This is a genomic window from Exiguobacterium sp. Helios (assembly GCF_014524545.1).
In the GTDB taxonomy this organism is placed as follows: Bacteria; Bacillota; Bacilli; order Exiguobacteriales; family Exiguobacteriaceae; genus Exiguobacterium_A.
This window is the reverse complement of record NZ_CP053557.1, coordinates 2346637-2808009: the sequence shown is the minus strand read 5'-3', so window position 1 is coordinate 2808009 and position 461373 is coordinate 2346637. Positions and strand designations below refer to the sequence as shown.

The window sequence follows — 461373 nt, the reverse complement described above, 5'->3', positions numbered from 1 at the left end:
CGCCAATCGGGGGTACGAACCGATTTTACCGGATGTCGTCCAAACGGAACACGGCATCAGCATTCATCAGACGAAAGACAGCGCGGAGTCACTGGTTCCGCATTTTTTGACCCGGTCTTACACACGTCAAAATGAAAAAGTCTCGAATCATGCGCTGATTGTGTCCGTTCAATACACGCATCCGCTCCACGAACGGTTTGATCCGGTCGTCCTGGTCGGAGACGTCATGTTCAAAAACCCGAAACAGACGGCAAAACTGTTGCTCGATAAACCATGGCTGTTGAAGTATGCCGCCTTCGAATCGACGGCAGCCGGATCATTTGAGCCGACCGGAAAACGTTTCCGGACCCAGCCGATTGAAGAAATCGAATGGCTTGATGTCTGGGGACATCCGTTTACGGAAATGCGGGATGTCGAGGACGTGAAAGTATTGGCGGAAGAAATGATTAAAGGGCACTTGGAGCCGGGGACACCTTGATGTACGGCACGTCATCACGCAAAAATTACGTGAAGCAAGTGATTCTTTTTTGAACGAGACGAGGGTGGCAGAATTGTAATCTGCCACCCTTGTCTTTGTAAAACTGACCGTTGAGTCAGCCCGTTATGTGTGTGTGATACGTAACTCTTGTTCATCGATTTTAGACCGCAACGACAATCCGTTCGATGGCTGCGACAAGATCCATCGGATTGGTTTTTGGAGCAAACCGTGTCACTTCCCCGTCGCGCGTCACTAAAAATTTTGTGAAGTTCCATTCGACATCCTGCTCGCCTGTCGTGTTTGGCGCAAGTGCCTTCAGTTCTGCGAACAATGGATGTGTTCCTTCTCCGTTGACTTCGATTTTTGAGAAGACAGGGAACGTCACGCCGTAGTTCATTTGGCAAAAGCTTTGAATTTCTTCGTCCGTTCCCGGATCCTGTCCGGCAAACTGATTACACGGAAAACCGAGGACGACGAGTCCTTGTTTCCGGTAATCCTGATGGAGTTGTTCAAGCCCTTCGAACTGTGGCGTCAAGCCGCATTTACTCGCTGTGTTGACAATCAGCCAAGCCTGTCCCGGATAATCTTTTAACGTTGCTTCCGTACCATCAATCCGCTGAAACGTCTGTTCCTGTAACATAAAATTCCCCCTTATGGTCTTACCATCAGTGTATCAAATGCGTCCGGCTTTCGCCTGAAAAACGGTCATCAGATGACAATTCCTTCACAATCCGGTGTCAGACGCCCGGAACAATTATAAAATTTGATAAAATACAAAAGACTTTGGAAAGAAAGGAGAGATGCCACATGAGAAAGATGTTGAAACAATCGCGTTTTGTCATGATCGCGACGCTTTGTCTCGTCTTGGTTGCAAGTGTTGTTACACTGCTGACCCTCGGATTCGAACGTGATATTGTGATTCTTGTTTCTGGAGTGGTCGCCCTGTGGGTGACGATGCTAGCTCCTTTGACGGTCCAGGCCAAACTGAATGAGCAATCATAACCGATGTTGATTCAAAAAACCGCAGTCCGAGTTCCTGCTGAAGGAGTGTTTCCATTCAGATGAAGGAACCGGTTCCTGCGGTTTTTTTCCTTCTATAACATAGGTCGTAAAAACACTATTTTTATAAAGTAAGTCATCAAAAAGTCTGACTATATTTTTTTTAGAAATTCTATTTACAAGCTTGAATAATCGGAGTAATATCCATCTCATCAACGAACACTAACATGTTAATGCTTCGATCTCAAAGTACGCCGAATTCATGATTGAAGCGGGGGACCCAACCGTCACGACACGTGACACGGGGTGAATCTTCTCAGGTAAGAGAAGTAGGGCGAAATCCTAGGTATGCCCGAATCCGACAGCTAACCTCGCAGGCGTTTTAGGAGGGAACGACTCTTATTCAGTGATGCCAATTTTTTTAGGCGATGCTGGGGCCGTTACTGCCTCACATCGTCTTTTTGCCGTGCTCAATTGTAAAAATATTGAATAATATGGAGGTAATTTCAACATGGAGGACCTTTGGAGTGTCTTGTTACTCGCATTGTTTTTCGGAAGTTCGTTTTTGATGATTGGTTTGATTGAACGGATTCAATGGCGGGCAGGTGACCGGAAATGACCTGGTTTTTGCTGGCTACCGGTTGTGTTGTCTTTTTGTATCTGAGTTATTGTTTGATTTATCCAGAAAAATTCTAATCGCATAGGAGAAACAAATCATGTGGACTCAATTTTTAATTCAATTTTGGATTTTACTGATCATCACCCTGGGAGCGGCCGTTTTGCTTGGACGGTACATCGGAACGGTCTTTGCACCTGTGGCCATTCGAAAAAACGACTGGATCGGTAAGGTGGAACGACGACTCTTGTTGTTGCTCGGCGTCGACGAACGAAAACAGGACCAGTCATGGGTCGGTTATGCGAAAAGTCTGCTGCTCGTCAATCTGTTGTTCTTCGTCGGAGGATACGTGTTACTCCGTTTTCAAGGCATCCTGCCTTTGAATCCGAACGGTGCCGCTAATCTTGACTGGTCGACTGCCCTGCATACGACCATCAGTTTCATGACGAATACGGATCAACAGCATTACTCCGGTGAAGCATTATCCTATCTGTCACAGACGTTTGTCCTCGGAACGATGCTGTTCGTCGCACCGACGATGGCCTTTACAGTCTGCATCGCCGTCATCCGCGGCCTGGCGAATCAGCCGCTCGGGAACTTTTATGCGGACTTCGTTCGTTTCATCATCCGTGTCCTACTTCCGGTGTCTTTCGTATTTGGCGTGTTGCTGATTTTACTCGGCGTCCCGCAGACGTTTGGCGGTGCCGTGACGGTGACGACACTCGAAGGCGCGAAGCAGTTGATTTACCGCGGACCGGTCGCTGCTTTTGAAGTCATTAAACAGCTGGGGAACAACGGTGGCGGATTCTTCGGGGCGAACGGCGCCCACCCGTTTGAAAACCCGAACCAGTACGTCAACTTTATCCAGATGTTTTTGATGCTGCTGATTCCGATGTCACTTCCAATCGCTTACGGAAAACTGATCGGCTCAGCAAAACAAGGCCGCCTTTTCCTCGGTGTCATGACCATCCTGTTTATGCTGATGACGTTCGGGATGGCGGGCAGTTTGTTTGCGAATCCGACCGCACACGGTCAGGAACTCCGGTTCGGTCAAGTCGGAACTGTCTTGTACAGTTCCATTACGACAGCGGCTGAAACAGGTGCTGTCAATGCGATGCACGATTCGCTTCATCCGCTTGCCGGATTAATCCAGCTCGGAAACATGATGCTGAATGTCGTCTACGGCGGAACGGGTGCCGGTTTCCTGAACGTACTGCTGTATGCGTTTGTCGCGGTCTTCCTGACCGGACTATTGATCGGGCGGACGCCGACCTTCCTCGGCAAAAAGCTCGAGACGTTTGAGGTCAAGCTGATGGCAATTACGTTACTCGTTCCGCCGTTTCTGATTCTGGTCGGAACCGCGATTTCGATGTACGTCGCACCGGGTGTCGGAGCGATTTCCAATCCCGGCTACCATGGTCTATCCCAAGTTCTATATGAGTTCACCTCGGCGACGGCCAACAACGGTTCCGGCTTTGAAGGACTTGGCGATGCGAACGTCTACTGGAATGTCTCAACGTCGTTTGCCTTATTCTTCGGTCGTTACATCCCGTTAATCCTGATGCTTGCGATTGCCGGATCGTTAAAAGCGAAACCGGCTGTTCCACAGGATGAATTTTCTTTTAAAACAGATACCCCACTTTTCGGTACAGTTTTCCTCGGTACGGTCGTACTCGTCGGTGCACTGACATTCCTGCCAGTGCTCGTGCTTGGACCTATCGCGGATTGGCTGACGATGTGAACAGGAGATAATGAAAGATGATGGAACCAATCAAAGATCAACCTACTGGGCAGAAACCGAACGTTCCGGAAAAAGAAGCAACAGCAACTGTCAATCCATCGATTGCGAAACAAGCGACACTGGATGCCTTGAAGAAACTAAACCCGGTTCATATGGTGAAACAACCGATCATGTTCGTCGTCTGGATCGGTTGCCTGCTTGCAATCGGCTATACGGTTTTCATCGATGAGATGCGCGGCTTTAACCTAGCCGTCAGTATCATCCTATTCCTGACTGTCTTGTTCGCGAATTTTGCCGAATCGATTGCCGAAGGACGCGGGAAAGCACAGGCGGATTCCTTGAAAGCCTCGAAAGCCGATGTCATGGCACGGAAACGGGTCGGTCAAATGATCGAGAACGTGTCCTCGGCGACACTGCGTAAAGGTGATATCGTTTTCGTCCGGACCGGTGAATATGTACCGGGGGACGGCGAAATCATCAAAGGGCTTGCTTCAATCGATGAGTCGGCAATCACAGGTGAGTCAGCACCTGTCATTAAAGAAGCAGGGGGCGATTTTTCGTCCGTCATCGGCGGAACGTTAGTCGTCAGTGATGAAATTGAAGTCCGGATCACGAGCAATCCCGGCGAGTCATTCCTCGATCAGATGATTGCGCTCGTTGAAGGGGCAAGCCGGCAAAAAACACCAAACGAGTTGGCGCTGTCGACTTTACTGACAAGCTTGACGCTGATCTTTTTACTCGTCGTCATGACACTGCCTGTCTTTACGAATTATTTAGGATTCAGCTTATCGGGTCCGATCCTGATTGCACTGCTCGTCTGTTTGATTCCGACGACGATCGGCGGATTGTTATCAGCAATCGGAATTGCCGGAATGGACCGGGTGACCCGGTTCAACGTCATCGCGATGAGCGGGAAGGCGGTCGAAGCGGCAGGCGACATCCAAACGATTATCCTCGATAAAACCGGAACGATTACATTCGGGAACCGGATGGCATCTGACATTTTACCGGTCGGTGACGCAACGACGGAAGCCACCTTTGCCGGCGCGACGCTCTCATCACTTGCCGACGAGACACCGGAAGGCCGCTCGGTTCTGGAACTTGCCGAACTGCGAAACATGACGATCGAACATGACCGTTTGCAAGGTGCGGAAATCATTCCGTTCCGCGCGGAAACACGGATGTCGGGACTTGATTTAGCAGACGGTCGCCGCGTTCGAAAAGGGGCCGGTCAAGCGATTCAACAGTGGGTCGTTGATCAAGGGGGAGACATCCCCGGCAATCTTCAGGAAACGGTCGAGCAGATTTCCCGTCTCGGCGGCACGCCGCTCGTCATTGCCATCGATTCGACGATCTTAGGTGTCATTTACTTGAAAGACACGGTCAAACCCGGCATGCGGGAACGATTTGACCGCCTGCGGGAGATGGGGATTAAAACCGTCATGTGTACCGGCGACAATCCATTGACGGCAGCGACGATTGCCCGGGAAGCCGGAGTCGATGACTTCGTCGCCGAATGTACACCGGAAGATAAGATCCGGGTCATCAAACGCGAGCAGGACGCAGGACACCTGGTCGCGATGACGGGGGACGGAACGAACGATGCGCCGGCGCTCGCTCAGGCCGATGTCGGTCTTGCGATGAACAGCGGGACACAGGCAGCAAAAGAAGCAGCCAACATGATTGATCTCGATTCCAATCCGACGAAAATTATCGAAGTCGTCGAAATCGGGAAACAGTTGCTGATGACACGCGGCGCGTTGACGACGTTTTCGATTGCCAATGATGTCGCGAAATACTTTGCGATTATTCCGGCAATCTTCATGGTCGCGATTCCCCAAATGGAACTGCTCAACATCATGCGACTCGATTCGCCGACGACCGCGATTCTCTCGGCCTTGATCTTTAACGCGATTATCATCCCAATGCTGATTCCGCTCGCGATGAAAGGTGTCTCGTATAAACCGATGACAGCGGATCAGCTACTTGGTCGGAATTTACTCATCTATGGTCTCGGCGGCGTCATCGTCCCGTTCATCGGCATTAAAATCATTGATGTCTTGCTCGCAAGCATCCTATAAGGAGAACAGAATCATGAAACAGGCCATTCGTGTGACGGTTTTCGTCACCGCGTTGTGCGGGATTGTCTTTCCCGCTTTGCTGACCTTATTCGGTCAGTTACTCGTCCCGGACAAAGCAGCCGGTTCTTTGCTGCAGGAAAACGGAAAATTCATCGGATCGGAATTGATCGCTCAACCGTTCACGTCGAAACAGTATTTTCACGGACGTCCGTCAGCGGTGGATCAATTAGCGGGAGCTTCTGCCGGGGATAACCTGGCCGCGTCAAACCCGGAGCTTGGCAAGCAGATGGCGGAATACGAAAAACAGAATCAGGTGGACGGCGCTTCGCTTCCGGACGATGCCCGCGTGACATCCGGTTCTGGCTTCGATCCGCACATCTCGCTCGATTATGCACGGGCCCAGGTGAAACGGATTGCAACGGAACGAAACCTCTCGCCTGATGCCGTTCGACGATTAGTTGATCAGGAAGCAGGGAACAATCAATATGTGAACGTTCTGATGTTGAATCTGAAGCTTGATCGGAGTCCATCATGACACGCGGAAAGCTGAAGCTGTACATCGGCTCGGCTCCAGGTGTCGGGAAGACGTATAAAATGCTCGCGGATGCACATGCGTTAGTCGGGGAAGGGAAGGACGTCGTCATCGGCTTGATTGAGACGCACGGCCGACGCGATACGGCAGAGATGATTGGACGGCTCGAGCAGGTGCCGTTACTCGACGTCCATTATAAAGAGAAAGTGTTTCTTGAGGTGAACGTCGAAGCGATCATTTCCCGCAAGCCGGATATTGTGTTGATTGACGAACTGGCACATACGAATGCGCCGGGTTCGGTTCGAAAAAAACGGTACCAGGATGTCTCTGTCCTGCTTGAAGCGGGAATCAATGTCTATTCGGCTGTCAACATCCAGCATTTCGAAAGCCTGCTGTTTAAGGTGAAAGAAATGACAGGGGTCGAAGTCCGGGAGCGGATTCCGGATCCCTTTCTCGGGGAGGCGGATGAGATTCTACTCGTGGACGTGACGCCGCAAACATTGCGCGAGCGGTTGGAACACGGGAAAATTTATAAAAAAGAGAAGATTGAACAAAGCTTGAATTCTTTTTTCTCCTTACAAAACTTAGCGAGCTTACGGGAGTTATCGCTCCGGCAAGTCGCAGATGAAGTCGACGATCAAGTGTATCAAGCCCGTCTGCTGATTGAAAAAGATCCGACATTATTACAGGAACGAATTTTGGTCTGTGTCCAGTTGAACGAAAATGCACGAAAGTTAATCTATCGTGGATTTCGGATGGCGAGCCGGATGAAAGCGGATCTCTATATCTTGACGATTCTACCCAAACCGGAAAACCAGTTGCCGGCATTTCAAAAAGAAGTACTGGCGATGTTACGGGAAAGTGGTGCCCTGTTTGACGCAGAAGTTTTAATTCGGATTCAAGGAGAACGTTCGATTGCGGAGACCATCACGGCGGCCGCAAAACATCACCGCATTACACAAATCGTGCTCGGTCAATCCGCACGGACCCGGTGGCAGGAAATCCGGCGCGGTTCGATCGTCAATCAAATCATGCGCCAAAACCGGGGCATTGATTTGCAAATCGTCGCTGATGATCAAGTCTGACAGGGTGTCTCTTCCGCGTAAATGCAGGGGACGTCTTCCGTCAGATGGTGGCGGTCAAAGCACACAAAAAAATCCAGACCACGAATCGATTGATTCAGTGTCTGGATTTTTTTGTATTTCTTAACGCGTAAAGACTGGAATATCAAAGACGGCCGTATAGCTGTCCATCTGTTCATACAGCTTGTAGATTTGGGTTGTTTGTTTGACCGCCCAGCCCATATCCGTCGCGTACTGGTGAACACCGGGACGCATCGGACTCCAACGCATTTTGTAGAGTGTGTTTTGATCGTAAGCATTGTGGATGTATGTCGTACTGATGAATTCAGCACCACCGACGATGGCGGCTTCCGGTGTGAACCATCCTTTGCTGTACGCATATGCAGCACCTGTATTGATGGCATCGTAGTCATACGCGCCGATTCCGTACATGTTGTAGACCGTGCGTCCGTTCCAAGTGACGCCTGTCGCAAGTTTCGACGTCCCGTTCCCTGTCTCAAGTAAAGCATGTGAGATGAGGTACGCTTCGTTAACCGAATACTTCGCACCGGCATCGATGAAAGCTTGGCCGCAGCTGCCTGTCGTACATTTACCGAAGATTCCTTTTGTCGCGAGGATATTGTTCAGCGTCGCGGCTGAAGCACCTGTTGATTTGGATAGATCAAGGAACTGGTAATAGGCAGAGGATTGACGGTCGACTTTTAACGGGTCGGCCGCATTCCGGACATCGGCTTCAAGAGCGTTCAACCAATAAATCGTTGAATAGCGTGTAGTCGATGTATAGACACGCGGATAGGTCGTATAGAATCCGCTGACGTTTTGGTAGACCTTAATCATCACGTTCGGTTTGAACTGACCATAGACGTGACTGGCAGTCGTCGCACCGGAGCGGATGTTCAGCGGTGTCGTTGCCGTGACAGTGGCAATCGTTCCGTTGACAGGATCAAGTGCACCGCCGAGGCGAACGTAATCCGAACTGACATACATCAGTTTCGAAGCATATAAATCAGTTTGCGGTGGCGGATTCAGTTTCATTTGGGCACTGATGAAGCTGTCAAACGTATACGGAGTGGCGACCGAATTATAGACGTTCAGCTTGGCTGATGTCATGACCATGGTTCCGTTGTACGCATAAAGCGTCTTCCCTTCATAAGAAACTTCGTACCAGCTGCCGATTTTACCGGTGACCGGTAAAATCGTGTTCACCGGAATGGAAGCGACGAGCTGATAGGCATCCCCGACGTAAGACCGGAGCGAAGTCGTACCGGTTGCCCGGACGAATGATTTTTCAATCGGCTCATAAGCGATCGGTGAAGTCGGTTGACCGAGTTTGATGTAACCTGTTTTTCCGTTGACAGTGACTTGATGCCACTGTCCGTTGACGGATGTCGTGACAAGGGTTTTCGTCGAGTAGACATTGCCTTTGTTTAAGTTGGCGATTGTTGTTGCCGTATCTTTTGCATCACTTTTGACAGCGACCGGAGCGTCGAGTAAGAAGCGGACTTCTGCAATCGTCGTTGTGTCCGAGAACTCCGTCAAAGTGGAAGTAGCTGCATAACCGCTTTTACCGGCATAGGTGATTTTCATCCAGTTGCCGATTTTTCCTGTCACCGTGACGACTGTTCCGTTCGGAATGGTCGTGACCGAAGCGTACGATGGTCCGGCATATGACCGGAGCGGTGTTGAAGCTGATGTTTTATATTTTGTAGCCGGTAATGCCTGATAGTCGATCGATGTTCCCTGGTTGACGCGAACGTAACCGGTTTTTCCGTCGATTGTCATCCGGTGCCACTGTTCCGACCGGCCGTTCGTGACGAGTTGTGTCGTGTAGTAGACGTCATTTACCGAGAGTGTCGTCAACGTATCGGCTGTCGAGTGGTGCGATTTCTTTACGTCGACTGACTTCGATAAGACGAATCGTGAAGCCGGCAGTGTTTTTTTTGTAATCAATTCAGTCATCGTATCCGCAACAACATAACCGGTTTTCCCGTTAGCCGATACTTTATACCAATCTTGAATTTTTCCGATGACCTGAACGTTCGTACCTGTCGCGATGGTTGCGACAGTCGCATATGAATTTCCTGCATATGTACGCAGTACAGTCGTTTCTGTCGCTTTCATTGCCATGTTCTCTGAACTGTAATCGACAGGTGTCCCTTGATCGACCGGGATGTATCCTGTCTGACCGTCTTTTATGACACGATGCCATTTAGACGAACCATTCGTGACGAGTTGATTCGTTTGATAGATATCCTTTGCCTTGAACATCGTGACGGTCGCAGCGTTGGCTTTCGGTACTGCTTTCATCGCGACATCCGTTTCAAGTTGGATATCGGTCGCCGGAATCGGTTGTGTCGTCACATAATCCGTAAAGGTCGTACCGGCTGCGTAACCTGATTTTCCGTCATAAGAGACTTTATACCAGTTGCCGATCTGTCCTTGGATTTTGACGACGGTCCCGTTTGGAATCGTTTTAATGACACCGTACGAAGGACCGGCATACGAGTGCAAGGCCGTTGCTGTCGTTGTCTTTAGAGAAAGATCATGGACCGTATAATACTTGATCGTTTTTCCCTGATTGACTTTGACATAACCGGTTTTGCCATCTTTTGAGACTTTATGCCATTGCTCGCCAAGCGGATTTGTCACAAGTTGCGTCGTGTAGTAGACGTTTCCTGTTTGCAGGCTGGCAAGTGTCGCAGCGGAAGAAACCGGTGTAGCTTTGATTTCAACCGAATTCGACAACAGGAAGCGTGACGAGGCTAACTTGACCTTCGCCGTGTATTCATTTAAAGCAGCAGTCAAGACATAACCTGTTTTGCCGTCATACGTGATGCGGTGATAGAGACCAGAACGAGCAGTCGATTTGACGATTGCTCCTTTTGGAATCGTGACAAGCGGTCGTTTTGTTCCGTCCGTCGTGTCGTACAGGACAAGAGCCGATTTCGTCTGGAATGCGGTTTCCGGAATCGTTGTTACCTCTTGTTTAGAAGAGCCGGTGAACGCACCTTTATGCATATAACCTGACTTACCTGCATAAGTGACGTTGTACCAGTCACCGATTCGTCCGGTCGTTTGCAGGGAAGTCCCTGTTGGAACGACAATCTGCCGCGGATAGGCTGTACCGGCATATTGACGGAGGATGTAACCGTCTGTCGTTTTTAAAGCAGTCTTCGACATTTTCGTGTAGGCAATCGGTGTCGCGTTTAAGGCACGGGCATAAACCGTCTTGCCGTCATATTTGACACGATAAAAGATTTCGCCAACCGAATTCGTGATTTTTTGTGAACTGTAGTACGCATCCTGTTCATTTAAAGTAGCGATGACAGGAGCTGTCGCCGACGCTGATGTATAAAGGGGCGTCTTTTTCGAAACGAGGAACCGTTGTCCTTTAATCGTTTCTTTCTGATCAAATGCTGTTAGATATTTTGACGCGACATATCCCGTTTTTCCGCCGTATGCTACTCTTCTGAAATAGCCAGAAGACGACTCATACGTGGATGAAACGATAGTTCCGGTCTTGATCGTCAACAAGCGTTTCCGTGAAGATGTCGTCTTGTCATACAGATAAGTATCGGCAGACAGACGGTAGGTCGTTGCTTTGGTCGTCGCAGCTTCGAGTGAAGGGCTGTAAGAAACAAATATGCCGAGGACCAGGATAAAGCTGACCAGCATCTTCAAGGGTTTCGTGAATAGTGTCGTGTTCAAAGATCGTATCCTCCTAGTTAGAATTCGTCCGAAGACGTTTCGGGCTCTAGGATGTCAATTCTAAGATGTGAAATTAATTTGCCTATACTTACTATCGACAATAAAACATTTATCTACAGTATATTTAGATTTTTTTTGAAAAAAGGGGTTTAGTTTTTTTAAAAACCCTTCTGTTTTAGGAAACAGAAGGGAATTAAGTCATATCATGATTTTTTGAAAAAGTTCCGACAGATTAGTCGTCGGTCGGTCGCATTGAAAATCATGACAAAGATAGGCTGTCGCCTGTCGAGTCGGAGCATCGTACGTGGCAAGGAATGGAGCGATTTCGAGCAAGTCCGTTTTTGAACCGACGAGCAGTGAAAGTTCAGGCAGGCGGCGCTGATGGAGCTGCGTCAGAAACGAGGCGACGTCCGTGTAAGATTCCGTCAACAAGATCAACTCCTTTGGTTCCATCAACGTCCGCGTGTAGACACTCAGAAGACGGGCGAAACCGGTCGGTTGAGATTTAATTTCGGAAGCAAGCGTCGAGAAGTTCCGCTGGGCCTGATCCCGGTAGTCGGTCCGGCCTGTCAGCTGGGATAAACGAAGCAGATTCGAGACAGCCGTGCTGTTACCGGCCGGTTTGACGCCGTCATAAACATCTTTCGGCCGCATGAGTAACGTCTCGTCCTCAAATGAAGTAAAGAAAAAGCTGCCGTCTTCGTCAGAGAAGTCCCCGATCATCCGCTCTGTCAGCCGGATTGCCTGTTTGAGATAGGGGATGTGCTGTGTCGTTTGATGCAGCTCGAGATAAGCTTCCGTCAAGAAACTGTAGTCATCGAGATAACCGTTTCCTTGAATATGACCTTGACGGTACCGGACGTGTAACCGGTCGTCGTCCATCAAATGGGTCTCAAGGAACGTCAAAGCCTGTCGGGCACGCTCTGTATACCGCTCATCGTTAAAAACACGTCCTGCTTTCGCATAGGCAGAAATCATCAAGGCGTTCCAAGACGTTAAGACCTTATCGTCACGGAACGGACGGGTCCTTTGACTACGGAAGAGCAACAAGGTCCGGCGCTCCTGCTCGAGTTGGATCAGGATATCTTGGACAGCGGTATTTCGATCAGCCGAGAGTTGCTGAATCGATTGACCGGTCCGCCGAAAAACAATCCGCCCTTCGAAGTTTCCTTGAGGCGTGGCTTGATAGAGAAGTGGGAAAACGGCGTCTTGTCCGAGTAAATCCGTCAGTTCATCGAATGTGAACGTATAAAAAAGACCTTCGCGACCTTCGCTGTCCGCATCTTCTGCCGAATAAAACGCACCGTCCGGAGAGGACAAATCGCGTTCGATGTACGCAAAAATTTCTTCCGCATATTGTTTAAACCGTTCTCTGCCCGATACTTGATACGTTTCGATACATAATGTCGCAAATAAGGCATTGTCATACAACATTTTTTCAAAATGCGGGATTTCCCAGCGTTCATCGACCGTATACCGGTAAAGACCGAATCCAACGTGATCGGTGATTCCGCCATCCCGCATCGCGGTTAAGGTCCGCATGACCATTTGCAAGGCGGTCTCATCTTCTGCGAACCGGTAATAATCGAGCAGGAAAGTCAGCAACGAAGGCGATGGGAACTTAGGAGCTGTGCCAAACCCGCCGTTCTCCACATCAAACTGACGCATTGCCTGATCAAATGTCTCGTGGACCAATGCCTCATCCAGTGGATCCTCTGAGTCGAAGGTCGTGACCGCCGTTAACGCCTGAATGATTTCCTGTCCGACCCGTTTGATTTTGCCCGGATCGGTCCGGTAGTGTTCACTGAGCTGCAAAAGAACCTGTCGGAAGCTCGGGCGGTTGAATTGCGGTGTCTTCGGAAAATAGGTACCGATGTAAAAAGGTGTCTGATCCGGGGACATGAAGACGCTGAGCGGCCAACCGCCCTGTCCGTTCATCAGTTGGGCCGCCGTCATATAAATCTGATCGATATCCGGTCGTTCTTCCCGGTCGACTTTGATCGAGATGAACCAGTCATTCAGCATCCGGGCCGTTTCTTCGTCTTCGAAGCTTTCGTGTGCCAAAACATGGCACCAATGACAGGTCGAATAGCCAATCGACAGGAAAATCGGTTTGTTCGCCGAACGGGCAGCGGCAAACGCTTCTTCCCCCCATGGATACCAATCAACCGGATTGGTGGCGTGTTGGAGTAAATAAGGACTTTTTTCATTGATCAGTCGATTCGTCGCCATCTCTAAAACCTCGTTTCTTCTATAGTAATAGTCAGTCGTCTTTTGATAACCTTAACGATACCGGTGTTCGGGAGATGAATCAACAAAAGGACCCGTATCCAAAATAGAAGTTTCTTAAAAAAGATTGACTTTATAAAATAAAACGTGGTATATTAAATTTTGTCATGAATCGGGGATGATCACTCATGTGAGAATCCATCACAAAAATACACAATTTAATAATCAGGTCAGGATTTTTAGACCTTACTGACAAATGAGTCAGACATAAGTCATCGCTTTTATTTTGTCCTTCTTCTGTTGAACGAGAAGAAGTTGACCCAGCAAGATAAACCTTCCATTCGATACTTTTCAGCTCATTTCCGAGCGAAATTCTAAAAATCCCAGTAAATACGCAACCCAACGCGTAACTTGATTCTTGCTAAAACGCTTGATTCAGCTGGCGCGGCCAAGGAGCCGTAACAACGAAAGAGAGGTAGGGCTTTCGTCGTTTCAGGTGTTTTGATCACCTGTATCCTCGATTCTCATGACACCTAAAAAACAGACACGCTGAAAAGGCGTTTTTTTTATGCCGTTTTTTCATAAATATGACTACGGAAGCTGAGCATTCCATCCTGAAAGACGAATAATTAATTTTTGTAAGCGTTAACAAGTTATTCTTTTACGAATATTAACATCTTTTTTTACATAAAACATACACTATTCATGAATTAATCTGATAATATAAAGAAGTGTCAGAAAATTCATAGGGGGTCAACATCATGAAGAACGTCAGTACGTTTGGGAAGTGGGCATTGGTCGGAGCATTAACAGCAGGAATTCTTCCACAAGCAGGCATTACGGTCGGGGCAGAAGGCGAAGGCGTCATCTTGTCCGAGTACATAGAGGGGTCAAGCAACAACAAAGCGATTGAAATTTATAATGGTTCGGGTCAAATCATCAATCTTTCAGATTACACGCTTGTTCAATATACGAATGGTGGACCGACGGAGTCAAAAATTACACTGTCGGGAACGCTTGAGCCGGGAAAAACATTTGTCATTGCCAATTCAAGTGCGAATGCAGACATTAAAGGAAAAGCTCAGCAAACAACAGGTTCACTAAACTTTAACGGAAATGATCCTGTTGCCTTGAAAAAAGGCGATGTCGTCCTCGATATTATCGGTCCGGTCGGCTCAAGTGCTGATTTCGCGAAAGATACGACACTCGTTCGGAACTCAAACGTAACAGCCGGTTCGAAAACATACGAACCATCACAATGGACAAGCTTCCCGGTCGACACGTTAACGAATCTCGGGACGCACGCTGCTGAAGCCGGAGACATTTTAGTCGCACCGACGGCGTCACCGGTCGGAGAAGTCGATCGCGGCGATCAAGTGACGTTAAACGGAGAAGGTACGATCCACTATACCGTCGACGGATCAACACCGACTGCTGAAAGTCCGGTCTACTCCGGTCCGATTACAATTAATGAAGAAATGACGATTCAGGCAGTGGCCGTCAAAGACGGAAAAACGTCTGCTGTTTCGACATTCAAATACTACATCGCACCTCCAATCACGAAAATCAGCAGCATTCAAGGAGTCGCGCATACATCACCATACGCGGATCAACTTGTCCGGACGACGGGTGTCGTCACATATATCGTCGATGCCAACAACTTCTACATGCAGGATCCAAATCCGGATAACAACAGTAAAACGTCTGAAGGAGTGCTGGTCTACGCGAAAAACCACGGTGCAGCAGTCGGACAGACTGTCTCAACTACAGGATACGTCAAAGAATGGTTGCTTGGCGGATACAGTGACAAGTTCGATACGGATCTCGCGGTGACGGAAATCAGTACCGTTAATCTTGTTAAAGGTGCATTGAACTCAGGATTGCCGGCAAGTATCGTTCTCGGGGAAAACGGTGTCTTGATTCCGACGAAAGTCATCGACAACGATTCATTTGCTGAGTTTGATCCGGCTGAAGATGCAATCGATTTATACGAAAGTGTCGAAGGAATGCGTGTCGCGCTTCCAAATGCCATCGTCACGGGACCGCAGGCCAACCGGACGATTCCGGTCCGTACGCAAACAGCGGATAAAGTCTACACGAAACGCGGCACACCGATTCTGACAGCGGATAATGCCAATCCGGAGCGTCTGTTCGTCGAGATGGGCAGCAGCTCGTACCGCGCGAAATCAGGGGACCGTTTCGAAGGAACAATCGAAGGAGTCATGAGCTATAATTACTCAGCGTATAAAGTGTTAGCGAAAGCAGCAGACTTACCGAAACTGATTACAAGTGAAGTCGATCGTCAACCGACGAACATTGAAACAGGCGATTCACGTTTGACGGTTGCTTCGTATAACGTGGAAAACTTTGCTTCAACGGCGGATGCCGGAAAAGTCGACCGTGTCTCGGAAGGAATCGCGACATTCCTGAAAACACCGGATATCGTCGGTTTGACAGAGATGCAGGATAACGATGGGGCGACAGACAGCGGCACAGTCGATGCATCGAAATCATTTGAGACATTGATTACAGCAATCGAAGCGAAAACAGGTGTCCGTTATGCGTATACGGATATCGCACCGGAAGATAAAAAAGACGGCGGACAACCGGGCGGAAATATCCGTGTCGGTTTCTTATACAACCCGGCTCGTGTTTCACTTGCACCAGGTGAAAAAGGAACAGCGACAGAAGCTGTTGCCGTTGAAAACGGTAAGCTGACGAACAACCCGGGTCGCATTCAACCGAACGATCCAAACTTTGACAGCTCACGGAAACCGCTCGTCGGCGAATTCATCTTTAAAGGCGAATCGTATCACGTCATCGTTAACCACTTTAACTCTAAAGGCGGCGATGGAGCGGACTTTGGTAAAAACCAGCCGGTCGTTCGTAAGAGTGAAGTACAGCGTCACGCAATCGCTGGCATCGTCCAAAACTTCGTCAATGAACTGGAAACAGAAGTTAAGGATTCAAACGTCGTCGTACTCGGTGACTTGAATGACTTCCAGTTCTCGAAAACACTTGATATCTTAAAAGGGGACAACCTTTGGAATACGGTCGATGATCTCCCGAAATCGGAGCGTTACTCTTATGTTTATAACGGAAACGCTCAGGTGCTCGACCATGTCTTGATTTCGAAAAACCTGAAGCCGTATACATCGTCTGATATCGTCAACATCAACTCGGATTATATGGAAGCGGACGGCAGCGCGAGTGACCACGATCCAGCCATCATCTCGATTCAAGGGATGGAAAGTGCCGTTGCGGTCAACGGAAAAGCAGAAATCGGAAAATGGCGTGCTGTCCAAAAAGGAAAGCATATCTTCATCGAGCGTCAACTTGCCGGGAAGTGGGACAAGGCAAGTGAAACACATGCCGATCAACAAGGTGAGCTACTCGAATTACGTGTTTCCCAAGGTCGTCCGTATATCCAGGTGAAGACGAAAAAAGGAAAAACGATTTGGCTTGAACTGTCGAATGGGTACAAATTAAAAGAAACAACGAAATACTAAGCAACTTTATTGAAAAAGCGGACTTAATTGTCCGCTTTTTTGTGTATTCGGATAAAGAGAGAGAAAAAGGACAGCAGACTAATCGTGAGGGTAAGCAGTAACGCGAGGTTTAACGGGATGACACGGAACATGTACGTAAAATGAATGATGATCAATAACAGGATAATGGCAAGACCGGGAAGAAATTGTTTGCGTAACAGATGACCGACACCCGGGACAAGGAGTTCGAAACCGAACCGTTGACTGATATGGACTTCTTCATGGGCATTAGCGAGACTGAATGAGACAGTCAACAAAACTAAAATGAGCCATCCGGAAAACAGATACTGCTGAATCGGTAAAAACGTAATCGATTCATAGATAAAATAAAGTAGAATCATGGCATACTCCTTTGGAAGTGAATATTATATGGAATTTCCTTATTTTTTCCTTACGAGTTCTAATGATAGCGAGGGTTTTCAGGAACGGCAACAACATTTAAAGGGAATAAAAATAAAAGAATGTTCACACATTTTAACAACAGGGAAAGAATAGTTTATTTTATGTATGATAATGGTGTGAGAATGCCATAAATAAAGACGTCAGACCTCTTTTGCACAAAAAATCTGAGATGTGTCAAAACTGTGAAGCGGAACAGGGAATCGTGTGATTTCACTTGAAACGATAGCTTAGACTGTTCGAACAGACAGGTTTCTTTTAAAATGAAGTCAATAGAAGAACCGAGGAGGCAAGCAGATGAAAAAGTGGTTAGTACTCGGAGTAGCAGCGGTCGCTTTCTTTAGTTATGAAAATACCCCGATGGAACAAGCAGAAGCAGATTATCCGAAAAGCGGCGGAACGCTGATTGATCGATATACAAGTGAATATCCGGGTTATGACTGGGAAGTCAGACGGACGGCGACGGAAGAGTTCGTGGCGTTGACGAAAGACGGCAAGGATTACGGAAAGTACCGTTCGAAAAACGGTGTGACGACGCAAGGGGCCGTCTTAAATAAAGACACGGAAACGACCCTTGCGAAAAAAGGCTGGAAAGCCGTCAAGTCGTACCGGAAAGGCAATACGAACTATTTGCTGAATCTCGATCATGCCGCCGTCTATGAAAAAAAGGATCGGTATGTGACCTACTTCTTTGACCAGCACGATGGCAACAAAGTCAAAGCGACACTCGCGATACCGAAAGAGGTCGAAGCGAAGAAGAGTGGATTTTACGGCAAGGCGTCCACTGCCTTGCGGACGACGGATGAGAAGCTGATGTTGCGTTTGATGAACTGGGACCGGGCCGATTATAACCTCGGAGCACTGACGCCGTACAGTACTTTAAAACCGATCACGCGCGCGCACAGTGAGAACATGGCGAAGAATAATTTCTTCTCTCATACCGATCCGGAAGGGCGTGATCCGTTTGACCGGATGAAAGAAAACGGAATCCGCTTCTCGGCAGCCGGAGAAAATCTGTCGATGGGCTATCCGAATGTCTTTGCAGCGCACTGGGGCTTGATGAACTCCAAAGGACACCGTGATAACATCATGAACAAGACCTTCGAACAGGCGGATACCGGTGTCGCGTTCCGTGACAATGCACCGTACTTTACGATTAATTTCCGGACGCCCTGAAGTAACATTTAAAACGAAAATATACGTATCACCCCGATTTCGCGAAAGAGAAATTGGGGTTCTTTTGTGTGAATCAATCTGTAGATGGATGACGCACCACCTAGAGTTAAATCCTATCTTGAAAAATGAGAGAAGGCTTTTGATTGACGAAGCCTTGTCTTCTCAGCTCGCTTTTCTCGGGCGGAACGCAAGCCGCGGTCATTGTTTGATGACCGGGTCTCGCCTGTTCCTGACGGAAGCGAAGCTTCCTTTTCCCGTAGAAGTCGAGCGGAAGACGTGACTTCTCCAAGAGTCATCATTCAATGGAAAACCCCTGAAACCGTTCCACCTCTTTTTTGTAAAGGGAGGCAGCTATTTCAGGGGTTTTATATCATTTTTAGATAAACTGATATACAAAAAGAGTTATGTTAGTTTGCCCAGTCCGGTTTACTGAATCCTTTGAATGATTTTTCGATAACGTTATTAAAGTCATCCGATTTGACGACAGCCGTCAAATCTTTCGCCAGTTGTTTATCGGCATTCGATGTTTTGATAGCGACCAGATTCCGGTACTGCTCGTCCATTTTTTCGAGTGCCAGTGCATCCAGTAAATCAAACTTCGCGGCTAACGCAAAGTTTCCCGGAACGGCAGAAATATCGACACTGTCAATGGCACGCGGCAGTTGGGCAGCTTCGAGCGGTTTGATGACCAGTTTCTTCGGATTTTTGACGATATCTTTTTCGGAGACTGTCAGTGGATCCACGTCGGCTTTCAGTTCAATCCAACCTTGGTCAGCGAGCAGGTTCAGTGCCCGGGCCTGGTTCGTTGGATCGTTTGGTGTCGCGACTTCAGCTCCCGTCTTGACGTCATCCAGCGATTTATAGGATTTGCTGTATAAACCCATCGGCGCCGTTGGGACAGTAATCAGTCCTTTAAGGTCGAGGTTCTTTTCCTTCGCAAATGTCTTCAGGTAGATCGAGTGTTGGAACAAGTTGGCGTCGATGTCGCCACTGCCAAGTGCGATGTTCGGTTGAATATAATCCCCGAACTCGACGATTTCGACGTCGTAGCCTTTCTTTTCAAGCCCGGGTTGGATCGCTTCTTTGACCATGTCGCTGTAAGGTCCGCTCGTTGCCCCGATCTTGATCGATTTGTTGTCTTCTTTGGCGCTGCTGTCGCCGCAACCGGCAAGAATACCGGCTCCGAGTAGTCCTGTTGCTAAAAAGGCATAACGTTTTTTCATATTCATTCTCTCCCTTACGATTCTCTATTTTTGGTTAACGCTTATCAGCACGACGGGCCAGAACATTGCCGAGCCCTTGAATACTTTGAACAATGATAACGAGGACGACGATCGTCACAATCATGACGACATTGTCGTACCGGTAATAGCCGAAGCGGATGGCCAGGTCACCGACGCCGCCACCACCGACGATACCGGCCATGGCGGAAAATCCGATCAGACTGATGGTCGTCAAAGTGACGGCTTGAATGATGCCGGGAAGGGCTTCCGGTAAGAGTGCACTGATGATGATCCGAAACGGTGTCGCACCACAGGCTTCTGCTGCTTCGATTAATCCCGGTGGAATCTCACGGAGCGATGTCTCGACCAGTCGGGCGAGAAACGGAATGGCGGCGACACTCAGGCTGACGGAAGCAGCAGTCGGTCCAATTGTATTATCGAGTAACAGTTGTGTCAGCGGAATCAACGCGACGAGCAGGATGATGAACGGTAACGAACGGACCATATTAACGAAAAAGTCCAAGATGCTGCGAACGACGACGTTTTGGAAAAATAGTCCCCGGTCCGTGATGAACAGTAAGATCCCGAGTGGAATCCCGATGATGAGGGCGAAGCCGAGTGAGATTCCGACCATCAAAGCCGTTTCCGCTAACGCTTTCGCAAGATCCGGTAACATGGTTTCAATCCGTTCAAGCCACATCCTGGATCACCTCAAGCGTGTGAAGTTGTTCTTCGAGCCACGTCAAGGAGCGGTTCACGTGAAGGGTCGGACCGGTCAAACTGACAATCAGCACTCCGAAAGCGACGTTCTGGATATAGTCGACCTTACCGTGGAGGATGCTGACGGAAATATCAAACTGTTTAATTGCTTCCGATAACGTACTTTCACCGGTCTTTTCACCTGTGAATTGCAGGCGGATAATTTTTCCCGGTGTCGTTCGCAAGATCCGTTCCGGTAACTCGATCTGGAGTGCCGTATCGACATAATGTTTCGTGACATCATGTGCCGGCTGACTGAACAGGTCGTATGTACGGGCGACTTCAACGACTTCACCTTGCGCCATGACGGCAACCCGGTGACAAATCTGTTTGACGACATCGATTTCATGGGTAATGAGAATGATCGTCAGGCCAAGCCGTTCATTCAAGTCTTTCAGCAGTTCGAGAATTTGCAGCGTCGTGACCGGATCAAGAGCGGACGTCGCTTCGTCACATAACAGGACACTCGGATTATTCGCAAGGGCGCGGGCAATCCCGACCCGTTGCTTTTGACCGCCGCTGAGCTGACTCGGGAAATTCGTCTCGAAGCCTTCGAGTCCGACCAGGGAGACGAGCTCTTTGATCCGTTGCGGGAAGTCAGTCCGTTTGACGCCGGCAGCCTTTAAGGCGAAGGCGATATTATCGGCGACGTTCCGGGATTGAATCAATTGGAAGTGTTGAAAGATCATCCCGATGTTCAAACGCAGTTCACGTAAGCTGCCTTTGGAGAGGCCGGACAGATTAGTGCCCGATACTTTAACCGTTCCTTGTGTCGGTGTCTCCAGTCCGTTGATCAGACGGAGCAGGGTGCTTTTTCCGGCACCGGATTCACCGATGATGCCAAAGATTTCACCTTGCTGAATCGTTAAATTGACGTCACGTAAGGCAAAAATGGGTGTCCGGTCACGAACGAACCGTTTAGTGATCCCTTTAAATTCAATCATCTGTCGTTTCCTCCCTATACAAAAAAATCGCCTTTTTCCAGTTAAGAGCAACCAGAAAAAAGCGACGAAGTGTAAGATTTCGTAACTTATCTCTCAGAATGAAACATTCTGTAGGATGTGGCACCGTTCCTTAAAGGTGGTTGCCGGACGTCGTTGGGCCTAATCCCTCGGTCGCTCTCGATAAGTAGATATGCTGTTGGGACTTACTGTAACGGAAATCATTCCCATTTGTCAAACGTTTTTTCAGAATTATTCCGCAACGGTCTGGCGAAACAGATTCAATTGACCAATCCGTTCAGCTGCTTCGACGAGTCGTTCGGCGTCAGCAATCAGGCTGATCCGGACGTAACCTTCCCCGTATTCGCCGAAGAAATGTCCCGGTGTAACGGCGACATGCGCTTCGTCGAGCAGGTGATCGGTAAAGCTTTGGGACGTGTAGCCGGACGGGACCGGCAACCAGACGAAGAACGAACCGCCCGGGATCGGTCCGTCCCAACTGATTTCCTGTAACTTGCCGAACAAGGCATCACGCCGCGCTTCATACAGAGCGCTCAGTTCGCGGACACACGTCTGATCGCTTGAAAGAGCGACGGTTGCTGCCTGTTGAATCGGTGTGAAAGCACTGACGTATAAGTGTTCCTGGTACGTCTCGATACTTGCGATGACGGACGGATTCCCGATGGCGAAGGCGATTCGGAAACCGGACATGTTAAAACGTTTCGATAATGAAAACAGTTCGATTCCGACGTCTTTTGCGCCTTCCGTCTGGAGGAAACTGCGGGTCGGACCGTCGAAGCTGATTCCGCCGTAGGCGAGGTCGTGGACGACGCAAATGTCGTTCGCATCAGCGAAGGAAACCGTTTGCTCGAAGGCTTCCGCTGTTGCCGTCGCCCCGGTCGGATTGCTCGGGTAGTTGAGGAACAACATCCGGGCCCGTTCGACATCTGTCGTATCAAGTAACGTGTAGTCAGGTAAAAAAGCATTTTCCGCAAGGAGCGGCAATGTGATCGGGTAAGCTCCGGCAAGGGCGGCGCCGGATAAGTAATCCGGGTATCCGGGATCAGGAACAATGACACCTTCACCGGGATTGACGATCGTTTGCGGTAAAGCGACGATACCGGCTTTGCTGCCGAGCAAAATGGCGACTTCAGAGGCCGGATCGATGTTTACGCCAAACTCTGACTGATAAAAATCCGCGACAGCCTGTTTGAGGAAATCGTGTCCGCGAAATGGCGGGTACTGGAGGTTTGAAGCGTCATTGATTGCTTCTTTCAAGGCATCCAGAATATGTACGGGTGTCGTCTGATCCGGTGTTCCCTGACCAAGCGTGATGACGTCATGACCAGCAGCCTTGACGGCACCGATCCGCTGGGCGAGCTCGGCGAAGACCGGAGCGGGTAACCGATCAATCGCAATCGATGGGGCGAAATGTTTCATCTGTCTTCCTCCTTGTTGGGTATTGTCGTCAAGGATAACGAATTTTCAGAAAAAAGAAAAGAGTTTTTTAATAATTGCTGATAATTGGGAAAAAGAACCGATGGCTTTCGTGTTTTTGATACACTGAACTAGAATACGATTGAATCACAAAGGAGATGATGGGATGAATCGGGCCTGGTGGAAAGAAGCCGTTGTCTATCAAGTGTATTGGCGCAGTTTTAAAGATTCGAACGGAGACGGGATGGGCGATTTACGCGGAGTAATTGAAAAACTCGATTACATCGCTTCCCTTGGTGTCGATGTCATCTGGTTAAATCCCTGTTATACATCACCGGATGTCGATAACGGATACGACATTTCGGATTATTACTCGATTATGCCGAAGGCGGGAACGATGTCGGATCTGGAAGAACTGATTGCGTCCGCCCATGAACGGGGACTGAAACTGATTCTTGATTTGGTCGTCAATCATACGAGTGATCAACACACGTGGTTTAAAGAATCCCGCAGCAGTCGGACAAACGAGAAAGCCGATTGGTACATTTGGCGGGACGGGGTCAAAGGAACACCGCCGAACAATTGGCGGTCGTATTTTGCGCCGAGCCCTTGGACGTGGGATGAGACACGCCAGCAGTATTACTTCCATTCCTTTGCATCGGAGCAACCGGACTTGAACTGGGAACATCCTGCTGTCCGGCAGGCCGTATATACGATGATGCGGTGGTGGGCCGATAAAGGAATCGACGGCTTCAGGATGGATGTCATCAACCTGATCAAGAAACGGGCGACGTATGATGATGTCGCAGATCCTCTGAATTTATCCTACTTAGGGAACCAGCCGGGCATTCATGAATTCTTGCAGGAGATGCACCAGGAAGTACTGGCGGGAACCGATCTCTTTACCGTCGGTGAGATTCCGTTCGTCGGCCCGGAAGACGGGTTACTGTATGTCGGTGAGGAACGGAATGAGTTGCGGACGCTGTTTCACTTCGAAGTCGCGGATGACATGGAGACGATGGATTTACCGCGCTTCAAACAAATCCAGAAGCGCTGGTACGAAGCGCTTTATCCGAGCGGAGTCGCGTCACAGTTTTTGAATAACCATGACCACACCCGTCAGGTGACCCGGTTCGGAAGCGAACGGTATCGTGTCGAAAGTGCCAAGCTACTGGGCTTGATGCTCCACACGTTACCGGGCATCCCGTACATTTATCAGGGTGAAGAAATCGGCATGACCGGCATTCGTTTTTCTGATCCCGAGTCTTATCAGGACGTCGCATTTCGGAATCAATACGCCGAACGGATTGCCGCCGGCGAATCACCCGGAACCGTCCTGTCCTCGATGCAGTTGCGGGCGCGAGATAATTCACGGACACCGATGCAGTGGAATACCGGCAAAGCAGCCGGATTCACCGCAGCGACGCCATGGATGACGGTCAATCCGAACTACCGTGACATCAACGTCGAAACAGCGGAACAGGATCCGCATTCCGTGCTGGTGTTTTACCGGCAACTGATTGATTTACGGAAGACTCATCCGGTCATGGTTTACGGAGGTTATCGTGATTTGGCGATTCAGGATCCGTACCTGTATGTCTATGAACGGGTCCTGGGCGGAGTGGTTTGGCGGATCGTCTTGAACGTCCATGATGAACCGGTGACGACGACGTTTGGTTTACCGGAAGAACAGTTGATTCTGACGAATTATGAGACCGCGGACATCAATCGATTGGCACCGTACGAAGCCCGATTGTACCAATATGAGATGCCTTAACTGGCGGCGACGGTCAACAGAAAAAATCCGGACATCTTCTACTCTTCATTTCTAAATGAGGAGCAGGAAATGTCCGGATTTTTTTGAACCAGCTGATTTTTTTACGTATAGCCGTTGCGCTTTTTCGAGGATAAGAGCTGTTCGAACCGGTCGACTGCCTGGCGCATATCGAAGCTTGGTGCGACGACGAGCGGTCCGTGACCGACTGCCAGGACGTCCGGTGTCAATTCCGTCAACTGATGTGCCGATTGGAGGGCGACTTCCTTATCCCAGGTCGCAAGTGACGGGAAGGGGAACTGCCAACGCGTGTCCCCCGAAACCGCCAGACCACCCTGAGTTTGGAAAGCGTCACCGGCAATCAACGTCCGACTGCCTTCATGCCACAGGGAGATGGAACCCGGTGTGTGTCCCGGAGAAGCAATGACACTTAAACTGCCGATCTGTTGACCGCTTTCGAGCAACCGGTCCGGACGGGTTTTGATGTTTTTTGGAATGCCGCCTTTCAGCGGTGTCGTCTCGCCTTCGCGCAACGACTCATCCCCGCTGAGGAGAGCCGCATCCCGGTAACTGATCGAGACTTCGGCAAGCGGGAAAGCACTTGCTAAAAAATCAAGGGATCCGACGTGATCGGCATGCGCATGAGTCAGGATGATGGACTGTAACGGTTTGTCAAACGACTTGATGACGGAATAAATCGCTTTGGCATTCAGTGAAATCCCCGTATCAATCAGGGTGAGGCTGTCCGCTTCTTCAAATAAGTAACAGTTGACCGGGAAGAAGGACGGCGTTGTTTGCAGTTGATGAAGTCGTTCGATCGTCGAAATATGCATCCGATTACACTCCCTCGTCATAATATACACTTCTGTTTTAGTATCGCCTGTTTTAGTACAGACGTCTACAAAAAAACTCCCTCTCGTGAGGGAGCAAATGTGTTAATACGTCACTTCGAAAACGGCTCCGGCATGTTCGGAATCGTCCCCGTCTGCTGCTGTCGTGACCAGTAGACGGTCTTCGTACAGAATCGGACAAGTCGGGTTCGAAACCGGGAAATCAATCTGGGCGAGTTTTTCACCGGTTTCAAGATTCCAGCGTGTTAAGCATGATCCGGCATAATGGGCGATGAAGACATGACCTTCCGTGTCTTTGGTCATACCATCCGGGAAACCGTCTTCGTCCTCTAAGTCGATGGCCACCCGACGGTTCGTCAAAGGTTGATCCGCAGCATAGTCGAAGGCATAGACTTTTTTCGTTGGCGTATCGATGTGATAAAGTGTCTTACCGTCCTCGGACCAGACAAGTCCGTTCGAGTTCGTCAAGTTCTCAAGGAGAACGTCGACGGAACCGTCATGACGCAGACGATAGAGGGAAGCGGTCTCGCCGTCCTCTTCATTGATGCTTCCGGCCACATACTGACCCGACGGATCAAGCTTCCCGTCGTTCATCCGGTCGGAGTCAGGGAGCGTCAACTGGTTTTCCAGTGAGAGATGTCCTTCTTTTAAATCAAACGTTCCAAAACCGTGTGCTGACGTGACGCGCAGAAAGTCCGGCGCATCCGTCAAAGCAATCGATGTGATGGGGCTTGGTAACTGATAAGGTTTTAAAGCCTCTGTTGTTAAATCATATGAAAAAAGAAGCTTGCCCGGAATATCGACGAAATAAAATCGTTTGGTTTTAGCGTCGTACACCGGTGATTCCCCGGTCTTACATGCAACATCAATAAAAAGTGAAACTGTCATCTGATTTCCCCCTACATTTCCTATGATCTCTATTAATTATCCGTGAATGAACTCGAGGTGCAATTGGAACTTCACATCACTGCCGACCAGAACACCTCCGGCTTCGAGCGCGACGTTCCAGGTGAGATTGTAGTCTTCCCGTTTGATTTTCCCATCAACTTCAAAACCGGAGCGCGTATTACCCCAAGGGTCAACACCGCTACCTTCATACTCGACCTTAAACGTTTCTGTCCGCGTGACATCCTTAATCGTCAAGTCACCGGTTACTTCATATTCGTCACCGGAGTGTTTTTTAAACGAAGTCACACGGTAAGTAATGTTCGGATACTGTTCGACATCAAAGAAATCAGCTGATTTCAAATGGGTATCGCGATCCGTACTGCGTGTGTCAATCGAAGCGACCGGAATCGTTACGACAGCAGAGGCGTTCTCCAAATCATGTGCTTCACCGCTGACCTCAAAGGTAAAGTCACGGAATTCTCCTTTAACTTTTGAAATCATCATGTGTTTGACTGAGAATGTAATGGAGCTGTGGTCCTGATCGAGTTGATACGTAGCCATGTTCGGTTCCTCCTCATGTTCAATTCACTTTTAGTCATGCTTTTTATTGTTCCTTTTTATCTCGATTCCAAAACATACGGTGAGAAACAAAAATAAGTCTTGCACCGCATCCAAGCAGAGCAAGACTATCAACGATTCCAAGGAATCGATTAGCGGCTTTTCACCAGTAAGTTAACGGCTTCTTTGACCAATTCTTCGGTCTGTCCTTCGCCGGATTGTTCGGCTTCTTTGACACACTCGATCAGATTGGAGCTGACGACGACACCAATCGTCCGGTCGATGGCGGAGCGGGCAGCCGACAGTTGGGTGATAACATCACGGCAATCCTGTCCTTCTTCCATCATCCGCAAGATACCGCGAAGTTGTCCTTCGATCCGGCTGACCCGGTTCTTCATTTTACGATCGTAATCCATTCATTTTCCTCCATTCTAAGATGCAATCCGCCTGTTCGATATCTTTATGCTATGCCCATCGTGGTATTGCTGTCAATCTAACCGCTTTTTAAGCTATATTTTTCAGTGGAATAGGGAATATGGATGTGGTGGACAAAAAAATGAAATAAAGTGAAAAAACTAAAACGATTTTGCGTCAGCTTGCGTATACTATATGATAAGGCTGACTGATCACCAAGGAGGAGAAGGATGCATACTCAATCCGATGAATCGCTTTATCATCAGATGCGCAGTGGAGATGAACAAGCTCTCGAAGTACTGTATGACAAGTATGAAAGGCTATTGTTCTCATTCGCTCATCGCTTTACGAACAATGATCGTTTATCAGAAGAAGTCATCCAGGAAGTCTGGATGAAGATTTGGAACGGACGGGTCGATTTTAATACCGATAAAGGAAAGTTCTCCTCTTGGATATTAACGATTACCCGCAATGCAGCGCTCGACTGTCTGAGACGCGAGAAACGCCAACCGACGATTGAAGTCGAGGAGCGGGACGGCGGATATGATGAACCGGTCGAACGGACGGTCATGCAGCGGGAAACGGCGACGGAAGTCCGCGATGCCGTCAATGAACTGAAACCTGATCAACAAGAGTTAATTGAACTCGTTTATTTTAAAGGACTGACACAACAACAAATTTCAGAGCAGCTAAATTTACCGCTTGGAACGGTGAAAACCAGAATAAGGAGTGCTATCCAGGCACTCCGGAAATTACTAGACGGGAGGGAACGTTGATGGAAGAACGTTGTCATGATTTAATCGATTACTTCAACGGAACATTATCAGCTGCCGATCGCGACGCGTTCGAGGCACACTTGGCGACTTGTGATGACTGCAAACAGGCGCTCCAAGAGATGCAAGACTTGATGCTGCCCATCGCGGAATCACTTCCGGAACGACCGATACCAACCGGCATGAAGTCAAGAATTCTCGGTGAAGTCCTTGGATCGACGAAACAAGGACAAAAACCGGTGCAAGCAGCAGTTGAAAAACCGGCTGTAGAGGAGACGCACTTGTCTGACCTCGACGCAGTACGATCGAAGAAAGAGAAAAAACGGTCTGTGCCGCTCGGATGGTTGATGAGTATCGCAGCCGCCTTGATCCTGTCACTTGGTGCCAACGCCTACTTCTTGTCGCAAGACGAGTCTTCTCCGGCGGAAGAGTTTGCGATGGACGAAGTCAAAGGAATGGGCAACTTTGAAAGTACGGCCTCAATTAAGGGGTCAAGCATGATTTTTACAAAAGATGATCAGGAATTCATGCTTGTCCAACTGAAAGATTTACCGCCGCTGAAGAAGGGTGAGTTGTATCAACTTTGGACGATTCAAGGTGATACGCCTCGTGCGAACGGGGTCATCGAACAGGACGGGGAAGCGGCAGCTGTCTTCCCGATCAAAGGAGACGGAACAATTGATGCGGTCGCCATCACAGTCGAACCTGAACCGGATTTAGAAAAACCGACCGGCGAAGTCGTGGCTTCCGTCGCGTTATAACAATCAGTGAATGAGAGATAACAGTAAGGGGATGCGATATCAACAGCATCCCTTTTTTTGTTCGTTTTTCGAGTATATCCGCCTCTTTTAGAAAAAAGCACACGCATTCTAATGAAATTTCTTCAGAAGACTGAAAAAATACCGGTAAGCAGACGATACTAATAGGAATGTCAGTCAAAAAAGAGAGGCACTTATCATGAATGAATGGATCACCTTAACGAAACATTACGAAGAGACACTGGTCATCCTATCGGTCATCGTGGCCATTGTCGGATCCTATGCCTCACTTGAATTAAATCGCCGGTTGGCAAAAGCCGTATCTTTAAAGAAAAGAGCATTGTTCGTCTCTTCCTTGACGATGGGATTATCCATTTGGGGTATGCACTTCGTTGGCATGGGGGCATTTGAGTTGGCGGTACCGGTCAAATACGACTGGGTGCTGATGTTCCTGTCAATCGTCCCCGCCGTGACGGCTGCCTGGATTGCCTTTTATCTCTTATATTATTCGGAGCTGACACGGAAAAAAGTCATCATTGCCGGAACGTTAATGGGGATGGGAATCGCCATGATGCATTATCTTGGTATGGTTGCGATGCAGTTCGATGGGGATGTCCGCTATGATGCGGCGTTATTCACGTTATCGATTGTGATTGCCATCACGGTCGCTTATGTCGCCCTCCTGTTGCTGTATATGACACGGCATGTCGATAAAAAACGAATTTTGATTCCCGTTGCCATCTTAATGGGGTTTGGTATTTCAACGATGCACTATGTCGGAATGCTCGGGACGACGTTTTGTGTTCCCGGTGCTTCGGGAGTGGACGTCTCAGCCAGCCCCGTCACATCAAATATCTTAAGCGACGTGGCAGTTCCGGTCTTTTTAATCGTTCTGTTGATCGTCGGACTCTATATTCACCTGGAACGGCGGGCCTTACAGATGATGGCGTATACGGATCATTTGACCGGATTGCACAATCGCCGTTGGCTGGATCATCATATGTCAAAAGTCGACGGACAATACAGCCGGACGAAAAAGCGGATGACGATGGCGTTGCTCGATCTGGACGGGTACAAATGGATCAATGATACGTTTGGTTTCGATCAGGGAGACATCGTCATTCGGCAATTCTCGGACCGGATCAAAGCGTTACTTCAAGAAGATGAAGCTTGTATCCGTTACAATGGAACCCAATTTTTCCTGATTCAAAACATCCATCCCGATCTGCTCGAAGAGGCCTTCACGGATGTCCTGGAAGCAATCCGGCAACCGATTTTTCTCGACGGGCAGGAGATTCATTTGACTGCGACCATCGGCATCATCGTTCCGAATATTACGGATACACTGGAAATGCGGATTGGTCAGATGGAAAGCGCCCTGCGTGCAGGGAAAAATGAAGGACGGGACCGTTTTGTCATCTACGATGAACTGCTCCATTCGGATCGCCGGGAACAACAAATCGTCGGTTCCCTCCGTCGGGCCATGACGGACTTTAAAGAGTTTAATCTCGTCTATCAACCGAAAATTGCGCTGGCAACAGGCAAGGTCGAGCAGGCAGAAGTCCTGATTCGCTGGAATCATCCGAAATTCGGTTTCATTTCACCGGCGGAATTCATTCCACTCGCTGAAAAGTACAGTCTGATCCATCGGCTGACCCAGTGGGTACTGCAGGAAACTGTCAAGCAAATGGAAGTCTGGCGGGAAGAGGATCACTTCATCCGTCAAGTCTCCGTCAACCTGTCAGCGATGCATTTCCGGTCGGAATCGCATAATCTGATGATCAAGGAAATCGTTCATCATTCGTTGAAGAACGGCGGAGAATTGCAACTTCAACTGGAAATTACGGAGACATCCGTCATGGAAAATCTCGAACGGGCCTTATTGATGCTCGGAGAATTAAAGCAATTGAGTTTGACGATTGCGCTCGATGACTTCGGGACAGGACTGTCCTCGCTGACGCATTTAAAGCATTTACCGATCGATATCTTGAAGATTGATAAATCATTCATTGATGAAGTACCGCATGATGAGCGGGGAACGGCGATTACCGAAATGATCATCCAGTTGGCGAAGAGTCTTGGGATTGAAGTGGTGGCGGAAGGCGTCGAGACGCTTGAGCAGCATGAATTCCTGAAACGACTCGGATGTGACTATGGGCAGGGTTATTATTACAGCCGTCCGGTCAAGGTCAAGGATCTCGACCAGCAGACGATTGAACGAACTGTCCTGGATGTGGGCTGACAGCACATCCGTTCAATCCAATCCGTGTCTTTTTACGTATACTGGATAAGCACACGAGGAATATGTGTGCGATCATGGGGGACGCAATGGCTTCGTGAACGAATTCCGGGCAGGAATTTGTTCGACTTGTGCAAGATGCAGACAGAATCGCCGTACATTTCGATGGTTGCTCAGCTCTCTACTCAATCCAGTACCTGTCTGTCCATCACATTACAAAGGCAGCTTTCCACGAGGGAAGCTGCCTTTTTTTTGTCGTCTTACCGGTTGGCTGTCAGCTGGCAGCCGGTCTGATCGGTAACGAGGACGTTCGTATTGAAGTATTGACCATCACTTTTTAAGATCAACGATTTTTTCTCGGAATTATAATCAAGCGTCATTTCCTGATCGAGGAAATGACTTGACCACCGTTTGACAAGGACAGGTCCGACATTCGAATCAATTGTCATATCTTCATCCGTTGCGGCGGAGACAAGACGAATACTGAAGATACCTGAGTTCCCGCAACCGCATCCTTCTGTATCGTAATAAAGATGCAATTGACCTTCCGTATCACCGCGTAATTGATCGATCCGATTAAGAGCGGCTTCTGTAAATGTAATCTTCATGACATTCACTCCTTTGATACCAGTATACGACGAATCAGATTGAAAATAACGTTACTTGCTCAGTTGAACCTGACGACGCATCCGGACGAGCAGGAAGACATATCCGGCAAGCAGAACGACGACACTTCCGAGAACGACCGTATCGACAAGTCCGTTATCCGACTGGAAGTTGATCGCGATATACGCCCAGACGAAGACGAGTGGATAAATCGGATCGCGATTGGCGAACATGAATAACAAGGCGAGAACGACACCGACACCAAGCATGATCATCGTCCAACCGGCATCTCCGATTCCGAGCCATGAGTTGATGTTTTCAGTGTCGATCGTCAAGAAGATATTCGCAATCGTCGCGACCGAGACCCAGCCAAGATAAAGTGAAAACGGTAATTTAAAACGTAACGCTTTTGTCTCGCGGTCGATTTTTGAGTAGATGACGATCAGTGAAATCAAAAGACCGGCAATGACGACGACAGACAACGGGAACAGTTTGTATGAGAACGTAACGATCCAACCGGCATTGAACAGACAGCTGATCAAGAACCACGGTCCGATTTTTTTGGCGATGTCATGTTCTTTGAACTTCGGAATCGTTTGCATGATGAGCCAAACGAGTAACACAAGATAGATGAGTCCCCAAATCGAGAAAGCATAACCTGCGGGTTTAAAATAAGTGCTGATCGTATCCGAAATCCGACCTGTTTTTCCGCCGTCGAGTGCATTGACGGCAATCGTAAAGACAAAACCAAGCCAATTGAGCCAAATCCATTTGTTTTTCAATCCAAAAACCTCCTTTAATCTCTAAAGGAGGTTTACCCGGATTGTCGACTCTTTAGACATCAGCGTCGGCTCGTCGGGTTTAGGAAGGACATGCCGATGGCCGGATTACCGGTATGCGATCCGAGAACAGGCGTTAAGTTATCGATGCGAACCGTGACATCAAACCGCTTTTCGAGATTCGTTTTCCATTCAAGTGCCAAATCATAGGCAGTCGCGTGGAATAACGAGACATCGGTGACCGTTCCACTCTCAAGCATTTCGACAAGGTGATCATAAATCTTGGCGTGGGCTTTCTTAAAGGTTCGAACCGTCTGATACGGAACGATTTTGCCCTCTTCAAAATGAAACAGCGGGCGTAACTGAAGTAAATTACCGACAAAAGCTTTTGTCGAGGAAATCCGTCCACCTGCCTGCAACTGATCAAGGTTCGCGACCGTGAACTCGATATGATGGTCGAAGCGGCGCTCGAGAATATACTGCTCGATCTCTTCGACTGACATCCCGTCTGCTGCCAGTTGCATCGCTTCCGCCAGCAATTGACCTGCCGGATAGATGCCGCAACGGGAATCGATCGCAATCAACCGGAATCCGGCAATTTCAGCACCTTGAACAGAAGCGTTATACGTCCCGCTCAATTCACTTGAAAGATGGATGGCAAAGCCGACATCATACTGCTCTTTTAACCGTTCATAGTGTTCTGTGAACGTACCGATCGACGGTTGGCTGGTCGTGACCTTGTGCTTCGCACCAATCCATTCATAGACGGTCTCGGCCTGGACATCGACGCCGTCCGTAAAACTTTCACCGTCTTTCATGACGAGAAGAGGGACGACGGTCAAGTCTTCGTGCCGAGAAATCGAATCGGGCAAAATCGTCGTGCTATCTGTAATCCATGCAATCTTCATGCGGTTACCTCCTTATTTTAGTACCTGGTATTAATTGTAGTTGTAAGCGTTATCGCTGTCAAATCAACCTTTAAAAATTTTAAAGATTTTAGTTGATTAACTGGCACAATACGCTATAATCGGTACGTGATTAGTAAACTTGAAGTCGTCTTATACTAAACTGTTATTTGGAAAGGAGGGCGTGGATTGCGGACGATCGGAAACAAAATCAAAAATCTGCGTCTTCAAAAAGGCTTGACGCAAGAGGAGCTTGGCGAACGGACGGATTTAAGTAAAGGATACATTTCGCAAATCGAACGTGAAATCAGTTCACCGTCGATTGAGACGCTGTTCAGTCTTCTGGAAGTACTCGGCATCTCGGCGAAGGATTTCTTTGATGAGGATACATTAAACCAAAAGGTCGTTTATTCGCAAAAAGATGTCACGCGTTATGAGGACCCGGAACAAGGGTACCATGTGACATGGTTGATTCCGGAATCGAACGAAAAGGAAATGGAGCCGGTCTTGTTACACCTGGCACCAGGCGGACATTTCAAAGCATACGAACCGTCCGGATCAGAAACGTTCGTGTATGTGCTCGAAGGATCGGTCACATTACAGCTTGGTCGGGAATCATTCGTCGCAACGCAAGGCGAGACACTTTATTATAAAGCTTCAGAAATTCATCAATTACGAAATGATTCAGAGGCGGAAACGAAAGTACTCGTGACGGCCACGGATTCGTACTTATAAGGAGGAGTAAGATTTGGCAGACAACAATACGATCATTCAATTTACAGACGTGACAAAGCGTTTTGACGATCAGACGGTTCTCGAACGCGTCAGTTTTGAAATCGAACGCGGGAAATTTTATACGTTGCTCGGACCATCCGGTTGCGGGAAGACGACAGTCTTACGGCTGATTGCCGGATTCACCGAGGCGACAGAAGGCGATATTCTGTTTAACGGAAAACGGATCAACGATGTCCCGGCTAACAAACGGCAAGTCAATACCGTTTTTCAAGATTATGCCTTGTTTCCGCACCTCAACGTTTTTGAAAACATCGCCTTCGGATTGCGAATCAAAAAGATGAAGGAAGCGGAAATCAAGACGCGTGTGCTTGATGCGTTGAAGTTCGTCAACTTATCAGGATACGAGAATCGGGAAATTACGGAGATGTCAGGCGGACAACGCCAACGGGTCGCGATTGCCCGTGCCATCGTTAACGAACCGGAAGTCATCCTGCTGGATGAACCGTTATCGGCACTTGATTTAAAGCTGCGGACAGAAATGCAGTATGAGCTCCGTGATTTACAACGGCGTCTCGGCATCACGTTCATCTTCGTCACTCATGATCAAGAGGAAGCGCTCGCGATGTCAGATGAAATCTTCGTCCTCAATCATGGTCTGATCCAACAATCCGGGACACCGACGGATATTTATGACGAACCGATCAACCGCTTCGTCGCTGATTTCATCGGTGAGTCAAATATCATTCCGGGACGAATGGTGATGGATTACCGCGTCTCATTCGCCGAACAGGAATTTGATTGTGTCGACCGTGGTCTCGAATTAAATGAACCGGTCGAAATCGTCATCCGTCCGGAAGACTTGGAAATCACGAGTGTCGCGCAAGGTAAGTTACGTGTGACGGTCGATTCGCAGTTGTTCCGCGGCGTCCATTATGAGATTGCCTGCATGGATGAAGTCGGAAACGAATGGCTTGTCCACAGTACGAAAAAAGCAACGGTCGGTGAACAGATCGGCTTGACGTTTGATCCGGAAGCGATTCATGTCATGCGTCTGAATGAGACGGAAGAGGAATTCGATAAACGACTTGAATCATATGACGGGGTGTTGTGATGCAGAAGACACGCAACTGGTATCTGATTCCGTATAGTTTTTGGATTGCGTTGTTCGTCATCGCACCGATTATCCTCGTCGTCTATTATTCGTTCCTCGACCTGGAAGGACATTTTTCACTCGTCAACTATCAGAAATTCTTTACATCAACCTATCTGACGATGACGCTCAGCTCATTTTGGTATGCCTTTTTGATCACACTGTTTTCACTTGCCATCGGTTATCCGACCGCCTACCTGTTGACGAAAACGAAGCATAAACAATTGTGGTTACTATTAATCATCCTGCCGACCTGGATCAACTTGTTATTAAAAGCGTATGCGTTCATCGGTTTATTCAGCACTTATGGATGGGCAAACCAGACGCTTGAAGCAATCGGCATCGGCCGGAAACAGATTTTGTTCACGGACTTCAGTTTCGTGTTCGTTTCCGTCTATATCTTTATTCCGTTCATGATCTTACCGATCTTTAATGCGATTGAAAAACTGAACCCGTCGCTTGTCTTTGCGGCCCGCGATCTCGGGGCTTCAAACTTCATGACGTTCCGCCGTGTCGTCTTTCCGTTGACGCTTGACGGCGTAAAATCGGGCTGTCAACTGGTCTTCATTCCAGCGCTGTCGTTATTCATGATCACGCGTCTGATTGCCGGTAACCGGGTCATCACACTCGGAACAGCGATTGAACAACAATTTCTGGTCACGCAGAACTGGGGCATGGGCGCGACGATTGCCGTCTTCCTGATTATTGCGATGGCAATCATTTTAGCGTTGACGAGTACGAAACGGAAGAAAGGGGCGACGACATGATGAAACGATTAAAATTAGCAAATCTGTACTTGATCGGGGTCTTCATCATCTTGTACGCACCGATTCTTTATCTGGCTTTCTACTCGTTCAACAGTGCCGATAACATGACGAATTTTGATTCCTTCACGTGGGATTGGTATAAGGAAGTCTTTCAGGATTCCCGTCTCTTGATCATCGTCTTAAATACGCTGGTCATCGCGCTCCTGTCCGCTGCAATCTCGACGATCATCGGTGTCCTCGGGGCCATCGGGATTCAAGCGGTCCGCAAAAAACGGGTCGAGACCTCTCTGTTGACGCTGAACAGCATCCTGATCGTCAGTCCCGACGTCATCATCGGTGCGTCGTTCCTGATCTTTTTCACGATGCTCGGCATTCAACTCGGCTTCACCTCGGTCCTGTTGTCACATATCGCGTTTTCCGTCCCGATTGTCGTCATTTTAGTCCTGCCGAAACTGCAGGAAATGAGTCCGACACTCGTCGATGCGGCACGTGACTTGGGAGCGAGCCGACTCGATGTTCTGACGAAAGTCATCTTGCCGTACATCACACCCGGCATCTTCGCCGGCTTCTTCACAGCATTGACGTATTCACTGGATGATTTTGCGGTGACGTTTTTCGTCACGGGGAATGGATTTACGACGTTGTCCGTTGAAATCTATTCGCTTGCCCGCCAAGGAATTTCGATGAAAATTAATGCCTTGTCGACCGTGATTTTCCTGTTTACGTTCTTACTCGTCATCGGCTACTACTTCCTGAACCAACGTTCTGCCATGAAGCTGTCCCGACCGGAGGTGAAATAAGCGATGAAAAAGCTCATTCAATTATTTGTCGCAATTTTTTTGATATCCGGTATCATCTTGTTTGCTTTGAACCGGTTGAATGCAACACAAGGGTATTCCGGAAAAAACGTTTTGAACATTTATAACTGGGGCGACTACATCGATCCGGAATTGATTGATCAGTTCGAAAAGGAATCCGGCATCAAAGTCGTCTATCAAACGTTTGATTCGAACGAAGCGATGTTGACGAAAATCGAACAGGGCGGAACGACGTATGATATCGCCGTCCCTTCCGATTATGCAATCGCGAAGATGATCGAAGAAGATTTAGTCGTCCCGATTGATCAGAAAAAAATTCCAAATCTGAAAAATATCGACCCGCGGTTCCTCGATTTATCGTTTGATCCGGGCAACAAGTACTCGATCCCTTATTTTTGGGGGACGGTCGGAATCGTCTACAATCAAAAGTTGATTGACGGAAAGAAACCGACCAGTTGGAAGGACTTGTGGGATCCGGCGCTGAAAAATCAAATTCTTCTCGCAGACGGTGCACGTGAAGTAATGGGGATGAGTCTGAACAGTCTCGGTTATTCCTTAAACGAGACCGATGAAACCAAACTGCAGAAAGCGAAAGCGAACCTGATGGATCTGACACCGAACGTCAAGGCGATTGTCGGTGATGAAATCAAGTTGTTGCTTGCAAACGAAGAAGCAGGGATTGGTGTCGTCTGGTCCGGTGATGCCAATGAAATCATGAGTGAAAATGAAAATTTGAACTACGTGATTCCAAAGGAAGGATCGAACGTCTGGTTCGATAACATCGTCATTCCGAAAACGGCTAAAAATGTAAAAGGTGCCCATGAATTCATCAATTTCATGTTGGATCCGAAAAATGCCGCCAAAAATGCGGACTATGTCGGATACTCGACACCAAACGAAGCGGCTTTGAAATTGCTCGATCGTGACGTGCGGGAAGACAAACGTTTTTATCCGGATAAACAGGTCACGGATACACTCGAAGTATATGAAAACTTAGGTAAGGAAATGCTCGCTCATTATAATGAACTATTTTTAGAGTTCAAAATGCATAAGAAATAACAAGAAAAGTTGTTGCCCGGACGGGTAACAACTTTTTTTTGAAATATTTTTTAAAGAAATGTATTTAAAGTGAATATTATTTCTAAAATGGGGGAATGAGATATTTATCAAAGCATTTCAAGGGGGAGCACATCATGAAACAATTTTTCGGACTTATTTTAACTGCTGCACTTACCATGAGCCTTGTCTCAGGTCCTTCATATAACGAATCTGCCGAGGCAGCGAAGCCGACGGATGTCGATTGGCTGAAACAAGTCAAAACGACCGCCGCAAAAGCCAAGTCACTTGATGGAAAAGTAACATTAGAAAAAACAACATTAGCCCAAGTACATAGCGCGTACAAAGGGGAAAAAAATTCAACGTGGTGTCAGAGCGGTAAAGGACTGGTCGCGCCAAACAAAGCTATTCATTATTGCTCGACATTCGGTGTTCCTGATCGCAAAGCCAAAGTCTCTGCCATCGTCTACAATCCGAAAATGATCGGCCGGACGATTACCGTCAAAGAAGTTAAAAAAGCATACTCGACTGCGCAACTCGATAAAAACTTTAACTTGATGACCGTTTCAACAAAAGAGGTCAACATTTATCTAAATTTAAATTCTGACCGTACACAAGTCATGTCAATTCTAGTAAAATATAACTAACGAACAAAGGATGACCTTTTAGGCCATCCTTTTTATTGAATTTTTTTATAGATTGGCACGAGTTGTTCGTAGGTATTTCGAATCAATTTTACTAAATCCTCGTGCGACATCGTACTGACTTCTTCCGCAGAGACATGACGGCCGACTAAGAATTCTGCTTTCTTGACATCGCGGAACCGAACGAGTCCTTGTTCTAGACTGTTCTCGTCAATCCGTTGTGCCTCTTTCTTCATATGATCGTAAGAAACAACAAAATCGGACGGCAGTGCATGCAACAGCTCCTGGTGATCCAGTAGTTTAGCAGCGTACTGTGATTTATTCGGAAGTTCGTAAATGTAAGCGAGCCAGATGAACAGATGATCATCAAATAAGCCGACTTGGAAATGCGGATGTTTTTTGTATCCGCGTTTGTTCGGGGAAAAAGCCATCCATGTGTCCTTCGGCGGATTTACTTTCCGGCGGGCATGCTGTGCAATATGCACATACATATCTTCTGCCAGATGGACCGTTAAATCCGGTGATACTTCTTGCCCGATTTGTTTGAAGACAGGTTGAATCCGTTCCCGGATCGCGTCCATCCGTTGTTCCAGTCCTTCAATCTCAAATGTATCAAATGCTTCTTTCGTAAAATGTGTAGTCACTGATTTATCACCTCTATTGCTAGTGTAACAAATCAAAGCATTAAAAATAGACCTCAATGCTCAAATGAGTGATAATCAGATTTTGTTTTCCATATATATACAAAATGTGTTAGGAAGGGGAAGTCAACATGCGTCGCTTTCAACAATATCTCCTTCGAAGCTGGATTGTATTTTTTCTTGTCGTCATTGGAATCGATTTACTGGCGAAATCAAGAGACTACAGCCTCAGCATCGACTTTTTTACGTTCACGCTTGTTGTTGCACTCTCCACGATCTTTGTCGTCGATCCGGTCCGCAGAAGACATATGAGCTTTACGTTCCATTTCGGATTCGTGTTATTTACGTTTTTGACGTATGGATTGTTGTCTGCCGTCTGTGTCGGACAATTGACGATGTTGATCTATCAATTGCGGACGTTCCACACAGCGATTGGCCGCCGGCGTATGCTACATAACTATCCGTTTAATGTCACGCTCGAGCTGTTATTGATTTTACCTGCGGGACTCGCTTACAACGCGTTAGGTGGAACGCACGGGAACGACTTCGCGTTAATCGGAAACATCGGACCGTTACTCGTCATGGTCTTGATTTTATGGCTCGTTTTACTGTTCCAGTATAAGTTATCGAATTTTTTACTCGGTGAAAACATTCCAAGCAGTGTCATGCTACCGTTGCTTCGGTTCGAGGCGGTCGTCATTGCTGCCGAATTGTTATTCGGGATTTTCAGTACATTGATGGTTCAAAACAACGGGAACAGCGGTCTTGTCATGACGGCCTTTGCGCTGTTCATCATCAAACGGTCGCTTGGCAGTTCCGTCCATGCCAGTGACCGGATCGAGCACTGGGAGCAAATTGAACGATTAAAAGAAGCGGCCTGGAAAGATGGCGATGCCCAGTTCATCATTGAACGGTATTTACGTCAGTTGAACCATTTTGTTCGTCCGGACATCGCCTGGATTAAATTTGATTTTGGTGAAGGGAATTCGATTTATTATTCGTTGAAAGATGGTCGGAAGTTAAAGGCGGACCATGTCCGTGGGATCATCATTGAAGAAATCATTGAAGAAAAAGACGAAGTTTTGCTGTACGGCATGCAACAGGAGTGGGACATCCGTTTATATGATTGTGTCCCGGAAGAAACCCAATCGATTCTGTTCATCCAACCGGAAGCGACGGAAAAAATCAATTGCTCCTTATTCTTGGCTTCTGAAGCAAGCGGAGAGTTCACAAAAGACTTTGGATATGAGCTGTACCGGGCTTTACGGGTCCTATCGTGGGCAGTCGAACGGGCACAGGAACGGGAACGTCTGTTGACGGACAGCCGGACAGATGCGATGACGAAATTGCCAAACTACCGGGCGTTACAGGAATGGGGCGACCGCCGGATTCGGCAACGTGATTTATATCCATTCTCTGCCTTGATGATCGATTTGGATCATTTTAAACAAATCAATGATACGTATGGACATGAGGTCGGGGATGTCGTCCTGTTTGAAGTCGCTAAACTGTTGATGCAGGCGACACGGATCACCGATCTCGTCGCCCGGTATGGTGGTGAGGAATTCGTCGTCTTGTTACCGAACACGGATCTGGAATCAGCCCAAATCGTAGCAGAGCGGATTCGCGAGACGTTACATGCGAATCCTATTCAAGTGGGAGCGGATTCATTAACGATTACGGCAAGTATCGGTGTCGATACGTTAAACGAGTTGGGCGATTTAGCAAGTCTGATCCGCAACGCCGACCGCGCGATGTATATCGGTGCGAAGTTCCAAGGACGTGACCGTGTCGCATCCTACCAAGAATGGAAAGAACGTGTTGTCTAACTTTCACTGCAAGAACCGTTGACGTTGTCAGCGGTTTTTTTTGACGCCTTAGCGACTGATAGAGCGTGTCGAGAGTATTTTGAATACAGTGGAGGAGGGCGCTGGCGAAAAGCTGTCTGAGGCGTCAAATCGTACGAAAAAAAAGCCTCGTTCTGCAAGAGAAGGAGGCTCGGCTATAACGTATAAGGGATGGAATATAAGAAAAAAGATGAAGGCTGGATTACTGGGCCTGTTGGTTGCTGATGCGGATTTCACTTTCGATGGCATGAATGGCAGCAGACCAGGAACCGTAACGGTGTAACAAGGCTTTCGTCGATGGTTTATTGTTTCGTTTCGCCCACTCGCGGTACGCTTCAAATGAAAGCGAGAAACCGACTTCCTCGATGGCTTGACGGAGTGAAGCGGCAAGTTCTGCTTTGGAATACGTGACACTGGCTTCTAATCCGGCAGCTGTACAGGCATCATGCCAAGATCCGAACATCTTTACGATATGATAATGACTCGGAGCATGATGAACCGATTTTCGCCAGATTTGATATTTTTTTAAGGTGATGGTTGATCCAACATCCTGGGCATACCGGTGAAACGACTTCAGGATTTCATCTTTGGTATATTTCGGAGCGCGCTCGAGTTCTTCCGGCTGCTGATCGATATGCCACTCGTAACCGGCTGCTGATAAAGCTTCCGGCCAGGAACCGAACTGACGAATGATGGTCTCCGGTTGCGGCCAGCCATGTTCGATGGCATAACGACGATAAATCGTCCGACGGGGACGATCCTGAATGAGTTCGCCTAAGGCTTGGATGGCTTGAATCATTTCAAGCTGTTCTTCCGTCCACGTTTGCTGACTCGTAAGTACACGTTGTTTCAAAGGTGAGTCCTCCTTCCTAATAAATCATAATTTTTGAGGCAAAAGTCCTCTGTATAGAATATATCGGCACATTTCCATTAATTATGAATAATTACCGTGAAATATTGTAAATAAAGTGAAAATCGTTCTTCTGCTAAGTATAAATGGAAGCAATTCAAATGAAAACAGAATGTTACCAATTTTTAATGAACAGGATAAAAACAGTACATTTGTCTCATATGGAAAAAAAGACCAGACCCGCATGGAGCGAGACTGGTCTTAAGTCATACTTATTTTCCTTCGATATACGTCCATTTGAACGAAGTATCCGCACCGACTTTGTGGTTAACGATTCCTTTAACGTAAGGCTTACGTAAGAGGGAAGCACCGCGTTGGTACATAACGGAGATAGCTTGATCGTCTTCAAGTAAGATTTTCTCAGCGTCTTTCAGTGACTGCCAACGTTTTGCAGCATCTGTTTCTTTCATCGCCGACTTGATGAGGGAGTCATACTTGTCGCTTGAGTAACCACCACGGTTGTACGGTCCGCCAGTCATCCACATGTCGAGGAATGTCATTGGATCCTGGTAGTCAGGGCCCCATCCTGCGAATGAAAGTTCGAACTGACCTTTAGACTCGAGATCCAATTTGTTTTTGAACGGTTGTTGTTTGATCGTCACTTCAAGACCTGGAAGGTTTTTCTCCCACTCGCCTTTGAGGTACTCGGAGATTTTCTTCGAGTTGTCGTCATCGTATGAAAGAAGCTCAAGCTTGACGGATTTTTTGCCGATATCTTTGAGGCCTTTTTCAAACGAAGATTTAGCTGACGAAGCATCAAACGATCCGAATCCTTCGTTGCCGTCACGGAAGTCTTTTCCGTCTGGACCTTTAGCAAATTCTTTTGGTACATAGTAGTAAGCAGGGATCGATCCATTGTTTAAGAGGACTTTCGCCATCTGCTCTTTGTCATACCCGGAATCGATTGCTTTACGGATGTCTTTGTTTTTAAGCAGTTCGTTCTTGAAGTTCATTTGGATGTAGTACATCGAAGCGTCAAGACGTGTATCGAAGTCTTCGCTGTCTTTGTACTGATCGACGAATTCACTTGTCAGACCGACTGTATCGATGTCACCTTTTTCATACAGGTTGACGGCAGTCGAGACTTCTTTAACGACCTTGTAGTTGACTTCTTCCAGTTTGACCGTATCGGCATCCCAGTACTGGTCGTTTTTCTTGTAGCTCCAGCCGACTTCTGTTTTCCAGTCCGTCAGTTGGAACGGTCCGTTGTAGAGAAAGTTCTCTGGATTTGTTGCGAAATCTTTTCCTTTTTCTTCAACGAATTCCTGTTTCAGCGGCATGAATGAACCGAAGCCAGTCAACGCTTTGAAGTACTCGGCCGGTTGTGTCAGTTTGACTTCGAGTGTCTTGTCGTCAACCGCTTTGACACCAACGTCAGCCGGTTTTCCTTTTCCTGTGTTGTAGGCTTCAGCACCATCGATGATATACATGATGTATGCATATTGCGATCCACTTTTCGGATCAAGGACACGTTTCCAAGCATATTCGAAGTCTTTTGCCGTGACGTCACTGCCGTCCGACCATTTCGAATCACGTAGTTTGAATGTGTATGTAAGACCATCTTCAGAGACGTCTACACTCTCAGCAACACCAGGTGTCGGCTCTTGTTTGTCATCAAGTCGGAAAAGACCTTCCTGTACGTTATTTAAGACCGTGAATGAAACCGAGTCCGTTGCGACCGTCGGGCTGAGTGCCGGGATGTCGGAACCGCTTGTCAGGTTGAGGACTTGTTTGTCCGACGCCTTTTTCGTGTCTGTCGATCCTGAAGTATCTTTTGAATCATCTGTCGATGAACAAGCAGCAAGGCTTGATCCGGCGATAGCTAGGGCGCCAACGAGTGCAAGTGTTTTTTTCGTCTTCATAATAATAAGTTCCCTCCCAAGAATGAATATATATGATTGAAAAATGAGTACCGATTAGAATAGCGATCCGGTGTCCTATTAAAAAAATAAGAGGGGTCATCGCCTTTTATTTTGTTGAAGGAAAGCACCGGATCAACTTGTTACCAATAATAAATACAATATTCAGAAAAATCAATAGCTTATTTTCAGATTATTTCAAATTTATTAAAATTTCGTGTAATATCAACGTTTTTTTTGTAAAAATAATTTTTGGGAAGGATAATATTGGGAGGTAAAAATGATTCCAAAATTAAAACACGCACATAAAATGGCGTGTTTTAATTCGATCAGTTCAGTTGTTCGAGGAAGGAAAGTGCTTCTGTGACGTGGTCTTTGACTTTAACGGAACGCCATTCCTGAATCAATTCGCCGGATTCATTGATTAAAAAAGTGGAACGTACGATTCCATAATATTCCTTTCCATAATTTTTCTTCAGTTGCCAAACCCCGTATTGCTCACAGACGGTATGGTCGACGTCAGACAATAATTCGAATGGAAGTTCGTATTTTGAGATAAAATTCTGGTGACGCTTCTGACTGTCAGCGGAAATACCGAGGATGACCGTGTTCTTCGCAGCGAAGGCTGCGGAAGCATCCCGGAAGTCGCAGGCTTCCGTCGTACAACCGGGGGTCGAGTCTTTTGGATAAAAGTAGACGATCACTTTTTTTCCGCGGTAATCACTTAATGTAATCGGCTCTCCCTGTGCATTCGGCAGTGTAAAATCAAGTGTGCTCATGAATGGTCCTCCTCAACCCAGTTCCATGTTCAACTGGTCAGCATATTTTTCGAGTTTCTTCTGCAGACTTTCCTTTAACGGATCTAGCGCAATCAGGTATTTTTCGTAATCGGTCCCGGCCTTGGCTGTCTTCAGCAGCAAGGTCTGTTCCTCGCGGTACCAGTCGGCATAATCTTCATAATACTTGACGAGCGTCTCCGGATTACCTTTGTTACCAAGGGCAGGACCGTAAATCATAAGGATGTTGCTGTTCATCTCGAGCGCCATGTAGTCCGTCTGGGCATTGACCCGCGTGAAAACTTCATCCTGCTCGTCTTCCTTCGTGTTGCCGACCGCTTCCGCCGCTTTCGCGTTGACGCCGTACTCGTCGGCATTAAAGGATTCGAACAGGGAGGCGAGGGTCGTAAAGACTTCAGGGTCAAATTTCGTCGGGACGATGACGATTTTCCATTCACCGTCCTGTTTCAATAACAGTTTTGAAGCACGGTTCGGTAAGGGAGACCCGTCCTCATCGTTAAATTCATGGATGATATAGGCGACATCACCTTCCTGAAAGCTTTTGACGACCTTACCCGGCCGGATGTTTAAATTGTTAGCACCGAGCATGGCAGGACGGAGTAATTTTCCATCACCGGTATATTCAATCCGGGCAAGTGCCTTGGCGTCAGCCGTACCCGATTGTCCAACGGTTTGTTGATACGTCTTGTAGACGTCAAGAACGTCTTGACCTGCCTGCTTCGTTTGTTTCGTTTCCGTTGACTTCGGGGATTCAGTATCAGTAGACGGTGCAGCATCATTTCCGCACCCTGCAAGGATGATACCCGTTGACACGAGTACCGTCAGTAATCGTTTCATATTTTCAGTTCCTCCTATATGAACAACATCAATCATCTATGTCTTCACCATACAGGAAATTCGCTTTTTTGAGTAGGAAATAGGTACACTATCACAAAGGAGAGTGGGTTCAACATGAAAATTCACGTAACAGATGAAGCATTACAGTATTTCAAAGAAGAAATGGAAGCAAAAGAAGGCGATACAATCCGCTTTTTCGCTAAATACGGTGGATCAACCGATTTGACGCAAGGGTTTTCGGTCGGCGTACACATGGAGACCGTCGACCGGGCAGCGGTTGAAGAAACCGTCGACGGGATTCATTTCGTCGTCTCGGATCAGGATGACTGGCTGTTCCAGGGGCAGGATGTCGAAGTATCTGTTCAAAATGAAGAGATCGTCTTCTCGCAGGCCAAGCAATGAATCGCAAATGAAGAGGGCCTCCACGGTCTTCTTCATTTTTTTGTCCAGAATAATTGTAAGCGGCGACATGCTTCTGTACAATGGAGAATGTAAGCGATTAAAAGCAAGTATAAAAGGGGGAATAGAGATGATTCCGTACAAACACGAACCATTCACGGACTTCTCACAGGAAGCAAACAAGAAAGCGTTCGAAGAGGCGCTTGAACTTGTATCGAAAGAGCTTGGGAAAGATTATCCGCTCGTCATCGGGGGAGAACGTGTGACGACAGAGGACAAAATCGTTTCTGTCAATCCGGCAAACAAAGAAGAAATCGTCGGACGCGTTTCGAAAGCGACACAAGCACACGCTGAAGATGCAATGCAAGCGGCAGTCAAAGCATTTGAGACGTGGAAATTCGTCAATCCGAGTGTTCGTGCGGACGTCTTATTCAAAGCGGCAAACATCATTCGCAAACGCAAACATGAATTCTCGGCTTATCTCGTTAAAGAAGCAGGTAAACCATGGAACGAAGCGGATGCGGATACAGCAGAAGCAATCGACTTCCTCGAATACTATGCGCGTCAGATGCTCGTACTAAAAGAAGGTAAAAAAGTCGAGAGCCGTCCGGGTGAATACAACCGGTACGACTACATTCCACTGGGTGTCGGTGTCATCATCTCACCATGGAACTTCCCGCTTGCCATCATGGCAGGAACAGCGGTTGCTGCGATCGTGGCAGGTAACCCGATCCTCTTGAAACCAGCATCGACGACACCGGTCGTCGCTGCCAAATTCGTTGAAGTCATGGAACAAGCTGGTCTTCCGGCCGGCGTCTTGAACTTCATTCCGGGACCAGGTGCAGAAGTCGGCGATTACCTCGTCGATCACCCGAAAACACGTTTCATCAGCTTCACGGGTTCACGTGATGTCGGCCTCCGTATTAACGAACGGGCTTCTAAATTGAACGACGGTCAAATCTGGCTCAAACGCGTTATCGCGGAAATGGGCGGAAAAGATACAATGGTTATCGATGAGTCAGCTGATCTTGACTACGCAGCAGACATGATCACAAAAGCGGCATTCGGTTTCTCAGGACAAAAATGTTCAGCTTGTTCACGTGTCGTCGCACTTGATTCGGTTTATGACGAATTGCTCGCAAAAGTCGTCGAAAACACAAACAAACTTAGTATCGGTAACCCGGTCGACGTGACGAACAACGTAGGACCTGTCATCGATGCAGCAGCTTTCAAAAAAATCACATCGTACTTCGATGTCGCAAAACAAGAAGGACGGATTGCAGCGGGTGGTACGGCGGATGATTCGACAGGATACTTCGTCTCGCCGACAATCGTCGCTGACGTTCAACCGACTGACCGCTTGATGCAGGAAGAAATCTTCGGACCGGTCGTTGCCTTCACAAAAGCAAAAGACTTCAAAGAAGCAATCGATATCGCCAACAACACGGAATATGGTTTGACAGGTGCTGTCATCACTCAGGATCGTACGAACCAGGAATACGCACGTGCGAACTTCCATGTCGGTAACTTGTACTTCAACCGTGGTTGCACAGGGGCAATCGTTGGATACCAACCGTTTGGCGGATTCAACATGTCAGGAACGGATTCAAAAGCAGGCGGACCGGATTACTTGACTTTACACCTTCAAGCAAAAACTACTTCTGAAATGTTCTAAAATGATGTTTAATAGATGAAACGGGTATGCGACCTGCATACCCGTTTTTCTTTAGAAAAGGGGGAGCACGAGATGAACGGAATGTGGTTCGCGATTTTGTTGTATCTGGGTTTGATGGTCATACTAGGCGTCGTCGCGTATTATCGGACAAAAAACATGAACGATTATATGCTTGGAGGACGAACGATCGGACCGGTCGTCACAGCGCTCTCAGCCGGAGCGAGTGATATGAGTGGATGGTTATTGATGGGATTACCAGGCGCTATGTTTGCAACTGGTCTGTCCAGTGGATGGATTGTCATCGGGTTACTACTCGGTGCGTATGCCAACTGGTTGCTAGTTGCACCACGTTTACGTGCTTATACGGCGCATGCCGGGGATGCGATTACGATTCCCGACTACTTTGAAAAGCGGTTCCACGATAAAAGTGGTGTCCTGCGTACAGTTTCAGCTGGAGTTATCTTAATATTCTTTATAATGTACGCTTCAAGTGGTTTTGTCGCCGGCGGTCGTTTGTTTGAATCGGTCTTCGGACTCGAGTATACAACCGGCTTATGGATTTTGGCAGGTGTCGTCATCGCGTATGTATTCCTCGGTGGTTTCCTCGCAGTCAGTTGGACGGACGTCGTCCAAGGAATGATCATGGTCATCGCCTTGCTGATCGTCCCAGCCGTTACGCTTGCGCTCAGCGGCGGGATTAATGAGACGCTTGAGACGATCCGTTCGACAGATGGTTCGAAACTTGAACTGTTCAAAGGAACGACTGTGATCGGTATCGTTTCCCTGCTTGCCTGGGGACTTGGTTACTTTGGTCAACCGCACATCATCGTCCGTTTTATGGCGATTCGAAACTTGCATGAAATGAAAGCGGCTCGTCGGGTCGGGATGATCTGGATGACGTTTTCGATTGTCGGGGCAATGGTAACCGGACTATTCGGATACGCTTATTTCACGCAACAAGGTGGAAAACTCGAAAATCCAGAGAACGTCTTCATTCAACTGTCACGTGATCTGTTCCCGGGGTTCATCACGGGATTATTACTGGCGGCATTGCTCGCTGCCATCATGTCAACGATTTCGACGCAGCTGCTTGTGTCATCGAGTGCCGCAACTAATGATTTCTATCAGCGTTTCCTGAAACGAAATGCGTCAGATAAAGAGTTGATGGTCATGGGACGGATCATGGTTCTCGTCGTCGCACTCCTTGCCATTGCCTTATCATTTGGTGCTCAAAAATCCATTCTGACACTTGTAGGATATGCGTGGGCCGGATTCGGCGCTGCATTTGGACCGGTCGTCTTGTTCAGTTTATTATGGCGCCGGATGAACAAACATGGTGCTCTTGCCTCGATGATTACAGGAACAGTCGTCGTCATCGTCTGGATTTTGGTGAAGGTGTATGTCAAAGATCTTCCGTTTTATATCTCGGAGATGTATGAAATGATTCCTGCATTCATCGCTTCCACCGTCGCACTTGTTGTCGGCAGTCTCTTGACGAAAGCACCGAGTCAAGCGATGTATGATGAATTCGATGAAGTACAAGCTCAACTCAAAGGAGCAGAACAACAACGGAAAGTCGTATGATGATAACGAAAAGAATGTCCGGTGCCTCGTGCGCCGGACATTCTTTTTATATAGAAGAAACTAACTAAGTGAACATATCTTTACGTAAAACATATATGTTGCCTATACGCAAAAAAAGCGTATACTAACAACTAAAGAGAGGTGAGGCAAAGTGATGAGTCAACCGATCGTTCCAGTGGAGCGTTTGAAAAAAAGACACTATATCGGACCGGCGTTCGTGGCTGCCGTCGCTTACCTCGATCCGGGGAATTTTGCGACAAACATGACGGCAGGAGCGCAGTACGGATTTTTACTCCTGTGGGTGATCATCGCAGCAAACTTGATGGCCGTCATGATTCAGACGCTGTCAGCGAAACTGGGGCTGGTCAGCAATACGAGTCTCGCGGAAGTGATTCGGGATGAATTATCGCCGGTCATGCGGATCATTTACTGGGCACAGGCCGAACTCGTTGCCATGGCGACGGACTTGGCCGAATTCGTCGGGGCGGCACTCGGTTTTAACCTGCTGTTCGGCATCGATTTGAAAATCGCCGCCTTGCTGACGGCGGTTGCTTCGTTCATCATCCTTGGATTCGAACGAAAAGGATTACGGCATTTTGAAGCCGTCATCGGAACCCTGGTCCTTGTCATCGCACTCGCATTTGCGATCCAAGTCATCGAAGTCAGACCGGTTCTCCAGGATGTTGCCGGTGGATTGATTCCCGGATTTTCGGGGACGTCGAGTATTGTTCTCGCAGCGGGGATGCTCGGGGCAACGGTCATGCCACACGCGATTTATCTCCATTCCGACTTAACGAAACGACGGATGGGGAACATCGCTGATAAAAAAGGATTATTACGGATTCAGAAAATGGACATTTGGGCGGCCATGTTGATTGCGGGAGCAGTCAATGCCGCGATGCTTGTCATTGCGGCGACCGTTTTCTTCGGGACGAGCCAACAGGCAGAGACGCTGGAAAGTATTTTTCACGGGCTCGGGACGTCACTCGGCGGTGCAGCACCTTATCTGTTTGGCGGAGCACTGTTGATTTCCGGACTCGCTTCATCGAGTGTCGGCACGATGTCCGGCGACGCCATCATGCGCGGTTTCCTGAAGATGGAGATTCCGCTTTTTCTCAGACGCAGTATCACGATGTTACCGGCTATCCTCTTGCTGTTATCCGGATTTGATCCGACACGCGCGTTGATTTGGAGCCAGGTCGCCTTATCGTTCGGGATTCCGTTTGCGTTGATTCCATTAATTCGTGCCACATCAAGTGAACGGATCATGGGCAAATATAAAAATCGGCCGCTGACGAAAGGTTCCGCTTGGACGATTGTCAGTATCGTTATCATCTTCAACGTCTATCTGTTAGCTGATCTTTTATTTTGAATAATCAGATTTTTTGTTTTGCTTACCGGCAGCTCGGGTAATTCATTACTAGAAGCTTTCTGCCCGGAAGCTTTGCTACCCCTATAAGGACGATGGTGCGGACCTCCCCCCGATGCACCATCGTCTTTTTTGTCTGGACAAAAAGTGCTATGATTAGAAATAGTGTAAAATATATTGAAAAAGTTCCGGAGGTGGAATCAGATGGCAAAGATTAATGAAGAACAAGTCCGCCATGTGGCGCATTTAGCACGTCTCGCCGTAACAGATGAAGAAGTCCAACAATTTACCGTTCAACTTGAGAAGATTCTCGGGTTTGCTGAACAATTAAATGAGCTCGATACGACAGGCGTCGAACCGACGACACACGTCCTCGATCTCAAAAACGTCTTGCGTAAAGATGAAGTACGTCCATCGCTTCCGCGCATGGAAGTAGAACGACTCTCACCTGATTGGGAAGACGGACAAGTCCGTGTCCCGGCAGTATTCGAATAAGGAGGAGACCACCGATATGTCACTTTTTGAACATGGTGTAAAGAATTTACACACACTCGTCAAAGACGGAGAAGTCAAAGTATCCGAGCTTGTCCAGGAATCGTTTGACCGGATTGACCGCGTGGACGGAAACATCGGCGCATTTTTATCGTTGAACGAAGATGCTTTCGAGCAGGCAAAACGGATGGACGAGATTGCAAAACATGAAGCAAACCCGTTATTCGGGTTACCGATTGGTGTCAAAGACAACATCGTCACGAAAGGGATGACGACGACATGTGGTTCGAAGTTCCTCGAAAACTTCGTTCCGGCGCATGATGCGACGGTCGTCGAGCGTCTGCATGAAGCAGGAGCCATCACAATCGGGAAATTGAACATGGATGAATTCGCGATGGGCTCATCAAACGAAAACTCGGCTTATAAACCGGTCCGCAACCCATGGAATACGAAACACGTGCCAGGCGGTTCGTCAGGCGGCTCAGCAGCAGCTGTCGCGGCAGGCGAAGTCTTATTCAGCCTCGGTTCTGATACGGGTGGTTCGATCCGTCAACCGGCTGCTTACTGTGGTGTCGTCGGTTTAAAACCAACATATGGTCTCGTCTCGCGTTACGGTCTCGTTGCCTTCGCCTCGTCACTTGACCAAATCGGTCCATTGACACGGACGGTCGAAGACAATGCGTACTTATTGAGTGCGATTGCCGGACATTGTGACATGGATTCGACGTCAGCGAACGTCAACCCGACGGATTACACACAAGCACTGACAGGGGATATCAAAGGACTGAAGATTGCCGTTCCGAAAGAATATTTCGGAGAAGGAATCAGTGAAGGCGTCAAGGAAAATATCCGTGCCGCCATCAAGAAACTCGAGTCGCTTGGTGCGACGGTTGATGAAGTGTCACTTCCGAACTCGAAATATGCGTTGGCGACGTATTACTTACTCGCTTCTTCAGAAGCTTCATCCAACCTGGCCCGTTTCGACGGTATCCGTTACGGTGTCCGTGCCGAAGCCGATGCACTTGAAGATGTCTTCAAGTATTCGCGCGCTCAAGGTTTCGGCGACGAAGTCAAACGTCGGATCATGCTCGGAACGTATGCCCTCAGCTCAGGCTACTACGATGCCTACTATAAAAAAGCACAACAAGCACGGACATTGATTAAACAAGACTTTGACCAGGTCCTTGCCAACTACGATGTCATCATCGGACCAACTGCACCGACACCTGCCTTTGAACTCGGGGCACAAAACGATGATCCGGTCACGATGTATGCCAACGATATCCTGACGATTCCAATCAACTTGGCAGGTGTGCCGGCGATTTCGGTTCCAGCCGGTCTCGTCGACGGATTACCGGTCGGTCTGCAAATCATCGGAAAACACTTTGACGAGGCGACGATTTATCGTGCTGCGCATGCATTCGAGCTTGCGACCGGTGGATTTGCGCTTCCGAAGCTATAAAGGAGAATGCCTTATGAACTTTGAAACGGTCATCGGTATTGAAGTCCATGCCGAATTAAATACAAATACAAAGATGTTTTGCGGCTGTGCCCGGGAATACGGAGCGGAAACGAACACGAAGACGTGCCCGATCTGTCTCGGACATCCCGGTGTCCTGCCGAAAATCAATGAAAAAGCAGTCGAACTCGCCGTTCGTGCAGCCATGGCCTTGAACTGTCACGTTGCCGATCAAACGAAATTCGACCGGAAAAACTATTTTTATCCGGATACGCCAAAAGCCTATCAAATTTCGCAGTTTGATCAGCCGATCGGTTTTGACGGCTACATCGATGCGGAAGTCGACGGCGAAACAAAACGTTTCCGGATTGAACGCGTCCACCTCGAAGAAGATGCCGGGAAGATGAACCACACCGGCGCCAACCATTCGGTCGTCGACTTCAACCGGACCGGCGCACCGTTGATTGAGATCGTCAGTGAAGCCGACATGCGCTCACCAAAAGAAGCGGTCGCTTACCTCGAGCGTCTGAAAGAAGTCCTGCAGTATGCAGGCGTCTCGGACGTTAAGATGGAAGAAGGGTCGTTACGTTGCGACTGTAACATCTCCGTCCGTCCCTACGGACAAGAGAAGTTCGGTACAAAAACCGAACTGAAGAACTTGAACTCGTTCGGAAATGTCTTAAAAGGTCTTGAGTTCGAAGAAGACCGTCACCGCAAGCTGTTGTTATCCGGCGGCGTCATGCGTCAGGAGACACTCCGCTTTGACGAAACGAAAAAACAAACGGTCCTGATGCGGGTCAAAGAAGGCGCATCCGATTACCGCTACTTCCCGGAACCGGATCTCGTTAAGCTGGTCCTCGATCATGACTGGAAAGAAGCAATCCGCGCCGGCATTCCGGAATTACCGGATGCCCGTCGTGTCCGCTACCAGGAAGCGCTTGGTCTGTCGGCCTATGACGCGAAACAATTGACGGTCACACGTGAGATGGCCGAGTACTTCGAAGCAACGATTGCAGCCGGTGCTGAACCGAAAGCCGCTGCCAACTGGACGGTCGGGGAAGTCCAAGGTCACTTGAACAAATCGACGGAAACGTTTGATACGATCAAGCTGACACCAGCCCGTCTCGCCGAAATGATCGAACTGATTGCCGGCGGAACGATTTCATCGAAAATCGCGAAACAAGTCTTCACGGCTGTCATCGAACAAGGCGTCGAGCCGCGTGCTTACGTCGAAGAACAAGGACTCGCACAAATTTCGGACGAAGGACTCCTTCGCGGACTTATCGTCGAGATGTTTGAAGCAAATCCGGCAGTTGTCGAAGAACTTGTCAACGGCCGTGACCGGAAAAAAGGTTTCGTCATCGGTCAAATCATGAAAAAAACAAAAGGAATGGCGAATCCGGCATTGCTCGATCAACTGTTCTACGAAGAACTCGAAAAATTAAAATAAGCTTTGTTGAAGCACCGGTCTCCTTCCTTAAATCAGGGGGAGGAAGCGGTGCTTCTTTTTTTGCCTTTGTAATGTGTCAGAACTTCATGTAAAATAAAACAGTTATGTATCAAATGGATCGGTTGAGTAAAAAAGGAGAAAATCTTATGAGACCTAGAGCGCGAGTGATTTATAACCCGACTTCCGGGAAAGAGATGGTAAAGCGTAATCTGCCGTATATCTTAGACCGGCTGGAAGCAGCGGGTTATGAGACTTCCGTCTATTCGACGAAAGCGGTCGGTGACGCGACATATGAAGCAGCACGGGCCTGCGAAGCCGAATTTGACCTTGTCGTTGCTGCAGGTGGAGATGGTACGTTAAACGAAGTAATCAGTGGAATGGCCTCGTATCCGGTTCGTCCAAAACTGGGTGTCTTACCGGTCGGAACGACCAATGATTTCGGTCGGGCAATGCGGATTCCCTTGACGATCGAGGGTGCGATGGATGTCATCTGTACAGGGTACACGATGCCCGTCGACATCGGGAAGATCGAAGGGGCGACAGGTACCCACTATTTCATCAACATCGCAGGTGGTGGCATCATGACGGAACTCTCGTACGAAGTTCCATCAAAACTCAAAACGGCCCTTGGACAATTGGCGTATTACGTCAAAGGGATGGAAAAACTCCCGCAAATCCGTCCGACCTATGTCGAGCTTGAACATGAACGCGGGATATTTAAAGGTGAAGTCATGTTGTTTTTGACTTCGAATACCAATTCCGTAGGCGGTTTTGAAAAACTTTCACCGAATGCATCCCTCAATGATGGACGCTTTGATTTATTCATTTTGAAAAAATGTAATCTCGTTGAGTTAATCCGTGTCATGCGGTTGGCGTTAAAGGGAGACCACTTCTCTGATCCATGTATTGAACATGTGACGACGTCGTTTGTCCGGATGCGAAATACATCCGAGATGAGCTTGAACATCGATGGCGAGTTTGGCGGGATTTGTGAAGGGGAGATGACGAATCTTCAATCACATTTCGACGTCATGACGCCGAAGTTCCGGATCGACGAGATGGAAACGATCAATTTACAGCTACAGGCACAAGAACAGGAAACGAATCTCGCGTAAGACGCGGGATTTTCTAGGAGGAAAATAACATGATCCCAGTACAAAAAAACGATGAGCACGTCGTCGATATCGTCGACTTGACGCACGACGGTTCAGGGGTTGCCCGGATTGACGGCTACACCGTCTTCATTCCCGGTGCCTTGCCGACGGAACAAGTCAAAATCAGAATTACGAAAACGACGAAATCGTACGGTTTCGGACGGATCATCCGTCAAAAAACGAAGAGTGTCGATCGTGTTGAGCCGCCTTGCCCGGTCTATAACCAGTGCGGCGGTTGCCAACTGCAGCATCTCTCGTATGACGCGGAACTGAAATTCAAACATAACCGTGTCCGTGATGCGTTCGCGCGTCTTGCCGGTCTTGAGATTCCGGTCCACGAAACGATGGGTATGGAAGATCCATGGGGTTACCGCAACAAGGCACAAGTGCCGGTCGCGTTCCAATCCAACAAGTTAATGGCCGGTTTTTATCAAAAACGCAGTCACCGGATCATCGACATGGATTACTGTCTGATCCAAAATAAAGAGAATGATGATGCAATTCAAGCCGTCCGGAAAGTACTGGCTGACCTGAAGGTTCCGGCTTACGACGAAAAGAAAAACAGCGGTGTCATCCGTCACATCATGGCACGCCACGGTTACCACACAAACGAATTGATGATCGTCCTCGTGACGAAGGTCAAACAATTGCGCGGTGCTGATAAAATCGTCGAAGGCATCTTAAAAGCTGTCCCGAACGTCACATCGATCCAGCAAAATATCAATCCGGATGAGACGAACGTCATCTTAGGAAAACGTAACATCGTCTTACACGGACCATCTGTCATCCGCGATCAAATTGCCGGATTGACGTATGAAATTTCACCGCATTCGTTCTTCCAGGTCAACCCGTTACAAACGGAAAAACTGTACGGAAAAGCGCTTGAATACGCTCAGTTAACTGGCGATGAAATCGTTGTCGATGCGTATTGCGGTATCGGTTCGATTTCATTGTCGCTTGCGCAACAGGCGAAACACGTCTACGGCATCGAGATGGTACCACAAGCGATTGACGATGCACGCCGGAATGCAAAAGCAAACGGCATCGATAACGTATCGTTCGAATACGGAACTGCAGAAACGGTCATGCCGGCACTCGTGAAAGGCGGCATCAAGCCTGACGTCATCGTCGTTGACCCGCCGCGTAAAGGCTGTGACGAAGAATTCCTCCGTGCTGCTGCTGAAGTCGCGCCAAAGCGGATTGTCTACGTCTCTTGTAACGCTTCAACACAAGCACGGGACGCCAAGCTTTTGGCTGAACTCGGCTACAAGCTGATGGAAGTGACACCTGTTGATATGTTCCCGCATACGACACACGTCGAGAGCGTTGCTTTGTTCGTACGTGAAGAAAACTAAAAATCTCTATACTAACAAAAAAACGAGAATCACTTACCGCAAGAACGGTGAAGTGATTCTCGTTTTTTTTATGCGTAATGTTTACTGGCTATTAGAAGCGAATAGCGCATCCACCGCGCGTTGACTGGCTTTCCCGTCGTCCAAACTGCAAAAGCGTTCCTGGAATGCCGTGTATTTATCTGCGTATTTTCTGGAGTGTGCCTCGATGTCTGCGATATAGTCGATTACCTGGTCACTTTCTTTTAACAAGGGACCGGGAACGACTGCTTCAAAATCAAAATAGAATCCTCGGAGAACAGAAGCATATTTCTCTAAATCATACGTAAAGAACAACATCGGACGGTTCAGGTGGGCATAGTCAAAGAAAACGGACGAATAATCGGTAATCAGCAGATCGCTGATCAGATACAGTTCTGCGATGTCGCCGTAAGAGGAAACGTCGTAGGCGAAGTCCGCCTGTGCGCTGAGATCGAGATGTTCCGCAATCAAGTAGTGCATTCGTAACAGAACGATATAGTCATCACCTAACCGGGCTTGCATCTGTTCCAGATCCAGCTTGAGATTGAAACGGTATTGTCCCTTCGTCACGAACTCGTCGTCACGCCAAGTCGGTGCATATAAGATGACTTTTTTGTCAGGCGGTAATTGTAATGACTGTTTGATCTGTTCGGCTTGTTGCTGACGATTCGGGGCATACAACAGATCATTTCGCGGATAACCGGTTTCGAGAAGTTGTCCCCGGAAATCAAACGCCCGTTTAAAAATCTCACTGGAATAGACATTGGGTGAAAGCAGGTAATTCCATTCCTGTGCCTGTGACGAAAAGTTTTTTTTATATTGTTCGGTATTCGTACCCGGCATATGAACTTCGTCCATATCGAGTCCCAACCGTTTTAAGGGTGTCCCGTGCCAGGTCTGTAAATACAGCGTCTCCCGCCGTTTCTTTAAGCTGAGCGGCTGACGCGTGTTGAAAATCCAGTACTTGGCCCGGGCCATCTGATAATAGTATTTCGGGCTATTCCGCAATACCCAGTTCGGACAAGCTGCCTTGACTGTAGCGGTCGGTTCTTTGGCAAAAATCCAGACGAGTTGCAGTTCCGGATGCTGTTTTTGAAGCGTCAGGTAGAGCGCCTTCGGATTGTCCGAATAACCGCGTCCTAAAAAACTTTCAAACAGGACAAGATTCTGTTGAACCGGAAGCTTTTGAAACAGTCGATAGAGAAGTAATCCTTTATGGATTTTCTTGCGACGGATTTTCGTAAATAGCTGTGTCATGTCATGCTCCTTTAAAAATGATGTTGTCTGTAATGAGTCGGCGTCTCGCCCGTCGTCTGTTTGAACGCTTGACTGAAATGACTTTGACTCGAAAAATGTAACTTGTTCGAGATGGTCAGTAAGGAATCATCCGTCGAACGCAATAACCTTTTCGCTTCACGGATCCGTTCACGAATGACATAGCGTGCGAGTGGAAGACCCGTTTCTTCCTTGAACAGGACGGATAAATAATTCGCCGAGACATGAATGGCCTGGCTGATTGACGAGACCGATAGAGGATCATACAGATGCTGCTGGATATAACGGATCGCGGCAAGTACGTGCGGCGAATGGCGTAACTCCTGGATCTGTTTGACGGCTTCTGCAAAACTGACCGTAATCCGGACATGACGGTTTCGCAGTTCGGAAATACTGGTTGCCGCCTCAATCGATTCAATCATCCGGTCACTGAGCATAAAGGCTTCATCCGGTTCCAACCCGCCATTGATGGCAGCCCGGGCGCTCAATAAAACGGTACCGAGCAGAAGATTTTTTTCTGCCCGTAATGGTTGATGACGTGCCAATGATCCGAACTCACCGTAAGCGGGGAGAGAGTAGGTCGTCGCTAAGCGTTCGCTTTGTCCGGAAGAAATCCATTCAATGATCTGTTGTTCCCGCTCCCATGCTTTGATGTAGGCGGTTGTGGCCGTATGGGGAGAAACGTCGGCAATCAACGGGATTTCCTGCTCCTCGCTTTCCGATACAGTCCGGATGTCCCGTTTGGCGAGTTGCTGGCCGGTCAATAAGCGGTGGACCAGATGAGCACAGTCAATCAGCCGGTTTTCCGTCGTTCGGGTCAAGGATTTATAAAATTGATGGAACGCTTCATCCTGGATATGCGCACGGAACAAGGCGGACTGCAGTAAGACAGGACCGATCCGGTACTGCCCTTGTTCATGGACAGGAATGAACAGATAGGCCGTCCCGTCTTTTAATGTATACAGGAGCGGTGTCTGATCCGGTGCAGGCCACTCCTGTTCGATCGATAAACGGCTTGGATGGGAGGGGGCAACAGGACTGATGTCCAGTTCTTCACCGGTCAGGGACTGGTACGAAACAAAAAAACCAGTCGTCCCGTAAAGACTTTCCGCGATCTGAATTAAATCTTCTGTTGATAAGGGTGACACTGGAAATCCTCCTTTCTTCTAAACGTGTTGTTTTCAGTTTACGTCGTGTCCAGGCGATTGTATAGCAAGAATCGCCTGGACACGGGGGACGCCGAAAAATCAAAAGACATCAACGGCCTGCGTGCTCAGGCTGTTGATGTCTGTTTGGTCTTAAGTGAAATCGATTAACGATGCGCGTCGTCGAAGGAGTCTGAGTCGACCGGATCAATTGATTCGATATCAGTTGATACGTCCTCGGTTTCAGGCAGCGCATCGAGTGAGGCCGTCGCTACTTGATCGTAAGATGTGTCATTAACAACCGGTTCAGATACTTCGGCAGGCGGCAAAAGGTCGTCCCCGCCAATCGGTTCATCCACTTGGAAATCGACGGTCAGGGCATGAAGTTCCGTTGCGATTTGCGCGAGATGGGCCGCTGCTGTCGTAACCGCTTCGATTGTCGCATTCGTTTCCTGGATGCTTGCGGCACTCGTCTCGATCCCGGCAGCATTTTCTTCCGTCAAGGCAAGAATCGTTCCCATCGCGTCAGAGACTTCTTCGGTGGCCGTCGTCAGCGCACTGATGTCACCCGTTAAGGATTCTGTCCGTTTCGAGACATGCTGGACGGATCCGGCGATCTGTTCGAAATCGACACCGGTCGTCTTGACCGATTCGAGCGATTGCTTTAAGTCATCCATGACGCCGTTCATCGCGCCCATCGCCGTCTGTGTTTCATGTTGGATGTTATCGAGCAGCTGTTTGATTTGTTTCGCGGACTGATCACTTTCCTCGGCAAGTTTCCGTACTTCGCTTGCGACGACGGCGAACCCGCGTCCCTGTTCTCCGACCCGCGCCGCTTCGATGGCCGCGTTTAAGGCCAACAGGTTGGTTTGACTCGAGATGGCCTGTAACGTTCCGAGGATTTTACCGATCTCTTCCGAACGATTGCTGAGGAAATCGGATGTATTCTGGATTTCCTGCTCCAGCGAGTCGGAATGCTGTAATAAATCGGTGATGGTTTGTTTCGTTAAGCTGCTGCCGCGTGCCGCTGCAGTTGCAACGGAAGCGACTTCATTCAGTGTTTGGGTAGCCGATGCCTGCATTGCGACAGACCGTTCCTTGACGCCATATACCGCCTGGGAAGATCGTTCCGCTTGCTTGGTTTGGGTCTCACCGGCGGAAGCGATTTCTTCCATCGTCTGTCCGATTTGAACCGATGCATTTTGAACGTGGGTCGCATTTGATGACAAATCTTGCGAAGCATCCCGGACGGTTCCGGCTGACTGAGTCATCGCGGTAATCGTTTGACGAAGCTTTTGGCGCATCGCGTCAAAGTTTTCGCCAAGATCAGACAGTTCATCGCGGATCCATCGTTTCGGACGGGTCGTTGATCGCAAATCGCCGCTCGCAATCGCTAACGCTTCATTACGCAGTCCGGCTAACGGGCGATTGATGGACCGGCCGATGAGCCAGGCGATCAATGTCGCTAAGGCAATCGCAATGACGAAATTGATTAACGATTGTTTCAGCATCGCATCCTTCGGCGCATACAACGAGGCGTAGTCGAGAACGACGGCTAATTTAAAGCCGGTCTTCGAGGACAACTGCCAGATGACGACCGATTTTTTTCCGCCGACATCCATGATCGTCGAACCGGATTCCTGGTTGATCATTTGTTTCGGTGCTTCAAAGTATGCTTTTCCACCTTCACGTAATTGATCGACTTTTTTGAAGAAATAATTTTTATTCGGGTGCGTGACGACTTTACCGTCTTTCGTATAACTGAAGACGAATCCTTGTTGACCGATTTCAATCCGTTTCATGTCTTCCGATAACCGGTCGACACTCTTGTAGACGGATAAGACTCCTTTGATGTTCGCCTGATCATCGAGCGCTGCTTTTGAAAAACCGATGACGGAAAGCTTGGTCGCCTGATCATAGTAGGGTTCGCTCATTGCGACCGTACTTGAATTTTCTAATGCCTGTTTGTACCAAACGTCCTGACGGGGATCATAACCCGACGTTGCTTCCTGTTTCGGCCAGTTTAAATAACCGCCTTTGACATCGGCATACTGAACAAAGGAATTTTCGATTTTAGATGAACCATATTTCTCAAGGACACTGTAGATATCTTTTGCTTTTTGAGAAGGCAGTTCCGCACCAATCTCCGGAGTATTGCGTATGTAATTCGGTAGTTGTCCGTTCGTCCGGTTGAACGGAAGACCGGCTAACAGGGTGGTATCTTTTTTAGTATCATCGATGATGCGGGAAAAGGATTGTTCGAGTTGTTTTAAGGCCGTTTGAGAAGTCGAATCGACCAGTCGCTCGACGGTCTGACTCGTCTGATCGTAGGAAAACCAGGTCGAGACCCCTAACGTGAGGGCAGGTAATAGAATCAACCCGATGAAAAGACGGCGTGTTATCGGAAGACGCATATGTAATTCTCCTATCTTTTGAAATAGTCTATAAAATCTGTCTATTCTGATTATCGGAAGGGTAGTACTAAATATGAAGGAATTGTGGGGAGATTTTCATGATTTGGGAACTGAACGTAACCGGAGTTCATGATAAAATAGAAGGGGTGTCACAGAGTGGCTAGGGAGGAACAGAAATGAATATTGCTTTTTTCTTATTACCAAAAGACGAAGTCAAATACTTAGATCCGGAATCAACGGTCAGACAAGCACTCGAAAAGATGAAACATCATCGATTCACGTCGGTCCCACTCGTTGATGACAAGGGAAAATATGCAGGAACCCTGACGGAAGGGGATGTCTTGTGGGCACTTGAAAAAAATCTTGAACATGCGGATTATGATCATGTCCTGCAAACCCGTTTAACGGATATTAAGCAACGTGTCCGGTACAAACCGGTTTCCATCACAGCGCAGATGGAAGAGATGATTGAAGTCATCACCGATCAAAATTTCGTACCGGTCATCGATGATGGAAAACACTTCATCGGGATCATTCGTCGACGCGATATCATTGACTACTTTGCTAAAAAAGTAGCGCGGGAAAACGTTCAATACTGAAATCCAGTAAAAAAAGCACTGATTTTCACGAAAAGTGGAGAGAAGTGCTTTTTATTGACCCGTTTTCACTTCAAGAACCGGTTGTGTTGGACGATATAGAAACATAATGACAAGTTAGGGAGGACGATGTGTTGCGACGTTTATCACCAGTCTCCATCGTAGAAGCATTCCGAAAACGCTCCTACTACAAAACGTTCTCATGGATGATTTCAGTTATTGGTCTGTTAGCGTTACTAATCGCGATGCAACAACTGGCTAAAAATCTTGAAGACGGGTATCAGTTCAAACGATCAAGTGATAGGATGGATATTTTTGAACAACTCAATCAGGTCGAACGGGATTTGACGAATGAGTATTACCTCACCTTAAGTGAAACAACGAGAGATGCCGTTCCGGCACGGACCGATACGTGGCAACAAACGAAAACTGAACTGACAGCATTGAGTCAACAGATTAAAAAAATACAGATGGAAGGACCTGCTCAAAAGGATCTCCTAGCTGAAATTAACCGTCTGCAGACCGGAGGATATCAGTCGGATCATCAATTCTTTCGGGTAGCGACTGCGTATAAAAGTGAAGTCTTGTTTAACCAACTGTACTTAAGCGGAGAGACCGGCGCCTATTATTCGTTCTTCTCAAATCTTTTTTTAATGCAGGAAGAGTTCGGAAGGGCGGGACAGTTCTTAGTCAGTGTCACTAAAGAGGACCAATTGAATTCGATTGATTTGTTGCGCCTTCGGCAGATACGCCAGGAGCTGAATTCGCGGAACAATGCATTAATCCAGTCCCTCTATGCGACGATGCGACCGGAATATGAAGATCGTCGCCGTGATATTTCCGTCATGAGCAACCAGATGTACGCTTACTTACGAATGATTGATGCGACAATCAATCAACCGGAACTCCGGCAATATGGAACGATTGATGACGTGGCAGGGCGGTATCAGGCAAGTATGTACCGTTCGTTCGATCAAGGGATTGCTAATGTTCAGACTGAAATGACTGAACACGGGACAACACTTATCCAAAATGCCTGGTTAATGTTCGTCGCGACGTGTTGTGTCATTCTATTGCTGCTTTTGTTGACGTTATCCTTATTACGGGCATTCCGAAAAGACTTACATATTCTGCAGGCAGAAGCAGACTTTTTTGCGGAAGGTCCGAAGCAGTCGCATCATCAGGTGCCGGAATCAAATGACTTCCATCCGGTCGTCGAAGCCTTCCGGACGATGACGACAATCATTTCCGGATTGTTGGATTATAACGATAAAAAAACAAGGGAAATCAAACAGAAGAAGGCGGAAATCGAGTCCTTATTTTCTCAAAATACGAATCCAATCGTCGCGCTGTCGTCTGATTTTCAATTGCTTAGCAGTAACGACCGTTTCAAGCATCTGGCCCAATCCTCTGAATTGATGACGATTGAAGAACTGATTCACCCGGCGGATTTAAATCGGTTTCGCCGGGCACTCAATCGGGCAATCGAGGGATACAGTCAGACAATCCGTTGCCAAATGATTTTCAAACAAGACATCCGGAACATGTTCGTCAATATCATTCATGTCCCGTCGAAAAATGACAATGGGACAGCACTTTATTTAACCTGTCATGACGAGACGGATCAATTCAAACGGGAAGAACGAATCACACAATTGGCATTGTATGATGTGCTGACCTCCTTGTTGAACCGGAACGGGTTTGAACAAAAAATGGCAGAAGCCATCGCTGCACCGCAACCGGGAGAATTGGTCACGATCGGTGTACGTCAGTTCAGACGGATCAACGATATTTACGGACACAGTGCCGGTGACCAAATCTTAAAGGAAATGGCGAATCGTTTACGGCATCATTTCATCGGGACAGGTTCGGCAGCCCGGATCGGCGGCGATGAGTTTGCCGTCCTGATTTTCCAACAGGACATTGTCGATTACCGCGATCTGAAAACGATTTTGGAACGTCCTTACCGAATCGATGGTGAAAAAATTGATGTCAACATCAGTATGAGTATGGTCCGTTATCCGGATGACGCAGTCGCGGTGACCTCGTTGTTGTCTTCAGTCGATATCGCGATGCAACATGCGAAACGGGAACAAACGGGTGGACCCATCTGGTTTGAGTCCTGGATGAGTGAAGAATACCGCGAATCGGTCGTCTTAGAAGCAGAGTTACGGGAAGCGATTGCCCGAAACGAACTGCAACTGTTTTATCAGCCTCAAATCAATCTGAAGACAAAAACGGTCGATGGATGCGAAGCCCTGCTCCGCTGGTTCCATCCAGAGCGTGGCATGATCAGTCCGGCCGTCTTTATTCCGATTGCCGAACGATCGATGTTGATCGAAGAAATCGGGATGTGGGTCGTCCAGGAATCCGTCAATCAGGTCAGACGATGGGAAGGGACACCGCTTGCGTCGCTTCGTGTGTCTGCCAATCTATCCGTCAAAGAGTTGGTCTCGGGACGAATCGTCGAGTTGTTAACGGATGTCAGGGACCGTTATCCCGGGATTGAACAACGGATGGAACTTGAAATTACAGAATCATTTGGTGTCTTTTCCGATACACGCGTATTCGATGCGTTGCAGACGTTGCATCAGCTCGGTTACCGACTGGCGATCGACGACTTTGGGACCGGCTATTCCTCGCTGTCGTATTTAAGCCGTCTTCCGATTCAGCGTCTGAAGATTGACCGGTCGTTTATCAGCGGGACCGATGCCTGTTCAAACGCACCGTTGATCGAGACGATCATCCGACTCGCCCACACGTTAAAATATGATGTCGTGGCGGAAGGAATCGAACAAGCCGAACAGGGAGAGAATTTACGAAAACTGGACTGTGAATATGGTCAAGGTTTCTATTACTCCCGTCCGGTTCCAGCCGATGAATTTGAAATCTGGTATGACCGGTATCAAGAGGATATTAAACTGTCGGGATGATGACCGGCTCGATGATACAAAATGACCGCTTCCCGTCTGATGGTGGGAAGCGGTCATTTTTCGTTTGAACGGAACTTTCTTTCGATTCTTCTCGTGAAACAACCAATCAAAAAACGAACCGAAGATTACCCTAATCAGGAATCCGGCGGTTCGTTTTTTGATGTTCTTTCTTGCGAATCAATCAAACACGGTCGAGTGCGAGATCATCCGTTTCTGATAAATAAGCTTTGATCGGTTCGACGGCTGCACCGACCGTACCAGGAGCGAATGGTGATTTCAGTCCGGCGCGTTCGACGAGTGTCAGGAAGCTTTCCGATCCACCGGCTTTACAGAGCTCGAGATACGATTTCCAAGCGGCTTCCCGGTCTTGTTCCATCCAGGCATAGAACTGGAAGGCACAGACTTGTGCGAGCGTATAATCGATATAATAGAACGGGCTGCCGAAGACGTGACCCTGCTGGTGCCACCAGGCACCTGAATCGAGATAATCATTTTCTTCATAGTTCCGGTGTGGCAGATATTTCTTCTCAATATCACGCCATGCCGTCCGGCGTTCTGCCGGTGTCAGTTCCGGTTGATTGTAGATGACATGCTGGAATTCATCGATTGCGACGCCGTATGGTAAGAATGTGACGCCACCGGCAAGGTGACTGAACTTATACTTCGCCGTCTGATCGCCGAAGAATTCTTCCATCCACGGGTAAGCGAAGTATTCCATCGACATGGAGTGAATTTCACACGCTTCGTACGTCGGGAATCCATATTCCGGCACCGTGAAATGACGGCTCTCATAGACTTGGAAGGCGTGTCCGACTTCGTGTGTCAGAACATCGATGTCGCCGGCCGTTCCGTTAAAGTTCGAGAAGATGAACGGCAGTTTTTCATCAGCGATATACGTACAATAACCGCCGCCGGCTTTCCCCGGTTTGGCCGTCAAGTCGAGTGCGCCGCGTTCGAGCATATACTCGAAGAACTCGTTTGTCTCCGGTGACATGTCGCGGTACATTTTCTTTCCGCCTTCGATGATGAACGCTTCTTCGCCTTGTGGTGTCGCATTTCCGGATTTGAAAGCAAATCCTTCATCGTAATAATAAAGAGAATCGACACCAATCCGGCGTTGCTGGCGTTCTTTGAGGGATGTTGCAATCGGGACAATCGTCTCGAGAATCTGTTCCCGGTAGTTTTCGACCATCGATTGATCGTAATCGACACGCAACATCCGGGCGTAACCGAGTTCAACGAATGACGGGAAACCAAGTGTCTTCGCGATATCGGTCCGGACATGAACAAGTTTGTCGTAAATCGTATCAATCGCGTCGCCGTGCTCTTTTAAGTAGCCGTAACGTGCTTCAGAAGCGGCTTTTCGGACAGTCCGGTCGGCCGACTGAAGATATGGACCAAACTGGGACAAGTTCAATGTCTTGCCGTCGAATTCAATTTGCGCCGCCGACATCAGCTTCGTATATTCACTTGCCAGACGATTTTCTTCCTGGAGTTTTGGAATGATGGCGTCAGAAAACGTTTTTAAGCTGGCTTCCGCCAGTAAGAAAAGTTGTTTCCCCCATGTGGATTCAAGTGAAGAGCGGAGGGGATGCGTCGTTAACGTTTGATAATAACTCGAGACATATCCTTGATAAACCGGACCTGCTTCGTCAAAGAAACCTTGCTCCGTTTCATAGAAACCATCGCGTGTATCGATCGTGTGACGAATCTCCACGAGTTGACTGGCTGTTTCAAATTGATTTCTAAGGGTATTAATCTCAGAGATGGCATTGTTTGCTGTGTCTACCTCAGTTGCTTCACGCAAACGAGCGATTGCAGCATGCATGGAAGTTTCAAGGACGTTCAGGTCAGGACGGACATATGTAAGTTCTGAAAATGTTAACATGTAAGCGCCTCCTTGTGATTTCTAACTATTATCACACAAAAATACTTGCAAAACCAGAGTTACAAACGTATGCTTTTTGTGAGAACGTGAGCGAGTTCGTATTTAACTGGCTCCTATAAAAAAATCGAATCTTCGTCAAGAAGAAAACGATCGAGAAAGTAGAGGGATAGTATCATGGGATTCTTTAAAAAATTGTTTGGTGGTAATGATGAAGGAAACACGAAAATTGCTTCTGCCCTTACAGGTAAAATCGTCAGCATCGAGAACGTACCCGATCAAGTTTTCTCGCAAAAAATGATGGGCGACGGTATCGCCATCGAACCAACGGAAGGTAAAGTCGTTTCACCGATCAACGCAACGGTCGAAACCATTTTCCCGACAAAACACGCGATTGGTCTTAAAGGCGAAGACGGTCTTGAGTTATTGATCCACGTTGGATTAGATACAGTTAACCTTAAAGGTGAAGGCTTCACAGCACACGTCCAATCTGGTGATAAAGTGAAAGCTGGTGACGTTCTTGTTGAATTCGACCTCGACTTCATCCGTGCGAACGCACCATCAACAATCACACCAATCATCGTGACGAACCACGATCAATTTACACTTTCTGCAGTACCGGCTGAAGGAACATCTGTTGTCGCAGGCGAAACAGAACTCTTCAAAGCAACACATAAATAATTACACACCGAATCAGTCCCCTTGTCCTAGATGAGGGGGCTTTTTTTGTCGTCTCATACCCGAGCTTACTGTTTTGTAAGATGAATGAAAGTCTAGCCGATTCTTTGAAAGGAATGGTGTTCCTTATACTAAAAGCAACATGAAGAATACGGGAGGAAACACATCATGAAAGCCATCTTACACGCAGAACAGATTACGAAAGTCTATCAGACGAAAAATGCCCGACACGAGGCTCTCCGGCCGACGACACTGACGATTCACGACGCAGAATTCGTCAGTATCATGGGTCCGTCTGGAGCCGGAAAATCAACATTGTTAAATCTATTGTCAACGATCGATCAACCGACGGACGGTACGATTCAGATTAACGGGGAAGATGTGACCGCAATGAAGGAAAAACAGCTGGCCCGTTTTCGGCGGGAACAGCTTGGTTTTATCTTTCAGGATTTTAACCTGCTCGATACGATGACCATCGAAGAAAACATTGCCTTACCGCTTGCGTTACAGCAGGTCCCGAAAGCCGATATTTTGGTTCGGGTCGCATCTGTCGCCCGAGAGCTTGGAATCGGGGAGTTACTCGCGAAACGGCCGTCCGAACTGTCTGGTGGTCAAAAACAACGAACGGCCGCCGCACGTGCAATCGTCCATCAGCCGTCACTGATTTTAGCGGATGAGCCGACCGGTGCACTCGATTCAAAATCAGCGACCGGTCTGCTTGAAGCAATGGCCGGTCTGAACGAACAGGGGGCGACGATTTTGATGGTGACGCATGATCCGGTAACCGCGTCGTATGCGGAACGGGTTCTGTTCGTCAAAGACGGCGAATTGTTCCGTGAAATTCATCAGTTCGGGACACGCAAAGAGTTTTTCGAGCAAATCATGGAAGTTCAACGTGAACTCGGAGGTGCGGTTCGTGAACTTGTTTAAGTTAGCTTTCCGGAATTTAAAGAACATCCGTCAGAATGTGATGTATCTCGGTGCTGTCACGTTTGCGATTTTAATTTACTATACGTTTTTAGCAATCCGCTCCAATGAAGCGATGTTACAAGCCAATGAATTGTACGGAAAACTCGGGACGGTCTTTACAGGTTCGAGTGTGATTCTGGCACTCTTTTCCGCCATCTTTATCTGGTATTCGAGTGATTTTTTCTTACGACGCCGGAAACAGGAAATCGGTCTGTATGCCTTACTTGGTCTCGAACGCCAACAGATTGCGAAGTTGCTGTTTCTTGAGACGATGGGGTATGGATTGATTGGGCTGTTGATTGGAGTTCTGCTTGGTACGGTCGCCTCGAAGTATTTTGTCCAACTGTTGGCGTACGTGATGGGAATGACGATTGAAACAGATTTTTCGATCAACGCCGGTGCAATCGGTCAGACGGTTGTTGTCTTCTTGACAATCTTCCTTGTGATTGCGCTCCGTTCAGCCCGGACGATTTACCGGTTTACCTTGATCGAATTGTTTAAGGCGAAACAGCAGGTTGAAACCATCCCGAAAGTGCATCCGGTTCTTGCCGTAGTGTCCGTCTTATTGATTGGTACCGGTTATTACTTGACGGGGAAACCGTTGCTCGCTCACTTTACAATCGTCGCACCGATTTTGATGGTCTGTATCATTGTCGGAACGTTCGGCACGATGAGCTACTTCACGATTTTTTTACTGCGTGTCGTCAGTAAACGCCTTCGGCATTACCGTGGCACGAACTTGATTTTACACGGGCAATTGATATCGCGGATTAAATCGAATGCTGTCATGTTGTCGACGATCACCGTCATCACTGCCGTCACGCTGACGACAGTCGGGACAGCGACATCGATCTACTATTACATCGATCGGACGGTCGAGGAACAAATGCCATACAGCTTGTCAGTTGCAAGCAAACAAGCAGAGGCAGAAAAATTAATCCGGTCATCGAATCAGACAATTGAGTCGCGGACGATGGTCAACGTCAAGAACGTCAATCATACGCTCGAGGAGCTGCCGAATCCGCTGTCGTTTACGACGTCGTACCAGACATACGCGTTTGACGGGGAACCCGGACAGTTCAGTTATATCAGTTATTCCGATTATCAGAAGCTCGCGAAGAGTAACGGAAAACGTGTGCTACCCGAACCGGCAACAGGCGAAGCGATTGTCCTTGAGACGTTCAAAGGCAATGATTTATTGGAGGAATCCGTTCGGTCCCCAATCGGAGTGACGTTTAAAGACACACATTCGTCCTTTCGGATTACCGGTGCGACGAATCTACCACTTACTCAACTGTATGCGAAAAAACGGTTGGCCTTTGCTGTTTCGGATGATGCCTTTGCGATAATGCCGGAAAAAGCTGCCATGCTGACGAACTATCAGTTCTCCGACGAACGGTCGGATGACGGGCTGATCAACCGACTGGAGCAGTTGTATGGTGAAAAAGCAGAGACAGAGATGGCAGCCTATTATCCGGTCTACGCCATGACGACGGCGACGACAGGATTGCTTGCCTTTGCCGCCGGATTCCTCGGACTCGTCTTTTTACTGGCGACTGGATCCATCATTTACTTTAAAATGCTTGCGGAAGCAGAAGAATCGAAACAACGGTTTGAAATCATTCAAAAGATTGGTGTCGATCAGCAAGAGCAGACCGGTATCATCCGACGCTCGGTCGGTTTCATGTTCGTCTTGCCGTATCTGCTTGGTCTGGTCCACAGTCTGTTTGCGATGCAAGTTCTGCAAAAATTGTTGAACTATGATTTGCGGTTACCGATGTCACTTGCAATCGGTTGTTATACCATCGTTTATCTGTTGTACTATCTCGTCACGGTGCGTGCTTATCGGCGGATCGTCATCTAATTCAAATGGGCGGGAAACGAATAATCGTTTCCAGTCCATTTTTTGTTCGGTATCATGGAGGAAGAAGGAGTTGAATCTGCAGATGGAAACCATTTTATTAGTAGAAGACGATCAACAGATTGCACTGTTATTAAAAGAACTGTTGGAACGGTACGATTTTCATGTCATTCACGAAGATGGATTAGGAGATGTCGTCGCTCGATTCGAAGAAACGCAACCGGACGTCATCCTGTTGGACGTCAACTTGCCAAAGTTTGACGGATTTTATTGGTGCCGTCAGCTCCGGATGAAGACGCGGGCACCCATCCTGTTCATCTCGGCCCGTGTCGGGGAGATGGATCAAGTCATGGCACTCGAATATGGAGCGGATGACTATATCGTCAAACCCTTCCAGGGAGCCGTCGTCATTGCGAAAATCAAAAGTCAGATTCGACGTGCGTACGGGACATTGTCCCAGGAGAGTGAGGAGCGGACGGTCAGTCGTGCCGGTCTGACATTGTATTTGGATCGTTATATCGTCGAACATGAGGAACGGTCTATTGAACTATCGAAAAAAGAAGGATTGATTTTAGAGATGTTATTGACGGTGAGTCCACGGATTGTCAGTCGGGGTGACTTGTTGGAACGGATTTGGGATGATGAAGCGTTCGTCGATGAAAACACGCTGAACGTCAACATCACCCGTGTACGGAAACGACTGGCGGAAATCGGAATCGGGGGCCTTGAAACGGTCCGGGGAGTCGGCTATAAACTGGTCCTCGACAAATGAGACTTTTTTTCAGACATACGATTCCGGGCATTCTTTTCTTCAGCGGACAGATGGTAGCCTTGTTCCTCATCTTATGGTTATATGACCTCTATCGCCCGGCTGCCTTTTTTTATATTGCTCTTTTAAATGCAATCGCCTTGCTGATTTATTTAAGTTACCGTTTCTTTAGTATGTTACCGTTGCTCAAACGATTGCAGACACCGATTCAATCGGTCGCAGAACCCATCCGGGCGGACAGCGACGAACCGCTTGCGGCAGCCGTCGAACACTTTTTAGAACGGCAACAGACCGTCTTTCGAAACAGTCTGTTTGCGGAGCGGCGGAAGGAAAAGGAACGGCACCGGTACGTCGATCAATGGATTCATCAAATGAAGACGCCGCTTTCGGTCATCGAATTGATTCTCGAGCATCCGGGGGAACAGTTCCAGGCGGACTTACGCCATGAAGTCGACCGGATGCGAATCGGACTGGATCAGATGCTGTATTCGTCGCGTCTCGAAGCGATTGAAACGGACTTGAAGGCGGAGCGTTTAAATCTTCGGACGCTGGTGACGAGTATCATCAATCAGGAAAAACGGCTGTTCGTCAAAAATAAAGTGTATCCGAAGCTGGAACTCTCACCGGATTTTTATATCTATACCGACTCGAAGTGGTTCCGCTTTTTAGTGTTGCAATTGATCACGAATGCCGTCAAATATACAGCCGGTCATGGTCACGAAGTCTGCATTCGGGCGGTCGAACAATCCGGGAAAATCGTGCTGACGATTGAAGATGACGGCGTCGGGATTCCGAAACGTGACGTCCCGCGTGTCTTCAATGCATTTTTCACGGGCGAAAATGGACGACGTTACGGAGAATCAACCGGGATGGGACTGTACTTCGTCAGTCAGATTTGTCTGAAGCTCGGGCATACGATTGAACTCGACAGCACGGAAGGTGTCGGAACGACCTGTCGTCTTACACTGGTAGGAGGGAAACAACATGATTGAAGTCAAACAGTTAGGAAAAGTCTATCCCGGAAAAGTGACGGAACAACCATTGACGGATATCAACTTTCGGGTGGAGGAAGGGGAGATGGTCGCCGTCATGGGACCGTCCGGCAGCGGAAAGTCGACCTTGATCAACCTGCTCGCGACACTCGATCAACCCAGTTGGGGATCGATTTTGATTGAAGATATCGATACGGCAACGTTCAAACGGAAAGAAACAACCCGCTTCCGGCGTGAGACGCTCGGAATCATCTTTCAGGAGTTCAACTTGCTGGATTCGTTGACGGTGGCTGAAAATATGCTCGTTCCTCTGATGCTCAGCGGAAAAAAGACGAAGGAAGCCCGGGAAGAAATGCAACATCTCGCAAAACGGTTGCAGATTGACGAATTGCTCGACAAACAGGTGGATGAAGTATCCGGCGGGCAACGGCAACGGACGGCGATCGGGCGTGCCCTGATTCACGCACCGCGGCTGATGCTCGCGGACGAACCGACGGGCGCTCTTGATTTTCAGGCGACGAAACACGTCATGGAATTGCTGGCAGAATTGAATGCGGCAGGCATGACGATGGTCATCGTCACCCATGATCCGACGGTCGCCTCGTATTGCAATCACGTCCTGTTCCTGAAAGATGGCAGCATTCAAACGGAATTGTTCCGGGATGAACCACGCCGGGTCTTCTTTCAGCGTGTCATTGAGTCGCTCTCGTTATTAGGAGGGGATGAACATCACTTATCTGCAATACGCCCTACGTAACATCAAGCGGTACCAGCGTCTCTACTATGGATACGCGTTGACGATCATCGTCGCGATGACGATTGCGACGAGTTACTGGAACCTCGTCGTCAGCGAATCGTTTCAGAACATCGCCAAAGTTTTAAGTCAACTCAATCAGGTCATCGAACTGACGATGCTGTTTGTATTCATTGCCGAAGTCATCATCCTGTTTTTTAGTATCTTGTTTATTTATTCGACAACGTATACGATGCTCGAGCACCGGAAAAACGATTTACGGGTGATGCGGACGCTCGGAAGCGGATTTTCGCATTTCCTGAAATATTTTATGATTGAAATCCTGATTGTCGGCGGGCTGGCGATCATCGGCGGTATCACGCTCGGTGTCGTCCTGACGAAACTGATGTTACTCTCGATTGAAAAAGTCATGTTCTTACCGCGACTGACGATCGAACTGTCCCTTACCTCGTTTTTAGTGTTGATTGCAGGTGCGCTCCTGACCCTCTTGATTGCGACCGTCCTCGCGATTTATAGATTCCGACCGGATCGTCCTGTCCGGTCCCGTTCGCGCTTCCGGATCCGGTTTGGTCTTACAATGCAGGGAGTGGCAGTGCTCATTCTGTTTTACGGATATTTCATGGCATTGACACAACAAGATACCTTTCTGTTCGTCTTTCCTTTCATCATCTTTGTCGGCTCGTTCTTTTTCTGCCGTCACGTCATCCCGATGGTGCTTAAACTGTATCGTCCGCGACGGTTGTCGTTACGGAAGTTAATCGTCTCGGAAATCGCGATTCAGTTAAAAACGAACAGTACGCTGGTCGCGCTCGGAACAATCTTGACCTCCTGTGCTTTGACGGCCGTCGGTCTCGTCTTTATCTTTCAACTGATCGGATTTGATCTGTCGTCGAACAATCAATTCGGACTGGTCTATTACGAAGAAGCTGCCGTCCCGTCCGAACGTCTGGAAAAACTGGAACGGACGATGACAAAAACGTTTCCGGACAAATACCGGCAGGATGTCCGGCTCAAAGGAGTCAAGACCCGGTACGTAATTCCGTTATCGGATTATAACGAACTGATGAAGCATCTGGGTCATGAGCAACGGACGCTGTTGACGGACAAACAAACTTTCATGATTCCGGCCCGTCCGGTTCAAGTCAAGGAAGTGACACCGACGATGCAAAAAGCAAAAGCCGGGATGAAGCAAGCCGGCTACCGGCTTGAGCCGATGGCGGAACATCGTCTGCTATTCGGGTACAATGACCGGATTGAAACATTATTCGTCGTCAGTGACCGTGCTTTTACCACGATGGATCGTCCGGTATTCCATATCCGTGTCTTTGATACACCATCGTATGCCGATTACGGGACGGACCGCTGGACGCGTTGGATGTCGATTGTCCGGGAAATTCAATCCAAAGCAGAGCTAGGTAAAAACACTCCGGTTCCGTACCAGCTGATCAATGAGACGGAAGATAAACTGGACGGGATTCGCATCATCCGGCTGGTCTCGTTTGTTGTCATTCTGTTGACGGTCTGGCTGTTTGTCATCAATGCGAGCTTCCTGCACGTCTGGATGCAGATGACGGCAGAACGTGAACAAAAGCGGTTAAAGACATTGTCTGCGCTCGGTTTCAGTAAACGGAGCATCCGTCGTTTCCTGTTCATCAAATACGGTACGGTCTTGATGGTTCCGTACTTCATTTCGATTTTTCATGCCTGGTTGCTCTTTCAGGTCATCTTATCGAATGGGGGACTGGAAATCGGTCCGTTTCTTCCCTTATCCTTCACCTGGATCGGAATCGTCACCGGCTGTTATTTCATCAGTATCTTGCCTTTATGGGTCCGCTATCCGCGGCATCTGATGAAAAAATCGTGCGAAAGTTCGATGTATCCGATACCCGATTCAAGGGTATGATAATAGCATAGCGAGGAGGGATAATATGCTGGACCATTCACCTTACCGGGGATACGGTGACCGCATCCGAATCTTACGGGAACGTGCCGGAATTTCAATCGACCAGTTGGCGGAAAATCTTGGGGTTGCCCCCTATTTCATTCGTCGTACGGAACTCAGCGAAGTGTATCCGACGAAAGCGTATATCGAATCTTTGGCGGAGGCCCTGCATATCGATTCCAGTTACTTGGCACGACACATCTGGACCGGGGAGTCCTTGAAGTTCGTCATGCAGGAAAGAACGCCGCTCGAAGAAATGCGATTGGCGTATGAACAGACGATGGGACAAGATGAAACAATGATTGAACAACAACTGGAAGAACGGATGCGCCTGTTCGATTTAATGTATGACGAAGACGTCAAACGGATTGAACAGACCATGAGTGCGACGGAACAGCGGATTTTTCACGAATTGGTGGAAGCAGTCATGGAGGCGGGGGAACTGCAACGGGAAGAGGCGAACGAGACGTTCGAATTGTTTGCGGACAAACTCCCGACGATGCTTCAACTCGATGAATACCTCAATCGTCTGACGGAAGAAACCGAGACGACAGTAACCGATTGTTATACGAAGTTCAGTCAATCAGTTGACCGGGCACGTTATCACCGTAAATAAACGATCCGAACGGAAGGATAAACAAACGAGGAAGGCGGATGTAATATCCGTCTTCCTCGTTTGTATGAACACTGACGTTCAAGTCAGTTCTGTTTTAAATGAATTAACGCTGTGGCGCAGGACGTGGTGCCCGGCGTCCTTTTTGTCGTGTCCGTCCAATCAAGAAACCGATGAAGGCATTTGCGATGACAAGCACCCAGCCGACATATCCGAAGTTTAAAGTCAGACTGCCAAGCATGGCCTGCCATTTTAAAATCATCATGAAGTCTCCCCGAATCAGGAAACGAGCGACACAAACGAGTAAGACTGTTGTTCCACCGATAAAGACGCCGATCCAGCTTCCATATAAACGGGAGGACTGGACGCGTACAGCGACGAAAGACCAATAAAATAAACTGACGATGAATGTCACTCCGCCATAAGCGAGGACCAGCTTCCATGTCTCACTTGCTTGTGGAAATTTCGTAAACATGACAAGGGACGAGACGATGGCGGCAGCTGTGAATAAAATCGCTGCCCAAAAACGAGACCGCATAACGTAATTCCTCCTCAAGGCTTTTTCTCACCTAACGATAGCGGAAACGGTTCGTCTTGTAAACTACTACTGGCGGCCACCTAAAATACGACGCAGTTGCTTCAACGGATTTGATCCGTAAAAGAGGACACCCCCGCGATAGAATCGTGTTCCGACGAACAGGGCGAGGGCGATGCTGATTCCCATCAGGAGGAGGGATAACGCGACTTGCCAGACCGGGACTTCCGTCAGCATGACACGTAAGAACATCAACATCGGGGTAAAGAACGGCACGAATGACAGGATGACGACTGCCTGGTTCGTCGGGGCGTTCAGGCTGAAAATCGACACCGTGAAAGCAGCGACGATCAACATGATGACCGGCAAGGTGACCTGTTGGGCATCTTCAACCCGACTGACGAGCGAACCGAGGGCGGCGAGCAGCGTCGCATACAGCAGATAACCGAGCAAGAAGAAGACGAACAGATACACAATCGTCTTGACGCTCAGTGAATCAAGCGACAGCTGATCAAACAGACTGCTGCTTTGGGCACTGTAATAGCCGACTCCGACGAGTAACGATAATTGAATCAGACTGACGGTGGCGATCGAGGTGATTTTCGCCAACATATGCTGAATCGGGCTGGCGGCAGAAATCAGCAATTCCATGACACGCGATGATTTTTCATTGGCAATTTCCGTCACGATCATGCCGCCGTAGATGGCAATCGTAAAGTACATCAGGAACAGCAATACATAGACGAGGGCGGAAGCAGCGAACAATTCGTCTTCGCTTTTGCCGCCGGTCGATGTCAATTCTTGTTTGACGTCGATGGGAGCGGCAAGCGAAGCAAGCAACGCCGGATCGACGTCGGCGTCAGTGATGACCGTCTGATCACGGACCTGTTTTAAAGCGGCAGACAGTTGCGTCTGCAACTCCTGTTCCGGACTGGCACTGATTAACGTCACCCGGTACGGATCGTCGGACAATAAGGCGACAGCATCATACGTTCCTTTGTCGACGACTTGTCGCGCCTGTTTCAGGGAATAGTCTTTTTCGGTAATATTCGTTTTGATACCGACGTCTTTTAAGACGGGAATGATCGGAGCTTCCAGGGAGCTGACGACTGCGATTTTCGGGTCATCGCCCGAAAACCAGTCGATGATCCGTTCGATGTTGCTGAATCCAACGAGGAACACAATCATCAGAACGGTCGAGATGAGAAAACTTTTCGCGCGTAATTTTTGAAACAGACTAAACCGATACAATGTCAGGAATTTACGGTTCATAACGTTTTCCAACCTCCTCGATGAAGATGTCCTGCAGGGATAGTTGATCCCAGACGAATCGTTCGACATGGAATCCTTCCGTAATCAAATGACGGAGCAGGGAATCGGCAGCTTCTTTCGATTCCACCTGTAAATTGTGACCGGTTCCGTCTGATTCGACCTGGAGAATTCCCGGCAATGTATCCCAAAGCAGGGCAGGGGCATCTGTCGTCAACAAGACCCGTGTCTTGCCGTATCCGGCCTTGATTTCCGGCAGGTAACCGGCGACGACCGGTTTCCCGTGATCGAGAATAGCGACATGTTCGCACAGTTCTTCAACATGATCCATCCGGTGGCTCGAGAAGACGATGGTCGTTCCTTCTGCCGTCAGTTTCCGGACCGCTTTTTTCAGTTGTTCGACGTTAACGGGATCGAGTCCGCTGAACGGTTCATCTAAAATCAGCAGGTCCGGTTTATGTAAGACGGCAGAAATCAATTGGATCTTTTGTTGATTACCTTTTGATAATTGTTCGACACGCATCTTTTCGTACTGCGGAATCTGGAAGTAATTGAGCCATTCGAGTAAAGACTGTTTAGCATCTTTTCGTTTCATGTCACGTAGTTCGGCTAAAAAAATCAATTGTTCGTCGACCCGGATTTTCGGATACAAGCCACGTTCCTCAGGAAGGTAACCGATTTTTGATAAAGGAATCGGCTGTCCTTTCCAGGTGATCGACCCTTCCGTCGGTTTCAATAAACCGAGTAACATCCGGAACGTCGTTGTTTTTCCGGCCCCGTTCGCTCCGAGTAATCCGAAAATCTGTCCTTCCGGCACTTCGAATGATAAATCGTCGACCGCTGTGAACGTCCCGAATCGTTTCGTGATGGCTTTGATTTCAAGCATGGAATCAGTCCTCCCTCATTCAGATAAAATGCATGGTCCAGTTGAAGTATCTCTTATTCTTACGGGGAAATGGAAGAAAGGTTCCAAAAAAGAGATGTTCAAGCATAATAATTTACTTTTAGTAAATAAGTTACTATTATTGTGTTAAAGGGAATGATGAGAAGGGAGCGTGAACGAATATGAAAACAAAAGGCATTCATCACATTTCAGCAATGGTCGGTAATCCACAGGAAAATCTTGATTTTTACGGTACGACGCTTGGTCTGCGTTTCGTCAAGAAAACGGTCAACTTTGACGATCCGGGAACCTATCATTTTTATTTTGGCAATGAATCGGGTGCACCCGGGACGATTATCACCTTTTTCCCGTTTGAAGGCATGCAGCAGGGGAAAGTCGGAGCGGGGCAGGTTGGAACGACGGCATATGCGATTCCGACTGGGAGCTATGACTTTTGGAAAAACCGTTTGACGGAAAAAGGAGTTGTCTTTGAAGAAGCCGAACGTTTCGGCGAAAAACAACTTGTCTTTCAGGATCCGCACGGATTACAGATTGAACTCGTCGAACGCAGCAAAGGCGCAAACAGCCGCTTTGAAATCGACGGCATCTCAACCGATGTCGCCATCAAAGGGTTTGCCGGTGCGACCTTGTTGTCGCATGATCCGGCAGATACAGGACGTCTCTTAACGGATGCATTCGGATTAACGGTTGCGAAACGTTCCGAGACGATGGATCGTTATGAAGCGGAAGGCGAATTCGGCAACACCGTCGATATCCTGCATACGAACGTACCGGTTGGGCGACCGGGTGCCGGGACCGTCCACCATATCGCGTGGCGGGCCGATGATCAGGCACAGCAAATGGACTGGATGAAACAAATCAATACGTTTGGCTTGATGACGACAGAAGTGAAAGACCGGAATTACTTTACATCGGTCTACTTCCACGACCGTGGACGGATTCTGCATGAAATCGCCACCGATAATCCGGGATTTGCGGTCGATGAAGCATTTGAAGTATTAGGAGAAGCGTTAAAATTACCGGAACAGTTCGAAGCACACCGGGCGACAATTGAAGGACATGTCGCACCCATCAGACTACCAAAGGGGAGACTCATATGATTCATTTATTTGAACCTGCTAAACGACCAGGCGCACCCATTTTTCTTTTATTGCACGGAACAGGCGGGACGGAACAGGATTTAGTCGGACTCGTCCGGCTCCTCGATCCGGAGGCCGGTTATCTGTCGGTCCGGGGTGAGGTGACGGAAAACGGAATGCCCCGATTCTTCAAACGATTGGCGGAAGGGGTTTTTGATGAAGAGGATCTCGCCCTCCGGACAGCCCGTTTGATGGAGTTCGTGAAAGACATGAGCCGCACGTCGGACTTTTCGCTTCAAGATGTCATCCCGGTCGGTTATTCGAATGGTGCCAACATCGCAGCGAATATGATGTTTGAAGAACGGTTATTTGAACAGGCGATTTTATTGCATCCGATGGTACCGCGTCGCGGTGTGACGTTACCGGATTCGTCGCGGGTTCGAATCTTTATCGGAGCCGGAACGAACGATCCAATCTGTCCGGCTTCGGAGACGGAAGATTTGAAAGCGATTTTTGAACAGGCAGGAGCTACGGTTGATGTGACCTGGTCAAACCACGGTCATCAGCTCGTCATGCCGACGATCGAAGCAGCAGCAGAATGGCTGACTCAAAAATAACGACAGCAAAAAAGCACGGGATGCAGGGAGCAGATGTCCTGACATTCCATGCTCTTTTTTTGTTCAAGCAGGATGGTCGCTCTTAGGACGGGAATAGACGATGAGGACACCACGTTCGACGAGCTCGTTCGCAAGCGTCTCGATGGCTTCTGATGATGTTTTCGTTTGGGTGATGTGTCGGTAGAGGTGACGGAGTTCACGGCGCATCGGTTTACGGATCAACCACATACTATCGATGATGAGGCACCAGGTCACGACGGTTTCATGACCGATGTAAAACTGGGTTTGACGATTGAGATACCGGATCCACCATTCATCCCGGGCCATTTTTAACAGGACGCCGGTGGTTAAGAGGACAGCCAACACAAGCGGGATGCTTTCGTAGATCGGGAGACCCCCCAGCTGATTGCGAAGTCCGGTTACGAAACTGATCATCGTCCATCCAATGATACCGATGACAAGCCAATAACTAAAGTTGACTATACTTCGTTGTTGTTGCTTCATCTGAAATCGGGGTTTCAGGATTGGGGTTGACATCAGAATCACCTCCTTTTTTAAATAATCGAATTTTCTGACAATTTATACTTGTCCTTCTACTATAGTTACTTTTTCCCGAAACGTCTAGTCGTTAGACATAGAAAATGTGTTTCTTTCTTGACGAATTTCGTGTACGCTAAAAAAAGAAAGTGAACGGTTACATACAAGGGGGAAAAATGATGGATCAAGTGGTATGGATTGCAGTCGGTATCGTCGCAATTGCTGTATTTTCAGCATCAAGCGTTGCCGCATACATGGGTGTCAAAAACCAGGAAGACTAATGACATGGTGCCTGTCACCGTGTAGATGAGTGCTGAAAAAAGGAGATTCCGTAAAAATCGGAATCTCCTTTTTTAATGACTGTTATTTGTTTTCCGTAATCTGAATTTTTTCAGCAAACGGTTTGAGTGCGTCGCTCCATCGAAGATAGCCGCCACCGACCAAATGAAGCCCGTCGTACGTCATCCGGTTTTGAAGGTAACCTTGCTGATTGGTCAACTCAGGTCGTAAATCAACAAAGGGAATACCAGCAGATTTCGCAAGCTGTTCAAGATTCCGGTTCAGGGCTTCGACGTCACGATTGACGCGGACCGAATCGGAATACTTGGGTGCGACGGGTAGTGTTGACTGAATGACGACATCAATGTTATTTTTTCGCAGCGTCGTCACGATCGTCGTCATGTTTTCCGTAATGGTCGGAATCGGAGTGAAGTGACGGATGTCATTGATGCCGCCCATCAGGAAGACACGTTTCGGTTTCAACTCGACAATCAGGTCAAGCCGGGTCAAAAATCCTTCCGTCGTATCGCCGGGAATCCCGAAGTTAACGATTGTCGGATCATTGAGCAAAATCCGCCAATCACCAAAATTCGTCATGGAGTCACCGAGCATGACAGAATTCGGTGATTTTGGGTATTGATAAGTATGAAAGAGACTATTCAACCGGACGTAGTTCGGATTTTTCGTATATTGGAATGTCGTGATGGGTTGTGTAGTGGTGGCAGGAAAGGCCTGCTCGAATAACTCGATCGGTTTGCGTCCGAGCAATAGGGCGAGGAGGACGACGTTTGCGACGACCGAGAGAATGACTAGTGCTTTTTTCATAAAACAATCGTTCCTTTCGAGGGAGTATAAGGGGTAGTGTAACATGAATCGAAATCCGTGGTTTGATAATATCAAAGGATTCCTTGTCATTTTCGTAGTAATTGGTCATATGCTGACGGATTTACGGTTTGATTACGATGGAAAGTTACTCGAAACGGTGTACTTGATCATTTATTCGTTTCACATGCCATTATTTATTATTTTAAGCGGCTACTTCTTCCGTGAAAACAAGTACTTGCGTGTCATCCAACTGTTTGCCGTCTATTGTGTCTGGCAAATCCTGATTGGTTCATGGGCGACGTTTGGAGAAGGATTGCCGTTGTTGTCCGGACAAAATCTCGGCACGCATCTGTTGCGTCCCTACTGGGCACTCTGGTATTTGTTCGTCATGGTCGTCTGGTATATCGTTACACCGTATGTCGTCCATCTGCGTGGGTATGTCTGGTTCGGACTCGCCTTTGCTTTATTGTACGGCTTTGAGCTCGAAAACACAGGTTTTTTGGCCTTACGGAAATTGATCATGTTCTATCCCTACTTCCTGCTCGGTAACTACTTGTCGGAACATGAGTTCATCCGGATTTTTGAAATGCCGAAAAGCTTCAAACGGAGAATGAATGTCCGGTTAATTGGCGGACTGGCGTTCGCGAGTGTCATCGGTTTTCTCCTATATGAAGCGTGGCGCGATACGCCGCAAGAAATCGTCGCTCTGGCGAATGCATTCAAGCACCGCTTCCCGTATGTCGAACAATATGACAGTGATGCCTGGATCGGTGTGTTGAAGCACAGTGTGATCTACTTCCTGTCGATTACAGCATCGCTTGGATTCATGATGCTCGTTCCGATGCGTCGTCTGCCGCTTGTTACACGGGCGGGTGAGCTCAGCTTATATGTCTACTTGCTTCATGTTTTCTTCGTCATGGCATGGCGTCAGTACGCGACGACAGCCTTCGTGCCGCAAACTTGGCTCGCCTTGCTGGTCGTCATCGGTGTCGCCCTGTTGATCGTCGGAGTAATCATTCATCCGTTCGTTGTCCGCCTGATGCGTCCACTGATTGAAATCGACATTCGTCCAATCGTCGAAGAACGACAAGACCTTTCAAAAAAAGGCTAAATGCTATACACTTTAAAGTAGAGCGATTAATAGATGAAGGGCGTGGAAAGTATGTCATATAACTTAAACAATGCGGATGGTGTCGTAAACGTTTCCCAACAAGTCATTGAAGTGATTGCCGGGGTAGCAGTTCAGGAAACAGAAGGAATTGCCTTTACACAGGACGATTCGAAGTTACAGGAAAAACAGATGGTCAAACTCGTGAAGGTCGAGGATGTGGACGGTGCGATTACGGTCAGTCTCTCGGTCCATATCAAATACGGGATGTCGATCATCAAGACAGCAGGAAAAGTACAGGAACGGATTGCACAAGACATGGAAAACATGTTAGCATTCCAACCGCAAGCGATTAATGTACGTGTAATCGGTTTATTAAAAGGATAATCAAAAATGGACTTTTCGTCATTGACGAGAAGTCCATTTTTTTGAGGGGATTATTCCGGCAGATACCGTAAATCCAGTGAAGCGGCCGGATGTGCTACGTAATCAAAGCTTAAACGGATTGCGTGTTCACTCTGCGAGGACACGGTCAGCGAAGTATGCCGGGTTGCAGCGACGGCCTGATCACCAAGCAGTAACTCAAACGACAGCGAATCCAGCTCGAGAGACTGTCCGCTCGGATTACGGACCAGCACGATGGCCTCGACCTTTTGTTCCTGTTTAAAAATCGAGACCGGCAACAGGGACCATCCATCTGTCGGCGGGGCAGGGTGAGAGAAAGCGATTTGGCGAATCAAACGCTGTTCCGGAGCAGAGAACGACTCATCGATTACGAGATCCGTCAGCTGTTCATTCGAGAAGACGAGTTCGAGCGGTGCATCAAGCGTCGATAAATCAACGAACTGTTCTTCATCGGAAAACTCGAGCCAAAGCGGTAAGGTCGCTGTCGGAAGAAGGACCGGTACTTCCTCAATCGTGAATATTTTCCGGGCGACGAGCTGGTCACCTGACAGGACGAGAACGACCAAATCATTCAGCTGGAAAGAACGCGGAAGCGTATTTTGGAACAACGCAATCACGTGTAACGGTTCGGTCTGTAACACTTGAAAGAGATGGATCGCCAACTGGTTGGGTCCGAGTTTCGGTAACTGATTGAGTGCATAGCGAAAGACATACTCGTCTTCTTTGACAATCGGCATATCCTCGGTAAAGTAAAGCGCGGGTTGAATGTCAGAATCAATCGACGGTTGCATGAAGCAGTCCTCCTTGCAAAGTAGTCTCGTCCAGACGACATAGTCCAGACACGACTTGTTTTTCAAAACTGAAGATGGCATAACGGAAATAATCCATGCCTTCCCGTTCGAAGATCCGAACCGGCTGTTCTTGACCGTAACTGCGTAAATGAATTCCTTCCTTGAGCGAGTTCATCGCCGTCAAGTGACTCGTCCACTGTTCATCCAGGGCAAGTAACATGAAACGTCGTGCCGTCTCTTCATCTTCGGCAATCTGCAAGGCTATTTTTTGATCGACTGAAGTAATCAGCGGTTCCATTTGTTGTTGGATGGTCTCGATCGAGTCACCCAGGACCAATTCAACCGGTTGATGCAGCAGCTGCTCCAGTTCCGCCGTCAATAATTCGATTGGCCATTCTTCCGGAACGAGATCATCCGTCAAATATTGCTCGAGATAGGAACGGATGGTCCGAGCCGCAAACGGCTGAACAAATTGTTCCAGCGTCGCCGAATCAACGATTTGGTTGCGAAGACGATAAATGGCAAGGCGCTGTTCACTGATGACTTCCTCGAGTTGGACAAGGTCGTCACGGACACTGCGGTTGACAGATTCACACGTTTCCTGAGCATAGGCCATCAGTTGCTGAGCTTCTTTTGCATGAACCGGACCGTTGACAGGACCAAGTTTCTTTGTGACACGCTCTAACCGTTCGCGCGCAAACCGGCGGGGCAGATCATCCTCAAGCGACAGGTAGAACCGGGTCAGGCCGGGATCGCCTTGGCGTCCTGCCCGACCACGCAACTGGTTATCGATCCGGACGGACTCGTGCCGTTCCGTGCCGATGACGAACAAACCGCCCTGCGCCTTCGCCTTCGCCGCATCATCAAGCAGGATATCCGTTCCGCGTCCTGCCATGTTTGTCGCAATCGTCACCCGACCGTGGCGGCCGGCGGACTCGATAATCCGAATTTCTTGATCGACGGTCTTGGCATTCAGTATTTCGTAAGGGATCTGACGTTGATCAAGGACATCGGCAACCTTTAAGGATTGTTCGATTGAAGTCGTTCCGATCAAGACGGGTTGTCCCGTCAAATGAGCCGTTTCGGTCGCTGCCGCAATCGCTGAATATTTCTCGGAACTCGTCAAGAACAGGACATCGGCTTCGTCAATCCGAATTTTAGGACGATTCGGTGGAATTGAGACAACATCCATCCGGTACGTCTTCAAAAATTCATCGCGAGACGTGGCAGCAGTACCTGTCATTCCGGACACATGATGATACATGCGGAAGTAATGCTGAATCGTAATTTGCGCCGTCGTCCGGTTTTCTTCGGTCACGCTGACGTGTTCCTTCGCCTCGAGCGCTTGATGGAGGCCATCCGATAAACTTCGTCCTTCCATCAACCGTCCGGTGAATAAGTCGACGAGCGCGATTTTATCATCCTTGACGATATAATCGACATCCCGTTTCAGAACGACGTGGGCCCGAAGTGCTTGGATGACATAGTGGAACAGGACGGCATGCTCGGCCGCGAACAGCTGATCGATACCGAAAATCCGTTCGATCGTCTCGATACTTTGATCGGTCAAGGCGACCGCTTTGATTTCTTCGTCGTATGAATAGTCAGCGTCTTCTTTAAAGTCTTTGACGACATGACGAACCAATTGCTGTAATCCTTCATGGACGGTATCGCGTTCCGCCATGATAAGCGGTGTTTTTGCTTCGTCAATCAAGACGCTGTCGACTTCGTCAATCAAGGCGAAGTGGAGGGGGCGTTGCAGACGATCCTCTTGTCGCATGACTAAATGGTCGCGCAGATAATCGAAACCAAATTCCGTTCCGACTCCGTATGTAATATCAGACGCATAGGCCTGTTGTTTTTCTTCGAATGACAGTTCTGCTGAATTGATGCCGACCGTTAAACCTAAAAACCGGTGAATCTGACCGATCTGTTCCGCATCACGCCGGGCGAGATATTCGTTGACCGTGATGACATGAACCCCTTGACCGTGTAAAGCCTGGGTGAAACTTGCAAGTGACGCGACCAGTGTCTTTCCTTCACCGGTCGCCATTTCGGCGATGTGTCCGGACAGAAGGGCCAATCCACCAAGTAACTGGACATCGTAGTGACGAAGACCGAGTGTCCGCTTGCTCGCTTCACGGACAAGCGCGAACGCTGTCCCGGTGAGGGCTTCGATTTTCTCACCAGCTTGAAGGCGGGTTTTTAAGGATTGTGTCAAAATCCTTAATTCTTCATCCGTTTTTTGTTCCATTTCTGCTTCCAGACTGTTAATTAATAAAACGGTTTTTTCATAACGGCGCATTCTGCGGCTCTGTTCATCTATTAATTGTTTAACACGCTGAAACATAGTTGGTCACTCCTTCGGTTCGACTGTCAAACTCGCTTTTATTATAACAGTTAAAAATTGTAAAACGAATAGTAAAGAGCGAAATAAGTAAAACATTCCCTTGAAATTGAAAACGGTTTCTTTGGGGAAAGACTAATGATTTGGATTTGTTTTTTTTGATAACGCTTGCAAACAATGTGGGGAACAGGTAAAATAATTCTTGAGGCAAGTGCAATCGTTTGCGCAAATCATTCGATTTCTTGTCTTTCATGTACGATGGATGAAAGGATGGATGTCGAATGGCACCAACGATTGAAGCGGTCATTTTTGACTTGGACGGCGTAATTACCGATACAGCCGAGTATCATTATCTGGCTTGGAAACAACTGGGTGAGGAGTTGGATATCCCGTTCGACCGGGAGTTCAATGAAACACTGAAAGGCGTCAGTCGGACTGATTCGCTGGAGCGGATTTTAACACTTGGCGGAAAGCAGGATGCTTTCACGGAACAAGAGAAAGTTGCGCTCGCAACGAAGAAGAACGACCATTACGTCACGTTGATCCAGCACATCTCAGAACAGGATCTTCTGCCGGGAATCATTGCGTTCCTTGACGAAATCCGTGCGACTGGGCTGAAGATCGGAATGGCGTCAGCTTCTAAAAATGCGTTGACTGTCGTTGAGGCACTTGGAGTTCGGCATTATTTTGACGACATCGTCGATGCGGCAACCGTCGCCCGGTCAAAACCACACCCTGAAGTGTTTTTACGGGCAGCAGAGGCGCTTGACGTCGCACCTGAACGTTGTATCGGTGTAGAAGATGCAGCAGCAGGAATCACGGCCATTCACGCAGCGGGTATGTATGCTGTCGGCGTCGGTCCGGAAACGACGTTACATGAGGCAGACTATCGTGTCGATTCGACGGATTTGCTTTCCCTTGAGCAGATCCTAGCTAGTCGCTAATGACCATCCGCCATTCCCTGATGGCAGATAGGTTTATCTGATTGATCTCTTTTCATGTGAGTACAAAAGGACCGCTTCCCTGAGCGGTCCTTTTGTCATATAAAAAAACGCTCGTTCCGACAAACGGAATGAGCGTTTTTGCAGTACTTAAAGTGTCGCGAGAATACCGTCGGCAATCGCCCGGGCATAACGCGCTTGATAAGCGGGATCCGCCAGTTTCGCACGGTCAGACGTATTGGATAGGAAACCGAGTTCCGCCAGGACGGCTGGTGCCTGCGTCCCCCGAATGACGGCATAGTTAGCGAAATGGACACCCCGGTCACGCATACCGGCATAACCTGTCATCCGTTGTTGGATCGCCTGGGCGAGTTGAACCGAAGTGGTTCCCTTATAGTAGTAACTTTCCGCACCGGACGCACTACCGGCATTTGAAGCATTGATATGGATACTGACGAACCGTGACGTTGACAAGGCATTCGCCATCGCACTCCGTTCGCCTAATGACGGATAATAATCGTTTGTGTAACGCGTCAGCGTCAAATCTACTTTTCCCTGTAGAAGACCGGCGACTTGACGCGCGACGGACAGGACGATGTCCCGTTCTGCGAGCCCTGCCCGGACAGCACCGGGATCATAAGCACCGTGTCCGGGATCGAGGACAATCAAGGGACGATTCGTTGGGCTTGGCTGGAAAATCGTCAAGTAAGTGGCTTCGACATATCCCCGTCGTCCGTCCGCTGTTTGGACAGCAACAAAACCACGTGTCTTATGAAGACTGTTTGTCACGACAACCGGCGTACCGCGGCCGAGACGAGTGAGTTGTCCGCTGAGGACGGAAGCGGATGACCGTAAGGCAACGGTGCTGCCGGCATCAATCAGGACATACATCTTGCTACCGCTGTAATCCGCATTTCCGGCAGACGGTGCAGTAGGGGAAGCTGTTCCCTTTTTCAAATACGTACCGATGACGTATCCGGTCTTGCCCCCGTAATTGATTTTATGCCAGTTCGAACTGACGGATAGGGACTGGACGACTTGATTGCTCGGAATCGTCATCAATAAGGCACCGGATGTCGTCGGGGCACTCCGGAAGTTCAGCCGTTCGGTCGTCGTATAAGCTGTCGATGATGCCGTCGCTTTCTTTAAATAGGCACCCGATACAAAACCGGTCTGTTTGTTATACGTCACTTTGTACCAATCGCCGTCCCGGAAGCTTGATGCGAGCGTCGTATTCGCGGGAATCGTCAACAGACGTGCCGAAGACGTCGAGGCTGCCTGTCGAAACGACAAAGCATCTGTCGTCTGGTAATTCGTTTTTGTAAAGTTCGTCCCGGTGACGACTTTCGTTAAGTATTGACCGAGTACATAACCCGTCTTGCCATTGTGTGTTACACGATACCATTCCCCGATCCGGTAGTTGGACGTCAGAGACGTTTTTTTCGGAATCGTTGTTAATTTTTTCGAAGAGATCGAGTCAGTCGAACGTAAATTCAATAAATCTGTTGTTTGATAGATTGTTTTCGTAAACGTTACGCCGGATGCAGCCGATACTAATGAGGACGGAAAAGCGATGGTAGTCAGAAGCAAAAGTACTAGTGCCATTGTTAAGATTTTAGTTAATTTGTCCATTAAATTTCCAGTCTCCTTTTAAGTAGAATGAATACGTATAAAACCTTATATAGTCAATTAAGTATTTTTAAAATAGTTTAATTTATAATTTATCTATTCCGTTCTAGCTCCTTTCTGTTAATATGAAGTGTAGTCAAGTGACAACCAATGAGAGAAAAATATTACAGAATAATTAAATATATAATAAAATTATATATTAAAGAGGCAAAATGTAGTTTGTTTTATTTCAAAAAACATACAATTGAAACATAATTGAAATATTTATGTTTAATTTAGGAAAGTAGGTTAACAAATGGGATCGAGTGAACATATCTACCGAGAACTGATGGAAATCGAAGAGGAATACCGTCGTTTGCAACGACGCGCTGAATATTTAATCGCAGAATTAAGCCGGGGAACAAGCGATTCAGCAAAAGAAATCGCGGTGACACAAGAACGTCCCCTTAAACAACGCCGAGTGAATCAACGTTACCCGCTGGAAGTGTATGTCCACCAAATCAGTGACTTGATGCGTGAGCGCGAGTCGATGTCGGCACGCGATATCCAAATGGAACTCGAACTCCGGTACCGTCACCAAATCAGCAACATCTATCAATTGATGGCCAAAGTGGAACAAGCGAATCCTGCGATTAAAAAAGTCGGACGCGGTATCTATACATATGATCCATCTGCAGAAGTCCCGATCTTCATGTGAGCCGCTCGTCGGCTCTTTTTTTTTATGATATAATTCGCGCAGGAGCGTGATGTTATTATGTTATGGACGGCGTCCATTGTCTGTTTTATCGCGGCCTTACTGATCACACCCGTTGTAAAACGCTTTGCGATTGCAGTCGGTGCCGTTGACAGTCCGGACGCGCGAAAGGTACACGTACGAATTATGCCGCGGTTAGGCGGACTTGCGATTTACATCGCATTCATGATCGGTTACTTTATTTTGCAACCTTCCAGTCCCTATGCGACACATATCCTGGTCGGAGGCTTTGTCGTGATTTTGACGGGAGCACTCGATGACCGTTTTCAATTAAATGCCCGGCTTAAATTAATGGGGCAGATCGTCGCGGCCGTGGTCGTCTTAAACGGCGGTATCCGGATTGAGTTCATCAATCTGCCGTTCGATCAACAATTATTTCTCGGCTGGTGGAGTGTCCCGCTGACGTTTCTATGGGTTATCGGTATCACGAATGCCGTCAACCTGATTGACGGGCTGGATGGCCTGGCGGCAGGGGTGTCGAGTATCGTTTTGCTGACGCTGATCAGTCTCGCCGTCATTCAGGGCAATGTCTACGTGACGATTGTCGCGATTCTCTTATTAATGAGTACATTTGGTTTTCTGTTCCACAACTTTTATCCGGCAAAGATTTTCATGGGGGACACCGGGGCGTTATTCCTCGGATATATGTTAGGTGTCTTGTCATTGCTCGGTTTCAAGAACGTCACCTTGTTTTCGCTCGCGGTTCCGGTCATCCTGCTCGGTATCCCGATTTCCGATACCTTGTTTGCGATCGTTCGACGGGTGTTACAGGGAAAACCACCGTTTGCGCCGGATAAAGCCCATCTTCATCACCGGTTACTCGACCTTGGGTTTACGATGCGGCAGGCGGTACTCGTCATTTACGGACTATGTGCCGTTTTCGGGATGACAGCGATCCTCTTTTCACAAACGACTTCGCTTGGAGCACTGGTATCCTTGCTGATGTTATTGCTGGTACTCGATATTTTAGTCGAATCGCTGGGCTTACTGGGTGAGCGTTATCGACCGTTACTGGATTTGCTGGAACGCATGACATCAAAATGACCAATCAGCCGCTCAAATCCGTTTGAGCGGCTGATTTGGCGATGGGAGAGTCGAGATGAATCCGATTGAACGAGCAGACCGAATTGTCTATCTGGATGTTTTGCGGGGATTTGCTTTATGCGGAATCCTCTTTGTCAATATGCCGAGTTTCCTTGGGGAACGTTTCACGAATGAGATGGGAACTGCCGATCAGGTGTTGCGCCTGCTTTTTGACCTGTTCATCCAAACGAAATTTTACACGTTGTTCAGTGTTTTATTTGGAGCCGGCTTTATCTTATTCATCAATCGCTTGCGGGTGAAGAAAAAATCACTGTGGATTTTCGTCCGCCGCTTGCTGGCTTTATTTCTATTCGGTCTTATCCATCTGTTGTTCTGGAGAGGGGATATTCTGCAGACGTATGCCCTTTGCGGCTTGATGTTGCTTGCCTTCGTCCACACACGATCATCAACGAAACTATGGATTGGTCTTGCCTTACAGCTGTATGTCTTCTTTCGTTATCTCTCGATTTATCAATATGCCCAGTCTGTCGGGGACCGGTCGATTCCGAACCCGGATATGGCCCTGCAATCCATCGTGGCGGCACGTGACATTATGGAATTCGTCACCTATCATGCGACCGTTCAATTACCGCACGGTTTAAACAATTCACTGGCGATTTGGCCGGAAATTCTTTCCCTGTTTTTAATCGGGGCTTACTTCATGGAACGGTTCACGGCCCGACCGCCGGCGACCCGAACAATCGGTCTCGTGTTCGGCGTCAGTCTGTTGCTGTCGTTACCGTTACTCTATCCGATCGTTCAGATTCATCAGGGGCGCATCCCGGATGGACTGGCCAACTACTTTTTTGTCTGGCTGTCGGGGCGCACACTCGCTGTCGCCTATGCAGCGGGGATTGCTTTACTCGTCCGGTCAGGACGTCCGTTAATGGGATTTCAAGTGTTGGGACGGATGGCCTTGACGAATTACCTCACGCAGACGTTTGTCTTTACACTGGTGCTGTTCGTAACCGGGCGATACGGGACGATTCCGCTCTGGCAGGGAATGTTACTGGTTATCGTCGTACTAGTCATGCAAATCCTGTTCTCGAGCTGGTACCTGAAACGGTATCGTCAAGGTCCTGTGGAGACTTTTTGGAGAACTGTCACATATGGCGGGGAAAAATCACGAAACGTCTGAATAGTCACAGAAAATTTACAAATTTTTCGTATAATTCAGCGTGGAGGTGGTTATATGAACAGATGGATCGAAATTTTTATCGTGTCCTTGAAGCTTGGATTAACATCATTTGGCGGACCGGTTGCCCATTTAGGCTACTTTTACGAGGAATACGTCAAGCGAAGGAAATGGGTGGATGAGAAAGCCTATGCCGATCTCGTCGCCCTTTGCCAATTCTTGCCAGGACCGGCTTCGAGTCAGGTCGGGATGGGAATTGGTCTTGTCCGGGGTGGAGTCGTCGGGGCGATCGTCTCATTCATCGGCTTTACGTTACCATCAAGTATTCTGTTAATCATTTTTGCGTTGCTCGCAACCGAATTTGATTTAACGGAAGCCGGTTTCATCCATGGTCTGAAACTGGTTGCGGTCGCCATCGTTGCGGATGCGGTTCTCGGTATGGGAACAAAACTTGCAGTTGGTCCGAAACGGTTATTTTTAATGTTGCTGGCGTTGGCCGGTGTCTTGGTGCTTGCCCATCCATTGGCACAAGTCGGTGTCTTGCTTGTTGCGGCACTGATTGGTCTATTTTGGTTTGAAGATGAACCTGCGGGTGGTGGGAAACTAGATATTCGTGTGCCACGTGTTCTCAGCATCGGTGCGTTGATTTTGTTCGTCGTCCTGCTCGTCGTGACACCTTTCCTAGCTGCTAACGCGACAGGAAATCTTCAACTGACGAGTATCATGTACATTGCAGGTGCACTCGTGTTTGGTGGTGGACATGTCGTCCTGCCATTCTTACAGCAGTCGCTTGTGCCGGACTTTTTGACGGGTGATAGTTTTCTTGCCGGGTATGCGGCAGCGCAAGCCGTCCCAGGACCGCTCTTTACCTTCGCGACGTACCTCGGGACGGTCGTGAACGGACTGATGGGCGGAATCCTTGCGACTCTCGCCATCTTCCTGCCTGGCTTTTTACTTGTCCTCGGTGTCCTGCCGTTTTGGGACCGGGTCCGTGGCAACAAACAGGTCGGCCGGATGTTGATTGGTGTCAATGCGGCGGTCGTCGGAATTCTGCTTGCTGCGTTATATGATCCGATCTTCACGTCGAGCGTCAAAACAGGAGTCGATTTTTTCGTTGCATTCGGTTTGTTTTGTCTGCTCCGATTTTATAAACAATCACCGCTCCGGATTGTTATTTTGGGTGCATTGATTGGATCCGTCATGGGCTGGTTCTGATTTTGAACAAGACAAAGGGTGGCAGAATTGTTCTGCCACCCTTTTCTTTGTAGAGACTGACGTTTAAGTTAACCTCTCTCTATAACCAATCACGTATCGGAAACGTCATCGCATTCAAGTGTCACGAGTACGATTGAATCTTGTTTGACTTGACGGATGGATTGAAATCCGAATTTTTGATACAACGCAATCGCCGGCTCATTTAAGGCAGCTGTAGAGACGAAGCGGAGCGGTTGTTTTTCGCAGGCATACCGGAGCAGTTGCGTGGCGATACCTTGACGAAAATAATCCGGGGAAACGAGCAACCGGGTGATGGTCTCACCTTCGACTGTTACCGCTCCGACGAGTCGCCCGTCAAGACGCATGATATAACCGATCGGGTGCTCCTCGTGCAACGCGGCTTCTGTCTGAAGAAGCGGTGGAAAGAGAGCGGCACCGATCAATTCTGCCTCGACCCGGTAAGCCTGTTGTTGAAGCCGGTAAAGTTCGGGATAATCAGTTGATTCCAGTCGTTGAATCATCGGTAACCTCCGGTGTTGAAGTCGATTCATCCGCTGTATCAGGCAAGTTCAACTGTTCCTTTAACATCGTTTTCGCATCGGCGAGAGAACCTGGGTCGAGCTTATAATAGTAGGCACCGTTGATCTTGGTATCCGTCCCTTTTAAATCAATCCGGTTGACGGTATTCAAGGATTTGACGAACGGCTGTAATTGGAACGCTTCCGTCAGGGACATGTTTGTCGTGAAATTATCCCCGGTCGCATCCATCAACTTGTTCAGCTTTGTGATGGATCCAAAGGATGTCGATTGATCGATGATCGCTTGGACAACCTGTTGTTGGCGTTTCGTCCGTCCGATATCTCCTTCTGGATCTTCGTAACGCATCCGGGCATAGGCAAGAGCTTCCTCACCGTTTAAGCGTTGAAGACCGGGCTCGAGTTTGACGCCGCCCTTTTTGTCGGAAGAGTTTAACGTATCGATTGGTAATTTGACATCGACTTCAATGCCGCCGACAGCATCGACAATCGCAACGACACCATTGAAATTGATTGAACCGTAATAATCAATCGGGATATCGAGCAACTTTTCGACGGTCTCAATCGTTGAATCAATGCCGCCGAACGCATAGGAATGATTGATTTTATCTTCGTACCCGACAGACGGGATCATGACGAGGGAATCACGAGGAATACTCAGCAAACTGACTTGTTTATCCGTTTTGTTGAACGTTGCGACAATCATCGTATCGGCACGTGAGGACGTATCACCCGGACGTTCATCCGTTCCGACGAGCAGGACGGAAAAATGATCTTTCGTTAAGTCGACGGCAGCTGCCCGCTTATCTGATTTATCTCCACGTGACAGTTCGACTTCTGATTGTTTGGCGGTTTGGAACGTTTTATTAGCGACATAGGCAAATGCAGCACCTCCAGCGATAAATACGACTAGAAAAACGGTGACGAACACTTTAAACCACGACCGCTTTGGTTTTGGTTTGGTAGAACGGGATCGTTTGGAATCATCCACGATTCATTACTCCTTACTTTACTGAATTATTAGAAAACTTTTAAATTCTTTACAACCAGTATAGCAGGTCAAGGTTGAATGTCACGTTCGACATAGCGCGAATGCGTTTTCTCGAGCAGGGCTTGCCCGTTCGTCAAATTCGTCATCCACTCAAGGAAGGCGGGGACGGCTGTTTCCTCGACCCAGACATCGATTTTGACATGATCAAGATAATGAATCTGATCAATGATGTGTTCGGTTGCCCGTAATTCATTTTCCAGCTTTCCGAGCCAGGTGTAGTCGACCGTGATTTCCACTAAATCGTGGGCAATCCGTTCAACGATACCGACAGCGTTCAAGCCTTCCGAGACACTCGAGCCGTAAGCCCGGATCAATCCGCCGCCGCCGAGCTTGATGCCGCCGAAGTATCGGGTCACGACGACGACCGTATTGCGGAGATTCCGTTTTTTTAAGACTTCCAGCATCGGGACGCCTGCCGTTCCACTCGGTTCGCCGTCATCGTTGGCTTTTTGAATCTCATTGCGTTCGCCGATGATGTAGGCGGAGCAATTATGATTGGCATCCGAATGTTTTTTTTTGAGGTCCGCAATGAAGCGCTGAGCCTCTTCTTCCGAGGTGGTACGCGCCAAATATGTAATAAATCGTGACTTTTGGATAATGATTTCATGGAAACCGTTTTCTTTTACTGTATAATAATTAAATAATGTCATAATCAAAAATGTCCTCCTCGTTAACTAGTTCTTTCTAGCATAACGACGATTTGAGAGAGAGACAACCGTGGGGACTGGCAAGGAACGGAGGGAGTAGTATGACGAATGAGATGGGGGAGCGACTGTCCTTGAATGATATCGTACAGAACATCATTGGTGTCGTAGAAGAAAGCCGGGAAGAAATCGTCCGGATTACCGAAAGTTCACGTGAGCAGTATGCTGAAATTCAGCAGGAGCTACGGGAGTTGAAGACACGTGTTCACGACTACATTAAAGAAGCTGAACGGCTGGAACGACACATTAAGGATTCGAAAGCGCGACTCGTCATCGTGAGCAAAAACTTCGACAACTACTCGGAACAAGATATTCGTTCTGCTTATGAGACGGCGAACTCGCTTCAGCTCGAGTCATTCATCAATCAACGCGATGAGATGAACTGCCGCAAACGGCGGGACGAGCTCGAACGACGTTTGATTCAACTGGACGAAACGATAGAACGTGCCGACATGCTGATCAGCCGTGTTTCGGTCGTGTTGAATTTCCTGACGGACGACATGCAGGTCATGAACGAAAAGTACGAAAAAGCGATGCAAAAACAAGAGATGGGTTTAAAAGTATTCCAGTCGGCAGAGAATGAGCGCCGCCGCCTGTCGCGGGATATGCATGACGGTCCTGCGCAGACGCTTGCCCACGTGTTGATCCGGGCTGATTTGATTGAAAAGATTCACCAGCATAATGGCGCGGAAGCGGCCTTTGAAGAAATACATCGTCTGCGGAAATTGATTCGTGATGGATTAGCTGACATTCGACGTATCATCTATGATTTACGGCCGATGACGCTGGATGATCTCGGATTCGTCCCGACACTTGAACGCTATTTACGACATATGCAGGAAATTTCCAACATCCCGATTCACTTTAATTATCTCGGAGGCGGCGAACGGATTGAGTCCACATATGAAGTCGCCGTCTTCCGAATTGTGCAGGAAGCGGTCCAAAATGCAGTTAAGCATTCCAAAGCAGGGGACATTCGTATTATCATAGAACAGTATCAACATTCCGTTCGAATTCATGTTAAAGATAACGGGATCGGATTTGATTTTGATTCCATCGTCGAATCGTGTGATGAGTCATTCGGACTGATCGGGATGCGGGAACGGATTGAATTGATAGACGGGGAATTTGAGATTGAGACGCAGCCAGGTAAAGGGACAGTCATCAAGGTAAGGATTCCAGTTGAGGAATCCGGAGTGAGAGGAGAAACACTGTGAATAACGAGCAAGTAAAAGTAGTCATCATCGACGATCATCAGTTATTCCGGGAAGGCGTCAAACGGATTCTTGATTTCGAAGAAGAGTTCGTCGTCGTCGCGGAGGGCGAGAGTGGAGCAGACGTGATTCCACTCGTTGAAGCACATCAGCCGGATATCGTCTTAATGGATATAAATATGCCGAAAGTCAACGGGGTCGAAGCAACGAAACGTTTGATAGAAGTCCATCCGGAAGTCCGGGTCATCATCCTGTCAATCCATGACGATGAAACGTATGTCATGCATGCGCTTGGAGCAGGGGCGGTCGGTTATCTCTTAAAAGAGATGGCTACGGATGAACTGGTCAATGCGATCCGGTCTGTGTACCGGGAAGGCGGATATGTCCACCCGAAAGTCACACCGAACCTGTTACAGGAATACCGTCGTCTGATGAAGATGAAGCAGACGATGTCTTCACAACCGATTGAAAAACGTGTCGCCGAAGCACCGTTACATGTGTTGACACGCCGGGAATGTGAAGTCCTGCAGCTGCTCGCGGACGGTTTCTCGAACCGGGCGATCAGCGATACGTTGTTCATCAGTGAGAAAACCGTTAAAAACCACGTATCCTCTATTTTACGTAAGATGAATGTACCCGATCGGACCGGTGCTGTCGTCGAAGCGATTCGCCGCGGCTGGGTCGTCGTCGTTTAAGGTCAGGACGGAAGCCGATTCGGCTCCGTCTTTCTTTTTTTTAGACTTCAACCTGTGATATGATAAAAACCGATTGTGACCTGTCAGAATACCTTATGTCACGACGGAACTCTTAAAAGCGAGGAAATTCACGAATGAGCCAGATTGTGATTTTAACGGATAGTACTGCCTATCTGCCAACTACCTATTGTGAAGAAAACAATGTCCATGTTGCACCGCTCAGTGTCATCTTTGACGGAGATGCGTATCGTGAAGGACTCGATATTTCCGTACCTGATTTTTATCAACGGATTCAGACGGGAAGTTTACCGACGACCTCACAGCCGAACATCGGTGATCTTGTTGATTCGTTTGAACAACTTCCGCAAGGGACGGATATCATCGGTATCACGTTATCAAGCGGAATCAGTGGGACGTACCAGGCCTTACATACGATTAACATGATGGTCGAACACGTTCAGGTCCATCCGATTGATTCGCGGATTTCCTGTATGCCGCAAGCCTTTTTAGTCAAAGAAGCCGTTCGGATGCGTGATGCCGGTGCGACGGCGCTTGACATCGTCGCCCGTCTTGAAGCATTAAAAGAAGTCATCCGTGCCTATTTCGTGGTCGATGACTTGGAACACCTCCAACGCGGCGGACGTCTCAGCATGACACAAGCTGTCGTCGGTTCTTTCCTTAAAATCAAACCGGTGCTTCATTTCGTTGACGGGAAAATCGTGCCGTTCGAAAAAATCCGGACGTTCAAACGGGCCGTCAAACGGATTGAGGAAATGATGGATGAGACGATTCAAGGAACCGGTGCCGGTCATGTCATCGGTGTCATCCATGCGGAAGACTCTTCAAAAGCGGAAGCGGAAATTGCCGTCCTGCAAGAACGGTTCCCGGACGCCCGGATTGAGATGAGTGTGTTTGGTCCTGTCATCGGGACCCACTTAGGACCCGGTGCGATCGGCATCACCTGGTATCAAGAAGCGTAACCCTGTATTATCCATAGGACATACAATGAACAACGGCGTATCTGCGAAAGCAGGTACGCTTTTTTCGTCCCGTTATGCTAAATGGATGCTTCCAGGCGGCGGCAGGAAGTCCGTTCGACTTGCCGAAAAGGAGAGTCAGTCAACGAAAGGAAATGACTTATGGATTTACGTGGACGATTGATTCCCGACTACCGGCTCGACATGTCGGTCGATGCTCCTCTTGAATACCGGCCGGCTGTCACGTGGCGTTGCGAGCGGTGCGGAAAATTACCGACCCGCGGACCGTGTACGTGCGGGAAACGCTGTTATTACTGCCGCCATTGTTTGATTTTCGGCAAACTGCGGACGTGTGACCGCCTTGTCACGGATCCGCGCCCGCTTGACCCCGTCCGTCCCGACTATCATACGGAACTGAATTTGACGAGTGATCAGCAACGGATTGCCGATGCGATTATCCGGACGATTGATCAACAAGAGAAGCTGCTTATCCATGCCGTCTGCGGCGCCGGAAAAACGCCGATGTTGTTTCCGGGCATCGAACGGGCACTTTGTACGAATCGCCGTGTCCTGATTACGACGCCGCGCGCGGACGTCGTCCGGGAATTGACAGGGCATCTGAGACGGGCGTTTCAACAGGCAACCATCGTTTCGTTGTTTGGAGGGTCCGCTGACCGGTTGGGACTCGGCGACATCACAATCAGTACGACCCATCAATTGATTCATTACCGCGCGTGTTTTGACGTCGTCTTCATTGATGAGGTCGATGCCTTTCCGTACCGGACCGATCGGACGTTACACCGCTATGTCCGTCAGGCGACGGCTCCCGGTTCTTCTTTGATTTTACTCAGTGCGACACCTTCGTTGCGCGATCAACGCCTGCCAACGGTTCGTTTGATGCGCCGCTATCATGGTTTTCCGTTGCCGATTCCCCGCCTGCAGATTCCCTATACGAAACAGGATATCGTAGACTGGCTTCGGACGCATGCGACTAAACCACGTCTGTTGTTCGTGCCGCAAGTCGCGGCGCTTGAGACATGGCAGACCTTTTTGCATCAGCAGGGGATCGAGTGCGAAACCGTCCATGCTGCCGATCCGGAGCGGGTCACAAAGGTCGCCCGTTTCCGTCAGACGACCGGTATTTTGTTGACAACGACGATCCTCGAACGGGGCGTGACGTTAGTCGACGTTCAAGTGGCAGTTCTCGATGCCGATCAATCTTTCAGCAGTGCGGCCTTGATTCAAATCAGCGGACGGGTCGGACGAAATGCTGATTTTCCGGAAGGGGACGTCGTATTGTTTGCGAATGACCGGTCCGATGCGATGTACCAAGCGATTCATCACATTAAACGAGCGAACCGGGAGGGATTTCGATGAACTGTTACCTGTGCAGGCAGGACTTTTTACCCGGCTGGACGTTATCAAATGTCTGGACTAGTCAAACCCTGTGTCCGACCTGTAAAATAGAATTTGTAAAAAGAGGGGAATGCGGAGGGTGTGAGGATTGCGGAAAACCGGGACTGCCGCTCTGTTCGGATTGTCAGAACTGGCGCAACCAGGGACGACGATTGGTCACGCACCCGCTATTTCTTTATCAGACACAAGCAAAGGCGTTCATGAAACGGTATAAGTTTCTCGGGGACACGGCTTTGCTCGACGTGTTTAAAACAGAGCTCAAAAAGGTAAAAGTCAAACAGGATTGGATTGTCCCGATTCCGCTCAGTCCGGAACGTTTGCGCGAACGCCGATTCAATCAGGCGGAACTGATCGCCCGGATGATGCGGGGACGGGTCCGGCTTGTGCTCGAACGGGCGGATGGAGCCGCATTCAGCCATCAGACGAGGCACGAACGACTGGAACGGGACAATCCGTATCACGTCATTCAGCCGGTGACCGGAAAAACGATTTTGCTGGTCGATGATGTCTATACGACCGGAATCACCTTGCACCAAGCGGCTTCGCGGCTTTATGGAGCCGGCGCCAAAGAAATTTCTGCGGTAACTTTATTTCGAAGTGTTTAAAAAATCTTCATTTCTGCCGATACTCAATATGAGGTGAAGGAAATGGATGTATTAAACTGCAAAACTTGTGGGAAGTTATTTGTTCGTCAATCTTCTGATCTGTGTGTCGATTGTATCAGAAAAGATCATACTGATTTTGAGAAGGTGCGTGAGTTCCTGCGAGAACGGCGAAAAGTCCGAACCTCACCTAAGGATGTTGAGATGGTTATCGGAGTAAAGAGAGAAACGGTCTTCCGTTACATCAAAGAAGGGCGATTGTTGATCTCTGAGATTTCTCAGATGGACATCATGTGTGAGAGTTGCGGGAAGCCCTCCCGTGATGGCACGATTTGTGCCGGATGTCGTGAAAAACTGCGACGTGACCTCGCCCAAGCGATGCTAGATTCTTCTACCCCTTCGAAACCGCGAACGTATCGAACTTGAATTAAGAATCTTGTAGTCTAGAAAGCAGGTGTTCACATGCGAATTGATTCTACGAAATGGGTTAACATGCCTAAAACGTACGAAAGAAATCAAAAAGTAGAAGGAACAGAACCAACACGCACGAATCGGCCGGATGAAGTGACGATTTCAAGCGAAGCGCGTCTGCGTTTCAATGAAACGACGCCTTCACGGACCGAAAAAATCGAATCCCTTCGACAAGCCATTCAGGATGGAACCTACAAACCGGATGCGAAGAAAATCGCGGAACGTTTCTTGAACTTGTAAGAAGACTAACTTAGACAATAGAGGCGACTCGGGGCACGGATGCGCGGGTCGCTTTTTATATGAACGAACATAGACGGAAGAGGAGGACATGACGGATGGAACTCATCGATCAGCTGACGGCGGAACATGCCGCACTACTTGAATTGGCAAAAGAAAAAAAGCAGGTCTTGATTCAAAATGATATGCAACGTCTTTCGCAACTCGTCAAGGAAGAGCCGATTCATTTAAAACGAATCGAACAGTTGGAACAACAACGCCTGACGCAGATGGGCACGATGACGATGACGGAGTGGCTTCAAGCCCACCCGGAGGATGTCAATTCCATGCGTCGGTTACTTCAAACGATTGGTCAGTTAAAAGTACTCAACGAATTAAATGCTGATTTACTGACCCAATCGTTACACTACTTAAACTGGCATCTGGAATTGTTGATACCAGAAGCAGATGATTTTACATATGGTCAGTCCGCGCTTGATCGCGCACATTTCAATCGAAATGCTTAAGGAGGCAAATACATGGGATCAACATTCATGGGGCTTGAAACCGGTCGTCGTGCACTGACGACGAATCAGTGGGCGCTCCAGTCGACCGGAAACAATATCGCCAATGCAGGAACGGCCGGCTTTTCGCGGCAACGTCTTGTCATGGCGACGACGGAACAACTGTCGATGGCAATCGGTACGGGTAAAATGGGACAAATCGGTACGGGTGTAAAAGGTGAACTCCTCGAACGTGTCCGCGATGTCATGCTCGATAAACAATATCGAGACGAGGCAACGAAGACATCTTACTATGGTACAAAAGAAGCAGCATTCGGTCGTATGGAAGATGTCATCAATGAACCGTCGGATACCGGCTTGTCCAAAGCATTTGACGGGTTTTGGGAATCCCTTCAGACCTTATCAACGAATCCCCAGGATTCAGGTGCCCGGAGTGTCGTCCGTCAAAAAGCGGAGACATTGACACAAACGTTTAATTACATGGCGAAGGCACTTAATCAAGTACAAGGTGACCTGAAAAGTGAAATTGAGGTCTCGACTAAAAAAGTAAATGATCTGTTCAAAAAGATTCATAATATCAATGCTGAAATTCATACAGTCGAACCGCTTGGTGTGTTACCAAATGCACTTTATGATGAACGAGACCGTTATTTCGATGAACTCGCAGAGTACGTCGATTTTGAAAAAGTATCAGTCGACGGTGATGCGATTCAGCAAGGAACACTTGGGAATACGGTTAAAACGGCAGAAGGCCGGATTGATGTTCGAATCAAATTACCGAATGGTGACAAGTTGCTTGCAGTGGATTCAGATTTACCAAAAGCAGGAACGTTGACCTTTACAACAGATGACAATGGTCTCTATACAGGATTCAAAACAGATTCACAAACGATCTCATTTGACGCAGCCGGCGGTTTTTCATCAGGTCGATTAATTGGTCTGATTGAGATGTACGGACACGTTGAGGATGGTCAAGCAACGGGTGAGTATGTCAATATGCAGGGACACCTGGATGAGATGGCAGCAACGTTTGCGACAGCATTCAACGAAGCGCATGCGACGAATGTAAAAAAAGACAAAACAGCGGGTACAAGTGAATTTTTTGTTTCTTCCAACGGAGGAGTAATCACAGCGAAGTCGATCACGCTTGGAGCAGACATTAAAAAGAGCCTGGATAACATTGCTACCTCGACAGACGGAAACATCGGTGATAGTGCCGGTGCCTTGAAACTGGCCAACATGAAGACGGCAAGCATTCGTTTTGAACGATCCGATACGACGACGACAATCGGTTCGTTTTACCAAAATGTCATTGGAGACATGGCAGTCGCAACGGATCAGGTCGCTCGGCTCGGTCAGAGTTCTGCCGTTTTGATGGAAAGTGCGGAACAGCGCCGTATGTCGGTTTCGGCTGTTTCAATCGATGAAGAGATGACGATGATGATTCAGTACCAACATGCATACAACGCGGCAGCGCGTAATATTACTACGGTTGATGAGATGCTTGATAAAATCATCAATGGTATGGGAATCGTAGGACGGTGATGACTAAATGCGCGTAACACAAACGATGCTGACGAAAACAAATATCGGACATCTCTCTGCCAGTTATCAAAAACTGAGTGCGATGCAGGAACAATTGATCAGTGGAAAAAAGATTCAGCGACCATCTGAAGATCCGGTCGTCGCAATGCAAGGAATTCGTTACCGGACAGAAGTGCGTGAAGTCGAACAGTTCAAAAAAAATGTCAATGAAGCGACAGGTTGGATGGACTTGACGGACTCGGCACTCAACGAAGTGACATCCGCCATGAGTCGGGTCCGCGAATTGACGACACAAGCTGCGACGGATACGTATGATGCTACGCAACGGAAAGCAATTCAGAGCGAAGTGGGTCAGTTGATTGAACATATCGGGACACTGGCGAACACGAAATATAATGAAAAAGCCATTTTTAATGGAACAAAGACGGATCAACCCTTCATTTCGATGGAAGGTCTGAAAGAATATTTAACGACACCAGGTAAGGCGGTTAATACCGTGTTTACAGACGGTGATCCAACTCTAAAAGAAGAAGAAGTCATCCGTTATGAAATCTCTTCCGGAATTGAAGTACAAGTCAACGTTTCACCGACAAATGTATTTAGTCCGGAGACGTTCACGACGCTCAAAAAATTATACGATGCTCTTGGTGGGGTTTCAGACGCAGGTGCCGTCGATAGTTCAAATAATGGAGCCGAATTATCAGGGATGTTAAAAGATCTTGATAGTATGCTCAATCAGACGGTCGAAACGCGTGCTGACCTTGGGGCGCGGGTCAACCGACTTGAACTGAACGCATCTCGTCTGGAAGATCAAGAAATTATCGCAAAATCGGTCATGTCGGATAACGAAGACATCGAAGCCGAAAAAGTCATCATGGAACTGAAGTCGTATGAAACGTTACATCGTGCGGCACTCAGCGCGGGGGCGCGGATCATTCAGCCAACCTTGCTTGATTTCTTACGTTAAGAAGGAGATGACGGACGGTGAATCTGCCACATCTTGAGATGCGTCAAACGTCAGCGAAGATTGGAATCAATACCACCCGTGCGACACTTGAGCAACATCAGGCGCCGGCGACATTATCGATTGAACAACCAAAAGGGAATCTGTCGATCGAAACCGTCGCAGCACGACTCGAAATTGATTCGACCCAAGCGATGATTGAAACGGGACGACTTCCGGCTTTTGAGTCAGTCCAGCGTTATGCAGAATATGGTCGTCAGATGGGGCAACAGGCAGTTGGCCGGGCAGCGTCTGAAGGCGATCAATTGATGCGAATCGAGCAAGGGGGAAATGCGGTATCCCGCGTCGCAAAATCGCGGGACACACCGCCTGCTGAAGTGACGACACTCGGCTTTTCGCCACGCAGTCTCGAACGCGTCAAAATCAATTATACACCGGCGGAAGTGCAACTCAATTACACGGCAGAACGACCGCGAATCGAGGTTCAGATCAATCGACCGGAGTTGAATGTGACGGAAGGTACGGTCGAAATTTATCTGCGGGAACAAAATCAACTGGATATGTGGCCGGTCGGCGGCATGTTCGATGGGGAAGGATAATCATATGCAAATCATTACTGATTTTTTTGGTCCGGTTCAAGTGGACGAAAGTGAAATCATTACTTTCGCTTCGGAAGTACCGGGTTTTCCGGAAGCACGACGCTTTATCCTCTTACCGTTCGGCGAAGGGATTCCTTTTTGGTCATTCCAATCGATTGACCAGCCGGAGTGTGCGTTTGTCGTGACGAATCCATTTTGGATTGATCCGGATTACGTGTTTGAATTACCGGAATCGGCGAAGGAGCAACTTGGGATTCAGGAAACGGCACAAGTCGCCGTCTATACGACGGTCACGTTACGTGAACCGTTCCAGGAATCGACGACGAACTTACGGGCACCATTCGTCATGGAGACGAAACGTCGTCAAGCGAAACAAATCATTCTCGATGAAACGTACGCGAATCGTCGGATGATCGGCAGTTTGACCGAAGTAGGTGGCCGCTGATGCTCGTCTTAAAACGAAAAACGGGAGAAGCGATTCAAATCGGGGATGATATTGAGTTGACGATTCTCGCGATCGAAGGGGATCAAGTCAAACTCGGTATCAATGCGCCCCGGCAAATCGATATCCACCGCAAAGAAATCTATCTGGCGATTCAGGATGAAAATGCGGAAGCTTCGCAAAGTACCGGTCTGATGAGCCAATTATTAAAACAACGAACAGATACATGACCAGGACGGGACGGACTTCAATGTCGGTCCTGTTTTTTCGTTCAACAAAAAAATGCTCAATTCTTTTGAATCGTGTATAGTAATGTAGAGAAAAGAAACCTTTTTGACTAAAGAGGGAGTGTAATGGATGAATGAGACGAAGCAGCTGAAGAAAGATGCGAATCGTGTATTAAAAGCGACGAGCCGGACCTTTTATATACCGATCAGCCGTCTGTCACAGGAACTACAGGAAGCCGTCGGAGCGGCTTACTTATGTATGCGGGCCATCGATGAAATCGAAGACCACGAAGAATTGCCGACCGGGGTCAAGACGACATTATTGCGCGAAACGGCGTTAATGATGCGGGGAACATTCGACGAGCAGACATACCGGACGATGATTGCCCCTTACGCGAATCAATTGCCGGAAGTGACACTGCGCCTGTCAGAGTGGATTGCGTATTGTCCGGCGGGTATTCGAACGAAAGTCCTGGAATCGACAGCCGAGATGGCAGAAGGCATGGCCACTTGGGCAGAACGGGACTGGACGGTCAAAACGGCAGCAGATCTTGACGAGTACACGTATTACGTTGCGGGACTGGTCGGTGTCATGTTATCCGACATCTGGTACTGGAAAGCCGGTATCGTGACGGACAAGCAGCAGGCGATCGGATTCGGACGGGGACTGCAGGCCGTCAACATCCTGCGCAATCAACAGGAGGACGCCGAACGCGGTGTCGGCTATTTCCCACCGGGTTGGACGACGGAGACGATGTTCGAGTATGCCCGGGAGAATCTGGCGGAAGCCGATGCATATCTCGCCTCGATTCCAAGAGAGACGACGATCTATGAGTTCTGCAAGATTCCGCTTGCACTCGCCCACGGAACACTGGATGCGCTCGCGCGGGGAAAAGAAAAACTCAGCCGGCCGGAAGTCCTGAAGATTGTCGGGAGTGCCGTTCTAAAACGATAATGGATAGACGAAAGGAGACATTGTTCCTCGGAACAATGTCTCCATTTTTTAGCGGATATCTTCGAGATACGATAAAATTTTTTCTTCATAGGCTTGCCGGTCATGTTTGTACGACTGGACGTGCCCGCCGTTTTCCGTCACATACAATTCAGACCGTGGAGCCGCTTTTTGCAGCCGCATACTTTCCGTGACCGGAATCGCATCATCGTCCTTCCCGTGAATCATCAAAATCGGATAATCAATCCGGCGGATGGCTTCGAGCGGTTGGACGCGTTCCGGGTTCAGTCCCGTTAAAGGCGGTGTCACCTGGAGGATGACCGGCGTGAACGGGAAGTTCGGCAGACCGCTCCAGACCGGCAGATTCGTAGCAAGATAGTTCTTGAGATCACTGAACGGACTGTCCGCGATGACACCCGCGACTTCGGCTTTCGGTGCCGTGACGAGAGACGTTGCGGCGCCCATCGAGATTCCGTAGAGGACGACGGGTTCTGATGCCCGGGACTTCGCATAGCGGACGGCGGTCAATAAATCATCCTGTTCCTTCGCTCCGACCGTGACGCGTTTGCCTTCCGATTGACCGGAGCCGCGGAAATCAAACGTCAGGACGTTATAACCGGCTTGATGGAACTTTTTGAACAGCGGCAACACTGGGACATCGTTTTGTTCCCGGTTTTTTCCGTACCCGTGGGCAAAGACGATCGTCAACTTGGCGTCTTCACTCGGAATCCACCAGCCGGACAGACGGGTCCGGTCTTTGTAAGAGCGGAACGAGATATTTTCGTACGCCAGATCCTCCGCCTTTTTCGGATTAGTCGTCAACGGTTCCCGGGGCGGCTCCGTTAAGGAAGAACCGACATAAGCAGAAATGCCGACGATGGCAATCAACACTAAGACGATGAGGACAATCAGTCCGGCAATCAATTTCTTGCGATGTTTTTTCAAAAACGACACGGCGATTCTTCCTCTCTGCAGTAGGATACGTTAATGAATATCTTTTTTCTTGAAACGACCGCCATGGACATCATGGATGTTGCCGATCGCGATAAAGGCTTCTTCGTCAAAATCGCGGACGATTTCCTTCAGCTTTGTTTCCTCCAACCGACTGATGACACAAAAAATGATTTTTTTGTCGTCGCCGGAAAAAGCACCTTCCCCGTTCAGGTACGTCATCGTCCGACCAAGCCGGTCCATGATGGCAAGACCGATTTCTTCATGGTTTTCAGAAATAATCCAGACACTCTTCGACTGATCGAGCCCGTCGATGACGACATCAATCGTCTTGAAGGCGATGAAGTAAGTAATCAAGGAATACATGGCCCGGTCCCAACCGAAGACGAAACCGGCAGCGCCTAAAATAAAGACGTTGAAGAACATGACGATTTCACCGACGGAAAATGGTGTCGAGCGACTGAACGAGACCGCTAAAATTTCGGTCCCGTCGAGTGAACCACTCGCCCGGATGACAATCCCGACACCGATTCCGAGAATCAACCCACCGAAGACGGTTGCGAGGAGATCGACCCGTGTCATCGGACCGATGTCTTCCAGTAACTTTGTCGCAATCGCCATGACGGAAATGGCGTAGAGCGTCGATAAGGCAAACGTCTTCCCGATTTGTTTATAACCGAAGAAGATGAACGGGATGTTGAGAAAGAATAACCACAACGCGAGTGTCGAATCGGTCAACTTCGATCCGATGATGGAAATGCCGACAATCCCACCATCGATGATACTGTTTGGGACAAGGAATCCTTTGAGTCCGATGGCGAAAATCACGGCACCGATCGTGAGCAACAACAAACGACGGACCAGTTGCCATTTCGTTGAACGGCGGTGTCGTTTGGCCTGTTCAGCAGCGGGCATCGAACCCCTCCTTTTGCATACACTTTTCATTACTATAACAAAAAAGCACTAAGGCACGCGAGAACGACCTTAGTGCTTATTTCACTCGTTGTAGCGTAATGTCTGGAAAAACCGTAAGACCAGTTCCGCTTCTTGCGTCGTCGTATAGCGTCCGACATATTGTCCGTCCTCAAAAGCAGTGACAGTCAGGGTGCAGGAGACCAGCTGAAGACCTTCCGACAACCGGACTTCAAACGTCGCGGTTTGCAGAGGTAAGGGAGTATCGGTCGTAAAGTAGAGATGACGTGTACTCGTCCGGTGGGCTTGAATCTCGGAAAAACTAAAGTCGAATGTCTGATTTTGATGTTGCAGCATCTTGATTTTGCCTTGGACCGTAAAGCTCGGTACGTTATCCGAGGCAAGCGAACAGGCTTCGATCGGATACAAGACTTCCCGGATCAGAAAACTTTCCATGACGGCCGCGGACACCGGTCGGCTGAATAAATACCCTTGGATGTTCGGACATTCAAGAGCCCGGAACATCTCCAACTGTTGAATCGTTTCAATGCCTTCCGCGATGACGGCAAGATTAAACTCCTTCGCCATGTAGAGAATACTTTTAACGATAGCTTGTGCTTTCTTATCCTCGGCGATATGTACCGCAAACTGGCGATCGATCTTGACGACATCAATCGGATAACGTTGCAGGTAGACCATTGATGAATATCCTTTTCCGAAATCATCGAGCGCAATCCGGACACCGAGCCGGCTGACATGTTCCAGCGTCCGGCTGATATTCGGATCATCCATGATCAATGCCGCTTCGGTGATTTCCAGTTCCAACAGCTCGGCCGGCAATTGATACGTAGCCAGTATCTGTTCAATCTGGTGTTCGAACCCGGGAATCAAAAACCGTTTCGGCGAGACGTTGACGGATACCGGGACAAGATCGGCACCGGCACTGGACCAGTCAAGCATCGCCTGGCACGCTGTCTCGACGACCCAGTCGCCGATTGCGATATGCAGGGCACTTTCCTCGGCGAGCGGGATGAAATCATTGGGCGGAATCCGTCCCCATTCCGGGTGTTGCCAGCGGATTAACGCTTCGAGACCGATGATTTTCCCCGTCCAGCTGTCGACTTTCGGTTGGTACTCAAGAAACAGTTGCTTCCGTTCAATCGCATAGTGTAAATCCTGTTCGAGCCGGTAACGGCGGTAATAATCGATATCGAGATTGGACGCATAATGATGGACGGTACTCTGATTTTCACGTCGTGACCGCCGGAGCGCCGTATACGAATGTTTCATCAATTCGACCGGATCGTTGCTGTCGTCCGGAAAACGGCTGATGCCGATCGAGACACGGGTGAACAAGGCATAAGGATCAATCAAAATCGGTTCGACGGATAAAGATAACAACGTTTCCGCATAGGACGTGATATCGTCCTTGAGGCTCGACGGAACGAGTATCGCATATTCATCGCCTCCGAGGTGCCCGAAAAAGACGCCCTCCGGTTTTGAGGTGTTGAGGAGTGCACTTGTCGCCTGAATCCACTGGTCACCGGAAGCATGACCAAACGCATTGTTGATATCCGAAATCCGGTTAAACGAAATCGACAGAATCGAAAATGCCGTGTTCGCCTGCATCCAGTCACGGATCGTCTCCGTCAACGACAGGCGGTTCGGCAGACCGGTGACCGAGTCATACATCGCCAGCTGTTGCAAGCGTTCCTCGTACTCTTTTTGGAGTGTAATGTCGTGCATGATGCTGTTCGTATAGGCAATCGAACCGTCCAGCTGGAAGATCGGGATTTGTTGGTCTTCAATCCATTTCATACGCCCATCCGGGAACGACAGACGGTACTGGATCGAACTTGCTTTACCAGACTGCAACTGTAAGATGAAGCGTTTCATTGCCGGTACGTCACGCGGGTCAAGTCGCTCGAACAGCCAGTCCTGACTGAGGATCAAATCGTGCGGCAACTCTTCGAAAATCTGGAAAAACCCTTTGGAATGAAACAACAGGCGTCCGGTTGATAAATCGATTTGCGAGATGGCGGCTTCGAGTGCTTCATAGATTTCACGCGTCTGTTCCCGTTCGAGTGCCAGTTCACGGCGCGCTTCACTGACTTCTGACAAATCATAGAGAATCAGAGAAATCAATCCGGTCGGACCGTCGCGTCGTAATGCCTTCAGACGTAACAGTTGGTATTCGTAGTCAGCATTCAGGACGGACACTTCCTGTTCGAACGTATCGATTTCTCCATCAAGCAGGCGAATCATCTGAAAACGGAGCGGATCAAAATCACGCGGATGGATCCGTTGATGTAACTGTTCATTCGAAAAGGGATTCACCGGACTGGACTCGATTCCCAAATATTTGATCAAAGAGGGTGAATACTCAATCGTCCGGTTCACTGGATCGTAATGAAAGACGACCAGTTCCGGAATCTGTTCCGTCAGTTCCAGTTGCGACCGGATGTGGACGACATCATCCTCCAACTGTTTTTCGCGTGTGATGTCACGTGCGATCCCGTACACCCCGACGACATGCCCATCCTGTTCAATCGGCATATTCGTGATTTTGAGCGTCAGCCGGTGTTGATCGGCATGCAGACCTTGTGCCGTATAGTGGACCGTCTCACCGGCCAGGGCCCGCTCGAAAAATGCCGTGACGGACGGATGCTGTTCCGGTGGATTGAAGACGGCGAAATGATTATATAAAGTTTCCTTCGAATAACCGAGCATCCGTGGAAGTTGTTCGTTGAAATAGATGATTTCACCAAGATGATTAAAGAAAAAGACAGCATCTGTACTTTGCTGGAAAAAAGGTTCCACACGTTCTGGTCGTGACAGTTCTAACCCGCCAATCAGCAGAGGGGATGTAGATGAACGACTCAGCCGTTGCATCGCGTCGAAAAAAGTCATAGACAAATCTCCTCACTCGAATTTTTTCTCTCACTCTTAGTATCGGAGTAAACGAAGATCAATTGCAATTAAAGTTCGAAGAATAGACTTTTTTTTCAAAAAAAGCGAATCATTTTTTGGAGAATGGGAGGAAGTGGAATGAAAAAGAAGAGGGTGGGACGGGAAATCTGCTTTCTTTTGCTCGCTTTTCTCGGGCGGAACGGAAGCAAAGCTTCCTTTTCCCGTAGAAGTCGAGCTTCGAAAGTAGACGTACCCGAATCATTCGATCGGGTAAAAAATATAAAAAATCATCAACGAAGGAAACGTAGAAAAAGACAAAAAGACAAAAAGACAAAAAGACAAAAAGACAAAAAGACAAAAAGACAAAAAGACAAAAAGACAAAAAGACAAAAAGACAAAAAGACAAAAAGACAAAAAGACAAACCCCGCCGATGCCTGTTGAATGGCATATGCTGGAGTTTGTCCGTGCTTTACATATTAGATGGCAAGATCAACAGAAGTCTCGCTGGCATTGGGATCAGCCTGATCCGGTCGGTCGGCATCGTTCATGCCATGATGGCGTCCCGGTCCATGTCCGCGCGGTCCTTGCTGTAAGTCGTCATAGCTTGAGACTTCATCGGCCCGTTCCTGCATCCGTTCCTTGATCGCCGTCGCTTGTTTTTTCGTGATGGCACCGCTTTTGACTTTCGCATCGATTGCTTTCGTTTGTTCGGCAAGGACAGCCTTCTCAAAAGCAGTGAAGGAGATGTTGTTCGCTTCCGCAAATTCCGGTAACGGTTGGTTCGCTACCTTGAACTTCGTCGCATCGAGATTCAGCCGTTTCAAGATAGCGGACGTTGTATCACCGAAGACGTCATGACCGGGTCCACCGTGTTCGCCTGGTCCATGTTGACCGCGGTCCGGTAAGTCATCGTAACTGTTGGCATCCGAGAACTCTTCTGTCAGGCGGGCTTTGATCTCGGTTGCCTGTTTTTTCGTCATCTTCCCGTCTTTGACGAATTGATCGAGCTGTGTCGTCTGCGCTGCAAGCAATGCTTTTTTGTAATCCGCGAACTTGATTGACTGGGCTTTCGCATAAGCAGCGAGCGATTGGTTGGCTGCATCGAATTTATCTTGGCTCAGACCGAGTGCCTTCAAGACGTCGGCAATCAACGATTCGTTGAAGAAGCCGCCTTTGTCACCGCGATGTCCTTTTGGCATCTGTTCTTTTAAATCGGCATAACTCGAAACCCCGCTAAAGCGTTCCGTATGATGTTTTAACATATCCGCTGCCTGCGACTTCGTTAAGTCACCTGATTTGACGAGTGAAGCGAGCTGTTCTCTTGCGGCGGCGAGTTCCGCCTTTTTATAGTCACTGAACGAAATTCCTTTTTGTTTCGCAAGATCTGCGATTGATAAGCCTTTTTCTCGGGCGGCATCGACTTGTTTTTGGGTCAGATTGAGTTTTTTGAGCAGTAACGTAAAGTCGAGTCGTTTCATCCCTTCGAAATGCGGACGTTCTGATTTCGTTTCTGTCGAGCTGTCATTGGTTGCAGCATAAGCAGAAGCCCCTCCTACTGTTAAGGCGCTGATTGTCAGTGCGGTGATCCATTGTTTTTTGAAATGCATGGGTGATCACTCCTTTCACCTTTTATGTTAGCGGGATACGTCTGCGAAGTTGTGAGGAAGTTGCAAGGAAATCGCAAAGAAACGTCAACCGTTCAAAAAAGACGGTACACTACAAGTGGAGGGATGAAGATGAACATTTTAGTGATAGAAGATGAACTGAAGCTGGCACAGGTGACGGAACGTTTTTTGCGTCATCACGGCTATACGGTCACGCTCGCGGCGTCGCTTGCGGAGGCTAAAACAAAACTTGCGAGTACGTCGTTTGACGCTGCCCTCGTTGATGTCCGCCTGCCGGACGGGGACGGCTGGTCGCTTGTCCCGGGCATCAAAGCGACGGTTCCGGCTCCGGTCGTCTTCATGCTGACGTCACGCGGGGAAGCGGACGACCGGGTGTTCGGACTGGAGCTTGGAGCAGATGATTATCTCGTCAAGCCGATTGTCCTCAAGGAATTGATCATCCGGCTCGAGCGGGCGTTGAAGCAACGGTTGCCGGTCGGTCGGCAGTTAGGTGACGTGACGATTGATGAGAAGGCGCGCCGTGTCCAAAGTGGAACGGACACCGTCAGTCTCACGAAAATGGAATTCGAACTGTTGGTCTATTTCTTTGAGCACATGGGTGAAGCACTGACGCGCGATCAAATTCTCGATGAAGTCTGGGGCTATACGTTCGGAGGCGATACGCGGACGGTCGATACACATGTCAAACAGTTGCGGGATAAGATGCCGACGATTAAACAGCAGTTGAAGACGGTCCACCGGGTCGGCTACCGGTTGGAGGCAATCGAATGAGTAAGTTGATGCGAAAGTTTTTGCTGGCGGTCATTGCGCCGTTATTGATTATGGGCGTACTCAGTTTCAGTCTGACGGCGTTCCTCGTCAACCGGTTTGCGGAAGATGAACGTTACAGTCAGTTGATGCGGGAAGCAAATATCATCGAGGAAGCACTGGCAGAAAATCGTCCGGTACCGCGTGAAATTCAAGGGTTTATCATCCGTGACGAAGTGACGGAACGAATCGGAGGACGGGGACGGCAAGTCGTCGAACTGCCGATTCTTGACGATCTCAAACAAAAAGACATTATCGAAGTCCAGGGGAACCGGCTGTTGACGTATCAGTTGATGAGCGGCGATACCGTCATCACGACAATCCGCGAAGCACCGCTCGCAAGCAGTGCCCTCGACGGCGTCTATCTGGCGATCGGTGTGGCGTTACTGGCCGCCTTACTGCTCGCAACCGGACTGGCCTATTATATGGGACGGCAATTCATCCGACCGATCATGGAACTGCGGACCGTTGCGAAACAGATTGGCGACGGACGAAAAGACGTCCTGTTACCGGACCGACCGAATGATGAAGTCGGTGATCTGATTCACGCCGTCGATGAGATGCAGGAACAACTGATCCAGAAAGAAGCGTTGCAAAAAGCGTTTATTGCCGGAATCACCCACGATTTGCGGACACCACTCGCCATCATCCGCAACGAGACGGAAGCTCTGGCGGCCGGAGTGATTCCAGTCGACGAACTGCCGGACGTCACAACCAGTATCATCGAAGAAACGGATCGGCTCGGGCTGTTGATTGATGAGACGCTGGTCTATTCGAAACTGGCCGGCGGGATGATGCCGCTTGACCGGACGGAGGTGGCAGTGAATCAATTAGTCGAAGAAACAGCGGAACGGTTACGGTCGACTTTCCTTAAAGACGGATTGCGTTTGACGGTCGAGACAGCACCGGTCCTGCTCTCGCTTAATCGGCGGATGTTCGAGCGGGTTCTCGTCAATTTCCTGATGAACGCCCACGTCGCTGCCCCGAGCGGAAGTGAAGTGTTAGTCCGGCTGACAGCAACCGAGTTGACGGTGGAGGATGCCGGAAGCGGTGTCGCAGAACGCGACCGTTCGACAATTTGGGATTTGTATGTCAAACAGACCGGCGGCTCCGGGCATGGTCTCGGTCTTGCCATCAGCCGATTGATTCTCGACAGTCACGGCTTAGCGTACGGTGTCCGGGACAGCATGCTTGGTGGTGCCTGCTTTTATATCCGGTTCAAATAAGCAAAAGAAAAAAAGTTCCCGTCATTCACCTGAGTGAAGAGCGGGACCTGTTGGTTATTCAGAATCGTTGGCTTGAACGAGACTCGGTTTGACGAGCGTATAGAACTCATCGCTCATCCCGACGCGGCTGCCCATCTGACAAGCGAGTTCGAGTGTCTCCTGATAGAATTTCGCCACCAGACTATGATTTTTGATGTGCATATCCTTCATCGCTTTTTCAACGCCGAGGACGACTTTTGCGATTTGATCATCGGCATCATTGCGAACTGGGACAACGTTTTCCGGAAGATCGACTTCCTTGTCGTGTCCGTTAAAGCGGAACGACGCCCCGAAACCAAGATGCTCGAGGAAGAAGTGCGGTAACAATTTACCGGCGAAGAACTGGTGCCACTCTGATTCTTTCATCGTATCCATGTCGCGTTTGAACGATGTCGTTGCAAGTGCATAGCGGTCATGTGTATCTTTCATGAACTTCTCGAGGATTGGTACCTGCATCGCAAACGAATTTTTCAGCAGATTATCGAGCTGTTCTTGCGTTAATAGTTCTTGTTCAGCCATCAGTTTAACCCCATTTCGTTTCGTTAGTTCTATCGTAAGAAATTTAGACAATTCCGTCAAATCTTTTTCAAGAATAGAGTTTACCTATTTCACAAAAGGGAATTCCTTTACTATCGAAGAGTTAAGGGGGAGTTAGCATGAAACGAGTAGCAATGACAGGGGTATTAATCGGAGCATGTCTAATTCCGGTGACAGCTTTCGGCGCAAGTAATGTGACGTACAAAACAGGTACGATTCAAAACAAGGACTTCGGCTATTCCGTCAAGGCGACGACAGCCTTGCAGACAGCGATCAAGCAGGATAAGGTCGATGTCGTTAAAAACAAAACCGTCAACACGAAATACGGTACCGTGACACGCAGCGGGACGTTTTCGCTCTACTATAAAGTAAAGGGAAAAGATCAAATGCTCGTCAACTTGAACTTTGAACCGAAAAAATTAACGAAAAAACAATTTGAGAAACAAGTCGGGTTCGGAACCTATCTCGGCACAAAAGGCAATAAAACATACTATTATGTGCAACCGACGGAAGCCGTCAAAGGCGCAGCCGGGAAACAAAAGATTGCCGACTTAATCACACACGATGTGCCGGCGATGATGAAGACATTCAAATTAAAATGAGGAAACTGCAAGGAGCACCAGCTTTTGCTAGTGCTTCTTTTGATGGTCCGATATAGTAAAGGTTGAGGTGAAGTGAAATGGAATGGACAGTAACAGAAGTTAAACAAACAACAGAAGTCTTACAACTTGAGAAATGTGTCAACGATCACGACGGCATTGAATTGAAAGTCGCCGCAGATTGGGTCGGACAAAATGATTTCGCGATTTATGACGATACGAAATTAATCGGTTATCTGCAAGCGTTCGCTTACTTACCGACAGAGTGGGAAATCAATGTCTTCGTCGATCCGGATTACCGGAAACAGGGTGTCTTCACGCAACTCGTCGAAGCGGCGAAAGAGGCAGCCCGTCCGCAAGGGGTCGAAGCGTTTACGTTCGTCATTGATGATGAAAGTAAATCGGGCCAGGCCGTCCTTGGTCAGCTCGGTGCCGAGTACCGGATGACGGAATACAACATGGTCCTGAAAAAAGCGCAATTGTTCCTAAAAGCGGATCCAGATTTTGAACTGCGGGAAGCGACAGCGGACGATCGTCCGTTCATCGTCGAGACACTTGGTTCGTCATTCGGCAATACAGCGGATGAAGCCGAATCGATTTATCAAGCAATTGAGTCGGATGATCGTGTCACCTATATCGGTGTCGCAAACGGCAAACCGGTTGGTGTCATTCGGGCTTACTTAGCGTCTGAGACGCAAGCGAGCATTCACGCGTTTGCCGTTCGTCCGGAAGCACAGGGCAACGGATACGGCAAGAAGATGCTGAAGCTGATGGTGCAAGCGATGTTCCGCACCGGTCGAACGCAGCTTGAACTCGATGTTGAGACAGATAATGCCCGGGCACTTGATCTCTATAAAGAGGCTGGGTTCGTTGTCGGACGTGGTTACCAGTTCCACGTACTTGGCTTATAATTGTTTTACAGAAAGTCCACGCGAGTGGGCTTTTTTTTTGTAGAATTCAAAGACCACAGGTCTGTCCGCTATTTAAAGAAATACGATATCGTTTCCTGTCGTCCGTTGGTGCGCTTTCCTCGGGCGGAACGCAAGCCGCAATCGTCCTCTTCGGACGACCGGGTCTTGCCTGTCCCTGACGGAAGGGACAAGCCCTTCCTTTTCCCGCAGGAGTCGCACCCGGACGACGGAAACTTTTTTGTTAGGAAACTTGTGACAAATGGTGAAGTAAATAACAGGGGGAAACAAGTTCACATTCTAAAAGAAATCTGAAACCTTCTCGCGGTTTTGTCGTATACTACACATATGGAAAAAAAGAGGAGGCGACGTTATGGAATGTCGTAAAGATTCATTACGGACGTTGAAGTGGGTATCAGGTGGTTTAGAGGCAATGCTCGGGATTCCGGTGCTTGGTGGATTATTTATTGTCTTTGGAACAGGTTACAATGCGCTTTGGGTTATGTTAGCGTTCCATATCGTGGTCGTCGTGTTGACGGCGCGTGCCGGTCGGGTGTCAAAAGGGAATATCGTCGGGATTGTCGCATCGACAATCGGATTCATTCCTGTCGTCGGGATGCTGTTGCACATGGCGGCAGCAATTACGATTTTACTGGATGCGGCATTTGGGAACCGGATTATCACGCGGGCACATGTTGAACGCGTCGAACCGATCCGTCCCCGTCCGGTCCGGAAAGAACAGGAGCGCAAAGAGGATCATCCGTTCTAAGCTTTTTTCGTTGACAGTTGAAAACAAGCCGTGTAAAGTAAACAACAAGTTAAGCCATATCAAACAAATCAACGACGCGGAGTAAGTACCGTCAACACTGCCGACAAAGCGAGTCAGGAAAGGTGAGAGCCTGACGCGGTAAGCTGATCAGGGAATGGACCGCTGAGAGCCTGTTGAACGATTCAGTAGACAGGACGGTTGCCCCCGTTACCGGGCTAGCTGGTTGTTGGACTAGCGACAAGAGGAGATTTTTAATCTCAACTAGAGGTGGCACCGCGCGGATACAGGCGTCCTCTATGCATCAGCTTTTGCTGTGGCATAGAGGGCGTCTTTTGTTTTACGTCAAGGAACGCCGAATTATCCAACGCACATTATCTTTAGGAGGAATTTTTGATGAAAAAGACATTGATCGCGGCGGCAAGCACGGCGTTCCTACTCGCAGGATGCTCGACGACGGAAACAGAAAAAGCAGCACCAAATGAAAACGAAAAGAAAGTCCTGCACACGATGGAAAGTTATGATCTCCTGTCGGTTGATCCGGCAGATGCCATTACGTCAAATATCTTTAACCAGATTTACGAAGGACTCTACCGCTTTGATGCAAATAACGAACTCGTTCCGGCAGCAGCGAAGTCACACACTGTATCGGAAGACGGAAAAGTCTACACGTTTAAACTTGACCCAAGCGCGAAATGGTCAGACGGCAAGCCGGTCACGGCGGAAAACTTCCGCTATGCTTATGAGCGGGTCATCGAGACAAATTCACCGTTTGCTTATCTGCTCGAGCCGGTTAAAGAAACAAAGGTCATCGACGACGAAACGTTACAGATTGAACTCAAACGCCCGACGCCATACTTCCTCAGCATGACGACGTTCGGTACGTACATGCCGGTCCGGGAAGACATCGTCAAAGCAAAAGGTGAAAAATTCGGAACGGATCCAAAAACGAACGTCTACAACGGACCGTTCACGTTCAAGAAATATCAGGCGGAGCAAGGCTACACGCTCGCGAAAAACGCAGACTACGCGGACCGCAAAAACGTCAAGATTGACGAAGTGGATGTCAAAATCATCAAAGATCCGATGCTTGCGATCAATCTGTTTGAAACAGGAGAACTCGATGTTGCACCACTCAACTCAGAAAATGTCGTCACGTACAAAAATAAAAAAGAGTACAACACGTTCAGCGACTCACGGATGTTCTTCATCCGGATGAATCAAAAAACAGAAGCATTACAAAATCGGAAGACACGTCAGGCGATTGATGCGGCGTACGATAAAAAAGCACTGACAGAAACGTTACTCGGAAACGGCTCACTGCCGGCCGATTACATCGTCCCGCAGGAACTCGATCCAAAATACGACAAGACCCGTCAAATTGAATCATCATTTGACGCAGCACAAGCGAAACAAGTACTCTCGGATCAAAACCTCGAGTTGACGATGATTATTGAAGACGACGATGTCTCAAAGAAAATCGGCGAATACATCCAAGGTTCACTGAAACAACAAAATGTCGATGTTAAGCTGTTGTCACTGCCGAAAAAAGAACGGTTGGCGCGTGAAGGACGAGGGGATTATGACTTGTCACTCGCAAGCTGGGCTCCGGATTATCAAGATGCGACAACATACTTGAACCTCTTCATGACAGGAAATCCGTTCAACATGATGGACTACTCGAACAAACAGTATGACAAACTCTTGAAACAGGCAGAAAACGAACTCGATCAGGACAAACGTTTGGAACTCTTAAGCGAAGCCGAAACGATGTTACTCGACGATCAAGCGATTTCACCGGTCTACCAACGGAAAAATGCTTTCCTTCAAAACACGGAAGTGAAAAACCTGGCCCGTCACAATGTCGGAACAGATATTTCCTATAAATACGTTGAGATTGACCGCAAATAAAGTAACACCAACAGATATCTAGTCAACTTCCTTCTTCTATAGAAGGTATTGACTGGATGTTTGTTTGTTATGTCTAATATCGATGTGACGAAAGTATGAAGGTGTGAACTGCAAAATCAGGTCAATTCTATTAAAGCGTTCTCAGAAGTGACCGATAAAGAAGGTGATGAGATTTGAAACAGGAAAGGGAGTTTCGAAGATGAGTATGCTACGGAAAAATTTAAAGATGCGATTGTTTGTCTGGGTCTTGGCGATTTCAGTCATTACCGGTGGGATTTCAGCACAGTTGACGTTGTTCTTAAACAGAGGACTTGATGTCGCGGACGGACCGTCAATTTGGTTAGGTGCCGGGATTGGGTTAGTTTTATCCATTATTGGTTCAGCATTGATCCAATTGATTCTCCGTCAACCAATCAAAGCGATTGAAAAGGCGACGGAAACAGCGCGTGAAGTCGCAAACGGTAATTTCAACGTCGATTTCGAAGAAGCAAAACGCGGCGACGAAGTTGATCAGTTGATGCATGAACTCGAAGTCATGGTCTTACATATCCGCAAACAAGCGACACAGATGGGCAATTCAAGTGATAAATTGACGGCGTCAGCGCAGGAAATCGCGGCTGCTGTCCAAGAAGGTAATGCATCAGGCGAAAGCATCCGCTCGGCGATGGCAGAGCTCTCAACGAAGATGAATGAAAACGTCGATCAAGCTTATCTGTCGATGGATGCGCTCGGCGCCGTCAAACGGACGATGGACGAAGTCGCCAAAGAAATGAACGAAGCATTGAAATCAGCAACGGTCATGCAGACGGAAGCTGAGAACGGGAAGACGCTGGCGACAGACTCGGTCGAAGCGATGCATATGATTTCAAGTAAGATGGAACAATCAGCGACATTGAACAGTCGACTGACCGGTATGACAGGTGAAATCTCACGGATTACCGATGTCATCAGTGACATCTCGGCCCAAACGAACTTACTCAGTCTTAATGCCTCGATTGAAGCGGCTCGTGCCGGCGATGCGGGACGTGGATTTGCAGTCGTCGCAGCGGAAGTCAAAAAACTCGCCGAACAGACTGCAACATCAGCGAAAGAAATCACCGATTTGATTTCCGGTGTCAAACGTCTCGTCAATGATACAGCGAACGCGATGACGGACGTCCAAAAAGAAGTTGCAACCGGTGTCGGTCTCGTCGAACAAGCCGGTTCGTCGTTTGAAGAGATTCATCAGTCGACAGAAAGTGTTTATTCGCGTGTTCAGTCGGTCGATCAACTCGTCATCAAGTCAGATAAAGAAATCGATCAGGTTGGTTTGACGACGGCGAATATCCTCGCGATGGTCGAAGAAGCATCGAAACATGCGGAACAGGTCTTGCAGGCATCAAGCCATCAAGCGGCTTCACTTGGTGAGGTCAACGGCGCGATGGAAGAGTTGGTTGCAGTCGCAGAACAACTACAGGAAGAGACAGGCGCGACGCGTCTGTAAATCAGAAATCGTAGACGGAAGTAGCGTCTGCGATTTTTGTTTAAACTTTTTTATTTTTTTTGAGAGAAACTGTTAAACATTTCGGTACGGCGACGATATATAGAGTGGAAGCAGTCATCGACTACAACCACCGCGCTACTCTTGGGCCGGCCAGGGGGCGCATCTCGGAGAAGAAGGATCTTCAAAGAGACAAAAAATTTATTCCTATGGAGGGAAACTTACAATGATTATCAATCACAACATTACAGCACTTAACACACACAACAAACTTTCTGCAGCTTCTTCAGCTCAAGGGAAATCAATGGAGAAACTGGCTTCAGGTCTTCGCATCAACAAAGCAGGCGACGACGCAGCTGGTCTTGCAATCTCTGAAAAAATGCGTGGACAAGTTCGTGGACTTGATCAAGCTTCACGTAACGCACAAGACGGTATCTCATTGATTCAAACAGCTGAAGGTGCATTGAACGAAACGCATGACATTCTTCAACGGATGCGTGAATTAGCGACTCAATCTGCCAACGATACTAACACACTTACTGATCGTGAAGAATTACAAAAAGAATTTACTCAGTTAGCAAAAGAAACTACACGTATTGCTAAAACTACTGAGTTTAACACTCAAAAATTACTTGATGGTTCAGATACTGACGGTAAAGTGTTCCAAATTGGTGCAAATGAATCACAAAACCTCACATTAGTCATCGGTAACATGGATGCAACTGCACTTGCAGTTGGTACGGGAACAGATGAAGCTTCAACAGTTGGTATTGACATTACTACTCAGACTGGTGCTAACACAGCTATCACTACAGTAAACGATGCGATTGAAACAGTTTCAGCAGAGCGTTCTAAACTTGGTGCTACTCAAAATCGTTTAGAGCACACAATCAATAACCTTAAAACATCTTCTGAAAACCTAACAGCGGCTGAATCACGTGTTCGTGACGTTGACATGGCGAAAGAAATGATGAACCAAACAAAGAACTCGATTCTTGCGCAAGCTGCACAAGCAATGTTGGCTCAATCGAATCAAACACCTCAAGGCGTGCTTCAACTCCTTCGGTAATTTGATTCCACCGGGCGTCTGATTGGGTAACTGATCAGAGCATGACTGGGTGAATTGCTGGAACTCCTTTAGAGCCTTGATGTACGACAACGTGGCTGGAAACGGCGAGCGTGACCGTTCTGAAAAACGTCAAGGATTGGACAATCAGCAGCCAAGCACCTGTAGGGAAACCTTGGTGAAGGTTCAACGACTAGGATAGACGACCTAATGGACACTTCCGATGGTTATGAAATCCGTACTCCGTAAACGGCGGGGGAAGCGCCCAGCTCCTAGTAAAACTAGGATGAAGATATAGTCTTATCATTAGCGAAAGTTAATGCGCGTAGCAAGCGAACCAACAGCCGCAAGGCGTTCTCCAATTACTCCGTTAATCGTAATTGGTCATATCATTTACTTAAAGGTCATGGACTTGTTCCATGGCCTTTTTTTAGTTGTCCAAATTTATAGGTGACGGACCAATATGTCCGGTTGGATTTTTCAGAGATTGCTTGTGTCGTCCATCCGCTTGTCTTGAGTTCCAGAATGGTAGTGCATTCTTCTGATGTATACGGTCTAGAAGGGTTTGAGGCGAGTACTTGATACTGTGGATGTTCATATTTAAGTTGGTTGAGACGAGCCTGTCAGTCTAACTTAATGAGCAAACTTTGATAAGTCCACTGCATACGGTGAAACTTGCTCCAAAAATGTAAATGTATTTTTGACACGAGTAGTCTTCACGATAAAATCGTTGCGATTCACCAAAGTGTTCTCGTTCACTATTTTGTTTTTCCTACGAGATTTTAGATAACATTTTGTGATTTCACCCTCGACTAAAATACTTGCTAGTGAGATAGCTTGTTGAGCATTTGATAATCTATCAATCAGCATAGCAAAGCTTCTTTCATAAAAGAACGTATGTTCCTTTATTCCTGATTTTATGAAGTTTAAAATAAAACTAATAAAAAGAATGGTCTAAACCGATATACTACATAGAGAAGAAAAAGGAGTGTTTGTCCATGAATTCCATCAATACGGAAATTCGGCTTCACCTGCCTGAAAATGTCTTACCATACGAAGCGACTCGGAATGTCTTTATCGAAGCGAATCAGTTGGAGTTGGCGCAGGATGGGATCGTCGTTTTGCCGACACCTCAGCATATCACAAAGCTTGAAACCGCAATCGAAAAGGCTAACGTTCAGCTCGAAGCGCAACGTACAGGTTTAAAGTTCGTTAAACATGAAAAACTTAATGAATTTTATATTCAAGTCGTAGATACCAATAACAACGTCGTTCAAGAAATACCGAGTAAAAAGGAACTTGATTTTTTTGCTGCCTTTATGGAATTTAATCAACTGATTGATAAACGAATTTAATAGGAAAGGGCTGATTACATGGCAGGAATACGTCTTAGTGGTCTGGCAAGTGGGATTGATACAGAAACGATGATTAAACAACTGATGCAGGCAGAACGTGCACCCGTTGATCGTCTCTCTCAAAAAAAACAAACGTTGACATGGCAACGTGATGCTTACCGCGAAATGAACCGTGGTTTACTCGATTTACGAACAGCTGCAAGTGACATGTTGTTATCAAAAAACTATACTACTAAAACTGCAATAAGCTCTGACACTTCGAAAGTGTCTGTGTCGGCAAGTCCAGCATCAACAGCTGGTAGTATAACGATTGATGAAATTGGTCAGCTGGCATCAGCAGCATCTGTAACAATGACGACAACAGCAGGTAAGTCATCTGATATAACGCTTTCTGACAGTGGCATGTTTACGGTGACTGATGGAAAAGTCAATATTCAAATCAATAGCTTTGCTGCTGACGGAACAGCAATTAGTGAAATGATTTCACTCGATGCAACACAAAAACTGTCCGATTTAACTTCAGCGATCAATGGTAAAACAAGTCTAGGCATGAGTGCGGTCTATAACGATCTTACAGGTAAACTGGTTTTAACGAAAACAAGTACCGGAAAACTGAATACAAATGGTGCAGATATAACAATTCGTGATGTAAATGCCAATGCTGAGATTGTTAATTCACAGTCAGCGACGATGGGGCAAGACGGCAAAAACGCCAAGTATACAATTGGTGGGCAAGAGCTCGAACAACGGACAAACACCTTCACCCAAAACGGTCTAACGATCACTTTAAACGGAACGTCTACAACAGCCACAACGATTAATACAAAACTCGACACTCAAGCAAACTTTGATTCCATCAAGAAATTTGTTGATAAGTATAACGATTTGATCGATAAAATGAATAAAAAAGTCCGGGAAGAAAAATATCGTGACTTCCAACCATTGACAAATGCCCAGCGAAAAGAACTGAGTGAAGACGAAGTGAAAAAATGGGAAGAAAAAGCGATGAGCGGTGTATTGAAAAATGACAGTTTTCTTCGTGATGGGATGACGTCGTTCCGGAGTGCAATCTCTGCAAAGATTGATACAGGATATTCGTATACGTCAGGAACTGATACAATTCAATTGAACTATATGTCGCAAATCGGTATCACATCAACCAATGATTTCCGCGACGGTGGGAAACTGAAAATCGATGAAACAAAATTGAAGAAGATGCTAGAAGAACAGCCAGAAGGCGTCTATAAACTATTTACAGCTGATGCTCCGGAACCTGTTAAGAATCCTGATGGCTCAGTTACACCAAATCTAGGTGGACTCGACGGATTTGTTCGTCAAATTCAAGGTTTCGCAACGACGATGCGCGATAAAATTTCGAAAGTAGCTGGACTTGATGGTGCTGTCTCGACGACGTATCGACTTGGTAAATCCCTCGCTGACCTCGATAAGACCATGTTGACATGGGAAGATAAATTAAAAACAAAAGAAGACAGTTATTATCGTCGCTTTGCGGCGATGGAACAGGCAATGAATCAAGCGAACAGCCAGTCGGCGACGCTCGCTTCATACTTAGGACAATAAGGAGGACTTCAGATGGCAAACCCATACGCGACGTACCAAACGAACTCAGTGACCACCGCTTTACCCCAAGATTTGACGTTGATGCTGTATGAAGGACTGATTAAGTTCTCGATGCTTGCGAAACGGGCTATCGAACAAGGTTTGATTGAACAAAAAAATACTAATGTTCAAAAAGCACAATCTATCATTCTCGAGTTACAATTGACGCTCAACAAGTCGATTGCCTTGTCAAAAGACCTGAATAATCTATACGACTATATGCAAGGTCGTCTGATTGATGCCAATGTCAAAAGTGATGTCGTTGCGATTGATGAAGTGATCGGTTTTGCGGAAGAGTTTCGCGAGACATGGAAAGAAGCGATGAAGCTCGCGCGTCAACGATGAGTCCGCTTGATCCGCTCCGTCTGAAGACGAAACATCTGATGGAACTGCTTGAGCAGACACCGGACGAAGACGTTTATGACGAATGGTTACTGAAAATCCAGAACTTGTTGAACGAACGGGAAGCGTTCATCGCCGCTCATTCGAACTTACTGGCCGGCGCCAATCAAGCCGTCATTCAAGAGCTGGTTGCAGAAAGTCAAAAAATCGACTTGAAATTATCGTCAGAAACCGCTAAATTAGGGGTACAAATCAATCAATTGCGTCAGACGAAAACAAGTCGAAAATCGTATATCGATCCGTACGAAGAAGTCGAAGGTAGTTTTTCACCGTATTTTGATTCTCGTCAGTAACTTTCTAGACGTAGGGAGGGATCTCGCGTGCCAAAACGTGAAGACAAGAAACGAAAGGTCGTCAAACCATTTTACCGTTCCGATGGATCGTACGATCAGTTCATCGAACCGGATGTCGAGTCGGAATCCTGGGAAGAAGCCGAACGTCCGATTTCTGATTTACCGGATGCGTATGAAGAAGAAAAATATCGACGCGAGTCGTTGTAACGAAAGAGGACCTTCCACCGTGGGAGGTCCTCTTTCATGTAAAACGGTATGCATTTTTTTCATGTTGTTTGACGCTGTACATCGCTTCGTCCGCTTGAATCAGTAACAAACTTATCGTTACGCCGTCTTCCGGGTAATGGGCAATCCCGATCGACGGCGTGACCGATATTGCTGTCCCGTGGAACAAAAACGGCTGATTGAGCTGATTGATCAAGTCTTCAGTATAGTGAACTGTCTCAGATTTCGAACGGGGTAAGAAAACGATGAACTCGTCTCCGCCGAGCCGGGCAGCAACTTCATCTTCCCCGAGATGAAGCCTGAGCCGGTTCGCCGTCTCCTGCAGGACATAATCGCCGGCGTCATGTCCGTACCTGTCATTGACTTGTTTGAACCCGTCGAGGTCAATGAACAGCAACGAACCGGATTCAATCTGCACCAATCGGTCCTGCAGAAAGTCTTCGAAATACCGGCGGTTCGGTAACCGGGTCAAGGCGTCGTGATAGCCAAGTTCTTCGAGCCACTGTTGCTGTTCGAGCGTTTCAGTGATATCCGACAGCAGGACGTAGACATATTCGTGATCCGGAACGGGAATCAGCGTCGTATCGTATGTTCTGGTTCCTTCATGCAACAATAGCTTCCGGCTTGTCTCCAGGCGCCCGACTTCTCGACGGAGTTGTGACGACAGGTATTCCGGGAGTTGCTGACCGAAATGCTGCAAGGCCGGCGGATTCATCGTTTGGAGGGTCCCCATCCGGTTGACTTGAAGAATCGGTTCCGGATGATCGAGAAACAATCGCCGGTACTCTTCTTTCCGCAGTTCGAGGAGGGATGTCTGTTCCTTGACCTGCTGCGCGAGATCAAGCTGGATGACTTCGTGTTCTTCTAATAAACGCCGGTTTAGCCGTTCTGAAAAGTACTGACGAATTAAAAACAACGAAAACAATAAGGCGATTGACAAGACGTAAACAAGAAGCGGAACTTGGAAAAAGGAAATCCAGACGAGCAACAGCACCAGGCTAATGTACGGTAAATACGGACGCGACAACGTATATTTTCGTGTCGTCGATGCCGGGACGCGGCGGAAGTAACGGATGAGTTCAAACAAGCTGAGTGGATAAAGCGGTAAGAAAAAAACGGCAAGATCAAACTGGCCACGAATCAAAAACGTGTAGTAACCGAAGTTCGCCACACAAAACAGGGCAATGGCCTGGATGAGCGTCCGGTGACGTACTGTATCGCTTAGCCCCGTCGTGTAGAGGATCAGAGAAAACAAAATCAGTGCCATGAAACAGAGCGAATAGATGGTCATCGCAATCAGTTCGACGGTATTTCGGGAAAAATCAGGCACATTCTGTAAAATCATCACGTAACCGAAGACGAACGACATGCCGAATAAAATAAAGCCATCAAGATAAAGCAACCGATTTTGACGGAACGAGGACCAATCGATTAGTTGGGCCAAGGTCATCGCGGTCAAGAATAAGAAAAGTGTCAGTGTCACATTTGCCAAGGCGTCAGACCAAACAGGGTGGAACCGGTCGGGTAACGATGCTAAAACAGAGTTGATGACAATTCCGAGCCAAAATAACACAATCGCCTGACCGATTCTACGGTACGGATGATTCGGTCGTCTTAAAAAATGAACAAACGCTGACCAGGAACAGAAACTTAAGCCGATTAAGGTAATGCTGCCGGCGATGGCAGGGGTCCACGTCTGGTCAAACGTCAATGCTAGAATCAGATAGGTCACAAGTAAATAAAGACTGGTTGCGTAAGGTCTCGTCATGTGTTCGCCTCCTTCCTCGATGTCTTATATGTATGGATTTCGTCAACCAAAAAGAAAACCCCTGTTTCGTCCAACACATCGCAGACAAACAGGGGAGAAAATTAAATGGGATGTTGTTCGCGGTACAGTTCCCAGTGCTCGCGGGCTTCTTTTTTAATTCGATCGGAAACCGTTTTACTTTGGAAAATGAGACCGTACCATTGTTTGGCGTTATCTGTATCGCCTAACGTCGCATACAAATCACTGATCCGTAAAAGTAAGACATCGTGAGGAATACCCGTTCGGACCGCATCCGAATACTCAAAATAGATGGTTTCGTATTTTTGGACAGATCGCATCGTCCAAGAAAGTTCCTGTTCCAAATCTTCCAGCAACCGATACATCCATGAAATTCGAATACCAAGCATCGCTTGGATGCTGTCTTTTTGTAACGTGACTTGTGCCATATACAAACATAGTTTGTATAGATACAGTACCTGTTTCACAGAACGTTCTGTTGCAGAGAAAGGTAAGACCGGAAGCGTTGATAAGATGTCCGTTTTTAGTAGCGTTCGGACATCAGGCCGTAGTTTTTCAAACGCTTCATGGAAAATGAAACGACAGTGGCTACATTGGATGGGTTCGTAAAAATAGACGTTAGGTCCCTGATAATGAATGAAGCCATCCATATCGGTGTGTTTGACACGAATATGGCGGCTCAAGACACGTTTCGTCTCCGTTTCTTTGAGACAGTAGGGGCAACGGCATTTTTTAAGATAAAGATCAGGCATGATACGTGCTCCTCAAGATAAATTTAGACAAAAACGTTGACGAGCATTCCTTTGATTTCACCGATCTGGTCGAGAATCTCGAGTCGGCGGGATTCGCCGGAAATGACGTTGTCGGTCAGTTGCAGCAACTTCGCATCGACCTGTTCGACGACCTTGTAGATTTTCGTTCGGCCACGGCGGTTGAAGCCACGCTTTTCTTCGAGTTGTTGCGACTGATCGAGGGCATCTTTTAGGAAGTCCTTGATCTTTTCTTTATATTCTTCGAGGTTCTCGATTGTCTGGCTTTCCGCCAGCAACTGACCGTGCTCTTCGACGAGCATCAGTTTTTGTTGGAGACGTTCGTAGCCTTTATGTTCACGCTTATCCTGCATCAAGGCAGAAAACGTCGTCGACGCTTCAACCTCACGTGGTCCGGTCTTCGGTGTCTGCAGGCGGCTTGTTTCTTGGATGCGCCGGATGTCCATGGGTGATTCCTCCTTTGATTAGTTGAGTAGTTGTAAGACGCCTTGCGGTAAGGCGTTTGCCTGGGCGATCATCGCCATGCCTGATTGATTGAGGATATTGTACTTCGCGTACTCCATCATCTCACGCGCCATATCGGTATCACGAATGCGTGACTCGGACGCCGTCAGGTTTTCTTTACTGACACTGAGGACGGACGATGTTGCTTCGAACCGGTTTTGGATCGCTCCGAGTTTTGCCCGTTGCTGGGAAATCGTATCGATGGCCTGTGTATAACGGCTGATAGCTTCATCGGCGTCGCTGTTCGTCATGACGCTGAGCGCGTATTCCGGTGTTGTGTTGACGCTTGGATAATCGAGTGTCCGGGCGTCGGCGTTGGGTTTGACGGTCGTACTGATTCCGATGTTGAGTGCGCGCATATCATCAATCGTTAAAGAAATGCCTTCGTTCGCGCCTGCATTCGTCTGAATGAAGACCGCATTGTCTTCTGTACTGAAGCCACCTGTCAATAGTTTTTTACCGTTGAACTGGGTTGTCTCGGCAATCCGTGAGACTTCATTCGTCAACTGATTGACTTCTTCCTGGATCGCCGTCCGGTCTTCGGTTGCAAGTGTTCCGTTCCCTGCTTGAACGGCCAGTTCCCGCATCCGTTGCAACAGGTTGTGTGTTTCACTGAGTCCGCCTTCGACCGTTTGAACCATTGAAATTCCGTCGAGGACGTTCTGTTCCGCTTTATCAAGTGCTTTGAGACGGTTCCGCATCTTTTCAGAAATCGCGAGACCAGCCGCATCGTCAGCGCCGCGGTTAATTTTTTGACCACTCGACAGTTTATCCATCGTTGTCTTGACGTTCATCTGATTGGCACTTAAGTTTCGGTAGGCTTTCAAAGCCTGTACGTTGTTTGAAATCCGCATTAATAGTCCATCCCTTCGTAACGCTCATGGTGTGCCGCCCGGACGAGGGGACGGTCTTTCTTCAGACTGGCCGCTTGCCAGGTGATCAGCAGTTCTTCCGTCAGTTGCAACAATTCGTTTAAACGCGTTGGCTCGATGTAAGCCTGTAACGTCTGTTCTGCTAAGTAATAATAAAGTTGATCGAGCTGGGCGGTGATGATGCCGCCTTCGTCGTTCAGTCCGGCCTGCAGTTTTTCAAGCAATTGGTAGGCTTTTTGCAGACGGACGTTGACGGCATCGAACCGTCGCTCGTCGCGACCGGTAATTGCCTGTTCATATTGAAAGACGAGACCTTTTAACATCGTCTCCGTCAATTGTTGGGGAGTCATTTGATACAGTTCCTGTTCGGTCATGAGTTCCGTCCTTTCGCGTGATCAAGTTCTTCAATCAATAATAACAATTCGGCCATTACATCATACAGTTGCGGCGGGATCGCCGTTCCAAGATCAAGGTCTAGCAGATGACCGAGCAGCGACGTATCCTGTTCAATCGCGACGCCGCTGGCACGCGCCTCTTGCAAAATGCGGTCCGCTGCGGCACCGGTTGCCCGGGCGACGACGATCGGCGCATTACCGGACGCTTCATCGTACCGGAGGACGGCCGCTGATTTACGGTGTTTTAAATCAATTTTCTGGTACATAGGGCCTCCTTAAATCCGGTAATCGTAACCGGTTGGTGTCTCGTCCGGTTTGACGGTTTCCGGTGTTGTCTGATCTTTCGTGAAAGCATCGAAGCGGATACGAACGTCCTGATAACCGGTTGCTTGTAACGCTTCCGTCGTCCGTTCGAGGAACGGTGTTGCTAGACGCTCGAGGAGCGGGAAATCATTTTCGATCGTAATCTGCATCTTCCGGCTGACGGTCTCGACACGGACGCCGATGTCACCGAGACGTGGTGTCTCGAGCTGGACATACAACGTGTTGTTTTCCCAGTCGATCACTTCATCCGGTCGTTTGTTTTGTAAGTGGACGTGGAGTCCGGCGGTGCCTTCGACGAGCTGGACGGGCAGGGCGAGCAACAGTTGCTGCAACTGCTGGTTGCTGTCCGGTTTATTGACCTGCTGCTGTGTGTTCAGGAACGTTTGCAGTTTCGCCGCTTCCGGATTCGCTGCCGGTGTCGCGAGTTTCAATTCTGCCGTCTGCAACTGGAGCGTTTTCTGGACTGTCTCCTGTAAAACCCGTGGACTGTTTTGTCCCGGTTCGTAGGGAAACGGTCGTTGCGCGGTCGAAGCCGGCTGGCTTTGTTGCGGTACCGGCGTTTGTTGCGTGTTTGCAACAGCCGGCCGTAAGCTTGGATTCAGTTCCGGTAAGTAAGCTGTCCGGACATTCGCCGGGGAGTAGCGGAACGCTTCCAGTGTTTGGCGGACATCCTGGACGACGGCTTTGGCTTCCGCGCCGCGTCCGAGCAGGGCGAGTTCCGTTCCCCGTTCGAGTTTTGATAACAGTTGGATCAATTGTTTTTCATCACGCATGCTCGTATGTAACATTGCGTCCGTCTGCTGGAACGTTTGCCGCAGGCGATTTGCCGTACTTTCGATGACTTGGGCCATCTGGAGCGGACGCTCCTCGACAAGCGGTTCAATTTGCCGCAGTTGCGAGACGATCGTCCGTTGCTCACGCCGGAAGTCATTTGTCACTTCGGCGAGTCGGGGTGTCACTTCGGCAATGACCGTCAGATTCGACCGGACGGGTGCGGCGGGCGGACTAATTTTTTCTGCCGGCGCTACTTGCGCCTGGGCGATGACGGCCGTCAGTTGTTCGAGCTTGCTTGCTACCGGCCGTTCCGTTAGTGTGGGGCGTTCACTCGGAAAATAGGACCGCAGCTGCTCCCGGACCTCTGTCAACTCACCACGGTCGATCCGGGCGAGGATTTCCGGTTGAGCGTCGTGCGGGACATGCGTTGCGATCTGCCGGAGGGCAACCGGTGTTGCTTGATCGATATCGTGATGCGTCGGAAGCGTCGTACGGGCGACGTCGAGCGCGATGACGTTGCTGAGTGTCGGTTTCTCGATGACGGCCTGTCGTTCCGGTAAAACGTCGACCAATGCATCGGTTGAGCCGAGCAACTGGGCAATCAAGACATCGGCATCGGGCGGCAACGCACTGTCGGACGGGCGTGTCACGAGCTGGAGAACCAAGTCCTTGTAGGTCCCCTGCAGGGCAGCGACGAGGCGGGCAACCGTTTCCGGCGTCTGCGGCAGTTGACCGGTCGCAAGCAGTCGGGCAATGGCTTGTTTTAATTCCGGTGGGAGATCGTCGAGTAAGGTGGCATCGACACCAGACGAATCGGGTTTGGCAGGTCCGGTCACCGGGACATCGGCCTGCTCCGTCACCTGTTCGATCAGGTAACCTTCCGTCGTTTGGCCTTTGACCTGGAATTGGAACGTGCCTTCCGGGACATCTCCCGTGAAGGTCATCTCGACCTTTTCGCGACCGACTTGGACGAGGGCTGTATTCGGTCCTGTCTTTTCAAGGACGGTTCCGCTGTATGTTTTAGTCTCCGATAAGGTAGCCGCAGGGGCGGAACGGGTCGGACTTGTTGGATTCATCTGGATATTCATCGATGAACCTCCTTTCTTGAAAAATTCTTCATCTTATTATATATCGGCACAAACAAAAAAGGATTGAGCGAAATCATCGCCCAACCCATTTTTTTTAAGATTTAATTGCATTAAAGCGGTCCTCTAATGTCATCGCGTTTAATTGTTGGTAACGAGCCATCAGCTCGCCGGTTGCTTTCATTTGGTTGCGGACGATGTAAGGAGAGGCGTTTACGGGAAGGATCATGCCATTACGAGTTTTGAGTTTAGTCTGTCCGTCTTCCTCGATGACTTCGGACATGTGGCTCCAGGCGTACCACTCGCAATCATCACGTTTCGGTGATTTGGTAGGGAAAAAGACGAGACCGAGTGTCGGTTCGATGACGACAGGGACTTTTCCTTTCACGGAAGCGACACGTTTGGCTGTGACGATCCGTTCCTCAATGGAACTGTTGTACTGTCTGCAGGATAACTGCAGGAGTTGATACGGACGAAGCGGCGTCATGATTGTTGACCCGTCCTCTAAGACGATGATGGATTGTTTCATCATGTCATAGCACGGTAAAATCGCAACGGTCCGCTTCGTGATTCGATACTTTTCGTCATTATGGAATGGTCGCATTCGACTGCATCCTCCTTAGATAGGACAATGGATAAAATAGGTAATTACTAACGATATAATACAATACTACACCTGTAATGACAATGTAATTTTTTGAAAAAAAGAGTAATAAGTGCCTTTAATAGGTTTTATATGATATTGAATTCAAATTAATCAGAATTTTTAATTGTCAATAATTGTTTCTTTTGCTAGTATAGATGGTAGAGAGCTTGCTCTCGCTATCCAGTTTGCGAAGGGAATGTGAATTCGAATGGAACAAGGTAAAGTAAAATGGTTTAATGCTGAAAAAGGTTACGGCTTCATCGAGACATCGGATGCAAAAGACGTCTTCGTCCACTTCTCGGCAATTCAAGCAGAGGGCTACAAATCACTTGAAGAAGGCGAAGAAGTAGAATTCGAAATCGTCGATGGCGATCGTGGTCCGCAAGCAGCAAACGTCTCGAAACTGTAATCCCGTTAGCAGCCGCCACCGTTTTTAGGAATCTCCTAAAAGCGGTTTTTTTGTTTCATCTCAATTTGTTAAGGGTATATACGCTAATATCAACATGCAAAACTATTATAGTACGCTAAGGTTCAAGGTGGATGTTCAACAGAATGTCATCGTTTTCATTTCCTTGCATGGCTTATCGTGGTATAATAATTACGAACCAAAAGAATTTTGAATCTTCAGAAGGAAACGTCTGAAACGATGACGAATTCATAGGTTCAACCGGTTACTTAAGGAGGAGTTTACATGATCTACAACATTCGCGGTGAAAACTTGGACGTCACAGATGCTCTCAAGGATTACGTCGAGAAAAAGCTTGAAAAGTTAACTCGTTACTTCACAACTCCTACGGAAGCGCAGACGGCTTATGTTAATCTCAAAGTTAACAATGAGAAACAAAAAGTCGAAGTGACGATTCCAATGCCAAACCTCTTGTTACGGGCAGAGGATGTCAATGGCGACATGTACGCAGCCATCGACCTTGTCGTCGATAAGCTCGAACGTCAGATCCGGAAACATAAAACGAAGATCAACCGGAGAGGCCGTGCCAAAGAAGGCGGTATTGGGGAGTACTTCAAAACGCTCGAAGGACCGGAGGCAGAAGCACCTGTCTACGAAGAGGATGAAGCGGAACTCGAACTTGTTCGGACAAAACGTTTCACACTCAAACCGATGGATACGGAAGAAGCAATTCTTCAAATGGATATGCTCGGTCACACGTTCTTCGTCTTCTCGGACGCTGAAACGGGTAACACGAACGTTGTCTACCGTCGAAAAGATGGCCGTTACGGCTTGATTGAACCAGAATAATGAATCTACAGAGGACTTACTCCATGGAGTAAGTCCTCTTTTGGTATGATAAAAAACTATTCATGAATAGAAGTTGTCTCAGACTAAAGTTGGATTTCCCGTGACGCGGATGGTCCGCGTGTTGAAATTTGACGGCGTATTCGGTACACTGAATAAAGGAAAAATCTCGGAATTCTGTTCGTTTAAAGAATCGTTCGAAGTAAGGGGACTGTAAGGCATGGCTAATTTTCTAAAAGAGTTATTCGCACCGACGAAACGTGTTCTGAAAAAAGCAGAAAAAGCGGCGGATGCCGTGGAATCATTTGAGGCACAAGTCGCTGCCTTATCGGATCAAGAATTAGAAGGAAAAGCGGTCGAATTCCGGACTCGTCTTGAGAACGGGGAAGACCTCGATGATATTTTACCGGAAGCTTTTGCGGTCTGTCGCGAAGTTTCAACGCGTGTCCTCGGGATGCGTCATTACCGTGTCCAGCTGATCGGCGGATACGTCCTGCACAACGGCGATATCGCTGAAATGAAGACCGGGGAAGGGAAAACGCTTGTTGCGACACTTCCTGTCTATTTGAATGCCCTCGCCGGAAACGGCGTCCACGTCATCACCGTCAATGAATATTTGGCGAAACGTGACCGGGACATCATGGAACCACTTTACGCAGCACTCGGTTTATCAGTCGGTCTGAACTTGTCGAGCATGTCGCGCCAGGAAAAACAAGCGGCTTACAACTGTGACATCACATACGGAACGAACAATGAGTTCGGATTCGATTACCTGCGTGACAACATGGTCCTCTATAAAGAAGACCGCGTGCAGCGTCCGCTGTCCTTCGCTGTCGTCGATGAAGTCGACTCGATTCTTGTCGATGAAGCGCGGACACCGCTGATCATTTCCGGTTCTGCCGAAAAATCGACAGCGCTCTATTCGCAGGCGGATACGTTCGCGAAGATGATGAAAGCAGACGAAGACTATACCGTCGACATCAAAACGAAAAGTGTTTTACTGACGGAACAGGGAATCGACCGTGCTGAAAAATATTTCGGCATCGATAACCTGTTTGCGCTCGACCACATCGCGTTGAACCATCACTTGAGTCTTGCGCTACGTGCGAACTCCGTCATGCACCGGGACGTTGATTACATGGTTCGTGAAGACGAAGTCATGATCATTGACCAGTTCACGGGACGTGTCATGGAAGGCCGCCGTTATTCGGAAGGTCTGCACCAGGCGATTGAAGCGAAGGAAGGCGTCGAGATTCAACGTGAATCGATGACACTTGCGACGATCACGTACCAAAACTTCTTCCGGATGTACACGAAGCTTGCCGGAATGACCGGGACAGCAAAAACCGAGGAAGAAGAGTTCCGTAACATCTATAACATGCATGTCGTTCCGGTTCCGACGAACAAACCAATCGTCCGGGACGATCAGCCGGACTTGATCTTCAAGACGATGAACGGGAAATTTGCGGCAGTCGCGGACGAAATCGAACGTGCCCACCGCGAAGGACAACCGGTCCTTGTCGGTACGGTAGCGGTCGAGACGTCTGAACTCCTCAGCAGCATCCTCAAGAAACGCGGCATCCGCCACGAAGTCTTGAATGCGAAAAACCATGCACGGGAAGCGGAAATCGTTGAAAATGCGGGACAACCGAACTCGGTAACGATCGCAACGAACATGGCCGGTCGTGGTACCGACATCAAGCTTGGACAAGGGGTCATCGAAAAAGGCGGTCTTTATATCCTCGGGACAGAACGTCACGAATCACGCCGGATTGATAACCAGCTTCGTGGTCGTGCCGGACGTCAAGGAGATCCGGGGGCATCACAGTTCTATCTGTCACTCGAAGATGAATTGATGCGCCGTTTCGGATCAGATTCCCTGCAATCGATGATGGACCGTCTCGGAATGGACGATTCCCAACCCATCGAAAGCCGGATGGTCTCACGGGCCGTTGAATCGGCACAAAAACGGGTCGAAGGAAATAACTTTGATGCCCGGAAACAAGTTCTCGGATATGATAACGTCATGGCGGACCAACGGAAAGTCATGTACGCGGACCGGGCAGCCATTCTTGATGCCCAGTCGGTTTCAAACATCGTCCGTCCGATGATCGAACAGACGATTGAAGCGGGTGTCCATCAGTACACGCCAATCGAGTTCGTGCCGGAAGAGTGGAGCATCGGTGCGTTAGCAGAGTGGGCGAACCAGACACTTGCGCTCGAAGAAAAAGTGTCGGAACAGGATCTGTTCGGCAAGGAACGCGAAGAAATCATCGAACTGTTAAAAGAACGGACTTTCGCCCATTACGAGCACAAACGCTCGGAAGTACCGGCAGAAGCGTTTGACGAGTTTGAGAAAGTCATCGTTCTCCGCGCTGTCGATCAGCACTGGATGAACCATATCGATCAGATGGATCAATTGCGTGAAGGGATTCATTTACGTGCCTACGGTCAAAACGATCCACTTCGTGAGTATCAATCGGAAGGTTCGATGATGTTTGATACGATGAACGCAGCGATTGCGGAAGAAGTGACACAGTTCGTTCTCCGGGCGGATCTTGATCCGAACTTGAAACGCGAAAAAGTCGTCAAAGACGAAGTCGCCGTTTCCGGTAAAGAGGACAAGGTCGTCAAAAAAGCACCGGTCCGTAAAAATCCAAATGAACAAATCGGACGTAACGACCCATGTTGGTGCGGATCCGGTAAAAAATATAAGAACTGTCACGGCCGTCAGGCATAAGTGACGAAGCGGCTGAGAGAGGCGGGAGATTCCTGCCTCTTTTGACGGAAAGAGAAGGTGGAACACAATGGAATTAGCAGAAATACGCAATACCGCCGAGTGGATGGAAAAGAAACTCGATGAATACAAGGCATCACTCGATCTCGAGAACAAAATCTCACGCATCGAGGAGCTTGAAAATGAGATGACATACCCGGACTTTTGGAACAATCAGGAGTCGGCGCAAAAAGTCATCGACGAATCAAACGGTCTGAAGGCAATGGTCGATAAATACCAGCACCTCGCAGACGGTCACGAAAACATCGTCCTGACGTACGAATTGATTAAAGAAGAGCCGGACGTCGAATTGCAGGAAGAACTGGAGTCGGAACTCGGCGATATCAAACGGAAGTTTGACGAGTTCGAATTGCAAATCCTGTTGAACGGCGAATACGATGCCAACAACGCGATTCTCGAATTACACCCGGGAGCCGGCGGAACCGAGTCGCAGGACTGGGCATCGATGTTACTCCGGATGTACCAGCGTTTTTGCGACAAGCAGGGCTGGAAAGTCGAAACGATGGACTATCAGCCGGGTGACGAAGCCGGTGTCAAATCGGTCACGCTCCGTATTCAAGGGCACAATGCCTATGGGTATTTGAAAGCGGAAAAAGGGATTCACCGTCTTGTCCGGATTTCACCGTTTGATTCGTCAGGCCGTCGCCATACGTCGTTCGTGTCGTGTGACGTCATGCCGGAATTCAACGATGACATCGATATCGATATCCGCACGGAAGATTTACGTGTCGATACGTACCGGGCATCCGGTGCCGGTGGACAGCACATCAATACGACGGACTCTGCCGTTCGGATCACACATATCCCGACAGGCGTCGTCGTGTCATGTCAGCAGGAACGGTCGCAAATCAAGAACCGTGAAGCGGCAATGAAGATGTTGAAAGCAAAACTCTACCAACGTGAAATCGAAGAGAAGCAAAAGAAACTCGACGAAATCCGCGGTGAAAAATCAGACATCGCGTGGGGCAGCCAGATTCGTTCGTACGTCTTCCACCCATACAGCATGGTCAAGGATCACCGGACGAACTACGAAGTCGGGAATACGCAAGGGGCAATGGATGGAGACATCATGGGCTTCATCGATGCGTACCTGCGCTTAATGAATATGTAAGTTTATATCCCGTCGGCCTTTGTGTCGGCGGTTTTTTTCTACTAATCGATTCAGGAGGCGAAACAGATGCAGATTCGTACAGAAATATTCAAAGACGCGGCCGGAATCCGGCTTGTCCATCAAGCCGCGTTTGGTCAGCGGACGGAAGCCGATCTTGTCGAAGCGTTACGGGAAGACGAGGCGTCACTCCCGCACTACAGCCGCGTCGCCGTCACGGACAAGGGAGAGATTGTCGGACATGTCTTACTGAGCCGGATTTACATCGAAGACATCCCGTCGCTCGCACTTGCGCCGGTCGGTGTCAAACCACACTGGCAACGGAAAGGTATCGGGTCGGAACTGATCCGTCAAGTGATTGAAGATGCCCGGGAAGCCGGTGAATCGCATATCGTCGTCCTCGGTCATGACAGTTATTATCCACAGTTCGGGTTCGAGCGGGCCGTCGATTACGGTATCGAAGCGCCATTCCCGGTACCGACGGACGTCTTTCTCGTCATGCCGCTCGAGCGGCAGGCGTTAAAAGGGATTCGTGGTGTCGTCCGGTACTCGAAACCCTTTAGTGCGGTATAAGAGAACCACTGCGAGTTGCTCAGCCCTTCTAGTCGCTCCTCTGTTTTTCCGCTAAAATGAAAAACGGGTTGTAGAACTTATATAAGGGGAAATGTAACGTTATGACATCAACACGTCAGGAAGTCGTTCGCGACTATATTTATTTATTACTCGGTTCTGTGTTCGTCGCCAGTGCCTTCAGTTTATTTTTGGCACCGAACCAGTTGGCCTCCGGAGGCGTCAGCGGTCTGTCGATCGTTTTAAACGATCTGTTCGGGATTTCACCGGGCTTGTTTCAATTGATTGCCAACATTGTCCTGCTCGCAATCGGCTGGATGATTCTCGGGATGGGATTTGGCGTCAAATCACTGGTCGGCTCGATCTTTTTACCGGTCGTCATCCTGGTTTATGAACGGTTTGACGTACCGGCAGCGACGATGAATCCGATGCTTGCTGCCATCTTCGGCGGAGCCGGTGTCGGAATCGGTCTCGGTCTGATTTTTAAAGCCCGCGCCTCGACCGGCGGGATGGACTTGATTGCCCAGATTCTGCACCGCTTCACGAAAATTCCGCTCCATTTCTGCATCGCCATGCTCGACGGAACGATCGTCATCAGTGCTGCGATCATCTTCTCGCTTGAAATCGGCTTGTATGCCCTCGTCGCCTTGTTCATTACGATCAAGATGATTGATGTTGTGCAACTCGGTATCACGAATGACAAACTGGCGTATATCATCTCGGATCAACGGGAAGCGCTTGTCAAAGAGATTTTCCAAACGCTTGACCGGGGAGCGACGGAAATCGAAGCCGCCGGTGCCTTCACACGGACACGCAAACCGATGTTGATGGTCGTCGTCCGGCAGGGGGAAATCACGACGTTAAAGGAAATCGTCAAGCACATCGATCCGACAGCCTTTTTGGTCGTCAGTGAAGCCCATGAAGTGCTGGGACTTGGTTTTTCAGATGATAAACGGTACCGGAATGTGCCGTAATCGTTTATTATTCGTGAAGTTTTTGTGAAATCACGCTTAAAAAGTAGCGATAACGGTTATACTCTAATAACAAACGACGTTATTTGGTACTTACTAAGGGGGATATACGGATGAAACTGAAAAACCTTTTACTCGCAGCCGGACTCGGCGCGACGCTTGTACTCGGTGCATGTGGCAGTGACGATTCAAGTTCGTCGGATACATCAAAAGACGAATCGACGATGAGCGATGATTCGTCAAAAACAGAAACAGCGGTTGACGCTGAAAAAATCTTCGCCAACAACTGTGCCTCGTGTCACGGGAATAATCTCGAGGGAAATGTCGGACCGAACTTGACGAAAGTCGGAGCGAAATATTCTTCGGAAGAAATTCAGGAAATCATCAAAAACGGTAAAGGGCAAATGCCGGCCGGTATCCTGAAAGACGATAAAGAAATCGTCGCCGTTGCGGATTGGTTAGCTGACAAAAAATAATTATGTGATAGTATGGGGCTAGAGATGACGAACATGACAAATGTTCGCTGTCCGGCTCCCTTTTTTTATGTAAATCAGCCGGAAATGACATTTGATTGTAATGTGCTTAAAAATTGTTGCCTGTTATAATGGGGTTCGGTAGGCGTTAAGACCTATCTGATCACCATCAGTAATCAAGTAAGGATGTGAAGCAAGTGATCAAGATGCAACAAGTCAGCAAAATTTATCCGAACGGTGTCACGGCACTTCGTGAAGTCAATTTGACGATCAACCAAGGTGAATTCGTCTACATCGTTGGTCCATCCGGAGCCGGGAAATCGACATTCATGAAAATGATGTATCGCGAAGAACGTCCGACAAGCGGTTCGTTTTTATTTAAAGGAATTGAAGTAGGTAAGTTGAAAAACCGCCAAATCCCCGAACTTCGTCGCCAAATCGGCGTCATCTTCCAAGACTTTAAACTACTCCCGTCCTTGACGGTTTATGAAAACGTCGCGTTCGCCCTTGAAGTCGTCGGGGAAGACCGCTCGCAAATCCGTAAGAAAGTGCTTGAAGTACTCGATCTTGTGAAGCTGAAGCACAAGGAACGAAACTATCCAGATGAATTATCCGGTGGAGAACAACAACGGATCTCGATCGCGAGAGCCATTGTCAATCGTCCCTCACTTGTCATCGCCGATGAGCCGACAGGAAACCTCGACCCGGATACAGCATGGGAGATCATGGAAGTATTTGAAGAGATTTATCGCCGTGGGACAACGGTCGTAATGGCGACCCACAACCGAGATATCGTCAATAAGATGCGTCATCGCGTCCTCGCAATTGACGGTGGAAAAATCGTCCGAGACGAAGAGAAAGGAATGTACGGCTATGAAGTTTAATGGATTCCGTCATTTACGGGAAGGGGCAAAAGGTCTCGTCCGAAACGGCTGGATGACATTCGCTTCCGTCAGTGCCGTTACCGTGACCTTATTACTCGTCGGGATTTTTGCGATGGTCATGTTCAACGTCAACAAGATTTCCGATAACGTCGAAAAAGACGTCGAAATTCAAGTGTTCGTCGAACGAGAGTCCGATCAGGCAAAAATCGATGCAGTTGGAAAAAAACTAGAACAGATGCCGGGTGTTGAATCTGTTCGTTACAGCTCAAAAGAAGAAGAACTGGACCGCTTCAAGGAACAGCTTGGCGAAGGATCACAAGCCTACCAGTCGGTTGAGAAGGATAATCCGCTCCACGACCGGTATATCGTCAAGGCGACTTCACCAAATGAGACAGAAACTATTGCAAATACCGTCAAAAAAATGGAAAATATAGATAGTGTCGAATATGGCGAAGATTATGTTGAGAAGATGTTCAACTTCCTTGAAGGGGTTCGGATCGGCGGAATCATCCTGATTGTCGGTTTGACATTCATGGCGATGTTCCTCATTTCGAATACGATCAAGGTCACGATTTTCTCACGTCGCCGTGAGATTGAAATCATGCGACTCGTTGGTGCAAAAAACGGCTTCATTCGTGCACCGTTCTTCATTGAAGGACTGTTGATGGGTGTCCTCGGGGCCTTAATCCCGATTGCCGTCGTCTACTTCGGATACGAAGTGACGTACAATGCGTTGCAACCACAGCTCGTATCATTGAATGCCTCGATCTTCACCTTGATTCCACCGGGTGAACTGTCGATTCAGGTTTCCGTCATCCTGCTGGCGCTCGGTGCCTTCATCGGTGTATGGGGATCAACGACGTCACTTGGCCGTTTCTTGAAGATTTAAATTCTGAAAATCAAATAAAAGATAGAGGAGAGATGCTTCTCATGAAGGTCCGATTCTGTTCTACCGTCCTAAGCTTGGCATTAATTGGTTCAAGTGTATCCGTTCAGGCAACGTCCAAGGAAGATTTGTTGAAGGAACAACAGGAGGTCGAGTCCCGTCTGCAAGAGACGGAACAATCGCAGAATCAGACATCGGAGAAGTTAGTCTTGACGAAACAGGAGCGCAAGGAAGCGAAAGTGCGTCTTGATGAAGTCAACAGCCGTCTGGAAGATTTAGCGAGTAAGATTGCGGATCAACAGGCGGCTGTTTCTGTTGCCAAAGAGGAACTGGCGATCGTCACCCGTGCCGTCGGTCAAACGGAATCCAAACTCCGGACACAGGAAAAATTGATCGGGGACCGGTTGCGGTCCGTCCAACGGGATGGGGATGTCAAATACATCGAAGTATTGCTCGATGCCAAGGATTTCGGGGATTTGATTTCACGTTTCAGTACTGTCAGCGAAATCATCAAGCAGGACGACGGTGTCCTGCAGACATACCAGGCGAACGTCAAACAGTTAACCGAACAACGGTCCGAGCAGGAACTCGTACTCGGACAATTAAAAAAAGAGCAGCGGAAGCTGTTGATTTTGCAGACCCGGATCATCGCGGAATCAGAAGTCAAACGGACGTTGGTTGTCCGGTTGAACAGTCAGGTCGAACAGTTACAACAGGAACAGTTCACGAAAGCGGAAGAAGCTGCAATCCTTGAAGACCAGCAACGTCTGATCAGCCGTCAGTTGGAAGAATTGCGGGCGGCCGAACTACGGGCGCAACAAGAAGCAAAAGAACGTGCCGAAGCGACGCAAAGAGCGGCCGCTGCCCGGGAAGCAGAGGCAGCAGCAGAAGCTGAGCGGCAGGCAGAACAGGAAGCAAAAGCAGAAAAAGAACAGCAAGAACAAAATCAACCAACGTCCCGTCCGCCGACGGCTTCGGAACCGGTGACGGAAACACCTTCTGCCCAACCGGAGACATCGGAACCGGGCACGATCGTAAAGCCTTTCCTATTGCCTGTCACCGGCTACGTCTCGTCCCCGTTCGGTCCCCGCAACAATCCGTTGACCGGAAAATCGGAACGGCATACCGGACTGGATCTCGTTAATGCTAAAGGAACCCCGATTAAAGCAGCGGCAGGGGGGATTGTCCTCCGCGCCGGAAGTGCGACCGGCTATGGAAATGTCGTCATGATTACACACCTGATTGACGGAAAGGTCTGGACGACTGTTTACGGCCATCTCGATTCGGTTTCGGTCAAGGCGGGACAAACAGTCATGCCGGGGGATATCGTCGGCAAACTCGGTTCAACCGGCTGGTCGACAGGACCGCATCTCCACTTTGAGATCCATCGCGGCGAGTGGGCTGTCGGGCAACCAAATGCGGTTGATCCGGCACCGTACATCTTATAACTTCAACGAGCGACTGACGAAAAGATAGGGTAACCTATCTTTTTTTGCTATACTGAAAAAAATAGCAGGTTTACACCAGAAACGAGGAATTACGCGTGAAAAAATCGACAACGGCCGTCATAGCGGTCAGTACGTTTGGTTTGGGTCTTGGAGCAGGGGCTGTCGGGATGTTAGCGGCAGGTGGAACGGATTCAGTGGCGACGAGTTCTTCGTCTAACGCAACGGGAGATTGGAAAAAGATTGATCAGGTCAGATAGATGATTTCCCAAAATTATCTCGAGGACGTGACGGATCAGGAGTTGCTCGAAGGGGCACTGACGGGAATGACGGAAGTCCTCGAAGATCCCTATTCCGTCTATATGGACGAATCGGAAACGGCATCGTTCAACACGAATTTGTCGTCTTCATTCGAAGGCATCGGTGCGACGCTCGAACAAAAAGGCGAATCGATTGTCATCGTCTCACCGATCAAGGGATCGCCCGCTGAAAAAGCCGGTATCAAACCGGGGGATATTATTTTAGAAATCGACGGTAAATCAACAAAAGGACAGAAAACGGATCAAGCGGTCAAGAAAATCCGCGGCGAAAAAGGGACGAAAGTCGTCTTGACGATTCAACGCGGCGGACAGGATCCGATGAAGATTTCGATCGTCCGCGATACGATTCCGATTGAAACCGTCTATTCGAAGACGGAAAAAGTTAATGGCAAGACGATTGGTGTCCTGCAGGTGACACAATTCTCGGATCCGACGGCAAAAGAGTTCGAGGAACAACTCGCAGCGCTCGAGGAGAAAAACATTGATGGACTTGTCATCGATGTCAGGGGAAATCCGGGCGGCCTGCTGACGGCCGTCTCGCAAATGATTGCGCCGTTCATTCCGAAAGAGACACCGATTTTCCAGGTAGAGGACAACAAAGGGGAGCGGACGCAGGAATTCGGGAAAGCGGACGAGAAGAAACCTTATAAGCTTGTTGTCCTCGAAGACAGCGGATCGGCCTCAGCTTCGGAAATTCTGGCTGCCGGTCTCAAAGAAGGCGCCGGTGCGGAAGTGGTCGGAACGAAGTCATTCGGGAAAGGAATCGTCCAAAGTGCCTATGATTTAAAAGACGGCAGTGATTTGAAGCTGACGACGAACAAATGGCTGACTCCGGACGGAAACTGGATTCATAAAAAAGGGGTCAAGCCGACGGTCGAAGTCAAGCAGCCAGATTACTTTAATGTGACGAAGATTCTAACCGATGACAAGACACTTGCGACTGGGGATTACGGCAAAGCCGTCGAAAACGCGCACCTGGTCCTCGAAGCAATCGGCTTCGATCCAAAAGGGCAGGACGGTTACTATGGCGATACGATGAAGCAGGCCGTCGAGCGTCTTCAAAAAGAAGCGAAACTCGAAGTGACCGGTAAAATCGATCAAGTGACGGCGTCCGAAATGGAAACCCGTCTCCTGAAGAAACTGGAAGATGAAAAAAATGATGTTCAGCGCATCAAAGCGCTGGACGTCGCGGCACAATAACTCACAGAAAGAGGTCTGAATGAGCGTGGAATTACTCGATGGATTCGGTTGGACAGTGATTAGTCTCTTCGCTAGTCCAATCTTGTGGTTAGCAATTCTAGTCAGTTTTTTACTCAGTATGCGACGTATCAAACGCGAACGGAATCTGTTCCGGTCACGCACGCGTAGCAAGCGGACCGATGTCTTCGAAACGCTTATTCCAGGCTTCGTCGTTGGTCTTGTCTTATCCGTCATCAGTGTAAGTCTGACATTGACGGTCTCGTCAGAGTTTCTGATCGCCTTCATGGTGTTGACGTTTTTGATTTTGTTGACGGGTATCATCCGATTCAATTTACCGCTCGGACCGCTTGTCATCCTGGCAGGTCTCACCTGGTTCATGACGAGTGACCGGATTGACGGTCTCCGTGATGTCAGCGTCAGCGATTGGATGCTGCTTGCGGCCCTGTCGTTAGGCGCCGAATTGCTGTTGCTGATCTGGCGGGGGAAAAAGAATTTATCGCCTTCGCTCGTCTTATCGAAACGGGGACGTTACATCGGCGGGTTGTCGTCCAACAAACTGTGGCTGATTCCGCTCATCGTCTTCGTGCCGGGAAGCAGTTTCGAAGCATTGATCCCGCAATGGTCGTTTCCGGAGTTCGTTCCGATTGTCTTGTTCCTGCCGATCGGCTTCAGTTTCCTCTTTACCGGCCAGTTGCCGGACCAGCTGATCCGTCCCCTGATCCAAGGGCGGCTGATTACGTTCTTGTTGTCCGTCGTGCTCGCAGTAGGCGCATTCCTGACCGGACAGGACATCTGGTTGTACGGGTTGCCGGCCCTGCTCATTATTCACCTGATTCTGCATCAGCGGACGAAACGACTTAACCGGTCCCAGACCCCGTTGTTCCTGAACGGTAAACGTGGCGTCGTCATTCTCGGCACATTACCGGAGAAACCGGCTTCCGAGATGGGGCTTGTTCCGGGTGAAGCAATCTATAAAGTCAACGGGGAGTTCGTCGAGTCGGAGAAATCATTTTATGAAGCGATTCAAAAACATAAACCGTACCTGCGTCTCGAAGTCATGAACCATAACGGAGACGTCCGGTTCGCACAGCGGGCCTTTTATGAACAGGATCATCACGATCTCGGGATTTTGTTCGTCAGTGAGCCCGGTAATAAACGGACGAAAATCCGGACGCTTCAGTGATTCAAAATCAAAATCCAGCTCAAAAAACAGTTCAGCCTACGGGCTGGACTTTTTCTTTTGGCGAAAAACGGGTAACTTCTAAGAGGAGCACTTCAAAGTCGAATGTTTGTTCGTAAAGTGGTACAATAAAAATAGATTTTGTGAACTGGATGAGGGGGAAGAATACGATGGATTTTGAGTTAGTATCACCATTTGAACCAGGTGGCGATCAGCCGGAAGCGATTAAAAAATTGATTGCAGGCGTCAAGAAAGGTGAACGCCATCAGACGTTGCTCGGCGCGACAGGGACAGGGAAAACCTTTACCGTCTCGAACGTCATCAAAGAGATTAAGAAGCCGACGCTGGTCTTGGCACACAATAAGACGCTTGCCGGTCAGCTGTATTCGGAGTTCAAAGAGTTCTTCCCAAATAACGCGGTCGAATATTTCGTCAGCTTTTATGATTACTACCAACCGGAAGCCTATGTGCCGTCGACGGATACGTTCATCGAAAAAGATTCATCGATCAACGATGAGATTGACAAGCTGCGTCACTCGGCGACATCTTCCTTGTTCGAACGGGAAGACGTCCTGATTGTCGCGTCGGTGTCGTGTATCTATGGTCTCGGTAATCCGGAAGAGTACAACAACCACGTGCTGTCGTTGCGTGTCGGAAACGAGATGGGACGAAACGAGATGTTGCGTCGTCTGATCGACATTCAATATGAACGAAATGATATCGACTTCCAGCGCGGGCGGTTCCGTGTTCGGGGTGATGTTGTTGAAATCTTCCCGGCGTCCCGCGATGAACAGTGTGTCCGGATCGAATTTTTCGGAGATGAGATTGAACGGATTCGTGATATGGATCCATTGACAGGGGAAATCATTGCCGACCGGGAACACATTTCGATTTTCCCGGCATCCCACTTCGTGACGGGGGATACCCGTCTGCAAAAAGCGATTACGAACATTGAGGCTGAGCTCGAAACGCAACTCGCGAAGATGCGTGAAGACGGCATGTTGCTTGAAGCCCAGCGTCTCGAACAACGGACGAACTACGATCTCGAGATGATGCGTGAAATGGGCTACTGTTCCGGGATTGAAAACTATTCCCGTCACTTGAACTTAATGCCACCGGGCTCGACACCGTATACGCTGATCGACTATTTCCCGAAAGACTTCTTACTCGTTGCCGATGAGTCGCACGTTACATTGCCGCAAATCCGCGGTATGTATAACGGGGACCAGGCGCGGAAACAAGTCCTCGTCGATCACGGTTTCCGTCTGCCGTCGGCGAAGGATAACCGACCTCTCCGGTTCGAGGAGTTCGAAGAGAAGGTCAGCCAAGCGATCTATATCTCGGCGACACCGGGTCCTTACGAAATCGAACATACAAAAGAGATGGTCGAACAGATCATCCGGCCGACCGGACTGGTCGACCCGACGATCGAGATTCATCCGATCACGGGACAAATCGACTACTTGATGGATAACATCCGTGAGCGTGTCGCGAAAAATGAACGGGTTCTCGTGACGACGCTGACGAAAAAAATGTCGGAAGACTTGACGGACTACCTGAAAGAACATGGCGTCAAGGTCAACTATATGCACTCGGAAATCAAGACCCTCGAACGGATTGAAATCATCCGCGATCTGCGGCTCGGCAAATACGATGTCCTTGTCGGGATTAACCTGTTGCGGGAAGGACTTGATATTCCGGAAGTCTCGCTCGTAACGATTCTCGATGCCGATAAAGAAGGATTCCTGCGGTCGGAACGGTCGCTGATTCAGACGATCGGCCGGGCCGCAAGGAACTCGGAGGGACACGTCATTCTCTTTGCCGATAAGATGACCGACTCGATGCAGCGGGCCATTGATGAAACGGAACGGCGGCGCAACATTCAGCTCGCCTTTAATAAAGAACACGGTATTACGCCGAAAACGATTCAAAAAGATGTCCGGGGTGTCATCAGTACGACGATTGAGAATGATGATACCGTCGAAAAACTCGAGAAGTTCAACAAATTGAAAAAACCGGAACGCGAAACATTGCTCGAACAACTCGATCAAGAGATGCGTCAAGCGGCGAAAGATATGCAGTTTGAACGGGCAGCAGAATTGCGTGACCTTATCTTAGAATTGAAAGCAGGTGCCTAAGTTGGCAGAAAAAAAGAACAAGATCATCATCAAGGGCGCTCGCGTCAATAACTTACAAAACATCGATGTTGAAATCCCGCGCGATCAGCTCGTCGTTCTGACGGGCTTATCAGGATCGGGGAAATCATCGCTCGCGTTCGACACGATTTATGCGGAAGGACAACGGCGTTATGTCGAAAGTCTGTCCGCTTACGCCCGTCAGTTTTTAGGTCAGATGGACAAACCGGATGTCGATGCGATTGAAGGACTTAGCCCGGCCATTTCAATCGACCAAAAGACGACGAGTAAAAACCCGCGTTCGACGGTCGGGACGGTCACGGAAATCTATGACTATCTCCGCCTGCTCTATGCACGGATCGGGAAACCAATCTGTCCGAATCACGGCATTGAAATTTCGAGCCAGACGATCAGTCAGATGGTCGACCAAGTGATGGAACTGCCGGAACGCAGCCGTCTGCAAATTCTCGCGCCGATCATTTCCGGACGAAAAGGCGCTCATGTCAAAGTCTTCGAAGATTTGAAAAAAGAAGGTTTCGTCCGCGTCCGTGTCGATGGAGAAACGATTGATTTGACGGATGACATCGAACTCGAGAAAAATAAAAAACACTCGATTGAAGTCGTCGTCGACCGGGTCGTTGTCCGTCCGGACGTCGAAGCCCGCCTCGCCGATTCTCTTGAGACGGCACTCCGTCTTGCCGACGGCCGCGTCATCGTAGATACGATGGATGGGAACGAACTGTTGTTCAGCGAACACCATGCCTGCCCGATCTGCGGCTTCTCCATCGGTGAACTTGAACCACGGATGTTCTCGTTCAACTCACCGTTTGGTGCCTGTACGTCATGCGACGGTCTCGGAACGAAACTGGAAGTTGATGTCGATCTCGTCGTGCCGCATCCGGATAAATCGCTCAACGAAGGGGCAATCATTGCCTGGGAACCGACCAGTTCACAGTATTATCCGCAGCTGTTGGCAGCGGTCTGCAGTCACTTCAACATCGATATGGATACGCCGTTCGAACAGTTGTCGGAAGAACACCACGATATTGTATTAAATGGTAGCAGTAAGGAAGAGATTCAGTTCCGCTATGAAAATGACTTCGGGATGGTCCGGAATACATCGTTATTTTTTGAAGGCGTCTTGAATAACCTGCAACGCCGCTTCAAAGAGACGTCATCGGACTACATCCGTGAACAGATGGAAGGGTATATGGCGAAAAAAGCTTGTCCGACGTGTAAAGGACACCGCTTGAAACGCGAATCACTTGCGGTCAAAGTGTCAGGGATCCACATCGGTGACGTAACGAAGATGTCCGTCAAACAAGCAGTCGTCTGGTTTGAAGAGTTACCAAGTAAATTATCAGAAAAGGATCAGACAATTTCACGGATGATCGTCCGCGAAATTCATGAACGATCGTCGTTCCTCGAAAACGTTGGTTTGGATTATCTGACGATCTCGCGTGCTGCCGGAACATTATCCGGTGGGGAAGCGCAACGGATTCGTCTTGCGACGCAAATCGGATCGCGTTTGACAGGCGTTCTCTACGTCCTCGATGAACCGTCAATCGGACTCCACCAACGCGATAACGACCGCCTGATCAATACATTGAAGACGATGCGCGATCTCGGGAATACGTTGATCGTCGTCGAACACGATGAAGATACGATGATGGCGGCGGATTACCTGATTGATATCGGACCGGGAGCCGGCGATCACGGCGGATTCGTCACGGCAGCGGGGCGTCCAGAAGAATTGATGCAGGATCCGAACTCGTTGACGGGACAATACCTCTCCGGCAAGAAGTTCATTCCGGTGCCGTCTGAACGGAAACAACCGGACGGTCGGGCCTTACAGATTCATAAAGCATCGGAAAACAATTTGAAAAACGTCGATGTCGACATTCCACTTGGTTTGTTCGTTGCCGTGACCGGAGTATCCGGTTCCGGAAAATCGACATTAATCAATGAGATTCTCTACAAGACGATTGCCCATGAGATGAACCGGGCGAAAGAAAAACCGGGGGCGCACAAAGGCATTTCCGGACTCGATCAAATCGATAAAGTCATCGATATCGACCAATCTCCGATCGGTCGGACACCGCGTTCGAATCCGGCAACCTACACCGGTGTCTTTGACGATATCCGTGATGTCTTTGCGTCGACGAATGAAGCAAAACTCCGCGGTTACAAAAAAGGCCGTTTCAGTTTCAATATCAAAGGCGGACGTTGTGAAGCCTGCCGCGGCGACGGAATCATCAAGATCGAAATGCACTTCCTGCCGGATGTTTACGTGCCGTGTGAAATCTGTCACGGGAAACGCTACAACCGGGAAACGCTGGAAGTGAAATATAAAGGCAAGACGATTGCTGATGTCCTTGAGATGACAGTCGAAGATGCGTTGGAATTCTTTGAAAAGATTCCGAAAATCAGCCGCAAACTGCAGACGATTGCCGACGTTGGTCTGACGTATATGCGTCTCGGACAACCGGCGACGGAACTGTCCGGCGGAGAAGCACAACGGGTCAAGCTGGCATCGGAACTGCATAAACGGTCGACCGGGAAAACGATTTATATTCTCGATGAACCGACGACAGGGCTGCACGTCCACGATATCGCCCGGTTGCTGAAAGTCTTGCAACGACTCGTCGACAACGGAGACACGGTGCTCGTCATCGAACACAACCTGGATGTCATCAAAACAGCCGACTATTTGATCGATCTCGGACCAGAGGGCGGAGACGGTGGCGGGAAGATTGTCGCGACCGGAACACCTGAAGAAATCGCAGCAGTCAAGGAATCCTATACAGGTCATTACCTCGCTCCTGTTCTTGAACGAGACGCTGCCCGAATCGAATCGTGAAACTTTTTTGATTCAGGAATCGTAAAAAGGGAAGTAAGGAAAGTAGAACGAAGTAAATAAGCAAGTCACATCGATTAACGTGTACCAGATCAGAGGAGGGAAATATTGATGAAGCAAGATATGCGCCAACTGATACTTGAACAGGTGAAAGAAGGAAAGCTGACGATTGACGAAGCGCTCGACAAACTCGAACGGCTTGAAGCAATCGATCAGAACCCGTCGTCGGCAAGTCAGCATAAATATGTGGATGAACCGGAACAATACGACCGGGTCGATCATTATACGGTCGATTCTTTGACAACAAAGGTCATGTCAGCTTTTGACGGCCTCGTCAACCGGATCAAAGAGAGTGACTTGTCACTCAACCAAACATCCGGACCGAACGTCACGTACGTCAAACAATTCCCGTTCAGTGGTGAGACGATTCATTTGGATTTATTTAATGCCAATGCCATCGTTGAGCCCGGTGACCTGGAAGAGTGTGAGTTGACCGTTACCGGTCGCCCGCTCCGTCAAGTTAACGAAGAACAGGCACTGGAGCAACTGCAAGCAGCACTTCAGCACTCTGTCTCTGCGAATACGTTATCGATTCGTTTAAAAGATAAACGTGTTCGGGCGACGGTTCATTTGAAGATTCCGCGCCGTCACTATGAATCATTGATATTGCAGACGTTAAACGGGGAAGTGACGTTATCGTCACTCGATGCGACGTCGGTGCAACTGATGACAGCAAACGGACGGATTCATGTCCGCGACCTGTTCAGTGAAGAAGTGAAGACATCAACAGCCAACGGTTCGATTGAAATCGAAGAATCGGAAATCAAGTCGTTAAAAGCGAAGACAGCCAATGGTCAAGTCATCGCAACCGGTGTATTTGAACGGTCTGAGCTGAAGACGGCGAACGGAAACGTCCGGTGTGAACTGAAGACGGTTCAGGATGCGAAGATTCAGGCCTCATCGCTTGCGGGAAGTATCGCCTTGATGTTACCGCATGGTGCGGAAGTCTACGGTGAACTGGAAACGAACTTTGGCGGATTGAACTGTAACCTGGATGAGATGGAATTGATCCGTGATCAAAAAGAAGTCGTCAACCGGAAACTCCACTTCCTGTCAGGTCGTGGACGGACGCCAAAAATTGAAGTCGCTGCCGATACGAAGACGGGTACGATTTCAGTCACACACGGTGTTCATTTGAGCCCTCAAACCCTATAAAGTGATCCCTGCCCCTGAATCAATCGGGAGGCAGGGATTTTTTTGCCGAAAAAAGACGACCCGCTATCAGAGGATAGGGAGTCGCCGAGTCAAAAAGTGATACTCATTAATAATCGTAATCCTGATCCATCATCGGATCGTCAAAATTCATGTTTTCGAAATTGTTCATGTCATAACCAAACGAGAGCAATGCGATGACACCGATGATGCCGAGGACAATCGAAAGAACGATCAATCCGATTCCCATCCAACTCTTCCGGCGTGAGCGGTTCCAATAGAAAATGATAGCCAGAATGTACGAGATAAATGAACCGCTGATAAAGATTCCGATAATCGAGATGATGAAGAACAGTAATGCTGTTTGATCCTGATTGCGCGAGTAAGCTTTCCACATGTCGATCAGTGCGATGATAAGGTAAACAAAGCCGACGATGGCAAGAATACCGAATAAAATCATGATGATGATGAAACCTATGCCACTGCCTGAAGCGTCCATCATAATATCCCTCCTTTTTATGTTATCTGTAATCCATTCCCAAGATCGTCCACTTCTAATCGAATTCCTTGATTTCCGTAAAAATATGGTACAATACTTCAAGTGAAAGGGGCTGATTGAGCGTGCAACCAAAAGTGCGAACAGCTGAAATCGTAAAGCAATTCAATTTAAAAATCGTCACCGGAGAAGAGGGCTTACACCGTCCGATTCTGACGGCTGATCTTTGTCGACCGGGTCTTGTCCTCGCCGGGTATTATGCCTATTATCCAGCAGAACGTCTCCAGATTCTCGGAAAAACGGAATTGACGTTTTTCAACAACTTGACGTATGAAGAACAGCTCGAACGGGCGAATGTTCTCTGTACGGATGAAACACCGGGAATTTTGATTACACGTGGTTTTGATGTGCCGGAAGCGATCGTCAAAGCAGCGGACGAAACGAACGTCCCGCTTTTGACGACGAAGGGACATACGACATCGGTCGAATCGCAAATCACGAACTTCCTCGAAGCGGAACTGGCACCAACGACCGCGATGCACGGCGTGCTCGTCGACATATACGGCGTCGGTGTCTTCATCAAAGGGGCAAGCGGCGTCGGGAAATCCGAGACAGCCCTTGAACTCGTCAAACGGGGACACCGTTTGGTCGCCGATGATTCGGTCGAGATTCGTCAGACCGGCGACGGGATTCTCGTCGGGACAGCTCCGAAATTGATTCAGCATCTGCTTGAAATCCGCGGAATCGGCATCATCGATGTGATGACGTTATTCGGTGCCGGTGCCGTTCGTTCGCACAAGAAAATCAGCCTCGTCTGTAATTTAGAAATTTGGGATCAGACGAAAGTCTACGATCGGGTAGGACTGGACCAGGAAACACTGCAAATCATCGATACGGAAATCCCGTTCTTGACGATTCCGGTTCGTCCCGGACGAAACTTAGCCGTCATCATCGAGGTAGCCGCGATGAACTACCGTCTGAAAAATATGGGTATCAATACAGCAGAAGAGTTTGCAGGTCGTCTTGCGCAAGCGATTGAAGATGGGAATGGTGGTCTTTGATGGGAACATTAGCGAGTGTCCAACCGACGTTTGATCGGGTAGCCATCGAACTGGGCCCGATTCCGATTTACTGGTACGGGATCGTCATCGCGCTTGGCGCTGTCGTCGGTCTGATGATTGCGATTTTTGAATCAAAACGGATCGGCTTTAACGAAGAGTATGCCGTCGACGTTGTCATCTGGTCGATTCCGATCAGTATCATCTGTGCCCGTATTTATTATGTCGCGTTTGAATGGGATTATTACGGTCAGAATCTTGATCAAATCATCAACATCCGCCAGGGCGGGATTGCGATTCATGGTGCGATCATCGGTGCGATTTTGACCGTGCTGATTTATACGCGCAAGAAAAACATCTCGTTTTGGCAAATTGCCGATATTTTGGCGCCGTCGCTGTTATTCGGACAAGCGGTCGGACGCTGGGGGAACTTCTTTAACCAGGAAGCCCACGGCGGAGAAACGACATGGACATTCCTGCAGGATACGTTGCACTTACCGGACTGGATCGTCAATCAGATGTACATCGACGGTGTCTATTACATTCCGACGTTCTTATATGAAAGTATTTGGAACATCATCGGTGTCATCTTATTGATCGTTTGGCGGATGAAGTTCAACCCGCGCCGCGGTTATGTGTTCCTCGGTTACCTGATCTGGTATTCGATTGGCCGTTTTTACATCGAGGGTTTACGTACGGACAGTTTGATGATGGGAGGCGGACTCCGGACCGCGCAAATCGTCTCGATTTGTTTGATTGTCTTTGGTCTGATCATGCTATTCGTCCGTAAAAATGCCGTTCGTTATTTGGACGGAACAAAACGGGAGGCGAAATGAACCGATGATTCAAACGATTCTATTTGATCTCGACGGGACGTTGATTGATACGAACCCGCTCATTCTAAAAAGTTTTGCCCACACGCTCGATTATTACTATCCGGACCGGACGTTTACGGAAGCGGAACTGCTTCCGTTCATCGGACCGACGCTTGAAAAGTCGTTTTCGGAAATGAATGCGGACCAGTGGAAAGAGATGGTCGCTTTTTACCGGAGTTACAACATCGCGATGCATGATGCGCTTGTCCTCGAGTATCCGGGTGTCCTCGACGGATTACGAAAATTGAAGGAACAAGGTTATAAATTAGCGATCGTCACGTCGAAGAGTCGCCGCGTCGCGTTAAAAGGAATCGAACTGTTTGGATTGACGCATCTGTTTGATGCCATCATCGCAGCAGATGATGTGACGGAAGAGAAACCGGCTGTCGAACCGTTTGAAAAGGCGATGGCGTTACTCGGTTCGACCCGGGAAGAAACGATCATGGTCGGCGATAATGATACGGACATCCACGGCGGGAAAAATGCCGGTCTGAAAACCGTTGCTGTCGGCTGGGCCATTAAAGGACGTGCGTATCTCGAAGCATTGCAGCCGGATTTAATCATTGATTCGATGGAACAGTTAAGTGACTGGATCGAGGCCGAAAATGCCACGGCGGACTGACCGGTATCACGTCGGGGCAACGAACCCGCTTTGGCATATGTACCGGACGGTGTCGTTCTTCAAAGTGATGTGGTGTTTTACGATTATCACGATCGGCCGGTTCTCACCGTCGCTTCGTTTCAAGAACAGCCTCTACCGGACGTGTTTACGGATGAAAATCGGTGACCGGACGGCACTCGCTCTGATGGTCATGCCGGATACGATGTTCCCGGAACGGATTACGATCGGCTCCAATACGATCATCGGATTTAATACGACGATTCTTTGTCACGAATACTTGACGACCGAATACCGGATCGGGAACGTGACGATCGGGAACGATGTGTTGATTGGCGCGAATGTGACGATTCTGCCCGGAGTGACGATCGGGGACGGTGCGATGGTCGGAGCAGGTTCCGTCGTCCACCGGGATATTCTGCCCGGCGAACGGGTCTCGAGTCAGCCGCTCCGCCGGCACGAAATGTGACAAAAATGTGAGAAGGAGGAGAGGACGAGATGAATCAAATCCGCTTTACGTATAAAACAGGAAAGTATTTCGGAAGATTATTTGCCGAACGTCCGCAAGGGTTGGTCGTCGAGGTATTGGCCGTCGAGAAACATCCGATTCAAGGTGATCTGCACAATCCGAATCAGGTCGATGTCCCGCTCTTCCATGTCCGTACTGCCTTACACCCGCACGAAAAAGTGACGGTCGCCCCCGGTGTCGTCTATGCCTATGAAGGTGAGATTCCGAGCTATGCCGAAAGCTTACGCCAGGCATATGACAAGGAAGTCGAACGTTTGAATGGACAAAACCCGGAGACGGATGCTTTCGTACAAAAATGCTTGGAGAATTACAAGGAACTGGAATCGATTTATGCGAAACGCTGGGGATAAACCCCGGCGTTTTTTTCTGTTGCAACGGTTTCCGAGATAGGTTATTCTTGTCTCTGCAACTACGAAACCAGATTTAGATCTATGGGGGCTTGAATCATGATGGAATTAACTGAATACAAAGCAGACCCCTTTGCGATTACAACGCGCCAAGCGGAGCTTTTTTATTTCCGCGGACGGAAGGCGCACCGGGAAGGGCGACTGGAAGAGGCGGTCTATCACCTCGACGAAGCGACAACACTTCAGCCGAGTGACATCCGTTACCTTTTACGTTACGCCCGTGTTTTATTCGAGACAGGCGAAATCAATCATGCAAATGATGTCTTGAAACAAGTGCGGACGCTCGACCAGTCAAATACGGAATCCTTGTTTTATTTAGCGAATAACTACGCGCATGTCTCCTTATATGAAGAGGCGAAAAAGTACGCGCTTGAATATTTATCCAGTGCACCAAACGGGAAACACGCAGAGGCATCGGCCGCGCTCGTGGAATTAATCGATCTCGAACAAGAGATGGAAGATGACGATGAGGATGAATTGATTCGTTTACATGCTCAAGCACAACGTCAAATCGATAAAGGGATGCTCTTTGCGGCGCAGGACACATTGGAGTCGTTGATTGCCCAGTATCCGACATTTTGGCCGGCCTATAACAATCTTGCGATCGTCGAGTTTTACCTCGGTGAAAATGATCGTGCGTTTGCTTCACTCGAACAAGTCCTTGATGGAAATCCGGGAAACTTGCATGCTCTCTGTAACACGCTCGTGTTGTTGCATGAGATGGGACAAGATGAAGAAGCACACCGTTTGTCGAACAAACTCGAACACGTCCGCTCTGTGAATCTTGAGACGCGCTATAAGGTCGCTTCAACGCTTGCGATCATCGGTCGCCACGATTTGGCGTACGAAGAACTGAAGTTACTTGAACGTCGCGGCTACCGGGGAGACCCGTTGTTTGGCCACTGGTTGTCGATTTCAGCATTCAAGACGGGACACATCGAAGAAGCGGCTGCGTTCCTTCAATCAGAAGAAGCGCAAGGCATGCGGGAAGAACGGGAAGCTTACGACATCCGTCATAACCTCCAGTTCCGCTCCGCCTTGATCCAGGCCTTGAAGACGGAAGATGATGTCTCGCGGATTTTTACGGCCTTGTTACTCGGCAAGCTGAACGATGAAGAAGCGAAGCTCGCATTATCGATGATGCCGGAAGTGACGGATCATCCGGACGTTTTATTACTGACCGAACAAATCATTCATGAGATGAACGGGGAGCACGAAGTGATCAATGCTCGGATTCAACGTGCCTTGATGACAATCCGTTTGGCGGAACGTTTTGTTTCGGATGAAGAACGAATGAGCCTCGAAGGTGATTTTTACGAACGATTTGCCCGACTCGTCCTGAGCGGTGAGACGTTTGATTCGGTCGAACAGTCGGCTGCGGCCTTGATCTATCTGTTTCACGATGTCCGCGACGGCATGTTGATTGAAGACTGTGCGTCACTCGTTCATGTTTCATTTGATGATACCGCAGCGACGATCCGTTCCTATCAACGCGTTTTGAACCCGGCCCGTGCAAAGTGTTAGACGTTTGTACGATTCTCACCTATACTCAAATTACAACGAAAATACAGATGGGGTGGAATCATGACAGAAACTGAACAGAAAATTTATGACGTCATCATTATTGGTGCCGGTCCTGCCGGCATGACAGCGGCACTTTACGCATCACGTGCGAACCTTTCGACTTTGATGATTGAACGCGGTATTCCGGGCGGACAGATGGCCAACACGGAAGACATCGAAAACTATCCGGGCTATGACAGCATTCTTGGACCGGATCTTTCACAAAAAATGTTCGACCATTCCAAAGCATTTGGTGCAGAGTATGCGTACGGAGACGTTCGCAGCATCGAAGACGGTCCGGCATTCAAGACCGTTCACGCACACAACAAGGATTACCATGCTCGGGCGATCATTATCGCTTCAGGAGCCCAGTACAAGAAAATCGGTGTGCCGGGCGAGGAAGAACTCGGCGGACGCGGTGTCTCCTACTGTGCGGTCTGTGACGGTGCGTTCTTTAAAGAAAAAGAACTGTTCGTCATCGGTGGCGGTGACTCGGCTGTCGAAGAAGGTGTCTACTTGACACGCTTCGCGAAAAAAGTCACGATTGTTCACCGTCGTGAAGAGTTACGCGCTCAAAAAATTCTTCAAAAACGTGCATTCGACAATCCGAAAATCGATTTCATCTGGAACCATACGGTCAAACAGATCAACGAAGATAACGGAAAAGTCGGCGGCGTGGAATTGATCAATACAAAAACAGCGGAAACGACGACGTATCCGATTGATGGTGTCTTCATCTACATCGGGATGAACCCGATCACAGGATATGTGCAGGATCTCGGCATCTTAAACGATCAAGGATATGTCGTGACGAACGAAGGCATGGAAACGAACATCAAAGGTATTTTTGCAGCCGGCGATGTCCGTGAAAAAACACTTCGTCAAGTCGTCACAGCAACAAACGACGGTTCGATTGCGGCGCAAAACGCGCAACACTATATCGAAGCGTTGCTTGAAGAATTACAGGAATCATCACAAGTCTAATTCAAGATCCAGCTTGGTTGGGAAGCTCTTCCATCAAGCTGGCTCTTTTTTTATGTTATACTGAAACGAGAGTAAAAAATACACACGGAACTGTTGTCTGGAGGGCGAAGAGATGGAACAGAATCAACCGCAACTGGTCATCATTACAGGAATGAGTGGCGCCGGAAAAACGGTCGCAATGAACAGCTTTGAAGACTTAGGCTATTTTTGTGTCGACAATCTACCACCGACGTTATTGCCACAATTGATTGAAGTGATTGGGCAGGTGCGTCCGAAAATCGCCGTTGCCATCGATACACGGGCTCGTGATTTCATTGACAGCTTCTTTGTCGTTTATGAAGATTTGAAAAAAACGAATCTGCAAATCCGGATGTTGTATCTTGATGCCCGCAATGATGTACTCGTCCGCCGGTATAAAGAATCCCGCCGGTCGCATCCGTTGGCGCCGACCGCGTCTCCGTTGATCGGCATCGAACGGGAACGGACATTGCTCGAAGGATTCCGCGATAAAGCCCAGTTGCTGATGGATACGAGTGATATTAAACCGCTCGCCTTAAAGGAACGGATCTTAAAAGAGTTTACCGAAGGGGAACGGATTCCGTTCACCGTCAATGTCATGTCGTTTGGTTTCAAGCACGGTCTGCCGCTCGACGCAGATCTCGTGTTTGACTTACGTTTCCTGCCGAACCCGTTTTACATTCCGGAACTCCGACCGAAGACCGGTCTCGATCTTGAAGTCTCGTCTTATGTCATGCAGTGGCCGGAAGCGAAGCTGTTTTATAAAAAGCTCGTCGACATGCTCGAATTCCTGATTCCCCAGTATGAGCGGGAAGGAAAATCGCAGCTCGTCGTGGCGCTCGGTTGTACCGGTGGAAAACACCGGTCGATTACGTTTGCTGAAGCGATCAGTAAAGAGTTTAAGAACCAATACCATATCGTGACGAATCACCGGGATTATGTCCACGCGAAGGAGGAGAGATAATGAAATGGGAACGAAAAGTCGTCGCTATCGGCGGAGGAACGGGCCTATCGACTCTCTTGCGCGGATTAAAACATTACCCGCTTGATATCACGGCCATCGTCACCGTCGCGGATGACGGCGGAAGCTCGGGCCGTCTACGGACAGAGTTTAACATGTTACCGCCGGGCGATATCCGGAACGTCATCGTCTCGCTGTCGAAATCGGAAACGTTGATGGACCGGATCATGCAGTACCGTTTTGAGACGGGAGAAGGTCTGCACGGGCACTCACTCGGTAATTTGATGCTGACGGCAGCGACGCAGCTCTGTAACGGCTCCTTCGTCGAAGCGATCGGTGTCATGGGACAACTCTTGAATGCCGAAGGGAAAGTCTATCCGGCGACGGAACGGACGATTACGTTATGCGCCGAGTTTGAAGACGGAACGATCGTCAAAGGGGAATCCCTGATTCCGAAAGTCGGCAAAGTCATCGAGCGGATTTTCCTCGAGGAAGAGGATGTCCGTCCGGTTCCGGAAGCGATTCAGGCGATTCTTGATGCTGATGTCATCGTCCTCGGTCCCGGCAGTCTCTATACGAGTGTCATTCCGAACGTCCTGATTGAGGAAATCCGGGACGCCATCAGTCAATCGCTTGCGCCGGTCGTCTATATTTGTAACGTCATGACGCAACCGGGTGAGACGACAGCCTTTACGGCAAATGATCACTTGAATGTGTTGGAACGATTCCTCGGTAAAGGGGTGATTGATACAATCATCGTCAACAACGAATCGATTGATGTCAGTTATCTGCGGAAGTATCAAAAGGATCATGCCGACATCGTGACCTATGATGAATCAAGCTTTGAAGAAGCAGGAATTGAAGTACTCGCGGACGATATCGTGGATTATAACCATCACTTCATCCGTCATGACTCGGATGCTGTCGCAAGCCTCGTCATGCGGAAAGTTCTATCCATTCGACGCGTGCGTCAATTCGAAGGGAAGGAGGAACTGACGTGAGTTTTGCATCAGAAGTCAAAAAAGAGTTAACGCAAATCGCGATCACCGATCATGAAATGAAGGCGGAACTTGCTGCCTTGGCCCGGATGAATGGAGCAATCTCATTTGGACTGGGACGTGGACTGACACTGGATATCTCGACGGAAAACGCTTCGATTGCCCGCCGTATTTATTCCTTGCTCAAACGCGCCTATGCCGTCCATCTGGATTTACTCGTCCGGAAAAAAATGCGTCTGAAGAAAAATAATGTCTATATCGTCCGCGTCAAACAACAGGCGGATAAGATTTTACAAGACCTTGGTATTTTAGGGGAAGGGTTTACGATGATCCGTTCGATTAGTGATTCGATCGTCAACGACGAACGGCGTGCGCGGGCCTATCTGCGCGGTGCCTTTTTAGCCGGAGGCTCGTTGAACAATCCGGCGACGTCTTCGTACCATCTGGAAATCTTCAGTCTGTACGAAGAACATAATGCTGCTTTACGCAGCCTGACGAATCAGTTTGATTTGAATGCAAAAGCGATTGAACGGAAAAAAGGACATATTCTCTACATCAAGGAAAGTGAGAAGATTTCTGATTTTCTTAAGCTCGTCGGAGCAACGTATTCGATGTTACGGTTTGAGGATGTCCGGATTTTAAAAGATATGCGGAATTCGGTCAACCGGCTCGTCAACTGTGAGACGGCGAACCTCAACAAAACCGTCGGGGCGGCGTTACGCCAGGTCGAGAACATTAAGTTTCTCGAACGGACGGTCGGACTTGATGTCTTGCCGGACAAATTAAGAGAAATCGCCATCTTGCGGGTGACACATCAAGACGTGACCTTGCAGGAACTCGGTGAGATGGTCGAGAGTGGTTCCATCTCGAAATCCGGGATCAATCATCGATTGCGCAAGATTGATCAAATTGCGGATAAAATCCGAAACGGCGAGTCGATGACCGGGGCTCTTTAGGGAGTAACTTGCGAGATGAACAATAGTCTACTATAATATATAGTCGATGCAACTAAATGTTCGAATTAAGGAGTTTTTGAAATGGCTAATGAGAAAAAACGTATTTCGCTGACAGTTGATGCGAAGTTTGATGAAGTGCTTACGAAAAAAGCGAAAACGATCGGTGTACCAAAAAGTACGCTCGTCGCTTTTGCGACATCGTTGTTCCTGAAACAATTGCAGGCGGAAGAAGAACTTTCACCTCATGCGAACGGAATCTACACATTGATTCGCGAAAACCACGATATCGTATCTGATATCACAGATTTGATCGACTAAAAAATAGGACCTCTGTCCGCGTCTGTTCTGAGAAGAGTGACGCAAAGGACAGTGGTCTTTTTTTGTACACATGAAAAAACCGTCCTCGCAAGTTGCGAAGACGGTCTGATGAAAATTATGCACGTTCCATGACGCGGTCGATTAAACCGTAGTCAGCGGCTGCTTGAGCAGACATGAAGTTATCGCGCTCTGTATCACGCTCGATGACTTCAAGTGGTTGTCCTGTGTTTTCAGCCATGATTTTGTTTAAGTGTTCACGCATTTTGATGATGCGTTCCGCATGGATTTTGATGTCCGATGCTTGACCTTGTGTTCCACCGAGTGGTTGGTGGATCATGATTTCGGCGTTTGGAAGTGCAAAACGTTTTCCTTTAGCGCCGGCTTGAAGCAAGAATGCACCCATTGAAGCAGCCATTCCGATACAGATGGTTGAAACTTGCGGTTTGATGAAGTTCATCGTATCGTAAATCGCCATACCTGCTGTGATTGAGCCGCCCGGGCTGTTGATGTAAAGTGAGATTTCTTTATCTGGATCTTCTGCTGCTAGGAAAAGTAACTGGGCAACGACTGAGTTGGCGACGTTGTCGTCAATCGCGCTCCCGAGAAGGATGATGCGGTCTTTCAGCAAACGGGAATAGATATCGTAAGCACGTTCCCCGCGGTTGGTTTGTTCGATGACTGTTGGAATTAACATAGTCTTTGCCTCCTTATGGTTGGTATGTAGCTCATATTCGACTTGTCCTTATCATAATCCTTTGGTCAATATTGGTCAAAAGATACGCTGTTGGTTTTATATATTTTTCCTGAAACAGTTCCTGTTAAACATATCAGTATAGAAAAAAGGCAATACCGTAAACGGCATTGCCTGAAGATTCAAGTATGGTACACCCGGAGAGATTTGAACTCCCGACACCTGGTACCGGAAACCAGTGCTCTATCCCCTGAGCTACGGGTGCATGTAATTACTGAACAATTAATAGTATACCGACATTTTTTCAGAAAAGCAATACTAGATTTTCAAGTTTACTGATTTTTTGTCAAAACGTAAGAGACGATTGAATGAAGGTCCATCCTATATAATAGAAGCAGAATCTATTTTAATCGGGAAAGGGAGGGGAACGGATGGAACAGAGACAGGAACAAGCACAGTGTCTCGTGATGTCAGCCGCTCAGTTGTTTCAATTGGCGGTGCTGGAAGAGACGCGGGCAGAACTCGAGGAACGATTGTACCGAATCATCCGTCGTGCTACTCGGACTGAACATAATGGAAGAAAAATGATTCCGCCGGATTTAGAGCATGTCGCAGACCGGATTGACTCGTTTGAAGCGGAACTTCTTCAGCAAATACGTTTAGAATCGGTCAGACAGGAAATAGGATATATGGCGGAACAACTCATCATGTACTTAGACGCGGATGGATTACTCAGAACGACCGACGCACGATTAGCAGTTTTGCTTGACTGTGAGGAGTCGACAATCAAGCAGGCACGACAACTGCTTCAGCAATGTGAACCGACCGGAATTGCGGCACGCTCGGAAGCGGAGTGTCGCCTGTTGCATGCCATGGAGCTTGAGGAAGACCGTTTGATTGATCTGGTCGCTGATCTGTCAGACGGGCAATCTCTTACAAACGTCTTGGAAAAGATTAATGACAGGACAGAGCGGAAACAAATGAAGCTACGGATTGAACGGTTACCGAAAACCCCACTCTTACCGACATCGACCACGATGACGATCCCGGAAGCCGATGTCGAGTGGGTCGACGGTCAGGTGCAAGTCAACTGGTATGGCTTAACACTTGATACGTCGTGGACGGATCTTGAGGAAGCAACACCTTTTTTGAGCGCCTATGAACGACGACGCAAAACCTTGCATGCGATTCTGGACGTTATCATTGCGCGGCAAATCCGTTGGTTCAAAAGGGAACTTCATTTAGAACCGTTGACGAAAAAAGAAGTCGCCGAACAAACGGGATACCATCCTTCGACGATTGGTCGGGCGATTGCCAACAAAACGATCCGGACGGTTCAGGGAACCCTTGAGCTTGAGAATTTTTTTGTATCGAAGACGAAAAGCGGCACATCGAGCTTTTTAATCAAGGCCCGAATCGCACAATTGATTCAGGAAGCGACCTCGCCGTTGTCGGATCAACAGATCGTCAACCGTCTCGACCTGGAAGGCATCCGGGTCGCAAGACGGACAGTCGCGAAGTATCGGGCGGGTCTGCACTTGACCCGGTCCGACATGACGAAACGACGAGAGGCGAATGAATGATGCCATCAAAAGAACACACGACCTTAACACTGTATTCACGTCCCGGATGTACGCTATGTGAGGAAGCCGCCTTCTTACTTGATTTCGTACTCGATGAATTTCCGGATTGGACGTTCGAAGAAATGAACATTGAAGAAGATGCTGCGCTCAGTCTCCGTTTTTTATATGAAATTCCTGTCGTCATGCATCAGTCTGAAATTTGGAGTTATGGCAAATTTGAGACAGAGGCGATAAGAAACCGCTTACTTGAAAAAAGTTAAAGGGCGAGGCTTGAATCCTTGTACGAGGGCTGTTATGATGAGGATGTACCAAGTGGGACAAGATATGACACGCGGGACGTAAAGTGTCCAGCAACTTGAGAGGAGCGGGAATACATGATTCGGCAGTTAGTACAGATCCAAAAACGAATCGTGCCTGATCTGATCGAAGAAATGCAGACACGTTACGACATACTTCATTATGTCCGGCTCATGCAGCCGATTGGCCGGCGGACCCTGGCAACAAGCCTCGGCTTGACGGAACGGGTATTACGCCGGGAAGTGGACTTCCTGAAAGAGCAGGGATTGCTCGAAGTGGCGACACAAGGAATGTCTTTGACGGATGAAGGGCGGATCGTCTTACGAAGTATGCACAGCGTGATGGCAGAACTGGCCGGTATTTCTGACATGGCGAAAGCCTTACAGGAAAAACTGGGTGTCCGGGATGTCGTCATCGTACCAGGGGATTCGGATCAAACCTTCTGGGTGCAACGCGATATGGGACGTGCGACGGTCGCACGCTTGAAACGGGAACTTTCTTCAGAAGTACACAACACGATTGCAGTCACAGGAGGTACGACGATGGCTTCCGTCGCGGCGATGATGTCGCCCGATAAGGAAAACCGTCCGATGACGTTCGTGCCGGCACGTGGCGGCTTAGGCGAAACCCTTGAATTGCAAGCGAATACGGTCTGCTCACGGATGGCATCCCGTGCACAAAGTGATTATCACTTATTGCACATACCAGACATGGTCAGTAAGGAAACGTTTGTGAAGATGGTGGAAGAGCCAAGCATTAAAAATGTGTTACAAATGATTAAAGATGCCTCAATCGTGGTACATGGAATTGGTGAGGCAAAAACGATGGCAAAACGTCGTCGCGCTTCGACCGAGTTACTGGAACAGCTTGAACAGGAACATGCGGTAGCGGAAGCATTTGGTTATTACTTCGATCGGGACGGAAAAATCGTGCACCGGGTGAAGACAGTTGGTCTTCAACTCGACGACTTAAAACAAGTCGAACACGTCATCGTCGTCGCCGGAGGACATTCTAAAGCAGAAGCAATCAATGCGTATGTCAAACAGTCCCCGGACATCATCCTGATTACGGATGAAGGGGCAGCAACAACGATTTTGAAAGGGTAGCCCCCTTTTGAATAATAGATAACTCGCTTTACATTAAAAGGAGGAAAATTATCATGGCAGTAAAAGTTGGTATTAATGGATTTGGACGTATCGGACGTTTGGCACTTCGTCAAATTCTTCAGTTTGACGGAATCGAAGTAGTCGCAATCAATGACCTTACAGACACTAAAATGCTTGCACACCTCTTGAAATATGATACGACTCAAGGTCGTTTCGACGGAGAAGTTGAAGTACACGACGGTTACTTCCTCGTCAACGGTAAAGAAATCAAAACACTTGCTAACCGCAACCCAGAAGAACTCCCATGGGGCGAGCTCGGTGTTGACATCGTTCTCGAATGTACTGGTTTCTTCACAGACAAAGAAAAAGCTGAGCTTCACTTGAAAGCTGGAGCTAAGAAAGTCGTTATCTCAGCACCTGCTACTGGCGACATGAAAACAGTTGTCTTCAACACGAACCACGAAATTCTTGACGGAACTGAAACAGTTATCTCTGGTGCTTCATGTACTACGAACTGTCTCGCGCCTATGGCTAAAGTTCTTCAAGATCAGTACGGAATCGTTCAAGGTCTCATGACAACGATCCACGCTTACACTGGCGACCAAAACACACTCGACGCTCCACACCCTAAAGGTGACTTCCGTCGTGCACGTGCAGCGGCAGCTAACATCGTTCCTAACTCAACTGGTGCTGCTAAAGCAATCGGTCTTGTTCTTCCAGAACTTCAAGGTAAACTTGATGGCGCAGCACAACGTGTACCAGTTGCTACAGGTTCACTCACTGAGCTCACAACAGTTCTCGAGAAGAAAGTAACAGTTGAAGAAGTTAACGCGGCAATGAAAGCAGCAGCTAACGAATCTTACGGTTACACTGAAGACGAAATCGTTTCTTCTGACATCGTTGGTATCTCTTACGGATCACTCTTCGATGCAACACAAACGAAAGTCGTTACAGTCGGCGACAAACAACTCGTTAAAACAGTTGCTTGGTATGACAACGAAATGTCTTACACTAGCCAGCTCATTCGCACACTCAAACACTTCGCAGAAATCGCTAAGTAATTCGAGCAATTAAATAGCAATTGAATAAGAGCGGAAACGATACAGTCTCCGCTCTTATTGCGGAAAAAAGTCTGGAGGGGCGCATCAGCCCCTCACTATACGTATGAGACGGAGGACGAATGTATGAATAAGAAATCAATTCGCGATATCGATGTAAAAGGAAAACGCGTGTTTACACGTGTGGACTTCAACGTACCGCTAGAAGACGGCAAAATCACAGATGATACACGGATCCGTGCTGCCCTTCCGACAATCAAACACTTGGTTGACGGTGGAGCGAAAGTCATCCTCGCAAGCCATATGGGACGTCCAAAAGGCGAGAAAAACCCTGAGTTCTCACTTGCACCAGTCGTAGCACGCCTTAGCGAACTGCTTGGTAAGGACATCAAGCTCGTTGAAGAAGCATACGGTCCGGTCGCTGAAGAAGCGGTCAGCAAGCTTGAAGAAGGAGACGTCATCGTTCTTGAAAACGTTCGTTTCTACCCAGGCGAAACGAAAAACGATCCTGAACTCGCAGAAGGTTTTGCGAAACTTGCAGACGTTTTCGTCAACGACGCATTTGGTGCAGCGCACCGTGCGCACGCTTCTACAGAAGGAATCGCACACCATGTCGAGACAGCTGTAGCAGGATTGTTGATCGAAAAAGAACTTCAGGTTCTCGGTAAAGCCCTCTCAAACCCGGATCGTCCGTTTACAGCGATCATCGGTGGTTCGAAAGTCGCGGACAAAATCGGCGTCATCGATCACTTGCTTGATATCGTCGATACGTTGATCATCGGCGGAGGATTATCTTATACATTCCTTAAAGCTCAAGGTTATGAAGTCGGTACGTCACTTCTTGAAGTTGACAAAATCGAACAGGCGAAGGAATTCATGAAAAAAGCAGAAGATAAAGGCGTTAAATTCTTGATGCCGGTCGACTGTGTCATCACGAAGGAATTCGGCGAAGAAACATACGTCGGACCACGCGATATCGACAGTATCCCAGCGGATCATATGTCACTCGATATCGGTCCGAAAACAATCGAACTGTATGCAGAAGCAATCAAGGATTCGAAACTCGTTGTCTGGAACGGACCAATGGGTGTGTTCGAACTTGATAAATATGCAAACGGAACAAAAGGTGTCGCTCAAGCATTAGCGGACAGCGATGCATACTCGATCATCGGTGGTGGAGATTCTGCTGCAGCGGCTGAGAAATTCGGTCTTGCAGATAAAATGAGTCACATTTCTACTGGTGGCGGCGCAAGCCTCGAGTTCATGGAAGGTAAAGCTCTTCCAGGTGTCGAAGCGCTTAACGACAAGTAATCTAAAGTTCACAAGGGAGTGTTTTCAATGCGTAAACCAATTATCGCAGGTAACTGGAAAATGAATCTTACCCTCAAGGATGCTGTGGCATTCGCTGAGGAAGTCAAAGGAACTGTACCCGCTTCTTCGAAAGTCGACGCGGCTGTCTGTGCACCGTCTGTATTCCTTGCACACTTGACAGAAGCGACAGCTGGAACGGACCTGAAAATCGGCGCTCAAAACATGTATGACCAAGAGAGCGGCGCATTCACAGGTGAAATCAGCCCAGTGATGCTCAAAGAACTTGGCGTAACATACGTCGTCCTCGGTCACTCAGAACGTCGTGAGTATTTCGGAGAAACAGATGCGTTCATCAACAGCAAAACGAAAAAAGCATTTGAGCATGGTATCGTGCCAATCGTTTGTGTCGGTGAAACACTCGAAGAACGCGAAGGCGGGAAATTCGAATCAGTCATCCGTGAACAAACAACGAACAGCTTGAAAGGCTTAACAGTCGATCAGGTTAAAAACCTTGTTGTCGCATATGAGCCTGTCTGGGCAATCGGAACAGGAAAATCAGCAACAGAACAAGATGCACAAGATTCTTGTAAATTCGTTCGCGATGTCATCGCAGCTGAATTCGGTACGGAAGCTGCAGAAGCAGTCCGCATCCAGTACGGCGGCAGTGTCAAACCGGACAACATCAAAGAATATATGGCTCAGCCTGACATCGACGGTGCTTTAGTTGGTGGCGCAAGTCTTGAGACAGGATCGTTCCTCAAACTGTTGGAGGCGATTTAAATGAAAAAACGTCCAGTCGCACTGATCATCCTTGATGGTTTCGGTATGCGTGACGAGGAGTTCGGAAATGCTGTCACGGCAGCAAACAAACCGAACTTCGACCGGTACTGGGAACAGTACCCGCATACGTTGTTGAATGCGCAAGGAGAATACGTCGGTTTGCCTGAAGGTCAAATGGGGAACTCAGAAGTGGGTCATTTGAACATCGGTGCAGGTCGCGTCGTCTACCAATCGCTATCCCGAATCAACAATGCCATTAAGGATCGCTCGTTCTTCTCGCGTCAAGCGATGAACGATGCGGCAGGTCACGTGAAAAAATACGGTTCAGCCCTTCATATCTTCGGTCTGGTCTCTGACGGTGGAATCCACAGTCACATCAACCACTTGTATGCCGTGCTTGAATTCGCAAAACTTCACGAAATCGAAAAAGTCTATCTCCATGCCTTCACGGATGGCCGCGATTGTGATCCGCAATCAGGAGCCGGTTTCCTCCGTGATGCCCAAGCGAAGATGGACGAGTTAAACGTCGGTCAATTCGCAAGTGTCTCTGGTCGTTATTATGCGATGGACCGCGACAACCGCTGGGAACGCGTCAAGAAAGTCTATGACGTCATCACGTTCGCAGACGGTCCGACAACAAAAGACCCAATCGCGATGGTCGAAGCTTCGTACAAAACAGACGTTACAGATGAGTTCATTGAACCAACGGTAGTCGTGCAGGAAGACGGTACTCCAGTAGCACCGATCCACGATAACGATGCGATCATGTTCTTCAACTATCGTCCGGACCGTGCGATTCAGCTCGCCAAGACGTATAAAGAAAAAACAGGCTTCAATGGTTTTGAATTGCCGGACAATGCGCCGAAGAACCTGCTGCTCGTCTCGATGACGAAGTACTCGGATGCGATTGATACGGACATCGTCTTCCCACCGGAAGACATCAAAAATACGCTCGGTGAAACGTTATCGAAACAAGGCCTTAAACAATTGCGGATTGCGGAAACTGAAAAGTACCCGCACGTCACGTTCTTCTTTAACGGTCAACGTGAAGAGCCGTACGAAGGAGAAAATCGGATTCTGATCCCGTCTCCAAAAGTCGCGACATACGACTTGAAACCGGAAATGAGTGTCTATGAAGTCACAGAAGCGCTCGTTGACGCAATCAACTCGGACGAACATGACGCAATTATCCTCAACTTCGCCAATCCCGATATGGTCGGTCACTCGGGTATGCTCGAGCCGACGAAGAAGGCGATCGAAGCGGTAGATAAATGTCTTGGACAAGTCGTTGATTTGATTCTCAGCAAGGGTGGCGCAGCCATCATCACAGCCGACCACGGGAATGCGGACAAAGTCCTCAATGCCGATGGTAGCAAGATGACGGCTCACACGACAGAACCTGTTCCATGTATCGTCACGGTCGAGGACGTCGAACTCCTTGAGCCATTGACTGGCGTATTGGCAGACTTGGCACCAACTGTTCTCGATTTACTCGGAGCAGATCAACCGGCAGAAATGACGGGGAAATCGATTGTATTAAAGAAATAATCCCGTCAATCGATCGACTTGTCACTGTCTCACCACAAACTAATCTTTCTCAAACAAAAAGGAGCGAATTTAAATGTCAATGATTACAGAGATTTATGCACGCGAGATTCTTGACTCACGCGGTAACCCAACAGTAGAAGTAGAAGTATATACAGAAGACGGCGGCTTTGGTCGCGCACTCGTCCCATCAGGCGCATCAACTGGTGAGCACGAAGCAGTTGAGCTTCGCGATGGCGACAAATCACGTTACCTCGGTAAAGGTGTCTTAAAAGCAGTTGACAACGTCAACGAAAAAATCGCACCTGAAATCATCGGTTACGATGTTTTCGACCAAGCAGGAATCGACAAAAAGATGATCGACCTCGACGGTACGAAAAACAAAGGGAACTTCGGCGCTAACGCAATCCTTGGTGTTTCTATGGCTGCTGCACGTGCTGCTGCAGATGAGCTTGGTCTTCCACTTTACACGTACCTCGGTGGATTCAACGCGAAAACATTGCCAACTCCAATGATGAACATCATCAACGGTGGATCACACGCTGACAACAACGTTGATTTCCAAGAGTTCATGATCATGCCTGTTGGAGCTCCAACATTCAAAGAAGCTCTTCGTATGGGTGCTGAAATCTTCCACGCGTTGAAATCAGTTCTTAGCGGAATGGGTCTTAACACAGCAGTCGGTGACGAGGGTGGATTCGCTCCAAACTTGAAATCAAACGAAGAAGCAATCACAGTTATTCTTGAAGCAATCGAAAAAGCTGGCTACAAAGCAGGCGAAGATGTTTACCTCGCTATGGACGTCGCTTCTTCTGAGTTCTACGATAAAGCAGCTGGAAAATACAACCTCGCTGGCGAAGGCAAAGTCCTTACAACAGAAGAGCTTGTTGAATTCTATGCACAACTCGTTGACAAATACCCAATCATCTCAATCGAAGATGGCTGTGACGAAAACGACTGGGATGGCCACAAACTTCTTACAGATCGTATCGGACACAAAGTCCAACTCGTTGGTGATGACTTGTTCGTAACAAACACAGAGAAACTCGCTGAAGGTATCGAAAAAGGCATCGCGAACTCGATCCTCATCAAAGTTAACCAAATCGGTACGTTGACTGAAACATTCGACGCAATCGAAATGGCGAAAAAAGCTGGTTACACAGCAGTTGTTTCTCACCGTTCTGGTGAAACAGAAGATTCAACAATCGCTGACATCGCTGTTGCGACAAACGCTGGTCAAATCAAAACTGGTTCACTTTCACGTACAGACCGTATCGCGAAATACAACCAACTTCTCCGCATCGAAGACATGCTTTCAGACGTTGCTGTCTACGACGGAATCAAATCATTCTACAACCTCAAGAAGTAATTTTGGGTTGATGATGATCTGAAATGGGTCTGAAGTTTGTTGTACAGCATAGGTTTAGTGATTCTGAGTTATGTAATACAGAAAAATGAACTTAGTCGTACAACGATTACAGCTAAAACCTCCTATTTATGTGTGATGTATACACACTAATAGGAGGTTTTTTTTTATGTTGATGATTGATTTGTTAAAAGAATTTGAGTTTGATTTAAAAATTAGAAACTACTCAAAACAGACTATTTCAACCTATAACTACAACGTTATCCAGTTTGTAAATTATCTGAATGAACAACATCAAATAACGGATATTGAGGATATTTCTTCTCTGCACGTAAAAAAGTTTATCCAGTATCATTTACAGATAGGAAATAAAGCGTCTTATATCAACACAATCATCAAGTCGCTTCGTTCATTTTATGTATATCTAGTTCAAGAAGAATATATTTCATTTAATATCTTATCAAAAATAAAATTATTGAAGGAAGATAAAACAATCATCAAGACTTTTACAGATCAAGAAGTTTCAAAAATGATTGAGTCGTATGATTTTAAAAACTTTTTAAATGCTAGAAATAAAGTAATTGTTGCCATGTTTGCTGACACTGGTATTAGAATGAGCGAATTAATAAATTTACAGTCTGATTTCGTTCACGATACTACTATGAACATTTTTGGTAAAGGAGCTAAATGGAGATTTGTCCCTATTAGTTTAATTTTAAAAAAGTACATGATTCGTTATGAGCGGATTAAGCAATCATACTTTATTAATAAGAGACTAGAGCATGCTAATTACTTCCTCTCACGAAGCGGAAGACCTATAACAGGTGTACAGATAGAAAATATTGTTAGGAAGGCAGGGAGGGATGCTGACGTTAGACAAGAATAAGATGTTCACCGCATACGCTAAGACATTATGCTATCCAATCTAATTTGAGAAATGGACTTGATTTGTATAGCTGTTCTAAAATTGCGGGTCATGAAAATATACAAGTAACAAAAAGATATTTAGAAGGATTAGAGTCCGAAAACATAATAGAAATGGCTTCTAAATCAAGTCCGCTAATGAATATGAAATAATTTATTAAAAACAACAAAACGCCACTTTGAAATTAATTGAAAAGGGCGTTTTATTGTTTTTATTTAGTTATAAAATAATTAGAAAGAGCATTAATACGCGGTAAAAAATCATCTTCAAAAAATAAAGTGTGATAAAGTATGTCGTATTTAAAATCTCTTAATTGTGGACCCCGTACTCGCCCTTTACCACCTAATTCAGGATAAGCGGGACCATGCATTTTTTTTATAAAATATCGTTGTCTTGTCTTCTCAGCAGAATTATTAATATACTTTTTACGATTGAATAAATATGATTCATAATTTTTCTGCCAAAATTCTTGTTCATCCTTAATATCCAACATTGATACTTTATCAGGGTATTTTCTATAAAATACTGATAACAAATCTTTATTAGGAAAAGCACTTAGTTCATAAGTCATGAAAACATACTCTAGGTTGAGCACGGTACCATTTTCATCTTTTATCTTTTTTATATTATCTGCTAGAGACTTTTTATAAGCAATAACCTTCTTAGCTTTAGAATGAACAACTAAATTAAAGTTTGTAATATCAAATTCCTTCATTAATTTAGCTTTTAATTCTTCAACTTTATTGTATGTGTCTTTACTAATCAGAATAGATTTATTAGTAGTAGAAGTTTTTCCGTTAAAAATCTCTAAGATATCTAAAGCGTTTATTTTCTTTAATCTTTTTAAACTACTGTGAACTTGATCTCTTATCATTAATAGATATGAAGAAAAATCATCAATAACTTTTTCTTCACCTATCTGCAAAGTCGACGAGGAGATTAAATCTTTAATTAATAGATCATATCTATGTGTGTCAAATTTTGATCGAAAGAGGTTTAGTTCTTTTGAGTTGATTAATCCGAAATAATGAGACCAATCAGTTAAAGTTCGAGGACGCTCTAAGCAAATACCTTCTTTAACAATTTTTATAATTTGGACATCTATATTAGCTGTATAAGGTACAGTCCACTTACCGTTATTTCTTCTGTTATCTTGTTTAACCAATGGAATTTCTCTTTTATGATTACAGATAATTATTCTTTTACTTCCCCGTCCTTCAACTTTAACTTCTTCATAATGTGTTTCAATGACCTTTAGTATGCTTTCGAGAACATTTACATTAAGATTTCTGTCCCCTTTTTCTAATTTAAGTTCAAAGCTCTGTTTTTGTTTTGATGTTCCATATTTATTAACAGCCTGCGATATAGTATATTCTTTCTGCATTTATTTATGTCCTTTCAAATTAGTGTTAACTGTGCAAATTCACTTATAATATATATTTATTTTTTATATTAAAGATGATCTTGCACAAAAATAATGAAAATAAGTGTTGAATGCTCGCTTTTTGCTTCTTTTTGGCGAGCAACGCAGTGTTAATCTTTTTGCGAAGCGAAAAATTGACACGAAGCTTGGTCAAAAAGAAGAACTTGCGATAGCAAGTTGGTAGTTCGTTATTACAAAGTAAATAGGGGAGTACTATTGACCATTAAGTTAGACAGTTAGGTGTTTAGAGTCATAGGCAGTTCTAAGTCCAAATTCAGAGTCGTTTTATTTTCTCCCGTGAACAATAGACTAGAACCGGCTCAATTGAGCCGGTTCTTACGTGAGCACACCGTGAGCAGAAATTAAATAAAACTATTCTTTTATTACTACTATGAAATATTTATTTGTAGATAATAAATATAGTATCGGCTTACTTATTATTGATTACATTTATTTTATAGAAGACAAAATTTGTTTTGCTAGAGTCCGCAGTTTTGGATCGTTTCTAAATTCAGTAATAGTTTCCCCGTTATCAAACAATAAATGAACGTTTACGATAGTATCATTCTCGAAAAAGATATTAATTTGTCCAGGTTCATTATTATAGTCAAATGAGTAAGCGAGAGTAGAAAATTCAGAAACAGGTTTCAATAACTCAAATTTATCAAAATTATCTATAATACTTTCAGCACTAACTTTTTTCTTGGTAGTCATGTTTATTTCACCTCCCTTGTGTATGAGTATAAATCTAAAAGAGGTAAAAAGATACATTATATAACAATCTAATTGAAAATAAAAGAAGAAATAACTATTTATGTCATTTATTTTTATGCTTGTGTCAAATGACTACACCCTATTGATACAAAAAGACTATAACGTTATACTTAAGGTAATGGTGTTTCATATACATGTATCAAAAAAGGAGCGTGTTTTTTTGAAATACGGATATGCAAGAGTATCATCAGCTGGTCAGAATTTAGATGCACAAATAAATCAACTTGAAGATGTTGAGTGCGAGAAAATTTTTAGTGAAAAAGTAAGCGGTCGCCAAAAAGAAGGAAGGCAACAGCTTCGTATCTTGCTTCAAACAGTAAAACAAGGAGATTCAATTGTTGTAACGAAGCTAGATAGATTTGCTAGAAGTACTAAAGACGCTTTAAGTACAATTGAAGAATTAAATCAAAAAGGTGTAGCATTAATTGTTTTAAATATGGGCGGAGATCGAATAGACACTAGTAAAGCAATTGGGAAGTTAATGATTACAGTTTTATCAGGTATAGCTGAATTTGAAGCTGATATGATTCGCGAAAGACAATTAGAAGGTATTCAAGAAGCAAAGAAACGAGGAGTTTATAAAGGAAGACCTAAAAAATATACCGAAAAAAATAATGCTTTAAATCATGCCTTAAATTTATTTGAAAAAAGATCGGTCAATGGCATGACAGTGAAACAAATTGAGGAGATAACTAAAATTAGTAGATCAACTTTATACAGGGAAAGAAAAAAAAGAAAAGAAGAAATTGATAATAATTTTTCCTATTAAAATATGTTAATATAAATAAAAAAAAGGAAATCGGAGTTGTTAATATGGCTACTGTAGAAGAATTAGGGAAAAAGTATGCAGATCAATTAAAAAACTTACCTACTTACAATAAGGCACAAGAAATAGTTCAAGAAATAAACAGTTCTACTTTTGATAGTGGGGAATTAATTGACGTTGGTACAAAACTTAAGATTGTGAGTAATATTGAGAATTGTATAACTGGCTTTGAAGATGGACAATACTATTTTTTGAAAGAATCAGATAATAAAGAGTATATTAAGTTCGTTAACTATATGTATGAATTAATCAATCGGGGGAAGTAATTTGACTTATTCAGAAAAAGTGAATTTAACCATATCTATTATTGCTGTTATTATTTCAATAGTTACAACAGCAATAACAATGTATATCGCAAGAAAAAACAAAGCACTCTCTATTGAAGCAAATTTAAATTCTAAGCAAGCAAATGATATTTCAATGGGAGCACTAGAAAATGCAGTTAGTGATAGAATTAATAATTCCAAACAAAATTATCTTAACAGTGGTATTCAGCTTGCGAAATGTAAATCCGAACTTCCAGAAAATTTAAATAGTGCTCAAGAAGATTTGCTTAATGCTCACATACTACATTTAAGCACATGTCTTGAGAACAGTTGGAATGCATATGAGAACGCTTGTGGTCAGTATATAGATAAAAAGATCGATCAAAAAAGATTTAAAAAGAATTATAAACAAGAAATAAAACAATGGGTTGAAGATACTAAAGACGATACATATACAAATGTTTTAACTTCAAGATATAGAGCAGTGATTAGGGTATACCAAGAGTGGGAAGATATAGAAAATAATGATGACTAATTATTGAAATTAAATATTTGTTAAAATTAAGATAAATAAATTATAAAAATTGATTTAAAAATAAGAGTGCTTTGTGCCTAAGATACAGAGTGCTTTTATTTTTTGTACAATAATCATTATCGGCAAATTGAAGAAGAAAAATGGTTATTGTTTTATTAAATGGGAGGTTGAAATATGAGGACTGCATTAAAAACACCGAAAGTTTTTATATCATATAGTTGGACTACCACTCAACATGAGGAATGGGTTCATGATTTAGCGACTAGATTAACTGAAAATGGAGTCGAAGTAATATATGATAAATGGCATCTAAAAGAAGGTCATGATATCTATGCTTTCATGGAGAAAATGGTATCAGATTCTGAAAAAATTGATAAAGTTCTAATAATTTGTGACGAAGGTTACAAAAAGAAAGCGAATAATAGAGATGGTGGCGTAGGAACTGAATCTCAAATAATAACTCCGGAAGTTTTTAATGATATTAAACAAGAAAAATTTATTCCAATAATTTCAGAAAGAGATGAAACAGGTAAGGATTTTGTACCAAGTTATATTAAGTCAAGGATGTACATAGACTTGTCAGAAGAAGAACATTTTGAAAAAAACTATGAGCAATTAGTAAGGAATATTTTTCAAGTTCCTTTGTACCAAAAACCTCCAATAGGGACACCACCAAGTTATATTACTGAAGAAGAAAAACCATATTTTAGTACTAAAAATGTTATTAGGCAAATTAAAAAAGCAGAAATTTCTAATCCTAAAAGACTTAAAAGTTTGTGGTTTACATTTGCCGTAGAATTTTGGGCATCATTAAAACTCTTAAAAATAGACGTTGTAGAAGAAGGGAAGCATATTGATGAGGAAATATATGAAAAAATAAATCTTTTTGATCCTCTTAGAGATGATTATATTGAAGCTTTAGAAATAATGATTTCTTCTGAAACAATTGAAACAGACGATTTGATTGAGTTTTTTGAAAAAATGTATTCATTTATACAACCGGAAAACCTTGAATCATACAATTCGTCCCACTACCAACATTATAAATTTATGGTTAAGGAAACATTTCTTTATACAATCTCCATTTTACTTCAACAAAAAAAATTTTTGATGACACGCGAACTACTTGATTCAGAGTATCAAACTGCATCAGAGTATTATCATAAAGATCATATAAAGTTTATAAACTTTAATTTTCATTTAAGTTCTTTAGAAAAAAGGTCTGAAAGACTTCAATTAAATTTGGTAAGTCCTTCCTCTACTTTAATTAAAGAAAGAGCAAATGATAAGTATTTAAATGCATTATTAGAAGCAGATCTCATACTCTTCTATATATCATTACTACAAAAAGTAAAAGAACCTGATACAAAGTTATGGTTACCTAAAACTGCGATATATAAAAAAAGAAACAATCTAAAGATATTAACAAAATTAAAATCAACACGGCACTTTAAAAAAGCCAAGTACCTTTTTGATGTAGATTCATCTGATGAACTAAAACAAATGATTAATGCTACTAATCAAATATCTATTCCTATGTTTGATTTTCATTATGAAATTTCAAGATTAACGGCTATAATAAATCCAGAAGAAATCTGTTCAATGCCTTAAAGATTTATGCTTTCTATTATTCTCAATTGTTTGATAAACGGGGAAAATTGTTAGTAAATTATGTTATAGTAAATTTAGCTATACAGATATTCATAAATAGTTAGGTGAGGCATAATCATTAAGTAATTTTTTGATTAATTACTGGTTCACTTTCACGTACAGACCGTATCGCGAAATACAACCAACTTCTCCGCATCGAAGACATGCTTTCAGACGTTGCTGTCTACGACGGAATCAAATCATTCTACAACCTCAAGAAGTAATTCCAGGTTGATAATTTAACGTGTGTTGTACATTCACTGTACAGCCGAAACCTCCTATTCATGTGTGCGATCCGCACACGAATAGGAGGTTTTTTGTGTTCATGATTCATTGAGTAAAAGAAGTTGAATTCGATCTGACATCAGAAATGATTCAAAACAAATGGTTTTGCCATTGAGTACATACCAACGCCATTCAATTCCAAGGGGTAAAAAATCAAATTTATGAGACCTTTCTTTTACTACCTGGTCATTAAAATGTTATAGTTATAAATAAGTTTAAGCACAATCATTATAAGGCTTAAATACATTTGAACGGGTGAAGGTTCAAAAAACATCTAAAGGAGAAATGATCATGTTAAATTCAGATTTAGATATACGCTTAGAACCACGCATTAAAGAATTGTATCGCTTACATAAGGAGCGTTCAGCCAATATTGATTGGAGTTATCACGAATTCATTCCATGGGACAAGGCGATGTCGTTTAAACGCGTTCCTTGGGAGGAGAGTCAAGTCACGCTTCCGGAAGGTGTCATCGTTGCCGTGGAAACGGCATTACTGACAGAAGTGAACTTACCTTGGTATACGTCGCACTTGGATTACACGTTTAAAAACTCGATGGAAGTCATCAATGATTTCGTCCGTACGTGGACAGCGGAAGAAGACCAGCATTCGAGCTTACTGGAAACGTATTTACTCGTGACGCGAAACGTCAATCCGACACGGTTGCATCAGTTAAGAAGACGCGTCGTTGAAAGCGGCTGGTTCCCGGACTTCACGAATCCATTAGCGACTATGGCGTATACGTCGTTGCAAGAGCTTGCGACACTCGTTTTCTATAACAACGTAGCACGAGTGGCCGGTGCGCATGATAAAGACTTGGCGACACTGCTCCGCCGTTTGGCAAAAGACGAAGCTCTTCATTATGCGTTCTACCGTGACACGGTGAAAGCGCACCTTGAACTCGATCCGAACTTCATCGTGTTCTTTGAAGACGTCATCATCAATTTCTCAATGCCGGGTGCGATCATGCCGGACTTTACCGAGCGTATGAAGACGATTGCAATTGATACAAACTACGGACCACTCCAATACTTTGACCAAGTATTAGATGTCGTCGTGAAATACTGGGATATTGAGAACCTGCAACCTACAACCGAAGAAGCGAAACAGTCACAAGCGAACATCATGAAATATCACGGGCGTTTGAAACGGATCAAGGACCGTCAAGAAGCAAAAACGAAGATTGATGCATAAGGAAGGGAGCACTAAAAACATGACGTGCGAAATATGCGGAAAAGAGACGAAGAACCAAGTCAGTTATTTGGAACTGAACACATGGGAATTCAATTCTTTGAAGACAGAAGAAAAAGACTTTTACCCGATCTGCTACAGCTGCTTTGACAAGCATACGAACGAGTTCATTGATCAAGAAATGGATCTTGAATTGAGAAAAAAACGTTCGCAGATGGTGAATAAAGAAGTCGAAGCAGAAATCGAAGCGATTCTTGAAGTTGAAAATTAAGCATCGATGTATTATTTGAGTCGACAGCCTTCCGATTGCGGAGGGCTGTTTTTTTATATTGAGTATCAGGTGAAATTAGCTATTTTCTTTCTTTTCTGAGGTGAAATGGGATCGTATAGGTTTTTCAAGTATCACGCTTTTTTCACGCACTTTCCTCAGGCGAGACACAAACGGGTCTCGACAGCGCAAGCGGACTTGCGCTTTTTCCTGTAGGAGTCGCATGAAATGCTTGATACTCCTTACATAGAAAAGCAAAAAAAACGGGATTCGACGTCTTGTCGAATCCCGTGATCAGAAAATGAAAGCTGTATAAATCAGTCCTCGATAAACGTAACGAGGTAATGATGTGCCGAATAGAGCGGAGCACGCGTGACGAAAAACTCGGGTAAATCGGCATCGATATCGAGTTCACGTAATGTCTGTGGATCTAGACATTCCTGCACCAACCGTTTAATGTCACTGAGCAATTCGTCATGAAGATTTTCTTCCGCTGTAAAAGACCGTTTGGCCTCATCTTTTAATAATAATACGACGGGCGGAAGGCCTCGTAATAAGTCGACCTGTAGTGGTTCTTCGTTCCGTTGAAAAAAATCGTTTAAACAACTGACGACTTTCATCGAATGATCTTCTTTCATACGAACCCCCAACTTTCTAAAAGTACTGTTACTATCAAGCTATTCCCTAAAGTCAGATAGGATATGCAGATAAACTGGAATCAGGGCATTAAGGGAGCGGATAACCGGGTACAGAAAGAGGTAGGGGGGGATGGAGATGCTGTTTCGTTACTTGTTTTTGGGTCTGGACCCCACGATGGACGATATTCAGTTGCGCATCATCTATTTTACAGAACTGATCTTCTTTATCGGACTGTTTCAAATTACGAGCCGTTTCTCACGCCAAAGCATGATTCTCGGTACGCTCCTTGGAGTGACGGGTCTGATTGCTTTGTTGCCGGGAGCTATCTATATTCTTCGCTATAATCCGGAAGATGCCATCATTGATATTACATTTTTACTGATTTATTTGCTGGAGCCACTCGCGATTCTAGCATTTCTGATAGCATTGTTTCGCCGGTTTTATGAAAAGCGTCATCCGAATCATTCGAAAAAGTCCTGACAAACGTTCTGCTGCAACGTTTATCAGGACTTTTTTTGTTGCATTCCGAAAAAAATAAAATATATTTTCGTAAAAAGGATTGATGTGTAACCGGTTACACAATATGATACATATTGTAAGCGTTATCAAAAGAAAGAGGTGGCGAACATGTCGACCATCCGGGAAGTAGCGAAAGTGGCCAATGTATCCGTCGCGACGGTATCGCGTGTCATGAATGAAAAAGGATACGTCAGCGAAAAAGCAAGAACAGCCGTCCTGCAAGCGATTAAGCAGCTGGACTACCGACCAAACCGGGTCGCCCGGTCGTTGTTTCAAAAACGATCCGGATTGATCGGTTTGATCGTACCTGACATCACAAACCCGTTTTTTCCGCAACTGGCACGTGCTGTGGAAGATATGGCACATCAACACGGATTTCAGGTGATTTTGTGTAACACAGACGAACAGTTTCAGAAAGAACAAGAATATATTCAATCGCTCGAAGCGATGCATGTTGACGGATTGATCATCACAACTAACTATTCGAACAATCCGAACTACGAAAAACTTGAAGTACCGATCGTCGCCCTGGACCGTGTGTTACAGGGAGCGATTCCGACAGTGACCTCAAACGGGCATGACGGCGGGAAAAAAGCCGCCCAGTTTCTGCTTGATCACGGGGCAACCGAACTGGTCGTCATCAGCGGTCCTTCGAAATTACCAACGATCCGCAAGCGGCGTGACGGATTTGAAGAAATTGCCGGTAAACATCTGGTCGCAAGCATCGAGTCGCCGTTTCATTTCCAGGGGGCGCTCGGAGCAGCCAACTACTTATTTGACCATTACGACTGCAACGGAATTTTCGCAGCAAACGATGTCATCGCAGCGGCGACGATTCAGGTTGCAGCGGAGCGGGGAATCGCGATTCCGGAGCAGTTGCAAATCATCGGCTATGACGGAATTGAACTCGGTCAGATGATTTCGCCGCCACTGACGACCATTGCCCAACCGATTTATCAGATGGGCGAACTGGCAGCGAAGCTGTTGATTCAACGGATTGAAGGAAATGAGATTGCAGCCGTCCATCACGAATTGATGGTCGAAGTCATTGAACGGGAAACAACGAAGCGGAAGGATGAACAGTTATGAAACAAATCAGTGTAGTCGGAAGTATCTCGATGGACTTAGTCGTCGAAAGCGATCGTCGTCCCTCAGCAGGCGAAACGGTCATCGGATCCGCTTTCCATACGGTACCGGGAGGCAAGGGGGCGAACCAGGCAGTTGCGATTGCCCGCCTCGGCGGTCACGTCGAAATGGTCGGCTGTGTCGGCGACGATGCGAACGGCGTGGCGATTCGTCAGAACTTCGAGACAGAGCACGTCGGGACGACCCATCTGCAGACGATTGCGGATGAACGGACCGGAACGGCCCACATCACGCTCGCAGAAGGTGACAACTCGATTGTCGTCGTCCAGTCGGCGAACTTAGCGGTCGTCTATGACGAGAATCAACTCGACAGCCTGCTTGGTCAGGCAGACATGATTTTGTTACAGCTCGAAATTCCGCTCGCGACCGTCAAACAGGTGGCGCGTTACGGCAAGACACACGGCATTCCCGTCGTCTTGAATCCGGCGCCAGCCATCGTGCTTGATGACGAGTTACTTGCAGACGTGACGTATTTGACACCAAATGAACATGAATGCGGTTTGATCTTCGGACAACAGCAACCGCTCGAACATTGGTTGACGCAATACCCGAATAAATTGATCGTGACGGAAGGCAGCCGGGGTGCCCGCTTTTATGACGGGGAGGCGATCGTGACGGTCCCTGCGATCAAGACGGACGTCGTTGATACGACAGGTGCCGGTGATACGTTCAACGGTGCACTCGCGGTCAGCCTGACCGACGGTGCAACCTTAACGGAAGCGATTCGCTTTGCCAATAAAGCAGCCGGTATGTCCGTCCGCGCGCTTGGCGCACAAGGCGGGATGCCGACACGTGAACAGATGGAGGTTGAAGCATGAAACGACACGGTATTTTAAACAGTCAGATCAGTAAAGTCTTAGCCGATCTTGGTCATACCGATACAATCGTCATTGCCGACTGCGGTCTGCCGATTCCGGCCGGTGTAGCACGGATTGATTTGGCACTTGAACTCGGAACGCCATCGTTCGTCGATGTTGTTCGGATCGTTGCCGACGATATGGCCGTCGAACAGGTGACACTGGCGACAGAAATCAAAGAAGCTAATTCGGTTGCACTCGAGGCCGTAACGAAACTCGACGTACCGCAAGACTATGTATCGCACGAAGCATTCAAGGAATTGACGAAGCAGGCGAAAGTCATCATCCGGACGGGTGAAGCGACACCGTATGCGAACGTCATCTTACACGCCGGCGTCATTTTTTAAGGGGAGGAAGTACGATGCAAATTGAGATGACAGGTATCACAAAAGCGTTTGGTCCCGTTCCCGTCTTGAAGGGAGTCGACTTCACTCTCGCGACCGGTGAGATTCATGCCTTGATGGGAGAGAACGGTGCCGGAAAATCGACACTTATGAAAATTTTGACCGGTGTTCATAAAGCCGATCAAGGAACGATTCTCGTCGACGGCGTCGAACAGCAGTATAAAAATCCAAAACTGGCGGAAGAAGCGGGAATTGCCTTCATCCACCAGGAACTGAATATCTTACCGGACTTAACGGTCACTGAAAATCTGTTTCTCGGACGGGAACTGAAATCCCGATTTGGTGTCCTGAAACAGGCGGAAATGAAACGGCTCGCTGAACGCGAACTGGCAGAATTAAATGTCTTCATGGACGTGAATCAGCTCGCCCGGACGTTATCGGTCGGACAACAGCAGATGATTGAAATCGCCAAAGCCTTGATGACGGACGCGAAGGTCATCATCATGGATGAGCCGACGGCCGCTTTGACAGAGCGTGAAATCCGCGCCTTGTTCAGTGTCGCGACGGCATTGCGGGGTCAAGGAGTCTCGATCGTCTATATCTCACACCGGATGGAAGAAATCTTCGAACTGTGTGACCGGATCACGGTGTTACGGGACGGTGTCTCTGTCTCGACCCACCGGATTGCCGACACCTCATTTGAACAGATCGTCCGCGAAATGGTCGGACGCGAGATGGGCGAACGCTATCCGGAGCGGCAAGTGACACTCGGTCAGACGGTTCTCGAAGTCACAGGCGCAACCGGCAAACGGTTTGAAGACGTGTCATTTTCAGTCCGGGCCGGTGAAATCGTCGGTTTTTCCGGCTTGATGGGCGCAGGACGGACAGAAGTCATGCGCGGCTTGTTCGGGGTCGACCGGATGAAAGCAGGGACGATCAGCTTAAACGGCAACGTCGTCAAAATCAAATCACCGCACGATGCGATCAAACAGGGACTCGGCTTCTTGACGGAAGACCGAAAAGGCGAAGGATTGTTCCTCGATTTTTCACTCCGGGAAAACATCTCCTTGCCGACAATCCGGTCGTTATCGAAGTCCGGTGTCATCTCCGATCAATCGGAGCGGCAGTTCGCGGAAGGGTATCTGAAGTCGTTATCTGTCCGGCACAGCTCGATGGATCAACCGGCAAAATCCTTGTCCGGTGGAAACCAGCAAAAGGTCGTCCTCGCGAAATGGCTCGGAACAAAACCGGATGTCCTGATTCTCGACGAACCGACACGTGGTGTCGACGTCGGGGCGAAAAAAGAGATTTATATGATTATGAACGAACTGGCCGCATCGGGTGTCGCAATCATCATGATCAGTTCGGATCTGCCGGAAATCCTCGGTATGAGCGACCGCGTCTATGTAATGCGTGAAGGGCAAATGAGCGGCATGCTCAATCAAGAAGAGGCAACGCAAGAGAGTATCATGACGCTTGCGACAGGAGGACAATGACATGGAATTGATGCAAGGGAAACTGACAGAAAAGAAACCGAGACGACTCGGGATTGGTCAAAAGCTTGGTCCGCTCGCCGGACTGTTCGCTATCATTCTCGTCGTTTCGATCATGGAACCGGACTTTTTAACGCTTAATAACTTATTTAACATCTTACGCCAAGTTTCGATCAATGCCTTGATTGCTTTCGGGATGACGTTCGTCATCTTAACGGGCGGAATCGACTTATCGGTCGGTTCGATCCTCGCCTTGTCATCCGCGTTCGTCGCCGGTCTGATGACCGACGGAACGTCCGCGATTCTCGCCGTGCTTGCCGGTTTGATCGTCGGCGCGATCATGGGGGCTTTAAACGGAATGGTCATCTCACTCGGGAAAGTCGCACCATTCATCGCGACACTCGCGACGATGACGATCTTCCGTGGTCTGACACTCGTCTATACGGACGGGAAGCCGATTACGGGACTTAGCCAGGGTGGCTGGTTCGAATTATTCGGCCGCGGCTACATTTGGATCTTCCCGGTTCCGGTCGTCACGATGTTGATTGCCTTTGGCGTTCTGTACTTCATCCTGAAGAAAACGACGTTCGGGCGTTACACGTATGCGATCGGCGGTAACGAAGAAGCTGCAAAACTGATGGGGATTCAAGTCAACAAAGTAAAGATTTTGATCTACTCGCTGTCTGGTTTAATGGCAGCACTTGCTGGAATCATCTTGACGTCGCGTCTAAACTCGGCGCAACCGACAGCCGGAACATCGTACGAACTCGATGCGATCGCAGCGGTCGTCCTTGGTGGAACAAGCTTATCCGGCGGACGCGGTTGGATCGTCGGGACGTTGATCGGTGCCTTGATTATCGGGACACTCAACAACGGACTGAACCTGCTTGGTGTCTCGTCCTTCTTCCAGCTTGTCGTCAAAGGGCTCGTCATCCTGTTCGCGGTACTCGCGGACCGGAAACAAACTACGTGATTTACCATCCAAAAGGAGGATATTGATATGAAAAAACTACTCGCACTCGTCATGATGGCTTTAATGGTGTTCGCAGCGGCTTGTTCGACGGAACAACCGGGCAGTGACACGGAAAAAGAGAAGAAAACAAAAGATTTCAAGATTGGTCTGTCGATTTCGACGCTCAACAACCCGTTCTTTGTTTCACTTAAAGAAGGGGCAGAAAAAGAAGCAAAAGCACAAGGCGCAACATTACAAGTCGCGGATGCACAAGATGATGCGGCCAAACAAGCAAGCGACATCGAAGACATGATTCAAAAGAAAGTCGATCTTATCTTGATCAACCCAACCGATTCAGCAGCAGTCGGTGCAGCTGTTCAAACAGCAAACGATGCTGACATCCCAGTCATCACAGTTGACCGCAATGCAGAAGCCGGCGACGTCATCGCGCACATCGCGTCGGATAACGTCGCAGGTGGGAAACAAGCGGGTGAGTACATGATCGAACTCGTTGGTGACAAAGCGAAAGTCGTTGAACTCGAAGGAATCCCGGGCGCATCTGCAACACGCGACCGTGGCGAAGGCTTCCATGCGGCAGTCGACAGCAAGCTTGACGTCGTTGCGAAACAATCCGCAAACTTTGACCGGGCAAAAGGTCTGTCGGTCATGGAAAACATTCTGCAAAACAACAAAGACATCAAAGCGGTTTTCGCACACAACGATGAAATGGCCCTTGGTGCCGTCGAAGCGTTGAAAGCAGCGGGCATGGAAGATGTCAAAGTCATCGGGTTTGACGCAACAGACGATGCGGTCAAAGCAGTCGAAGATGGTAAAATGGCAGGAACCGTTGCTCAAAAACCGGCAGAAATCGGTAAAACGGGGATCGACACAGCGATCAAACACCTTAAAGGGGAAACAGTCGAGAAGAACATTCCAGTCGAACTCGATCTCATCAAACAATAATTTTCCTCACCAGCCGGGCTGATTTTGTCAGCCGGCTGGTGTTTTTTGGAGGTAAGATGAACTTCGCGAATCTATACCTTGTTCCCGTAGTTGTTTTTCTCTATAATGAAAGAAGCGTATATTACTGAAGGAGGATCATCGATGATCATTCATAACGTGGCTCTTGTCGGCCTCATCGTCGTTTCCGTTCTTCTCATCATCGTCGTTCTCTTGATGTCAGGCCGTACGGCTGGACTCGGAGCATTGACAGGTGGAGCAGAACAATTATTTGGTCGCCAAAAAGCCCGTGGCTTGGATGCGGTCCTAAATCGTGTAGCGTCTATTTTAGGGGCATTATTCTTTATCTTGGCGTTACTCGTCGCTTTTTATAAGTGAGTACTGAAACGACAGCCGTCCGATTGCGCTGTCGTTTTTTCGTATTTCTCGATTTCTAAATTTTCATTTTGGGGTATAGAGTTAGAGGGGGAATCATTTTATGAAAATCACATTACCAAAACCATTCTTTTTTGAAGGCGGCAACCGGGCCGTTCTGTTGTTGCACGGCTTCACTGGCTCAAGCGCCGATGTCCGGATGCTCGGACGTTACCTGCAAAAACATGGTTATACATCACTGGCACCACAATATAAAGGGCACGCTGCCCCACCCGAAGAGCTGACGAAGACTGGGCCAGCCGACTGGTGGCAGGATGTCCTCGACGGTTACGAAGAGTTAAAAGCGAAAGGATACGACGAGATTGCGGTCTGCGGACTGTCGCTCGGCGGTGTCATGTCGCTTCGACTTTCGATGCATCGTCCGGTCAAAGCGGTCATTCCGATGTGTGCACCGGCTTACATCAAAAGTGAAGACGTCATGTATGCAGGAGTCACGGAGTATGCCAGAGAATTTAAGAAGCGAGAAGGAAAATCGGTCGAGGAAATCGAACAGGAGATGGCTGTGTTCGAACCGATGCCGACCTTAAAGGATCTGCAAGCCTTGCTGAAAGAGACACGCGATTCACTCGAAGATGTCTATGCACCGACACTCGTCATCCAAGCCCGCAATGATCATATGATCAACACCGATTCAGCCAATATCATCCATGATGGTGTCAGTGCCTTACAAAAAGATCTGATCTGGTATGAGAACTCAGGTCATGTCATTACGCTCGACAAAGAAAAAGAAACGCTCCACCAAGACATCCATGAATTTTTGGACGGCTTGAACTGGAGCCATTAACTGGAGGTGTCACGTTGGAATTACGTGAACGCATATTAGAGGTCATCGCGGCGGACGAACGTCCGTTGTCGATTGATCAATTAACGAAAAAACTGGAATTAACGGATACGGCACAGTTCAAGGAACTGATCCGGACGTTAAATGAACTCGAAGAAGAAGCGCTTGTCGCGCGGACCCGTTCGAACAAATACGGAACCCTCGCTCAAATCGGACAAGTCGCCGGAAAAATCTCGGTCCATCAACGTGGATTCGGATTCGTTTCACCGGAAGACGGTTCTGCAGGCGATATCTTCCTGCCGGCACCGGAGCTCGGCAATGTCTATAACGGGGACCGTGTCCTCGTCAAAGTTTTTGCTGAATCAAACGGCGGGGACCGCCGTGAAGGAAAGTTACTCAAGATTCTTTCGCGCGGACCGGCTGATTTCGTCGGGACGTTTGTCAGTCCAAAAGGACGGATTGAGTCAATCGCCTACATCGAGCCGGATGATTCGAAGTTGACGTTCCTGCCGGTCGTCGCAAACGAAGATACGCTCGGTGCCGTCGACGGACATAAAGTCCTCGCGCGGATTACGAAGTATCCGGACGGCCGTTACGCCGGAACAGCAAAAGTCTTACAAATCATCGGGCATAAAAACGACCCGGGTGTCGATATCCTGTCGATCGTCCACAAGCACGGCATCAACGTCGACTTCTCGGACGCAGCGATTGCGGAAGCAAATGACATTCCGGATCAAATCGATGAGAAAGATCTCGTCGGTCGCGTCGACTTACGCAAGGAAGTCACGGTCACGATTGACGGCGCGGACGCAAAAGACCTCGATGACGCAGTCCACGTCAAGAAACTTGCAAACGGCAACTACGAGCTCGGTGTCCACATCGCCGACGTCTCACATTACGTCAAGGAAGATTCACCGCTCGACGAAGAAGCACGCGAACGCGGAACCAGTGTCTATCTCGTTGACCGGGTAATTCCGATGATTCCGCACCGTCTGTCGAACGGGATCTGTTCACTCAACCCGCACGTTGATCGGTTGACACTCAGCTGTATCATGGAGATCGATCAAAACGGGGTTGTCGTCAACCATGAGATTTTACAGAGTGTCATTAAGACCGTGGAGCGGATGACGTATACCGATGTCCGTAAAATCATCGAACGCGAAGACGAAGAAGTGGTCGCAAAATATCATGATCTCGTCGCGAACTTCGATCAGATGGCGGAACTGGCTGCAATTCTCCGTGAACGCCGCTCGCGTCGTGGTGCAATCAACTTCGACTTCCCTGAAGCGAAAGTCCTCGTCAACGAAGAAGGTAAGACAAGCGAAATCATCTTACGCGAACGGTCGGTTGCTGAAAAATTGATTGAAGAGTTCATGCTCGCCGCGAACGAAACAGTCGCGGAGCACGTCCAGCACCAAAAACTGCCGTTCATGTACCGGATCCACGATGAGCCGAAAGCAGAACGTCTCGATACGTTCTTCAAGTTCATCGCGAACTTCGGCATCAACGTTGAACGTAAAGGTGAGTCGGTCGCACCGAAGACGTTGCAATCGATCCTGAACGCCGTTGAAGGCGAACCGGAAGAAGCCGTCGTCAGTACGGTCATGTTACGGTCGCTCCAACAAGCTAAATATGACGTCGAACCGATTGGTCACTTTGGTCTGTCGACTGATTTCTACACACACTTCACGTCACCGATCCGCCGGTATCCGGACTTGATGGTCCACCGTCTCCTGCGCGAGTACATCATCTTTAATGATAAATCGCAAAACACACAGGACCGTTATGCTGCGATTTTGCCGGAAATCGCCGATCACGCTTCAAAACGCGAACGTCGTGCCGTTGACGCGGAACGCGAAACGAATGCACTCAAGAAAGCCGAGTATATGGAACAACACATTGGCGAGACGTTTGAAGGTGTCGTCAGTGGCGTAACGAACTTCGGGATGTTCGTCGAGTTACCGAACACGATTGAAGGACTCGTCCACATCCAGGCGATGACTGATGACTTCTACCGCTACGACGAAGCGAACTATCAATTGATGGGCGAACGGACGAAACAACAGTTCCGGATCGGCGACGTCGTCGAGATTAAAGTCACCGGTGTCAACATCGATGAGAAGACGATCGACTTTGCAGTCGTCGGAATGCCGGAACGCCAACCGAAAAAACGCTTTGAGTCGAAGACGATCCGTTCAAGCGGCGGCCGTCCGGGACAAAAACGCGACGACAAGAAAGACGACCGTCGCGGGAAGTCGAAGAGTCCGAGTAAGCCGAAGGACCAGTCGAAAGGCAAAGGCTTCGCGCTGAAGGACAAGAAGGATAAACCGCCGTTCCATAAAGCGGTCTCGAATAAAAAACGGAAGCGCAAATAAGCGCTTCTGTTTAGAAATGTGGTGGAAGAGAGATGCCAAAAGGTACAAGTTCAAAAGTATTAGCCAACAACAAACGGGCGTCGTTTGATTATGCGATTGAAGATACGATTGAAGCGGGTCTCGTCTTGACGGGAACCGAAATCAAATCGGTCCGTAAAGGAAAAATCAGTATCGGCGACGCGTTCGTCCGCTTTGACGGCGGGGAAGCGATTCTTTGGAACTCGAACATCGCCCACTTCGAACAAGGGAACCGGTACAACCACGAACAGCTCCGTCCGCGGAAACTGTTGCTGCACAAAAAACAGATTGCAAACTTAATGGGACTCGTCTCGCGAGACGGCTACACGATCGTGCCGCTAAAGGTCTACATCAAGAACGGCTACGCTAAATGTCTGATCGGACTTGGCCGCGGGAAGAAGAAATTCGACAAGCGTGACGATCTGAAGAAGAAGGATGCGAAGCGTGATATCGACCGTGCGTTACGCGACAAGCAAAAGTATTGAACCCGTAACACTTTTCTGCTATTATAATAGTATTCGGAAAGCCCCAATTTTATATCTTGGGGACGTTACGGATTCGACGGGGGTAGTTCGGTCTTCTGTGGCGTGTCGAGGGGTCGGCCTCGTTAAAACGCATCAGCCATAACTGGCAAAACTAACACACAACTCGCAGCAGCTTAATAGCTACTACGGATCCTAGCAGCCGTCGCCTGGTCGGCTGATTTCTAGGGTCTCACTTTAAACAGGCTACGCTTGGACCCTTCCGTCTGGAGGGAAAGAGAAGAGATGGAATCAGACTGGTCGGACGGACGCCTGTCAATTGGCAGCCTGACGACGAGATCCCAATAAATTGACTACACACGTAGAAGCTTAAGTATACGATGCCTTCGGACGTGGGTTCGACTCCCACCGTCTCCATACCCTGAAATCTTAAGGATTTCAAAGATTGTCAAAACCCTTGTAAATCAAGGGTTTTTTTTATAGATTTTTATTGAACCTTAAAAATAAAAAGTTGTATTAATACTAAAAAGATATACTTGGAATAATGAAGTTAAGCCCAATACATTAATTATGAGAAGGTGAAAACTATAGCACTTACCCACGAGTTTGGGATTATTGATAACCACAAAAATCTCTCAATTTATATTGATTATGAACCAAAGAAGTTTAATTGCATTAGTGTTGGTGACAATATTGTTAGCGACTTAATGGAGCAACTGTTAATTATGAAAACATATTTCCAGACATTTAATCGATCAGCTTGTGGTTTAGCGTACCATGGCACTACAATTATTCCACCTGAGTCACTTTCGTTATTTTATAATATCGTCATTTCTTCAAGTTATTTTAAAAAATCTAAGGAACTTCAAAAACTGATTTTGATTATTACAAAAGCGATAGAAGAAGAAAAGTACATGATTCATTTCGGAATTTAATTTTGAAAGGTCTGATTAAAGTCGAGACGAAATTGATTATTTTACGTGGGAATTCTGGAAGCGGGAAAACAACAATTGCAAAAATGCTTCAAAAAAATTTAGGGGAAGAAACGCTGCTTGTTTCACAAGATATTGTGCGTCGCGAGATGCTAATGGTACCGGACTCACTGGGGAATATGTCAATCGAGCTAATTAAAAGAATTACGGAATTTGGTAAAGGTACATGCAAAGTGGTTATTTTAGAGGGAATATTGAAAAAACAAGTTTATGAAGAACTACTACTTGATCTCGTTGACTACTTTGATTATCACGTCTTTGCCTATTACTTTGATTTACCTTTTACAGAAACGGTCGAGCGACATAAGTTACGTTCCTCTGCAAAAGAGTTTGGAGAAGAACGTTTAAATACCTGGTGGATTCCGAACGATCAGTTAGGGATAAACGGAGAAATAATGCTCACCACCGATATGAGTCAACAAGACATCGTGGACTTAATTCTTCATCAAATCAAAGAATCACCCTGTTCATAAAAAGGGGAATGTACCGAATTACACGTATACTACTTAAACGACATCTTTGTTGATAAGAAATGCAGTGCAGAGCAATTCAAGATGTCAAAAAGGGTTACGTGTTACGTTTTAATCAAGTACACTAAAAGAACTAATTTTTTTCATATTATGTTTTATGGAAATGGAGCTGACATCTATGATACGACGTGCCACGTTGATGGACGGAAAGGCCTTATCGGATTTGATGCGACGGATTGATCGGGAAACGAAATATATGTTGTATGAACCGGAAGAACGCAGCATGTCGACGGAGCAGGCGGAAGCGTTCATCGAACGGTTTGGTCAGGCCGCGAACTCAGATATCTTCGTTGTTGATGTCGATGAGCAACTTGTCGGCTATGTGTTGGTCGTCGGTGGCAAACCAAGTCGGATCCGTCACCGCGCGAATCTCGTCATCGGCTTGCTGGATGCTTATACGGGTCGCGGGCTTGGTGCCGGATTACTCGAAGCAGTCGATGCCTTTGCCGTTGAAGCGGGACTCGTCCGGCTGGAACTGACGGTTCGGAAAGATAACCTGCGGGCAATCGAGTTGTATCATAAGTTTGGTTTTAACATCGAAGGAACGCGGATTGCCTCGCTGTTCATTGACGGCGAATACGTCGACGAACTGGCGATGTCAAAGATTTTTACAGCAGAAGAAATCTAAAAAAGATGCTCGCTTGCCTCCTCTCAGATTGAGACGGGACAGACGAGCATCTTTTTTATTGTGATAATTTTTGTTGTTCGAACTCGACTTCGAGGACATTTTTCGCATAATCCTTACCCCAGTCATACATCGCATCTAAAATCGGCATCAGGCTGTAGCCATGTGGCGTCAATGAATATTCAACCTTCGGCGGAACGACCGGATAGACTTCCCGGTGAATGATATGGTGATCTTCCAGCTCCCGTAATTGATTGACGAGCATCCGTTGCGTAATGCCGGGCATCAGACTTTTCAGCTCTCCGAAGCGTTTGGTGCCTTCTTTACCGAGGTGCCAAAGAATCAGCATCTTCCATTTCCCCCCGATGATCGATAGGGTCAATTCCTTTTCACAGTTAAACTGCCGGTCTTCAAAATGTGGCATCAATCCACCTCCTTTTTTAGTATAGCCCTCTTGTCATCGACAGTATACTTTTCCGCACTATGTATGAAAAACCGCACTATGTAAATTAAAAGTGCGTACTTCCCAAGTTCGTCTATGAGGATTATATTTAGTCATGTTCCTTCATGAACGTCAGAAGGAAGTGCCAGGATCCATAAATAGAGAGAAGAATGGGAGAGATAGATCATGAAATTACAACTCGCAATCGATTTAGTCGATACAGCTGGTGCCATCGCTTTAGTCAAAGAAATTGGTGAAGAAAACTTGGATATCGTTGAGATCGGGACACCGGTCGTCATCAACGAAGGGCTTCGCGCTGTTAAAGAAATGAAAGTCGCATTCCCGAACTTAACGGTTCTCGCCGACTTAAAAATCATGGATGCTGCCGGTTATGAAGTCAGCCAAGCTGTCGCACACGGTGCCGACATCGTGACGATTCTTGGAGCAGCCGAAGATATGTCGATCCAAGGTGCCGTGGAAGAAGCGAAAAAATCAGGCAAGAAGATTTTGGTGGATATGATTGCTGTCAAAGATATCGCGACACGTGCGAAAGAACTTGATGAACTTGGTGTTGACTACATCTGTGTCCACACAGGTTACGATCTTCAAGCCGTCGGTCAAAACTCGTTCGAAGATCTCGCGACAATCAAGTCAGTTGTTAAAAATGCCAAAACAGCAGTTGCGGGTGGCATCAAGATGGAGACATTACCAGAAGTCATCGCAGCACGTCCAGACCTCATCATCGTCGGTGGCGGAATTACCGGACAAGACGACAAACAAGGAACAGCGTCAACGATGCGTCGGATGCTGCAAGAGGCGTAAATGACACATATTCAAACGATTTTACAAGAGCTGACGTCGACGGTCGAAGCGATTGATCAAGCCGAGACGACGAAACTCGCGGAAGCCGTTCTGAAGGCAGACCGGATCTTTCTCGCTGGAGCCGGTCGCTCCGGCTTGATGGGCAAAGCGTTTGTCATGCGTCTGATGCACATGAACTTCGATGCGTATGTCGTCGGTGAGACGGTCACAGCGAACTTGCGTGAAGGAGATTTGTTGATCATCGGATCAGGATCCGGTGAGACGAAAACACTCGTTCCAATCGTCGAGAAAGCGAAACAGATCGGTGGAACCGTCGCGGTCGTCACGATTGAGCCGACGTCGACACTGGCGAAGTTAGCAGACTTAACCGTCAAGCTGCCGGGAGTGCCGAAAGAGCGGACAGCCACGGCGGATGAAACGGTTCAGCCGATGGGATCATTGTTTGAACAAACGATGTTGCTGTTTTACGACGCATTGATTCTTCACATCATGGCGGCGAAACAACTTGATTCAAAAACGATGTACGGCAAACATGCTAATTTGGAATAGAAGAAATCATAAGACCGGTAGACGTGTGTGACACGTTTGCCGGTCTTTTTGGTATAATTTTCAAAAAGGTATTCCCATTTGTGTGAGTTTATTCGGATGACAGAAAGAATCGACTTGTGATAATGAGAGAAACGAAGGGGTAGAAAGGAGGACGGGGAATGCGTTTTGTAAAGCCGATGACAATCATCGTATTGATCAGCAGTTGTCTCCTGTCGGGATGCATGTCTGAGACGGAAGAACCTGTCGTGAAACCGCCTGCTGACGTTAAATCAGTAAAACCAGTTAAAGAAAAAAATGAGGTGGAGGAATTTTTAATCAAAGAGCCATCGAAAGATGCGGATACACCGGGAAAAGCGGCCGTCGAACAGATTCAACTGACATTTAAAAATGGACAAACGGCTGTCCCGACCGAAGACGATGTCTTGTCGGAAGCAATTCTCGGTCAAAAAGCGGTTGTCAGTCTGCATGCACCGAAAGCACAGAATAATTACATCATCTTATTTTACGAACGGTCTAATCGCTGGACATTAACCGGGATTCTTCCAGTGGCAGGTCCAAGTAAGTCCGAACGTTCGAAATCACGTGGCTTGAAGCTTCCGTTTCAAACGTTTAAGAAAAATGAAATGGTCTGGAATGACGAAAAAGACGCTTCGACCACGTGGACGTTTACCGGGAAACAGTCTATTATCACAGTCTCGAAGCTATCACAGCAGACGATCGACGATAAGCGGTCAGCAAGTGTGACATTATCAAATGGCATCACAGCATACACCCACGAGACGAGGCGGGAAGCCAGCTTGTCTTATCAGGATGGCGAACAGACGGTTCTCTTAGGTGGTAACGTCCCGCTTGCCAGTCTTAAAATACTTGCGGAATCATTGCCTTCCGTGAACTCAGGATTGTTTCCGTATGCTGAAACAGAATAAAAGATCGCCCGTTTCCCGCAACTCCTGACAGAGTTGATGAAAACGAGCGATTCTTTTTTTACATATTTAATGTCTTACCATTTTAAATCAAAATCAGCCCCGACATCTTTCGCCAAATGCGCATCCGATCCGTAAACGAGCGGAATCCCTAAAGACTGCGTGAGTTGTAGGAGTTCCGGGTAAGGATAGGAAAGACCGCATAACGGTTTCCGCAGTCCTGCCGTATTGAGATCAAGCGTAAAGTCCGCCTGGCGGATTTTCCGGACCGTCTCATCCAAGTTCGCCGGCGTCTGCTCAAGCGGATAGGCTTGGATGAACTTTGTCGGCAAGGTCAGGTGACCAAGGCGTTTTGGTTGATGCGTCCCGAGGTTCGTCATGACGAGCGCCTGGATGCCTTCGTAATAGCGTTCGTGAGCCGCCGTGACACTGCCTGTCGCCGTGACGATCTCGCCGAAACTTTCTTTGCTGAAGTCGACCATGTAATACCGGTCCTCGATCCAGAGGTAATGCAGCGACAGGATGCCGTCTGTCAGCTCGGGACCATAACGGGCGATGATATCACGCGTGCCGTCAACGTCATGCTCCCAATAATCAAACTCCATTCCGATCCGGATGTCGATATCGTTTTTGTATGTGTCGCGTAACGTCTTCAGTTCTTCAATGTAGCGTTCGGCTGTCGCAAACGACATCCCGGAATCGTTGTCGGGTGCCGGATCGACGAGTCCTTCCGGCAGCGGGGCGTGCTCGGTGAAGCTGATTCGTTCGAGACCTTGTAACAGGGCGCGTTCGATATACGCTTCGAGTGGATCCTTTGTTCCGTGCGGACAATACGGGCTGTGGACGTGACCGTCCCATTTGATCAATTGCATGACAAAACCTCCAATATGTTTTTTTCAGTACGAAAACAGGCAAAAGGATTGACAATCGAACCACAAAAAAGGTATCTTATCGTTAAATAATTTAGCGTGGTACAGTGATAACAAGATAAAGGAGTGGCGACATGCAATCATTTTCTACGATTCGACTCAAAGACGGGGCAACGGACTACGTCGGGCAATCAGCTGAACGCCTGCAACGTGTCATCCGCCAACTCGAGGATGGGCTCGAACAATCTAACTATACCCGATTAATCACCCCTTTAATTGAAGAAGTCGGTGGTCGGGAACAAATTCGGATGGATTTTACGACAAGTGTCGCGCGGGCGCTCAGTGAGCGTGGCCGCGAACAATATAAACGCGTCTTTTACAGTGGTTCGGTCTTCCAGCCGGAAGAAAAGTTCCAAGTCGGTTTTGAAGAGAGGGGCGTCATTGCCGAGGTTGAAGCGATCCAACTCGGTGTCCGGTTGATCGAAGAATTGACCGGTAAAGAAGTGACGTTGTCGATCGGCGACGCCGGACTGATTGAACACTTGATTGAAACCCGGGTCGGTGATCACCATCTGCGGGATCAAGTGACACAGATGCTGCGGTTACGGAACGTCATCGAACTGAAACGGATTGCCCGGGAACTCGATGATGCCTTGCTCGCCAAACTCCCGCTCTTATTTGGTCGGGAAGGGGCGGAACAGATTTTGCCGTATGTCGACGAAACCCGCTTAAATGCCGTCATCGATTTAGCAGACGCCGTCAATGCCGATCTCGACTTTGGGCAGATGGGGCTGCAGACGTACTATGATGGCGTGACGATTCACGGTTTCATCGAAGGTGTGACCGAGCCGGTATTGGTCGGAGGACGATACGACCGGCTGTACGAACAATTTGGTCAGGAACAACAAGCGTTCGGGATCGGATTTTCCGTCGAACGACTCGCGGAGGTGCTCTAAATGCGGATTGGGATTACGAAAGGCCGGCTGTCGAAAACAACAGAACGGTATTTAAAAGAAGCAGGCGTCGAAACGTGGGGGGCGATCGAACGTGAATTGATCGTCAAGCGCGGCGAACATGAATTCGTCTTCATGAAAGGGTCGGATTTGATTCCGTACGTCGCCCAAGGCGTCCTCGACGTCGCGATCACCGGCAGCGACATCCTGCTCGAATCGGATCAGGAATTGTCGGAACTGGCAGAATTGCCATTCGGGATTTGCCGGATGTCGGTCTGTGCAAAAGAACCGTTGCAGTTCGAAGGCGGACGCCGGGTCCGGATTGCGACCAAATATCCGGTCATCGCGAAACGTTACTTCAGTGAACTGGGTGTCGATGTCGATATCGTGCCGCTGAACGGTTCGGTTGAACTGGCACCATTGCTCGGTCTTGCCGATGCGATCGTCGATATCGTCGAAACGGGTGAAACACTCCGGGCGAACGGTCTTAATGAATATGAAAAAATCATCGATATCAACGCCCGATTCTTTACAAGCGAGTGGACGTTGAAACGCAAACGCGTCGAAGTGATTCAATTACTCGAACAGCTGACAGAAGGAGTGACTCGGTAATGGCAACGACAAAAAACTTCAGTGTCGACCGTGAGACGGAGCAAGCCGTCCGGTCGATTCTGGAACAAGTGGCAAACGACGGCGATGCAGCCGTCCGTCGCTATACAAGTGAATTTGACCGTGTTGATCTGACCGACTTCCGTTTGGATGAAACGAAAATTCAAGAAGCGTTTGATCAAGCCGATCCGAATCTGGTCGACTCGTTAAAACTGATGGCGACTCGACTCGTCGAGTGGCACGAACAAGAATTGCCGTCCGACATCGAGCTCGTCGAAGCGGACGTCACCCGTCGCCAACGGTTTGTTCCGGTTGACTCGGTCGGGATTTATGTCCCGGGCGGAGCAGCAAGTTATCCGTCAACCGTCCTGATGAATGCGATTCCGGCTAAAGTCGCCGGCGTCGAGCGGGTGGTCATGGTGACACCGGTCACCGGACTCAGCACAGAAGTGTTGGTCGCGGCGAAAATCGCCGGTGTGACAGAAATCTATACGATCGGTGGCGCCCAAGCCGTCGCTGCCTTGACGTTCGGTACGGAATCGATTCAAGCAGTTGATTTGATCGTCGGACCGGGTAACCGGTTTGTTGCGGAAGCGAAACGTCAAGTCTACGGCATCGTCGGTATCGACTCGGTCGCCGGACCGTCAGAAGTCGTCGTCATTGCCGATGAGACGGCGCATCCGGACCGGATTGCCGCCGATCTCCTCGCACAAGCCGAACACGACCGTGACGCCGTCGCGATTGCCTTCGTCCCGACGGAAGCGATGAAAGCGGACGTCGATGCGAACATCGAACGCCGCCTGCAACAGTTACCGCGCCAGGAGATTGCACGCCGGGCGATGGAAAACGGCGGCGTCTTCGTTGCCTCACTTGATGATGCGATTGAAGAAGCAAACCGTTTGGCCGCCGAACACTTGGAGCTCGCTGTCGCGAACCCGCAAGAGGTCGTCAAGTTGATCCGTCACGCCGGGATGATTTTCCTCGGACACGAAACACCGGAAACACTGGGCGATTATGTCGCCGGGACAAACCACGTCTTACCGACGTCCGGGACGGCACGTTTTGCGTCCGGCTTATCGGCACGAACGTTCTTACGTCACCAGACGATGCTCGAAGCGACGCGGGAAGGTGTTGCCCGACTAGCGAATGCCGCGAAAACGGTCGCCCGGGTCGAAGGACTCGAAGCACACGCACAAGCGATAGAAGTGAGGGAAAACTGATGCGATTACACCAAAACGAACGATTTACGGCACACAGCCCGATTGGCATTGAGACAATCAAACAACTCGTTGAGACGTTTCCGATCAATGAATATCCGGTCGAAGTCATCGACCAAGTCAAAGCATCGTACAGCGCCTATGCCGGTGTCCGTCCGACGCAACTCGTAGCCGGGAACGGCTCTGACGAACTGATTGGTTACCTCTGTGCCCGCTATGCCGGTCCAGAGTCACCAGTTATCGCCTCGCAACCGGACTTCGTCATGTATCAGTTTTATGCCGACCGCGCACGGGCTGACTTCAGTAAAGTCCCGTTGCTCGACGGGATGGCACTCGATGTCGATGGACTGCTCGCTGCACCAGGCAACATCATCTTCCTCAGTCACCCGCATAATCCGTCAGGGATCTTGCGGAAAGAGGCGGATGTCCGCCGATTGCTCGATAGCGGAAAATATGTCGTGATTGACGAAGCCTACATCGACTTTGCCTTTGAGCAATCGATGGTCGGTTTACTCGACGAGTATCCGAACGCGATCATTCTCCGGACGTTGTCGAAAGCGTTTGGTCTCGCCTCCCTGCGACTTGGCTTCCTGATTGCCAGTGAACAGGTCGTTGCGGAAGTCGAATCAATCAAGTCGCCATATAACGTCTCCGGACTCTCGGCTGCGGTCGGAATCGCCATCATGGCCGAGCCGGAGCTGGATCTCGTCTTGGAAGAGACGTTCGCGAGCCGGAACACGATTGCCCGTCTGGTCGAACCGCTTGGCAGAACATATCCGAGTGCTGCGAATTTTGTCTACGTTGAATACGAGGAAGCTGAACGCTTCACCGAACGTTGTGCCAACGCCGGACTGCGGATCCGTTTGTTTGACGGAGCCTTCCGTGTCAGTTGCGGTTCGACGGAAGCGATGGAAATCTTAGAGAAATGTGTAGAGGAGGAACTGCAATGCGTCGTGGGACAAGTGAACGAGTAAGTTCAGAATCAGAAATCAAGGTGGCGATCGACCTCAGTGGTGGACCCGTTGAAATCAAGACAGGCGTCGGTTTCTTTGACCACATGTTGACCTTGTTTGCCTTTCAGGCCCGGATTGGTCTGGTGATCGAAGCGAAGGGCGATCTCTGGATCGATGCCCACCATACGGTCGAAGATACGGCGATCGTCCTCGGAGCGGCCTTGACGGAAGCGTTAGGCGACAAAGCCGGCATCGAACGGTACGGCGAATCACGTGTCCCGATGGACGAAACGCTTGCCTCGGTCGTCCTCGACTTCAGCGGTCGTCCGTATACGGTCTTCCTCGCCGAATTCAAAAATCCGAAGCTCGGTGATTTTGATACGGAACTGGCGGAAGAGTTTTTCCAAGGTTTGTCCCGCAGTGCCCGGATGACGATTCATGCCCAAGTCCTCTACGGATCAAATACCCACCACATGATCGAAGGACTGTTTAAGGCACTCGGTCGGGCTGTCCGTCAGGCCGTTGCCGTGACCGGAGACGGTGTTCCGTCGACGAAAGGACTGATTGACCAATGATCGCGATTGTAGATTATGGTGTCGGCAATATCGCCAACATCGAACGGGCGTTAAAAGAGCTCGGAGAAGCCGTCATCGTCACAAGTGATCTGGAATTGCTCGGACAGGCGGAAGCGCTCGTCTTACCGGGTGTCGGGGCCTATGCGCCGGCAATGGCCCGGCTGCAGGAAACCGGTTTGATTGAATTTTTACAGGAACAAGCGACGAAAAAACCATTCCTCGGGATTTGTCTCGGGATGCAACTGTTGTTTGAATCAAGCGATGAAGACGGACAGACAGAAGGGCTCGGTATTTTACCAGGAACCGTTCAAAAATTACCGAACGACGTCCGCTTGCCGCATATGGGCTGGCACCAGTTGAAGAATCACGGTGAAGCGGTCTATTTCGTCCACTCGTACGGTGCGGTCTGTGATCCGGACTGGATCGTCGACTCGGTCGAATACGGACGACTCGTCCCGGCCATCGTCCAAAAGGACTTGGTGACAGGGATGCAGTTCCACCCGGAGAAGAGTGGCGAAGTCGGATTGAAATTACTTAAGGAATGGAGAGAGACGACATGCAACTCTACCCAGCAATCGATTTAATGAGCGGACAGGCCGTCCGGCTCAAACAAGGTGATTTTCAACAGCAGACCTTTTTCGGGGATGCGTTGACGATCGCGAGACGGTTTAAAGAAGACGGTGCGACAGCGATTCACTTGATTGATCTCGATGGCGCCAAAGCCGGTGAACCCCTTCACTTGAGCCTGATCGCCGACATCAAAAAAGAAACCGGCTTGTTTGTTGAAGCCGGCGGCGGCGTCCGCAACATCGAAACGGTCGAAGCCTACGTTGGTGCTGGAATCGACCGGATCTTGATCGGCACGGTTGCGCTCGAAGACGAAGCGTTGCTCGAACAGATGATTGAGCTTGCCGGTGATAAGCTGGCTGTGGCACTTGATGCCAAAGACGGGATCGTCCAGACACGCGGCTGGCTCGAAGCGAGTGACTGGACGCTCGAACGGGCGATCGAACACTTGATTCAAAAAGGCATCAAGACCTTTTTATACACAGACATCTCCCGCGACGGAATGATGCAGGGACCGGATGTCGACGGACTCGACCGCTTAAAACGGGACGGCGTTGAACTGATTGCGTCCGGTGGCGTGACGACGGTCGAAGATGTCGCCCGCTTAAAAGAGATCGGGATGGACGGTGCCGTCATCGGTCGTGCCTTGCTCGACGGTTCGTTGTCGTTGAAAGAGGTGCTTCGCGTATGTTGATGAAACGGATCATTCCTTGCCTCGATGTCAAGGAGGGGCGCGTCGTCAAAGGCGTGAAGTTTCAAAATCTGCGCGACCTCGGAGATCCCGTCGCCGTCGCGAAATACTATTACGAACAAGGTGCCGATGAGTTGGTCTTACTTGATATCTCGGCAACGCAAGAAGGACGCGACACGATGCTCGATATCGTCGAGCGGGTGGCGGAAGTCATCTACATGCCGTTTACGGTCGGCGGCGGCATCAAGACGTTGGAAGACGCGAAACGATTGATTCGCGCTGGTGCCGATAAGGTCTCCCTCAATTCATCGGCGTTACAGAACCCGCAACTGATTCAAGACATCAGCCGCTTGTTTGGTGTTCAGGCGACGGTTGTCGCGATTGACGCTAAACGGACAGGTGACTCATGGGGCGTCTTCTCGCACGGCGGTACACAAGCCGTCGGACGGGATGCAATAGAATGGGCGAAGGAAGCGGTATCGCTTGGTGCCGGTGAACTGCTTGTCACGTCGATGGATGCCGACGGAACAAAGGACGGCTACGATCTTGAGTTGATTCAACGTTTGCGTGAAGTCGTCAATGTGCCGTTGATTGCTTCCGGCGGTGTCGGGACACTCGAACACTTGGCGGAAGGACTCGAAGCGGGGGCCGATGCAGCACTGGCAGCCTCGATTTTCCATGAAGCGACCTATACGATGCCGGAAACAAAAGAGTACTTGAAGGCGAGAGGAGTCGACGTCCGATGATCGAATTGAATTTTTCAAAAGGACTCGTCGCGGCTGTCATCTTGGATGAAACGACAAACGATGTCCTGATGGTCGGTTTTATGGATCAGGCCGCTTACGACAAAACGCTTGCGACCGGACTCGTCACCTTTTTCTCGCGGACGAAAAACCGGCTTTGGACGAAGGGCGAGACGAGCGGGCATACGCTCGAACTACGCCGAATGTGGATCGACTGCGATCAGGACAGTCTGTTGATCACTGTCAAAGCCAACGGACCGACGTGCCATACCGGCAATCGGACATGTTTCTATACAGAAGTGGAGGTGCCACATGCTACATGAACTTGAACGCACGGTAAAAGAAAAAATCGCGTCACAGGATGAGGCGTCTTATACGAACTACCTGGTTAAAGCCGGGCGTGAAAAAATCGCCAAGAAGTTTGGCGAAGAGGCGTTTGAAGTCGTCCTCGCGGGCGACGACACGCTGGCGGAAGAGACAGCGGACTTGCTGTATCATCTGACGGTGTTGCTTGCTGATCGAGGTGTTTCGTTTACGGACGTCGAAGCCGTTTTGAACGAACGTCACGGGACGAAGTCGACGTTCAAGGATCGACCGGATATCGAACAGTGGTAATCCACGGCTCTGCATTCCTCGAACGGGATGCAGAGTTTTTTTGCTGAAAAAAGTGGGAAAACAACAAAGGAAGTGTCATCAAATCGTCAGAACATTTTGATAGGCATTTAGTAGAAAGCGGGCGTATAATCAAGAGCATAGTCTGTTTGTCCAGAAAGTAGGTGTCATTTTGATCACGAAAAAAGAAATCACGAAAACGATCAAAGAACAATCAAAAGAAACAATTGAAGAGTTGCTTGCGAAAGGCGACTCGCTTAAAGAAGAGGTGGCCAGTGCCATCACGCACGGACTCGGTGTCATCTTCAGCATCGTCGCTTTAGTATTGCTGGTCCTGCAAGCCTCGAAGTCGGGCAGTGCCTGGAACATCACCGCCGTCAGTATCTTTGGCGCGACGATGATTTTACTCTATCTGTTCTCGACATTGATGCACTCACTCATGCATACGCGTGCCAATAAAGTGTTGCAGATCCTTGATCACGCGGGAATCTACTTATTGATTGCCGGGAGCTATACACCGTTCGCCTTGATCACGTTGCGTGGACCACTCGGCTGGACGTTGCTCGGCATCGTCTGGGGTGTTGGTATTCTCGGGATCATCTGGAAACTGTATTCGACCGGAAAACACGTCTGGATTTCGAACGCCTCGTATTTGATTCTCGGTTGGTGCTGTCTGTTTGCGATCAAACCGATGTATGAAGCGCTTGGCTTACAAGGATTTTTACTTCTGCTCGGTGGCGGTCTCGCCTATTCCCTTGGTGTCATCTTTTACGTCTGGGCCCGTTTGCCTTATAATCATGCGATTTGGCATCTGTTTGTCCTCGCCGGCAGTATCTTGATTTTCTTATCGATTTTCTATTACGTCGCGCCGGCACCGGCACCGATGTCTTGAAAAACTTAAAGTTACGGGACTGGCTCCCGTTTACACTCTACATGCTTGTTGGACTTGGACTGCTCCTGTATTTCCGTTTTTCCGGAATGATGGAGCAGTTTGATATTCAAGCCTTGTCTGACTGGATTCGTCAGCAGGGCGCCTTCGGCATGTTGCTGTACATATTGGCTTATACGATCCGACCGCTCGTCTTTTTCCCGGCGAGTCTGTTGACGGTGTTTGGCGGTTATACCTACGGTCCGTGGATCGGGACGATTCTCGATGTCGTCGGTGCAGGGACCGGCAGTTTATTAAGTTTTTGGATTGCCCGTCTGCTCGGTCGACGCGGCATCGAAAAGATCATCGGAACCGGTAAATTGACGGTTCTCGATGAACGGATCGCAACGAATGGATTCGTCGTCGTCTTGATTGTCCGGTTGATTCCACTGTTTCCGTTTGACGCGATCAGTTATGCATCCGGTCTGTCGAAAATTAAATTCCGGCAGTTTGCGCTCGCCAGTTACCTCGGTATCATTCCAGGAGCTTTTGTCTACAACAATATCGGCGCCAGTCTACGGGACCCGTTTTCCTGGCAATTTTTCTTTGCGATTTTTTTGTACCTGCTCTTTTTCATCATCGGTTTTTTTGCACAACGAAAACTTCGAAAAAAACAAAACATCGAGCACATGTAAGCGCTTTATGTCATAATATGAATGCAGAGATGTGAACCGACATGGTAAAACAGCCTAGCATTTATTTAGGGGGAGTAATGAGTGATGGAACGAGTATTACGGGATGGTTTTATCTTCTTATCGCAAAATAAGACTTTGAATGGTCTGGCGAAACGGTATGGTCTGAAGTTCGGTGCAGGGCGCTTTGTGGCAGGTGATTCACTGGAAGCTTCAAAACGGGCGATTCAAGATTTGAATTCAAAGGGATTGTGCGTCACGATGGATCACCTCGGTGAGTTCATCTCGACAGTCGCTGAAGCGGAAATGATGACACAGGAATGTATTCGGGCAGTGGAAATGATTGCGGAAGATAAATTAGACTCGCAACTTTCACTGAAATTGACATCACTTGGTCTCGATATCTCGGATGAATTGATCCGCTCGAACATGGAACGGATTTTGACACGGGCGAAGGAAGTCGGCGTGTTCGTCACGATCGATATGGAAGACGAGCCGCGTTGTGAAAAAACGATTCAATTGTTCGAAGAATTACGTCAGTCGTTTGATAATATCGGAACGGTCATTCAGTCGTACTTGTACCGGTCGGAAGACGACATCAAACGTGTCGGCCGGTTCGAGACGAACTTACGGATCGTCAAAGGGGCTTACAAAGAGCCGGCAACGGTCGCTTTCCCGGAAAAAGAAGACGTCGATCATAACTACATCAAACTCGTAAAACTTCAACTGTCACTCGGTAACTATGCCGCGGTCGCAACGCATGACGACGCGATGATTGAACAGATCATCCGTTATGCAAAAGAAAACGGCATCGGCAACGACAAGTTCGAATTCCAGATGCTGTACGGCATCCGTGTCGAACGTCAGCTTGAACTCGTGAAGCTCGGCTATAAAGTCCGTGTTTACGTCCCGTACGGTCGTGACTGGTACGGCTACTTCATGCGCCGCTTAGCGGAACGTCCGGCAAACGTGGCGTTTGTCCTTAAAGGAATGGTTAAAGGATAATAACGAATAATAGAGAAATGAAAGATGGAGCTGTCATGGCTTCATTTTTTTTATGCTTTTTATAACAGCTTGAAAGATTTCGTTCTTCCCGTGCTTTCCTCGGGCGAGACGCAAGTCGCGGCTCTTTGACCCGTGGGATCAATGAGCCGGGTCTCGCCTGTCTCTGACAGCGCAAAAAAATTGCGCTTTTTCCCGTAGGAGTCACGGGGAAGCAAAATCTTTCTTCACTTACTACAGAGGAGGCAGCGGCATGTATGTAACGGAGCAGCAGTTGAAAGTGCAATTGCAACAAGAGAACACGGTGATTTCGGAGGAATTGCTGGAACAGATGTTGTACCATATCGGCAGTTTGGACCCGGTCCTTCGGGATGAACTGATCTTTTCACGACTTGCGGAATGGATCATGTCAGAAACGTTTACCGTAGCATCTGCCAAACAAATTGTGTCGTTTGTCCTCAGTCCGGAGGGATTGTTTTATCAATTGAAAACTTCGAACGAGACGGCCGTGTTCACCCGGTCCTTCTCAGCACTGCTCCTTGCGGTTGTGCTGGAAAAAGACGCTGCAGATCCGCAACTGGATGAGACAATCTACGACCAGCTTTCTGATCAGCTGTTGCTGTATCTGAACAACGAAACCGATTTCCGGGGACAGGTGCCATCTTACGGCTGGGCTCACAGCATTGCCCATATTGCGGATGCGTACCAGGTCTGGTTGGCTCATCCCCGCTGTCGAGTAGCGCAACAACAGCCGGCAATCGTCCGCTTTATCGAAATTTTGACAACGCCTGTATATCATTTCATAGATGAAGAGCACGAGCGTGTGATTTCCGCTTGGATGGTGGCACGGGAGCAGGGTATTGCAGACGAGACATTTTTTGCAGGATTGGAGTCGGCGGTTAAACCCTGGCTCGATGTACCGGTGACATGGAGTGAGGAACGATTTAATCTGCTCCGGAATACCAAACAGTTGTTACAAGCCTTTTACTTCCGCGTTAAATGGCAGGACAAGACGTCGACTCTTCCGGAACGGATCGAACACTTGCTGTTTCAAATCCATCAACGGTATCAGTAAACGAAAAACAGACGTGTCCACTCGACTTCTGCGGGAAAAGGAAGCTAGCTTCCGTCAGGGACAGGCAAGACCCGGTCATCGTTAGATGGGCGCGGCTTGCGTCCCGCCCGAGAAAAGCGGGTGGACATACGTCTGCTTTAGAACTTATGATTTTTTGGTTCTTCAGCACTCAATCCGTTTCCCGCGTCCGAAACGCAAATAAACAGGAAAACGCATGGGCCTGATCAAGCAACCGGTGACCAGTCATGACGGCACCTTCCTTTTGAATGACGGCTTCCTCAAGCAACGTCCAGCCGAGTTCGTCTGCCAGTTGGACCAGTTCCCACGGCATCATCGTATTGCCCATCGGTGCGTCTTCCCCGTGCAGGCGGCGGTACGATAACGCCCGTGGTGCTGCTGTTGGTCCGAGCAGACTGATGACGACGAGTGGGGAAACGCGACTGATTTCTTTAAGTACCGTGACGGGACGCGTTGACCATTCGAGCGAATTGACGGCAAGGACGACGTCAAACGTATCATCCGCAAACGGTAACGCTTCGCCGGTTCCGACGACGAAGTCGAGTGCCGGTGATTTGTCACGGGCGATCCGGATCATTTCTTCGGACAGATCAAGTCCTGATACCTGAAACGCGTCTGCGAGCAACCGGCAGGCCGCACCGTCACCGCATCCCAAGTCGAGTAAGTTGCCGGACGTAATGACGGACTTCAGAAACGGAATAATCGTTTTCCGGCTGCCCGACGTCCACATCATCTCCGAACGATCGGCCCAGTCGGTCGCTTTTTGATCCCATAATTGTTCTGTCGATTTCATGAGAACTCCCCCTTTTGATTTCAGTCTAACAGGAAAATTTGACCAATAGCTGATTTTTTATTGCTACTGAATGATAATTCATTTATGATGGAGATGTAGAAGGAAGCAGTGGAAAAACGGACGGCTTCTTTTTTTGTCAGAATAATGAATGGTTGTTCATTCAATTACGAATCAGGGGGTCTATCATGGCGAGTCAAATCGGTCAGCCGACCACAGTACACACGACGAAACATATTCAATTCGCCGTCATTATCGGTTCAGGGGTCATGGGTGCAGGGATTGCCGCACACCTCGCGAACGCGGGAATCCGGACATTGATGCTTGATATTGTACCAAAAGAATTAACGGCGCAGGAGACGAAACAAGGATTGACGCTTGATGATGCATCAGTTCGTTCACGGATTGCCCGCGACAACCGGCAAAAGTTGCTCAAACAAAATCCGGCACCACTGGCTTCCAAACAATTGATTGAGTTAATCGAAGTCGGAAATCTCGAAGACGATCTCGGACGTCTCAAAGAAGCCGACTGGGTGATTGAAGTCATCGTCGAACGGCTGGATGTCAAACAACAGTTATTCGCAACAATCGAACCGTTCTTACGCGAAGATGCGATCGTCAGTTCCAACACGTCAGGGATTTCAATCGAAGCGATGCGCGAAGGGCGCTCGGAATCGTTTAATGCCCGGTTCCTCGGGACGCACTTCTTTAACCCGCCGCGTTACTTGAAGCTGCTCGAACTGATTCCGACACGTGATACCAATCCGGAAGTCGTCCAGTTCATGAAACAGTTTGCCGAAGAACGTCTCGGTAAAGGCGTCGTCATCGCAAAAGACACACCAAACTTCATCGGCAACCGGATTGGCACATACGGGTTGCTCGTCACGATGGATGAAATGAAAAAAGGTGGCTATTCGATCGGGGAGGTCGATTCCGTCACTGGACCATTGCTCGGTCGTCCAAGCTCCGCGACATTCCGGACGCTTGATGTCGTCGGGATTGATACGTTCGTTCACGTTGCCAATAACGTGTATGACCTGTTACCGGACGGAGCGGAAAAAGACATGTTTGCCGTACCGGCAGAAATGAAACGATTGGTTGACGAAGGGTCACTCGGGGCGAAGTCGGGTCAAGGCTTCTACAAAAAAGCCGGCAAGCAGATCCTCGAACTCGATCTAACGACTTTTGAATACGTTGAAAAGAAAGCGCTTACCGAACCGTCGATCGGTCAGGCAAAAGCTCTTCTGGGCGCTAAAAATAAACTGAAAGCCGTTGTCTTTGCGAAGGACCGTGTCGGTGCGTTACTTTGGCCGATCCATGCGAAAACATTGCTGTACTCGGCGCAACTGACACACGAGATTGCGGATGAAATCAAAGCGATTGACGAAGCGATGAAATGGGGCTTCGGTTGGAAGATGGGACCGTTCGAGACGTGGGATGCCCTCGGCGTCGAGAAGACGGTCGCGAAGATGAAACAGGACGGATACGATGTCCCGACCTGGGTCGATGAGATGCTCGCAGCAGGCGTCACCAGCTTCTATAACGAAGACGGTCAGTTTTACGATGCGCAGTCACAAAAATATGTCGGCAGTGCGGTCAATCCGAAAGAAATCCGTTTACGCGACGTCCGCAAATCAAACGGCGTCCTGCTTGAAAACAACGGTGCCCGTCTGCTTGATCTGGGAGACGATGTCGCCGTCCTTGAATTCACGTCGAAGAGTAACGCGATCGGCGTCGATATCATGCAGATGATCGAACAGTCGATTGATCTCGTTGAAAAAAATCATCGGGGTCTTGTCATCGCCAACGACGGCAAAAACTTCTGTGTCGGGGCGAACCTGGCGATGATGTTGATGGAAGCAGAGGATGAAAATTGGTTCGAACTCGACTGGATCATCAACAAGTTCCAGCAATCGATTCAGAAAATCCGTTATGCATCGCGTCCGATCGTCGTCGCGCCGCAAGGGATGACGCTTGGAGGTGGAACGGAGATCTCGCTTCCGGCAGCCCGTTTGCAAGCCGGTCTTGAAACCTATATGGGACTCGTCGAAGTCGGTGTCGGTCTGATTCCGGGGGGCGGCGGAAACGTCAACACGTATCGCCGTCTGCTTGAGAATACACCGGACGGACTCGTCAACATCGAAAAAGCCGCACAGAAGACGTTTGAGAACGTCGCGATGGCAAAAGTTTCGAAATCGGCTTTTGAAGCACGGGAACTCGGTTATGTCCGGACCGTCGATCAGATTTCGATGAACCGTGACCACCTGACGTTTGATGCAAAACAACTGGTGCTTGAGCTCGACCGGACCGGTTATACGGCACCGGCCCATGCGAAGATTCCGGTCGTCGGCCGCGCCGGGAAAGCAACGCTTGAACTCGCGACCCGTGAAATGTTCTACGGCGGTTATATTTCGGAACACGATTTAAAAATTGCCAGCAAACTCGCACACGTCATTGCCGGTGGGAACGTCTCGTTTGGCACACACGTCGATGAACAGTACATGCTCGATATCGAACGGGAAGCCTTCTTGAGCTTGATCGGCGAACTGAAAACACAACAACGGATGCAACATATGCTTGTCAAAGGCAAGCCGCTTCGTAACTGATGACTGGGGGGATTCGAATGAAGGAAGCAGTAATCGTCGCCGGTGCACGAACACCGGTCGGCAAAGCAAAAAAAGGATCATTTAAATCAATGCGTTCTGATGAACTCGCAGGCATCGCCATCAAAGAAACGTTGAAACGTGCGAATTACACGGGAGCAATCGATGATGTCATTCTCGGATGTGCCTTGCCGGAAGCGGAGCAGGGAATGAACATCGCCCGTTACGCGTCCGTCCTCGGTGGACTGTCGCACGAAGTACCGGCCATCACGATCAACCGGTACTGCTCAAGTGGCTTACAGTCGATTGCCGATGCTTCGATGAAAATCATGACGGGTCAAGCAACGGCCGTCATCGCCGGCGGACTCGAATCGATGAGCCAGGTGCCGATGCCGGGGCACGTCGTCCGGCCGAATCCGTCAATCGTCGAAACGGAACCGGAATATTATATGAGCATGGGACATACGGCGGAACAAGTCGCCGCGACGTATCACGTCTCCCGCGAAGATCAAGATGCCTTTGCTCTGAAAAGCCATCAAAAAGCGGCCGCTGCGATTGCGTCCGGCAAATTCGTCGACGAAATCGTCCCGGTGACGGTCACGGAACAGTACGTCAACGATGAGTTGAAGATTGAAGAAAAGACCTGGGTCGTCGAGCATGACGAAGGTGTCCGCGCTGATTCATCACCGGAAGGACTGGCCAAGCTACGTCCGGCCTTCCGCCTCGGCGGCAGTGTCACAGCCGGGAACTCGTCGCAGACATCAGACGGTGCAGCCGCTGTCCTGATCATGGAACGCGAAGAAGCGGAACGCCAGGGACTGCCGATTCTCGGAAAGTTCAAATCGTTTGCGGTCGGCGGTGTCCGTCCGGAAGTCATGGGAATCGGACCGGTCGTCGCGATTCCAAAGGCACTGGAACTCGCCGGCATCACGCTCGAAGACGTCGGACTGATTGAATTAAATGAAGCGTTTGCTTCCCAGTCGCTTGGTGTCATCCGGGAACTCGGATTAAATGAAGACATCGTCAACGTCAACGGCGGCGCGATTGCGCTTGGTCATCCGCTCGGATGTACCGGAACGAAATTGACATTAACACTCTTGCATGAAATGAAGCGACGGAACGTCCAATATGGTGTCGTCTCGATGTGTATCGGCGGCGGAATGGGTGCAGCCGGCGTATTCGAACTAGTTGAAGGAGGAACAGGACAATGAGCCAAACGACAAACGAATTGATTAAAGGTGGAAGTTTTGTATTAGATGAGTTGGCACCGGAACGTCTCTTTACACCGGAGGATTTCTCGGAAGAACACAAAATGGTTGGTGACATGACGGCGAAATTCGTTGAAGACCGTGTCGTTCCAGTCCTCGACCGGATCGAAAAACATGAGTTCGAATTGTCGGTCGGTCTCCTGCGCGAAGCAGGCGAGCTCGGTTTGCTCGGTGCTGATGTCCCGGAAGCATACGGCGGCTATCAAATGGATAAAATTTCGTCTTCGATCATCACGGAGAAGTTTGCCCGCGGCCGTTCGTTTGCCCTCAGTTATGGTGCTCACGTCGGGATCGGTTCGTTGCCGATCGTCTTCTTCGGGAACGAAGAACAAAAGCATAAGTACCTGCCGAAACTGTCGTCTGGTGAATGGATTGCGTCTTACGCGTTGACAGAACCGGGCTCAGGGTCGGATGCCCTCGGTGCGAAGACAACGGCAGTCCTGAATGAAGCCGGCACGCACTACATCCTAAACGGAGAAAAACAATGGATCACGAATGCCGGTTTCGCCAGTCTGTTTGTCGTCTACGCGAAAATCGACGGTGACAAATTTACAGCATTCCTCGTCGAAGGCGAGTACCCGGGCGTCTCGACCGGACTCGAAGAACAGAAGATGGGAATCAAAGGCTCGTCAACCCGGACGTTGATCCTGCAAGATGCGGAAGTGCCGGTTGAAAACGTCCTCGGTGAAATCGGTCGCGGACACGTCATCGCCTTTAACATCTTGAACGTCGGACGGTATAAACTCGCAGTCGGTGCGGTCGGATCATCAAAACGGGCGATCGACCTTGCCGTCCAGTATTCCAATGAGCGGAAACAGTTCAAGACACCAATCAGCTCATTCCCGTTGATCCAGGAAAAACTAGCGACGATGTCAGCGCAGACGTATGCGATGGAGAGCTCGGTCTACCGGACCGGCGGATTATTCCAGGACAGTCTCGATCAGTTGTCGGAAGAAGAGAGCAAAGACGGCAAGAAAATCGCCGATGCGATTGCCGAGTATGCGATTGAATGCTCGATGAACAAAGTGTTTGCATCGGAAACGTTTGACTACGTCATCGACGAAGCGGTCCAGATTCACGGCGGATACGGCTTCATGGCCGAATATGAAGTCGAAAACATGTACCGTGATTCGCGGATCAACCGGATCTTCGAAGGCACAAACGAAATCAACCGTCTGCTCGTACCGGGCACGCTGTTGAAGAAAGCGATGAAAGGGGACTTACCGTTGCTCGCAGAAGCCCAGCGTCTGCAACAGGAAGTCATGAGCTTCATGCCGACGGAAGTCGGATCGGAACCACTCGACCGTGAACGTCATTTGCTTGCGATGATGAAAAAAATCTTCCTGCTGACTGCCGGAACAGCCGTTCAGAAGTATCAGGACAAGCTCCAAGGCGAACAGGAAATCCTTGCGAACACGGCAGACATCATGAGTGCGATCTATGCACTGGAGTCAGCCATCGTCCGGACGGAAAAAGCGATTGCCGCGAAAGGCGTCGAGAAAAACGAATTGAAAATCCGTTACACGGAAGTCTTCGCGCAACAAGCCTTTGAAGGCGTCGAGCGGGACGCGAAGGAAACGTTGTACGCGGCAGCGAGCGGCGACGAACTCCGGATGCTGCTGTCGGCACTGAAGAAGTTCAGCCGGTACCAACCGATCAACTCGATCGGAACAAAACGTTTGATTGCGAAACGTTTGATCGAAGCGAACAAATATACAGTCTAAGTCAGGTTTACCGATTCGCCTTTGCAGGGAAAATCTCTGTAAGGGCGAATTTTTTCATTGAAGGAGGAAGCAAACATGCGACAAGAATTGACGGAACTCCAGTTTGCCATCGACTACTATAAATCACTTGAACGGCTTTCTGATGAAGAATGGGAATTACCGCTTGCCGTCGATAAGTGGACCATTCAGGAATGTGTCAGTCATTTGTTTTTATGGGACCGGTACTATCTCGATCATGCCGTATCCAAGCTGCCGGATGAACGGTTGACGCTTGTTCAGACCGATTATGACGAGTTCAATCGCCTGGCGGTCGAATATGCCCATCATATCGATGCTCTCGCTTTAGTGAAAAAAGCGATCGGTGTACGCCGGGAACTGGTTACGCTCCTCGACCGGCTGACGGACGAACAGTATGAGCGGACGTATGAGGGGACATTTCAGCCAAAAGCGTTTGTCGACTCCTTCATTGCCCATGACCACCACCATCAGGATCAAATCGATGCAGCATTGGCACGCTTGAAACGGGGCTGACCAATCTGCTAATCTGAAGACAGAGGTGATGAAAAAATGGTAACGATGTACGGTTATCCAAAATGCAGTACGTGTGTCAAAGCAAAAAAAGCACTGGAAACGAACGGTGTCGAAGTTGACTACAAACATATCGTCAATGAGACACCGAGTGCCGAGACGATTCGGGAACTCCATCAAAAGAGCGGCGAACCGCTGAAGAAGTTTTTTAATACGAGCGGCCAGTCGTACCGGTCGCAAGGCATCAAGGACCGTTTGCCGGAACTTTCCGAACAGGAGCAATACGAATTGCTTGCAAGTGACGGGATGTTGCTGAAGCGTCCGATCGTCACAGACGGACAAGACGTGACAATCGGCTTCAAAGAAGAACTCTATCAAGGAAAATGGTATTAAGAAGGCTAGTTCATTTGGTATACTGAATGCGTTAGTCCACTATAGATCACAGGGGGAATCGCAAATGAGTCAAGTCAAAGACAATCTACGTTATTCGGAAGAGCATGAATGGGTCGAAGTAACAGGAAACAAGGCACGAATCGGGATTACGGATTTCGCGCAACACGAACTTGGCGATATCGTCTTCGTCGAATTACCAGAAGTCGGCGATACGATTTCTGCCAACGAGCCGTTTGGTTCAGTTGAATCGGTTAAAACGGTATCCGAATTGTACGCACCGATTTCAGGGAAAGTCGTTGCCATCAATGAGTCACTGTCTGATTCCCCGGAACTCGTCAACGAATCACCATTCGAAGGTGCTTGGATGGTCGATATCGAAATCGAAGATGATGCACAAGTAGAAGCGTTAATGGACGCAGCTGCTTACAAATCGATGATTAACGAGTAATACTTACGGAAAAGGCGGCAAGGAAACGATATCGTTTCCTCGTCGTCTTTTTTTCTGTATACTGGCACAAGATAAAACAAAACAGAGGGGGAATGGAACGGATGAAAGAAGTCACACAAGTCCCGGAAAACGGTTTTTTGTATGTCTATGCACCGATGTGTGGGACATGCGCCATCGCCAGTCGGATGCTTGAGATCGTCGAAGCGACAAAAGAGGAAGAATGGATCGTGCAGGCAAACGGAAACTTCATTCCGGACTTTTTAGAGCAAGCGCAGGTCATGAGTGTGCCGGCATTGTTAAAAATTGAAGAGAATCAAGTCGTATCAAGGCTTTACGCTTTTCAATCGGTTCAAAATGTCTTCGCATTCTGTGCCGAATAACAAGAGGAATCCGTCTGAGATTTCTCTTTACGCTAAATTGTCGGAATATTTACAATAATTCATTGACAATGCTAAATTATGAATGGTATATTCATATCAACTTCTAGAAATGCTTTTATAGGAAGTCTGGCAGAGATATGAGTTGGCTGTTGTTTTTCATTCCAGAACCGTTCAAAAAAATCCTGTGTTGTTTGCTTGTCTCCCCTTAAGTCGTCCCCCAAAGACGAAGCGGCGCAAGGAAACCATTCGGGATTCGAGCAGGAGATCTGTCATGAGAGTCCAGTTCAACTGATATGTCGAAAAGGCGCCGCCCTCTGATACGACGAACGAAGAAGTTCGTGTCAGAGCTGGGTTTTCCTTCGTGGCATTTCTAACCACATTATTCGTGTTGCCGGTTCTCCGGCAGCGCCTTTTTTTTGTTTTCAAAAGAATTTAAAGCAGTCGTCTTGCCATTCGTAAATGTCCCTGCTACAATGCGATTAAGGTAAATTACTTTAATTCATATCCGATTAGTCGGAATTAAAAGAGAGATACGGAGGACGAACAGGCATGACAGTACGTTTTATGGATGTTTTTACAGAGTGGGCGTCAACATACGACGACACGGTAACGGGGCATGATCCGGAGTACAAAGAAGTCTTTCGTCGTTATGAAGAAATATTAGATACGGTCGCAACGAAAGCTCTCTCACCGGTTGTTGAGTTTGGTGCAGGAACCGGTAACCTGACGCAACGGTTGCTGGAGCGACATGATCATGTCCTCGCCGTCGAACCGAGTCCGGAGATGCGGGATATTCTCATCAACAAGATTCCGGAACTTCCGGTGCAGGACGGACATTTCCTGTCGTTTACGGCAGATGATGCGAAAAGCTTTGTTTCGACGTATGCGTTTCATCATCTGACGGATGAGGAAAAGGGAGAAGCTGTTGATTTGATGGCGAAGATTTTGCCGCACGACGGAAAAATCGTTTATGCCGATACGATGTTTGTTTCAGAAGAAGCCCGCTTACAAACGATTGCTGAAGCGAAAGCACAGGGATTTAACGGACTGGCGGAAGATTTGGAACGTGAGTTTTATCCACTGATTCCGGTGATGGAACAGATTTTTGCGTCACGCGGGTTTGATGTTTCATTTACACAATACAATCACTTCGTCTGGCTCGTAGAAGCCGAGAAAATGGGGGAATAAATCATGACACTTAAAAAAATGAACGTAGAAAGCTTTAACCTGGATCATACGAAAGTCAAAGCACCATATATTCGCGTTGCCGGATACAAAGACGGTAAAGTCGATCAAGTCGTTAAATACGACATCCGCTTCACGCAACCAAACGTTGAGCAAATGCCGATGCGTGCAATGCACACACTGGAACATTTACTGGCAGAAAACATCCGTAACTATTCGGATGATGTCATCGATGTCTCGCCAATGGGTTGCCAGACTGGTTTCTACATGGCGATGATGAACTTCGATTCGGTCGAAAAAATGAGCGAGCTTGTTGAGAAAACATTAAAAGACGTCTTAGCAGCAGAAGAAATTCCAGCGCAAAATGAAGTCCAATGCGGATTCGCAAGCGCCCACGACCTTAAAGGAGCGAAGCACTATGCCGAGAAAATGCTTGCCGGTCGTGATGAATGGGACATCGTCTTCGGATGATCGCGAAATCAGTTCGCGACCTCGTCGGAAATACGCCGCTCTACGAGATTACTTCATTCGATTTGCCTGCTGGTACGCGGATTTTGGCGAAGCTCGAATGGATGAACCCTGGGGGCAGCGTCAAAGACCGCCTTGGCATTCAACTCGTTGATGCCGCGATCGAACAGGGATATGTGACACCAGGTGGAACGATTATCGAACCGACTGCCGGCAACACCGGCATCGGTTTGGCGCTCGCCGCCAAAAAGTATGATTTACATGTCATCTGTGTCGTTCCGGAAAAGTTCAGCCAGGAGAAACAGACGTTGATGCGGGCACTCGGCGCGACTGTCGTCAACACACCGACTGAGCTCGATATGCAGGGCGCGATTGATAAAGCAAAAGAACTCGGACAAACGATTCCGAACAGTTATGTTCCGCTTCAATTCGAAAACGAAGAAAATCCGGTCACGTATCAGCGGACACTTGGTCCTGAGCTGATGGCGGAACTGGATCAGATTGATTGGTTCGTTGCCGGATGCGGGTCAGGCGGAACGTTTGCCGGAACAGCGGCCTATTTAAAAGAACGTCTCGGGACGAAAGGTGCAATCGTCGAACCGGAAGGCTCGGTCCTCAACGGGGGACCAGCCGGACCGCATAAGACGGAAGGTATCGGGACGGCCAAATGGCCAAGCCTCGTCTCGCGTGACTTAGTAGATGAAATTCATACGATTTCAGATCATGATGCCTTCACGAAAGTCCATGAATTGGCGGCTCGTGAAGGATTGCTCGTCGGCAGTTCGGCCGGCGCGGCACTCGTGGCAGCACTTGATCTGGCACATCGTTTTCCAGGCAGTACCATCGTCACCGTCTTCGCGGACAGTGCCGAACGGTATTTAAGCCAACAAATCTTTGAAAAGGTGGACGAGACACATGCGTAAAAAGACAGCATTGATTCATGGAGGAACAGGCGTCGATCGAGCAACAGGTGCCGTTACACCCCCGATTTATCAAACAAGCACATACAAACAGGAAAAAATCGGTCAGTTAAAAGAAGGATATGAGTATTCCCGGACAGCGAACCCGACACGGACGAGCATCGAACGTCTGATTGCCGATCTTGAAGGCGGTGCACGCGGTTTTGCCTTCGGATCAGGGATGGCAGCGATTCACGCTGTCTTTAACCTGCTCGAATCAGGTGACCACATCGTCATGACCGATGACGTCTACGGCGGGACATTCCGTTTGATGCAGCGTGTCTTACCGAAGTTCAACATCCAAGTGACATTCGTCGATACGACGGATCTCGCGGCGACAGAAGCTGCGGTGCAAGACAACACGAAGATGCTGTATGTCGAAACACCGACGAACCCGTTGTTGAAAGTTACAGATATCGCAGCAGTTGCTGAGATCGCGAAACGCAACAACTTGAAACTTGTCGTCGACAACACGTTTGCGACACCATACCTGCAGCAACCACTCGCACTCGGTGCAGATATCGTTCTTCACAGCGCGACAAAATACATCGGCGGTCACTCGGACGTCGTCGCCGGACTTGTCGTTGTCAACAGCGACGAGCTCGGAGAAGATCTTCACTTCATCCAGAACTCGACCGGCGGTATTCTTGGACCGCAGGACAGCTTCCTGCTCGTCCGTGGATTACGGACGCTTGGTATCCGGATGGATGCAATCGAAGAAACATCACACGATCTTGTTCAGTTCTTAAAGGAACAGGACGTCGTTTCAAACATCTTCTATCCGGGACTGGCATCACATCCGGGTCACGCGACACAACAGAAACAGGCGACCGGTTTCGGCGGAATGATCAGTTTTGATGTCGGTTCAGCAGAAAATGCGGAGAAACTCGTCGAAGCGACACATTTCTTCACATTGGCTGAAAGTCTTGGAGCGGTCGAGAGTTTGATTTCCGTTCCGGCACGGATGACGCATGCGTCGATTCCGGCAGAGCGTCGCGCAGAACTCGGAATTACAGATGGTCTCGTTCGGATCTCGGTCGGTCTTGAGGACGCGGAAGACTTGAAAGAAGATTTGGCACGTGCTTTCAGTCTGCTTCAGCCGGTTTCAGAAAAAACTGTTTGACAAGCAAAATAACCCCTGCTAATATTCAGATTATATTAAAAATAACTAAATACCGATAACTCTTATCGAGAGTGGTGGAGGGACTGGCCCGATGAAACCCGGCAACCGCGGAATTTATTCCGAAGTGGTGCTAATTCCAGCAGACGATTGTCTGCAAGATGAGAGCAAATGGTTTTGTGTACTGAAAAAGTGCGCGCGTTTGCTCTAAAACGTGCGCACTTTTTTTATGTTTAGGAGGGACCGTATTGATTCGCTTACAGGATGTAGGAAAGATTTATCGCTCGAAGCGCGGATCGGTTGAAGCCGTCGTCAATGTCGACTTGTCAATCGAGCGCGGTGAAATTTTTGGAATAATCGGTTATTCAGGGGCAGGGAAATCAACACTGATTCGTTTGCTGAACATGCTGGAGGCACCGACGAGCGGATCGATTCAAATCGACGGTGTCGAAATGACGACGCTCAAACCGAAAGAATTACGCGGCGTCCGCAAAAATGTCTCAATGGTATTCCAGCACTTTAATCTGCTGTGGTCACGGACCGTTGAAGAAAACATCATGTTCCCGCTCGAACTCGGCGGTTATCCGAAAGCCCGTCGCAAAGAACGAGTTGCTGAACTGATTCAACTCGTCGGACTCGACGGACGCGAAGGTGCTTACCCGTCGCAACTGTCAGGTGGACAAAAACAACGGGTCGGGATTGCCCGGGCACTGGCATCCAACCCAGATGTCTTACTCTGTGACGAAGCGACCAGTGCGCTGGATCCGAAAACGACGGACTCGATCCTCGAGTTGCTTGTCGACATCAACAAAAAATTAAAACTGACAATCGTCTTGATTACACATGAGATGCACGTCATTCAGAAAATCTGTCACCGGGTTGCCGTCATGGAAGCCGGGAAAATCGTCGAACAGGGACCGGTCGCAGAAGTGTTCCGTCACCCGAAACAGGCGATGACAAAAGAGTTCGTCAAACAGTTGACGTCACCATCTGAAAACGAATTGACGTTTGCGAAATTACGCGAACGCTACCCGACCGGAAAAATCGTCCAGCTGACGTTCGTCGGTTCGACGGCGGAAAGTCCGATCCTGGCCGAAGTCATGAAAGACTCGAACTTATTATTCAATATCATCGGCGGAAACGTCGGACAGACGCAGGACGGGGCACTTGGAACGCTGTTCATTCAGCTGCTCGGGTCGGAACAGGAAGCACAAGCGGTCATCGCCAAACTTCAAGCGAGTGACGTTGAAGTGGAGGTGGATCACCGATGAGTACATTTTTTACAGATGTGGATTGGGATATGGTTTGGGAAGCAACCCGCAGTACCGTCTATATGACGGCTGTTGCAGGACTCGCGACGTTCGTCCTCGGACTGGCGATCGGTCTGTTGTTATATGCGACGAACGAAGAATTGTTGTTTAAAAACCGGACACTCTATTCCGTACTCAGCTTTTTAGTCAATATATTCCGCTCGATCCCGTTTATCATTCTATTGATTCTGTTGATCCCGATCACGAAAATCATCGTCGGGTCATTCTTAGGACCAACGGCTGCATTACCTGCGTTAATTCTCGGTGCAGCACCGTTTTACGGCCGGATGGTCGAACTGGCACTTCGTGAAGTCGATAAGGGTGTCATCGAGGCGGCTGAATCGATGGGCGCAACGAAGTTCCAAATTATCTATAAAGTCCTGATTCCGGAAGCTTTGCCGGCAATCATCTCAGGAATCACCGTTACGCTTGTCGCACTCGTCGGTTACACGGCAATGGCCGGGTTAGCCGGTGGTGGTGGACTGGGAGACATGGCCTTCATCGAAGGATTCCAGCGTTCACAAAATAACATCACCGTCATCGCGACACTGTTGATTCTTGTCATCGTCTTCATCATTCAAATTATCGGTGACCTGCTTGTCAAAGCCATCGATAAACGGTAATACCTATCTTATTTAACCTTGGGAGGAATCATTCATGAAACTTTGGAAAAAATTCGTCGGCACAGCAGCCGTATCGGTCTTAGCAGTCAGTCTTGCAGCATGCGGAGAAGAATCTTCTTCAGGCGGCGGCGATTCAAAAACACTCGTCATCGGAGCGTCAAACGTTCCTCATGCTCAAATCTTGGAGCATGTTCAAAAAGAATATGAAGCAAAAGGCTATAAACTCGAAATCAAGAAGTTTCAGGATTATGTTCTTCCGAACAAAGCATTGGCTGAAAAAGAAATCGATGCGAACTATTTCCAACACGTGCCGTACCTTGAGCAACAGGAAAAAGAAAACAAAGACTATAAATTCGCGAGTGCCGGCGGCGTTCACGTTGAACCGCTCGGTGTCTATTCTAAAAAATACAAGTCTTTGGATAAACTGCCAAAAGGTGCAACGATCTTAACAAGCTCAAACGTTGCAGAACGCGGACGTGTCTTGACGTTCCTTCAAAACGAAGGGCTGATCAAGTTGAAAGACGGTAAAACAACAGATGCACAATTGAAAGATATCGTAGAAAATCCAAAGAAAATTAAGTTTAAAACGAACATTGAAGCGTCACTCTTACCGCAAGCCTACAAAAATAACGAAGGTGACGCGGTCCTCATCAATACGAACTACGCGATCGACAACGGTCTGAACCCGTTGAAAGATACGATTGCACTGGAAGACGAGTCTTCACCGTACGTCAACATCATCGTGACGCGTGACGGCGATGAAAAAGACAAACGTGTCACGACATTGCTCGATATTCTCCACGAGAAAAAGAACCAGGACTGGATCACAAAAGAATACAAAGGTGCGGTCGTACCGGTCAGTAAATAATCTGCTCGATGAATGCATTCTTCCTATATAATGGAAGGATGCATTATTTTTTTGTGCGAAAGGGGGATTTTCATGCAACGTTTGAAACAGCTTCACCCATTGACGGTCGGCGTGTTGCTCGGGACATTTTTTGCCCGGCTCGGGACTTTCATCACCATGCCGTTTTTTGCGATTTACTTATCGGTCGTCCTGAAATTCAGTCCGGTCGACGTCGGCTGGATTCTCAGTATTTCAGCCATCGCGAGTCTCGTCATGAGTTTCGTCGGCGGGACATTATCCGACCGCTACGGCCGCCGGACGATGATGCTCAGCGGAACGTTCGGTTTTGTGCTTGTCTTCATCGGACTGGCTCAAGTCGAGACCTTTTGGGCGTTCTTCATCCTGAGTGCCTTAAACGGCATTTTCCGGTCCATCTTCGAACCGTCGGCCCGGGCATTGATCAGTGATACGACGGAGGAAGAAAACCGGTTGTTCGTCTTTAATATCCGTTATACGTGCATCAATATCGCAGCGGCGATCGGACCGGGGATTGCCTTGTTGCTCAGTGCGGGGAATACGTCGATTACCTTCTATATTACGGCGTTCGTTTACTTCGGCTACGGCGTCGCGATTTTCATCCTGTTCCGACGTCATCCGATTACGGAAAGCCACGGCGGGAAAAAGGTGTCGTTCGGAGCGACGGTCCGATTGTTAAAAACCGATGTCGCCTTTACGTTTGCGCTCGCCGGTATCATCTTTGGTGTCTTCGGATACAGTCAGTTCAACTCGACGTTGCCTCAGTTTTTGACGACGACGACCTTATTGTCCGGGGGAACGAGTCTGTTCGCCTTACTGATTACGATTAACGCGATCACCGTCCTCGTCGTCCAGTACCCGATCATGAAGTTCGGTGTCAAGACGTCACCGCTCGTCTCGATCACGGTCGGGATTGCGACCGTTGCCGTCGGATTATTCGTCATGGGAACGGCCGGCACGGTCTGGCTGATGATCGGTGCGATGTTCATCTTCACATGCGGGGAAGTGATGATGTTTACGATGACGGACATTTTGACGGACAGCTTTGCGACACCGGAATTACGGGGAAGTTATTTCGGGGCGATGGGCTTGACGTCGATTGGTCAATCGGTCGGACCGGTCATCGGCGGACAATTGTTACTTTATTTTGGACCGGAACGTCCGTTGCCGATTTTCGGTATTTTAGCCCTCTTGACAGTTCTCGGAATACCACTGCTCTTACTGTCACAGCGGGTTCATCGACAAACGAAACCGGAAGAAGAGAAGGAAGTCGTCTCACTTTAAAGTCATTCTCACTGAAAGGCTCGGTTTTGAGAAAAAACCATGAGCGATGACGCTTGAATAATGTGGTATGATTCATTAAGATTAGAATGATACTAAATTAGTAACTCTCGTGAACTGAATCGTCAGACACGAAATGAATAGATGGAGGGATTCTACATGAAGGCTTCACACTTAAAGATTGAAGATTTACACGTTGCAATCGACGGCAAAGAAATCTTGAAAGGCGTCAACTTAGAAATCAAAGGCGGCGAAATCCACGCGGTCATGGGACCAAACGGGACTGGTAAATCAACACTCGCATCTGCATTGATGGGTCACCCGACGTATGAAGTGACATCAGGATCAGTCACACTCGACGGCGAAGACGTCCTCGAAATGGAAGTCAACGAACGTGCGCAAGCAGGTATGTTCCTTGCAATGCAATACCCAAGCGAAATCAGTGGTGTGACGAACTCAGACTTCCTGCGTTCAGCAATCAACTCACGCCGCGAAGAAGGCGATGAAATCTCACTCATGAAATTCATCCGTCAACTCGACGCGCAAATGGGTCTTCTCGAAATGCCGGGCGAAATGGCACACCGTTACCTCAACGAAGGTTTCTCGGGCGGAGAGAAGAAACGGAATGAAATTCTCCAAATGACGATGCTGAAACCAGCGATCGCCATCCTTGACGAAATCGATTCAGGTCTTGATATCGATGCGCTTAAAGTTGTCGCAAAAGGTGTGAACGAAATGCGTTCACCTGAATTCGGCTGCTTGATCATCACGCACTATCAACGTCTCTTGAACTATATCGAGCCTGATTTCATCCATATCATGATGGGCGGAAAAATCGTCATGTCTGGTGGTAAAGAACTTGCTCACCGTCTCGAAGCAGAAGGTTATGACTGGGTTAAAAAAGAACTCGGCATCGAAGAAGTCGAAATCGAAACAAAAGCGTAAGACGAGGGAGGAAGCATGATGACTGTAGAACTGAATCTTGCCGTAAATCGCGAGGCAGTGGCAGAACGTGCGACTCGCTTAGGGGAACCGGCTTGGATGATTACCAAGCGTCAAGATGCACTTGATCTTGCCCCGACGCTCGCATTGCCAAAAGTAGAAAAAATCAAAATCGGTGGCTGGAACTTCACAGAAGGTACAGCGGATCTTGAGACAGTAACAGGTCTGACACCGGATATCGAAACATTGATCGGTGAAAACCGTGACCATATGCTGATCACGCGTAACGGACAACTCGTCCACGCGCAAAACAGCGAAGCGACGAACGGCGTCATCTTCACGACGCTTGAAGACGCAATGAAGCACCATCCGGAGCTCGTCGAGAAATACTTCATGACAGAAGGCGTCAACGTCAACGAAGATCGTCTCGCAGCACTCAACGCAGCACTCATGAACGGCGGTACATTCCTATACGTACCAAAAGGCTTGAAGTTGACTGTTCCAATGCAGGCGATTTATACGCTGGAACAAACAGGCGGTGCGTTGTACCACCATGCAATCATCATCGCAGATGCTGACAGTGAACTGACGTATATCGAAAACTTCGTCTCTTACGGCGAAGAAGCGCATAACGTCAATGTCGTTACGGAAGTTTTCGTTGAAGACAATGCGAAAGTTCTTTTCGGAGGCGTCGATACGCTTGCGAAAGGTGCTGTCACATACATGAACCGTCGCGGTGTCGTCAAACAAGGCGCGAAGCTCGAATGGGCACTCGGTCACATGAATGACGGACACACGATCACGGAAACGAAAACACACCTCGTTGGTAATGATTCGTTCTCGGACACGAAAGCCGTAACGGTTGGTCGTGGCGATCAAAAACAAAACTTCAACGTCCGGACAGACCATTTTGGTAAAGGTTCGGAAGGTTTCATCTTGATTCACGGTGTTCAAAAAGATTCGGCAACATCGATCTTCAACGGAACATCAATGATTCACCATGGCGCTTCGAAATCAAACGGTGTGCAGACGGAACGTGTGCTCATGTTGTCTGAAAAGGCACGTGGTGACGCAAACCCGATCCTCTTGATTGACGAAGATGATGTCATGGCAGGACACGCGGCATCTGTCGGCCGTGTCGACGAACTCCAACTCTACTACTTGATGAGCCGTGGTTTATCACGTAAAGAAGCAGAACGCCTCGTCGTTCACGGTTTCTTACAACCGGTTGTTTCTGAGCTCGCGATTGACTCTGTCAAAGAACGCCTCGTCCAAGTGATCGAAGGGAAAGTAAACTAATATGGGAATCGATGCATCCATCCGCAATCAGTTTCCGATTCTTGACCAACAGGTTAATGACCGGAAACTCGTCTATTTAGATAGTGCGGCTTCGTCACAAAAGCCGCTCGTCGTCATCGAGGCGATTGAGAACTACTACAAGACGGTTCATTCGAATGTGCACCGTGGCGTCCATACGCTCGGAACACGAGCGACGGATGCGTACGAAGGTGCGCGTGAGAACGTACGTCGTTTCATCAAGGCGCAACACCATGAAGAGATTATCTTTACCCGCGGGACGACGACAGCGATCAATATCGTCGCCTCAAGTTACGGAATGGAGCATGTCGAAGAAGGGGACGAGATTGTCGTCACGTACCTCGAACATCATGCGAATCTCATTCCGTGGCAACAGGTCGCAAAAAAGAAAAAAGCGAAACTGAAATATGTGGATTTGACGGCAGACGGTCGTGTAACGATTGAAGCGGTCAAAGAACAAATTTCGGATCGGACGAAGATTGTGGCAATGGCCCACGTTTCGAACGTCCTTGGAACCATCAATCCGATTAAAGAAGTCACGCAACTTGCCCATGCTGCCGGCGCCGTCATGGTCGTCGATGCAGCGCAAAGCGCGCCGCATCAACAGATTGATGTTACGGATCTCGATTGTGATTTCCTGGCGTTTTCGGCACATAAGATGTGCGGACCAACCGGGATCGGTGTCCTGTACGGCAAAAAAGCATTACTCAATGCGATGGAGCCGGTCGAATTCGGTGGTGAGATGATTGATTACGTCGGGCTGGAAGAGTCGACGTTCAAACCTTCTCCGTACCGGTTCGAAGCAGGGACACCAATCATTGCCGGCGCAGTCGGCTTATCGGCAGCGATTGATTTCTTGGAACAAGTCGGACTCAGTAACATCGAAGCCCACGAACGTGAGCTCGCTCAGTATGCGATGGCACAAATGCGTGACATCAAAGGGCTGACGATTTACGGTCCGGAAGAACGTGTTGGTCTCGTCACCTTTAATCTCGGTGATGTCCACGCACACGATGTCGCGACGGTCCTCGATATGCAAGGTATCGCCGTCCGTGCCGGTCATCATTGCGCACAACCACTGATGCGCTGGCTTGGAGCCAGTTCTACGGCACGAGCGAGCTTCTACCTGTATAATACAAAGGAAGAAGTAGATGCATTAGTGACAGGACTTCGCCAAACGAAGGAGTATTTCAGTCATGGATTTTAATAATCTCGATCACTTGTACCGTCAAGTGATCATGGACCACTATAAAACGCCCCGCAATCGTGGTGCGATTGACGGTGGTGTGACAATCGATATGAACAATCCGACATGTGGTGACACAATCCGTCTGCAACTCGCGATCGAAGACGAAATCGTCAAAGATGCGAAGTTCGACGGCGAAGGATGTTCGATCAGTATGGCGTCTGCGTCGATGATGACACAGGCTGTCAAAGGAAAAACAGTCGAAGAAGCATTACAACTCGCCCAAGTCTTTTCCGAGATGGTTCAAGGAAAAGACTACGACGATGAGAAATTTGATCTCGGAGATGCCGAAGCACTGTCTGGTGTGACGAAATTCCCGGCACGAATCAAGTGTGCGACACTTGCCTGGAAGGCGCTCGAACGCGGCGTCGAAGAAGGGAAGTAAACTTCGGTCAGTAAGTAAGAGGAGGAAACGAACATGGCTAAGAACATGCCTGAAATTGGCGATTATAAATATGGTTTCCACGATCGCGATATCTCGATCTTCCGTTCTGGACGCGGCTTGACGACAGAAGTCGTCGAGACGATTTCTAAAATGAAGGAAGAACCGCAATGGATGCTTGATTTCCGTCTGAAATCACTTAAGATTTTCAACGAACAAGCGATGCCAGCATGGGGCGGTGATTTATCAGATCTTCGTTTTGATGACATCACGTATTACGTTAAACCATCAGAACGTGCTGAAAAATCGTGGGATGAAGTACCGGAAGAAATCAAACGTACGTTTGATAAACTCGGAATTCCGGAAGCTGAGCAAAAATACCTCGCAGGTGTTTCCGCGCAGTACGAATCAGAAGTCGTTTATCACAACATGAAGAGTGAACTTGAAGATCAAGGGATCGTCTTCAAAGATACAGATACAGCGCTCAAAGAAAACGAAGATTTATTCCGTGAGTACTTCGGTAAATTGATTCCGCCGACGGATAACAAGTTCGCTGCCCTTAACACAGCGGTCTGGTCAGGTGGATCGTTCATCTATGTACCAAAAGGCATCAAGATGGATACGCCGCTTCAAGCCTACTTCCGGATCAACTCGGAAAACATGGGTCAATTCGAGCGGACGCTCATCATCGTTGACGAAGAAGCATCCGTGCATTACGTCGAAGGATGTACAGCACCGGTCTACACGACGAACTCGCTTCACTCAGCAGTCGTTGAGATCTTCATCAACAAAAACGCGTACTGCCGTTATACAACGATCCAAAACTGGGCGAACAACGTCTACAACCTCGTTACGAAACGGGCGATCTGTGAAGCCGGCGCGACGATGGAATGGGTCGATGGTAACATCGGTTCGAAATTGACGATGAAATACCCGGCCGTCATCCTTAAAGGTGAAGGTTCACGTGGTATGACATTATCAATCGCGATCGCGGGTAAAGGACAACACCAGGACGCAGGCGCGAAAATGATTCACCTCGCACCAAACACGTCGTCAACGATTGTCTCGAAATCGATTTCGAAACACGGTGGTAAAGTCACGTACCGTGGGATCGTCCACTTTGGCCGTAAAGCAACCGGCGCACGTTCGAACATCGAATGTGACACGTTAATCATGGACAACCAGTCGACATCAGATACGATTCCGTACAACGAAATTCTCAACGATAACATTTCGCTTGAACACGAAGCGAAGGTGTCGAAGGTCTCAGAAGAGCAATTGTTCTACTTGATGAGCCGCGGGATTTCACAAGAAGAAGCAACTGAAATGATCGTCATGGGCTTCATCGAGCCGTTCACAAAAGAATTGCCGATGGAATATGCGGTCGAAATGAACCGTCTCATCAAGTTCGAGATGGAAGGTTCAATCGGATAATTCGTTTTTTACTCTCTCATCTGCGGATGAGAGGGTTTTTTTAATAAACAGGTAAAAACGGGTAAAGGATTAAAAAAGGAGGGAGCCATCATGCGTGATCTCATCTATTCTTTTCAAGTCTCGCTCGACGGGTACATCGAGGATGCGTCAGGCAGCATCGCGTTTGCGTCACCGGACGCTGAACTGCATCAGTATTTCAATGACTACGAAACAGAATTTGATACCCATGTTTATGGACGTCGTCTGTATGAAATGATGCAGTACTGGGAGACCGCGAATCAAACGGACACAGATCCAATCATCGTAGCGTATGCGAAGACATGGCAAGCGCTCGAGAAGATTGTCTTCTCGGAAACGATGATAGCAGTCGAGGGAAACGCACGTCTTGCGACGAGACCACTTGCGGAGGAACTGGCAGCATTGAAGCAGGCACCCGGGAAACAGATTGCGATTGGCGGGGCGACGCTTGCGGCAGAAGCCGTCCGCTTGGACTTGATCGACCGCTACCATGTTGTGATCTATCCCGTCTTACTCGGAGGCGGCAAGCGGATGTTTCCGTTGTTTGAGCACTCCTTGTCCTTACAGCTCGTAGAGCAGCAGACATTTGCTTCCGGGTGTATCGCCTTGACGTATGAACGGATTCGAACCGACTCCTGATGATCAGCAATGAATCCATGAAACAGGCAGTCTTTTTCTCCTTATTTTTGAAGGAGTAGGAAGGATTTGCTTGTTTTTTATATGGAGAATACACGTCTTTTCAAAGACAAGTCTTGAAGAGGAAATTCCCGATTCTGCTATGCTATGATGAACAATAAGCAGAAAAAATGGAACGGAGGGAGCAGGATGATTTATGTCGGCGTGACCGGTTGGGGCGATCACGACAGCCTCTATCCGACACCACAGGACCGGAAGGAAAAGCTTGCCGCCTATGCGGGCCACTTTCCGGCAGTCGAGGTCGATTCGACGTATTATGCGATTCAACCGGAACGGAATTATCAAAAATGGGTCGCGGAAACACCCGACGACTTTCGATTCATCGTCAAGGTCCACCGGGCGATGAGCGGTCATGACCGGGAAAACAAGGATCCACTCGGTCCGATCTTTGAACAGTATCTCGCTTCGATTGAACCGATGCGGCAGAGTGGAAAGATTGCGGCGATTCTCGTCCAGCTTCCACCCTGGTTCGACGTCAGTAAAGTGCATCTTGAATATCTTCAGACGATCCGGAAATCGCTTGCCGGACTGCCCGTCGCGATTGAGTTTCGTAATCCGTCCTGGTATTCGGAAGCCTATCAGGAACGGACACTCCGGTTCTTAGCCGAGCATCAGTTCATTCATACGATTTGTGATGAGCCGCAGACGGAAGACGGATCGGTGCCGTTCGTTCCGGTCGTCACACAGGAGACGGCATTTGTCCGTCTGCACGGTCGGAATGTCGCCGGATGGCTCAAAAAGCCCGGACAAAGCAGCGAGGACTGGCGGAAGGTCCGGTGTCTATACCGCTATTCAGAAGAAGAATTACAAGAGTTGGCCCTACATATCCGTTCACTTGCCGAACAGGCAAAAGACGTGTATGTTTTCTTTAATAACAACTCAGCAGGAGATGCCGTACCCAATGCGAAACGTCTCATCGAGATTTTAGGTCTCGATTATGAATCTCTCGCGCCCCGGCAAATTTCACTGTTTTAATACCTGGAGGAGGCTTATGCGTGAAGTTACACGTCATTCATTATAACGATCTGCATTCACACTTTGATATGTGGCCTCGCTATATGTCGTTTATGAAAGAACACCGGACATATGACTCCCTCGTCTTTGACTTGGGGGACCATGCCGACCGGGTTGCACCAGCAACGGAAGCGACACAAGGAAAAATCAATACGCACCTGTTAAACGAACTTGACCCTACAGCAGTCACAATCGGAAACAATGAAGGCATCACATTTCCGCATGAATGGCTGGCGGAACTATACAGCGATGCGACGTTCCCGGTTCTAGTCTCGAACTTGTCGGCTCCGTTCGCCAAAGCCGGGATGATTCAGGAATTACCGACAGGAAAAGTCGGCATCTTTGGGCTGACGGCGCCGTATTATGAATTGTACGATTTACTCGGTTGGTCGATTGAAAATCCACTTGAAGCAGCTGCCCGCGAAATCGAAGCCTTGCGGGATCAGGTCGATGTACTGATCTGTCTCAGTCATCTCGGTTTTTATCAGGACGAAGAGCTGGCGGAACGGTTCCCGGAGCTTGATTTGATCATCGGAGCGCATACGCATCACGTCCTCGATGACGGGGTCGTCAAAAACGGTGTGTTGATTGCCCAGGCTGGAAAGTATGGTCAGTACGCAGGGGAAATCTACTTAAACACGGATACAGGCGAAAAAGAGGCGGTCCTGCATGCGCTTGAAGCGTATCCGGCAGACGAGGCGACAACGGTCTTACTCGATAAAGAACAGTATTTAGCAGAACGTCAGATGAAACAACCGATTGGCCGGACATCAGGTCTAGCGAATGACTGGTTTAATCCATCACCGTTTACACAGCTGCTTGCCGATACGATGCGGGACTGGTGTCAGGCGGATCTTGCCTGTGTGCCGGCCGGTATGCTTCTTGGTTCATTGTCCCCGGGACCGGTTTCGTCTTACGATTTACACCGGCTTTGTCCGCATCCGATCAATCCGTGTAAAGTGACGATGACGGGGGTTGAATTAAAACAATTCATCACCGAAGTCGATACGAACCGCTTTGAACAGTTAAAAGTCCGCGGACTCGGCTTCCGGGGAAAGCTGATGGGCAAGATGCATTATGCCGGAAACCGGCAACATCTGGACGATGCGAAACATTACACCGTGGTCCTTCCGGATATGTTTACATTTGGTCCTTTATTTCCAAAAATTAAAGAAATGCCGAAAGAATATTTCATGCCGGAATTGTTACGGGATCTGCTCTTTGATCGCCTATCGGAGAAGTCAGAATTTGGTGAATTACCCATCCGCAAACACTGAATATTTGTTATACTGTAACAGAAATCAGGTCAGTTTTTACGGATAAAGGGGGAAACCGATTCATGGGACGCAGAGAGATACAACGTAAACCAGAATGGCTGAAAATCAAGCTGAACACGAATGAGACTTACACAGAACTCAAAAGTATGATGCGTGAAAAAAAGCTTCACACGGTATGTGAGGAAGCGAAATGTCCGAACATTCACGAGTGTTGGGCTGTGCGCAGGACGGCGACATTCATGATTCTTGGAAGCATCTGTACACGTGCCTGCCGTTTTTGTGCCGTGACGACAGGACGTCCAAATGAACTTGACTTAGAAGAACCGAAACGCGTTGCGGAATCCGTTCGTCTGATGAATCTGAAGCATGCTGTCATCACAGCAGTTGCGCGTGATGACTTAAATGATTTCGGGGCAGGGGTATATGCAGAGACGGTACGGGAAGTCCGTCGCATGAACCCGGAAACATCAATTGAAGTCTTACCGTCCGACATGGGTGGGAACTTCGAAGCGTTGCAGACGCTGATCGAAGCCAAGCCGGACATCATGAACCATAACATTGAGACAGTTCGTCGTCTGACACCGACCGTCCGGGCGAAAGCAACATACGATCGGACACTTGAATTCCTGCGCCGTTCCAAAGAACTGGCTCCTGAAATTCCGACGAAATCGAGTCTGATGTTAGGTCTTGGGGAGACATGGGAAGAAATCTTACAGACGATGGATGACTTACGGGCGAATGATGTCGACATCATGACGATTGGTCAATATCTCCAACCGACGAAAAAGCACTTGGATGTCATCAAGTACTACACGCCGCAAGAGTTTGCCGAACTCAAGCAGATTGCGCTCGGAAAAGGGTTCTCGCATTGTGAAGCCGGTCCGCTTGTCCGTTCGTCTTATCACGCCGACGAACAGGTCAATGCTGCGAAAAAAAATAAAGTTGCTCTACCGATTGATTGATACTGACAGACCGTCCGCGCCATCTGCGAGGACGGTTTTCTGCTGTCTGACGATTCGTTTTCAATCATGATTATGGTAAGATAAAAGAAGCAGGGGGTGGAAAAATGATACAAGTCAATCGTGAAAGATATGAAATCGTCGAAGAAAAACGGGAAGGATTCCACGAAGAAGCCTTCATCGGCCGCTTTAGCGATGTGCTCGAAAAATATGACTACATCGTCGGAGACTGGGGACACGGACAATTGCGGCTCCGTGGTTTCTATGAAGATAACCATGAAAAAGCAACGTTCGATACAAAAATCTCCCATGTGGCGGATTATTTGTACGAATACTGCAATTTCGGCTGTGCCTATTTTATCGTCAAACGGATGGAATTCGTAGAAGGAGAAGAAGCACCACCTCGCTTCGACGGATCTTCAGCGAATACGTTAAAACTGAAACGGAAGTTTTCGGCGGCGAAAGAAGAGACGGAAGAAGAGCAGTAATCAAAATGACATCTGAAAAGACGTTTCTGAATGGGTGATTTCGGCTAATAGTATAGTATCACGCACCTATAGGGGGAACTATCCATGAGAATCGTCGGAATCTACCATTCAGTACCAGAAGTCGTCAGTGCTGTTCATGATTTACGTGTCGCAGGTGTTGTATCAACGGATTTAAAAGTCATTGCCCATGATCGATATGATTTGGAACAAATCGAGGAATTGGCAGATTTGAATAATCATCAAACATCAACACGTCTGTCGCAAGAAGAACACATGAATCTGTGGCAGGAGATCAAAGGGATCTTTAAAAAAGACAGTGCCGGTTCTTCACACAGTGATGTTCTCGAAGCAAGCGGCTTGACGAAAGATGATGTCAACCGTGCCAACAAAGCAGCGGAAGAGGGACAATTCGTCTTACTCGTCGGCGACGAAGCGGATCAACATTCTGAACGTAAAGCCCACGATGAATCAGATAATACCAACGTCTTTAGCGGTCCTAACACACTCAATGAGCGGAACGACCGGTTACTGTAACAGTAAAAAACAGCCAACTCCCTCGGGAATTGGCTGTTCTTTTGCTTACAGACCGATATAGTCGCGTAAGTATCCTTCAAGTTCATCCGCCGCTTCATCCTCTAAATCAAAGGCATGAGCGATATAGCCGGGTTCATCAAAGTCATCCGTACCGATGATGGCAAACCGGTTCGATAAGAGATTCAACACTAAAATCTTTCCGAAAAAATGTTCGGAATGGGTGATCGCTAAATCAAACCGGCTCGTCTCTCCGATCCAGCAAACGAATCGGGTTTTCGTCTGTTCGACGTCATCATATAAAAAATCACGTTCTTGCATCATCTGTCAGTTCCCTCATTTCCTTCATCTCTGCTTAGATTAAAGGGTTTGGGGAACCTTTTGCAAGTACGGTTTACGTGAAAGGCTGTGTTCTGCGATGACTTTCCGGATTGTCCGTGTTTTTGAGCGCATGACGAGTGATGTCGTCTCAACGATATCATCGGTCAAGAAACGGACTCCGTCGAGCATTTCGCCGGTTGTGACGCCGGTTGCAGCAAAGATGCAGTCGTCACTTTTAATCAGGTCATCGAGTGTCAACAATTGCAGCGGATCGGCAAGACCCATCCGGATGACACGTGCCGTTTCTTCCTCATTCATCGGGTGCAGACGGGCCTGCATGTCGCCCCCCATCGCCTTGACGGCCGCTGCCGTGATGACGCCTTCCGGTGCCCCACCGGTTCCGATGAAGATATCGATTCCTGTCGATGGCGAAAGCGGAGCGATTCCTGCTGACACATCGCCGTCTTCAAACAGACGGACACGGGCACCGACACGCATCGCGGCTTCCCGGAAGTGGTCATGGCGTGGACGGTCCTGCATGATGACGGTGACGTCTTCAATCCGTTTATGATTCAATTCCGCTGCTTTTTGAATGATGAATTCAAGCGGATCGTCAAGTGAGACATGGCCTTTTAAGTTCGGTCCGACGGTCAGTTTATCCATATACATATCCGGTGCGTGTAACAAGGCACCTTGATCGGCGACCGCGATGACGACCATCGCATTACCGAGACCTTTGGCAACGATGTTCGTCCCTTCGAGTGGATCGACTGCGATATCGACGATTGGTCCGTTTGACGTCCCGACTTTTTCGCCGATGAATAACATCGGTGCTTCGTCGAGTTCTCCTTCACCGATGACGACCGTTCCTGCCATGTTGACTGTGTTTAAGACTTCGCGCATGGCCGTTGTTGCCGCATCATCGGCTTCGTTCTTTTTCCCCCGGCCAATCCATTTGGCGGATGCCAGTGCAGCTGCTTCTGTTGCTCGGACGATTTCTAGTGCTAATTCGCGTTCCATCTATGAATAACCTCCAAGTCACTTAATGTGACATACTATTTTCGTAAAAATCTAAATTGAGGATAACACATTGGACAATGTGATGCAAACAGCCTTTCTGCTTTTCATGTTTCGCCGATAGAGCTAAAATGAAGGATGTGAGGGGGAATGTAAGGTGTATTTTGTAAATCGTGAAAAGATTGAACAAACCGTTGTTTGTTTTGAAACGGCATTGCGTCAAAGCAAAGAGTTAACGGGGGATGCTTTGACAGTTTCACTTGCGTGGGAACGGATCGGGTTTTTAGTGATTGAAAGTATCATCGATATCGGGAACAGTATGATTGATGGTTTCATCATGCGTGATCCGGGAAGTTATGAAGATATCGTCATGATTTTAGAAGATGAACGGGTCATCGATGCGTCACTTGCGACGAGCTTAAAACGGATCGTTGCATTGCGGACACGAATCGTCCGTGAATTTACGACATCGAGTACGGCAGAGATCCGGACTGTTCTTTTTGAGGAAGAAACGCAATTGCGTCGTTTTCCGGACGCCGTCCGACATTATTTAGAGACAGAACTCGGACCCGTCTCTGCATTTTTACCAAATGAGGAGTGAGCCAGGATGAAAGCACAAGGATATTTATTTGATTTAGACGGTACGATGTATAACGGGACAGAACCGGTCAAAGAAGCAGTCGATTTCGTGAACCGGTTGCAGGAAGAAGGCGTACCGTATCTGTTCGTCACGAACAATGCTTCGATGACGGCAGAAGCGGTCGCGGAAAAATTACGCGGCATGGGTGTCCACTCGAACGCGGAACACGTCTTAACAAGTGCGATGGCGACAGGTCGCTACATCGCAGAACTCGATCCGGGTGCGAAGGTCTATGCAATCGGAGAAGGCGGGCTGATTGATGCTCTTGAGCGTCAAGGCTTACAGGTCGTCGCAGACCAGCATGCCGACTATGTCGTCATCGGTCTTGACCGTCAGATTACGTATGAGAAGTTAGCGGTCGGAGCCCTCGCGATTCGGAGCGGAGCCCGTTTTATCTCGACGAACGGAGATATCGCGATTCCGACAGAACGCGGATTCTTACCGGGGAACGGCGCATTAACATCTGTTTTACGCGTGACGACAGAAAAAGAACCGTTTTATATCGGGAAACCGGAACCGGTCATGGTCAATATCGCAGCAGAAATGATTGGACTTGCGAAAGAAGACCTCATCATGGTCGGGGACAACTACCATACGGACATCTTGTTCGGCATCAATGGTGGCATCCGGACGATGCATGTCAATTCCGGCGTCCATACACCGGTCTTCATTCAAGGACAAGACGCGCAACCGACCTATATGGTCGATACGCTGGCGGAATGGATTCTCTAAACAAAAAAATCCCCATTGACGGATGTCAGTGGGGATTTTACTGATTAGAAAACTTGTTCGACTTCAACGACGCCGGCTACTTCTTCAAGCAGGGCACGTTCGATACCAGCCTTCAGTGTGATTGTTGAACTTGGACAGCTGCCGCAAGCACCCATCAAACGGAGTTTGACGATACCATCTTCTACATCTACGAGTTCAACGTCTCCTCCGTCACGAAGAAGGAACGGACGCAATTTTTCGAGTACTTCGTTTACTTGATCAAACATTTCCATGCGTAAACACATCCTTTCTTATAGAATCATTGTAACAGGGTTGAAAAATGTTCTCAATCTGGAAAACTTGTATACTGAAAAAGAAGTGTAGAAAGAAAAGGGGGATATGGGATGGAAATCAAGGTATACGGGGCTGCGAAGACTTGTCCGAGCTGTGTCGGAGCACCGAGTTCCGAAGAGACGTACAGCTGGCTGCAAGCCGTTCTCGGACGAAAATACGGGACGGCATTAACATTTGAATACGTCGATTTTGAAGATGAACCGTTTGAAGATGAGTGGGTGACAGCCTTAAAGGACGATGTCTATTTTTATCCGCTCGTCCTGCTCGATGGTGAAATGGTTGATGAAGGATACGTTCAACTGAAGAAAATCACCCAAGCGATTGATCAAAGAATCGAAAAAACGGCGCCGAAATGAACGGCGCCGTTTTTCTTATTTAATCTTTTTGTGTTTCCAAAGGACACCGGACTTCAGAAGACGCGGAACTTTTCCTGTCAAGGCTTGTTTCCCCATGACGATTCCGAAACCATCTGATTTTCCGAGTGACCCGAGCATCCCACGTAACTTGATCTCCGGCAGTTTCGGTAACTTCTTTCCAGCCCATTTCGCCTGCAGGACATCGACGACTTGATCGGCTTGATGTTCGGCGAGCTGACCGCTTGGTGCGTACGGCAGGCTGGCGCAATCCCCGATGACAAACACATTTTCATGTTCCGGCACATGGTGGTGTTCCGTCAGCTTGATCCGTCCGCCGCTGTCGGCTTCAAAACCGAGATCACGGACGACTTTGACCGGTTGTGTCCCGGCCGTCCAAATCGTCAAATTCGATGGATAGGCATCATCACCGTTTTGAACATCATCTGCCGTGACGAATGTGACGTTGGAGTTATTGATGACCTCGACATCATGCTCCTCGAACCACTCCTGGACGTAGGTCGAGACCTTATCCGAAAGGAACGACAAGACAGACGGTCCGCGGTCAAATAAGCGGATTTTTAAATCTTTCCGGCTTTCGTGCAGTTCACTGGCAAGTTCGACTCCGGATAGACCGGCTCCGACGATTGAGACAACCGCACCGGGAGAAAGTCCGCAAATCGCTTGTTGTGTTTTGCGCGACTCTTCAAGTGTCTGGATGCTGTACGTAAACTCTTGTGCGCCCGGTATGTTATGGTATTTATCTTCACACCCTAACGCGATGACTAAATCATCATAAAAAAGTTCCGTACCGTCTTGCAGATGGACGGAGTTCGTCTCGGGTGAAATCTTGATGACATGTCCATACTTATATGAGAGATGTTCTCCTTCCGGAAACGCAATCCGGACATCCCGGTCCGATAATGTTCCGGCAGCAAGTGCATAGTATTCTGTTTTTAACGCGTGATATGGTAAACGATCGACGAGCGTCACAGCCACGTCCTCATCCTTGAATCGTTCACAGATCCGCATACCGCCATATCCGCCACCTAAAACAACTAGTTGCTTCATAACTTAAAATCCCCCTTAGTTCCCCTAAATCAGTCTGACCTTGTATAATACGACATGAGGAAAGATAATTCCTGCCTGAAGGAGGAAAAAAAGTGAATCCGATTATTGAATTTTGTATCAGTAACTTAGCGACAGGGACCCAGGTCGTCATGCAACAACTCGAACGGGACCCGAATGTCGATGTTGTCGAATATGGTTGTCTTGGTTATTGCGGCATCTGCTCCCTCGATCATTTCTGTCTGGTTGACGGGGAAACCGTTGTCGGCGAGACGCCGGAAGAACTGCTTGAAAAGATTTATCAGAAAATCGAAGAGAATGAACTTTAAAAAAATCCCCGTGTCTCAGATGAGACCGGGGATTCGTGTCTGTCAGCGGGCGCAGCTTCGGACTTAGACAGTTTGTTGACGGCGCGTCATCCATGGCTTCAGTTTCAGGAACAGCGGAATGAAGAGTGCTGAGATGAACATCGCCTTGATGATGTTAAACGGCAGAATACCAGCCGTGATCGTCGTCCACTTGACGGCAGGGTCAAGCATGTAGTCCATACCGAAGAACCAAGCGTACGCTGGAAGAATCAAGATATAGTTGAGGATTGCAAGACCGAGTGCCATCGTGATTGTACCAGCGACAAGACCGGTTGCAAGACCTTTTGTAGATTTCTTTTTATGGTAGAACCAACTGACCGGAAGAATGAAAGCAACGCCAGCTGCGAAATTGGCAAGTTCACCGACCGGAACACCACTTCCGCGGAAGATGTAGTACAGGACGTTTTTGAGTGCTTCGACGATGACGCCGGCTACCGGTGAGAACATGATGGCAGCAATCAAAGCAGGAACGTCACTGAAGTCGATCTTCAAGTAGTTCGGTAAAAAAGGAAGCGGGAAATTCAGTAGCATAAGAACAAACGAAATTGAACCTAACATGGATAATGTGACCATTTTTTGTGTGCGTTTCATACGAGTATAATCTCCTTTTGCTCGTTCCTCTCGATGAAGTATTGGCATGTCTGCGTCCAAAATAAACCCCCATCGAAGTGTTCGATAGGGGAGAAGTCCGCAGTAAACTAAGCCTGACCGATTTTTGCAAAAACCGGTTCAAGAAAGAAACATGCCGCCATCTTCTCCCATCCAGACTATACTGTCGGCTCCTGAGTCACACAGAATCAGCAAATAGCGCCCTATTCGCTCGCGGGCTTCAGACGAATCGCCTGTTTACCGCCGGTCGGGAATTTCACCCTGCCCTGAAGATGGAACGATTTAATTTTTTTTGATACAACTCCTTTATACAACGAATTCAAGATTGTTTCAAGCAACTAGGTTTCGATTCCCCTTAAAATTGCGTATACTAATAAAAAAGGGAAGGTGATGACATGATTCATTTAACAGAAGCGGCCGCACTCCAAGTCAAAGAGATGATGTTGCAGGCGCCGGACGATGAACAAAATCTGCGCATGCTCGTTCAAGGTGGCGGATGCAGTGGTCTCTCCTACGGCATGGGCTTTGACAGTGAAAAAGAAACGGACTTAACTTTTGAGCAACACGGGGTTAAAGTCATCGTTGATCAAAAAGATTATCCGGTCGTCAAGGGACTGGAAGTAGACTATAAACAATCGATGCTCGGCGGCGGATTCACGATTACGAATCCGAATGCGATCGCGACATGCGGTTGCGGGACGTCGTTCCGGACGGCTACAAATGCCGGGACACCCGGTGGTTGCTAATCAAAAAACTTTTATCGCAGACGATGCCGTCTGCGTTTTTTTTGTTTTCAGCGCAAAGCGACAGGACTTTTTAAGGCACGTGGAGAAGAATTAACAAGAACGTTAGCACGCTATGACGAGGGAGGACTATCGATGCGAAAGGTACTGATTTTCGGTGGAACACGCTACTTTGGTCGACGGTTGGCATTACGGCTCACGGAATCGGGGGATGATGTGACGATTGTCACGCGTGGGGAACATACGCCGCCTGTCGCGAAGGGCTTGACATTTTTTAAAGGGGACCGGACATCAAGCAGTACAATGAAGGATCTTGGAAGTCAAAACTGGGATATCATCTATGACAATATCTGCTTTAATCCGTATCAGGCGAAGCTTGCTGTTGATGCATTCGAGGGGAAAGTCGGTCGTTACATTCTGACGTCGACGATGTCGGTCTATGAGCAGGGCGGGACAAATGTTTCCGAACGGTCCTATAATCCGTTTCCCGGGAAATACGACCTCGAAAAAGAACATGATTACGGCGAAGGAAAGCGTCAGGCGGAAAGTTATTTCTTCCAACGGGCGACTTTCCCCGTCATTGCCGTCCGTTTCCCGGTTGTCCTCGGACCGGATGATTACACGGAACGGCTGGTCTTTCATGTCAAACGCGCTTTGGCCGATCAGCCGATCGTTGCTGAAAACTTGTATGCGAAGGTGGGGTACATCTCAAGTTATGAAGCTGCAGCCTTCCTTGAATGGTGCGGCCGTTCGACAATGACCGGACCGATAAATGCCGCGAGTGACGGCGTGTTGTCGATTCAAGATTTGATGGATAAAATTGATCACGTGGCAGGAACGACATCGCGTTTTGAGACGGCAGGCGAAGAGCCGTCACCGCTTGCACCGGCACATGATTTCTATATGGATACGACAGCAGCCAAGCAGGCCGGTTATATCTTCCAACATGTCGACGACTGGCTCGATCGACTGATTGAAGAGGAGGTCCGTAACCACAAATGATTACGTTGATCAAACCAACGATACGCTTAGAACCGGAGTACCTCGAGTATTTGTTAGAATGGCAAGAATCCGGTGAATCCATCGTTCCGAGCGTCGTCAGTAAAACCTTCTTACCATTGGAAATTTTTTTAGAAGAACAGGAACAGGAGGAACGGATCGCGCCCGCTAATTGGGTGACCCATTCGACGTATTGGTTATATGACGGGGGAACGATCGTCGGGGCAGTAAATTTCCGACATGATTTAAACGATCAATTGCAACAAGTCGGCGGTCATATCGGATACGGGATTCGACCGAGTGAGCGGAACAAGGGATACGCGACAGAAGGATTACGCCAAGCACTGGGCGTGGCAAAGGAGCGGGGACTTAGCTCGGTCTTGATCACCTGCAGTTCAGAGAATGCCGCATCCGGCCGTGTAATCCTGGCAAACGGCGGTCAAGAGATTGAATCCTTTATCAAAGAAGACGGGACAACGGTCCGGCGTTTCGTCATTCCGTTATGAAATAAGGACCTGTGACGATCCGGCGTGCCGTTATGGAAGATGCTGGCGCGATTGCGCGGATTCAGATTAAATCTTGGCAGGAAACGTACCGGAAAATCATTCCGGATGCGTATTTTGATCAATTGTCACAGGAGAAGCGGGAACCGGGTTGGCGGAAAAGCCTTGCCGAAGGTCCGGTTTTCGTCGCGCTTGATCAGACAAACGAAATCGTCGGTTTTGCGAACGGTGGACCAAACAGGGAAAATGATGCGACGGAAGGAGAACTGTACGCGCTCTATCTTTTGAAAAGCCATCAGGGGCAAGGAACCGGTAAACGGTTGTTTGATCACGTGTTGGAAGATCTCGGACGGAAAGGCTTCCCGTCCTGTATTGTAAGTGTGCTGGCAGATAACCCGTCCCGTCACTTTTACGAACGTTTCGGCGGACGACTCGTTTCCGAACAATCAATCGCGCGGGGCGGGAAACAACTGGTCGAGTATACGTATCGGATTCTATTTGAATCATCATCCGACAGTTGAGTCAAAAAAAACAGCGTCCCTTCGATCCTGAAATCGAGGTGGCGCTGTTGTTGGTTATACCTTAATGATTTTTAACTTTTTCAAACAGACTTGTCGAGTGCTGCGGATGACGTGCCGATGGATCGACAAGCAACTTCGCTTGGTTGACGGCAATCGGCGCTTCACCGAAACCGGTCGCGATCAATTTGACACGACCGTCATAGGTCGCGATATCGCCGCAGGCGAAAACACCGGGAATCGCTGTTTCCATCTTCGAGTTGACACGGATCGAGTTCCGTTCGAATTCGACTTCCCACTCCTTGAGCGGACCGAGTGATGAGACGAAACCGAAGTTGCAGACGACATCATCGGCACCGACGACGATGACTTCATCCGTCTCGGCGTGTTTGAATGTCAACGTTTCGATGCTGTCTTCACCGGTAACCGATTCGAGTGTATACGGTGTCATGACATTGACGGACGAGTTATGCAACAATTCGACCGTATGTTCATGGGCACGGAACTTATCACGTCGGTGGACGAGGGTAACTGATTTTGCAATCGGCTCAAGCATCAGTGACCAGTCGACGGCAGAATCGCCGCCGCCGAGCAAGACGACTTGACGGTCCTTAAAGCGGTCCATCTCGTTGACGAAATAGTGTAAGTTGCTTTCTTCGAACCGTTCGGCATCGGCGACACCGAGCGGGCGGGCAGCAAACGAACCGTTTCCGGCTGTCAGAATGACGGTTCTCGTATAGTGTTCACCTTTGTTCGTGACGAGACGGATCAGTCCGTCATCAAGTCGTTCATAAGCAAGGACGGTTTCGCCGAGAACGTAAGTCGGATCGAATTCATTTGCTTGTTCAAGCAGGCGGTCGACTAAGTCCTGAGCTTTGACTTTCGGGAAGCCGGCAATATCGTATATATATTTTTCAGGATAGAGCGTCGCAAGTTGTCCGCCGAGTTGCGGCAGACTTTCGATGACTTTCGTCTTCATTTGACGCATGCCTGAGTAAAACGCGGTGAACAGTCCGACCGGACCGCCGCCGATAATCGTTACATCATATGGTTGGTGCATCTGAGTCCCTCCTAAAGTTGGATACCTCTATTATATAGGAAGAGGGGTTCCATGTTGCAAGTACGGGACATCTCACATTTTTTTGGGTTTGCATAATTTCCCTTTGCAATCTATGATAGAAAATGGTTCAATAAACGTATAGACGTGTGAACATTATTTGAACAAAGTTTTTGAGCATTTATCTGCAATTGAATGTGAAGAAAATCACAACAAAACTATTATGCGTAAGGGGTATTAGAACATGAACACACCAAATATTGTTATTCTCGGAGCCGGCTACGGTGGATTGATCACAGCAGTCAACCTTCAGAAAAAACTTGGCGTCGACCAAGCGAACATTACATTAATCAACAAACACGATTATCATTATCAAACAACGTGGTTACACGAACCAGCAGCAGGTACGATGTCTGCTGAACAAGCACGTATCTATATCAATGATGTCATCAATCCTTCACGCGTTAAGCTTGTTAAAGGAATCGTCGAAAAAGTCGATACAGCAAACAATACAGTGAAGCTTGTGGATGGCGGGACAGTCCCTTACGATTATGTCGTCGTGGCACTCGGTGGAGTTCCTGAAACATTCGGCATCAAAGGGTTGAAAGAGAATGCTCTAACAATCAGTTCATTGAACAGTGTCCGGAAAATCAAAGAACACATCGACTACTCATTCGCAGAGTACAAAACGACGGGTTCAACAAACCGTTCACTCTTGACGATCGTCGTCGGTGGTGCCGGGTTTACAGGAATCGAGTTCATGGGTGAGCTCGTCAACCGGATCCCTGAACTGTGCAAACAGTATGACATCCCACGCGAACTTGTTCGTGTCGTCAATATCGAAGCGGCTCCAACAGTCCTTCCTGGATTTGATGCCGATCTCGTTAACTACGCACACAAATGGCTTGAGCGCCAAGGCATCGAGTTTAAACTCGGTAACGGCATCAAGGAATGTGGACCGGGTAGCGTGACATTCGGACCACTTCAAGGTGATACGACAGAAACAATCGAAGCGAACACAATCATCTGGACAGGTGGCGTCAGCGGAAACCCTGTTGTTGCAGCATCTGGTTTCGAAGCGATGCGTAACCGTGTAGTCGTTGCAGAAGATCTCCGTGTTCCTGGACATGAAAATGTCTTCATGATTGGTGACTGTTCAGCTGTTATGGATCCGGCTTCAAACCGTCCGTACCCGCCGACAGCACAAATCGCGACACAACAGGCACACAAAGTGGCTGAAAACATTGCAGCACTCATCGGTGGACGTCAAACATCGACATTCACATATGAAAACAAAGGAACTGTCGCTTCACTTGGTCATAAAGATGGAATCGGAATGGTCTTCGGTAAGAAGATTTACGGCCGCAATGCATCATTCATGAAAAAAGTCATCGACAACAAACATTTCCTTGAGCTTAAAAAGATTGGTCTTGCCATCAAAAAAGGTAAATTCTAAGTTCACGTTTTAGGCAAATGTACACTCGTGCATTTGCCTTTTTTGTCGGTTATACTAAAAGAGATTTAAAGGGGGAACATTATGCATATCATTCAAGCCGTGATCGGGAGCGTTCTTTATCTCGTCATGTTCTTTAGTATCGGTTTTATCTTAAACATGTTATTACGCAGTACGTGGATCATGCTTGTCCTGTATCCGATCATCATCATCATGATGATTGATAACCAGTCGACACTGGATTATTTCACGAGTGCGCGTGAAGCGATTCCGAAACTTGGGGAACGTATCATGGGTCTGCAGACGGCAGACATCACGATGTTCGTAGCCGGTCTTGCCGGAATCATCATCGCCGGGATGTCGATTCGCTTCCTGCGTAAGAGCGGTTACCAAATGTTTTAAAGTCTACTTGAGTGAGTAGGCTTTTTTAGTATGTGAAAACACGTTATAATGAAAACAGTGTCTTTTAAAAAATGTGTAAGAGCAGATAGGGTTGAGAGCGAATGGATAAACAAATGTACCACGTTATCAAAGTCTTGAATAATAATGTCGTCATTTGTTCGACTGGTGCCAACCAGGAAGTCATTATCCTCGCAAAAGGGATTGGCTTCGGTCGGAAGCCAGGCGATCAACTAACGGATCTTGATAAATTAGAAAAAGTGTATACGTTAAAGGATAAAGACGAACAGGCGCAGTACAAAGCACTTGTCGGACATTTGGATGAAAACTTCATCGCCTTGATGAATGAAATCGTTTCAATGATTGAAACGCGATTCGGAAAACGGGTGGATGAACATATTCACATCGGTTTGACGGATCACTTGACGTTTACATTCAAGCGACTTGAACAAGGGATGGAAGTGACGAATCCGTTTCTTGCTGAAACCGAAGCCTTGTATCCGGAAGAGTATGCTTTAGCTGAAGAAATCGTTGAATTCATCAGCGCCGAGATGAATTTTTATTTACCGCCGGCTGAAACCGGATTTATTGCCCTTCATATTCATTCGGCGACGAACTTCAAAGATGTACTCGAAGTCAACCGGCACCATCAATTGGTTGGATTAATTGCGAGTCATATCGAACAACGGTTACAGATTAAAATCGACCGGAAATCACTGGATTACAAGCGTTTAATCCGGCACTTACGATCGGCGATTGAAAGGGTTTCCAATGGGGAGTACCTAGAGGCGCCAGAAAAAGTAGAAAAGCTATTGCGCGAAGAATATCCGCTGTGCTATGATACTGCTTGGGAGCTGATGTCCATCATGGAACGTCAGTTGAAGAAAGCGGTACCGCGCGGCGAAGCGACGTATCTTACGATGCATCTGCAACGCTTAGTGCAGTACGATTTAGGTAAATGACCGCACGGACTACGTGTTACTGATACGATCAGGCATGAGTGGGATGTCGGGCAAGATGATTTATTTCCGTTTCTATTTTTACGGGATAAGTGTATTTTGTCTACAATCCGCTTGTGCCTGATTTTTTTCTGTAAAAATCGGTCAGATGTCTGACTTTTTTCGACCTGTCATTGGTATTATTCCTTATTCTTAGCTCGTACATCAAAAGGAGGAAACACACATGTTCAAACAGATTTTTGCTGTTCTTCAACGTGTCGGTAAAGCGTTGATGCTTCCTGTTGCGATTTTGCCTGCTGCCGGGATCTTACTTGGATTCGGTAACGCGATGCAAAATCCGAACTTGACGTCAAAACTCGAGTTCTTAAAAAATGATGCAATCATCAAGGTTGCAAAATTGATGGAAGCAGCCGGGGATATCATCTTCGGTAACTTAGCACTCTTATTCGCGGTCGGTGTCGCGATCGGATTAGCAGGAGACGGCGCTGCCGGACTTGCTGCCATCGTCGGATTCCTGATCATGAACAAAACAATGAGCGTTTGGCTCGGCGTTACACCAGAAATGGTTGCTAACGGACAAGGATACGCAAACGTACTCGGTATCCCGACACTTCAAACAGGTGTTTTCGGTGGTATCATCATCGGTTTAATCGCAGCCTGGGCATACGGGAAGTATCATAATCTCGAATTGCCGCAATTCCTCGGATTCTTCGCAGGAAAACGTTTTGTTCCAATCGTTACAGCAGTTGTTTCATTATTTGCAGGTCTTGTACTTGTTTTCGTTTGGCCGTTCGCTCAAGACGGGTTGAACACATTCTCCCACTTCATGATGGAGAAAAACCCAACACTTGCAGCATTCGTCTTTGGTCTCATTGAACGTTCATTGATTCCATTTGGTCTTCACCACATCTTCTACGCACCATTCTGGTTCGAGTTCGGTTCATACACGAACAAAGCCGGTACAGTTGTTCACGGTGACCAAGCGATCTTCTTCGCTCAGTTAAAAGATAACGTTGCCTTGACAGCTGGTACATTCATGACTGGTAAATTCCCGTTCATGATGTTCGGTCTTCCGGCAGCAGCACTTGCTATGTACCATGAAGCACGCCCAGAGCGTCGCGCAATCGTTGGTGGTCTTCTTGGATCAGCAGCACTTACAGCATTCTTGACAGGTATCACAGAGCCAATCGAATTCGCATTCTTATTCGTTGCTCCAATCTTGTTCGCAGTTCACGCAGTCTTCGCAGGTCTTTCGTTCATGACAATGCAACTCTTGAACGTTAAAATCGGTATGACATTCTCAGGTGGATTGATTGACTTCCTTCTCTTCGGTGTCCTTCCAGGACGCACGCAGTGGTGGCTCGTCATCGTCGTCGGTCTTGTTCTTGCAGTTGTTTACTACGTCGGATTCCGTTTCGCAATCCGCAAGTTCAACTTGAAAACACCGGGTCGTGAAGACGAAGTTCAAGAGACATCAATGGCACAAGGTTCTGAACTCGCAGCAGGTATTCTTGATGCACTTGGTTCTGAATCAAACATTAAACACCTGGACGCATGTATCACACGTCTTCGTGTTGAAGTCCTTGATAAATCAAAAGTTGACAAAAATGAATTGAAAAAATTAGGTGCTGCAGGAGTTCTTGAAGTTGGTAACAACGTTCAAGCGATCTACGGACCGAAATCAGATAACATTAAATCTGAAATTCAAGCTGTCATCGCATCACGTAAACAAGAAAAATCAGTCTAATGAGTAAAAGAGCTTTCCCGATTTGGGAAGGCTCTTTTTTTGTGGAAAGAAACATGAAGGAAATAGTTTTGTGGAAGAAACATTAAGGGTATGAAGTAAGTAGTTTGGTCAAAAAAAGGAGGGAAATCACTGATGTGGAAAAACGTGTTCGGTGTATTGCAACGGATCGGTAAAGCGCTGATGTTACCGGTCGCAATCCTACCGGCAGCGGGGCTGCTCCTGGCGTTTGGTACGGCGTTTCAAAACCCGAACCTGACGCAGTATCTTCCGTTTCTCGAAAATGATGCACTAGTGGTCATTTGGCGGGTCATGCAAGATGCAGGGGACATCATCTTTGCCAATTTAGGATTACTGTTTGCCGTCGGGGTTGCGATTGGCCTTGCGAATGGTGAAGGGGTCGCCGGGTTAGCTGCGATTGTCGGATTTTTGATCATGAACAAAGTTATCAGCTCATTTTTACAGATTACACCTGAAAAGATTACAGAAGCACAAAAGTCGAGTGATTTATCGTATGCCACCGTGTTAGGGATACCGACCCTGCAAATGGGGGTATTCGGAGGGATCATCGCCGGATTGATTGCGGCGTACAGCTATAATAAATTCTTTAAGATTAAACTTCCGGATTTCCTTGGATTCTTTGCCGGTAAACGATTTGTACCAATTGCTACAGCGCTATTCAGTTTAGTCGCTGGTTTTGCACTGTCTTATATTTGGCCACCAATCGGGACAGGAATCAACACGTTCTCGAAAACCATCATCGAATCAAACGAAACGTTATCTGCCTTCATTTTTGGATTAGTCGAACGTTCCCTCATTCCGTTTGGTCTCCACCATATTTGGTATTCAAGTTTCTGGTTCCAGTTCGGTGAATACACCGATAAAGCCGGTAATCTCGTCAACGGGGATCAGCGGATCTTCTTCGCCCAGTTAAAAGATGGTGTTCCATTTACAGCCGGAACGTATATGACGGGAAAATATCCGTTCATGATGTTTGGACTTCCTGCTGCCTGTCTTGCGATGTATCATACGGTTGCGAAAGATCGCCGAAAAGCAGTTGAAGGGTTATATTTCTCGGCTGCCCTGACTTCTTTCCTGACAGGGATCACTGAACCTGTTGAGTTTTCGTTCGTATTCGTTGCACCGTTATTGTTTGCAGTCCATGCTGTTTTTGCCGGATTATCCTTTATGATCATGGACATCCTGAATGTCAAAATCGGGATGACCTTCTCCGGAGGATTGATTGACTATACGTTGTTCGGTATTTTACCAAACCGGACTTCCTGGTGGCTCGTCATTCCGGTAGGTCTCGTCTTCGCGGTCATTTATTACTTTGGTTTCCGTTTCGTCATCAAGAAATTTGATTTGAAGATTCCTGGACGCGAAGCGATTCAGGAAGGTGCAGCAACAGCCGGTGCGACAGCCGGTGAATTGCCGTATGAAATTCTTCAAGCGTTTGGTGGACCCGCGAATATCAAACACTTGGATGCTTGTATCACACGACTCCGGATTACCGTCAATGATAAATCTGGGGTCAACAAAGAGCGCTTGAAACAACTCGGTGCTGCCGGTGTCCTCGAAGTAGGGGATAACGTCCAGGCAATCTTTGGTCCGAAGTCGGATGGCATCAAGACCGAAATGGCAGAAATTATGAACGACCCGAACTATCAACCGCCGGCTAAGCCGGAAGCTGATCCGATTCCACAAGTGCCAACAGGAGCGGAAGCGCGGACGGATGACCGCTCTGACTTAGCCGGTAAAGATGGAGCATATGTACCGGTTGAAGGATATGTTTCGCCACTGAGCGGTGTGATTCGTTCACTTGATGACGTACCGGATCAGGTTTTCTCTGGACGGATGATGGGTGACGGTTATGCGATTGAGCCGACAGAAGGATATGTCGTTTCTCCTGTATCCGGTGAAATCACGACGTTCTTCCCGACGAAACACGCGATTGGCATCCTTGCTGATAATGGAGACGAAATTTTAATTCATATCGGAATCGATACCGTCTCGCTTGAAGGAAAAGGATTCGAAGCACTCGCGAAAGCCGGGGATCGGGTCGAACCGGGATCACCATTATTAAATGTTGATCTAGAACAAATCCGGCCACTTGTTCCATCGTTACTCACGCCAATCATCGTCACGAACAGCGGCGACCGGAAAGTCTCGGTCGATGTTGGAAAAACAGTCGAAGCCGGTGAAAAGATTTCGTATGACATTAAATAATGAGCGGTACGATGAACACGATTCCGTTTTTGGAATCGTGTTTTTTTATATGCAGCGAACATTTAACAGTGAGATTTTGCACATACGATGATACAATGAATAAGCTATTATGAAGATTAGCTATTTTTTTGAAAAGAAAGAGGTGAGTCGATGGCTACGACTTCGACAAAAACACGCTATGTCGTGTTAGGGTTATTGATCGGGATTTTGGTAGCGGCAATGGATAATACCATCGTTGCAACAGCAATGCCGACAATCGTCAGTGAATTAAACGGCTTTGATCAATATGCATGGGTCACATCGGCCTACATGATTGCGACTGTGGCCGGGATGCCGATTTTTGGTAAATTGAGTGACATGTATGGTCGGAAACGATTCTTCTTATTTGGAATGTTACTGTTTATCGCAGGAAGTATTCTTTGCGGAATGGCCGACTCGATCGTGGAACTATCCGTATATCGTGCCGTTCAAGGTCTTGGCGGCGGTGCTTTAATGCCAATCGCCTTTACGATTATTTTTGATATTTTTCCACCGGAAAAACGGGGGAAAGTCAGCGGATTGTTTGGGGCCGTCTTCGGAATTTCAAGTATCTTTGGTCCGTTACTTGGTGCCGTCTTAACGGATGCCATCAATTGGCGCTGGGTCTTCTATATCAATATTCCATTAGGGATTTTGGCGTTAACACTCGTTTCACTGTTTTACAAGGAGTCACCGGTTCACCGGACACAAAAAATCGATTATGCCGGAGCGGTGACGTTGGTTGCCGGACTTGTCCTATTCCTGCTGGCACTTGAAATGGGCGGAAAAGATTATGCGTGGAACTCACCGCAAATCCTCGGTTTGTTTGGAGCAGCACTTGTTGCCTTCATCGTCTTTGGCTTCATCGAACGCCGGGCAGCTGATCCGGTCATCACGTTCAGCTTATTTAGACGGCAATTGTTTGCGGCGACACAAGGCGTAGCCTTCTTCTATGGCTTTGTCTTTATCTCCGCCAGTGTCTTTATTCCGATTTTTGTCCAAGGTGTGTTTGGTGGTAGCGCGACCAATTCGGGTCTGATCTTGATGCCGATGTTGATTGCATCCGTCGTTTCGGCCCAACTCGGTGGACGTCTACCGAATAAATACGGATTCCGGAATGTCATGCTCGTTTCAGCTGTTTTCTTCTTATTAGGCGTTTATCTCTTGAGTACGATGTCGCTTGAAACATCAAGAACAGCCATCACGATCTATATGATCATTTTAGGGTTTGGTGTCGGATTCAGTTTCTCGTTACTCAACCTGGCGAGTATCAACGGAATTGAGATGCAACGGCGCGGTGCTGCCACATCGATGGGATCGACGTTCCGGACCATCGGAATGACGCTCGGGGTAACAGTTCTTGGTATTGTCCAGTCGCGGACATTCTCATCGACGATCAGTGAACAGTTGCCAAATGGCAATGCACCGGATGGCGGACAATTCCCGACGGCTTCGGCCCTTGCGAAGATGCCGCCGGAAGTAGCGAATGCCATCAAGTCATCACTTGCCGAATCGATTTCATCCGTCTACCTGTGGGCTTTGATTCCAGCAGTACTCGGTGTCATCTTTGTGTTCCTGATGGGGAATGAACGTCCGACGTTAAAAGAAGGACAAGGCGAACGACCAAAAGCAAAACAAGCATAATGTGTAGTTAAAGCGATTTAGATAAACATTAACAGACGAGAGGAAAGTGGATGTCAAAATCCGCTTTCCTTTTTTGTTGTTCGAAATCATTCAATGCACGAGACTCCTGCAGGAAAAAGCGCAAGTGCAAACTGCGCTGTCAGAGACAAACAAGACCCGCTTTTCTGCCCACACGGGGCAGGAAAACTGGCTTGTGTCTCGCCTGAGAAAAGCGAGTACAGAGAGGAATGATTTCGACGTAGGATAATCCGATTTCCCGCACAAAGTAAAGGAAAAGGGGATACTTTGTTAACGAGACAAAAAAACACGCCCCGAGACGGGACGTGTCTGAAAAACCTTATTTTTTGATATCGAATGTTGTGCTGAGGAAGTTAACGACATCTTCCGCTGTATCCATATCGAGTACTTGTTCAACGACTGCTTCACATTCTGCTTTGTTCAAGCGCGTCATTAAGCTGCGTGCACGAAGGACGGAAGAAGCTGACATTGAGAATTCGTCGAGTCCGAGTCCGAGAAGGATTGGAAGCGCGAGTTCTTCTCCAGCCATCTCACCACACATGCCGACCCATTTGCCTGCTTTGTGTGCTTCTGTGATGACGTTGTTTAAGAGGTTCAAGATGGCCGGGTTGAACGGTTGGTAGAGATATGAAACTTTCTCATTCATCCGGTCAGCTGCCATCGTGTATTGAATCAAGTCGTTTGTTCCGACTGAGAAGAAGTCGACTTCTTTCGCGAATTGTTTCGCCATGACAGCTGTTGATGGAATCTCGACCATCATACCAACTTCGATGTCTTCAGAAACCGTCACGCCTTCTGCTTGAAGGTTTGCTTTTTCTTCCAAGAGAAGCGCTTTTGCTGCACGGAATTCTTCGAGTGTCGCGATCATCGGGAACATGACAGCAAGTTTTCCGTACGCGCTTGCCCGGAGAAGGGCACGGAGCTGTGTCCGGAAGAGATCTGTTTGGTCCAGGCAAAGACGGATTGCACGGTAGCCGAGGAACGGGTTCATCTCATGCGGGAGGTCGAGGTAAGACAACTCTTTGTCGCCGCCGATATCGAGTGTCCGGATGACAACTTTTTTATCGCCCATCGATTCGAGAACCGTTTTGTAAGCCGTGAATTGCTCGTCTTCCGTCGGGAACGTTTCAGCGTCCATGTAAAGGAACTCTGTCCGGTATAATCCGACTGCTTCCGCACCATTCTCGAGAACGCCTTTTACATCGTTTGGTGTTCCGATGTTCGCTGCGAGCTCGACGTGATGACCGTCTGCTGTAACTGTTTTTTCGTTTTTTAGTTTTTTCCACTCTTCTTTTTGAGCGATATACGCTGAACGTTTTTCTTCATACTCTGCGATTTGTTCGCTTGAAGGGTTGACGATGACGTCACCCTCTGTACCGTCAAGAATCAAGAAATCACCGTGTTTGACTTCCGTCAAGACGACTTTTGTTCCGACGACAGCCGGAATTTCAAGAGAACGGGACATGATCGCCGAGTGCGAAGTCCGTCCACCGATGTTCGTAGCAAATCCTTTTGCATACTTCCGGTTGAGTTGTGCTGTATCTGAAGGTGTTAAATCTTCTGCAATGATGATGACTTCTTCATTGATTTGAGCCGGTGTAACGAATGTGATACCGAGCAAGTGGGCCATCGTCCGTTTTGTAACGTCACGGACATCGGCTGCACGCTCACGCATGTATTCGTTATCCATGGATTCAAAAATCATGACCATCATCTGTGACACTTCATCGAGTGCTTGGGCTGCATTGGTCTTCTCATCGTCAATTTTTGCGTTGACTTGGCTGACGATTTCCGGGTCTTCCAAGATCAAGAGGTGAGCTGAGAAGATTTCCGCTTTGTCTGCACCGAGTTCTTTTAATGTGTTTTCACGGATGATTTCAAGTTCACCCTTCGACTTAACGATGGCGGCTTGGAAACGTTCCTTTTCTGCTGCCGAGTCCTCGATTTTATTCGTTGGAATGTCAAAGACAGGTGTTTCCATTACGAATGCCTTTGCAATCGCAATCCCTGCAGAAGCGCCAATTCCTTTGATGTGCTGTGCCATGTGCATTACCCTCTTTTCAGTAAGTTTTTTCGCCGCAGCGACGTCATTTCTTTGCTATCTATAGATACCCATAAACGCATCTCTCTTAACGGGTCGCTTGCGGACTCTCCCTTTGAATGAAAACGTAGACATTTCTGTCGTTGCCAAATGACCGTTAAAATAGAAGTGCCTGTCCTTTTCACCTGTTTAATCCTATCATATTGTGAAACAGGCAACAATTGTTTGAAACGCTTCAAATCGACAAATTAAAGAACGTCTTCTTTGAGAACGGTTTCATTTGTCTCGGAGGCTATCAGTTGGAAAATTGGATTAAACACTTCATACTAATATGTATCACTAAAGGGGGATTTGAATATGCGATGGAATCAAGTAGATCCACAAGCTCATGTCGAAGTACTCGTTGTCGGTATTTCAGGAAACCAGCCGGTCGAGGAACGGATCCGGTCACTTTATCCGGATCGTTTGGATGAATGGGTACGCCGAGGGGATATCTCAACGAAACAAGGAGAACTCCGCTTGTTGCCGACACTGACTGGAACCGTGGAACGTGTGTTGTTCGTCGGTCTTGGGAAAGCCGAAGGACTTACGACAGACAGCCTTCGCCGATTATTCGGAAAAGCAGCTCAGTTCTTGAAAGCACGCCAGTTATCCAAAGTGACGATTGATGCGACGACTTTCCCGGGTCAACCGGTCGAACTGATTGCTGAGACGTTTGGCTTAGCTACATATGAAGTCAAACATTATAAAACAAACACGCGGGGCACATATGATCTGGATTTAACAATCTGGTCAGACGCGGGAGATCAGGATGTTGTACGTGGGGAAGCACTTGCGCAAGCGACGAATCTCGCGCGCCGTCTCGTCACGATGCCGGGTAACCTGTTGACTGCACCTGCTTTGGCGGATGAAGCCCGCTTTATTGCCGAGCGTCACGGGCATGATTTGAAGATTCTTGAAAAAACAGATATGGAAGCGCTCGGGATGGGTGCATTGCTTGCCGTCAATCAAGGGTCGACAATTCCACCGAAACTGATTGTCCTTGAATACAAAGGAGCAGGCGACGAGGCTCCGATTGCCGTCGTCGGAAAAGGTGTGACTTTCGATACAGGCGGTTACTCGATTAAACCAAAAGACGGAATCGTCGGGATGAAAGGGGATATGGGAGGAGCCGCAGCCGTCCTCGGATTGTTTGAAGCCCTCGGTCAGCTTAAACCGAATGTAAACGTCTTGGGAGTCATTCCGGCGACGGATAACATGATTTCCGGTGATGCTTTTAAACCGGATGATGTCATCACGTCAATGGCAGGAAAAACGATTGAAATCCTGAACACCGATGCGGAAGGACGCCTTGTCCTGGCAGATGCCGTCACCTACGCCAAAGAATACAAGCCGAAGATGATCATTGACCTTGCGACGCTGACAGGCGGAGTCTTAGTGGCACTTGGAACAGAAATCACAGGGGCATTGACGAATGATGCTGATCTGTACGAACGATTTGAAGCCGTGACACAAGAGACAAACGAAATGGTCTGGCAGATGCCGTACGTTGATCAGTTCATCAAGCAGGTCCGACGCTCGGACGTCGCAGACTTAAATAACTCACCGGGACGGATGGGACATATGATTTTCGGTGGTGCGTTTGTCGGTGAATTTGTCGGTGAGACCCCGTGGCTCCACCTTGATATCGCCGGAACATCCGAACAAAAAGCCGCGACGGAACTTGGTCCAAAAGGGGCGACCGGTGTCATGGTCCGCAGTCTGTATCATTTCGTCGAACGCGAAAAATGATGCGCGTCAACAGCGTCCTCATTTTAATGACAATCGTTAGTATCGTCTGGTACCTGGATGCACGGGAACAGATTTCTTTAGCGGCAGCGACTTTTTTTGGTGTCTTTACGATTTTATCGCTCCTTAAGAGTCTGCGGGAGAAGTCCAATGGACGTCACCGGAATTGATGCGGCGAAAGCCGGATGGGTGGCTGTATCGATTCAAGACGGTCAGTTTTCCTGGACGGTCGCTCCGTCACTCGACGAAATCGAATGCGGAACCCGGACCTATATCGATATGCCGATTGGACTGGAAGAAGACAAACGCCGGGCAGTCGATCAGTTGTTACGGGAAGAATTGAAGCCTGGCCGAACGAGCAGTGTCTTTAATGCCCCGTTGCGTGCAGCACTGGAGCAAGCCGGTTATCCGGAAGCAAACGAGTATTCGAAGCAGCAGGCAGGTTTCGGTCTCTCCAAACAAGCGTGGTATCTGTTACCGAAAATCCAACAGGTACGGAACTGTTATCGACCGGGCATGGTGGAATCCCATCCGGAAGTCTGTTTTGCCCGCCTGACCGGTCATCCGGCACGTCACAGTAAACGGACGGTCGAGGGAATGGCAGAGCGGGCAGAACTGTTGCGACGGTACGGTTGTCCGGCTTACTGGGAACTAAATGTGCGCGGTGTCGCGACAGACGACTGGATCGATGCCTGTCTCCTGGCAGTTGCTGCCACGTTACCGGCAGTCTATGTGCCGGACGATCGTCCGGTTGATTCGATGGGATTTCCGTTATATGCCGCATTACCGAAAAAAATCACCTTCACCGAAATGGTGTAGGTGATCCTTTGATAAAGTCCCAAAGATAATGAAAAATCCTCGCGTTGTGTAACGCTTTGATGATGACCGCAATCAAGGGACCTAAAATCAATCCGAAGACGCCGAACACCTGAATACCGACAAATAAGGCGATTAAGGCGGTGATCGGTTGAATACCGATGTTATCGCCGACGATTTTAGGTTCCATGATATTGCGTTGTAAGATGACGATTCCGTAAAGAATCGCAAGACCGATGGCAAGACCCGTATCTCCCGTAATGATGGAATAGGCAATCCAAGGCAAAAAGACGGAGCCGGTTCCAAGATAGGGTAAGATGTCAAAAAATGCCGCGATAAAGGCGATCGCAAACGGATGCTCGACTCCGATGATCAACAGTCCGATCAGGACGATGAAAAATGTAATCGTAATCAATGTCAGTTGCGCTTTGATATAACCGAACAAAGCGGACCGGAGACTCGTGACGACCGATTCGGCACGGGCGAACCATGGTAACATTTCGTATTGCTTCAATCTGATTTCGTACTTGTGCCAGTCTTTTGAGATGAAGAACCAGGCGAGCAAGACGATGACTAAAATCAACGCGATGGAGGGTAATGTCGCTAAAATCGTCTGCAACATCCCGGCGACACTTTTGGAGCCTTCACCGATCGCACTGGCAAGGGAACTGCCGAGGGACTGGATACTGTTTTGGACCGTATTTTGTTGTGACGGTTCAAGTGAGCGAAGGGCTTCCGACGCATCGTTCCAAATCGGTGCCAGCTTTTCGTTGTAGAGTTTTTGGAAATAAAGACTCAGCTCCTGGATTTGTGCCGGCAGCTGATTGGCGACAAACACAAGTCCACGAATCAACTGCATGATGATCAAGACGAGCGAGCCGATCAATAAACCGCTCATTAAAATGATGGACAGCAGAGCACCCCAACCGCGGTTGATCCGAAGTCGTTTTTGGAAAAAGTCGACGAGCGGCCGACTGAATAAAGCCAATAGAAAAGCAAAGACGAACGGGTACATGAAAGAAGACAAGCGAACGATCAGCCAACCGGTGAAAAAGATGGCAAGGATGACGCCAATGAAACGGGCTAATTGCCACAAACGTTCAGTCGACATAAGCAACACCTCTTACTATGTATGGAATGTCATCATCATATCATGTTTGTCAGACGAACGTATCGTTCAAAAGGGGAGGAATTCAGATGAAACGAAAAGAAATGGGATTACTCGTCTCGCTCGCCGTTGCGAGCGGACTGGCTGTTCGGGAATGGCGGAAGAACCAACAGTTTACGAAACGATTTAAGGAACAATCGGAAGACCGGCTTGTGAAGGGACTGGCGGAGGTGCAGGACGATGCAGGAGATGATTCTTCTTCAACAAAAGGTTAATGAAACGATTCGAGCGCTCGGAGGATATTTTCGCCCGTTATCTGGATTAGCCCGTTTGATTGAGGAGGTCGGTGAAGTCGGGGAGGCGCTCGAAACCGGAGACGAGTCGTCGTTTCAAGCGGAACTGGTCGATGTCCTGATGATTTCGACCTGTCTTGCGAATCAATACGTGACGGATTTGGCACAGCAACATCAACAGCTCGGGACGATCGAAGACGAGGTGCGAGGTTCGTTTTACCGCCTTGTTCATGAAACGGGGCAGGTCGCTCGTGTCATGAACGGATATGAAGGTGACAAGCCGCCGAAAAAGACGGAAGACGTCATTCCGATCGGGACATCGCTCGCCCGTCTCCAGCGTGAACTGTTCCGGTTGGCCCGTCCCCTCGGAATCAACCTCCTGAAAGAAATCGACCGGACAAACGAGAAGAATCTGAATCGTGACCGTAAACGGTTTGCTTTGACACGTGATCCGGTGACAGAAGCGACGATTGATCACTTCCGAAGCGCAACGGGCAATACGGAACGTCTCTGGGGTGCACCCGTCCATGAAAGCGGCCTCTCGCTCGAGGCGCATATTCGGGCGTCACTGCCGTCGTTACGCCGGTTCTTGCGTTGTGCCCGGATTGAAGGCATTGATGGATTCGTCATCGAGGCTCCGATCGAGCGGACTGACAGTTTACGAAGCGTCAAAGATCAGGCTGATGAAATCGGACGAATCATTAAGGAACAGACACCGCTGTCGTTTAAAGAAGCACCGTACCGGATTGATGTCTATGCCCCTCAACTCGGTCCGGTATCGCCGTATCATGCGGAAGACGACCACCGGATGTTTATCGTCCTACATGTCGATGAGTAACTAAAAAAGAAGCATCCTTTCCCAATTTGGAATGGATGCTTCTTTTGGTGTAGATCATCGTGAGGGATTCGATAGTTCGACCTGTTTCTGATTCAAGTGTTGCATGAAACGGTTGATCCGGTGAATCGCCTGTTGGAGCTGTTCGATCGAACTGGCATAACTGGCCCGGACATAACCTTCTCCACTTGCACCGAATACAGAACCGGGGACGACCGCGACGCGTTCCGCAAGCAACAGTTGCTCTGCGAATTCCTCACTCGTCAAACCGGTTCCGCCGATGTACGGGAAGGCATAGAACGCCCCACCCGGTGAATGCGTCGGCAGTCCGGCGTCATTTAACGCTTTGACGAAATAGTTCCGCCGTTGCCGGTAACTGCGGACCATATCCGGAACTGTCTTATGACGCGAACGTAAGGCTTCGATTCCGGCGAACTGAACGAGCGTCGGGGCACACATCATGCCATACTGATGAACTTTCAGCATCGCCTGGCTGATAGCGGGCGGGGCACAGGTAAAACCGAGCCGCCAACCGGTCATCGCAAAGGCTTTAGAAAACCCGTTGATGACAATCGTCCGTTCCCGCATATCGGGAAGGGTCGCAAAACAAGTCGGCTCGTCTTCATAAGAAAGTTCAGCGTAGATTTCATCGCTGATGACATAAAGATCATGTTTCTTGGCAAGCAACGCGAGATCGGCCAATTGATCGCGTGTCATGACGGAACCGGTCGGATTGGACGGGAAACAAAAGATGATCGCTTTTGTCCGGTCTGTGATGACCGCTTCAATCGTTTCCGGCTGAATCGTAAATCCGTCTTCTGCACGACAGGCTGCCGCGACAGGAATACCGCCTGCCAGTTCAATCAATGGAGCATACGAGACGAAGGCCGGTTCAACGACGATGACTTCGTCTCCCGGATTGATCAACGTCCGAAAGGCTAAATCGAGTCCTTCCGAAGCACCGGTCGTGACGATGATTTCGTCCGCGACCTGATAGTCAATCGAAAATTTTTCTTGCATGTACAAACGGATCTCCTGGCGTAATTCGACTAATCCGGCATTGGCACTGTATGCCGTATAACCTTGTTCGAGCGCAGCGAAACTGGCTTCCCGGACATTCCAGGGGGTGACAAAATCAGGTTCGCCGACACCAAGCGAGATGACATCTTCCATCGAACCGGCTAAATCAAAAAAACGCCGGATACCGGAAGGGGCCAATCGTTCGACACGTTCAGATAAATGTTTCATGGAGACACCTTCAATCGTTTGTCCCCGTCATCCTGGCTGAATAAAACGCCGTCATGTTTATACGTTTTGAGACGGAAATGGGTTGTCGTCGAAATGACAGAATCGAGTGTCGATAATTTTTCTGAGACGAACTGTGATACTTCCTGCAGGGATTTTCCGTCAAGGACGACTTGTAAATCGTATGCTCCTGACATCAAATAGAGTGACGTCACTTCCGGGAAGCGGTGGATGCGTTCTGCGACCTCATCAAAGCCGCGTCCCCGTTTCGGTGTCACTTTGACATCGATGAAAGCGGTCACGCCATGGTGAGCATGGATTTTTTGCCAGTCGATAACGGCTGTATAACCGAGCAGGACCCCGTCTTGTTTAAACGTCTCGAGTGAAGATGACACCTCTTCCTCTGTCAAATTAAGCATTTGAGCAGCTAAGACAGGATCGACCGGTCCATTCTGCGTCAATAATTCCAGTAGTTCTAGTTGTTTGTCTGTGTACACAATCATCACTCGCTTTCTGTCAGGTTGCCATGGAACGTCCGGCGTGTCTCGCGTAGCCGGGAGCGACGTTCCTCTTGTACGATGTGGAAATTTTTCATATCAGTTGTCGGGAGATGATGCTTTTCGACGAGTCGGTCAAAATAGACGCGACGCGACGCATCCTGCTTAGCCGATTGGTGGTTGCCCGCAGGATTAAACGCATACAGGACGGTTGCCCGGGCCGGGTGCAGAACGAGATGATCCTGTCCGACACGCAAAATCCAGTCCCAATCCCAATAGTTGAAGACGTCTTCATCAAATAAACCAAGTTTTTCATGAAGTGACTTGCGATAGAGGGAACCGGACGGGATATAGGTCGAATCCTCTTTCATCGCTTCCCGGTCATACGGATAAGCAAAAGGTTCCGTCGTTTTTACGACACGCCGGTCCTGTTGCCACTCGTAAGTGAACAGTTCGGCATCGACGTACGTCAAGTCCGCACCGGCCTCAAGATCGCCGACAACTTCCTCGATATGTGAAGGCAACAATAAATCGTCGTCGTCGTGGAGAAGGATATACTTTCCTGTTGCTAACGAGACACCGTGATTTCGTGCCCGGACATGGTGGTTTTCCGGCAAATCGATTGACGTGATTGTCAGTTTGTCCTGAAAGTCAGTCAGGACAGGAGTCAGCGGCTCGCCGTTATTGTTTAAGATGATGACTTCAAAATCCTGATAGATTTGTTTTGTCAGTGCGGTCAGTGCTTCGCGCAACTCACGCAATCTGTTATATGTGGGGATGATGACTGAGACCATCGGCATTTAAGTCGTCTCCTTAGAACAAAGACACCCTTGAAATTCAGGTGTCCTTGTGAGATATTTACATTTTTTCTTCGATTGTCGGAAGTAAGTCATTCCATTCAGCGTCAGCTTCTTTTGTGACGGTGACGAAATCACCGTATGCAAATAGATTATCGATGCCGTCAATCGTGATGAGTGATGCGAGCAAAGCATCTTCCGGTGTATCCCCTTTTTTGACGCTGGTGCTCTTGGCACCGAAACGGTCTCCGTCGAGGGTGATTTTTACTGAGTTCGGGTTAGGCGTGTAGTCAACTTGCATAATCAGTCTCCTTTCAAAGTTCACACGAAGCTTCACATAAAAGTAAGTTCGTTGCGAGTAAAATCAATTCCTGCTGATCCGGTCGTTCATCAAATGATTCTTCAAAAACGCTCCCGATTGCTTCCGCAAGCGGGCTTATTTGATCATGAACCGTCAGTAAGCTTAGTATAGCAGACATTTCCGTCGGATAATTTCCTTCTCCTAGGTGAAATGGATCATATTTTTTTAAAAGTTCTTTTGAACTCATAATCACTAAAACTCCTTATCTCAATATATCTCAAAAGGCGGTAGTCCGCCTTTTCAAATTTGTTTGACCTGAATTTCAATGCAAGGGCTTATTTTTCCGGCATTTAGTGATAACCTATATCTTGTAGATAAATAGGTTTAAAAATGCCTGAAACGTCTATATATAGAGTGAAGATTGAATAACACTTTCTATATGTAGGGCGTCTTTTTTTAGTTTAGCGCATTTTTTACGGCAACGGAACCTATTTTAAAGTTAGAGAATGGGAGTGGTTCATAGTGGCATCTCCACTGAATACAGCACGCATCTATCAAGGTGCAATGACAATAGAAGATGTATATACGGTCATCCGTCAGATTACAGCATCATACTCGGAGCTCGACGTCGAGCGTTACACAGAACGCGCGATTCGGGCACTCGAAGGGAAGACGTTACAGGCGGATCAAGTCTATGAACTCTTAACCATGCATGCACTTGACATGTTGAAGGCAGAAGAACCGAACTGGACGTTTGTTGCGACAGCAACGTACTTGAACCGGTTGTATCTTGAAGCGAGTGAAAACCGCGGCTATGCAGCGGACGAACGGTACGGCTCGCTATATCACTTGATTGAAAAATTAACGGAGATTGGTATTTTCACACCCCACCTTCTGGAGACGTATTCGAAAGAAGAAGTCGAGGAACTTGCGGCATCGATTGACCCGTCACGTGATCATCTGTTCACGTATATCGGACTCCGGACATTATCCGACCGTTACTTAGCGCGCGACCACGTCAAGAAATTATACGAATTGCCGCAGGAACGTTTTATGATCATCGCGATGACACTCATGCAGACAGAACCAAAAGACCGCCGGATCGAGCTCGTCAAAGAGTCTTACTGGGCACTTTCGAATCTCTACATGACTGTTGCGACACCGACTTTATCGAATGCCGGTAAATCATACGGACAACTGTCATCATGCTTCATCGATACAGTCGATGATTCGTTGCGGGGTATCTATGATTCGAATACCGATGTTGCGACACTGTCAAAAGGCGGCGGCGGAATCGGTGTCTACATGGGGAAAATCCGTTCACGCGGGTCAGACATTAAAGGATTTAAAGGAGTTTCAAGCGGTGTCATTCCGTGGATGAAACAGTTGAACAACACAGCGGTCAGCGTCGATCAGCTCGGTATGCGCCAAGGTTCAATCGCCGTTTATCTCGATATTTGGCATAAAGATATTCTTGAGTTCCTCGATGCGAAATTGAACAACGGGGACGAACGGTTGCGGACACATGACTTGTTCACAGGCGTCAGCTTACCGGACCATTTCATGCGGACGGTCGAAGCGCGCGGTGACTGGTACTTGTTCGACCCGCACGAAATTCGGACGGTGATGGGCTTCAGCCTGGAAGATTCGTTTGATGAAACGGAACAAGGCGGCAGCTTCACGGAGAAATACACAGCGTGTGTCAATGAACCGCGTCTGAGCCGGACGAAAGTACCGGCGATTGATCTCGTCAAACGCTATATGCGTTCGCAGCTCGAAACAGGCACACCGTACATGTTCTTCCGTGATGCAGTAAACCGTGCCAACCCGAACAAACATGCGGGAATGATTTATTCGTCTAACCTCTGTTCGGAAATCATGCAAAACATGAGCCCGACGACTGTCACAGAAGAGTACACGGAAGACGGCAAAATCATCATCACGAAAACACCGGGCGATTTCGTTGTTTGTAACTTATCTTCGATTGCGCTTGCGCGTGCTGTCCGTGAAAATGTATTGGAACGGTTGATTCCGATTCAAATGCGGATGCTTGATAACGTCATCGATTTAAATACGATTGACGTGCCGCAAGCACAGATTACGAATCAAAAATACCGCGCCGTCGGTCTCGGAACATTCGGCTGGCATCATCTGCTCGCTCTCGAAGGCATCCGCTGGGAGTCGGTCGAGGCTGTTCAGTATGCCGATCGTCTTTACGAAAAAATTGCGTACTTGACGATTGATGCGTCGATGCAACTGGCGAAAGAAAAAGGCGCTTACCGTCTCTTTGAAGGATCGGAATGGCAGACAGGGGAATACATCGCCCGCCGTCACTACAAAACAACGGCTGAACTGAACTGGGATCGTCTGCAAGCCGACATCACAGAACACGGTATGCGAAATGCCTATCTGATGGCAGTCGCCCCGAACTCGTCGACGGCAATCATCGCCGGAAGTACGGCTTCGATCGATCCGATTTACAAGAAGGTTTATGCGGAAGAGAAGAAAAACTACAAGATTCCAGTCACAGTGCCCGATTTGACACCGGAAACGAACTGGTTCTATAAATCAGCGTTTGAGATTGATCAGCTTTGGAGCATCCGTCAAAATGCCTCACGCCAACGTCATATTGACCAAGCAATCAGCTTTAATCTCTACGTCAAAAACAGTGTCAAAGCAAAAGAGTTACTCGAGATGCACATGGAGGCATGGCAGCTGGGGATGAAGACGATTTACTACACACGTTCGACGACCGTCGAAATCGATGAATGTGAGTCGTGTTCATCATAAGAGAAGGAGGACGATATCATGAAGGCAGCAATCGTATATGCGTCAATGAGCGGAAATACAGAGGAGGTTGCGGAACTGATTGCAAAAGCATGTTCCGAAATGCAGGTCGAACCGACGATGATCTTTGCCGATGATGTGACGACGTATCAGCTGGTCCCTTATGATATCGTCTATTTTGGTTCGTACACCTGGGGAGACGGACAATTGCCGGATGAGATGCGGGATTGTCTGAAGCTGGTCTTAAAGGAAAGTCCGCACGCGATTCCGCAGGCGGCTGTCTTTGGGACGGGTGATAAAATGTTTGTCAAATATTGCCGCGCCGTCGATGAGATGGCGTATCATCTCGCGAAGTTCGGGGTACCGCTCGCAGGTGAATTACTCAAAATCGAACAATCGCCGCGAAACCGGCCGCACACGGTCAAAGAGTGGACACGCCGAACACTACTGCAATTACAGCAAGAGGGAGCCGAACAACATGGAACAACTACAAAAAATCAAACTGCTTGATGCCCGTCATCCAAATCGTGCGACAGCGATCATCGGTGGCGAGACAAGCTCGATCGTCAACTGGAACGACATCGCATATCCGCAGTTTTATTCGATCTATAAACAACTGTTATCGAACTTCTGGATTCCGGACGAAATTTCGATGTCAAAAGACATGCAACAGTGGAATCAATTGAGCGAGCGGGAACAGGATGCGTTTAAGCGGATCATCGGTCTGTTATCGATTCTTGACTCTGTCCAGACCCGCTATATCCTGGAGTCGGCAATGTTTACGTCAGACGCCTCGATTCATGCGATCCTCGCGATTGTGGCCCAACAGGAAGTCGTGCATAACCAATCGTACAGCTACGTGCTGTCGAGTCTCGTACCGTTGTCAGAACAAAACCGGATCTTCGACATCGCCAAAGATGATGACATGGTCATGAAGCGGAATGCTTTTATTCTGGATCTGTATGAAGATTTCCAAAACGACCGGACACCGGAAAACTTTGCGAAATCACTCGTCGCCTCAATCGTTCTTGAAGGAATCAACTTCTACTCCGGATTTGCGTTCTTTTATAACCTGGCGCGCCATCAGAAAATGGTCGGAACGTCGACGATGATCAGTTATATCCAACGCGACGAGTTGCAACACTCGTACTTCATCAGTCAGCTGTTACGTGCCGTCTTGACAGAACATCCGCAAATCGATGCCGACGGTTCATTCACGAAGTTCGTCTATGCCACATTCGAGCGTGCTGTTGATCTCGAAATCGAGTGGAGTGAATACGTGTTACGTGACTTGGACGGACTTGATGTCAGCGAGATGCGTGACTATGTCAAATACCTCGCCAACAAACGTCTCCGTGTCATCGGGCTCGACGATCTGTATGAAGGACATGATGAAGACGTCATGCCATGGATCCGGGCGTATTCCGACGACTCGATGAATGCGACGAAATCCGATTTCTTCGAGCAAAAATCACGGTCATATGCGAAAGTGACGGATGCAAACGGATTTGACGATTTGTAAGCCATTCCCGAATCTTTATTTTTTGATTGCTTCACCGTGAAATTTCCTTTACGCTAGGACAGGTGAGGTCATGCTCGACTCCTGCGGAAATACAAGTCAATCCTGACCCTGGAAGATGCATTGCATCTGAAGCGGCATGATGGCTTGTCCGCGGAAAGCGGGCAGACCGGACCTGTCCTTTTTGCGTGAAAAAGTAAGTTGAAACAAAAAAAGGGCCGGACTCGAAAAGTCCGGCAGAATCAGGGGGAATACTTGAAGTCTTGCTACTAATTTGTTCCCTGGTAAAATAAAAAATAAACAATTTGAAAAATATTTTTTACCATCCGTAAAAAGTATGTTATTATAAGTTGATGAATTTAGTTAGGGAGTGTATAAACTATGGCAAACTTTGAAAAAGACCAAGTCGTTACTGGTAAAGTAACTGGTATTCAAAACTTCGGTGCTTTCGTAGCACTTGACGAGCAAACACAAGGTCTCGTCCACATCTCAGAAATCTCACACGATTACGTAAAAGACATCAACGATTACGTAAAAGTTGGCGATGAAGTAACTGTTAAAGTTCTCGACATCGACGAAGCTAACAAAAAAATGAAGCTTTCGATCAAAGCAACACAGGAAGCTCCAAAACGCGAAGCACGCGCTAAAGGCCCACGCAAAAACACTGGCCGTCGCGATGCAGGTCCTGCTTTCAAACAAGAAGAAGCTCCTGGCTTCAACGTGTTAAAAGGCAAATTGGAAGAATGGATTGAAAAATCAAACTTCCAAAAATAAGATTTTGAAAGGGAATCGACATCGGTCGGTTCTCTTTTTTTGCGTTATAAGCATTAAAATAGATGCAAAAGGGGAATGTGTGGATAATGTAAGGTGTTCATTACTTATCAAGGGGGCAACACACAATGGAAAACTTCGAATATCGTAATCCAACGAAACTTATTTTTGGTGACGGTCAAGTCAACAAAATCAAAGACGAATTGAAAGCTTTAGATGCTAAAAAAGTCATGCTCGTATTTGGCGGCGGCAGTATCAAACGTAATGGTGTCTATGATGACGTCACGCGCGAACTCAATGCGGCAGGAATCGAATACGTCGAATGCGACGGCGTCGAACCAAATCCACGCATCGAGACAGCAGAACGCGGTATTAAAATCGCACGTGAAGCTGGCGTTGACGCATTGCTCGCTCTTGGTGGCGGTTCTGTCATCGACTGCACGAAATTAATCGCTGCAGGTATCCCTTACGAGGGTGAAGCATGGGATCTCGTCATCGGTAAAGCGACACCTGAAACAGTGATCCCGTTTGGAACAGTCTTGACGCTCGCTGCGACAGGTTCAGAAATGAACTCAGGTTCTGTTATCACGAACTGGAAGACACAAGAGAAATACGGTTGGGGCAGCCCGTTGACGTTCCCGACATTCTCAATCCTTGATCCAAAGTACACTGTCAGCGTTCCGAAAGATCAAACGATTTACGGAATCGTCGACATGATGAGTCATTGCCTCGAGCAATATTTCCACACGGCGCATGCACCGGTTCAAGAGCGGATGACGGAAGGTGTCATGAAAGCAGTCGTTGAAGCTGCACCGAAACTTGTCAACGATCTTGAAAACGTTGAACTCCGCGGTACGATCCTGTTTGCCGGTACGATGGCACTCAACGGTGTTCTTCAAATGGGTGCACGCGGCGACTGGGCGTCACACAACATTGAGCACGCGGTCTCAGCGGTTCACGACATCCCGCATGCAGGCGGTCTGGCGATTCTCTTCCCGAACTGGATGCGTCATGTTCTTGATGAGTCAAACGCACACCGTTTCGTTACGCTCGGTGAAAACGTCTTTGATGTCGATACGACAGGTAAATCAGAAATGGAAGCAGCACACGCTACAATCGATGCAATCAGTGCATTCTGGACATCACTTGGTGCACCAAACCGCCTTGCGGATTATGACATCAAAGAAGAAACGGTCGATTCAATCGTGAAGTCAGCGATGACACGTGGAGACTTTGGTAACTTCAAATCACTTGGCAACGAAGATGTTCGTCAAATCGTAACAGCTGCTTTGTAAGCGTCATAACATTTGCTAATCTTTTCACAAAAGACTTGAACGACCTTCCTTCTTGCGTTTTAATGAAAAGGAAGGTCGCATTTGTTTGCGAATGAATAAGGAGGACGAGTGAATGACAACGGTACGTTTTGATTATTCGAAGGCCCTACAATTCGTAGGACAACATGAAGTGGACTATATGGCGGATACGGTAAAAACATTACACGGAGCAATCCACAACGGCACAGGTGCCGGCAGCGATTTCTTAGGATGGGTCGATTTACCGACAAACTATGACAAAGCGGAATTTGAAAAAATTCAGGCGGCGGCTGAAAAAATCAAGTCGGATTCAGATGTCTTGTTAGTCGTCGGGATCGGCGGATCGTATCTCGGAGCACGTGCTGCAATTGAGATGCTCGGTCATTCGTTCCACAACTTACTGTCAAAAGACGAGCGGAAAGCACCGCAAATCATTTATGCCGGACATAACATTTCTTCGACGTACTTACACGATTTGTTCCAAGTACTTGAAGGAAAAGATGTTTCGGTCAACATCATCTCAAAATCAGGGACAACGACGGAACCAGCGATTTCATTCCGTCTCCTGAAAACATTTATGGAAGACAAGTACGGTAAAGCCGGAGCGAAGGACCGGATTTATGCGACGACGGATAAAGCACGTGGTGCCCTGAAGACACTTGCTGACTCGGAAGGATACCAGACGTTTGTGATTCCGGATGACGTTGGCGGTCGTTTCTCTGTCTTGACACCGGTTGGTTTATTACCGATTGCAGCTGCCGGCATTTCGATTGAAGACTTGATGGCAGGTGCGCGTGATGCGCAAGTTCAGTTCTCAAATGAGAACTTGGCGGAAAACGAAGCGTACCAGTACGCGGTCGTTCGAAACGCATTATATGCGAAAGGAAAAACAATCGAGTTGCTCGTCAACTATGAACCTGCTTTACACTATGTGTCGGAGTGGTGGAAACAGTTGTACGGAGAGTCAGAAGGAAAAGACTTTAAAGGGATCTTCCCGGCAGCAGTCGACTTCTCAACGGATCTTCACTCGATGGGACAATACGTTCAAGAAGGACGTCGTGATTTGTTCGAAACGGTCATCAAAGTCGGACAAGCGCGTCATACCTTGACGATTGAAAAAGATGCACAGGATTTGGACGGCTTAAACTTCCTTGAAGGCAAGTCGATTCAATTCGTCAACGACAAGGCAGCAGAAGGAACGTTGCTTGCCCACACAGATGGACAAGTTCCGAACCTGACAGTTGAGTTGCCGGAGATGACACCGTATCATCTCGGATTCTTGTTCTACTTCTTTGAAAAGGCATGTGCAATGAGTGGATACCTGCTTGGTGTCAACCCATTCGATCAGCCGGGTGTGGAAGCGTACAAGAAAAACATGTTTGCCTTGCTTGGTAAACCTGGATTTGAAGCAGAAAAAGCAGAGCTTGAAGCTCGCTTGAAATAAGAAGCCGGACATCTCTCGATTCAGAGGGATGTCTTTTTTTGTCATTCTGGCAAATTCCTACGCACTTTCACTTTTAGAATGCTTTCGAAACAGGTAAAGTGAAGAGAGAAGAAGAAATGAGGTGCACGCACGTGATTACGTTTTTAGATTATTATCAAAATCGGGTTGAACTGAGTTTTGAGGACCATCCGTTTTCAGTCCATCCGCTTCATGTCTGGGTCATTGCCGTGTACGAAGGGAAATGGTTACTGACACATCATAAGCAACGGGGCTACGAATTTCCGGGTGGAAAGGTCGAACCGGGGGAAACGGCCGAGGAAGCAGCGCACCGGGAAGTCATGGAAGAGACAGGGGGACATATCGAACGTCTCCAGTACATCGGACAATACCGGGTTGAAGGTCGGGGGGATACGATCATCAAGAATATCTACTTCGCCGAAATCGCATCCTTGGTGCCGCATCTTGCTGTCGATGAGACGGACGGTGCCTATTTACTAGACGATATCCCGAAACGTTTAGATACGAACCGCCAATACAGCTTCATGATGAAGGACCGTGTCCTTCCGGAGACTCTTCGTGTACTCGCCGAACGCCGACTGGTTTGAGCTCCCCCGCCAGGGACCGTTTCGTACCTTTCGGGTCTTTTATGAAACATCCGACGGAGAACGGGTCGGGGCGTACATCATCTTACCGGTTCGGGCGAACGGACAAGGTCTCTTGTATTTACGTGGTGGGACACGTAATATCGGCATGGTTCGGCCGACCCGCTTAATGCAGTTCGCGCAAGCCGGTTATTTGGTCATGGCTCCTTTTTATCGCGGTAACTTAGGGGGGACCGGAAAAGAAGATTTTGGACAACGGGATATCCTTGACGCCATCAGTGCTTTTGATTGGCTCGATCAATATGTCGAGCGGACATCGGTATTTGGCTTTTCCCGCGGCGGTCAGATGGCGCTTTTACTGGCGCATCATCGTGAAGTCGCCCGGACAGTTTCCTGGGCCGGCGTGACGAATTTGATTTGGACGTATGAAGAACAACGGACGATGCAAAAAATGCTCAGACGATTTACCGGTGGCGTTCCAGAGCAACGGCTGGAGGCATATCGCGTCCGGTCACCACTCTATTTTCCGCCGCAAGGAGACGTCTTATTGATTCATGGATTGTACGATCAAAACGTTCGGTTGCGGCATGCGACGAACTATGCAGCCCGCTATCCGGAAAAGACCCGTTTATGGGTATATCAATATGCGCATCAATTTCCAATCCATCAAAAAATGCTTGTGACGAAACAAGTCATCGATTGGATGTTATCCAAGTAAAAGGATTCGTGAAAACATCTCAGTGCCTCGCATTGAGATGTTTTTTTCTCCAAATGATGGGAACATTGATATGTTTTAAAAAAGAGATTTTTTAAGGGAAAACGATATTTGATATACTAGAACATATAAAATAAGCCAGATTAACGGATTTAGAAGGGATATATGAGATGGAAATCTTACTTGCGCGACAACCGATTGTAGACCGGTTTGGTTCGATTGACGCTTTTGAACTGCTCTATCGTTCCGTTGAAACACCTGCAGTGTTTGATGGTGACTTGGCAACGATGGATGTATTGACGAATACACTGATTCATTTGGGAGTAGACCGTGTAGCAGAAGGGAAACGATTATTCATTAATTTCACAGGCGATCTGTTACAGTCTGAGCTGATCGATCACTTGGATCCGACCCGATTCGTGATTGAAGTGTTAGAGACGGTTCACATTGATGCTGCTATGCTCCTGACGTTGCAGAAGTGGAAAGAAGCAGGCTTCGTATTGGCACTGGATGATTTCGTAACCGATCTGTTGCGTCATCATGGGGCAGAGCTGTTTGATCTGATTGATTTGATTAAAATTGATATCGAAGCCATCAACCCACGCGAACAAAGTGCAATCTTACATATTTTAAAGCGGAATTATCCGCATATGCGCTTTTTGGCAGAACGGGTCGAAACACATGAAGATCATACGCGAAGCCTTGAGATGGGATATGACTGGTTTCAAGGATACTTTTATGCCAAACCGATGCTGATGAAAGGGAAGGCGGTTCCTCCGCAAGTACCTGTCCTGTTGAAGATGCTGAAGTGGTTGGATACAGACGATCATTATGAGGACGTCGTCGATGAAATCGAAGGAAATCCTTACATCAGTGTACAAGTACTGCAATTAATCAATTCTCCGGGAATCGGTCTTCGGAACACCGTCAGTTCCGTCCGACAAGCGATTTCCTTACTTGGATTTTCGCAATTAAAGAGCTGGATTTCGTTAATCGTTTTGCGTGAAATGAAACTCGCAAGTCCGTACAGGTGGTCGGATGAATTGTTACGTTCATCTTTGCATTGTGCAAAGCTGTGTGAACTGTTTGCGACGGAAACGAAGACCTTGAAAGCAGAGAGCGCTTATATGATTGGATTACTGTCTCATATTGATGCATTACTCTCAGTCGATATTGATGAAATCATTGATCAGCTTCCGATTGAACCGGCTTTGAAAAACGTCTTACAAGGTGATGATCATCCGTTTCGGGATTGCCTGCTCCTTGCGATCAGCGCAGACCGGGGAGAGTTCGAACGGTTCGAGATGCTGAGCAATCGATTCGGGATTGCGAAGCACCGCGCTTATGAATTATTAAAAGAAAGCCAAGTTTGGCTTTCTCAAAAAGAGCTTCATTTACAAGATAAGACAGATTCAATCGTCTAACATAAAAGGTTGAGCATCCGTTAAGGAGCTCAACCTTTTTGGTATCATCAATCATTTTTAAACGCGGGGACCGGCTGCTTTGATGGCATCCGTCGCACTTTCGAAACGTGCAAAGTTCTGCGTGAACTTTTGCGCGAGTGCAGTCGCTTGTTGTTCGTAAACAGATGAATCCGCCCATACCTTGACCGGATTGAGTAAATCAGTCGGAACACCGGGTACTTCAATCGGCATATGCAGACCGAAAATCGGATGTTCTTCTGTCGGGATGTCTGCGAGCAGGCCGTTGACGGCTGCATTGACCATCGTCCGTGTATACGAAAGTTTCATCCGGCTGCCGGTACCATAAGCCCCACCGGTCCAACCGGTGTTGACGAGATAAACGGTGACGCCGTGGCGATCAATCAGTTCCCCGAGCATCGTCGCATATTTTTCTGGAATCAACGGCAGGAACGGGGAACCGAAGCAGGTCGAAAACGTTGCTTCCGGTTCCGTGACACCACGCTCTGTGCCGGCAAGTTTAGATGTATAACCTGACAAGAAGTGATACATCGCTTGTTCTTTTGTCAGTTTACTGATCGGAGGCAGTACACCGTAAGCATCTGCTGTCAGGAAGACAATCGTTTTCGGATGACCGGCGCGTGACGGGATGGCGATATTCTCGATTGCTGTGATCGGGTAAGCCGCACGCGTATTTTCCGTCAGTGAGGTATCATCATAATCCGGAATCCGGGTGTCGTCGAGGACGACGTTTTCAAGAACGGTTCCGAAGCGGATGGCGTCAAAGATTTGTGGTTCTTTTTCGCGTGACAAGTTGACCGTTTTCGCATAGCAGCCACCTTCGATGTTGAAGACACCGTCATGGGACCAACCGTGTTCATCGTCGCCGATCAATTGACGGCTCTCATCTGCAGACAGTGTGGTCTTACCAGTCCCGGATAGTCCGAAGAATAACGCGACATCCCCTTCGTGTCCAACGTTAGCGGAACAGTGCATCGACAACACTTCTTGTTGTGGTAAGAGATAGTTCATGACCGAGAAAATTGATTTTTTAATTTCTCCGGCGTACTCTGTACCACCGATCAAGACAATACGGTGTTCGAAAGACATCGCGATGAATGTCTCCGAGTTTGTCCCGTCGACCGCCGGATCCGCTTTAAAATGTGGTGCGTAGACGACCGTAAATGGTTCAAAGGCCGCAACCGTAGGATATTCGCGTAAGAATAGCTGTTTCGCAAACAAATTATGCCAAGCATATTCGGTTACGACGCGCACTGGAAGGGTGAAATGCGTATCGGCACCAGCAGCAGCTTCTGTGTAGTAAAGTTGATCTGCTTCGTTCATATAACGAAGAACTTTTTGTAACAGTTGCTCGAATTTGTCCGATTCCATTGGTTGATTGACATGACCCCAATCGATATGCATCTCACACGATTGATCACGGACGATGAACTTGTCTTTCGGTGAACGACCTGTAAATTTCCCCGTTTCTACAGACAAAGCACCATTTTCTGCAAGAACTCCTTCTTTGTTGCGAATCGCATGTTCGACTAGTTCAGCAACGGACAGTTGTTTGAACACATGCTCCTTCTTGAGTAGCTCTTCGATATTCAGGACCGTCATCGGCATCCTGACCCCACCTTTCCCCTACGTTGGTTTTAGCTCTACTATTAGTGTGGCACATTTATTATATATGACATACTAATGATAGGGCAATCATTTTCCTGCGCTGATTTCTATTTATCTGGAAACGCTTTCAGCATTAACAGTTTAACATCTCTTCCGAAATTTTTCGACTAGAAATTAAAACGTTGCTTGACAGAGTGAGCACAAGTTTATATCATGTAATTCGTAACGGATACTCTTATTCTGAGCAGGTGGAGGGAACAAGGCCCGAAGAAACCCGGCAACCGTCTTATATTAATTTCATCATTAATGTAGGAAAAGGTGCTCTCCTGAAGCGAAGTAAACACTTCGAACGATAAGAGGGTAAAGGAAGAACGCACAACCTTTCCCTGACCATTTTTGGACATGGAAAGGTTTTTTTCATTTTACCGTCCCACTCAACTAGGGGAAATGAGTACACCGTCAAATTCTTTTTTGGGAGGGTCAAACATGACAAACCTTAATCGCCGACTATTTACGTCGGAATCAGTAACTGAAGGTCACCCGGATAAAATCTGTGACCAGATTTCGGATTCAATTTTGGATGCAATTCTTGCAGCCGATCCAAACGCACGTGTTGCGGCAGAAACTTCTGTCACGACAGGACTCGTATTAGTAGCTGGAGAAATCACGACATCAACTTACGTGGATATCCCGAAAGTCGTTCGTGAAACTATTCGTGAAATCGGCTATACACGCGCTAAATACGGTTTCGATGCAGACACTTGTGCTGTATTGACATCAATCGATGAGCAGTCAGCAGACATCGCTCTCGGTGTGGACCAAGCGCTTGAAGCACGCGAAGGAAACATGTCCGATGAAGAAATCGATGCGATCGGAGCAGGAGACCAAGGTCTGATGTTCGGTTATGCAACGAAAGAAACACCGGAACTCATGCCACTTCCAATCTCGCTTTCACACAAACTGGCTCGTCGTTTGGCAGAGGTCCGCAAAACGGGGCAACTCGATTACCTCCGTCCGGATGGTAAAACGCAAGTTACGGTTGAATACAACGAGAACAATGAACCTGTTCGCGTCGATACAATCGTCATCTCGACACAACATGCAGAAGAAGTGACGCTTGAGCAAATTCAAGCTGATCTGAAAGAACATGTCATCGCACCGGTCATCCCGGCAGAGTACATCGATGCAGACACAAAATTCTTCATCAACCCGACTGGTCGTTTCGTCATCGGCGGACCACAAGGAGATGCAGGGTTGACAGGTCGTAAAATCATCGTTGATACGTATGGCGGATATGCACGTCACGGCGGTGGAGCGTTCTCTGGTAAAGATCCAACGAAAGTCGACCGTTCAGCTGCTTACGCAGCACGTTATGTCGCGAAAAACCTGGTTGCATCTGGTCTTGCGGACAAAGCAGAAGTTCAACTTGCTTACGCAATCGGTGTGGCGCACCCGGTTTCAATCGCAGTCGATACGTTCGGTACAGGAAAACTTCCTGAAGCGCAACTAGTTGAATTAATCGCAGAAAACTTTGATCTCCGTCCTGCAGGGATCATCAAGATGCTTGATCTCCGCCGTCCGATTTATCGTCAGACAGCAGCTTATGGTCACTTCGGTCGTACAGACATCGAATTACCATGGGAGCAAACAGATAAAGCCGCTACTCTTGAAGAGCAGGCAAAACGTTTCGCATAATCCTGAGTTCAGAAACTCCCTTTTAAGGGTGTTTCTGAACTTTTTTTGTTTCTCCGGAACTTTGCAGGGAAACGACTGAAATTTCTAGAAAAGGGTAAAAGAACATGAGCCTGTAAAAGGAAAAGGGGGATTTCGGTATGGAGATACGCGAAGCAGTTCCGGCTGATGCAGCACGCATTCATGATATTGCGCTCACGTCCTGGATGGACACATATGAGGAAATCTATTCAGAGCGTTCGAAAGCCCATTTCGTACAAGAAGCGTACCCGCAGGAAGAAGTGGTCCGAGCAATCCGGACAGCGGAAGAAGCACGTGGAGAATACTTCAATGTCGGACTGATCGACGGGGAAATCGTCGGTTTTATCCACGCCATCGATGTGGATGGAACGTGGGAAATCGTCCGGCTGTATGTCTTGCCGAAATACCAGCAAAACGGAATCGGACGCCGGCTGATCCGCGAACTGGAATTGCAAGGGGCGTCTCCGATTGAAGTGTATGTTGAATCCCGAAACTATAAAGCCCGTCACTTTTTGACTTCATACGGATTTAAGGAAATCAGCGAGACGACAGAGGAAGTCTTCGGACAGGTGGAACCTGTGACGCGACTACAACGTATATATTAAAGAAACGGAATCCGACTTAAGGCGGTTTGGCTGAAGTCGGATTTGTTGCATACTAAACAGATATCGAATGAAGAGGTGAGTTTGTGGTAGAACAACCAACCGGAGTGATCGTTCTTGTATATCCACTCCAATTACGTGCCCGGCCAAGTGAAGCACTGATTCGTGTCTTAGAGCACGAATATGAGGTCCTCTTGGTCGACGCACCCCGTCGTGTATCGTTTGAAGAACATCAACAGTTATTAAAAGAAGCACTACGCGAAGCCGGTAAGCGGAAATTACCGATTCATATCATTGCCTGCAGTATGGGAGCGCTTGTCGTCAACCGACTGCTTCAAGAATATGAGTTGCCGATGGCGAGCCTGACGTTTATCTCGCCGTTATTTGATTGGCACAATTCCAAGCAATTGGGAGGCGTCAAACAAGTCTTCGCGAGTGCCTTCGACCGGTTCCGTCCGGATGCTCCGCTTGGGACATTACCGTTCGGACAAAATAATGAGGATGCTGCTCGTCTCGGTGAACTGACGTACGCTGAATATCGTGAGATTGAAGAAGAAATTGTCATCCATGATGAAGAACGTAAGAAACTGCCGCGGGTCCAACTCGCTTGTTTTTATGCGCCGGACGATCAGTTTGCTGACGTCAAGTTGACGCTTGAGGTATGCCGGAAAATGGGTGGGGACCAGATTTATCTGCAACGTCTGCACGGGTTCCCGCACTTCAGTTTCGAACGCTTGAACACACGGTTTGCTGAAAAGTTGTTGCTGTTCCTGAAATTAGTGGAAGATTAATATGTTTTAAAAAGAGGGGTGCCGTCGCATACGACGGCACTCCTCTGTTGTTTAATCGAGTATTTGTTTTTTTAATTTTTTTTCAATCGCAACGATGAACGGCGGATTATTTTGCTGATTCAAGAAACGGTACTGCAAGACGGCATAATCCTGTTGGGGGAGGGATGAAACATGCTCCAGCACTGCATCACGTTCGCGGCGTCCTTCCAAGTGACCGTGATAAATCACGAGGACAACCAGACCACCGGGGACGAGGACCGGAAGAAGGGCCCGGAGTGCCTCTAGCGTTTCTTCTCCTGTCGTCGTGACGGATTTATCGCTTCCCGGTAAGTAACCAAGATTAAATACTCCGGCACGAATCGGACGTTGTTCAGCAAATAACCGAGCGCCGACATGGATATGACTTTCGTGATACAAATCGACCCAATCGAAGACGTGAGCCGCCTGCAACCGACGGGTCGTTTCTTCGATTGCCTGCTCCTGGACATCAAAAGCGATGACCCGTCCGCCCGGTCCGACCTGTTCAGCAAGGAAATGCGTATCATGACCGTTCCCCGCAGTCATATCGACGACGCAATCCCCTTCATGGATGACTGATTCCAACAATTCTTTGGCATAAGGTAACACACGTGCAAGTGACATGGCAAAAACTCCTCTTTTTGATTGATATGCTCTATTTTTTTCTAAGTACCCGCAAAATCGACCCTTTAGTTAATTGTATCATTTTTCCGATTGTTCGTTTAAATCGAAGTTCCTTGACAGACGACAGAATAATTTCGTAAAGTGGCAAGGTTGGAAACTACATTGGAGGATACTTACCATGCCGAAATTACCTCGCGCGGTCTGGATTCTGGTATTGGCGATGGCAATCAATACGACAGGGTCCTCTTTTTTATGGCCGTTTAATACATTATACATTCATGACTATTTAGGGGAGTCGATGACGAAGGCCGGAATGGCCTTATTCGTCAACTCGGCTCTCGCCATCATCGGGAACTACATTGGTGGAAAAGCATTTGATCGGTTAGGTGGGAAACGCACACTTGTCATCAGTGTCATCGGACTCGTCCTTGCCTCAATCGGACTTTGGATGTTCCATCAGACTTTCACCGGTTATGTTCTGATGCTGGGATTAATCGGATTCGTCGGCGGAATGGTTTTTCCGACCATCTATGCTCTGACCGGTGTGATCTGGCCGGAAGGCGGGAGACGGGCGTTTAACGCAATCTATGTTGCTCAAAACGTCGGTGTGGCGCTCGGAACTGCTATCAGTGGGCAAATTGCGGCGATTGATATCCAATTCATCTTCATCGCAAATCTGATACTGTACTTGTTGTTTGCTGTGGTTCTGTTGGTAGGATTGAATTGGATTCAGGTCCATCCAATCAGACGTCAATCGATGTCGGCAAGCGAGGAAGTGCGGGAACCTCTCTCACGGAGTTCTGTCCGGACGATGTTGTATGTCTCGATTGGTTATGCACTGTTATGGTTTGTGTATGTTCAATGGCAGGGAACGTTTGCCGTGCATACAAAGTCACTTGGAGTAACAATTTCCGAGTATTCGATTTTATGGACGATCAACGGGGCGCTAATTGTGTTTGCACAACCGTTATTGACACCCGTCTTACGATGGTTTGGAGACGATTTGAAACGTCAGTTACTGACGGGGACAGGGATTTTTCTTTTGTCCTATGCCATCGTTCCCTTTGCGGGCGGATTCAAAATGTTTTTAGTGGCGATGACCATCTTGACGATTGGTGAGATGTTCATTTGGCCGGCAGTTCCTGCAATGGCAGCGCGCTTGGCTCCGATTGGTAAAGAAGGTGAGTTTCAGGGATACGTCAATATCGCCGCTTCGGCAGGCCGGATGATCAGTCCGACCGTCGGGGGACTGATTTATGATTTATCCGGTATGAATGCCGTGTTCCTGACGTTGATCGGATTGATTCTGGTGGCAGGATTCACATTCATTCGTGCTATACCAAGTAAGGCGATAAAATAAGTTCGAAAGACAGACGCGGTCGTTTGATGCCGCCATCTGTCTTTTTTTGAGGACGCATAATAAACATGTAAAATGGGTATTCAATTAAAAGGAAAATATTAATTGATTAACCAAATTAAAGAAAAAATATGTTTGACGTGTCGTGTGCCGGAGGTGTAAAAGATGAGGCAATGTATTTTCGTTGAAGATCAGCTGACTTGGACATCACTTGTCGAAAATAAATCACTTGATATTTTTTATAGCTATGAATACGTCCGTTTAAATGCACGGGCCGATGAAACGGCGGGACTGGTTTATTTTCAAGGTGCGTCAGGCGAACTGTTTTATCCTTTTTTGAAGAGGCGTATTTTCGACACCGAGTATTTTGATATGATTACACCTTATGGTTATGGAGGTCCGGAAGTTGTTGGTGAACTGACGTTGGAAGAACTGGCAGATGCCAAGCGTTCTTTTCGGCAATGGGCCATGCGTCACAAAATTGTCTCGGAGCTGATTCGGTTTAATCCATTGACGGAAAATCAAAAACGGATAGCGGATTGGACGAAAACGGAATTCATCCGCCACACGACGAGCATCGATCTTCGGCCAACCGTGGAAGAAATCATGCAAACGTTTCATAAGAAAAACCGGAGTATGATCCGGAAGTCATTGGCGTCAGAGCTGACAGTCCGTCGGGGATCAAAAGAAGATTTGCCAACTTTTATCCGTCTTTATTACCAAACGATGGACCGGAAAGATGCCTCTTCCCATTACTATTTTACACCTGAATACTTTGAACAACTGTTTCAGCCGACACAGCTGTGTGAACCGTTATTGTTGATTGCCGAGTGGAGAGGGGAAGCCGTCGGTGGTTATTTCGTATTGCTTGGACAAGAGTATGCACACGGACATTTGATTGGATGTCAACGGGATGAACATAAACTGTTTCCGAATCAGCGACTGGAATATGAGGCGATCTTACATTCCAAGACGGCAGGGATGGTCGAACAACATTTAGGCGGCGGATATAAGGAACGGGACAGTCTGTTTGAAAGCAAGTGCCGTTACACAGGATACCGGATGTTTGAATACCACCAAGGAAAAACGATTCTTCTGCCTCATGTCTATGAAAAATTGTGCCAACGCTATGGAAGTGATCAAGACGTAGACTATTTCCCGGAATACCGCTACCAAGAGACGGTTTTAGCGACATGAATCCACCTGATCGTCTGCGGATGATCAGGTTTTTTGGTAGGCTGATAGCAGGAGGGGAAAAAATGAAAAAAACAGGTCTGATTTTTGATATGGATGGTGTCATTCTCGACAGTGAAATTCAATATTTTAAAGTCCACCAACACATGTTTAAGACGTTATCTATCCCGCTCGATCATACGCAGTATGCGACATTCATGGGGAAAACAGGAGACGAGATGTGGGAAGAACTGATTACACAACATGAGTTACCTCACTCTACGGAAGCATTACTGGCACTCGAACATGAATTATTCCAGCAACACGCGAAGCCGGAAGCATGCGGCCTAAAAGACGGAGTCAAAGAATTGATGGAACTGGCCCGCATGGAAGGATACCGGATTGCGATTGCTTCTTCCAGTTCACTTGAAAAAATCACACGCGTCATCACGCATTATGGATTGACGGTCGATGCGTACACGAGCGGATTTGAAGTCCCGCGGTCGAAGCCGGATCCGGCGATTTTCCGCTTGGCGGCGCAACGGATTGATCAAGCACCGGAGGCTTGTATCGTGATTGAAGATGCAGCGAACGGGATGATCGGGGCGAAGGAAGCAGGAATGGAAGTCATCGCCTTGCTGGATGAACGGATGCCGGCACAAATCCTGCATCACGCGGACCACGTCGTCTCGTCGCATGCGGCAATCGGAGAAATTTTACGGAACCGTTGACGATAAGGGAAGATTCAGCTTACACTAACACATAGATAGTCCATTGCGACGAACTGAAGTAGTAAGGGAGTCATTCCGTTTAGAGAGCTGGTGATCGGTGCAAACCAGTCGGAATCGTCCGTGAACTCGTCAGGGAGCATGATTCGTGAAATCAAGTAGCGAACTCCGGTCCTTCACACCGTTATCCGTGAATCAAGTGGTCTGCTTCAGCAGACAACGTGGGTGGTACCGCGGGAGACAAACCGGTCTTTCGTCCCTATTCCTAGGGGCGGAGACCGGTTTTTTGTATATTCAGAGGAGGAATAGAGATGCCGTACAATCATCGTGAAATCGAACCGAAATGGCAAGCGCGCTGGGAACAGGACAATGCGTTCGTCACAACAGAAGATCCGGAAAAAGAAGGTTTTTATGCGTTAGACATGTTTCCTTATCCATCGGGAGCAGGACTCCATGTCGGACACCCAGAAGGATACACGGCAACGGATATCCTCGCACGGATGAAACGGATGCAGGGGTACAACGTCCTTCATCCGATGGGATGGGATGCGTTTGGACTTCCAGCGGAACAGTATGCCCTTGATACAGGGAATGATCCGCGGGAGTTTACAGCGCAAAACATCGAGACGTTCAAACGTCAGTTAAAAGATTTAGGATTCTCATATGATTGGGATCGTGAAATCAATACGACGGATCCAAATTATTACAAATGGACACAGTGGATCTTTACGAAATTGTATGAACAAGGACTTGCTTTCGTTGACGAAGTCGCGGTTAACTGGTGTCCGGCGCTTGGAACAGTCCTTGCGAACGAGGAAGTCATCGACGGACTGTCGGAGCGTGGCAATCATCCCGTCGTCCGTGTTCCGATGCGGCAGTGGGTCTTAAAAATCACAGAGTATGCGGACCGTTTACTGGAAGATTTAGATGAACTCGATTGGCCAGAATCGGTGAAAGAAATGCAACGGAACTGGATCGGAAAATCGGAAGGGGCGGAAATCGACTTTACGATTGACGGTCATAAAAAACAAGTGACGGTCTTTACGACACGTCCGGATACAATTTTCGGGGCAACTTACCTTGTTCTTGCACCGGAGCATCCGTTCGTCGCGGACATCACGACAGCCGATCATGAAGAAGCTGTTAAAACGTATATCGCATCTGTTCAGACGAAATCAGACTTGGAGCGGACAGATCTTGCGAAAGAAAAAACAGGCGTCTTCACGGGAGCTTTTGCCGTCAATCCGATTTCCGGAGAACGTCTGCCGATCTGGATCGCCGATTATGTCCTCGCGACATATGGGACAGGCGCCATCATGGCCGTACCGGCACATGACGAGCGAGATCATGAATTTGCGAAACAGTTTGACCTGCCAATCATCGAAGTCGTAACAGGCGGTAACGTCGACGAAGCAGCGTACACGGGTGAAGGAGAGCACGTCAATTCACAGATGCTCGACGGACTATCAAAACAAGAAGCGATTGAGACAATCATCGCTGAACTTGAGACGAATCAAGTCGGACGCAAAAAAATCACTTTCCGGTTGCGTGACTGGTTATTCAGCCGTCAACGGTACTGGGGTGAGCCGATTCCGGTCGTCCACATGGAAGACGGAACGATGAAGACGCTCGATAAATCAGAACTTCCGCTTGAATTGCCGATGATTCCGGAAATCAAGCCGTCGGGAACGGGTGAATCTCCACTCGCTCTTGCTGAAGACTGGCTCGATTACACGGATCCGGTCACAGGACTTAAAGGGCGTCGTGAGACGAATACGATGCCACAATGGGGCGGCAGCTGCTGGTATTACCTTCGCTTCATCGATCCGCACAATGAAGAAGCGATTGCCGATCCGGAAAAATTAAAATACTGGCTCCCGGTTGATATTTACATCGGAGGGGCTGAACATGCCGTACTTCATTTACTCTACGCCCGCTTCTGGCACAAAGTCTTGTATGATATCGGTGTCGTACCGACGAAAGAACCATTCCAAAAGTTATATAACCAAGGGATGATTCTCGGAGAAAACAACGAAAAAATGTCGAAATCACGCGGAAACGTCATCAATCCGGATGAAATCGTCAAATCGCACGGTGCGGATACGCTCCGTTTATATGAGATGTTCATGGGACCACTGGATGCTTCAGTTTCCTGGTCGGAGAACGGTCTAGATGGAGCACGTCGTTTCCTTGACCGCGTCTGGCGTCTGTTTGAACGGACAGCGGACATTCAAGATGTGACGACAGTCGATGCGGACTTTGAACGTGTCTACCACCAGACGGTTAAGAAAGTAACGGAAGATTTCACGAATATTCAGTTCAACACCGGCATTTCGCAGTTGATGGTCTTCGTCAACGAAGCAAACAAACAACCGGTCTTGCCACGCCATTTCCTTCGTGGGTTCATTCAATTATTGACTCCGGTTGCTCCGCACTTAGGGGAAGAGTTATGGGAACAACTTGGCTTTGACGACACCTTGACATATGCGGTATGGCCGACATTCGATGAAACGAAACTCGTCAGCGATACAATGGAATTCGTCATTCAAGTCAACGGCAAAGTCCGTTCGAAGCTCGTCATCAGCATCGACGCAACGAAAGAAGAAATTGAAGCTCTTGCGTTTGCAGATGAAAAAACACAAGAGTGGATTGGTGATAAAACGGTTCGAAAAGTCATCGTCGTCCCGAAAAAACTGATCAACATCGTAGCAAACTAAGCTGAAACCCCTCATCTGATTTAATCAGATCGAGGGGTTTTCGATTATCTCCGTCGCAAGTCCGCTTTTTTTTTAGGGCGCCTTCTGCTAAACTGAATCAGAAACCGAGACAGAAAGGCGATTTGTGTAAATGAAACGAACTTATATAGTCTATACAACGATTTTTGCCGTCGTCTCCGGTCTGATCCTTTGTGTGGCCCTCGTCTTTTCGAGACCTGAGACCGTAGCACAAATTCAAGAGACGTTTGCAAAAATTGAGACACAATCCAAACACCAAGCAGCTGTGAAACAAGTACCACCGAAAACGCCGTCCTCGATTCCAAATCCGGAAGAACCGTTGATCAAGAATGTCCAACAGATGTTGTATGATGATTCGATTGGTTCTTATCTTGTTGTAACGGAAGATTATCACTTTTTTGAAATCAGTGGGACAGGAGAACGTATCAATGCTTCATTCCAAATCGAGGATGAAGGCAAGTTGATGTTATCGGGACTTGACGGAATGACGCTCGTTGACGGCGAGACCGTCGCCTTATTGACATCCAATCAAATTCTCGTGACAGTCAAACGGGAAGAGGGCGTCTGGAAAGAAGACAAACGAGAGCGGGTAGCAGGTACGACAATCCGTGACAGCTTTCACGGACTCGGTTACGATGCCAAGAAAAAACAATTTTATACGATCAATCACATTCGCTCGTTAGCACGAAGTGAACTGACGTATTTTGCGATGAAACAAGATGAAATCAAGATTGATAAAGAGGCGACTGCGAAGGAAAAGCGTGCCTTGAAGAAAAAACAAAAACCACCGTATTTGACGATCGTGGCACGAAAACGGATCGACACGGCCAGTGGCATGCGCAGTGATGCGAAAAAAGCCTTCACGGAAAACTTCCATCCGATCGGTCTGGCCGAGCGGCAAGGGCGGATTTATACATTGGATTCGGAAGCGTTATTCCTGTATTCGATTGATACGAAAGATGTGACAATCACGGGGGAATCAGCGAGTCCGAAAGTGTACGGGGCAGAAGGAATATTTGTTCAGGACAATGAGTTGTTTGCACTCATCCAAACGGATAAATTCTCGAGCCGTTCGTTTACGCCAATCGACTAAAAGGCTAGCTCCGTGTAGGAACTAGCCTTTTTGTCATAATGCGGTCAAGGCAGCATTCGTTCCGGCACAATGTCCGGTCACGAAAGCGGCTGTGATGTTGTAACCGCCTGTATAGCCGTGAATGTCGAGGATTTCGCCGGCGAAAAAGAGACCGTCTGCTTTTTTCGACATCATCGTTTTCGGCTGGATTTCCTTAATCGAAACGCCACCTCCGGTGACGAATGCCTTATCAAAGTCGAGTGTTCCTACTGCTTGAAGCGGGAACCGTTTGAGCGTTGCTAACAATTGGGTGAAGTCCTGCTTCTTAATTTGCGTACACACTTCATCACCGAAACCGATTTTAGCAAATAACAGGTCGAGTAACCGTTCTGGAACAAATCCTTTTAACGCATTACGGACTGTCTTTTTCGGATTAGCGGCAAGGGCGGCTTGGAATCGTTCCGTCAACGCACCGATTGATTCATCCGGGAACAAATCGATCGAGAGATGGACGACTCGCTCACCTGATCGTTTTCTTTCTTTGATCGTGTACTGACTGCACCGTAACGCAATCGGACCACTCAGACCGAAATGCGTGAACAGGAGGTCACCGGTATGCGTTTTAATCGGTTTGTCTTTTTTGCCATGGACGGTCAGAGCAACGTCACGTAAGGAAAGACCTTGTAATGTCTTTTCCTGAATGAACGTGTCGTTCAGTAAAATCGGGACTTCCGTCGGAAAGAGTTCCGTGATCGTATGGCCGGCTTTACGTGCCCAAGGATAGCCGTCACCGGTTGAACCGGTGTGGGGAACCGATTGTCCGCCGACAGCGACGACACAACTTTTGGCTTCAAGGCGGGTTCCGTCAGCGAGCAAGACGGCTGCAAACGAACCATCCGGATGAAAGTCGAGGGTTGCGACTTCGGCATTGATTTGGATTTCGGCGCCGTGTTGACGAATTTGATCAATCAACACACGAACGACATCGGCCGCTTTATCGGAAACAGGGAACATCCGTCCGTTGTCCTCTTCTTTTAGGGCGACACCAAACCCTTCGAACAGTTCAATGATCGATTCGTTATTGAACTGCGAAAAGGCGCTATAGAGAAAACGGCCGTTTCCCGGAATCGATTGAACCAACTCTTCCAGTGGTTTGCGATTTGTGACGTTACACCGACCGCCCCCTGAAATCGCCAGTTTTCGTCCAAGTTTACTTCCTTTATCGAGCAAAAGCGTCTTCGCGCCTGCTTGTAACGAGGCGAGCGTTGCCATTAAACCGCTTGGGCCGCCTCCGATTACGATTACATCATACATGTGGTCACCTCATTTGTTGGATTCTGCTTGTTTCACTTTAGCAGAAGTTTGTACTGTAAACAAACCGTCTCTTTCTTTTATGGAAGCTGAGCGGTATAATGATTTGCAATTGTGCAAGAGAGAACTTGTATATTGAGACGTTTATTGAGTTAAGAAAAAATAGAAAGTGCGAGGAAGGTTATCCATGTCGACTGTGAGCAAAAAGCAAGAAACTTCATCCAGTAATACCGGATTCGTTCGTGGAACGATGTTGTTATCCGGTGCATCACTCATTTCCCGTGCCCTTGGTCTGATTTATCTGTTTCCGTTTCAGTTCATGGTCGGAGCGACGGGAATCATGTTCTACACGTATGCCTATAATTATTATGCCATCATGATTGGTCTGGCAACAGCCGGTATTCCGGTCGCCGTTTCGAAGTTCGTCGCAAAGTATAATGCGATGGGGGAATACGACACAAGCGAACGATTATACCGATCCGGATTAAAAATCATGTCCATCACCGGTGTAGTTTCCTTTCTGGCCTTATTTTTACTGGCTCCGTATTTGGCTCACCGGGCAATACCCGGAGGAGATGTCGATTCGGCTTCATATGTCGATGCTGTCACGATGACGATCCGTGGTGTCAGCTTTGCCTTGATTCTGATTCCGGCGATGAGTATGACACGGGGTTATTTTCAAGGGTATCAATCGATGGGACCGACAGCGATTTCGCAGATCCTGGAGCAAATCGTGCGAATCATCTTTTTACTGGCCGGCGTCAGCATCGCGATTTATCTGTTTGACACGGATGCAGCGTGGGCAGCAACGATTGCGACGTTCAGTGCCTTCATCGGGGCAATCGGCAGTGTTGTCGTACTCGTTTATTATTTCCGAAAACGTGCACCCGGTTTAAAAGCCTTACGCGATGGTCAGACGACGATATCGCCGGATCGTCCGTTAGCAGGACTGTACAAAGAATTGTTGACGTATGCGATCCCAATCGTCATGGTCGGGTTATCAACACCGCTTTATCAGGTCATTGATCAAAACACGATGAATGCGGCTTTACAAAGTATTGGTTACACGCTGGAAGCAGCGGGGAATGCAACGGCCTATCTGATTGCAGATAGTCATAAGATTGTCCTGATTCCGGTTTCGGTCGCGACGGGGTTATCCTTATCCGCGACACCATTGTTGACGGCCTCGTTTACACAAGGGGATATGCGGAAAGTCCGGAAACAAATCTCGCAAATTTATCAACTGGCCTTTTTCGTAACAATTCCAGCGGTCGTCGGTATGATTTTGCTGAGTGAAGAGACGTTCCATGTCTTATTCCCGAAAGATCAGGCTGCCTGGGTCTATTTATTGAGTTATGCACCAAGTGCGCTGTTCCTTGCGCTGTATTCCGTCACGGCCGCTGTATTGCAAGGCATCAACCGGCAGTATTTCACGATTGTTGCGACATTGGCAGGATTGCTGACGAAATATCTGTTGAATGCTCCCCTGATTCACTGGACAGGAGACGGAACGGGTGCCGGATATGCAACGATTCTCGGATACGTCGTCGCGACGGGATTGATGTTCTTCCGGATTACGCAAACGGTTCAGTTTCCGTTCAGTACGGTCTTACGCCGGACGTCACTGATCATGATCATCAGTGCCATCATGGGTGCGAGCGTCGCGCTGGTGAAATGGGGATTATCGGTCATGTTACCCGCTACGACGGTCGGTTCGCTCATCATTTTAATCGTCGGAGCAGGAATTGGAATCGTCGTCTTTGCAGGTCTTGCCATTTGGAGCGGATTAGCGGAAGCTGTATTAGGAAGAAAATTTTCAATGAAACGGGGACGAGGAAATGCGTCTAGATAAATTACTCTCAAACATGGGAGCCGGATCGCGGAAAGAAGTAAAACAATTACTCAAATCCGGTGCGATTCAAGTTGACGGAGAAATCGTGTATGATCCGAAGCAACATGTTGATACCGAACAGCAACACGTACTTTTATACGGGGAACCGGTCACGTATCAAAAGTTCATCTACTTGATGATGAACAAACCGCCGGGCGTAATCAGTGCGACTGAAGATAAGCGGGATCAAACCGTCATTGATTTACTGTTTGAAGATGTGACGTACTTTAAACCCTTTCCGGTCGGACGACTCGACAAGGATACGGAAGGATTGTTGCTGTTGACAAATGACGGATCCTTTAATCATGCGTTGATGTCACCGAAGAAACACGTTGAAAAAGTCTACTATGCGGAAGTCATCGGTACGCTGACGGAAGAGGACGTGGAAGAAGTTGCAGAAGGGGTCACGCTTGAAGACGGGTATAAAACAAAACCGGGAAAGCTGGTCATCCTGGAAGCGATGGATGAAACGTCTACACTCGAGCTGACGATTACCGAAGGGAAGTTCCATCAAGTCAAACGGATGATGTTGGCTCTCGGAAAAGAAGTGACGTATTTGAAACGCTTGTCGATTGGACAACTGCCGCTCGATTCGACACTCGAAGCAGGCGAATACCGGGAACTCACACGTGGTGAATTAGCCCTGTTCGACTGGAAACCGGAATAAGTAAAGACCCTCGAAACGAAAAAAGTTTCGAGGGTCTTTTTATTTATAAGCCGAGTTATGTCCCAGCCTCTTTGTCGATTACTGGTTACGAAGGGCTTCCGCAATCGGGAAGGGACCACTGAGTACTTCAAACTGACGTGTTTGAGTCGGATGATCAATCAATGTGACGAACAGAGCCGCAATATCATCTCGTGAGACTTCGCGTCCCTCATATGAATCAAAATGTTCTTGTGTCTCGATCGAGCCGCTCGGCTCATCGTAACTGAGTGGACCCGGCCGAACAATCGTATAATCGAGGCCACTGTCTTTTAAATGACGGTCCGCCGCACCCTTAGATTCCAGATAAACTTTCAAATCACCTTGCGGGTGATCAGCGCCAACTGAACTGAGCATCAAGAAACGCTCAATTCCGCTTGCTTTAGCCGCATCGATGACTTTGATTGCGCCATCCTGGTCAACGGCACGTGTCAATTCTTCGGAAGCGCCACCGGCACCAGCAGCGAAAATGACAACATCGGCATCTTTGACGACGTCCGTGACATCTTTCGTTAAATCACCAAGGCGGACTTCAGACGCTCCAAGTGCAATCAAGTCATTGATCTGGTTTTCTTCCCGGACTACAGCGATGGCTTGATGCTGACCTTGCTTGCCGATCAGCTCAATCATTTTCCGCCCGGTTGTTCCGTTTGCTCCAATAATTAAAATATTCATCTCATCATCTCCTTCTCAAACTAGATATACCCTGCCTGAAAAAAAAATAACAAAAAAAAGACGCGAAGGATTCGCGTCGTAACAGAAAATAGTCTGATGAAACATCTTAATCAGCCGGCTTGTCGTTGTTTTTTACTTGATGTCCAAGTACCGCGTCTTGGGCTTACAATGAGGTTGTTGTATTCAAGCACATTCAAGTCACGCTGGACGGTCCTTGAAGTAATGCCGAACTCTTCAACCAAGTCTGCTGTCGTAGTAGCTCCGTTCTCATTGATATAGAGATAAATCGATTTAATCCGGGTCAACATACGGTCTGTAGAATCTTTCATTGGTATAACCACTCCCCCAATGGATAGAATAGTGTTCTAAAGCTTCGGGTGACAAAAGACGATGATTAATTAAGTTGTTTCGCCTTTAGTATAACTCTTTTAGTATAGAATGCAAGTAATTTAACCGAACGTTTGCAAAAATAACACAAACTTTCAACACCCAATAGCGAATGAAAGGTGTTTTTTATCTTTCAATGTTCGTTAAAAACGTAATAACAAAAGATTTGGTATTTTGGATGTTCGTAATTGTCAAATTTTCGCTATACTTAAAGGTGAACGAATCAGCGGATAAGGGAGAGAAGTCATATGGTCAATTGGAAAGAAGAAGTCATGGCACGACGCGAAGATCTTTTAGTTGATTTAAAGGAATTGTTACGCATACCTAGTATTCTCGATGAAACAACGATTCAGGAAGGAGCTCCATTCGGAACCGAAGTCAAACGTGCGCTCGATTGGATGCTCGCGCTCGGGGACCGCGATAGATTCATCACGAAAAACGTTGATGGGTATGCCGGTCACCTTGAATATGGTCAAGGAGATGAATTGCTCGGTATTCTTTGCCACTTGGACGTCGTCCCAGCGGGCGGGGATAACTGGACGTACGGCCCATTTAATCCGACATTGGCTGACGGAAAATTGATTGCGCGGGGTGCGATTGATGACAAAGGACCGACGATGGCAGCATATTATGCCTTAAAAATCGTTAAAGAGTTGGGACTTCCGCTTTCAAAACGAATTCGTCTGATTGCCGGCGGGGACGAAGAAAGTGAATGGCGGTGTGTGAATCATTACTTCAAGCATGAAGAAATGCCGACGCTTGGATTTGCACCGGATGCTGATTTTCCAATCATCAATGCAGAAAAAGGATTGTACGACGGTCTGCTGACTCAAGGTAAACCGGTTAAAGCCGCAGATACAGGCTACCAACTGATTCGCTTTGAAGGCGGAGAACGTCCGAATATGGTACCGGGTCACGCGACAGCGACGGTACATGTCGCTGAGCGGGGAACGGTTGAAGAAGATTTCCACCAGTATTTAGAAAAGCAAGGTGTGACAGGGACAATCAAGGAGACGGCAGAAGGCCTCATCTTTGATGTGATTGGCGTCGCCGCCCATGCGATGGAACCGGACAACGGGAAAAATGCCGCCCTTCATCTGGCGCGTTTCTTGCATACGCTCCACTTGGATTACAGCGGCCGCCGTTATCTTGAAATGATCGTGCACATGTTCCGCGACTCACGCGGTGTTGCACTCGGAGTGGCGGCATCTGATGAAACAGGCGACCTGACGATCAACGGTGGAGTGTTCCGTTACGAAAACGGACAAGGGACAGCTTCAATCAATATCCGTTACCCTTACAGTGCCGATTTCACAGAACGGTTGCAATTGATTAAAGAAGCCGCGAGTGCATACGGATTCGAACTTCAAACACGGACGCATATGCCACCGCATCACGTCGATCCGAACCATGAACTGATCCGGACGCTCAGTGCGGTTTACGAACGGCAAACGAATCAAAAGGCCGACTTAATTGCGATCGGCGGCGGAACCTATGCCCGTTCATTGACAGCAGGTGTCGCATTTGGACCTGTTTTCCCTGGTGGACCGGAAGTTGCGCACCAGGTGGATGAGTATGTTGATTTTGAAGAACTCTTATTAGCCGTTGCCATCTATGCAGAGGCGATTTACGAATTGGCGAAATAAGCATCAGTGCATCTTAAAAAAAATAGTATAACGAAATGAATCCCCCAAATCCGTTGTGATAGGGGGATTGATTCTTGAAGGAGACTCAGTTGTGATCCATCGTCAAAAATATCATTTTCAAGCCCTTTATTTTTTCATCTTCTTTGGGCAAGGTGCACTTATTCCATACTTGGCACTCTATTTTTCCAATGATGCCTTTCAATTATCGGCATCCGAAATCGGAACGATTGTTGCAGTAGGTCCAGTGTTATCAATTGTTTTACAACCGGTTTGGGGCATGGCGGCAGACCGCTTCGGACGACCGAAACGTCTGTTGTTAGTGGCTTTACTCGCTGCAGGGCTCTTAACGCTCAGTTATTTATTGACGTCTGTCTACTTATTCCTGTTATTAATTTCTTCACTTTGGGCATTGTTCCAGTGTGCACATATTCCGCTTGTCGATACGTTGGCCATCGAATTTTCAAAAAGAAAATCAGTCGACTACGGAGCATTACGCTTATTTGGTTCCGCCGGTTTTGCACTGGCTGTCTTTATCCTTGGACAGGTAACGGAACAAGGATCACTCGGTGCGATTTTTTATGCTAGCGGAGCTGCGCTTGTTCTTGGATTTCTTGTGTTGATCGGAATTGAAGAAACGCCGGTTTCGACCGTCGAGCGTGAACATATTCCGCTGAAATCGTTATTTTCAAACAAACGTTTTTTACTGTTTTTAGCAGGTGGAAGTTTAGTATTCGGACCAATTTTTGCGAATAACTATTACTTTGGAAGTTATGTGACGATTCGTGGGGAATCAACAGCACTCGTCGGAACACTTTTTTTTGTCGCTGTCTTATGCGAAATACCGTTCATGCGGGTTGCGACGCGTGTCATGATGCGGTTTGGACCGATTCCTGTCCTGGTGTTCATCTCTGTTTTATCCGCGGTACGGACAGGGATACTGGCGCTTGAGCCGCCGATTTTTACACTCTGGATATTGGCAGCATTACAAGGATTCATCATCGGTCTGTTGATTCCGGTCGCACTTGAATATGTTCGCTCGCTCGTTCCACCTTCGACAGTGGCGACGGCAGTCAGTACATATATGGCGACGACGACCGGTCTTGCGACGGCATTGTTTAATTTAATGAGTGGGATTGTTTTTGATCAATGGACCATCTATGCCGTATTTTGGGTATATACAGGTAGTAGCTTGTTAGGTGCTTGTTTGTATCTGGTCAGCTCAAAAATCAAGGAGTGATCCGTATGCAAAAACACTACTTCATCGCTATCCCGGTTGCTGACGAGATGTTGACGCGATTCGCGGCTCCTCTAGCGCTTGGCCGTTATTACAAAACGGTGTACGAATCAGGCGAGTATCATCTGACGCTACGTTTTTTAGGAACGTTAACAGAGGACGAGTTGAGAAATTGGCGACGTCAACTGACGGAAATTGCTCAGCTCACTTTTGCTTTTACCTTGAAATTAGATCACCTTGAACGGTTTGGATCAGCCGAGAGGCCTCGTGTCTTTGCCGTCGGACCGGCATATGAGGAAAAACTGTTTCAGCTTGCCCGACGGATTGATCCGGATCCGGCTAAACCGTTTGTTCCGCATATTACTCTTGCGAAGAAGTGGAATCAAGAAGTGGCGCTCCATCCACCCGAACAAACACCTGGCGGCAGCTTGGATGTCAATGAAATCGTTCTGTATCAGATTTGCCCCGACGATCAGCCGCGGTATCAGGCAGACACACGATTTCCATTTGGGAAGAAATAACGAGGTGATATGATTGGCATTATTGATGAAACTTTATGATTTAGAAAGCCGATATGAACGAAATCCGTTGGAAGCTTCGAAGCGTTTCAAAGAACAACAGCTGGTGGATTATGCGAATGTCCTTAAAAAATGGGAGTCGGGTGAACTGTTTCCGGGTGAGACGATCATTCGGCCGAAAAAATGGTGGCAGCCTTTTAAAAAACCAGAGAGGTTTCAGGTGCCGGGAAAACAAATCTCAAAGCCGGCGTTTGATAAATGGTATAAAAAGCGAGTAGAAGTCCAAAAATTAATTTACGTGGCAGGCGGAGCGACGGAAGAAGACATCTGGCGCTTGCCTTTAAGACGCCATCTTGACTTTTATCAAATGTTGCATCTCTTGAACGATCAATTCGGCATGTTTTATCGTGCCGTCATTCAATACCAGCAAGGAGAGGTTGAACTCAGTCCGTTTGTCGTAGGACCTTCTGCCATCTATATACTGGACTGGTTAGACGGGGAAGAAAGTATCTATCATATCAAGCGAAATAAACTGTGGCGGGAACAACCCTTTAAAGCCCCGCCAAAGAATATCGTCAATCCATTAATCAGCTTAAAGCGGACGGAGGATATTCTGCGATTGATTCTAGGTTCCGAATTCATATTACCAATCGAACGTGTTGTCATTGCATCGCAAGGTTACTTCGATCAAATTCCGAAAGAGACAACGACGACATATGTCAGTAAGGTGGACTTCACGGATTGGCTACGGAAAATGAATTTGTCGGCTGTGCATACAAAAGCTTCTCAAATGCGGGTATGCGAACAGATCTTAAAAGAAACGGTTTCGGTGACCTTTCAAATGGCGCTGAACAGTCAAGAAAACGGGCGGATTCAAAAATAGGGAGGGAAGCGGCAAGATGTTTGATTGTCGCGTAAACAGATGGTAAATAATGAATCGGAAACGCAGCAAGTCGGATTGTGTTCAGTTGAGTTCGTGACATTTCAAACCATTCTAATGGAGACGACGACACCGGTTGAACAAGGTGAGTTTTTGCTCGTCTGTGATGGTCAGCCGATGAACTATTTCATTGAACGTCGAGAAGATACGGACGTAACAATCAAATTGACACTGCTGCTCGACCGGGCGGTTGAAGTAGAACGGTGTTATGAAATCATCTTACCCAATCAGGAACGAGTCCGTGTATTGCCGAACCGGATTGTCCAAACGGCGGGATTCGACCGCAAATACAGTTATGAAGGACCTTTAGGTGCCGTCTATGACACGGAAATGATTTCTTTATACGTCTGGTCACCGCTGGCCGAGAGGTTGGAGTGTATTCGCTACGATCAAGCCGGTGTCGAAATCGACAGCCGGGACTTCGAACGGCAAGAACGTGGGGCGTATCGTTTAGTAGTTCCCCGAACATGGGAAAACAGCCGTTACCGTTACCGGGTCACGACGTATCAGGGAACACATGAAGTCGTCGATCCTTATGCAAAGGCAGTCAGCGTAAATGGACAGTTTGCTGTTTTGCTTGATGTCGAGCAAGAAATTAACCGGCAGTTTCCGCATCGACAAAAACGACCGCTGTTGATCAAACCGACAGATGCCATCATTTATGAAGCGCATATCCGGGATTTTACGATTGATTCGTCTTCCGGCTCGCATCATCCCGGACAATACATAGGGATGACGGAAACAGGAACCGTTTCACCGGAAGGACGTTCGACAGGCATTGATTATTTACTTGAGTTGGGGGTGACCCATCTTCAATTGTTACCGGTTCACCTGTTTACGACGACAGAGGAAGTCAGTCGTCTTCCTTATAACTGGGGATATGATCCTGTTCAATGGTTTTCACTGACCGGATGTTATGCCAGTAACCCGACTGATCCGAAAGTCCGGATTCTTGAATATGTCGAGATGATCGAACAGTTGCACGCGGCAGGAATTCGGGTGACGTTTGATGTTGTCATGAATCATGTCTATATTCGGGAGCAATCCGCACTCGAACATCTGGTACCGGGTTACTATTTCCGTTACGAAGTGGACGGGACACTTGCCAACGGAACAGGTGTCGGGAATGATACGGCATCGGAACGGTTTATGATGAGACGGATGATTGTTGATTGCCTGACGTATTTTGCGGACATTTTTCAGGTGGATGCTTTTCGCTTTGACCTGATGGGGATTCATGATGTTGAGACGATGAACCATGTCCGGGCAGCATTGGATCATATCGATCCGACCATTCTTGTTTATGGAGAAGGCTGGGACTTGGCGACACCTTTACCGCAACGTCAAAAGGCCATCAGTTCAGTTGCTTCGCAAATGCCTCGGATTGGTCATTTTAACGATGTTTTCCGGGATGCGTTAAAAGGCTCGACGTTCAATGAAACGGATTGTGGTTTTGTATCGGGTAATGGTTGGTGGGAAGGGGAAGTGCGAAACGGGATGGCCGGGAGTATCACATTGGACGGTCAAACGACCGGGCGTTTTCCTGAGCCGACGTATTCGATCAATTATGTCGAAGCACATGACAACCATACCTTGTATGATAAGTTAGCGCTCGCCCGACCGGATTTGGATGAAGTGACACGGTTACAAATGAGTCGACTGGCTCAGACGATTATTTTCTTAGCGGCCGGTATTCCGTTTATTCACGCCGGACAGGAGTTCGGACGGACAAAACAAGGGGTCGAGAACAGTTACAATGCACCTGATACGATCAATCGGATGGATTGGACGTTACGCGATCGCCATGCGCATATGGTCGATTATTTAAAAAATATCTTACAAATCCGTCGAATGCACGGAGGATTCCGATTACACCGAGCCAACCAGGTGCAAGAACTGATGCATTTTTTGCCGATGCATCCGGGTGTCATCGCCTACGAAGTAGGGGCCGTTCATTCATATGATGCCTGGCAACGGACGCTTGTCGTTCATAATGTGACGTTTGAAAAAATTGAAATTGTGCTCGATCATCCGAGATGGAATGTACATGTCCACGGCAACGAAGCATCCGTTACGCCACTTGAAAAGGGTGTTTCGCAGATCACGGTCCTTCCGTTGTCAACAACGATCGCCACATGTTAAGATAATCATTGTGCCTTAAGGCAAATCTACTAAAAAGTTGAGCGGATTATAATGGAATTAGATATTTTAGATGCGCTTGGCGAAGGCTGGACCCTTACGCCAGCAGGCGGAATCACGGGAGAAGCATATATTGCCTCGACAGGGCAGTCAAAACTCTTTTTAAAACGAAACTCCTCGCCATTTTTGGCGATTTTATCAGCGGATGGAATCGTACCGAAGCTGCTTTGGACGAAGCGGATTTATAGCGGAGATGTCATCAGTGCCCAACAATTCATTGAGGGACAAGAACTGGAACCGGAAATGATGGAACGGCCGGAAGTCGCAAGGTTGCTCGGAAAAATTCATGACTCGAAGGAATTGCTGTTCATGTTACAACAACTGGATCAGCGTCCGATCGAACCGGATGAACTTTTACGGCAATGCCGGCTGTATTTTCAACCTGCTGAACTGGAACAACCGGAATTGATTGAACAGGCAATCGACTATCTGTCAGAACAATTACCTTTTGTTAGAACGGACGAGCAAGTCGTTTGTCACTCGGATTTGAATCATAATAACTGGTTGGTCGGAACAGATGGACATCTGTATCTTAATGATTGGGATGATGCCATCATTGCGGATCGTGCTTATGATCTTGGAATGATGTTATACAGTTATGTCGACGAAGAGTGTTGGCCGGAATGGTTTGCGAATTACGGACATCCGTTGACGGCAGATCTGAAGCAGCGGATGTATTGGTATGTCGTGGCTCAGGCGGTACTCTCAATTTATTGGTATGAAGATACCGTGCATCCGGATGCAGCAGAGAGTTATCTTTTCTTGGCCCAACTGCTTGAGATGGAGCAGGAAGATTAAATCAGCGCTGGGTACTTTCGATATAACGAGCTTTAAAGGCTAAAAAAATGTGCGGACACAGAATCATTCTGTGTCCGCACATTTTTTTAGCCTTCAGCAATTTGTATTTCTTTTTCGATATCGTGACTTTCGAGATCCGCTTGACGATAAGCTTCTGTCGTCGGCAAACGTAAATCCAGCCTTGGTTTTTCTTCAAACGTGACCGTCACGTCCTGTACCGTATAGTCGAAAACATGACCTCCACCGCTTCGTTCCTGGTCGATGAAATGAAGATGATAACCTGCGACTGCGATTCCATGACCGAACCGGGGTGTGAAGTAACCGGCCAGCGTCCCGTCAATTTGTTCGAATGTCCGGGCACTTTGTGTCGCGACGGCTTCAGTAATCGGACGGAAGGGTTTTTCCTGTCGGGCGACGGTCCGTGTCTTGACCTCGGAAAATCGTCCTTCAATCCGTACCGCGTAAAAGCTGTTGACTGTACTCAGCTGCTCACTTAACCAGTGTTCGAAATCAGCTTTCGTCATCGTTTGCTTCACGGACAACGACTGTTCCGGAACAAATCGTGTCAGAGAACAGAACGGCGTCGTCGTCTCCGGATCGAGTGGACGGGCACTGCCGTCCGACCGTAATTGATAAAAGAAACCATCAAAACCGATCATTTCCCCGTCGAGATGATCAAATGTTCCGATCCCGAAATCATGTCCGGGAAGAATCGACTCGTAGCGTGTCTCACTTTCGAACACGCCGTCGAGTAAAGCCATCATTGTCGAAATCTGAAGTAACGTATCCTCGTGTTGCATCGCTTCCATCTCCTTATCAGTTCAGTTGATCCAAGTGTACCTCTTTGCCGAGTGTAATGTTATCGCTGTAGTCAATCGGGACATCAACGATTACAGGACCGTCTGTTTGCCATGCTTCTTCCATGACCGAGATGAGCTCTGACGGATGATTGACACGAAGTCCTTTTGCACCAAAACTTTCAGCATATTTCACTAAATCGACTTCACCGAACGATGTACCGGATTTTCGGTTGTACTTCATTTCCTGCTGGAATGCTACCATATCAAAGCCGCTGTCACGCCAGACGAAATGGACGAGCGGGGCATTCAGACGGACTGCCGTCTCCAGTTCCATTGCAGAAAAGAGGAAGCCGCCATCTCCGGAAATCGAGACGGCTTTTTTACCGGGACGAACGAGTGTCGCCGCAATCGCCCATGGTAATGCAACACCAAGCGTCTGCATCCCGTTACTGAATAGAAGGTGACGTGGTTCATACGAACGGAAGTGACGCGCCATCCAAATATAATGTGAACCGACATCGACTGTGACCGTCACATCGTCAGCAATTTGTTCGCGTAACGTTTTCATAAAGTAAAGCGGATGAGTGAGTGGCGAGTCTTTGACGATTGGCGGGATGTCCCGTTCTTCCAACCGTTGTTGAAGACCACGTAAAAACTCAGTTGAACTTTCTGGAAGTGTCAATGCGTTTAACCGTTCTGATAAAGCATTGATGGTTGCTGCGACATCACCGACAAGCTCGCGGTCAGGACGATAGAAATGATCAATTTCAGCCCGCATTTGATCGAGGTGGATTAATGTCCGCTCCTGAGACGGTTGATTCCAGAATTTCGGATCGTACCCAATTGGATCGTATCCGATCGACAAGACAAGATCGGCTTCAGCAAGCAAAGCATCTCCCGGTTGGTTACGGAAAAGACCGACTCGGCCATAAAAATTGGATTCAAGCTCGCGCGACAGTGTGCCGGCCGCTTGGAATGTCTGAACGACTGGAATCGAAACGCGTGTTAACAAAGCACGGATTGCTTCGACGACACGGGGTTGACTTGAACGCATACCAAGTAATAAGACCGGTAATTTCGCTTGTTCGATTAAGGTAGCTGTCTCATCGATCCATTCTTCCGGTGCAATTCCGAGTTTAGGGGTTTGGACGGCTTTAAACGAAGTGACGTTTGCTTCATTTAATCCGACATCTTGCGGAATGCTGACGAACGCAGCACCTGATGTCGTTTCGGCCGTCCGGAAAGCATTGGATAACACTTCGGGAATGTTGTCAGCATCTTGAACTTCAGCACTGAAGTTCGTGATCGGTTTGAACAGTGCTTGGTTATCCATCGATTGATGTGTTCGTTTCAAACGATCAGCTCTTGTGACGGCGCCGGCAATCGCGACGACAGGATCGCCTTCAGAGTTTGCCGTGACAAGACCGGTCGCAAGATTCGAAGCACCTGGTCCTGACGTGACAAGAACCACACCGGGTTTATCCGTCAAGCGACCGATCGCCTGCGCCATGAAAGCAGCGTTCTGCTCATGACGTGCGACGATCAGTTCTGGTCCGCGGTCTTGCAAAACGTTAAAGACAGAATCAATTTTAGCTCCAGGAATTCCGAAAATGTAATCGACACCCTGTTCGATGAGAGTATCCACGACCAAATCGGCCCCTGTTTTCTTCTGTACTAATTCTTCTGATTCACTGTTTTGTTTTTCAATCATTACAATTCTCCTTTTCTACCAGTAGTTTTGGTTGTTCGATAGCTGTAATATAAAAACTGTTTCGTAAAAAGTATACATCTGTTTTAGTGAGAAACCAAGGTGAATCGTTCAGAAACTAAAAAAGACACCTTGTGATCTACACAAGATGTCTGACACGTCAGCATTATTCCGCATTAACTTTCCCAAATGTCGCCCAAACAAAAAGGGCTGCTACACCCATGACAAGGACGATCGGAGAACCCCAGGCAATTAAGAAGTCATCCATCATTAAAACCTCCTTCAAGAAACTTTGTACTGTAAGTGTAGTAGATTGCTCAGTTATTCTCAAGTGACGATCTGCTGAACTTTCTTTTTGGCGTCAATCAAGAACATCTTATATATTTACCCGAATCATGATAAACTTATCTGCGGATAATTTAAGAATCGAAAGGATGAACAATATGCGTTTACGCCACAAACCATGGGCGCTGGATTATATGAAAGAGCAATCCTCCATCTATATAGCAGACCCGTCGACTTTAAAAGGAAACTGGTCGAATGAATTTAAAAATGAAAATCCGATTTACATCGAAGTCGGGTCAGGCAAAGGGGCCTTCATCACAGGGATGGCAAAACAGCATCCGGAGGTCAACTTTATCGCGATCGAGTTGTTTGAAAGCGTTGCGGTCGCAATCGTTCAAAAGATGGTGGAAGAACCACTTGAAAACGTTCGTGTCTTGACGGTTGATGCAAAAGATTTGCGTGACTTCTTTGAAAAAGGAGAGGTTGCCCGTGTTTATTTGAACTTCTCCGATCCTTGGCCGAAATCACGCCATGCCAAACGCCGCTTGACGTACAAAACGTTTTTAGCGACGTATGAAGATATTTTACCGGAAAAAGGGCAGATTCATTTTAAGACGGATAACCGGAAATTATTTGAATCCAGTCTGATGACGATGTCTGCTTACGGCATGACATTCGATTGGATGTCGCTTGATTTACATGCCAATGAGCCGGAAAATAACGTCAGAACGGAATACGAAGAACGTTTTTCAGCACTGGGTCAACCGATTTATCGGATGGAAGCAACATATACGAAATAATTTAGACAAAAAGTTTTCTTATTTTCCTAGCATTTCTTTCACACTTTTTTCTTATTAATTGGTACAATGTTGTTGACTGAAGAACTGTATTTACAGGTAAAGGGGGAAATTGGGGATGTGGCAAAAAAGCTTAGCCTTCGTAACGGCACTCTTTCTCGCATTGAGTATCGGACAATCGGTATTCGCTGCGATTGATACGTCATCTATGCAAAAAGCACTTGACGAGGATTTGAAGAGTACACATTACGACTATAAAAAAGGTTCTGTAGAAATTGAAGATCCAAAAACATTCACTGGTGAAAAAGGTGAACAGATTATCGGCGGAATCGCGGTAATCGAGACTGTTCGTGATGGAATCTTCATCACGATCAAACGTGAAATCCATTTCTTTAACGCAGACAGCGGTAAATTACTTACAAGCGCAGATGCGGCTAAAGTAGACGGCGTCAAAGAATACATTGACAGCAACTCGGATAACCTGCACCAAAAAGTAGTCTACTGGTTGCCGATGTTACTCATGATCTTATTAATTGCTGTACCAGCTATCATGCTATACGTTGTTGTACCGCGTCTGTACTCTACTACGGAATACATGAACCCGATCTACGAGCGTAATGATAACCCGCGTTAATCTTTTTTAAACAAATGAAAATCCCTTGTCTGACCCGATTCGTCGGGACGGACAAGGGATTTTTTTTAGATAAATAAAACGAGTAAAAAAGCGATGATGGCTGGAAGTCCTTGTTTGAAAAGAATCGAGACATTTGCAGTAGCTGCACCGTAAAGGGCAGCAACGATGACGCATCCGAGGAAATACAACTGAACAGCCGGGGAATCAAGAATCAGTCCGAAGATCAGACCGGCGGCAAGAAAACCGTTGTAAAGACCTTGATTGGCGAATAATGTCCGGATTTGCGGATTTGAGACCGCTTCTTCGGTCAGTCCGAATGTACGTTTGGCAGACTTAGATGATAGAAGAAACATTTCAAGTACCATGATATAAAAATGTTCCACAGCGACTAGCAGTACAAAGAAGATAGCGAGTAAAGACATGTCGAGACTCCTTTCTTTTAAAAGACCATACTTCGTCGATCGAAGTATGGTCCGTCTATTATGCGTATTCGAGTAAAGCACCTGTTTCCGCATCAACTGTGAATTGATACGTTTTTTCATCGTCACCTTCAAGGACCGAGATGCCACCTTTGTAGCTTTGGTAGTCACGTGACTCGTATGCGTACGCCTCTGGTGTTGCAGAGATCCATGCACCTTGGACACGTCCTTTTGCTGAAAATGTGCGTTTCGTGATTTCGAGCGCTTCCTCGGCAGAGAGTTGTTTGTTGTCGACAGCCTTCTTGACTGCGAAAGCGGCAACGACCGCTGCTGCGAGACCGATAATCCAATAGCGTTTTTTCATTAAAATTCCCCTCCTTACAGGTTCTATTCCTACTGTACCAAATAATTCGTCCAGTGAGAAACAAAAGGTTAAGTGATTGAAGCAAAATTTTGTATAATGAATGAACAGGGGGCGATACATATGAATGAAAAAACAAGAGACTTGTTTCGAACGTTGACAGAATTAAATGGTGCACCTGGATTTGAACACGATGTCAGACGCTTTGTCAAAGAACGCATTACACCGGTGACGGATGAAATCGTCATGGACGGTCTCGGTTCGATTTTTGGCAAACGGACGGGACAGGAAAATGGTCCGAAGGTTATGGTTGCCGGTCATATGGACGAAGTGGCCTTCATGGTAACGCAGATTACGAAAAACGGCATGCTCCGGATTCAACCGCTCGGCGGTTGGTGGAGTCAGGTACTGCTCGCACAACGGTTCTCGATTTGTGGGGATAACGGCATCATTCCCGGTGTCATTGCCTCGATACCACCACATTTATTGACGGATGAAGTCCGGAATAAGCCGATGGCAATCAAAGATATGTTCATCGATGTCGGGGCAGACTCAAAAGAAGAAGCGGAATCTTTCGGCATCCGTCCGGGTATTCCGGCTGTTCCGTTCTTCCCGTTCACACCGATGGCCAATCCTAAAAAAATCATGGCGAAAGCATGGGATAACCGGTACGGCGTCGGTATGGCGATCGAGTTGTTGGAAGAGACGACAGCGTCGGATCATCCAAACATCTTATTCTCAGGAGCGACGGTTCAAGAAGAGGTCGGCTTACGCGGCGCACAAACAGCAACGAATCTGATCGATCCGGATGTTGCCTTTGTCGTCGACGCCTCACCGGCCAACGATGCTTCAGGTGATAAAACAGAATTTGGTCAGCTCGGTCAAGGACCGTTGTTACGGATTAAGGACAGCGTCATGATTTTATCGAAAGAAATGACAGATTATGTTCTCGATACGGCAGAATCGAACAAGATTCCGTATCAATACTATGTTGGTGCAGGCGGAACGGACGGGGGAGTCATTCATCGTTCAAACAACGGTATTCCGACGACGGTCGTCGGTCTTCCGGCACGTTATATTCATACGCATGCCTCGATCATGCACACGGATGACTACGATGCGGCAAAAGAATTGCTCAAGAAACTTGTCACGCAACTCGATGCGACGACGCTCGCAACATTACAAATCAAATGAAGATAATGGAGGATGCCTTTGTGCATCCTCTTTTTACATCCCGACTGTCTTGTCACATGAAAAACAAATGTATGACCTTTTTTGGGGGTTTGTTATAATGAATCTGATTTCAAACAGAAGGAAGTGGCATCTTGTTAAAAAGAAAAGGGATTTTACTTAGTCCGAAAGTATATTTTATTACAGTGCTCAGCTATATGGCATTAGGGTTATTCAGTTCTTTGATTATGGGATTAATTTTAAAGACGATAGGTGAAGGATTGATTGCAAGAGGTATTGAAGCGGGAATGCTCGTTACGGTCGGAGAACAGGCAATCGCGCTGACGGGTCCGGCAATCGGAGTGGCTGTCGCGTTTGCACTTGAAGCGCCACCACTCGTTTTGTTTTCTGCCGTTGCTGTCGGTGCATTTGGTTATGAAGCAGGAGGCCCTGCCGGAAGTTATGTCGCAGCGGTCATTGCTACTGAAATCGGAAAATTGATTTCAAAGACGACGCGTCTTGATATCATCTTGACGCCATTGATCACGTTGCTCGTCGGTTTTGTAAGTGGTAAGTACGTCGGAGCTTGGATTGGAACATTGATGATCGATTTAGGAGAAGTCATCCGGTGGGGAACAGAAAGAGAACCCTTGATCATGGGGATTTTTGTCGCGACCGTCATGGGTCTCGCCTTAACAGCTCCGATTTCAAGTGCTGCCCTCGGTATCATGTTAGGTCTTGACGGACTGGCGGCCGGTGCTGCAACGATTGGCTGTGCGGCACAGATGATCGGATTTGGTGTCATCAGTTACAGGGATAACGGGATTGGCGGATTAATTGCCCAAGGAATCGGCACGTCGATGTTACAAGTGGGTAATATCATTCGAAATCCATGGACGATTGTCCCGCCGACACTGGCAGGAGCACTGCTCGCACCGTTCGCGACCGTCTTGTTGACACTCGAAAGTAATCCTGAAGGATCGGGTATGGGGACAAGCGGACTTGTCGGTCCGCTGATGATGTTAAAAACGATGGGATTTGAAGCGGAGTATTATTTAGCTGTCTTTGTTTTATGTTTCCTGGCACCAGCGCTGCTGAGTTATTTGATTTATCGGGCCCTTCATCGCATGGGACGGATTAAAGACGGAGATTTGAAAATCGAGTACTAATGAGAATATGCTTGTTCATTGGCTTTTTGAAAGAGGCAAAGAAAGAGAAACAGGCGGTGGATGCGCATCCACCGCCTGTTTCTCTTTACATACGTATACTTACAGGGAAAAACCAAACGAGCTGGAGTAAAAACTTGTGAAAAAGACATACAAGTACAATAGATAGAGCGGAATCAAGTAACGCATCCGAACGATTGGTAATTTTCTGGCGAGCCGTTTCCCGATGGCTTCGAGTAACATGATGATGGCGAATCCGACCACAAGAAAAATAAGAATTTGAGGCAGGCTACGCTCGGAATCGATGAACGAATATCCATATCGGAGACAACTTGTCATGCCGACAAAACCTACAAATCGTTCGAAAGGATGTTTAACAGGTTGATCAGTCATAATAATTTCCTTTCAGGACATTTTCTAGTTGCAGTATAGCAAACAGAGCGCCAAAACGCACAGAAACATTCGAATATGCTATGATGAACCCAATGAAAAAGCAAGTATTGAGGGAGTGTAACAGATGGAAAAATTAGAATCAAAAGAACAATTTGACCAAGCAAAAAAAGAAAAATCGATTTTCCTTTTCTCGGCGGATTGGTGCCCGGATTGCCGGTTTTTAGATCCGTTCATGCCGGAGATGGAACAGACGTTTAATGAATTCAATTTTTATTACGTCGATCGCGATCAGCACATTGAAATTGCCCAGGAAATGGACATCTTCGGAATCCCGAGTTTCGTCGCGTATCGTGAAAATGAAGAGACAGGCCGTTATGTCGGGAAAGAACGAAAAACACCTGAACAGGTTACAGCCTTTTTAGAAACAGTCTGAGACAAAAGCGAGTGCTGACTCGCTTTTTTTAATAGGAAAGGATGAAATGGATTCATGGAACTACAACAAATTCGTCGCCTTGTTACTGAGGCATTTGATACAACCCACTATACAACGTATTTCGATCGTGAAAAATCGGTGCTTCGCATCGAACGAAAAAAAGATCGTACAGGAGTCGATCTGGGATTAAATCCACTTGTAGCGAAAGCGAAGCGTCGCGGTGTCATCGCAGTCGAAGAGACAATCGAATACATCAAAGCCGTTTTGGAACAGACGGAACCGGTTTCTTTAATTGGTCATGAGCAACAAGTCTTTCCGGTCATTCGGGCAAAATCTTTTGCGGATGAAACGAAAGATGGTAAGAAAATCATCAGCACCCCCCATACCGGTGAAACGAAAATCATGTACGCGCTTGATTTAGGTGCCACGTACCGGTTGATTGACGAAGAATTGTTACATCAGGCAGGGTGGACGACCGAACATTTGTCAGAAGCAGCCCGCTTTAATTTAAAAACACTGGAAGCCCCCTTTAAAATGGACGAAGTAGCCGGGAACATCTTTTACTTCCTCAGTACGGGTGATGGATATGAAGCAAGTCGTGTCTTAAATAAACAATTATTGAGCGATTACGCTGAAAAAATGACAGGTGAGTTTGCTGTCGGGATTCCGCATCAGGATGTGCTGATTTTTGCCGATATCCGAAATGATGCAGGATACGATGTTTTACAACAATTGATGTTCGATTTCTTCACGAACGGACGGGTTCCGGTAACGGCGCTTCCGTTCATGTATGAAGAAGGTAAACTGGAACCTGTCTTCGTTCTTGCAAAAAACAAGCATCCGAAAAGTTGAATAATCTGCTACAATAGGCATTGTGAGAAAGTTTGAAGGGAGTCATGGATTGCATGAATGTTTTTTATAATAAAGAAGGTGTCGGGGACGTCCTGATGGTCATCTTGGCAGATGCACCACGCGCTGAAATCACTGCCGAAAGAAAAGGCGATGTAGCAACGATTTTCCATGGCGAAGACGTCATTGGCTATAACATCTTCGAAGCATCAAAGCAGTTTGAATTGAACGCTGTAGGACCGGTCGAATTGACACCGGAACTTGTTGAAACGGTTCAACGCGTACTAGGAGAAAACGGAGTCGATTTCGAAGCACGTGAAATTGATTATTCACCTAAATTCGTAGTCGGATTCGTAGCATCTGCTGAAAAACATCCAGATGCGGACAAGTTGTCGGTCTGTCAAGTAGAGGTGGATGGTCAGACATTGCAAATCGTCTGTGGAGCACCAAATGTTGCTGCCGGACAAAAAGTAGTGGTCGCTAAACCTGGCGCAGTCATGCCGTCCGGATTGATCATTCGTCCGTCCGCGTTACGTGGAGTGGCTTCGAGCGGAATGCTTTGTTCTGCACGGGAACTCGCATTGCCGGATGCACCGCAGGAAAAAGGAATTCTTGTCCTTGAGGATACGGCGAAAACGGGAGAAGCATTTTTAATCGGTCGATAATTCGGCCGATTTTTTAACAAGATGGAGGGGTGAGGGAATGAGCAATCGTTATGAACAGTCGTTAAAGGAACAGGCAGCACGAATTCGACGTGAATTAGCAGGCGAAAAAGAAACAAAACCCGTTGAACGGCCTAAAAAAGAAGAGCGTGAAGATCGTTTCGTGTTGACGGATGTTCCATCGCCTATTTACGGATTCCAACGACCTAGAAAGCAACGGTCGATCCAAGAGGAAATCCATTCTGACGAATCTGAAGTCGATGTTTCAAGTGTACAGGAAGAGGAAAAATCAGAAGAGTCGCTTGAACATGAGACATCAGAATTGAACGAAGAGTCGCGGATCGAGACGATGGAACAGACGGATCTAACCGAAGCGGATGCTGGCTTAGTACCGACGACAGATGCAGACATCCTCGTTCCAGAACCGACAATCGAAGAAAATTCTCCGTCAGATGTTTCGGAAGAACAAGTCGAAGCAGAAGTGACGACGGAAAGTTCTCTTCCTGCAGCAGACGATATTGTTGAAGTAAACGATACCGTTCAAGCGTTAGAAAATCCTGCTACAGAAGAAATGAGTAAAGAAGAGACGATGGAAGAATTAACCGAAGAGACTCCTGTGGAAGAAAAGTCTGAAATGACTTTGAAAGAGCACGCTGTTCACGGAGAAGATGCGGAACCTGTCCAGTTATCAACAGGTACTTTACACGTTGATCACAAAACGGAGGAACCGGTCACACAAGTAGAAGAACTGCCCTCTGCTGAAAACGATTTAGTCGCTGAAATCAAAGTAGAAAATAGTGGGGCAGAAAAGGTACCTACAGACCAGTCGGTTCAAATTAAAAAACCGGTCGGACCACCGGTAAACGTCGTGATGACGACGAAAGACTTGATGGCCATGTATCGTGCACGTCGGGAACAAAATAATTTAAATGGTAAATAATAAGTCGGTTTGCTATAATGGTACAGGTTTTGTACCCAAGCCCGATGGTACGGACCGGAACGTGAATTGGAGGGCTCATATATGACAAATTATCATTTTGTAGGGATTAAAGGGACAGGGATGAGTGCACTCGCCCAAGTACTGCATGAAATGAATCATCAAGTACAAGGTTCTGATATTGACAAGCATATTTTTACAGAAGATGCCTTGCGGGCAAAAGGAATTCCGTTTTTCCCGTTCAGTGCGGACAACATTAAAGAAAATCAAGTCATCATCCAAGGAAATGCTTTTGGAGATGATCATCCAGAAATTGCTCGGGCAAAGGAACTGGATTTAACGATTTATCATTATTATGATTTCTTAGGCTATTTAGCAGATGAGTACCGGTCTGTCGCCATTACCGGTTCGCATGGTAAAACATCGACGACCGGGTTACTGTCACATGTCTTGAGTGGAATTACACCAACGGCATTTTTGATTGGTGATGGAACGGGTGCCGGTGTAGAAGATGCGAAAGCATTTGTTTTTGAAGCGTGTGAATACAAACGCCACTTCCTGTATTACAAACCGGACTATGCCATCATGACGAATATTGACTTTGATCATTCCGATTACTTTACAGGCATTGATGACGTCGTATCTGCATTCCAGGAGATGGCGATGCAGGTCAAACAAGCAATCGTAGCTTGTGGAGATGACGAACATCTTCAAAACCTTCAGGCGAATGTTCCGATTCTGTATTACGGTTTTGGCGAAAATAATGATTTCCGTGCAGAAAATGCAACGTCGACTCCAGATGGAACATCGTTTGACGTATATCTCCGGGATGACTTCTACGGGACATTCCTGATTCCTGGATTTGGTCGCCACCATGTCTTGAATGCACTGTCTGTCATCGCAATCTGCCAGTATGAAGGATTGAACAAAGAAGAGGTAGCGGCGCGTCTGTCTACATTCGGCGGAGTGAAACGCCGTTTTAGTGAATCTAACTTCGGTTCGCAGATTCTTGTTGACGATTATGCACACCATCCGAAAGAAATCAGTGCGACGATTGAGTCTGCACGCAAGAAATATCCGGATCGTGAAGTCGTAGCGATTTTTCAACCGCATACGTATACTCGCTTGAAGTCATTCATGGATGATTTTGCGACATCGTTACGCGAGGCAGATGCCACATATCTGTGTGAAATCTTTGGATCGGCACGTGAGCAGGAAGGCCAGGTCCGGGTAGAAGACTTACAAGAAAAAGTGCCGGGCTCGGATATTTTGACACGGGACAATGTATCACTCTTAAGTAAACACGAAAATGCCGTATTGCTCTTTATGGGAGCAGGAGACATTCAAACGTATCAACACCAGTACGAAAACACGAAATAACATCCTGAGTAAGAACGGGCACTGACATTCATTTGTCAGTGTCTTTTTTGTCGGTTTCATGAAACAAAAAAAACTGAAGTGATTTTGAGGTAGGTTGTTGTAAATTTTTGATTGCATCTTGAATTAATTTTTGGAATAGTGGGGGTATGTTATTTAGAAAGGAAAGACGTCATGGGACAAATCTTACTCATCTTACTGTTACAGCTGATTTACGTACCTGTTTTGACATTACGTACCATCATGCTCGTCAAAGGAAGAACAATCATTGCAGGTGTGTTAGGAACGGTTGAAACGTTGATTTATATCTTTGCGCTCGGTATCGTATTCCGTGACTTGACGACAGTCGGAATGATTGTCTATGCGCTTGGATTCGGTCTTGGTATTCTGATTGGAGGATTCGTCGAACGGAAGCTGGCGATTGGATACAATATGATTCAAGTTCACACACAAGAGTTTCCGGCAGAATTGATTCAAGTTATCCGGGATAACGGATTCGGAGTCACACATTATCAAGGTCAGGGTCGTGATGGAATTCGTTATCGACTGGATGTACTGGCAGCCCGGACAAGAATGAAAGTATTGCGTAACCTGGTCGAGGAGTATGAACCGAAAGCGTTTCTTGTCGCTTTTGATTCGGTGGATTTCAAAGGCGGTTATATGCTCAAAGGATTGAAACGGTCTCAGTAAGAAATTTTTTTACTGCATGCTCGAAGAATCTCTCATGAAATCATGTTTAAGTTTTGTTATTTAAGGATAAAGATGAAATAGAACAAAACATAGTTTTATGAGAGGAGAAATCGATAATGATTAGTAATCATGCTAAGACGGCTTTAAATCAACAGGTGGCAAACTATGGTGTCCTGTTTGTAAAACTCCATAACTACCACTGGTACATTAAAGGTCCTGATTTCTTGACGTTACATGTAAAGCTTGAAGAATTATACACATGGGTTTCGGAACAGTACGATGTCGTGGCAGAACGTCTGTTGATGAACAACGGAATGCCTTCTGCAACACTGAAGGAATATTTGGAGCAAACGACGCTTGAAGAAGCTAAACCAGGCTTATCAGCAGATGAGATGGTCGAGTCGGTCATCAGTGACTTCCAACAGATTCGTAAGGAAATGCTGGATGCAATCGTCCATCTTGAATCGCAGGATGTGACGGTTGAAGACGATTTATTGGCACAAGCAAAAGAAATTGAAAAACAAATTTGGATGTTGCGTGCAACATTAAAAAAATAAGTCAAAAAAAACGGATGGCTGCATCCTCTATGGAATGAGCCGTCCGTTTTTCCTTACTTTAAGTTTTCAGGATTCAAGACATCGAGTTCAGGTAAGACGAATCGACCGTCTTTACGAATTAAGACATCATCAAACCAAATTTCTCCGCCACCGTAATCAGGACGTTGGATGTTCACGAGATCCCAATGGATGGATGAGTCATTTCCGTTGTACGCCTCGGCATATGCTTGACCGGGTGTAAAGTGGAAACTACCATCAATCTTTTCATCAAACAAGATATCCTTCATCGGATGTTGGATGAACGGATTAACACCGATTGCGAATTCGCCGACAAAACGTGCTCCGGCATCTGTATCAAATACTTGATTGATCCGTTCCGTATCGTTTGCTGTTGCTTCTACGATTTTACCGTCTTTAAATGTCAGTTTGACGTTCTCGAAGGTAAAGCCCTGGTAAGGGGAAGGCGTATTGTATGAAATCGTTCCGTTGATCGAATCTTTGACAGGCGCCGTAAAGACTTCTCCGTCCGGAATATTGGCATTGCCGGCACACTTGATGGCTGGAATGTCCTTGATTGAGAAAGTCAGGTCTGTTCCGGGACCGACGAGACGAACGCGATCAGTTTTATTCATCAAATCGACGAGGGGCGTCATGGCTTCACCCATCTTCGCGTAGTTAAGCGTACAGACATCGAAGTAAAAATCTTCGAAAGCTTCTGTCGACTGGTTCGCCAGTTGTGCCATTGAAGTCGTCGGGAAGCGTAACACGACCCATTTCGTGCCTTTGACACGATCTTCGGTATGCATTTTACCGAGCGTTTTACCGTACAGCTTCATTTTGTCAGACGGGACATCGGAAAGTTCATTGATATTGTCTCCGGCACGCAGACCGATATAAGCATCCATCGCCTGCATTTGTTTTTGTTCGATGTCTGCCATTAACTGAAGTTGTTCTTCCGACGCATTGCGGTACAATTTCCGTAACACACGGTTATCCTTTAAGAGGACGAATGGAAGACCACCGGCTTCATAAGCGGCATCAACGAGTGCTTCGACAAGTTCACGTTCGATTCCGAAATTCTCGATCAAGACTTTTTCACCAGGAGCAAGTGCTACTGAATAATTGATAAGATTCGTTGCGAGTTGTGTTAGGCGCGGGTCACGCATGAAAAGTTCCTCCTCAAAATGATGTATGTAGGTTTCATTTATCATTGTAACGGAAATAAACCATTTGGAGTAGCAGGAACAACTGCCCCGACGTCGAACTACCAACTAGACACTAGCAAAAGAAATTGGAGGCACGAACCATGGAAATTACATTAGGCGGAATTGCCGGACTGGTTGCTGCGATTGCATTCGTAGTACTCGTCATCTTCCTCGCACGCGTATTGAGCGCAGCAGGTAAGACACTTAACAACGTAGCGGATACGACAGCAGGGCTCGAGCGTCAATTAGACGGCATCATGATGGAGACGACAGCGTTGTTACACAAAACGAATCGTCTTGTCGATACGATTGAAGAAAAAACAGAATTGCTTGCACCGGTTGCGAACTCAATCGAAGAACTCGGAACATCGCTCAATAAAGTAACTGATTCAGTTCGGACTGTGTCTGACACGGTCGCAGGTGCTGCGGATACAAACAAAGAACAAATCGCACAAGCCGTCCGTTGGGGATCAGTCGCGGTGGAACTCTTTAAGAAAAATAAGCCTGAACCAGGCCAAGACGTGACTTCTTCGACAACAGCTACAACAACAGTCGAAAAGAAACCGCGTCGTCGCTTCCGTAAAAAAGCAGAAACACCGGTTACACCGGAAATCGTTTCTGTTCCGGATGTCGAAAGTATTCCAGATGAGTTGAAGGGAGATCGTTCATAATGACAAAACAACATCCATACCAAACACAAGATACTTCTAAAGGTGGCGGATTCCTTGCCGGCATCATCGTCGGTGGCCTAATCGGCGCAGCAGCCGCTTTATTATCAAGTCCGAAATCAGGCCGTGAAATGCGCGGAATGCTCGATGAGCGGACAGCGCCAGCACGCCAACGTTTAAACGAACAGACACAAGTCGTTCGCGAAAAAGCAGAACCACTCGTCGGCGAATGGATTCAATTAGCAAAAGATAAAGCAGCACCTGTCATTGAAAAAGCGAAAAAGAATCCGACGGTCCAGGAAGCGGCACAATATGCCGGTTTTGAAAAAGACCAATCGAGCATCGATGCTGCACTTGCAGAAGCGGAACAATTGGTCCGTGATATCGAACGAGAAATCGGTGACGAAGTGGACGGGGCTCCGGTAGCAGAACAACTTGATACTGAAACGGTTGCTGAGCTATCTGAATTACGTGAAGATCTCGAAGGAGAAGAGAACGAAGAAGATACAGAAGATGAGGACAATGATCCCCAGGCAAAGTTAAGTCATGAAAAACAACCTAAAAAATAAGCAACGTTTTAGCGTACTCACTGACTTTAAATAGTGAGTACGCTTTATTTATGTACAATTTCACAAGAGTTCGCTATAATTAGTTGCTATTACGAGCTATATGCTGATTAGGGAGTGGTAGAAGAATGGATCAACATGCAGAATTGAAACGTTTACGGGATGAACTTGATTTAGTAAACGCTGAGTTACTGGCGTTAATCAATAAACGAGGGGAAATAGCGGTTGAAATCGGTGAAGTCAAACGTGCCCAGGGAATCGATCGGTATGATCCGGTCCGTGAACGTCAGATGCTTGAATCGATTGCAGCGAGCAATCATGGTCCATTTGAAACAGGACGCCTACAGCACGTATTTAAAGAAATTTTCAAAGCTTCACTTGAACTTCAAGGGGAGGATCGGACACGGAAGTTGTTGGTCTCCCGAAAACAAAAACCGACGAATACGATCATTCGCATCGGGGATGATGTGATTGGTGACGGTTCCCAACAATTGATTGCAGGACCGTGTGCGGTCGAAAGTGAAGAACAGGTCTTTGAGGTGGCAGAACAACTGGCAAAGCATGGTGTACGCTTCATGCGTGGCGGTGCTTACAAACCGCGGACATCACCATATGATTTCCAAGGTCTTGGATTAGACGGATTAAAGATGTTGAAAAAAGCAGCTGATGCGCACGGTCTTCATGTCATTACTGAAATCATGACACCAAGCGCAGTTGAATCAGCTCTGCCTTACGTGGACATCATTCAAGTCGGTGCCCGCAACATGCAAAACTTCGACTTGTTGAAAGAAGTAGGGCGAACGAACAAGCCGGTTCTGTTGAAACGGGGTTTGTCTGCTACACTTGAAGAGTTCATGTACGCTGCGGAATACATCATGGCAAGCGGGAATGAACAGGTCATCTTATGCGAACGCGGAATTCGGACGTATGAACGGGCGACCCGCAATACACTCGATATCTCTGCCGTTCCGATTCTCAAACAAGAAACACATCTTCCGGTCATGGTCGATGTAACCCATTCGACGGGCCGTAAAGATTTACTTCTTCCGACTGCAAAAGCAGCGTATGCGATCGGAGCAGATGCTGTTATGGTAGAAGTCCATCCGTTTCCGGCGCTTGCGTTATCGGATGCAAACCAACAATTAGATTTTAATGAGTTCGATTCGTTCATCGAGAATCTGACTTCTACTTTTCCGGCACTAAACGTTCAATGATTTTCTAAAAAGACTGTTCTTTAGCGAATGAAAACGTTTTACAATGAGGGAAGAATGGGAAAAGAAAGTTATCTTTTCCTGTCTTCCTTTCGTGTTGCCTAAAAATGAAAACAAGAATGAAAACAAAAAGGTTGTCTAAAATAAGGAGGAATTTGTTTTGAACAGTAATATAACGATTTATGATGTCGCACGGGAAGCCGCGGTCTCCATGGCGACCGTCTCGCGTGTAGTGAATGGAAATCCGAATGTCAAACCGTCGACGCGGAAAAAAGTACAGGATGCCATCGACCAACTCGGCTACCGTCCGAACGCCGTCGCACGAGGTCTTGCCAGTAAGAAAACGACGACTGTCGGCGTCATCGTACCGGATATTTCAAATATCTTTTTTGCAGATTTAGCACGGGGAATTGAAGACGTTGCAACGATGTATAAGTACAATATCATCCTATGTAACTCAGACCAAAATCCTGAAAAAGAAATTCATTTGTTGAATACGTTACTTGGTAAACAAGTCGATGGAATCATCTTCATGGGTGGGCGCCTTCATGAAGATCTTGTCCGTGAATTTAAAACATCACCTGTTCCAATCGTATTGGCGGCTACTTTAAACCAAGATTATGATCTTCCGGCCGTTAATATTGATTACGAAAGTGCTGCACATGATGCTGTAAAATCTCTGATTGACAATGGTCATAAGCGGATTGGATTCATTACTGGACCACTTGAACAACAGATTAATGGAGAAAAGAAATTTGCCGGCTACCGGAGCGCGTTGGAAGAAGCCAATTTACCGTTTGATGAGCAAAATGTTGTCCTTGGAAACTACACGTACGATTCAGGCATGAAGGCGATGAACCAATTACTTGAACTTGGCGATGCTTGTCCACGTGCGATTTTTGCAGGGACAGATGAAATGGCGCTTGGTGTCATTCATGCTCTTCAAGACGCTGGTCATCAAGTTCCGGCAGACTTCGAAGTCATTGGTCATGATAACACGCGTCTTGCAACGATGATTCGTCCAAAACTGACGACGGTCGTTCAACCGATGTATGATATCGGAGCCGTTTCAATGCGTTTGTTGACGAAAATCCTCAACAAAGAAGAAATCGAGACAAACGATGTGACCTTACCACACCGAATCGAACAACGGGATTCTACCCGTTCTTGATCAAAAAAAAGTCTGTTCTTTTTCCAACCGGAAAAGAAACAGACTTTTTTTCATCGTTTAACGACTATCGTTTGGTCTTGGTGATGGTGTAATTGATCGTTCTCGACATGAAGTCGGACGATGGTCTCTCCTGGATGTGTCAACGAGACTTCACCTACGTATTGATCCGATTTTTTAGTGAGCGGCAGATACGTATGTTTTTCGACACCGGGTTCGATGACTTCAATTTGAACATCTGCCTTGAGTGGTGTGCCGTTTAGAAAGACATGAAAGGAGACGGGGAATTTTGCCCCGGCCTTCACTGTTTTAGCACCCATATAATGAACGGATAATCCTTCAACGGTAGCGTGTTTGTGTGTATGTTCAGTCGTGTTCTTTTTCGCGCCTTCGTGCGAGTGGTCCATGACGACGAATGAGATTTTATCCATATGGTGAAGTCCGTTTTTATCATTGATATGATAAAGTCCTTCGTATTCGCCTTCAGCAAGCTTGGCTTCGGCTTGATAAGTACCTGTCTTTTTCAATGCCGCTTTAAACTTTTGATGAACCGCTTCTTTTTCATCCGCTTTCCAGACTTCGAAAGCTACGTTTTCCAGATTAACAGCCTTTTTATTTTCAAGTGCTGTCGCTTGGAAAACCACTTTTTGATTTTCCATCGTCTTCGCCGGTACATCAACCTTAACGTCGACTGTTTTTTTTCCGGATCCTTGCATTGTATCGTGATCCATTGCTTGTTTGTCATTCGCGCATCCGGCAAGCAAAAGTCCTGCCGCGAAAAACATCCCCATGAAGCCTATTGTTTTTTTCTTCAACACGGATTCCCCCAATTTTCGTTTACTAAATAAAGTAATGAAAGCTTATTCAGTATAACAAGAACTTGTGAAATGCCCACGAAGTAATTGTGAAAAGAACAAGACATTTTTAATCATTTGAATAAGGGGAGGAGAACGATAAGTGTTCTTTTTTAGAATCATCGACGAACGGCCACAGTAATCGTTTAACGGTCTCCCAGTTTTTTTCTTCGATTTCCGGACGACGAGGAATCATCGGATACAGCGGAACAGGATCGGCCCATGTCACCGGAACATTCGGACTCTCTTTCTGCCATCGCTTAATCCATTCTTCCGGAAGATTCCCATGGAAGGGAGATTGATTCGTTAAAGCAGCAAATACTTGACTCCAGGCGCGAGGGACGACGCGGTACCAGTCGTAACCGCCACCACCTAAAGCTACAATCCGGCCGCCTGTGTACCGGTCAGCAGCCTCAACAGCGATTTGAGGAATCTGTTCGTAGCTCTCCATCGTTAACGACAGATGGGTCAACGGGTCAAGGGCATGTGCGTCGGCGCCATTTTGAGTAATGATCAAATCCGGCTTAAAGAGTTCACATGCTTCAAACAGGACAGTCCGGTAGGCATGTAAAAAAGAAGCGTCTTCCGTAAAGGCGTCAAAGGGAACGTTCCAGCTCCAACCATAACCTTCTTCTGCTCCACGCTCCGTCACCATTCCGGTTCCGGGAAATAAGTAACGTCCGGTTTCGTGAAGTGACAACGTCATGACATCCGCCCGGTTGTAAAACGCCCATTGAACACCATCGCCGTGATGGGCATCGGTATCGACATATAAAATCCGGCAATCGTATTTTTGAATCATGGCTGCCATCGCGACGGCAGTGTCGTTGTAGATACAAAAACCGGAAGCCCGTCCGCGAAAGCCGTGATGCAGACCTCCTCCGATATGGAATGTCCGCCGGTATTGACCGGACAGGACAAGCTCGCATGCTTCAATCGTTCCGCCGACGAGCAAGGCTGCACTTTCATGCATCTGGTCAAAAAGAGGGGTGTCTTCGGTTCCTAATCCGTACATTTGCGCCTTCATCGGAGAAAGTTCGCCGTGTCCTGCGAGTTTCACCGCCTGTATGTAATCCGGATCGTGAATCAACGATAATTCCTCGTCTGTTGCCGGACGGGGGACGATGCAGTCGATATTCTCGAGGGCGCCGGTTGCTTCCAATAAGGACAGGGTTAATTCGAGTCGAATCGGATTAAACGGATGGGAGTCGGAGAAGCGGTAGGCAGCCTCTTCTTTGCTGTATACATAAGCAAACTCTTTCATCGGCTCATATCAGGACCAACCACATCAAATCCTTCCTTTCGTAATTTTTCGATGACGCGAATCGGGTTCATCGTTTGGACACGAAAAGCAACGATCCGAACGTATGGATCATCTGTCGGATAGACTAAGACGTTTAAAATATTGACGTTTGTTTTCGCCAGGAGTCCAGCGATTTTAGCGAGTGTTCCTGCCGTGTTTTCGACACGGACTTCGATTTGTGAACTCGGTTCTAGTGCACCGGTTAATTGGACGAAGGTCCGGAGCAAATCCGTTTCTGTTATTAAACCGACTAAGCGACGTCCCCGAACAATCGGAAGACAGGAGAGGCGATGTTCATAAAATAAGACAGCCGCATCTTCGATGAAATCAAGAGGGTGAGCCGTGATTGGTATTCGTTGCATGATGCTTGATACCGCATTTTGTTGATCCTTTAAAAAAGTTTCCGGGTGAAACACACTGCTGGCACTTTGTATCTCCTGCAGACCAATTAAGCCTAACAGTTCCTGTCGGGCATTTATCACAGGCAAATGCCGAATTTGGTGACGGCGCATCAACTCGGCGGCGTGAGCAATCGAGTTTGTAGGTTGAATCGTAATACAATGTGTCTTCATGATTTGTTCGATTAACATGCGAGCCCTCCTTAATCGTACATGAAGCGACGACGGAGCCGTAATGCATCAAAATGCGCGACGACTTCAGGTGCGACATGTTTACCGATTCGTGCCATCAAACAGTTGGCAGGGTGCGAGGCGATTTCTGGATCATCCGTCGGGAAAAAGACCAACCCACCGTGGTTCATCATTTTTTCCATGATTTTACGGTAATCCCAAACAGACAAACCACTTCCTTTTAAATCCCAGTGCCAATAATATTCTGTCGTTAAAATTAAATATTGTTCCATCGCTGGATCAAGCATCGAAACTTCTAAGAGTTTTTTTCCGATTTGTTGTCCCCGGAAGCGGGCCGCTACTTCGATGGCACCGAGTTCCAATATATACGGATTATTCCCCTCGCTCCATGTCTCATAAGGATCGGGATACAGAAACGTTACATAGCCAATGATGTCATTTCCTTGTCGGGCGATGATGATACGTCCTTCTTCCAAAGCGGCGATTTCAACGAGTGCTTCATGCTGTTCCGCAGGTTGTCGAAAAGCTGTTAGGCCTGGATCAAGTGTATAAGCAGCAAGTACCTGGCTTGTGACTGGTCCTTCGATTTCTACTGGACCAAGCGATGTTTCATGAGTACGATGATTGAATTGTTTTTCAAACATGTAAGCGTCACCACCTTCCTGTTCATTATAATCGAAAGCAGAGAAAGAAAGAGAGGGATTTTTTAACAAATTGACGGCAAATTGATTGAACTACAGGCTAACTAGCTTATAATGTAGGAGAGAACAGCGAAGGGGAGGAACGAGACATGAAAGTTTTGAAAGCGCTTCCGGGGAAGCATTGGTTATCCGAATATGATGGTTCAGATTCATACGATTGGCAAGAAGCGGAACAATATTTTTCGTGGTCGACGACGGGGAAAGTCAACATGGCCTACGAAGCAATCGATCGTCATGCAGAAGGTGAACGTGCCAATAAGACGGCGCTGATTTATTTTGACGGGACAACGGAACAAACGTTTACGTATGCTGATATGAAACGAATGACAAATAAAGCGGCCAACGTCTTAAAAGATGCGGGTATCGAAGCTGGAGATCGGATTTTCATTTTCATGCCACGTTCGCCGGAATTGTATTTTGCTTTACTCGGTGCGTTGAAAGTCGGTGCGATCGTCGGCCCGTTATTTGAAGCTTTCATGGAACAAGCAGTCCGGGATCGCTTGTTGGATTCGGAAGCAAAAATGTTGATTACGACAAAAGCATTATTACCACGCGTCCCTGTTGATGAACTGACATCACTCGAACAGATTCTCTTAGTTGATGAAGACGTAGAGGAAGATGATAAAATCAAGGATTTCCGACAAGCGTTCAATCAAGCATCGGAATCATTTGAACCGGTCTGGTTAGACCGGGAAGATGGTTTAATCCTTCATTATACATCGGGCTCGACCGGTAAACCGAAAGGCGTCTTACATGTTCAGAACGCAATGATTCAACATATGATGACAGGACGTTGGGTCCTCGACTTACAAGAAGAAGATGTTTATTGGTGTACAGCTGATCCAGGTTGGGTCACAGGAACAAGCTACGGTATCTTTGCACCTTTTTTGAACGGTGCGACGAATGTTGTCGTTGGCGGTCGATTTAATCCTGACTTCTGGTACAGTGTCATCGAGAAATATAAAGTGACTGTGTGGTACAGTGCACCAACAGCTTTCCGGATGTTGATGGGTGCTGGGGCGGAAATTGCAAATACACATGATCTGTCCAGTTTACGGCATGTCCTTTCGGTCGGAGAACCACTTAACCCGGAAGTCATCCGGTGGGGAAAAGAAGCTTTCGATCAACGCATTCACGATACATGGTGGATGACGGAGACGGGTGCTATGATGATCTGTAACTACAAATCAATGGATATCAAACCAGGATCGATGGGGAAACCGATTCCGGGAACGCAAGCAGCGATTGTAGATGATCAAGGAAACGAGTTGCCTCCTTTCCGGATGGGGAATTTAGCGTTAAAAACACCATGGCCTTCGATGATGCGTCAAATTTGGAACAATCCACAAAAATACGAGTCGTATTTCTTCAAAGGATGGTATGTATCAGGTGATTCGGCCTATATGGACGATGAAGGCTACTTCTGGTTCCAAGGTCGTGTCGATGATGTGATCATGACTGCCGGAGAACGTGTTGGACCATTCGAAGTAGAAAGTCGCTTGGTTGAGCATCCGGCTGTTGCAGAAGCGGGTGTCATCGGGAAACCGGATCCGGTTCGTGGTGAAATCATCAAAGCTTTCATTTCGCTAAGAGATGGATATGAGCCGACAGAAGAACTTAAACAAGAAATCCAAAAATTCGTTAAAGAGGGGCTGGCAGCCCACGCGGCTCCTCGCGAAATCGACTTCCGCGATAAACTGCCTAAAACACGCAGCGGTAAAATCATGCGCCGTGTCTTAAAGGCTTGGGAATTGAATCTTGAAACAGGAGATCTTTCGACGATGGAAGACTAAGTTTATCTTATAAAAACAGACCACTTATTTCCGGAGAAAGCGGAAGTAGGTGGTCTTGTTTTTTGTTTTGAACGGAAACTAAAAAAACACCGACTCTTTTAGAGTCGATGCTTTAGTGACGGAACTTAGATTACTCAGCGTTTTTCTGCTTTTCATCCGCTTTGCGTTTGGCATCCGCGTCGGCTTTCGCTTTTGCTTCATCTGCTTTGCGTTTGGCATCCGCGTCGGCTTTCGCTTTTGCTTCATCCGCTTTGCGTTTGGCATCCGCGTCGGCTTTCGCTTTTGCTTCATCTGCTTTGCGTTTGGCATCCGCGTCGGCTTTCGCTTTTGCTTCGTCTGCTTTGCGTTTGGCATCCGCGTCGGCTTTCGCTTTTGCTTCGTCTGCTTTGCGTTTGGCATCCGCATCGGCTTTCGCTTTTGCTTCGTCTGCTTTCTGTTTGGCATCCGCTTCCGCTTTGGCTTTTGCTTCATCCGCTTTCTGTTTGGCATCCGCTTCCGCTTTGGCTTTTGCTTCATCCGCTTTCTTTTTATCTTGTTCGGCTTGTTTTTTCTTTTCTGCTTCTGCTTCTGCTTTTTTCTTTGCTTCCGCTTCTTTTTTCTTTTGGTCTTCCTCTTTGAAACGACCGGTGTTTTTGAAGTCATCTGCACTGACAGAGGCCGGCTGATTGAATCGGGCACCTGACTTAAAGTAACTGCTGTTTGCGTTATACGTCAGATTCGCCATTTGAGCCCAAAGATTTTGTGTCCGTTGATAGTACGTGGTTGCACCCATCAATGAGTTGTTTTGGTCATGTCCGGTCCAGACGGCAAGGGTGACACCAGGTGTTGAACCGACCAGGTACGAGTCTTTGATTTCATTGGTCGTCCCGGTTTTACCTGCCCAATCACCAGGTATCTTGAGTAATGAATTGGCATATTGCGCCGTTCCTTTATCAAAGACACCCCGCATCATATCAAGCGTCAAATAAGCGGTACGATCTTGGTAGATACGCTTTTTCTTTGATTTTGCTTTATAGATGTTTTTACCGTCTTTCGTAATCTTCGAAATGACATACGGTTTGACGTATTCACCGTAGTTGGCAAGCGTTGCATAAGCTCCGGCAAGTTCAACTGGTGTAATTTCCATCGTTCCTAAAGCGGCAGATGGGGCATAGCGGATATTATCCGGAATTTCAATTCCCATATCGACTAATTTTTGAATCGAATTCGACATATTCATCTTCTCGTACGTTTTAACGGCAGGAACGTTTAGAGACAGTTCCAATGCTTCGCGTACGGTGACGTTTCCACGGTAACGTCCGCCTTCATTGTTGATTGGATTATCACCGGGTTGACGCGGAACGGTCTGGTAATAATACTCTTCGTCATTAATGGTCGATGCCGGTGTGATTAATCCATTTTCAATTCCGTTCGAATAAACAAGAATTGGTTTAGCAGTCGAACCGATTTGACGTTTCGCCTGGAAAGCACGGTTGAAGTCATCGGCTGTTCCATCCGTATAACGTCCACCAACAAATCCTAAAATCCGACCTGTTTCATTTTGAACCATGACAGCAGCGGTTTCTTCCGGATCTTTTTTCGTGACTGTCTTTTTCGTTTTTGGATTGACGACTTGTTTGTATTGCGGCGCACTCGGGAAGTTCGACGCATTTTTAGCCGGTGTTTGCATCGCTTCGTGAATCTTTTTATCCAGTGTCAAATGAATTTTATATCCACCTTGTCGCATCGCAATCAATGCCTGATCCCGATAATTGGCTTTGACTTCGGCAAGTTCAGAAGGTTTAACCTCATCTTCTTTGATCCCGTCCTGTTTCATGAAATAGCTTGTCATGATTTTAAGTGCTTCTTTTTCAGCTAAATCATAGACATACGGATACGTATCACGTGAACGTTTTGATGTTTTAGAAAAATCTTTTGTAATATCGTATTTTACAGCTTTCTCATATTGTGCTTTTGTAATGCTTTTCGCGACATACATTCGCTTTAAGACCGTTTTCATCCGGTTGGTACTCGGCGTCAAATCTTTTTTGACCACTCCACCTTGAAGGTAAGGTGTGTAGTAGTAAGGATTTTTTGGAATACCTGCGAGGAAAGCAGCTTGTGGTAACGTCAGTTTTTTGGCCGGTTTGTTAAACACACCACGTGACGCAGCTTCGATTCCGGCGATATTTCGTCCCAGTGAATTTCGACCAAACGAAACGACATTCAGATAAGCTTGCAGGATCTCATCTTTTGTCATCGCATTTTCGAGACGCAGAGCCAAAATGATTTCTTTGGCTTTCCGTTCAAACGAGACTTCATTCGTGAGGATTTGGTTTTTGATCAACTGTTGTGTCAACGTACTTCCGCCTGTCCGGGAAGACGAGTTCGTCACCTCTTGTAAGACGGCACGTAATGTAGCTTTTGGTACGACTCCATCATGCTCGTAAAAATCAACATCTTCTGTCGATAGGACAGCATCGAGCAGATAAGGAGAAATTTCCTTAATATTGACAGGTTGACGTTCTTCGTCCGTGGCAATGTTCGTCAGCTTTTCGCCACTTCCCCAATAAATCTCACTCGTAATGGCATAACTGTTTACTTGTTGTTTCATTTCTGTCAGTTTCGGTGCTTTTGTATCTTTGACAAGCGAAGCGAAATAACCGCCCGCTGCTCCGACAGAAAAACTTCCGACTAACAAGACCCCTATGATGAGGAATAAAATGATATTCCAAGATACGTCGTATGTGATATTCGACCAGTGCCGAACGGCTTTCGTCCGGGGATGATTCCAAAACTTGAACCAGTTCTCGCGCATAAATGATCTCCTTTACATCTTAAACTTGGGTGTAAATTAACATTAAATCACAGATAGACGTATTATACCATAACTGAAGTATTAGAAAATGGCTTGACAGTGGATTCTGCTTCAACGTATCATGGAAACATCTTAATCAAACGTATAGTAGAATCAGCTGTGATTGGAAAAAAGTAATGAACCGCTCCCTGTATCAGAGACCTAGTGGTGCTGCGAACTAGGACATAGCGCTTCATGAATTACGCTTCCAGGAGCTTCTTGAGAAATCAGGCGGTCTGCCCCGTTATCGGCAATCTAAGTGGCATGAGGTTCATGCAATTAGGGTGGTACCACGGAATATTCCGTCCCTTCGTTCAGACGAGGGGACGGTTTTTTTTAGACTATTTTAGGGGGAAGACAGATGACGTTACTGGAAGATTTAGAGTTTCGCGGATTGATCAGTCAAATGACGGACGAAGAAGGAATTAAAGAATTACTTGAAAGTCCGACGACACTATACACTGGATTTGATCCAACAGCAGATTCACTCCACATCGGACACTTATTGCCGATTCTTGTGTTAAAACGTTTCCAACAAGCGGGACACCATGCGATTGGATTAGTCGGAGGGGCAACGGGAATGATTGGTGATCCGAGTGGCCGCTCGACAGAACGTTCATTGAATACATCGGATATCGTCGAAGAATTCGCCAACCGGATTAAAGGACAATTGTCACGCTTTTTGCCGCTTGATGGCGAAAATCCCGTAACGATTGCAAACAATCTTGACTGGACAAAGGATTTGACAATAATTGATTTCTTGCGCGACATCGGGAAACATTTCCCGATCAGCTACATGTTGGCGAAAGACTCCGTTGACTCACGTCTGCAAAACGGAATCTCGTTCACGGAGTTCTCCTACATGTTGCTTCAATCGTTCGATTTCTTGAAGCTGTACGAAAATGAAGGATGTCGCCTGCAGGTCGGTGGAAGTGATCAGTGGGGAAACATCACGGCAGGAATGGAATTGATTCGCCGCGTCGGTCATGACCAAAAGGCTTTCGGAATCACAGTGCCGCTCGTTACGAAATCGGATGGTCAAAAATTCGGGAAAACGGCCGGTGGAGCAGTTTGGCTCGATGCTGATAAAACGACACCGTACGAGTTTTACCAGTTTTGGTTCAACGTCGATGACCTTGATGTCATCAAGTTCTTAAAATATTTTACGTTCCTGACACCTGACGAAATCAACGCCCTTCAACAGGAAGTCGAGACGGCACCTGAAAAACGAGTTGCACAACGCCGGTTGGCAGAAGAAATGACAGTTCTCGTTCATGGCGCAGAGGCACTCGAACAAGCGGAACGGATTACAAAAGCATTGTTCAGCGGTGAAATCAAATCGTTGAAAGCAGAAGATATTGCCGATGCCTTCAAAGGAATGCCACGTTTCGCACTGGGAGAGGCAACAAACCTGGTCGACATCCTTGTCGAAGCCCAAATCAGTCCGTCGAAGCGTCAAGCACGCGAAGATGTGACAAACGGTGCGATTTACATCAATGGGGACCGAGAACAGGAATTGACAAAAGAGATTACGAAACAAGATGCGATTGGTGATTTCACGATCATCCGTCGTGGGAAAAAGAAATACTTCGTGCTCGAGCACGCTTGAAGCGAATAAAAAACAACGCTGGCGATTTCGTCAGCGTTGTTTTTTTTGTTTAAGCGACACGGAACAGGCGAAGGGGAAGCAAACGGACGGCGATCGTTGTTGCGAGCAACGCTTTTAGGACATCACCGAGAATAAACGGAATGTTGATTGTCAGGGCATCGAGGAACGACAGATGCAAGACGGCCATCAAACCGAACGTGCCGAGCAGATAAACGAGTCCGAGTCCAAACACGAGCATCCCGATGAATAGCGGAATGAAACGGCGTGTCCTTTCAGCGACGAGACCGATGAAGAAACCGGCAATCGGGAACGCAATCAGATAACCGACGGTCGGACCGACGAATGGGGCAAGTCCTCCTTTTCCACCAAGTAAGGGAAGACCGGCAGCGGCAAGCAATAAGAAGATCAGGACAGCCAGTCCCCCGCGTTTGGCACCGAGAATGGCACTGACCGTCATGATGGCGAGCATTTGAAGCGTGATCGGTACCGGACCGACGAGTTGAAGTTGCGGCAGTAAACTGACCGCAGAAATGATGGCAGCACCTAAAGCGATAAATGTAAGATCTTTTGTTTTCATAAGATGACACGTCCTCTATGTTTTGTGTTAACCAATATAAAATAAAGGTTAACACAAAACATGAAAAAGGGAAACAAAAAAAGCACCCACCGGAGTGGATGCTTGAAACAACTGATTAACGTGAGTAGTACTCAACGACGAGTTGTTCTTGGATTTGATCGTTCAATTCAGAACGCTCTGGAAGACGGACGAACGTTCCTTCGAGCTTCTCAGCATCGAAAGTAACGAAGTCTTTAGTTGCTGGTGCAACTTCGAGTGCTTCTTTGATAACGACAAAGTTCTTTGATTTTTCGCGAACTGAGATCGTTTGACCTGGTTTCACGCGGAACGACGGGATGTCGACGCGAGCGCCATCAACTTGGATGTGACCGTGGTTGACGAGCTGACGAGCAGCACGGCGTGTACGAGCCATACCCATACGGTAAACAACGTTGTCAAGACGTGCTTCAAGTAAGAACATGAAGTTCTCACCGTGGATACCAGGCATTTTGCCAGCATCGTTGAAGATACGGTTGAATTGGCGTTCGTTTACTCCGTACATGTGACGAAGCGTTTGCTTCGCTTGAAGTTGGAGACCGTACTCAGACATTTTGCGACGGCTGTTACCGTGTTGTCCTGGAGCGTACGGACGTTTTGCGATTTCTTTTCCTGTTTCAGTAAGTGAGATACCGAGACGACGTGAAAGTTTCCAAGCTGGACCTGTATAGCGAGCCATAATAAGACTCCTCCTTAGTGTTCGTTATTATTTGCATAAAAATAATAACGCCATCAAACCCACGTTACGCCCATTTCATGATGTGGCACCCTCGCTTGATAGCAAAGTTACACGATGCCCCTCCGGCAAAGCCGAGTCATGAAATGTGATACGTAAGCGATTTGACCGCTATCGTTATCATTTCTGCACTTTTACAAGTATACGTCTGCTGATTCCTGCTGTCAATCAAATATGGCGAAGAAGAATTTCGCTGAATGCTTCAAGACCGGCTTGATCCGTTTCGTCGAAGCGGTTGAGTTCAGGACTGTCGATGTCGAGGACGCCGATCGTTTTTCCGTCTTTGATCAACGGCACGACGATTTCCGAATTAGTTGTTGCGTCACAGGCGATATGTCCCGGGAACGCATGGACATCCATGACGAGTTGTGTTGTTTGATCCTGAGCGGCTGTTCCGCAAACTCCCCGTCCGAGCGGAATCCGGACACACGCCGGCAGTCCCTGGAATGGACCAAGGACCAACTCGTTTTGTTCCGGGTCCATTAAATAGAACCCGACCCAGTTCGTCCGGTCGAGAAATTGACCGAGTAAGGCACTTGCATTTGAAAGGTTGGCAATCTGATTCGTTTCCCCAGTCAGTAACGCATCAAGCTGTTTATTCAGCATTTCGTATTGTTTTGTCCGGTCACCATCATAAGTCGTTGTCTCAAACATATAGAATTCCTCCTGAAAAATCATATTTTAATCATCTTATCGGGTTTTCACACGACTGACAAACAATTGATTTCAAGAAACCCGGCTAAAAATTCGGAAGAAATTAGTAAAAGCCCGAGTAAATCTATGCAAATCGGTTGCGCTATACTATTATAAGGATAAGATTAAAGCGAATTTCTCAAAATATAAAGTCGCTTGATAGGGTGGAGGTCGTAGCAAATGTGGGCATGGGTGATTGGTGTCATCGTCATCGTATTACTCGTCATGCTGTTTAGCATGATCAGTCGGAAAAAATATTATACGAAAATCGATGAACTTGATCTTCGGAAACAAGGAATCATCAGCGCGTCGATTCCGAAGGAGTTGCAAGAACTGAAGGAACTCCCGATGGCGGGTGAGACGGAGACGAAATTCACTTCCTGGCATCAGGCATGGGAGGAGTTAGTGACAGTCCACGTCGCACAAATCGATGAGACATTATATCGAGCGGAAGAAGGGCTGGATCGTTACCGGTTTGTTGCGGTTAAAAATGATCTGGAGGTAACAGAACAATTAATTGCCGAACTCGAGGGATTAATTGATGGGATGCTGGTAGACATGTCGACGTTCAAGACAAATCAATCGGTCTTGGCGGAGCTTAAGGCACAAAGCGAAACAAACTCCAGTCAAATTCGTAAATCGTTATTGTTGCAGGCGACGTCATTCGGACCTGCGTTACCTAAATTGGAAGAACAGGCGGAACAGATTGACCAGTTACGGATTGAGATGGTTGCCTTTGAAGAAGCGGGTGAAGTGACGAAAGCCTATGAGACAAGTTTGTTACTTGAAACAAAAGTAGAAGAAACACGTCAACTCGTCGAAGTGATTCCACAGCAGTGGAAGACACTCGCTCACGAATTGAGACAGCGCATTGATCAGCTAGGAGCCGGCTATAAAGAGATGACATTAGATGGGTATCCGCTTGAACCACTCGGTATGCAATCTGATATCAAACGATTTGAAGAACAACGTTTGAGTCTCGTCAAGAAGCTCGAATTCCTTGAAATTAACGGACTTGAAGAGCAGGTGCAACAACTTGCTTCAGATATCGACCAAATGTACGATACGTTCCGTCGTGAAGTCGATGCCCGGCACCATGTGAAAAAAGAAAATCAATCATTGAAGCAAAAAGCATTACGGATGCGTGAAAAGGTTCATCAATTGGCACAAGAATTCAGCATGTTGCGGGAAAACTATGAAATTTCGGCAGATTTAGGAGAACATTACGAATCGATTCAACGGGATGAAGAAATGTTATTTGGAGCAGCGAAAGATTTGGATGAATCGATTGCAAGCCGGATCATCCCCTTCAGTATGCTGGAAGATCAAATGCGGGATGCTGTCCGATTGGAAGAACAATTGATGCTTCAATACGAACGATTCGCGGTTGAATTGCAGGCGTTACGGAAAGAAGAAACAGAAGTCCGTCAACGTGTTGCCGAATGGCGACAATTGTTATCGACCATCCGCTTGCGCTTAAAACGACTCGGTCTTCCGAAAATCCCTGCAGACGTCGAAGAAGCTTTACAAGCATCAAGTCGTTCGCTGCAGACGCTTGAAACACGGCTGGAAGAGTTACCGTTTAATGTCCATTACATCGTTTCCCAAAGCGAAGATGTCAACGGAACGTTTAAAACATTGCAAGAACGGATAGATAAAGTAGTATTCGAAGTCACTTATGCAGAACGGCTCGTTCAATACGCCAATCGATTCCGCCGACAAGATAACGAGATACATATGTCGTTGACGATTGCTGAGACGAAGTTCCTTGCAGGAGACTATGAACGGACGATTGCGTTAGGAGAACAAGTACTGCAACAATTTGATCCTAATTCGATTGAACGTATTCGAAAAGCATGTGGTCAACCGGAAACGATGCATGCATAATCATCACTGACAATTCAGGGTGGCCGTCCAGGTCACCCTGTTTTTGTAAAAAAAGGGAGCGATTGAGATGGGGAAACTGTACGTAAACGGAATCATTCGAACGATGACGCACGAAACAGATATTCACTCGGCGATGTTCATTGAAGGAGAACGGATCATTGCCATGGGTGAAGAAAGCAAGTTACGACGGCGGTTTGGAAGACGGATTCTGTCGATCGTTGATTTGAACGGGAAAGCGGTTTATCCGGCTTTCACCGATGCACATATTCATTTGATCGGATACGGTGAAGCCATCGGACGTGTGGATGCGTCGCGTTATGCAACGTTAGCGGAATTGGGAAAAGCATTCGTCGAGGCAGAAGCCGTTAACGGATTACATGTGGCAGAAGGATACGATGAAACGAAGCTTGACCGGGCACCGACGAAAGCATGGTTAAATCAGCTCTTTCCGACAGAACCGGCCTTGTTGAAGCGGACGGATCGGCATACCGTACTCGTCAACGATGTTTTGTTCAAACAGTTGGGATATAAAGCGTCAACCGTCATTGAAGGTGGGAAAATCGGGTTACTCGAATCGGGAGAAGCGGACGGATTTCTTTATGATGCGGCGATCGAACCATTGTATGCCCTGCAATCGGGCTCAGTCGAGCGGAATAAATCCTCGTTGCGGTCAGCCATTAAAGATTTGTACCGTCATGGTATTGTTGCTGCGCATACGGAAGATTTGGCGTATCATGGCGATTTAGAAGAAGTCTTGCAAGCATACCGGGAAGTGACGGAAGAAACGGGATTCCATGCTCATCTGCTCGTTCATCATTTAGTCATTGATCAACTTATTCAACTGAATCCCGTCCTGCCGCCGACGTTGTCGACCGGTGCGATGAAACTGTTCGTCGACGGGGCGCTCGGAGGACGGACGGCACTGCTTGGCAGAGGATATTCGGATGATGCGACGACACGCGGCATCGAAGTCCATTCTCCGGAACAGTTGGAACAACTCGTCAAACGGGCCCGGAGTTACGGCTTTACGGTAGCGGCACACGTCATCGGGGACTTGGCGATCGAACGTTTCGTAGCCGTCCTTGAAAAATACCCGGCTCCAAAAGGGACACGGGACCGAATCATTCATGCAACGGTCGTACGTCCGGAGTTGTTGGCACGAATTCGAAAATTGCCGGTCTTGATCGATGTCCAACCGGTCTTCCTGCTCGATGATGCTGATTTTGCGCAAGACCGACTCGGGTTGAATCGCTTGGACTGGGCCTATCGGCTGAAATCTCTTGCGGATACGGGAGCGCTTCTGTGCGGTGGATCCGATGCGCCGATTTCAAGTCCGGATGTCCGGCGTGCCTTGTATGCTGCGACGACGGGGACAGCAGGTAACATCAATAAGACGGACGAAGTATTATCAATGTATGAAGCCCTGCTGTTGTTCACGAAAAATCCACATATCGCAACCGATACACATGGACGAAAAGGAATGTTGCTTCCGGGATACGATGCAGACTTCGTCATCTTTGAACAGGATTTCTACATGTTAAGCGGGGAAGCTGTCTTAACCAACCGGTTGCTGGAGACTGTTCAAGCAGGAAGAACTGTTTTTGAGGCGACGCCAGTCATGAATTAAAACAAAAAAACTGCCAATCGGCAGTTTTTTTGTTTTACAAGAAAGAACGTTGGATTTTATGCCAAAATGTATTATTCGTTAATTTAACGGTCTTAAGTTCTTTTTCCGATAATTGAATATCGACGGAATCTGTCCGTTTTAAACTGAGCGCTTCATTGTCCATTCCGATGATCGGATAGTCGTTGCCATCTTCGATGATTCGTAAAGACAACTTACGACCGCGATTCAAGAGGAATGCCGATCCGAGTGTCCGGTACCGGTTGTTGTTGACGGAAGCAATCTCACTGACTTGAAGACAATGGATTAATGGATCAACGATTGCCCCTGATAATGATTTGTTGTAAGCCGTTGAACCGGTTGGTGTCGAGATGACCATACCGTCCCCGCGGAATGTCTCAAACAGGAACCCGTCGATATAGACCTCAATTGCCAGCGACTTGATGATGCTCGACTTAACGGAACATTCATTTAGACACAACATACCCGGTCCACCGTTAATTGAAGCTTCGAGGAGCGGATAGCGACGGACTTCAATTTCACCTTCAGAAGCACGGCTTCCGGTTTCCTTGAATATGGCTTCAACCGAAGAGAGATCGTTGATATCGAAGTCACAATAAAATGAGTTCGGTCCTTCGGCAAACCCGACATAAATCGCATCTTCCCGGAATCCTGTAAAGCGTGCCGCTTGAAGGAAGGCACCGTCTCCGCCGATCGAGACAATGATGTTGGCTTGTTTGTGGTCCTGAACGACATTCAGTCCATACCGATTTCCTACTTCAATCAGTTTACGTACCTGCGTCTCGTGTCTTTGTTTGTTACGGTAATACAGGTAGACATTGTTTCGAGCCATGGTCAATTCCCCCTTGAAAGCGTTTCATGAACTCCTTTATTATACCCGTCTTTGACAAAAATCGGTACTGCCAGCTCGAAGTGCGGGCAGAAATCTTGTGTTACCGTGGTGGCATTTCTATAGTAGAATGGAAAACGACATATGAATCTATCGGGAAATGGGGAATTTACATGGCAACATTTAAAGGGAACGCAATCACATTAATCGGAACACCTGTTGAAATCGGACAAGAGGCACCGGATTTCGAAGTATTAGCAAACGATCTTTCACCGGTGACACGCGATACGTATGAAGGAGTTCGAATCATCAGTGTCGTACCATCAATCGATACAGGTGTCTGTGATGCCCAAACACGTAAATTCAACGAAGAAGCAGCGGCTATTGAAGGTGTAACAGTCTTGACGATTTCAAACGACTTACCGTTTGCACAACGTCGTTGGTGTGCGGCGAGTGGACTCGACAACGTCGTGACGCTATCAGATCACCGTGATCTTTCGTTCGGTACACAGTACGGAGTCGCAATCGAAGAACTTCGTTTACTGGCTCGTTCGGTCTTCGTCATCGACGCAGCAAATGAAGTCGTTTATGCGGAATATCTAGAAGAGTCAACGAATGAAGTTGATTTTGAATCAGCACTTGCGGCTGCCAAAGGAGCCAAAACAACGAAGTAAGAATGGTTTACAAACGGCGTAAAACCGCTACAATGAAAGTAATGAGAAAGAACGGCTCCCAAGAAGTGCGGGGGCCGTTTCGTTTTGAAAGGATGGAACACACATGGAATCACTAGAAAAATTATATAAAGAATTGACACAGCAAACGCGTAAATTAGAACGTGATTTAGACATGCCGTACCTTGAAGGTCTGACGGAAGTCATCGACCGTTTGAATGAACGGCATACGGAAAACGTAGAACCGGAAACCGTCCGAAAAGCCGTATCACTTGCCATTCTCGAAGGAATGAAACAGGCACAACCGAATCACTTGCCGACACCGGACAGCGTCGCATTGTTTGCGGGTTATTTAATCGGGAAACTAATCAAGAAGGAGGATGTCCGTCTGCTGGATCTTGGCAGCGGGACAGGCGGTATGTTGCATGCTGTCCTCAGTCAACTTCCGAAAGATACGGTTGCCGAAGCCGTTGAGGTGGATGAAACATTAATTCGACTTTCGGCATCTGTTTCTGAACTCATGGATTATCCGGTCAACTATACGCATCAGGATGCTTTGCGTCCGCTTTTGCTTGATCCGGTCGATTTAGCTATGGCAGATTTGCCGATCGGCTATTATCCGGATGAAGAAGTCTCGAAAACATACGTTTTAAAACGGGATGAAGGTATGAGTTACAGCCATTTCCTGTTGATCGAACAAGCAATGAATTATGTGAAACCGGGCGGGTTTGGAGTGTTTGTCATTCCGAACGGACTCTTTCAACATGATACAGAAGGTAAGCTGAAGCAATATTTCGAAACAAAAGCCCATGTCGTCGGAATCCTCCAGTTACCGTTGACGATGTTCAAGCAGGAACAAGCAGCTAAAAGTTATTTGATTGTCCGGAACCACTTGGCGGGTATGGCGATGCCAAAACAGGCATTGTTGGCCGAGTTGCCATCGTTTACCGACGCCCGTGCCTTCGGCGGGATGGTGAAACAGATTGATGAATGGATTAACACAGAATTAAAATGAAATGCGCAAAGTGATTGAAATCTGTCGTTAATTTGACTATTCTAGTGTAGAACAGAAAAAGAGCAAGACTCATACAGATGTGAATGTCGATCGATTTGAATGGAAAAGGGGAAATAAATCATGGCAAAGATTATGGCAGTAAACGCCGGTAGTTCGTCACTGAAGTTCCAATTACTTGAGATGCCGAATGAAACGATGATTGCAGTTGGTTTAGTAGAGCGCGTCGGAAAAGACGATGCCATCTTTACGATTAAATATGGCGAAGGACAGAAATACACGGATGTTCTTCCGCTTGCGACACATAAAGAAGCAGTTGAATTATCACTTGAGAAACTCATGGAATTCGGCATCATCTCATCGTATGATGAGATCAAAGGTGTCGGACACCGTGTGTTACACGGTAAAGAAAAATATGCGGACTCTGTTGTCATTACAGAAGAAGTCATGCAAGACATCGAATCTTACACGGAGCTCGGTCCGTTACACATTCCGCCAAACTTGATCGGAATTCGTGCGTTCCAAGCGATTTTACCGGAAGTACCGCAAGTCGCTGTTTTTGATACAGCTTTCCACCAAACAATGCCGGAAGAAAACTTCCTGTACAGTCTTCCGTACGAATACTACACAGAGTACGGCATCCGGAAGTACGGTTTCCACGGAACAAGCCATAAATATGTCACGGAACGTGCTTCTGAATTGTTGGGCCGTCCATTACAAGACTTGCGTCTGATTTCATGTCACCTCGGTAGCGGAGCATCGATCGCAGCTGTCGCAGGCGGAGAATCACTTGATACAACAATGGGCTTCACACCACTCGAAGGAATCACGATGGGAACGCGCTCTGGTTCGCTTGACCCAGCCTTGATCCCATTCTTGATGGAGAAAACCGGCAAGACAGCAGAAGACGTTCTAAATGTCATGAACAAAGAGTCAGGCATCTACGGTCTTTCTGGTCTTTCAAGTGACCTGCGTGATGTTGAATCTGCAGCGACAGAAGGAAATCACCGTTCGGAAATGGCGTTACGAATCTTCGCTAACCGGATTCATGGCTATATCGGTCAGTATGCAGCAGAGATGAATGGCGTCGATGCCATCATCTTTACAGCAGGTGTCGGTGAAAACTCGGATTCGATCCGTGAGCGTGTCTTACGTGGCCTTGAATTCATGGGCGTTTATTGGGATCCTTCACTCAACAACGGTGCACGCGGAGAAGAATTGTTCATCAACTATCCGCATTCACCGGTCAAAGTCATCATCATTCCGACGAATGAAGAATTGATGATTGCCCGTGACACGGTTCGTATCGGTGGATTGGTCGAGCAAAACGCATAATTAAATCTTTTTGAGCAAACGTCTGGATCACAACGAAAGTTGTATTCAGGCGTTTTTTTGTTTGAAGAAAATCATCTCAACGGAGTGAAAACAGGTGAGATGATTTCTCGTAATAAAAACGTTTGTTACAAGGTTTGTCATATAAAAAACGTGAAAACGAAAGTTAAACCGATTATTGTCGAAAAAACGGTTTGAAACCGATAAAAATGAGACTTTTGTAATATAAAAGTAACAATGACGTCATCTTTTTGTGGTCTATATGTAACGGCACAGCTTCATTTTGTCATGTATATTAATGTAAGTTACAAAACAGGGACAATTATGGAGGAGAGATTACATGATGATGAAACGAATAATCGCTAGTGTTTTAGCAGTCTTGTTAGCACTCAGTTCGTTTGCAGGTCTTCAAGCGGAAGCTGCAACTAAAAAAAATGTCAAGTCGTCGGTCGATAGTCTGATTGTTCGCCAGAAAGCTACCACAGCGTCCAAGAAACTCGGTCTTCTATATAAGAATCAAACGTTACCGTACAAAGCTAAAACAGGAAACTGGTATAAAGTAAGTTATAAAGGAAAAACGGCGTACCTCAGTGCCCGTTATTCGAAAGTCGTCACATCAAGCGGATCGAAAAAACAATCAACAGGTGGTTGGAAAACAATCACAAACGTAAGTGCAACAGCTTATACACCATACGATCCAGGTAGCGGTAATTTAACGGCAATCGGCTGGAACATCAAGAGCTCGAAAAAGAAAGTCGTAGCAGTTGATCCACGTGTGATTCCGCTTCGTTCAACAGTCAAAGTGTATTACAAAGGGAAATTAAAAGGGACATATACAGCAGCAGATACAGGTGGTGCCATCAAAGGCAAGAAGATGGACATTTTGTACTACTCACGTGCCGAAGCATTTAACTGGGGTCGTCGTAACGTCACTGTTAAATACAAATAAGTCATTTCAATCAATCGTACATTGGTGCGATTGATTTTTTTTGTCCAAAAAAGCACTTCCTCTTGAAAGAGAAAGTGCTCAAAATGAGTTCAATTAAAGACGAACAATCAAGACATCACACTTCGCGTAACGTGTGATACTTTCTGAAACGCTACCGATAAAGAAACGTTCAACAGCGTTTAAGCCGGTTGCTCCACAGATAATCAAATCGACATTATGGTTGGGTGCAAGTTTTTTGGCGATGGTTACTTTCGGGGAACCGTATTCAATAGCGACTTCAACATCTTTTACACCACGCTCCTGAGCTGTCTTGACGTAATCATCGAGCAGTTCTTTTGCATAGGATTCGGCACGTTCGGTAATCGTCCGATCGTAGGCCTCGACAGTTGCGAAAGTCCGTGTATCGATGACGTGAGCAATGACGAGTTTGGCATTGTTTCGAAGTGAGACGTCAATCGCCGTTTCAAAAGCACGTTCTGCCTCTTTTGATCCGTCGACTGCTACTAAAATGTTATGATATACGATTGCCATCTTGTATCCATCCCTTCGTCTTCCTCTGATTTTACACCCTTATTATACCATTCCCTCAAGTAGAAGGTGAGGAACATTTAAGGAGATTTTAAAATTGTTCTTCGCCAGCGGAACCCGTAAGATGGAAAGAGATGAAAGGAGGCGATGCCAAGATGAGGCACGCGTTAATTACAGCAGGAACAAAAGGACTCGGTGAAATGGTGACCCGTCGTTTACTCGAGGAGGGGTGGCACGTCACTGCGCTTCACCGCTCGGAGCCGACATTTGTTCACGAACGACTTCATTTGATTAAAGCGGACGTCACGCAGCAAAATCAATTGATGGATGCGGTTGAACAAACGATGACTGCCCACGGTCGGATTGACGCGTTAATTTTAAACGCGGGACCGTATATCTTCGAACGGAAATCGCTTGTCGACTATTCGGATGAAGAGTGGAATGAAGTAGTGACCGGTAACCTGACAGCCAGTTTTTGGTTATTGCGAAAAATCCTTCCGATTATGCGCGAACAACAATACGGACGTATCATTACATACGGTTTTCCGGAGAGTGCATCTGCACCCGGGTGGGTGGATCGAGCTGCATTCGCCGCTGCGAAAAGCGGTATGGTCAGTTTGACGAAAAGTGTAGCGCTTGAAGAGGCGGAATACGGAATTACGGTAAACATGGTCAATCCCGGTAATATTGTGGGCGACAATAAGTCAAAACGGATTGAAGAGGCGACGGCGGATGAACAGACGCCGGTCGGACGGACAGGTGTCGGAGAAGATATCGCGCGGACGATTTCATTTTTAGTAGCGGAAGAATCCAGTCTGATTACAGGGGCGATTCTTGATGTGACCGGTGGTGTCAATGTTGTGCATCAATCACGACCGTGATTTTTCGGAAGAAGGATTAACAGCTGGATTTGGCTGTGTATACAAATCAGGTGGGCGGAATTCGAATTCCGTCCACCTGATTTTTGTTTTTATTAGATTCTGATTTCGTTTACTGTACGGCTGTTACCGGTAAGGATTGGAGGTGCTTCGGATAGCGGGTCAGTGCTTCCGGTCCGCTCTCGGTTAAATGAATGTCATCTTCAATACGGACACCGCCGACGTTCGGGACATAGATCCCTGGCTCCAGTGTATATACGATTCCAGACTCCGCTGTCAGCAAGTTGTTCGATGCGAGTGACGGGAATTCATGGACATCGATGCCGAGACCGTGTCCAACACGATGGGTGAAATAGTCACCGTAACCGGCTTGTTCAATCACCTTCCGGGCAGCTTGATCTAATGTACCAAGAGTCACGCCGACCCGGCTGGCTTCCGTTGCTGCTTCAAGTGCTTGAAGAACTGTTTGATAAATAGTTTGTTGTTCTTCACTGGCTTCCCCGTAAACGAACGTCCGAGTAATGTCTGAGCAATATCCTTTCCAAACGACACCAAGGTCGAACAGAACGAAATCGCCTTCTTGAATGACTCGGTCACCGGGCACACCATGCGGATCGGCACTGTTTGCTCCGAATAAAACCAATGTATCGAACGACATCTCACGGACGCCCTTCTTTTTCATTTCGAACTCGATTGTTGAAATGACTTCCATTTCCGTGACGCCGGGACGAATCGCCTGTTTGCCGATTTCGATCGCTTCGTCAGCTAATGCTGCTGCTTCGCGGAGAATTGCAATTTCTTGAGCGTCTTTTTTTAGGCGTAGTGCTTGCAAGGGTTGACCGATATCAAGAATTGCCGCATTTTCCTGACGGGCTTCCAACTCTTTAAACCGGCTGAAAGTCATGTGTTCACCTTCAATTCCAATTCGGTTATTGGAAATCGAAAATGTCTTCAGGGTTTCGCTAATTTTGTCAAATGGATGCTCGTGGTCCGCATACGTAATGACTTCGCCGTCCCATGGACTTGCAGCGACGATGTTGGCTTCGAGGGCTGGGCAGAAGAGGGCACGTTTTCCGTTAGCATCTACGATGACAGCCATCACACGTTCATGAGGTTCCGCATAGACACCTGAAAAATAAAACACACTCGCTTTTGACGTAATCAATGCAACGTCGATTCCTGATTCCTGTAATACACGACTAATCTGATTTGTCCGTTCTAACATATCGTTTCCACCTCTCTGTTCGTTTCAGGATTCAGTATACCATCGTTAGAAATGGAAAACATTTCTCGCAAATCGGGACTAGTACACTTTTCATTCGTTGGAGTGGTACAGTATAATGACAGAAGAGTAGAATATAGGAAAAAGAAGGGATACAGCATGCCTACAAAACATGAACAGATCATCCGGCACATTGAGGATCTCGATGTGGGCGCCAAAATATCCGTCCGGCAAATCGCAAAGGACTTAACGGTATCCGAAGGTACGGCATATCGTGCCATCAAAGAAGCGGAAAATTTAGGGTTCGTCTCAACGATTGAACGTGTCGGGACGATTCGCATTAAAAAGAAACAAAAAGAAAATATTGAAAAACTGACGTTTGCGGAAGTCGTCAATATCGTCGATGGACAGGTTCTCGGAGGACGTGACGGACTTCATAAGACATTGACGAAGTTCGTCATCGGCGCGATGAAGTTAGAAGCGATGATGCGTTATATCGATGTCGACAGTCTCGTCATCATCGGAAATCGGGAAAAAGCACATGAGCTGGTCTTGGATGCAGGAGCAGCAGTTTTAATTACCGGTGGTTTTGACACGACGGAAGACGCAAAACGATTGGCAGACGAAATGGAGTTGCCGATCATTTCCACGTCTTACGATACGTTCACTGTCGCGACGATGATCAACCGGGCCATCTATGACCGACTGATCAAAAAAGAAATTTTACTGGTCTCCGATATCTTAATTCCTTTACACGATACGTTTTATTTGCAAACGAACGACCCGATTGCCAGATGGCATGAACTTAATGAGCAGACAAAACATAACCGTTATCCGGTCATTGATGAACAGATGAAGGTTGTCGGTGTCGTGACGGCGAAGGATATCATTGATCGTCCACATGACTGGCCGGTCGAAAAAGTCATGACCCGTCACCCGATCACGGTCGGAATCCGGACAAGCGTGACGAACTCCGCGCACCAGATGGTATGGGAAGGGATCGAGATGTTACCGGTCATCGATCAGTACGGACGTCTGCTTGGCATCATCAGCCGGCAAGATGTCTTGAAAGCCCTGCAACTGGCGAACCGTCAACCGCAAGTCGGCGAAACGTTTGATGACTTGATCACAGGACAGATCAAAGCGGCAGAAGATGCGAGAGGACCTTACCTTTCACTCGAAGTCTCACCGCAGATGACGAACTTCATGGGGACGGCTTCGAGTGGTGTCTTGACGACCTTGCTCGTCGAAGGAGCGACACGGATGTTGCGTCATATGAAAAAGGGTGACCTCGTCATCGAAAATGTCAGCATTTATTTCATCAAACCTGTTCAAATCGAGAGTACGATTACGATTCGAGCCAATGTGTTTGATGTCGGACGGAAGTTCGGAAAAGTGGATGTCGAGATGTATCAAGGTACACAAATCGTGGCGAAAGCACTCGTGACGTCACAACTAATCGATCGATGACAGGGACTGGACACAAAAAAAGACGGTAGCTACCGTCTTTTTTACGATTGTTCCGACTGTTCCATTTCACGGACGACATACGGATAGATTTTCTTATAGCGGATGAAACCTGCGATAAATGAAGCGACACCGATGACAATCAGAATCGAACAGACGACTTTTCCGATCGTCGTCGTCAATCCGTCACCAGACACAAATTGGTTAACGGCAAAAAGAATGACGAACAAGCTGAGCCAGATGCTCGCTTGCGTATTGAATAAAAATTTCCGGTTCGTGCTTTTCGTATGAAACGCACGTCGTTTTGCAAGTAAATATCCACCAAGAGACAAGACGATTAACAGAATGAGAACAAACTGCATATGGATGACCTCCTTTTCTTTCTATATCTGTTTGTATCATATCAATATTTAGAGGAGCTGTGCACTGTGAAAGAACAAATCAGACAATTGATTGAACAAGCATCGACAATCATCATTCATCGGCATGAACGTCCGGACCCTGATGCGCTAGGCAGTCAGTTTGGATTACAGCTGGTTTTACAAAAGCGATTTCCCGATAAAACAATAAAGGCAGTGGGCGAGATGGCGACCTCCCTTTCATTCATGGGAGAGCTCGATGCTGTAGAATCAGCAGAGTACGCGCATGCACTCGTCATCGTCCTGGATACCGCCAATCAAGGACGGATCGATGGAGCGGAAGCCTTAAACGGTCAACACACGATTAAAATCGACCACCATCCGGACGAAGATCCATACGCCGACGTTCAACTTGTGGATACAACCGTCAGTTCGACGTCAGAATTATTGGTTCACCTCTTAAATGAATGGGAGTACGAGATTCCGGCAATGGCGGCGATTCAATTTTATGCAGGAATTGTCGGTGATACAGGCCGCTTCCAATTCAGAGGCACGACAAGCCGGACATTTTCCGTCGCAGCGCAACTGCTGGATACAGGAATCGATACGGATTGGCTCTACCGCAACATGTATCAGACGGAACTGGTTGCTTTACAGTTACAAGGCTATGTCTTGCAACATATCCAGTTGACGAAAGCCGGCATCGGGTATGTCGTGTTGACACAGGATACATTGGCGACATTCGATGCGACCGTTGAACAAGCGTCCCTCCTCGTCAATAGCTTCGCAGGTCTGAAAGGCTTAAAAGCATGGGCATTATTCCTCGAAACTGATAAGGAAGTTCGTGTCCGCCTGCGTTCGAAAGGGCCGGTCATCAATGAGGTAGCCAAAGAATTTAATGGTGGCGGACATCCGATGGCATCAGGTGCGACGATCAAAGATTTGACGGAAGTGGATACGGTCGTCTCCCGTTTGAATGAAGTGGCAGAAGCCTTTACGTTCTAATAAAAAAAGGCTGCTCGCCATCATCCTGTTTCGGATACATGGCGAACAGCTTTTTTTAGCATCAATGAGTGGAAGCCTCTTCTTGAGGGATGAACCAAGTTCCCCGTTCTGTGTGATCTTCAATGACGTTTAATTCAAGTTCTTTAACGGACTTCCGGATTTTTTCAGCGATTTCTTCAGTCTCGGTAAATGCGGTTACCCCTAATTTCAGTTGTTCTACTTTTTCGCGGGCAATTTGGCTACGGTTTAAAATCATGGCAAACTCTCCTTCCGTGCAAGTCATGATGTTCTCTTTTTATTGTAGCGAAAAATGATGGGGATGGCGAGACTCAGAAACGCATAGATATGAAACTTCTGAAAACGTTTCATTTATGGAAGGAATAAAAGCAGATGAGAATGGAGGAAAAAGAATGATCCAACTAAATGTCCGTACAGCATACAGTCCTTTGCAAAGTACGATTCGGATGGATCGTTATCTGGATGAGGTCAAACGACGCGGCTTTTCAGCTGCAGCCATCTGTGAAACGTCCTTGACCGGCGTGCCGGCGTTCATGGCAGGTTGTGCGCAACGGGAACTGACTCCGATCATCGGACTAGAACAAGTCATAGAACCGGATGAACTCACGATTTTGTGGTATGCGAAGACGAGTCATGGACTAAAAGCACTCTACCGGCTTGCCAGTGAGATGCCTGTTGAAGACTATTCACAATTGATTGCTGTCCTGGAACCAAAACGCCAAGCACCGGAAGATGACTCGCGTTTACGGCGTCTCATCGCCCACTGGATGGGATCAGCGCACAAAGCGAAGATTTTTCTCGGCGTCAAGGCGGTCCGGTCGACCGTTGAGCGCGACAGCAGGGAACAGTACCGTCAAGCGGCAAATGCGCTCGGAATCGAAACGATTCCCATCGATCCTGTTCGTTATCTGTTTCGGGAAGAGGCGGAAGCGTTTCAAGCTTTGCGTGCGATTGACGAAGGGTCGACGTTCGCTGATCAAAAAGTCAGTCGAACGGCTCACTTTAAACTAATGGAGGAGTTGCACGAGCAGTATACTGATCGGGAACTGCGGTTGCTGAAACAATGGGGAGAGTCGCAGGAAACATTGACGTTGCCGTTTCAATCACGTCCTCTCCCGCAAGTATCGGATGATTCAAATCATGCATTGAACCGTTTGGCGCATGATGGCTTGCTCGCACATGGACATGTCGAGGAAGAAGCGACAAAACGGTTGCAGTATGAACTGGAAGTCATTGAAAAAACGGGATTTGCTGATTACTTTCTGATCGTCGAAGATTTAGTGCGCCATGCGAAGGTAAAAGGCATCCGTGTAGGACCGGGACGGGGCTCGGCCGCAGGGTCGCTCGTCAGTTATGCTCTCGGGATTACGACGGTAGACCCACTGAAATACGGGTTGTTATTTGAACGGTTCTTAAATCCGGAGCGGATCTCGATGCCCGATATCGATATTGATATCGAAGATGAGCGGCGGGAAGAAGTGCTTGAGTACCTGGTCGAACGGTACGGGAAGCAACATGTCGGTCAGATCGGAACGTTATCGACTCTTGGAGCGAAAGCAGCATTACGCGATGTTGCACGGGTGTTGGAGTTTTCTAAAGATGAAACAGATGCGGCAGCGAAACAGTTGGGAAAAGTGACGACATTACAAGGCCTTGAACAACAGGCTTCCATTTACCGCTGGTTCTCGGGCAGTGAAAAACGACGCCAATTACTGCAGCTTGCTCAAGCAATTGAAGGATTACCACGCCAACGTTCCATTCATGCTGCCGGTGTCATCATCGCATCAGATGAGTTGATCGAGACGACACCGGTTGATTTGAATGCCAGCGGACGGTTCGTTACACAATATCTAATGAAGGCCATCGAACAACAAGGATTGCTGAAGATTGACTTATTGGGGTTACGGAATTTAACACGACTGCGGCAGATGGAACAATTGATTCAACATACGTACCCCGATTTCTTGGTGGAACGGATACCGGACGAGGACAAAGCGACGTTACGATTGTTCGCCAAAGGGGAGACGGATCACATCTTCCAATTTGAGTCGGCCGGAATGAAACAGACGTTACGGGAGGTCAAGCCCAATCAGTTCGAGGATCTGGTCGCGACGATGTCACTGTTCCGTCCGGGACCGATGAAATTCATCGATATCTATGCGAAACGAAAAGCCGGTCAACCCTATCAAATGGTCCATCCGATTTTAGAAGAGATTTTAACCGCGACGTACGGCGTCATCGTCTACCAAGAACAAATTATGGAGATTACACGCCGGGTCGCCGGATTCACCTTGGCGCAAGCTGATTTATTACGGCGGGCAATCTCGAAAAAAAGCAGTCAGTCTGTAGAGGCGGAAAAACAACGATTTATTGAAGGGGCGCTGCAAAACGGTTTTGATTTAACGGTCGCCGAAACGTTGTACGATCAAATTGAACGGTTTGCCGGATACGGATTTAACCGTAGTCATGCCGTGGCGTATACGAAAATCAGTTATGCCCTCGGATACATGAAGGCCCATTATCCACAAATCTTTTCATTGGTATCGATCGATCAACCGGAACGTCTCGTGCGTGTCATGCGGGAAAAACGTCTTCCGGTACTGCCGCCTGATATTTGGATGTCGGATTACCGTTCGACATTAGAAGGTAAAGGAATCCGGCTCGGCGTTCAAACACTTCGGGGAATCACGGAAAAAGATTTTCAGACGTTACGGGAAGCGGCCAAAACCTCGCAAACGATTACACAATTATTGTCAGCAGTTGGTTGGGGGAAAAAAGAACGGGCTAAGATTGAACTTTTGTTATACAGCGGAGCGCTCGATCGGGCAACTCATGGAGACCGTGGGCTAGCGGAACAGGAAGTCCTTGACTACTTTACGATGGCTTCGAATACACTTCTTCCGGATGAACTCGCAAGTCTCGGGCGAAGAAAGACAACGGCACAAACGAACCGGACAGCAACGGATTGGGCACGCCTTGAGCGTGAATCACTCGGATTTTGGTTGACCTATTCCCCATTGATGACCGCGATGAAGCCGCCGGTTGAAACGACGCATTTTCAAACGGTTTCCCTTGAAGGCAATCAAACCAATTACCTGGTCTGTTATATTGAGCAAATCCGTGAATTTAAGACAAAACGCGCCCAAACGATGGCGGTCATGCATGCCGTTGATGGGTATTCGACGGAAGAAGTTGTCGTTTTTCCGCAACAGTATGCAGCGTTTAAACGTTCGTTGTATATCGGAAACGTCTTGTTGATTGAAGTGAAGGTGCAGGAACGCGAAGGGAACCGGCAATTCGTCCTGGAGCGGTTACGTCCTTTAGGGCAAGATGTGTTATTCGTCAAACTACCGTCCAAAAATGATCTCGCGGTTCTTGAGCGGATGCTCGAGACCGTCCCCGGGGATATTCCGGTCGTCGTTCGTTATGCCGATACGAATGAGACCAAATCACTGCCGGGAATGTATGCCATCCAACAGGAAGAAGAATTGATGGCGCAACTCCGGATTCGATTCGGGGAAACGAATATCATCTTGAAAAATGTCCCTCGTTCGAACTAGTAGTAGGTAATAAGATTTGTTATAATAAGGGGTGATTGGTCTGACCAATGACCGCCGGAATAAGGAAATGACGCATGCGTCAGGAAGGTGGTGCTGTACAAATGGAGAAAAAGCGGAATGCTTTTGAAATGAATATTTCAGCAATCAAAACGATGATCGAACAGGATGGTTTTGTGCCGGGAGATCGAATTCCATCAGAACGTGAATTGGCAGAACGACTGTCGATTAGTCGTCCGTCTGTCCGGGAAGCACTTCGGACGTTAGCTTATCTCGGAATCATCGAGACGAGGCACGGCGGAGGTAGTTTTCTTTTAAACCGTGATGACCATACCTATATTCAAATCATCGCACAATTTTTAGTGACCGGCGATTCAAAGTTTGAAGATCTGGCAGGAACACTTCGTTTGCTTGAACAAGCAGCATTTGTTCAACTCGCAGACGCGTCCATTCTAGAAGTGCACGTCGATTCCGATGCGGCTTTTCGGGAAACGCTGATCGCTACAATCGATAACGATTTGTTTGAGCGGATTTGGCGGCAAGTGAATGCCTTCTATCAAAGTTTTGGTCAAGGGGAGCTCTATACGCGAGCGGAACGGGAAGCTTTTCTAAAACGCTCGTAGGAACCACAAGGGGGAACTAACGTGCAAGCATTTTTTCGAAAACCTAAAAAATTTGTCACTTTGACATCAAAAGAACAACGGGTCGATGTACCGGTTGGTTTAATGACGAAATGTCCGAAGTGCAAACTGATTCAATATACGAAACAACTCGAAGCCAATTTAAAAGTCTGTGTCTGTGGCTACCATCATCCGTTAACTGCTACCGAACGATTTGAACAATTGTTTGATGCGGGAACGATTACGTATTTCGATTTACCGGCAGTGAAGGCAGATCCACTCGATTTTCAGGATTATCCGGAAAAGCTGAAAGGAGATCAAGTACGGACAGGACTTGAAGAAGCGATTGTCTGCGGTGTTGGTCAAGTGAATGGATATCCGCTTGTAGCCTGTGTCATGGATGCACGTTTTCGGATGGGCTCAATGGGAGCGGCAGTCGGAGCTGCGATTGCAGAAGCCATCCGTTATGCAACGAAAGAACGGTTGCCTGTAACGATCTTTTCGGCTTCCGGTGGAGCACGGATGCAAGAGGGAATGGTCAGCCTGATGCAGATGGCGAAATCGAGCTTATTCCTGAAACAACATTCGGATGCCGGATTATTGTACGTTTCATGTATGACACACCCGACGACAGGTGGCGTGTCAGCCAGTTTTGCCATGTTAGGTGATTTTAATATTGCAGAACCCGGTGCCTTGATCGGCTTTGCCGGTCGCCGGATCATTGAACAGACGATTCGTGAAAAATTACCGGAAGACTTCCAAACGTCAGAGTTTTTATTGCAGGCGGGACAACTCGACGATGTCGTATCGCGACACGACTTGAAAACCTACTACACACGTATTCTGATGATGCACTCGGAGGGAACCAATCATGCAACCATTTGATCAACCAGTAATCGCATTGCGCGAAAAAATATTAGAACTGCACGATATGGCAGAGACACAAGGGCTCGATTTTAAAGAAGAGCTGAATTTATTGGAAGAACGGCTACGTCGATTAGAACTCGATATTTACGGGAATATGAAAGCGTGGAACCGTGTCCAACTGGCACGGCATCCGGAGCGTCCGACGACACTTGATTATGTTCGTCTGATCTGTGACGATTTCATTGAATTACATGGTGACCGGCACGGTTACGATGATGCAGCAATCGTCGGAGGAATTGCGATGCTGAATGGTCAAGCCGTGACAATCATTGGTCATCAGCGAGGAAAAGATACGAAAGAAAATATCCGCCGGAATTTCGGTATGCCGCATCCTGAAGGCTATCGAAAAGCTTTACGATTGATGCAACAAGCGGTGAAGTTCAATCGTCCGATCATCACGTTCATTGATACGAAAGGCGCGTATCCCGGCCGGGCAGCGGAAGAACGGGGACAAAGCGAAGCAATCGCGAAGAATCTCTTTGAAATGGCCGGAATGCCGGTCCCGATTATTTCTATCGTCATCGGTGAAGGCGGATCAGGTGGAGCACTTGGAATCGGTGTCTGTGATCAGTTGTTGATGTTAGAGAACTCTACGTATTCCGTCATTTCACCTGAAGGTGCAGCTGCCCTTCTTTGGAAAGATGCGAGTCTTGCTGAAAAAGCGGCAGAGTCAATGCAAATTACGGCGCCGGACTTACTTCGACTTGGAATCGCGGATGGAATCATCCCGGAAGTCATCGGTGGAGCGCATTTAGATGTTTCATTACAGGCCGACAAAGTAAAATCTGTTCTAGAACAAAGACTTGCCCAACTGACCCGTTTGACACCAGAGCAGTTAATCGAGAAGCGCACAGAAAAATATCACCAAATTGGCACATAACCTGCATGTAATCGCTATCATGATTGGCATTCCTTATTTCGTGATAGGATGAACAAACTGCTGTAGAAAGTTTATGCAGTCTGCCCTGTTGTAAAACAACAAAACTACGTGCTATTTTAGACTAAGATTAATGGAGAGGTGATTAACGTGAGTTTGAAACGGATTGCTGTTTTAACAAGTGGAGGCGACGCACCTGGCATGAACGCTGCAGTGCGTGCTGTAACACGTAAGGCGATTTTTCATGGACTGGAAGTATTTGGCGTCTATAACGGATATCAAGGTCTGATTAACGGAGATCTCGTCCAATTGAACCTTGGTTCAGTCGGTGACATCATTCAACGAGGCGGAACATTCCTTCGTTCTGCACGTTGCCCAGAGTTCCGGACAGAAGAAGGACGTGCGAAAGCTGTCGTCAATCTGAAGAAATTCGAAATTGATGCACTCGTTGTCGTTGGTGGTGACGGGTCTTATCGTGGTGCCCAAAAATTGACGGGACTTGGTTTCCCGACAATCGGTCTCCCTGGAACGATCGATAACGATATTCCAGGTACGGATTACACGATTGGTTTCGATACAGCACTCAACACGGCACTGGAAGCGATCGATAAGATTCGTGATACAGCGTCGTCGCATGAGCGGACGTATGTCATCGAAGTCATGGGACGCGACGCAGGGGATATCGCTCTTTATGCTGGATTAGCCGGCGGAGCGGAATCAATCCTGGTCCCAGAGCGACCAGAAGATTTAAAAGAAGTCCTAAACCGGATTCAAAGCGGTGTCAATCGTGGTAAAAAACACTCGATCGTCATCGTGGCAGAAGGTGCCGGACGCGCGCAGGATGTGGGAGACGAGATCGCCAAAGAAACAGGACTTGATACACGTGTCACAGTATTAGGTCATGTTCAACGCGGTGGTGCGCCGACAGCTGCTGACCGTGTATTGGCAAGCCGGATGGGTGCTTATGCAATCGACATCTTGCTTGAAGGTAAGCAAGGACGTGTCGTTGGGGTACGCGGTGGCAAGATGATTGATCTTGATATCGATGAGGCATTGGACGAAAACAAACACGAACTGGATCTTGGAATCTTAGAGTTGTCAAAACAACTATCAATTTAAGATCGACCGATATCAGTCGGAGTAGAATAGGTTTTATTGGCATTGTGATTGAACAGCCAAACATTGTAGGAGGTTTATGGAATATGCGCAGAACTAAAATTGTATGTACGATTGGACCGGCGTCAGAAAAACGTCTTCCAGAAATGATTGAAGCGGGTATGAACGTCGCTCGTTTGAACTTCTCACACGGTGACTATGAAGAACATGGTGCCCGTATTACGGACATCCGCCGTGCAGCAGAAGAAGCAAATAAATTAGTTACGATTCTTTTAGATACAAAAGGTCCTGAAATCCGTACGCATACATTTGAAGAAGGCAAAGCTCTTCTCGTACGCGGCAAACAAGTCATCGTCGTCAGTGGTGACGCGAACGAAATCGTCGGAACAGCAGACAAGTTCTCTGTCACGTACGATGGTTTATATGATGATGTCGAGGTCGGTTCGATGATCATGTTAGATGACGGATTAATCGGACTTCGTGTCGCAGAAAAACTCGAAAACCGTGAACTCCTTTGTGACATCGAAAACGAAGGAATCATCAAAACGAAAAAAGGCGTTAACTTACCAAACGTAAAAGTTAACTTACCTGCTTTGACAGACAAAGATATCGCAGACATCGAGTTCGGAATCAAAAGCGACATCGATTTGATTGCTGCTTCATTCGTTCGTCGCGCATCTGATGTCGTTGCGATTCGTCAATTGCTCGAAAAACACAATGCAAGTCATATCAAAATCTTCCCGAAAATTGAAAACCAAGAAGGTGTCGACAACATCGAAGAAATCATCGCGATTTCAGACGGTTTGATGGTCGCACGTGGTGATCTTGGAATCGAGATTCCGACGGAAGAAGTTACACCAACACAAAAAGATCTCATCAAAATTTGTAATGACTACGGTAAACCGGTCATCACAGCAACGCAAATGCTTGACTCGATGCAACGTTTCCCACGTCCGACACGTGCCGAAGCATCAGACGTCGCAAACGCGATTCTTGATGGAACAGATGCGATCATGCTTTCAGGTGAAACAGCAGCCGGGGACTACCCAATTGAGTCTGTTCAAATGATGCATACGATTGCGAAGCGCACAGAAAAAATGCTTGACTACAAAATGCTCTTGAAAGATCGTCAAACACGCAGTGAGCACACTGTGACGGATGCAATCGCTCAAGCAGTTACGCATACAGCGATCAACCTGGACGCTAAAGCAATCTTGACACCGACTCAGTCTGGTTACACAGCTGCCCGGATTTCAAAATACCGTCCAGAGCCAAACATCGTTGCCGTTACACCGAGCGCGCGTGTTGCACGTCAACTCAATATCGTTTGGGGTGTTTACCCGATCGTTGTCGATCATTTGTCAGACAACACGGATGACATGTTGACACTTGCTGCTGATACAGCAAAAGAAGCAGGATTCGTTACAGACGGTGACCTCGTCGTCATCTCTGCAGGTATCCCGGCTCTTACGGCAGGTACGACAAACATGTTGAAAATCCATATCGTCGGTAAAGAGATCACAAACGGTCGCGGAATCGGTGAACGTGGTGTCGTTGGCGAAGTCGTCATCGCTCATACAGCTGAAGAAGCAAACGCAAAAGCAAAACCAGGTATGATTCTGATCACGAACTCAACGGATCGCGATATGATGCCTGCAATCGAGATGGCTGCAGCAATGGTCACAGTAGACGGCGGATTGACAAGCCATGCTGGAATCGTTGGTCCTTCACTCGGTAAACCGGTTATCGTCGGTGTTGAAAATGCCATGACAATCTTCACGGATGGTCAACGTATTTCAATCGATCCTTTAACAGGTAAATTGTACAACGCATAATCAATGAAACGGATGTGGCGAAAGCCATGTCCGTTTTTTCAAATCGGGGGTTTGAACATGGAAGCCTATCTTTTTTTGATTGGTCTCGTGTTGATTGGTGTCATCGCTCAAAATAAATCGTTGATCATTGCGGCCGCATTTTTACTCATCATCAAAGCAATCGGGCTCGACGGTCGCCTGTTCCCGTCGTTACAGGTGAAAGGCATCACATGGGGGGTCACGTTGATCACGGCGGCGATTTTAGTACCGATTGCAACGGGAGACATCGGATTTAGAGAATTACTGAACAGTATCCGGGGACATATCGGGATCATTTCATTTTTAGCAGGGATTTTTGTAGCAATCATTGCAGCCCACGGCGTTGGTCTGATGAAGGAAGATCCACTCGTCACGACAGCACTGCTTGCCGGAACGATTCTTGCAGTCGGACTGTTCCGCGGTGTACCGGTTGGTCCTTTGATCGGAGCAGGAATTGCAGCTCTTGTCATCGGGATGTGGGATATCATCGTTAAAACAATCAGTGGTTAAATTATGTAACAATAGTGAACTGAATTAATTTTTTGATAATAGTATGCAAGTTCGTTCACTTTTTGGTTAAATTTGTTTATACTAAGAACAGAAACAAGATGGTCTATTCAAGAGCAAACGGTTCAGAGTGGGGAACGACTCTTGCGTAGACGTCTTTTTTTCAATACGGAAATGAAAGCGTTTTAAATTTCTGGGGGAAAAAAAGGGGGATTTTTGTATGACACAAACAAAAGGTTTAGAAGGAATCGTCGCGACAGCATCGAAGATCAGTTCGATCATTGATGGTCAGTTGACGTATGGTGGGTATACAATTGATGATTTGGCGGAGCACGCCTCATTTGAAGAAGTGGTCTTTTTACTTTGGAATGACCGCTTACCAAAAGAAGACGAACTGAAGCAACTGTCAGAAGCTTTGATTGCTGAAGCAACGGTCGCACCAGCAGTTCTCGAGACATTAAAAGTGGCGCCGAAAACCGCCAACGCGATGTCAGCCATTCGCACGGCTTTATCACAACTCGCATTATATGATGAATCGGCTGAAGATATGTCGACAGAGGCGAATTACGCTAAAGCCATCAAACTCCAGGCGCAGATTGCGACACTCGTAACAGCGTATGCACGAATCAAAAAAGGTCAAGAGCCGGTTGCACCGAAAGCAGGTCTTTCTTATGCGGCAAACTTCCTCTACATGCTGACAGGCGAAGAACCGACAGAAGTAGCAGAAAAAGCCTTTAACCAAGCACTCGTCTTGCATGCCGATCACGAACTGAACGCTTCAACATTTACAGCACGTGTCTGTGTTGCAACCCTGTCAGATGTCTATTCAGGCGTCACAGCTGCCATGGGTGCTTTGAAAGGTCCGCTTCACGGTGGAGCGAACGAAGCGGTCATGAACATGTTGCTTGAAATTGATTCAGTTGAAAAGGTTGACGAGTATGTTCATAATAAACTTAAGAACAAGGAAAAAATCATGGGCTTCGGTCACCGTGTCTACAAAGACGGCGACCCGCGTGCGAAGCACCTCCAGGAGATGAGCCGTCAATTGACAGCTCAAATCGGAGAACCGAAATGGTACGAGATGTCAGTCAAGATTGACCAAATCGTCCAATCGGAAAAAGGATTGAAACCCAACGTCGATTTCTATTCCGCTTCCACATACCATGCACTTGGACTTGATACGGAATTGTTTACGCCAATCTTTGCCGTCAGTCGTATGTCAGGTTGGTTAGCGCACATTTTAGAGCAGTATAGTGACAACCGCCTCATTCGTCCACGCGCCGATTATATTGGTGAAACACACCGGACATACGTGTCCATGAACGAACGTTAAAAAAGACGGAGAGGAGAAATCCTCTCCTGCTTTTTGATGACATCAATCATATTCAAGGGGGATTTTACAAATGGCTACAATTCAAGGCGAAAACATCACGGTAACAAACGGCACACTTAACGTACCAAACGCTCCAATCATTCCGTTCATCATCGGTGATGGCACTGGACCTGATATCTGGAATGCTGCAGTTCGTGTCTTTGATGCTGCTGTCGAAAAAGCATACAACGGTGAAAAAAAGATTGAATGGAAAGAAGTGTACGCTGGAGAAAAAGCATTCAACAAAACAGGCAACTGGCTTCCAGAAGAAACACTTGACCTGATCCGCGAACACATCATCGCGATCAAAGGACCACTCACGACACCAGTCGGCGGCGGAATCCGTTCGTTAAACGTTGCGCTTCGTCAAGAACTTGATTTATATACATGTCTTCGCCCGGTCCGTTACTTCACAGGTGTTCCTTCACCGGTTAAACGCCCAGAAGATACAGACATGGTCATCTTCCGCGAAAACACAGAAGATATCTACGCTGGGATCGAATATGCGTCAGGCAGCGAAGAAGCACAAAAATTACTTAACTTCCTGCAAACAGAGATGGGTGTCAACAAAATCCGTTTCCCTGAAACGTCTGGTCTCGGGATCAAACCGATCTCAAAAGAAGGAACAGAACGTCTTGTCCGTGCAGCGATTGAATATGCACTCGAAAACAAACGTGCTTCATTGACGCTCGTTCACAAAGGGAACATCATGAAGTTCACAGAAGGTGCATTCAAAAACTGGGGTTATGAACTCGCAGAACGTGAATATGCAGAACACGTCTTCACATGGAACCAGTATGACCGCATCAAGGATGAAGAAGGCGCTGATGCAGCGAACAAAGCACAATCTGAAGCAGAAGCAGCGGGCAAGTTGATCGTCAAAGATTCGATTGCTGATATCTTCTTACAACAAATCTTGACGCGTCCAAAAGAATTCGATGTCGTTGCAACGATGAACTTGAATGGTGATTACATTTCTGATGCGCTTGCAGCACAAGTCGGCGGAATCGGGATTGCACCTGGTGCTAACATCAACTACATGACAGGTCACGCGATCTTCGAGGCGACTCACGGTACAGCACCGAAATATGCGGGACTTGATAAGGTAAATCCATCTTCTGTCATTCTTTCAGGAGAAATGATGTTCCGTCACCTTGGATGGAATGAAGTTGCAGACTTGATCATTCAATCAATGGAAAAATCAATTGAAAATAAAGTCGTCACATATGACTTCGCACGTCTCATGGATGGTGCGACAGAAGTGAAATGTTCTGAATTCGCAGATGAACTCATCAAGAATATGTAATCTTGAATAGGGGGACGGGGCAATGAATCGACGAAAAAAGATTTCGGTCATCGGGAGCGGATTCACAGGGGCAACAACAGCACTGTACCTCGCTCAAAAAGAGTTAGGGGATATCGTGCTCGTTGATATGCCGCAACAGGAAAACGCGACCAAAGGAAAAGCACTTGATATGCAGGAAACAGGACCGATTCAAGGTTTTGATGCCTGGATCAACGGGACATCTGATTATCAAGACATTCAAGGTTCTGACATCGTCGTCATTACGGCGGGGATTGCCAGAAAACCGGGGATGAGTCGTGAAGATCTTGTCAGCACGAATGCAAACGTCATGAAAGCCGTCACGAAAGAAATCGTGACCCATGCACCGGAATCGATCATCATCGTGTTGACGAACCCTGTCGATGCGATGACGTATACCGTCTTTCAAGCATCCGGTTTTCCGAAAGAACGCGTCATCGGTCAGTCCGGTGTGCTCGATACGGCGCGTTTCCGGACGTTCGTCGCAATGGAACTCAATGTCTCCGTTAAGGATATCTCCGGATTCGTGCTCGGTGGGCATGGCGACGATATGGTACCGTTGTTACGTTATTCCTACGCGGGCGGAATTCCGCTGGAGAAACTGCTGACACCGGAACGATTAGCTGCCATCGTCGAACGGACACGCAAAGGCGGCGGTGAAATCGTTCAGTTACTCGGGAACGGTTCGGCCTATTACGCACCGGCAGCTGCCATCGTCGAGATGGTGGAAGCAATTCTAAAAGATCAGCGTCGAATTTTGCCGGCGATTGCCTATCTCGAAGGAGAATACGGGTATGAGGACTTGTATCTCGGTGTTCCGATCATTCTTGGTGGGAACGGCGTGGAACGGGTACTGGAGTTGGACTTGACGTCAGAAGAAAAGCAAGGGCTGGATCAATCCGTTTCAACGGTCCGTTCTGTGTTGGAAATGCTCTGACTTCAATTTTAGTAAACAAGGCATCCAATCAAAAGATTGGGTGTCTTTTTGTATTGGATTAAAAAATCCTCTTTTTGTAAGAAACATGTAACATGAATGCCTGTTTTTTAGGGTAAACCTTTACAGTATACCTGTTTTTTAAAACTTTAAAGGGGGAAATTTCATGCGCGCCGTTACGTATCAAGGTACAAAAAATGTCGAAGTGAAAGATGTTCAGGATCCGTCGATTGAGAAAAACGATGATATCATCGTCAAAATTACGTCAACTGCCATCTGTGGGTCAGATTTGCACATCTATCAAGGAAATATGCCGGCAAAAAAAGATTATGTCATTGGACATGAGCCGATGGGAATCGTTGAAGAAGTTGGTCCGGATGTAACGAAGGTCAAGCGCGGAGACCGAGTTGTCCTGCCGTTCAACGTCGCGTGTGGACATTGTTTCTTTTGTGAACATGATATGGAGAGTCAATGCGACAATTCGAACGGGAATCCGCACGTCGATACAGGCGGATACTTCGGATTTACGGAAGAATTCGGAGGACATCCGGGCGGTCAGGCAGAGTACTTAAAAGTCCCGTTTGGAAACTTCATGCCACTCGTTGTTCCGGAGTCTTGTGAACTTGAAGATGAAGCCTTACTGTTCCTGTCCGATGTCATTCCGACAGCTTACTGGAGTGTTTTGAATGCCGGCGTTAAAAAAGGGGATACGGTCGTCATTCTCGGATCGGGGCCGGTCGGATTGATGACACAGAAATTTGCCTGGATGCAAGGAGCAAAACGGGTCATTGCCGTTGATCAGCAAGTATACCGGTTAAATCATGCCAAGATGACGAACCGCGTCGAAACGGTCAATTTGCAGGATCACAAAGAGACCGGTCAATATCTGAAGGAACTGACTCAGGGCGGCGCAGATGTCGTCATTGATTGTGTCGGACTGGACGGTAAGATGTCGGCTGTTGAAAAAGTGGAACAAAAAATCGGTTTGCAAGGTGGAACGTTGAGTGCCATCAATATCGCGAAAGATGCTGTTCGGAAATTTGGAACGGTCCAATTGACAGGTGTCTATGCCAAAAAATACAATCAATTCCCGCTCGGAGATTTCTTTACGCGGAACATCACGCTAAAGATGGGACAGGCTCCGGTCGTTCATCTGATGCCCGAATTGTTCCAAAAAATCATCAATCAGGAGTTTGATCCAACCGATATCATTACGCACAAAATTGATTTGGAACAGGCAGCCCATGCCTACCAAACGTTTAACGATCATGAGGACGGGTGCATTAAAGTCATCTTAAAACCATAACGCAACCAGCATAAAGACCGCTTCTGACATCCGAAGCGGTCTTTTGTGTGGAAAATTATATCTGATGTACCGTGTGGGCGTCATGATTAAAAGAACAAGACGGGCCAAAGGAAACCTACGGCAAGACCAAGCAGAAGACCCACGAAGACCTGAAACTCGGTGTGTCCGACCAGTTCATTGAGCAGAGGTGTCTTGTGCCGGATTCCTTTGAAATAATCATTTAACAGCTTAGCCTGTAACCCGACGGCTTGGCGAACGCCGGTCGCATCGTACATGATGATGACAGCGAAAATGGCGGCAAGTGCGAACAGGGAAGAACTAAAGCCTTCTTGAAAACCAATCACGACAGCCAGTGCGACGACAGTCGAACTATGTGAACTCGGCATGCCGCCTGAAGCAAACATGATTTCAAGGTCAAATTTTTTCGTTTTGATTAAACCGGTGACGAGTTTGGCGGCTTGTGCGATAAACCAGGCCGTAATTGCTGCAAACAACGGGTGATTCCATTCCATTTTCATTCCTCCACATAATCACGATATGTAACTGTTTCCCCAATTCCGTCATTTCAACACGGGAAACTACTGGAAGAAAGTGTCCGACCTTAAAGATTATGTAAAGAAAGACCAGAAAGATTTGTGGTTTAGTAGCGAAAGTCGTTAAGATGAAGACAGAAGAAGCGGATTCCACGGAATTCCTCATTCAAAGATGAAATGTGCTGAGGAGGCTAACTGTCTTGAAAGATAAAATAATCGTTGTTGATGATGAACTCTCGATTGCCACACTTTTAAAATTTAATTTAGAGCAAGCCGGTTTTGTTGTTGAAACGGCCCATGATGGAATGACAGGGTTGAAGTTAGCGGAGAAACAAGATGCAGCGTTAATTGTCCTGGATCTCATGTTACCGGAACTGGATGGACTGGAAGTCTGCAAGCGACTACGCCAACAAAAAATCAATACCCCGATTTTAATGCTGACGGCAAAAGATGATGAGTTTGACAAAGTGCTCGGACTGGAACTCGGAGCAGATGATTATTTGACGAAGCCGTTCAGTCCGCGTGAAGTCGTCGCCCGTGTTAAAGCCATCCTGCGCCGAATGAACCAGCAGAATGTCGCGGAAGAAGTGACGGATGGAACGATCCTGATTGGAGACGTCAAAATCGTACCGGATAACTACGAAGCATTCAAGGCGGAAGAGCGACTCGAATTGACACCAAAGGAATTTGAGCTGTTAGTATATCTCGCAAAAAACAAAGGACGTGTTTTGACGCGGGACCAATTGTTATCCGCCATCTGGAATTATGACTTCGTTGGGGATACGCGAATCGTTGATGTGCACATCAGTCATGTTCGAGAAAAAATTGAACCGAATACGAAAAAGCCGATCTACATTAAAACGATTCGCGGATTAGGTTACAAAATGGAGGAGCCGAAAGCGGAATGAGTAAATACCGCAAACGATTCATTCTGAAAATGTTGTCTTTCATCAGCCTGGTCTTAATCGCACTGGGCTTTTTGCTTGGACAATCATTTAAAGATTTTTATATCAATAATGAAAAAGAAAAATTAGTGGATGAAACTTCACTTGTGGAGTCCATTTTACGGGAGCGGACAGTGCCGGATATGGCAGCCTACGTCGATAAGATGTATGCTGAATCGAATTTCGACATGATTTTATTTAACGGTCGCGGGGAAATCATTGCCGGAACCCCGGTCGATGTCACGAAGCTAAACGTTAGGGCCATTAATTTTTCTGCCATCCCAAACGATGGCACATTCGAATCGAAAGTCTATGAAACGAGTCTTCAATATACGAAACCCGTCCTGACGGCTGACGGTGGGGAAGTCTACATCAGTTTCATCCGCTATACAAAAGATTTGAACATGATTTATTCGCGGATTTGGACCGTCATCATCTTATCTCTTCTGACTTCGCTTTGTATTATTTTCTTCGCTGTCTACAGTTCGACAAAACGTTTTTTACGACCGATTGCGGAAGCGACAGAAGTCTTATACGAGTTGTCACACGGGAACTATAAATCACGTGTCTACGAATTGACGGCACCGGATGAATCGAGAGATCTCGGGAAATCCATTAATCTGTTGGCCCGGAACCTAGAGAATGCGTCTTCCGGCGAAGCGATGCAACGGGCGCGACTTGAGTCACTGATTGAATACATGGGTGCCGGCTTGATGTTGATTGATGAAAAAGGCTATGTCTTGCTTGTCAATCGAACGTACCGGGAAATGTTCAATATCTATGGTCAATCAAATGGACAATTGTATTACCGGGTCTTACCAAATGAAAAGATGAGTCAAGTGATTGAAGATGTCTACTTGACGGAAAAACCAAACCGGAAACAATCAAGTGTCCGGTTTGGTTTAAACAGTCGGACCTTTATGGTCAGTGCAGCACCGATTTTCGGGAAAAATGGACGTGTCCAAGGGACGACGGTCGTTTTTAACGATATTACAGAAATCAAAAAGCTCGAACAGATGCGTAAAGACTTCGTTGCAAACGTCAGTCATGAGCTGAAGACACCGTTGACTTCCATCAAAGGATTTGCGGAGACACTGCTCGATGGAGCACAAGACGTACCGGAAATCAGGGAGCAGTTCCTGAACATCATCCACGATGAATCAGAGCGGATGCAGACGCTGGTCGAAGATTTACTTGAACTGTCGCGTCTCGAACAGGACAATTATCAGCTGGAGACGACGATTGTCGACGTTACGAGTTTACTCCGTGAAACTGAAACACTGTTACAACGAAAAGCAACGGAAAAGCAGATGACGATTCATCTCGAGACAGAAGAAGAAGTATTTATCCGGGCGGATTTAAATCGTTTAAAGCAAGTCGTCGTCAATCTTGTCGCGAATGCCTTGAACTATACGCCGAACGGCGGTAATGTCTGGGTCAGTCTAGAGGACGGGGAAGAAGCCGTCATGCTCCGAATCAAGGATGATGGAATCGGGATTCATCCAAAAGAGATGCAACGGATTTTTGAACGGTTTTACCGCGTGGATAAGGCGCGGAGTCGAAATTCGGGCGGGACCGGTCTTGGTCTGGCAATTGTGAAACATATCATTGATCTTCATCATGGGACAATCGAGGTTGAATCCGAGGAAAATGTCGGGACGACCTTTACGATACGTTTACCAAAAAAGGGATGAGGGTTCATATTTCCTTTACAGAATAATCGTATGCTTAAAGTACCTTCTTCATCATCTGTGCCTCGACTGGTTCAGCTCCCATGTCGGGACACGCAGTGGCGACTGGCTATTTAGCCGGTCGTCTTTTTTTGTCTGCTTTTTTAGCGAACAAATGTGTGTAGAGTGATACAATAAGAACAGAAAATCTTCCAAAGGGGCGTAGATGATGGAAAACAAACTTTTATTGATTGATGGAAATTCACTGACGTATCGAGCTTTTTTTGCGTTACCACCGATGACGGATGCGCAAGGACGCAATACGAATGCAGCTTACGGTTTTACGATGATGTTGTTGAAATTACTTGAAGAGGAACAACCGACACACATGCTCGTCGCATTTGATGCATCAAGCGAAACGTTCCGGCATGACGTGTACCAAGAATATAAAGGCAGTCGTGAAAAGACGCCTTCAGAGCTCCGGGAACAGTTTCCGATTGTCCGGGACATCTGTGAAGCGTTAGGCATTCAAATGATGGAACTTCACCGCTACGAAGCGGATGACTTGATTGGGACATTGGCACAAACGATGCCGGCTGATCGCATCCGAATCGTGACGGGAGATAAGGATTTACTTCAACTCGTGACGGATCAGGTCGAAGTGTTGATTACGAAGCGTGGTATCACAGACGTTCTGTGTATGACAGAAGAATTATTTGCTGAAACTTACGGCGGATTAAAGCCGATTCAGATGATTGATCTGAAAGGTTTGATGGGCGATAAATCCGATAATATTCCAGGAGTTCCGGGAATCGGTGAAAAAACAGCCGTCAAATTGATTTCTGCTTATGGATCAGTCGAAGGTCTGTACGAACATGTCGAAGACTTAAAAGGGAAACAAAAAGAAAAAGTCATCGCGAATGAAGAATTGGCACGGTTGTCAAAAGAACTCGCGACAATCAAGCTGGACGTTCCGCTTGATGTCACACTCGATGACTTACAGATCAGTGACGTCGATACACAAGTACCGTATTCATTGTTCCAATCACTTGGCTTTAAATCCTTAACGAACCGGTTTGCTCCCGTCGTTGAAGAAGCGGATAAAGAACAGTTAAACGTCCAAACGATTACTTCTTTCCCGACAGATGTTACAGATGCTGTGTTGGTCGTTGAACAACTGCGTGAAGATTACATGGAAGAAGAGATCATTGGATTTGGTATCGCGACACCGAATCAAATTTATGTCGCGTCCTTGGAACTTGTCCATGATCCGGCCTTCCGTGATTGGATTGAATCAGAACATCAAAAAATTTGCCTCGATGCGAAGCAGGTCGCGTTCGCTTTACGTAAACACGGGCTGAAATTAACGGCATTCGATGACTTGTTGCTCGCCGGTTATTTATTAAACTTGAGCGGAGGAACGACCCTGGCGTCGATTGCCGGACATTATATGCTGATGGCACCGAATGAAGAGTCTGTCTTAGGAAAAGGCGCAAAACGTCTTACTCCGGCAGACGAGGTGTTGCATCCTTACTTGGCGGAAAAAGCCCGCATGATTGAACTGTTATTCCCGAAAGTCAAAGAAGAACTGAAGGCAAACCAACAGTTTGAGTTATATGAGACACTGGAACGTCCATTATCCGGCGTATTGGCTGAAATGGAATGGACCGGAATTCGCGTCGACGTGGCAACACTTCAGGAGATGCAAACCGATTTGGGAGGACGTCTACACGATTTGGAACAATTGATTTACGGGGAAGTCGGGGAAGAGTTCAATATCAATTCGCCGAAACAGCTCGGCGTCATCCTGTTCGAAAAACTTGAATTACCTGCCTTCAAGAAAACGAAGACCGGTTATTCAACAGCGGCCGACGTACTAGAAAAACTTCGTCCGCTACATCCGGTCATCGACCACATCATGTTGTACCGCGAATTGCAAAAACTGCAATCGACGTATGTCGAAGGCTTACAGAAGGTCATCAAGGAAGACGGAAAAATTCATACCCGATTTGCTCAAACGATTGCTCAGACAGGACGTCTCAGCTCCGTTAATCCGAACTTACAAAACATTCCGGTCCGGATCGAAGAAGGACGAAAAATCCGAAAAGCGTTTGTGCCGAGTGAATCAGGCTGGTCCTTGTACGCCGCCGACTATTCCCAAATCGAATTGCGGGTCATGGCTCATATGTCGGAAGACAAAACACTTGTCCAAGCGTTCTTGGATGATGCCGATATTCACACGCAGACAGCGAGCAGTGTCTTTGGTGTCGCACCGAATGACGTCACAGGCAATATGCGTCGTCAGGCGAAAGCCGTCAACTTTGGAATCATTTACGGAATCAGTGATTACGGTTTGTCGCAGAACTTGAATATTTCACGTAAAGAGGCGCAAGACTTCATCGACCGTTATTTCGAATTGTTCCCGCAAATCAAGTTGTTCATGGATGCAGCGATTGAGAAAGCACGGATGAACGGTTTTGTCGAAACGCTGATGAATCGCCGCCGGAATATTCCTGACATCAATTCGAAAAACTTTAATTTGCGCGGTTTTGCGGAACGGACGGCGATTAACACGCCGATCCAAGGTTCAGCAGCCGATATCATCAAAAAAGCCATGCTCGATGTCCATGCCGCCCTGGAAGCATCTCCGTTGCAGGCTCGTCTGTTACTGCAAGTGCACGATGAATTGATTTTTGAAGCGCCGGATGAAGAGCTGGATGCGCTCAAGACGCTAGTCAAACAAGCGATGGAACAGACGGTTCACTTGTCTGTACCATTACGTGTTGATGGTGATGCCGGTCATTCATGGTACGAAACCAAATAAGAAGTGGTCAGAGGAGGAAGTAAGTTGCCTGAATTACCTGAAGTCGAGACCGTCAGACGAAGCTTGGAACGGACGGTCTCCGGAAAAACGATTTCTTCCGTCAAAGTATTTCATCCGAAGATGATTCGGGGAATGGAAGTCGCACCGTTCGTTGATGCATTGAAGCAAGAGCGAATCGAACGGGTCGAGCGTCGGGGGAAATTTTTACTGTTTACGTTTGAAAGATTTTATCTCGTCAGTCATTTGCGGATGGAAGGGAAGTATTTCCCTTATCCGCAGGCGATTGAGAAGGATAAGCATACACATGTCATCTTCCGCTTTACAGACGGTTCGGAACTGCATTACAACGATGTCCGGAAATTCGGCACGATGGAGCTGCGCGAGAAAGAGACCGCGATGTCGGTCCCGCCACTGGCCCAACTCGAACGGGAACCGTTTGATCCGACGTTTACGGCAGAAGTCCTGGCTGAAAACCTGATCCGGAAAAAGCGGAGCCCGATTAAAACCGCGCTACTCGATCAATCGATTTTTTTAGGACTGGGGAACATTTATGTCGATGAGACGTTGTTTGCTGCCCGGGTCCATCCGTTAACGAAATCAGGGGCTTTGACGTTAGATGACATCTCACGGATTCATGTTGCCGGTGTGGATGTGTTAGGGAAAGCCGTTGAAGGCGGCGGGAGCACGATTCGGAGTTATGTGTCTCCGACCGGAAAAGGTGAATTCCAATTACAGCTTGCTGTGTACGGACAAACCGGTTCACCTTGTCCGAGGTGCGGGACAGCAATCGAGAAAATCAAAGTAGGTGGACGAGGGACGCACTTCTGTCCGACATGCCAACAGGTGGCTTTATGAGAATCGGACTGACCGGAGGAATTGCAACCGGAAAAAGTACGGTCTCTGCCTATCTACAACAACAGGGTGTCGTCGTCATCGATGCGGATCTTGTCGCCCGTCAAGTCATCGAACCGGGCGGGTTGGCTTATGAGGAAGTCAAAGCCGCTTTTCCGACAGCCTTTTCAGAAGGGGAACTCGTTCGTTCAAAACTCGGGGATATCATTTTTCACGATAATGAAAAGCGGATCATCCTGAATGAACTGATGCATCCGAAAATTCGGCAACAGATGTTAGAAATGGCGTCTCAAAACGAACAGGCCGGACAATCCATCATCGTTTTTGATATTCCATTACTGCTAGAAGGAGACTGGAAACAACTTGTCGATCAAGTCGTAGTGGTCTATTGCCCTGCTAAATTACAAAAGCAACGTTTGATGGAGCGGAATCATCTAACAGCAGAAGAGGCGCAAGCCAGAATGGATGCGCAACTCGATATCGAGCAGAAAAAACGTTTGGCAGACTACGTTCTGACTAATGAAAGTACACGAGAAGCATTATACCGGCAAATCGATGACTGGCTAAAAACGATTCGTTCCGCATAAAGGAAAACCGTTTAGATCGGTTTTCTGCCTGGAAAAGTGTTTTCGTAATCAAAGTGGGAGAAAGTTACCAACTTCTCTCACTTTTTTTAGATTACGTAATGAAATCGCTTACATTTCATGATATAGTTCTATCTGTAAACGGAGCATCATCCGTCACATTGAAGGGGGATCCGAAAATGGGAGTCAAGGTGGCAGTTAACGGTTTTGGTCGAATTGGTCGAATGGTATTCCGGCGTCTAATCGCTGAGGGGAAAAGTGAGGTTGTCGCCATTAATGCAAGTTATCCGGTGGAAACATTGGCACATCTCATCAAATATGACACGGTTCACGGGAAATTTGCTTATCCAGTCGACATCATTGATGGGGCATTGATGGTGAATGGACGACAAATTCAAATCGTCAGCGAGCGCGACCCGGAACAGTTGCCGTGGGGGCAACTGGGCATCGATATCGTCGTTGAGGCAACCGGGAAGTTTAATTCAAAAACAGGTGCTGAAAAACATTTGACGGCCGGAGCTAAAAAAGTCGTCATCACGGCGCCAGCCAAAGGGGATTTACGTACGATCGTCATGGGGGTCAATGACGAGATGTATGATCACGAGACGGATGCGATCGTCTCGAACGCTTCGTGCACGACGAACTGTCTCGCACCTGTCGTTCAAGTCATCGACCGGGCGTTCGGGATTGAATCGGGTCTTGTGACGACGATTCATGCCTTTACGAATGATCAAAATAATATCGATAATCCGCATAAGGATTTACGACGGGCACGGGCTTGCGGATCATCGATCATTCCGACTTCGACCGGAGCAGCCAAAGCGATTTCACTCGTTTTACCGCACCTCGAAGGAAAACTCAACGGACTGGCACTCCGTGTTCCGACACCAAACGTCTCACTGGTCGATCTGGTGGTGGAAGTCAGCCGCGATACGACAGTCGCTGAAGTCAATGAGGCATTCGTGAAGGCAGCGGACGGAGCGCTCGACGGAATACTCGGTCTGACGATGGAACCACTCGTTTCGATCGACTTCAACGGAGAAGAGAAGTCAACAGTCGTCGACGGTCTGTCGACGATGGTCATGGGGGGACGACAGGTCAAAGTCCTCGCTTGGTATGACAATGAGTGGGGATACTCATGTCGTGTCGTCGATCTCGTTCATCTGGTTGGTGCACATATCGAGGCAAGCGGAAACGAACAAAAACAACTGGAGTTAAAATAAAATAATAATGAAGAATCGCTCTACAGCAACCTGTAGAGCGTTTTCTTCGAGAAAATATATTAAAATTCGAAATTTATCCTTGTGTATCTTTTTGATACTCGCTATAATTCAAATCGTGAACTTCAATCGGTCTGGCAATCGCAGCTTAAAGGGTTAGGACCTCTCTGGACTAACTTTCCCCCGTGGGTGCGAACGACTCAGGCGCAAAGTAAGTGATCAACTACTTTGAAGACCATTGAATGTAGGGGGGATCCACAAATGGATACTATGGGAAGACACATTATTGCAGAACTTTGGGATTGTAATCCTGAAAAATTGAACGACATGGAATTTGTAGAACGACTTTTTGTTGATGCAGCACTTCAAGCAGGTGCGGAAGTACGCGAAGTCGCATTCCATAAGTTTGCTCCACACGGCGTCAGCGGCGTCGTTATTATTTCTGAATCGCATTTAACGATTCACAGTTTCCCAGAGCATGGTTATGCATCTGTTGATGTATTTACATGTGGCGATCGAATCGATCCGGCCATCGCAGCGCATTATATCGCTGACGGACTCGATGCGAAAATCCGTGAAAATGTCGAAATTCCACGTGGTATGGGACCTGTTGAAGTTCCGGCTGCTAAGGTTCAGCACGTTAACTGACAAAAACACGAATCAACAAGCCCTCGTCTTATGGCGAGGGCTTTTTAATATGTCTGACGTCTGTTATTCTTAATAGTAGAAGAAAACAGAAAAAGGGTGATGAGGGAATGGGACTGAAAGAACGGTTACAAAAACAAATGGAAACGTCAGATACACATAAAAACGAAAAGTTACGGACCCATTACTATGCAGCGACCGTAGAGATGCTATTTACGGGGGTGGAAGCGACAGTAACAAAACAACAGGGAAAAGTTAAGCGGATCGATCAAGGGCGCGGAGAACTTGCGTTTAGTGCACCTGGCTTAGATGGTCTGGCGACTGTCATCATGGTGGGATCCGGCCGTACGGCTGTTGATTTGTTCCTGCACCGCGACGGTTTGCTTGGTCCCGATCTTGAAAAATGGATTGAATCCATTTATCAGGAGCTTGATTCGACGTATCGTTTAAAAATGATCGGTACGAAAGAAATTACGTGAATGGAGGTACGACATGCGTTGTCCAGCCTGCAACTATAACGGGACAAAAGTATTAGATTCGAGACCCGTGCAAGATTTTGGTTCGATTCGCAGACGGCGGGAATGTGAATCATGTGGCTATCGCTTTACGACATTTGAGATGGTAGAACAAACGCCTCTCATCATCGTCAAAAAAGATGGAACACGTGACGAATTCAATCGGGACAAAATCTTGCGTGGATTAGTCCGAGCATGTGAAAAACGCCCGATTTCCATTGAACAACTGGAAACAGTCGTCAGCCGGGTTGAAAAAACACTACGAGCAACGGCACAACATGAAATTCCGAGCGAACAGGTCGGACGACTCGTGCTGAATGAACTCGCTTCTGTCGATGAAGTAGCGTATGTCCGGTTTGCCAGTGTCTATAAGCAATTTAAAGACATCAATGTCTTTTTCCAGGAATTATCCGAATTGATGGAACGTCATCAAGACACTGAACGGGAAAATCAAACCTAATGAAGGAGAGGTCGTCTGACTGTTCAGAACGCCCTCTCTTTTTCTCACGAAAGAAGGGATGAAGCAAATGATGGAACGTGAATTGTCAGGGACCGATCTCTGCTTGATCATGAGTAATGGTGTCGTCGACCGGGAAGCATATCAGTCCCTCTACTATCTGTATCAACCAATTATCGGTGTGAAAGCGCTTGGTCTGTACCAAACGTTTTGGAGCGAGATGATTCCCGGTAAGACGAAATCGCAATACATCTCGCATGCAGAACTCGGCACGCTGCTCGGATTTTCAGTCGATGAATTCAAAGAAGAACTGTTTAAGCTCGAGGGGATTGGTTTGATCCGGACCTTTGAAGCGAAACAGGCCGCTTACCGTTATGTCTATCAAATCCGTGTCCCGTTAGCACCAAACACATTTTTAAACGATGGGGTGCTGTCGAGCTTACTGTTCTACCGCGTCGGCGAAATTCGTTTCCGTGCTTTACAAAATCGTTTCCGGACTGATCCGCTACCGAAAAACGTCGTCGACCGGACTGTCCGGTTTGATCAAGTATTTGACGTCAAGGCAGGACTCGCCTCTGCGCATCAGCCGAAATCCTATGCGAAACAGGAACGGGCAGCTTACGAATTTGATTATTCGTTTGACCTTGAAGAAATGAAACGCCAAACCGATCGCTTCTTGCCACGCAGTTTTTATACGAAATCGATTGACCATCTGTTGTTGAAACTGGCGTACGTCACACAATCGAACGAAGCCCTCATGGCAGAACTCCTGAACGCCCGTTTCCGTCATGAAGCGTACTTGCCGATGACGGACAGTGAGAAGCAAGAACGGTGTAAACAGATGATGCTGTCGGCGAAGCAGAAACTCAGCCGGGAAAAGAAAGCCAAGGTTGCCGTTCTCGAAGAAGTAGAGGTCGGGGAGCTGAGCGAAACGGAGACGATGGAAGGAACGCATCCGAAGCATTACGTTGCGAAACTAAGAAAAGTCAAAGCACTGTCGGAGCGTGATGAAGAGTTGATTCAGCAATTGATCATCGACTATGAGATGTCGTCCGGAATCGTCAACGCAGCCTATTATTATGCGTTAGTCATTAAAAAGGATAACCGTTTCAGTAAGAACTTCCTTCTCTCGATCGTGGATGACTGGAAACAAAAAGGATACGTCACGGCAGCCGAAGCATTGGCGAAAACGAAAGAACAGGACGAATTGATTTCGAAAAAGCAGGATCAGAAACAAGAGCGTTCACGGCAAACGGTCGGTGGACGAAGAGGTCGTTCCAATGCGACCGGGCCGAATCCGAAATGGTTGCAGGAAGAAAAAGAAAAACAACAGCAATATGAAGCGACGAAAAAAGCCAGTTTTGAAGCTGAGGTGCCAGATGATGAAGAAATGGAACGGATTCTGCGGGAACTCAAAGGCAAATAAAGGAGTAGTGAGATGGAACATATCCAATCATCGATTGAAAAGATTTTAAACCGGCCGGACGTGGCAGAATCGGTTCGAGCCATTCATCAGCGTGTCTTGTCACATCCGGGAGTTATCATGTTTTTACGGACGCACCCGGAAATTGATCAACGGACGATTGAACGGGGCATGCTGAAACTAAACGAGTATGCTGAACAGATGCACGGGAATCAAATCATTGAAAAGAAGGCCGTCATCGAAGGGTATCAACCTGTCCTGCATTTAGAAAAAGGTCAGATCATGGTTGCTTATGAAAAAACCCAGGCGTTACGCGACCGTGAAAACGAGCGGGCTCTCGAAAAGAAATTTAAAAGTCTGTTCTTACCGGATGAAGTCCGGGATGCGAACTTCAGTGACTTTGATTTGACGACGACGGACCGGAAGCTCGCTTTGCGTGCAGCTTCACAGTTTTTAAATACAGTCCGTTCAAAACAACAAGTCAAAGGATTGTACCTGCACGGCAGTTTTGGTGTCGGGAAAACGTATTTGCTTGCTGCAATCGGGAATGCATTAAAAAAGGAACGGGTTGCGACAATTTTGGTTCATGCACCCGGTTTCGTCTCGGAAGCGAAGCGGCGGATCCGGTCGGACAGTTTCGATACGTTTTTGGAAAGTTTTCAGACTGTACCGGTTTTGTTGATTGACGACATCGGAGCGGAGTCAATCAGTCCGTGGGTCCGCGATGAATTATTCGGAATCATCCTGCAATACCGCATGATGCACCGTCTGCCGACCCTGTTCAGTTCCAACCTGTCGTATGACGAACTGGAGTTGCATTTCGGGATTACGAATGACCAGGGAGATAAACTAAAAGCGATGCGTCTGATGGAACGGATCCGGACGACGACGAATCCGGTCGAGTTTTTAGGCGAAAACCGACGGCGCTATTAATTTCTCTTGTCAAAGAAGTTCGACTTTCGCTATACTAAGGACACGATCTGTATAGATGTCAGCTACGATTGAGGACATGAAAAATGAACAGGGACCAAACAAGCGAGAGAAGGATGGTGAAAGCTTCTCATGGAATCCGTCATTTCTTTACTCCCTCATAGCTCAAGCGGGGCTAATCCGCTTGCGTGTCACGCCCGTTATCGCGTGTTCGAGCCGGTGCATGGAAACATGTTCGGGAACGAGGGTGGTACCACGAGATTGAGACTCGTCCCTTTTTGAGGGATGGGTCTTTTTTATTTTAATTTATAGGGGGAAGCAGTCATGTCAAACATTGCTCTTACATTTCCAGATGGTGCAGTAAAGGAATTTACAGCCGGAACGACAGCTGAAGAAGTCGCCGCTTCAATCAGCCCGGGATTACGGAAAAAAGCGTTTGCCGCAAAATTAAACGGACAAGTCATCGATTACCGTCGTCCGATTGAGCAAGATGGTTCGATTGAACTCGTCATGCCGGATTCGGAAGAAGGACTGGATTTAATCCGTCACTCATCTGCTCACTTAATGGCACAAGCAATTAAACGCCTGTACCCGGACGAAACGATCCATCTCGGAATCGGACCGACGATCGAAAACGGGTTTTACTACGACATCGATATGGAGCGCCGCCTGACAGAGGAAGACCTGCCGGAAATCGAAAAGATGATGAATAAGATTGCCGGTGAAAACTTACCGATTGAGCGGGAAGTCGTTTCACGCGATGAAGCATTAGCTGTTTATCAGGAATTAAATGATCCGCTTAAAATCGAATTGATTGAATCGATTCCTGCCGATCAGGATTTAACGTTCTATCGTCAAGGCGAGTTCTTCGACTTATGCCGCGGACCACATGTGCCGGCGACGGCTAAGTTACAAGTCTTCAAATTGATGAGCATCGCCGGTGCTTACTGGCGTGGGGATTCGAAAAATAAGATGTTGCAACGGATTTACGGAACAGCATGGGCAAACAAAGACCAACTGAAACAACACCTTCATTTCTTGGCGGAAGCGAAAGAACGCGATCACCGAAAACTCGGCAAAGAACTCGACTTGTTCTTCACATCTCAAGATGTCGGACAAGGATTACCGATGTGGTTACCAAAAGGGGCGGCCATCCGCCGGACGGTCGAGCGTTATATCGTCGATAAAGAACTTGAACTCGGATACGAGCACGTCTATACGCCGGTTCTTGGTTCGGTTGAATTGTACAAAACATCAGGACACTGGGATCACTATCAAGATGATATGTTTCCGAAAATGGAGATGGATAATGAAGAGTTGGTTCTCCGTCCGATGAACTGTCCGCACCATATGATGATTTATAAAAATGAACCGCGGTCGTACCGTGACTTACCGCTCCGCGTTGCAGAACTCGGCGGTATGCACCGGTATGAGATGTCGGGTGCGTTAACAGGTCTTCAGCGTGTCCGTTACATGGTTCTCAATGATGGACATACGTTTGTTCGTCCGGACCAAATGAAGGAAGAGTTCAAAGCAATCGTCCACTTGATTCAGGAAGTATATGCCGACTTCGGCATCACAGACTACAAGTTCCGTCTGTCGTACCGTGATCCGGCCGATAAAGAAAAATACTTCGACAACGATGCGATTTGGGAAATGGCGCAGCGTGAGTTAAAAGAAACGATGGATGAGCTCGAACTGCCGTACTTCGAAGCAGAGGGCGAAGCCGCATTCTACGGACCGAAGCTTGACGTGCAGGTCCGCACAGCGCTCGGTAAAGATGAAACGCTGTCGACCGTCCAACTCGACTTCCTCTTGCCTGAACGCTTTGAGCTGACGTATAAAGGAAACGACGGACAAGATCATCGTCCTGTCGTCTTACACCGTGGTGTTGTCTCGACGATGGAACGATTCGTAGCGTACTTGATTGAAGAGTACAAAGGAGCGTTCCCGACGTGGCTCGCACCCGTTCAAGTCAAATTGATCCCGGTCTCAAGCGTACATGAAGACTACGCACGTGAAATCAAAACGATGCTCTTGAAAAAAGGGATTCGTGTCGAGACAGATTTCCGGGATGAAAAACTCGGTTACCGGATTCGGGAAGCGCAAGTCAACAAAGTACCGGTCATGCTCGTTCTGGGTGATAAAGAAATCGAAGCGCGTGAAGTCAATATCCGCCGTTACGGTTCAAAAGATTCAAGCAACGCATCACTGGAACAGTTCGTCAGTGATTTGGAACAAGAAATCGCAAACCGTTCAAAATAAGGATTTAGTAATAGCAATAAGAGGGTGGCTCACAGCTGCCCTCTTTTTTTGTCCTACAGATTCTATGTCTGAATACCGATAATAGGGACAGGGAAGGGAGATGAAAAAATGAAAAGAAGAATGATGCTCGGAGTATGTCTGGTCTTGGTATTTCTGCTTTTACCTGATACAGAACATGCGATCAGTATGAAAAGTTACCGGATTACGCCACAGACAGAGCCAATTGATCCTGCACTTCGCGCTTATTCGACATATAATAGCCAAACCAAAAATCATTATACTCTCCGGTCGTACCTTGAAAAAATCGAGGCAGAAGGCGGAGGGACGTTAGTCTTGTCAAAAGGCGTGTATCTTTCCCCGTTACGCGTCGGGATTCCTTCCAATACGACCATCATTTTAGAGGATGGTGTCATCATCAAGAAGACGAAGGAGACCGGGACGCCAAAGCTTCAAGCAACAACAAGTATCTTTGATTTAGTACCGCCCTCTGTTTTACGGTTAAATACAACGGTCGGAACATACAGTGGATCCAAAAATATCAAAATCATCGGACGGGGAAGTGCTCAAATCGATTTGAATTATTTTCCGCGCGGCTCGGCTTTTGCCATCGCACATAATGAAAATCTGTATCTCGGGGGAATCACGATCCGTCATCAACAAGGATCGCATGCGATTGAACTGGATGCGACAAAAACGGCACTCATTGAAAACATGCACTTTGTCGATGCGAAGATGATTGCCGGGACAGGTCCGAATGAATCCATTAATCTGGATACGCCGGATCCGGTCACGAAAGGATTTCAATGGAAATGGTCGGCGCAAGACCGGACACCGAATCATGACATCACGATTCGAAATAACGACTTCACCAATGTTAATGTCGCAATCGGCACACACCAATACTCTCAAGATCGTCCGCATACGGCGGTCCGTATTTTAAATAACGTGATTGACGGGACGAAAGATCATGCGATTTCAATGATGAACTGGAACCAACCGGTCATTCAATACAATACGATTCGAAACGTTCACCGTCCAGATGGGAAAGGCATCGCTATTTTGGGACGAGGAGTAGTCGGTGGCAGCATCAAACAGAATCGTCTGGAAAAGATCGACCGGGCCATTCAATTTCAGCCACACGTCAATTATGGATTCAAGCCGCTGTACAATCGGTTTACGGATAAAGAAAAACTGAGCTTTCGTCAGAACGAAGTAAATCAAGCAACAGTAAATCAAGTCGTTTTGTTTTCCAAGTTAGGTGTTTTTTCGGCGGAAACATCGGAACGCTTTAATTTTGTTCCATAAAAAAAGTCTATTCCTTTACGGAATAGACTTTTTTTATGGAAACATTATTTTTGCATTTGTTGTAAGAACGGTTGGATATCGACTTGTAACGCTTCTGACAATTTTTTACCAAGAGACTCATCCGCGCGGTAGAAGTTACAGATGGCAAGCAAGACGGTATTCTCATGGCGGACTTGTTTTAAGTCATCCACTAAATTGTTCAGGAGTGCCATTTGTTCTTCTTCTGTCATGCGACGGTATACTTCACCGGCTTGACCGAAGTTGTTAGTTTTTTCGATTTCGAGACGGCCATGGATGTCATCATACAACGGTTGGTTTTCTTCCGTGTATTCCGGTGTCTGTTTCGGCTCATCCTGATAACGGTTCGGTTCATAGTTGACCGGGCTTGATTGCTGTCCGACCGGCATTGCACCATCACGTTGGTAGTTGTTGACTTGAGCGAACGGACAGTTGATCGGCAACTGTTGGTAGTTTGTTCCGATCCGGTAACGTTGCGTATCTGAATAAGAGAAGAGACGTCCTTGAAGCAACTTATCTTCAGAAGGCAACATGCCTGGAATTAAGACACCCGGGTTAAAACCGACTGATTCAGTTTCAGCAAAGTAGTTATCGACGTTTTTGTTTAAGACCATTGTGCCGACATGTTGGAACGGGATGACATCTTCGAACCAGTCTTTTGTTGCATCGAGCGGATCAAAGTCAAAATTGTCGACATCTGACGGGTCAAGAACTTGGACGAACAGATCCCACTCCGGGAAGTCTCCGTCTTCGATTGCTTGGAACGTATCGTTTGAAGCATGGTTGAAATCTTTTCCTTGAATTTCTGTCGCTTCGTCCGCTGTCAGGTTATGGACACCGACTTTCGGCACCCAACGCAATTTGACATAAACCGTATTTCCGTGTGCATTCACCCATTTAAAAGCATGGACGGATGAACCGCGCATTTTACGGTAGCTTGCCGGAATACCTTCATCTGTAAACAGGTGCATCAACATGTTTGTCGATTCCGGACGCAATGTCATGAAGTCCCAGTAGCGGTCCGGATCTTGAATATTCGTACGTGGATCCGGTTTTAGCGAGTGGACCATATCCGGAAATTTCATCGCATCACGAATGAAGAAGACCGGTAAGTTATTACCGACGAAATCCCAGTTTCCTTCTTCTGTATAGAACTTAACCGAGAAGCCGCGTGGATCGCGTAATGTTTCAGGAGAATGTGTACCGTGAATAACGGTTGAGAAACGAGCGAATACAGGAACCTCTGTACCTTCGTTTTGAAGGAACGCAGCTTTTGTATATTTCTTCATCGAGTTTTTCACTGTGAAGACCCCGTGTGCACCAAAACCGCGGGCGTGAACGACACGTTCCGGAACACGTTCCCGGTCGAAGTGGGCCATTTTCTCAATCAATTGATAGTCTTCGAGTAATGTAGGACCTCTACGACCTGCCGTGCGCGAATTCTGATTGTCGCCAATCGGAACACCTTGATTAGTGGTTAATCGTTTTTCATTCATTAATAACTCCCCCTTATGTAAAAGATTACATTGATTATAAAACAATAATTATTCTAAATAAAGAATAATGCTCTGCAAATTCTGAAAACTTTTTCTGCCCTTTTTTATTTACCCAGGGTAACAACCTTAGAAACTTCTTGCTAAAACGAGACAGGATTGCTATTATAATCAAGTATCTGAGCAACGTTCTAACCGAACAGATATAGCGGCTTGACATCGAGGGAAAACAAGTGCTATGATAGCAAAGTGAAATGACAACAAAGCAGAAGCATCCCGCTTCTCACCACGTATAGCAATCTATGCTGGTCCATCATGATGATATGTGATAGTAGAGTGTTCTCTGACTATTGTATACTTTATGAGTGTGGGCGGGAAAAACTGCCGACGCTTTTTTTATAGCGTTTTATATCATTCATTTTTCGTGCTCTGCACGATGGAGGTGCTAACCATTAGCAAAGATCTGTTAATCAATGAAGGCATTCGCGCTCGAGAAGTTCGTCTTATCGGAGCGGATGGTGCTCAACTTGGAGTCCAGTCGCGTACAGAAGCGTTACGTTTAGCTGAGGAAGCTGACCTTGACCTCGTCATGGTCGCACCACAAGCTACGCCGCCAGTATGTAAAATCATGGACTACGGTAAATACCGTTTTGAGTTACAAAAAAAGGACAAAGAAACTCGGAAGAATCAGAAAGTGATTCAGATGAAAGAAGTCCGTCTCAGCCCGACAATCGAGGAGAATGACTTCCAAACGAAGTTCCGTAATGCGAAGAAATTCTTGGAGAATGGTAACAAAGTGAAAGCGAGCATTCGTTTCCGCGGACGTGCCATCACTCACTCAGAAATCGGTAGACGTGTCCTCGAACGTCTCGCTACAGAATTAAGCGAGTTCGGTGTCATTGAACAGAGACCGAAGATGGAAGGACGCAGCATGTTCCTAGTGCTTGCTCCAAAGAAAGAAGACTAATCGAATCGAAGTAGGAGGGAATCTCTCATGCCTAAAATGAAATCGCACCGCGGTGCTTCTAAGCGTTTCAAACGTACTGCTTCTGGTAAATTGAAACGTGGTCGTGCTTACACAAGCCACTTATTCGGTAACAAATCAACTAAAGCGAAACGTAAATTACGTAAAGCTAGCATGGTATCATCGGGTGACTTTAAACGTATCCGTCACATGATCGCTAAGTAATTTACCCAATCGTACACAGATTTAGGAGGGAATTTATATGCCACGCGTAAAAGGCGGATATACGACTCGTCAACGTCGTAAAAAACAACTCAAATTAGCTAAGGGCTATTACGGCTCGAAACATACACTCTTCAAGGTTGCAAAACAGCAGGTCATGAAATCTCTCATGTATGCTTACCGTGACCGTCGTCAAAAGAAACGTGACTTCCGTCGCCTCTGGATCACTCGGATCAATGCGGCTGCACGTATCAACGGTCTTTCTTACAGCCGCATGATGCATGGTCTTAAATTAGCAGGTATCGACGTTAACCGTAAGATGCTCGCTGACCTCGCAGTTACAGATGCAACTGCATTTGCTTCACTTGCTGACACAGCAAAAGCAAAATTGAACGCTTAAGTTCTACAATTCGTCGGGGAATTTAATTCTCCGGCGTTTTTTTTGGATTCATGGTAAAATAAAAAAGCGCATTTTATGGGCTGAGGCAATTTTTTTAGATTAAAAGGAGAATTAAGATGGACTGGTTGACACTTTTTGAAATGCAGGAACAATTGGATAAACGGATTCAGTCAGAACATAATTTGACGGGAAATCAATTTGATGAACGTTTGCTGGCGCTATTAGTGGAGCTTGGTGAGCTTGCGAACGAAACGCGTTGTTTTAAATTCTGGTCGACAAAAGGACCATCGGCTCAAGTCACGATTCTCGAAGAGTATGTGGATGGTGTCCATTTTCTACTTTCGTTAGGACTTTCTTTAGAGTATCGTAAAAACGAATTTGTCGAAGGTGATTACTACCTGACGGCGACAGATGCGTTTTTAGATGTCTATAATAAGACAAACGTGTTTGCGATTTCGCGGACAGAACAAAGTTACGATGTTCTGATTGGTGCTTATCTCGCATTAGGTGCTACACTTGGATTTACACAAGAAATGATTTTCAAAGCTTATGTCGCGAAAAACGAGGCGAATCACGTTCGCCAAGACAACGGTTACTGAGGAGGAAATCAGATGAATGAACAATTACATATGCTGAAACGTCTTACGGACGCAACGGGTGTTCCCGGAAATGAGAAAGAAGTACGTCAATTAATGCGCGAATATCTCGAACCGCATGCAGAAAACTTCCATCAAGATGGATTAGGCAGTTTGTTTGCCGAACGTCAAGGGGCGGGAGAAGATGCACCACGGATTTTGATTGCCGGGCATATGGACGAGGTCGGATTCATGGTCACGAAGATTGATGAGAAGGGATTCCTTCGCTTCCAACCACTCGGTGGATGGTGGGGACAGGTTCTTCTTGCGCAGCGTATGAATATTGTCACGTCATCTGGCGAAGTCATTCCAGGTGTGATTGGTGCGAAACCACCTCATGTTTTACCACCGGAAGCGCGCAATAAACCAGTCGATATCAAAGAGATGTTCATCGATATCGGCGCTACTTCGAAAGAAGAAGTCGAGGGGTGGGGGATCCGACCGGGAGATACGGTTGTTCCGCATTGCGAATTTACTGTGATGAAAAATGATAATTTCTTGATGGCAAAAGCGTGGGATAACCGTGTCGGGTGCGCCATTGCAATCGAAGCGATCAAACGCTTAAAAGAAGAGGGGCACCCGAATACGATTTTTGCCGGTGCTACCGTGCAGGAAGAAGTCGGCTTACGCGGTGCTCAAACGATTGCAAATCTGCTTCGCCCGACGATTGCGTTTGCAGTCGATACAGGAATTCCAGGAGACACACCAGGTATGACGGACCGTGAAGCTTTGTCGAAACTCGGAGAAGGCGTTCAAGTCATCCTGTTTGATGCCACAATGATTGCACACCGTGGATTGATTGATTTTGTCACAACTGTTGCTAAAGAAGAAAACATTAAATATCAATTGGATCTGACACCGGGTGGTGGAACAGATGCAGCGAAATTCCATCTGTCTCATACAGGTGTGCCTTCTCTTGCACTGACTGTTCCGATTCGCTACCTGCATACAAATGTTTCAATCATGCATAAAGCAGATTTCGAAGCAGCCGTGGACTTGATCGTCGCGGTAACAAAACGTTTAGATGCAGAGACGGTCCAAGCGATTTACGAGGGGTAAACTATGAAACACATTTCATCTGCAAAAAACGAAATCGTTAAACAATGGAAAAAATTACTGACTAAAAAAGGACGTCTGCAAACAAAACGTTTCCTGATTGAAGGGGAACATTTAGTCGAAGAAGCCGTTCGTGCCGGAATCATTAAAGAGTTAATCGTGCGCGAAGATGTTCAAGTACCGGGTTCGTGGAAAAAGAATGCCGCTGATTTGATCACGATTGATGAATCAGTCGCAAAAGTACTCTCTGAAACAGAAACGACACAAGGGATTTTTGCTGTCTGTGAGATGAAACAGCAAACTGAACGCTTGGAACGCGGACGTTACCTCTTACTCGACCGTCTTCAGGATCCAGGTAATGTCGGTACAATGATTCGGACGGCAGATGCTGCCGGATTCGACGGAGTGATCATCGGACATGGAACGGTTGATGTCTACAACAGTAAAGTCCTCCGGGCGACACAAGGATCCATCTTCCATTTACCGGTCATCATGATGTCACTTGAAGAAGCCGTTCAAGACTTACATGAACTGGGTGTCTTCATTTTAGGGACTGACTTACGTGGAGCTCAACCTTACACAGATGTTGAGAACCTGGGTGCCATCGGATTGATTATCGGAAACGAAGCGCAAGGTGTTGCTCCCGAGTTGCTTGATCAGTGTGATGGTCGGGCATACATCCCGATTCGCGGAAAAGCAGAGTCCTTAAATGCGGCAGTTGCCGCTGGTATTTTACTGTATCATTTTGCTCCGGCTGATTGAATCCAAGGAACGTTCATGCTAAAGTGAATTACAGCATCATATTTACCTAGACAACGATGGAACAGAGTAGGTTAGAAAACGATTCGATCAGGGAGAGGAAGCCTTAGACTGGGAGCTTCTTTACGAGTCTGCTAGCTGAATTCACTCCGGAGTCGCACGAGAGATCGTGACGGGAGGCGCCCGTTACCGCGCCACTTGAGGACTTGAGGAATTCAGGTCGAACAAGGGTGGTACCACGATTAAATTGAATCGTCCCTTCGGCATTTTGCCGGAGGGACGATTTTTTTATTTGGAAAAGGAGTGAGGAATATGCGTGAACAATTAGAAGCATTGCGTGATGAAGCGCTACAACTGGTCAAGCAGGCAAGTACACAAAAAGAATTAAACGACGTCCGGGTGAAATATCTTGGTAAAAAGGGACCAATTACAGAAGTTCTCCGGGGAATGGGAAAACTTTCAGCAGAAGAACGACCGGTCGTTGGAGAAATCGCGAATGCCGTCCGCGGTGTGATTCAAACAGAACTCGAACAACGCCTTGTCGATGTAAAACAACAGGAAATGGATGCGAAATTAGCGCTCGAAGCGATTGATGTAACACTTCCGGGTCGTCCGAAACAGGTCGGACAAGCGCATTTACTGCAACAAGTAACGGATGAAATCGAAGATATCTTTGTCGGACTTGGCTATACGATTGCTGAAGGTCCGGAAGTCGAACAGGACTTGTTCAACTTCGAAATGTTGAATTTGCCGAAAGATCATCCGGCCCGTGATATGCAGGATTCGTTTTACATCACGGATGAGATTTTAATGCGTACCCATACATCACCGGTACAAGCGCGGACGATGCTCGCTTCAAAAGGTGAACCCATCCGGATTCTTTGTCCCGGAAAAGTCTATCGCCGGGATGAAGATGATGCGACGCACTCGCACCAATTCATGCAAGTCGAAGGTCTGGTCGTCGGCGAAGAGATTTCAATGGCAGACTTAAAAGGAACACTTGAAGCATTCGTTAAACAAATGTTCGGTGAAGCACGTGAAATTCGTTTACGTCCAAGCTTCTTCCCGTTCACTGAACCATCGGTCGAAGTCGATGTGTCCTGTTTTAAATGTGGCGGTAAAGGCTGCAACATCTGTAAGCAGACAGGTTGGATTGAAATTTTAGGAGCAGGTATGGTTCATCCGCACGTGCTTGAAATGGCGGAATATGACAGTACGAAAATGTCTGGCTTCGCCTTCGGAATGGGGATTGAACGAATCGCCATGTTGAAATATGGTGTTGATGATATTCGCCACTTCTATACGAATGACGTTCGCTTCAGCGAACAGTTTTAAGGGGGAAAACAGATGTTAGTCTCAAAACAATGGTTACAGGAATTTGTTGATGTTCGTCAGAAGACAGGTCAGGAATTAGCTGACTTGATTACGAAAAGTGGGATTGAAGTCGAATCTGTCGAGGTGCGGGATGCTGACTTAAGTAATATCGTCGTCGGTCGTGTTCTGACGAAAGAAAAACACCCGGAAGCCGATAAATTAAACGTCACGACGGTCGATATCGGGCAAGAAAAGCCGGTTCAAATCGTTTGTGGTGCACCGAATGTCGATGCCGGACAAGATGTCATCGTCGCTCGTGTCGGAGCCCGTCTGCCTGGCATTAAAATCAAACGCGCTAAACTGCGTGGTGTTGTTTCAGAAGGCATGATCTGTTCGCTTGAAGAACTCGGATTTGAGAAAAAATACATCCGTGAAGATGAACAGGATGGCATTCATACGTTCCGTGAACCGGTCACACCGGGTCAGGACGTCCTTGAATTGCTTGGTCTGCATGATGAGGTATTGGAACTCGGATTGACGCCGAACCGTTCGGATTGTTTGAGTATGTACGGCGTGGCACACGAAGTTGCTGGAATCTTGAATTCAACACCTGTCTTCCCGGACGTCGAAGTACCTGAGGGAACGGCATCGACTCAAGTCACCGTTCAACTGGACTCGGAAGCCTGTACGTTTTATGCGGCCCGGGAAATTCGTGATATTACAATCGTTGAATCCCCATTATGGCTAAAAAATCGTCTGATCGCGAACGGAATCCGCCCCATTAACAATGTCGTCGACATCACGAACTTCGTCTTACTGGAGACGGGACAACCGTTGCATGCTTTTGATGCAAAAAAATTAGGACAACAAATCGTCGTGCGCCAAGCAAAAGCCGGTGAAACGTTCCAGACATTAGATGAAGTTGAACGGACACTTGATCCGTCAATGCTCGTCATTACAGACGGCGAACGTCCGGTGGCACTTGCCGGTGTCATGGGGGGAGCGAACACGGAAGTTGATACAACGACGACTTCGATTGTCCTCGAATCTGCTTACTTTGCACCGGCATCCGTTCGGAAAACAAGCCGCGTGTTAGGTCTTCGTTCGGATTCGAGCTCGCGTTTTGAGAAAGGTGTCGATCCGCGTCGTGTCGTGTTGGCACTTGATCGGGCCGCAATGCTGATTGCTGAACTTGCAGGAGGTACGGTATTATCCGGAACAGCCCAAGCCGGTACACTTCAACTGGAGGATCATCTGATTGAAGGTAGTGTCTCGTATATTAACCACCGTCTTGGTATGGAAATTGAAGGAACTGTCATGAAAGATTTGCTCGAACGTCTTGGTCTTGAAGTCGAGCTGTCAGCAGATGCATTGACAGTCAGTGTACCGACACGTCGTCAAGATTTAATGATTCCGGCTGATTTAGCGGAAGAGGTCGCCCGTCTTTACGGATATGATGCGTTGACGTCAAGCCTACCGCGGGAAGCGAGTCGCGGTTTCTTACCAAAACGTAACCAGCATCGCCGTAAGATTCGTCACCTTCTTCAAGGTGCAGGTCTCTCACAAGCGATTACGTACTCCTTGACGAGTGAGCAACGCGCAATGCAATTCAACGAACAGCAGGATTTACATCCTGTTAAACTAGCGATGCCGATCAGTGAAGCCCGTTCAACACTCCGGACCTCGTTGATTCCAGGATTGCTTGAAGTCGCACAACACAATGCGGCGCGGCAACATGCAGACCTTGCCTACTATGAACTCGGAAGTGTTTATCTGCAACGTGATGCTTCACTTGAGACCTTGCCTCTTGAACAAGAAATGGTAGCAGGAATCATGGTAGGGCTGGCAGAGCAACACCGTGTTCACGGGACGCATGTCAAAGCAGACTTCTTCGTCATGAAAGGAATCGTCGAGACGCTCGCCGAAGCACTTGATGTCTCCTTAACGTATGAAGCTGTAGCCATGCAATCGATGCACCCGGGCCGGACGGCACGGATTTTCCTTGACGGTGAAGCAATTGGCTTTGTCGGACAAGTTCATCCTGGATTATCTAAAGAAGAATACGGTCTGAAGGAAGTATATGTCTTCGAACTCGATGCGATGACATTGCACTCAAAAGAAGCTCGCGTCTACCAAGAGATTTCACGTTTCCCATCGATGACACGTGACGTCGCGGTTGTGCTGAAGCGTGAAGTATCTGCGAGTGAAGTCGAAGCCGTCATCATGCAAGCAGCAGGTCCTCTGTTGAAACAAGTGGAACTGTTTGATGTGTATACCGGTGATAATGTCGGAGCCGATCAAAAGTCGTTTGCATTCTCGTTACGGTATCAAAATAAAGAACGGACACTCGTCGATGAAGAAGTCGCGACAGCCCATCAACAAGTAATCGAAGCTCTTCAATCATCGTTTGAAGCCGAGTTACGTTCTTAATCGTGTCATACAGCGTTCAAGATGTACTCAAAAGTAAATGATTGCCCGAAAAAGGGAGCTGGATGAATGTACATCCAGCTCCCTTTTGATACATACAGAAAATCATGAAGCAAGTTCTTGCTCATGCGGTGGTTCATTTCGGCGGTTGAAAATAAAGTAGATGAAACCACTTGTGAGGACGATGGCACTGCAAAACAAAAACATATTCGAGTAGCCGATTTTGGCTGCAAGACCCGACAGTAGTAATGCGCCGAGACCAAACCCGCTGTCGTAAGCCAAGAAAAAGGTGGAAATGGCTTTCCCTTTTTGGTGTGGTGCGGCATAGGTCAGCATCACCGTCTGGAGTCCAGGGAAAATCGAAGCCGATCCGATTCCGATGATGAGTGCAGCCAAAAGTAACCCGGGTAACGAAGGGAAAACTCCTAAGAGAATAAAACCGAGACCATAGAGCAGGTAAGAAGGAAATAAAACGAAGCCTGGTCCTTTTTGGTCAAACCATCTGCCGGCAAGCGGACGGATTGCCACCATGCCAAGGGCGACGAGGGCATAAAAGTAAGAGGCGTAGGAAATATGGCCAATCGAATCCGTATACAGCGAAATAAAAGCCGCTGTACTGGAGATTGCGACACCGGCCAGAGCAGTTGCAAGTAATAATAACGGACGAGACAGGAAAAGTGATTGATGAAGCCGGAATACCCGCGTATTCGGTACATGTTGACTCGTCAACGGCAAACGGATCATCAGTACGAGTGAAACGAATGCAAGCAGTGCGACTGTGATGAAATAAAGGAAAAAGGCATCGTGTTGAATCAAACTGAGTCCAATGACCGGTCCGAGAACGGATGCGAGATTCATGGATAAAACAAAGTACCCCATGCCTTCACCTTGGCGGGTTTTCGGAATGAGTGTCGTTACGGCCAAGCTGATGGATGAAGATAACATTCCGAAACTAAAACCGTGAAAAATGCGGATGATGATGAGATACAAAAAAGAATTCAAAGGAAGAACCAACAGATAGAAGACACTCATTGTTGTAAACAATGCTGCTGAAATTAACAGCATCCGTTTGACATCATGGCGGTCAAGCCAATGACCAATCAATGGTCGGGAACAGACGGTTGCTAAAATGAAGCTGGTCACGACCCAGCCAAGTGCAGCTTGAGAAACATCAAATTGTTTAGCGGCAAGTAACGGAAGCGAAGCATTGAGTAGATAAAATGTAATGAACAACAACAGATTAATCAATAAAGTCAGCACGTAATGACGATGAAATAAACGGTTTTTCAAAGGGAATCCTCCTGTTCATCTGGACGGTGTGTTGCCAGTAATTGTGTCATGACTGCTGCAATGATGGTTTGGTCGTCGACTGAAACAGGTTGCAGAAATGCACGATGAGCCGACTGGACTGCTTGATCGATTTCACGATAAGACTGACGGGCGGAAGGGGTTAAAGTAATCAGGCGTTTACGCCCAGAACCCGTTCGCGTGATGTAGCCCAACTCTTCGAGACGCGCAACGGTCTTGGTGACAGCGGGTTTTTCAATGACTAAGTATTTAGATAAGGCAACTTGCGAAACGGGTTCGAGAATGGCGACCGCTTTGATTAAACCCCATTGTCCGGTGTGTAATGAAAAAGGCAGAAGCGCCGCATCGATATCACGTTTGGCGAGGCGTGCTACTTTGGATAATTGTCCTAACAAATCTTCTTGAAATGTGTTCATATAAAAAACTCCTTTAAGTTAACTAGTTAACTTAAAGGAGTATACCGGATCGATGACACGATGACAAGTGATTTTTCTGAAGGAAGCGGAAAGGATGGTCAACATGAAGGTAATTGATGCAGCTAGCAGTCGATTCGAGTAGTCGTCGTGCATCAATCGGATGATGGAGTCACCACATTAGTTAAGCACATAGCGGATTAGTTAAGCACATTAAATGAAGGGTTTGAAATTTCTAGAAGCCAAAATGATCGGCTATTAAAAATAAAACGTTACAGCTTGCCGGAAATAGGGTAATTTTACGAAAAGAGAGCTGTTGTTCGATACTGCGCTGAATTCGTCGAATGATACCTTTGATTCTGAATAACAATACATGTTAAAAAGGTCGGAGATGTACTCTTTCATTACTTAACTTAATTTTATCATCATCACCTGAAGTTTAACTGGAGATGAGATGACCTGTATTTTTTAGCGGCAAAACCGGTCTGAACAATGTCACCGTTCGCTTAAACTTAGGAGGAGAGAACCTACATCATGAATCGTCCATATAAACATCTGTCAGAATTAATTGCTCCATTCCAACTTACATGCGAAGAAAATCCCTCCATCACGAGTATCGCGACAGACTCGCGCGAAGTGACAAACGGGAGTCTGTTTATTTGTGTACGCGGTTATACCGTTGATGGTCATCAGTATGCCGAAGAGGCCGTTGCAAACGGAGCCGTTGCAATTTTAGCGGAAGAGCCATTACGTGGATTAGCCGTTCCGGTCGTCATGTTACAGGATACAAAACATGCTGCAGGACAAGTGGCGGATTTGTTTTACGGCCATCCGAGTCAAAGAATGCGGGTTTATGGAATAACAGGTACGAACGGAAAAACGACTACAACAAAATTGACCTATGATTTATTCCGTGCTGCCGGACATAAGGTAGGAATGATCAGTACGATTGGTGCGATGATTGACGGAGAGATGATTGATACACCGAATACGACACCGGAAGCCATCATTTTACATCGTCTGTTACATCAAATGGTCGAGCAGGGCGTCACGGATTGTATAATCGAAGTTTCTTCCCATGCTTTAATGGAAGGGCGCGTCGAAGGAGTACAGTTTTATGCAGCGGCGTTTACGAACCTGACCCATGATCATCTCGACTATCATGCCTCGATGGAAGAATATGCGGAGGCAAAAGCCTTGTTGTTTAAACAAGTCGCAACGAGCGGTGGTCAAGCGGTCATTCTTAATGAAGCTGATCCGGCGAGCCACGTCATGGCGAGAGCAGCGGAAGGGGTACCTGTCACTTGGTATGCGACAAATGCGTTGTCGGAAGCACCCATCACGGTGGAATGGAAAGAAGAAACAGTCAGTGTCCGGATTGACGGGACAGTGACTGAGGTTCCGGTCTTTCTTCTTGGAGACTTCAATGCGGCGAATCTTGCGGCGGCAATCGGACTGATGCAGGCAGGTGAAGTCAATATGTACCAATTGATTCGACACATACCGGAACTTCGTTTGCCAAAAGGACGCTTGGAACAGATTCCGTTCGAGGGGTGTGAAGTGTATATTGATTATGCACATACACCGGACGGACTGGAGAAATGTCTGAAAGCATTGTCTCTTCCGGGTGAACCCTTATATCTGGTATTGAGTGCAGCCGGTGAACGGGATCGTTCCAAACGGGCAGTGATGGGACGTATTGCCAGTCAGTATTGTGATGGAATCATCGTGACGGTTCATGACCCGAGGCACGAAAACCCGCAGCAGATCATTAAAGAGCTTCTGAGTGACATCGCTCCCCGGAAAATCATTACGTGTCATGAGTCACGAAAAGAAGCACTTCAGATTGCGGCAAAGATTGCATTGGCCGGAAAGCGGATGGTCATCGTCGGTAAAGGACATGAACGGTTTGAACAGATTGGGACGGAGCATGTTCCGTTCGATGAAATCAAGATTTTAACGGATGAACTGATTCGATTATCCGGTCAAGAGTCTGCCATGTGAAAAACCGACCATTTTTGATTATGGTCGGTTTCTTTTCTCAGCTAAAGCTTCTGCTTTTTTCGTATTGGCAAAATGATATTTTGTCCATTCTTGTAAGCGTTCAGGTCCGTATTTTAACAAGAGGGAAGCAGCGACCTGGTCGACTTTAGCACCGGCTCCTTTAGGAATTTCCATGCCGGTCTGTCGGCTCAATTTGTCCATCTCCTTTAAGAAGATGGCCCGTGCTAGGATAGAAGCTGCCGCGACAGCGACATGTAATCCTTCTGCTTTCGTTGAAAAATAGACATTGTCTTTGACTTGTTTTGTTTCTCCGGAAAGATGTTTATAATAGGTGGCCTTTTCGGCGAATTGATCAATTAAGATGGCTTGCGGCGGTTCTTCCAGTTGAGTGAGTAATCCATTAAGCGCCGCATTATGAAGCAGGGCGGTCATTTTGCCTTGTGTCATCGTCCGTTGCATTTGATTGTAATCCGGATTATGAAGGATACGATATTCATAAGAAATGACAGCATGCAGATCACGCGCAATCGTTCGGATTTCCGGATCAGAGACATTTTTAGAGTCACGGACCCCGAGCTCACGGACCAGTTTGATTTTCGTGCTGTCGACATAAGCAGCAACGACGACTAAGGGACCAAAAAAGTCACCTTTTCCGACTTCATCACTGCCGACAACCGACCAATTGGCAAATCCTTCAGGTAAAGAGCCGCTTGCCGTCGAAGCTGCTTTTTTTGCAACAGGCGAGCCATACCGGGCAGCAACTGTTTCTGCTTCTTGCCCTTGAAACATGACTTTACCTGAATTATAGACGGTCAAAATACATCCGGTTGTTCGGGCGGCGAAACGTGCATACGGAGGAGGAGAGACTTGATGACGTCCAAAATCCGAAATGACGGTTTCTTGTTTTTCTTTTGTTAACTTTAAAACGACTGTTCCCATGGCTTAATCACCCTTTCGGAAATAAGCATACCATCCTTAAGTCGGATGGTGGACTTCTTTTCCTATTTCAAAAATGATGGTACTATATGAATGAAGCAAAGTATGAGGAGGACAGGAAAATGGCTGATTCAGAAGGGTTGAACCGGACGACGATTCATATTGCAGGAAACGATTATACGATTGTCGGAACGGAGTCACCTGAACATGTACGCGAAGTGGGTCTCCTCGTGGATACAAAAATTCGTGAAATCAGAGACCAGGCACCACAACTCGACGTTCGACAAATTGCTGTCTTGGCAGCTCTCAATATCGGTAGTGATTATGTCAAAATCAAAAAGAATTTGGGTGAACTTTAAACATGATTTCTCTTGTTATCTTATTGTTTTTAGCTTTAGGTACGATGACGGGCGTCCGTCGGGGTGCAGTGTTACAGATAGGTCATTTATTAAGCTTGATTATCTCGTTTATCGTCGCTTTATCGTTTTACGATGAACTGGCCGAGAAGTTCAAGTTATGGATTCCCTATCCATCGACGCTGGATGATGCCGGAATTGATTTGACGATGTTTTCCATCCCGAGTTCAGTCGGTTTGGATGAAGTGTTTTACAAAGCCTTTTGGTTCATCGTCTTGTTTTTTGTGACGAAAATCGTGTTATCCATCATCATTGCGATGTTTGATTCACTGACGAATATTCCGGTTCTCAAGCAGGTAAAAGGTCTATTGGGTGGAGTATTCGGATTCATCGAGATGTATATTTTCATCTTCCTGATTTTATTCTTGGCCGCCTTCGCGCCGGTTCAGTCGATTCAGGATGCCATTGCAAATTCGAGTTTAGCCTCGTTCATGATTCAACATACACCAGTGCTTGCAGATTGGTTGATGCAAAAAGTCGGTTTGATAAAATAACGTGCTCCCGTTGAATGGGAGCTTTTTTTGAGGGGAGAATTGAACATGCGGACGATACAAGATGCGATTCGACATTTAGAAAGAATTTCAGTTTATCTCGAAGTAAAAGGGGAAAATCCGTTTAAAATCAATGCGTTTCGAAAGGCAGCGAGTCTGCTTGAAGCGGCAGAACTGGATTTCATGGCAATTGAAGACTTTACAGCGATGAAAGGAATCGGTAAAGGTACGGCCACAGTACTTGAAGAATTTCGTGAAACCGGAACGAGTACAGCTTTGACAGAACTGGAACAACAGGTGCCGGAAGGATTGATCGCCTTATTGAAGATTCCGGGACTTGGTGGGAAGAAATTAGCAAAATTGCATGAAGTCGGGGTCATTGATGCAGATTCCTTCGCTGAGAAACTGGCGGATGGTACAGTGGAAGCAATGCCAGGCTTCGGAAAAAAGACCGTCGAAAAATACAGTAAGGCACTGGAAACGTTCGAGACGCGACCAGAACGATTACCGTATGGTGTGATGCGCAAAAGTGTCAGTGAACTGGAGCGGACATTAGCCAGGATTGATCAGATCATTCGTTTTGAAGTCGGAGGAAGTTTTCGGCGTGCGGAAGAAACTTGTAAGGATCTCGATTTCATCATCTCGACAGATCAACCAAAAGAAGTGAAAGCACAATTGCTTGAAATTGAACAAATCGATGAAATCATTGCTGCCGGGGAAACGAAGGTCTCGATTGTCCTCAAACGGGACGATGCGTATATTGCAGTTGATTTCCGATTAGTGGATGATTTGGCATTTGCTTCGACGTTACATCACTTTACGGGCTCAAAAGATCATAATGTCCGGATGCGGCAACTGGCGAAAGAGCGCGGCGAAAGCATTTCGGAGTATGGTGTCGAAACCAAGGACGGTCTGTTCCAGCCAAAAACGGAACAGGAGCTGTTTGCCCGTTATGATTTGCCGTTCATCCCACCGGAGTTGCGAGCAGGTCGTCTGGAGTTCGAAGCAGATTTAGACAAGTTGATTCAAGAGGCGGATATCAAAGCGGATGTCCATATGCACACGACATGGTCGGACGGTACGTTGTCTGTCGATGAACTCGTCGATGCTTGTGCGGCGCGGGGATATTCCTGGATGGCGATTACCGATCACAGTAAATATATGAAATTCGTCAATGGATTGACGGAAGAACGATTGCGGAAGCAGCGTGTCGAAATTGAAGCAGCACGCAAAAAACATCCGGCAATGACGATTTTATGCGGGGTCGAGATGGATATTTTACCGGATGGTTCACTGGATTACGAGAATGAATTTTTACAAGAGATGGACTATGTCATCGCCTCGATTCATTCCAAGTTTGATCAGACGGAAGAGGAAATCATGCAACGGCTTGAAAATGCCTGTCGGAATCCCTATGTCTCCTTAATTGCCCATCCGACCGGACGGATCATCGGACGGCGGGACGGATATGCAGTCAACATCGATCGACTCGTCGAGTTGGCGGCTGAAACCGGGACGGCACTGGAGATGAATGCAAATCCCGGACGGTTTGATTTAACCGCCTCGTCCCTTGCAAAAGCGAAGGCGGCAGGGGTTAAAATCATGATCAATACCGATACCCATCGTCCGGAAATGTTAGAAGATATGAAACTTGGTGTCCTGCATGCACGTAAAGCATATTTGGAGCCATCCGATGTCATTAATACGTGGACTGCAAAAGAAGCACGTGCTTTTTTTGATCGAAAACGTTTAGGAGTGAAGTAAATGAATACCAATGCACTACGTGTATTAGAATACGATAAATTAAAAGAACTACTCGCAAAACAAACAGCCAGTTCACTGGGGGCTCAATTTGTGCGGAAGATGGAGCCGGCGGAAGATTTCGAGCAGGTGAAATCGTTGCTTGCTTTGACGACAGAAGCGACGACAGTCTACCGGCTGCGCGACCGTTACCCGTTTGGTGGACTGACGGATGTCCGCAGTGAGGTAAAACGGGCGGAAATCGGCTCTGTCCTCTCGACCAGTGAATTGTTGGCAGTTGCCGACGTCGTCTATTCCGGACGTCAAGTCAAAGCCTTCCAGGAACGGTTGCATGAAGATCACCCGGATCTCCGATTACCGGCGCTTGATAGCCGGATCGAGCAGATTACGAAACTGGTGGAAATCGAACAAGGAATTCGTCACGCCATCGATGATCAAGGAACCGTTCAAGACTCGGCAAGCGATAAACTTCGCTCTTTACGGAGTCAATTACGCTCCCTCGAAGGGCAGGTCCGCTCGAAAATCGACGGTGTATTACGCAGTAAGTCGAAGATGTTATCCGACGCCATCGTCACGATGCGGAATGATCGTTATTGTGTACCTGTCAAACAAGAGTACCGTCAAGCTTTTGGCGGAATTGTCCATGACCAATCGGCGTCCGGTGCGACTTTGTTCATTGAGCCGCAAGCAGTCGTTGCCGCCAACAATGAAATTCAGGAAGCCCGCCTTAAAGAACGAGCGGAAATCGAACGGATTTTAGCCCAACTTTCGGCGCTGGTCGGCTCGGTTGGTGATTCACTTCGAATCAACGTCGACGTCTTGGCAGAACTTGATTTCATCATGGCAAAAGCCTTATACGGTCACACGATTCGTGCCGTTGAACCAAAATTAAATGAAAATCGTCATATCGTCCTGAAAGAAGCACGGCACCCGTTCATTCCGGATGATGAAGTCGTACCGATCACGGTCTCGCTCGGCGGTGAGTTTACGTCACTTGTCATCACGGGACCGAATACTGGCGGGAAAACCGTCACGCTGAAAACAATCGGTTTACTGCAATTGATGGTCCAATCCGGGTTATACGTGCCGGCAGCGGATGAGACAGAGTTGAGTGTTTTTGACGCGATTTATGCGGATATCGGGGACGAGCAGTCCATCGAACAAAATCTCTCGACATTCAGTTCCCACATGACGAACATTGTTTCGATGATGGGGAAAATTGATTTCATGAGTCTTGTCCTGTTTGACGAGCTCGGAGCCGGAACCGATCCGACGGAAGGGGCGGCACTTGCGATTGCCATCTTGGATGAAGTGAAACGACGCGGGGCACGTGTCGCTGCGACGACTCACTATTCGGAGCTGAAAGCGTACGGTTACAACCGGGAAGGCGTTGTTAATGCCTCGATGGAGTTTGATGTCGAGTCGCTCAGTCCGACGTATCGCTTGCTGATTGGTGTACCGGGACGTTCGAATGCCTTTGAAATTTCGAAACGACTTGGGTTAGATGACCGTGTCATTGATGCGGCCCGCGATCAAGTCGGAACGGACGCCCAGTCTGTTGAAACGATGATCGGACGACTCGAGGAAGCAAAACAACGTGCTGAATCCTTAGAGCGGGAATTGTTGCAGGAGCAACAACGATTAGTGGAAGAACGGGAAGAATTCGAGCGGGAACAAGCAGAGATTCATCAAGAAAAAAATGAAATCCTGGCCAAAGCAGAAGAAAAGGCAACGCGTGCAGTCGAACGGGCACAAAAAGAAGCGGAAGCTGTCATCAAACGTCTGAAAGAATTACGTGACGCGGGAGCTGTCAAAGAGCACGAACTGATTGAAGCCCGTAAACAGCTCGAGCAAGCGAAACCTTCGTTACAAGATCAACGGATTGCCAAGGTCAAAGCAAAAACGAACCAGGCTCCGGTATTTGCAAAAGGTGAAGAAGTAAAAGTGACGACGTTCAACCAAAAAGGATATATCATCAATCAAAATTCGAATGGTGAATATACGGTTCAAGTCGGCATCATGAAAGTAAACGTCAAGCCGGGGGATCTCGCCAAAGTCGGGGAAGTGAAAACGGCTTCGAAAACTAAAAAACGCTCCGGTGGAACAAGCATTACGAAACAATCCGCTGCTTCAGCCGAACTGGACTTACGTGGTGTCCGCGTCGAGGAAGGGCTGGCCAAGCTCGACCGGTTCATGGATCAGGCATTGTTATCCAACTACGAACAGATTCGTGTCATCCATGGTCTCGGGACAGGAGCGATGCGTCAAGGAGTACAAGAATATCTACGTGGCAACCGTCATGTCAAAACGCATCGTTTAGGCGGTCAAGGTGAAGGTGGACATGGCGTGACGATCATCGAATTGAAATGAGGCGCGGTTAGGTGAATATTTTTGAAAACGTCTATGTCTATACGACAGCTTTATATTCGGTTGCGGGACTATTGATCATCATGGGTCTGGCACTTTTTGAGTTGACAACCCGGTACCGAAACTGGGAACATATCAAGAGTGGAAACATCGCTGTGGCGCTGGCGACCAGTGGTAAAATCATTGGTCTGGCAAATATCGTGCATTTTGCTGTTCAAAGTGAACAGCGTGTCGGAGCAATCTTTTTAGAGAGTGCCTTCGGATTTTTACTATTGATTTCGACCTATTGGATTTTTGAATTCTTAACTCCGAATCTTCCGGTCGACCGGGAGATCGAAAAAGGAAATATCGCTGTCGGCATCATCTCCTGTTCGTTATCGATCGGGATGTCTTATGTGATTGGTTCAGCGTTAGTGGGGTGAACAGGTGTTAGAACGATTAGCAAAAATCATGTTCGGTGTATCGATTGCCTTTTTGGTCGTCGGTCTGTTATGGATTTTTATGAATTAAAAGAACTGGCTCTGCCGAGTGATTATTCCGTACTGAGATCGATTCAGTACGGAATTTTTATTGGCAGGACACAAAAAAATGAAGGAGGAAACGACTATGAACGTCAAAAAAACTAATACGAATGAAATACGGCGGCGCGCCTTTGAAGCGATGCAACTGATTTCCTGGAAAGATATCTTTTGGGTCATCATCGGTTCAGCTATCCTGGCGTTCGGCATCAACTACTTCACGATTCCGAATGACTTGTCTGAAGGAGGATTGATCGGGATTACCGTCATCTTCTACTACCTGTATGGGTGGGATACCGGTTTAGTCTCGTTAATTGCGAATGCATTACTGTTTGTCGTCGGCTATCGCTTCTTAAGTCGGAAAACGATGATCTATTCTGTCATTTCCGTTGCAACGACCTCATTTGTCCTGTCGTCAACGGCGTCACTCGCGACGAGTTCCGACAGCCGGCTGATCGGGACAGTCTATGCCGGAATCTTGATCGGTCTCGGAATCGGTCTTGTCATCCGGGCAGGTGGAACGACCGGCGGTGGTGTCATCATCGCCCGGTTGATGAATAAATATCTGAATTTAGGAATTGCCGTATCCATGTTCATCATCGATGTGACGGTTGTCGGGGCGTCCGGATTTTTGTTCGGCGAAGAAACGATGCTGTATACGTTAATTGCCATCATCATCGGTTCGTATTTAATTGATTTGGTCAGTGAAGGATTGAACGTCCGGGAAGCCGTCACGATCATTAGTCACCGTCAGGAAGAAATCGCGACGATCTTGACTGAAACACTGGGACGCAGTGCGACCGTCATCCACAGTCACGGTCATTTTACGAAACAGAAAAACGACATGTTATACATGATTGTCGACAAACGTCAGCTGGCGCCATTGAAACAAATCGTCGAAGCGGCCGATCCGCGTGCCTTTGTCGTCATTCATAAAGTACGGGAAGTCATCGGGGAAGGATTTACGTATCCATCCCGTTAAATGTCTTAAAGCGTCAACCACTCGTGAAATCTCACGGGTGTTTTTTTGGTATGTTTTAAAATACCTGTTATTTGGAAAAAATGAAATTTATTTTAACAGAAGACTAGCCGCTATGGCTGAATTAAACGTATAATAAAAATGAATAGTAATTCAGTTACAGGGAGGGAATGGAATGGATTCAGCATGGTTAAAGGATTATCCGGCACAAGTACCTGCATCAATCGACTATCGTGAAGTACCGCTTTATCAGGCACTTGAAGAGGCGGCAGATGAGTTTCCGGAGCGGAGAGCCCTTAGTTTTCTCGGGAAACGTATGACGTTTCAGGAAGTACGGCAGGAAGCCCGGAGTTTTGCACAAGTGTTGCAAGATGCCGGGCTTGAGAAGGGGGATCGCGTCGGTTTGATGTTGCCGAACTGTCCGCAGTATATAATCAGTTACTATGCAGTGCTGTACGCCGGTGGAATCGTTGTTCAAGTCAATCCGTTATATACGGACCGTGAACTGGAACAAATTCTCGTCGACTCAGGCGCGAAGATGCTCGTCACACTCGATTTGCTGTATCCGAAAGCTTCACGTGTCAAAGCGAATACACGTTTAAAAACCGTTGTCACGACAAGCATTGCTGATTATCTGCCATTTCCTAAAAATAAACTGTATCCGATCAAGTCCCGGAAAGACAATAATATCATCATTGATACTACAGGATCGATTCCTTTTCTGTCCCATCGCGGGAGTGGGATGATTGAACCGGTGAGTGTCGACCCAAAAGAAGATATCGCAGTGTTACAATATACAGGCGGAACGACCGGTGCGCCTAAAGGAGTCATGTTGACGCACTTTAATCTAAGTGCCAATGTCGAACAGATCAGTCATTGGTTCTATAAATATTCACGGGGAGACGGGAAAAAGCTGTTGGCAGTCGTCCCTTATTTCCATGTCTACGGTATGACATGTAACTTGAACTTCGGTATGTTCAATGCATATGAACAGATCATTTTACCGAAATTTGACTTAGAACAAGTCTTGAAGACGATCGATAAAGAAAAACCAAGCCTGTTTCCAGGTGCACCGACGATGTATGTCGGATTGTTGAATCATCCAAAATTGAAAAAATATGATTTATCCTCAATCGAAGCGTGTATTTCAGGATCGGCACCGTTACCGGTTGAAGTACAAGAAAAATTTGAACAGGTAACGGGCGGGCGGATCGTCGAAGGATACGGGTTGTCGGAAACAAGTCCGGTGACGCATACGAACTGTATTTGGGATAAACGGGTTCCCGGAACAGTCGGAATTCCTGTTTCGGATACGATGGCGAAAATCGTTCAACCGGACGGAGAAACGCCGGCTGCACCAGGAGAAATCGGGGAGATTCTTGTCCGTGGTCCGCAAGTCATGAAAGGATACTGGAAACGTCCGGAAGATACGCAGGCTGTTCTGCGTGACGGATGGTTGCACACAGGTGATCTTGGATATATCGGAGAGGACCATTATTTCCGGATTGTTGATCGGAAAAAAGATTTGATTATCGCCTCGGGATTCAATATTTATCCCCGGGAAGTCGAAGAGATTTTGTACGAACATCCGGCGGTCAAAGAAGCAGTCGTCATCGGTGTGCCGGACGCCTACCGTGGAGAAACAGTCAAAGCCTTCATCGTTTTGAAAGATGACATGAAGACGACAGAAGAGGAACTGGATCACTTCTGCCGGAAAAGTTTGGCGTCATTCAAAGTGCCGAAGCAATATGAGTTCAGACAAGAGTTACCAAAAACGTTTGTCGGGAAAATCCTGCGCCGTGTCTTAGTCGAGGAAGAACGGGCCAAACAACTGGAAGAAAGCAGTTGACAGCTCGAAATGACATGATAGAATAAATATGAATGAACCATCATTCATTTTATGTGTTAGGAGATAGCCTTATGAAAAGAACGATGTCTAAGAGTGATCGCATCATTGATGCGGCAGTGAAGGTGATTGCGAAAAATGGCTACCACGGTGCCAAAGTAACAGCTATCGCGAAAGAAGCAGGCGTAGCGGATGGAACGATTTATCTTTACTTCAAGAACAAGGAGCACTTATTAATTTCTTTGTTCCAAGCCAAGATGGGTAGTTTCATCGAATATTCGGAGGCGCAAATCGCACATCATCAATCAGCGACACAACAACTGGCAGCGCTCATTGAAGCGCATCTTGAACAGTTGTCGGTTGATTATGATTTGGCCGTCGTCACGCAAATCGAGTTACGCCAATCGAATCAAGAGATGCGCCATAATATCGCAACGGTTTTAAAACCGTATCTCCATCTGATTGATCGTGTGATTCGAAACGGGATGGAATCGGGAGAGTTCTCAAACGAGCTGGATTATCGTTTGGCACGGCAAATGGTGTTCGGCACGATTGACGAGGTCGTGACGAGCTGGATGGCGAGCGGGTTTAAATACGAGTTGCTCGAAACGCGTCACGGTATTCATCGCATGTTAATTAAAGGGCTGAGTTAAGCCCTTTTCATGAAAAACTTTTTGTAAGCGGATACAAAAATGATGGTGGTCAATAGAAGTTGATACGAGGGGGAACGAAGAATGGAAATCTACGTCTTGTTAAAACGAACATTTGATACGGAAGAAGCAATTCAGCTCGAAAATGGTCAAATCGAAGAGGATGGTGCAGAATTCATCATCAATCCTTATGACGAATATGCAGTCGAAGAAGCGATCCGTGTACGGGATGCACAATCCGGAACGGTGACGGTTGTCACCGTCGGACCGGAAGATGCAGACAAAGAACTGCGGACGGCGCTTGCGATGGGAGCAGATCAGGCAGTCCGGATTTCGATTGAAGACGATATTGAAGAAGCGGATCACTATTCGATTTCAGAAGTTTTGGCCGGATATCTCAAGGAACAGAAGGTCGATCTGATCATCGCCGGGAATGTAGCGGTTGACGGAGGAAGCGGGCAAGTCGCTCCGCGCGTCGCAGAACTGCTTGACATCCCGTATGTCACGACGATTACGAAACTGGAGTTAAACGGAACGGATGCTGTCGTAACACGTGACTCGGAAGGGGATACGGAGGTCATTAAAACATCGTTACCATTGCTCGTCACGGCACAACAAGGATTAAACGAGCCCCGTTATCCAAGTCTTCCGGGCATCATGAAAGCGAAAAAGAAACCACTCGAAGAGCTCGAATTATCTGATCTTGAATTAGATGAGGATGAACTTGCACCCCGTCTTGAAACGGTCGAACGCTTTTTGCCGCCAAATAAAGCAGCCGGTAAAATTCTAGAAGGTGATTTGTCGACACAGGTCCAGGAACTCGCTTCATTATTACGCAACGAAGCAAAAGTTGTTTAAGGGGGAAGAAACGATATGTCAAAAGCACTTGTACTTGCGGAATCACGGGACGGGAATTTACGAAATGTATCATTTGAAGCAATTGCAGCAGCAAATCTAGTGGCAGATGAAGTCGTAGTTGCCTTAATCGGACAAAACGTGGCGGCAGATGCAGCACAACTTGCGACACGAGGCGCCCATCACGTCCTCGTCGTTGAAGACGAGCGATTGCAGCATTACACACCGGACGGATACGGACAAGTCTTCATGCAACTGCTGGATCGTGTTGCGCCAGACGTCATCGTATTTGGTCATACATCACTCGGTAAAGACCTATCACCGAAAATTGCAGCGAAACTGCAAGCGGGATTGATCAGTGATGTCACGTCAATCGAAGGAACGGGAGAAGATGCTTCTTTCATCCGACCGATCTATTCAGGAAAAGCTTTTGAAAAAGTAAAGGTATCAGAAGGAAAAACGCTCTTTACAGTCCGCCCGAACAACATCGAACCACTGGCTGAAGGCTCTTCCGAAGGGACTGTCGAATCGGTAACCGTTGAATTGAAGGATTTACGGACAATCGTTTCGGAAGTCGTTCGAAAAGCAACGGGCGGAGTCGATCTATCGGAAGCAAAAGTCATCGTTGCCGGTGGACGGGGGGTCAAAAGTTCGGATGGGTTTGCACCGCTTCAAGAACTGGCTGATTTACTCGGCGGCGCAGTCGGTGCATCACGTGGTGCGTGTGATGCAGACTATTGTGACTATGCCCTGCAAATCGGTCAGACGGGTAAAGTCGTCACACCCGACTTGTATATCGCTTGCGGGATTTCCGGTGCGATTCAACATTTAGCCGGCATGTCGAACGCGAAAGTCATCGTCGCCATCAACAAAGACCCGGAAGCGAATATCTTCTCGGTGGCAGATTACGGAATCGTCGGCGACCTATTTGATGTCGTCCCGTTGTTAACAGCAGAATTCAAAAAAATGCTTGTCCATTAAGACAGCGGAAAGGAAGCGAAGAGTAACTTCTTTGCTTCTTTTTTCTTGCTATGACTTGTCTGAGCAGTTTCGTTTGTTGTAAGGTAGGGCTGTGCTATACTCAAGTCAGTAAAAAGATGGGTTCGATAAATAAATCAAACCAATCTAAAAATAGGAGGTTTTTCTCAATGGCAATCGTACACGCAACTAGCCAATCGTTTAAAGAAGATACACAAGAAGGTCTCGTTCTCGTTGATTTCTGGGCAACATGGTGCGGACCTTGTCGCATGCTTGCTCCTGTTCTTGAAGAACTCGATGCAGACATGGAAAACGTGAAAATCGTTAAAGTTGATGTTGACGCTAACCCGGAAGTCGCTGGAGCTTTCCAAGTCCAAAGTATTCCGACACTCGTCTTGTTCAAAGACGGTCAACCGGTTAACAAAACAATGGGCTTCATGCCTAAAGATGCATTAAAAGAATTCGTCGAAACATCAAACTGATTCTAAGCACACTTTCAAAAGGCATTCCGTCAATCGACGGAATGCCTTTTTTGAGTGAAATCAATTTATCGGCGAACAAAGTTCAATCAAATGACCGTCCGGATCGAGCACGTAGGCAACAGTTTGCCCCCACGGTTTTTCAGTCGGAGGCAAGATGGTTTTGTGACCGGCCTTTTTAATCTGTTCATACAAATGAGCCACATCCTCCGTCACAAAACCAAGTTCCATCGATTGTTGAACGGTTTTGTCCGGAATTTCATAGGGAATGATGGAACGAACGTCTTCTTTTGTATTGAAGGCAAGAATCGTTGATCCGGTGTCAAATTCCGTATAACTTCCATGCTCAGCTTTAATCGGAAGCCCAAGCAGATCATGATAGAACAGGCGGGTCTTTACGGGATCAGTAATGTATAGAATCGTATATCCGTAACGAACCATGTTAACCCCTCGCTTTCATCAATCAGTCTTCAAGTAACGAAGCAATGTCAGATGCCGGTGTCGGATAAGAAAAACTTGTTTTTTGCAAGGCGGAGCTTGGAATCCGGTGTTGCATCGCGAACGAAAAATAATTGGCCAGTTCTGCAGCATGGACGCCGATGAAATGTGCCCCAAGAATCTGATCGTCTTCCCCGATCAATACTTTTGCCCGAGCGAACGGGTCTTTGATTCGGACATTTGTTTGCCAACTCGAGGTATCAATTAATTTTCCGCGGTATCTTGTATTGTTTTGTTTTAGACTGGCCTCCGTCTGCCCGACTTTTGCAAGGTTCGGCGTGGTAAAGACGATACTCGGCACAGGAAGTAACTCCAGTCGGCGTCTATTACCTTCAAGCATGTTACAGGCCGCAAGACGTCCTTCCGTCCCAGCGAAAGGAGTCAAGGCAGGGTTTCCGCTGACTGCGACATCACCCGCTGCATAAATGTTCGGAGCGGAAGACTGTAAATAGTCGTTCACATGGATTCCTTTTTCTTCGTAAACAACACCTGCTTTTTCCAATTGCAAATGTTCGATGCTTGCGATACGACCTGTTGCATTCAAGACAACGTCAGCTTCTAAGCGTGTTCCGTCGGAAAGCGTCAACGTCGTGTCCGAGTATGATACGGCTTCCGTTTCATGAAGAATCTGAATACCGAGCGCTTGTGTCGCTTCGAGCAAGACGGAAACCAATTCGTGTTCAAATTGTTTAAGTGCACTTGAACGAAGAAGAATCGTCACTTCGGCACCGGCGATTCGTGCCAGGTGAGCAAATTCAAACGAAATGTATCCTCCACCTATGCAAACCAGGCGACGGGGGACATCCCGTAATTCCAGAAATTCATTACTGTTGAGAAAACGTTCACTTCCGGGAACGGACAGCTCGCGTGGTCGAAGGCCGGTCGCAATCAAAAATTGTTCGGCCTCCAACTCGATATCATCAACCAGAAGCTTTTTATTGGATAGAAAACGCGGTTCACCGTGATAGTAGTCAATACCCAAGTCATCATACCGATTTCGGGTTTGTTCCGGGATGGCGCGTGTGTATTCATTTTTCCGTTCCATCAGTTGGCGCCAGTCAATGGATACAAGACCTTTTAGTCCATATCCCAGCAGACGTTCGACGGCATCCTTTGCTTCACTGCCGGTGAGTAGAATCTTTTTAGCATCACAACCGCGTTGGGCACACGTACCGCCCGGTGTGAAATTTTCGATGATGGCGACGTTAAGTCCTTTTTCAGCAAATTTATAAGCTGCTTGATTCCCGGCTGAGCCTGTACCTATTACAATGCAATCGTATGTACGCATTTTTTATCCCCCATGTGTCATAATCAATGTATGATATTTACCCTATAACGTAAAACTAGAAACGGTGGAAGGAGACATTTTTGTGAGTCATCAAGAACATATTAAGGCGAAATTATCCCTTTTACCTGACGAACCAGGCTGCTATCTGCATAAAAATCAATTCGATGAGGTCATTTATGTCGGAAAAGCCAAAAATTTAAAGAACCGTGTCCGGTCTTATTTCACCGGAGCGCATGATTTAAAGACAGAACGGCTTGTCGCAGACATTCGTGATTTTGAATACATCATCACTGGAAGCGAGCTCGAAGCCTTGCTTCTTGAGATGACGCTGATCAAGAAACACGATCCGAAATACAACATCATGCTGAAGGATGATAAATCCTATCCGTATCTTAAAATTACGAATGAGACGTATCCGCGTCTGATTACGACCCGTAAATTAAAAAAAGACGGCGGACATTACTTTGGTCCTTATCCGAACGCCTATGCTGCGAACGAAACGAAACGTCTGCTCGACCGATTGTATCCATTGCGAAAATGTCAGCCGATGCCGAAGAAATTGTGTTTGTATTATCATATTGGTCAATGTCTCGGTCCTTGCGAAATTCCGAACCTAGAAGGCGTTCAAAAAGACATCGTTTCGGAAATCCGCCGTTTCTTGTCGGGAGAAACAAAAGACCTGGTCCAGTCGTTGCAACAAAAGATGAGTGTTGCAGCGGAGGAGATGGAATTCGAGCGGGCAGGGGAGTTGCGTGACCAAATTCGGGCGATTGAATCCATCATGAATAAGCAAAATATGATTACAGCAGATTTGACTGCCCGGGATGTCTTCGGGATTTATGTCGATAAAGGATGGATGTGTGTCCAGGTCTTCTTCCTGCGTGGCGGAAAAATGATCGAGCGCGATGTATCACTGTTTCCGATTTACGGAACACCGGCAGAAGAGCTCGAGAGTTTTATCGTTCAGTTCTACGAAAAAAATATCAAGCCCAGCGAAATTTATGTGCCCCCCCTCGTCAATCAGATGTTGCTCAAAGAAGCGCTTGATTTGCGTGTCCATGTCCCGGTGCGAGGGTCAAAACGTAAGTTGCTTGATCTTGCGACGAAAAATGCGGAGAATGCAATCGGCGAACGGTTCGAACTGATTGCCCGTGATGAAAAGAAAACCGTTCAGGCCGTCCAGGAACTTGCCGATGCGATTGGGATCCATCCGTTATCGCGGATTGAAATCATTGATAATGCCAATATCCAAGGTGCTGATGCCGTTTCGGCACTCGTCGTTTTCGAAGACGGGAAGCCGCTCAAAAAAGAGTATCGCAAATTTAAAATCAAGACGGTCAAAGGACCGGATGATTATGAATCGATGCGGGAAATCGTCAGACGGCGTTACCGACGCCTTCTGCTCGAAGGAGCTCGATTACCGGATCTCGTTTTGATTGATGGTGGACTCGGCCAATTAAATGCGGCACTTGAAGTCATTCAAGATGAACTGGGGTTATCCCTGCCGGTCGGCTCACTGAAAAAAGATGATAAGCACCGGACGAGTCAATTATTGTTCGGGGAAGGCGGGCAGTTGATTGAACTGCATCCACGTTCGAGTGCGTTTTATCTGCTGCAACGTATGCAAGACGAGGTCCATCGATTTGCCATCACATTCCACCGGTCATTGCGCTCAAAAGGAATGACCCGGTCGTTGCTTGACGATATTCCCGGAGTGGGGCCAAAACGCCGTCAACAGTTGATCCGTCATTTTGGATCGATGCGGAGTTTGAAGAAAGCGAACATCGAACAGCTGACGGAAGCGGGCTTACCCGTTAAGTTAGCGGAGACGGTTGCGGAATATCTCAGTCAGACGAATGAAGAATAAAATAAAAAAAGAAACGCGCCATTCCCTCGGATTTCTGATAGAAAGCGAGAGGCTGGCGCGTTTTTTATAGTGGTCCTTCAGATTAAGTTAAAGCATTGGTTTTAATTGTTAATATATTTTTCGTAGAACGAACCAAAGTCTTTTTGATTCCATTTGTAATAATGACCCTGTAACCAGTCGAACGACTCTTGCGATAAGTCTTTGAACGTTTGCGGGACATTCATGTCGCCTTGGCGAAGACCGCCGAGAATCGTCACGGAATGATTGAGTGAACTGTTGGCGAACTCAAGCATTTTTTGTCCTTCGTATTGCTTCTCGGCAATCGCAAGAAGTGCTTTGTAGAGATCCTTCACGTGTTCAAGCTGTTTTTTATCGACATCAATCGAGTAATGTTTTCCACCGATTTCGAACTTGATTTCGACATCAAGGTCGACTGTACCGGCTGTTTCAAACATGACATGACGAATCGGGTAATGCGCATATGGATAACGATAGAGAACACGTTTTGAGCTGACGGCACTTTCGCCATCAAGGTGAACAAGCGCTAGGTTCGTAAAACAATACTCATCTGTTTTCGATTTGATTAAAAAATAAATTTTTTCGCCGTCTTCATGTAACACATAGTCATCCGCGGCGGCCTTGTCAAAATCGTCCGGGTGAATCACTTGCCCAATATCACTGAATCCTGTTAAATCGGCTGCTAGTTTCTTGAACATAAAAAATTCCTCCTTTGGTAGATGCGACTGAGTATTGATACGGCAATCAAACTAAAAAGGTTTCATGTTTCAAGAATTCGAGGTTTGCCTTCAAACTCCTGTCCGGATTTCAAAGTGAACGTTCAATCGGATCTTTTGGATCCATCTCAATTAAAATCTGCACGTGGGTTTTATTTAATTCAGCGTATCCTTCAGCCACACAACCATGCAGTCGGGAAAATTGTTCCGCTAAAAAGCCGGCTTCCAGTTGAAAATAACCTGCAGGACGGTCGAGGCGTGTCGATTCGGGCGGTGTTAATAAAAAACTCAGGGAGTTTCCTTTTTGTTTCTTTAGTTCGAGATGTCCCCAACCTGCTTCGTAAAAAAAGGGAGTCGCTTCTTCGGCACTTAAGATCGGGAATTCACGTGCCAGTCGCTTGCCTGCCCAATAGATGACATGGCGATAATCTGTTCCTAGTAAATCCATCAGCACATAGTCGCGAATCAGTTCGATTCCGAATGCGGAAGAGGGCGTTGGTACTGAATCCATCAACAATCACTCCTATCTCTGAAACTATTATAGCGGGGTAATTCTCCTCGGTCATTGTTTTCCTGAAAAAATTTGCAGTTATTTGCAGTTAAATGCAACGGCTCGGGTTGTCTTATAAAAAGGACAGGAGTAGAATAAGTGATGAAAAGACGAATTTCCTTATGAAAGCGCTTTTCTACCAAAATGCGCCAACGTTTGATTGGCAAACAAAAGGGGGGATTTGGATGGCGAATCATCGTGATTTCGTGGGGCGTAAAATACACTCACTGCTCGGCGTCATTCCAATCGGGTTATTTTTACTTTCTCATTTTACGACGAACTATTTCATCGTTCGTGGGGAGGAAGACTTTAATAAGGCTGCGGAAGTCGTGGGGAGCGTTCCGTATCGGTTGTTCTTGGAAGTGTTTGTCATCTTCATTCCAATCATCCTGCACGGTATCTACGGTGTTTACATCGCATTTACAGGTTCCGCGAACACAGGTCGTTATACATACTTCCGGAACTGGATGTATGTGCTACAACGCTTTTCAGGTATTTTCCTCGTCGTGTTCATCACATGGCACGTTTGGGAAACACGGATTGCAGCAGCAATGGGTACGGCAGTTGATGCGAGTATGATGCAAAATATCGTCGATAACGGATTCATGCTTGCCTTCTACATCGTCGGAATTTTAGCGACGACGTTCCACTTGGCGAATGGTCTCTGGACGTTCTGCATCACATGGGGAATCACACAATCACCCGCTTCTCAAAAAGCGATGTCTTATGTGGCAGCCCTCGTATTCATCGGATTATCGTTTGTAGGCGTACGCTCGATCTTGACGTTTGCAGGCGTGTTGTAAGGAAAGGGGAACTAACAACATGGCGAATAAGAATCTTGTCATCATCGGTGGAGGACTCGCCGGTTTGATGGCTACGATAAAAGCAGCAGAACAAGGTGTACCCGTTAAATTATTTTCACTTGTGCCCGTCAAACGTTCACACTCCGTTTGTGCGCAGGGGGGGATCAACGGGGCCGTCAACACGAAAGGGGAAGGTGACTCACCTTACCAACATTTGGACGATACGGTATATGGCGGCGATTTCTTAGCCAACCAACCACCCGTTCAAAAGATGACGGAAGCAGCACCGAAAATCATCCACATGTTCGACCGGATGGGTGTCATGTTCAACCGGACACCGGAGGGATTGCTTGATTTCCGTCGTTTCGGAGGAACATTACATCACCGGACGGCTTATGCCGGTGCGACGACAGGTCAACAATTGTTGTATGCACTCGACGAACAGGTCCGTAAGTTCGAAGCGCAAGGTTTGGTAGAAAAATATGAAGGATGGGAATTCCTTCGTGCAATCATCGATGAAGAAGGTATTTGTCGCGGTGCGGTATGTCAAAACTTACGTTCGATGGAAATCGAAGCGTTCGCAGCTGACTCAGTCATTTTAGCAACAGGCGGTCCGGGGGTTATCTTCGGAAAATCAACAAACTCGGTGATCAACACAGGGCAGGCGGCGGCAGCTGTCTACCGTCAAGGTGCCATTTATGCGAACGGCGAGTTTATTCAGATTCACCCGACAGCGATTCCGGGGGATGATAAACTGCGTCTCATGAGCGAATCAGCACGTGGTGAAGGCGGACGCGTCTGGACGTATAAAGACGGCAAGCCATGGTACTTCCTGGAAGAAAAATATCCGGCTTACGGAAATCTTGTGCCACGTGATATCGCGACGCGCGAAATCTTTGATGTTTGTGTCAATCAGAAGCTTGGTGTCAACGGGGAAAACATGGTCTACCTTGACCTTTCCCACAAAGATGCAAAAGAACTGGACGTCAAACTGGGTGGGATTCTTGAAATCTACGAAAAATTCGTCGGAGATGATCCACGAAAAGTACCGATGAAAATCTTCCCGGCAGTCCATTACTCAATGGGTGGATTATGGGTCGATTATGATCAAATGACGAACATCCCGGGCTTATTTGCATCCGGTGAGTGTGATTACTCGATGCATGGCGGTAACCGTCTAGGGGCGAACTCATTATTGTCTGCCGTATACGGCGGAATGGTCGCTGGACCGGCAGCCATCGCTTACATGAACGATCTCGATCAGTCTGTCCATGAAATGCCGCAAGAAGTCGTCGAAGCACATAAGATTGCAGAAATCAACCGTTTCAACGACATCCTCGCGATGGAAGGTACGGAAAATGCGTATCAAATTCACCGTGAACTCGGTGAAGTCATGACAGATAATGTCACGGTTGTCCGTTACAATGACAAACTCGAGCAAACGCTTGAGAAAATCAAGGAACTCCGTGACCGCTTCACACGTATTTCGGCAACGGATACAGCACGTTGGAGCAACCAGGGCGCATCATTCATCCGTCAACTCGATCATATGCTTGATCTTGCGGAAGCGATTACGCTTGGAGCCCTGAAACGGGACGAGAGCCGTGGTGCCCATTACAAACCGGACTTCCCGGAACGTGATGACGAACGGTTCTTGAAAACAACGATGGCCCGTTATACGAACGGTCATCCGGAAATCTATTACGAAGAAGTCGATACATCATTGATTCCACCACGTAAGCGCGACTATAGCAAGAAGTCGAAGAAAGAGGTGAAGGCATAATGGCGACACCACTCGAACAGAAAACGAATCAAAAGCCGGTTCAATTCATCGTCCAACGTCAAGATGGACCAGATGGTAAAGCATATGATGAAGCATTTGAAGTCCCTTACCGCCCGAACATGAACGTCATTTCGGCCTTGATGGAGATTCGTCGTAATCCGGTCAATGCAGCCGGAGAAAAAACGACACCGATCAACTGGGATATGGGCTGTCTCGAAGAAGTATGTGGCGCGTGTTCAATGGTTATCAACGGAACGCCCCGTCAATCATGTACAGCACTTGTCGACAAGCTCGAGCAACCGATTCGTCTTCAACCGATGCAGACGTTCCCGATTGTCCGTGACCTTCAGGTCGACCGTCAACGGATGTTTGATGCTTTGAAGAAAGTCAAAGCTTGGGTACCGATCGACGGTACGTATGATTTAGGTCCGGGACCACGGATGCCGGAAAACAAACGCCAGTGGGCATATGAACTTTCGAAATGTATGACATGCGGTGTCTGTCTGGAAGCGTGTCCGAACGTCAATGACCGGTCGAACTTCATCGGACCGGCAGCGCTTTCGCAAGTCCGTCTCTTCAACTCGCATCCAACCGGTGCGTTCCACAAAGAAGAGCGTCTTGAAGCTTTGATGGAAGACGGCGGAATCATGCAGTGTGGAAACGCACAAAACTGTGTTGAAGTGTGTCCGAAAGGGATTCCACTGACAACATCAATCGCGGCAATGAACCGTCAGACGACATTGCACTCATTCAAGAAATTCTTCGGAAGTGACGAAGGACGTACGGGTGAAGCAGTTAGTCATTAATACAAAAACGTAAAATTAAAGAAGGGGCGATGCTCCTTCTTTTTATAGTTTAAGGAGGAAATGATTGTGCGTGTACCTAGTTATATCAATGATTTAGATCCATGGTTGGAACAGATGAAACACGGGACGCGACTTGATGTCGCGGTCCGGTTCGCTGAAACCGACGCTTACGGTCATATGAATAATCGGGTTCCCTTCGTTTATTTCGAAGATGTCCGGACTCTGATGCTAGAAGAAACGGGCTACTCGCTTGCTGACGACGGCATCGTCGTCGTCGCGGATGCACAGTGTAACTACATCCGACAAGTCTATCCGCGGGCCCGTCTTGCCGTCTACGCCTATCCTGTACAGGTCGGTACGGCTTCGTGTGATGTGCATTACGCAGCGTTTAGCGAACAAGAGGAATTGATGTTTACAGGACGGACCTCGATGGTTCAGATTGATCGTTCCGGGAATGCCTTTCCATGGAATGAAGCATATAAAAATTCCTTGCAGAATCGATTCGAATCCGTTATCATTTGATAATGAGTTCACATATTCGAAAACGACTCACTAGTACGTTATTAGTGGAGGGAGATTTCTTAATCATGGAAAAAACATTCAAAGTCATCGCGGATTCAGGCATTCATGCTCGTCCGGCAACACAACTCGTCAACACAGCTTCTAAATTCCAATCAGACATCAACTTGGAATACAACGGAAAGACTGTAAACCTCAAGTCGATTATGGGTGTTCTTTCACTCGGAATCGCAAAAGACTCAGACATCAAAATCGTTGCAAACGGTGACGATGCTTCTGAAGCTATCACGACTCTTTCAGATATGCTGACAAGCGAAGGTCTTGCTCAGTAATCCTTTATCGTACATTCTTGGACGCCGGTCTTGCACCGTCGTCCTTTTTTGTTACCATATGAGATGAGAGGAAAGTGAGGGGAAATCGTGAATAGATCAATTGGAGTATTAGATTCTGGGGTTGGTGGATTGACGGTCGCACGTGAATTGATGCGTCAGCTGCCCCATGAACAAATCATATATGTCGGAGATACGTTACGGTGTCCGTATGGTCCTCGGCCGGAAGAAGAAATTCGTCAATTTACGTGGGAGATGATTGATTTTCTTGTCGCCCAAGATGTGAAATTGATTGTCATCGCCTGCAATACGGCGACAGCCGTCGTCCTGAAGGAAGCCCGGCAAAAGTTGTCGATTCCAATCATCGGTGTCATCGATCCGGGTGCACGGGCTGCGGTTAAAGTCACACGTTCGAAACGAATCGGTGTCATCGGTACGAAAATGACGATTGAAAGTAACTCGTATGAAAAAGCATTACGTCATGTCGAGGGACAAGTCGTCGTCGAGTCGTTGGCCTGCCCACCGTTCGTCCCGCTTGTTGAATCATCCCAGACAAGTGGACCGTATGTGGAACGTGTCGTTGCGAACACTTTAAAACCCTTGCTTTCGTACGATATGGATACACTGATTTTAGGGTGTACACATTATCCGTTGCTTGCAGAAGTCATTGGACGAGTCATCGGACCAGACGTCCAGCTGATTTCTTCGGGAGACGAAACCGCACTTGAAGTAAGTGCTTTGCTTGATTATAACGGCATCACATCAGCACACGATACCGTTCCGGAGCATGTCTATCATGCGACCGGTGATACACGCTCTTTTGAACGAATCGCCAGTGACTGGTTAAATCAACCGGTCCAGGCAAAACGGTTAGTGTTAGGAACGGAGGAAGAAAAATGCGTTTAGATCAAAGAGCACAAGCAGACATGCGAACGATTCAGTTCGAGACGGGTGTCAATAAACACGCAGAAGGATCGGTGCTGATATCGGTTGGTGATACACGGGTCTTATGTACAGCGACGGTCGAAGAAAAAGTACCGCCCTTCCTGCGTGGGAAACGACACGGATGGATCAATGCCGAGTATGCGATGTTACCGCGGGCGACAGCACAACGGACAGGTCGGGAATCCGTTCGAGGCAAGCAGACAGGACGGACGATGGAAATTCAACGATTGATCAGCCGGGCATTGCGGTCTGTCGTCAATCTTGAGAAATTAGGCGAACGGACGGTTTGGATTGATTGTGATGTTCTTCAAGCAGATGGTGGAACCCGGACAGCGGCCATTACAGGTGGTTTCCTGGCGCTCGTCTTAGCGGTTGACGGATTGATTCAAAGCGGTAAGCTGACGGATACACCAATCAAAGAAGGAATAGCAGCAGTATCGGTCGGGAAAGTCGGGACGGAGTTATTGCTTGATCTTTGTTATGAAGAAGACGCAGCGGCAGATGTCGACTTGAATCTCGTCATGACATCGTCCGGGAAAATCGTCGAACTCCAAGCGACAGGAGAAGAAGCAACCTTTTCTCGCAAAGAAATGCTCGATATGCTCGAACTTGGGGAAAAGGGTATTGAAGAACTCCTCCATGCGGCGGAACAATCGTTAGGCGCCTCGTGGTGGTATGTCGGGGAAGAGGTGGAACACGGATGAAAATTATCGTAGCAACGAGAAATCCCGGAAAAGTCGGTGAGTTTCAGGCGATGCTTGGAAGACTCGGATACGACGTTGAATCCTTACTGGATTATGAGACGGCGCCTGAGACCGAAGAGACCGGATCGACATTTGAAGAAAATGCGGAATTGAAATCCAAAGAGGCAGCGGCCTATTTTGGTCATGCCGTACTGTCGGACGACTCCGGGCTTGAAGTGGATGCGTTAGACGGAGCACCGGGTGTCTACTCGGCCCGTTTTGCAGGAGAGGACAAGTCAGATGCTGCTAATAACGCGTTGCTGTTAGAAAAGTTAGCGGACACACCGGCAGAACAGCGAACAGCTCGATTTGTCTGTGCTTTGTCACTGGCAAAACCGTCGGGTGAAACATTGACTGTCCGTGGGACGATGGAAGGACGGATTGGATTTGAATTAAAAGGAACAAACGGTTTTGGTTATGATCCATTGTTTATTATTCCGCCCTTAAATCAGACGGCGGCCGAATTAACGAAAAGTGAAAAGGCGGCCATCAGTCATCGTGGACAAGCGTTGCGAAAACTTGAAGCGACATTAACTACTTTTTTGGGAGAGTGATTTTAAATGAAAGCGTTAATCGTAAGTGACAGCCATGGTCTCGATCAGGAACTATTGACGATATTCAACCGCCACCAAGAAGCAGATGTTGCCTTTCATTGCGGTGATTCCCAACTGACAAGAGATGCCGAATCGTTATACCCCTATCGTGTTGTGAAAGGGAACTGTGATTATGGGAATGATTTTCCGGACGACGTCGTTGAAGAGCTAGGACCGTTTCGTGTCTTATGTGTCCACGGTCATCGGCAGGACGTCAAGTACAGTCTTGATCAATTGGTTCACCATGCCGATCAGAAAGCGGCAGCAATCGTTTTATACGGTCATTCGCATGTCGCGAAAGCCGAACAGCGGGACGGGAAATTATTTATCAATCCGGGCTCGATTCGGATGCCACGTCATCGCCCGGAAAAGACATATGCCTTGTTGACGGTAGAAAATAATCAATTTACGGTTGATTTTTATGATTTGACAGGCGAAAGAATCAATGCCCTGTATCTCGAGGGAATGCTTTAAAAAGAGTTTTTGCGAATGTGATTGACACGAAAGAATTGTTTTAGTATAGTTTATTCGTGTTGACACGTCTCAATAGCTCAGCTGGATAGAGCAACGCCCTTCTAAGGCGTCGGTCGGGGGTTCGAATCCCTCTTGGGACACTATAATTAAAATAGAGGCTTCCCTTATGAGGGAGGTCTCTTTTTTTTATCCCTTTTTTCGGGTATACTTAAGGTATCATGAACTTGAAAGGGATGATAAGGATGTTAAAGAGAATGAGTGGAATCCTCGTCTTGACAGTGGCTTTAGCCGGCTGTAGCGAGGTTACGGATACAGTGGATAATGCAAAACAGCAAGTGACAGACGTAAAGAATAGTGTCGATTATGCAGGACAATTGCAAGACATTGCCAAGGATACGTCGCAAGTGACATCTGAGTTATCGACAAAGCTCGATCAAGCAGCGACGGAAGCACGTGATGCGGCGAATCCGGAACAAGCCCTGGATCAGCAAATCGAACAATTAAAAAATGATGGAACGGTCCAACAGTTGAACGAAGAATTGAACCAGATTGATGAACGGCTTGCAAACTTAGACAGTCCGCCAGCAGAACTGAAGAACTTAAGTGAAAAACTTGAGCAGTACGTGAATCAATCGGAAGACATCACACGGTTATTGGAAACGGATGTTTCCTTGGATACACTTAACAAAATGGGAATCGAACAGGCGGGGCAATTACAAGAGGCTATCTCGAACTGGACGTCTTTGCTTGATCCGTTCACAAAGTAAGACAGATATGAAAAAGGTGGGATGACTGTGAATCAGTCGCAATCACGTTGGATGGAACAACCCTTGGAAGACGAACGCAAGCGGCTTGCCAGATTGAGCCAAGACGAGTTGGCAGCTGAGCTCGTGCAATTGGAGGACTGGAAAACAGAAGAAGACGTTCTCTATGTACTCTACACGATTCAGGAAGCTTTTTTGACAACTGAACATGGTGTGGAAGCTTATTTACAAGTGGCAGATCCTTTTCTGGATGTAGACGGTGTCGAACAACTCATCGCGCTGTTCATGTATGAAAAGGGAGAGCGGTATTCGTTTAACGTGGCCTTACGAACTGCCTCTCCCTATCTTCCTTATGGTCTTGCATTAAAATTAGACGAAATGGCCCAATCGCTTTCGCGTAAGAAGGGGAATGCGCGACAAACGGATGATTCCTCCTATGTGAAGATCCGTGAAACATCACCTATGCACGCAGATGAAGGTGAGTGGGTCGAGCTTTACCGGCTCGGGACGATGGAGGAACAGTTTCGTTCGATCGGACAAATCGATTTAAGAACGAATCCTTCTTTCGTCCACTATATCGTTCATGACTACCTCACGGGAGAAGATGTCAAAGAACAGAGTGTTCTCGTCATTCAGGCGTTACTTCCACAACTGCCTCAGAATGTGGATCTATTTCCGGTGCAGATATACATTCCGTCCATCCGGGTAGAGCATGTCTTTGAAGATCCGGATCAACTCAACAGACATGTGGCGAGACAGGCGATGGAACTACAGGCTTTTAGTGATGAGACGTTTAAGTTAAAACGAATGGATCCGTTCAAGGCACTGTTGTTCATGAATTGGTATCAAATCGTCTTTCCAAATGAAACACTGAAGGGGGGCGACGGCTGGCAGAAGTGGTTGGATGCGGTCGATGAATTGACTGAACTCGATTTCATTTCGGAATCACCACCATCCGACTTGAGTGAACAAGCTGAAAAGATTTATCAGGCTGTTCATTTCGTGTTACCGGAAGGGAAACAGTATGAGCAGGCATTACTTCTCTAATTCAAGAGAATGCCTTGTTCAACAGTGGTAATCCTCAGAACGATTGTGCTATAATGTGACTTGTTGTACACACACGTACGCTAATTGACATTTTTGGAGGGACTCAGCATGACTGCAAAATGGGAAAAACAATCAGGTAGCCTCGGCGTTCTCACGTATGAAGCGCCTGCTGAAGCATTTGATAAAGCGGTAGACCAAGCGTTCAAAAAAGTCGTTAAGACATTGAACACACCAGGTTTCCGTAAAGGAAAAATGCCACGCGCAATGTTTAACAAAATGTACGGCGAAGAAGCACTTTACCAAGATGCACTTGATATCTTATATCAAGACACAATCGAAGGTGCTGTCGTCGAATCTGGAATCGAGCCAATCGCGCTTGATAACATTGACGTTGAAACACTCGAAAAAGGAAAACCAGTTGAGTTCAAAATCACATTCGTGATTGAGCCGGACGCAACACTCGGTGAGTACAAAGGTCTTGAGTACACAGCAGTCGAAACAGACGTTACAGACGAAGATGTCGATGCTGAACTCAAAACAATGCAAGAACGCGGTGCAGAGCTCGTCGTTAAAGAAGACGGCGCGATCGAAAATGGCGATACAGTCGTATTCGACTTCGCAGGTTTCGATGGTGAAAACCAATTCGACGGCGGTACTGCAGAAAACTACTCACTCGTCATCGGGTCTGGAAACTTCATCCCAGGATTTGAAGAGCAGATGGTTGGTCTTAAATCAGGCGAGCAAAAAGATATCGACGTCACGTTCCCAGAAGAGTACCATGAAGCATCACTCGCTGGAAAACCAGTCGTATTCAAAGTAACAATCCACGAAATCAAAGCACAAGAACTTCCTGAATTGACAGATGAGTTCGCTAAAGAAATGGACGAAGAAGTTTCTTCTCTTGATGAGTTGAAAACAAAAATTCGTACACGTCTTGAAAACACACGCAAACAAGAAGCTGATGCTTCAATGCGTGATGAGTTGGTTGAAGCTGCGACTAAAAACGCAACAGTTGATCTTCCAGAAGTCATGGTTGAAAACGAAGTTGAACGTATGGTCCAAGAATTCACACAACGCATTCAGTCACAAGGAATTGACCTTAACATGTACTTCCAGTTAACTGGAACGACTGAAGAGGCGATGCGCACTGAAATGAAAGAACAAGCAGAAGAGCGCGTTAAAGCTCGTCTCGTTCTTAAACAGATCGTTGCAGATGAAAAAATCGAAGTCACTGAAGAAGAAGCGCAAGCTGAACTTCAATCGATGTCTGAACTCTACAACATTCCTGCAGATCAACTCGAAACGATGCTTGCACCACAAGGCGGATTGGATACACTTAAAGGTGATCTTCAGTTCCGTAAAGCAATCGACGTTCTCGTTGACAACGCAAAAGCAAAATAAGCAAACAACCGAACAGGATCGACTTCAAGACCAATTTCTGGTCTTGAAGTCGATTTTTTTGTACGATAGGTCAAACAAGGACAAACAAAATTATATTTTTCAAATCAAACTGTAAAACGCTCATCCAAGATTTGAAAGAGTTTCCTTGTTCATGCTACAATCATAAATAGTAAAACGTGAGAATAGATGCGAAACGGATCTATCCAAATTCCACGTTAAAGGGGTGGACCTTTATGTTTAAATTTAACGAAGAAAAAGGTCAGCTAAAATGTTCTTTCTGCGGAAAGACACAAGAACAAGTGCGCAAACTTGTTGCTGGACCTGGCGTATACATTTGCGATGAATGTATCGAACTCTGTAATGAGATCGTCGAAGAAGAGCTTGGTACAGAAGAAGAAGTCGAACTGAAGAACGTACCAAAACCGCATGAAATCCGTGCGACTTTAAATGACTATGTCATCGGACAGGAAAAAGCAAAAAAATCGTTATCTGTCGCGATGTACAATCATTATAAACGGATCAATGCTGGTGGACGTGCTGACGACGTGGAATTGTCTAAATCGAACATCGTCATGATTGGACCGACTGGTAGTGGTAAGACACTCCTCGCACAAACGATGGCCCGTATTCTGAATGTTCCGTTCGCAATCGCGGATGCAACAAGTCTGACGGAAGCCGGATATGTTGGGGAAGATGTTGAGAACATTCTCTTAAAACTCATTCAAGCTGCTGACTATGATGTCGAAAAAGCAGAAAAAGGTATCATCTACATCGATGAAATCGATAAAATTGCCCGTAAATCTGAGAATCCGTCGATTACACGTGATGTCTCAGGTGAAGGTGTACAACAAGCGCTTCTGAAAATCTTAGAAGGTACAGTTGCGAGCGTTCCGCCACAAGGTGGCCGGAAACATCCGCATCAAGAATTCATTCAAATCGATACGACGAACATCTTGTTCATCGTCGGTGGTGCCTTTGACGGAATCGATCAATCGATTAAACGTCGTCTTGGTAAAAAGGTCATCGGATTCGGAAACGATTCTGAGAACCGTAACCTGACACAAAAAGAAATCCTTGCGGCTGCTTTACCGGAAGATTTGCAGAAATTCGGATTGATTCCGGAATTCATCGGACGTTTACCTGTCATGGCGACACTTGAGCCACTTGACGAAGAAGCGCTCGTTCAAATCTTAACAAAACCGAAAAATGCACTCGTCAAACAATACAAAAAAATGCTTCAACTGGATGATGTCGAACTCGACTTCACAGATGATGCACTCGTTGAGATTGCGAAACTTGCAATTGAACGGAAAACAGGAGCACGTGGTCTTCGTTCAATCATTGAAGAAACGATGCTTGATATCATGTTTGAGATTCCATCGCGTGAAGATATTGCGAAAGTCATCATCACAGCGGAAACGTTGACTGGAAAACGCGGTCCAACGCTCGAGTTGAAAGATGGCACAATTGAACATGGTAAAGAAAAAGAAACGGCGTAACACCGTGACAAATCGGCTCGGAGGCTACTTGTACGCCTTTCCGAGTCTTTTTGTTTAGGAGGAGATTTTTGATGAAGACAAAACAATATCCATTATTGCCACTACGTGGTGTCGTCGCATACCCATTAATCGGCCTGACGATTGATGTCGGGCGTCCTGTCTCGCTAAAAGCATTACTGGCGTCGAAAGAACATGAAATTGATCTGGTCGTCGTTACGCAACGTGATCCGGAAGCAGAACCGTCTGTTGACGGCCTGCATACGATCGGTACACTTGTTCAGATTGCAAAAATGAGTGAGCTTGGAAACGATACGGTCCGCGTGCGGGTCATCGGTAAAGAACGTGTCCGGATTGATCAAGTAACGGAAACGGACGAAGGGTACCAAGCAAACATTGAACCGATTGAAAAAGCAGACATCAAAGGGGCGAAGCAGGAAGCGCTCGTCCGTCTGATCAAGGAACAGTTCGGGCAATTGGTATCACGCATCAAAGGAATCGGGACGGACGAACGACGTCGTTTTGAAACATATGAACGACTCGACTCGTTGACGGATTACATCGCGTCGAAATTGCCGATCGACATCGCGAAAAAACAGGAATTCCTCGAAGAAAACGATCCGGTTGAACGCGGGGTCATGCTGCTTGATGTCATGAAACATGAATATGAAGTCGTCGAACTGGAACGCGAAATGCGGGAACGGACGAAAAAGACGATTGAACAGTCGCAACGTGAATACTATCTTCGTGAACAACTGAAGACGATTCAACAGGAACTTGGTGGAGAAGCAGTCTCCGCTGAAAGTGACGCCGTGAAGTATAAAGAAAAACTGGCAATGCTTGATTTGTCGGAAACGGCAGTCATCAATATCGAAAAAGAGATTAATCGTCTTTCCGTCGTGCCGGCAACGAGTCCGGAACACGGTGTGATCCGAAACTATCTCGAATGGTTCTTTTCCCTTCCGTGGAACGAAGCGACCGACGACTTCCTGAATGTCGAAGCCGCATCGGACCAATTAGATGAAGATCATTACGGTCTCGAGAAAGTAAAAGAACGGATTTTGGAATACTTGGCAGTCCGCCAGTTGACAGATTCGTTACGCGGTCCGATTTTATGCCTGGCCGGTCCTCCGGGAGTAGGGAAGACCTCACTCGCCCGTTCAATTGCTACAGCGCTCGAGCGCAAATTCGTACGTGTCTCGCTTGGTGGAGTCCGTGATGAAGCCGAGATCCGAGGACACCGCCGGACCTATATCGGAGCCATGCCCGGCCGCATCATTCGCGGCTTGAAACAAGCCGGAACAAACAACCCGGTCTTCCTGCTCGATGAAATCGATAAGATGGCAAACGATTTCCGGGGCGATCCGTCTTCAGCGATGCTTGAAGTGCTGGATCCGGAACAAAACAACAGTTTTTCCGATCACTATATCGAAGAACCGTTTGATTTATCAAACGTCCTGTTCATTGCGACCGCAAATGATGTTTCAAATATTCCGGGGCCACTGCTTGACCGGATGGAACTGATTCAAATCGGCGGCTATACGGAACAGGAAAAAACAGAGATTGCCATCCGGCATTTATTGTCAAAACAATTAAAAGAGCACGGCCTGAAAAAAAGTCAACTGACGGTTAAACCGGATGCCTTACAAGAGGTCGTGCGGCGGTATACACGAGAAGCTGGTGTGCGGAGTTTAGAGCGGGTCATCGGTGCGTTATGCCGAAAAGCGGCGAAACAAATCGCGATGGGCGAAAAGAAACGGGTCACGGTCACAAAACGTAATTTACCTGACTTTTTAGGTAAACCGATTTACCGTTACGGTCAAAGTGAACTCGAAGATACGATTGGCGCGGTGACCGGTTTAGCGTATACTGCATTTGGGGGCGATACACTGACGATTGAAGTGAGTCTCGCTCCAGGTAAAGGAAAATTGCAGTTAACAGGGAAATTGGGAGACGTCATGCAGGAGTCGGCTCAAACGGCGTACAGCTTTGTTCGGGCGAATGCGGAAGCGTTTAAGATTGATCCGAATTTTTATGAGACACAAGACATCCACATTCACGTTCCGGAAGGCGCAGTCCCGAAAGACGGTCCTTCGGCAGGAATTACGATCGCGACAGCATTGATTTCCGCCTTGACGAAACGTCCGGTGCGGCGAGATGTCGGGATGACCGGAGAGATTACATTACGGGGACGGGTCTTGCCGATTGGTGGTCTGAAAGAGAAGTCACTCGCCGCTCATCGTGCGGGTCTGACGACGATTTTGATGCCGCAAGACAATACACGTGATATCGATGACATTCCTGAAACGGTCCGGGACGGCATTCGCTTCATACCGGTCGCGACAATGGATCAAGTGCTCGAACATGCATTAAAAGGAGAGTAACATGAAAATTTATAAAGCAGATTTTATTACGAGTGGTGTCAATCCGGAACATTATCCGGAACCACTCCTTCCAGAGGTGGCACTCGCCGGACGTTCGAACGTCGGAAAGTCGTCGTTCATCAACAAACTTGTTCAGCGAAAAGCACTCGCCCGCACATCATCAAAACCGGGTAAAACACAGACGTTAAACTTCTTCAATATTAATGATGAAGTCATGTTTGTCGATGTACCCGGTTATGGATATGCGAAAGTTTCAAAAACCGAGCGTGAGGCATGGGGCAAGATGATGGAAAAGTATTTCACGACACGTGAAATCTTAAAAGGGGTAGTCCTCCTCGTCGATATCCGCCATGAACCTTCAGCAGATGATGTCATCATGTATGATTTCTTGAAATACTACGATTTATCGGTCATCGTCGTAGCGACGAAACTCGATAAAATCAAGCGTGGTCAACGGGATAAACAGATTGCGGCGATTAAACGGAAATTACAGTTTGACGGGCAAGACACATTTATTCCCTTTTCTTCGGAAACCGGTGAAGGTGTCGACGCAGCATGGGAAGCCATCTACCATCACTTATAATTCAAATGAGTCGAAGCGACTGCCTAACGGTAGTCGTTTCTTTTTTTTATCCAAAATATACCTTTCAGAAATAAGCAGTTCCCATATATGCGATAGATTGTTTTCACGTTACAATAGAAAAAACAAAGGGGACGGAAAGGGACGTGTAAAGATGAAGCGATATAAATGGATCGCAGCAGTAATTCTCCTTTTGATTTTGACACCATTATTGATTTGGTTCATTCAAAAGGAACGGACATTAAACGTAATCCTGTTTGATTACACGGTAGGAAAACAACAACGGGAGCATGCAGGAACGACCTGGTTATTGAATCATTTGAAAATCACGAAGAATGAGGGAAAGAACTATACATACACGGATTACGTAAACCGTTATGACGGGACGCAAGGCGAAACGATGCTCAAACAAGCATCAAAGGCGGATGTCCTGTTGTTTACGGACACGTACGGGAAATCCTATACCGTCGATGGTAAGGAACAACATCGTGGCGGACTGACGGCTGAGGATGTGGCATTGGCAACAGATGCGATTTCAAAAGGAAAGACAGTCGTCGCAGAGTTTAATACAGCAGCCAGCCCGACACCATCCGATCGCTCCAATGCGTTTCGGCAATTGTTTGGTACGGCATGGACAGGATGGATCGGACGCTTTTTCCCGGACTTAACAAAATTACAGGGACTCGATCAGACCGTCATTGATAAATTGAAGCTTCAGGCAAAAGATAAAGCATTTAAATTATCGGGACCTGGTTATGTCTTCATCAACGACTCAACGGAAGAAGTCTTTTTCGTCAATGATGAGACGCCACTTTTATACACATGGGATAAAAACCAGGGACAGGCGAAGGATGAAGTCCGCTACAACTACTGGTTTGAAGTGTTGGAGCTTGACGGAGGCGAACAACAGGCGCATTTCTCTTGGAATCCGTCAAAGAAAACACAAGCCATGTTGCGTGAACGGCAATTGCCACTTGAATTCCCCGCATATGTCAAACAGGGAAGCGGTCATTATTTTGCAGGTGACTTCACAGATGTGGCCGATATTCCGCGCTACTATCGTTATGCCGGTCTCGAGTGGTTCCGTAAGCAATTCATTTTGGATAGTGCAGACAGCGAGACTGCATTCTTTTGGAAAGTCTATGCACCGACGATCAGTCGTATCTTGAAAGAAACGAAAGTCGTAAAACAGCAGTCGGCGCAAGTTAAACCGTTGGCACAAACGAAAGTTAACAATCAGACGGTCCGTACACGGGCACGTTCTGGTCAAGATACACTTGAAATGTATCAAGACGGAAAATGGAAACCATACTTTGTTAAAGGTGTGAATGTTGGGCTAGGACGTCCCGGCGCTTTCCCGGGAGAACACGCCATCAGCCGCAATGAATACGACCGGTGGCTGAAGCAGATGGGCGAGATGGGCGTCAATACCATCCGGATTTATACCCTCCATCCTCCCGCTTTTTATGATGCGTTAAAAGCTTACAATGAAACGGCGAAAACACCGATTTATTTAATGCAAGGCATGTGGGTCGAAGAAAAACCGTTCGAGGAATTAAAAAATGCCTTCGAACCGAAATTTTTGAAGATGACGGATACGGAAGCGAAGCGGATGGTCGACGTGGTTCACGGCAATGCTGTCGTCAAAGAAGTTGTCGGTCATGCTTCCGGAACCTATACGTCAGATGTTTCGCAATACGTCTCGGCATTTGTGTTCGGGATTGAATGGTTACCGGATGCCGTAATCGGAACAAACAAAAAGAATAAAGGACTTCGATACGACGGGAAATATGTGACGACGACAAAAGAGGCATCTCCGTTCGAGTCGTGGTTAGCCGGGCGGATGGACAGTGCGACACAGCATGAGCTCGATACCTACAAAACGACCCGGCCGATCGCAGCGACGAACTGGCCGACAACGGATCCGCTTGCGCATCCGAAGGAAGTGGAGGAAGAACAGGACTTGGTATCGATTGATTTCAACCATATCCAGGCCACAAAAGACTTTGCAGGCGGCGTCTTCGCCTCGTATCATATTTACCCATACTATCCTTCCTTCATCAAAGAAGAGTTTGGACGTAAAGGGGATACCGGATCAGAGTCGTACAGCCGTTATCTGAAGCGGATGAAAGACTATCATGATATGCCGTTACTCGTTTCCGAATTCGGCATTCCGAGTTCGCGTGGGAAAACCCATCTGGGTCCGAATGGATTTGATCAAGGTCATGTCAGTGAAGAAAATCAAGGCAAACTCGTGGCCAAGTTATATCAAGACATCGTCGAAACGAAGATGGCCGGAGGACTGGTCTTTATCTGGCAGGACGAATGGTTCAAACGAACGTGGAATACGATGGACTATGACGACGCCAACACACGTCCGCGCTGGTCAAATGTCCAAACGAGCGAGCAGCATTTCGGAATGCTCGGTTTCTTAAGAGCCGACATTACGATTGACGGCAAGATGGATGACTGGAGAGGATATGCACCGGTAGCAGAAACGGACGGTCAAGCCATTTACATGACATCGGATGAGGCCTATCTGTATGTGCGGATCGACCGGAAAAAAGTCGAACCGACGACACTCGCTTTTTCGACGAAGCCGAATGACGGCAATCTGCAAGTCGGACCGTTAAAATTGGACGAAGGAGCAGAATATCGTTTGACAATCGGCAATCAAGCACGCTTGGATGTCGATGAACGGTATGACATCTTCCGCTACCATTACGGCTTGAAAAAATCGTTTGAGATGGTCAAACCACCGTCAGATAAGCAAAATAGTGGAAACTTTAACCCAATCTACCAAATGCTCGATTACGCCAGACGGGATCCGGTCACTAAAAAAATCATCAAACCGGCCGTGAAGTGGGACACTGGTATTCTGCATGAAGGACCGCCGGAAAGTATTTTGACCGATATCTCTGACATCAAGCAAAAGCAAATCGAACTTCGGATCCCGTGGATGTTATTAAATATGCGGGACCCAAGCAAACATGAAATCATCGGAGATTTTTGGAAAGATGGGCTTGAGGCGAAGATGATCACGGAAGGGATTGAAGTGACCGGCCAGATCGGAACAACTCGGATTCCGGAATCTGACCGAGGATTCTACAATTGGTCAGAGTGGACGAATCCGCAACAACGTGAAGAATTAAAACCCGTCTATCAATCGATGCGGAAAGCATTCAAAAAGGGAGTGAAATAAATGCGTCGGGAAGACATGTGGAAACTGATTAATGCATCGATTACACCGGTCGACGAAGAAACGAGTTCTGCGCGTGTTGCGTCAGAAGAAGAAGTGGAACAATCGACTGCTGGTGTCGTCTTTATTCATACCGTCGGTTTAATGCCGGAAACGGTCAATGCTTTAATTGAACAGGGACATTGTGTTCGGACAGACATCTCTTATGCAGATGTCGTCCTCGCGAGCAAAGCTGTTGAAGAGGAACGGGTTCCGGTTCTTTACCTCAATCCGAATCAAGAGGACGTGTCCCTTTACCTGCTTGATAATGCGCGGGAAGTGATACCGGCGACCATCACCAAAGACATATTGCTCGATCGGATCAGCCGGTACAAACGGGTTCAGCGGATTGTTGACGCTGTGATCGTAACCGAAGATCCGCATTTGCAGCGTCTTTTGGAGCGGGAACTGACCAACCGTTTTGAGAATCTGTCCGTGTACGAACGGACAGAATCATTTTTGGAAGAACATGTAGCAACGCGCCCGTATCTGTTGGTCTTTTCTTCCGCGCTTCCACGTGCGGACGGTCTTGAACTGCTCTTACGTGCTAAAACAGAAAGTGTGATGCCGTTTCACGCCATCATGATTTCGATGTACAACCGTGAACGGGATCATGTCCTCGCCATCGAACGTGGCGTTGATGGTGTTATGACGTTGCCGCTTAAAATTGAAGAATTCCGTGCCTGGCTCAGAAAACTGGAGGGGATGAACGAATGAGATGGATTCTGACTTTCATCCTTATCCTCGTCATTCTTCAGGTGGCTGCTCTCATGTATCTGGTCATTCAAAAACGTAAACGCGCTAGGCAAGAGGATAACCGGCTGACATGGCAACTGCGTTTTCGGGACGACATCTACGATTATGCGACAGGTGAACAAACAGACATGCCAGATATCGTGCCGGGAAATGAAGACTTGGTTGAACTGGAGTTGTTTGCTTTGACGAATTTAACGGCAACCGAGGCGCATCAGGAAAAAATTTACCGTTATGTCGAAACGAAATTATTGTCTTATTATCAAAAACAAATCCGGCATCGTCGGATAGATCGCCGTCTAAATGCTTATGAAGCAATCGCGCAGTTCCGGTTAAGTCCGGTCGCTGACACTCTTCAGCAAAAATTGCATAAACAACTGTCAAAAGAAGAAGAAGACGTCATCATCCGGACGTTGGTCTCGATTTCTCCGAGCCTAGCCATCGAGGAAGCAAAACAGAAGAACGAGATCAGTTTTTTTGGAGCGGTACTCGCTGTCGGGCGAAGTCACGATTTATCGCCATGGATAAAAGACTTTGATCAGCTGACAGAGTCTTTTCAAATGGCGATTCTCCAACTGATTTATGACCGCGACGAGACAAAATATGCAGAGCTGGTCCGGAGCAAAACGAACGACGTCAATCCGGAAATCCGAAAACGGGCGTTGCGTGCGCTGACACGGATTGGTCTTGAAGAAGACTGGCAGCTTTATACTCCCTATCTGGAAGACGAAACGAGTTGGGTCGAGCAGATGTTAGCTTTGCGCTTTTTAGAAAATGTGACACCAAAGGATTCTGTCGACTACATCCTACCGTTTGTCGGCAGTCGTTCCTGGTGGGTACGAACGGCGGCATTTGATGCCCTGCTTGCCTGTGGTGGTCTCGAACAGTTGGCGCTTGTCGCAAAAGATCATCCTGACCGCTATGCGAAACAAAAAGCGACGGAACGGCTAGCAAAGGAGATGAAACAACATGTTGTCATCTGAAACCATTCAAAAAATCATTGATGTTTTATCATGGACTGTCCTGATTTATATGATTCTCGTCATCATTTTCTATTCCTCGTTGTATCTGATTTCGGCACAAATGGTCCGAAAACAACGATTCCGACGAAAGGAAAGTTCTTATCTTCCGTTGATGCGTTCTCTTTATACACGACCGGTCAGTATCCTTGTTCCGGCTTACAATGAAGAGTATACGATTGTCACGAGTGTTCAGGCGTTGCTTGCACTCGATTATCCGGAACATGAAGTCATTGTCATCAATGACGGATCAAGTGACGGGACAATGAGTGAACTGTTTAAGATGTACGAACTGGAAAAGGAATTGCGGTTTCCACGGATCCTGATTGGATCGCAACCGGTTAAACAGGTCTACCGTTCCCGAATCGATGCCCGTTTGATTGTCATCGATAAAGAAAACGGCGGAAAGGCGGATGCTTTGAATGCCGGAATCGACTATTCCAGTTATCCGTATTTCTGTTCACTGGACGCGGATTCAATTCTTGAGCGGGATGCGCTCTTGAAAGTCATGAAACCGATTGTTGAGTCCGATGAAGATGTCATTGCGACGTGCGGATCGATTTTCCTCGTCAACGGCTGTACAATCGAGGGCGGTGAAATTGTTGAGATTCGGACACCAAAACAACGGATCGTGTTGATGCAAATGATTGAGTACTTCCGGGCATTCCTGTTCGGTCGTCTTGGGCTAAGCCGTTTTAACATGCTCCTTATCGTTTCCGGGGCTTTTGGATTATTTCAAAAGGCAATCGTTGTTCAGGCTGGCGGGTACAAAGAAGGACTTGTCGGCGAGGACATGGAACTGGTTGTCCGGCTGCACCGGTACATGAAAGAAAATGATATCGACAAACGAATTGAGTACGTCCCGTCACCGGTCTGCTGGACTCAGGCACCGGATACGATGGAAGTCTTACGCTCACAACGGAGCCGTTGGCATCGTGGACTGGCGGAAACGTTATGGACGCATAAGCGGATGATTGGAAATCCGCGCTACGGCTTTGTCGGAAGTGTCTCGATGCTGTACTTCTTTTTGATTGAATTATTAGGTCCGATCGTCGAACTGATCGGTTATTTCATCATTCCATTAAATCTACTTGTCGGAACGCTAAATTTTGAGTTTGGCATCGTTCTGTTGACGGTGGCTCTATTGTATGGCTCATTATTATCGGCAGGGGCTGTCTTGCTTGAAGAATGGACGATGCACCGCTTTAAAAACGTCAAGGAATTGATTCGATTGTTCCTGTGGTCACTGACAGAATCGTTTTGGTACCGGCCGATCCTCGTGTTCTTTAAACTGGGCGGATTAATTCAGTTCATGACGGGACGCGGTCAATGGGGTAAAATGGAACGACAACGACTGGATGATGTCGTAACAGAAGAAGCGAAAGAAAAAACAAGTTGATTGTAAACTCGTAGGAGGACTGTTCGTGGATTTACTTCGAAACAAATGGTTTAAAGCCTTACTTTGGATTTTGACGATCTTCTTAGTCATCTGGGTCGGAACGAAAATCTCATTTTTATTCCAACCGATTAAAGTGATGTTAGCCCTGATTTTCCCACCGTTGATTATCGCCGGTATTTTTTATTACTTCACACTTGGAATTGTTGATGCACTGCAAAAGCGAGTCAAGAAGCGGGGTCTTGCTGTTTTAATCGTCCTGCTCGGATTTCTCGGTGTCATCACGATTGCCGTGGCATCCATCGGACCGATTCTGGTCGAGCAAGTCTCGGACTTCGTAACGAGCATTCCGAATCTGGTCGTCGAACTGCGGGACCAGACGCTGAACCTCCGGGATCAGCTGATGAACAATCGACTCATTTCCAACTGGGTACATGAAAATACCGATTTGTTTGATAAATGGACGAATGAAGCGACATCTTACATCGGGACGTTGTTCAAGTCGGTGTCGACCTCTGTCGGGACGATTTTCAGTGTCATTTCTTCGACCGTGCTGATCATCGTGCTTGTACCATTCATTTTGGTCTACATGTTACTCGACGGTTATAAGTTTCCGAATTCAGTCGTCAAACTTTTACCGAAAAGCTATGAAACGGAAACACGTAAAATTCTTCATGACATGCATGTGACGGTTAAACATTATGTGAATGGTCAAGTCATCGTTTCGTTATGTGTCGGTCTCATGTCGTTGATCGGATTCTTCCTCTCGGACATTCAATATGCGTTGCTGCTGGCGCTGTTCTGTACGGTCACGAATATCATTCCTTATCTCGGACCTTATATCGGTGCTGTTCCTGCAGTCATCGTCGGATTCATCGATGATCCAATCAAAGCGCTCTACGCCATCATTACGATTGTCGTTGCCCAACAGATTGAATCGAATCTGATTTCACCTTACGTCCAAGGGAAGACGTTGAAGGTCCACCCGTTGACCATCATCATCGTCTTACTCGTTGCCGGTAAAATTGGCGGCATCATCGGTGTCATCTTAGCGGTCCCGACGTATGCCGTGACCAAAGTCGTCGTTCAAAACATTGCCCGGATTTATCGTCTGCGTCAACAAAAGTTGGATGTCCAGATCGAGGAGTCACGGATCATTACCGATTCGACGAAATAAGAAATCCACAACCCTCTGCTTATGATGAAAGCAGAGGGTTTGTACTTTGTTGCTGAGAGGGATATGGTAAGAAGATAAGTTTCACAACTTCGACTCATTTTAGTTTATAAATTGATTGGAATCTTTTTTATAATGGTTATAATGTAGAGTAGAGAACGAAAGATAGATGAGAATGAAATCTTTGGACGTAAGGGGTAGAGCGCATGCATATCGTAGTTGTCGGTTTAAATAATAAGACGGCGCCTGTATCAATCCGCGAACAAGTCTCATTTGGGGAACATGAGATGAAGGGAGCGGTCGTTGCGCTACGTGACGAAAAAAGTATTTTCGAGAGCGTCATCGTTTCGACATGCAACCGGACAGAATTATATGTTGTTACGGATCAGCCGCATACAGGGCGTTATTATACAAAACGTTTTCTGGCGAACTGGTTTGGGTTGACGATGGAAGAATTAGAGCCGTATTTGTTCATTCACGAGGGATTTGACGCGATGAAGCATCTTTTCCGGGTGACGAGCGGGCTCGATTCGATGATTGTCGGCGAAACACAGATTCTCGGGCAAGTGAAGACCAGTTTCTTCACGGCACAAAAACTCGAGACGACAGGAACGGTTTTCAATAAATTGTTTAAAGAAGCGGTCACGCTTGCGAAACGCGCGCATGCTGAAACGGGAATCGGTGAAAATGCGGTGTCGGTCAGTGCAGCTGCCGTCACGCTCGCAGAACAGTTACTTGGATCGCTTGAAGATAAATCCATCGTGGTCATCGGTGCCGGAGAAACAGGCGAATTGACGACACTTAACCTGTATGAAGCGGGTGCCCGTGATATCACCGTCTTTAACCGGACGCTGGCCAAAGCCGAAGAAGTGGCGAATCGTTTCGAAGGATCCGCACATTCGATCAATGAAATGCAATGCGGTCTGCTTCGGGCTGACATCGTTATTTCTTCAACCGGAGCAAAACGGGCAATCATCAAACGTGAAGACATTGCTGCAGCACAATTGTTCCGAAGTGATCGTCCCTTCCTGTTGATTGATATCGCGGTTCCGCGTGATATCGAACCGACGGCAGGTGACTTGCCGGGTGTTCATTTATATGATGTCGATGATTTGACGTCGATCGTCCAGCAAAACATGGCAGAACGAATGAAAGAAGCAGCAAAAATCGAACGCCGGATTGAAGCTGCGATTGCCGAGTTCGAAGGGTGGATGACGACACTTGGTGTCGTTCCGATCATTACGGAACTCCGTGACCAGTCGCTTAAAATCCAGCAAGAGACAATGCAAAGCCTGGAGCGGAAGTTGCCGAACATGACAAATCGGGAAAAAACCGTGATCGGAAAACACATGAAATCCATCATCAATCAACTGTTACGCGAGCCATTATCCTATATCAAAGATGCAGCCGCAAAACCAGATGCCGATCAACGGATTGCGCAGTTCATGGATACGTTTGCATTAGACGAAGAACTGTTTGACAGTGCCGCTGAGGAAATGGTGTTACAGGAAGAAACAACAGCTGAACGGAAAGCTGTGAATCGGTGAACATAGACCGAATTGTGTTACAATAGAAAAGCATGGGGCGGACTTGTGCCGCCCCTTTATTATTGTACAGGGGGATTTCAGCATGCGAAAAATCATAGTAGGTTCACGTAGTTCAAAACTTGCGATGACACAAACAAAGTGGGTCATCGAACAATTGAAACAAGCAGGTGCACCATACGAATTCGAAATCAAGAATATCATCACGAAGGGTGACCGCATCCTTGACGTGACACTATCTAAAGTCGGCGGTAAAGGATTGTTCGTCAAAGAAATCGAACAACAGATGATTGACGAAGACATTGATTTTGCAGTGCATAGCATGAAAGATCTCCCGTCTGAGTTGCCGACAGGGCTCATCATCGGCGCGACACCTGCACGAGTCGATGCGCGTGATGCCTTGATTACGATGACAGGCGGCGGACTGGACTCGCTTCCGGAAGGCGCAATCGTTGGAACAAGCAGCTTACGCCGTGGTTCCCAATTACTCAAATTACGTCCGGATTTAAAAATCGAATCGATTCGTGGGAACATCGATACACGTCTTGAAAAGCTGAAAACAGGTCCGTTTGACGGCATTCTGCTTGCTGCTGCCGGTCTTCAGCGGATGGGCTGGTCGGATGAAATCGTTTCGGAATACATTTCAACGGATGATATGATTCCCGCAGTCGGACAAGGAATTTTGGCAATCGAATGCCGAGCGAACGATCAAGAAGTGCGCGACTTGTTGAATTTGATCCACGATCAGATGACAGAAAAAGTAGCCTTCGCCGAACGTTCTTTCTTAGCGGCAATCGAAGGAAGCTGTCATGTACCTGTCGGTGGATTTGCGACCATCAACGAAGATTTGTCGACGACACTCGTCGGATTCCTCGGTTCAGTGGACGGACAACAAATCTTGCTTGAACGGGAAACATCACTTGATCCGATGCAACTCGGTCAAACGGTTGCGACGCGTCTTCTCGATGCGGGTGGCCGTGAAATTCTCGCATCTTTACCGGATGATTTATAAACAACTGGTCTTGACGGGGAGTCGGCGGCCGACTGCAGAGCAAGTGGCGCGTTTAGCGGCACAACAGATTGAAGTCGTCCATCACCCGGTCATCGAAACGATTCCTGTCGCCTTTCAATTGCCGACAGCATTAGATTGGCTGATTGTCACGAGTCCGACCGGCGTCGAACGTATCCAGTCACAGCTTCCGTCTTTGCAGGACACAAAGATTGCCGTCGTCGGGTCGAAAACGGCGGCGGCGTTAATCCGGCAGGGACGGACACCTGATTTCATGCCATCCGCTTTTACTGGGGATGTGCTCGTCGAAGAATTACGACCGCTTCTCGAGACCGGTCAACGGATTTGTTTTGCCCGCGGGAACCGGTCACGTCAAGAACCGCTCGAACGATTAAGAAACGCCGTTGCGGCTGAAGTGTTGGAAGTCATCACGTACGAAACGAAGTTACGGGGGCTTCCGCCTGATGTGCTGCAACGTGCTACGTATATTGGATTACAAAGTCCTTCAGCTGTCGAAGCGATTGCTCCATTTTGCAAGGGGACGACCGCGACTTATGTGACGATCGGACCAATCACCGAGCAAGCCGCCCGACGATCTGGTTTGGCACCGCTTCTGGTCGCTGCTGTCTATACGCTTGACGGGCTGATTGACTGTATTTTAGAGGAGGAACTGTTATGAATACATTAGAATTCGCACGCCACCGCCGCTTACGCAATACAGCGTCATTACGCTCACTCGTCCGGGAAAATCATTTGCACAAATCCGATTTGATTTATCCGCTATTTATCGCGGAAGGGGACGACATCAAACGGGAAGTCAGCTCGATGCCGGGTGTGTTCAACTTATCACTCGATCATCTTGAAGCAGAAATCCAAGAAGTCGTTTCACTTGGTATTGAATCAGTCATCCTGTTCGGCGTACCGCACGATCATTTAAAAGATGAGCAGGGAACAGGGGCATTTCATGATCACGGGATCGTTCAAGAAGCGACACGACTCGTTAAAAAAGTTGCACCGCAACTGACGGTCATCGCAGATACGTGTTTATGTGAATACACGTCTACAGGACACTGCGGCATCGTTGCTGACGGAACCGTCGATAATGATGCATCACTTCCGTTACATGTCCAAACAGCGGTCTCACAAGCGCGTGCCGGTGCCGATATCATTGCACCGTCTTCGATGATGGACGGGTTCGTGGCAGCGATCCGCCAAGGACTGGATGAGAACGGCTTCAGCCATATCCCGGTCATGAGTTACGGCGTCAAGTATGCTTCCGCGTATTACGGACCGTTCCGTGATGCGGCAAACTCGGCTCCTGGTGAAGGCGACCGCAAAGGGTATCAAATGGATCCTGCAAACCGTCGGGAAGCGTTCCGTGAAGCAACAGCGGATGTTGATCAAGGTGCAGACTTCATGATCGTCAAACCGGCCCTTGCCTTTATGGATATCATTCGTGACGTCCGCGAACGCGTGGATCTGCCAATCGTTGCATACAACGTATCGGGTGAATATGCGATGGTCAAAGCCGCTGCATTAAACGGCTGGATTGATGAAGAACGAATCGTCATGGAGACAATGCTTGGATTTAAACGGGCCGGTGCCGATCTAATCATCACCTATTTCGCGAAAGACATTTGTCGTTACTTGGAGGGGTCAAAATGAGCTTAACGAATCAGAACTCAAAATCAAAAGCGGCGTTTGAACGCGCCTTGCCGCTCATGCCGGGTGGCGTCAACAGCCCGGTTCGTGCCTATAAATCAGTCGGAATGACACCGATTTTTGCAGAACGGGCACAAGGGTCACGGTTATATGACATCGATGGCAAAGAATACATCGACTATGTCTTGTCTTGGGGACCGATGATTCTTGGTCATGCGGATCCGATCGTGACAGCAGCGATTCAGGAACAAGCGACACGCGGTTGGAGCTACGGAACACCGACCGAAATCGAATCGGCGATGGCAGAAGTCGTCATCAGCCGTGTCCCGTCGGTTGAAGTCGTCCGGATGGTCAACTCGGGAACGGAAGCAACGATGGCTGCGCTTCGCCTCGCACGCGGCTATACCGGAAAAACAAAAATCCTGAAATTCGAAGGCTGTTACCATGGTCACGGCGATTCGCTGTTGATTAAAGCCGGATCAGGCGTGGCGACTCTCGGACTCCCGGATTCACCGGGCGTACCGGCACAAATTGCCAGCATGACATTGACGGTTCCATACAATGATATGGATGCGGTCCGGATTGCATTTGAAAAACACGGAGATGATATCGCAGGAGTCATCGTTGAACCGGCAGCCGGAAACATGGGCTTCGTTCCACCGCAACCGGGATTCCTCAAAGGACTTCGCGAAATCACGGAACAGTATGGCACACTCTTGATTTTTGATGAAGTCATGACCGGTTTCCGTGTCGGCTTCAACTGTGCGCAGGGATACTTCGGTGTCACGCCGGATATCACGTGTCTCGGTAAGGTCATCGGCGGCGGTATGCCGGTCGGTGCTTACGGTGGACGTCGCGATATCATGGAACAAATTGCGCCGCAAGGTCCGATTTACCAAGCGGGGACGTTATCAGGTAATCCGCTTGCGATGACAGCCGGTCTTGCGACATTGACGCAGCTGAAACCGGAACATTACGAAGAGTTTGACCGGAAAGCCGGTCGACTGGCGGAAGGGTATCTCGCAGCAGCAGCGAAATACAATATTCCGTTAACAACGAACCGGGCGGGCGCCATGTTCGGTGTCTTCTTCACGGATCAGCCGGTGACCAATTTCGAGCAGGCAAAATCGTCGAATCTCGACATGTTCCGTTCGTATTATCAAAAGATGGCAGCACGCGGCATCTTCTTACCACCGTCACAATTTGAAGGACTCTTCCTATCGACCGTTCATACGGACGAAGACATCGAGCAGACGATTGCAGCAGTCGAACTGACATTCAAGGAATTGCAACTCGAATTTAATCGTTAAGCAGTTCTTGACGCGCTACGGACGTCTCGGATAAAATGAAGAAAGATTAATTTGGAAAACAGCGATGACGGGAAGAGTAGTCAATCAACGGACTGTTATGAGAGAACACATCCATGGCTGAGAGATGTGACAGGACGTCCTGATGAAGGTCACCCCACGAGCTGGTCTCGTAAGCAACAGCAAGCGAGATCCGGATTGCCGCACGTTACGCGGGCTAGAGGGCACTCTGTAAAGAGTGAACTAAGGTGGTACCGCGGAAGAGCAACGGCTTCTTTCGTCCTTAGATGAGGACGAGAGAAGCCGTTTTTATTATGGATTAAAGGAGCGATTCAGATGCAGGAATTATCAATGCCAACCAAATATGATCCGCAGGCAACAGAAGAAAAATGGTACGACTTTTGGATGAAAGGGGAATACTTCAAAGCCGATCAGGATCCGGAAAAAGCGCCGTATACGATCGTCATCCCACCCCCGAACGTCACCGGGAAATTACACCTCGGTCATGCCTGGGATACAACACTTCAGGACATGCTGACACGGATGAAACGGATGCAGGGCTTCGACGTCTTGTACCTGCCGGGAATGGACCACGCCGGAATCGCGACGCAGGCAAAAGTCGAACAGAAACTCCGGGCGGAAGGCAAGTCACGTCTTGAAATGGGACGTGAGAAGTTCCTCGAACAATCATGGGCATGGAAAGAAGAGTATGCTTCAACGATCCGCGAACAATGGTCGAAACTCGGACTCGGACTCGATTATTCACGGGAACGGTTTACACTCGATGAAGGCTTGTCGGAAGCAGTTCAGGAAGTGTTCGTTAAATTGTATGAAAAAGGCTTGATCTACCGTGGTGAATACATCGTTAACTGGGATCCGGCGACGAAAACAGCCATCTCGGATATCGAAGTCATCTATAAGGACATCGAAGGAGCTTTCTATCACTTCAGTTATCCGTTGACGGACGGAAGCGGTCACGTCGAACTGGCGACGACACGTCCGGAAACGATGCTCGGCGATACGGCGATTGCCGTCAATCCGAAAGATGAGCGTTATGCGCACCTCGTCGGAAAAACGATCACGTTGCCAATCGTCGGCCAGGAAATCCCGATTGTTGCCGATGAGTACGTCGACATGGAATTTGGAACAGGTGTCGTTAAAATCACGCCGGCCCACGATCCGAACGACTTTGAAGTCGGAAACCGACATGATTTACCACGTGTCCTTGTCATGAACGAAGACGGCACGATGAATGAAAATGCCGGGAAATACGAAGGCATGGATCGTTTTGAATGCCGCAAGCAAATCGTTGAAGATCTAAAAGAATCAGGTGTCCTGATCAAGGTTGAACCGCATCTGCATTCCGTCGGTCACTCGGAACGGTCGGACGCGATCGTCGAGCCGTACTTGTCGCTCCAATGGTTCGTTAAAATGGAGCCGCTCGCTGAAAAAGCATTGAAAGAGCAGCAAGGCGAAGACAAAATCAACTTCATTCCGCAACGTTTCGAAAACACATACGTCCGCTGGATGGAAAACATCCGCGACTGGTGTGTCAGCCGTCAGCTCTGGTGGGGTCACCGGATTCCGGCCTGGTACCATAAAGAAACGGGTGAAGTCTACGTCGGCAAAGAAGCACCGTCTGACATCGAAAACTGGGAACAGGACAATGATGTGCTTGACACCTGGTTCTCTTCAGCGCTCTGGCCGTTCTCGACGATGGGTTGGCCAAATGAAGGGGCAGCTGATTATCAGAAGTACTTCCCGACGTCAACACTCGTGACGGGTTACGATATCATCGCCTTCTGGGTCTCACGGATGATCTTCCAGTCGTATGAATTCACAGGCGAACGTCCGTTCAACGATGTACTGATTCACGGTTTGATCCGCGACTCGGAAGGACGGAAAATGTCGAAGTCACTCGGTAACGGAATTGATCCGATGGATGTCATCGAGAAATACGGTGCTGATTCGCTGCGTTGGTTCTTAACGACCGGTTCAACACCAGGAAACGATTTACGTTTCTACTGGGAGAAAATCGAAGCGACGTGGAACTTCTCGAATAAATTATGGAACGCAAGCCGTTTTGCGTTGATGAACATGGACGGACTGACACATGAACAGATTGACCTGTCAGGTGAGAAATCACTGGCCGACCAATGGATCCTGACGCGTCTGAACACGACGATTGATGATGTAACACGTCTTTCGGACAAGTATGAGTTCGGTGAAGCCGGTCGTGTTCTCTATCACTTCATCTGGGAAGATTTCTGTAACTGGTACATCGAGATGGCGAAATTGCCGTTAAACGGTGAAGATGAAGCCGCTAAATTGACGACACGTTCGATTCTTGCGTATACGCTGGATCAAATCATGCGTCTGATGCATCCGTTCATGCCGTTCATCACGGAAGAGATTTGGCAACACTTGCCGCACGAAGGCGAAACGGTCACACGTGCTGCCTGGCCGACACGCAACGATTCACTGGACTTCCCAAAAGCTGTTCCGGCGTTCGAGGCGGTTCAGAACGTCATCCGTTCAGTCCGAAACATCCGTGCTGAAGTCAACGCACCGATGTCGAAACAAATCCAGTTGATGATTGCAACAAGTGACGATCAAGTCCAGCACGATTTAGAGACAAACGTCTCGTACTTGAAAAAGTTCACGAATGCCTCGGAATTGCTCGTCGAACGGAATATGCCAGCACCGGAAAAAGCGATGAGTGCCATCGTGACGGGAGCCGAATTATTCATTCCACTAGCTGATTTGATCAACATCGAAGAAGAAATCGCACGTCTGAATAAAGAACTGGTGAAATATACAAAAGAAGTCGAACGGGTCGAGAAGAAACTCAACAACCCGGGCTTCGTCGGGAAAGCTCCGGCACACGTCATTGAAGAAGAACAGGCAAAAGCACAAGACTATAAAGAGAAACGGGCGGCAGTCGAAGTCCGGATCAGCGAACTCGCAAAATAATCTTAACAGTGGCTCAAGTTTTCTTGAGTCACTTTTTTTAAAGGAGTGAACCAAGCGTGAGAACACGAGAAGATGTGCTCGAATGGTTATCGGCGTTACTGGCATTTGGCATCAAACCGGGGTTGAGCCGGATGAACGCGGTACTGGCGGAACTTGCAATTGATCCGGATGCGATTCCGACGATTCATGTTGCGGGAACAAACGGCAAAGGATCAACGGTCGCTTTTTTGCGGGAGATGGGTGTAGCGGAAGGATTGCAAATCGGAACCTTTACGTCACCGTATATCATTCAGTTCGAGGAACGAATCATGTTGAACGGTGTACCGATCAGTGAAGCGGATCTGGTTGAGGCGGCTAATGTGGTTCAAGCTGCAATCCTGAAATTAGAACCGGTAATCGGGGCAGTGACGGAATTTGAAGCCCTGACGGCACTCGCCTTTTATCATTTTCAACAGATTCGTCCTGATTTCGTCATTTATGAAGTCGGACTGGGCGGTCTGTATGATTCGACGAATGTCCTGAAGCAACCGAAAGCCGCCATTATTACTTCGATCGGTCACGATCATCAGGCGATTCTCGGAGATACGCTCCAAGAGATTGCTTTACAGAAGTTCGGGATCATTAAACAAGGTACACGAGTCATTGCGGGAAAACTGCAGGAAGAATTAACGGTGCCTTTGATGGCCTATTGTGGCGATCGGCAGGCGAGCCTGTCCTGGAGTCAGGAAGTCATCCGGCATTACCGGCTGAGTGAGACCGGCACATGGGCGACCTATGAAGGGATTCCCGAGACACGTCTAGGGCTGGAAGGGATCCATCAAGTCCACAATGCGGCGAACGCTGTCGTCTGTGCAAAACAACTCGGCTGGTCAAAAACGGCAATCCGGCGTGGACTGCGGAATGCGACGCATCCGGGACGGTTTGAGATCATCTCCCGCAAGCCGCGGATTATTTTGGACGGTGCCCATAATCCGGAAGGGGTGACGGCACTGGTTGAACGACTGAAGGAAGAGTCAAAACCGGTTCTCGTACTGTGTTCGATTTTACGTGACAAGGACCGCGAAGCGATGCTCAGACAGTTGCAGGAAGTGACGCCGAATATCTACGAAACGACGTTTGATTTTCCACGGGCGCGGTCGCTTGAAGAATTGAAGATGGACGGAGCGAATGCGATGGAACTCAACCGTTTTTTCAAGGAAGTGGATACGACGGAAAAGACGCTCATCGTCACGGGATCGCTCTATTTCATCAGCACGGTTCGCACATTACTAAAGGCACAGTCTTTTACAAAAAAGGGGAAACGCTGAAAGTCCTTGTATACTAATGGTGGGGTAATATAGTCCTAGATTGCATGATCTTAAGACGAGGAGACGATGGAGATGAAACGTTGGGTACGTCTGTTTTTAGTCAGCTTATTGATATTTACTAGTATTACGTATATACAACCACCATATACAAAGGCAGCAACCGGAGAGAAGTTTAAGATATTAGAAATCCGGGATGCCTGGTCAGCAACAAATCGCATCGATCCGAATACTGTCATCACATCGATGTTGACGGGATTGGATACAACTAAATATGAAATTAAGATGATGACCGTTAAGGAACTGAATGCCTCCCGTTTTCCACTTGACGGAGCATTTGATGCGATTGTCTTTGATTCGTCTGCATTTTCGGGTACAGATCGTTATTCGATGACGATTTCGGATACGAAAAAAAATCATAATACAAATAAAATTGAAAATGATATTACGAAGTTAAAAGCGAACGAAATTAAAAATGCATACATCAAAAAAGGATTACCAGTCTTTTTGCATCAAGATGTTTTAGCACAAACATCTAGCAATTTTAATTTGATTTTTAAAGATGTACCTGTCTATACCGACATGGCGACGATCATTACAAAATTAAAAGCACAGAAAATCGTTCGTCCTCGTCTTGAGCGGGCTTCTGCGCAACAACAGGGAACAGTTTTGACAGACGTTGATAAAAGTACGACGGCTGTTCCAAACGTACCGATTGATTTTACCTATACGACCAGTGTTGAAAATACGAACCAACTAGCGCAACTCTTCATTGATTTTGACAGCAATGATCAATTTGAGGAGTCGGAAAAAGTGGATGAAAAGCCTGCTGGAAAAACAGGTACGCTGAGCTATAATTTTAATGCTCCGAGCTATACCGGTCCACGAAACTGGATGATACGCGTTTCCAGTAGTGACGGGTTGACAGATTATAAAACCGGTAGTTTTTTGATGAAAGATCAGATTGCGGAAGCAAAAATTCTTCAAGTGACTCGGAGTGGAACGACTGGATCGATTAACGGCTTCATGAATACTGGAACGTTATTGAAACAGGATGGATTTTATGACTTTAATGTCGAAGTGATCACTGCAGACACATTTAATCAAACCTATTCGACTAAGAATTTAAACACAGCTTACGATATGTTGATTTTTGGTTTCCAAGATTCTTACGGAGCGGCTTCTTTGAGTGATGCTGCATCAAATGCGATCCTTGGATTTACAAATACGGGGCAAGGACTGATGTTGTCTCATGACACGATTTTTCGCCCAAATCAATCGACGATTCCCGAGCTGTTCTGGGAAAAGAAATTTGCTGATTTAGCAGGGCAAAAGAATTTTACGAACATGGGATATGCGGCGCCGCGTACTTCAGGACAAGCGGTCAAGCAAAATGATGGTGTCATGACATCCTATCCCTTCACGTTAGGAAGCAGTGTCTTAATTGCAACGACACATAACCAGTACTTTGGACTGGACTTGGAGCAATCAGATTTAATTCCATGGTATAACATTCGCGAAAATAGTGTTGCCGCCTCGAACCAGGATGCCGGTCGAACGATTGGTGATGCCCGAAATCATTATTATATGTATACGAAAGGGAACATTACCTATTCAGGTGCGGGACATACCTCGACATTCAGTCAACAGCAGGAAAAAGAATTGTTTTCGAACACGATGTACCGGGCATTCATTGGCGCAAACCATAAACCATTGATTAAAAACATCTTGCCTAACAATCAAGCAAGTTATTTGAACAATGAACCACTCACGATTTCGTATAAAGTAAATGATTATGACTTACGCGATCGGGTACTAAAAACACGAATCTATATTGATAACGAAAAAGTATACGAAAACAATAAACTTCAGAATAACTCATTTGTCAGTCAAACATTTGATGCTAAATTAGTTGGGAAAACTTCTGCGATTATTCGAATTGAGGCAGAAGATGAACGTGGCGCAAAAACTATTGAAACCCGAACGGTTCAAGTGGTTAAGCCGTCATCTTCTTCGCCCTTTACGTTACAGCGGTCAATTAATCCTACAACAATTCCTCAAGGCGAAATGGCAACCATCACATATACTATTAAACCGGAACCGATTTCACGAACATATGCAATCGGGGATAATGTTTCAAATAACGAAGCGTACGTCGTTAAAATGGAGGACATTAAGTTCAAAGAATTGCTTCCTAATAATCTTGAAATTTTATCGACAACCGGTATAGAAGATGCAGTTGTGACTAATCAAACAGTATCGGGAGCATTTAAAGGAATAGAATACCGGGAAGACATAGGTTCAGGTAAGTGGATTTCGAGCCAATCGGAGATTACGTTTAAAGTAACTGTTCGGGCAAAGGAAGATGCTGGAACGTATGTACTTGATAAAAAAGATAATACTTTAACATCAAATAAAAACGTCTATCGCTCCAATTCAACCGGAGATCGATTCACAAGTGTTGCGAATGACACACAGTCTTTCCAGGTCCTAGGATATGCGTTATCAAAATCGTATGCAACAGAAGCTAAAATTCCCTCGGTTCGTATCGATCTCAATACACCGTCTTATAAAGTTTTGCCGGAGATTAGTCCAGCAGGTAGTGAATACGGGACGTTGAAGTGGTCGATTGCAGACACGGACATTGCAACCATCAACCAAGAGGGAATCATTGTGCCGAAAAAAATCGGCACGACGGATATTAAATTGATTGTCCCTGTTGCAAATGGCAAAGAATTGGTCGCAACCTCTAAATTGACCATCAATGATGTATTTGGCGGACTGATTGTCCGTGACGTTCCGAATGTGTTGTACGTGGGACAAACGAAGGCAATGACCGGGGATGCCATCATGTTATCTGGAACGGATGCACCGATCAAATGGATAGTGACGAATCCTGGATCGGTTGAATCGAAAGGAAAAGAAACGGATACGTTGACTTTAACGGGTGTCAAACCCGGTATGCTGACTGTGCAGGCGGTCGTACCAGCTACAGCAGGCGCAACGACCTACTTGGCGCAATCACAAGTTTATACGATTGAAGTCAAGGTTCCGGAACTAACTGTGAATCCAAGCAACTTGGAACTATGGGCGGGAACGACTCAAAATGTGACCGCAACGTTTTCGCCGGATATCCGCTTACCGTTTGTTCTTTCTAAAATCAGTGATGCCATTGAATTGACTGCAACCGGTACCGGATATACCGTCAAAGGATTGACCGGGACTCCAAACGGTCCAGTCGATGCGGTATTACAACTAAGTGACTTCCCGGATACCCGTGCTGTAACAAAAATCAATGTGCGTGAAAATCCATTGACGTTGACGGCAAATGATTTGACGATGACGTTACAAGATGATCAAAAACGCCCGCTTCTCAATTGGTTGCCCGTTACGACGACAGAACGTTTCTATCGTCTCGAAGTCATGCAAGGAAAAGAATACGTCAAGACGGATGCGACTGCTCAGACGCTAAAGGCTCTTCGTCCGGGTGTTGCCCGAATCAAAGTGACTGCCTTAAAAGAAGACAAGAGTGTTTTTGAAGTATTGAAAGACGGGGAAAAAGAGAAGCAACCGTTGACGACAACCTTTAAAGTCACGATTTCATCTGACGGATCAACAGGAGAAAGTGATACGGATGTGTATTAAAGAGGAGCAAGCGACGTGACACGAAAAAAAATCATGCTCGTCGTTCTCCTGTTCTTAGTTGGAATTGGAGGAACGACCTATCTGTTAATTGATTATCGAAATCAACAAACGTTTGAAGAGAGCCTAAAGGTGAGTGATGCCACTAAGTTGCAACAGGCTGTAGCGACGGTTGATTTATCAACAAAAGAACGAAACCGATACATTCGGAAATTTCAAGAAACGCTTGAGTATGAAAAAGCACTTGTTTTGTTAGACCGGACAAGTGCCAAAAATCAACAAAATTGGTTTTATGTCGCTCAGTTTGCCCCGACCGATATCGTCAAACAATGGTTAGCGGCGGGCGCTTCGATGAAACAAGTAAATAAGAACAAACAAAATGTTTTGCATGTCGCAACAAGTATCAATCGTTCTGTTGATGCTTATGATTTACTCGTCAAACAAGCTTCAAAAAGTCAGCTGAATCAATTGGATCGATTTGGTCATACACCGCTTTATTATGCGACAGTCGATCAAAATCAAGAAGCGATGGAGTTGCTACTCGCAGCAGGCGCTGTTCCAGACAAAGGAACAGATCCACCGATTTATGAGACCGTTAAACAAAATCGGACCGACTTATACCAATTGTTAAAAACGAGTGGGGCCTCAGCAAACACGAAACAAGTTAAAAAAATAGCAAACAACTACGGGGCAGAATCATTTAAGTAACAAAAAACACGACATCCTCATAAAAAGGATGCCGTGTTTTTGTATGTCATGGAAGGCGTTTAGGTGTTTCAACATATAATTGAACGGCTCGGCTGAGCGGAAGCATTGCCGTCGGGTTTTGAAGAACACTGGCGTCATAGGTCAGACGAAGGCGGGATTTTTCAGCGTCCGCGGATTGCTTGGCTTTCATCAAGGTCTCGAGTACTGTTACATCTTGCGGGAAGCTGTTTTCCGGTAAATCCAGCGTTCCACGGTAGGCATTGACTTCGAGAATACCTTTCGTAAAGATTCCGCCTTGCAGGTTCATCGTAGAACCGACCGAATAAATTCGATTCAAGGCAGGATCATCACTGTATAAAAAAGCACTCATATCAGGTTTGGTTGTTTGTGGTGTTGAAAACTTATTCACACGATTAATCGTCAGGCTTCCTTTACTGAGAAGAATCAACGTATTTTGATTCGACGAACTGGCGATTCCTTGGATATTTGCATCATCGAGTCGACTCGAGCCCGTCGAAAATATCGTCGTCGCAAAGCTGACATTTCCTCGAATCAATAGATTACCGAGAACAATCATCGGGCGTTTGATTTCAAGTGGTTGATTCACCGGATTTAAAGAGGAAATGGTTAAGTTTCCATCAATGATGAGGGGTTCCATGGAGGCTTTAACGATATCATCAGTGATTGTCACTGTATTGTTTTCTGTTGGTGCCGGACGAATCAACTGTTTGTCTGTACTGAGTTCATTCAAAAAAGGTCCCGTTAAGACAGCTTGTTTGATAGGTTGAGCCCGCAAATATCCGGGCAATGTCGCAAGTGGTGTTGTACTTGGAATATTTAAAAAATCATTCAAGGCAAATTCAAAATCGAAAGGCACCAGTGCTTCTTTCGTTGCGATCAGGTCTGTCTTGACGGTCGGATCGAATACACTCGTATCACAAGATAAGAAGTCACGACAGCTCAATAAAGGCTGATCCTTTGGCTGGAAGACTTTGACTTGACCATCAATATAGGCACGGGCTGTTTTATCCGTGTAGGAGCCGGTTGCGCCATTGTAGATGAAGTTTGGTGACGCGGATACTTGTAACGGTTGCCGGGAGAAGACATTTCCTTGAATCCGCGGGGCACCGTTTAAAATGACTTGATTATCAGAGCCTAGAATGTAATATAAGAAACTTGGAATAGCGGACAAATAGACACGTTGCGCATACTTTTTCCGGACCGTCGGCTGATCGCCTTTTGTTTCTTCAACCTGTGCCGTCAAATCGAAGGCTTTGACGCGGACATTTGATGCGGCTTCATTTAATGTCACTTTGACGTTCGGTGCTGCAGTCGCAAGCTTTAAAATGATTTGATTGGTCGGGTCATTAAATAACTCCTTCGACGAACTCGTCGGACTGGTTCCGGCTGTCGTCGCGACGATTTGTTGTAAAGCAGCAATCGCTTGTTTCAATTCATTTTGTGTCGCTGATTCTACTTCGATATTCGTCCCACGAATTTCTGTCAGTCGTGTGGATTGGAGACTGATGCCAATCGTCGCGACAGCCAAAACGGATAGCACCGTTAATGTTACTAATACAAATAATAAAGTATAACCTTCTTCGGATTTTCGCATGGGTCATCCTTTCTCTCTTAAAAGCCAATCGTGCTTGTGAGGGTTTGTGTTTCTTCTTGATCGACGGACTGAATCGTTAAGGTGATCGTTAAGATACCGTGGACCACATAGACACCGGGGTAATCACCTGTCGTAATCGTGACCGTTTCCGGACGGGACAGGGTAAACGTTTTTTGCATGCTCGTCTGCTCATTGATGTTTTCGAGCGGACTCTTATAAATCAAGGTCGTTTGTTCTGTCTGTTTATCGTCGAATCTATACGTAACGGGCTCGACCACATCTTCTTGATTCGCGTTATACGGGACGAAACCAGCCGACCGTTCAAGTAAGCCGGTTGCTTGACTGAGACTGGGTAACGTTTTTTTGTAGAATGCGAGTTCGTTTGCTTGGTCGATTCGAATGGCATCAAACCCTGTGATTTCATTTAATATCAAACCAACCGAACTGTCTGCTTCGCTCCGCAATTCACTGATGATACCGGTCGCTTGAAAACTTTTTGTACCGGAGATGAATACTGTCAAAATGACGGCACTGAAAATAGCAGCGATGACGATGGCGACAAGCAACTCGACAAGCGAAAAGCCATCATTTCGTTGAGGGAAAACTTTGATTAAGCGTCGCATTGGTGATCGATCCTTTCAAAGACGTAATCGGCTCCGGTTGTCCATCCGGATAGACATAAATATACAAATCAAGCAGATTTGGATCGTTTTCACCGTTAATCTTACGGGGCGTGACACTGAACTTTACATCAAACGGTAGATTATTTATTTCAGCATCGTTGAAGATTGAGTCACAAATAGCCGATACACCACATGACGGCGTGTTCGGCGTCGGTATTTCAAAAGAACCATTCTGATAAATCGTTTGTTGTGCTTGTTCCTTCAAATCTTCAAAAACAAAGGGACCGGATTCTGTCTCGATAGCTTCCCGCTCGATATAGGAGGCGGCATTCTTTGCTAAATAATTGGCAAACGTCAATTCGGTACTGTCCCTTGACGCTGCGAGGGACTGGGAAAAGATACTGATTAACGATACAGAAATAATCGATAAAATCGTAATACTGACTAATACTTCAATTAATGAAAAACCAGCTTGCTTGTTTGGCACGGATTCACCTCATGTCTAAATCAATAGGATTTCTGGACTGAAAATTAAAAAAAGGTATGTATTCACACGTAGAGAAAGTATTTGTCAGGTAGGACTTATGTTTCATCATAATATTCATTATAATGGAAATACTAGACACCTGAAATGGTTATTTCATACGGAAAGGAAACAGATGATGATAAATTTCAAACGTTTTGCTGTCCATACGTTGCTGTTAGTCGCGTTAATTGCTCTAATCTATGTTCCTTCATTTGCCTTGATTTCTTTTACAGGCAAAGCAACAGTCATCGAAAACTTTTCTGATACCGCCCGAATCGGTTCCGTTCCAGTCAGCGGACTGACACGAAAAGAAGCAAAACCGAAAGTGCAGGAAGCCGTCACGTCCTGGTCTAAAAAAACACCATTGACCGTTGGAACAGGAGAAGAGACATTACCGATTCCGACCGAACTGGTGACATTTAAGGTCGAAGAATCCATCAAACAAGCTTCTTTGAAAAAAGGCGGATCTTTAAAGGTAACTGTCAATCAAACTGCAATGGAAGCCTATCTTGCCTCACAACCGATTACATATACAGAAGAACAGGTGAAGACGTTTAACACCTGGTTGATTAAAACAAGTAAAAAGCTGGAAGAAGGAAACTTTGACCCGGCTGAAACAGCAGCAGCGATTGATCCGGCAGGAGAAGTCGTCTCGAGTGTCACGTTTACGACACGTTCTGCAGCAGAAGAACAGATGATTGACGGAATGGCTCAAGTCGACATCAAAGCCGGCCAATTGATGAATGTTAAGACGTACGGCATGGATCCAGTGGCTGCCTCCTTTATTGGCAGTAAATTGTATGAACTATTTGCGAAAACACCATTTGAGATTGTCGAACGGATGCCGCATAAGGAATTACCGGACGACATCACACTTGGTTATGATGTCAAGATTGATGAGAAAACTGATTTTGCCGTTCGAAACACTCAAGCGGTTAATTACCAAGTCGTCGCGACGAAGAACGGGAGTGATGTCACGCTGGAATTACGCGGGACACCGTTCAAAGAAACGGTCACGGCCGTACTCGAAGCGGAAAAAACAATTCCGTACCGGACGATTACACGGTATTCTGCGACGCTGTCTGCAGGAACAAGCAGTGATACGCAGTCGGGGATTGAAGGAAAGTCGATTGAATTGTATCGTGTCACGAAATCCAATCAAGGAGAAGTCAAACGACTACTGGCCCTTGATTTTTATGCGGCGACACCAGCCATTGTGACGAAGAGCAGTCAAGAAGAGTTACCGCCTGTCGTCACACCACCGGCAGAAGAACCGTCAACCGACTCGACGGACGAGACGACGAATGATGAAACAACCAATGACTCGACAGATAACTCAACAACTGACTCAACGGATGGAACAACAGACGGAACGACGACACCAGAAGAACCTGTAACACCGGATCAACCGACGGTACCGGACACTCCGGATACGCCAACGACAGGAGACCCGGCATCTCCGGTCGAAGATGATTCGACGGAAGGCGCTGTTGGCTGATCTTGCCAAAAAGAAAAGAGGATGAATATGAACTGGACGGACTTAGCAATTGAACTTGGTATCATCATCGGTCTAGCGACCATCATTTGTGGTTTGATGTTTGCGATTCAAATCCCTTTTGTCACGACTACGGCAGCAAAAGTGATTCTGTCCTTGACGGCGCTCGTCCTGGTCACTTCCCTCTATTTAATCGTCAAGTTTGACTGGATTTCGAATCCTTTCGTAATTGCCGGTTACGTTGTATCGATTCTCGTTGTGACGGCAATCACGAGTGTCGTGGATGAAAGAAAGCAGAAACTGACACCACTGGACGAGGAAGAAACATGGCACGCGGAAGGATGACAACGTAAATGGCAATGAAACGAAAACGACTAGGTGAAATGCTGTTAGAAGAGAGTGTGGTGACGGAAGCGCAAATTGAAGAGGCGCTATCCGTCAAACGGACATCTGAAAAACTGGGGGATACGTTATTACGACTTGGTCACTTGACGGAACAACAGTTGATTGAAGCATTACATCATCAATTAAAAATTCCTGTCATTCAACTGTATAATTATCCGGTCGATGTGGCGGTAACGAAATTGATTTCAAAGGAACTGGCACAACGACATACGCTTGTACCGGTTTACCGCGAGGGGAATCGGCTGTTCATCGCGATGGCAGACCCGATGGACCTAATTGCGATTGATGACTTGCGACTTCAAACAGGATTAATGATTGAGGTAGGCCTTGCGACACGCGATGAAATCCGACGGACAATTTTAAAGTATTACGATATCGATTCGTCACTGCGAGAACTACTCGAGTCAGACGAGATGACGATTTCGGATACATCACGTGATACGGTTACACGTGAAGATGCTCCAATCATCCGTCTGGTCAATCAAATACTCGAGAACGGAATTTCCCAGCGGGCATCCGATATTCATATGGATCCACAAGAAACGTCACTTTCGATCCGGATCCGGATTGATGGTGAATTACGTACAGAAAACAATTATCCGAAACAGATTCAAAATATTTTAACGACCCGGATCAAAGTCATGAGTGAACTGGATATTACGGAAACTCGCTTACCACAGGATGGACGCATTAAATTTCTACATAATGGGGTTGCCTATGATTTCCGGGTCTCGACATTACCAACCGTCTACGGCGAAAAAGTCGTCATTCGGATTCTCGACAGTTCGAACTCGAACATCTCGATCGCAAAAATCGGATTCAGTGAACGGAACGAACAACAATTTCGTGAGATGCTCAAACGGCCAAACGGAATTATCTTAATCACGGGACCAACCGGATCAGGAAAGTCATCGACCTTGTATGCGGCTTTAAATGAATTAAATGATGAAACACGTAATATCATTACGGTTGAAGACCCGGTCGAATACCAAGTGGACGGCATCAATCAGGTCCAGGTCAACTCGAAAATCGGTCTGACGTTTGCCAGCGGACTCCGCTCGATTCTCAGGCAGGATCCAAACGTCGTCATGGTCGGGGAAATTCGTGACATCGAGACAGCCGAGATTTCGATCCGGGCTTCATTAACCGGTCACCTCGTCCTGTCGACGTTACACACGAATTCAGCCGTCAGCTCGATTACCCGATTGATTGATATGGGAGTTGAGCCGTTCCTTGTGGCCGCTTCGGTCACCGGACTGATCGCCCAGCGGCTTGTCCGGCGGGTTTGCCGTGACTGCGGGGAAGTTCAGCCGTTATCGAAGCGCGAAGAAGAGTTGTTTGCGCAAGAAGGTATCACAGCGACGACCGTCATGCGTGGACGAGGCTGTTCCTCTTGTAATATGACAGGTTATCGTGGACGTCTGGCGATACAGGAAGTCGTCGTGGTGGATGAGAGCTTACGACGGATGATTATGAATCAATCAACGGAGAGTGAAATCACGATGTATGTCAAATCACAAGGACAACGGTTATTGTTGGCGGACGGTTTAGCCAAAGTCGCGCAAGGTATCACGACGACGGAAGAAATTCTACGGACGGTGATTTCCGAATGAGTACGATGGAGCGCGCCCAAATTGAAGATATCTTACGATCGTCGAAAGAAAAAGAAGCATCCGATGTCCACCTGACGGCCGGTTCACCGCCGGTCTTTCGCATCAACGGCACCTTGACACCATTCGGTACAGAAAAGATGAAACCGGTCATAATCGAAGGGTTCGTCCGCTCCCTTATTACCGAGGAAATGTTTTTACAGTTAAAACAGGACCGGGATATTGATTTTTCATTTGGTGTGACAGGAGTGGCACGCTACCGCGTCAATTGTTTTTATCAACGCGGGGCGTTGTCGATGGCCTTTCGGACGATTCCGACTGAAGTACCGACACTCGATCAATTGTCATTGCCGCCGGTCTTAAAACGTTTCCTGACGAAGCCGCACGGCTTGATTCTCGTGACCGGTCCGACGGGTTCCGGGAAATCGACGACACTGGCAGCGATGATCAATGAAATCAACCAGACGATGTATAAGCGGATCATCACGCTCGAAGATCCGATCGAATATTTACACAGTCATCAGAAAAGTCTGATCGACCAGCGGGAAATCGGCATCGATGCCCCGCGTTTTGCGACCGGCTTACGGTCCGCCCTTCGCCAGGATCCAGATGTCATCCTGCTAGGTGAGATGCGGGATCTTGAAACAATTTCAACAGCGGTGACGGCAGCAGAGACTGGTCATTTAGTTTTTGCGACGGTCCATACGTCGACGGCGGCATCGACGGTCAGTCGGATCATCGACGTCTTTCCATCCGAGCAACAAGACCAGATTCGGGCTCAACTCGCGAACGTTCTAGCCGGTGTCGTCTCACAACGGCTGATGCCACGAACGGATGGAACCGGTCGTGTCGCAGCACTTGAAATCATGGTTGATACACCCGCCGTCTCAAACTTAATCCGGACCGGGAAAGAATATCAGATCCAATCGGTCCTACAGACAGGGAAGCAATACGGCATGCAGACGATGCAGATGGCATTACAAGACTTAGTGAGTCGAGGTTTGATTCCAGCATCAGCCGCGACACCTTACATATCGGGGTGAACCAATGACAGTCTTCAAATATGAAGGTCGTACGATGACCGGTAAACGTAAAAAAGGAAAAATTACGGCACTTACGAAACGGGAAGCAGCGGAACGCTTACGGACGGATCAAATTGCCGTGACGTTACTTGAGAAGCAAGAGTCCAAAGGCTTAAATACGGAAATCACATTTTTGACTGCCAAACCGAAAATCGAGCATCTTGTCATGTATGCCCGGCAGTTCGCGACACTCGTCCGGTCCGGTGTCTCAATTGTCAAAGCGACGGAAATCTTACGGAAACAGACGGAATCAAAGCCGCTGGAACGGGCGCTGGTCGAAGTTGAGGATGACTTGCGAAGCGGGATTCAATTTTCGCAAGCGATTGAAAAACATCCGCGTGTCTTTGATACCTTTTTCGTCAGTATGGCAATGGCGGGTGAGGCAAGCGGAAACCTAGAAGAAGCGCTCGATAACATCGTGACCCAGCTCCAAAAACAGTATGAAATCAAACGGAAAGTCATCTCGGCGTTGATTTATCCGGCGGTCGTCTCAATTGTTGCCATTGGTGTTGTTGTCTTTTTGATGCTGAACGTCGTTCCGACGTTCGCCTCGATTTTTGATCAGCTCGGCAGTGAGTTGCCGTTGATCACGAAGATCGTTGTCGCCGTCTCTGACTTTTTTGTTGCCTACTGGTGGGTCTTACTCTTAATTGTGTTTGGTTTACTCGGATTACTGTACTTTAACTTAAAAAATGAGCGGCAACGGGTTGTCTTCGACCGTTTACTGTTGATGATTCCTGTGTTCGGTCCGTTGATTCAAAAGTCACAAATTGCGTTAATGACCCGTGGACTGGCTGTCTTATTGAATGCATCGGTTCCGATTCTTACATCGCTTGACATTACGGAACGCATCGTCACGAACCGGGTCATCCGTAAAGGAATTGCCGCTGCCAACGAAGCGATGTCGCGGGGGATTCCGATGAACGAGCCGTTAGCGAAAAACAAATATTTTCCACCTCTTGTCACACAGATGATTGCGATTGGGGAAGAATCGGGACGACTCGACTCGATGTTGACGGAAGTCGCCGATTTTTACGAAACGGAAGTTGAAACGACGACCGACCGCTTGAAGTCAATCATCGAGCCGTTATTGATTGTCGTACTCGCGGTTATCGTCGGTGTGATTGTCATCGCTGTCGTTGTTCCGATGTTCAAAATCTATTCCGATATTCAGTCAAGTTGACAACTGCGAAAACATTTACCTGATGTAGAAAAAATCCATTTTCTACAAAAAATATGGTGCTACTATAATAGTATCAATTTGGATAGTATGACCTATACGTCAGGAACAGTAAAAAAGTACTAGGGAGGAATAATAAACATGTTAGAACGTCTGAAAGAGATTTGGCTCGATGCCAAACAAATGCGTGACGAGCGCGGCTTGACATTGATCGAGTTACTCGTTGTTGTCGTTATTTTAGGAATCATTGCAGCAATCGCTGTCGTCGCCATCGGCGGATTGATTGAAAACTCACGTAAGGATGCCGTTGTATCCGATGCGAAACAATTGGTAGCAGCAGCGAAACTTTATACGTCTTCGAACCCAGTTCAGCCTGGGGAAACGGTTAAAGTTGGAGTGAACGAAAATAAAAAGCCGATTTCAGCTAATGCAGTTGCTAAAGGTACAAAAGAGGCACCAAGAACAGACTCATTGAAAAAATACATCGATGATATGAAGGATGCTTTAAATTCAGATGCAGATTATGCAGATTCATTTGTGACGGTTACTGAGAAAAATGGTTCATATGAGTATGCAGTTACTTTAACAAGTGCATCAACAGATTATACATACTTTACAGCAGCGCCACCAAAAGACTTAAAACGTGCTGGAGTAGTTGAAAAATAAGTTGAGAGCCCCCATCTCGGGGGTTTTTTTCTGAACTTTTTTAAGGAGGGAACTGTATGATGACAGTCGTCTTTACCGTTTACTTTTTTCTGATCGGAATGCTCGTGACATCCTTTACGAACGTCGTCGGCTTACGTGTCCCGGTCGGGGAATCAATTGTCCGTCCGCGCTCGCATTGTCCGAACTGTGGGCATGTCCTTGGTCCGCTTGAGCTGACACCGGTCATCGGGTATTTGGTATTGCGTGGGAAATGCCGGACGTGTCAGTTGCCGATTTCGATCAAGTATCCGGTACTTGAACTGCTTGGTGGTATTATGTACGCCTATGCCTTTTATCAATTCGGTTGGTCGATGCAATTCGTCATGTCGATTTTGTTGACGAGCCTGCTCAGTATTCTCGTCATGTCGGACCTTGCCTACATGTTGATTCCGAACAAAATCTTATTATTCTTTTTACCGATTAGTCTGATTGTTCGCTACCTTTCTCCCCTCGAGAACTGGTATAATCCAATTATTGGCGGATTCGTCGGATTCTTTCTATTGTTCGTGATCTTTCTTGCGTCACGACAAGGGATGGGAGCAGGGGACGTCAAGTTGTTTGGTGTGCTCGGGATTTTTTTAGGTCCGTTACACGTCGTCATCGCCTTGTTCGTTTCCGCCTTCGTCGGATCGATTGTCGGACTGGGTTTACTCGGCTTAAAACGCGTTGAACGAAAACAGCCGATTCCGTTTGTTCCCTCGATTGCTGTCGGAACGTTACTGACATATTATTTCGCGGACGATTGGGTGAAGCTTTATCTCGATCTGTTCCTCTAGGAAAGGAAGAATATACATATGGCGCAAGCTCGGCGCAGAGGTACATATATCTACTTTAATTTCACAGATGTCGGGATTTTTGGAGCGGTCGTCAAAAAGGGGGTCATTAAGCGGCGGGGTGTCGTTTCCTTACCTCCGGGAACCCTTCAGGGTGGATGGCTCCAACCGGAAGCATCACTCGATCTGATTTTTGACAGCTTACTAGCGAAGTTGAAGGTGCCCCGCGGTTCACAGGCGGTCCTCGCGATTGACGGATCACTCGTCCTGGCACGGAAACTTGAAATTCCGGAGACCGTCGAAACCAATCAGATTCGCGGTTATTTGTTCATGGAACTGGGACACAGTATCGTCTTACCGTTTGAAGAACCTTATTTTGATTACACGTTGCTCGAAGAAGACGGTAAACGGGAAATCATGTTGTATGCAGCACCAAACGAAGCGTTAAAACAATACATGGAACTATTCCGGAAAAAACATATCCGCCTCGTGGCAGCGGAACCGCAACCACTGGCGACATTTTTTGGTCTCGATTCGCTGTATGAAGTCGAAGCCGACAGCAATCTGTTGATTTGGAACGTCAATGCGACGAATCATCAGTTGATCATCATCGAAGACAAAGTCCCGCGTCTGATACGTTCGGTCGATACATTTGTCGCGAATGCCTGGGAAGTCGATGTCATCGAGGACCGGTTGCATTACCGCTATCAATCAGATGATGCCAACGTCGAATTCATCCTGGAAGAGATGTTACTGGAATTTTCACGTGTGCTTGATTTCTATCGTTTTTCGTTAGCGCGTGACGGGCGGGAAATCAGCCGTGTCATGCTGACGGGAGATTTTTCGTTTCAAGAGGAACTGGTACGCCGGTTCGAAACGAACTTTGACGTCCGGTTGGAACAAGTTCCGGATGTACTCGATGTAGCGGGGCAGCCGATTCCAAAAGCTTACTTACCCCTCGTCGGTTTAGCGACAGTCCATAAAGACCGGATTAATTTATTGCCGGACAGTGATGTCGCACCAAAGTTTCCGTTGATTGCCTCGCTGATTCTGCTGCTACTCGGCGGGGTGGCAGGCGGATATCTGTACTGGCAGACCGATCAATTTGCTGACCGGCTCGAGACGGCAAATAATCAGATCCAAATCGTCCGGACGTTGCAATCGGAATCCGCTCAGTCGGCCAAACAAGAAGTTGCGCAGCTCAAGCAAACCGTCGACGGACTGGAAGCGACACCACGTCCGGCTGTGCCGGCTTTGGAACGGATTACGCGGTATCTGCCGGAACGCGGCTATATTCTGCAGTTTGCCTATGGAGCCGATCATCTTGTGACGATGAATGCCCAGTTTGAGACGCTCGATGAGTTAAACGGTTTTTACCGTCAATTGTTGACGGATACGGCCTTTACCGGAGTGACGTTAACGAATGTCACGACGAAAACGATGAATGAAGAAGCGGAAGTCGTCACATCAACGACGATCGATCCGACGACCGGCGAAGAGATTCCGACGACGACCATTACGCCGACGGACGAGACGGAGACGGAAGAACCCCGCTATATCGGGCAATTTGGTCTGACGGTTGTCCCGGCGGAAGTCATCAAAGGGGAAACGAACCAGGCGGATCCCGATGCGCCGAAGGAAGATGCAACGACGGATGCCGTGGTCGATCCGGGAGCGGAAGCGACGGAAACGGTGGAACCACCGACGACCGGCACAGAAGCGGACGAACCGGTTTCGACTGAAGTAGAGGAGGTGGAAGAAAATTGAAACGATACAGCGGTCTCATTCTTCTTGCCTTGACGATTGTCTTGATTGTCGGGGGGCTCGGCTACTTCGGTTATACGACGTACACGACGTATCAGGAATTACAGCAAACCGAAGCAACGCTTGAACGGGAACAGATGGCGCTTGAAGCGGCAAAAGCGAATGAACAGAAAGTCGATGTTGCTGAATCTAGCTTCCTCCAAAAACAGGTGCCGGTCGTACCGGCGAATGATGATGTGATTGATGCGATCAATGCGGCCAGTCAAATTGCCGGTGTGAAAGTCCAAGCCATCACGTTTGGCGCAACCGGAACGGAAGCAGCTCCTGCATCGCCGGTCCAGTCAACGCCTGCCGTGGACGGTGCAATGGCGACGGAATCCGAGACGGAAGCTGCGGCAACGGCAGAGACACCGGTTGCGACCACAACGGCGACGGCACTGCCTGCTTCTTTGACGGTCGAAGCCCCGTCCTATCTTGAACTGATGGCTTTTCTTAAACAAATCGAACGGACGGACCGGATTACGATTTTACGCCAAATCCAGTTGACCGGTCCGGATGAACCGGGTCCAGGGAGCCAGACGATTGTCCTTGAAGACGAAATGATGTCCTTTACAGTGGAAATCGAGAGTTACTACCGTCCGGATTTAACCAAGTTGATACCGGATAAACAGACGCCGCTTCAGGAGACGACTCCGAAATCGGATCCGTTTGTCGATGTTACAGGTAATTAACCCCAAAGCAGGTGTTGCTCTGACTCGGAGCGGCACTTGTTTTTCGTTATACTGAAAGTTGATTCCAGTAAGACTGGTCGAAAAAGAAGGAAAAGAGCGTGATACTGATGATAACGCAACACTCATTGATTCTGGCTTCGGCCTCTCCGAGACGGACCGAACTGTTACGGCAGATCGGTGTGCCCCATGTGATACGACCGGCCGATGTGTTGGAGGAAGCCCCGTATCCGATGTCAGCTGACGAGTACGTGATGTATTTATCACGGAAAAAAGCCCGGACCGTGGCGAAGTCCGGTGAAATCGTCCTGGCAGCAGATACGGTTGTCGCCCTGGATCGGCACATTCTTGAAAAACCGGTCGATCAAACGGCTGCTCTCGAGATGTTACGACGGTTATCCGGACGGACACATGAAGTCGTGACCGGCGTGACGATATTAACGGACGAGCGGGAGGAGACTTTTACGATCACGACGAAGGTCCGATTCTGCGATATCCCGGAAAGCTGGATGCTGGCTTATGTTGCGACAGAGGAACCGTATGACAAGGCAGGCGGATACGGGATTCAGGGAAAAGGTGGTCTATTCGTCGAAGCGATTGACGGCGACTATTATAATGTCGTCGGTTTACCGATCAATCCAATCAGCCGTCGTCTCGAAACATTTGGAATCAAGCCGATGTTCGCGTAATTTCATGAACAGAAAGGTCGGATGAAGTGATTGAATGGCCAAAGGATATGATTCAGTTAAAGGGTTTGGCACAGGCGACGACGGTGGAGTTATTGGCATGTCTCGTCCGCAGCGGGACACGGAACCGAAGCCCGCTTGAAATTGCTGAAGATTTACTCGACATTTATCCGTCGCTAATTGAACTGGAAGCGGCAGGTGTCGGGGGACTGGAAAAGGCACCGGGCGTCGGCAAAGCAAAGGCGCTTCAAATCATGGCGGGACTTGAACTCGGGCGGCGGCTTGTCACGGAACCGAAATGGGTCCGTCCGGTCGTCCGCTCACCCGATGATGCCGCCGAATTATTGATGGAAGAGATGCGGCTCTATCAGCAGGAACACTTCATCTGCCTGTACTTGAATACAAAAAATGAGGTCATCTCGAAGAAGACGCTGTTTATCGGAGGGCTCAATACATCGATTGTTCACCCGCGCGACATATTTCGGGAGGCCATCCGTTGTTCGGCGGCAAGCTTCATTGCTGTCCATAATCATCCGTCCGGCGATCCGACGCCGAGCCGGGAAGATATCGAAGTCTCGGAACGAATGGTCGAAGCGGGCAGATTGATCGGAATCAGTTGCATCGATCACCTCGTCATCGGGCATGGACAATTTATTAGTATGAAACAGCGGGGATTTATGTAAGAATAACGTCTGAGGGGGAACTGTGCTTCCTGACCTCAGGCGTTTTTAGTTTTGTAACAACCATTGAACTGTAAACAAGCTGTAACGTTTTAACGCTTTCCAAGGAAGGCTTTTCCGTTATAATTAGTGAAGTGTATTCTCAGAGAGGGGTTTTTTGAATAATGTTTGGATCATTTAGCCGTGAAATCGGCATTGACTTAGGTACGGCAAATACGCTCGTTTATGTGAAGGGGCAAGGAATCGTCGTGCGCGAACCTTCTGTCGTCGCATTCCGTACCGATACAGGCAAGATTGAAGCAGTAGGTAACGCAGCAAAAAACATGATTGGACGGACACCGGGAAACGTGACGGCACGACGCCCGATGAAAGATGGGGTTATCGCCGATTATGAAACAACGGCTACGATGATCAAATACTTCATGGATCAAGCAACAAAGAAAAAAGGATTATTTTCTTCTAAAACAAACGTCATGATTTGTGTACCGAGCGGGATTACGTCCGTTGAAAAACGTGCGGTCGAAGACGCGGCGAAACTTGCTGGTGCACGTGAAGCCTATACGATTGAAGAACCGTTTGCAGCAGCAATCGGAGCAGGTCTCCCGGTTTCTGAACCAACAGGATCAATGGTCGTCGATATCGGTGGCGGAACGACGGAAGTCGCGGTCATTTCACTTGGCGGTATCGTGACAAGCCAATCGATTCGTGTCGGTGGAGACGAGATGGACGAGTCAATCATTCGTTACATCAAATCGAAATACAACCTGATGATCGGTGAACGGACGGCTGAAACGTTGAAAATGACAATCGGTTATGCCCGGATTGATGAAGAGTCGGAAAACGAGACGATGGAAATTCGTGGACGTGATCTCGTGACGGGACTTCCGAAACAAATCGAAGTCACAAGCGCAGAAATTTGTGATGCGTTATCAGATACGGTCGATGCAATTTTAGCCGGTGTCAAACACACGCTTGAACAAACACCGCCGGAATTATCAGCAGACGTCATGGACCGCGGAATTGTCTTGACAGGCGGCGGCGCCCTTCTGAAAAACTTGGATGCCGTGATTGAAGATGAAACACGCATCTTGACACTCGTTGCGGAAAACGCGCTTGATTGTGTCGCAATCGGTACAGGTAAATCATTGGAGATGATGAATGTGTTACGTTCGAAATCAGGCATCTCACAAAAAAGATAAGGACGGGATGAGCGATGAAGCGATTTTTAAATAATCGAAAACTGCTCATCACACTCCTTAGTTTTCTCCTTTTGGTGATTTTAATCGGAATTTCGCTCCAAGGACGTAACCAGACCCACTGGTATCAAAGTTTTGTCCGCGATACCGTCGGGGTTGGCCAACGTCTTTTTGCGACACCGATTGGCTGGATTGATGATACGGTCACTTCGGTTAAAGAAGTGCGCGATGTGTATAAGGAAAATGAGTATTTAAAATCACGACTGGGCGACTATGCCGGAAATTCCGTCAAAGTCCGCGATTTGGAACGTGAGAACAATGAATTAAAAGACATGTTGAAGCTAAAAGGATCGATTCGGGATTATACGTTATTGCCGGCAGAAATGATCGGTCGAACGTCATCCGAATGGCAACGCTTCGTCACGGTCAATATCGGAAAAGAACAAGGTGTCAAAGCCAATATGGCCGTCGTGACAGCAGATGGTTTAATTGGCCGTGTCATTCAGACAAGTGCCTACACATCACTCGTTCAATTGTTATCAGATACGAGCCGGACGAACAATGTCTCAGCAGTTGCGGACGATACGAAAGGAAAAAGTGTCTTCGGTACGATCGAAGGATTTGATGAAGAGACGAATCTCTTGAAATTCACGAAGATTCCGAACGACGCCAAACTGAAAAAAGGTCAGACTGTTACGACATCCGGACTCGGTGGTAAGTATCCGAGTGGTATCGTGGTCGGAAAGATCGAACAAGTGAAATCGGATCAATACGGTGCTTCGAAAATCGCATACGTCAAACCGGCAGCAGACTTCGAACAGTTTGGTCACGTTTTCGTGATTCAACGCGAAGCGAAGGAACCTTTCGCTGAGACCGACAAGGGAGGGGACACTAGTGAATAACATCAAGTTGTTTTTCGCCGTGTTCCTTCTTTTTATCTTGGAAGGAACGTTGTTCGCAGGTCCGCTTGGAGACGGCTCTCCTTACGTCATTCATGTTACGTTGATCGCGTTGATGTTTTTAGGGCGTTATGGAAAAATTGAGCAAGCGCTTGGTTTTGGACTGCTGTTCGGTCTGTTATATGATTTCGTCTATTCGGATATCATCGGAATTTATTTATTTGCGCTATCTGCCATTCCGCTTTTTAGTAGCTTCGTGCTAAAATATGTAAAGGAGAACGTATTAACGATTATCGTCACCTTTACGTTCAGCGCTATTTTGTTTGAACTGGATATTTATTTCTTCACGGCTTCGGTCGTAGGAGTCGGTGTTCCCTTCAAGGAACTCGCGACACAAATCATTCCAAGGAGTCTCATTGCTCAGTTGATTGGGATCATCGTGCTGTATTATCCGATGACGCGACTGGTGCAATCCACATTTGATGAGAAAAGAGGATGAGTCATGATTGAGCGTAAGCGTTATGTAACGATGAAGGGCCATCGTGGTGGCCTCGCCGTCTATGTAAATGAAAGGTGCAGTGTGGATGAATTTCTTGACGATTTAGAATTGACGCTTGCCGACAAATCCGTCGAGAACGGACGCGCCGTTCCGATTACTTTCTTCTTCGGTCGCCGTTACGTCGACGAAGGCGTTGTGACGGCTGTCGAATCCATCGTTGCGCGTCATGATTCATTTTCGTTTAATGGGTACGACAGCGAGTGTCTGACGAAGGATGAAGCAAAAGCTCTTTACGGGGACCGAACGTTTCATTACTTTGGCGGCACGGCCCGCAGTGGGCATGTCGTAGATGTTGAAGGATCGATCGTCGTCATTGGCGACATCAATCCGGGAGCCGTCGTTCACGCAACCGGCAGTATTTATTGCCTGGGGGCGTTACGGGGAACGGTTCATGCAGGAAAAGGCGGGAACGAGCAGGCTGTCATTGCGGCAAGTATCCTGCAGCCAAAATGGATTTCGATTTCCGACTTCGTACATGAAGATCCGGATGATGCGCCGATCAAGGCGTTAGAAATGGGTTGTGCTTTTGTAGGGGAAACAGGAGTCGAATTTTCTCGTCTTCAAACCGTTCCGCTTGCGCGGATGGATCAATTTGCGATTGATAGTGAAAGAGGGTGACAGATATGGAACAAGTGAAAGAACAGGTACATAAAGATGCGAAAACGCATGTGGGACGTGCCATCGTCGTCACATCTGGTAAAGGTGGAGTCGGTAAGACGACGACAACTGCAAACATCGGGACAGCACTTGCGCTGATGGGGAATTCGGTTTGTCTCGTCGATACAGATATCGGTCTTCGGAATCTGGATATCGTACTTGGCCTCGACAACCGGAGTATCTATAATATCGTTGACGTCGTGACCGGACAATGTAAACTGCATCAAGCCCTCGTCCGTGATAAACGTTTTGAAGAGATGTATCTGTTACCTGCTGCTCAGTCTAAGGATAAATCATCCGTCACACCGGAACAGGTAAAAGGCATCATTGACTCATTAAAATTAGAGTATGACTTTGTTTTGATTGACTGCCCGGCAGGAATCGAGCAAGGATTCATGAATGCGATTGCCGGTGCAGACGAAGCCATTATTGTCACGACACCGGAAAAAGCTGCGGTTCAGGATGCAGACCGGATCATCGGGATGCTGGAGCGTTCGGAGCGTCAAATCGTGCCGAAGCTCGTCGTTAACCGTGTCCGCTCGCATATGATGGCGGCTGGAGATATGCTCGACATCGACGAAATCATGCGTATCTTGTCGATCGATCTGCTTGGTTTGATCGTCGATGACGAAGAAGTCATCGCGGCGTCTCACCGGGGCGTACCGGTAACGATGAATCCGGATAACCGGGCTGGTCTCGGCTACCGGAACATCACACGACGGATTCTCGGCGAATCGGTTCCGTTACTCGACATCATGGAACAGCCGCAAAAAGGATTTTTCGTGAAACTGAAAAAAATGCTTGGCATGAAATAAGATGGGGAAAAATAGACTAGAAGGGTTTTATGCTTCTAGTCTATTTTTCATGGAGGAATGAAGATGAAATGGATTAGTGAACAGACTCCGTCCCTGGAACGGGTAGCGTTGGTCGAAGGGGGGCGGGTCGTTGAATACCACGAACGGATGCGGGATGAACTTCGGGTCGGTACCTTGTTGCATGCGAAAGTTGACCGCCTGCACCCGACGCTTGAAGCGGCATTTTTGATTGCGACGGACGGGACGCCGCTTTATTTACCGATCAATGAAACGCTGGAGACGTTACGCCGTTATCCGGAAGTTCCGACGATCGGGCAAGCTGTTCAAGTCGGTCAGACCGTACTCGTACAGGTCGTAAAAGAAGGGGCAGCCCCGAAACAGCATAAAGTGACACAAAACATCACGTATGGCGGACGATTCCTCGTCTATTTCCCGTACGGACGCCGTGTGCGTTTCAGCCGGAAGCTGGATTTGGTCGTCCAACAGCAACTGGCTAAAGTGATTCCGGTGGCGGAAGAGGAAGGGATTTTATACCGGACAGAAGCGGCGCAAGCCGAAGTCGAGGTATTGATGGCGGAATTGAAGCAACTGCGTGCACGTCATCAACATATGTTACAGCAGACGACACTTGAACAGGATGAGCCGTTGATCATTCAAGAGGCGAAGCGGTTGAGTCATGTCACAGAGGCACTCGTCACGAACAGAATGGAGAAAGAGCGCCTGGAGCAGATGGGGTTTCAGGTCGAACGTCCCGTCATCAAAGGCCGCCTGCCGATTATGGAACAGGTGGACCGGACGATTGAGAAGGCACTGGACCGGGTCGTGTGGCTCGACGGCGGGGCTTACCTGCTGATTGAAGAAGTCGAAACGATGACCGTGGTTGATGTCAACAGCGGCAAGACGGTTTCCGTCAAGGAACAAAAACGGACGTTTGATCAAATCAATGAAGCAGCAGCGATTGAAATCATGCGTCAGCTCCGTCTGCGAAATATCAGCGGGATGATTGCCGTCGATTTTTTGAGGGGATCCAGTAAAGGACAGACACGGGTGACACAACTGTTGAAGGAACGGGCAGCGCACGAATCGAAACAGATCGAAGTATACGGTTTTACGAAAATGGGTTTATGTGAACTGACACGTCAGCGACACGGGAAGTCCTTGTTCGAACGGTCACGGGATCATGGTCAGTTGTCCCGGGTCGCCATCCACCGTCAACTCGAGCCACGGTTGATGGAACTCGCGACACACGCGGAAGCAGCGGTCGTTCGCGCTCCGCTCGCTCTGCTCAGTCCGTTGCTTCTCGCCGAAAGTCCTCTTGAATTACTTCTGATAGAAGGTGAACCGGGCATTCTGTTTACCGGTACGAAAGCCGACTGTGACGATTTTGTCAAAAGACATTGAGAATCCGGCAGAACGTTATTGACAATAGTCAACTTCATTTGGTATTCTGAATAACGTTAGTTCGTTTGGAAGCACCCAAATGACTACAACCGCACAGACCGGGTCTTTAAAGCATCCGCTGCCCGTGATGGCGAGTCTGAGTTCCTAAGAGGAGGTGCACGTAATGTACGCAATTATTAAAACTGGTGGTAAACAAGTTAAAGTCGAAGCTGGCCAAGAGATCTACGTTGAGAAATTAAACGCAGACGTCGACAGCACAGTAGAATTCGGCGAAGTCTTGATCCTTGGTGGTGACGATGTTAAAGTCGGCGCTCCACTCGTAGAAGGTGCGAAGGTCGTAGCAACGGTCATCAAACACGCTCGCGCGAAAAAGATCACAGTCTTCAAAATGAAAGCTAAAAAGAACTACCGTCGTAAGCAAGGTCACCGTCAACCTTACACGAAGGTCCGCATCGAGAAAATCGAAGCGTAAGCCATGATACGTGTCAAGATTCGACGAGATGAAGCGGAGTTAATCCGTTCCATCGAAGTGACAGGACATGCCGAGTTCGCTGAGCCTGGTTTGGATTTAGTCTGTGCCGGCACATCAAGTGTGATCTTCGGGGCATACAATGCCATCGAATCACTGCTCGGGCAGGTCCTGCTCCTTGAAATGGCAGAACAACAAGAAGGTGGCTACTTTTATGTAGAACCGTATGCTGACTTAGCACCGGATGTCAGTGAACGCACCCAATTGTTACTGGAAGCGATGTTGGTCCAGCTTGGAACCATCGCTGAAAGTTACGGTGAGTTTATCCAACTTGAACAAATATAGGAGGTGGATTCCACATGTTGAAACTTAATCTTCAGTTCTTCGCATCGAAAAAAGGGGTAGGTTCGACAAAGAACGGTCGTGACTCGCAATCGAAACGCCTTGGGGCGAAACGTGCAGACGGTCAAACTGTTTCTGCTGGTTCAATCCTCTACCGCCAACGCGGTACGAAGATTCACCCAGGTATGAACGTCGGACGTGGTGGCGATGATACACTTTTCGCAACTGCAACTGGTGTCGTTCGTTTCGAACGTCTCGGACGCGACAAAAAACAAGTCAGCGTTTACCCAGCATAAGTGATCGATGAAGCAGACTCTAGCCACTTTCAGGGGTTAGGGTCTGTTTTTTTTAGGAGGGAACGGACTGATGAAGGATGAGCAGGTACTGGATCTTTTGAAGTCACTTCGTCACGAATGGTTGAATCGATTACAACTTGTTCGTTCATATAGCGCGATGGGTGACGAGGCGGCTGTTGAATCGATTTGTTCCATGTATCGGGAACAAGCGTCACGAGAAGGACGACTTTCCCTGATCGGACTACCGAAAACGGCACTCGCACTGCAACAAGCAGATTGGACAGGCCTAACTGTCGAATATGATGTAATCGAAACACCAAAGCAGATCGAGGATGCACGTGTAGCGTCTATTCTTGAAGCTGCGCTTGACATGATAGAAGTGGGGAATGGAGAAGTATCCGTGACCTTCCATGAGGGCGTGACCATCGAGATCTATCGGGATCTACTAGATATGTCGCGCCTTAAAGATCTAGTGACGCCGATGGAGATCGAGTCACAGACGGAGTATGAGTGTGTGATTGAAATCGAAAGTCTTCCCGCAGAGGAAGAAAAGTAATAGGAGGGATCTGACATGTTTGTCGATCAGGTAAATATTTATGTAAAAGCAGGAGATGGAGGACGCGGGCAAGTGGCGTTCCGTCGCGAGAAATATGTTCCAGACGGCGGTCCAGCCGGAGGAGATGGTGGACATGGTGCTCACGTCGTTCTCGAAGTGGATGAAGGACTCCGGACGTTGATGGACTTCCGTTACAAACGTCACTTTAAAGCCGTTCAAGGTGAAAACGGAATGTCGAAAGGGATGCACGGACGTAAAGCCGAGCACCTCGTCGTCAAAGTTCCACCCGGCACTGTCGTCTATGATGATGACACGGATGCAGTCATCGCTGACCTTGTCCATCACGGACAACAGGCAATCGTTGCTAAAGGTGGACGCGGCGGACGCGGGAACTCACGTTTCGCAACACCGGCAAACCCAGCTCCGGAACACGCGGAGAATGGTGAACCGGGTGAAGAGAAGTACTTGAAACTCGAACTGAAAATGCTCGCAGATGTCGGACTCGTCGGCTTCCCGAGTGTCGGGAAATCAACGATGCTGTCAATCGTCTCAGCAGCGCGTCCGAAAATTGGGGCGTATCACTTCACGACGATTACACCGAACATCGGTGTCGTCGAAACGGAAGACAGCCGCAGCTTCGTTATGGCCGATTTACCGGGTCTGATTGAAGGCGCAAGCGAAGGTGTGGGTCTTGGTCACCAGTTCCTCCGTCACGTCGAGCGGACAAAAGTCATTGTTCATGTCATCGATATGAGTGGTATGGAAGGACGCGATCCGATTGAAGATTACAATATCATCAATAAAGAGCTTGCGGACTACAACCTTCGTCTGACAGAACGACCACAAGTCGTTGTCGCAAACAAAATGGATATGCCGGATGCGGAAGCGAATCTCGAAGCGTTCAAAGAAGCGTTCCCGGGTCTTGAAGTGTTTGCCATCTCGGCAGCAACACGTCAAGGATTACGTGACCTCTTATTCCGTATTGCTGATCTTGTTGACGCGACGCCTGAATTCGGTCTCGAAGAACTGGAAGAAAAAACAGCGACACCACGTGTCGTTTACGGATATGAAGCACCGGAAGCCGGATTTACGGTTTCGAAAGATGAAGATGATTGCTTCGTCATCAAAGGGCCACGGATCGAGAAGCTGTTCACGATGACAAACTTCATGCGTGAAGAGTCAATCAAACGCTTTGCCCGGACGTTGCGTCAAATGGGTGTCGACGAAGAACTTCGTAAGATGGGTGCGATTGACGGCGACGTCGTTCGAATCCGCGACTTCGAATTCGAATTCATCGAGTCTTCGTTCTAAGAAAAAACAAGTTCATTTGAGAAATGGAGTGTGAGAGCATCGTGGACCCACTTCCCGCGATTCAGATCATCTGGTTTTTCGTCTTGCTTGTCGTCTCGGCATTTTTCTCATCGTCCGAAACCGCGTTGTCGAGCGCGAATCGGTTACGGATTTTGCATCAGTCGGAAGAAGGAAGCCGCCATGCGACCCAGGCACTCCGTCTGTTGCAACGGTATGAGGAAACGCTGACAGCCATCTTAATCGGGAACACCCTGTCCAATTTGGGTGTAGCGATGATTGGTGGATGGTTGACGATGACGGTATCAACGGATCTATTGGTTCGAATCAGTATTGTCTTCCTGACGTTTCTGCTCATTTTGTTATTTGGGGAGCTTATTCCTAAATCCTATGCGCGGGAACATGCGGAAACCTATGTGTTTTGGATTAGTGGTCCGCTGCATGTCTGTCTACTTCTGTTTAAGCCGGCCATCTTCTTGTTTCTGAAATTGCGACAGGTTGCGTTACTGCTGATCGGGGCTGATCCGAAAGGACCGCTCGTCACCGAACAGGAATTACGGGCTCTGGTCGATATCAGTGAAGAAGAGGGTGTCATGGACGAAGCAGGGGCGGAAATCGTGCACCGGGCGGTTGACTTCAAGAATGTCACGGTCGAAGAGGCACTGACACCGCGAACGAATATTCAAGCGATTGACATTGATGCCGGTTTTGATGAAATTTTACGTGAAGTGCAAAAAGGCGGATTCTCGCGATTGCCGGTCTATAAAGATTCGATTGATCATATCATCGGCGTTTTATCAGAACGTGACTTTTTACGGGAATTCGTCAAGCACGGACGTGTCGAGATTCGTGAATTGATTCGTCCGGTCTCATTTGTTGTTCCGCAAACCCATATCATCGATCTGTTGCCGGAACTAAAAGTCAAACAGTCACATATGGCTGTTGTACTGGATGAGTTTGGCGGTACAGCCGGTTTGATTACACTCGAGGACATTCTCGAGGAACTGGTCGGAGAGATTTGGGATGAACATGATGAGTCACTCGAATATACGAAACAAGTCAGTCCTAACCGCTATGAATGTCTGGCGGAGTACGACATTGAAGATTTCTGTCATCAATTTGACTTGGCGATGCCGGAAACGGAAGCCCAGTCACTTGGAGGATGGATCATGGAAAATGTCGGTCATATTCCGGAAGTGGGGACTCAGATGGTGTATGGACCGGTGACCTTAACCGTCCTGCATGTCGAAAACCGGCGTGTTCAAACCGTCTCAGCTGTTTTCTCGCAAAATGAATCATCAGAAGGGACGGATGATCCAACCGTCTGATCCCAATCACAAAAAAGGTCCATCCCGTTTAACGTGATGGACCTTTTTTGTAATGACAAGATCTACAGATCAAGAAGTATACAAAATTAGACATCGAGCTCTGAAACAAGAATCCCTAACCGGTCAAGGGCGTCGATTGCGGCTTGTAAAGCTTCTTCGTTATCGGCTTCGAGCGTATGAATATGAACGCCGTCCGTCAAAGTAGATAAAGGCGTTGCCTGCGTTTCTTCAAGTTGTTCAATCAATGCTCGGACATCCCGGCGGCTTTTCAGCATCAATTCCCCGGTCAAAAATCCATAGACGGGATGCTCAACGATGACATCGCGGATGATGACACCTTCGTCAACGACGGCATCACACTCCGCCTTCAATTGATCACGACCATGCCGACAGACGACTTTTTTGATATGGCGGGATCCGTCAAGCTCGGGGTGATTTAATAAATATCCCCGGGCCGTCGCGACGACAGGATGTCCCTTTGCTTTTAGTAATGATAAGTCCTGTACGATGACTTGGCGGCTGACACCTGCCTGTTTCGCTAACTTCGTACCTGTAACGGGCCGATCGCTTTGCTGAATCATCTCTAGTAACTCTTGCCGGCGTTCTTCTCCGGACTGTCTTCTTCCCATGACCATTCCTACCTTTCTAGTTCATCTGATTCCTCCAAAGAACAAAGGACATCGATACATCGCTCTACTTCCTCGGCTGTCGTCATCCGACCGAAACTGAGTCGAATCAATCCGTGAGCCGCTGCTTCATCAAAACCAATCGCACGTAAAGTCGAGTTGGGTCCATTCTCACCTGCACGACAAGCACTTCCCGCCGAGACGGCAATTCCGGCACGATTTAGGGCGAGGAGGACGAATTGACCATCCCGTTGTTTCG

General features: G+C 47.5%; 446 protein-coding genes, 2 tRNA genes, 1 other RNA gene, 4 pseudogenes, 5 riboswitches and 4 other annotated features (2 of these 462 cut by a window edge). Of the genes and pseudogenes, 345 read left to right on the top strand and 108 right to left on the bottom strand.

The window, feature by feature from the left end; genetic code table 11:
* Positions 1 to 478: the 3' portion of a hypothetical protein gene (locus tag HNY42_RS14530; RefSeq protein ID WP_131972240.1), read on the top strand. It extends 92 nt beyond the left edge of the window; only the last 478 of its 570 coding nucleotides appear in the window; its start codon lies beyond the left edge, outside the window; the stop codon is at positions 476 to 478.
* Between the two features lie 160 nt (positions 479 to 638).
* Here the strand turns inward: HNY42_RS14530 and HNY42_RS14525 are convergent, their stop codons facing one another.
* Complete coding sequence (locus HNY42_RS14525; protein ID WP_188004721.1) at positions 639 to 1118, bottom strand: glutathione peroxidase; 480 nt, start codon at positions 1116 to 1118, stop codon at positions 639 to 641.
* Between the two features lie 167 nt (positions 1119 to 1285).
* On the opposite strand from HNY42_RS14525, the gene HNY42_RS14520 reads away from it, so the two are divergent.
* From HNY42_RS14520 to HNY42_RS14495, 6 genes are all read left to right on the top strand, one after another.
* The gene (locus HNY42_RS14520) at positions 1286 to 1480 is read left to right on the top strand and encodes a hypothetical protein (RefSeq protein WP_012371418.1); all 195 of its coding nucleotides are present in this window, start codon (positions 1286 to 1288) and stop codon (positions 1478 to 1480) included.
* Positions 1481 to 1719: 239 nt separating this feature from the next.
* Positions 1720 to 1872: riboswitch (cyclic di-AMP (ydaO/yuaA leader) on the top strand.
* Positions 1873 to 2092: 220 nt separating this feature from the next.
* Positions 2093 to 2173, top strand: a complete 81-nt coding sequence (locus tag HNY42_RS16395; protein WP_114594992.1) for a potassium-transporting ATPase subunit F — start codon at positions 2093 to 2095, stop codon at positions 2171 to 2173.
* Between the two features lie 20 nt (positions 2174 to 2193).
* Positions 2194 to 3834 carry a potassium-transporting ATPase subunit KdpA gene (kdpA, locus tag HNY42_RS14510; RefSeq protein WP_131972242.1) on the top strand — a complete coding sequence of 547 codons (1641 nt, stop codon included), beginning with the start codon at positions 2194 to 2196 and terminating at the stop codon, positions 3832 to 3834.
* Between the two features lie 17 nt (positions 3835 to 3851).
* A complete protein-coding gene (kdpB, locus tag HNY42_RS14505; protein WP_188004720.1) occupies positions 3852 to 5915 on the top strand; it encodes a potassium-transporting ATPase subunit KdpB in 2064 nt (687 codons plus the stop codon).
* A 13-nt stretch (positions 5916 to 5928) separates the two neighbouring features.
* On the top strand, positions 5929 to 6450 hold the full coding sequence (locus HNY42_RS14500) for a potassium-transporting ATPase subunit C (protein WP_131972246.1): 522 nt from the start codon (positions 5929 to 5931) through the stop codon (positions 6448 to 6450).
* A complete protein-coding gene (locus HNY42_RS14495; protein ID WP_188004719.1) occupies positions 6447 to 7532 on the top strand; it encodes a universal stress protein in 1086 nt (361 codons plus the stop codon). Before HNY42_RS14500 ends, HNY42_RS14495 begins: the two co-directional genes overlap by 4 nt.
* A gap of 120 nt (positions 7533 to 7652) precedes the next feature.
* On the opposite strand, the gene HNY42_RS14490 is transcribed toward HNY42_RS14495, so the two are convergent.
* Positions 7653 to 11237: an SH3 domain-containing protein gene (locus HNY42_RS14490; protein WP_188004718.1), complete on the bottom strand. Its 3585-nt coding sequence runs from the start codon at positions 11235 to 11237 to the stop codon at positions 7653 to 7655.
* A 198-nt stretch (positions 11238 to 11435) separates the two neighbouring features.
* Entirely contained in the window at positions 11436 to 13469 is a 2034-nt protein-coding gene (locus HNY42_RS14485) for a thioredoxin domain-containing protein (RefSeq protein ID WP_188004717.1), read from the bottom strand.
* Between the two features lie 758 nt (positions 13470 to 14227).
* Between HNY42_RS14485 and HNY42_RS14480 the strand changes: the two genes are divergently transcribed.
* Entirely contained in the window at positions 14228 to 16975 is a 2748-nt protein-coding gene (locus HNY42_RS14480) for a chitobiase/beta-hexosaminidase C-terminal domain-containing protein (protein ID WP_188004716.1), read from the top strand.
* Between the two features lie 23 nt (positions 16976 to 16998).
* On the opposite strand, the gene HNY42_RS14475 is transcribed toward HNY42_RS14480, so the two are convergent.
* The gene (locus tag HNY42_RS14475) at positions 16999 to 17355 is read right to left on the bottom strand and encodes a hypothetical protein (protein WP_012371409.1); all 357 of its coding nucleotides are present in this window, start codon (positions 17353 to 17355) and stop codon (positions 16999 to 17001) included.
* A 355-nt stretch (positions 17356 to 17710) separates the two neighbouring features.
* Here HNY42_RS14475 and HNY42_RS14470 point away from each other — a divergent pair, with 355 nt between their 5' ends.
* Positions 17711 to 18589 (top strand): CAP domain-containing protein, encoded by an 879-nt coding sequence (locus tag HNY42_RS14470; protein WP_188004715.1) that lies wholly within the window; start codon positions 17711 to 17713, stop codon positions 18587 to 18589.
* A gap of 139 nt (positions 18590 to 18728) precedes the next feature.
* Entirely contained in the window at positions 18729 to 18869 is a 141-nt protein-coding gene (locus HNY42_RS14465) for a hypothetical protein (protein WP_165871604.1), read from the top strand.
* A 127-nt stretch (positions 18870 to 18996) separates the two neighbouring features.
* Here the strand turns inward: HNY42_RS14465 and HNY42_RS14460 are convergent, their stop codons facing one another.
* The 4 genes from HNY42_RS14460 to HNY42_RS14445 form a co-directional block, all read right to left on the bottom strand.
* On the bottom strand, positions 18997 to 19812 hold the full coding sequence (locus HNY42_RS14460) for a MetQ/NlpA family ABC transporter substrate-binding protein (protein ID WP_012371407.1): 816 nt from the start codon (positions 19810 to 19812) through the stop codon (positions 18997 to 18999).
* Between the two features lie 34 nt (positions 19813 to 19846).
* Positions 19847 to 20512, bottom strand: coding sequence for a methionine ABC transporter permease (locus HNY42_RS14455; protein ID WP_188004714.1), 666 nt, complete (start codon positions 20510 to 20512; stop codon positions 19847 to 19849).
* Entirely contained in the window at positions 20502 to 21515 is a 1014-nt protein-coding gene (locus HNY42_RS14450; RefSeq protein ID WP_131972256.1) for a methionine ABC transporter ATP-binding protein, read from the bottom strand. Before HNY42_RS14450 ends, HNY42_RS14455 begins: the two co-directional genes overlap by 11 nt.
* An 83-nt stretch (positions 21516 to 21598) precedes the next feature.
* Positions 21599 to 21702, bottom strand: a riboswitch (SAM riboswitch).
* A gap of 62 nt (positions 21703 to 21764) precedes the next feature.
* Positions 21765 to 22952, bottom strand: a complete 1188-nt coding sequence (locus HNY42_RS14445) for an aminotransferase class I/II-fold pyridoxal phosphate-dependent enzyme (protein WP_131972257.1) — start codon at positions 22950 to 22952, stop codon at positions 21765 to 21767.
* A gap of 163 nt (positions 22953 to 23115) precedes the next feature.
* On the opposite strand from HNY42_RS14445, the gene HNY42_RS14440 reads away from it, so the two are divergent.
* Entirely contained in the window at positions 23116 to 24726 is a 1611-nt protein-coding gene (locus HNY42_RS14440; protein WP_188004713.1) for an alpha-glucosidase, read from the top strand.
* Between the two features lie 101 nt (positions 24727 to 24827).
* On the opposite strand, the gene HNY42_RS14435 is transcribed toward HNY42_RS14440, so the two are convergent.
* The 4 genes from HNY42_RS14435 to HNY42_RS14420 all read right to left on the bottom strand — a co-directional run bounded on the left by HNY42_RS14435 (position 24828) and on the right by HNY42_RS14420 (position 27436).
* Complete coding sequence (locus HNY42_RS14435) at positions 24828 to 25556, bottom strand: MBL fold metallo-hydrolase (RefSeq protein ID WP_188004712.1); 729 nt, start codon at positions 25554 to 25556, stop codon at positions 24828 to 24830.
* A gap of 102 nt (positions 25557 to 25658) precedes the next feature.
* Positions 25659 to 26462 carry an SMP-30/gluconolactonase/LRE family protein gene (locus tag HNY42_RS14430; RefSeq protein WP_188004711.1) on the bottom strand — a complete coding sequence of 268 codons (804 nt, stop codon included), beginning with the start codon at positions 26460 to 26462 and terminating at the stop codon, positions 25659 to 25661.
* 36 nt (positions 26463 to 26498) lie between these two features.
* Positions 26499 to 27023 (bottom strand): YceI family protein, encoded by a 525-nt coding sequence (locus HNY42_RS14425; RefSeq protein ID WP_188004710.1) that lies wholly within the window; start codon positions 27021 to 27023, stop codon positions 26499 to 26501.
* A 149-nt stretch (positions 27024 to 27172) separates the two neighbouring features.
* Positions 27173 to 27436: a metal-sensitive transcriptional regulator gene (locus HNY42_RS14420; RefSeq protein WP_012371399.1), complete on the bottom strand. Its 264-nt coding sequence runs from the start codon at positions 27434 to 27436 to the stop codon at positions 27173 to 27175.
* 228 nt (positions 27437 to 27664) lie between these two features.
* Here HNY42_RS14420 and HNY42_RS14415 point away from each other — a divergent pair, with 228 nt between their 5' ends.
* From HNY42_RS14415 to HNY42_RS14405, 3 genes are all read left to right on the top strand, one after another.
* Positions 27665 to 28210, top strand: a complete 546-nt coding sequence (locus HNY42_RS14415) for an RNA polymerase sigma factor (RefSeq protein WP_188004709.1) — start codon at positions 27665 to 27667, stop codon at positions 28208 to 28210.
* Positions 28210 to 28968: an anti-sigma factor gene (locus tag HNY42_RS14410; RefSeq protein WP_188004708.1), complete on the top strand. Its 759-nt coding sequence runs from the start codon at positions 28210 to 28212 to the stop codon at positions 28966 to 28968. Before HNY42_RS14415 ends, HNY42_RS14410 begins: the two co-directional genes overlap by 1 nt.
* Positions 28969 to 29164: 196 nt before the next feature.
* Positions 29165 to 31207 (top strand): putative bifunctional diguanylate cyclase/phosphodiesterase, encoded by a 2043-nt coding sequence (locus HNY42_RS14405; RefSeq protein ID WP_131972263.1) that lies wholly within the window; start codon positions 29165 to 29167, stop codon positions 31205 to 31207.
* A gap of 257 nt (positions 31208 to 31464) precedes the next feature.
* On the opposite strand, the gene HNY42_RS14400 is transcribed toward HNY42_RS14405, so the two are convergent.
* From HNY42_RS14400 to HNY42_RS14390, 3 genes are read right to left on the bottom strand one after another with little or no spacing between them, the layout of a single operon-like run.
* On the bottom strand, positions 31465 to 31812 hold the full coding sequence (locus HNY42_RS14400) for an iron-sulfur cluster biosynthesis family protein (RefSeq protein WP_131502287.1): 348 nt from the start codon (positions 31810 to 31812) through the stop codon (positions 31465 to 31467).
* 51 nt (positions 31813 to 31863) lie between these two features.
* On the bottom strand, positions 31864 to 32592 hold the full coding sequence (locus tag HNY42_RS14395; RefSeq protein WP_114595014.1) for a TspO/MBR family protein: 729 nt from the start codon (positions 32590 to 32592) through the stop codon (positions 31864 to 31866).
* Positions 32593 to 32651: 59 nt separating this feature from the next.
* Entirely contained in the window at positions 32652 to 33497 is an 846-nt protein-coding gene (locus HNY42_RS14390; protein ID WP_131502286.1) for a DegV family protein, read from the bottom strand.
* Positions 33498 to 33683: 186 nt separating this feature from the next.
* Between HNY42_RS14390 and HNY42_RS14385 the strand changes: the two genes are divergently transcribed.
* The 6 genes from HNY42_RS14385 (at position 33684) to HNY42_RS14360 (ending at position 38667) form a co-directional block, all read left to right on the top strand.
* Positions 33684 to 34229: a helix-turn-helix domain-containing protein gene (locus HNY42_RS14385; RefSeq protein ID WP_131502285.1), complete on the top strand. Its 546-nt coding sequence runs from the start codon at positions 33684 to 33686 to the stop codon at positions 34227 to 34229.
* Positions 34230 to 34242: 13 nt separating this feature from the next.
* Positions 34243 to 35340 carry an ABC transporter ATP-binding protein gene (locus tag HNY42_RS14380; protein ID WP_131502284.1) on the top strand — a complete coding sequence of 366 codons (1098 nt, stop codon included), beginning with the start codon at positions 34243 to 34245 and terminating at the stop codon, positions 35338 to 35340.
* A complete protein-coding gene (locus HNY42_RS14375) occupies positions 35340 to 36146 on the top strand; it encodes an ABC transporter permease (protein ID WP_131502283.1) in 807 nt (268 codons plus the stop codon). Before HNY42_RS14380 ends, HNY42_RS14375 begins: the two co-directional genes overlap by 1 nt.
* Positions 36143 to 36946: an ABC transporter permease gene (locus HNY42_RS14370; RefSeq protein ID WP_131502282.1), complete on the top strand. Its 804-nt coding sequence runs from the start codon at positions 36143 to 36145 to the stop codon at positions 36944 to 36946. Before HNY42_RS14375 ends, HNY42_RS14370 begins: the two co-directional genes overlap by 4 nt.
* A 3-nt stretch (positions 36947 to 36949) precedes the next feature.
* Complete coding sequence (locus tag HNY42_RS14365; protein WP_131972268.1) at positions 36950 to 38023, top strand: ABC transporter substrate-binding protein; 1074 nt, start codon at positions 36950 to 36952, stop codon at positions 38021 to 38023.
* 134 nt (positions 38024 to 38157) lie between these two features.
* The gene (locus HNY42_RS14360; protein WP_131502280.1) at positions 38158 to 38667 is read left to right on the top strand and encodes a hypothetical protein; all 510 of its coding nucleotides are present in this window, start codon (positions 38158 to 38160) and stop codon (positions 38665 to 38667) included.
* A gap of 32 nt (positions 38668 to 38699) precedes the next feature.
* Here HNY42_RS14360 and HNY42_RS14355 read toward each other — a convergent pair whose 3' ends face one another.
* Positions 38700 to 39308, bottom strand: a complete 609-nt coding sequence (locus HNY42_RS14355) for a YktB family protein (protein ID WP_131502279.1) — start codon at positions 39306 to 39308, stop codon at positions 38700 to 38702.
* A gap of 128 nt (positions 39309 to 39436) precedes the next feature.
* Here HNY42_RS14355 and HNY42_RS14350 point away from each other — a divergent pair, with 128 nt between their 5' ends.
* Positions 39437 to 41134, top strand: a complete 1698-nt coding sequence (locus tag HNY42_RS14350) for a GGDEF domain-containing protein (RefSeq protein ID WP_188004707.1) — start codon at positions 39437 to 39439, stop codon at positions 41132 to 41134.
* A 220-nt stretch (positions 41135 to 41354) separates the two neighbouring features.
* Here the strand turns inward: HNY42_RS14350 and HNY42_RS14345 are convergent, their stop codons facing one another.
* From HNY42_RS14345 to HNY42_RS14330, 4 genes are all read right to left on the bottom strand, one after another.
* Positions 41355 to 42005, bottom strand: coding sequence for a homing endonuclease associated repeat-containing protein (locus HNY42_RS14345; RefSeq protein WP_114595023.1), 651 nt, complete (start codon positions 42003 to 42005; stop codon positions 41355 to 41357).
* Between the two features lie 269 nt (positions 42006 to 42274).
* Positions 42275 to 43924, bottom strand: a complete 1650-nt coding sequence (locus HNY42_RS14340) for a peptide ABC transporter substrate-binding protein (protein ID WP_131502276.1) — start codon at positions 43922 to 43924, stop codon at positions 42275 to 42277.
* 326 nt (positions 43925 to 44250) lie between these two features.
* On the bottom strand, positions 44251 to 44700 hold the full coding sequence (gene bcp, locus HNY42_RS14335; protein WP_131502275.1) for a thioredoxin-dependent thiol peroxidase: 450 nt from the start codon (positions 44698 to 44700) through the stop codon (positions 44251 to 44253).
* A gap of 12 nt (positions 44701 to 44712) precedes the next feature.
* Entirely contained in the window at positions 44713 to 45555 is an 843-nt protein-coding gene (locus HNY42_RS14330) for a hypothetical protein (RefSeq protein ID WP_131502274.1), read from the bottom strand.
* Between the two features lie 114 nt (positions 45556 to 45669).
* Here HNY42_RS14330 and HNY42_RS14325 point away from each other — a divergent pair, with 114 nt between their 5' ends.
* From HNY42_RS14325 to rlmD, 9 genes are all read left to right on the top strand, one after another.
* The gene (locus HNY42_RS14325; protein ID WP_012371380.1) at positions 45670 to 45957 is read left to right on the top strand and encodes a HesB/YadR/YfhF family protein; all 288 of its coding nucleotides are present in this window, start codon (positions 45670 to 45672) and stop codon (positions 45955 to 45957) included.
* A 127-nt stretch (positions 45958 to 46084) separates the two neighbouring features.
* Positions 46085 to 47629: an L-glutamate gamma-semialdehyde dehydrogenase gene (gene pruA, locus HNY42_RS14320; protein WP_114595027.1), complete on the top strand. Its 1545-nt coding sequence runs from the start codon at positions 46085 to 46087 to the stop codon at positions 47627 to 47629.
* Between the two features lie 72 nt (positions 47630 to 47701).
* Positions 47702 to 49213, top strand: coding sequence for a sodium/proline symporter PutP (gene putP / locus HNY42_RS14315; RefSeq protein WP_131502273.1), 1512 nt, complete (start codon positions 47702 to 47704; stop codon positions 49211 to 49213).
* A 154-nt stretch (positions 49214 to 49367) separates the two neighbouring features.
* Entirely contained in the window at positions 49368 to 50585 is a 1218-nt protein-coding gene (locus HNY42_RS14310; RefSeq protein WP_255508366.1) for an Nramp family divalent metal transporter, read from the top strand.
* 201 nt (positions 50586 to 50786) lie between these two features.
* Positions 50787 to 51077: an Asp-tRNA(Asn)/Glu-tRNA(Gln) amidotransferase subunit GatC gene (gatC, locus tag HNY42_RS14305; protein WP_188004706.1), complete on the top strand. Its 291-nt coding sequence runs from the start codon at positions 50787 to 50789 to the stop codon at positions 51075 to 51077.
* Between the two features lie 16 nt (positions 51078 to 51093).
* Positions 51094 to 52536 carry an Asp-tRNA(Asn)/Glu-tRNA(Gln) amidotransferase subunit GatA gene (gene gatA, locus HNY42_RS14300; RefSeq protein ID WP_026827488.1) on the top strand — a complete coding sequence of 481 codons (1443 nt, stop codon included), beginning with the start codon at positions 51094 to 51096 and terminating at the stop codon, positions 52534 to 52536.
* Between the two features lie 13 nt (positions 52537 to 52549).
* Positions 52550 to 53983 carry an Asp-tRNA(Asn)/Glu-tRNA(Gln) amidotransferase subunit GatB gene (gene gatB / locus HNY42_RS14295; RefSeq protein WP_131502270.1) on the top strand — a complete coding sequence of 478 codons (1434 nt, stop codon included), beginning with the start codon at positions 52550 to 52552 and terminating at the stop codon, positions 53981 to 53983.
* A gap of 146 nt (positions 53984 to 54129) precedes the next feature.
* On the top strand, positions 54130 to 55098 hold the full coding sequence (locus HNY42_RS14290) for a diacylglycerol kinase (protein ID WP_131502269.1): 969 nt from the start codon (positions 54130 to 54132) through the stop codon (positions 55096 to 55098).
* A 29-nt stretch (positions 55099 to 55127) separates the two neighbouring features.
* Positions 55128 to 56492, top strand: a complete 1365-nt coding sequence (gene rlmD, locus HNY42_RS14285; protein WP_026827490.1) for a 23S rRNA (uracil(1939)-C(5))-methyltransferase RlmD — start codon at positions 55128 to 55130, stop codon at positions 56490 to 56492.
* A gap of 81 nt (positions 56493 to 56573) precedes the next feature.
* Here rlmD and HNY42_RS14280 read toward each other — a convergent pair whose 3' ends face one another.
* The 3 genes from HNY42_RS14280 to HNY42_RS14270 all read right to left on the bottom strand — a co-directional run bounded on the left by HNY42_RS14280 (position 56574) and on the right by HNY42_RS14270 (position 61344).
* A complete protein-coding gene (locus HNY42_RS14280; protein WP_131502267.1) occupies positions 56574 to 57767 on the bottom strand; it encodes a CDP-glycerol glycerophosphotransferase family protein in 1194 nt (397 codons plus the stop codon).
* Positions 57768 to 57778: 11 nt separating this feature from the next.
* Positions 57779 to 58933, bottom strand: a complete 1155-nt coding sequence (locus tag HNY42_RS14275; protein ID WP_131502266.1) for a helix-turn-helix domain-containing protein — start codon at positions 58931 to 58933, stop codon at positions 57779 to 57781.
* 164 nt (positions 58934 to 59097) lie between these two features.
* Positions 59098 to 61344: a methyl-accepting chemotaxis protein gene (locus tag HNY42_RS14270; protein ID WP_188004705.1), complete on the bottom strand. Its 2247-nt coding sequence runs from the start codon at positions 61342 to 61344 to the stop codon at positions 59098 to 59100.
* Positions 61345 to 61520: 176 nt separating this feature from the next.
* Between HNY42_RS14270 and HNY42_RS14265 the strand changes: the two genes are divergently transcribed.
* Positions 61521 to 61943, top strand: coding sequence for a CBS domain-containing protein (locus tag HNY42_RS14265; RefSeq protein ID WP_012371366.1), 423 nt, complete (start codon positions 61521 to 61523; stop codon positions 61941 to 61943).
* 128 nt (positions 61944 to 62071) lie between these two features.
* On the top strand, positions 62072 to 64873 hold the full coding sequence (locus HNY42_RS14260) for a putative bifunctional diguanylate cyclase/phosphodiesterase (protein WP_188004704.1): 2802 nt from the start codon (positions 62072 to 62074) through the stop codon (positions 64871 to 64873).
* A gap of 181 nt (positions 64874 to 65054) precedes the next feature.
* Here the strand turns inward: HNY42_RS14260 and HNY42_RS14255 are convergent, their stop codons facing one another.
* Positions 65055 to 66761, bottom strand: a complete 1707-nt coding sequence (locus HNY42_RS14255) for a M3 family oligoendopeptidase (protein WP_131502263.1) — start codon at positions 66759 to 66761, stop codon at positions 65055 to 65057.
* 174 nt (positions 66762 to 66935) lie between these two features.
* On the opposite strand from HNY42_RS14255, the gene HNY42_RS14250 reads away from it, so the two are divergent.
* The 8 genes from HNY42_RS14250 (at position 66936) to HNY42_RS14215 (ending at position 75339) form a co-directional block, all read left to right on the top strand.
* Positions 66936 to 67439: a PTS sugar transporter subunit IIA gene (locus HNY42_RS14250; RefSeq protein WP_026827496.1), complete on the top strand. Its 504-nt coding sequence runs from the start codon at positions 66936 to 66938 to the stop codon at positions 67437 to 67439.
* Positions 67440 to 67604: 165 nt separating this feature from the next.
* Entirely contained in the window at positions 67605 to 68366 is a 762-nt protein-coding gene (locus HNY42_RS14245) for an ABC transporter ATP-binding protein (RefSeq protein ID WP_131502262.1), read from the top strand.
* Positions 68353 to 70269 (top strand): FtsX-like permease family protein, encoded by a 1917-nt coding sequence (locus tag HNY42_RS14240; RefSeq protein WP_188004703.1) that lies wholly within the window; start codon positions 68353 to 68355, stop codon positions 70267 to 70269. Before HNY42_RS14245 ends, HNY42_RS14240 begins: the two co-directional genes overlap by 14 nt.
* An 82-nt stretch (positions 70270 to 70351) precedes the next feature.
* A complete protein-coding gene (locus tag HNY42_RS14235; RefSeq protein WP_131502260.1) occupies positions 70352 to 71038 on the top strand; it encodes a response regulator transcription factor in 687 nt (228 codons plus the stop codon).
* Positions 71035 to 72027 (top strand): sensor histidine kinase, encoded by a 993-nt coding sequence (locus tag HNY42_RS14230; protein WP_131502259.1) that lies wholly within the window; start codon positions 71035 to 71037, stop codon positions 72025 to 72027. Before HNY42_RS14235 ends, HNY42_RS14230 begins: the two co-directional genes overlap by 4 nt.
* Positions 72020 to 72784 carry an ABC transporter ATP-binding protein gene (locus HNY42_RS14225; protein WP_131502258.1) on the top strand — a complete coding sequence of 255 codons (765 nt, stop codon included), beginning with the start codon at positions 72020 to 72022 and terminating at the stop codon, positions 72782 to 72784. The genes HNY42_RS14230 and HNY42_RS14225 overlap by 8 nt, the downstream gene beginning before the upstream one ends.
* Positions 72750 to 74684, top strand: a complete 1935-nt coding sequence (locus HNY42_RS14220) for an ABC transporter permease (protein ID WP_131972278.1) — start codon at positions 72750 to 72752, stop codon at positions 74682 to 74684. Before HNY42_RS14225 ends, HNY42_RS14220 begins: the two co-directional genes overlap by 35 nt.
* 25 nt (positions 74685 to 74709) lie before the next feature.
* Complete coding sequence (locus tag HNY42_RS14215) at positions 74710 to 75339, top strand: helix-turn-helix domain-containing protein (RefSeq protein ID WP_131502256.1); 630 nt, start codon at positions 74710 to 74712, stop codon at positions 75337 to 75339.
* A gap of 103 nt (positions 75340 to 75442) precedes the next feature.
* On the opposite strand, the gene HNY42_RS14210 is transcribed toward HNY42_RS14215, so the two are convergent.
* From HNY42_RS14210 to HNY42_RS14200, 3 genes are all read right to left on the bottom strand, one after another.
* On the bottom strand, positions 75443 to 75874 hold the full coding sequence (locus HNY42_RS14210; RefSeq protein ID WP_131972279.1) for a hypothetical protein: 432 nt from the start codon (positions 75872 to 75874) through the stop codon (positions 75443 to 75445).
* A 66-nt stretch (positions 75875 to 75940) separates the two neighbouring features.
* Positions 75941 to 77143: an ABC transporter permease gene (locus HNY42_RS14205; protein ID WP_131502255.1), complete on the bottom strand. Its 1203-nt coding sequence runs from the start codon at positions 77141 to 77143 to the stop codon at positions 75941 to 75943.
* Positions 77133 to 78026 (bottom strand): ABC transporter ATP-binding protein, encoded by an 894-nt coding sequence (locus tag HNY42_RS14200; RefSeq protein ID WP_188004702.1) that lies wholly within the window; start codon positions 78024 to 78026, stop codon positions 77133 to 77135. The genes HNY42_RS14205 and HNY42_RS14200 overlap by 11 nt, the downstream gene beginning before the upstream one ends.
* 179 nt (positions 78027 to 78205) lie before the next feature.
* On the opposite strand from HNY42_RS14200, the gene HNY42_RS14195 reads away from it, so the two are divergent.
* Together HNY42_RS14195 and HNY42_RS14190 are read left to right on the top strand one after the other, a co-directional pair.
* A complete protein-coding gene (locus HNY42_RS14195; RefSeq protein ID WP_188004701.1) occupies positions 78206 to 79144 on the top strand; it encodes a VOC family protein in 939 nt (312 codons plus the stop codon).
* On the top strand, positions 79141 to 79740 hold the full coding sequence (locus HNY42_RS14190) for an alpha/beta hydrolase (RefSeq protein ID WP_131502252.1): 600 nt from the start codon (positions 79141 to 79143) through the stop codon (positions 79738 to 79740). The genes HNY42_RS14195 and HNY42_RS14190 overlap by 4 nt, the downstream gene beginning before the upstream one ends.
* Before the next feature lie 63 nt (positions 79741 to 79803).
* On the opposite strand, the gene HNY42_RS14185 is transcribed toward HNY42_RS14190, so the two are convergent.
* On the bottom strand, positions 79804 to 80277 hold the full coding sequence (locus HNY42_RS14185; RefSeq protein WP_188004700.1) for a hypothetical protein: 474 nt from the start codon (positions 80275 to 80277) through the stop codon (positions 79804 to 79806).
* A 363-nt stretch (positions 80278 to 80640) separates the two neighbouring features.
* Complete coding sequence (locus tag HNY42_RS14180; RefSeq protein WP_131502250.1) at positions 80641 to 81381, bottom strand: SGNH/GDSL hydrolase family protein; 741 nt, start codon at positions 81379 to 81381, stop codon at positions 80641 to 80643.
* A 43-nt stretch (positions 81382 to 81424) separates the two neighbouring features.
* On the opposite strand from HNY42_RS14180, the gene HNY42_RS14175 reads away from it, so the two are divergent.
* Both HNY42_RS14175 and HNY42_RS14170 read left to right on the top strand, forming a co-directional pair.
* Entirely contained in the window at positions 81425 to 82492 is a 1068-nt protein-coding gene (locus HNY42_RS14175) for an acyltransferase family protein (RefSeq protein ID WP_131502249.1), read from the top strand.
* A gap of 51 nt (positions 82493 to 82543) precedes the next feature.
* Positions 82544 to 82876: an Asp23/Gls24 family envelope stress response protein gene (locus HNY42_RS14170; RefSeq protein WP_233494498.1), complete on the top strand. Its 333-nt coding sequence runs from the start codon at positions 82544 to 82546 to the stop codon at positions 82874 to 82876.
* Positions 82877 to 82926: 50 nt separating this feature from the next.
* On the opposite strand, the gene HNY42_RS14165 is transcribed toward HNY42_RS14170, so the two are convergent.
* Positions 82927 to 83685, bottom strand: a complete 759-nt coding sequence (locus tag HNY42_RS14165) for an SLAP domain-containing protein (RefSeq protein ID WP_131502248.1) — start codon at positions 83683 to 83685, stop codon at positions 82927 to 82929.
* A complete protein-coding gene (gene secA, locus HNY42_RS14160) occupies positions 83669 to 86035 on the bottom strand; it encodes a preprotein translocase subunit SecA (protein ID WP_188004699.1) in 2367 nt (788 codons plus the stop codon). Before secA (HNY42_RS14160) ends, HNY42_RS14165 begins: the two co-directional genes overlap by 17 nt.
* A gap of 278 nt (positions 86036 to 86313) precedes the next feature.
* Here secA (HNY42_RS14160) and pgmB point away from each other — a divergent pair, with 278 nt between their 5' ends.
* The gene (gene pgmB / locus HNY42_RS14155; protein ID WP_114595055.1) at positions 86314 to 86976 is read left to right on the top strand and encodes a beta-phosphoglucomutase; all 663 of its coding nucleotides are present in this window, start codon (positions 86314 to 86316) and stop codon (positions 86974 to 86976) included.
* 147 nt (positions 86977 to 87123) lie between these two features.
* Here pgmB and HNY42_RS14150 read toward each other — a convergent pair whose 3' ends face one another.
* Positions 87124 to 88605 (bottom strand): N-acetylmuramoyl-L-alanine amidase family protein, encoded by a 1482-nt coding sequence (locus tag HNY42_RS14150; protein ID WP_188004698.1) that lies wholly within the window; start codon positions 88603 to 88605, stop codon positions 87124 to 87126.
* Positions 88606 to 88897: 292 nt separating this feature from the next.
* On the opposite strand from HNY42_RS14150, the gene HNY42_RS14145 reads away from it, so the two are divergent.
* The 4 genes from HNY42_RS14145 to chrA are packed head-to-tail and all read left to right on the top strand — an operon-like array spanning position 88898 to position 92789.
* Positions 88898 to 89299, top strand: coding sequence for a Rok-like winged helix domain-containing protein (locus HNY42_RS14145; protein WP_131502245.1), 402 nt, complete (start codon positions 88898 to 88900; stop codon positions 89297 to 89299).
* 57 nt (positions 89300 to 89356) lie between these two features.
* Positions 89357 to 90400 carry a glycosyltransferase family 4 protein gene (locus HNY42_RS14140; RefSeq protein ID WP_131502244.1) on the top strand — a complete coding sequence of 348 codons (1044 nt, stop codon included), beginning with the start codon at positions 89357 to 89359 and terminating at the stop codon, positions 90398 to 90400.
* A 55-nt stretch (positions 90401 to 90455) separates the two neighbouring features.
* The gene (locus HNY42_RS14135; protein WP_131502243.1) at positions 90456 to 91577 is read left to right on the top strand and encodes a DUF418 domain-containing protein; all 1122 of its coding nucleotides are present in this window, start codon (positions 90456 to 90458) and stop codon (positions 91575 to 91577) included.
* Positions 91578 to 91631: 54 nt separating this feature from the next.
* On the top strand, positions 91632 to 92789 hold the full coding sequence (chrA, locus tag HNY42_RS14130) for a chromate efflux transporter (RefSeq protein ID WP_188004697.1): 1158 nt from the start codon (positions 91632 to 91634) through the stop codon (positions 92787 to 92789).
* Between the two features lie 89 nt (positions 92790 to 92878).
* On the opposite strand, the gene HNY42_RS14125 is transcribed toward chrA, so the two are convergent.
* The 3 genes from HNY42_RS14125 to HNY42_RS14115 all read right to left on the bottom strand — a co-directional run bounded on the left by HNY42_RS14125 (position 92879) and on the right by HNY42_RS14115 (position 95026).
* On the bottom strand, positions 92879 to 93310 hold the full coding sequence (locus tag HNY42_RS14125) for a GNAT family N-acetyltransferase (protein ID WP_131502241.1): 432 nt from the start codon (positions 93308 to 93310) through the stop codon (positions 92879 to 92881).
* Positions 93285 to 94316: an LCP family protein gene (locus HNY42_RS14120; protein ID WP_131502240.1), complete on the bottom strand. Its 1032-nt coding sequence runs from the start codon at positions 94314 to 94316 to the stop codon at positions 93285 to 93287. Before HNY42_RS14120 ends, HNY42_RS14125 begins: the two co-directional genes overlap by 26 nt.
* A 68-nt stretch (positions 94317 to 94384) precedes the next feature.
* Positions 94385 to 95026 (bottom strand): YigZ family protein, encoded by a 642-nt coding sequence (locus tag HNY42_RS14115; RefSeq protein WP_188005462.1) that lies wholly within the window; start codon positions 95024 to 95026, stop codon positions 94385 to 94387.
* Positions 95027 to 95124: 98 nt separating this feature from the next.
* On the opposite strand from HNY42_RS14115, the gene HNY42_RS14110 reads away from it, so the two are divergent.
* The 14 genes from HNY42_RS14110 (at position 95125) to HNY42_RS14050 (ending at position 105927) form a co-directional block, all read left to right on the top strand.
* Positions 95125 to 96297 carry a sensor histidine kinase gene (locus tag HNY42_RS14110; RefSeq protein WP_131502238.1) on the top strand — a complete coding sequence of 391 codons (1173 nt, stop codon included), beginning with the start codon at positions 95125 to 95127 and terminating at the stop codon, positions 96295 to 96297.
* The gene (locus HNY42_RS14105; RefSeq protein ID WP_188004696.1) at positions 96294 to 96989 is read left to right on the top strand and encodes a response regulator; all 696 of its coding nucleotides are present in this window, start codon (positions 96294 to 96296) and stop codon (positions 96987 to 96989) included. The genes HNY42_RS14110 and HNY42_RS14105 overlap by 4 nt, the downstream gene beginning before the upstream one ends.
* 134 nt (positions 96990 to 97123) lie before the next feature.
* Complete coding sequence (locus HNY42_RS14100; protein ID WP_114595065.1) at positions 97124 to 97969, top strand: DegV family protein; 846 nt, start codon at positions 97124 to 97126, stop codon at positions 97967 to 97969.
* 159 nt (positions 97970 to 98128) lie between these two features.
* Entirely contained in the window at positions 98129 to 99343 is a 1215-nt protein-coding gene (locus HNY42_RS14095) for a helicase-related protein (RefSeq protein WP_188004695.1), read from the top strand.
* 127 nt (positions 99344 to 99470) lie between these two features.
* On the top strand, positions 99471 to 99596 hold the full coding sequence (locus tag HNY42_RS16325; RefSeq protein ID WP_255508362.1) for a hypothetical protein: 126 nt from the start codon (positions 99471 to 99473) through the stop codon (positions 99594 to 99596).
* On the top strand, positions 99583 to 99987 hold the full coding sequence (locus HNY42_RS16320; protein ID WP_251138602.1) for a ComF family protein: 405 nt from the start codon (positions 99583 to 99585) through the stop codon (positions 99985 to 99987). The genes HNY42_RS16325 and HNY42_RS16320 overlap by 14 nt, the downstream gene beginning before the upstream one ends.
* Before the next feature lie 459 nt (positions 99988 to 100446).
* The gene (gene flgM / locus HNY42_RS14085; RefSeq protein ID WP_012371329.1) at positions 100447 to 100695 is read left to right on the top strand and encodes a flagellar biosynthesis anti-sigma factor FlgM; all 249 of its coding nucleotides are present in this window, start codon (positions 100447 to 100449) and stop codon (positions 100693 to 100695) included.
* 95 nt (positions 100696 to 100790) lie between these two features.
* The gene (locus HNY42_RS14080; protein ID WP_131502235.1) at positions 100791 to 101198 is read left to right on the top strand and encodes a flagellar protein FlgN; all 408 of its coding nucleotides are present in this window, start codon (positions 100791 to 100793) and stop codon (positions 101196 to 101198) included.
* Between the two features lie 12 nt (positions 101199 to 101210).
* Positions 101211 to 102740 carry a flagellar hook-associated protein FlgK gene (gene flgK / locus HNY42_RS14075; RefSeq protein ID WP_131972290.1) on the top strand — a complete coding sequence of 510 codons (1530 nt, stop codon included), beginning with the start codon at positions 101211 to 101213 and terminating at the stop codon, positions 102738 to 102740.
* Positions 102741 to 102747: 7 nt separating this feature from the next.
* Positions 102748 to 103707, top strand: coding sequence for a flagellar hook-associated protein FlgL (gene flgL, locus HNY42_RS14070; protein WP_131502233.1), 960 nt, complete (start codon positions 102748 to 102750; stop codon positions 103705 to 103707).
* 17 nt (positions 103708 to 103724) lie between these two features.
* The gene (locus HNY42_RS14065; RefSeq protein ID WP_131502232.1) at positions 103725 to 104303 is read left to right on the top strand and encodes a DUF6470 family protein; all 579 of its coding nucleotides are present in this window, start codon (positions 103725 to 103727) and stop codon (positions 104301 to 104303) included.
* 4 nt (positions 104304 to 104307) lie between these two features.
* Positions 104308 to 104748, top strand: coding sequence for a flagellar assembly protein FliW (gene fliW / locus HNY42_RS14060; protein WP_251138601.1), 441 nt, complete (start codon positions 104308 to 104310; stop codon positions 104746 to 104748).
* The gene (gene csrA / locus HNY42_RS14055) at positions 104748 to 104975 is read left to right on the top strand and encodes a carbon storage regulator CsrA (RefSeq protein ID WP_026827533.1); all 228 of its coding nucleotides are present in this window, start codon (positions 104748 to 104750) and stop codon (positions 104973 to 104975) included. Before fliW ends, csrA begins: the two co-directional genes overlap by 1 nt.
* A 127-nt stretch (positions 104976 to 105102) precedes the next feature.
* A complete protein-coding gene (locus HNY42_RS14050; protein ID WP_131502230.1) occupies positions 105103 to 105927 on the top strand; it encodes a squalene/phytoene synthase family protein in 825 nt (274 codons plus the stop codon).
* A 48-nt stretch (positions 105928 to 105975) separates the two neighbouring features.
* On the opposite strand, the gene HNY42_RS14045 is transcribed toward HNY42_RS14050, so the two are convergent.
* The 4 genes from HNY42_RS14045 to HNY42_RS14030 all read right to left on the bottom strand — a co-directional run bounded on the left by HNY42_RS14045 (position 105976) and on the right by HNY42_RS14030 (position 112305).
* Positions 105976 to 106878: an alpha/beta hydrolase gene (locus HNY42_RS14045; RefSeq protein WP_131502229.1), complete on the bottom strand. Its 903-nt coding sequence runs from the start codon at positions 106876 to 106878 to the stop codon at positions 105976 to 105978.
* A gap of 30 nt (positions 106879 to 106908) precedes the next feature.
* The gene (locus tag HNY42_RS14040; protein WP_114595077.1) at positions 106909 to 107790 is read right to left on the bottom strand and encodes a YitT family protein; all 882 of its coding nucleotides are present in this window, start codon (positions 107788 to 107790) and stop codon (positions 106909 to 106911) included.
* 81 nt (positions 107791 to 107871) lie between these two features.
* On the bottom strand, positions 107872 to 110697 hold the full coding sequence (locus HNY42_RS14035; protein ID WP_188004694.1) for a sensor domain-containing protein: 2826 nt from the start codon (positions 110695 to 110697) through the stop codon (positions 107872 to 107874).
* Between the two features lie 477 nt (positions 110698 to 111174).
* Positions 111175 to 112305 (bottom strand): hypothetical protein, encoded by a 1131-nt coding sequence (locus HNY42_RS14030; protein ID WP_188004693.1) that lies wholly within the window; start codon positions 112303 to 112305, stop codon positions 111175 to 111177.
* 129 nt (positions 112306 to 112434) lie between these two features.
* On the opposite strand from HNY42_RS14030, the gene HNY42_RS14025 reads away from it, so the two are divergent.
* Together HNY42_RS14025 and HNY42_RS14020 are read left to right on the top strand one after the other, a co-directional pair.
* A complete protein-coding gene (locus tag HNY42_RS14025) occupies positions 112435 to 113094 on the top strand; it encodes a response regulator transcription factor (protein ID WP_188004692.1) in 660 nt (219 codons plus the stop codon).
* Positions 113091 to 114356 (top strand): HAMP domain-containing sensor histidine kinase, encoded by a 1266-nt coding sequence (locus tag HNY42_RS14020; protein ID WP_188004691.1) that lies wholly within the window; start codon positions 113091 to 113093, stop codon positions 114354 to 114356. The genes HNY42_RS14025 and HNY42_RS14020 overlap by 4 nt, the downstream gene beginning before the upstream one ends.
* A 54-nt stretch (positions 114357 to 114410) precedes the next feature.
* Here HNY42_RS14020 and HNY42_RS14015 read toward each other — a convergent pair whose 3' ends face one another.
* The gene (locus tag HNY42_RS14015) at positions 114411 to 114914 is read right to left on the bottom strand and encodes a hypothetical protein (protein WP_114595083.1); all 504 of its coding nucleotides are present in this window, start codon (positions 114912 to 114914) and stop codon (positions 114411 to 114413) included.
* A gap of 137 nt (positions 114915 to 115051) precedes the next feature.
* Between HNY42_RS14015 and HNY42_RS14010 the strand changes: the two genes are divergently transcribed.
* The 11 genes from HNY42_RS14010 to HNY42_RS13960 all read left to right on the top strand — a co-directional run bounded on the left by HNY42_RS14010 (position 115052) and on the right by HNY42_RS13960 (position 125539).
* Positions 115052 to 115534, top strand: a complete 483-nt coding sequence (locus HNY42_RS14010) for a hypothetical protein (RefSeq protein ID WP_188004690.1) — start codon at positions 115052 to 115054, stop codon at positions 115532 to 115534.
* A 77-nt stretch (positions 115535 to 115611) separates the two neighbouring features.
* On the top strand, positions 115612 to 116442 hold the full coding sequence (locus HNY42_RS14005; protein ID WP_188004689.1) for a GNAT family N-acetyltransferase: 831 nt from the start codon (positions 115612 to 115614) through the stop codon (positions 116440 to 116442).
* A 370-nt stretch (positions 116443 to 116812) separates the two neighbouring features.
* On the top strand, positions 116813 to 117208 hold the full coding sequence (locus HNY42_RS14000; protein WP_188004688.1) for a hypothetical protein: 396 nt from the start codon (positions 116813 to 116815) through the stop codon (positions 117206 to 117208).
* A gap of 62 nt (positions 117209 to 117270) precedes the next feature.
* Positions 117271 to 117506: a binding site (T-box leader), on the top strand.
* A gap of 95 nt (positions 117507 to 117601) precedes the next feature.
* The gene (locus HNY42_RS13995) at positions 117602 to 119116 is read left to right on the top strand and encodes a peptide ABC transporter substrate-binding protein (protein ID WP_188004687.1); all 1515 of its coding nucleotides are present in this window, start codon (positions 117602 to 117604) and stop codon (positions 119114 to 119116) included.
* A 199-nt stretch (positions 119117 to 119315) separates the two neighbouring features.
* Positions 119316 to 120599, top strand: a complete 1284-nt coding sequence (locus HNY42_RS13990; RefSeq protein ID WP_188004686.1) for a methyl-accepting chemotaxis protein — start codon at positions 119316 to 119318, stop codon at positions 120597 to 120599.
* A gap of 223 nt (positions 120600 to 120822) precedes the next feature.
* Positions 120823 to 121665, top strand: coding sequence for a flagellin N-terminal helical domain-containing protein (locus HNY42_RS13985; protein ID WP_188004685.1), 843 nt, complete (start codon positions 120823 to 120825; stop codon positions 121663 to 121665).
* A gap of 995 nt (positions 121666 to 122660) precedes the next feature.
* Positions 122661 to 123017: a flagellar protein FlaG gene (locus HNY42_RS13980; RefSeq protein WP_188004684.1), complete on the top strand. Its 357-nt coding sequence runs from the start codon at positions 122661 to 122663 to the stop codon at positions 123015 to 123017.
* Positions 123018 to 123035: 18 nt separating this feature from the next.
* Entirely contained in the window at positions 123036 to 124598 is a 1563-nt protein-coding gene (gene fliD, locus HNY42_RS13975) for a flagellar filament capping protein FliD (RefSeq protein ID WP_188004683.1), read from the top strand.
* 12 nt (positions 124599 to 124610) lie between these two features.
* The gene (fliS, locus tag HNY42_RS13970) at positions 124611 to 124982 is read left to right on the top strand and encodes a flagellar export chaperone FliS (RefSeq protein ID WP_188004682.1); all 372 of its coding nucleotides are present in this window, start codon (positions 124611 to 124613) and stop codon (positions 124980 to 124982) included.
* Positions 124946 to 125332, top strand: a complete 387-nt coding sequence (locus HNY42_RS13965) for a hypothetical protein (protein ID WP_233494501.1) — start codon at positions 124946 to 124948, stop codon at positions 125330 to 125332. Before fliS ends, HNY42_RS13965 begins: the two co-directional genes overlap by 37 nt.
* 27 nt (positions 125333 to 125359) lie before the next feature.
* Complete coding sequence (locus HNY42_RS13960) at positions 125360 to 125539, top strand: hypothetical protein (protein ID WP_026827549.1); 180 nt, start codon at positions 125360 to 125362, stop codon at positions 125537 to 125539.
* Between the two features lie 34 nt (positions 125540 to 125573).
* On the opposite strand, the gene HNY42_RS13955 is transcribed toward HNY42_RS13960, so the two are convergent.
* From HNY42_RS13955 to HNY42_RS13920, 8 genes are all read right to left on the bottom strand, one after another.
* A complete protein-coding gene (locus HNY42_RS13955; RefSeq protein ID WP_188004681.1) occupies positions 125574 to 127325 on the bottom strand; it encodes a diguanylate cyclase domain-containing protein in 1752 nt (583 codons plus the stop codon).
* A gap of 101 nt (positions 127326 to 127426) precedes the next feature.
* Complete coding sequence (locus HNY42_RS13950) at positions 127427 to 128095, bottom strand: DUF2225 domain-containing protein (protein ID WP_188004680.1); 669 nt, start codon at positions 128093 to 128095, stop codon at positions 127427 to 127429.
* 23 nt (positions 128096 to 128118) lie between these two features.
* On the bottom strand, positions 128119 to 128559 hold the full coding sequence (locus HNY42_RS13945; RefSeq protein ID WP_131502211.1) for a YaaR family protein: 441 nt from the start codon (positions 128557 to 128559) through the stop codon (positions 128119 to 128121).
* Between the two features lie 18 nt (positions 128560 to 128577).
* Positions 128578 to 129471 carry a flagellin N-terminal helical domain-containing protein gene (locus HNY42_RS13940; protein WP_131972305.1) on the bottom strand — a complete coding sequence of 298 codons (894 nt, stop codon included), beginning with the start codon at positions 129469 to 129471 and terminating at the stop codon, positions 128578 to 128580.
* A complete protein-coding gene (locus HNY42_RS13935) occupies positions 129471 to 129863 on the bottom strand; it encodes a flagellar protein FliS (protein ID WP_188004679.1) in 393 nt (130 codons plus the stop codon). The genes HNY42_RS13940 and HNY42_RS13935 overlap by 1 nt, the downstream gene beginning before the upstream one ends.
* Positions 129860 to 130150, bottom strand: coding sequence for an EscU/YscU/HrcU family type III secretion system export apparatus switch protein (locus HNY42_RS13930; RefSeq protein WP_012371297.1), 291 nt, complete (start codon positions 130148 to 130150; stop codon positions 129860 to 129862). The genes HNY42_RS13935 and HNY42_RS13930 overlap by 4 nt, the downstream gene beginning before the upstream one ends.
* Before the next feature lie 9 nt (positions 130151 to 130159).
* A complete protein-coding gene (locus HNY42_RS13925) occupies positions 130160 to 132070 on the bottom strand; it encodes a hypothetical protein (protein WP_188004678.1) in 1911 nt (636 codons plus the stop codon).
* 94 nt (positions 132071 to 132164) lie between these two features.
* The gene (locus tag HNY42_RS13920) at positions 132165 to 132671 is read right to left on the bottom strand and encodes a competence protein ComK (protein ID WP_026827557.1); all 507 of its coding nucleotides are present in this window, start codon (positions 132669 to 132671) and stop codon (positions 132165 to 132167) included.
* 250 nt (positions 132672 to 132921) lie between these two features.
* Here HNY42_RS13920 and HNY42_RS13915 point away from each other — a divergent pair, with 250 nt between their 5' ends.
* From HNY42_RS13915 to HNY42_RS13845, 16 genes are all read left to right on the top strand, one after another.
* Positions 132922 to 133122, top strand: coding sequence for a cold shock domain-containing protein (locus HNY42_RS13915; protein WP_026827558.1), 201 nt, complete (start codon positions 132922 to 132924; stop codon positions 133120 to 133122).
* A 282-nt stretch (positions 133123 to 133404) separates the two neighbouring features.
* Positions 133405 to 133968 carry a ribosome hibernation-promoting factor, HPF/YfiA family gene (gene hpf / locus HNY42_RS13910; protein ID WP_026827559.1) on the top strand — a complete coding sequence of 188 codons (564 nt, stop codon included), beginning with the start codon at positions 133405 to 133407 and terminating at the stop codon, positions 133966 to 133968.
* A gap of 217 nt (positions 133969 to 134185) precedes the next feature.
* Positions 134186 to 136705 (top strand): preprotein translocase subunit SecA, encoded by a 2520-nt coding sequence (secA, locus tag HNY42_RS13905; RefSeq protein ID WP_114595099.1) that lies wholly within the window; start codon positions 134186 to 134188, stop codon positions 136703 to 136705.
* A gap of 67 nt (positions 136706 to 136772) precedes the next feature.
* Positions 136773 to 137873 carry a peptide chain release factor 2 gene (prfB, locus tag HNY42_RS13900; RefSeq protein ID WP_131502206.1) on the top strand — a complete coding sequence of 367 codons (1101 nt, stop codon included), beginning with the start codon at positions 136773 to 136775 and terminating at the stop codon, positions 137871 to 137873.
* Positions 137874 to 137939: 66 nt separating this feature from the next.
* Positions 137940 to 138443: a GNAT family N-acetyltransferase gene (locus HNY42_RS13895; RefSeq protein WP_114595101.1), complete on the top strand. Its 504-nt coding sequence runs from the start codon at positions 137940 to 137942 to the stop codon at positions 138441 to 138443.
* Positions 138444 to 138544: 101 nt separating this feature from the next.
* The gene (locus tag HNY42_RS13890; protein ID WP_131502204.1) at positions 138545 to 139414 is read left to right on the top strand and encodes a YitT family protein; all 870 of its coding nucleotides are present in this window, start codon (positions 138545 to 138547) and stop codon (positions 139412 to 139414) included.
* A gap of 110 nt (positions 139415 to 139524) precedes the next feature.
* Positions 139525 to 139887 (top strand): cytochrome c551, encoded by a 363-nt coding sequence (cccB, locus tag HNY42_RS13885; protein WP_188004677.1) that lies wholly within the window; start codon positions 139525 to 139527, stop codon positions 139885 to 139887.
* 194 nt (positions 139888 to 140081) lie between these two features.
* Positions 140082 to 140768 carry a cell division ATP-binding protein FtsE gene (gene ftsE, locus HNY42_RS13880; protein ID WP_014971187.1) on the top strand — a complete coding sequence of 229 codons (687 nt, stop codon included), beginning with the start codon at positions 140082 to 140084 and terminating at the stop codon, positions 140766 to 140768.
* Positions 140758 to 141657: a permease-like cell division protein FtsX gene (gene ftsX, locus HNY42_RS13875; RefSeq protein ID WP_012371286.1), complete on the top strand. Its 900-nt coding sequence runs from the start codon at positions 140758 to 140760 to the stop codon at positions 141655 to 141657. Before ftsE ends, ftsX begins: the two co-directional genes overlap by 11 nt.
* 41 nt (positions 141658 to 141698) lie before the next feature.
* Entirely contained in the window at positions 141699 to 143102 is a 1404-nt protein-coding gene (locus HNY42_RS13870; RefSeq protein WP_188004676.1) for a M23 family metallopeptidase, read from the top strand.
* Positions 143103 to 143197: 95 nt separating this feature from the next.
* Positions 143198 to 143359, top strand: a complete 162-nt coding sequence (locus HNY42_RS16315) for a hypothetical protein (protein ID WP_255508359.1) — start codon at positions 143198 to 143200, stop codon at positions 143357 to 143359.
* Positions 143360 to 144619, top strand: coding sequence for a S41 family peptidase (locus HNY42_RS13865; RefSeq protein ID WP_255508358.1), 1260 nt, complete (start codon positions 143360 to 143362; stop codon positions 144617 to 144619).
* Positions 144620 to 144638: 19 nt separating this feature from the next.
* Positions 144639 to 145802: a PDZ domain-containing protein gene (locus tag HNY42_RS13860; protein ID WP_188004675.1), complete on the top strand. Its 1164-nt coding sequence runs from the start codon at positions 144639 to 144641 to the stop codon at positions 145800 to 145802.
* 167 nt (positions 145803 to 145969) lie between these two features.
* Positions 145970 to 147937, top strand: coding sequence for an excinuclease ABC subunit UvrB (gene uvrB, locus HNY42_RS13855; protein WP_370528945.1), 1968 nt, complete (start codon positions 145970 to 145972; stop codon positions 147935 to 147937).
* A gap of 1 nt (position 147938) precedes the next feature.
* Positions 147939 to 150794 carry an excinuclease ABC subunit UvrA gene (gene uvrA, locus HNY42_RS13850; protein WP_188004674.1) on the top strand — a complete coding sequence of 952 codons (2856 nt, stop codon included), beginning with the start codon at positions 147939 to 147941 and terminating at the stop codon, positions 150792 to 150794.
* Between the two features lie 108 nt (positions 150795 to 150902).
* Positions 150903 to 152006, top strand: a complete 1104-nt coding sequence (locus HNY42_RS13845) for a DUF4097 family beta strand repeat-containing protein (protein WP_131502198.1) — start codon at positions 150903 to 150905, stop codon at positions 152004 to 152006.
* Positions 152007 to 152112: 106 nt separating this feature from the next.
* Here HNY42_RS13845 and HNY42_RS13840 read toward each other — a convergent pair whose 3' ends face one another.
* Positions 152113 to 152505, bottom strand: coding sequence for a hypothetical protein (locus HNY42_RS13840; RefSeq protein ID WP_131502197.1), 393 nt, complete (start codon positions 152503 to 152505; stop codon positions 152113 to 152115).
* 119 nt (positions 152506 to 152624) lie between these two features.
* Between HNY42_RS13840 and hprK the strand changes: the two genes are divergently transcribed.
* From hprK to HNY42_RS13785, 11 genes are all read left to right on the top strand, one after another.
* Positions 152625 to 153560 carry an HPr(Ser) kinase/phosphatase gene (gene hprK, locus HNY42_RS13835; protein WP_188004673.1) on the top strand — a complete coding sequence of 312 codons (936 nt, stop codon included), beginning with the start codon at positions 152625 to 152627 and terminating at the stop codon, positions 153558 to 153560.
* Complete coding sequence (lgt, locus tag HNY42_RS13830) at positions 153560 to 154393, top strand: prolipoprotein diacylglyceryl transferase (RefSeq protein ID WP_131502196.1); 834 nt, start codon at positions 153560 to 153562, stop codon at positions 154391 to 154393. The genes hprK and lgt overlap by 1 nt, the downstream gene beginning before the upstream one ends.
* A 4-nt stretch (positions 154394 to 154397) precedes the next feature.
* Positions 154398 to 155054 (top strand): pyrophosphatase PpaX, encoded by a 657-nt coding sequence (gene ppaX / locus HNY42_RS13825; RefSeq protein WP_188004672.1) that lies wholly within the window; start codon positions 154398 to 154400, stop codon positions 155052 to 155054.
* Positions 155038 to 155520 carry an acyltransferase gene (locus HNY42_RS13820; protein WP_188004671.1) on the top strand — a complete coding sequence of 161 codons (483 nt, stop codon included), beginning with the start codon at positions 155038 to 155040 and terminating at the stop codon, positions 155518 to 155520. Before ppaX ends, HNY42_RS13820 begins: the two co-directional genes overlap by 17 nt.
* Positions 155521 to 155549: 29 nt before the next feature.
* Positions 155550 to 155930, top strand: coding sequence for a sporulation phosphorelay system protein KapB (gene kapB / locus HNY42_RS13815; protein WP_131972313.1), 381 nt, complete (start codon positions 155550 to 155552; stop codon positions 155928 to 155930).
* Between the two features lie 96 nt (positions 155931 to 156026).
* Positions 156027 to 157511 carry a tetratricopeptide repeat protein gene (locus HNY42_RS13810; RefSeq protein WP_188004670.1) on the top strand — a complete coding sequence of 495 codons (1485 nt, stop codon included), beginning with the start codon at positions 156027 to 156029 and terminating at the stop codon, positions 157509 to 157511.
* Between the two features lie 60 nt (positions 157512 to 157571).
* A complete protein-coding gene (trxB, locus tag HNY42_RS13805; RefSeq protein WP_131502191.1) occupies positions 157572 to 158534 on the top strand; it encodes a thioredoxin-disulfide reductase in 963 nt (320 codons plus the stop codon).
* A gap of 112 nt (positions 158535 to 158646) precedes the next feature.
* Positions 158647 to 159516, top strand: a complete 870-nt coding sequence (gene rapZ / locus HNY42_RS13800) for an RNase adapter RapZ (RefSeq protein WP_131502190.1) — start codon at positions 158647 to 158649, stop codon at positions 159514 to 159516.
* Entirely contained in the window at positions 159516 to 160514 is a 999-nt protein-coding gene (gene yvcK / locus HNY42_RS13795) for a gluconeogenesis factor YvcK family protein (protein ID WP_114595117.1), read from the top strand. The genes rapZ and yvcK overlap by 1 nt, the downstream gene beginning before the upstream one ends.
* Positions 160511 to 161467, top strand: a complete 957-nt coding sequence (whiA, locus tag HNY42_RS13790; RefSeq protein WP_131502189.1) for a DNA-binding protein WhiA — start codon at positions 160511 to 160513, stop codon at positions 161465 to 161467. Before yvcK ends, whiA begins: the two co-directional genes overlap by 4 nt.
* Before the next feature lie 81 nt (positions 161468 to 161548).
* Positions 161549 to 161785, top strand: coding sequence for a hypothetical protein (locus HNY42_RS13785; protein ID WP_012371268.1), 237 nt, complete (start codon positions 161549 to 161551; stop codon positions 161783 to 161785).
* A gap of 115 nt (positions 161786 to 161900) precedes the next feature.
* On the opposite strand, the pseudogene clpP reads toward HNY42_RS13785, so the two are convergent.
* Positions 161901 to 162488 (bottom strand): annotated as a pseudogene (gene clpP, locus HNY42_RS13780) (ATP-dependent Clp endopeptidase proteolytic subunit ClpP); the annotation flags it as partial.
* Between the two features lie 177 nt (positions 162489 to 162665).
* A tRNA-Arg gene (locus HNY42_RS13775) sits at positions 162666 to 162741 on the bottom strand.
* Positions 162742 to 162907: 166 nt separating this feature from the next.
* Here HNY42_RS13775 and HNY42_RS13770 point away from each other — a divergent pair.
* The 10 genes from HNY42_RS13770 (at position 162908) to HNY42_RS16390 (ending at position 172599) form a co-directional block, all read left to right on the top strand.
* Positions 162908 to 164059 (top strand): RNA polymerase factor sigma-54, encoded by a 1152-nt coding sequence (locus tag HNY42_RS13770; protein ID WP_188004669.1) that lies wholly within the window; start codon positions 162908 to 162910, stop codon positions 164057 to 164059.
* On the top strand, positions 164056 to 164319 hold the full coding sequence (locus HNY42_RS13765; protein WP_188004668.1) for a glutaredoxin family protein: 264 nt from the start codon (positions 164056 to 164058) through the stop codon (positions 164317 to 164319). The genes HNY42_RS13770 and HNY42_RS13765 overlap by 4 nt, the downstream gene beginning before the upstream one ends.
* Positions 164320 to 164433: 114 nt before the next feature.
* On the top strand, positions 164434 to 165462 hold the full coding sequence (locus HNY42_RS13760; protein ID WP_131502186.1) for a sugar-binding transcriptional regulator: 1029 nt from the start codon (positions 164434 to 164436) through the stop codon (positions 165460 to 165462).
* A gap of 53 nt (positions 165463 to 165515) precedes the next feature.
* Positions 165516 to 166523, top strand: coding sequence for a type I glyceraldehyde-3-phosphate dehydrogenase (gene gap / locus HNY42_RS13755; protein WP_188004667.1), 1008 nt, complete (start codon positions 165516 to 165518; stop codon positions 166521 to 166523).
* A gap of 123 nt (positions 166524 to 166646) precedes the next feature.
* Positions 166647 to 167831 (top strand): phosphoglycerate kinase, encoded by a 1185-nt coding sequence (pgk, locus tag HNY42_RS13750; protein WP_131502185.1) that lies wholly within the window; start codon positions 166647 to 166649, stop codon positions 167829 to 167831.
* 27 nt (positions 167832 to 167858) lie between these two features.
* Positions 167859 to 168611 carry a triose-phosphate isomerase gene (tpiA, locus tag HNY42_RS13745; protein WP_026827585.1) on the top strand — a complete coding sequence of 251 codons (753 nt, stop codon included), beginning with the start codon at positions 167859 to 167861 and terminating at the stop codon, positions 168609 to 168611.
* The gene (gene gpmI / locus HNY42_RS13740; RefSeq protein WP_188004666.1) at positions 168612 to 170159 is read left to right on the top strand and encodes a 2,3-bisphosphoglycerate-independent phosphoglycerate mutase; all 1548 of its coding nucleotides are present in this window, start codon (positions 168612 to 168614) and stop codon (positions 170157 to 170159) included.
* A 73-nt stretch (positions 170160 to 170232) separates the two neighbouring features.
* Positions 170233 to 171525: a phosphopyruvate hydratase gene (eno, locus tag HNY42_RS13735; RefSeq protein ID WP_114595125.1), complete on the top strand. Its 1293-nt coding sequence runs from the start codon at positions 170233 to 170235 to the stop codon at positions 171523 to 171525.
* 166 nt (positions 171526 to 171691) lie between these two features.
* Positions 171692 to 172408 (top strand): tyrosine-type recombinase/integrase, encoded by a 717-nt coding sequence (locus HNY42_RS13730; protein WP_255508355.1) that lies wholly within the window; start codon positions 171692 to 171694, stop codon positions 172406 to 172408.
* A 44-nt stretch (positions 172409 to 172452) separates the two neighbouring features.
* Positions 172453 to 172599 carry a hypothetical protein gene (locus tag HNY42_RS16390; protein WP_370528944.1) on the top strand — a complete coding sequence of 49 codons (147 nt, stop codon included), beginning with the start codon at positions 172453 to 172455 and terminating at the stop codon, positions 172597 to 172599.
* Between the two features lie 59 nt (positions 172600 to 172658).
* Here HNY42_RS16390 and HNY42_RS13725 read toward each other — a convergent pair whose 3' ends face one another.
* A complete protein-coding gene (locus tag HNY42_RS13725) occupies positions 172659 to 173831 on the bottom strand; it encodes a hypothetical protein (protein ID WP_188004665.1) in 1173 nt (390 codons plus the stop codon).
* A 489-nt stretch (positions 173832 to 174320) separates the two neighbouring features.
* Positions 174321 to 174584: a hypothetical protein gene (locus HNY42_RS13720; protein WP_188004664.1), complete on the bottom strand. Its 264-nt coding sequence runs from the start codon at positions 174582 to 174584 to the stop codon at positions 174321 to 174323.
* Positions 174585 to 174804: 220 nt separating this feature from the next.
* Between HNY42_RS13720 and HNY42_RS13715 the strand changes: the two genes are divergently transcribed.
* The 7 genes and pseudogenes from HNY42_RS13715 to HNY42_RS13685 all read left to right on the top strand — a co-directional run bounded on the left by HNY42_RS13715 (position 174805) and on the right by HNY42_RS13685 (position 179668).
* On the top strand, positions 174805 to 175413 hold the full coding sequence (locus tag HNY42_RS13715) for a recombinase family protein (protein WP_188004663.1): 609 nt from the start codon (positions 174805 to 174807) through the stop codon (positions 175411 to 175413).
* A gap of 44 nt (positions 175414 to 175457) precedes the next feature.
* On the top strand, positions 175458 to 175736 hold the full coding sequence (locus HNY42_RS13710; RefSeq protein ID WP_188004662.1) for a hypothetical protein: 279 nt from the start codon (positions 175458 to 175460) through the stop codon (positions 175734 to 175736).
* A gap of 1 nt (position 175737) precedes the next feature.
* Positions 175738 to 176271, top strand: coding sequence for a hypothetical protein (locus HNY42_RS13705; RefSeq protein ID WP_188004661.1), 534 nt, complete (start codon positions 175738 to 175740; stop codon positions 176269 to 176271).
* A 174-nt stretch (positions 176272 to 176445) separates the two neighbouring features.
* A complete protein-coding gene (locus HNY42_RS13700; RefSeq protein ID WP_188004660.1) occupies positions 176446 to 177882 on the top strand; it encodes a toll/interleukin-1 receptor domain-containing protein in 1437 nt (478 codons plus the stop codon).
* Positions 177883 to 178022: 140 nt separating this feature from the next.
* Positions 178023 to 178145: pseudogene (locus HNY42_RS13695) on the top strand (hypothetical protein); the annotation flags it as partial.
* Positions 178146 to 178497: 352 nt separating this feature from the next.
* Positions 178498 to 179400: an acyl-ACP desaturase gene (locus HNY42_RS13690; RefSeq protein ID WP_188004659.1), complete on the top strand. Its 903-nt coding sequence runs from the start codon at positions 178498 to 178500 to the stop codon at positions 179398 to 179400.
* Positions 179401 to 179419: 19 nt separating this feature from the next.
* Complete coding sequence (locus HNY42_RS13685; protein ID WP_214765746.1) at positions 179420 to 179668, top strand: hypothetical protein; 249 nt, start codon at positions 179420 to 179422, stop codon at positions 179666 to 179668.
* A gap of 314 nt (positions 179669 to 179982) precedes the next feature.
* Here HNY42_RS13685 and HNY42_RS13680 read toward each other — a convergent pair whose 3' ends face one another.
* The gene (locus tag HNY42_RS13680; RefSeq protein ID WP_131972318.1) at positions 179983 to 180303 is read right to left on the bottom strand and encodes a hypothetical protein; all 321 of its coding nucleotides are present in this window, start codon (positions 180301 to 180303) and stop codon (positions 179983 to 179985) included.
* Positions 180304 to 180439: 136 nt separating this feature from the next.
* Here HNY42_RS13680 and HNY42_RS13675 point away from each other — a divergent pair, with 136 nt between their 5' ends.
* The 15 genes from HNY42_RS13675 to HNY42_RS13610 all read left to right on the top strand — a co-directional run bounded on the left by HNY42_RS13675 (position 180440) and on the right by HNY42_RS13610 (position 192816).
* Positions 180440 to 180784 (top strand): hypothetical protein, encoded by a 345-nt coding sequence (locus HNY42_RS13675; RefSeq protein ID WP_188004658.1) that lies wholly within the window; start codon positions 180440 to 180442, stop codon positions 180782 to 180784.
* A gap of 147 nt (positions 180785 to 180931) precedes the next feature.
* A complete protein-coding gene (locus HNY42_RS13670) occupies positions 180932 to 181912 on the top strand; it encodes a LacI family DNA-binding transcriptional regulator (RefSeq protein ID WP_188004657.1) in 981 nt (326 codons plus the stop codon).
* On the top strand, positions 181909 to 182787 hold the full coding sequence (gene rbsK, locus HNY42_RS13665; protein ID WP_188004656.1) for a ribokinase: 879 nt from the start codon (positions 181909 to 181911) through the stop codon (positions 182785 to 182787). Before HNY42_RS13670 ends, rbsK begins: the two co-directional genes overlap by 4 nt.
* On the top strand, positions 182784 to 183173 hold the full coding sequence (gene rbsD / locus HNY42_RS13660; RefSeq protein ID WP_131502180.1) for a D-ribose pyranase: 390 nt from the start codon (positions 182784 to 182786) through the stop codon (positions 183171 to 183173). Before rbsK ends, rbsD begins: the two co-directional genes overlap by 4 nt.
* A gap of 14 nt (positions 183174 to 183187) precedes the next feature.
* Positions 183188 to 184666, top strand: a complete 1479-nt coding sequence (locus HNY42_RS13655; RefSeq protein WP_188004655.1) for a sugar ABC transporter ATP-binding protein — start codon at positions 183188 to 183190, stop codon at positions 184664 to 184666.
* Position 184667: 1 nt separating this feature from the next.
* A complete protein-coding gene (rbsC, locus tag HNY42_RS13650) occupies positions 184668 to 185636 on the top strand; it encodes an ABC transporter permease subunit (protein ID WP_114595133.1) in 969 nt (322 codons plus the stop codon).
* A gap of 27 nt (positions 185637 to 185663) precedes the next feature.
* Complete coding sequence (gene rbsB, locus HNY42_RS13645) at positions 185664 to 186578, top strand: ribose ABC transporter substrate-binding protein RbsB (RefSeq protein ID WP_026827595.1); 915 nt, start codon at positions 185664 to 185666, stop codon at positions 186576 to 186578.
* Positions 186579 to 186719: 141 nt separating this feature from the next.
* Positions 186720 to 186953, top strand: coding sequence for a preprotein translocase subunit SecG (gene secG / locus HNY42_RS13640; protein WP_012371248.1), 234 nt, complete (start codon positions 186720 to 186722; stop codon positions 186951 to 186953).
* Between the two features lie 100 nt (positions 186954 to 187053).
* Complete coding sequence (locus tag HNY42_RS13635; protein WP_028105784.1) at positions 187054 to 187794, top strand: alpha/beta hydrolase; 741 nt, start codon at positions 187054 to 187056, stop codon at positions 187792 to 187794.
* 14 nt (positions 187795 to 187808) lie between these two features.
* Entirely contained in the window at positions 187809 to 190166 is a 2358-nt protein-coding gene (gene rnr, locus HNY42_RS13630; RefSeq protein WP_188004654.1) for a ribonuclease R, read from the top strand.
* A 32-nt stretch (positions 190167 to 190198) separates the two neighbouring features.
* Entirely contained in the window at positions 190199 to 190669 is a 471-nt protein-coding gene (gene smpB, locus HNY42_RS13625; protein WP_014971147.1) for an SsrA-binding protein SmpB, read from the top strand.
* Between the two features lie 58 nt (positions 190670 to 190727).
* Positions 190728 to 191086, top strand: a transfer-messenger RNA (tmRNA) gene (gene ssrA / locus HNY42_RS13620).
* Between the two features lie 167 nt (positions 191087 to 191253).
* Complete coding sequence (locus tag HNY42_RS16310) at positions 191254 to 191601, top strand: short-chain dehydrogenase (RefSeq protein WP_131502486.1); 348 nt, start codon at positions 191254 to 191256, stop codon at positions 191599 to 191601.
* Positions 191602 to 191612: 11 nt separating this feature from the next.
* Positions 191613 to 192131, top strand: coding sequence for an AAA family ATPase (locus HNY42_RS13615; RefSeq protein ID WP_188005459.1), 519 nt, complete (start codon positions 191613 to 191615; stop codon positions 192129 to 192131).
* A gap of 175 nt (positions 192132 to 192306) precedes the next feature.
* Positions 192307 to 192816 (top strand): GNAT family N-acetyltransferase, encoded by a 510-nt coding sequence (locus tag HNY42_RS13610; RefSeq protein WP_188004653.1) that lies wholly within the window; start codon positions 192307 to 192309, stop codon positions 192814 to 192816.
* Between the two features lie 55 nt (positions 192817 to 192871).
* Here HNY42_RS13610 and HNY42_RS13605 read toward each other — a convergent pair whose 3' ends face one another.
* Positions 192872 to 193237 carry a winged helix-turn-helix transcriptional regulator gene (locus tag HNY42_RS13605; RefSeq protein WP_012371239.1) on the bottom strand — a complete coding sequence of 122 codons (366 nt, stop codon included), beginning with the start codon at positions 193235 to 193237 and terminating at the stop codon, positions 192872 to 192874.
* Between the two features lie 204 nt (positions 193238 to 193441).
* Here HNY42_RS13605 and hxlA point away from each other — a divergent pair, with 204 nt between their 5' ends.
* The 3 genes from hxlA (at position 193442) to HNY42_RS13590 (ending at position 195552) form a co-directional block, all read left to right on the top strand.
* Positions 193442 to 194077 carry a 3-hexulose-6-phosphate synthase gene (gene hxlA, locus HNY42_RS13600; RefSeq protein ID WP_188004652.1) on the top strand — a complete coding sequence of 212 codons (636 nt, stop codon included), beginning with the start codon at positions 193442 to 193444 and terminating at the stop codon, positions 194075 to 194077.
* Positions 194078 to 194626: a 6-phospho-3-hexuloisomerase gene (gene hxlB, locus HNY42_RS13595; protein ID WP_188004651.1), complete on the top strand. Its 549-nt coding sequence runs from the start codon at positions 194078 to 194080 to the stop codon at positions 194624 to 194626. It abuts the gene before it with no gap.
* A 158-nt stretch (positions 194627 to 194784) separates the two neighbouring features.
* Positions 194785 to 195552 carry a hypothetical protein gene (locus HNY42_RS13590; RefSeq protein ID WP_188004650.1) on the top strand — a complete coding sequence of 256 codons (768 nt, stop codon included), beginning with the start codon at positions 194785 to 194787 and terminating at the stop codon, positions 195550 to 195552.
* A 74-nt stretch (positions 195553 to 195626) separates the two neighbouring features.
* Here the strand turns inward: HNY42_RS13590 and hisJ are convergent, their stop codons facing one another.
* Complete coding sequence (gene hisJ / locus HNY42_RS13585) at positions 195627 to 196421, bottom strand: histidinol-phosphatase HisJ (protein WP_188004649.1); 795 nt, start codon at positions 196419 to 196421, stop codon at positions 195627 to 195629.
* Positions 196422 to 196552: 131 nt separating this feature from the next.
* On the opposite strand from hisJ, the gene HNY42_RS13580 reads away from it, so the two are divergent.
* The 13 genes and pseudogenes from HNY42_RS13580 (at position 196553) to HNY42_RS13520 (ending at position 206975) form a co-directional block, all read left to right on the top strand.
* The gene (locus HNY42_RS13580; RefSeq protein ID WP_026827608.1) at positions 196553 to 197374 is read left to right on the top strand and encodes an ATP phosphoribosyltransferase regulatory subunit; all 822 of its coding nucleotides are present in this window, start codon (positions 196553 to 196555) and stop codon (positions 197372 to 197374) included.
* A complete protein-coding gene (gene hisG, locus HNY42_RS13575) occupies positions 197375 to 197983 on the top strand; it encodes an ATP phosphoribosyltransferase (protein ID WP_012371233.1) in 609 nt (202 codons plus the stop codon). It begins immediately after the preceding gene.
* Positions 197983 to 199200: a histidinol dehydrogenase gene (hisD, locus tag HNY42_RS13570; RefSeq protein WP_026827609.1), complete on the top strand. Its 1218-nt coding sequence runs from the start codon at positions 197983 to 197985 to the stop codon at positions 199198 to 199200. Before hisG ends, hisD begins: the two co-directional genes overlap by 1 nt.
* On the top strand, positions 199200 to 200171 hold the full coding sequence (locus HNY42_RS13565; protein ID WP_188004648.1) for a pyridoxal phosphate-dependent aminotransferase: 972 nt from the start codon (positions 199200 to 199202) through the stop codon (positions 200169 to 200171). The genes hisD and HNY42_RS13565 overlap by 1 nt, the downstream gene beginning before the upstream one ends.
* Positions 200144 to 200725: an imidazoleglycerol-phosphate dehydratase HisB gene (hisB, locus tag HNY42_RS13560; protein WP_188004647.1), complete on the top strand. Its 582-nt coding sequence runs from the start codon at positions 200144 to 200146 to the stop codon at positions 200723 to 200725. Before HNY42_RS13565 ends, hisB begins: the two co-directional genes overlap by 28 nt.
* Positions 200722 to 201309 carry an imidazole glycerol phosphate synthase subunit HisH gene (gene hisH, locus HNY42_RS13555; RefSeq protein ID WP_188004646.1) on the top strand — a complete coding sequence of 196 codons (588 nt, stop codon included), beginning with the start codon at positions 200722 to 200724 and terminating at the stop codon, positions 201307 to 201309. Before hisB ends, hisH begins: the two co-directional genes overlap by 4 nt.
* Positions 201282 to 201986, top strand: a complete 705-nt coding sequence (gene hisA / locus HNY42_RS13550) for a 1-(5-phosphoribosyl)-5-[(5-phosphoribosylamino)methylideneamino]imidazole-4-carboxamide isomerase (RefSeq protein ID WP_028105795.1) — start codon at positions 201282 to 201284, stop codon at positions 201984 to 201986. Before hisH ends, hisA begins: the two co-directional genes overlap by 28 nt.
* Positions 201980 to 202729 carry an imidazole glycerol phosphate synthase subunit HisF gene (hisF, locus tag HNY42_RS13545; protein ID WP_188004645.1) on the top strand — a complete coding sequence of 250 codons (750 nt, stop codon included), beginning with the start codon at positions 201980 to 201982 and terminating at the stop codon, positions 202727 to 202729. Before hisA ends, hisF begins: the two co-directional genes overlap by 7 nt.
* Positions 202726 to 203341 (top strand): annotated as a pseudogene (gene hisIE, locus HNY42_RS16385) (bifunctional phosphoribosyl-AMP cyclohydrolase/phosphoribosyl-ATP diphosphatase HisIE). Before hisF ends, hisIE begins: the two are co-directional and overlap by 4 nt.
* Positions 203342 to 203564: 223 nt before the next feature.
* Complete coding sequence (locus tag HNY42_RS13535; RefSeq protein ID WP_147269818.1) at positions 203565 to 204230, top strand: PAQR family membrane homeostasis protein TrhA; 666 nt, start codon at positions 203565 to 203567, stop codon at positions 204228 to 204230.
* Positions 204227 to 204901 (top strand): TVP38/TMEM64 family protein, encoded by a 675-nt coding sequence (locus HNY42_RS13530; protein WP_114595146.1) that lies wholly within the window; start codon positions 204227 to 204229, stop codon positions 204899 to 204901. The genes HNY42_RS13535 and HNY42_RS13530 overlap by 4 nt, the downstream gene beginning before the upstream one ends.
* 84 nt (positions 204902 to 204985) lie before the next feature.
* A complete protein-coding gene (locus tag HNY42_RS13525) occupies positions 204986 to 205903 on the top strand; it encodes a proline dehydrogenase family protein (RefSeq protein ID WP_188004644.1) in 918 nt (305 codons plus the stop codon).
* Positions 205904 to 206153: 250 nt separating this feature from the next.
* On the top strand, positions 206154 to 206975 hold the full coding sequence (locus HNY42_RS13520; RefSeq protein WP_188004643.1) for a DUF2785 domain-containing protein: 822 nt from the start codon (positions 206154 to 206156) through the stop codon (positions 206973 to 206975).
* 169 nt (positions 206976 to 207144) lie between these two features.
* On the opposite strand, the gene HNY42_RS13515 is transcribed toward HNY42_RS13520, so the two are convergent.
* A complete protein-coding gene (locus HNY42_RS13515) occupies positions 207145 to 207786 on the bottom strand; it encodes a class I SAM-dependent methyltransferase (protein ID WP_188004642.1) in 642 nt (213 codons plus the stop codon).
* 185 nt (positions 207787 to 207971) lie between these two features.
* Between HNY42_RS13515 and HNY42_RS13510 the strand changes: the two genes are divergently transcribed.
* From HNY42_RS13510 to HNY42_RS13385, 26 genes are all read left to right on the top strand, one after another.
* Positions 207972 to 210389 (top strand): 3-hydroxyacyl-CoA dehydrogenase/enoyl-CoA hydratase family protein, encoded by a 2418-nt coding sequence (locus tag HNY42_RS13510; protein WP_188004641.1) that lies wholly within the window; start codon positions 207972 to 207974, stop codon positions 210387 to 210389.
* A 17-nt stretch (positions 210390 to 210406) separates the two neighbouring features.
* Positions 210407 to 211597 (top strand): acetyl-CoA C-acetyltransferase, encoded by a 1191-nt coding sequence (locus tag HNY42_RS13505; protein WP_131502164.1) that lies wholly within the window; start codon positions 210407 to 210409, stop codon positions 211595 to 211597.
* The gene (locus HNY42_RS13500) at positions 211594 to 213378 is read left to right on the top strand and encodes an acyl-CoA dehydrogenase family protein (RefSeq protein WP_188004640.1); all 1785 of its coding nucleotides are present in this window, start codon (positions 211594 to 211596) and stop codon (positions 213376 to 213378) included. The genes HNY42_RS13505 and HNY42_RS13500 overlap by 4 nt, the downstream gene beginning before the upstream one ends.
* Before the next feature lie 75 nt (positions 213379 to 213453).
* The gene (locus HNY42_RS13495; RefSeq protein WP_131972337.1) at positions 213454 to 213909 is read left to right on the top strand and encodes a DinB family protein; all 456 of its coding nucleotides are present in this window, start codon (positions 213454 to 213456) and stop codon (positions 213907 to 213909) included.
* 36 nt (positions 213910 to 213945) lie between these two features.
* The gene (locus HNY42_RS13490) at positions 213946 to 214299 is read left to right on the top strand and encodes an arsenate reductase family protein (RefSeq protein WP_188004639.1); all 354 of its coding nucleotides are present in this window, start codon (positions 213946 to 213948) and stop codon (positions 214297 to 214299) included.
* A 64-nt stretch (positions 214300 to 214363) separates the two neighbouring features.
* Entirely contained in the window at positions 214364 to 214747 is a 384-nt protein-coding gene (gcvH, locus tag HNY42_RS13485) for a glycine cleavage system protein GcvH (protein ID WP_114595154.1), read from the top strand.
* A gap of 101 nt (positions 214748 to 214848) precedes the next feature.
* Entirely contained in the window at positions 214849 to 215127 is a 279-nt protein-coding gene (locus HNY42_RS13480) for a thioredoxin family protein (protein WP_131972339.1), read from the top strand.
* A 549-nt stretch (positions 215128 to 215676) separates the two neighbouring features.
* Positions 215677 to 216315: a class I SAM-dependent methyltransferase gene (locus tag HNY42_RS13475; RefSeq protein WP_131972340.1), complete on the top strand. Its 639-nt coding sequence runs from the start codon at positions 215677 to 215679 to the stop codon at positions 216313 to 216315.
* A 3-nt stretch (positions 216316 to 216318) separates the two neighbouring features.
* Entirely contained in the window at positions 216319 to 216783 is a 465-nt protein-coding gene (locus HNY42_RS13470) for an S-ribosylhomocysteine lyase (RefSeq protein ID WP_114595157.1), read from the top strand.
* Positions 216780 to 217703, top strand: coding sequence for a PLP-dependent cysteine synthase family protein (locus HNY42_RS13465; protein WP_188004638.1), 924 nt, complete (start codon positions 216780 to 216782; stop codon positions 217701 to 217703). The genes HNY42_RS13470 and HNY42_RS13465 overlap by 4 nt, the downstream gene beginning before the upstream one ends.
* Positions 217696 to 218862: a bifunctional cystathionine gamma-lyase/homocysteine desulfhydrase gene (locus HNY42_RS13460; protein ID WP_188004637.1), complete on the top strand. Its 1167-nt coding sequence runs from the start codon at positions 217696 to 217698 to the stop codon at positions 218860 to 218862. The genes HNY42_RS13465 and HNY42_RS13460 overlap by 8 nt, the downstream gene beginning before the upstream one ends.
* 59 nt (positions 218863 to 218921) lie before the next feature.
* Positions 218922 to 219027: riboswitch (SAM riboswitch) on the top strand.
* A gap of 80 nt (positions 219028 to 219107) precedes the next feature.
* Complete coding sequence (locus tag HNY42_RS13455; RefSeq protein ID WP_131972343.1) at positions 219108 to 220130, top strand: methionine ABC transporter ATP-binding protein; 1023 nt, start codon at positions 219108 to 219110, stop codon at positions 220128 to 220130.
* Positions 220127 to 220792, top strand: a complete 666-nt coding sequence (locus HNY42_RS13450) for a methionine ABC transporter permease (RefSeq protein WP_131972344.1) — start codon at positions 220127 to 220129, stop codon at positions 220790 to 220792. The genes HNY42_RS13455 and HNY42_RS13450 overlap by 4 nt, the downstream gene beginning before the upstream one ends.
* A 34-nt stretch (positions 220793 to 220826) precedes the next feature.
* Entirely contained in the window at positions 220827 to 221660 is an 834-nt protein-coding gene (locus HNY42_RS13445) for a MetQ/NlpA family ABC transporter substrate-binding protein (protein ID WP_188004636.1), read from the top strand.
* A gap of 72 nt (positions 221661 to 221732) precedes the next feature.
* A complete protein-coding gene (locus HNY42_RS13440) occupies positions 221733 to 222959 on the top strand; it encodes an MDR family MFS transporter (RefSeq protein ID WP_012371205.1) in 1227 nt (408 codons plus the stop codon).
* Between the two features lie 156 nt (positions 222960 to 223115).
* A complete protein-coding gene (gene sufC / locus HNY42_RS13435) occupies positions 223116 to 223901 on the top strand; it encodes a Fe-S cluster assembly ATPase SufC (RefSeq protein ID WP_012371204.1) in 786 nt (261 codons plus the stop codon).
* Between the two features lie 18 nt (positions 223902 to 223919).
* Complete coding sequence (gene sufD, locus HNY42_RS13430; protein WP_188004635.1) at positions 223920 to 225197, top strand: Fe-S cluster assembly protein SufD; 1278 nt, start codon at positions 223920 to 223922, stop codon at positions 225195 to 225197.
* A 1-nt stretch (position 225198) separates the two neighbouring features.
* A complete protein-coding gene (locus HNY42_RS13425; RefSeq protein ID WP_188004634.1) occupies positions 225199 to 226422 on the top strand; it encodes a cysteine desulfurase in 1224 nt (407 codons plus the stop codon).
* The gene (gene sufU, locus HNY42_RS13420) at positions 226412 to 226846 is read left to right on the top strand and encodes a Fe-S cluster assembly sulfur transfer protein SufU (protein ID WP_188004633.1); all 435 of its coding nucleotides are present in this window, start codon (positions 226412 to 226414) and stop codon (positions 226844 to 226846) included. The genes HNY42_RS13425 and sufU overlap by 11 nt, the downstream gene beginning before the upstream one ends.
* A 33-nt stretch (positions 226847 to 226879) precedes the next feature.
* Complete coding sequence (sufB, locus tag HNY42_RS13415) at positions 226880 to 228277, top strand: Fe-S cluster assembly protein SufB (protein ID WP_026832227.1); 1398 nt, start codon at positions 226880 to 226882, stop codon at positions 228275 to 228277.
* Between the two features lie 90 nt (positions 228278 to 228367).
* A complete protein-coding gene (locus HNY42_RS13410; RefSeq protein WP_188004632.1) occupies positions 228368 to 228934 on the top strand; it encodes a dihydrofolate reductase family protein in 567 nt (188 codons plus the stop codon).
* Between the two features lie 186 nt (positions 228935 to 229120).
* The gene (locus tag HNY42_RS13405) at positions 229121 to 229966 is read left to right on the top strand and encodes a DUF72 domain-containing protein (protein WP_131502154.1); all 846 of its coding nucleotides are present in this window, start codon (positions 229121 to 229123) and stop codon (positions 229964 to 229966) included.
* A 20-nt stretch (positions 229967 to 229986) separates the two neighbouring features.
* On the top strand, positions 229987 to 231282 hold the full coding sequence (locus HNY42_RS13400) for a bifunctional metallophosphatase/5'-nucleotidase (RefSeq protein ID WP_188004631.1): 1296 nt from the start codon (positions 229987 to 229989) through the stop codon (positions 231280 to 231282).
* A gap of 23 nt (positions 231283 to 231305) precedes the next feature.
* Positions 231306 to 232244: a lipoyl synthase gene (gene lipA / locus HNY42_RS13395; RefSeq protein WP_370529002.1), complete on the top strand. Its 939-nt coding sequence runs from the start codon at positions 231306 to 231308 to the stop codon at positions 232242 to 232244.
* 104 nt (positions 232245 to 232348) lie between these two features.
* Positions 232349 to 232729: a YutD family protein gene (locus HNY42_RS13390; RefSeq protein WP_131502151.1), complete on the top strand. Its 381-nt coding sequence runs from the start codon at positions 232349 to 232351 to the stop codon at positions 232727 to 232729.
* 84 nt (positions 232730 to 232813) lie between these two features.
* Positions 232814 to 233263 (top strand): general stress protein, encoded by a 450-nt coding sequence (locus HNY42_RS13385; RefSeq protein ID WP_131502150.1) that lies wholly within the window; start codon positions 232814 to 232816, stop codon positions 233261 to 233263.
* Between the two features lie 45 nt (positions 233264 to 233308).
* Here the strand turns inward: HNY42_RS13385 and HNY42_RS13380 are convergent, their stop codons facing one another.
* Both HNY42_RS13380 and glpX read right to left on the bottom strand, forming a co-directional pair.
* Positions 233309 to 233584, bottom strand: a complete 276-nt coding sequence (locus tag HNY42_RS13380) for a DUF3055 domain-containing protein (protein ID WP_131502149.1) — start codon at positions 233582 to 233584, stop codon at positions 233309 to 233311.
* Between the two features lie 36 nt (positions 233585 to 233620).
* Complete coding sequence (glpX, locus tag HNY42_RS13375; RefSeq protein ID WP_188004629.1) at positions 233621 to 234601, bottom strand: class II fructose-bisphosphatase; 981 nt, start codon at positions 234599 to 234601, stop codon at positions 233621 to 233623.
* Positions 234602 to 234755: 154 nt separating this feature from the next.
* Between glpX and HNY42_RS13370 the strand changes: the two genes are divergently transcribed.
* A complete protein-coding gene (locus HNY42_RS13370; protein WP_131972352.1) occupies positions 234756 to 235199 on the top strand; it encodes a DUF86 domain-containing protein in 444 nt (147 codons plus the stop codon).
* Between the two features lie 6 nt (positions 235200 to 235205).
* Positions 235206 to 235970, top strand: coding sequence for a TIGR01457 family HAD-type hydrolase (locus HNY42_RS13365; protein WP_131502146.1), 765 nt, complete (start codon positions 235206 to 235208; stop codon positions 235968 to 235970).
* Positions 235971 to 236014: 44 nt separating this feature from the next.
* Here HNY42_RS13365 and HNY42_RS13360 read toward each other — a convergent pair whose 3' ends face one another.
* Entirely contained in the window at positions 236015 to 236242 is a 228-nt protein-coding gene (locus tag HNY42_RS13360; RefSeq protein WP_012371190.1) for a NifU family protein, read from the bottom strand.
* Between the two features lie 111 nt (positions 236243 to 236353).
* On the opposite strand from HNY42_RS13360, the gene HNY42_RS13355 reads away from it, so the two are divergent.
* On the top strand, positions 236354 to 236659 hold the full coding sequence (locus HNY42_RS13355; RefSeq protein WP_131972353.1) for a DUF1462 family protein: 306 nt from the start codon (positions 236354 to 236356) through the stop codon (positions 236657 to 236659).
* A gap of 15 nt (positions 236660 to 236674) precedes the next feature.
* Here the strand turns inward: HNY42_RS13355 and HNY42_RS13350 are convergent, their stop codons facing one another.
* Entirely contained in the window at positions 236675 to 237727 is a 1053-nt protein-coding gene (locus HNY42_RS13350) for an NAD(P)/FAD-dependent oxidoreductase (protein ID WP_131502144.1), read from the bottom strand.
* Between the two features lie 92 nt (positions 237728 to 237819).
* Between HNY42_RS13350 and HNY42_RS13345 the strand changes: the two genes are divergently transcribed.
* Complete coding sequence (locus HNY42_RS13345; protein WP_012371187.1) at positions 237820 to 238053, top strand: YuzB family protein; 234 nt, start codon at positions 237820 to 237822, stop codon at positions 238051 to 238053.
* 63 nt (positions 238054 to 238116) lie between these two features.
* Here HNY42_RS13345 and HNY42_RS13340 read toward each other — a convergent pair whose 3' ends face one another.
* The gene (locus HNY42_RS13340; protein ID WP_131502143.1) at positions 238117 to 238683 is read right to left on the bottom strand and encodes an ECF transporter S component; all 567 of its coding nucleotides are present in this window, start codon (positions 238681 to 238683) and stop codon (positions 238117 to 238119) included.
* A gap of 155 nt (positions 238684 to 238838) precedes the next feature.
* Positions 238839 to 238979, bottom strand: a riboswitch (FMN riboswitch).
* A gap of 117 nt (positions 238980 to 239096) precedes the next feature.
* Between HNY42_RS13340 and HNY42_RS13335 the strand changes: the two genes are divergently transcribed.
* The 4 genes from HNY42_RS13335 (at position 239097) to HNY42_RS13320 (ending at position 241467) form a co-directional block, all read left to right on the top strand.
* Positions 239097 to 239447 (top strand): HesB/IscA family protein, encoded by a 351-nt coding sequence (locus HNY42_RS13335; protein ID WP_012371185.1) that lies wholly within the window; start codon positions 239097 to 239099, stop codon positions 239445 to 239447.
* 132 nt (positions 239448 to 239579) lie between these two features.
* Positions 239580 to 240446 (top strand): NAD-dependent epimerase/dehydratase family protein, encoded by an 867-nt coding sequence (locus HNY42_RS13330; protein WP_188004628.1) that lies wholly within the window; start codon positions 239580 to 239582, stop codon positions 240444 to 240446.
* The gene (locus HNY42_RS13325; RefSeq protein WP_188004627.1) at positions 240443 to 240949 is read left to right on the top strand and encodes a GNAT family N-acetyltransferase; all 507 of its coding nucleotides are present in this window, start codon (positions 240443 to 240445) and stop codon (positions 240947 to 240949) included. Before HNY42_RS13330 ends, HNY42_RS13325 begins: the two co-directional genes overlap by 4 nt.
* Positions 240950 to 240960: 11 nt before the next feature.
* Positions 240961 to 241467 carry a GNAT family N-acetyltransferase gene (locus HNY42_RS13320; protein ID WP_223146466.1) on the top strand — a complete coding sequence of 169 codons (507 nt, stop codon included), beginning with the start codon at positions 240961 to 240963 and terminating at the stop codon, positions 241465 to 241467.
* 61 nt (positions 241468 to 241528) lie between these two features.
* Here HNY42_RS13320 and HNY42_RS13315 read toward each other — a convergent pair whose 3' ends face one another.
* Complete coding sequence (locus tag HNY42_RS13315) at positions 241529 to 242524, bottom strand: NAD(P)/FAD-dependent oxidoreductase (RefSeq protein ID WP_131972356.1); 996 nt, start codon at positions 242522 to 242524, stop codon at positions 241529 to 241531.
* Positions 242525 to 242765: 241 nt separating this feature from the next.
* On the opposite strand from HNY42_RS13315, the gene HNY42_RS13310 reads away from it, so the two are divergent.
* The 6 genes and pseudogenes from HNY42_RS13310 to HNY42_RS13285 all read left to right on the top strand — a co-directional run bounded on the left by HNY42_RS13310 (position 242766) and on the right by HNY42_RS13285 (position 250967).
* A complete protein-coding gene (locus tag HNY42_RS13310; RefSeq protein WP_131502138.1) occupies positions 242766 to 243977 on the top strand; it encodes an NAD(P)/FAD-dependent oxidoreductase in 1212 nt (403 codons plus the stop codon).
* An 81-nt stretch (positions 243978 to 244058) separates the two neighbouring features.
* Positions 244059 to 244376 (top strand): YuiB family protein, encoded by a 318-nt coding sequence (locus HNY42_RS13305; RefSeq protein WP_131502137.1) that lies wholly within the window; start codon positions 244059 to 244061, stop codon positions 244374 to 244376.
* 101 nt (positions 244377 to 244477) lie between these two features.
* Positions 244478 to 245335 (top strand): glucose PTS transporter transcription antiterminator GlcT, encoded by an 858-nt coding sequence (glcT, locus tag HNY42_RS13300; RefSeq protein WP_012371178.1) that lies wholly within the window; start codon positions 244478 to 244480, stop codon positions 245333 to 245335.
* A 220-nt stretch (positions 245336 to 245555) separates the two neighbouring features.
* A pseudogene (gene ptsG / locus HNY42_RS13295) lies at positions 245556 to 247058 on the top strand (glucose-specific PTS transporter subunit IIBC); the annotation flags it as partial.
* Positions 247059 to 247211: 153 nt separating this feature from the next.
* On the top strand, positions 247212 to 249305 hold the full coding sequence (gene ptsG / locus HNY42_RS13290; protein WP_188004626.1) for a glucose-specific PTS transporter subunit IIBC: 2094 nt from the start codon (positions 247212 to 247214) through the stop codon (positions 249303 to 249305).
* Positions 249306 to 249455: 150 nt separating this feature from the next.
* On the top strand, positions 249456 to 250967 hold the full coding sequence (locus HNY42_RS13285; protein WP_188004625.1) for an MDR family MFS transporter: 1512 nt from the start codon (positions 249456 to 249458) through the stop codon (positions 250965 to 250967).
* Positions 250968 to 251304: 337 nt separating this feature from the next.
* Here the strand turns inward: HNY42_RS13285 and ptsP are convergent, their stop codons facing one another.
* Entirely contained in the window at positions 251305 to 253029 is a 1725-nt protein-coding gene (ptsP, locus tag HNY42_RS13280) for a phosphoenolpyruvate--protein phosphotransferase (protein ID WP_188004624.1), read from the bottom strand.
* A gap of 354 nt (positions 253030 to 253383) precedes the next feature.
* Here ptsP and HNY42_RS13275 point away from each other — a divergent pair, with 354 nt between their 5' ends.
* From HNY42_RS13275 to HNY42_RS13265, 3 genes are read left to right on the top strand one after another with little or no spacing between them, the layout of a single operon-like run.
* Entirely contained in the window at positions 253384 to 254817 is a 1434-nt protein-coding gene (locus HNY42_RS13275) for a leucyl aminopeptidase (RefSeq protein ID WP_131972360.1), read from the top strand.
* Positions 254818 to 254843: 26 nt separating this feature from the next.
* Complete coding sequence (locus HNY42_RS13270) at positions 254844 to 254984, top strand: hypothetical protein (protein ID WP_165871605.1); 141 nt, start codon at positions 254844 to 254846, stop codon at positions 254982 to 254984.
* Positions 254965 to 255633, top strand: a complete 669-nt coding sequence (locus HNY42_RS13265) for a DUF429 domain-containing protein (protein ID WP_131502131.1) — start codon at positions 254965 to 254967, stop codon at positions 255631 to 255633. Before HNY42_RS13270 ends, HNY42_RS13265 begins: the two co-directional genes overlap by 20 nt.
* Here HNY42_RS13265 and ytvI read toward each other — a convergent pair.
* On the bottom strand, positions 255617 to 256741 hold the full coding sequence (gene ytvI / locus HNY42_RS13260) for a sporulation integral membrane protein YtvI (RefSeq protein ID WP_131502130.1): 1125 nt from the start codon (positions 256739 to 256741) through the stop codon (positions 255617 to 255619). The two genes, HNY42_RS13265 and ytvI, sit on opposite strands and share 17 nt — an antisense overlap.
* 86 nt (positions 256742 to 256827) lie before the next feature.
* On the opposite strand from ytvI, the gene HNY42_RS13255 reads away from it, so the two are divergent.
* Both HNY42_RS13255 and HNY42_RS13250 read left to right on the top strand, forming a co-directional pair.
* Complete coding sequence (locus HNY42_RS13255) at positions 256828 to 257013, top strand: hypothetical protein (RefSeq protein ID WP_131502129.1); 186 nt, start codon at positions 256828 to 256830, stop codon at positions 257011 to 257013.
* On the top strand, positions 256979 to 257869 hold the full coding sequence (locus HNY42_RS13250) for a MazG nucleotide pyrophosphohydrolase domain-containing protein (protein ID WP_255508352.1): 891 nt from the start codon (positions 256979 to 256981) through the stop codon (positions 257867 to 257869). The genes HNY42_RS13255 and HNY42_RS13250 overlap by 35 nt, the downstream gene beginning before the upstream one ends.
* 54 nt (positions 257870 to 257923) lie before the next feature.
* Here HNY42_RS13250 and HNY42_RS13245 read toward each other — a convergent pair whose 3' ends face one another.
* From HNY42_RS13245 to HNY42_RS13225, 5 genes are read right to left on the bottom strand one after another with little or no spacing between them, the layout of a single operon-like run.
* Complete coding sequence (locus HNY42_RS13245; RefSeq protein WP_131972362.1) at positions 257924 to 259114, bottom strand: aminotransferase; 1191 nt, start codon at positions 259112 to 259114, stop codon at positions 257924 to 257926.
* On the bottom strand, positions 259111 to 259614 hold the full coding sequence (locus HNY42_RS13240) for an Lrp/AsnC family transcriptional regulator (RefSeq protein ID WP_131502127.1): 504 nt from the start codon (positions 259612 to 259614) through the stop codon (positions 259111 to 259113). The genes HNY42_RS13245 and HNY42_RS13240 overlap by 4 nt, the downstream gene beginning before the upstream one ends.
* Positions 259614 to 260408, bottom strand: a complete 795-nt coding sequence (locus HNY42_RS13235; protein WP_131502126.1) for a glycosyltransferase family 2 protein — start codon at positions 260406 to 260408, stop codon at positions 259614 to 259616. Before HNY42_RS13235 ends, HNY42_RS13240 begins: the two co-directional genes overlap by 1 nt.
* A 58-nt stretch (positions 260409 to 260466) precedes the next feature.
* A complete protein-coding gene (locus tag HNY42_RS13230) occupies positions 260467 to 260706 on the bottom strand; it encodes a NifU N-terminal domain-containing protein (RefSeq protein ID WP_026827667.1) in 240 nt (79 codons plus the stop codon).
* A gap of 13 nt (positions 260707 to 260719) precedes the next feature.
* Positions 260720 to 260953 (bottom strand): DUF1871 family protein, encoded by a 234-nt coding sequence (locus tag HNY42_RS13225; RefSeq protein ID WP_188004623.1) that lies wholly within the window; start codon positions 260951 to 260953, stop codon positions 260720 to 260722.
* A gap of 317 nt (positions 260954 to 261270) precedes the next feature.
* Here HNY42_RS13225 and HNY42_RS13220 point away from each other — a divergent pair, with 317 nt between their 5' ends.
* From HNY42_RS13220 to HNY42_RS13180, 9 genes are all read left to right on the top strand, one after another.
* On the top strand, positions 261271 to 263496 hold the full coding sequence (locus HNY42_RS13220; RefSeq protein WP_370529001.1) for a ribonucleoside-diphosphate reductase subunit alpha: 2226 nt from the start codon (positions 261271 to 261273) through the stop codon (positions 263494 to 263496).
* Positions 263497 to 263514: 18 nt separating this feature from the next.
* Positions 263515 to 264003 (top strand): flavodoxin domain-containing protein, encoded by a 489-nt coding sequence (locus HNY42_RS13215; RefSeq protein WP_131502123.1) that lies wholly within the window; start codon positions 263515 to 263517, stop codon positions 264001 to 264003.
* Positions 263972 to 265015: a ribonucleotide-diphosphate reductase subunit beta gene (locus HNY42_RS13210; RefSeq protein ID WP_114595190.1), complete on the top strand. Its 1044-nt coding sequence runs from the start codon at positions 263972 to 263974 to the stop codon at positions 265013 to 265015. The genes HNY42_RS13215 and HNY42_RS13210 overlap by 32 nt, the downstream gene beginning before the upstream one ends.
* 378 nt (positions 265016 to 265393) lie before the next feature.
* The gene (gene yugI, locus HNY42_RS13205) at positions 265394 to 265786 is read left to right on the top strand and encodes a S1 domain-containing post-transcriptional regulator GSP13 (RefSeq protein WP_014971071.1); all 393 of its coding nucleotides are present in this window, start codon (positions 265394 to 265396) and stop codon (positions 265784 to 265786) included.
* Between the two features lie 125 nt (positions 265787 to 265911).
* The gene (locus tag HNY42_RS13200) at positions 265912 to 267078 is read left to right on the top strand and encodes an iron-containing alcohol dehydrogenase (protein ID WP_131972364.1); all 1167 of its coding nucleotides are present in this window, start codon (positions 265912 to 265914) and stop codon (positions 267076 to 267078) included.
* 112 nt (positions 267079 to 267190) lie between these two features.
* Complete coding sequence (locus HNY42_RS13195) at positions 267191 to 268540, top strand: glucose-6-phosphate isomerase (protein WP_188004621.1); 1350 nt, start codon at positions 267191 to 267193, stop codon at positions 268538 to 268540.
* 131 nt (positions 268541 to 268671) lie between these two features.
* Positions 268672 to 269145, top strand: coding sequence for an RNA deprotection pyrophosphohydrolase (gene ytkD, locus HNY42_RS13190; protein ID WP_114595193.1), 474 nt, complete (start codon positions 268672 to 268674; stop codon positions 269143 to 269145).
* Entirely contained in the window at positions 269117 to 269860 is a 744-nt protein-coding gene (locus HNY42_RS13185; protein ID WP_188004620.1) for an alpha/beta hydrolase family protein, read from the top strand. The genes ytkD and HNY42_RS13185 overlap by 29 nt, the downstream gene beginning before the upstream one ends.
* Before the next feature lie 167 nt (positions 269861 to 270027).
* On the top strand, positions 270028 to 271281 hold the full coding sequence (locus HNY42_RS13180; RefSeq protein WP_188004619.1) for an EAL and HDOD domain-containing protein: 1254 nt from the start codon (positions 270028 to 270030) through the stop codon (positions 271279 to 271281).
* 57 nt (positions 271282 to 271338) lie between these two features.
* Here the strand turns inward: HNY42_RS13180 and pckA are convergent, their stop codons facing one another.
* Positions 271339 to 272907, bottom strand: a complete 1569-nt coding sequence (gene pckA, locus HNY42_RS13175) for a phosphoenolpyruvate carboxykinase (ATP) (protein WP_188004618.1) — start codon at positions 272905 to 272907, stop codon at positions 271339 to 271341.
* 232 nt (positions 272908 to 273139) lie between these two features.
* Positions 273140 to 273266: riboswitch (SAM riboswitch) on the top strand.
* 127 nt (positions 273267 to 273393) lie between these two features.
* Between pckA and metK the strand changes: the two genes are divergently transcribed.
* The 3 genes from metK to HNY42_RS13160 all read left to right on the top strand — a co-directional run bounded on the left by metK (position 273394) and on the right by HNY42_RS13160 (position 276013).
* Positions 273394 to 274602: a methionine adenosyltransferase gene (metK, locus tag HNY42_RS13170; protein ID WP_114595196.1), complete on the top strand. Its 1209-nt coding sequence runs from the start codon at positions 273394 to 273396 to the stop codon at positions 274600 to 274602.
* Positions 274603 to 274739: 137 nt separating this feature from the next.
* Entirely contained in the window at positions 274740 to 275225 is a 486-nt protein-coding gene (locus HNY42_RS13165; protein WP_114595197.1) for a GNAT family N-acetyltransferase, read from the top strand.
* 83 nt (positions 275226 to 275308) lie between these two features.
* Positions 275309 to 276013 carry an alpha/beta fold hydrolase gene (locus HNY42_RS13160; RefSeq protein ID WP_131972368.1) on the top strand — a complete coding sequence of 235 codons (705 nt, stop codon included), beginning with the start codon at positions 275309 to 275311 and terminating at the stop codon, positions 276011 to 276013.
* Between the two features lie 51 nt (positions 276014 to 276064).
* Here the strand turns inward: HNY42_RS13160 and HNY42_RS13155 are convergent, their stop codons facing one another.
* On the bottom strand, positions 276065 to 276655 hold the full coding sequence (locus HNY42_RS13155) for a tRNA 5-(aminomethyl)-2-thiouridylate-methyltransferase MnmM (protein ID WP_131502117.1): 591 nt from the start codon (positions 276653 to 276655) through the stop codon (positions 276065 to 276067).
* Positions 276656 to 276833: 178 nt separating this feature from the next.
* On the opposite strand from HNY42_RS13155, the gene HNY42_RS13150 reads away from it, so the two are divergent.
* From HNY42_RS13150 to HNY42_RS13130, 5 genes are all read left to right on the top strand, one after another.
* Entirely contained in the window at positions 276834 to 278015 is a 1182-nt protein-coding gene (locus HNY42_RS13150) for an MDR family MFS transporter (protein ID WP_188004617.1), read from the top strand.
* Between the two features lie 162 nt (positions 278016 to 278177).
* Positions 278178 to 279209 carry a peptidoglycan bridge formation glycyltransferase FemA/FemB family protein gene (locus HNY42_RS13145; protein WP_131502115.1) on the top strand — a complete coding sequence of 344 codons (1032 nt, stop codon included), beginning with the start codon at positions 278178 to 278180 and terminating at the stop codon, positions 279207 to 279209.
* Between the two features lie 62 nt (positions 279210 to 279271).
* Positions 279272 to 279916, top strand: coding sequence for an HAD family hydrolase (locus HNY42_RS13140; protein ID WP_131502114.1), 645 nt, complete (start codon positions 279272 to 279274; stop codon positions 279914 to 279916).
* Positions 279917 to 279955: 39 nt separating this feature from the next.
* Positions 279956 to 280177, top strand: a binding site (T-box leader).
* Positions 280178 to 280224: 47 nt separating this feature from the next.
* The gene (gene leuS, locus HNY42_RS13135; protein ID WP_188004616.1) at positions 280225 to 282630 is read left to right on the top strand and encodes a leucine--tRNA ligase; all 2406 of its coding nucleotides are present in this window, start codon (positions 280225 to 280227) and stop codon (positions 282628 to 282630) included.
* Positions 282631 to 282760: 130 nt separating this feature from the next.
* A complete protein-coding gene (locus tag HNY42_RS13130) occupies positions 282761 to 283741 on the top strand; it encodes a hypothetical protein (RefSeq protein WP_188004615.1) in 981 nt (326 codons plus the stop codon).
* Positions 283742 to 283774: 33 nt separating this feature from the next.
* Here HNY42_RS13130 and HNY42_RS13125 read toward each other — a convergent pair whose 3' ends face one another.
* Entirely contained in the window at positions 283775 to 285034 is a 1260-nt protein-coding gene (locus tag HNY42_RS13125; RefSeq protein WP_188004614.1) for a BaiN/RdsA family NAD(P)/FAD-dependent oxidoreductase, read from the bottom strand.
* A 184-nt stretch (positions 285035 to 285218) separates the two neighbouring features.
* On the opposite strand from HNY42_RS13125, the gene HNY42_RS13120 reads away from it, so the two are divergent.
* Both HNY42_RS13120 and HNY42_RS13115 read left to right on the top strand, forming a co-directional pair.
* Complete coding sequence (locus HNY42_RS13120) at positions 285219 to 286883, top strand: putative polysaccharide biosynthesis protein (RefSeq protein ID WP_188004613.1); 1665 nt, start codon at positions 285219 to 285221, stop codon at positions 286881 to 286883.
* Positions 286870 to 287589: a pseudouridine synthase gene (locus tag HNY42_RS13115; protein ID WP_188004612.1), complete on the top strand. Its 720-nt coding sequence runs from the start codon at positions 286870 to 286872 to the stop codon at positions 287587 to 287589. The genes HNY42_RS13120 and HNY42_RS13115 overlap by 14 nt, the downstream gene beginning before the upstream one ends.
* A gap of 78 nt (positions 287590 to 287667) precedes the next feature.
* On the opposite strand, the gene HNY42_RS13110 is transcribed toward HNY42_RS13115, so the two are convergent.
* Both HNY42_RS13110 and HNY42_RS13105 read right to left on the bottom strand, forming a co-directional pair.
* Complete coding sequence (locus HNY42_RS13110; RefSeq protein ID WP_188004611.1) at positions 287668 to 288300, bottom strand: SDR family oxidoreductase; 633 nt, start codon at positions 288298 to 288300, stop codon at positions 287668 to 287670.
* A gap of 110 nt (positions 288301 to 288410) precedes the next feature.
* Complete coding sequence (locus HNY42_RS13105) at positions 288411 to 288629, bottom strand: DeoR family transcriptional regulator (protein ID WP_012371138.1); 219 nt, start codon at positions 288627 to 288629, stop codon at positions 288411 to 288413.
* A gap of 306 nt (positions 288630 to 288935) precedes the next feature.
* Here HNY42_RS13105 and pepV point away from each other — a divergent pair, with 306 nt between their 5' ends.
* From pepV to HNY42_RS13075, 6 genes are all read left to right on the top strand, one after another.
* Positions 288936 to 290333, top strand: a complete 1398-nt coding sequence (gene pepV / locus HNY42_RS13100; RefSeq protein WP_188004610.1) for a dipeptidase PepV — start codon at positions 288936 to 288938, stop codon at positions 290331 to 290333.
* A 91-nt stretch (positions 290334 to 290424) separates the two neighbouring features.
* Positions 290425 to 291570: an MFS transporter gene (locus tag HNY42_RS13095; protein WP_188004609.1), complete on the top strand. Its 1146-nt coding sequence runs from the start codon at positions 290425 to 290427 to the stop codon at positions 291568 to 291570.
* A gap of 5 nt (positions 291571 to 291575) precedes the next feature.
* The gene (gene thpR / locus HNY42_RS13090; RefSeq protein WP_188004608.1) at positions 291576 to 292088 is read left to right on the top strand and encodes an RNA 2',3'-cyclic phosphodiesterase; all 513 of its coding nucleotides are present in this window, start codon (positions 291576 to 291578) and stop codon (positions 292086 to 292088) included.
* A 13-nt stretch (positions 292089 to 292101) separates the two neighbouring features.
* A complete protein-coding gene (locus tag HNY42_RS13085; protein WP_131502104.1) occupies positions 292102 to 292968 on the top strand; it encodes a hypothetical protein in 867 nt (288 codons plus the stop codon).
* 39 nt (positions 292969 to 293007) lie between these two features.
* Entirely contained in the window at positions 293008 to 295167 is a 2160-nt protein-coding gene (pulA, locus tag HNY42_RS13080; RefSeq protein WP_188004607.1) for a type I pullulanase, read from the top strand.
* Between the two features lie 51 nt (positions 295168 to 295218).
* Positions 295219 to 296022, top strand: coding sequence for a phosphotransferase family protein (locus HNY42_RS13075; protein WP_131502102.1), 804 nt, complete (start codon positions 295219 to 295221; stop codon positions 296020 to 296022).
* An 86-nt stretch (positions 296023 to 296108) separates the two neighbouring features.
* Here HNY42_RS13075 and budA read toward each other — a convergent pair whose 3' ends face one another.
* On the bottom strand, positions 296109 to 296822 hold the full coding sequence (gene budA, locus HNY42_RS13070) for an acetolactate decarboxylase (protein ID WP_188004606.1): 714 nt from the start codon (positions 296820 to 296822) through the stop codon (positions 296109 to 296111).
* Positions 296823 to 296838: 16 nt separating this feature from the next.
* The gene (gene alsS / locus HNY42_RS13065; protein WP_131502100.1) at positions 296839 to 298533 is read right to left on the bottom strand and encodes an acetolactate synthase AlsS; all 1695 of its coding nucleotides are present in this window, start codon (positions 298531 to 298533) and stop codon (positions 296839 to 296841) included.
* A gap of 440 nt (positions 298534 to 298973) precedes the next feature.
* Here alsS and trmB point away from each other — a divergent pair, with 440 nt between their 5' ends.
* Together trmB and HNY42_RS13055 are read left to right on the top strand one after the other, a co-directional pair.
* Positions 298974 to 299615: a tRNA (guanosine(46)-N7)-methyltransferase TrmB gene (gene trmB, locus HNY42_RS13060; RefSeq protein WP_188004605.1), complete on the top strand. Its 642-nt coding sequence runs from the start codon at positions 298974 to 298976 to the stop codon at positions 299613 to 299615.
* A 115-nt stretch (positions 299616 to 299730) separates the two neighbouring features.
* Complete coding sequence (locus tag HNY42_RS13055) at positions 299731 to 300246, top strand: hypothetical protein (protein WP_131502099.1); 516 nt, start codon at positions 299731 to 299733, stop codon at positions 300244 to 300246.
* Between the two features lie 65 nt (positions 300247 to 300311).
* Here HNY42_RS13055 and HNY42_RS13050 read toward each other — a convergent pair whose 3' ends face one another.
* Together HNY42_RS13050 and HNY42_RS13045 are read right to left on the bottom strand one after the other, a co-directional pair.
* Positions 300312 to 300668: a DUF1304 domain-containing protein gene (locus HNY42_RS13050; protein ID WP_188004604.1), complete on the bottom strand. Its 357-nt coding sequence runs from the start codon at positions 300666 to 300668 to the stop codon at positions 300312 to 300314.
* A gap of 58 nt (positions 300669 to 300726) precedes the next feature.
* A complete protein-coding gene (locus HNY42_RS13045; RefSeq protein WP_012371126.1) occupies positions 300727 to 301029 on the bottom strand; it encodes a PepSY domain-containing protein in 303 nt (100 codons plus the stop codon).
* Positions 301030 to 301149: 120 nt separating this feature from the next.
* Here HNY42_RS13045 and HNY42_RS13040 point away from each other — a divergent pair, with 120 nt between their 5' ends.
* Together HNY42_RS13040 and HNY42_RS13035 are read left to right on the top strand one after the other, a co-directional pair.
* Positions 301150 to 302220: a M42 family metallopeptidase gene (locus HNY42_RS13040; RefSeq protein ID WP_131502097.1), complete on the top strand. Its 1071-nt coding sequence runs from the start codon at positions 301150 to 301152 to the stop codon at positions 302218 to 302220.
* Between the two features lie 131 nt (positions 302221 to 302351).
* Entirely contained in the window at positions 302352 to 303365 is a 1014-nt protein-coding gene (locus tag HNY42_RS13035; protein WP_188004603.1) for a PTS sugar transporter subunit IIC, read from the top strand.
* A 99-nt stretch (positions 303366 to 303464) separates the two neighbouring features.
* Here HNY42_RS13035 and HNY42_RS13030 read toward each other — a convergent pair whose 3' ends face one another.
* Positions 303465 to 303755 carry a hypothetical protein gene (locus HNY42_RS13030; RefSeq protein ID WP_026827701.1) on the bottom strand — a complete coding sequence of 97 codons (291 nt, stop codon included), beginning with the start codon at positions 303753 to 303755 and terminating at the stop codon, positions 303465 to 303467.
* Between the two features lie 124 nt (positions 303756 to 303879).
* Between HNY42_RS13030 and HNY42_RS13025 the strand changes: the two genes are divergently transcribed.
* From HNY42_RS13025 to HNY42_RS12995, 7 genes are all read left to right on the top strand, one after another.
* Positions 303880 to 304188: a thioredoxin family protein gene (locus tag HNY42_RS13025; RefSeq protein ID WP_131972375.1), complete on the top strand. Its 309-nt coding sequence runs from the start codon at positions 303880 to 303882 to the stop codon at positions 304186 to 304188.
* Between the two features lie 54 nt (positions 304189 to 304242).
* Positions 304243 to 305040 (top strand): DUF1444 domain-containing protein, encoded by a 798-nt coding sequence (locus tag HNY42_RS13020; protein WP_131972376.1) that lies wholly within the window; start codon positions 304243 to 304245, stop codon positions 305038 to 305040.
* Positions 305041 to 305093: 53 nt separating this feature from the next.
* Positions 305094 to 305702, top strand: a complete 609-nt coding sequence (gene ytpR, locus HNY42_RS13015; protein WP_131972377.1) for a YtpR family tRNA-binding protein — start codon at positions 305094 to 305096, stop codon at positions 305700 to 305702.
* A 37-nt stretch (positions 305703 to 305739) separates the two neighbouring features.
* Entirely contained in the window at positions 305740 to 306639 is a 900-nt protein-coding gene (locus HNY42_RS13010) for a hypothetical protein (protein WP_131972378.1), read from the top strand.
* 81 nt (positions 306640 to 306720) lie between these two features.
* Positions 306721 to 308016, top strand: a complete 1296-nt coding sequence (murC, locus tag HNY42_RS13005) for a UDP-N-acetylmuramate--L-alanine ligase (RefSeq protein WP_131502091.1) — start codon at positions 306721 to 306723, stop codon at positions 308014 to 308016.
* A 171-nt stretch (positions 308017 to 308187) separates the two neighbouring features.
* On the top strand, positions 308188 to 308703 hold the full coding sequence (locus HNY42_RS13000) for a DUF2179 domain-containing protein (protein ID WP_026827707.1): 516 nt from the start codon (positions 308188 to 308190) through the stop codon (positions 308701 to 308703).
* Between the two features lie 116 nt (positions 308704 to 308819).
* Positions 308820 to 309260, top strand: coding sequence for a Dps family protein (locus tag HNY42_RS12995; RefSeq protein WP_026827708.1), 441 nt, complete (start codon positions 308820 to 308822; stop codon positions 309258 to 309260).
* Between the two features lie 53 nt (positions 309261 to 309313).
* On the opposite strand, the gene HNY42_RS12990 is transcribed toward HNY42_RS12995, so the two are convergent.
* Complete coding sequence (locus HNY42_RS12990; protein ID WP_131502090.1) at positions 309314 to 310426, bottom strand: aminopeptidase; 1113 nt, start codon at positions 310424 to 310426, stop codon at positions 309314 to 309316.
* Positions 310427 to 310566: 140 nt separating this feature from the next.
* On the opposite strand from HNY42_RS12990, the gene HNY42_RS12985 reads away from it, so the two are divergent.
* The 4 genes from HNY42_RS12985 to ccpA all read left to right on the top strand — a co-directional run bounded on the left by HNY42_RS12985 (position 310567) and on the right by ccpA (position 314081).
* Positions 310567 to 311136, top strand: coding sequence for a DUF948 domain-containing protein (locus tag HNY42_RS12985; RefSeq protein ID WP_114595229.1), 570 nt, complete (start codon positions 310567 to 310569; stop codon positions 311134 to 311136).
* The gene (locus HNY42_RS12980; RefSeq protein WP_131972381.1) at positions 311136 to 311702 is read left to right on the top strand and encodes a YtxH domain-containing protein; all 567 of its coding nucleotides are present in this window, start codon (positions 311136 to 311138) and stop codon (positions 311700 to 311702) included. The genes HNY42_RS12985 and HNY42_RS12980 overlap by 1 nt, the downstream gene beginning before the upstream one ends.
* A 125-nt stretch (positions 311703 to 311827) precedes the next feature.
* Positions 311828 to 312913 carry a bifunctional 3-deoxy-7-phosphoheptulonate synthase/chorismate mutase gene (locus tag HNY42_RS12975; RefSeq protein WP_131502087.1) on the top strand — a complete coding sequence of 362 codons (1086 nt, stop codon included), beginning with the start codon at positions 311828 to 311830 and terminating at the stop codon, positions 312911 to 312913.
* 157 nt (positions 312914 to 313070) lie between these two features.
* Positions 313071 to 314081 carry a catabolite control protein A gene (ccpA, locus tag HNY42_RS12970; RefSeq protein WP_131502086.1) on the top strand — a complete coding sequence of 337 codons (1011 nt, stop codon included), beginning with the start codon at positions 313071 to 313073 and terminating at the stop codon, positions 314079 to 314081.
* Between the two features lie 50 nt (positions 314082 to 314131).
* On the opposite strand, the gene HNY42_RS12965 is transcribed toward ccpA, so the two are convergent.
* The 4 genes from HNY42_RS12965 to HNY42_RS12950 all read right to left on the bottom strand — a co-directional run bounded on the left by HNY42_RS12965 (position 314132) and on the right by HNY42_RS12950 (position 317469).
* Complete coding sequence (locus tag HNY42_RS12965; RefSeq protein ID WP_188004602.1) at positions 314132 to 314896, bottom strand: FixH family protein; 765 nt, start codon at positions 314894 to 314896, stop codon at positions 314132 to 314134.
* Between the two features lie 106 nt (positions 314897 to 315002).
* The gene (locus HNY42_RS12960; RefSeq protein WP_131502084.1) at positions 315003 to 316196 is read right to left on the bottom strand and encodes an acetoin utilization protein AcuC; all 1194 of its coding nucleotides are present in this window, start codon (positions 316194 to 316196) and stop codon (positions 315003 to 315005) included.
* Complete coding sequence (locus tag HNY42_RS12955; protein WP_131502083.1) at positions 316193 to 316825, bottom strand: acetoin utilization AcuB family protein; 633 nt, start codon at positions 316823 to 316825, stop codon at positions 316193 to 316195. The genes HNY42_RS12960 and HNY42_RS12955 overlap by 4 nt, the downstream gene beginning before the upstream one ends.
* An 11-nt stretch (positions 316826 to 316836) precedes the next feature.
* The gene (locus HNY42_RS12950; RefSeq protein ID WP_131502082.1) at positions 316837 to 317469 is read right to left on the bottom strand and encodes a GNAT family N-acetyltransferase; all 633 of its coding nucleotides are present in this window, start codon (positions 317467 to 317469) and stop codon (positions 316837 to 316839) included.
* Between the two features lie 146 nt (positions 317470 to 317615).
* Between HNY42_RS12950 and acsA the strand changes: the two genes are divergently transcribed.
* Complete coding sequence (acsA, locus tag HNY42_RS12945) at positions 317616 to 319319, top strand: acetate--CoA ligase (protein ID WP_188004601.1); 1704 nt, start codon at positions 317616 to 317618, stop codon at positions 319317 to 319319.
* 130 nt (positions 319320 to 319449) lie between these two features.
* Here the strand turns inward: acsA and HNY42_RS12940 are convergent, their stop codons facing one another.
* The gene (locus tag HNY42_RS12940; protein WP_188004600.1) at positions 319450 to 322116 is read right to left on the bottom strand and encodes a transglycosylase domain-containing protein; all 2667 of its coding nucleotides are present in this window, start codon (positions 322114 to 322116) and stop codon (positions 319450 to 319452) included.
* A gap of 150 nt (positions 322117 to 322266) precedes the next feature.
* Positions 322267 to 322468, top strand: a binding site (T-box leader).
* Between the two features lie 48 nt (positions 322469 to 322516).
* On the opposite strand from HNY42_RS12940, the gene tyrS reads away from it, so the two are divergent.
* The gene (gene tyrS, locus HNY42_RS12935; protein WP_131502806.1) at positions 322517 to 323764 is read left to right on the top strand and encodes a tyrosine--tRNA ligase; all 1248 of its coding nucleotides are present in this window, start codon (positions 322517 to 322519) and stop codon (positions 323762 to 323764) included.
* A 49-nt stretch (positions 323765 to 323813) separates the two neighbouring features.
* On the opposite strand, the gene HNY42_RS12930 is transcribed toward tyrS, so the two are convergent.
* The 3 genes from HNY42_RS12930 to HNY42_RS12920 all read right to left on the bottom strand — a co-directional run bounded on the left by HNY42_RS12930 (position 323814) and on the right by HNY42_RS12920 (position 325767).
* Positions 323814 to 324341 carry a biotin transporter BioY gene (locus HNY42_RS12930; RefSeq protein WP_131502805.1) on the bottom strand — a complete coding sequence of 176 codons (528 nt, stop codon included), beginning with the start codon at positions 324339 to 324341 and terminating at the stop codon, positions 323814 to 323816.
* A 115-nt stretch (positions 324342 to 324456) separates the two neighbouring features.
* A complete protein-coding gene (gene rpsD / locus HNY42_RS12925; protein WP_012371102.1) occupies positions 324457 to 325056 on the bottom strand; it encodes a 30S ribosomal protein S4 in 600 nt (199 codons plus the stop codon).
* Positions 325057 to 325281: 225 nt separating this feature from the next.
* Positions 325282 to 325767 carry a GAF domain-containing protein gene (locus HNY42_RS12920; protein ID WP_188004599.1) on the bottom strand — a complete coding sequence of 162 codons (486 nt, stop codon included), beginning with the start codon at positions 325765 to 325767 and terminating at the stop codon, positions 325282 to 325284.
* A 219-nt stretch (positions 325768 to 325986) separates the two neighbouring features.
* Between HNY42_RS12920 and ezrA the strand changes: the two genes are divergently transcribed.
* Positions 325987 to 327693: a septation ring formation regulator EzrA gene (gene ezrA / locus HNY42_RS12915; protein WP_188004598.1), complete on the top strand. Its 1707-nt coding sequence runs from the start codon at positions 325987 to 325989 to the stop codon at positions 327691 to 327693.
* A 67-nt stretch (positions 327694 to 327760) separates the two neighbouring features.
* On the top strand, positions 327761 to 329320 hold the full coding sequence (locus HNY42_RS12910; RefSeq protein ID WP_188004597.1) for an amidohydrolase: 1560 nt from the start codon (positions 327761 to 327763) through the stop codon (positions 329318 to 329320).
* A gap of 34 nt (positions 329321 to 329354) precedes the next feature.
* On the opposite strand, the gene HNY42_RS12905 is transcribed toward HNY42_RS12910, so the two are convergent.
* A complete protein-coding gene (locus HNY42_RS12905) occupies positions 329355 to 330170 on the bottom strand; it encodes an NAD kinase (RefSeq protein ID WP_026827725.1) in 816 nt (271 codons plus the stop codon).
* Between the two features lie 164 nt (positions 330171 to 330334).
* Between HNY42_RS12905 and tpx the strand changes: the two genes are divergently transcribed.
* The 4 genes from tpx (at position 330335) to HNY42_RS12885 (ending at position 334131) form a co-directional block, all read left to right on the top strand.
* Positions 330335 to 330841, top strand: coding sequence for a thiol peroxidase (gene tpx / locus HNY42_RS12900; protein WP_131502814.1), 507 nt, complete (start codon positions 330335 to 330337; stop codon positions 330839 to 330841).
* A 103-nt stretch (positions 330842 to 330944) separates the two neighbouring features.
* Positions 330945 to 331853: a class I SAM-dependent methyltransferase gene (locus HNY42_RS12895; protein ID WP_188004596.1), complete on the top strand. Its 909-nt coding sequence runs from the start codon at positions 330945 to 330947 to the stop codon at positions 331851 to 331853.
* A 120-nt stretch (positions 331854 to 331973) separates the two neighbouring features.
* A complete protein-coding gene (locus tag HNY42_RS12890; protein WP_114595245.1) occupies positions 331974 to 333185 on the top strand; it encodes an acetate kinase in 1212 nt (403 codons plus the stop codon).
* Between the two features lie 340 nt (positions 333186 to 333525).
* The gene (locus HNY42_RS12885; RefSeq protein ID WP_233494505.1) at positions 333526 to 334131 is read left to right on the top strand and encodes a 3D domain-containing protein; all 606 of its coding nucleotides are present in this window, start codon (positions 333526 to 333528) and stop codon (positions 334129 to 334131) included.
* A gap of 93 nt (positions 334132 to 334224) precedes the next feature.
* Here HNY42_RS12885 and HNY42_RS12880 read toward each other — a convergent pair whose 3' ends face one another.
* Complete coding sequence (locus tag HNY42_RS12880) at positions 334225 to 334662, bottom strand: universal stress protein (RefSeq protein ID WP_026827730.1); 438 nt, start codon at positions 334660 to 334662, stop codon at positions 334225 to 334227.
* A 152-nt stretch (positions 334663 to 334814) separates the two neighbouring features.
* On the opposite strand from HNY42_RS12880, the gene HNY42_RS12875 reads away from it, so the two are divergent.
* Entirely contained in the window at positions 334815 to 335540 is a 726-nt protein-coding gene (locus HNY42_RS12875; protein ID WP_188004595.1) for an SDR family oxidoreductase, read from the top strand.
* Positions 335541 to 335649: 109 nt separating this feature from the next.
* Here the strand turns inward: HNY42_RS12875 and HNY42_RS12870 are convergent, their stop codons facing one another.
* On the bottom strand, positions 335650 to 336762 hold the full coding sequence (locus tag HNY42_RS12870; protein WP_131972390.1) for a M24 family metallopeptidase: 1113 nt from the start codon (positions 336760 to 336762) through the stop codon (positions 335650 to 335652).
* 156 nt (positions 336763 to 336918) lie between these two features.
* Here HNY42_RS12870 and HNY42_RS12865 point away from each other — a divergent pair, with 156 nt between their 5' ends.
* Positions 336919 to 338229, top strand: coding sequence for a DRTGG domain-containing protein (locus tag HNY42_RS12865; protein WP_026827733.1), 1311 nt, complete (start codon positions 336919 to 336921; stop codon positions 338227 to 338229).
* Between the two features lie 41 nt (positions 338230 to 338270).
* Here HNY42_RS12865 and HNY42_RS12860 read toward each other — a convergent pair whose 3' ends face one another.
* Positions 338271 to 338588 carry a YtpI family protein gene (locus HNY42_RS12860; RefSeq protein WP_131502799.1) on the bottom strand — a complete coding sequence of 106 codons (318 nt, stop codon included), beginning with the start codon at positions 338586 to 338588 and terminating at the stop codon, positions 338271 to 338273.
* Between the two features lie 66 nt (positions 338589 to 338654).
* On the opposite strand from HNY42_RS12860, the gene HNY42_RS12855 reads away from it, so the two are divergent.
* Positions 338655 to 339590, top strand: coding sequence for a DHH family phosphoesterase (locus HNY42_RS12855; protein ID WP_188004594.1), 936 nt, complete (start codon positions 338655 to 338657; stop codon positions 339588 to 339590).
* Between the two features lie 61 nt (positions 339591 to 339651).
* Here the strand turns inward: HNY42_RS12855 and HNY42_RS12850 are convergent, their stop codons facing one another.
* Positions 339652 to 339846, bottom strand: a complete 195-nt coding sequence (locus HNY42_RS12850; protein ID WP_114595250.1) for a YtzJ family protein — start codon at positions 339844 to 339846, stop codon at positions 339652 to 339654.
* A 154-nt stretch (positions 339847 to 340000) separates the two neighbouring features.
* Between HNY42_RS12850 and dnaE the strand changes: the two genes are divergently transcribed.
* From dnaE to HNY42_RS12795, 11 genes are all read left to right on the top strand, one after another.
* Positions 340001 to 343168, top strand: a complete 3168-nt coding sequence (dnaE, locus tag HNY42_RS12845; RefSeq protein ID WP_188004593.1) for a DNA polymerase III subunit alpha — start codon at positions 340001 to 340003, stop codon at positions 343166 to 343168.
* A gap of 74 nt (positions 343169 to 343242) precedes the next feature.
* The gene (locus HNY42_RS12840; RefSeq protein WP_233494506.1) at positions 343243 to 343788 is read left to right on the top strand and encodes a FadR/GntR family transcriptional regulator; all 546 of its coding nucleotides are present in this window, start codon (positions 343243 to 343245) and stop codon (positions 343786 to 343788) included.
* A 21-nt stretch (positions 343789 to 343809) separates the two neighbouring features.
* The gene (gene accD, locus HNY42_RS12835; RefSeq protein WP_131972393.1) at positions 343810 to 344670 is read left to right on the top strand and encodes an acetyl-CoA carboxylase, carboxyltransferase subunit beta; all 861 of its coding nucleotides are present in this window, start codon (positions 343810 to 343812) and stop codon (positions 344668 to 344670) included.
* Positions 344657 to 345592 carry an acetyl-CoA carboxylase carboxyltransferase subunit alpha gene (locus tag HNY42_RS12830; RefSeq protein ID WP_131502795.1) on the top strand — a complete coding sequence of 312 codons (936 nt, stop codon included), beginning with the start codon at positions 344657 to 344659 and terminating at the stop codon, positions 345590 to 345592. The genes accD and HNY42_RS12830 overlap by 14 nt, the downstream gene beginning before the upstream one ends.
* 153 nt (positions 345593 to 345745) lie before the next feature.
* Positions 345746 to 346708 carry a 6-phosphofructokinase gene (gene pfkA / locus HNY42_RS12825; protein WP_256442161.1) on the top strand — a complete coding sequence of 321 codons (963 nt, stop codon included), beginning with the start codon at positions 345746 to 345748 and terminating at the stop codon, positions 346706 to 346708.
* A gap of 83 nt (positions 346709 to 346791) precedes the next feature.
* Positions 346792 to 348540, top strand: coding sequence for a pyruvate kinase (pyk, locus tag HNY42_RS12820; RefSeq protein WP_131502794.1), 1749 nt, complete (start codon positions 346792 to 346794; stop codon positions 348538 to 348540).
* 51 nt (positions 348541 to 348591) lie between these two features.
* Complete coding sequence (locus HNY42_RS12815) at positions 348592 to 349068, top strand: DUF441 domain-containing protein (RefSeq protein ID WP_188005456.1); 477 nt, start codon at positions 348592 to 348594, stop codon at positions 349066 to 349068.
* A gap of 217 nt (positions 349069 to 349285) precedes the next feature.
* On the top strand, positions 349286 to 350398 hold the full coding sequence (citZ, locus tag HNY42_RS12810; protein ID WP_131502792.1) for a citrate synthase: 1113 nt from the start codon (positions 349286 to 349288) through the stop codon (positions 350396 to 350398).
* A 70-nt stretch (positions 350399 to 350468) separates the two neighbouring features.
* Positions 350469 to 351743 carry an NADP-dependent isocitrate dehydrogenase gene (gene icd / locus HNY42_RS12805; protein ID WP_026827743.1) on the top strand — a complete coding sequence of 425 codons (1275 nt, stop codon included), beginning with the start codon at positions 350469 to 350471 and terminating at the stop codon, positions 351741 to 351743.
* Positions 351744 to 351765: 22 nt separating this feature from the next.
* Positions 351766 to 352698: a malate dehydrogenase gene (gene mdh / locus HNY42_RS12800; RefSeq protein ID WP_188004592.1), complete on the top strand. Its 933-nt coding sequence runs from the start codon at positions 351766 to 351768 to the stop codon at positions 352696 to 352698.
* A 163-nt stretch (positions 352699 to 352861) separates the two neighbouring features.
* On the top strand, positions 352862 to 354001 hold the full coding sequence (locus HNY42_RS12795; RefSeq protein ID WP_131502790.1) for a zinc-dependent alcohol dehydrogenase: 1140 nt from the start codon (positions 352862 to 352864) through the stop codon (positions 353999 to 354001).
* An 86-nt stretch (positions 354002 to 354087) separates the two neighbouring features.
* Here the strand turns inward: HNY42_RS12795 and HNY42_RS12790 are convergent, their stop codons facing one another.
* Positions 354088 to 354519 (bottom strand): divergent PAP2 family protein, encoded by a 432-nt coding sequence (locus tag HNY42_RS12790; protein WP_370528941.1) that lies wholly within the window; start codon positions 354517 to 354519, stop codon positions 354088 to 354090.
* A gap of 215 nt (positions 354520 to 354734) precedes the next feature.
* Here HNY42_RS12790 and HNY42_RS12785 point away from each other — a divergent pair, with 215 nt between their 5' ends.
* The 13 genes from HNY42_RS12785 to HNY42_RS12725 all read left to right on the top strand — a co-directional run bounded on the left by HNY42_RS12785 (position 354735) and on the right by HNY42_RS12725 (position 370168).
* Positions 354735 to 355442, top strand: a complete 708-nt coding sequence (locus tag HNY42_RS12785; RefSeq protein ID WP_131502789.1) for a response regulator transcription factor — start codon at positions 354735 to 354737, stop codon at positions 355440 to 355442.
* Positions 355439 to 357172 carry a two-component system histidine kinase PnpS gene (gene pnpS / locus HNY42_RS12780; protein ID WP_131972397.1) on the top strand — a complete coding sequence of 578 codons (1734 nt, stop codon included), beginning with the start codon at positions 355439 to 355441 and terminating at the stop codon, positions 357170 to 357172. The genes HNY42_RS12785 and pnpS overlap by 4 nt, the downstream gene beginning before the upstream one ends.
* A gap of 202 nt (positions 357173 to 357374) precedes the next feature.
* Positions 357375 to 359972 carry a DNA polymerase I gene (gene polA / locus HNY42_RS12775; protein WP_188004591.1) on the top strand — a complete coding sequence of 866 codons (2598 nt, stop codon included), beginning with the start codon at positions 357375 to 357377 and terminating at the stop codon, positions 359970 to 359972.
* Between the two features lie 24 nt (positions 359973 to 359996).
* Positions 359997 to 360827: a DNA-formamidopyrimidine glycosylase gene (mutM, locus tag HNY42_RS12770; RefSeq protein ID WP_131502786.1), complete on the top strand. Its 831-nt coding sequence runs from the start codon at positions 359997 to 359999 to the stop codon at positions 360825 to 360827.
* The gene (gene coaE / locus HNY42_RS12765) at positions 360824 to 361411 is read left to right on the top strand and encodes a dephospho-CoA kinase (RefSeq protein WP_131972398.1); all 588 of its coding nucleotides are present in this window, start codon (positions 360824 to 360826) and stop codon (positions 361409 to 361411) included. The genes mutM and coaE overlap by 4 nt, the downstream gene beginning before the upstream one ends.
* 176 nt (positions 361412 to 361587) lie before the next feature.
* The gene (locus HNY42_RS12760; protein WP_114595263.1) at positions 361588 to 362631 is read left to right on the top strand and encodes a glyceraldehyde-3-phosphate dehydrogenase; all 1044 of its coding nucleotides are present in this window, start codon (positions 361588 to 361590) and stop codon (positions 362629 to 362631) included.
* A 258-nt stretch (positions 362632 to 362889) separates the two neighbouring features.
* Complete coding sequence (gene speD, locus HNY42_RS12755) at positions 362890 to 363276, top strand: adenosylmethionine decarboxylase (protein WP_114595264.1); 387 nt, start codon at positions 362890 to 362892, stop codon at positions 363274 to 363276.
* Between the two features lie 107 nt (positions 363277 to 363383).
* The gene (locus tag HNY42_RS12750) at positions 363384 to 363752 is read left to right on the top strand and encodes a hypothetical protein (protein WP_131502784.1); all 369 of its coding nucleotides are present in this window, start codon (positions 363384 to 363386) and stop codon (positions 363750 to 363752) included.
* 13 nt (positions 363753 to 363765) lie between these two features.
* Positions 363766 to 364248 carry a transcriptional regulator NrdR gene (nrdR, locus tag HNY42_RS12745; protein WP_114595266.1) on the top strand — a complete coding sequence of 161 codons (483 nt, stop codon included), beginning with the start codon at positions 363766 to 363768 and terminating at the stop codon, positions 364246 to 364248.
* Positions 364249 to 364315: 67 nt separating this feature from the next.
* Positions 364316 to 365671, top strand: a complete 1356-nt coding sequence (locus tag HNY42_RS12740) for a replication initiation and membrane attachment family protein (RefSeq protein WP_026827756.1) — start codon at positions 364316 to 364318, stop codon at positions 365669 to 365671.
* Positions 365672 to 365683: 12 nt separating this feature from the next.
* Entirely contained in the window at positions 365684 to 366601 is a 918-nt protein-coding gene (dnaI, locus tag HNY42_RS12735; RefSeq protein WP_131502783.1) for a primosomal protein DnaI, read from the top strand.
* Between the two features lie 321 nt (positions 366602 to 366922).
* Positions 366923 to 368863, top strand: a complete 1941-nt coding sequence (gene thrS, locus HNY42_RS12730; protein ID WP_131502782.1) for a threonine--tRNA ligase — start codon at positions 366923 to 366925, stop codon at positions 368861 to 368863.
* Between the two features lie 108 nt (positions 368864 to 368971).
* Entirely contained in the window at positions 368972 to 370168 is a 1197-nt protein-coding gene (locus tag HNY42_RS12725; RefSeq protein WP_188004590.1) for a glycoside hydrolase family protein, read from the top strand.
* Positions 370169 to 370212: 44 nt separating this feature from the next.
* On the opposite strand, the gene HNY42_RS12720 is transcribed toward HNY42_RS12725, so the two are convergent.
* Positions 370213 to 371682: a catalase gene (locus HNY42_RS12720; RefSeq protein WP_131502780.1), complete on the bottom strand. Its 1470-nt coding sequence runs from the start codon at positions 371680 to 371682 to the stop codon at positions 370213 to 370215.
* Between the two features lie 433 nt (positions 371683 to 372115).
* Between HNY42_RS12720 and infC the strand changes: the two genes are divergently transcribed.
* The 8 genes from infC to pheT all read left to right on the top strand — a co-directional run bounded on the left by infC (position 372116) and on the right by pheT (position 379459).
* On the top strand, positions 372116 to 372646 hold the full coding sequence (gene infC, locus HNY42_RS12715) for a translation initiation factor IF-3 (protein ID WP_012371059.1): 531 nt from the start codon (positions 372116 to 372118) through the stop codon (positions 372644 to 372646).
* Positions 372647 to 372673: 27 nt separating this feature from the next.
* A complete protein-coding gene (rpmI, locus tag HNY42_RS12710) occupies positions 372674 to 372868 on the top strand; it encodes a 50S ribosomal protein L35 (RefSeq protein WP_012371058.1) in 195 nt (64 codons plus the stop codon).
* Positions 372869 to 372905: 37 nt separating this feature from the next.
* Entirely contained in the window at positions 372906 to 373265 is a 360-nt protein-coding gene (gene rplT / locus HNY42_RS12705) for a 50S ribosomal protein L20 (RefSeq protein ID WP_012371057.1), read from the top strand.
* Between the two features lie 116 nt (positions 373266 to 373381).
* Positions 373382 to 373864 carry a dUTP diphosphatase gene (locus tag HNY42_RS12700; protein WP_071500229.1) on the top strand — a complete coding sequence of 161 codons (483 nt, stop codon included), beginning with the start codon at positions 373382 to 373384 and terminating at the stop codon, positions 373862 to 373864.
* Between the two features lie 12 nt (positions 373865 to 373876).
* Positions 373877 to 374959 (top strand): M42 family metallopeptidase, encoded by a 1083-nt coding sequence (locus HNY42_RS12695; protein ID WP_012371055.1) that lies wholly within the window; start codon positions 373877 to 373879, stop codon positions 374957 to 374959.
* A gap of 3 nt (positions 374960 to 374962) precedes the next feature.
* Entirely contained in the window at positions 374963 to 375718 is a 756-nt protein-coding gene (locus tag HNY42_RS12690; protein ID WP_026827761.1) for a TrmH family RNA methyltransferase, read from the top strand.
* Between the two features lie 309 nt (positions 375719 to 376027).
* Complete coding sequence (gene pheS / locus HNY42_RS12685; RefSeq protein ID WP_026827762.1) at positions 376028 to 377050, top strand: phenylalanine--tRNA ligase subunit alpha; 1023 nt, start codon at positions 376028 to 376030, stop codon at positions 377048 to 377050.
* 12 nt (positions 377051 to 377062) lie between these two features.
* Complete coding sequence (gene pheT, locus HNY42_RS12680) at positions 377063 to 379459, top strand: phenylalanine--tRNA ligase subunit beta (RefSeq protein ID WP_188004589.1); 2397 nt, start codon at positions 377063 to 377065, stop codon at positions 379457 to 379459.
* Positions 379460 to 379561: 102 nt separating this feature from the next.
* On the opposite strand, the gene HNY42_RS12675 is transcribed toward pheT, so the two are convergent.
* Together HNY42_RS12675 and HNY42_RS12670 are read right to left on the bottom strand one after the other, a co-directional pair.
* Positions 379562 to 380746, bottom strand: a complete 1185-nt coding sequence (locus HNY42_RS12675) for an MFS transporter (RefSeq protein ID WP_188004588.1) — start codon at positions 380744 to 380746, stop codon at positions 379562 to 379564.
* Positions 380743 to 381180, bottom strand: coding sequence for a MarR family winged helix-turn-helix transcriptional regulator (locus tag HNY42_RS12670; RefSeq protein WP_131502777.1), 438 nt, complete (start codon positions 381178 to 381180; stop codon positions 380743 to 380745). Before HNY42_RS12670 ends, HNY42_RS12675 begins: the two co-directional genes overlap by 4 nt.
* Before the next feature lie 531 nt (positions 381181 to 381711).
* On the opposite strand from HNY42_RS12670, the gene HNY42_RS12665 reads away from it, so the two are divergent.
* A complete protein-coding gene (locus HNY42_RS12665) occupies positions 381712 to 383181 on the top strand; it encodes a UDP-N-acetylmuramoyl-L-alanyl-D-glutamate--2,6-diaminopimelate ligase (protein WP_188004587.1) in 1470 nt (489 codons plus the stop codon).
* An 18-nt stretch (positions 383182 to 383199) separates the two neighbouring features.
* Here HNY42_RS12665 and rnhC read toward each other — a convergent pair whose 3' ends face one another.
* Positions 383200 to 384120 (bottom strand): ribonuclease HIII, encoded by a 921-nt coding sequence (rnhC, locus tag HNY42_RS12660; protein WP_188004586.1) that lies wholly within the window; start codon positions 384118 to 384120, stop codon positions 383200 to 383202.
* Between the two features lie 119 nt (positions 384121 to 384239).
* Here rnhC and zapA point away from each other — a divergent pair, with 119 nt between their 5' ends.
* From zapA to trxA, 11 genes are all read left to right on the top strand, one after another.
* Positions 384240 to 384476 carry a cell division protein ZapA gene (zapA, locus tag HNY42_RS12655; RefSeq protein WP_012371043.1) on the top strand — a complete coding sequence of 79 codons (237 nt, stop codon included), beginning with the start codon at positions 384240 to 384242 and terminating at the stop codon, positions 384474 to 384476.
* A 2-nt stretch (positions 384477 to 384478) separates the two neighbouring features.
* Entirely contained in the window at positions 384479 to 385027 is a 549-nt protein-coding gene (locus HNY42_RS12650; protein WP_114595277.1) for a CvpA family protein, read from the top strand.
* A 45-nt stretch (positions 385028 to 385072) separates the two neighbouring features.
* Entirely contained in the window at positions 385073 to 386788 is a 1716-nt protein-coding gene (gene polX / locus HNY42_RS12645) for a DNA polymerase/3'-5' exonuclease PolX (RefSeq protein ID WP_188004585.1), read from the top strand.
* On the top strand, positions 386789 to 389155 hold the full coding sequence (locus HNY42_RS12640) for an endonuclease MutS2 (RefSeq protein WP_188004584.1): 2367 nt from the start codon (positions 386789 to 386791) through the stop codon (positions 389153 to 389155).
* A gap of 11 nt (positions 389156 to 389166) precedes the next feature.
* On the top strand, positions 389167 to 389574 hold the full coding sequence (locus tag HNY42_RS12635) for a DUF350 domain-containing protein (protein ID WP_188004583.1): 408 nt from the start codon (positions 389167 to 389169) through the stop codon (positions 389572 to 389574).
* Between the two features lie 184 nt (positions 389575 to 389758).
* Positions 389759 to 390652: a YitT family protein gene (locus HNY42_RS12630; RefSeq protein WP_114595280.1), complete on the top strand. Its 894-nt coding sequence runs from the start codon at positions 389759 to 389761 to the stop codon at positions 390650 to 390652.
* A 172-nt stretch (positions 390653 to 390824) separates the two neighbouring features.
* Positions 390825 to 392498 carry an AMP-binding protein gene (locus HNY42_RS12625; protein WP_188004582.1) on the top strand — a complete coding sequence of 558 codons (1674 nt, stop codon included), beginning with the start codon at positions 390825 to 390827 and terminating at the stop codon, positions 392496 to 392498.
* Positions 392499 to 392569: 71 nt separating this feature from the next.
* Positions 392570 to 393148, top strand: a complete 579-nt coding sequence (locus HNY42_RS12620) for a fatty acid metabolism transcriptional regulator FadR (protein ID WP_012371036.1) — start codon at positions 392570 to 392572, stop codon at positions 393146 to 393148.
* A gap of 81 nt (positions 393149 to 393229) precedes the next feature.
* Entirely contained in the window at positions 393230 to 394003 is a 774-nt protein-coding gene (locus tag HNY42_RS12615) for an electron transfer flavoprotein subunit beta/FixA family protein (protein ID WP_131502770.1), read from the top strand.
* Positions 394004 to 394018: 15 nt separating this feature from the next.
* Complete coding sequence (locus tag HNY42_RS12610) at positions 394019 to 394981, top strand: electron transfer flavoprotein subunit alpha/FixB family protein (RefSeq protein WP_188004581.1); 963 nt, start codon at positions 394019 to 394021, stop codon at positions 394979 to 394981.
* A gap of 116 nt (positions 394982 to 395097) precedes the next feature.
* Positions 395098 to 395460 (top strand): thioredoxin, encoded by a 363-nt coding sequence (gene trxA / locus HNY42_RS12605; RefSeq protein ID WP_131502768.1) that lies wholly within the window; start codon positions 395098 to 395100, stop codon positions 395458 to 395460.
* 60 nt (positions 395461 to 395520) lie between these two features.
* Here trxA and HNY42_RS12600 read toward each other — a convergent pair whose 3' ends face one another.
* Positions 395521 to 395898: a VOC family protein gene (locus HNY42_RS12600; protein WP_188004580.1), complete on the bottom strand. Its 378-nt coding sequence runs from the start codon at positions 395896 to 395898 to the stop codon at positions 395521 to 395523.
* Between the two features lie 22 nt (positions 395899 to 395920).
* On the bottom strand, positions 395921 to 397243 hold the full coding sequence (locus HNY42_RS12595; protein WP_188004579.1) for a dihydrolipoyl dehydrogenase family protein: 1323 nt from the start codon (positions 397241 to 397243) through the stop codon (positions 395921 to 395923).
* Positions 397244 to 397325: 82 nt separating this feature from the next.
* Here HNY42_RS12595 and uvrC point away from each other — a divergent pair, with 82 nt between their 5' ends.
* Entirely contained in the window at positions 397326 to 399110 is a 1785-nt protein-coding gene (gene uvrC, locus HNY42_RS12590; RefSeq protein ID WP_131972411.1) for an excinuclease ABC subunit UvrC, read from the top strand.
* A 101-nt stretch (positions 399111 to 399211) separates the two neighbouring features.
* Here uvrC and HNY42_RS12585 read toward each other — a convergent pair whose 3' ends face one another.
* Both HNY42_RS12585 and HNY42_RS12580 read right to left on the bottom strand, forming a co-directional pair.
* Positions 399212 to 399826, bottom strand: coding sequence for a PH domain-containing protein (locus HNY42_RS12585; RefSeq protein WP_012371029.1), 615 nt, complete (start codon positions 399824 to 399826; stop codon positions 399212 to 399214).
* A 109-nt stretch (positions 399827 to 399935) separates the two neighbouring features.
* Complete coding sequence (locus tag HNY42_RS12580; protein ID WP_131502764.1) at positions 399936 to 400355, bottom strand: DUF2507 domain-containing protein; 420 nt, start codon at positions 400353 to 400355, stop codon at positions 399936 to 399938.
* 224 nt (positions 400356 to 400579) lie between these two features.
* Between HNY42_RS12580 and HNY42_RS12575 the strand changes: the two genes are divergently transcribed.
* The 30 genes from HNY42_RS12575 to HNY42_RS12430 all read left to right on the top strand — a co-directional run bounded on the left by HNY42_RS12575 (position 400580) and on the right by HNY42_RS12430 (position 436790).
* On the top strand, positions 400580 to 401197 hold the full coding sequence (locus HNY42_RS12575; protein WP_114595289.1) for a succinate dehydrogenase cytochrome b558 subunit: 618 nt from the start codon (positions 400580 to 400582) through the stop codon (positions 401195 to 401197).
* Between the two features lie 19 nt (positions 401198 to 401216).
* Positions 401217 to 402980, top strand: coding sequence for a succinate dehydrogenase flavoprotein subunit (gene sdhA, locus HNY42_RS12570; protein WP_131502763.1), 1764 nt, complete (start codon positions 401217 to 401219; stop codon positions 402978 to 402980).
* Positions 402980 to 403786 carry a succinate dehydrogenase iron-sulfur subunit gene (gene sdhB, locus HNY42_RS12565; RefSeq protein WP_114595290.1) on the top strand — a complete coding sequence of 269 codons (807 nt, stop codon included), beginning with the start codon at positions 402980 to 402982 and terminating at the stop codon, positions 403784 to 403786. The genes sdhA and sdhB overlap by 1 nt, the downstream gene beginning before the upstream one ends.
* Before the next feature lie 66 nt (positions 403787 to 403852).
* The gene (locus HNY42_RS12560; protein WP_131502762.1) at positions 403853 to 404308 is read left to right on the top strand and encodes an acyl-CoA thioesterase; all 456 of its coding nucleotides are present in this window, start codon (positions 403853 to 403855) and stop codon (positions 404306 to 404308) included.
* A 65-nt stretch (positions 404309 to 404373) separates the two neighbouring features.
* On the top strand, positions 404374 to 404637 hold the full coding sequence (locus tag HNY42_RS12555) for a phosphocarrier protein HPr (protein ID WP_012371023.1): 264 nt from the start codon (positions 404374 to 404376) through the stop codon (positions 404635 to 404637).
* 87 nt (positions 404638 to 404724) lie between these two features.
* On the top strand, positions 404725 to 405540 hold the full coding sequence (gene racE, locus HNY42_RS12550; protein ID WP_188004578.1) for a glutamate racemase: 816 nt from the start codon (positions 404725 to 404727) through the stop codon (positions 405538 to 405540).
* Positions 405531 to 406283, top strand: a complete 753-nt coding sequence (rph, locus tag HNY42_RS12545; protein ID WP_188004577.1) for a ribonuclease PH — start codon at positions 405531 to 405533, stop codon at positions 406281 to 406283. The genes racE and rph overlap by 10 nt, the downstream gene beginning before the upstream one ends.
* Positions 406280 to 406876 carry an XTP/dITP diphosphatase gene (locus tag HNY42_RS12540; protein ID WP_131502759.1) on the top strand — a complete coding sequence of 199 codons (597 nt, stop codon included), beginning with the start codon at positions 406280 to 406282 and terminating at the stop codon, positions 406874 to 406876. Before rph ends, HNY42_RS12540 begins: the two co-directional genes overlap by 4 nt.
* 6 nt (positions 406877 to 406882) lie before the next feature.
* Positions 406883 to 407389 (top strand): metallophosphoesterase family protein, encoded by a 507-nt coding sequence (locus tag HNY42_RS12535; RefSeq protein WP_131502758.1) that lies wholly within the window; start codon positions 406883 to 406885, stop codon positions 407387 to 407389.
* A 66-nt stretch (positions 407390 to 407455) separates the two neighbouring features.
* Positions 407456 to 407529: transfer RNA gene (locus HNY42_RS12530), tRNA-Arg, on the top strand.
* A gap of 114 nt (positions 407530 to 407643) precedes the next feature.
* Entirely contained in the window at positions 407644 to 408156 is a 513-nt protein-coding gene (locus HNY42_RS12525) for a hypothetical protein (RefSeq protein ID WP_251138592.1), read from the top strand.
* Between the two features lie 21 nt (positions 408157 to 408177).
* On the top strand, positions 408178 to 409200 hold the full coding sequence (locus tag HNY42_RS12520; protein WP_188004575.1) for a hypothetical protein: 1023 nt from the start codon (positions 408178 to 408180) through the stop codon (positions 409198 to 409200).
* Between the two features lie 108 nt (positions 409201 to 409308).
* Complete coding sequence (gene tig, locus HNY42_RS12515) at positions 409309 to 410601, top strand: trigger factor (protein ID WP_012371016.1); 1293 nt, start codon at positions 409309 to 409311, stop codon at positions 410599 to 410601.
* A gap of 233 nt (positions 410602 to 410834) precedes the next feature.
* Positions 410835 to 412100, top strand: coding sequence for an ATP-dependent protease ATP-binding subunit ClpX (gene clpX, locus HNY42_RS12510; RefSeq protein WP_026827787.1), 1266 nt, complete (start codon positions 410835 to 410837; stop codon positions 412098 to 412100).
* A gap of 71 nt (positions 412101 to 412171) precedes the next feature.
* Entirely contained in the window at positions 412172 to 414481 is a 2310-nt protein-coding gene (gene lon, locus HNY42_RS12505) for an endopeptidase La (protein WP_131502755.1), read from the top strand.
* A gap of 1 nt (position 414482) precedes the next feature.
* Positions 414483 to 415064 (top strand): ribosome biogenesis GTP-binding protein YihA/YsxC, encoded by a 582-nt coding sequence (yihA, locus tag HNY42_RS12500; RefSeq protein ID WP_131502754.1) that lies wholly within the window; start codon positions 414483 to 414485, stop codon positions 415062 to 415064.
* Between the two features lie 151 nt (positions 415065 to 415215).
* Positions 415216 to 418263 carry a hypothetical protein gene (locus tag HNY42_RS12495; RefSeq protein ID WP_188004574.1) on the top strand — a complete coding sequence of 1016 codons (3048 nt, stop codon included), beginning with the start codon at positions 415216 to 415218 and terminating at the stop codon, positions 418261 to 418263.
* Complete coding sequence (locus HNY42_RS12490; protein ID WP_188004573.1) at positions 418264 to 419016, top strand: response regulator transcription factor; 753 nt, start codon at positions 418264 to 418266, stop codon at positions 419014 to 419016. It abuts the gene before it with no gap.
* A complete protein-coding gene (locus HNY42_RS12485) occupies positions 419013 to 420035 on the top strand; it encodes a HEAT repeat domain-containing protein (RefSeq protein WP_188004572.1) in 1023 nt (340 codons plus the stop codon). The genes HNY42_RS12490 and HNY42_RS12485 overlap by 4 nt, the downstream gene beginning before the upstream one ends.
* Positions 420022 to 421470 carry a glycosyltransferase family 2 protein gene (locus HNY42_RS12480; RefSeq protein ID WP_131502750.1) on the top strand — a complete coding sequence of 483 codons (1449 nt, stop codon included), beginning with the start codon at positions 420022 to 420024 and terminating at the stop codon, positions 421468 to 421470. The genes HNY42_RS12485 and HNY42_RS12480 overlap by 14 nt, the downstream gene beginning before the upstream one ends.
* Positions 421471 to 421495: 25 nt before the next feature.
* Complete coding sequence (locus HNY42_RS12475) at positions 421496 to 422644, top strand: AI-2E family transporter (RefSeq protein WP_131972418.1); 1149 nt, start codon at positions 421496 to 421498, stop codon at positions 422642 to 422644.
* Between the two features lie 203 nt (positions 422645 to 422847).
* Positions 422848 to 424188 carry a glutamyl-tRNA reductase gene (hemA, locus tag HNY42_RS12470; protein WP_026827794.1) on the top strand — a complete coding sequence of 447 codons (1341 nt, stop codon included), beginning with the start codon at positions 422848 to 422850 and terminating at the stop codon, positions 424186 to 424188.
* A gap of 82 nt (positions 424189 to 424270) precedes the next feature.
* The gene (gene hemC / locus HNY42_RS12465) at positions 424271 to 425197 is read left to right on the top strand and encodes a hydroxymethylbilane synthase (RefSeq protein ID WP_188004571.1); all 927 of its coding nucleotides are present in this window, start codon (positions 424271 to 424273) and stop codon (positions 425195 to 425197) included.
* Positions 425163 to 425873 (top strand): uroporphyrinogen-III synthase, encoded by a 711-nt coding sequence (locus HNY42_RS12460; RefSeq protein ID WP_255508350.1) that lies wholly within the window; start codon positions 425163 to 425165, stop codon positions 425871 to 425873. Before hemC ends, HNY42_RS12460 begins: the two co-directional genes overlap by 35 nt.
* A complete protein-coding gene (gene hemB, locus HNY42_RS12455; protein WP_188004570.1) occupies positions 425870 to 426859 on the top strand; it encodes a porphobilinogen synthase in 990 nt (329 codons plus the stop codon). The genes HNY42_RS12460 and hemB overlap by 4 nt, the downstream gene beginning before the upstream one ends.
* Complete coding sequence (gene hemL, locus HNY42_RS12450) at positions 426856 to 428166, top strand: glutamate-1-semialdehyde 2,1-aminomutase (protein ID WP_188004569.1); 1311 nt, start codon at positions 426856 to 426858, stop codon at positions 428164 to 428166. Before hemB ends, hemL begins: the two co-directional genes overlap by 4 nt.
* Before the next feature lie 327 nt (positions 428167 to 428493).
* The gene (locus HNY42_RS12445; protein ID WP_188005454.1) at positions 428494 to 431136 is read left to right on the top strand and encodes a valine--tRNA ligase; all 2643 of its coding nucleotides are present in this window, start codon (positions 428494 to 428496) and stop codon (positions 431134 to 431136) included.
* Between the two features lie 56 nt (positions 431137 to 431192).
* Complete coding sequence (locus HNY42_RS12440; RefSeq protein WP_188004568.1) at positions 431193 to 432443, top strand: bifunctional folylpolyglutamate synthase/dihydrofolate synthase; 1251 nt, start codon at positions 431193 to 431195, stop codon at positions 432441 to 432443.
* A 72-nt stretch (positions 432444 to 432515) separates the two neighbouring features.
* Positions 432516 to 436085, top strand: a complete 3570-nt coding sequence (locus HNY42_RS12435) for a GEVED domain-containing protein (protein WP_188004567.1) — start codon at positions 432516 to 432518, stop codon at positions 436083 to 436085.
* A 15-nt stretch (positions 436086 to 436100) separates the two neighbouring features.
* A complete protein-coding gene (locus tag HNY42_RS12430; RefSeq protein ID WP_188004566.1) occupies positions 436101 to 436790 on the top strand; it encodes an ankyrin repeat domain-containing protein in 690 nt (229 codons plus the stop codon).
* Positions 436791 to 436836: 46 nt separating this feature from the next.
* On the opposite strand, the gene HNY42_RS12425 is transcribed toward HNY42_RS12430, so the two are convergent.
* From HNY42_RS12425 to HNY42_RS12415, 3 genes are read right to left on the bottom strand one after another with little or no spacing between them, the layout of a single operon-like run.
* Complete coding sequence (locus HNY42_RS12425; RefSeq protein ID WP_188004565.1) at positions 436837 to 438405, bottom strand: type II secretion system protein; 1569 nt, start codon at positions 438403 to 438405, stop codon at positions 436837 to 436839.
* 17 nt (positions 438406 to 438422) lie between these two features.
* Positions 438423 to 439028: a PulJ/GspJ family protein gene (locus HNY42_RS12420; RefSeq protein WP_131502740.1), complete on the bottom strand. Its 606-nt coding sequence runs from the start codon at positions 439026 to 439028 to the stop codon at positions 438423 to 438425.
* Complete coding sequence (locus HNY42_RS12415) at positions 438991 to 439515, bottom strand: type IV pilus modification PilV family protein (RefSeq protein ID WP_131502739.1); 525 nt, start codon at positions 439513 to 439515, stop codon at positions 438991 to 438993. The genes HNY42_RS12420 and HNY42_RS12415 overlap by 38 nt, the downstream gene beginning before the upstream one ends.
* 175 nt (positions 439516 to 439690) lie before the next feature.
* Between HNY42_RS12415 and HNY42_RS12410 the strand changes: the two genes are divergently transcribed.
* From HNY42_RS12410 to HNY42_RS12300, 23 genes are all read left to right on the top strand, one after another.
* Positions 439691 to 441052, top strand: a complete 1362-nt coding sequence (locus HNY42_RS12410) for a G5 domain-containing protein (RefSeq protein WP_251138590.1) — start codon at positions 439691 to 439693, stop codon at positions 441050 to 441052.
* 27 nt (positions 441053 to 441079) lie between these two features.
* Positions 441080 to 441394 carry a hypothetical protein gene (locus HNY42_RS12405; RefSeq protein WP_131502737.1) on the top strand — a complete coding sequence of 105 codons (315 nt, stop codon included), beginning with the start codon at positions 441080 to 441082 and terminating at the stop codon, positions 441392 to 441394.
* 8 nt (positions 441395 to 441402) lie between these two features.
* Positions 441403 to 443067, top strand: a complete 1665-nt coding sequence (locus HNY42_RS12400; protein ID WP_188004563.1) for a GspE/PulE family protein — start codon at positions 441403 to 441405, stop codon at positions 443065 to 443067.
* The gene (locus HNY42_RS12395; RefSeq protein WP_131502735.1) at positions 443064 to 444107 is read left to right on the top strand and encodes a type IV pilus twitching motility protein PilT; all 1044 of its coding nucleotides are present in this window, start codon (positions 443064 to 443066) and stop codon (positions 444105 to 444107) included. Before HNY42_RS12400 ends, HNY42_RS12395 begins: the two co-directional genes overlap by 4 nt.
* Positions 444108 to 444111: 4 nt before the next feature.
* Entirely contained in the window at positions 444112 to 445329 is a 1218-nt protein-coding gene (locus tag HNY42_RS12390) for a type II secretion system F family protein (protein WP_188004562.1), read from the top strand.
* A 138-nt stretch (positions 445330 to 445467) separates the two neighbouring features.
* Positions 445468 to 445992, top strand: coding sequence for a prepilin-type N-terminal cleavage/methylation domain-containing protein (locus tag HNY42_RS12385; protein WP_188004561.1), 525 nt, complete (start codon positions 445468 to 445470; stop codon positions 445990 to 445992).
* Between the two features lie 56 nt (positions 445993 to 446048).
* Complete coding sequence (locus tag HNY42_RS12380; protein WP_188004560.1) at positions 446049 to 446807, top strand: prepilin peptidase; 759 nt, start codon at positions 446049 to 446051, stop codon at positions 446805 to 446807.
* An 18-nt stretch (positions 446808 to 446825) separates the two neighbouring features.
* A complete protein-coding gene (locus tag HNY42_RS12375; RefSeq protein WP_188004559.1) occupies positions 446826 to 448571 on the top strand; it encodes a type IV pilus biogenesis protein PilM in 1746 nt (581 codons plus the stop codon).
* On the top strand, positions 448568 to 449299 hold the full coding sequence (locus tag HNY42_RS12370; protein WP_131502730.1) for a hypothetical protein: 732 nt from the start codon (positions 448568 to 448570) through the stop codon (positions 449297 to 449299). The genes HNY42_RS12375 and HNY42_RS12370 overlap by 4 nt, the downstream gene beginning before the upstream one ends.
* A gap of 107 nt (positions 449300 to 449406) precedes the next feature.
* Positions 449407 to 449985: a Maf family protein gene (locus HNY42_RS12365; RefSeq protein ID WP_188005453.1), complete on the top strand. Its 579-nt coding sequence runs from the start codon at positions 449407 to 449409 to the stop codon at positions 449983 to 449985.
* Positions 449986 to 450032: 47 nt separating this feature from the next.
* Complete coding sequence (radC, locus tag HNY42_RS12360) at positions 450033 to 450665, top strand: RadC family protein (protein ID WP_188005452.1); 633 nt, start codon at positions 450033 to 450035, stop codon at positions 450663 to 450665.
* Between the two features lie 161 nt (positions 450666 to 450826).
* Positions 450827 to 451861, top strand: a complete 1035-nt coding sequence (locus HNY42_RS12355) for a rod shape-determining protein (protein ID WP_012370984.1) — start codon at positions 450827 to 450829, stop codon at positions 451859 to 451861.
* Positions 451862 to 451875: 14 nt separating this feature from the next.
* Complete coding sequence (mreC, locus tag HNY42_RS12350; protein WP_131502729.1) at positions 451876 to 452760, top strand: rod shape-determining protein MreC; 885 nt, start codon at positions 451876 to 451878, stop codon at positions 452758 to 452760.
* A complete protein-coding gene (gene mreD / locus HNY42_RS12345) occupies positions 452753 to 453256 on the top strand; it encodes a rod shape-determining protein MreD (RefSeq protein WP_012370982.1) in 504 nt (167 codons plus the stop codon). The genes mreC and mreD overlap by 8 nt, the downstream gene beginning before the upstream one ends.
* Before the next feature lie 3 nt (positions 453257 to 453259).
* On the top strand, positions 453260 to 453934 hold the full coding sequence (locus tag HNY42_RS12340; protein WP_131502727.1) for a septum site-determining protein MinC: 675 nt from the start codon (positions 453260 to 453262) through the stop codon (positions 453932 to 453934).
* Between the two features lie 50 nt (positions 453935 to 453984).
* Positions 453985 to 454788, top strand: a complete 804-nt coding sequence (minD, locus tag HNY42_RS12335) for a septum site-determining protein MinD (protein WP_188005451.1) — start codon at positions 453985 to 453987, stop codon at positions 454786 to 454788.
* A gap of 63 nt (positions 454789 to 454851) precedes the next feature.
* The gene (locus HNY42_RS12330) at positions 454852 to 456189 is read left to right on the top strand and encodes a ribonuclease E/G (RefSeq protein ID WP_188004558.1); all 1338 of its coding nucleotides are present in this window, start codon (positions 454852 to 454854) and stop codon (positions 456187 to 456189) included.
* Positions 456190 to 456266: 77 nt separating this feature from the next.
* Positions 456267 to 456337: a sequence feature (ribosomal protein L21 leader region), on the top strand.
* Between the two features lie 15 nt (positions 456338 to 456352).
* Positions 456353 to 456661, top strand: a complete 309-nt coding sequence (gene rplU, locus HNY42_RS12325) for a 50S ribosomal protein L21 (protein WP_012370978.1) — start codon at positions 456353 to 456355, stop codon at positions 456659 to 456661.
* Between the two features lie 3 nt (positions 456662 to 456664).
* Positions 456665 to 457003 (top strand): ribosomal-processing cysteine protease Prp, encoded by a 339-nt coding sequence (locus tag HNY42_RS12320; protein WP_026827819.1) that lies wholly within the window; start codon positions 456665 to 456667, stop codon positions 457001 to 457003.
* Between the two features lie 14 nt (positions 457004 to 457017).
* A complete protein-coding gene (gene rpmA, locus HNY42_RS12315; RefSeq protein ID WP_012370976.1) occupies positions 457018 to 457296 on the top strand; it encodes a 50S ribosomal protein L27 in 279 nt (92 codons plus the stop codon).
* A 70-nt stretch (positions 457297 to 457366) separates the two neighbouring features.
* Complete coding sequence (locus tag HNY42_RS12310) at positions 457367 to 457852, top strand: Spo0B domain-containing protein (protein ID WP_188004557.1); 486 nt, start codon at positions 457367 to 457369, stop codon at positions 457850 to 457852.
* 15 nt (positions 457853 to 457867) lie between these two features.
* Positions 457868 to 459163, top strand: coding sequence for a GTPase ObgE (gene obgE, locus HNY42_RS12305; RefSeq protein ID WP_026827820.1), 1296 nt, complete (start codon positions 457868 to 457870; stop codon positions 459161 to 459163).
* A gap of 41 nt (positions 459164 to 459204) precedes the next feature.
* On the top strand, positions 459205 to 460488 hold the full coding sequence (locus tag HNY42_RS12300) for a hemolysin family protein (protein ID WP_188004556.1): 1284 nt from the start codon (positions 459205 to 459207) through the stop codon (positions 460486 to 460488).
* An 86-nt stretch (positions 460489 to 460574) separates the two neighbouring features.
* On the opposite strand, the gene HNY42_RS12295 is transcribed toward HNY42_RS12300, so the two are convergent.
* On the bottom strand, positions 460575 to 461117 hold the full coding sequence (locus HNY42_RS12295) for a transcription repressor NadR (protein ID WP_131502723.1): 543 nt from the start codon (positions 461115 to 461117) through the stop codon (positions 460575 to 460577).
* An 8-nt stretch (positions 461118 to 461125) separates the two neighbouring features.
* Positions 461126 to 461373, bottom strand: partial view of a cysteine desulfurase family protein gene (locus HNY42_RS12290; protein WP_131972433.1) — the 3' end only. It continues 856 nt past the right edge of the window; only the last 248 of its 1104 coding nucleotides appear in the window; the start codon falls outside the window, past its right edge; it ends in the stop codon at positions 461126 to 461128.

What these genes read in the sequence shown, in the direction of transcription:
- HNY42_RS14525 (WP_188004721.1), bottom strand. Translation starts at nt 1,118, where the DNA reads ATGTTACAGGAACAGACGTTTCAGCGGATTGATGGTACGGAAGCAACG.
- HNY42_RS14520 (WP_012371418.1), top strand. Translation starts at nt 1,286, where the DNA reads ATGAGAAAGATGTTGAAACAATCGCGTTTTGTCATGATCGCGACGCTT.
- HNY42_RS16395 (WP_114594992.1), top strand. Translation starts at nt 2,093, where the DNA reads ATGACCTGGTTTTTGCTGGCTACCGGTTGTGTTGTCTTTTTGTATCTG.
- kdpA (WP_131972242.1), top strand. Translation starts at nt 2,194, where the DNA reads ATGTGGACTCAATTTTTAATTCAATTTTGGATTTTACTGATCATCACC.
- kdpB (WP_188004720.1), top strand. Translation starts at nt 3,852, where the DNA reads ATGATGGAACCAATCAAAGATCAACCTACTGGGCAGAAACCGAACGTT.
- HNY42_RS14500 (WP_131972246.1), top strand. Translation starts at nt 5,929, where the DNA reads ATGAAACAGGCCATTCGTGTGACGGTTTTCGTCACCGCGTTGTGCGGG.
- HNY42_RS14495 (WP_188004719.1), top strand. Translation starts at nt 6,447, where the DNA reads ATGACACGCGGAAAGCTGAAGCTGTACATCGGCTCGGCTCCAGGTGTC.
- HNY42_RS14485 (WP_188004717.1), bottom strand. Translation starts at nt 13,469, where the DNA reads ATGGCGACGAATCGACTGATCAATGAAAAAAGTCCTTATTTACTCCAA.
- HNY42_RS14480 (WP_188004716.1), top strand. Translation starts at nt 14,228, where the DNA reads ATGAAGAACGTCAGTACGTTTGGGAAGTGGGCATTGGTCGGAGCATTA.
- HNY42_RS14475 (WP_012371409.1), bottom strand. Translation starts at nt 17,355, where the DNA reads ATGATTCTACTTTATTTTATCTATGAATCGATTACGTTTTTACCGATT.
- HNY42_RS14470 (WP_188004715.1), top strand. Translation starts at nt 17,711, where the DNA reads ATGAAAAAGTGGTTAGTACTCGGAGTAGCAGCGGTCGCTTTCTTTAGT.
- HNY42_RS14460 (WP_012371407.1), bottom strand. Translation starts at nt 19,812, where the DNA reads ATGAAAAAACGTTATGCCTTTTTAGCAACAGGACTACTCGGAGCCGGT.
- HNY42_RS14455 (WP_188004714.1), bottom strand. Translation starts at nt 20,512, where the DNA reads ATGTGGCTTGAACGGATTGAAACCATGTTACCGGATCTTGCGAAAGCG.
- HNY42_RS14450 (WP_131972256.1), bottom strand. Translation starts at nt 21,515, where the DNA reads ATGATTGAATTTAAAGGGATCACTAAACGGTTCGTTCGTGACCGGACA.
- HNY42_RS14445 (WP_131972257.1), bottom strand. Translation starts at nt 22,952, where the DNA reads ATGAAACATTTCGCCCCATCGATTGCGATTGATCGGTTACCCGCTCCG.
- HNY42_RS14440 (WP_188004713.1), top strand. Translation starts at nt 23,116, where the DNA reads ATGAATCGGGCCTGGTGGAAAGAAGCCGTTGTCTATCAAGTGTATTGG.
- HNY42_RS14435 (WP_188004712.1), bottom strand. Translation starts at nt 25,556, where the DNA reads ATGCATATTTCGACGATCGAACGACTTCATCAACTGCAAACAACGCCG.
- HNY42_RS14430 (WP_188004711.1), bottom strand. Translation starts at nt 26,462, where the DNA reads ATGACAGTTTCACTTTTTATTGATGTTGCATGTAAGACCGGGGAATCA.
- HNY42_RS14425 (WP_188004710.1), bottom strand. Translation starts at nt 27,023, where the DNA reads ATGGCTACGTATCAACTCGATCAGGACCACAGCTCCATTACATTCTCA.
- HNY42_RS14420 (WP_012371399.1), bottom strand. Translation starts at nt 27,436, where the DNA reads ATGGATTACGATCGTAAAATGAAGAACCGGGTCAGCCGGATCGAAGGA.
- HNY42_RS14415 (WP_188004709.1), top strand. Translation starts at nt 27,665, where the DNA reads ATGCATACTCAATCCGATGAATCGCTTTATCATCAGATGCGCAGTGGA.
- HNY42_RS14410 (WP_188004708.1), top strand. Translation starts at nt 28,210, where the DNA reads ATGGAAGAACGTTGTCATGATTTAATCGATTACTTCAACGGAACATTA.
- HNY42_RS14405 (WP_131972263.1), top strand. Translation starts at nt 29,165, where the DNA reads ATGAATGAATGGATCACCTTAACGAAACATTACGAAGAGACACTGGTC.
- HNY42_RS14400 (WP_131502287.1), bottom strand. Translation starts at nt 31,812, where the DNA reads ATGAAGATTACATTTACAGAAGCCGCTCTTAATCGGATCGATCAATTA.
- HNY42_RS14390 (WP_131502286.1), bottom strand. Translation starts at nt 33,497, where the DNA reads ATGAAGATTGCATGGATTACAGATAGCACGACGATTTTGCCCGATTCG.
- HNY42_RS14375 (WP_131502283.1), top strand. Translation starts at nt 35,340, where the DNA reads ATGCAGAAGACACGCAACTGGTATCTGATTCCGTATAGTTTTTGGATT.
- HNY42_RS14370 (WP_131502282.1), top strand. Translation starts at nt 36,143, where the DNA reads ATGATGAAACGATTAAAATTAGCAAATCTGTACTTGATCGGGGTCTTC.
- HNY42_RS14365 (WP_131972268.1), top strand. Translation starts at nt 36,950, where the DNA reads ATGAAAAAGCTCATTCAATTATTTGTCGCAATTTTTTTGATATCCGGT.
- HNY42_RS14360 (WP_131502280.1), top strand. Translation starts at nt 38,158, where the DNA reads ATGAAACAATTTTTCGGACTTATTTTAACTGCTGCACTTACCATGAGC.
- HNY42_RS14350 (WP_188004707.1), top strand. Translation starts at nt 39,437, where the DNA reads ATGCGTCGCTTTCAACAATATCTCCTTCGAAGCTGGATTGTATTTTTT.
- HNY42_RS14340 (WP_131502276.1), bottom strand. Translation starts at nt 43,924, where the DNA reads ATGAAGACGAAAAAAACACTTGCACTCGTTGGCGCCCTAGCTATCGCC.
- bcp (WP_131502275.1), bottom strand. Translation starts at nt 44,700, where the DNA reads ATGAGCACACTTGATTTTACACTGCCGAATGCACAGGGAGAGCCGATT.
- HNY42_RS14330 (WP_131502274.1), bottom strand. Translation starts at nt 45,555, where the DNA reads ATGAAACGATTACTGACGGTACTCGTGTCAACGGGTATCATCCTTGCA.
- HNY42_RS14325 (WP_012371380.1), top strand. Translation starts at nt 45,670, where the DNA reads ATGAAAATTCACGTAACAGATGAAGCATTACAGTATTTCAAAGAAGAA.
- pruA (WP_114595027.1), top strand. Translation starts at nt 46,085, where the DNA reads ATGATTCCGTACAAACACGAACCATTCACGGACTTCTCACAGGAAGCA.
- putP (WP_131502273.1), top strand. Translation starts at nt 47,702, where the DNA reads ATGAACGGAATGTGGTTCGCGATTTTGTTGTATCTGGGTTTGATGGTC.
- HNY42_RS14310 (WP_255508366.1), top strand. Translation starts at nt 49,368, where the DNA reads ATGAGTCAACCGATCGTTCCAGTGGAGCGTTTGAAAAAAAGACACTAT.
- gatC (WP_188004706.1), top strand. Translation starts at nt 50,787, where the DNA reads ATGGCAAAGATTAATGAAGAACAAGTCCGCCATGTGGCGCATTTAGCA.
- gatA (WP_026827488.1), top strand. Translation starts at nt 51,094, where the DNA reads ATGTCACTTTTTGAACATGGTGTAAAGAATTTACACACACTCGTCAAA.
- gatB (WP_131502270.1), top strand. Translation starts at nt 52,550, where the DNA reads ATGAACTTTGAAACGGTCATCGGTATTGAAGTCCATGCCGAATTAAAT.
- HNY42_RS14290 (WP_131502269.1), top strand. Translation starts at nt 54,130, where the DNA reads ATGAGACCTAGAGCGCGAGTGATTTATAACCCGACTTCCGGGAAAGAG.
- rlmD (WP_026827490.1), top strand. Translation starts at nt 55,128, where the DNA reads ATGATCCCAGTACAAAAAAACGATGAGCACGTCGTCGATATCGTCGAC.
- HNY42_RS14280 (WP_131502267.1), bottom strand. Translation starts at nt 57,767, where the DNA reads ATGACACAGCTATTTACGAAAATCCGTCGCAAGAAAATCCATAAAGGA.
- HNY42_RS14270 (WP_188004705.1), bottom strand. Translation starts at nt 61,344, where the DNA reads ATGCGTCTTCCGATAACACGCCGTCTTTTCATCGGGTTGATTCTATTA.
- HNY42_RS14265 (WP_012371366.1), top strand. Translation starts at nt 61,521, where the DNA reads ATGAATATTGCTTTTTTCTTATTACCAAAAGACGAAGTCAAATACTTA.
- HNY42_RS14255 (WP_131502263.1), bottom strand. Translation starts at nt 66,761, where the DNA reads ATGTTAACATTTTCAGAACTTACATATGTCCGTCCTGACCTGAACGTC.
- HNY42_RS14250 (WP_026827496.1), top strand. Translation starts at nt 66,936, where the DNA reads ATGGGATTCTTTAAAAAATTGTTTGGTGGTAATGATGAAGGAAACACG.
- HNY42_RS14245 (WP_131502262.1), top strand. Translation starts at nt 67,605, where the DNA reads ATGAAAGCCATCTTACACGCAGAACAGATTACGAAAGTCTATCAGACG.
- HNY42_RS14235 (WP_131502260.1), top strand. Translation starts at nt 70,352, where the DNA reads ATGGAAACCATTTTATTAGTAGAAGACGATCAACAGATTGCACTGTTA.
- HNY42_RS14230 (WP_131502259.1), top strand. Translation starts at nt 71,035, where the DNA reads ATGAGACTTTTTTTCAGACATACGATTCCGGGCATTCTTTTCTTCAGC.
- HNY42_RS14225 (WP_131502258.1), top strand. Translation starts at nt 72,020, where the DNA reads ATGATTGAAGTCAAACAGTTAGGAAAAGTCTATCCCGGAAAAGTGACG.
- HNY42_RS14220 (WP_131972278.1), top strand. Translation starts at nt 72,750, where the DNA reads ATGAACATCACTTATCTGCAATACGCCCTACGTAACATCAAGCGGTAC.
- HNY42_RS14215 (WP_131502256.1), top strand. Translation starts at nt 74,710, where the DNA reads ATGCTGGACCATTCACCTTACCGGGGATACGGTGACCGCATCCGAATC.
- HNY42_RS14210 (WP_131972279.1), bottom strand. Translation starts at nt 75,874, where the DNA reads ATGCGGTCTCGTTTTTGGGCAGCGATTTTATTCACAGCTGCCGCCATC.
- HNY42_RS14205 (WP_131502255.1), bottom strand. Translation starts at nt 77,143, where the DNA reads ATGAACCGTAAATTCCTGACATTGTATCGGTTTAGTCTGTTTCAAAAA.
- HNY42_RS14200 (WP_188004702.1), bottom strand. Translation starts at nt 78,026, where the DNA reads ATGCTTGAAATCAAAGCCATCACGAAACGATTCGGGACGTTCACAGCG.
- HNY42_RS14195 (WP_188004701.1), top strand. Translation starts at nt 78,206, where the DNA reads ATGAAAACAAAAGGCATTCATCACATTTCAGCAATGGTCGGTAATCCA.
- HNY42_RS14190 (WP_131502252.1), top strand. Translation starts at nt 79,141, where the DNA reads ATGATTCATTTATTTGAACCTGCTAAACGACCAGGCGCACCCATTTTT.
- HNY42_RS14185 (WP_188004700.1), bottom strand. Translation starts at nt 80,277, where the DNA reads ATGTCAACCCCAATCCTGAAACCCCGATTTCAGATGAAGCAACAACAA.
- HNY42_RS14180 (WP_131502250.1), bottom strand. Translation starts at nt 81,381, where the DNA reads ATGAAAAAAGCACTAGTCATTCTCTCGGTCGTCGCAAACGTCGTCCTC.
- HNY42_RS14175 (WP_131502249.1), top strand. Translation starts at nt 81,425, where the DNA reads ATGAATCGAAATCCGTGGTTTGATAATATCAAAGGATTCCTTGTCATT.
- HNY42_RS14170 (WP_233494498.1), top strand. Translation starts at nt 82,544, where the DNA reads ATGTCATATAACTTAAACAATGCGGATGGTGTCGTAAACGTTTCCCAA.
- HNY42_RS14165 (WP_131502248.1), bottom strand. Translation starts at nt 83,685, where the DNA reads ATGCAACCGTCGATTGATTCTGACATTCAACCCGCGCTTTACTTTACC.
- secA (WP_188004699.1), bottom strand. Translation starts at nt 86,035, where the DNA reads ATGTTTCAGCGTGTTAAACAATTAATAGATGAACAGAGCCGCAGAATG.
- pgmB (WP_114595055.1), top strand. Translation starts at nt 86,314, where the DNA reads ATGGCACCAACGATTGAAGCGGTCATTTTTGACTTGGACGGCGTAATT.
- HNY42_RS14150 (WP_188004698.1), bottom strand. Translation starts at nt 88,605, where the DNA reads ATGGACAAATTAACTAAAATCTTAACAATGGCACTAGTACTTTTGCTT.
- HNY42_RS14145 (WP_131502245.1), top strand. Translation starts at nt 88,898, where the DNA reads ATGGGATCGAGTGAACATATCTACCGAGAACTGATGGAAATCGAAGAG.
- HNY42_RS14140 (WP_131502244.1), top strand. Translation starts at nt 89,357, where the DNA reads ATGTTATGGACGGCGTCCATTGTCTGTTTTATCGCGGCCTTACTGATC.
- HNY42_RS14135 (WP_131502243.1), top strand. Translation starts at nt 90,456, where the DNA reads ATGAATCCGATTGAACGAGCAGACCGAATTGTCTATCTGGATGTTTTG.
- chrA (WP_188004697.1), top strand. Translation starts at nt 91,632, where the DNA reads ATGAACAGATGGATCGAAATTTTTATCGTGTCCTTGAAGCTTGGATTA.
- HNY42_RS14125 (WP_131502241.1), bottom strand. Translation starts at nt 93,310, where the DNA reads ATGATTCAACGACTGGAATCAACTGATTATCCCGAACTTTACCGGCTT.
- HNY42_RS14115 (WP_188005462.1), bottom strand. Translation starts at nt 95,026, where the DNA reads ATGACATTATTTAATTATTATACAGTAAAAGAAAACGGTTTCCATGAA.
- HNY42_RS14110 (WP_131502238.1), top strand. Translation starts at nt 95,125, where the DNA reads ATGACGAATGAGATGGGGGAGCGACTGTCCTTGAATGATATCGTACAG.
- HNY42_RS14100 (WP_114595065.1), top strand. Translation starts at nt 97,124, where the DNA reads ATGAGCCAGATTGTGATTTTAACGGATAGTACTGCCTATCTGCCAACT.
- HNY42_RS14095 (WP_188004695.1), top strand. Translation starts at nt 98,129, where the DNA reads ATGGATTTACGTGGACGATTGATTCCCGACTACCGGCTCGACATGTCG.
- HNY42_RS16320 (WP_251138602.1), top strand. Translation starts at nt 99,583, where the DNA reads ATGAAACGGTATAAGTTTCTCGGGGACACGGCTTTGCTCGACGTGTTT.
- flgM (WP_012371329.1), top strand. Translation starts at nt 100,447, where the DNA reads ATGCGAATTGATTCTACGAAATGGGTTAACATGCCTAAAACGTACGAA.
- HNY42_RS14080 (WP_131502235.1), top strand. Translation starts at nt 100,791, where the DNA reads ATGGAACTCATCGATCAGCTGACGGCGGAACATGCCGCACTACTTGAA.
- flgK (WP_131972290.1), top strand. Translation starts at nt 101,211, where the DNA reads ATGGGATCAACATTCATGGGGCTTGAAACCGGTCGTCGTGCACTGACG.
- flgL (WP_131502233.1), top strand. Translation starts at nt 102,748, where the DNA reads ATGCGCGTAACACAAACGATGCTGACGAAAACAAATATCGGACATCTC.
- fliW (WP_251138601.1), top strand. Translation starts at nt 104,308, where the DNA reads ATGCAAATCATTACTGATTTTTTTGGTCCGGTTCAAGTGGACGAAAGT.
- csrA (WP_026827533.1), top strand. Translation starts at nt 104,748, where the DNA reads ATGCTCGTCTTAAAACGAAAAACGGGAGAAGCGATTCAAATCGGGGAT.
- HNY42_RS14050 (WP_131502230.1), top strand. Translation starts at nt 105,103, where the DNA reads ATGAATGAGACGAAGCAGCTGAAGAAAGATGCGAATCGTGTATTAAAA.
- HNY42_RS14040 (WP_114595077.1), bottom strand. Translation starts at nt 107,790, where the DNA reads ATGCCCGCTGCTGAACAGGCCAAACGACACCGCCGTTCAACGAAATGG.
- HNY42_RS14035 (WP_188004694.1), bottom strand. Translation starts at nt 110,697, where the DNA reads ATGACTTTTTTCGACGCGATGCAACGGCTGAGTCGTTCATCTACATCC.
- HNY42_RS14030 (WP_188004693.1), bottom strand. Translation starts at nt 112,305, where the DNA reads ATGCATTTCAAAAAACAATGGATCACCGCACTGACAATCAGCGCCTTA.
- HNY42_RS14025 (WP_188004692.1), top strand. Translation starts at nt 112,435, where the DNA reads ATGAACATTTTAGTGATAGAAGATGAACTGAAGCTGGCACAGGTGACG.
- HNY42_RS14020 (WP_188004691.1), top strand. Translation starts at nt 113,091, where the DNA reads ATGAGTAAGTTGATGCGAAAGTTTTTGCTGGCGGTCATTGCGCCGTTA.
- HNY42_RS14015 (WP_114595083.1), bottom strand. Translation starts at nt 114,914, where the DNA reads ATGGCTGAACAAGAACTATTAACGCAAGAACAGCTCGATAATCTGCTG.
- HNY42_RS14010 (WP_188004690.1), top strand. Translation starts at nt 115,052, where the DNA reads ATGAAACGAGTAGCAATGACAGGGGTATTAATCGGAGCATGTCTAATT.
- HNY42_RS14005 (WP_188004689.1), top strand. Translation starts at nt 115,612, where the DNA reads ATGGAATGGACAGTAACAGAAGTTAAACAAACAACAGAAGTCTTACAA.
- HNY42_RS14000 (WP_188004688.1), top strand. Translation starts at nt 116,813, where the DNA reads ATGGAATGTCGTAAAGATTCATTACGGACGTTGAAGTGGGTATCAGGT.
- HNY42_RS13995 (WP_188004687.1), top strand. Translation starts at nt 117,602, where the DNA reads ATGAAAAAGACATTGATCGCGGCGGCAAGCACGGCGTTCCTACTCGCA.
- HNY42_RS13990 (WP_188004686.1), top strand. Translation starts at nt 119,316, where the DNA reads ATGAGTATGCTACGGAAAAATTTAAAGATGCGATTGTTTGTCTGGGTC.
- HNY42_RS13985 (WP_188004685.1), top strand. Translation starts at nt 120,823, where the DNA reads ATGATTATCAATCACAACATTACAGCACTTAACACACACAACAAACTT.
- HNY42_RS13980 (WP_188004684.1), top strand. Translation starts at nt 122,661, where the DNA reads ATGAATTCCATCAATACGGAAATTCGGCTTCACCTGCCTGAAAATGTC.
- fliD (WP_188004683.1), top strand. Translation starts at nt 123,036, where the DNA reads ATGGCAGGAATACGTCTTAGTGGTCTGGCAAGTGGGATTGATACAGAA.
- fliS (WP_188004682.1), top strand. Translation starts at nt 124,611, where the DNA reads ATGGCAAACCCATACGCGACGTACCAAACGAACTCAGTGACCACCGCT.
- HNY42_RS13965 (WP_233494501.1), top strand. Translation starts at nt 124,946, where the DNA reads ATGGAAAGAAGCGATGAAGCTCGCGCGTCAACGATGAGTCCGCTTGAT.
- HNY42_RS13955 (WP_188004681.1), bottom strand. Translation starts at nt 127,325, where the DNA reads ATGACGAGACCTTACGCAACCAGTCTTTATTTACTTGTGACCTATCTG.
- HNY42_RS13950 (WP_188004680.1), bottom strand. Translation starts at nt 128,095, where the DNA reads ATGCCTGATCTTTATCTTAAAAAATGCCGTTGCCCCTACTGTCTCAAA.
- HNY42_RS13945 (WP_131502211.1), bottom strand. Translation starts at nt 128,559, where the DNA reads ATGGACATCCGGCGCATCCAAGAAACAAGCCGCCTGCAGACACCGAAG.
- HNY42_RS13940 (WP_131972305.1), bottom strand. Translation starts at nt 129,471, where the DNA reads ATGCGGATTTCAAACAACGTACAGGCTTTGAAAGCCTACCGAAACTTA.
- HNY42_RS13935 (WP_188004679.1), bottom strand. Translation starts at nt 129,863, where the DNA reads ATGACCGAACAGGAACTGTATCAAATGACTCCCCAACAATTGACGGAG.
- HNY42_RS13930 (WP_012371297.1), bottom strand. Translation starts at nt 130,150, where the DNA reads ATGTACCAGAAAATTGATTTAAAACACCGTAAATCAGCGGCCGTCCTC.
- HNY42_RS13925 (WP_188004678.1), bottom strand. Translation starts at nt 132,070, where the DNA reads ATGAATATCCAGATGAATCCAACAAGTCCGACCCGTTCCGCCCCTGCG.
- HNY42_RS13920 (WP_026827557.1), bottom strand. Translation starts at nt 132,671, where the DNA reads ATGCGACCATTCCATAATGACGAAAAGTATCGAATCACGAAGCGGACC.
- HNY42_RS13915 (WP_026827558.1), top strand. Translation starts at nt 132,922, where the DNA reads ATGGAACAAGGTAAAGTAAAATGGTTTAATGCTGAAAAAGGTTACGGC.
- hpf (WP_026827559.1), top strand. Translation starts at nt 133,405, where the DNA reads ATGATCTACAACATTCGCGGTGAAAACTTGGACGTCACAGATGCTCTC.
- secA (WP_114595099.1), top strand. Translation starts at nt 134,186, where the DNA reads ATGGCTAATTTTCTAAAAGAGTTATTCGCACCGACGAAACGTGTTCTG.
- prfB (WP_131502206.1), top strand. Translation starts at nt 136,773, where the DNA reads ATGGAATTAGCAGAAATACGCAATACCGCCGAGTGGATGGAAAAGAAA.
- HNY42_RS13895 (WP_114595101.1), top strand. Translation starts at nt 137,940, where the DNA reads ATGCAGATTCGTACAGAAATATTCAAAGACGCGGCCGGAATCCGGCTT.
- HNY42_RS13890 (WP_131502204.1), top strand. Translation starts at nt 138,545, where the DNA reads ATGACATCAACACGTCAGGAAGTCGTTCGCGACTATATTTATTTATTA.
- cccB (WP_188004677.1), top strand. Translation starts at nt 139,525, where the DNA reads ATGAAACTGAAAAACCTTTTACTCGCAGCCGGACTCGGCGCGACGCTT.
- ftsX (WP_012371286.1), top strand. Translation starts at nt 140,758, where the DNA reads ATGAAGTTTAATGGATTCCGTCATTTACGGGAAGGGGCAAAAGGTCTC.
- HNY42_RS13870 (WP_188004676.1), top strand. Translation starts at nt 141,699, where the DNA reads ATGAAGGTCCGATTCTGTTCTACCGTCCTAAGCTTGGCATTAATTGGT.
- HNY42_RS13865 (WP_255508358.1), top strand. Translation starts at nt 143,360, where the DNA reads ATGATTTCCCAAAATTATCTCGAGGACGTGACGGATCAGGAGTTGCTC.
- HNY42_RS13860 (WP_188004675.1), top strand. Translation starts at nt 144,639, where the DNA reads ATGAGCGTGGAATTACTCGATGGATTCGGTTGGACAGTGATTAGTCTC.
- uvrB (WP_370528945.1), top strand. Translation starts at nt 145,970, where the DNA reads ATGGATTTTGAGTTAGTATCACCATTTGAACCAGGTGGCGATCAGCCG.
- HNY42_RS13845 (WP_131502198.1), top strand. Translation starts at nt 150,903, where the DNA reads ATGAAGCAAGATATGCGCCAACTGATACTTGAACAGGTGAAAGAAGGA.
- HNY42_RS13840 (WP_131502197.1), bottom strand. Translation starts at nt 152,505, where the DNA reads ATGATGGACGCTTCAGGCAGTGGCATAGGTTTCATCATCATCATGATT.
- lgt (WP_131502196.1), top strand. Translation starts at nt 153,560, where the DNA reads ATGGGAACATTAGCGAGTGTCCAACCGACGTTTGATCGGGTAGCCATC.
- ppaX (WP_188004672.1), top strand. Translation starts at nt 154,398, where the DNA reads ATGATTCAAACGATTCTATTTGATCTCGACGGGACGTTGATTGATACG.
- HNY42_RS13820 (WP_188004671.1), top strand. Translation starts at nt 155,038, where the DNA reads ATGCCACGGCGGACTGACCGGTATCACGTCGGGGCAACGAACCCGCTT.
- kapB (WP_131972313.1), top strand. Translation starts at nt 155,550, where the DNA reads ATGAATCAAATCCGCTTTACGTATAAAACAGGAAAGTATTTCGGAAGA.
- HNY42_RS13810 (WP_188004670.1), top strand. Translation starts at nt 156,027, where the DNA reads ATGATGGAATTAACTGAATACAAAGCAGACCCCTTTGCGATTACAACG.
- trxB (WP_131502191.1), top strand. Translation starts at nt 157,572, where the DNA reads ATGACAGAAACTGAACAGAAAATTTATGACGTCATCATTATTGGTGCC.
- rapZ (WP_131502190.1), top strand. Translation starts at nt 158,647, where the DNA reads ATGGAACAGAATCAACCGCAACTGGTCATCATTACAGGAATGAGTGGC.
- yvcK (WP_114595117.1), top strand. Translation starts at nt 159,516, where the DNA reads ATGAAATGGGAACGAAAAGTCGTCGCTATCGGCGGAGGAACGGGCCTA.
- HNY42_RS13785 (WP_012371268.1), top strand. Translation starts at nt 161,549, where the DNA reads ATGGCTAATGAGAAAAAACGTATTTCGCTGACAGTTGATGCGAAGTTT.
- HNY42_RS13770 (WP_188004669.1), top strand. Translation starts at nt 162,908, where the DNA reads ATGGAACAGAGACAGGAACAAGCACAGTGTCTCGTGATGTCAGCCGCT.
- HNY42_RS13765 (WP_188004668.1), top strand. Translation starts at nt 164,056, where the DNA reads ATGATGCCATCAAAAGAACACACGACCTTAACACTGTATTCACGTCCC.
- HNY42_RS13760 (WP_131502186.1), top strand. Translation starts at nt 164,434, where the DNA reads ATGATTCGGCAGTTAGTACAGATCCAAAAACGAATCGTGCCTGATCTG.
- gap (WP_188004667.1), top strand. Translation starts at nt 165,516, where the DNA reads ATGGCAGTAAAAGTTGGTATTAATGGATTTGGACGTATCGGACGTTTG.
- pgk (WP_131502185.1), top strand. Translation starts at nt 166,647, where the DNA reads ATGAATAAGAAATCAATTCGCGATATCGATGTAAAAGGAAAACGCGTG.
- tpiA (WP_026827585.1), top strand. Translation starts at nt 167,859, where the DNA reads ATGCGTAAACCAATTATCGCAGGTAACTGGAAAATGAATCTTACCCTC.
- gpmI (WP_188004666.1), top strand. Translation starts at nt 168,612, where the DNA reads ATGAAAAAACGTCCAGTCGCACTGATCATCCTTGATGGTTTCGGTATG.
- eno (WP_114595125.1), top strand. Translation starts at nt 170,233, where the DNA reads ATGTCAATGATTACAGAGATTTATGCACGCGAGATTCTTGACTCACGC.
- HNY42_RS13730 (WP_255508355.1), top strand. Translation starts at nt 171,692, where the DNA reads ATGTTGATGATTGATTTGTTAAAAGAATTTGAGTTTGATTTAAAAATT.
- HNY42_RS13725 (WP_188004665.1), bottom strand. Translation starts at nt 173,831, where the DNA reads ATGCAGAAAGAATATACTATATCGCAGGCTGTTAATAAATATGGAACA.
- HNY42_RS13720 (WP_188004664.1), bottom strand. Translation starts at nt 174,584, where the DNA reads ATGACTACCAAGAAAAAAGTTAGTGCTGAAAGTATTATAGATAATTTT.
- HNY42_RS13710 (WP_188004662.1), top strand. Translation starts at nt 175,458, where the DNA reads ATGGCTACTGTAGAAGAATTAGGGAAAAAGTATGCAGATCAATTAAAA.
- HNY42_RS13700 (WP_188004660.1), top strand. Translation starts at nt 176,446, where the DNA reads ATGAGGACTGCATTAAAAACACCGAAAGTTTTTATATCATATAGTTGG.
- HNY42_RS13690 (WP_188004659.1), top strand. Translation starts at nt 178,498, where the DNA reads ATGTTAAATTCAGATTTAGATATACGCTTAGAACCACGCATTAAAGAA.
- HNY42_RS13685 (WP_214765746.1), top strand. Translation starts at nt 179,420, where the DNA reads ATGACGTGCGAAATATGCGGAAAAGAGACGAAGAACCAAGTCAGTTAT.
- HNY42_RS13680 (WP_131972318.1), bottom strand. Translation starts at nt 180,303, where the DNA reads ATGAAAGAAGATCATTCGATGAAAGTCGTCAGTTGTTTAAACGATTTT.
- HNY42_RS13675 (WP_188004658.1), top strand. Translation starts at nt 180,440, where the DNA reads ATGCTGTTTCGTTACTTGTTTTTGGGTCTGGACCCCACGATGGACGAT.
- HNY42_RS13670 (WP_188004657.1), top strand. Translation starts at nt 180,932, where the DNA reads ATGTCGACCATCCGGGAAGTAGCGAAAGTGGCCAATGTATCCGTCGCG.
- rbsK (WP_188004656.1), top strand. Translation starts at nt 181,909, where the DNA reads ATGAAACAAATCAGTGTAGTCGGAAGTATCTCGATGGACTTAGTCGTC.
- rbsD (WP_131502180.1), top strand. Translation starts at nt 182,784, where the DNA reads ATGAAACGACACGGTATTTTAAACAGTCAGATCAGTAAAGTCTTAGCC.
- HNY42_RS13655 (WP_188004655.1), top strand. Translation starts at nt 183,188, where the DNA reads ATGCAAATTGAGATGACAGGTATCACAAAAGCGTTTGGTCCCGTTCCC.
- rbsC (WP_114595133.1), top strand. Translation starts at nt 184,668, where the DNA reads ATGGAATTGATGCAAGGGAAACTGACAGAAAAGAAACCGAGACGACTC.
- rbsB (WP_026827595.1), top strand. Translation starts at nt 185,664, where the DNA reads ATGAAAAAACTACTCGCACTCGTCATGATGGCTTTAATGGTGTTCGCA.
- secG (WP_012371248.1), top strand. Translation starts at nt 186,720, where the DNA reads ATGATCATTCATAACGTGGCTCTTGTCGGCCTCATCGTCGTTTCCGTT.
- HNY42_RS13635 (WP_028105784.1), top strand. Translation starts at nt 187,054, where the DNA reads ATGAAAATCACATTACCAAAACCATTCTTTTTTGAAGGCGGCAACCGG.
- smpB (WP_014971147.1), top strand. Translation starts at nt 190,199, where the DNA reads ATGCCAAAAGGTACAAGTTCAAAAGTATTAGCCAACAACAAACGGGCG.
- HNY42_RS13610 (WP_188004653.1), top strand. Translation starts at nt 192,307, where the DNA reads ATGATACGACGTGCCACGTTGATGGACGGAAAGGCCTTATCGGATTTG.
- HNY42_RS13605 (WP_012371239.1), bottom strand. Translation starts at nt 193,237, where the DNA reads ATGCCACATTTTGAAGACCGGCAGTTTAACTGTGAAAAGGAATTGACC.
- hxlA (WP_188004652.1), top strand. Translation starts at nt 193,442, where the DNA reads ATGAAATTACAACTCGCAATCGATTTAGTCGATACAGCTGGTGCCATC.
- hxlB (WP_188004651.1), top strand. Translation starts at nt 194,078, where the DNA reads ATGACACATATTCAAACGATTTTACAAGAGCTGACGTCGACGGTCGAA.
- HNY42_RS13590 (WP_188004650.1), top strand. Translation starts at nt 194,785, where the DNA reads ATGCGTTTTGTAAAGCCGATGACAATCATCGTATTGATCAGCAGTTGT.
- hisJ (WP_188004649.1), bottom strand. Translation starts at nt 196,421, where the DNA reads ATGCAATTGATCAAATGGGACGGTCACGTCCACAGCCCGTATTGTCCG.
- HNY42_RS13580 (WP_026827608.1), top strand. Translation starts at nt 196,553, where the DNA reads ATGCAATCATTTTCTACGATTCGACTCAAAGACGGGGCAACGGACTAC.
- hisG (WP_012371233.1), top strand. Translation starts at nt 197,375, where the DNA reads ATGCGGATTGGGATTACGAAAGGCCGGCTGTCGAAAACAACAGAACGG.
- hisD (WP_026827609.1), top strand. Translation starts at nt 197,983, where the DNA reads ATGGCAACGACAAAAAACTTCAGTGTCGACCGTGAGACGGAGCAAGCC.
- HNY42_RS13565 (WP_188004648.1), top strand. Translation starts at nt 199,200, where the DNA reads ATGCGATTACACCAAAACGAACGATTTACGGCACACAGCCCGATTGGC.
- hisB (WP_188004647.1), top strand. Translation starts at nt 200,144, where the DNA reads ATGCGTCGTGGGACAAGTGAACGAGTAAGTTCAGAATCAGAAATCAAG.
- hisH (WP_188004646.1), top strand. Translation starts at nt 200,722, where the DNA reads ATGATCGCGATTGTAGATTATGGTGTCGGCAATATCGCCAACATCGAA.
- hisA (WP_028105795.1), top strand. Translation starts at nt 201,282, where the DNA reads ATGCAACTCTACCCAGCAATCGATTTAATGAGCGGACAGGCCGTCCGG.
- hisF (WP_188004645.1), top strand. Translation starts at nt 201,980, where the DNA reads ATGTTGATGAAACGGATCATTCCTTGCCTCGATGTCAAGGAGGGGCGC.
- HNY42_RS13525 (WP_188004644.1), top strand. Translation starts at nt 204,986, where the DNA reads ATGGAACGAGTATTACGGGATGGTTTTATCTTCTTATCGCAAAATAAG.
- HNY42_RS13520 (WP_188004643.1), top strand. Translation starts at nt 206,154, where the DNA reads ATGTATGTAACGGAGCAGCAGTTGAAAGTGCAATTGCAACAAGAGAAC.
- HNY42_RS13515 (WP_188004642.1), bottom strand. Translation starts at nt 207,786, where the DNA reads ATGAAATCGACAGAACAATTATGGGATCAAAAAGCGACCGACTGGGCC.
- HNY42_RS13510 (WP_188004641.1), top strand. Translation starts at nt 207,972, where the DNA reads ATGGCGAGTCAAATCGGTCAGCCGACCACAGTACACACGACGAAACAT.
- HNY42_RS13505 (WP_131502164.1), top strand. Translation starts at nt 210,407, where the DNA reads ATGAAGGAAGCAGTAATCGTCGCCGGTGCACGAACACCGGTCGGCAAA.
- HNY42_RS13500 (WP_188004640.1), top strand. Translation starts at nt 211,594, where the DNA reads ATGAGCCAAACGACAAACGAATTGATTAAAGGTGGAAGTTTTGTATTA.
- HNY42_RS13495 (WP_131972337.1), top strand. Translation starts at nt 213,454, where the DNA reads ATGCGACAAGAATTGACGGAACTCCAGTTTGCCATCGACTACTATAAA.
- HNY42_RS13490 (WP_188004639.1), top strand. Translation starts at nt 213,946, where the DNA reads ATGGTAACGATGTACGGTTATCCAAAATGCAGTACGTGTGTCAAAGCA.
- gcvH (WP_114595154.1), top strand. Translation starts at nt 214,364, where the DNA reads ATGAGTCAAGTCAAAGACAATCTACGTTATTCGGAAGAGCATGAATGG.
- HNY42_RS13480 (WP_131972339.1), top strand. Translation starts at nt 214,849, where the DNA reads ATGAAAGAAGTCACACAAGTCCCGGAAAACGGTTTTTTGTATGTCTAT.
- HNY42_RS13475 (WP_131972340.1), top strand. Translation starts at nt 215,677, where the DNA reads ATGACAGTACGTTTTATGGATGTTTTTACAGAGTGGGCGTCAACATAC.
- HNY42_RS13470 (WP_114595157.1), top strand. Translation starts at nt 216,319, where the DNA reads ATGACACTTAAAAAAATGAACGTAGAAAGCTTTAACCTGGATCATACG.
- HNY42_RS13465 (WP_188004638.1), top strand. Translation starts at nt 216,780, where the DNA reads ATGATCGCGAAATCAGTTCGCGACCTCGTCGGAAATACGCCGCTCTAC.
- HNY42_RS13460 (WP_188004637.1), top strand. Translation starts at nt 217,696, where the DNA reads ATGCGTAAAAAGACAGCATTGATTCATGGAGGAACAGGCGTCGATCGA.
- HNY42_RS13450 (WP_131972344.1), top strand. Translation starts at nt 220,127, where the DNA reads ATGAGTACATTTTTTACAGATGTGGATTGGGATATGGTTTGGGAAGCA.
- HNY42_RS13445 (WP_188004636.1), top strand. Translation starts at nt 220,827, where the DNA reads ATGAAACTTTGGAAAAAATTCGTCGGCACAGCAGCCGTATCGGTCTTA.
- HNY42_RS13440 (WP_012371205.1), top strand. Translation starts at nt 221,733, where the DNA reads ATGCAACGTTTGAAACAGCTTCACCCATTGACGGTCGGCGTGTTGCTC.
- sufC (WP_012371204.1), top strand. Translation starts at nt 223,116, where the DNA reads ATGAAGGCTTCACACTTAAAGATTGAAGATTTACACGTTGCAATCGAC.
- sufD (WP_188004635.1), top strand. Translation starts at nt 223,920, where the DNA reads ATGACTGTAGAACTGAATCTTGCCGTAAATCGCGAGGCAGTGGCAGAA.
- HNY42_RS13425 (WP_188004634.1), top strand. Translation starts at nt 225,199, where the DNA reads ATGGGAATCGATGCATCCATCCGCAATCAGTTTCCGATTCTTGACCAA.
- sufU (WP_188004633.1), top strand. Translation starts at nt 226,412, where the DNA reads ATGGATTTTAATAATCTCGATCACTTGTACCGTCAAGTGATCATGGAC.
- sufB (WP_026832227.1), top strand. Translation starts at nt 226,880, where the DNA reads ATGGCTAAGAACATGCCTGAAATTGGCGATTATAAATATGGTTTCCAC.
- HNY42_RS13410 (WP_188004632.1), top strand. Translation starts at nt 228,368, where the DNA reads ATGCGTGATCTCATCTATTCTTTTCAAGTCTCGCTCGACGGGTACATC.
- HNY42_RS13405 (WP_131502154.1), top strand. Translation starts at nt 229,121, where the DNA reads ATGATTTATGTCGGCGTGACCGGTTGGGGCGATCACGACAGCCTCTAT.
- HNY42_RS13390 (WP_131502151.1), top strand. Translation starts at nt 232,349, where the DNA reads ATGATACAAGTCAATCGTGAAAGATATGAAATCGTCGAAGAAAAACGG.
- HNY42_RS13385 (WP_131502150.1), top strand. Translation starts at nt 232,814, where the DNA reads ATGAGAATCGTCGGAATCTACCATTCAGTACCAGAAGTCGTCAGTGCT.
- HNY42_RS13380 (WP_131502149.1), bottom strand. Translation starts at nt 233,584, where the DNA reads ATGATGCAAGAACGTGATTTTTTATATGATGACGTCGAACAGACGAAA.
- glpX (WP_188004629.1), bottom strand. Translation starts at nt 234,601, where the DNA reads ATGGAACGCGAATTAGCACTAGAAATCGTCCGAGCAACAGAAGCAGCT.
- HNY42_RS13365 (WP_131502146.1), top strand. Translation starts at nt 235,206, where the DNA reads ATGAAAGCACAAGGATATTTATTTGATTTAGACGGTACGATGTATAAC.
- HNY42_RS13360 (WP_012371190.1), bottom strand. Translation starts at nt 236,242, where the DNA reads ATGGAAATGTTTGATCAAGTAAACGAAGTACTCGAAAAATTGCGTCCG.
- HNY42_RS13355 (WP_131972353.1), top strand. Translation starts at nt 236,354, where the DNA reads ATGGAAATCAAGGTATACGGGGCTGCGAAGACTTGTCCGAGCTGTGTC.
- HNY42_RS13350 (WP_131502144.1), bottom strand. Translation starts at nt 237,727, where the DNA reads ATGAAGCAACTAGTTGTTTTAGGTGGCGGATATGGCGGTATGCGGATC.
- HNY42_RS13340 (WP_131502143.1), bottom strand. Translation starts at nt 238,683, where the DNA reads ATGAAACGCACACAAAAAATGGTCACATTATCCATGTTAGGTTCAATT.
- HNY42_RS13335 (WP_012371185.1), top strand. Translation starts at nt 239,097, where the DNA reads ATGATTCATTTAACAGAAGCGGCCGCACTCCAAGTCAAAGAGATGATG.
- HNY42_RS13330 (WP_188004628.1), top strand. Translation starts at nt 239,580, where the DNA reads ATGCGAAAGGTACTGATTTTCGGTGGAACACGCTACTTTGGTCGACGG.
- HNY42_RS13325 (WP_188004627.1), top strand. Translation starts at nt 240,443, where the DNA reads ATGATTACGTTGATCAAACCAACGATACGCTTAGAACCGGAGTACCTC.
- HNY42_RS13315 (WP_131972356.1), bottom strand. Translation starts at nt 242,524, where the DNA reads ATGCACCAACCATATGATGTAACGATTATCGGCGGCGGTCCGGTCGGA.
- HNY42_RS13310 (WP_131502138.1), top strand. Translation starts at nt 242,766, where the DNA reads ATGAACACACCAAATATTGTTATTCTCGGAGCCGGCTACGGTGGATTG.
- HNY42_RS13305 (WP_131502137.1), top strand. Translation starts at nt 244,059, where the DNA reads ATGCATATCATTCAAGCCGTGATCGGGAGCGTTCTTTATCTCGTCATG.
- glcT (WP_012371178.1), top strand. Translation starts at nt 244,478, where the DNA reads ATGGATAAACAAATGTACCACGTTATCAAAGTCTTGAATAATAATGTC.
- ptsG (WP_188004626.1), top strand. Translation starts at nt 247,212, where the DNA reads ATGTGGAAAAACGTGTTCGGTGTATTGCAACGGATCGGTAAAGCGCTG.
- HNY42_RS13285 (WP_188004625.1), top strand. Translation starts at nt 249,456, where the DNA reads ATGGCTACGACTTCGACAAAAACACGCTATGTCGTGTTAGGGTTATTG.
- ptsP (WP_188004624.1), bottom strand. Translation starts at nt 253,029, where the DNA reads ATGGCACAGCACATCAAAGGAATTGGCGCTTCTGCAGGGATTGCGATT.
- HNY42_RS13275 (WP_131972360.1), top strand. Translation starts at nt 253,384, where the DNA reads ATGCGATGGAATCAAGTAGATCCACAAGCTCATGTCGAAGTACTCGTT.
- HNY42_RS13270 (WP_165871605.1), top strand. Translation starts at nt 254,844, where the DNA reads ATGACAATCGTTAGTATCGTCTGGTACCTGGATGCACGGGAACAGATT.
- HNY42_RS13265 (WP_131502131.1), top strand. Translation starts at nt 254,965, where the DNA reads ATGGACGTCACCGGAATTGATGCGGCGAAAGCCGGATGGGTGGCTGTA.
- ytvI (WP_131502130.1), bottom strand. Translation starts at nt 256,741, where the DNA reads ATGTCGACTGAACGTTTGTGGCAATTAGCCCGTTTCATTGGCGTCATC.
- HNY42_RS13255 (WP_131502129.1), top strand. Translation starts at nt 256,828, where the DNA reads ATGAAACGAAAAGAAATGGGATTACTCGTCTCGCTCGCCGTTGCGAGC.
- HNY42_RS13250 (WP_255508352.1), top strand. Translation starts at nt 256,979, where the DNA reads ATGCAGGAGATGATTCTTCTTCAACAAAAGGTTAATGAAACGATTCGA.
- HNY42_RS13245 (WP_131972362.1), bottom strand. Translation starts at nt 259,114, where the DNA reads ATGAAACATTTATCTGAACGTGTCGAACGATTGGCCCCTTCCGGTATC.
- HNY42_RS13240 (WP_131502127.1), bottom strand. Translation starts at nt 259,614, where the DNA reads ATGATTGTGTACACAGACAAACAACTAGAACTACTGGAATTATTGACG.
- HNY42_RS13235 (WP_131502126.1), bottom strand. Translation starts at nt 260,408, where the DNA reads ATGCCGATGGTCTCAGTCATCATCCCCACATATAACAGATTGCGTGAG.
- HNY42_RS13230 (WP_026827667.1), bottom strand. Translation starts at nt 260,706, where the DNA reads ATGCAAGTTGACTACACGCCTAACCCGAACTCAGTAAAAATCACCCTC.
- HNY42_RS13225 (WP_188004623.1), bottom strand. Translation starts at nt 260,953, where the DNA reads ATGAGTTCAAAAGAACTTTTAAAAAAATATGATCCATTTCACCTAGGA.
- HNY42_RS13220 (WP_370529001.1), top strand. Translation starts at nt 261,271, where the DNA reads ATGACAATAGAAGATGTATATACGGTCATCCGTCAGATTACAGCATCA.
- HNY42_RS13215 (WP_131502123.1), top strand. Translation starts at nt 263,515, where the DNA reads ATGAAGGCAGCAATCGTATATGCGTCAATGAGCGGAAATACAGAGGAG.
- HNY42_RS13210 (WP_114595190.1), top strand. Translation starts at nt 263,972, where the DNA reads ATGGAACAACTACAAAAAATCAAACTGCTTGATGCCCGTCATCCAAAT.
- yugI (WP_014971071.1), top strand. Translation starts at nt 265,394, where the DNA reads ATGGCAAACTTTGAAAAAGACCAAGTCGTTACTGGTAAAGTAACTGGT.
- HNY42_RS13200 (WP_131972364.1), top strand. Translation starts at nt 265,912, where the DNA reads ATGGAAAACTTCGAATATCGTAATCCAACGAAACTTATTTTTGGTGAC.
- HNY42_RS13195 (WP_188004621.1), top strand. Translation starts at nt 267,191, where the DNA reads ATGACAACGGTACGTTTTGATTATTCGAAGGCCCTACAATTCGTAGGA.
- HNY42_RS13180 (WP_188004619.1), top strand. Translation starts at nt 270,028, where the DNA reads ATGGAAATCTTACTTGCGCGACAACCGATTGTAGACCGGTTTGGTTCG.
- pckA (WP_188004618.1), bottom strand. Translation starts at nt 272,907, where the DNA reads ATGCCGATGACGGTCCTGAATATCGAAGAGCTACTCAAGAAGGAGCAT.
- metK (WP_114595196.1), top strand. Translation starts at nt 273,394, where the DNA reads ATGACAAACCTTAATCGCCGACTATTTACGTCGGAATCAGTAACTGAA.
- HNY42_RS13165 (WP_114595197.1), top strand. Translation starts at nt 274,740, where the DNA reads ATGGAGATACGCGAAGCAGTTCCGGCTGATGCAGCACGCATTCATGAT.
- HNY42_RS13155 (WP_131502117.1), bottom strand. Translation starts at nt 276,655, where the DNA reads ATGTCACTTGCACGTGTGTTACCTTATGCCAAAGAATTGTTGGAATCA.
- HNY42_RS13150 (WP_188004617.1), top strand. Translation starts at nt 276,834, where the DNA reads ATGCCGAAATTACCTCGCGCGGTCTGGATTCTGGTATTGGCGATGGCA.
- HNY42_RS13145 (WP_131502115.1), top strand. Translation starts at nt 278,178, where the DNA reads ATGAGGCAATGTATTTTCGTTGAAGATCAGCTGACTTGGACATCACTT.
- HNY42_RS13140 (WP_131502114.1), top strand. Translation starts at nt 279,272, where the DNA reads ATGAAAAAAACAGGTCTGATTTTTGATATGGATGGTGTCATTCTCGAC.
- leuS (WP_188004616.1), top strand. Translation starts at nt 280,225, where the DNA reads ATGCCGTACAATCATCGTGAAATCGAACCGAAATGGCAAGCGCGCTGG.
- HNY42_RS13130 (WP_188004615.1), top strand. Translation starts at nt 282,761, where the DNA reads ATGAAACGAACTTATATAGTCTATACAACGATTTTTGCCGTCGTCTCC.
- HNY42_RS13125 (WP_188004614.1), bottom strand. Translation starts at nt 285,034, where the DNA reads ATGTATGATGTAATCGTAATCGGAGGCGGCCCAAGCGGTTTAATGGCA.
- HNY42_RS13120 (WP_188004613.1), top strand. Translation starts at nt 285,219, where the DNA reads ATGTCGACTGTGAGCAAAAAGCAAGAAACTTCATCCAGTAATACCGGA.
- HNY42_RS13115 (WP_188004612.1), top strand. Translation starts at nt 286,870, where the DNA reads ATGCGTCTAGATAAATTACTCTCAAACATGGGAGCCGGATCGCGGAAA.
- HNY42_RS13110 (WP_188004611.1), bottom strand. Translation starts at nt 288,300, where the DNA reads ATGAATATTTTAATTATTGGAGCAAACGGAACAACCGGGCGGAAAATG.
- HNY42_RS13105 (WP_012371138.1), bottom strand. Translation starts at nt 288,629, where the DNA reads ATGAAAGATTCTACAGACCGTATGTTGACCCGGATTAAATCGATTTAT.
- pepV (WP_188004610.1), top strand. Translation starts at nt 288,936, where the DNA reads ATGGTCAATTGGAAAGAAGAAGTCATGGCACGACGCGAAGATCTTTTA.
- thpR (WP_188004608.1), top strand. Translation starts at nt 291,576, where the DNA reads ATGCAAAAACACTACTTCATCGCTATCCCGGTTGCTGACGAGATGTTG.
- pulA (WP_188004607.1), top strand. Translation starts at nt 293,008, where the DNA reads ATGGTAAATAATGAATCGGAAACGCAGCAAGTCGGATTGTGTTCAGTT.
- HNY42_RS13075 (WP_131502102.1), top strand. Translation starts at nt 295,219, where the DNA reads ATGGAATTAGATATTTTAGATGCGCTTGGCGAAGGCTGGACCCTTACG.
- budA (WP_188004606.1), bottom strand. Translation starts at nt 296,822, where the DNA reads ATGCAACACGAGGATACGTTACTTCAGATTTCGACAATGATGGCTTTA.
- alsS (WP_131502100.1), bottom strand. Translation starts at nt 298,533, where the DNA reads ATGATTGAAAAACAAAACAGTGAATCAGAAGAATTAGTACAGAAGAAA.
- trmB (WP_188004605.1), top strand. Translation starts at nt 298,974, where the DNA reads ATGCGTTTACGCCACAAACCATGGGCGCTGGATTATATGAAAGAGCAA.
- HNY42_RS13055 (WP_131502099.1), top strand. Translation starts at nt 299,731, where the DNA reads ATGTGGCAAAAAAGCTTAGCCTTCGTAACGGCACTCTTTCTCGCATTG.
- HNY42_RS13050 (WP_188004604.1), bottom strand. Translation starts at nt 300,668, where the DNA reads ATGTCTTTACTCGCTATCTTCTTTGTACTGCTAGTCGCTGTGGAACAT.
- HNY42_RS13045 (WP_012371126.1), bottom strand. Translation starts at nt 301,029, where the DNA reads ATGAAAAAACGCTATTGGATTATCGGTCTCGCAGCAGCGGTCGTTGCC.
- HNY42_RS13040 (WP_131502097.1), top strand. Translation starts at nt 301,150, where the DNA reads ATGAATGAAAAAACAAGAGACTTGTTTCGAACGTTGACAGAATTAAAT.
- HNY42_RS13030 (WP_026827701.1), bottom strand. Translation starts at nt 303,755, where the DNA reads ATGACTGATCAACCTGTTAAACATCCTTTCGAACGATTTGTAGGTTTT.
- HNY42_RS13025 (WP_131972375.1), top strand. Translation starts at nt 303,880, where the DNA reads ATGGAAAAATTAGAATCAAAAGAACAATTTGACCAAGCAAAAAAAGAA.
- HNY42_RS13020 (WP_131972376.1), top strand. Translation starts at nt 304,243, where the DNA reads ATGGAACTACAACAAATTCGTCGCCTTGTTACTGAGGCATTTGATACA.
- ytpR (WP_131972377.1), top strand. Translation starts at nt 305,094, where the DNA reads ATGAATGTTTTTTATAATAAAGAAGGTGTCGGGGACGTCCTGATGGTC.
- HNY42_RS13010 (WP_131972378.1), top strand. Translation starts at nt 305,740, where the DNA reads ATGAGCAATCGTTATGAACAGTCGTTAAAGGAACAGGCAGCACGAATT.
- murC (WP_131502091.1), top strand. Translation starts at nt 306,721, where the DNA reads ATGACAAATTATCATTTTGTAGGGATTAAAGGGACAGGGATGAGTGCA.
- HNY42_RS13000 (WP_026827707.1), top strand. Translation starts at nt 308,188, where the DNA reads ATGGGACAAATCTTACTCATCTTACTGTTACAGCTGATTTACGTACCT.
- HNY42_RS12995 (WP_026827708.1), top strand. Translation starts at nt 308,820, where the DNA reads ATGATTAGTAATCATGCTAAGACGGCTTTAAATCAACAGGTGGCAAAC.
- HNY42_RS12990 (WP_131502090.1), bottom strand. Translation starts at nt 310,426, where the DNA reads ATGCGTGACCCGCGCCTAACACAACTCGCAACGAATCTTATCAATTAT.
- HNY42_RS12985 (WP_114595229.1), top strand. Translation starts at nt 310,567, where the DNA reads ATGGAAATTACATTAGGCGGAATTGCCGGACTGGTTGCTGCGATTGCA.
- HNY42_RS12980 (WP_131972381.1), top strand. Translation starts at nt 311,136, where the DNA reads ATGACAAAACAACATCCATACCAAACACAAGATACTTCTAAAGGTGGC.
- HNY42_RS12975 (WP_131502087.1), top strand. Translation starts at nt 311,828, where the DNA reads ATGGATCAACATGCAGAATTGAAACGTTTACGGGATGAACTTGATTTA.
- HNY42_RS12960 (WP_131502084.1), bottom strand. Translation starts at nt 316,196, where the DNA reads ATGAAAGAGTTTGCTTATGTATACAGCAAAGAAGAGGCTGCCTACCGC.
- HNY42_RS12955 (WP_131502083.1), bottom strand. Translation starts at nt 316,825, where the DNA reads ATGTTAATCGAACAAATCATGAAGACACATTGTATTACGATTCAACCT.
- HNY42_RS12950 (WP_131502082.1), bottom strand. Translation starts at nt 317,469, where the DNA reads ATGTTTGAAAAACAATTCAATCATCGTACTCATGAAACATCGCTTGGT.
- acsA (WP_188004601.1), top strand. Translation starts at nt 317,616, where the DNA reads ATGAAAGTTTTGAAAGCGCTTCCGGGGAAGCATTGGTTATCCGAATAT.
- HNY42_RS12940 (WP_188004600.1), bottom strand. Translation starts at nt 322,116, where the DNA reads ATGCGCGAGAACTGGTTCAAGTTTTGGAATCATCCCCGGACGAAAGCC.
- tyrS (WP_131502806.1), top strand. Translation starts at nt 322,517, where the DNA reads ATGACGTTACTGGAAGATTTAGAGTTTCGCGGATTGATCAGTCAAATG.
- HNY42_RS12930 (WP_131502805.1), bottom strand. Translation starts at nt 324,341, where the DNA reads ATGAAAACAAAAGATCTTACATTTATCGCTTTAGGTGCTGCCATCATT.
- rpsD (WP_012371102.1), bottom strand. Translation starts at nt 325,056, where the DNA reads ATGGCTCGCTATACAGGTCCAGCTTGGAAACTTTCACGTCGTCTCGGT.
- HNY42_RS12920 (WP_188004599.1), bottom strand. Translation starts at nt 325,767, where the DNA reads ATGTTTGAGACAACGACTTATGATGGTGACCGGACAAAACAATACGAA.
- ezrA (WP_188004598.1), top strand. Translation starts at nt 325,987, where the DNA reads ATGTGGGCATGGGTGATTGGTGTCATCGTCATCGTATTACTCGTCATG.
- HNY42_RS12910 (WP_188004597.1), top strand. Translation starts at nt 327,761, where the DNA reads ATGGGGAAACTGTACGTAAACGGAATCATTCGAACGATGACGCACGAA.
- HNY42_RS12905 (WP_026827725.1), bottom strand. Translation starts at nt 330,170, where the DNA reads ATGGCTCGAAACAATGTCTACCTGTATTACCGTAACAAACAAAGACAC.
- HNY42_RS12895 (WP_188004596.1), top strand. Translation starts at nt 330,945, where the DNA reads ATGGAATCACTAGAAAAATTATATAAAGAATTGACACAGCAAACGCGT.
- HNY42_RS12890 (WP_114595245.1), top strand. Translation starts at nt 331,974, where the DNA reads ATGGCAAAGATTATGGCAGTAAACGCCGGTAGTTCGTCACTGAAGTTC.
- HNY42_RS12885 (WP_233494505.1), top strand. Translation starts at nt 333,526, where the DNA reads ATGATGAAACGAATAATCGCTAGTGTTTTAGCAGTCTTGTTAGCACTC.
- HNY42_RS12880 (WP_026827730.1), bottom strand. Translation starts at nt 334,662, where the DNA reads ATGGCAATCGTATATCATAACATTTTAGTAGCAGTCGACGGATCAAAA.
- HNY42_RS12875 (WP_188004595.1), top strand. Translation starts at nt 334,815, where the DNA reads ATGAGGCACGCGTTAATTACAGCAGGAACAAAAGGACTCGGTGAAATG.
- HNY42_RS12870 (WP_131972390.1), bottom strand. Translation starts at nt 336,762, where the DNA reads ATGTTAGAACGGACAAATCAGATTAGTCGTGTATTACAGGAATCAGGA.
- HNY42_RS12865 (WP_026827733.1), top strand. Translation starts at nt 336,919, where the DNA reads ATGCCTACAAAACATGAACAGATCATCCGGCACATTGAGGATCTCGAT.
- HNY42_RS12860 (WP_131502799.1), bottom strand. Translation starts at nt 338,588, where the DNA reads ATGCAGTTTGTTCTCATTCTGTTAATCGTCTTGTCTCTTGGTGGATAT.
- HNY42_RS12850 (WP_114595250.1), bottom strand. Translation starts at nt 339,846, where the DNA reads ATGATTTTAAACCGTAGCCAAATTGCCCGCGAAAAAGTAGAACAACTG.
- dnaE (WP_188004593.1), top strand. Translation starts at nt 340,001, where the DNA reads ATGATCCAACTAAATGTCCGTACAGCATACAGTCCTTTGCAAAGTACG.
- HNY42_RS12840 (WP_233494506.1), top strand. Translation starts at nt 343,243, where the DNA reads ATGCGTCAGGAAGGTGGTGCTGTACAAATGGAGAAAAAGCGGAATGCT.
- HNY42_RS12830 (WP_131502795.1), top strand. Translation starts at nt 344,657, where the DNA reads ATGCAACCATTTGATCAACCAGTAATCGCATTGCGCGAAAAAATATTA.
- pyk (WP_131502794.1), top strand. Translation starts at nt 346,792, where the DNA reads ATGCGCAGAACTAAAATTGTATGTACGATTGGACCGGCGTCAGAAAAA.
- citZ (WP_131502792.1), top strand. Translation starts at nt 349,286, where the DNA reads ATGACACAAACAAAAGGTTTAGAAGGAATCGTCGCGACAGCATCGAAG.
- icd (WP_026827743.1), top strand. Translation starts at nt 350,469, where the DNA reads ATGGCTACAATTCAAGGCGAAAACATCACGGTAACAAACGGCACACTT.
- mdh (WP_188004592.1), top strand. Translation starts at nt 351,766, where the DNA reads ATGAATCGACGAAAAAAGATTTCGGTCATCGGGAGCGGATTCACAGGG.
- HNY42_RS12795 (WP_131502790.1), top strand. Translation starts at nt 352,862, where the DNA reads ATGCGCGCCGTTACGTATCAAGGTACAAAAAATGTCGAAGTGAAAGAT.
- HNY42_RS12790 (WP_370528941.1), bottom strand. Translation starts at nt 354,519, where the DNA reads ATGAAAATGGAATGGAATCACCCGTTGTTTGCAGCAATTACGGCCTGG.
- pnpS (WP_131972397.1), top strand. Translation starts at nt 355,439, where the DNA reads ATGAGTAAATACCGCAAACGATTCATTCTGAAAATGTTGTCTTTCATC.
- polA (WP_188004591.1), top strand. Translation starts at nt 357,375, where the DNA reads ATGATGGAAAACAAACTTTTATTGATTGATGGAAATTCACTGACGTAT.
- coaE (WP_131972398.1), top strand. Translation starts at nt 360,824, where the DNA reads ATGAGAATCGGACTGACCGGAGGAATTGCAACCGGAAAAAGTACGGTC.
- HNY42_RS12760 (WP_114595263.1), top strand. Translation starts at nt 361,588, where the DNA reads ATGGGAGTCAAGGTGGCAGTTAACGGTTTTGGTCGAATTGGTCGAATG.
- speD (WP_114595264.1), top strand. Translation starts at nt 362,890, where the DNA reads ATGGATACTATGGGAAGACACATTATTGCAGAACTTTGGGATTGTAAT.
- HNY42_RS12750 (WP_131502784.1), top strand. Translation starts at nt 363,384, where the DNA reads ATGGGACTGAAAGAACGGTTACAAAAACAAATGGAAACGTCAGATACA.
- nrdR (WP_114595266.1), top strand. Translation starts at nt 363,766, where the DNA reads ATGCGTTGTCCAGCCTGCAACTATAACGGGACAAAAGTATTAGATTCG.
- HNY42_RS12740 (WP_026827756.1), top strand. Translation starts at nt 364,316, where the DNA reads ATGATGGAACGTGAATTGTCAGGGACCGATCTCTGCTTGATCATGAGT.
- dnaI (WP_131502783.1), top strand. Translation starts at nt 365,684, where the DNA reads ATGGAACATATCCAATCATCGATTGAAAAGATTTTAAACCGGCCGGAC.
- thrS (WP_131502782.1), top strand. Translation starts at nt 366,923, where the DNA reads ATGTCAAACATTGCTCTTACATTTCCAGATGGTGCAGTAAAGGAATTT.
- HNY42_RS12725 (WP_188004590.1), top strand. Translation starts at nt 368,972, where the DNA reads ATGAAAAGAAGAATGATGCTCGGAGTATGTCTGGTCTTGGTATTTCTG.
- HNY42_RS12720 (WP_131502780.1), bottom strand. Translation starts at nt 371,682, where the DNA reads ATGAATGAAAAACGATTAACCACTAATCAAGGTGTTCCGATTGGCGAC.
- infC (WP_012371059.1), top strand. Translation starts at nt 372,116, where the DNA reads ATGGAGGTGCTAACCATTAGCAAAGATCTGTTAATCAATGAAGGCATT.
- rpmI (WP_012371058.1), top strand. Translation starts at nt 372,674, where the DNA reads ATGCCTAAAATGAAATCGCACCGCGGTGCTTCTAAGCGTTTCAAACGT.
- rplT (WP_012371057.1), top strand. Translation starts at nt 372,906, where the DNA reads ATGCCACGCGTAAAAGGCGGATATACGACTCGTCAACGTCGTAAAAAA.
- HNY42_RS12700 (WP_071500229.1), top strand. Translation starts at nt 373,382, where the DNA reads ATGGACTGGTTGACACTTTTTGAAATGCAGGAACAATTGGATAAACGG.
- HNY42_RS12695 (WP_012371055.1), top strand. Translation starts at nt 373,877, where the DNA reads ATGAATGAACAATTACATATGCTGAAACGTCTTACGGACGCAACGGGT.
- HNY42_RS12690 (WP_026827761.1), top strand. Translation starts at nt 374,963, where the DNA reads ATGAAACACATTTCATCTGCAAAAAACGAAATCGTTAAACAATGGAAA.
- pheS (WP_026827762.1), top strand. Translation starts at nt 376,028, where the DNA reads ATGCGTGAACAATTAGAAGCATTGCGTGATGAAGCGCTACAACTGGTC.
- pheT (WP_188004589.1), top strand. Translation starts at nt 377,063, where the DNA reads ATGTTAGTCTCAAAACAATGGTTACAGGAATTTGTTGATGTTCGTCAG.
- HNY42_RS12670 (WP_131502777.1), bottom strand. Translation starts at nt 381,180, where the DNA reads ATGAACACATTTCAAGAAGATTTGTTAGGACAATTATCCAAAGTAGCA.
- HNY42_RS12665 (WP_188004587.1), top strand. Translation starts at nt 381,712, where the DNA reads ATGAATCGTCCATATAAACATCTGTCAGAATTAATTGCTCCATTCCAA.
- rnhC (WP_188004586.1), bottom strand. Translation starts at nt 384,120, where the DNA reads ATGGGAACAGTCGTTTTAAAGTTAACAAAAGAAAAACAAGAAACCGTC.
- zapA (WP_012371043.1), top strand. Translation starts at nt 384,240, where the DNA reads ATGGCTGATTCAGAAGGGTTGAACCGGACGACGATTCATATTGCAGGA.
- HNY42_RS12650 (WP_114595277.1), top strand. Translation starts at nt 384,479, where the DNA reads ATGATTTCTCTTGTTATCTTATTGTTTTTAGCTTTAGGTACGATGACG.
- polX (WP_188004585.1), top strand. Translation starts at nt 385,073, where the DNA reads ATGCGGACGATACAAGATGCGATTCGACATTTAGAAAGAATTTCAGTT.
- HNY42_RS12640 (WP_188004584.1), top strand. Translation starts at nt 386,789, where the DNA reads ATGAATACCAATGCACTACGTGTATTAGAATACGATAAATTAAAAGAA.
- HNY42_RS12630 (WP_114595280.1), top strand. Translation starts at nt 389,759, where the DNA reads ATGAACGTCAAAAAAACTAATACGAATGAAATACGGCGGCGCGCCTTT.
- HNY42_RS12625 (WP_188004582.1), top strand. Translation starts at nt 390,825, where the DNA reads ATGGATTCAGCATGGTTAAAGGATTATCCGGCACAAGTACCTGCATCA.
- HNY42_RS12620 (WP_012371036.1), top strand. Translation starts at nt 392,570, where the DNA reads ATGAAAAGAACGATGTCTAAGAGTGATCGCATCATTGATGCGGCAGTG.
- HNY42_RS12615 (WP_131502770.1), top strand. Translation starts at nt 393,230, where the DNA reads ATGGAAATCTACGTCTTGTTAAAACGAACATTTGATACGGAAGAAGCA.
- HNY42_RS12610 (WP_188004581.1), top strand. Translation starts at nt 394,019, where the DNA reads ATGTCAAAAGCACTTGTACTTGCGGAATCACGGGACGGGAATTTACGA.
- trxA (WP_131502768.1), top strand. Translation starts at nt 395,098, where the DNA reads ATGGGTTCGATAAATAAATCAAACCAATCTAAAAATAGGAGGTTTTTC.
- HNY42_RS12600 (WP_188004580.1), bottom strand. Translation starts at nt 395,898, where the DNA reads ATGGTTCGTTACGGATATACGATTCTATACATTACTGATCCCGTAAAG.
- HNY42_RS12595 (WP_188004579.1), bottom strand. Translation starts at nt 397,243, where the DNA reads ATGCGTACATACGATTGCATTGTAATAGGTACAGGCTCAGCCGGGAAT.
- HNY42_RS12585 (WP_012371029.1), bottom strand. Translation starts at nt 399,826, where the DNA reads ATGTTCAAGAAACTAGCAGCCGATTTAACAGGATTCAGTGATATTGGG.
- HNY42_RS12580 (WP_131502764.1), bottom strand. Translation starts at nt 400,355, where the DNA reads ATGGATTCAGTACCAACGCCCTCTTCCGCATTCGGAATCGAACTGATT.
- HNY42_RS12575 (WP_114595289.1), top strand. Translation starts at nt 400,580, where the DNA reads ATGGCGAATCATCGTGATTTCGTGGGGCGTAAAATACACTCACTGCTC.
- sdhA (WP_131502763.1), top strand. Translation starts at nt 401,217, where the DNA reads ATGGCGAATAAGAATCTTGTCATCATCGGTGGAGGACTCGCCGGTTTG.
- sdhB (WP_114595290.1), top strand. Translation starts at nt 402,980, where the DNA reads ATGGCGACACCACTCGAACAGAAAACGAATCAAAAGCCGGTTCAATTC.
- HNY42_RS12555 (WP_012371023.1), top strand. Translation starts at nt 404,374, where the DNA reads ATGGAAAAAACATTCAAAGTCATCGCGGATTCAGGCATTCATGCTCGT.
- rph (WP_188004577.1), top strand. Translation starts at nt 405,531, where the DNA reads ATGCGTTTAGATCAAAGAGCACAAGCAGACATGCGAACGATTCAGTTC.
- HNY42_RS12540 (WP_131502759.1), top strand. Translation starts at nt 406,280, where the DNA reads ATGAAAATTATCGTAGCAACGAGAAATCCCGGAAAAGTCGGTGAGTTT.
- HNY42_RS12535 (WP_131502758.1), top strand. Translation starts at nt 406,883, where the DNA reads ATGAAAGCGTTAATCGTAAGTGACAGCCATGGTCTCGATCAGGAACTA.
- HNY42_RS12525 (WP_251138592.1), top strand. Translation starts at nt 407,644, where the DNA reads ATGAGTGGAATCCTCGTCTTGACAGTGGCTTTAGCCGGCTGTAGCGAG.
- HNY42_RS12520 (WP_188004575.1), top strand. Translation starts at nt 408,178, where the DNA reads ATGACTGTGAATCAGTCGCAATCACGTTGGATGGAACAACCCTTGGAA.
- tig (WP_012371016.1), top strand. Translation starts at nt 409,309, where the DNA reads ATGACTGCAAAATGGGAAAAACAATCAGGTAGCCTCGGCGTTCTCACG.
- clpX (WP_026827787.1), top strand. Translation starts at nt 410,835, where the DNA reads ATGTTTAAATTTAACGAAGAAAAAGGTCAGCTAAAATGTTCTTTCTGC.
- lon (WP_131502755.1), top strand. Translation starts at nt 412,172, where the DNA reads ATGAAGACAAAACAATATCCATTATTGCCACTACGTGGTGTCGTCGCA.
- yihA (WP_131502754.1), top strand. Translation starts at nt 414,483, where the DNA reads ATGAAAATTTATAAAGCAGATTTTATTACGAGTGGTGTCAATCCGGAA.
- HNY42_RS12495 (WP_188004574.1), top strand. Translation starts at nt 415,216, where the DNA reads ATGAAGCGATATAAATGGATCGCAGCAGTAATTCTCCTTTTGATTTTG.
- HNY42_RS12490 (WP_188004573.1), top strand. Translation starts at nt 418,264, where the DNA reads ATGCGTCGGGAAGACATGTGGAAACTGATTAATGCATCGATTACACCG.
- HNY42_RS12485 (WP_188004572.1), top strand. Translation starts at nt 419,013, where the DNA reads ATGAGATGGATTCTGACTTTCATCCTTATCCTCGTCATTCTTCAGGTG.
- HNY42_RS12480 (WP_131502750.1), top strand. Translation starts at nt 420,022, where the DNA reads ATGTTGTCATCTGAAACCATTCAAAAAATCATTGATGTTTTATCATGG.
- hemA (WP_026827794.1), top strand. Translation starts at nt 422,848, where the DNA reads ATGCATATCGTAGTTGTCGGTTTAAATAATAAGACGGCGCCTGTATCA.
- hemC (WP_188004571.1), top strand. Translation starts at nt 424,271, where the DNA reads ATGCGAAAAATCATAGTAGGTTCACGTAGTTCAAAACTTGCGATGACA.
- hemB (WP_188004570.1), top strand. Translation starts at nt 425,870, where the DNA reads ATGAATACATTAGAATTCGCACGCCACCGCCGCTTACGCAATACAGCG.
- hemL (WP_188004569.1), top strand. Translation starts at nt 426,856, where the DNA reads ATGAGCTTAACGAATCAGAACTCAAAATCAAAAGCGGCGTTTGAACGC.
- HNY42_RS12435 (WP_188004567.1), top strand. Translation starts at nt 432,516, where the DNA reads ATGAAACGTTGGGTACGTCTGTTTTTAGTCAGCTTATTGATATTTACT.
- HNY42_RS12425 (WP_188004565.1), bottom strand. Translation starts at nt 438,405, where the DNA reads ATGCGAAAATCCGAAGAAGGTTATACTTTATTATTTGTATTAGTAACA.
- HNY42_RS12420 (WP_131502740.1), bottom strand. Translation starts at nt 439,028, where the DNA reads ATGCGACGCTTAATCAAAGTTTTCCCTCAACGAAATGATGGCTTTTCG.
- HNY42_RS12410 (WP_251138590.1), top strand. Translation starts at nt 439,691, where the DNA reads ATGATAAATTTCAAACGTTTTGCTGTCCATACGTTGCTGTTAGTCGCG.
- HNY42_RS12405 (WP_131502737.1), top strand. Translation starts at nt 441,080, where the DNA reads ATGAACTGGACGGACTTAGCAATTGAACTTGGTATCATCATCGGTCTA.
- HNY42_RS12400 (WP_188004563.1), top strand. Translation starts at nt 441,403, where the DNA reads ATGGCAATGAAACGAAAACGACTAGGTGAAATGCTGTTAGAAGAGAGT.
- HNY42_RS12395 (WP_131502735.1), top strand. Translation starts at nt 443,064, where the DNA reads ATGAGTACGATGGAGCGCGCCCAAATTGAAGATATCTTACGATCGTCG.
- HNY42_RS12390 (WP_188004562.1), top strand. Translation starts at nt 444,112, where the DNA reads ATGACAGTCTTCAAATATGAAGGTCGTACGATGACCGGTAAACGTAAA.
- HNY42_RS12385 (WP_188004561.1), top strand. Translation starts at nt 445,468, where the DNA reads ATGTTAGAACGTCTGAAAGAGATTTGGCTCGATGCCAAACAAATGCGT.
- HNY42_RS12380 (WP_188004560.1), top strand. Translation starts at nt 446,049, where the DNA reads ATGATGACAGTCGTCTTTACCGTTTACTTTTTTCTGATCGGAATGCTC.
- HNY42_RS12375 (WP_188004559.1), top strand. Translation starts at nt 446,826, where the DNA reads ATGGCGCAAGCTCGGCGCAGAGGTACATATATCTACTTTAATTTCACA.
- HNY42_RS12365 (WP_188005453.1), top strand. Translation starts at nt 449,407, where the DNA reads ATGATAACGCAACACTCATTGATTCTGGCTTCGGCCTCTCCGAGACGG.
- radC (WP_188005452.1), top strand. Translation starts at nt 450,033, where the DNA reads ATGATTCAGTTAAAGGGTTTGGCACAGGCGACGACGGTGGAGTTATTG.
- HNY42_RS12355 (WP_012370984.1), top strand. Translation starts at nt 450,827, where the DNA reads ATGTTTGGATCATTTAGCCGTGAAATCGGCATTGACTTAGGTACGGCA.
- mreC (WP_131502729.1), top strand. Translation starts at nt 451,876, where the DNA reads ATGAAGCGATTTTTAAATAATCGAAAACTGCTCATCACACTCCTTAGT.
- HNY42_RS12340 (WP_131502727.1), top strand. Translation starts at nt 453,260, where the DNA reads ATGATTGAGCGTAAGCGTTATGTAACGATGAAGGGCCATCGTGGTGGC.
- HNY42_RS12330 (WP_188004558.1), top strand. Translation starts at nt 454,852, where the DNA reads ATGAAATGGATTAGTGAACAGACTCCGTCCCTGGAACGGGTAGCGTTG.
- rplU (WP_012370978.1), top strand. Translation starts at nt 456,353, where the DNA reads ATGTACGCAATTATTAAAACTGGTGGTAAACAAGTTAAAGTCGAAGCT.
- HNY42_RS12320 (WP_026827819.1), top strand. Translation starts at nt 456,665, where the DNA reads ATGATACGTGTCAAGATTCGACGAGATGAAGCGGAGTTAATCCGTTCC.
- rpmA (WP_012370976.1), top strand. Translation starts at nt 457,018, where the DNA reads ATGTTGAAACTTAATCTTCAGTTCTTCGCATCGAAAAAAGGGGTAGGT.
- HNY42_RS12310 (WP_188004557.1), top strand. Translation starts at nt 457,367, where the DNA reads ATGAAGGATGAGCAGGTACTGGATCTTTTGAAGTCACTTCGTCACGAA.
- obgE (WP_026827820.1), top strand. Translation starts at nt 457,868, where the DNA reads ATGTTTGTCGATCAGGTAAATATTTATGTAAAAGCAGGAGATGGAGGA.
- HNY42_RS12295 (WP_131502723.1), bottom strand. Translation starts at nt 461,117, where the DNA reads ATGGGAAGAAGACAGTCCGGAGAAGAACGCCGGCAAGAGTTACTAGAG.